Annotated in this window: 309 protein-coding genes, 8 tRNA genes, 2 rRNA genes, 1 other RNA gene and 2 pseudogenes; 204 read left to right on the top strand and 118 right to left on the bottom strand. The window is 43.3% G+C overall.

Translation table 11 applies throughout. The annotated features are described in order from the left end of the window. The 7 genes from H8S64_RS15185 to H8S64_RS15155 form a co-directional block, all read left to right on the top strand. Window positions 1-92, top strand: a 23S ribosomal RNA gene (locus H8S64_RS15185); the annotation flags it as partial. Between the two features lie 266 nt (window positions 93-358). After that, window positions 359-469, top strand: a 5S ribosomal RNA gene (gene rrf, locus H8S64_RS15180). Window positions 470-608: 139 nt separating this feature from the next. Then, complete coding sequence (locus tag H8S64_RS15175; protein WP_176554946.1) at window positions 609-2,084, top strand: histidine kinase; 1,476 nt, start codon at window positions 609-611, stop codon at window positions 2,082-2,084. A 124-nt stretch (window positions 2,085-2,208) separates the two neighbouring features. Then, window positions 2,209-4,782: a zinc-dependent metalloprotease gene (locus tag H8S64_RS15170; protein ID WP_186977122.1), complete on the top strand. Its 2,574-nt coding sequence runs from the start codon at window positions 2,209-2,211 to the stop codon at window positions 4,780-4,782. A 37-nt stretch (window positions 4,783-4,819) separates the two neighbouring features. Then, on the top strand, window positions 4,820-8,137 hold the full coding sequence (locus tag H8S64_RS15165) for a SusC/RagA family TonB-linked outer membrane protein (protein ID WP_186977119.1): 3,318 nt from the start codon (window positions 4,820-4,822) through the stop codon (window positions 8,135-8,137). 11 nt (window positions 8,138-8,148) lie between these two features. Next, entirely contained in the window at window positions 8,149-9,492 is a 1,344-nt protein-coding gene (locus H8S64_RS15160) for a RagB/SusD family nutrient uptake outer membrane protein (protein WP_186977116.1), read from the top strand. Window positions 9,493-9,664: 172 nt separating this feature from the next. Beyond that, window positions 9,665-10,399 (top strand): LytR/AlgR family response regulator transcription factor, encoded by a 735-nt coding sequence (locus H8S64_RS15155; protein ID WP_186977114.1) that lies wholly within the window; start codon window positions 9,665-9,667, stop codon window positions 10,397-10,399. A gap of 72 nt (window positions 10,400-10,471) precedes the next feature. Here H8S64_RS15155 and H8S64_RS15150 read toward each other — a convergent pair whose 3' ends face one another. The 9 genes from H8S64_RS15150 to H8S64_RS15110 all read right to left on the bottom strand — a co-directional run bounded on the left by H8S64_RS15150 (window position 10,472) and on the right by H8S64_RS15110 (window position 18,091). Further along, on the bottom strand, window positions 10,472-11,080 hold the full coding sequence (locus tag H8S64_RS15150; RefSeq protein WP_227217709.1) for an outer membrane beta-barrel protein: 609 nt from the start codon (window positions 11,078-11,080) through the stop codon (window positions 10,472-10,474). 38 nt (window positions 11,081-11,118) lie between these two features. Further along, the gene (locus H8S64_RS15145; RefSeq protein WP_099290787.1) at window positions 11,119-11,784 is read right to left on the bottom strand and encodes a DUF4136 domain-containing protein; all 666 of its coding nucleotides are present in this window, start codon (window positions 11,782-11,784) and stop codon (window positions 11,119-11,121) included. Between the two features lie 174 nt (window positions 11,785-11,958). Further along, entirely contained in the window at window positions 11,959-12,351 is a 393-nt protein-coding gene (locus H8S64_RS15140) for an ExbD/TolR family protein (protein WP_099290786.1), read from the bottom strand. 30 nt (window positions 12,352-12,381) lie between these two features. Then, the gene (locus H8S64_RS15135) at window positions 12,382-13,047 is read right to left on the bottom strand and encodes a MotA/TolQ/ExbB proton channel family protein (RefSeq protein WP_186977112.1); all 666 of its coding nucleotides are present in this window, start codon (window positions 13,045-13,047) and stop codon (window positions 12,382-12,384) included. Between the two features lie 136 nt (window positions 13,048-13,183). After that, window positions 13,184-14,140 carry an ABC transporter permease gene (locus H8S64_RS15130; protein ID WP_099290784.1) on the bottom strand — a complete coding sequence of 319 codons (957 nt, stop codon included), beginning with the start codon at window positions 14,138-14,140 and terminating at the stop codon, window positions 13,184-13,186. Next, a complete protein-coding gene (locus H8S64_RS15125; protein WP_186977110.1) occupies window positions 14,133-14,873 on the bottom strand; it encodes an ABC transporter ATP-binding protein in 741 nt (246 codons plus the stop codon). The genes H8S64_RS15130 and H8S64_RS15125 overlap by 8 nt, the downstream gene beginning before the upstream one ends. 3 nt (window positions 14,874-14,876) lie before the next feature. Beyond that, window positions 14,877-16,022, bottom strand: a complete 1,146-nt coding sequence (locus tag H8S64_RS15120) for a COG1470 family protein (RefSeq protein ID WP_186977161.1) — start codon at window positions 16,020-16,022, stop codon at window positions 14,877-14,879. Between the two features lie 193 nt (window positions 16,023-16,215). After that, a complete protein-coding gene (locus tag H8S64_RS15115; RefSeq protein WP_186977108.1) occupies window positions 16,216-17,157 on the bottom strand; it encodes a YeiH family protein in 942 nt (313 codons plus the stop codon). Window positions 17,158-17,224: 67 nt separating this feature from the next. Continuing rightward, a complete protein-coding gene (locus H8S64_RS15110; protein ID WP_186977106.1) occupies window positions 17,225-18,091 on the bottom strand; it encodes a helix-turn-helix domain-containing protein in 867 nt (288 codons plus the stop codon). A 163-nt stretch (window positions 18,092-18,254) separates the two neighbouring features. On the opposite strand from H8S64_RS15110, the gene H8S64_RS15105 reads away from it, so the two are divergent. Then, window positions 18,255-19,430 (top strand): multidrug effflux MFS transporter, encoded by a 1,176-nt coding sequence (locus tag H8S64_RS15105; protein ID WP_186977104.1) that lies wholly within the window; start codon window positions 18,255-18,257, stop codon window positions 19,428-19,430. 31 nt (window positions 19,431-19,461) lie between these two features. Here H8S64_RS15105 and H8S64_RS15100 read toward each other — a convergent pair whose 3' ends face one another. After that, entirely contained in the window at window positions 19,462-20,352 is an 891-nt protein-coding gene (locus H8S64_RS15100) for a LysR family transcriptional regulator (RefSeq protein WP_186977102.1), read from the bottom strand. Between the two features lie 758 nt (window positions 20,353-21,110). Here H8S64_RS15100 and H8S64_RS15095 point away from each other — a divergent pair. The 36 genes from H8S64_RS15095 (at window position 21,111) to H8S64_RS14920 (ending at window position 55,854) form a co-directional block, all read left to right on the top strand. Beyond that, a complete protein-coding gene (locus tag H8S64_RS15095; protein ID WP_099290779.1) occupies window positions 21,111-21,632 on the top strand; it encodes a UpxY family transcription antiterminator in 522 nt (173 codons plus the stop codon). A 107-nt stretch (window positions 21,633-21,739) separates the two neighbouring features. Beyond that, window positions 21,740-22,504, top strand: a complete 765-nt coding sequence (locus tag H8S64_RS15090; RefSeq protein ID WP_186977100.1) for a hypothetical protein — start codon at window positions 21,740-21,742, stop codon at window positions 22,502-22,504. Between the two features lie 114 nt (window positions 22,505-22,618). Further along, window positions 22,619-24,547, top strand: a complete 1,929-nt coding sequence (locus H8S64_RS15085) for a polysaccharide biosynthesis protein (RefSeq protein WP_186977098.1) — start codon at window positions 22,619-22,621, stop codon at window positions 24,545-24,547. A gap of 22 nt (window positions 24,548-24,569) precedes the next feature. After that, a complete protein-coding gene (locus tag H8S64_RS15080; protein WP_186977096.1) occupies window positions 24,570-25,211 on the top strand; it encodes a sugar transferase in 642 nt (213 codons plus the stop codon). After that, window positions 25,177-25,683, top strand: a complete 507-nt coding sequence (locus tag H8S64_RS15075; protein ID WP_186977094.1) for a GNAT family N-acetyltransferase — start codon at window positions 25,177-25,179, stop codon at window positions 25,681-25,683. Before H8S64_RS15080 ends, H8S64_RS15075 begins: the two co-directional genes overlap by 35 nt. Window positions 25,684-25,696: 13 nt before the next feature. Continuing rightward, complete coding sequence (locus tag H8S64_RS15070; protein WP_186977092.1) at window positions 25,697-26,704, top strand: ATP-grasp domain-containing protein; 1,008 nt, start codon at window positions 25,697-25,699, stop codon at window positions 26,702-26,704. Between the two features lies 1 nt (window position 26,705). Next, complete coding sequence (locus tag H8S64_RS15065) at window positions 26,706-27,797, top strand: sugar-transfer associated ATP-grasp domain-containing protein (protein ID WP_186977090.1); 1,092 nt, start codon at window positions 26,706-26,708, stop codon at window positions 27,795-27,797. A 195-nt stretch (window positions 27,798-27,992) separates the two neighbouring features. Next, window positions 27,993-28,874 carry a sugar-transfer associated ATP-grasp domain-containing protein gene (locus tag H8S64_RS15060; RefSeq protein WP_186977088.1) on the top strand — a complete coding sequence of 294 codons (882 nt, stop codon included), beginning with the start codon at window positions 27,993-27,995 and terminating at the stop codon, window positions 28,872-28,874. An 11-nt stretch (window positions 28,875-28,885) separates the two neighbouring features. Further along, entirely contained in the window at window positions 28,886-29,959 is a 1,074-nt protein-coding gene (locus H8S64_RS15055) for an NAD/NADP octopine/nopaline dehydrogenase family protein (RefSeq protein ID WP_186977086.1), read from the top strand. Window positions 29,960-29,992: 33 nt separating this feature from the next. Next, window positions 29,993-31,111 carry a sugar-transfer associated ATP-grasp domain-containing protein gene (locus H8S64_RS15050; RefSeq protein WP_186977084.1) on the top strand — a complete coding sequence of 373 codons (1,119 nt, stop codon included), beginning with the start codon at window positions 29,993-29,995 and terminating at the stop codon, window positions 31,109-31,111. After that, window positions 31,104-32,588, top strand: a complete 1,485-nt coding sequence (locus H8S64_RS15045; RefSeq protein WP_186977082.1) for a lipopolysaccharide biosynthesis protein — start codon at window positions 31,104-31,106, stop codon at window positions 32,586-32,588. Before H8S64_RS15050 ends, H8S64_RS15045 begins: the two co-directional genes overlap by 8 nt. After that, window positions 32,585-33,718 (top strand): CapA family protein, encoded by a 1,134-nt coding sequence (locus H8S64_RS15040; protein ID WP_186977080.1) that lies wholly within the window; start codon window positions 32,585-32,587, stop codon window positions 33,716-33,718. Before H8S64_RS15045 ends, H8S64_RS15040 begins: the two co-directional genes overlap by 4 nt. After that, a complete protein-coding gene (locus H8S64_RS15035) occupies window positions 33,705-34,982 on the top strand; it encodes a hypothetical protein (protein ID WP_186977078.1) in 1,278 nt (425 codons plus the stop codon). Before H8S64_RS15040 ends, H8S64_RS15035 begins: the two co-directional genes overlap by 14 nt. A gap of 306 nt (window positions 34,983-35,288) precedes the next feature. After that, window positions 35,289-35,720 (top strand): acyltransferase, encoded by a 432-nt coding sequence (locus tag H8S64_RS15030; protein WP_255469560.1) that lies wholly within the window; start codon window positions 35,289-35,291, stop codon window positions 35,718-35,720. A gap of 29 nt (window positions 35,721-35,749) precedes the next feature. Then, window positions 35,750-36,922: a DegT/DnrJ/EryC1/StrS family aminotransferase gene (locus H8S64_RS15025; RefSeq protein WP_186977076.1), complete on the top strand. Its 1,173-nt coding sequence runs from the start codon at window positions 35,750-35,752 to the stop codon at window positions 36,920-36,922. A gap of 10 nt (window positions 36,923-36,932) precedes the next feature. Then, entirely contained in the window at window positions 36,933-37,703 is a 771-nt protein-coding gene (locus H8S64_RS15020; RefSeq protein WP_186977074.1) for a polysaccharide biosynthesis/export family protein, read from the top strand. A gap of 23 nt (window positions 37,704-37,726) precedes the next feature. Continuing rightward, window positions 37,727-40,087, top strand: a complete 2,361-nt coding sequence (locus tag H8S64_RS15015) for a GumC family protein (RefSeq protein WP_186977157.1) — start codon at window positions 37,727-37,729, stop codon at window positions 40,085-40,087. Then, the gene (locus tag H8S64_RS15010) at window positions 40,087-40,794 is read left to right on the top strand and encodes a tyrosine-protein phosphatase (RefSeq protein WP_099290748.1); all 708 of its coding nucleotides are present in this window, start codon (window positions 40,087-40,089) and stop codon (window positions 40,792-40,794) included. Before H8S64_RS15015 ends, H8S64_RS15010 begins: the two co-directional genes overlap by 1 nt. A gap of 364 nt (window positions 40,795-41,158) precedes the next feature. Then, on the top strand, window positions 41,159-41,572 hold the full coding sequence (locus tag H8S64_RS15005) for a hypothetical protein (RefSeq protein WP_176554943.1): 414 nt from the start codon (window positions 41,159-41,161) through the stop codon (window positions 41,570-41,572). Between the two features lie 185 nt (window positions 41,573-41,757). Beyond that, window positions 41,758-42,393, top strand: a complete 636-nt coding sequence (locus tag H8S64_RS15000; protein ID WP_186977072.1) for a hypothetical protein — start codon at window positions 41,758-41,760, stop codon at window positions 42,391-42,393. 14 nt (window positions 42,394-42,407) lie between these two features. Next, the gene (locus H8S64_RS14995; protein WP_255469558.1) at window positions 42,408-42,758 is read left to right on the top strand and encodes a 3TM-type holin; all 351 of its coding nucleotides are present in this window, start codon (window positions 42,408-42,410) and stop codon (window positions 42,756-42,758) included. Window positions 42,759-42,816: 58 nt separating this feature from the next. Continuing rightward, window positions 42,817-43,398: an N-acetylmuramoyl-L-alanine amidase gene (locus H8S64_RS14990; protein ID WP_186977068.1), complete on the top strand. Its 582-nt coding sequence runs from the start codon at window positions 42,817-42,819 to the stop codon at window positions 43,396-43,398. A 114-nt stretch (window positions 43,399-43,512) separates the two neighbouring features. After that, window positions 43,513-44,145 carry a DUF6266 family protein gene (locus tag H8S64_RS14985; protein WP_186977066.1) on the top strand — a complete coding sequence of 211 codons (633 nt, stop codon included), beginning with the start codon at window positions 43,513-43,515 and terminating at the stop codon, window positions 44,143-44,145. A gap of 6 nt (window positions 44,146-44,151) precedes the next feature. Continuing rightward, on the top strand, window positions 44,152-44,325 hold the full coding sequence (locus H8S64_RS14980) for a hypothetical protein (protein WP_176554941.1): 174 nt from the start codon (window positions 44,152-44,154) through the stop codon (window positions 44,323-44,325). Window positions 44,326-44,787: 462 nt separating this feature from the next. Next, on the top strand, window positions 44,788-45,402 hold the full coding sequence (locus tag H8S64_RS14975) for a V-type ATP synthase subunit E family protein (protein ID WP_099290744.1): 615 nt from the start codon (window positions 44,788-44,790) through the stop codon (window positions 45,400-45,402). A gap of 34 nt (window positions 45,403-45,436) precedes the next feature. Continuing rightward, window positions 45,437-46,264, top strand: a complete 828-nt coding sequence (locus tag H8S64_RS14970; protein WP_255469557.1) for a DUF2764 family protein — start codon at window positions 45,437-45,439, stop codon at window positions 46,262-46,264. A 21-nt stretch (window positions 46,265-46,285) separates the two neighbouring features. After that, window positions 46,286-48,046 carry a V-type ATP synthase subunit A gene (locus H8S64_RS14965; protein ID WP_186977062.1) on the top strand — a complete coding sequence of 587 codons (1,761 nt, stop codon included), beginning with the start codon at window positions 46,286-46,288 and terminating at the stop codon, window positions 48,044-48,046. A gap of 80 nt (window positions 48,047-48,126) precedes the next feature. Next, window positions 48,127-49,449, top strand: coding sequence for a V-type ATP synthase subunit B (locus tag H8S64_RS14960; RefSeq protein ID WP_186977061.1), 1,323 nt, complete (start codon window positions 48,127-48,129; stop codon window positions 49,447-49,449). A gap of 47 nt (window positions 49,450-49,496) precedes the next feature. Further along, a complete protein-coding gene (locus H8S64_RS14955; protein WP_186977059.1) occupies window positions 49,497-49,871 on the top strand; it encodes a four helix bundle protein in 375 nt (124 codons plus the stop codon). 39 nt (window positions 49,872-49,910) lie between these two features. After that, window positions 49,911-50,501: a V-type ATP synthase subunit D gene (locus H8S64_RS14950; protein WP_099290740.1), complete on the top strand. Its 591-nt coding sequence runs from the start codon at window positions 49,911-49,913 to the stop codon at window positions 50,499-50,501. A gap of 15 nt (window positions 50,502-50,516) precedes the next feature. Continuing rightward, window positions 50,517-52,352, top strand: a complete 1,836-nt coding sequence (locus H8S64_RS14945; RefSeq protein ID WP_186977057.1) for a V-type ATP synthase subunit I — start codon at window positions 50,517-50,519, stop codon at window positions 52,350-52,352. 42 nt (window positions 52,353-52,394) lie between these two features. Next, window positions 52,395-52,850: an ATP synthase subunit C-like protein gene (locus H8S64_RS14940; RefSeq protein WP_065218712.1), complete on the top strand. Its 456-nt coding sequence runs from the start codon at window positions 52,395-52,397 to the stop codon at window positions 52,848-52,850. Window positions 52,851-52,981: 131 nt separating this feature from the next. Further along, entirely contained in the window at window positions 52,982-53,902 is a 921-nt protein-coding gene (locus H8S64_RS14935; RefSeq protein WP_227217665.1) for a L,D-transpeptidase, read from the top strand. Window positions 53,903-53,961: 59 nt separating this feature from the next. After that, on the top strand, window positions 53,962-54,600 hold the full coding sequence (locus H8S64_RS14930; RefSeq protein ID WP_255469564.1) for a murein L,D-transpeptidase catalytic domain family protein: 639 nt from the start codon (window positions 53,962-53,964) through the stop codon (window positions 54,598-54,600). Between the two features lie 9 nt (window positions 54,601-54,609). Beyond that, on the top strand, window positions 54,610-55,212 hold the full coding sequence (locus H8S64_RS14925) for a rhomboid family intramembrane serine protease (protein WP_099290737.1): 603 nt from the start codon (window positions 54,610-54,612) through the stop codon (window positions 55,210-55,212). 57 nt (window positions 55,213-55,269) lie between these two features. Further along, window positions 55,270-55,854 (top strand): sigma-70 family RNA polymerase sigma factor, encoded by a 585-nt coding sequence (locus H8S64_RS14920; protein ID WP_186977053.1) that lies wholly within the window; start codon window positions 55,270-55,272, stop codon window positions 55,852-55,854. 216 nt (window positions 55,855-56,070) lie between these two features. Here the strand turns inward: H8S64_RS14920 and H8S64_RS14915 are convergent, their stop codons facing one another. Continuing rightward, complete coding sequence (locus H8S64_RS14915) at window positions 56,071-56,937, bottom strand: AraC family transcriptional regulator (RefSeq protein ID WP_186977051.1); 867 nt, start codon at window positions 56,935-56,937, stop codon at window positions 56,071-56,073. Window positions 56,938-57,068: 131 nt separating this feature from the next. Between H8S64_RS14915 and H8S64_RS14910 the strand changes: the two genes are divergently transcribed. The 9 genes from H8S64_RS14910 (at window position 57,069) to H8S64_RS14870 (ending at window position 71,715) form a co-directional block, all read left to right on the top strand. Continuing rightward, window positions 57,069-57,698, top strand: a complete 630-nt coding sequence (locus H8S64_RS14910; RefSeq protein WP_186977049.1) for a nitroreductase family protein — start codon at window positions 57,069-57,071, stop codon at window positions 57,696-57,698. Window positions 57,699-57,710: 12 nt separating this feature from the next. After that, entirely contained in the window at window positions 57,711-57,995 is a 285-nt protein-coding gene (locus H8S64_RS14905; RefSeq protein WP_186977047.1) for a hypothetical protein, read from the top strand. 231 nt (window positions 57,996-58,226) lie between these two features. Then, window positions 58,227-59,381 carry a FecR family protein gene (locus H8S64_RS14900; protein WP_099290735.1) on the top strand — a complete coding sequence of 385 codons (1,155 nt, stop codon included), beginning with the start codon at window positions 58,227-58,229 and terminating at the stop codon, window positions 59,379-59,381. A 109-nt stretch (window positions 59,382-59,490) separates the two neighbouring features. Next, entirely contained in the window at window positions 59,491-63,141 is a 3,651-nt protein-coding gene (locus H8S64_RS14895) for a SusC/RagA family TonB-linked outer membrane protein (protein WP_255469556.1), read from the top strand. Window positions 63,142-63,153: 12 nt separating this feature from the next. Further along, entirely contained in the window at window positions 63,154-64,701 is a 1,548-nt protein-coding gene (locus H8S64_RS14890) for a RagB/SusD family nutrient uptake outer membrane protein (protein ID WP_186977045.1), read from the top strand. A gap of 7 nt (window positions 64,702-64,708) precedes the next feature. Beyond that, complete coding sequence (locus H8S64_RS14885) at window positions 64,709-65,680, top strand: hypothetical protein (protein ID WP_186977043.1); 972 nt, start codon at window positions 64,709-64,711, stop codon at window positions 65,678-65,680. 15 nt (window positions 65,681-65,695) lie between these two features. Further along, window positions 65,696-68,179, top strand: coding sequence for a zinc-dependent metalloprotease (locus H8S64_RS14880; RefSeq protein WP_186977041.1), 2,484 nt, complete (start codon window positions 65,696-65,698; stop codon window positions 68,177-68,179). A gap of 10 nt (window positions 68,180-68,189) precedes the next feature. Next, on the top strand, window positions 68,190-70,580 hold the full coding sequence (locus tag H8S64_RS14875; protein ID WP_186977039.1) for a zinc-dependent metalloprotease: 2,391 nt from the start codon (window positions 68,190-68,192) through the stop codon (window positions 70,578-70,580). Window positions 70,581-70,818: 238 nt separating this feature from the next. Then, window positions 70,819-71,715 (top strand): lysophospholipid acyltransferase family protein, encoded by an 897-nt coding sequence (locus tag H8S64_RS14870; protein WP_186977037.1) that lies wholly within the window; start codon window positions 70,819-70,821, stop codon window positions 71,713-71,715. Here the strand turns inward: H8S64_RS14870 and H8S64_RS14865 are convergent. After that, entirely contained in the window at window positions 71,712-73,079 is a 1,368-nt protein-coding gene (locus tag H8S64_RS14865) for a sensor histidine kinase (protein ID WP_186977035.1), read from the bottom strand. The two genes, H8S64_RS14870 and H8S64_RS14865, sit on opposite strands and share 4 nt — an antisense overlap. Window positions 73,080-73,085: 6 nt before the next feature. Then, window positions 73,086-73,787 (bottom strand): response regulator transcription factor, encoded by a 702-nt coding sequence (locus H8S64_RS14860; RefSeq protein ID WP_186977033.1) that lies wholly within the window; start codon window positions 73,785-73,787, stop codon window positions 73,086-73,088. A 144-nt stretch (window positions 73,788-73,931) separates the two neighbouring features. Between H8S64_RS14860 and H8S64_RS14855 the strand changes: the two genes are divergently transcribed. Further along, window positions 73,932-76,391: an outer membrane beta-barrel family protein gene (locus H8S64_RS14855; RefSeq protein ID WP_186977031.1), complete on the top strand. Its 2,460-nt coding sequence runs from the start codon at window positions 73,932-73,934 to the stop codon at window positions 76,389-76,391. Between the two features lie 20 nt (window positions 76,392-76,411). Here H8S64_RS14855 and H8S64_RS14850 read toward each other — a convergent pair whose 3' ends face one another. The 4 genes from H8S64_RS14850 to H8S64_RS14835 form a co-directional block, all read right to left on the bottom strand. Beyond that, the gene (locus tag H8S64_RS14850) at window positions 76,412-77,050 is read right to left on the bottom strand and encodes a hypothetical protein (protein ID WP_186977029.1); all 639 of its coding nucleotides are present in this window, start codon (window positions 77,048-77,050) and stop codon (window positions 76,412-76,414) included. A 179-nt stretch (window positions 77,051-77,229) separates the two neighbouring features. Beyond that, the gene (locus H8S64_RS14845) at window positions 77,230-77,883 is read right to left on the bottom strand and encodes a hypothetical protein (protein WP_186977027.1); all 654 of its coding nucleotides are present in this window, start codon (window positions 77,881-77,883) and stop codon (window positions 77,230-77,232) included. A gap of 347 nt (window positions 77,884-78,230) precedes the next feature. Then, window positions 78,231-79,229 (bottom strand): GGGtGRT protein, encoded by a 999-nt coding sequence (locus H8S64_RS14840; RefSeq protein ID WP_099290723.1) that lies wholly within the window; start codon window positions 79,227-79,229, stop codon window positions 78,231-78,233. An 88-nt stretch (window positions 79,230-79,317) separates the two neighbouring features. Continuing rightward, entirely contained in the window at window positions 79,318-80,010 is a 693-nt protein-coding gene (locus H8S64_RS14835; protein ID WP_099290722.1) for an iron-sulfur cluster assembly scaffold protein, read from the bottom strand. Window positions 80,011-80,451: 441 nt separating this feature from the next. Between H8S64_RS14835 and H8S64_RS14830 the strand changes: the two genes are divergently transcribed. Beyond that, on the top strand, window positions 80,452-81,003 hold the full coding sequence (locus H8S64_RS14830) for an RNA polymerase sigma-70 factor (protein WP_186977025.1): 552 nt from the start codon (window positions 80,452-80,454) through the stop codon (window positions 81,001-81,003). A gap of 53 nt (window positions 81,004-81,056) precedes the next feature. Here the strand turns inward: H8S64_RS14830 and H8S64_RS14825 are convergent, their stop codons facing one another. Next, window positions 81,057-82,235, bottom strand: a complete 1,179-nt coding sequence (locus H8S64_RS14825; protein ID WP_255469555.1) for an OmpA family protein — start codon at window positions 82,233-82,235, stop codon at window positions 81,057-81,059. 376 nt (window positions 82,236-82,611) lie between these two features. Here H8S64_RS14825 and H8S64_RS14820 point away from each other — a divergent pair, with 376 nt between their 5' ends. The 6 genes from H8S64_RS14820 (at window position 82,612) to H8S64_RS14795 (ending at window position 91,108) form a co-directional block, all read left to right on the top strand. Beyond that, window positions 82,612-83,124 carry a GNAT family N-acetyltransferase gene (locus tag H8S64_RS14820; protein WP_186977023.1) on the top strand — a complete coding sequence of 171 codons (513 nt, stop codon included), beginning with the start codon at window positions 82,612-82,614 and terminating at the stop codon, window positions 83,122-83,124. 105 nt (window positions 83,125-83,229) lie between these two features. Next, window positions 83,230-86,190 (top strand): type I restriction endonuclease subunit R, encoded by a 2,961-nt coding sequence (locus tag H8S64_RS14815; RefSeq protein WP_186977021.1) that lies wholly within the window; start codon window positions 83,230-83,232, stop codon window positions 86,188-86,190. Further along, window positions 86,183-87,472 (top strand): AAA family ATPase, encoded by a 1,290-nt coding sequence (locus H8S64_RS14810; RefSeq protein ID WP_186977019.1) that lies wholly within the window; start codon window positions 86,183-86,185, stop codon window positions 87,470-87,472. Before H8S64_RS14815 ends, H8S64_RS14810 begins: the two co-directional genes overlap by 8 nt. Before the next feature lies 1 nt (window position 87,473). Then, entirely contained in the window at window positions 87,474-89,099 is a 1,626-nt protein-coding gene (locus H8S64_RS14805; protein WP_186977149.1) for a type I restriction-modification system subunit M, read from the top strand. 13 nt (window positions 89,100-89,112) lie between these two features. Beyond that, on the top strand, window positions 89,113-89,946 hold the full coding sequence (gene dinD / locus H8S64_RS14800) for a DNA damage-inducible protein D (protein ID WP_186977017.1): 834 nt from the start codon (window positions 89,113-89,115) through the stop codon (window positions 89,944-89,946). 1 nt (window position 89,947) lies between these two features. After that, on the top strand, window positions 89,948-91,108 hold the full coding sequence (locus tag H8S64_RS14795) for a restriction endonuclease subunit S (RefSeq protein ID WP_186977015.1): 1,161 nt from the start codon (window positions 89,948-89,950) through the stop codon (window positions 91,106-91,108). Window positions 91,109-91,183: 75 nt separating this feature from the next. On the opposite strand, the gene H8S64_RS22410 is transcribed toward H8S64_RS14795, so the two are convergent. After that, window positions 91,184-92,338 carry a restriction endonuclease subunit S gene (locus tag H8S64_RS22410; RefSeq protein ID WP_222621188.1) on the bottom strand — a complete coding sequence of 385 codons (1,155 nt, stop codon included), beginning with the start codon at window positions 92,336-92,338 and terminating at the stop codon, window positions 91,184-91,186. Window positions 92,339-92,416: 78 nt separating this feature from the next. Between H8S64_RS22410 and H8S64_RS14785 the strand changes: the two genes are divergently transcribed. The 19 genes from H8S64_RS14785 to H8S64_RS14695 all read left to right on the top strand — a co-directional run bounded on the left by H8S64_RS14785 (window position 92,417) and on the right by H8S64_RS14695 (window position 130,011). Next, the gene (locus tag H8S64_RS14785) at window positions 92,417-93,343 is read left to right on the top strand and encodes a tyrosine-type recombinase/integrase (RefSeq protein ID WP_186977013.1); all 927 of its coding nucleotides are present in this window, start codon (window positions 92,417-92,419) and stop codon (window positions 93,341-93,343) included. Between the two features lie 531 nt (window positions 93,344-93,874). Next, the gene (locus tag H8S64_RS14780; RefSeq protein WP_186977012.1) at window positions 93,875-95,053 is read left to right on the top strand and encodes a FecR family protein; all 1,179 of its coding nucleotides are present in this window, start codon (window positions 93,875-93,877) and stop codon (window positions 95,051-95,053) included. 258 nt (window positions 95,054-95,311) lie between these two features. Then, window positions 95,312-98,737 carry a SusC/RagA family TonB-linked outer membrane protein gene (locus tag H8S64_RS14775; RefSeq protein WP_186977011.1) on the top strand — a complete coding sequence of 1,142 codons (3,426 nt, stop codon included), beginning with the start codon at window positions 95,312-95,314 and terminating at the stop codon, window positions 98,735-98,737. A 12-nt stretch (window positions 98,738-98,749) separates the two neighbouring features. Beyond that, entirely contained in the window at window positions 98,750-100,276 is a 1,527-nt protein-coding gene (locus tag H8S64_RS14770) for a RagB/SusD family nutrient uptake outer membrane protein (protein WP_186977010.1), read from the top strand. A 12-nt stretch (window positions 100,277-100,288) separates the two neighbouring features. Beyond that, entirely contained in the window at window positions 100,289-101,050 is a 762-nt protein-coding gene (locus tag H8S64_RS14765; protein WP_186977009.1) for a DUF4843 domain-containing protein, read from the top strand. A 17-nt stretch (window positions 101,051-101,067) separates the two neighbouring features. Continuing rightward, entirely contained in the window at window positions 101,068-102,732 is a 1,665-nt protein-coding gene (locus tag H8S64_RS14760; RefSeq protein ID WP_186977008.1) for a PKD-like family lipoprotein, read from the top strand. Between the two features lie 83 nt (window positions 102,733-102,815). Then, complete coding sequence (locus H8S64_RS14755) at window positions 102,816-105,155, top strand: S9 family peptidase (protein WP_255469554.1); 2,340 nt, start codon at window positions 102,816-102,818, stop codon at window positions 105,153-105,155. 16 nt (window positions 105,156-105,171) lie between these two features. Continuing rightward, window positions 105,172-107,511: a S9 family peptidase gene (locus H8S64_RS14750; RefSeq protein WP_186977007.1), complete on the top strand. Its 2,340-nt coding sequence runs from the start codon at window positions 105,172-105,174 to the stop codon at window positions 107,509-107,511. Between the two features lies 1 nt (window position 107,512). Continuing rightward, a complete protein-coding gene (locus tag H8S64_RS14745; protein WP_186977145.1) occupies window positions 107,513-109,837 on the top strand; it encodes a S9 family peptidase in 2,325 nt (774 codons plus the stop codon). 12 nt (window positions 109,838-109,849) lie between these two features. After that, window positions 109,850-112,558 (top strand): S9 family peptidase, encoded by a 2,709-nt coding sequence (locus H8S64_RS14740; RefSeq protein ID WP_186977005.1) that lies wholly within the window; start codon window positions 109,850-109,852, stop codon window positions 112,556-112,558. 169 nt (window positions 112,559-112,727) lie between these two features. Continuing rightward, on the top strand, window positions 112,728-113,300 hold the full coding sequence (locus H8S64_RS14735) for an RNA polymerase sigma-70 factor (RefSeq protein WP_186977003.1): 573 nt from the start codon (window positions 112,728-112,730) through the stop codon (window positions 113,298-113,300). An 86-nt stretch (window positions 113,301-113,386) separates the two neighbouring features. After that, window positions 113,387-114,571 carry a FecR domain-containing protein gene (locus H8S64_RS14730; protein ID WP_186977001.1) on the top strand — a complete coding sequence of 395 codons (1,185 nt, stop codon included), beginning with the start codon at window positions 113,387-113,389 and terminating at the stop codon, window positions 114,569-114,571. Between the two features lie 107 nt (window positions 114,572-114,678). Then, window positions 114,679-118,095, top strand: a complete 3,417-nt coding sequence (locus tag H8S64_RS14725) for a SusC/RagA family TonB-linked outer membrane protein (protein ID WP_186977000.1) — start codon at window positions 114,679-114,681, stop codon at window positions 118,093-118,095. Window positions 118,096-118,105: 10 nt separating this feature from the next. Continuing rightward, window positions 118,106-119,551, top strand: a complete 1,446-nt coding sequence (locus H8S64_RS14720; protein WP_186976999.1) for a RagB/SusD family nutrient uptake outer membrane protein — start codon at window positions 118,106-118,108, stop codon at window positions 119,549-119,551. Window positions 119,552-119,565: 14 nt separating this feature from the next. Next, window positions 119,566-120,264, top strand: coding sequence for a DUF4843 domain-containing protein (locus tag H8S64_RS14715; protein ID WP_186976998.1), 699 nt, complete (start codon window positions 119,566-119,568; stop codon window positions 120,262-120,264). Between the two features lie 17 nt (window positions 120,265-120,281). Beyond that, window positions 120,282-121,886, top strand: a complete 1,605-nt coding sequence (locus tag H8S64_RS14710; RefSeq protein ID WP_186976997.1) for a PKD-like family lipoprotein — start codon at window positions 120,282-120,284, stop codon at window positions 121,884-121,886. A gap of 134 nt (window positions 121,887-122,020) precedes the next feature. Then, on the top strand, window positions 122,021-124,705 hold the full coding sequence (locus tag H8S64_RS14705) for a zinc-dependent metalloprotease (protein WP_186976996.1): 2,685 nt from the start codon (window positions 122,021-122,023) through the stop codon (window positions 124,703-124,705). Window positions 124,706-124,748: 43 nt separating this feature from the next. After that, window positions 124,749-127,307, top strand: coding sequence for a zinc-dependent metalloprotease (locus H8S64_RS14700; RefSeq protein WP_186976995.1), 2,559 nt, complete (start codon window positions 124,749-124,751; stop codon window positions 127,305-127,307). 25 nt (window positions 127,308-127,332) lie between these two features. After that, the gene (locus tag H8S64_RS14695; RefSeq protein WP_186976994.1) at window positions 127,333-130,011 is read left to right on the top strand and encodes a zinc-dependent metalloprotease; all 2,679 of its coding nucleotides are present in this window, start codon (window positions 127,333-127,335) and stop codon (window positions 130,009-130,011) included. Between the two features lie 129 nt (window positions 130,012-130,140). Here H8S64_RS14695 and H8S64_RS14690 read toward each other — a convergent pair whose 3' ends face one another. The 11 genes from H8S64_RS14690 to H8S64_RS14640 all read right to left on the bottom strand — a co-directional run bounded on the left by H8S64_RS14690 (window position 130,141) and on the right by H8S64_RS14640 (window position 146,971). Beyond that, complete coding sequence (locus H8S64_RS14690; protein ID WP_186976992.1) at window positions 130,141-131,748, bottom strand: PKD-like family lipoprotein; 1,608 nt, start codon at window positions 131,746-131,748, stop codon at window positions 130,141-130,143. 23 nt (window positions 131,749-131,771) lie between these two features. Continuing rightward, window positions 131,772-132,449, bottom strand: coding sequence for a DUF4843 domain-containing protein (locus tag H8S64_RS14685; RefSeq protein WP_186976990.1), 678 nt, complete (start codon window positions 132,447-132,449; stop codon window positions 131,772-131,774). Window positions 132,450-132,463: 14 nt separating this feature from the next. Next, window positions 132,464-133,906, bottom strand: a complete 1,443-nt coding sequence (locus tag H8S64_RS14680) for a RagB/SusD family nutrient uptake outer membrane protein (RefSeq protein ID WP_186976988.1) — start codon at window positions 133,904-133,906, stop codon at window positions 132,464-132,466. A 10-nt stretch (window positions 133,907-133,916) separates the two neighbouring features. Then, window positions 133,917-137,369: a SusC/RagA family TonB-linked outer membrane protein gene (locus H8S64_RS14675; protein ID WP_186976985.1), complete on the bottom strand. Its 3,453-nt coding sequence runs from the start codon at window positions 137,367-137,369 to the stop codon at window positions 133,917-133,919. A 96-nt stretch (window positions 137,370-137,465) separates the two neighbouring features. After that, entirely contained in the window at window positions 137,466-138,656 is a 1,191-nt protein-coding gene (locus H8S64_RS14670) for a FecR family protein (RefSeq protein ID WP_186976983.1), read from the bottom strand. A 153-nt stretch (window positions 138,657-138,809) separates the two neighbouring features. Next, complete coding sequence (locus tag H8S64_RS14665; RefSeq protein ID WP_186976981.1) at window positions 138,810-141,110, bottom strand: Gldg family protein; 2,301 nt, start codon at window positions 141,108-141,110, stop codon at window positions 138,810-138,812. 15 nt (window positions 141,111-141,125) lie between these two features. Further along, window positions 141,126-142,058 (bottom strand): ABC transporter ATP-binding protein, encoded by a 933-nt coding sequence (locus tag H8S64_RS14660; RefSeq protein ID WP_186976979.1) that lies wholly within the window; start codon window positions 142,056-142,058, stop codon window positions 141,126-141,128. A 24-nt stretch (window positions 142,059-142,082) separates the two neighbouring features. After that, window positions 142,083-144,380, bottom strand: coding sequence for a Gldg family protein (locus H8S64_RS14655; RefSeq protein WP_186976977.1), 2,298 nt, complete (start codon window positions 144,378-144,380; stop codon window positions 142,083-142,085). A 16-nt stretch (window positions 144,381-144,396) separates the two neighbouring features. Then, the gene (locus tag H8S64_RS14650) at window positions 144,397-145,329 is read right to left on the bottom strand and encodes an ABC transporter ATP-binding protein (protein ID WP_099290694.1); all 933 of its coding nucleotides are present in this window, start codon (window positions 145,327-145,329) and stop codon (window positions 144,397-144,399) included. A gap of 110 nt (window positions 145,330-145,439) precedes the next feature. Then, entirely contained in the window at window positions 145,440-146,060 is a 621-nt protein-coding gene (locus H8S64_RS14645; protein ID WP_255469553.1) for an RNA polymerase sigma factor, read from the bottom strand. A gap of 257 nt (window positions 146,061-146,317) precedes the next feature. Then, a complete protein-coding gene (locus tag H8S64_RS14640; protein ID WP_255469552.1) occupies window positions 146,318-146,971 on the bottom strand; it encodes a hypothetical protein in 654 nt (217 codons plus the stop codon). 271 nt (window positions 146,972-147,242) lie between these two features. On the opposite strand from H8S64_RS14640, the gene H8S64_RS14635 reads away from it, so the two are divergent. Then, window positions 147,243-147,935, top strand: a complete 693-nt coding sequence (locus tag H8S64_RS14635) for a hypothetical protein (RefSeq protein ID WP_186976975.1) — start codon at window positions 147,243-147,245, stop codon at window positions 147,933-147,935. Between the two features lie 54 nt (window positions 147,936-147,989). Here H8S64_RS14635 and H8S64_RS14630 read toward each other — a convergent pair whose 3' ends face one another. The 9 genes from H8S64_RS14630 to H8S64_RS14590 all read right to left on the bottom strand — a co-directional run bounded on the left by H8S64_RS14630 (window position 147,990) and on the right by H8S64_RS14590 (window position 160,747). Then, complete coding sequence (locus tag H8S64_RS14630) at window positions 147,990-150,608, bottom strand: zinc-dependent metalloprotease (protein WP_099290691.1); 2,619 nt, start codon at window positions 150,606-150,608, stop codon at window positions 147,990-147,992. A gap of 46 nt (window positions 150,609-150,654) precedes the next feature. Then, complete coding sequence (locus H8S64_RS14625) at window positions 150,655-151,545, bottom strand: BACON domain-containing protein (RefSeq protein WP_186976973.1); 891 nt, start codon at window positions 151,543-151,545, stop codon at window positions 150,655-150,657. A gap of 27 nt (window positions 151,546-151,572) precedes the next feature. Next, window positions 151,573-152,655 carry a hypothetical protein gene (locus H8S64_RS14620; protein WP_099290689.1) on the bottom strand — a complete coding sequence of 361 codons (1,083 nt, stop codon included), beginning with the start codon at window positions 152,653-152,655 and terminating at the stop codon, window positions 151,573-151,575. Between the two features lie 21 nt (window positions 152,656-152,676). Further along, entirely contained in the window at window positions 152,677-154,143 is a 1,467-nt protein-coding gene (locus tag H8S64_RS14615) for a RagB/SusD family nutrient uptake outer membrane protein (protein WP_186976971.1), read from the bottom strand. A gap of 11 nt (window positions 154,144-154,154) precedes the next feature. Then, entirely contained in the window at window positions 154,155-157,844 is a 3,690-nt protein-coding gene (locus H8S64_RS14610; protein WP_255469551.1) for a SusC/RagA family TonB-linked outer membrane protein, read from the bottom strand. Between the two features lie 98 nt (window positions 157,845-157,942). Further along, window positions 157,943-159,145 carry a FecR family protein gene (locus tag H8S64_RS14605; protein WP_186976969.1) on the bottom strand — a complete coding sequence of 401 codons (1,203 nt, stop codon included), beginning with the start codon at window positions 159,143-159,145 and terminating at the stop codon, window positions 157,943-157,945. Window positions 159,146-159,210: 65 nt separating this feature from the next. Next, complete coding sequence (locus tag H8S64_RS14600; protein WP_099290686.1) at window positions 159,211-159,783, bottom strand: RNA polymerase sigma-70 factor; 573 nt, start codon at window positions 159,781-159,783, stop codon at window positions 159,211-159,213. Between the two features lie 82 nt (window positions 159,784-159,865). Continuing rightward, window positions 159,866-160,468, bottom strand: a complete 603-nt coding sequence (locus H8S64_RS14595) for a LysO family transporter (RefSeq protein ID WP_186976967.1) — start codon at window positions 160,466-160,468, stop codon at window positions 159,866-159,868. A gap of 9 nt (window positions 160,469-160,477) precedes the next feature. Further along, window positions 160,478-160,747, bottom strand: coding sequence for a LysO family transporter (locus H8S64_RS14590; protein WP_099290684.1), 270 nt, complete (start codon window positions 160,745-160,747; stop codon window positions 160,478-160,480). A gap of 135 nt (window positions 160,748-160,882) precedes the next feature. On the opposite strand from H8S64_RS14590, the gene H8S64_RS14585 reads away from it, so the two are divergent. Continuing rightward, window positions 160,883-161,320, top strand: coding sequence for a DoxX family protein (locus tag H8S64_RS14585; protein ID WP_186976965.1), 438 nt, complete (start codon window positions 160,883-160,885; stop codon window positions 161,318-161,320). A 24-nt stretch (window positions 161,321-161,344) separates the two neighbouring features. Here the strand turns inward: H8S64_RS14585 and H8S64_RS14580 are convergent, their stop codons facing one another. Further along, window positions 161,345-161,494 (bottom strand): hypothetical protein, encoded by a 150-nt coding sequence (locus tag H8S64_RS14580; protein ID WP_176554934.1) that lies wholly within the window; start codon window positions 161,492-161,494, stop codon window positions 161,345-161,347. A 235-nt stretch (window positions 161,495-161,729) separates the two neighbouring features. On the opposite strand from H8S64_RS14580, the gene H8S64_RS14575 reads away from it, so the two are divergent. Further along, the gene (locus H8S64_RS14575) at window positions 161,730-162,215 is read left to right on the top strand and encodes a DUF7004 family protein (protein WP_186976963.1); all 486 of its coding nucleotides are present in this window, start codon (window positions 161,730-161,732) and stop codon (window positions 162,213-162,215) included. Here H8S64_RS14575 and H8S64_RS14570 read toward each other — a convergent pair. After that, window positions 162,183-163,121 carry a DNA adenine methylase gene (locus tag H8S64_RS14570; RefSeq protein WP_186976961.1) on the bottom strand — a complete coding sequence of 313 codons (939 nt, stop codon included), beginning with the start codon at window positions 163,119-163,121 and terminating at the stop codon, window positions 162,183-162,185. The genes H8S64_RS14575 and H8S64_RS14570 overlap by 33 nt on opposite strands. A 475-nt stretch (window positions 163,122-163,596) precedes the next feature. Between H8S64_RS14570 and H8S64_RS22610 the strand changes: the two are divergent. From H8S64_RS22610 to H8S64_RS14560, 3 genes and pseudogenes are all read left to right on the top strand, one after another. Next, a pseudogene (locus H8S64_RS22610) lies at window positions 163,597-164,276 on the top strand (type II restriction enzyme); the annotation flags it as partial. A gap of 171 nt (window positions 164,277-164,447) precedes the next feature. Then, a complete protein-coding gene (locus tag H8S64_RS22605; protein WP_436231468.1) occupies window positions 164,448-164,876 on the top strand; it encodes a DUF7226 domain-containing protein in 429 nt (142 codons plus the stop codon). 145 nt (window positions 164,877-165,021) lie between these two features. Then, window positions 165,022-165,258: a hypothetical protein gene (locus H8S64_RS14560; RefSeq protein WP_186976959.1), complete on the top strand. Its 237-nt coding sequence runs from the start codon at window positions 165,022-165,024 to the stop codon at window positions 165,256-165,258. Window positions 165,259-165,776: 518 nt separating this feature from the next. On the opposite strand, the gene H8S64_RS14555 is transcribed toward H8S64_RS14560, so the two are convergent. The 4 genes from H8S64_RS14555 to folB all read right to left on the bottom strand — a co-directional run bounded on the left by H8S64_RS14555 (window position 165,777) and on the right by folB (window position 168,444). Further along, on the bottom strand, window positions 165,777-166,571 hold the full coding sequence (locus H8S64_RS14555) for a hypothetical protein (protein WP_186976957.1): 795 nt from the start codon (window positions 166,569-166,571) through the stop codon (window positions 165,777-165,779). Continuing rightward, window positions 166,552-167,598, bottom strand: coding sequence for a zinc ribbon domain-containing protein (locus H8S64_RS14550; protein ID WP_186976955.1), 1,047 nt, complete (start codon window positions 167,596-167,598; stop codon window positions 166,552-166,554). Before H8S64_RS14550 ends, H8S64_RS14555 begins: the two co-directional genes overlap by 20 nt. 357 nt (window positions 167,599-167,955) lie before the next feature. Then, window positions 167,956-168,026 (bottom strand) — tRNA-Cys (locus tag H8S64_RS14545). 64 nt (window positions 168,027-168,090) lie between these two features. After that, a complete protein-coding gene (folB, locus tag H8S64_RS14540) occupies window positions 168,091-168,444 on the bottom strand; it encodes a dihydroneopterin aldolase (protein WP_186976953.1) in 354 nt (117 codons plus the stop codon). 424 nt (window positions 168,445-168,868) lie between these two features. On the opposite strand from folB, the gene H8S64_RS22805 reads away from it, so the two are divergent. The 16 genes from H8S64_RS22805 to H8S64_RS14460 all read left to right on the top strand — a co-directional run bounded on the left by H8S64_RS22805 (window position 168,869) and on the right by H8S64_RS14460 (window position 192,903). Next, window positions 168,869-171,058, top strand: a complete 2,190-nt coding sequence (locus tag H8S64_RS22805) for a M18 family aminopeptidase (RefSeq protein ID WP_186976951.1) — start codon at window positions 168,869-168,871, stop codon at window positions 171,056-171,058. A gap of 68 nt (window positions 171,059-171,126) precedes the next feature. Then, window positions 171,127-171,507: an MmcQ/YjbR family DNA-binding protein gene (locus H8S64_RS14530; protein ID WP_186976949.1), complete on the top strand. Its 381-nt coding sequence runs from the start codon at window positions 171,127-171,129 to the stop codon at window positions 171,505-171,507. Between the two features lie 53 nt (window positions 171,508-171,560). Continuing rightward, window positions 171,561-172,112, top strand: coding sequence for an RNA polymerase sigma factor (locus tag H8S64_RS14525; RefSeq protein ID WP_099290814.1), 552 nt, complete (start codon window positions 171,561-171,563; stop codon window positions 172,110-172,112). Window positions 172,113-172,187: 75 nt separating this feature from the next. Then, on the top strand, window positions 172,188-173,333 hold the full coding sequence (locus H8S64_RS14520) for a FecR family protein (RefSeq protein ID WP_186976947.1): 1,146 nt from the start codon (window positions 172,188-172,190) through the stop codon (window positions 173,331-173,333). Between the two features lie 74 nt (window positions 173,334-173,407). Then, window positions 173,408-176,995 carry a TonB-dependent receptor gene (locus H8S64_RS14515; RefSeq protein ID WP_186976945.1) on the top strand — a complete coding sequence of 1,196 codons (3,588 nt, stop codon included), beginning with the start codon at window positions 173,408-173,410 and terminating at the stop codon, window positions 176,993-176,995. An 11-nt stretch (window positions 176,996-177,006) separates the two neighbouring features. After that, window positions 177,007-178,434 (top strand): RagB/SusD family nutrient uptake outer membrane protein, encoded by a 1,428-nt coding sequence (locus tag H8S64_RS14510; RefSeq protein WP_186976942.1) that lies wholly within the window; start codon window positions 177,007-177,009, stop codon window positions 178,432-178,434. Window positions 178,435-178,456: 22 nt separating this feature from the next. Next, complete coding sequence (locus tag H8S64_RS14505) at window positions 178,457-179,359, top strand: hypothetical protein (protein WP_186976940.1); 903 nt, start codon at window positions 178,457-178,459, stop codon at window positions 179,357-179,359. Between the two features lie 194 nt (window positions 179,360-179,553). Next, on the top strand, window positions 179,554-180,135 hold the full coding sequence (locus H8S64_RS14500) for an RNA polymerase sigma-70 factor (RefSeq protein ID WP_099290673.1): 582 nt from the start codon (window positions 179,554-179,556) through the stop codon (window positions 180,133-180,135). Window positions 180,136-180,189: 54 nt separating this feature from the next. Further along, window positions 180,190-181,350, top strand: coding sequence for a FecR family protein (locus H8S64_RS14495; RefSeq protein WP_222621187.1), 1,161 nt, complete (start codon window positions 180,190-180,192; stop codon window positions 181,348-181,350). A 91-nt stretch (window positions 181,351-181,441) separates the two neighbouring features. Beyond that, the gene (locus tag H8S64_RS14490) at window positions 181,442-184,729 is read left to right on the top strand and encodes a SusC/RagA family TonB-linked outer membrane protein (RefSeq protein WP_186976935.1); all 3,288 of its coding nucleotides are present in this window, start codon (window positions 181,442-181,444) and stop codon (window positions 184,727-184,729) included. 11 nt (window positions 184,730-184,740) lie between these two features. Continuing rightward, a complete protein-coding gene (locus tag H8S64_RS14485) occupies window positions 184,741-186,177 on the top strand; it encodes a RagB/SusD family nutrient uptake outer membrane protein (protein ID WP_176554932.1) in 1,437 nt (478 codons plus the stop codon). Window positions 186,178-186,187: 10 nt separating this feature from the next. After that, complete coding sequence (locus tag H8S64_RS14480) at window positions 186,188-186,943, top strand: DUF4843 domain-containing protein (protein ID WP_176554931.1); 756 nt, start codon at window positions 186,188-186,190, stop codon at window positions 186,941-186,943. A gap of 17 nt (window positions 186,944-186,960) precedes the next feature. Then, complete coding sequence (locus H8S64_RS14475; RefSeq protein WP_186976933.1) at window positions 186,961-188,466, top strand: hypothetical protein; 1,506 nt, start codon at window positions 186,961-186,963, stop codon at window positions 188,464-188,466. Window positions 188,467-188,488: 22 nt separating this feature from the next. Next, entirely contained in the window at window positions 188,489-190,342 is a 1,854-nt protein-coding gene (locus H8S64_RS14470; RefSeq protein ID WP_186976931.1) for a leucine-rich repeat domain-containing protein, read from the top strand. 222 nt (window positions 190,343-190,564) lie between these two features. Continuing rightward, entirely contained in the window at window positions 190,565-191,653 is a 1,089-nt protein-coding gene (locus H8S64_RS14465) for a peroxiredoxin family protein (RefSeq protein WP_186976929.1), read from the top strand. Further along, on the top strand, window positions 191,650-192,903 hold the full coding sequence (locus tag H8S64_RS14460; RefSeq protein WP_186976927.1) for an amidohydrolase family protein: 1,254 nt from the start codon (window positions 191,650-191,652) through the stop codon (window positions 192,901-192,903). Before H8S64_RS14465 ends, H8S64_RS14460 begins: the two co-directional genes overlap by 4 nt. Before the next feature lie 133 nt (window positions 192,904-193,036). On the opposite strand, the gene H8S64_RS14455 is transcribed toward H8S64_RS14460, so the two are convergent. Together H8S64_RS14455 and H8S64_RS14450 are read right to left on the bottom strand one after the other, a co-directional pair. Then, complete coding sequence (locus H8S64_RS14455; protein WP_186976925.1) at window positions 193,037-193,678, bottom strand: hypothetical protein; 642 nt, start codon at window positions 193,676-193,678, stop codon at window positions 193,037-193,039. Window positions 193,679-193,786: 108 nt separating this feature from the next. Beyond that, complete coding sequence (locus H8S64_RS14450; protein ID WP_186976923.1) at window positions 193,787-194,431, bottom strand: hypothetical protein; 645 nt, start codon at window positions 194,429-194,431, stop codon at window positions 193,787-193,789. Window positions 194,432-194,975: 544 nt separating this feature from the next. Here H8S64_RS14450 and H8S64_RS22590 point away from each other — a divergent pair. The 3 genes from H8S64_RS22590 to H8S64_RS14440 all read left to right on the top strand — a co-directional run bounded on the left by H8S64_RS22590 (window position 194,976) and on the right by H8S64_RS14440 (window position 198,224). Continuing rightward, a complete protein-coding gene (locus H8S64_RS22590; protein WP_255301864.1) occupies window positions 194,976-195,107 on the top strand; it encodes a hypothetical protein in 132 nt (43 codons plus the stop codon). A 278-nt stretch (window positions 195,108-195,385) separates the two neighbouring features. Then, window positions 195,386-195,763, top strand: a complete 378-nt coding sequence (locus H8S64_RS14445; protein WP_186976921.1) for a MarR family winged helix-turn-helix transcriptional regulator — start codon at window positions 195,386-195,388, stop codon at window positions 195,761-195,763. A 10-nt stretch (window positions 195,764-195,773) separates the two neighbouring features. Beyond that, complete coding sequence (locus H8S64_RS14440) at window positions 195,774-198,224, top strand: DsrE/DsrF/DrsH-like family protein (RefSeq protein WP_186976919.1); 2,451 nt, start codon at window positions 195,774-195,776, stop codon at window positions 198,222-198,224. 245 nt (window positions 198,225-198,469) lie between these two features. Here the strand turns inward: H8S64_RS14440 and H8S64_RS14435 are convergent. Then, window positions 198,470-198,544, bottom strand: a tRNA-Val gene (locus tag H8S64_RS14435). A 518-nt stretch (window positions 198,545-199,062) separates the two neighbouring features. Here H8S64_RS14435 and H8S64_RS14430 point away from each other — a divergent pair. Next, window positions 199,063-200,001: a DUF4595 domain-containing protein gene (locus H8S64_RS14430; protein WP_255469547.1), complete on the top strand. Its 939-nt coding sequence runs from the start codon at window positions 199,063-199,065 to the stop codon at window positions 199,999-200,001. A 54-nt stretch (window positions 200,002-200,055) separates the two neighbouring features. On the opposite strand, the gene H8S64_RS14425 is transcribed toward H8S64_RS14430, so the two are convergent. Continuing rightward, window positions 200,056-200,472, bottom strand: a complete 417-nt coding sequence (locus H8S64_RS14425) for an acyl-CoA thioesterase (protein WP_186976917.1) — start codon at window positions 200,470-200,472, stop codon at window positions 200,056-200,058. A gap of 2 nt (window positions 200,473-200,474) precedes the next feature. Beyond that, entirely contained in the window at window positions 200,475-201,110 is a 636-nt protein-coding gene (locus H8S64_RS14420) for a lactate utilization protein (RefSeq protein WP_186976915.1), read from the bottom strand. A gap of 192 nt (window positions 201,111-201,302) precedes the next feature. Here H8S64_RS14420 and H8S64_RS14415 point away from each other — a divergent pair, with 192 nt between their 5' ends. Both H8S64_RS14415 and H8S64_RS14410 read left to right on the top strand, forming a co-directional pair. Continuing rightward, on the top strand, window positions 201,303-202,436 hold the full coding sequence (locus H8S64_RS14415) for an OprO/OprP family phosphate-selective porin (protein WP_186976913.1): 1,134 nt from the start codon (window positions 201,303-201,305) through the stop codon (window positions 202,434-202,436). A gap of 155 nt (window positions 202,437-202,591) precedes the next feature. Then, window positions 202,592-204,706: a type IA DNA topoisomerase gene (locus H8S64_RS14410; protein ID WP_186976911.1), complete on the top strand. Its 2,115-nt coding sequence runs from the start codon at window positions 202,592-202,594 to the stop codon at window positions 204,704-204,706. Window positions 204,707-204,927: 221 nt separating this feature from the next. Here H8S64_RS14410 and H8S64_RS14405 read toward each other — a convergent pair whose 3' ends face one another. Further along, window positions 204,928-205,296 carry a YccF domain-containing protein gene (locus tag H8S64_RS14405; RefSeq protein ID WP_099290644.1) on the bottom strand — a complete coding sequence of 123 codons (369 nt, stop codon included), beginning with the start codon at window positions 205,294-205,296 and terminating at the stop codon, window positions 204,928-204,930. Window positions 205,297-205,496: 200 nt separating this feature from the next. On the opposite strand from H8S64_RS14405, the gene H8S64_RS14400 reads away from it, so the two are divergent. The 3 genes from H8S64_RS14400 to H8S64_RS14390 all read left to right on the top strand — a co-directional run bounded on the left by H8S64_RS14400 (window position 205,497) and on the right by H8S64_RS14390 (window position 209,068). Continuing rightward, the gene (locus H8S64_RS14400) at window positions 205,497-205,850 is read left to right on the top strand and encodes a thioredoxin family protein (protein WP_186976909.1); all 354 of its coding nucleotides are present in this window, start codon (window positions 205,497-205,499) and stop codon (window positions 205,848-205,850) included. Between the two features lie 138 nt (window positions 205,851-205,988). Next, a complete protein-coding gene (locus H8S64_RS14395) occupies window positions 205,989-207,641 on the top strand; it encodes a SulP family inorganic anion transporter (protein ID WP_099290642.1) in 1,653 nt (550 codons plus the stop codon). Window positions 207,642-207,652: 11 nt separating this feature from the next. Then, window positions 207,653-209,068 carry an amidophosphoribosyltransferase gene (locus H8S64_RS14390; RefSeq protein WP_186976907.1) on the top strand — a complete coding sequence of 472 codons (1,416 nt, stop codon included), beginning with the start codon at window positions 207,653-207,655 and terminating at the stop codon, window positions 209,066-209,068. A 206-nt stretch (window positions 209,069-209,274) separates the two neighbouring features. On the opposite strand, the gene H8S64_RS14385 is transcribed toward H8S64_RS14390, so the two are convergent. From H8S64_RS14385 to H8S64_RS14325, 13 genes are all read right to left on the bottom strand, one after another. Further along, a complete protein-coding gene (locus tag H8S64_RS14385; protein ID WP_099290640.1) occupies window positions 209,275-209,556 on the bottom strand; it encodes a hypothetical protein in 282 nt (93 codons plus the stop codon). Further along, complete coding sequence (locus tag H8S64_RS14380) at window positions 209,557-210,108, bottom strand: TlpA family protein disulfide reductase (protein ID WP_186976905.1); 552 nt, start codon at window positions 210,106-210,108, stop codon at window positions 209,557-209,559. Window positions 210,109-210,132: 24 nt separating this feature from the next. Beyond that, the gene (locus H8S64_RS14375) at window positions 210,133-210,678 is read right to left on the bottom strand and encodes a TlpA family protein disulfide reductase (protein WP_186976903.1); all 546 of its coding nucleotides are present in this window, start codon (window positions 210,676-210,678) and stop codon (window positions 210,133-210,135) included. After that, window positions 210,675-211,187: a redoxin domain-containing protein gene (locus H8S64_RS14370; RefSeq protein ID WP_186976901.1), complete on the bottom strand. Its 513-nt coding sequence runs from the start codon at window positions 211,185-211,187 to the stop codon at window positions 210,675-210,677. The genes H8S64_RS14375 and H8S64_RS14370 overlap by 4 nt, the downstream gene beginning before the upstream one ends. Window positions 211,188-211,210: 23 nt before the next feature. Next, window positions 211,211-211,915 (bottom strand): fibrobacter succinogenes major paralogous domain-containing protein, encoded by a 705-nt coding sequence (locus H8S64_RS14365; RefSeq protein WP_186976899.1) that lies wholly within the window; start codon window positions 211,913-211,915, stop codon window positions 211,211-211,213. Between the two features lie 25 nt (window positions 211,916-211,940). Next, window positions 211,941-212,849, bottom strand: a complete 909-nt coding sequence (locus tag H8S64_RS14360; protein ID WP_186976897.1) for a hypothetical protein — start codon at window positions 212,847-212,849, stop codon at window positions 211,941-211,943. Window positions 212,850-212,851: 2 nt separating this feature from the next. Beyond that, on the bottom strand, window positions 212,852-214,387 hold the full coding sequence (locus H8S64_RS14355) for a RagB/SusD family nutrient uptake outer membrane protein (protein ID WP_186976895.1): 1,536 nt from the start codon (window positions 214,385-214,387) through the stop codon (window positions 212,852-212,854). Between the two features lie 12 nt (window positions 214,388-214,399). After that, entirely contained in the window at window positions 214,400-217,948 is a 3,549-nt protein-coding gene (locus H8S64_RS14350; RefSeq protein ID WP_255469546.1) for a SusC/RagA family TonB-linked outer membrane protein, read from the bottom strand. Window positions 217,949-218,017: 69 nt separating this feature from the next. Then, window positions 218,018-219,079 (bottom strand): FecR family protein, encoded by a 1,062-nt coding sequence (locus H8S64_RS14345; RefSeq protein ID WP_186976893.1) that lies wholly within the window; start codon window positions 219,077-219,079, stop codon window positions 218,018-218,020. Between the two features lie 287 nt (window positions 219,080-219,366). Beyond that, the gene (locus tag H8S64_RS14340; protein WP_186976891.1) at window positions 219,367-219,969 is read right to left on the bottom strand and encodes an RNA polymerase sigma-70 factor; all 603 of its coding nucleotides are present in this window, start codon (window positions 219,967-219,969) and stop codon (window positions 219,367-219,369) included. A gap of 348 nt (window positions 219,970-220,317) precedes the next feature. Then, on the bottom strand, window positions 220,318-221,436 hold the full coding sequence (cydB, locus tag H8S64_RS14335; RefSeq protein WP_186976889.1) for a cytochrome d ubiquinol oxidase subunit II: 1,119 nt from the start codon (window positions 221,434-221,436) through the stop codon (window positions 220,318-220,320). Window positions 221,437-221,540: 104 nt separating this feature from the next. Next, complete coding sequence (locus tag H8S64_RS14330; RefSeq protein ID WP_186976887.1) at window positions 221,541-223,091, bottom strand: cytochrome ubiquinol oxidase subunit I; 1,551 nt, start codon at window positions 223,089-223,091, stop codon at window positions 221,541-221,543. 4 nt (window positions 223,092-223,095) lie between these two features. After that, window positions 223,096-223,305 carry a DUF4492 domain-containing protein gene (locus H8S64_RS14325; protein WP_099290628.1) on the bottom strand — a complete coding sequence of 70 codons (210 nt, stop codon included), beginning with the start codon at window positions 223,303-223,305 and terminating at the stop codon, window positions 223,096-223,098. A 177-nt stretch (window positions 223,306-223,482) separates the two neighbouring features. Here H8S64_RS14325 and H8S64_RS14320 point away from each other — a divergent pair, with 177 nt between their 5' ends. Then, window positions 223,483-224,586, top strand: a complete 1,104-nt coding sequence (locus H8S64_RS14320) for an AI-2E family transporter (protein ID WP_186976885.1) — start codon at window positions 223,483-223,485, stop codon at window positions 224,584-224,586. Window positions 224,587-224,702: 116 nt separating this feature from the next. Here H8S64_RS14320 and ahpF read toward each other — a convergent pair whose 3' ends face one another. Beyond that, window positions 224,703-226,256 carry an alkyl hydroperoxide reductase subunit F gene (gene ahpF / locus H8S64_RS14315; protein ID WP_186976883.1) on the bottom strand — a complete coding sequence of 518 codons (1,554 nt, stop codon included), beginning with the start codon at window positions 226,254-226,256 and terminating at the stop codon, window positions 224,703-224,705. A 58-nt stretch (window positions 226,257-226,314) separates the two neighbouring features. Continuing rightward, window positions 226,315-226,881 (bottom strand): alkyl hydroperoxide reductase subunit C, encoded by a 567-nt coding sequence (gene ahpC, locus H8S64_RS14310; RefSeq protein ID WP_186976880.1) that lies wholly within the window; start codon window positions 226,879-226,881, stop codon window positions 226,315-226,317. A gap of 261 nt (window positions 226,882-227,142) precedes the next feature. Here ahpC and H8S64_RS14305 point away from each other — a divergent pair, with 261 nt between their 5' ends. Continuing rightward, window positions 227,143-228,489 (top strand): ATP-binding protein, encoded by a 1,347-nt coding sequence (locus tag H8S64_RS14305; protein WP_186976878.1) that lies wholly within the window; start codon window positions 227,143-227,145, stop codon window positions 228,487-228,489. Between the two features lie 83 nt (window positions 228,490-228,572). On the opposite strand, the gene H8S64_RS14300 is transcribed toward H8S64_RS14305, so the two are convergent. Both H8S64_RS14300 and H8S64_RS14295 read right to left on the bottom strand, forming a co-directional pair. Beyond that, the gene (locus H8S64_RS14300; protein WP_186976876.1) at window positions 228,573-229,223 is read right to left on the bottom strand and encodes a hypothetical protein; all 651 of its coding nucleotides are present in this window, start codon (window positions 229,221-229,223) and stop codon (window positions 228,573-228,575) included. 80 nt (window positions 229,224-229,303) lie between these two features. Beyond that, a complete protein-coding gene (locus H8S64_RS14295) occupies window positions 229,304-229,942 on the bottom strand; it encodes a DUF6266 family protein (protein WP_186976874.1) in 639 nt (212 codons plus the stop codon). 626 nt (window positions 229,943-230,568) lie between these two features. Here H8S64_RS14295 and H8S64_RS14290 point away from each other — a divergent pair. Together H8S64_RS14290 and H8S64_RS14285 are read left to right on the top strand one after the other, a co-directional pair. Continuing rightward, a complete protein-coding gene (locus H8S64_RS14290; protein WP_186976872.1) occupies window positions 230,569-232,476 on the top strand; it encodes a leucine-rich repeat protein in 1,908 nt (635 codons plus the stop codon). Window positions 232,477-232,486: 10 nt separating this feature from the next. After that, complete coding sequence (locus H8S64_RS14285; RefSeq protein WP_186976870.1) at window positions 232,487-233,743, top strand: agmatine deiminase family protein; 1,257 nt, start codon at window positions 232,487-232,489, stop codon at window positions 233,741-233,743. Window positions 233,744-233,923: 180 nt separating this feature from the next. Here the strand turns inward: H8S64_RS14285 and H8S64_RS14280 are convergent, their stop codons facing one another. Both H8S64_RS14280 and lon read right to left on the bottom strand, forming a co-directional pair. Then, the gene (locus H8S64_RS14280) at window positions 233,924-235,036 is read right to left on the bottom strand and encodes a Fic family protein (protein ID WP_186976868.1); all 1,113 of its coding nucleotides are present in this window, start codon (window positions 235,034-235,036) and stop codon (window positions 233,924-233,926) included. 162 nt (window positions 235,037-235,198) lie between these two features. Continuing rightward, a complete protein-coding gene (lon, locus tag H8S64_RS14275) occupies window positions 235,199-237,613 on the bottom strand; it encodes an endopeptidase La (protein ID WP_099290623.1) in 2,415 nt (804 codons plus the stop codon). Window positions 237,614-237,832: 219 nt separating this feature from the next. On the opposite strand from lon, the gene H8S64_RS14270 reads away from it, so the two are divergent. After that, complete coding sequence (locus H8S64_RS14270; RefSeq protein ID WP_186976866.1) at window positions 237,833-239,008, top strand: GlmU family protein; 1,176 nt, start codon at window positions 237,833-237,835, stop codon at window positions 239,006-239,008. A 54-nt stretch (window positions 239,009-239,062) separates the two neighbouring features. Here the strand turns inward: H8S64_RS14270 and H8S64_RS14265 are convergent, their stop codons facing one another. Next, on the bottom strand, window positions 239,063-239,326 hold the full coding sequence (locus tag H8S64_RS14265; RefSeq protein WP_099290812.1) for a type B 50S ribosomal protein L31: 264 nt from the start codon (window positions 239,324-239,326) through the stop codon (window positions 239,063-239,065). 218 nt (window positions 239,327-239,544) lie between these two features. After that, window positions 239,545-240,300, bottom strand: coding sequence for a Fic family protein (locus H8S64_RS14260; RefSeq protein WP_099290621.1), 756 nt, complete (start codon window positions 240,298-240,300; stop codon window positions 239,545-239,547). A gap of 175 nt (window positions 240,301-240,475) precedes the next feature. Between H8S64_RS14260 and H8S64_RS14255 the strand changes: the two genes are divergently transcribed. Then, the gene (locus H8S64_RS14255) at window positions 240,476-240,973 is read left to right on the top strand and encodes a 3'-5' exonuclease (RefSeq protein ID WP_099290620.1); all 498 of its coding nucleotides are present in this window, start codon (window positions 240,476-240,478) and stop codon (window positions 240,971-240,973) included. Here the strand turns inward: H8S64_RS14255 and H8S64_RS14250 are convergent. Genes H8S64_RS14250 through sppA form a run of 3 tightly spaced genes read right to left on the bottom strand, consistent with a single transcriptional unit; the run spans window position 240,968 to window position 244,627 of the window. Then, the gene (locus tag H8S64_RS14250) at window positions 240,968-241,780 is read right to left on the bottom strand and encodes a purine-nucleoside phosphorylase (protein ID WP_186976864.1); all 813 of its coding nucleotides are present in this window, start codon (window positions 241,778-241,780) and stop codon (window positions 240,968-240,970) included. The two genes, H8S64_RS14255 and H8S64_RS14250, sit on opposite strands and share 6 nt — an antisense overlap. Next, on the bottom strand, window positions 241,755-242,807 hold the full coding sequence (gene lpxK, locus H8S64_RS14245; RefSeq protein ID WP_186976862.1) for a tetraacyldisaccharide 4'-kinase: 1,053 nt from the start codon (window positions 242,805-242,807) through the stop codon (window positions 241,755-241,757). The genes H8S64_RS14250 and lpxK overlap by 26 nt, the downstream gene beginning before the upstream one ends. Before the next feature lie 14 nt (window positions 242,808-242,821). Then, window positions 242,822-244,627, bottom strand: a complete 1,806-nt coding sequence (sppA, locus tag H8S64_RS14240) for a signal peptide peptidase SppA (RefSeq protein ID WP_186976860.1) — start codon at window positions 244,625-244,627, stop codon at window positions 242,822-242,824. 200 nt (window positions 244,628-244,827) lie between these two features. On the opposite strand from sppA, the gene murA reads away from it, so the two are divergent. Both murA and H8S64_RS14230 read left to right on the top strand, forming a co-directional pair. After that, window positions 244,828-246,135: a UDP-N-acetylglucosamine 1-carboxyvinyltransferase gene (murA, locus tag H8S64_RS14235; RefSeq protein ID WP_186976858.1), complete on the top strand. Its 1,308-nt coding sequence runs from the start codon at window positions 244,828-244,830 to the stop codon at window positions 246,133-246,135. A 94-nt stretch (window positions 246,136-246,229) separates the two neighbouring features. Further along, on the top strand, window positions 246,230-246,466 hold the full coding sequence (locus H8S64_RS14230; RefSeq protein WP_227216278.1) for a virulence RhuM family protein: 237 nt from the start codon (window positions 246,230-246,232) through the stop codon (window positions 246,464-246,466). A 40-nt stretch (window positions 246,467-246,506) separates the two neighbouring features. On the opposite strand, the gene folK is transcribed toward H8S64_RS14230, so the two are convergent. The 4 genes from folK to H8S64_RS14210 all read right to left on the bottom strand — a co-directional run bounded on the left by folK (window position 246,507) and on the right by H8S64_RS14210 (window position 251,250). Continuing rightward, window positions 246,507-246,986, bottom strand: a complete 480-nt coding sequence (gene folK / locus H8S64_RS14225; protein WP_186976856.1) for a 2-amino-4-hydroxy-6-hydroxymethyldihydropteridine diphosphokinase — start codon at window positions 246,984-246,986, stop codon at window positions 246,507-246,509. Between the two features lie 67 nt (window positions 246,987-247,053). Continuing rightward, window positions 247,054-247,686: a DUF4290 domain-containing protein gene (locus H8S64_RS14220; RefSeq protein WP_099290613.1), complete on the bottom strand. Its 633-nt coding sequence runs from the start codon at window positions 247,684-247,686 to the stop codon at window positions 247,054-247,056. Window positions 247,687-247,831: 145 nt separating this feature from the next. Beyond that, entirely contained in the window at window positions 247,832-250,102 is a 2,271-nt protein-coding gene (locus tag H8S64_RS14215) for an ATP-dependent helicase (RefSeq protein WP_366482800.1), read from the bottom strand. 428 nt (window positions 250,103-250,530) lie between these two features. Continuing rightward, entirely contained in the window at window positions 250,531-251,250 is a 720-nt protein-coding gene (locus H8S64_RS14210) for a 16S rRNA (uracil(1498)-N(3))-methyltransferase (protein WP_186976854.1), read from the bottom strand. 213 nt (window positions 251,251-251,463) lie between these two features. Here H8S64_RS14210 and H8S64_RS14205 point away from each other — a divergent pair, with 213 nt between their 5' ends. Further along, the gene (locus H8S64_RS14205; RefSeq protein WP_186976852.1) at window positions 251,464-251,928 is read left to right on the top strand and encodes a hypothetical protein; all 465 of its coding nucleotides are present in this window, start codon (window positions 251,464-251,466) and stop codon (window positions 251,926-251,928) included. 84 nt (window positions 251,929-252,012) lie between these two features. On the opposite strand, the gene H8S64_RS22585 is transcribed toward H8S64_RS14205, so the two are convergent. From H8S64_RS22585 to fusA2, 3 genes and pseudogenes are all read right to left on the bottom strand, one after another. Continuing rightward, complete coding sequence (locus H8S64_RS22585) at window positions 252,013-253,722, bottom strand: golvesin C-terminal-like domain-containing protein (protein ID WP_255469545.1); 1,710 nt, start codon at window positions 253,720-253,722, stop codon at window positions 252,013-252,015. A gap of 1,077 nt (window positions 253,723-254,799) precedes the next feature. Next, window positions 254,800-255,384 (bottom strand): annotated as a pseudogene (locus H8S64_RS22800) (ABC transporter permease); the annotation flags it as partial. A gap of 238 nt (window positions 255,385-255,622) precedes the next feature. Beyond that, a complete protein-coding gene (fusA2, locus tag H8S64_RS14195) occupies window positions 255,623-257,782 on the bottom strand; it encodes an elongation factor G2 (protein WP_186976847.1) in 2,160 nt (719 codons plus the stop codon). Window positions 257,783-257,959: 177 nt separating this feature from the next. On the opposite strand from fusA2, the gene H8S64_RS14190 reads away from it, so the two are divergent. Beyond that, a complete protein-coding gene (locus H8S64_RS14190) occupies window positions 257,960-258,649 on the top strand; it encodes a zinc metallopeptidase (protein ID WP_186976845.1) in 690 nt (229 codons plus the stop codon). 149 nt (window positions 258,650-258,798) lie between these two features. On the opposite strand, the gene metK is transcribed toward H8S64_RS14190, so the two are convergent. After that, complete coding sequence (gene metK, locus H8S64_RS14185; RefSeq protein ID WP_186976843.1) at window positions 258,799-260,085, bottom strand: methionine adenosyltransferase; 1,287 nt, start codon at window positions 260,083-260,085, stop codon at window positions 258,799-258,801. 237 nt (window positions 260,086-260,322) lie between these two features. Here metK and H8S64_RS14180 point away from each other — a divergent pair, with 237 nt between their 5' ends. From H8S64_RS14180 to H8S64_RS14125, 12 genes are all read left to right on the top strand, one after another. Then, on the top strand, window positions 260,323-261,243 hold the full coding sequence (locus H8S64_RS14180; protein ID WP_186976841.1) for a cation diffusion facilitator family transporter: 921 nt from the start codon (window positions 260,323-260,325) through the stop codon (window positions 261,241-261,243). A 137-nt stretch (window positions 261,244-261,380) separates the two neighbouring features. Beyond that, window positions 261,381-262,565, top strand: a complete 1,185-nt coding sequence (locus H8S64_RS14175; RefSeq protein ID WP_186976839.1) for an ROK family transcriptional regulator — start codon at window positions 261,381-261,383, stop codon at window positions 262,563-262,565. Window positions 262,566-262,589: 24 nt separating this feature from the next. Beyond that, window positions 262,590-264,518, top strand: coding sequence for a glucosamine-6-phosphate deaminase (nagB, locus tag H8S64_RS14170; protein WP_186976837.1), 1,929 nt, complete (start codon window positions 262,590-262,592; stop codon window positions 264,516-264,518). A gap of 184 nt (window positions 264,519-264,702) precedes the next feature. Further along, the gene (locus H8S64_RS14165) at window positions 264,703-265,209 is read left to right on the top strand and encodes a sigma-70 family RNA polymerase sigma factor (RefSeq protein WP_141560884.1); all 507 of its coding nucleotides are present in this window, start codon (window positions 264,703-264,705) and stop codon (window positions 265,207-265,209) included. A 49-nt stretch (window positions 265,210-265,258) separates the two neighbouring features. Continuing rightward, entirely contained in the window at window positions 265,259-266,392 is a 1,134-nt protein-coding gene (locus H8S64_RS14160; protein WP_186976835.1) for a FecR family protein, read from the top strand. A 143-nt stretch (window positions 266,393-266,535) separates the two neighbouring features. After that, window positions 266,536-269,832, top strand: a complete 3,297-nt coding sequence (locus tag H8S64_RS14155; protein ID WP_186976833.1) for a SusC/RagA family TonB-linked outer membrane protein — start codon at window positions 266,536-266,538, stop codon at window positions 269,830-269,832. Window positions 269,833-269,844: 12 nt separating this feature from the next. Then, complete coding sequence (locus H8S64_RS14150) at window positions 269,845-271,341, top strand: RagB/SusD family nutrient uptake outer membrane protein (RefSeq protein ID WP_186976831.1); 1,497 nt, start codon at window positions 269,845-269,847, stop codon at window positions 271,339-271,341. Window positions 271,342-271,362: 21 nt separating this feature from the next. After that, window positions 271,363-272,118: a DUF4843 domain-containing protein gene (locus H8S64_RS14145; RefSeq protein WP_186976829.1), complete on the top strand. Its 756-nt coding sequence runs from the start codon at window positions 271,363-271,365 to the stop codon at window positions 272,116-272,118. Window positions 272,119-272,130: 12 nt separating this feature from the next. Further along, the gene (locus tag H8S64_RS14140) at window positions 272,131-273,711 is read left to right on the top strand and encodes a hypothetical protein (protein WP_186976827.1); all 1,581 of its coding nucleotides are present in this window, start codon (window positions 272,131-272,133) and stop codon (window positions 273,709-273,711) included. Window positions 273,712-273,722: 11 nt separating this feature from the next. Next, a complete protein-coding gene (locus H8S64_RS14135) occupies window positions 273,723-274,829 on the top strand; it encodes a hypothetical protein (RefSeq protein ID WP_186976825.1) in 1,107 nt (368 codons plus the stop codon). Between the two features lie 55 nt (window positions 274,830-274,884). After that, window positions 274,885-276,300 carry a BACON domain-containing protein gene (locus H8S64_RS14130; RefSeq protein ID WP_186976823.1) on the top strand — a complete coding sequence of 472 codons (1,416 nt, stop codon included), beginning with the start codon at window positions 274,885-274,887 and terminating at the stop codon, window positions 276,298-276,300. Window positions 276,301-276,395: 95 nt separating this feature from the next. After that, window positions 276,396-278,099, top strand: coding sequence for a thioredoxin family protein (locus tag H8S64_RS14125; protein ID WP_186976822.1), 1,704 nt, complete (start codon window positions 276,396-276,398; stop codon window positions 278,097-278,099). 61 nt (window positions 278,100-278,160) lie between these two features. Here H8S64_RS14125 and H8S64_RS14120 read toward each other — a convergent pair whose 3' ends face one another. After that, window positions 278,161-279,798, bottom strand: a complete 1,638-nt coding sequence (locus tag H8S64_RS14120; protein WP_186976821.1) for an ABC-F family ATP-binding cassette domain-containing protein — start codon at window positions 279,796-279,798, stop codon at window positions 278,161-278,163. 151 nt (window positions 279,799-279,949) lie between these two features. On the opposite strand from H8S64_RS14120, the gene H8S64_RS14115 reads away from it, so the two are divergent. The 18 genes from H8S64_RS14115 (at window position 279,950) to H8S64_RS14030 (ending at window position 304,793) form a co-directional block, all read left to right on the top strand. Beyond that, complete coding sequence (locus H8S64_RS14115; protein ID WP_186976819.1) at window positions 279,950-280,993, top strand: PDDEXK nuclease domain-containing protein; 1,044 nt, start codon at window positions 279,950-279,952, stop codon at window positions 280,991-280,993. 292 nt (window positions 280,994-281,285) lie between these two features. Beyond that, the gene (locus H8S64_RS14110; RefSeq protein ID WP_186976817.1) at window positions 281,286-282,194 is read left to right on the top strand and encodes a PLP-dependent cysteine synthase family protein; all 909 of its coding nucleotides are present in this window, start codon (window positions 281,286-281,288) and stop codon (window positions 282,192-282,194) included. A 367-nt stretch (window positions 282,195-282,561) separates the two neighbouring features. Further along, window positions 282,562-284,037 carry a decarboxylating NADP(+)-dependent phosphogluconate dehydrogenase gene (gnd, locus tag H8S64_RS14105; protein ID WP_186976815.1) on the top strand — a complete coding sequence of 492 codons (1,476 nt, stop codon included), beginning with the start codon at window positions 282,562-282,564 and terminating at the stop codon, window positions 284,035-284,037. Between the two features lie 6 nt (window positions 284,038-284,043). Continuing rightward, window positions 284,044-285,546 carry a glucose-6-phosphate dehydrogenase gene (zwf, locus tag H8S64_RS14100; RefSeq protein WP_186976812.1) on the top strand — a complete coding sequence of 501 codons (1,503 nt, stop codon included), beginning with the start codon at window positions 284,044-284,046 and terminating at the stop codon, window positions 285,544-285,546. Further along, window positions 285,543-286,385 carry a patatin-like phospholipase family protein gene (locus H8S64_RS14095; protein ID WP_099290588.1) on the top strand — a complete coding sequence of 281 codons (843 nt, stop codon included), beginning with the start codon at window positions 285,543-285,545 and terminating at the stop codon, window positions 286,383-286,385. Before zwf ends, H8S64_RS14095 begins: the two co-directional genes overlap by 4 nt. A gap of 4 nt (window positions 286,386-286,389) precedes the next feature. Then, on the top strand, window positions 286,390-286,806 hold the full coding sequence (locus H8S64_RS14090; RefSeq protein WP_186976810.1) for a DUF2721 domain-containing protein: 417 nt from the start codon (window positions 286,390-286,392) through the stop codon (window positions 286,804-286,806). A gap of 102 nt (window positions 286,807-286,908) precedes the next feature. Then, the gene (locus tag H8S64_RS14085; RefSeq protein ID WP_186976808.1) at window positions 286,909-287,685 is read left to right on the top strand and encodes a Cof-type HAD-IIB family hydrolase; all 777 of its coding nucleotides are present in this window, start codon (window positions 286,909-286,911) and stop codon (window positions 287,683-287,685) included. A 330-nt stretch (window positions 287,686-288,015) separates the two neighbouring features. Then, window positions 288,016-289,626: an ABC-F family ATP-binding cassette domain-containing protein gene (locus H8S64_RS14080; protein ID WP_186976806.1), complete on the top strand. Its 1,611-nt coding sequence runs from the start codon at window positions 288,016-288,018 to the stop codon at window positions 289,624-289,626. A gap of 69 nt (window positions 289,627-289,695) precedes the next feature. Then, entirely contained in the window at window positions 289,696-290,670 is a 975-nt protein-coding gene (locus tag H8S64_RS14075) for a phosphatidylinositol-specific phospholipase C (RefSeq protein ID WP_186976804.1), read from the top strand. Window positions 290,671-291,233: 563 nt separating this feature from the next. After that, the gene (locus H8S64_RS14070) at window positions 291,234-291,794 is read left to right on the top strand and encodes an RNA polymerase sigma-70 factor (RefSeq protein ID WP_186976802.1); all 561 of its coding nucleotides are present in this window, start codon (window positions 291,234-291,236) and stop codon (window positions 291,792-291,794) included. An 81-nt stretch (window positions 291,795-291,875) separates the two neighbouring features. Then, window positions 291,876-293,063, top strand: coding sequence for a FecR family protein (locus H8S64_RS14065; protein ID WP_186976800.1), 1,188 nt, complete (start codon window positions 291,876-291,878; stop codon window positions 293,061-293,063). A gap of 75 nt (window positions 293,064-293,138) precedes the next feature. After that, window positions 293,139-296,696 carry a SusC/RagA family TonB-linked outer membrane protein gene (locus H8S64_RS14060; protein WP_255469544.1) on the top strand — a complete coding sequence of 1,186 codons (3,558 nt, stop codon included), beginning with the start codon at window positions 293,139-293,141 and terminating at the stop codon, window positions 296,694-296,696. Between the two features lie 10 nt (window positions 296,697-296,706). Continuing rightward, a complete protein-coding gene (locus H8S64_RS14055; protein ID WP_186976798.1) occupies window positions 296,707-298,302 on the top strand; it encodes a RagB/SusD family nutrient uptake outer membrane protein in 1,596 nt (531 codons plus the stop codon). Beyond that, entirely contained in the window at window positions 298,290-298,931 is a 642-nt protein-coding gene (locus H8S64_RS14050; RefSeq protein ID WP_255469542.1) for a hypothetical protein, read from the top strand. Before H8S64_RS14055 ends, H8S64_RS14050 begins: the two co-directional genes overlap by 13 nt. A gap of 10 nt (window positions 298,932-298,941) precedes the next feature. After that, window positions 298,942-299,745 carry a hypothetical protein gene (locus H8S64_RS14045; protein ID WP_186976796.1) on the top strand — a complete coding sequence of 268 codons (804 nt, stop codon included), beginning with the start codon at window positions 298,942-298,944 and terminating at the stop codon, window positions 299,743-299,745. Window positions 299,746-299,765: 20 nt separating this feature from the next. Beyond that, entirely contained in the window at window positions 299,766-301,043 is a 1,278-nt protein-coding gene (locus tag H8S64_RS14040) for a thioredoxin family protein (protein WP_255469541.1), read from the top strand. Continuing rightward, a complete protein-coding gene (locus H8S64_RS14035) occupies window positions 301,040-303,820 on the top strand; it encodes a M16 family metallopeptidase (RefSeq protein ID WP_186976794.1) in 2,781 nt (926 codons plus the stop codon). Before H8S64_RS14040 ends, H8S64_RS14035 begins: the two co-directional genes overlap by 4 nt. A 238-nt stretch (window positions 303,821-304,058) precedes the next feature. Continuing rightward, window positions 304,059-304,793, top strand: a complete 735-nt coding sequence (locus H8S64_RS14030; RefSeq protein WP_186976792.1) for a hypothetical protein — start codon at window positions 304,059-304,061, stop codon at window positions 304,791-304,793. Window positions 304,794-304,912: 119 nt separating this feature from the next. Here H8S64_RS14030 and H8S64_RS14025 read toward each other — a convergent pair. The 14 genes from H8S64_RS14025 to H8S64_RS13960 form a co-directional block, all read right to left on the bottom strand. After that, window positions 304,913-304,985 (bottom strand) — tRNA-Gly (locus tag H8S64_RS14025). A gap of 5 nt (window positions 304,986-304,990) precedes the next feature. After that, window positions 304,991-305,072: transfer RNA gene (locus H8S64_RS14020), tRNA-Tyr, on the bottom strand. A 170-nt stretch (window positions 305,073-305,242) separates the two neighbouring features. Continuing rightward, window positions 305,243-305,926 carry a NigD1/NigD2 family lipoprotein gene (locus H8S64_RS14015; RefSeq protein ID WP_099290576.1) on the bottom strand — a complete coding sequence of 228 codons (684 nt, stop codon included), beginning with the start codon at window positions 305,924-305,926 and terminating at the stop codon, window positions 305,243-305,245. Window positions 305,927-306,232: 306 nt separating this feature from the next. Beyond that, on the bottom strand, window positions 306,233-307,996 hold the full coding sequence (gene phoR / locus H8S64_RS14010) for a sensor histidine kinase (RefSeq protein ID WP_186976790.1): 1,764 nt from the start codon (window positions 307,994-307,996) through the stop codon (window positions 306,233-306,235). A 12-nt stretch (window positions 307,997-308,008) separates the two neighbouring features. Then, the gene (gene phoB, locus H8S64_RS14005; protein WP_099290574.1) at window positions 308,009-308,686 is read right to left on the bottom strand and encodes a two-component system response regulator PhoB; all 678 of its coding nucleotides are present in this window, start codon (window positions 308,684-308,686) and stop codon (window positions 308,009-308,011) included. Between the two features lie 10 nt (window positions 308,687-308,696). After that, the gene (locus tag H8S64_RS14000; protein WP_186976788.1) at window positions 308,697-309,374 is read right to left on the bottom strand and encodes a phosphate signaling complex PhoU family protein; all 678 of its coding nucleotides are present in this window, start codon (window positions 309,372-309,374) and stop codon (window positions 308,697-308,699) included. 118 nt (window positions 309,375-309,492) lie between these two features. Then, entirely contained in the window at window positions 309,493-310,260 is a 768-nt protein-coding gene (pstB, locus tag H8S64_RS13995) for a phosphate ABC transporter ATP-binding protein PstB (protein ID WP_099290572.1), read from the bottom strand. Window positions 310,261-310,328: 68 nt separating this feature from the next. Then, window positions 310,329-311,192: a phosphate ABC transporter permease PstA gene (pstA, locus tag H8S64_RS13990; RefSeq protein ID WP_186976786.1), complete on the bottom strand. Its 864-nt coding sequence runs from the start codon at window positions 311,190-311,192 to the stop codon at window positions 310,329-310,331. A 7-nt stretch (window positions 311,193-311,199) separates the two neighbouring features. Then, on the bottom strand, window positions 311,200-312,051 hold the full coding sequence (gene pstC / locus H8S64_RS13985; RefSeq protein ID WP_099290570.1) for a phosphate ABC transporter permease subunit PstC: 852 nt from the start codon (window positions 312,049-312,051) through the stop codon (window positions 311,200-311,202). A gap of 108 nt (window positions 312,052-312,159) precedes the next feature. Beyond that, window positions 312,160-313,218: a phosphate ABC transporter substrate-binding protein PstS gene (pstS, locus tag H8S64_RS13980; protein WP_186976784.1), complete on the bottom strand. Its 1,059-nt coding sequence runs from the start codon at window positions 313,216-313,218 to the stop codon at window positions 312,160-312,162. A 99-nt stretch (window positions 313,219-313,317) separates the two neighbouring features. After that, the gene (locus tag H8S64_RS13975; protein ID WP_186976782.1) at window positions 313,318-314,298 is read right to left on the bottom strand and encodes a porin family protein; all 981 of its coding nucleotides are present in this window, start codon (window positions 314,296-314,298) and stop codon (window positions 313,318-313,320) included. A 115-nt stretch (window positions 314,299-314,413) separates the two neighbouring features. Continuing rightward, the gene (locus tag H8S64_RS13970; RefSeq protein ID WP_186976780.1) at window positions 314,414-314,950 is read right to left on the bottom strand and encodes an RsmD family RNA methyltransferase; all 537 of its coding nucleotides are present in this window, start codon (window positions 314,948-314,950) and stop codon (window positions 314,414-314,416) included. Next, on the bottom strand, window positions 314,938-315,780 hold the full coding sequence (locus tag H8S64_RS13965) for a DUF3822 family protein (protein ID WP_186976778.1): 843 nt from the start codon (window positions 315,778-315,780) through the stop codon (window positions 314,938-314,940). The genes H8S64_RS13970 and H8S64_RS13965 overlap by 13 nt, the downstream gene beginning before the upstream one ends. A gap of 26 nt (window positions 315,781-315,806) precedes the next feature. After that, window positions 315,807-316,457 carry a hypothetical protein gene (locus H8S64_RS13960; protein ID WP_186976776.1) on the bottom strand — a complete coding sequence of 217 codons (651 nt, stop codon included), beginning with the start codon at window positions 316,455-316,457 and terminating at the stop codon, window positions 315,807-315,809. 181 nt (window positions 316,458-316,638) lie between these two features. Between H8S64_RS13960 and H8S64_RS13955 the strand changes: the two genes are divergently transcribed. Further along, window positions 316,639-318,066: an ATP-dependent DNA helicase gene (locus tag H8S64_RS13955; RefSeq protein ID WP_186976774.1), complete on the top strand. Its 1,428-nt coding sequence runs from the start codon at window positions 316,639-316,641 to the stop codon at window positions 318,064-318,066. Window positions 318,067-318,143: 77 nt separating this feature from the next. Here the strand turns inward: H8S64_RS13955 and H8S64_RS13950 are convergent, their stop codons facing one another. From H8S64_RS13950 to H8S64_RS13905, 10 genes are all read right to left on the bottom strand, one after another. Further along, window positions 318,144-321,419, bottom strand: a complete 3,276-nt coding sequence (locus H8S64_RS13950) for a hypothetical protein (protein WP_255469540.1) — start codon at window positions 321,417-321,419, stop codon at window positions 318,144-318,146. A 157-nt stretch (window positions 321,420-321,576) separates the two neighbouring features. Then, a complete protein-coding gene (locus tag H8S64_RS13945; RefSeq protein ID WP_186976772.1) occupies window positions 321,577-321,957 on the bottom strand; it encodes a fibronectin type III domain-containing protein in 381 nt (126 codons plus the stop codon). 249 nt (window positions 321,958-322,206) lie between these two features. Next, a complete protein-coding gene (locus tag H8S64_RS13940; protein ID WP_186976770.1) occupies window positions 322,207-323,949 on the bottom strand; it encodes a phospho-sugar mutase in 1,743 nt (580 codons plus the stop codon). Window positions 323,950-324,102: 153 nt separating this feature from the next. Beyond that, entirely contained in the window at window positions 324,103-324,456 is a 354-nt protein-coding gene (gene rplS / locus H8S64_RS13935) for a 50S ribosomal protein L19 (protein WP_099290562.1), read from the bottom strand. 240 nt (window positions 324,457-324,696) lie between these two features. After that, a complete protein-coding gene (locus tag H8S64_RS13930) occupies window positions 324,697-326,394 on the bottom strand; it encodes a dipeptidase (RefSeq protein WP_186976767.1) in 1,698 nt (565 codons plus the stop codon). A 36-nt stretch (window positions 326,395-326,430) separates the two neighbouring features. Continuing rightward, a complete protein-coding gene (locus H8S64_RS13925) occupies window positions 326,431-326,892 on the bottom strand; it encodes a DUF4293 domain-containing protein (RefSeq protein ID WP_099290560.1) in 462 nt (153 codons plus the stop codon). Between the two features lie 15 nt (window positions 326,893-326,907). After that, complete coding sequence (locus H8S64_RS13920) at window positions 326,908-327,786, bottom strand: nucleoside phosphorylase (protein WP_186976765.1); 879 nt, start codon at window positions 327,784-327,786, stop codon at window positions 326,908-326,910. 93 nt (window positions 327,787-327,879) lie between these two features. Next, window positions 327,880-329,415: a ribonuclease Y gene (gene rny, locus H8S64_RS13915; protein WP_186976751.1), complete on the bottom strand. Its 1,536-nt coding sequence runs from the start codon at window positions 329,413-329,415 to the stop codon at window positions 327,880-327,882. A gap of 276 nt (window positions 329,416-329,691) precedes the next feature. Next, window positions 329,692-329,979 (bottom strand): cell division protein ZapA, encoded by a 288-nt coding sequence (locus H8S64_RS13910; RefSeq protein ID WP_099290557.1) that lies wholly within the window; start codon window positions 329,977-329,979, stop codon window positions 329,692-329,694. A 2-nt stretch (window positions 329,980-329,981) separates the two neighbouring features. Continuing rightward, window positions 329,982-330,272, bottom strand: coding sequence for a coiled-coil domain-containing protein (locus H8S64_RS13905; RefSeq protein ID WP_099290556.1), 291 nt, complete (start codon window positions 330,270-330,272; stop codon window positions 329,982-329,984). A gap of 88 nt (window positions 330,273-330,360) precedes the next feature. Between H8S64_RS13905 and H8S64_RS13900 the strand changes: the two genes are divergently transcribed. The 16 genes from H8S64_RS13900 (at window position 330,361) to H8S64_RS13825 (ending at window position 347,497) form a co-directional block, all read left to right on the top strand. Next, window positions 330,361-332,034 (top strand): M23 family metallopeptidase, encoded by a 1,674-nt coding sequence (locus H8S64_RS13900; RefSeq protein WP_186976749.1) that lies wholly within the window; start codon window positions 330,361-330,363, stop codon window positions 332,032-332,034. A 78-nt stretch (window positions 332,035-332,112) separates the two neighbouring features. Next, entirely contained in the window at window positions 332,113-332,391 is a 279-nt protein-coding gene (locus H8S64_RS13895; protein ID WP_186976747.1) for a tetratricopeptide repeat protein, read from the top strand. Window positions 332,392-332,936: 545 nt separating this feature from the next. Beyond that, entirely contained in the window at window positions 332,937-333,128 is a 192-nt protein-coding gene (gene rpsU / locus H8S64_RS13890) for a 30S ribosomal protein S21 (protein WP_018339628.1), read from the top strand. Between the two features lie 70 nt (window positions 333,129-333,198). Beyond that, window positions 333,199-334,110: a tyrosine-type recombinase/integrase gene (locus H8S64_RS13885; protein WP_186976745.1), complete on the top strand. Its 912-nt coding sequence runs from the start codon at window positions 333,199-333,201 to the stop codon at window positions 334,108-334,110. A gap of 18 nt (window positions 334,111-334,128) precedes the next feature. After that, window positions 334,129-334,425 (top strand): ribosome hibernation-promoting factor, HPF/YfiA family, encoded by a 297-nt coding sequence (hpf, locus tag H8S64_RS13880; RefSeq protein ID WP_186976743.1) that lies wholly within the window; start codon window positions 334,129-334,131, stop codon window positions 334,423-334,425. Between the two features lie 171 nt (window positions 334,426-334,596). Further along, the gene (gene tuf / locus H8S64_RS13875; protein ID WP_186976741.1) at window positions 334,597-335,784 is read left to right on the top strand and encodes an elongation factor Tu; all 1,188 of its coding nucleotides are present in this window, start codon (window positions 334,597-334,599) and stop codon (window positions 335,782-335,784) included. Between the two features lie 97 nt (window positions 335,785-335,881). Beyond that, a tRNA-Trp gene (locus H8S64_RS13870) sits at window positions 335,882-335,954 on the top strand. Between the two features lie 19 nt (window positions 335,955-335,973). After that, on the top strand, window positions 335,974-336,165 hold the full coding sequence (gene secE / locus H8S64_RS13865; RefSeq protein ID WP_099290549.1) for a preprotein translocase subunit SecE: 192 nt from the start codon (window positions 335,974-335,976) through the stop codon (window positions 336,163-336,165). An 18-nt stretch (window positions 336,166-336,183) separates the two neighbouring features. Further along, complete coding sequence (gene nusG, locus H8S64_RS13860; RefSeq protein WP_186976739.1) at window positions 336,184-336,732, top strand: transcription termination/antitermination protein NusG; 549 nt, start codon at window positions 336,184-336,186, stop codon at window positions 336,730-336,732. Window positions 336,733-336,755: 23 nt separating this feature from the next. Next, window positions 336,756-337,193: a 50S ribosomal protein L11 gene (rplK, locus tag H8S64_RS13855; protein ID WP_099290547.1), complete on the top strand. Its 438-nt coding sequence runs from the start codon at window positions 336,756-336,758 to the stop codon at window positions 337,191-337,193. 24 nt (window positions 337,194-337,217) lie between these two features. Further along, window positions 337,218-337,913, top strand: a complete 696-nt coding sequence (gene rplA / locus H8S64_RS13850) for a 50S ribosomal protein L1 (RefSeq protein ID WP_186976737.1) — start codon at window positions 337,218-337,220, stop codon at window positions 337,911-337,913. A gap of 29 nt (window positions 337,914-337,942) precedes the next feature. Then, the gene (gene rplJ / locus H8S64_RS13845; RefSeq protein ID WP_186976735.1) at window positions 337,943-338,461 is read left to right on the top strand and encodes a 50S ribosomal protein L10; all 519 of its coding nucleotides are present in this window, start codon (window positions 337,943-337,945) and stop codon (window positions 338,459-338,461) included. A 42-nt stretch (window positions 338,462-338,503) separates the two neighbouring features. Next, window positions 338,504-338,878 carry a 50S ribosomal protein L7/L12 gene (gene rplL, locus H8S64_RS13840; RefSeq protein ID WP_186976733.1) on the top strand — a complete coding sequence of 125 codons (375 nt, stop codon included), beginning with the start codon at window positions 338,504-338,506 and terminating at the stop codon, window positions 338,876-338,878. 93 nt (window positions 338,879-338,971) lie between these two features. Next, window positions 338,972-342,784 carry a DNA-directed RNA polymerase subunit beta gene (rpoB, locus tag H8S64_RS13835; protein ID WP_186976731.1) on the top strand — a complete coding sequence of 1,271 codons (3,813 nt, stop codon included), beginning with the start codon at window positions 338,972-338,974 and terminating at the stop codon, window positions 342,782-342,784. 91 nt (window positions 342,785-342,875) lie between these two features. Beyond that, the gene (gene rpoC, locus H8S64_RS13830) at window positions 342,876-347,120 is read left to right on the top strand and encodes a DNA-directed RNA polymerase subunit beta' (RefSeq protein ID WP_186976729.1); all 4,245 of its coding nucleotides are present in this window, start codon (window positions 342,876-342,878) and stop codon (window positions 347,118-347,120) included. Between the two features lie 59 nt (window positions 347,121-347,179). Then, window positions 347,180-347,497: a DUF3467 domain-containing protein gene (locus tag H8S64_RS13825; protein WP_099290541.1), complete on the top strand. Its 318-nt coding sequence runs from the start codon at window positions 347,180-347,182 to the stop codon at window positions 347,495-347,497. A gap of 124 nt (window positions 347,498-347,621) precedes the next feature. Here H8S64_RS13825 and corA read toward each other — a convergent pair whose 3' ends face one another. Beyond that, window positions 347,622-348,683 carry a magnesium/cobalt transporter CorA gene (gene corA, locus H8S64_RS13820; RefSeq protein WP_186976727.1) on the bottom strand — a complete coding sequence of 354 codons (1,062 nt, stop codon included), beginning with the start codon at window positions 348,681-348,683 and terminating at the stop codon, window positions 347,622-347,624. A 20-nt stretch (window positions 348,684-348,703) separates the two neighbouring features. Next, a complete protein-coding gene (locus H8S64_RS22405; RefSeq protein ID WP_222621185.1) occupies window positions 348,704-350,254 on the bottom strand; it encodes a mechanosensitive ion channel family protein in 1,551 nt (516 codons plus the stop codon). 393 nt (window positions 350,255-350,647) lie between these two features. Between H8S64_RS22405 and H8S64_RS13810 the strand changes: the two genes are divergently transcribed. Together H8S64_RS13810 and H8S64_RS13805 are read left to right on the top strand one after the other, a co-directional pair. Continuing rightward, entirely contained in the window at window positions 350,648-352,492 is a 1,845-nt protein-coding gene (locus H8S64_RS13810; RefSeq protein WP_186976725.1) for a 2-oxoacid:acceptor oxidoreductase subunit alpha, read from the top strand. A 2-nt stretch (window positions 352,493-352,494) separates the two neighbouring features. Further along, complete coding sequence (locus tag H8S64_RS13805) at window positions 352,495-353,511, top strand: 2-oxoacid:ferredoxin oxidoreductase subunit beta (protein WP_099290538.1); 1,017 nt, start codon at window positions 352,495-352,497, stop codon at window positions 353,509-353,511. A 52-nt stretch (window positions 353,512-353,563) separates the two neighbouring features. Here H8S64_RS13805 and H8S64_RS13800 read toward each other — a convergent pair whose 3' ends face one another. Continuing rightward, window positions 353,564-355,927 carry a GH92 family glycosyl hydrolase gene (locus tag H8S64_RS13800; protein WP_186976723.1) on the bottom strand — a complete coding sequence of 788 codons (2,364 nt, stop codon included), beginning with the start codon at window positions 355,925-355,927 and terminating at the stop codon, window positions 353,564-353,566. A 115-nt stretch (window positions 355,928-356,042) separates the two neighbouring features. Between H8S64_RS13800 and H8S64_RS13795 the strand changes: the two genes are divergently transcribed. The 17 genes from H8S64_RS13795 to H8S64_RS13715 all read left to right on the top strand — a co-directional run bounded on the left by H8S64_RS13795 (window position 356,043) and on the right by H8S64_RS13715 (window position 384,378). Next, the gene (locus tag H8S64_RS13795; protein ID WP_186976716.1) at window positions 356,043-358,196 is read left to right on the top strand and encodes a cation:proton antiporter; all 2,154 of its coding nucleotides are present in this window, start codon (window positions 356,043-356,045) and stop codon (window positions 358,194-358,196) included. Between the two features lie 17 nt (window positions 358,197-358,213). Then, window positions 358,214-360,823, top strand: coding sequence for a hypothetical protein (locus H8S64_RS13790; RefSeq protein ID WP_186976714.1), 2,610 nt, complete (start codon window positions 358,214-358,216; stop codon window positions 360,821-360,823). A 21-nt stretch (window positions 360,824-360,844) separates the two neighbouring features. Beyond that, window positions 360,845-361,444, top strand: coding sequence for an RNA polymerase sigma-70 factor (locus H8S64_RS13785; RefSeq protein ID WP_176554918.1), 600 nt, complete (start codon window positions 360,845-360,847; stop codon window positions 361,442-361,444). Between the two features lie 195 nt (window positions 361,445-361,639). Further along, window positions 361,640-362,821 carry a FecR family protein gene (locus H8S64_RS13780; RefSeq protein ID WP_186976712.1) on the top strand — a complete coding sequence of 394 codons (1,182 nt, stop codon included), beginning with the start codon at window positions 361,640-361,642 and terminating at the stop codon, window positions 362,819-362,821. A gap of 149 nt (window positions 362,822-362,970) precedes the next feature. Next, window positions 362,971-366,519: a SusC/RagA family TonB-linked outer membrane protein gene (locus tag H8S64_RS13775; protein WP_176554917.1), complete on the top strand. Its 3,549-nt coding sequence runs from the start codon at window positions 362,971-362,973 to the stop codon at window positions 366,517-366,519. Between the two features lie 7 nt (window positions 366,520-366,526). Next, on the top strand, window positions 366,527-368,092 hold the full coding sequence (locus H8S64_RS13770; protein ID WP_186976708.1) for a RagB/SusD family nutrient uptake outer membrane protein: 1,566 nt from the start codon (window positions 366,527-366,529) through the stop codon (window positions 368,090-368,092). Window positions 368,093-368,110: 18 nt separating this feature from the next. After that, window positions 368,111-368,944, top strand: a complete 834-nt coding sequence (locus H8S64_RS13765; RefSeq protein ID WP_099290530.1) for a hypothetical protein — start codon at window positions 368,111-368,113, stop codon at window positions 368,942-368,944. 131 nt (window positions 368,945-369,075) lie between these two features. Next, window positions 369,076-371,841, top strand: coding sequence for a zinc-dependent metalloprotease (locus H8S64_RS13760; RefSeq protein ID WP_255301855.1), 2,766 nt, complete (start codon window positions 369,076-369,078; stop codon window positions 371,839-371,841). 130 nt (window positions 371,842-371,971) lie between these two features. Beyond that, on the top strand, window positions 371,972-372,517 hold the full coding sequence (locus tag H8S64_RS13755; RefSeq protein WP_099290528.1) for an RNA polymerase sigma factor: 546 nt from the start codon (window positions 371,972-371,974) through the stop codon (window positions 372,515-372,517). Window positions 372,518-372,858: 341 nt separating this feature from the next. Next, a complete protein-coding gene (locus H8S64_RS13750) occupies window positions 372,859-374,049 on the top strand; it encodes a FecR family protein (protein ID WP_186976706.1) in 1,191 nt (396 codons plus the stop codon). A gap of 168 nt (window positions 374,050-374,217) precedes the next feature. Further along, window positions 374,218-377,427, top strand: coding sequence for a SusC/RagA family TonB-linked outer membrane protein (locus tag H8S64_RS13745; protein ID WP_186976704.1), 3,210 nt, complete (start codon window positions 374,218-374,220; stop codon window positions 377,425-377,427). 14 nt (window positions 377,428-377,441) lie between these two features. After that, on the top strand, window positions 377,442-378,863 hold the full coding sequence (locus H8S64_RS13740) for a RagB/SusD family nutrient uptake outer membrane protein (RefSeq protein ID WP_186976702.1): 1,422 nt from the start codon (window positions 377,442-377,444) through the stop codon (window positions 378,861-378,863). 12 nt (window positions 378,864-378,875) lie between these two features. Further along, the gene (locus H8S64_RS13735; protein ID WP_186976700.1) at window positions 378,876-379,664 is read left to right on the top strand and encodes a DUF4843 domain-containing protein; all 789 of its coding nucleotides are present in this window, start codon (window positions 378,876-378,878) and stop codon (window positions 379,662-379,664) included. Window positions 379,665-379,680: 16 nt separating this feature from the next. Then, window positions 379,681-381,216, top strand: a complete 1,536-nt coding sequence (locus H8S64_RS13730) for a PKD domain-containing protein (RefSeq protein WP_186976698.1) — start codon at window positions 379,681-379,683, stop codon at window positions 381,214-381,216. A gap of 6 nt (window positions 381,217-381,222) precedes the next feature. Beyond that, window positions 381,223-381,753: a TlpA family protein disulfide reductase gene (locus tag H8S64_RS13725; RefSeq protein ID WP_186976696.1), complete on the top strand. Its 531-nt coding sequence runs from the start codon at window positions 381,223-381,225 to the stop codon at window positions 381,751-381,753. A gap of 4 nt (window positions 381,754-381,757) precedes the next feature. Beyond that, window positions 381,758-383,290 carry a hypothetical protein gene (locus H8S64_RS13720; protein ID WP_186976694.1) on the top strand — a complete coding sequence of 511 codons (1,533 nt, stop codon included), beginning with the start codon at window positions 381,758-381,760 and terminating at the stop codon, window positions 383,288-383,290. 29 nt (window positions 383,291-383,319) lie between these two features. Next, entirely contained in the window at window positions 383,320-384,378 is a 1,059-nt protein-coding gene (locus H8S64_RS13715) for a thioredoxin family protein (protein ID WP_099290520.1), read from the top strand. Between the two features lie 37 nt (window positions 384,379-384,415). On the opposite strand, the gene H8S64_RS13710 is transcribed toward H8S64_RS13715, so the two are convergent. Then, complete coding sequence (locus H8S64_RS13710) at window positions 384,416-385,498, bottom strand: linear amide C-N hydrolase (protein WP_099290804.1); 1,083 nt, start codon at window positions 385,496-385,498, stop codon at window positions 384,416-384,418. A gap of 120 nt (window positions 385,499-385,618) precedes the next feature. Here H8S64_RS13710 and H8S64_RS13705 point away from each other — a divergent pair, with 120 nt between their 5' ends. The 10 genes from H8S64_RS13705 to H8S64_RS13660 all read left to right on the top strand — a co-directional run bounded on the left by H8S64_RS13705 (window position 385,619) and on the right by H8S64_RS13660 (window position 399,962). Beyond that, window positions 385,619-386,164, top strand: a complete 546-nt coding sequence (locus H8S64_RS13705) for an RNA polymerase sigma-70 factor (RefSeq protein WP_099290803.1) — start codon at window positions 385,619-385,621, stop codon at window positions 386,162-386,164. Between the two features lie 79 nt (window positions 386,165-386,243). Continuing rightward, window positions 386,244-387,407, top strand: coding sequence for a FecR family protein (locus H8S64_RS13700; RefSeq protein ID WP_186976692.1), 1,164 nt, complete (start codon window positions 386,244-386,246; stop codon window positions 387,405-387,407). A gap of 105 nt (window positions 387,408-387,512) precedes the next feature. Next, window positions 387,513-391,088, top strand: a complete 3,576-nt coding sequence (locus H8S64_RS13695) for a SusC/RagA family TonB-linked outer membrane protein (protein WP_186976690.1) — start codon at window positions 387,513-387,515, stop codon at window positions 391,086-391,088. A gap of 16 nt (window positions 391,089-391,104) precedes the next feature. Beyond that, window positions 391,105-392,589, top strand: a complete 1,485-nt coding sequence (locus tag H8S64_RS13690) for a RagB/SusD family nutrient uptake outer membrane protein (RefSeq protein WP_186976688.1) — start codon at window positions 391,105-391,107, stop codon at window positions 392,587-392,589. A 26-nt stretch (window positions 392,590-392,615) separates the two neighbouring features. Next, a complete protein-coding gene (locus H8S64_RS13685; protein ID WP_186976686.1) occupies window positions 392,616-393,524 on the top strand; it encodes a hypothetical protein in 909 nt (302 codons plus the stop codon). A 56-nt stretch (window positions 393,525-393,580) separates the two neighbouring features. Next, on the top strand, window positions 393,581-394,579 hold the full coding sequence (locus H8S64_RS13680; protein ID WP_186976684.1) for a TlpA family protein disulfide reductase: 999 nt from the start codon (window positions 393,581-393,583) through the stop codon (window positions 394,577-394,579). A gap of 78 nt (window positions 394,580-394,657) precedes the next feature. Further along, window positions 394,658-396,358 carry a S8 family serine peptidase gene (locus H8S64_RS13675; protein ID WP_186976682.1) on the top strand — a complete coding sequence of 567 codons (1,701 nt, stop codon included), beginning with the start codon at window positions 394,658-394,660 and terminating at the stop codon, window positions 396,356-396,358. A 14-nt stretch (window positions 396,359-396,372) separates the two neighbouring features. Beyond that, entirely contained in the window at window positions 396,373-397,512 is a 1,140-nt protein-coding gene (locus H8S64_RS13670; RefSeq protein WP_186976680.1) for a retropepsin-like aspartic protease, read from the top strand. Between the two features lie 3 nt (window positions 397,513-397,515). Then, window positions 397,516-398,685 carry an aspartyl protease family protein gene (locus H8S64_RS13665; protein ID WP_186976678.1) on the top strand — a complete coding sequence of 390 codons (1,170 nt, stop codon included), beginning with the start codon at window positions 397,516-397,518 and terminating at the stop codon, window positions 398,683-398,685. 5 nt (window positions 398,686-398,690) lie between these two features. Beyond that, a complete protein-coding gene (locus H8S64_RS13660) occupies window positions 398,691-399,962 on the top strand; it encodes a thioredoxin domain-containing protein (RefSeq protein WP_186976676.1) in 1,272 nt (423 codons plus the stop codon). 435 nt (window positions 399,963-400,397) lie between these two features. On the opposite strand, the gene H8S64_RS13655 is transcribed toward H8S64_RS13660, so the two are convergent. From H8S64_RS13655 to ffs, 3 genes are all read right to left on the bottom strand, one after another. After that, window positions 400,398-400,469, bottom strand: a tRNA-Thr gene (locus H8S64_RS13655). Between the two features lie 24 nt (window positions 400,470-400,493). Then, window positions 400,494-400,567: transfer RNA gene (locus H8S64_RS13650), tRNA-Thr, on the bottom strand. An 8-nt stretch (window positions 400,568-400,575) separates the two neighbouring features. Continuing rightward, window positions 400,576-400,675, bottom strand: an RNA gene (gene ffs / locus H8S64_RS13645) — signal recognition particle sRNA small type. 228 nt (window positions 400,676-400,903) lie between these two features. Here ffs and H8S64_RS13640 point away from each other — a divergent pair. Next, window positions 400,904-401,992 (top strand): PAS domain-containing protein, encoded by a 1,089-nt coding sequence (locus H8S64_RS13640; protein WP_186976674.1) that lies wholly within the window; start codon window positions 400,904-400,906, stop codon window positions 401,990-401,992. Next, complete coding sequence (locus H8S64_RS13635) at window positions 401,976-403,106, top strand: hybrid sensor histidine kinase/response regulator (protein WP_186976672.1); 1,131 nt, start codon at window positions 401,976-401,978, stop codon at window positions 403,104-403,106. The genes H8S64_RS13640 and H8S64_RS13635 overlap by 17 nt, the downstream gene beginning before the upstream one ends. Here H8S64_RS13635 and H8S64_RS13630 read toward each other — a convergent pair. Both H8S64_RS13630 and H8S64_RS13625 read right to left on the bottom strand, forming a co-directional pair. Next, window positions 403,103-403,702 (bottom strand): 3'-5' exonuclease, encoded by a 600-nt coding sequence (locus tag H8S64_RS13630; RefSeq protein WP_186976670.1) that lies wholly within the window; start codon window positions 403,700-403,702, stop codon window positions 403,103-403,105. The two genes, H8S64_RS13635 and H8S64_RS13630, sit on opposite strands and share 4 nt — an antisense overlap. A gap of 17 nt (window positions 403,703-403,719) precedes the next feature. Continuing rightward, the gene (locus H8S64_RS13625; protein WP_099290502.1) at window positions 403,720-404,256 is read right to left on the bottom strand and encodes a DUF5063 domain-containing protein; all 537 of its coding nucleotides are present in this window, start codon (window positions 404,254-404,256) and stop codon (window positions 403,720-403,722) included. Between the two features lie 364 nt (window positions 404,257-404,620). On the opposite strand from H8S64_RS13625, the gene H8S64_RS13620 reads away from it, so the two are divergent. Then, window positions 404,621-404,708: transfer RNA gene (locus tag H8S64_RS13620), tRNA-Ser, on the top strand. Between the two features lie 273 nt (window positions 404,709-404,981). Further along, the gene (locus H8S64_RS13615; protein ID WP_186976668.1) at window positions 404,982-406,211 is read left to right on the top strand and encodes a site-specific integrase; all 1,230 of its coding nucleotides are present in this window, start codon (window positions 404,982-404,984) and stop codon (window positions 406,209-406,211) included. 8 nt (window positions 406,212-406,219) lie between these two features. Here the strand turns inward: H8S64_RS13615 and H8S64_RS13610 are convergent, their stop codons facing one another. Beyond that, a complete protein-coding gene (locus H8S64_RS13610) occupies window positions 406,220-406,597 on the bottom strand; it encodes a hypothetical protein (protein WP_186977163.1) in 378 nt (125 codons plus the stop codon). Between the two features lie 286 nt (window positions 406,598-406,883). On the opposite strand from H8S64_RS13610, the gene H8S64_RS13605 reads away from it, so the two are divergent. The 3 genes from H8S64_RS13605 to H8S64_RS13595 all read left to right on the top strand — a co-directional run. Continuing rightward, window positions 406,884-407,417, top strand: coding sequence for an antirestriction protein ArdA (locus H8S64_RS13605; protein ID WP_016276719.1), 534 nt, complete (start codon window positions 406,884-406,886; stop codon window positions 407,415-407,417). 52 nt (window positions 407,418-407,469) lie between these two features. Continuing rightward, a complete protein-coding gene (locus H8S64_RS13600) occupies window positions 407,470-407,682 on the top strand; it encodes a hypothetical protein (protein ID WP_016276718.1) in 213 nt (70 codons plus the stop codon). A gap of 24 nt (window positions 407,683-407,706) precedes the next feature. After that, on the top strand, window positions 407,707-407,896 hold a 190-nt coding region (locus tag H8S64_RS13595; RefSeq protein ID WP_186976666.1), incomplete at its 3' end, for a DUF3873 domain-containing protein.

Here is a 407,896-nt window from a genome sequence, read left to right as displayed (position 1 = left end):
AGGGTCGTTGTAGACGACGACGTTGATAGGCCACAGGTGTAAAGCCGGTGACGGCAAAGCCGAGTGGTACTAATCACCCGAAAGTTGACGTTCGGCGGGTTAGATGATACGTTTAACGTTCCGGGCCATTGTCAAGATGACAATGGCAATTGAAAATTGAAAGTTGAAAATTGAAAATGATGAAATGTCACCATTTTTGAAGAACCGACGTTAGATTTTCGATGCATGATAAAAATGATGAACTTTAAAAAGATATTGTCACTGTGGCGGGAGCGCCACGATGGAGTGACGGAAGCTTGGAGATAGTGATGATTGGGAATAATTTTCAATTTTCCATTTTCAACTTTCAATTTTATTAAACGGTGTCTATAGCGACGGTGATCCACCTCTTCCCATCCCGAACAGAGAAGTTAAGCCCGTTAGCGCCGATGGTACTGCCGAGAGGTGGGAGAGTAGGTCGATGCCAGATTTAGAGAAGAGCGATTCTGAAAAGAGTCGCTCTTTTTTTATGGTGCTAGGGATAGTATTTCAATTGTTTATCTATCTTTGTCGTGATGAGAATACGGACGAATATAATATCGATAGGTTTAATCCTGTTAGCGTTATTTATGGTAGCGATATACTTGATCGGTAAGAAGATCAGTGATGTCGGTAATGATATGAATAACGCGAACGTTCGGGAAGCATCCCGTTATCGGGCGGAGTCCGTGGCTTATGAATTCCGGAAAACAGAAGAATTACAGCGTTTGGCAAGAGAATTTTTCGGGCGAACGGAGTCATATAATGAGGTTGATTTAGTTTCTCTCATGCAGACCATGTTGCAGTTGGATCCGAAAATAAGTCGAACGTGGTTTTTCAGAGGTACAAAAGATTCCTTGCGTGTATTGGAACGCAATAGCTATGAGTTTCATCGGTTGAAACTCTCGGGAGTGGAATTAAAATATATGTATACCTTGTTGGATACAATGAAAGGGCATCATTATAGCGGGACGTACACGGAAGAAGGTAAGATTTACTGGTCGACGATAGAGGCGATAGAACCGACGGCATCCCGGAGGGCTCTTTTCGGTTTTGATATTCTGTTGACGGATTTACATTCTTACTTTGCCGAGGCGAGCGGAAAAGTTTCCAGTTACGTGTTTATCGTGAATGAACAAGGGATATTGCTTTCTCATCCTGACGAGAGATTGTTAGGTACATCTCCTTTTCCACGGGAAGAATTGGATACGCTGAGAGAGGTGTTGAAAACGAAGCACGAGTTGGAAATGATGGTGCATTCTGTCTTTCTATCTTCTCAGGTGCTCCGCATTTATTACCCGTTGACGATAGGGGAAGAGAAATGGGTGATTGCCGTGAACGTGCCCCAGTACGGGAATAAAGAGATTTTGGACGAGTTCCATAGATACACGTTAATGATCGCTTTGATGACGATTATAATATTTGCCGTGTTGCTTTTCTTTGCCCAGCATAAATGGCGGAAGGAGTATCGCCTAAGGCGTAAAATAGAGCGGGAATCCATGGAATTGCATTTGCAACAGTTGAAGAATCAGATTAACCCTCATTTCTTGTTTAATTCTTTGAACTCGTTGAGCGTTTTGATCGGAACGGATTCGACTTTGGCGAAAGAGTTCGTGTTGAAATTATCCAAGGTGTATCGTTATTTATTGGAAACGAGAAACGAGAGTTTATCAACGGTAAAGGAAGAGATTGACTTTACACGGCAATATTATTTCCTGCAAAAAATACGGTTCGGGGAACAACTGGATTTGACGATTCAAGTATCGCCCCTCTCTCTGGAGGCAAAAATACCTTCCATGAGTTTACAAATGCTCGTGGAAAATGCGATAAAGCATAATCTGGTCACGATTCAGAATCCGTTACATATTAATATACACGATGAAGGTGATTGGTTGATCGTGGAAAACAATTACCAGCCAAGAGGGGAATCCAGCGAGGCCTCTATGGGCGTAGGTTTCGAGCGGATTCGTACCATTTACGAGTTCTATTCCCCGGAAAAATTCGTATGTGGTTGTCAAAATGGTTATTACGTGTGTCGATTACCTCTTTTGAAAAATGGTTTATAACTAAAAATCGAATCTTCACTCCGTTTTTTCGGGGGTTCACTCCACTTTTATTTTTATTCAGCGAAATCTGTCTTAATATTGTATAGCATCAAAGAGTTAGACAGATTTAACGAATAAATAAAGTATGGCAAAAACAAAGACATTAATCTTAGGTGTGACAGTAATCATCGCGTTATTGTTGCTTTCCATGACGGGATATTCCCGTGAAAGACAAAAGAAGAATGAGTCTAAAGAAAAAACGGAAGTCGCCAAGAAGGATACTTATGGTGATTTAGTAAAAAAGGCAAAGGTGGCCGAAGGAATGATCAAGATTCTGACGGTCGAGAATGATTACTATTTTGAGATCGCCGATTCATTAATGGGACGTGATCTTTTGATCGTGAATAAAGTGTCGGGAGTGCCTTACGAGTTGAATGATGCGGGGTTGAACAGGGGAATGGAATATGACGATAAACTGGTACGTTTTTACAAAGACGAGCAATTGAATAAGGTTTGGGTGACGACGTACAACCCCAGAGTGAGTGCCTCGGAAGGTGATGCGATAGCGGAGTCGGTAAAGGCGAATTACCGGGAGTCGGTGATCGAGTATTTCCCGATAGAGGCTTACGGGAAAGATTCCACGTCCGTGGTAATCAAAGTAAACAAGATTTTTGACGGAAGCGAGAAGAGTTTTAATGATGTATATAATAGTATTTCTTTAGGGGGAACTATAAAGAAAGATTTATCAAAGATATTGAGTGTGAAAGTGTTCCCGTCTAACGTGGTGGTGAAATCGCTGATGACGACATCTGTGGTGGATGGTGGCGTGGCTGTCCCTTTGACAGTGGAGACGACGACTAATCTGGTATTATTGCCGGAGAAACCGATGAAGCCGCGTTTCGCTGATAACCGTGTAGGTTTTTTCACGACGGAACATGCTTATTTTAATGATGTTCAGCAAAAAGTAGAGAAACGGGAGTTCGTTCACCGCTGGCGGTTGGAACCGAAACCGGAAGATGTAGAGAAATATAGTAGAGGAGAGGTGGTAGAGCCTGTTAAACCTATCGTGTTTTATATCGATCCCTCGACCCCCAAACAATGGAGGGAGGAGATTAAAGCAGGAGTATTGGATTGGCAGGCCGCATTCGAGGCAGCCGGTTTCAAAAACGCTGTTATCGCGAAGGATGTCCCGGAAGGTGATGAAGATTTCGACATTGATGATGTTCGTTATTCTGTCATTACCTACGCGGCGTCTGAGCAAGCGAACGCCATGGGGCCCTCTGTGGTCGATCCTCGTTCCGGCGAGATTATCGAGGCTGACGTGGTATGGTGGCATAACGTGATGTCGTTGCTCCATTCATGGATACAGGTGCAAACGGGACCGATAGACCCGAGAGCACGGGGGAATAAATTGAGCGACGAGCATATGGCAAGTGCTATTCGTTTCGTGTCTTCCCACGAGGTAGGGCATACTTTCGGGTTGAAACACAACATGGGTGCTTCATGGTCATTCCCCACGGATTCTCTAAGATCCCCGAGTTTTACTTCCAAGATGGGGGGGACGGCAAGTTCTATCATGGACTACGCCCGTTTTAATTACGTGGCACAACCGGGAGACGGGGTGGTGGATATAACGCCGAAGATCGGGGTGTATGATAAGTTTGCCATTAATTGGGCTTATCGTTGGTTGGACACGAAGACTCCGCAAGAGGAATTGCCTGTATTGAACGGTTGGATTCGCGAACACGAGGGTGACCCGATGTACTGGTACGGGGAGCAACAAGACCCGAAAGACCCGATTGATCCGCGGTCACAGGATGAAGACCTTGGGGATGATGTCGTGAAAGCGAATCGTTACGGGATTATGAACTTGAAACGTATCGTGCCGAATATCGTGGCATGGACGGAAGAGGAAGGTGAAGGCTTTACACAAGCCGGCAGGTTGTTGATGGCGGTGATTAATCAATGGAAGATGTATGCCGGACACGTGACGGCAAACGTGGGAGGAATATATATAAACAATCCGGTGATGGGAAGTGCCGAGGATCGTTATGTCCCCGTTCCGAGGGAAAGACAGAAGGAGAGCGTGAAATACTTGATTGATGAAGTCTTTATCGTGCCGGATTGGTTGTTCGGGGCAGATGTATGGAAGAAGAGTTACCCGATACAAATGGGGGTAGAGTATTCTCCTTACACGGTAGCCCGGGAAATGCAGTACGCTACGTTTTATAATTTGTTGAAAGATGAACGTCTGATGCGTATGTTTGATGCTGAGGCCACGTTGGGTCGCGCCAAGTGTTACACGCCCGAGGAGATGTTCGCGGATATTCACAATGTTATATTTGCTAGTTCTAATGCGGGAAAGAATCTGTCCCTTTATGAAAGAATGACACAGAAGAATTTTATCGATGCCATCATTGTAAGCTCCAATAAAGCCGTGGAGAAAACAACGAAAAAGGCTTTGCACAATAATTCTAATACATGTTGCTTCGCGTCAAAAGAAGCGGCATTTAAAATAGAACCTAGAGAAGACGCTCAATTGAGAGTTTTACATTTCACTTCTATGGGACGGGTTTCCGAGGCGGTATCCGTGAAGAGAGGTGAGTTGTTGAAAGTCTTGAAATTGGCGGAAAGTAAGCGAAACACGGGCGACGTTGAGACGAGAAATCATTATGAAGATTTGATCATCCGTATCAAGGAAGCTTTGAACATGAGATAATTATTATACCTTTAACATACGAAGTAAACAAATGAACATGAGAAAGATTTTATTATTAATGGCGTTATTCTGTCCGCTTTGGTTGCTCGCTCAAAACGAGGGAGATTACCGAACAATTAAGGGCGTGGTAATGGACTCCGTTACGAACGAGACTTTGATTGGCGCGACAGTGGTTATTGATCCGGATGCCCCCGAATCCAAGAATTTAGGGCCTAAAGGAACAATCACGGATATTGATGGGAATTTTGAATTGAAAGTGCCTAAAGCCGTAAATTACGTGGTAATTAGTTTCATCGGCTATAAACCCTTGAAACTGGATATCTCCAAGAAAACGGAGTTTAAAGTGCTTTTGCAACCGGATCAGGAGCAATTGGAAGAAGTGGTGGTGACCGGGTATCAGCAGATAGAGAAACGGAAAGTTACTTCTTCTATCCAGACAGTGAAGATGGATGATATCAAACGAATCGGTGTCGCAAGTATAGATCAGTTGTTGGAGGGGCAAATTGCCGGTATGACATCCATTCCGACAAACGGAGCCCCCGGAGCTCCGAATAAGATGCGTATTCGTAGTACGGTTTCTTTGAGTGGTAGTACTGATCCGTTGTGGGTATTGGACGGTATGATTCTGGAAGGGAATGATATCCCAACAAACTTTGGTGACAAAGATAATATTGATAATCTGTATAATACTTCTATTGCAGGAGTGAATCCGGCGGATATTGAAGATATTACTATTTTGAAGGATGCTGCCGCTACTGCGATTTATGGTGCTCGTGCTGCAAACGGAGTAATTGTAGTTACAACGAAAAAAGGAAAAGCTGGAAAGATGCGTGTAAATGCTTCGGCGGCGATGTTCGTGACGACTAAACCGGATCTTGGGAAGTTGAATTTAATGAATGCTTCGGAGAAGGTTGATTTTGAATTGAGAATGGCAAGTGATCCAAATTTAGTGTATCGTAGCAATTATGGTAGTGTTGCTCGTATTCTTTCTAGCAAGGGAGAGCTATCTGCTTTTCAAGAAGGTGGTTTTAGTGCTTTGTCCACTGATTCACAATCTGAAATTAATGCATTGCGTACGAGTGGTTCTGATTGGGGAGATTTGGTGTATCAAAATGCAGTGAACCAACAATATAATCTGAGTGTATCTGGAGGAGCAGAGAATGCACGTTATTATGCTTCTGTTGGTTATTATAATGAAGAAGGAACTACGATAGGTACGGGATTCGAACGCTTTACGGGGACAATGAAGACAGATTTTGATTTGAGAGATAATTTGAAATTAGGGCTTTCTTTATTTATGTCTCATAGTAAGCGGAAAAGTTATATTACAGATTCAGATTCTTTCACGAATCCTTCCTATTATACGCGGAGCGTGAATCCTTATTTGAATGTTCGAGATGAAAATGGAAATTATGTCTATGATCAAGATATTAAAGGGTTGGATGATGCTTATCTAGAGTTCAATTTAATTGAAGAACGGGAAAATACAGATTATTGGTTGAAGAATTTAGCTTTCAAACCGATGATAACGCTGAATTACAAACCTTGGAGTTTCCTTTCTTTAACCACGCAATTTTATATGCAATTGGAGGATTCCAAGACCGAAAAATTTGCTGATGAAAATACTTATTTCACGCGGAAATATAGACAAGATGCGATGTATAATTCGGAGTCTTTTTTACCTAAAGGTGGAATCATTCAGAATTGGGCAGCTGATATGTCACAATACCAGTGGAAGATACAAGGTGAGTTTAGCCATGTTTTCGCAGAACGTCATGCCGTGAATTTTATGGCTGGGTTTGAAATGCGTGGAAATAAGAATACAAGTGTGCACACGAAAGGATTTGGTTTTGATTCTCGGGCATTGACAACGCAACCTATTGTTTTTCCGAATGGATTGAGTACTTCTACGATAAATTCTTCTAAATATCAGCAATACTTGAAAACCGAGACCCAAGATCGTTATTTATCTTATTATTTGACAGGTTCGTATACTTACGATAATCGTTATACTTTTTTTGGAAGTATGCGTTTTGATGGTTCCAATTTATTTGGTGTGGCTCGAAAATATAAATATTTACCACTTTGGTCTGCTTCAGCTGCATGGAATATAAATAGAGAGGAGTTCATGAAAGATGCCGAGTGGTTGAATGATTTGAAGTTGCGTGTATCTTATGGTCTACAAGGGAATATTGATAAAAATACATCGCCTTATGTAGTGGGTGATTGGACGACTTCAACTGTGTTACCAGGAAATTCAGAATCTTCGATTACAGTATCTACTCCTCCTAATCAAAATTTGCGTTGGGAAAAAACGAAAAACTGGAATCTTGGTTTGGATATGGCTGTTTTTAATAATCGTGTTTCTTTTAATGTTGATATTTATCATCGAAAGAGTGTCGATTTAATAGGAATGAGGTCTTTACCTTATGAAAATGGGTTTGCCACTTCTACTATGAACTGGGCTGAGTTGACGAACAAGGGGTTTGAGTTCGCAATATCAACAGTGAACATCAAGACACAGGATTTCCGTTGGGTGATGGATTTTAATATCGCAAGTAATAAGAGTAATGTCGATAAGATTCAAGTAGCCGATAATTCATGGACTCCTTCTCTTGAGGGACATTCTGTCGGCGCTCTTTTTAAGTTGAGAACAGCCGGTTTGGATGAAGACGGTCTTCCGATGTTTTACACGAAAAGTGGGGATAAAGTGAATTTTGAAACTCTTTTCAGTTTAACGGATGAATGGGGAATCGGTTTACCCACGATGGGATTGACGAATGCGGAGTATAGAGATCTTTTTGAATATGCGGGAACGAGTGAGCCTAAATTCACGGGAGGTTGGATTAATCGTTTCTATTATAAAAATTTTGACCTCACTGTGAGTTCAAGTTTTGTGATTGACCAGACTATGCAGGAAACACCTTTTTATTCTCCGAGCGAAACATCTCCGGGGCAGAATTACTCGAAACGTGTATCAGAGATTTGGTCTTCTTCCAATACCACCGGGAAATATCCGGCATTGGTAAGTTATGCGATGTATGATAATATGCGTTACGTGAATTACTATCAATGGGTAAACGGAGTGGATTCTGGTAACTCGTTTAAAAACTATGATTATTGGTACAAAGATATGAGTTACTGGAGAATAAGTAGTATCCGTTTGGGATATACTTTCCCGCGTGAACTTACCGATAAATTGAGAATCAGTTCAGCTCGAATTAGTTTTGAGGCTCGGAATCCTTTCGTGGTTGCATCAAGCTACAAAGGGTATTTTGATCCCGAAACTTGGGGAAATATATATACGCAGCCTCTTGCCAAGACATTCTCCGTAGGTTTAGATGTATCATTTTAAGATAGATAATCATGAAAAAAATAATATATATAATCAGTTTATTTACCCTTTTTGCGTCTTGCGATTATTTGGACGTGAAACCTGTTGGTAAGGTGATACCAGAGAAGGTTACTGAATTTCGTGCATTGCTAACCTCTGGTTACAATACAGTATCTAGTTATAAATATTTATTAGCTTTTCGTTCAGATGAAGTTATTCCAATTGGAACGGAAGATGCTTATGCACAGTTGATCGATTTTGCAATTTGGAATGATAATTCGGTGAACATGATGGCTTCCTACCCGTGGAGTACTCCGTATAAAGCTATTTTTTATGCGAATAGTGTTATTGCGGATGTGATGGATGCAGAAGTTGATACGCAAGATGATTCTCGGGAGCAGATATTGGGAGAGGCTTATTTGTTGCGGGCATACATGCATTTTGATTTATTGAATCTTTATGGAATTCCCTATAATATAGCTACGGCTGCGACGGATAAAGGTATTCCGCTTGCCTTGAAGATAGATATAGAGCAATCTTATACTCGGGCGACGGTTGAGAAGGTATATGAGCAAATATTTGCGGATATTGCAGAAGGGCAGAGATTATTAACAGTTGATGAACAAGAATCTTCAATTTTATACCGTTTTTCCAAGAAATCGGCTAAAGCATTCGAGGCTCGTGTAAGGCTTTACCATCAAGAGTGGGAAAATGCCATGAATTTGGCAGAGGAATTGCTGCCTACTTGTCCATTAGAAGATATGACAAGTGGGGCTGCAATGGAACCTTATAATATTAAATCGCATGAAGCGATCCTGTGTCTAGAAGAATGGGGAAGTAGGGATATATCAAGATATTCACAACTTCTTCCTACATTGCAAGAGAAATATAATGCAGAAAATGATTATCGTTTTGATATGAATTTTACTCTCGGAGATGGTGGAAAATATGAGCCTACAAAGGGAGGCGAAAATTCAAATTATAAAGTATCCATTCGTTCTGCAGAAATTTATTTGATTGCGGCAGAAGCAGCAGTTCACGTGGAAGGAAAATTGGAACAAGCGAAAACACGTTTGAAAGAATTGTTGAAGACACGCTTGAAAAAGGATTATTATTTAGAGCGGGCTGAAACGATAGATCGTATGTCAAGCGAGGAATTACTTGTCGAGATTATGAATGAACGTGCTAGAGAGTTGGCACTAGAAGGAGGACATCGTTGGTTTGATTTGCGGCGTACAAATCGTCCTGAAATAGTAAAAGTTTACACGGATGACAAGGAGACAGTGCAGTCAGCTACATTGATGAAAGATGATCCTCGTTATACGATTTCATTACCGCAAGAAGCCACAGAGAATAACCCGGATTTGAGAAATTAATCCGAGTAGCAATTAGGTTTAGGTTAGTAGTTGGAAATCCCGCATGGTTATGTAATATGACCGTGTGGGATTTTGTTGGTAAATAGAAATGTGTATTTTATAAATTTTTTCTCTATTTTTGTGGATATGGAATCGGGGATATAACCTGATGGGTATTTATCAAAAATAGCTTATGAATGCAGTTATCATTGAAGACGAGTATCTTGCGGCATCGGAATTGGAGAGGTTGTTGGGGGAGGTGGCTCCGGATGTTGCTATTTTGGCGAAGTTGGATTCGGTGAGCGAGAGTGTGAAATGGTTGAGGAAGAATAAGGTGGATGTGATTTTTATGGATATTCATCTGGGGGACGGGCAGAGTTTTGATATTTTTGAACAGGTGGAGATCACGGTTCCGGTGATTTTTATCACGGCGTATGACGAGTATGCGTTGAAGGCGTTTAAATATCAAGGGATAGATTATATTTTGAAGCCGTTTGACAAGGATGAGTTGATGAATGCGTTGAGTAAACTGGATTCGCTTTCCGCCACGAATGCGCCTTTCCCGGCTGCTTCGTTGACGGTGTATCAAGAACGCTTTTTAGTCACCGTGGGAACGAAGATGAAGTCCGTGGCGATAGGTGACGTGGCTTATTTTATGGCGGACGGGAAGTATCTGGTACTTTTTACCCGGGACGGACAGAATTTTATCCTTGACCAGACGATCAGCGGGATCGAGTCGAAGTTGAATCCCACGCGGTTTTTCAAGATTAACCGGAAGTTTATCATCAGCTATGATGCTATCAAGGAGATGGTGAAGTATTCCAATAGTAGGATAAAAATTATTTTGTCACCCTTGCCGCCGAGCGGAATAGAGGCAATCGTGAGTTCCGAACGGATACAGGAGTTCAAGCAATGGTTGAACCAATAATAACGAAAAAAGGCTGTGTCCATCGTGAACACAGCCTCGTCCCTATTGATTACCCAGTTGTTTTTATTTGTTTTAATTTCCCATGAATACGATACCCACGCTAATCGTGAAGTTTTGCATGGCTTCTACTTTTCCGGCTTTCGTGCCGTAGGTGTATTTCGCCCCTATGTTGAACGCAAACTGATCGTTTACGGGGATGATAGTACCTATTTCAGGAGCGAAGGCGAATTGCCATTTGGAGTTCGTGGAGCTGAATTGTCCCACGTCCAGTTTCATTTCCGTCCAGCTTGTTCCGACACCTAAACCGAAATAAGGTCTGAATGTACTGTTTTGATCCGTGAACCAGTAACGCCCGATAGCCATGATGGGCACTGTATTGACGTAGCGGTATTGATAACCGGTGATGGTGTGAATGTCGCTGCTACCTTTGAATTTGAAGTTACCACTCATTTTTCCTTTATCTTTGTAGTAGGTGTTCCAGCCGATCATACCTCCGACAGAGAATCTTTCTCCCAAGAATTGATGGTACTCGAGGTCCATACCTCTGAAACTCATTTTACTCGCAAAATCGTGCATTTTGCCAAACGGGGCAGACATCTGGTAGTTCAAGTTCAGCATCTGTCCTTTTACCAATGGGCTTAACCCGAATAGTATAAGCGATATAATTAATAACTTTCTCATAATCGTTTGAATTTTAAATTGACAATTAGTGATCTACTCTATTGCTTTTTCAAATACGGTGATTGAACGAAGCATTGGTCGATGGTTGATTCCATCCTGTCAAGAATAGATTGGGCAGAGCCTTGTAACAAGCCGTCGGCAACACCACTCCAGAGTACCGGAATTTTCTTGTTCGCACTTGTCGGGGCGGTTTGGTCCGCGGCGATCATATCGATCACGATAGAACCACTTCTGTAAGAGTACACGGCAACAGGATACCACGGGTAAGAAGGTCCCCAACCCGGTCCCCAAGTCGGACCCCAAATCCAGTCCCAACCCGGATACCAACCCCAGTAGTTGTACCAGTAGTCGTTCCCGTAATAATAATTCACGTTAGAGAAAGCTGATACGGTGACAATGAAACTCGGTTGTTCATCGCTTTCGCTTTGCGGGTCGATGTAGGTGTAACCTAGCTGAGTGAAATTGTCTTTTACCAGTTGTAAGATTTGCGGATCGTAAGTGTGATTCGGTGTTTCTCCTTGAGCCACGAAATAAACGATCGTATCGGGAAGTGAGAATGTAGTGTACTTGGTGAAGTCTGCGCTCTTGTCATAATTGGTTATGGCAACATCCATCTCCTTCACTGTGTCTGCGCCTCCCGGGTAACATGAGACCAGAAACTGTGCGAACAGTCCGATGCATGATAAAAAAAGTAAACGTTTCATACTGTGTTAGTTTTAGTTTAACAATTGTTGCTAATATATTTTATCTACAACGAGATAATCATTACAAGCGACAAGTATCAAGTTCTTGAGCGCTTGTGTGAGGTTGTATACGCCGACGCGGGCGATAGGTTTCAGCTTCGCCAATTATTTTTTTACGTTGATTTTAAAGATAATCTATTCAGGGGTAGTAGCTAAGATCAAGCGGTATTTATGGTCTTTCGCGATGTTCATTACTTTCACGATTTGTTCTAGAGGCACTGATTTGTCGGCTTGCAGAGAGATACAGGGATCTTCCTGTTCTTTTAGTTCTTCCACTAATCGGCGTTCGAGCATGGAGAACGGGATGACCTTTTCGTTCAGGTAAAAAGTATAATTTTTATCAATAGAAACGACAACAATCGGTCTGTCGGAAGTTTGGTTTGTACTTTGAGGTAATAGCAACCTTAGGGCGTTGGGGTTGATCAACGTGGACGAAACCATGAAAAAGATCAGCAGTAAAAATACGATGTCGGTCATGGACGACATGTTGAAGTTCGGGTTGATTTTACTTTTGCGTTTGATTGCCACGATTTATAATTGAGAATTTATAATTGAGAATTATTTCTTTCGGAGGCAAAGATTGATAAACTCGGAGGAGTGGTGTTCTATACGGAGAACGATTTTATCGACTCTTGCAACCAAGAAATTATAAGCTAATTGTCCGATGATACCAACGATAAGTCCTGCCACGGTGGTGATCATTGCCGTGTAAATACCGCGGGACAGGAGGGTGATATCGATGTTACTTCCTGCCATTGACATGTCATAGAAGGCTTGCACCATACCGACTACGGTTCCGAGGAACCCGATCATGGGTGCGACTCCGGCACAAGTTGCCAGTGTGGGTAAGCCTTTTTCCAAAAGGGCTACTTCATAGTTGGCCGTTTCTTCCATGGCTTGGCGTATTTCACTCGGGGCTTCTCCCTGCATGACGATACCTTTGGCTATTGTCTTTGATAAAGGGCTTGCTTCCGCTTCACATTCGGCAAGCACAGCTTTCATGTTATCGTTTTGGATATATTCCTTGATTTTTTGCATGAACGCGACATCGTTTATACCCGTCTTGCGGAATAACCAATAACGTTCACACGCGATGTAAATGGCTATGATGGATAGAATGAAAATCGGGATCATCAGCCAACCGCCTTTTACGACCATCCCCCACAGGCTCATGTCCGTGTTCGTTGCCGGGGCTGCAAGGATTATAAATGTTGTGTACACCATGTATTCTTTATTTTGTCGTGCGAAGATAATGTTGTTTTTGTGAACCTGCAAGAAAATGAGTTTATAAGGTTATAAACTTTATGAACCTTATAAACTTTATGAACTAGAGGAGAGTCTTTTCGACTCTCCCTAATTTTTATCTCGATCTGATTTCTTTTCTCATGAATGAGGCGTATGATAACGCGAAGCAGATCACGGTAGCGGCGATCAGTCCCGTGAGTTGTGGCCAGACGACCATCAAGCTCTGCCCGAGTGGTAGCGGGCTGGGGATAGCGCCGTGTACTTGTTCCATGGTTAGCGGTCCCAAGCTTCTTACCGAGGGCATCAATAACGTGGTGGTTGCCTCGTTGAAAAGCATACTTGGGGCAAAACGCAACAGGTTGAGCATGAATCTCTGGTAACTGATGACTTGGTACGTGCTTGCCATTGCCGAGGGGCTAATGGCTTTTCCGACCAGATTGACGATCATGTTATAGAAAACGCTGAAAAATAACCATACCGCGATGCATGCCAAGGCGGAAGTGGCAGCTTGTTTGAATTTAATCGAGAAGAAAATCGACAGGTTCAACCAAAATGCCACGTACACGATACTTACCCCGATGAAACATATAATACGTAGGAATTCTTCTGCTGTCGGGGGAATCCCGATGGCGATCAACCCGAATCCCATCACCATGAATGCCAGTGCGAACAGCATGACCCCGATAACGATCAAGGCTCCCGTGAATTTGGCGTTAATCAAGTAATCCCGATGTATCGGTTGGGATAAAACCCGACTCAGTGTTCCCTTGTTTTGCTCGGAATTGATGGCGTCAAAACCCAGTGCTATCCCGAGTAGTGGTCCCAAAAAACTGATAAAAATCACGAAAGAGGGTAATGTCCCGTCAGACACGGTGAATAGTTTCAAGAAAAGAAACGAACCGTCGGGATCGTTGGGTTTTATCGCTGCCCCTATATTGGTCAGTGCCGTGTAGAGCGAACCCATGCAAGTCAGGGCGATGATGGCTATCAATATGATGAAACGCCAACTTCTGACATGGTCGGCCACTTCTTTACGGACGATAACCCAGAATGGACGTTGTATTCTACTCATGGCTTTTTCCTCCTCCGAAATAACGGTTATACATGTTTTCCAACCCGTGTTCCTCGGTTTGCAATTCGGCGATGTTCACTTCTGCCAGAAGTTTTCCCGCCCCGAACAACCCTACCCGGTCGCAAATTTGTTGTACTTGATCCAGATGGTGGGACGAGAAAAGTACGGTCAGCCCGTGCTCATCCCTCAGTTGCCGGATGAGATCCATAAATTCTTGAACTCCGGCAGGATCGATACCGGACGTGGGTTCATCGAGAATGATGACTTCCGGTTTCTTGATCAGTACATCGGCTAAGCCAAGACGTTGGCGCATACCGCGGGAGTATTTCCCTGCCTTTTTTTTCGTGTCGAGGGGTAATCCTACCCGTTCAAGTAATTCTTGTGCTTTTGTTCGGGCTTCTTTCTCGTCGATACGATTGAGGCGAGCCGTGTAGAGCAGGTTTTCGATACCGGTCATGTCATCGTAGAAACCCACGTCTTCGGGGAGATAGCCAACCTTCTCCCGTACTTGTATGGGGTTGCGGGTGGAGTTGATGCCGCATACTTTCACGTCTCCGGATGTAGGGTCGGTCAACCCGAGCATCATCAATATTGTCGTGGATTTTCCGGCTCCGTTCGGTCCCAGTATTCCGAAGATCTCTCCCTTGTGCACGGTGAGGTTGATATGATCCACTGCCGTGAATTTCCCGTATTGTTTCGTTAAATCATGAAGTTCGATAATGGGTTCGTCCATGATTTACCTCCTTCCATATTTGCGGAATAGGAAGTACACGCATCCCAACGCGATCAGGATGACTAATACACCCATCCAGCCCCAGATCATAGGTGTTCTTACTGCAATACGGAAATCTGCCGTTGAATTGACTTCCGGTGTTTTGGCAGATATTTTGGTGACGTAATCTCCCGGTAAAGCTTTTTTGGATGCTTTCACGACAGCGACAGCATTAGCCGTTTCCCCGGCTTTCAGGCGGTCTATTTTTGTCGGCTCGAACGTGACTTCCCAATCTACCGGTTTATTGGCAGAGAGTTGAATGTCTTTCAATTCTGCCGATCCCGTGTTTTTGATTACCAAGTCGATTCGTTTCGTGTCCCCCGCCGTGATTTCCGTGCTGAGTAACCCGCGGGGAGTAGTCAGTTCCATTTGGTAAGTCCCCGTGATCACGACCTCGAGTTCCATGTCCGCGGAAGTCGTGCTGGTTGCCGCGCGAACGGGAATTTTGTATGTCCCTGCTTCAACATTGGCAGGCGGATTGATATCGATCGTGATGTTTTGGGTAGCATTCGGTTCCACTTGAGCGGAAGTTGCTTGTTTGTAATTTGCCTTGAAGACCACATTCCATCCCCGGGGGGCTTGTGCCATAAGGGCGTAAAGTTGCTGGTCCGCCGTTTGGTTTTTCAGCGTGGCATTAAACGTGAATGTCGACTTCGAATTTCCTTGCATGTTGGGTTGGTTCGTGGTGAAATCCGTTTGGTAAGTACCCTGTTTCGAGACCGTGATACTCAAAGGGAGTTCGCCTAATCCTTCCGCCATGACGGAAAAACGGTAAGTGCCTTTGTTTACCTTTAACGGAATATCCACTTTCAAGGAGAAGTTTTTCTTCTCTTTCGGGAGGACGGAAAGTTGGTTCACAGTCCATGTTCCGGCTTTGATCTCGTACTTCCATCCCCGGGGCATTCCCTTGATGGTAATGTCGGCGTTTTTCACTTCGTCACCGTTGTTGATGACGTCAATGTTGTAGTTTACAGATTCTCCCGGCGGCACGGCTATTTTCGTGTAGGGAGTGTACAGAATCACCTTTTTTTCGGGTTCTGCTGCCTGCATACTGAGGGGAAGAAATCCCGCGAGCAGGACGAGTAATAGATTTAAATAATTTGCACGCATTGTCATAAAAAATTTCGTTAGATATTTTGATATGATTCTCAATACATTGCTGACAAATTTAATTACTATGTGTATTATATAATTTTAAAAGATTAGAAAAAAGTTTATAGAGAGGTCATGATAATATAAAAAAGGCTGTCTATTTACTTTTTAGGCAGCCTTTTTATGTATAATGAAAGAATGAACGTAATAATCAGAGAAGTAGAATTACGCTAGCAGACAAGATGCTGATACAAATCCATAGTATGATACCCAACAAGATGGGTTTGAAGCCGACTTGTTTGATCGTATCTTTAGAAAGTCCGGCACCGATCAAGAACAGGGTAAACAACATTCCCACTTTGGCAAAGCTGACGATTTCCGTGTAGAGATGATTCCATTGTGGGGTGTAGGTTGCAACAATCATGGCAATGACATACAAGAAGATGAAATAAGGAATCGAAATTTTTGATTTTTTGTTTGTTCCTTTGTTGTAAAAGAATGCGGCAATGAGCGATACGGGTATGATCCACAATGCCCGGATCAGTTTGGTTGTGGTAGCGATAACCAATGCCTCGTTGCTGTATGTTTTGGCAGCACCGACTACCGAGCTTGTGTCGTGAATGGCGATAGCACACCAGTAGCCGAATTGATGGTCGTTCATTTCCAACCAACGTCCGAGAGGCGGGAATATGAATAGAGCCACGGCGTTTAACATGAAGATTGTTCCCATGGCGACCGTGATATCTTTGTCTTTTGCATTGATAACGGGAGCCAGAGCCGCGATGGCGCTTCCCCCGCAAATGGCGGTACCCCCGGAAACCAAAAAGCCGGTATCCCTTGCCACCCGTAGTTTACGGGTAAAGAAAAGTCCCAGACCGATGGTGACCACGATGGAAACGATCGTGAAAAGGATTCCTGTTTTTCCGGCTTCAATAGCTTGACCTACATTCATGCCGAAACCGAGGCCGACAACGGATATTTGTAAAAGTATATGGGTGACACGACTATTAATGGACAGGAACGGGTGTCCGATCGTCAATGATAAAATCAGACCTAATAAGAGGGCAAAGCCCGGATCAAGAAATGGTACAAGAAACATCGCTACGATGAAGAGTACTTCTTTTTGATTTTTGTTCAGTTGAATTTTGCTCATGATCTATTTAATATTTTGTTCGGTGCAAAATTCTTCTAAATCTATGAATTTTGGAAATAAAAAATATTCAGAGGGTATTACTTAAAGATATAGTAGAGGGATCACTCTTTTTATCCCGGTAATCAACCGGATTCTTACCCGTGTGCCTTTTGAAGTAACGGGACAGATAGGATTGGTTGGGGAAGTTCAGATGGTTGGAGATTTCTTGAATGGTCATTTCCGTCGATTGCAGCAATACTTTTATTTCAAGTATGACATGTTTGTCGATAATCTCTTTTGCCGATTCGTCGGTGACTTTTCGCGTGATGGCCGTCAAGTAGCGGGGCGAGATGCATAATTCATCGGCGTAAAAAGTGACTTCCTTTTGTTGAAGGTAATGTTTCTGCACGAGGGAAATAAAACCGTGAAAAATCTCTTCTGCCCGGTCGTGTCCTTTTTTTTCACTGGCAAAAAACTTTTGTGTCTTGTCGTACATGTTCAGAAAAAAGCATTGCAGCAGGTTCTTAATGATCGGGTTACGGAATGTGTTTTGTCGGTCGTGATACACGAGAGTGACCATTTTTATAAGTTCGTTTATGATATCGATTCTTATTCCTTCCGCGTGGGAGCACACGGGATGCTCTTTCAAAAAGCCGAAAAACGGGGCTTCCAGACGAAAAGAAACTTCGTCCATGAGTGCTTTGGAAAAAGCGATGTAATCGACCCGAAATTCCGGTGATGAACTATTGAGCGATAGGGTGGTTGCCGGTAGAATCACAACTTCGGCGTTGGGTACAACAGGATATTTTTTTAAATCGATCTCGATTTCTGCCGTCCCTTCCCGACAGAATAGTATTAATCCGCTATCCAGCCGGTATGGACGGTCAAAAATCATATTCAAGTCGGATGTCCCGGTCACGAGTGGTTCTTCGGTGGTGGTGTAAAATGGCTTCATGTATTCCTGTTTTTGTACAAAAGTAATGGAAAAAGGTCATTTATCGAATTATTTGTTCTCAAAATGGACAACGACGAGCGGATAATGGAAATAGTCGGTTGAGGACATCTCGGTATCTTTGCCCCCGAAAAAGGATAATATATAACATGAAATAATTTGTATTATGGTAAAAAATAAAAATTCTAAAGTATTCTTACTTCTTTTCACGGGTTCGCTGACAGCTTTCGGACCCATTATGACCGATGTGTACTTACCTGCCTTTCCCCAGATGCAGCAATATTTCGGGACATCGGTTTCACTCGTGCAGTTGAGCCTGACGTTCGGGATGCTGGGGCTTGCCCTCGGGCAGCTGTTCCTTGGTCCGGTCAGTGACAAGTACGGGCGTGTACGTCCTTTGGCGTTTTCTTTGGGTGTATTTTCTTTGGCAACAGTCGCTTGTATTTTTTCTCCCACGATTTACTATTTCCTGTTTTTTCGTCTTGTGCAGGGTATATTCGGGGCGGGGTGTGTCGTGATTGCCCGTTCGATCATTGTCGACTTGTATTCCGGACGGGAATTGTCGGTGTTCTTTTCCCTGCTCGCGGGAATACAGGGGATCGCCCCTATTGCCGCACCGGTACTGGGAGGTGTGATGATGAACGTGACGGATTGGCGGGGAATATTCGGAATACTATTCGCTTTCGGGATGATTTTGTTTTTTATGACTTTTGTCTTCCGGGAGTCGCACTCCCGTGAGAAACGCGTTCAAGGCAGCACGTTTTCAGCGTTGAAAGGTTTTGTCCCGATTTTGAAAAACCGGAGGTTTATGCGTTACGTGCTCACGCAGGCTTTGGCTTTTGGTGTGTTTTTCGCGTATATAGCGGCTTCCCCTTTTATTTTTCAATCGCATTACCGGTTATCTCCCGCTCAATATAGCCTGTGTTTCGGGGCGAATGCTTTTTGTATTATGATCGGGAGTGTACTGGTTTCTTTCTTTCGGAATGAACAGAAGGTATTGTCGATGATGACGAAAGTTTTTCTGTTACTTAGTGTTTTCACGGCAGCGGCGTTAATTATGGAATTATCTTTTATCGTGGTGGAAGGGATGTTCGTGTTGCTTGCCTTGTGTTTCGGGACGATTATGCCACCGACAACTTCGCTTGCTCTGGATTTGGAGAGAACGAACTCGGGATGTGCCTCGGCAATACTCGGTTTCTTCCAATTTTTGTTCGGGAGCCTTGTGTCCCCGCTGGTCGGAATAGGGAATTTGTTCGTGACCACGGGGATCATTATACTCGTGTGTAGTTTTCTGGTCTATCTTTTCTGCCCGAAACAATTCAAAGATTCAAGGAGCCAGTGATTGCCGATGGGGTGATTCTTCAATCACTGAATCATAAGATTTTCTTGCGTTGTTCGCAGAATCTCAGCAGCAATTCGGCATAAGAGTCTATTTGTCCCTGTTTGTGGATGGCGTAAAGGGTTCGGGTGATCTCGAGGTCGTCCATGTCGACGATCTTGAGCATCCCGCAAGCTAATTCATCTCGAATGGAGAAAATAGAAACCAAGGCATAGCAATCCGAGTATTTCAAGTATTGTTTGATGCCTTCCGTGCTTCCGATTACCATTTGTTGGTTGAGGTCATTGATTGCAATTCCGGCGTCGGAGAGGTGTCTTTGGATGATGTTGTAAGTACCCGAACCTTTCTCGCGCACCACGAATTTCAGTTCTTGCAATTGTGCCTTGGTAATTGAATCCCACGTTGTGTTTTTGGATGAGGTTACCAGTACGATTTCATCTTTCAGGAAAGGTATGTAATGAATATCCGGTTGTGAAGGTGTTCCCTCGATGAACGCGAGTTGAATATTCCGGTTGAGGAGTTCCTGTTCGATCTGATCCGTGTTGCCGCTAATCAAGTTGATTTTTATCTGGGGGTAACGTTCTCGAAACTGGGCCAGAAGTTCGGGTAGGATGTATTGCGAGAGCGTGGTGCTTGCCCCGATATGGAGCGTGCCGGAAAACTCTTCTTTCATGTGTTGCAGGTTGAACGTGATCGCGCGTTCCCGTTCGATAAGGTCTTCGCTTTGTTCCAGCAGGTATTTCCCGGCAGGGGTAAGTGCCAATCTTCCTTTTTCCCGTTCAAAAAGGGTTAGTCCCATTTCCCGTTCCAGTTCTTTGATACTTTTGGACACTGCCGGTTGGGAAATCCGTAAAATTTCAGCCGCTTTCGTGGTGTTCAGATGTTTTGCCGTGTGGTAGAATATAGTGAGTTTGTGATCCAGCATTCTTTTTTTGTTTTAGTTCCGAGAGAATTCGGTGTTCCCTCGAAAGTTATATTCCCGGCGAAGGTATTAATTTTAGTTGATATTTCATATTTGCACCCATAGAAGACCCAATGCAATCCTACCGAGAACCCAAGGTAATAAGTTCATAGGGCTGATGTTCGAGTAGTTCTGCTCCAGTGTTTCTATATGAAAGATTATAGGATGTTCAGAGGATAAACGGAGGAAGAACGAAGGAGGGGTATGATTACGGTATTATTTGGGTATAATTACAATGGGTCTTCTATAGGTATTGGTGGAAGAGAAAACGGGATGATGTTAAAAAGAGTAGTATTAATCGTCAATGGGGCAAAACAGTGATGTGGTGGAGTTTTGGGGTTGAGTATAAGATTGTTATGTGATATTTTTAAACGATCGTTTGATGCGGTGCAAATATACATCAATTTTGAGTATCGCAATACTTTTATTAGATTTTTTTTTGACTCTCGTAATTAGGTGTTTACACTTGTGTGTACATAAAAGTGAATATTAATATTGTTAATATCATTAAATGATCGTTTTCTGATATAAAATATCGTTTTGCGAAACAGCTTTCGTGCGTCTATAATACATAGCACTGTTTAAGTGGGGTGCGTGAAACACATGGCAATAAATCAAAACCGGTGAGAGGGTTAGTGCGCGAAGCGCGTCCGGTCGGCTCATCCTGCGGAATTGCCGAAGTATCAAAAAAACGTTTGTAAAGAAGGTGAATAAATAATTACATGATCAAGGAGAAACAACTACACTGGTATGTCGCTTACACGCGAGTGAACCAGGAATTATTGATCAAGAAAAAACTGGACGAACTGGGAATAGAGAATTTCCTCCCGCTGGAAGAACAAGTGCGGGAAACCCCGTTGGGTCGCAAGATGATCCGCGTGCTTTTGATTCATGGGTTGATTTTTATCCACACGGACAAGGTGACGAGTTTCTCCCTGATCAACGAGTGTTCACTGAATATCGTTTACTTGAAAGATATAGAAGGGCATTGTTCTTTGATCGTTCCTGACAAGCAAATGGAAGATTTCATGTTCCTGCTGGATTTCTCGCCTGCCGGCATCGAGATATTGAATAAAGACCTCAAGCGAGGAGACCGGGTTCGGGTGATCAAAGGTCCGTTACAGGGACTGGAAGGCGAATTGGTGCGTTTGAGAGGGCACAAACGGGTGGTAATCCGCTTGGAAGGAGTGGCATCGATCGCCACGTCTTATATCCCGGGTTCATTCTTGGAAAAAATAGAGTAAAACAAATGGATTAATTTAAGATTTATGAATCACGATTTGCGATTGAAAAAAGTGTCAACAAGTACAATTGAAATCATAAATCTAAAATCGTAAATCAAAAAATACAAATGGAAAAAGGTTTATTTCACGATTTGTACAAGCAATTGGACAACCTTGATCTCCGGTCGTATCCCCCGGCACGATTGTCGGGCTTGTTACACGGTTACCTGACGGTGTACTCTATGGTACGGGTGTACCCGTGGCTGGAGCGTGATTTTGGAACTCCCGGTATTATTCACGAGCGAGCGAAATCGATCGTTCACTTGTATCCCGGGCAGTTGCAAAACGATGATATTTCTGTGGATACCCGGGCGGGTTATGCAGCGGACAAGATGGATGTCTACCAGGTGTACTCGGACTTGAGTTACTTGAAAAACGGTTTGGATGCGGCGTACCGGATTCTCTCGGCACGGGGGAACGGCAAGATCGCGTTGCCTTGTCGCACGCCGAATATTTGCCGTTTGTTATGCAACTGTTATTATTTTGCCGGGGACGAGGAGTGTGGAGAACTTGCCGGGCGACTGGTGACAGAGGCGTTGGGGTATACGCGGGGTGGAAATCGTGAAATGTTGTTGTCTTGGTGGGATGCCATTTGCCTGTATGATGATGCGGTCGGGGCGATGATGTTGCCGTTGGAAGAACATATGCGTCTGGGGGAAGAGCGTGCGCGTTTGGTTATCACCGTGAGGCAAGAGGAGGAGGAGATTGTCAAACGATTCCTGCAATCGCGGGAGAATGGTTTTGATGTTACAATAAAAGTGTTTAATATACTTGCAAAGCGGGAGTTCGCCGCTTACAACGAGAGATATGCCGGGTTACGCAACCCCCGGTAACAGCGTCACCCTCGACGGTACTTCTATGCCGGATCAAGCTATTATACCGGAGGGGACGCTTCTTTTATGATATTTGCCGGAAATCAAAGAGCCGAATTTAGTTTGTGTTTATAGATGAAATATTCGATTCACGAGATTTGTAATCGTTTCTGTGAGAGGAAGAAATATGTAAATTATTGGGCAATCCTCTTGTTGGACGTGCTGTTATCTATCGGTAGCTCGTTTGTTACTCTTCTTTTTGTAGACAACTTCATTGTTGATCTTACAAGAAGTACTTATTTTATAGTGATAGCAGGAGCATTTTTCGTGAGTATGATTGTATTCCAAACGTTGGGGGTGAATAAAAATATTATTCGCCACGCAACGATAAAAAGTATTGGAAAGATGGGGATTGCCATCTTGTTAAAAGAATTCTTTTTACTGGGATTGGTTGTCTTTTCCAGTTTGCAATTATTCGAACATCATGCGTTTGCTTGTTTTTTAATTGATTTTTTGGTCACGACTGTTGTTTTGATAGGTTTTAGGGTTACTCTTGTATTAGTTTATGATCTAGCGATATCCCGGTATAGCACAAGTAAAACAAGAGTTCTAGTGTATGGAACGGAGAATAAAAGCGTGGCGTTGAAGAAAAGGATGCTTTCCAGTAAACATTATCACGTGGTGGGATTTGTGAATTCGGACAAATGTTTAAAGTCTTACGCGATATCGGAGTTACCGGTTTATTATTTCAAAGACGAGCAAAATTTTGTTCGATTCGTGAAGAAATACAATATAAATGGACTTCTATTTCCTTCTCACGAAGAGGCTCGTCGGGAAAAGGATAGGTTAGTTCGTTTTTGCCAGAATAATGGAGTAAAGAATTTTGTATCTCCGCCAATAGATGTATTGGGAGATGGCTTGAAGAAAACTGTAATCCGGGAAATACGGATAGAAGATTTATTGGGGAGAGAAGAGATTAAAATAAACACCGTGGAATTAGCGGAAAGTTTTACCGGGAAAGTAGTGTTGGTGACAGGAGCAGCGGGGAGTATCGGTAGCGAATTATGTCGCCAGTTGGCAACGCTTGGAATTAGTCGTTTGGTTTTATTTGATAACGCCGAAACCCCGATGCATGAATTACGTCTGGAGTTGGAGAGAAATTTTCCGAATTTGAAGTTTACACCTTTTATTGGGGATGTTCGTCAAAAGGAACGATTGCGGATGGCTTTCGTCATGTTTCACCCACAAGTGGTATTTCATGCGGCTGCATACAAACATGTACCGCTGATGGAAGAAAACCCTTGTGAGGCAGTTCGTGTTAATGTGGTGGGTTCAAGATTGGTTGCAGATTTTTGCGTGGAGTATGGTGTGGAGATGATGGTGATGATTTCAACAGACAAGGCGGTTAACCCGACAAACGTGATGGGAGCCTCGAAACGACTCGCTGAGATTTACGTGCAAAGTTTGGGTTTGGCTATGGAGAGGGGGAAAGTTAAAGGGAAAACGAGATTCGTGACAACTCGCTTTGGGAACGTACTGGGTAGTAACGGTAGTGTAATCCCGTATTTTCGAAAACAAATAGAACAAGGTGGCCCGGTTACAGTGACAGACCCGAGAATCACACGTTTCTTTATGACGATTCCGGAGGCATGTCGGTTAGTGATGGAGGCGGCGATGATGAGTACAGGAAACCAAATTTTCGTTTTTGACATGGGCGAGCCTGTGAAAATTGTTGATTTGGCTGAAAGAATGATTCGATTAGCCGGGTATATTCCGGGGGAAGATATTAAGATCAAGTTTATCGGCTTACGTCCCGGGGAGAAGTTGTACGAGGAAGTGTTGAGTAACGAGGAAAACACGATTCCGACGGGGAATAGTAAAATACGGGTGGCTAAAGTAAGAACCTATGAGCGGGATGAGGTGTTGTGGGCTTACGATAAATTGGCAGAGTTGGCGCTGGCGGTGGAAGTAGATAAGACGGTCCGTTTGATGAAGCAGGTGGTACTGGACTTTAGGTCCAATAATTCGGTGTATGAAAAATTTGATAGTATGAAAGTAAAATGAAAAGATATTATAGTTTGTTGTTATGAATCGTGTTTTTTATTGTAGATATCTTAAGCGGTTATTGGATATTTTTTTCTCTCTGTTAGGTTTATTGCTGCTAGCTCCCGTTTTGTTAGTTCTTTCTATTTGTATTGTTTTTTCTATGGGATTCCCGGTTTTCTTTTTTCAAGAAAGGGTTGGGAAAGATGGTGAAGTGTTTAATGTGATTAAGTTCCGTAGTATGAATGATCGTCGGGATAAAGAAGGAAATTTATTGTCTAACAAAGAACGATTAACCAAATTGGGAGTTTTTATAAGAAAATTTTCATTAGATGAATTGCCACAATTATTGAATGTGTTAAAAGGAGATATGAGTTTGATTGGGCCAAGGCCTTTGTATAAGGTTTATCTCCCTTATTACACGGAAAATGAAAGTCGGAGACATAGTGTTCGTCCTGGCATTACAGGGTGGGCTCAAGTGAATGGGCGCAATCATCTGGATTGGGATACTCGTTTGGCTATGGATATTTATTATGTAGATCAATTGAGTTTATGTCTTGATGTAGAGATATTTTTTATCACAGTGTTAAAAGTTTTAAAGAGTGGGGATGTCGTTGTAGCTCTAGATCCCCGGGTTAATATTCCATTGAATGAATATCGAAAGAATGCAGTTAAGAAGGCTTGAAGCTATTGATCTTGCGTTAAGAGTCGAATGGCTAAATCATCCATTGGTGAGTCCTTATTTGAATACAGGAGAATATTTTTCAATCGAAAATACGATGTGTTGGTACGAACGGATTCGTGAAGATAATACTCGTTTTGATGTCGTTTTTTGTGTAGATAATGTTGTGGTAGGTATGGGAGGTTTGACTCATATATCCTCGGTAAATAGAAATGCAGAGGTTTATATTTATTTGAACCCGAGTGTGCATGGACATGGGTTGGGAAGAATGGCCATGCATCTATTGTGTCAAGAAGGATTCCTACGCTTGGACTTAGTGAAGATTTACGCTTATACTTTTAAATCCAATGAACGTGCTAATCAGATGTTTTCAAAAGTTGGGTTTGTACGGGAAGGTGTGTTACGACAACATTCTTTAAAAGATGGGATGTTGAAAGATCGTTGTTTTTGGGGATTATTGAAAGATGAATTTTAATTTGGTCCATTATATGAATATATTATTTACTTGTTCTGGAAGAAGAAATTATTTAATTAATTACTTTAAAAAAGAGTTAGCTGGACGTGGATTAGTATTTGCCTCGGATATGCAAATGAACGCACCTGCATTGGCGGATGCAGATGTACGTGTCCAGTTCCCCGGTATTGATGATCCGAATTATATTTCGGTTGTGAAACAATATGCCGTAGAGCATCATATCCATGCGATTATTTCTTTGAATGATCTGGAGTTGCCTATATTGTCATCTTGCAAGAAAGAGTTTGAGGATATAGGAATAACCTTGATTGTTTCAGACAAAAGGGTTGTTGATATTACATTTGACAAGTGGAAAACAAAAGAATTTTTGAAGGAATGCGGATTGAATAGTCCTAAAACTTTTCTTTCATTGAAAGAAATTGAACAAGCTATTGAAAAGAATAATATAAGGTTTCCCGTGGTGATAAAGCCTCGTTGGGGAAGTGCTTCAATTGGGATTCATTTTCCCGAGTCAATGCGAGAGATGGAATTGGCATCGGAACTGATACGTTTAGAAATATCCAGAACAATATTGTCAAATGCAGGTGGAGAAAACGAGAAAAATCAAATACTTTATCAAGAAAAGATTGAAGGGAATGAATATGGAATGGATGTTTTAAATGATTTACGAGGGAATTATGTTGGGACATTCGTTCGGCAAAAATTGTCTATGCGCGCAGGGGAAACCGATAAGGCAATTTCTGTGATTGATGCTCGTTTTGAGAAAATAGGACGAATAATTGGTACCCGTTTGAGGCATGTTGGGAATTTGGATTGTGATGTACTGGAACGCGACGGATTGTTGTATGTTTTGGAGATGAATGCCCGCTTTGGGGGAGGGTATCCGTTTTCGCACGAATCTGGGATAAATACCGTGGGAGCTTATATACATTGGTTGGAAGGCGGACAAGATATTTCTGTTTTCAATCATTATCAATCTGGGATATCTTTTTCTAAATGTGACCGTTTGATTCGTATTTGATATGTGGGAATTGAGTAAATTAAAAAAGACACCTCTTGAAACTCTGTTGGATATTCCGTTTTGTTATTTTAGGTGTAAATCGTGGGTTATTGAGTCTAGGCTAGGAGCAAAGAGAAGATTGAGAAGAATAGGTGGCGGATTGAAAATCTCGTCTAAAGAATATAAAAATCAGATAAGACCTTTTTGGGCTAAATACGGGCTATGTCCTTCTAAATATTGGTTTTCGTTGTATTGTGCACCTAGTGGGAAATTGAATCCATTGTATATTCCTGATGACATTTATTATAGTAAAATAATACCCTACTTTAATCGGTTGAATTTTAGGCGTCCTTATGTTGATAAGGGATTCTATGATGTGTTATTTCCCGAACTAAAGCAACCGTCATTGTTAGTAAAGAATATGGGAGGATATTATTATAACTCATCTTTTCAGATGATTTCTAGGCAAGAAGTGGAGACTTTGCTTGGACAATGCGATTCTTTTGTTATGAAACCGTCTATTGATTCTGGAAGTGGAAGGGCTATATTCTTTTACGACTCTAAAACGGAGTCTCGTGATGTTGTAAAGGAGAAATTGGACGAGTATGAGAAAGATTTTGTTGTTCAGGAGGTTGTCCCTCAACATTCAGTATTGTCGGCTATTCACGAAAATTCATTGAATACAGTACGAATTATTTCTTTTTTGTTTAAGGGACAGGTGTATATTCTTTCTTCTATTCTTCGAATGGGAGCAGGTGGTTCTCGTTTGGATAATGTGTCGGCAGGCGGTTTCGCTTGTCCAGTTTATCCTGATGGTCAATTATATGATAAAGCAGTAAACCGGAAATCCGAGTGGGTTGCTAAACACTCGAACGGGACTGTATTTGCAGAGGTAAGAATACCTTTTTATGATCGCTTGATAGAGACATTAAAAAGTGCGCATAAAAAGCTCCCCTATTTTGGAATTATCGGTTGGGATTTTTCAATTTCTCCAGAAGGAGAACCTGTTATGATAGAATTTAATGTTGTACCTGGGATGAATCAAATTTCTTGTGGTCCGACATTCGGAGATATTACGGCAGAAGTTTTATCTACAGTTTTCAGATATAAATGATTATTTATGAATAAGCATCAGTTGAGAGAGTTGTTGGATCGTTTTTACGTGAAAATACTGTTATATTCATTTGTTGTGCAGACAAGAAAAAGGGCAAAAATGAGGTTGAAAAGGATAGGTGGGGGATATATACTTTCCCGTGAAGAGAAAGAAAAGATTAAACGTTTCTGGGCCCCTTACGGGATAAAACCGAAAATGTATTGGTACAAACTTTTTGCACACAAATCGGGAGTGGCGGATCCTCGATATATTCCTGATGATCTGTTTTATTCTCGAATTATTCATAAGTTGAATAATTTTTTTTTCACAACAGCTTGTGCCGATAAAGGAATTTATGATTGGCTTTTTCATGACATTCGTCGCCCGGATCAGGTATTGAAGTGTATGAACGGGGTCTTTTATGATGAAGGTGGAAATGTAATCTTAAAAGAAGAAGCTTTGAATATTGTACAAAAACACGAGTCGGTTATTATTAAACCAAGTCTTAGAAGCGGAGGAGGACAGAAAATTTGTTTTTATGATCGGGAAAAACAGACAAGAGGGGAGTTAACTCGTATTTTTGATACTCTTTATCCTGATTTTGTGGTACAGTTATTACTTGGGCAACATCCGGATTTAGCCCGAATACACCCACAATCTTTGAATACTATTCGGACAATTTCGTTGATGTTGGAAGGAGAAGTCTTTATACTTTCATCTATTTTTAGGATGGGATCCGGTAATGCAAGGGTGGATAATACTTCTTCCGGAGGTTTTGCCTGTCCTGTTCATACAGATGGACGTTTAAATCAATGGGCTGTTAATCGAAAGTCCGAATGGGTAGAAAGGCATCCGGGAGGGGTTGTTTTTGCTGAGGTGGTGATACCTTCTTACGAAAGGATGATTTCTATGGTAAAACAGTGTCACACGAGATTACCCCATATCTGTTTTATCGGTTGGGATTTTGCCATATCCGCTACAGGTGAGCCGGTTTTGATTGAATATAATTGTACGATAGGTTCGAATCAGATTTCTTGTGGACCCACGTTTGGTGAACATACCGAGCGTGTTTTAGAGTTGGTTTTAGGGAAAAAATAAAAATAATTTATATGAAAATAGCAATTTTAGGAGCAGGTAACGGTGGGTGTGCCGTTGCTACAGATTTGAGTTTGAAGGGGCATCAAGTTTCTTTGTTGAAGACATCGAATAGTATGCATAATGAGAATTATGATTATCTCGTGGAAACTAAAGGGTTGATATCTTTATTCGAGGATGGACGTACTCGTACTACTAGGTTATATCAAGTGTCAAAAGATCTTTCTTTACTCGCAGAAGCCGAAGTAGTTATTATTTATGTACAAACAAATTACCACGAAGCTCTGATTCAAAGGGTTGCTCCTTATTTTAAGGAAGGACAAATTGTTATAATTAATCCGGGTTATTTTTCGACAGCTTATATGTTGAAGTATTGTGATTGTGCGGGGCTTACTATTGTTGAGGCTGAAAGTTCGTTTATTGATTGTCGTATAGCCGAGCCTGGAATTGTTAAAGTGGGATTTAGAAATGTTCGGAATCCTGTGGGAGTGTATCCGAAACAAAATCTGGAGAAAGTACGTTCAAAGTTAGATGCGTTGGATTGTCGTTTGGTTTATCTTGATTCTTTATTGGAAGCCTCTTTGCATAATCCAAATATGATTGTACACACCGTTGGAGCGGTAATGAGTATTCCGAGAATCGAGAAAACGCAGGGAGATTATTGTATGTATCACGAGGTATTTACTCCGAGTGTATGGCGGATTTTGGAACAATTGGATAAGGAGAAGATGGATGTTTTGGAAGCTTTGGGATGCAAAAGGATGCCTTATGTGGAAGCTTGTAAATATCGTAATAGTTTGGATGACACTCGGGATGGAAAGGAGGTGTTCTTTTGGTATGCAGCCATGCCTACAAGAGCAAAAGGACCTATTGTGGTTGATTCCCGTTACATAGCGGAAGATGTTCCTCAAGGCTTGGTGATGTTGGAATCTTTGGGGAAAAAATTGAATGTTGCTACGCCTGTGACTTTTTCGTTGATCGAATTGGCTTCTTATGCTTTAGGAAGAGATTTAAGAAAAGAGGGACGTACTTTGGAAGGTTTAGGAGAGGAGAATATTAAGAAAATTCTGGACGATTGTTTGATTTAGTATTTAGTTTATAATTAAAATCAGAAAGTCGTTATGAGAAATAGACGAAAAATGATAAAAGCACTTTTGCTTTTTTTGAAAGATGTTCATGAAAAATCTGGAAAGAGTTATTATTTTTTGTTAAATGATTTTGTACATTTAAAAAAGACAAAAAAGATTAGTATTGAGGAATATACTAATTTTGAGTTCGAGAATCAAGGAAGAGAATTTCGTGATACATTCATGTCCGAGATGGAGCAACGACCTTGCCTAGACTTGTTGAATCCTAAAAAGTATTATACAATAGCTCGAAATAAATATTTTTCTCATTTGTTTTTAGAGGCAAAAAGTATCAGAAAATCTGAACTGTATTGCTATTATCATCCAGAGGGAAGGTTGAAAAATGATCATGTCGCTTATGATTATGAATCAGTAGTAGAGGTTTTAAAATCTAAAGAGGTTCATTCATGTGTAATCAAGACGACAGAATCTTCTCACGGAGATGGAGTAATTGTTGTAAATAAGATAAAGTATATTAATGAAAAGTGTATATTATATCTTTTTAATGGGCGAGTGCTTGAATTAAAAGATATATTGAAAGAATATGAACCTTTGATTTTTGAGAGTGTAATATCTCAAACAGAGCAATTTAAAAAATTTAATTCATCTTCGGTGAATACTGTACGTTTCATGACAACGTTGTATCCGACGGGGAATGCTAAAATTATCGCTATCTGGATGAAATTTGGACGCCCGGGAGCTTGTGTTGATAATGCTGGGGCAGGTGGAAATATTGATGCCGCAGTTGATATCGAAACCGGAAAGATTTATAACGTAACTCAATTTAATGGTTGGGGAAAAACAAAACCTATAACTCATCATCCTGATAGTGGTGTGCTTTTAGAAGGGATATTTATTGAAAATTGGGAAGATATAAAAAGAGATGTTCTTCGTTTTCAAGAGTCATTGCCTTATTTGAAAGCAATAGGTTGGGATATCGCAATAACTCCAGAAGGACCTTTGGTAGTGGAAATGAATGATTATTGGGATAGAACTGGACAGTTGTTCATTCGAAAAGGATGGAAAAAAGAAATTCAAGATTGTTATGAACAATGGAAGAAATTAGAAAAAGAAGGTAAGGTTTCTTATAAAATGGGGCGTTCGTATGAATGATTTTGATAAGAAAACAATTGATATGCCCGAGCCATCACTAAAAGAGAAAACAATTTCTGGGATGTTGTGGAGTGCTTTACAACGTTTTGGAGTAATGTTTATTTCATTTGTTGCGAATTTGATTCTAGCACGTTTGTTACTTCCTGAAGATTTTGGTTGCATTGGGATCTTAATGGTATTTATTGCAATTTCTAATACATTTATTGATGGCGGGTTTGGTTCGGCACTTATACAGAAAAATAACCCAACCGAGGAAGATTATTCGACTATATTTTATTTTAATTTAGCTTTTTCTGTTTTTTTGTATGTGTTGCTTTGGTTTTCGTCCAGGTTTGTATCAGAATTTTATAGAATAGAAGATTTGGATCATATATTGAAGGTATTAGGTATAATTTTGATTATTAATGCATCAGGAATCATACAAAGTAATCAACTGCGTAAAAAATTAGAATTTAAGAAAATGTCATATATATATATCAGTTCCATGTTATGTGCTGGTATTGTAAGTATTCTTTTGGCTTACCATGGATATGGGGTATGGAGTTTGGTTGTACAATTGATAATTAATAGTATACTGGTAAATTTGCAATTATGGCTATTTAATAAATGGTATCCGAGTTTTATTTTTAGCTGGAAGTCTTTTAAAGAATTATTCGGTTTTGGGAATTATATTTTATTGTCAAATTTGTTGAATACTTTTTGTAATAATATTCAAGGTTTAATTATTGGACGTGTTTTTTCTGCAAAAGATCTTGGTTTCTATGCACAAGCAAGGAAATTGGAAGAAATACCTTCGACTAGTCTGTCTCAGATTGTAGGGCAAGTATCTTATCCTGTTTTCTCGAAAATACAAACAGATAGAGTTGCGTTAAAAAATGCATTACGGAAGACTATAAAATCTTTGGCTTTTATTAATTTTCCATTAATGATATTATTAATTGTAATAGCTCGACCTTTAATTATTTTTTTATTTTCGGAGAAATGGATCGAGTCTATTCCTTATTTTCAAATCTTATGTATTGCAGGAATTGCTATTTGCCTTCAAGATGTAAATTATTATATAGTGGCAGCTGTAGGTCGAAGTAATGAACTATTTCGATGGAATGTCGTGAAAAGGAGTTTGGGGTTATTGTTTGTAGTAGTTGGGTTAAAATTTGGAATTGAAGGCATATTGTATGGTATGGTGTTGGGATCATTTACGATATATATTGTGAATGCTTGGTTAGCTTCAAAATATGTGGATTATACTTGTTTTTCGCAGATACGAGATGTTTCGACGACCTTATTGATTGCTATTTTAGCTGGTATTTGTAGTTATATGCTTAAATATCTTGAAACTAATGAACTTTTATTGTTGATTATTCAAATGTTTTCTTATTTGTTGTGTTATGTTATTGGTTCCTGTTTGTTCAAAATAGAGGCATTGGATATTTATTTGTCGGAATTTAGGCATATTTTAAATAAAGTGAAGTTATGAATAGCGGATCTGATTTGAGGATTGCTTTTCTTGGAGATATTATGCCAGGAGGAGTTATAAGTGGCAAAGATGAGTTTATCGATGAAAATGTTTTGCAGTATTTGAATGGTTTTGATTTAAGAATTGCGACATTAGAATGTGCAATAGGAGATGATTATGAGTACGATAGAGTGAAAATGCAGGGGAGAATGAATATTATTTACGCTAAGGATGTCGATCTTCGGAAAATAGAAATTTTAAATATTAATATAGTAACATTAGCAAATAATCATATATTTGACCTTGGGCTAGATGGGTTCCAACATATTTGTAAACTTTTGGATAAGCGCAAAATATTGCGTTGTGGAGCAGGAATGACCTCAGAAGAGGCTGCAAAGCCCGTAATCGTAGAGGAAAAAGGGAAACGTGTTTGTTTTTTTTCTTATTGTCAGTATAATACGCCTTATGTTGGTTATGTTCCGGTTGCCACAAAAAATAGTGCGGGGGTCAATCCATTAGATATAAATAAAGTTATAGTTGATATTACTGAAGCAAAAAAAGAGTTTGATTATGTATTTGTAATACCTCATTGGGGAGTTGAATATATAAGTTGTCCAACAGTTGAGTGTAAAAAATTAGCTTATAAAATGATAGAAGCTGGTGCAGATGGGGTGATTGGAGGGCATCCTCATAGAGTACAGTCTTGTTTACAATATAGGGGAAAACCTATTTTTTTTAGTTTGGGGAATTTTTTATTTGCTGATTTTTTTATGGCACCTCCGAGACCTATTTGGTATCCTTGTGAAAATGACGTAGAAATGGGGCAAATAAAGATAACAAATGATTATCCTTTTCCAGTAAAAGAACCGTTAAAACGGATATGGCGTAATTTTTCAAGAATTGGGATGATTGCAGAAATTTCAATTGGATCGAGACTTAAAGTTTCTTGGAATACAGTTCGTTTAGCAGAAAGTAATAGATTAAGTTTTTACCCAAGACCATTGAAATTCAAGATTAAGCTTTATCTAATTGAATTGTTTATCCAAATGCCTTGGTATGATGGAGGAAAATTCGTGATGAACGTACGTGAATTGTTATCTAAAAAGAGTTACATGAACCGTTTAAGGAGGTATTGGCGTGGAAATAATTAGAAAACTTTCTGTGCAAAGTTCAAAGCGAGGATTTTTTGGAAATAATATATTGCTTTTGAATATAAATAAAATGGGAGCATTGTTTTTTTGTTTCTATTTATTTATTTCTATGAATTCTCCTGTGTTGAGATTATTCGCAATTCCAGTATATTACATCTCTATTGCTTTAATAGTATTATTGAGTCTGATACTGTATCTTAATAGAAAATTCGTTTTTACGAGACAGCGTTACTTCTTTTTCTTTACCTTGCTTTTTTTAGTGTTCCATTTTTCTTTTCCAACATGGAGTGGTTACTGGATGATAAAAACGCTATTGGCTTTTATACCTTTATTTTTTGTAATTTTTTGGGATAATGAGATATATTACTTGACTTTCGGCTATTTTAGAAAGATGATGATATTCTTTTCGATATGTTCAATTGTAGTTACTGTATTATTGCTTTTTTTGCCTTATAATGCTCTCCCCTATGTTGAATTAGAACCTTTATCAGCGGCACATTTGAATACAAATATGGTATATCGAATATATGGAATTATTGTATCATATGATATGATTATTTTCAATATCGGAGGTTTAAATTTTTTGCGAACAGCAGGTCCATTAAGTGAACCGGGACATTTAGGAGTTTTTTTAGGATTAACTCTTTGTATTGAGATGTTATTATATAAAAAAAGAACGCCCATTTTGATTATATGCGGATGTATGACTTTTTCAACGGCTTTTTATGTAATATTGATGATTCAAGAATTGTATAATATTTTTATTAATAGACAGTTCCGATGGAAACTTTGTCTTTGTTTTATGTTAGCATTAAGTTTATTATTTATTTTGATTGATAGTTCTGTAATAGAATCAATATGGGATTATGCTATCGGTCGAAATTTGAATGAAGAGGATATTTTAGATAATCGAACTAATAGTATGGCGTTGTTTTTATGGAGTAAATTTTTACATTCTTCTTCTTTACGGTTATTTGTGGGGCATGGGACATTTTTTTTAGAGACGAATAAAGATTTAGTGTTAGCTGATTATCGAGAGTTTTTATATGACAGTGGTTTCTATGGCCTTTTATTGTTAATAATTATCTTCTTTGGCATATTTGTAAAAGTGAAAGTGCAGTATATTATTCTATTTGCACCTGTAATTCTTTTGATTTTTTTACATAGATCTTGGATGTTTTGGTATCCTTATGTGTATATACTTCCAATTATTGCTTTTGGAGCATATACTTATAAATCAAATATCGGGAATCAAAAATTATAAAGATATGGTTTTAAATAGTTCTTTTTCGCAACTTAGGAATTATTTAGCTTGTTTACTTTTAGTGTATTAAAAGGTTGTATGGTAAAATTAAATTCATAATTATGTTAGATACCTTTTCTTGTTAAATTGTTATGGAATTCTTTTCATTTTTAGAAACGCTTATCATGGTGATTTGTTATAATCAATGAAGGGAAAAGTCATAGTCTATAAAGATGTGAAGTCAATTGAATTTTTGTTACCGAACTATGTTTCGATGAATAGCGTGAGTTTTGTATAAAGAATACTAATAACATAATTAATTATGATATGAAAATAAGAGTGGTACTGTGGAATTTTTTGGCCAGATTATATCCTTGGTTTTTGAGGAAGGTGTATAAAATGGATTTAGGAAAAGATGTGAATATCTCTTATCGGGCTCAGTTAGATAAAAGTATTCATCCGAGAGGAATACATATAGGAGATGGTACTTGGGTATTGTCTGGTGTTGTTATTATGGCTCATGATTTTTGTCGGGGAAATAAAGGATGGGGAAAGCGTTATCATACAACAATCGGAAATAATTGCGTGATAGGGGTTAATAGTATCGTTTTGCCTGGTGTAACTTTAGGTGATGAAGTTGTTGTCGGAAGTGGGGCGGTGGTTACGAAAGATATCCCGAGTAATTGTATTGTTGCAGGAAATCCGGCAAGAATAGTAAAAGAAAAAATTCATGTTCGGCGAGGACAAATTGTCGATTAAGTTATTATTATATAAATCTATTGATAGATATGCAACAAAGAATTTGGATGTCTTTAGCCCATATGGGCGGACGAGAACAAGAGTTTATACAAGAGGCCTTTGATTCAAATTGGGTCGTTCCGCTTGGGCCGAATGTAAACGCTTTTGAGATTTCTCTTCGTGATTATTTAAAGGAAGATAAACAGGTTAAGGATGAAAATAGAGAGCTGCATGTGGTTGCGTTAAGTGCCGGTACGGCTGCTTTACATTTAGGGTTAATATTATTGGGGGTCGGTACAGGAGATGAAGTTATTTGTCAGAGTTTTACCTTTTCGGCTTCTGCTAATCCAATTGTTTATCAAGGAGCAATTCCTGTGTTTGTCGATAGTGAGCTGGAAACTTGGAATATGGATCCTACCCTACTTGAACAAGCAATCAAGGATAGAATAAGTAAAACAGGCAATAAGCCAAAAGCAATTATTCCGGTTCAGTTGTATGGAATGCCTGGAAAAATGGATGAGATTTTGACTGTTGCCCGAAAGTATGAGATTCCTGTATTAGAAGATGCTGCAGAGGCTTTAGGATCAGAATATAAAGGACAGAAATGCGGAACGTTTGGAGAATATGCTGCTTTATCATTTAATGGAAACAAAATGATAACAACTTCCGGAGGAGGAGCTTTGGTTTGTAGAAATGAAGAGAATGCCAAGCGGGCTTTGTTTTATGCTACACAGGCGAGAGATAACGCCCCGCATTATCAGCATTCCTGTATTGGTTATAATTATCGGATGAGTAATATATGTGCGGGAATTGGCAGAGGACAGATGTTTGTGTTGGAAGAACATGTCGAGAGAAGACAGGCAATACATGATTTGTATGTCCATTTGTTAGAAGGGATAAAGGGGGTAAAGGTGATGTGCCAACCAGAGGAGAGTGTTTTTCGTTCGAATTATTGGCTGACATGCATTACGGTGAAACCGGAAGAAGCCGGATTTTCAAGAGAGGATGTGCGGTTAGCATTGGATAAAGATAATATAGAAAGTCGTCCGTTGTGGAAACCAATGCATTTGCAACCGGTATTTAAGGACGTCCCGTTTTATGGGAACGGAATAAGTGAACAGTTGTTCGAAATCGGTTTGTGTCTGCCGTCAGGTCCTATGCTTACTAATGAAGATATAAAGAGAGTCGTTGACGTGATAAAAAACTTAGCGTGTAAATTGTAATATTGACGATATGCATATTTGGGAAAAAGTTACATTGTATTTGTTTTTGGGGATATTGTTTGTCTCTTGTGCTTCGAGTAAGAAAGTTGTTTATTTGCAGGATGTAGATGTGAACAAGCGTATAAAGGCGGAGTGTGAATATAAGATGGTGATTCATAATGATGATCTCTTGTCTATTATTGTGTCATGTGACGACATGGAATCAGCAATACCTTTTAATACCCCTATGATTGGGTTGGGGAGAGAGGTAAATACTACTTCGACTCAACAGATTCCGAGAGGATACCTTGTTGATAAAAACGGAGAGATTGATTTTCCGGTGTTAGGAAAGCTGAAAGTTGAAGGAATATCGAGAAACCAGCTGGCTGAGATGTTAAAAGAGAAGTTATCGGTTTATTTGAAAAACCCGATTGTAACAATTCAGTTTCAGAATTTCAAAGTGACAGTGTTAGGAGAGGTGAAAAATCCCGGGAGCTACCGGATGTCAAGCGAGCGGGTTTCTTTGTTTGATGCCCTAGGAATGGCGGGAGATTTGCAGATTAATGGTAAGCGGAAGAACGTGTTGGTGATGCGAGAAGAGGGAGATGAGAAAATTTTTGCACGGATAGATTTGACTTCCAGTAATTTTATTGATTCCCCATTTTTTTATCTACAACAGAATGATGTGGTTTATGTGGAACCAACCAAAGGTCGAATTGCTGGAGGAAGCATGAGCACGTTTTTGCCTTATATACTATCAAGTTTATCGACGATTGTGGCGCTTATCACTTTGACGAAGTAGTTACAGAATAAAAATGTATGAAGATGACTAACCAAGATAATAATTTATTACAGGTAGAAGAAGAAGAGTATTTTGATCTGAGGACTTTTTTCTATAAAATTTTAACTCGTTGGTGGTGGTTTATAATTAGTGTTCCTTTGTGCAGCGGGATAGCTTTGTATGTTTGTTTTAGTTCAACACCGATATACAAGGTTGGTGCAAAAGTGATGATTAGTGACTCAAAGAAAGGGGAAATTGGGGTGAACCCGATGTTGAAGGAACTAGGATTATTCCAAGGAAACATGCTGGTGGAGAATGAAATTGTAGAGTTGATGTCGAAGAATTTGATTTTGGATGTCGTGAAAGAATTGGAATTGAACGTGGATTACAGTCGGGAAGGGATGTTAAGAGATGAGAAATTGTACACTAATGTTCCAGTGCGAATATTGGTAGACTTGCCTGAAAATATAAAAGATACAATATTTTATGTGATAGTTCGAGATGAGGATAAAGTGGAAGTCGCTGACGTGGATAAGAACGTGGTGTTTGAAGGGAATTTTTCTCAGGCGATCTCGATGGGAAATTATCGGATGACGATAGAGAAAGGTGATACTCTAATGAAAGCAAATGATGAAATTCGTATAAATTTGATGTCATACGGAAAAGCTGCCACAGATTTTCATAAACGCTTGGAAGTCGGTCTTATGGAAAAAAATACGAGTGCTGTTCAAGTTTCGTTGGAAGAAACGAATCCTGAAAAAGGAATAGATTTTCTTTATACGATGATCCAAAAATACAACGAGAATGGAATTGGGGACAAACAGCTAGTTTCAGAAAAAACGGTAGAATTTATTAATGAACGATTACGAGTAATCAACCAAGAACTAGGAGATATAGAGAATGATGCGGAATCATTTAAGAAAAAGAACCAATTAACAAATTTGACTTCAGATGCGGCTCTTGTGATGGAACGTAAAAAGGTGACGGAGGCTGAGTTGTTAAAACTTGCAACGGAGCTTGATGTGGTGAAGAGCGTTCGTGCTTATTTGGAAGACAGGCAAGGCGAGGAGTTTCGGATATTGCCAGAGCGGTTGGGGTTAACAGACGAGACTTTGAATAGCGGGATTGGTAAATATAACGAGATGGTACTTCGGAGGGGTAAATTATTACAGTCGGCTCGTGAGAGCAACCCAATTATTACGGGGTTGGAAATGCAACTCAGGGAATTGAAAAGTAGTATCAGGTTAGCTATTGCTAATGTGGAAAAAGGATTGGATATCAAGATTAATAGTTTGGAACGAGAGAGTCAACAGGTGGAAGAAAAGTTGACATCTGTACCAACACAAGAAAAACAATACCGTTCCATTGCCCGCGAACAGGAATTAAAGGAGAATCTTTTCTTGTTCCTGATGCAGAAACGGGAGGAGGCGGAGATCGCCAAGCTGATGTACGTGCCGATGGCCAAAATTATCGAGAACCCGGACCCGGGGGAGCATCCGGTAGCCCCGAGAAAAATGCTTATTTTATTATTCGGGTTGTTTATCGGTGTCGTTTTGCCCGTGGGGATTATGTTTGTGGCAGATATGTGGGATACGAAGGTGAGAGATGCTTCCGAGGTAGAAAAGGTTGTGAGTTCACCTTTGCTGGGAACTTTGCTGCAATTACCCGAGGATAAAACGTCTGTTTCCCAAGAAGATTTCCTGATGTCGGAATCGATGCATTTGATTCGGGAAAATTTGAATTACTTGATCAAGCAAAAGGGAGTGCCGGTGATCATGGTTTCTTCCACTATACCAAGAGAGGGAAAATCGCTGGTTGCCGCACATCTGGCTAACGCTTATGCCAAGGCGGGTAAGAAAGTGATCGTGATCGGTTGTGACTTGCGAAACCCGAAATTGAACGAGTATTTCAAGAGAGAGAACAAGAAAGGGCTGTCCGCGTATTTGGCAGGGATGGTGGATGACCCGGGTTCGATTATCGAGAAGGTGGATGATAACCTTCACGTGATATTCGGGGGTACTGTACCGCCGAACCCGACACAGTTGATAGCGAGTCCCCGGATGGGCGAGTTGTTGGAATGCTTGAAAAAAGATTTTTCTGTTATTATTCTTGATACACCGCCGTTGGGGATACTGGCGGATGGATTCTCCTTGAGCGGGTACGCGGATGCCTGTGTTTACGTGGTTCGGGCAAATGTGCTTGACAAGAAGGGATTGCGGGTGATTACTGATCTGGAGAAAGGGAAACGTATGGAGAATTTAGGAATCGTGGTGAACGGTATAAAGATGAGTCGTTCCGGTGGTTACGGGTACGGTTATGGCTATGGTTATGGCTACGGTTATGGTTATGGCTACGGGCAGGATGCCGGTGAGAAAAAGGGGAAAAAACGTAAATCGACAAAGTGATGAGTTGGTTTCGAAGGGAGAATAAACAATACTTCTTTTACGAGCATGACGTGCATTCTCATATCTTGCCGGGATTGGATGACGGGGTGAGGAAGATGGAGGATTCGGTGGTGATCGTGAAGAAAATGTTGGCACTGGGGGTGAAGAGGTTTTCTTTTACCCCTCATATATCTTTCCCGTCGCCTTTGAACACGCGAGGTGGGATTTTAGAGAAGTTGGAGGCATTGAGAACGTGTTTGGCAAAGGAGGGGATTGATATAGACGCTGATGCGGGAGCGGAGTACAAAGTCGGGGAGTACATGATAGATTTGATCAAGCAGGGGGATATTGCCTCGTTTGACGGGGGAAAAGTGCTGGTGGAGCATAGTTTCGTGGCGGCATCGCCTTCTTTCGAGGAGGTGGTTTTTCGATTGCAGGACAAGGGCTACACGCCGGTATTGGCACACCCGGAACGTTACCCGTTTTACGCGGGGCATTTGGAAGAACGTGCTGAGGATTTGAAGCACAGGGGATGTCGGATGCAGGTGAATCTGTTATCGTTTGTCGGATTTTACGGAAAAGAGGCTCAACACGGGGCGAAGGCTCTGGCAGCGGCAGGTTTGATCGATCATGTTTCGGGAGATATTCATTCGATCAAGCAAGTGGAGCTTTTGGAGAAGTTTTTGAGATCGGGAGAGGCGAAAAACCTGACTAATTTACGATTTTAAATTTTAGATTGAAGGAATTTCTTGTTCGTTCCATGATTTACGATTGATGAAAGGATTTATGGGTAAAGGGATTGCCGGTTAGACGATGCGGTGATTGAAGATATGCCTCGGGAGAAGAGTTCCCGGGGCTTTTTTTATAAATTAAAAAATGTGATTATGGAACATTTATTGAAAGGGAGGTTGTTCTCTTGGTTAAAAGAAGGTGCTCAAGAGATGTCGGGTGAACAAATAGAGGTGATTGTTCAGGAGTTCGTGAACGATTTGGTGAAATGGAGTGAGGAGGTGCGAGATTATAGTGAGGTGGCTCGAGGTTTGGAAGGTATCCGTATCCGGTTGCAGGTTTGGGACGAGGTGTATCAAATTTGTGACGGGACTGGAAAAAAAGATCACGGTGAGTTTGTGTCTTCATGCCGTATTGATGCGGGTGGAGCACGAGATCCGGTTGGTACGGGAGCGATTGGAAAAACCGGAATGGTTTGCCGGGCATCTGGATGACGGACCGCTGGCAATTTGGAAGTCGGAAAATCCGAAAATGGAAATGGCGGAATTGGCATTGGGGATTTGTCTAGCGAAGGTGTTGTGGTCGCCGAGGGGAAAGTTGATGGGTTATGACGAGATTATCAAGCTGGTGGAGCGGGTTTTCGGGATGAAACTTCCGAATTACCGGGATCTGAAGCGGGATATTTTTGGAAGACTGAAGGATGTAGCGGTGTTTTCGAAACAGTTGGTGTTTTTGATAGAGCAGGCCAAAGATGAGAAGGATGCCCGGAGGCATTAAATGATGTGGGGTAGAGTTAGTTTGTGGATTTTTCAAAAAAAATCGCTATTGATAATCAATGCATTGAAAATAAAATCACTACACGCGGGGCACGCGTGTAGTGATGGAGTTTGGCAGGGGATGTACTTTTGCATTCAGAAAAACGAGAGAGATGTAAACGTTGGTATTTATTAAAACGAGAGCTTATGGCAGAAGTAAAAAATTGTTTGGGAATCAGAGGACGAGTGGGTGATTTTGTTCTCTACCGGTTAGGGGGTAAAACGTTTCTGAGAAAACGGGCAAAGCGGAATGACTCCAATACGGAGGAACAACGGGCGGTGCGGGCAAGGTTTCGGACGGCAGTCCGGTTTTACCAGAAATTGAAGGAAACGCCTTTGGATGAGGTGCTGGATATTGCAGCCCAAGGGATCTGTGTTAGCGGTTATGCTTTTTTCATGAAGGAGAATTTGAAGGCGTTTGGTCCGGACGGGAGGATCAAGGATTATTCACAATTGCAGTTTGCTGCCGGGAAACGACAGAAGGTGTTTAACTTGGAAGGATGGGTGGATAAGGAAGGACGGGTGACGTTGAAATGGGTGAATAGTTTGATCGGGACGTTGACGGAAGGGAAAGATCGGTTGGGGGTAATGGTGTTGCGCGAGGATAGGGCATTTTCCCCGGAGGTAATTGATGAATTGACGGTTTGTCGAAAGGAACGGGAAGCTCATTTTAGGGTGTTCCGCAAGAAAGGGAAAAAAGTACACGTGTATTGTTATTTTATTTCCCCTAACGGAAAAGTGTTGTCGCCGAGCCAGTATATCTGTTTGCAAGAGGAAGAATGAAACCGGTAGTGAATATGGTGAACGCGATCGGAGAGTTAGTCGGTCGGTTGACACTCCCGGCGAGGGAGAAAAAGGAATTGGAAGCAGAGATCATGAAGTTGATGTACGAATATGAATGTGAGATCGCAGAGGTCCAAGCAAACGTGATTCAAGCGGAAGCGACGGGGAATTGGTTGCAGAGGTCGTGGAGGCCGTTGGTGATGCTGACATTCGCGGTGATCATTCTGGTGGGGACTTTCACGAGTTTGCCAATCTTGGCGGATTCTTCCCGGTTTTGGGATTTGTTGGAAATCGGATTGGGTGGGTACGTGATCGGGCGGAGCGGGGAGAAAATGTTGGGGGCTATCGCACGAAAGCGGCGCTGATTTTAAATTTTAGATTTACGATTTATGAGTTACGAGTATTAATTTAAAGATTTTTGTTATGACATTTTCAATTTTCAATTCTCAATTTTCAATTGTGAACGATCGGTTGGTAGGTCACGGGGTGATTTATCTGGATTGCGTGAAGAATACACGAGCTATTGTCGGGCCGGACATGATTATTTTACATTACACGGCAGGGAGTAATTGTATGTCATCGGCTCATTATCTGACTCGACCGGATGTGGCGGCTTCGGCTCATCTGGTAATCGGGAGAGCGGGGGAAGTGGTTCAGTTGGTGCCGTTTAATATCGAGGCTTGGCATGCCGGGAGAAGTTGGTATGCCGGACGAGAGGAGTTGAATCATTATTCTATCGGGATCGAGTTGGATAACTTGGGACAATTACGGATGGAAGGGGGAAAGTTTGTGGCGGAATGTGGACGGGAGGTGCCTTTCAAGGAGGTATACACGGATGATTCCGGGAGAGAACTTACTTACTGGCACAAGTACACGAGGGTACAGATGGACGTGTTGCGGGAGGTGTGCCGGTTGTTGAAGAAGCGTTACCCGATAAAGTACGTGGTAGGGCATTCGGATGTAACGGCGAGGAAGGTGGATCCGGGACCGGCGTTACAATTTTAGATTTATGATTTACGAATTACGATAGAGTGATTTTTAATTTTTGATTGAGGTGGTGCGCACGCTTCAATCGGGAGGGTGAGTTTTTTATTTATTAATTATTTAAATTTTGTTGTTATGGCAATATTTGATTCAAATTTGTTGGGAAAGGTAACGAAGTCCGTCGGGAACGTGACGATGTGTTACACGAATAAGAAGAATGTCGCGAAAGCGAAAGTATTCAAGAGGAAAGATAATCCGACGCCGGAAATTCTGGATCAGCGGGCACGGATGAAAGTGTTGATACAGTTGGCCCGTCGTTTGTTAGCGGTTATCCGGAAAGGATTCAAGGGAGTGGGAGGAGGAACGACTTCGAACGCTTTCGTGAAAGCGAACATGGGAGCCGTGAGCGTGACTGAAGGACACGTTGCCACGATGGAGTTCGAGCGGATGAAGGTGGCAGAAGGATGGCTTGAGGTACCGGAGATTTCGGTGACGTATAGTGCGGATACAAGTAAATATCAATTCGAGCAAGAGGCAAACGAGGACGAGTACGCTAACTCGTTAGTGGATGATAGGGTATATGCCGTATTGTTCGAGACTGCATTGAAACGCCTGAAGATTGTCACGTTGAGGAATAGAGGCGAGAGTGGCAGTACCAGTTTCGCGCTTCCGAAAGGTTGGGATAACTCGAAGGTTGTGGCCTATTGTTTTGCCACGTCAAAGAATGGTAGTCAAGTATCGGATAGTGAATATTTGATTATCGAGTGATCCGTGATGAGTATTTATTTTTTTACCGGAATATTCTTCACGTTGAGTTTGAATGCCTTTTTCTCACAGTTGGCGAATGATTTAGTAGCGGGGATATTGAGTATCGTGGGAGGAGTGATCAGTTCAGTCGTGGTGGCTTGGTGCAAATATCGGTGGAGTAAGCATCGACGAGAGAAATAGCGAAAAGTTAAACAAGTGAAGAGTCGCATCTAAATGGTGCGGCTTTTCGTTTTATAAGTTTTTCTCGTGTACTTTTGGCAGGCTGTTGGAATACGAGCAGGGCGAATGCGTCAAAACGCTTTTCGCCCTTTTAGTTAAAAGTTTATAAAGTCTATAAAGTTCATAAGGTTTATGGACCCTAGCGGGCGCTTTGTCCACGGCAGCATAGCTGCCGGTAAACCTTGTCCGAAGGACGCCCGTTACTTTATGAACTTTATAAACTTTATGAGCTGAAAGCTCAACTTTATGAACCGGGCGAAAAGCCTTTTGATGCGTTCGCCCTGGGAATATGAGAAAATATTTGTTTTTGTGAAGGTTTTTTAATATCTTGACGCCGTTTTTCTGGAACACTGGCACGTTTATTGAGTTCTGATTATCTGGATGAAAGAAGAATAAATTAATATATATAATACGTTTTTTACTATGGAGAATAAATTAGATATTTTGACCAAGAAGCTTTATGATGAGGGGGTTGATAAGGCTCGCCGGGAGGCGGAGAATATCATCAACCAAGCGAAGCAAGAGGCCGAAAAGATTGTTGCCGAGGCAAAGGCAAAGGCGGAGCAGATGAATGCCGATGCCGAAACCGATGTGGCAAACTTGAAGAAGAAGGCGGAGTCTGAAATGACGTTGAGTGCCCGTCAAGCGATCACGGCATTGAAACAGGCAATTACTAATCTTGTTGCCGGAGAAGTAGCGGGAGAGGTTGCCAAGGTCGGATTCGAGGAAAAGGCTTTCATTCAAGAGTTGGTTATGACAATCGTGAAGAAGTGGGATGTTGCCGGGGGGAATTTGGATATGGAAGTACTTCTTTCTGCTGACGAGAAAGATAAATTCGAGTCATTTGTAACGGCAAAATATAAGGATTTGCTGGATAAAGGGCTCACGGTGAACGTGGGTAACTTGGACGAAGGATTCGTGATCCAACCAAAAGACGGAGGGTTCCAGATAGCGTTCTCGGAGAAATTGTTCGAGGCTTTCTTTAACCAATATATCAAAGGCTTTACGAAGAAGCTCCTTTTTGAAGAAAATAAATAGATATTGGATTTTTAGTATCTAAAATTTGAAAAGGATGATATTAAAGAATAATTACTACTGTTTAATCGCGGGTTTACCGGAGGTCTTTCTGGACGATCGGAAATTGTCGTTGTCCGTGAACGGGTTCCGGGAGTTGGCGCAAGGGGCTTTGAAGAAGGAGGACGTGAAGTTGATGAATCTTTTCTTCCTTCCTGCCGATAACAAGCAAGTCCTTCGTTTGCTGAATAAAATGGAACCTGATACCGCCCTTGAAACAGTATACCCGTTGCAACACTTGGAAGACGAAATAGCCGAACCCAAAAATTCTTTACCCGCTTACCTGAATCAATTTATTGCCGATTTCAAAGGGGAACATCTTAAATACGAGACTTCGCCCGAGAATGTGTTGAGTTGGATGTATTACGATTATATGATGAATTGTGGAAACAAGTTTGTCAGAAAGTACGCGGAATTCTCGATGAATATTAAGAATTTGGTAGTCGCTTTTACTTGTCGGAAATACGGTAAGGAAGTTGCCCCGGAGATTATTGGTAATAACGCGGTTTCCAAGGCGCTGAGGACTTCGAACTCGAAAGATTTCGGTTTGGGTATGGAATATCCTTACGCGGAGAAGGTGATGTCGCTGATGAATAACCCTAATCTCGTGGAACGGGAACGGGGATTAGATTTGCTTCATTGGGATTACATCGAGGAAGCCGTGGTGTACGAGTATTTTTCCATGGAAAAGGTTTTGAGTTTTATGCTTGAGCTGATGATCGTCGAGAGGTGGAGCAAGATGAGCTCCGAGTCGGGACGAAAGGTATTCATGGAGGTAGTCGATAAGTTTAGACGGAGTTTTGAGTTCGCGGAAGAATTTAAGTGATTTAAAATTTAAAATTGAGAGATGAATAAAACACAAGGAAAAGTTCATAGTATTATTTCCAATCTTGTACTTGTGCGCACCGAGGGACCGGTATCCCAGAACGAGATCTGTTTTATCCGGCTCGGGGACGAGCGGTTAATGGCGGAGGTCATCAAGGTGGTTGGGGATATTGCTTATGTGCAGGTTTTTGAAAGTACCCGGGGATTGAAGCCCGGTTCTTTAGTGGAGTTCGAGGATCACATGTTGGAGGTAACATTGGGACCGGGCTTGCTATCCAAGAATTTTGACGGTCTTCAGAACGATTTGGACAAGATGACCGGGGTGTTCTTGAAACGTGGTGAGTACACGAACCCGTTGGAGGCAGATAAGAAATGGAGTTTTACCCCACTGGCAAAAGTCGGTGATAAGGTGAAGGCTGCCGACTGGTTGGGTAACGTGAAAGAGAACTGGTTGGATCACAAGATAATGGTGCCTTTCAAACTGAAGGGCGAGTTTACCGTGGCATCTATCGTGGGTGCCGGGGAGTACACGATCATGGACACGATAGCTGTGTTGAAAGACGAGGCAGGCAAAGAGGTGCCCGTGAGTATGATACAAAAATGGCCGGTGAAGGTAGCTATCCGTAATTACGTGGACAAGCCGCGTCCGTCACGTCAGATGGAGACGGGAGTACGTGTTATCGACACGATGAACCCGATTCTGGAGGGTGGTACCGGATTTATTCCCGGTCCGTTCGGTACGGGAAAGACCGTGTTACAGCATGCTCTTTCGCGTTTTGCCGATGCCGATATTATTATCATGGCTGCCTGTGGCGAGCGTGCGAACGAGGTGGTGGAAATCTTCACGGAGTTCCCCGAACTGGAAGACCCCCGTTCCGGTCGTAAGTTGTACGAGAGAACGACGATTATTGCTAATACCTCGAATATGCCCGTTGCTGCCCGTGAGGCTTCTGTTTACACGGCAATGACGATCGGGGAGTATTACCGTTCCATGGGTATGAAGGTGTTGTTGCTTGCCGACTCTACTTCCCGTTGGGCTCAGGCTTTGCGTGAGATGTCCAACCGTATGGAGGAGTTGCCGGGACAGGATGCTTTCCCGATGGACTTGTCTGCAATTATTTCTAACTTCTACGCTCGTGCCGGGATGGTGTACTTGAATAACGGTAAGACGGGTTCCGTGACTTTTATCGGTACGGTGTCGCCTGCCGGTGGTAACTTGAAAGAGCCGGTGACGGAGTCCACGAAGAAGGTGGCTCGTTGTTTCTATGCTCTGTCGCAGGCTCGTGCCGATGCTAAACGTTACCCGGCTATCGATACGTTGGAGTCTTATTCCAAGTATCTGGAGTACCCGGAATTCGTGGAGTTTGCCAAGAAGAATATTTCCGACACGTGGATCGACGGAGTGAATGAGGCCCGTAATATTTTGGTACGGGGACGGGAGACAGCCGAACAGATCGACATTTTGGGAGATGACGGTGTGCCATTGGAATATCACGTGGTATACTGGAAATCCGAGTTGATTGACTTCGTGATCTTGCAGCAGGATGCTTTTGACAACATTGACGGCTCTACTTCAATGGAACGCCAGAAGTATATGTTGGAAATGGTGTTGGGTGTGGTTCGCTCCGAGTTTAATTTTGACACGTTCGAGGAGGTTAATCCTTACTTTAAACGGATCATTAATGGATTCAAGCAGATGAACTATTCCGAATTCCAATCCGATGCCTTCAAGAAGTATGAGGCTGAGGTGAAGGAGATTATTGACGAGAGAAAAAAGAAATGAGATAATTGTAAATTTTAAATTTTAAATTGTAAATTGAAAGAAGAGCAATCTAAAATTTAAAATCTAAAATCTAAAATTGTATGACGACTGCTTTTCAAAAAGTTTATACAAAGATTACCCAGATCACGAAGGCAACGTGTACGTTGAATGCTCAAGGCGTCGGAAATGACGAATTGGCTATTGTAGACGGGCGGTTGGCACAGGTCGTGAAGATTTGGGGTAATGATATAACCCTTCAGGTGTTCTCCGGAACGGAGGGTATCCCGACGAATGCAGAAGTGACATTCTTGGGGAAGGCTCCGACTTTAAGGGTTGGAGATGATTTGTGCGGACGTTTCTTCAATGCTTTCGGCGACCCGATTGACGGGGGGCCGGCAGTTGACGGGGAGGAACGAGAGATTGGAGGTCCTTCCGTGAACCCGGTTCGACGTAAACAACCGTCGGAATTGATTGCAACGGGTATCGCGGGTATCGATTTGAACAACACGTTGGTGTCCGGACAGAAAATTCCGTTCTTTGCCGATCCGGATCAACCGTATAACCAAGTAATGGCGAACGTGGCATTGAGAGCCCAGACGGATCGTATTATCTTGGGAGGTATGGGATTGACGAATGACGACTATCTGTATTTCAAGAATCTGTTCGATAATGCCGGAGTGCTTGACCGTATTGTCAGTTTCGTGAATACGACGGAGGCTCCCCCGGTGGAGCGTTTGTTGGTTCCGGATATGGCATTGACGGCTGCCGAGTATTTCGCCGTGGAGAAGAACGAGAAGGTATTGGTATTGTTGACGGATATGACGTTGTACGCCGATGCTTTGAGTATCGTGTCTAACCGTATGGATCAAATCCCGTCGAAGGATTCCATGCCGGGTTCTCTATACTCGGATTTGGCGAAGATTTACGAGAAAGCGGTGCAGTTCCCTGCCGGAGGTTCTATCACGATTATTGCCGTGACCACGTTGTCCGGTGGTGATATTACACACGCTATTCCGGATAACACGGGGTACATTACCGAGGGACAGTTATTCTTGCGTAAGGATTCGGAGATCGGTAAGGTTATCGTTGATCCGTTCCGAAGTTTGTCTCGTTTGAAACAGCTCGTGATCGGTAAGAAAACCCGTAAGGATCACCCGCAAGTGATGAATGCCGCCATCCGTCTGTATGCCGATGCAGCCAATGCCCGCACGAAGATGGAGAACGGTTTTGACCTGACGGACTATGACCGCCGTACCCTTGATTTCGCGAAAGAGTATTCGAACAACCTACTTGCCATTGACGTAAACATCAGTGTCGAGCAGATGCTGGATACAGCGTGGGAGCTGTTCCGGAAATACTTTAACAAGGCGGAATTGGGAATTAAGGCGGAGATTATCGAACAATTTGGAAAATTTTCAGAATGAAAATTTTCTTGATTTTAAATTTTAGATTTTAGATTTTAAATTGAGTGATGAATAGCGCTGAGTTTCAAAATAAGACGAAGAAGTTAGGTTTAGGGGTAATTCGTTTCGTGGAAGTACTTCCACAGAATTATGCTTCACGAGTGATTATAAATCAGATTCTTCGTTGCGCTTTGTCGGTTGGTGCTAATTATCGGGCAGTATGTCGAGCGAAATCGGATAAGGATTTTATCCATAAAATGAAAATTGTTGAAGAGGAATGTGATGAAACAATTTATTGGTTGGAAATTATTGAGGAATCTGGCTTGGCTAAAGTGGAACCGATCGCTCCTTTGAGAAAAGAAGCAAGGGAAATCTTGGCTATGATAGTAGCTTCGATTAATACTGTAAGTAAAAATTTAAAATCTAAGCAGTCTGAAATTTAAAATCTAAAATTTAAAATCTAAAATTAAAAAACTGGTAAGGTGATAAAGTTTCAATATAATAAAACTTCGCTTCAGGGGCTGGATAAGCAGTTGAAGATGAGAGTACGGGCATTGCCTACCATCAAAAACAAGGAGTCGGCTTTGCGGTCGGAGGTGAAGAAAGCGAAACAGGTGGCGGATGAGTTTAGTGTGAAGTTGGAGGAGACGCTGAATTCGCTCAACGATATGCTGCAGCTTTATGACGAGTACAAGGAAGATATTCTCGTCGTGAAGGATGTAAGGATGTCGGTGAAGAAGATTGCCGGGGTGAAGACGCCCGTTCTGGACGGGGTGGACTACGAGGTGAAGGATTTCAGCTTGTTCAACCAACCGGGATGGCTCCTTGACGGAGTTGAATACATCAAGAAAGTGGTGAGTATCGCTTTGGAGAGAGAGTTTTTCGCGAGAAAAATGGAGTTGCTCGATAAGGCGAGAAAGAAGACCACCCAAAAGGTGAACTTGTACGAGAAGGTGCAGATACCGGGTTATCAGGAAGCTATTCGTAAGATTAAGCGTTTTCTTGAGGACGAGGAAAATCTGTCCAAGTCGTCGCAGAAGATCGTGAAAACCCGTAAATTGATGGAGGAATAGTCTATGATAGTACCTATGATGAAATTATCCCTGTTGATATTTTACAAGGAATATCAGACGTTTCTCGGGGAGCTCCGGGAAAAGGGAATGGTTCATATTCACGAGAATACGGAACGATCGGCAGAAGATACGGATCTTCAGGCTAAGTTGATGTTGATTAAACGTGCCGGAGAGATGATCACGCATATGCAGAGTCGGAACGATGTGGAGCAGATCGAGAAGGTAAAGGCTGACGACGAGCATTTGCTGGAATATCTGGAAGGTTTGTATAACAGACAGGAACAAATCGACCAGCAATTGGTCGGGTTGGAGAAAGACTATGCCGCTTATCGTCCGTGGGGACAGTTCTCCCGGGAGAAGATTCAGAAGTTGGAAGCCGCTGGGTGGGAATTTCATTTTTTTTCCGTGGCGGAACAGAAGTTTCAACCGGAATGGGAAGCGACGTATGATGCTGTTGTCATTAGCGAGATGATGGGGCAAAAGTATTTTGTCACGGTTACTCCCGCCGGGATGAAGGTGGAATTGGAAGCGGATCCCTATATATTCCCTCAAGCAACCCAAGATGAGTTAAAAAAACAGATCAAAGGGCTACGGGAGGAATCGGTAAAGATCGGCGAAGAGTTGGATGCGATTTCCCAAGATGCGATTGCACGCTTGAAGAAGTATCGTTTACAGATCACGGAGATGGCGGATAAATTGAAAGTGGAGGATGCCGTGCAGACGTTCGTGGACGAAAAGGTGATTGCATTGGAAGGATGGATTCCCGTCGAGAAGGAAGCAGAGATGAGAAGTTTCCTCGAAACGAAGGATGTGTATTTCGAGTTTACCAGACCTACACCCGAGGATGATGTTCCCGTGCAGTTGAAGAATAGCGCCTATTCAAGATTATTTGAGCCGGTAACGAAGATGTTTGCTTTGCCGCAATACAAGGAATTGGATTTGACCCCCTTCCTTGCTCCGTTTTTTATGCTGTTCTTCGGAATGTGTATGGGAGATGGCGGATACGGGTTGATTATCTGGTTGGTGTGCTTTATCATCGGGCGAAAGGCTTCTCCTGCGATAAAAGGATACCTCGTGTTGGGGCAGTATCTGGGACTCATGACGGTTGTTGTCGGGTTATTAACGGGTTCGTTCTTCGGTATTGCTCTGGATAGCGTGGAATGGCCTTGGCTTGCCGGTGTGAAATCGTTGTTCCTGACAGAAGCGAACTATGGTAAATATTTGGGAGGTTATAATCCGATGATGATTATCGCTGTTGCCGTGGGTATTATTCAGATTCTTTACGGAATGTGTTTGAATGCCGCTCGGTTGACGAAACAATTCGGGTTTAAGTACGCGGTTTCCACGTTAGGTTGGGTCGGTGCAATTATCTTGTTGGGAGTGTTGATCGGGTTGCCGATGTTGAAGGTGGTGATTCCGGAGGTTTTGAAGTACGTGTTGTACGTGCTTTTGGGACTCTGTGCGCTCACGATCTACTTCTACAACTCTCCGGGAAAGGGAGTTTTCACGAATTTCGGCTCCGGGTTGTGGGGAACGTACAACATGGCTACCGGATTGCTGGGGGACACGCTTTCCTATATCCGTCTTTTCGCTATCGGGTTGACGGGTAGTATTTTGGGAGGAGTGTTCAACACGTTGGCATTCCAACTCACGGACGGTCTACCTGCCGTTGTAAAATTTATTGCGGTATTTCTGATCTTGATTATTGGTCACTCGATTAACTTCGGTTTGTGTATGATCAGTTCGTTCGTGCACCCGATGCGTTTGACTTTCGTGGAGTTCTACAAGAATGCCGGATTTGAAGGTGGCGGTAAGCAATACGAGCCGTTCAGAAAAAAAGTAAATGATTAAAAACAAAGATTATAAAAATAACAAATTAAATAGATTAGAATTATGGAACCAATTTTATTAGCTTATTTAGGTATTGCGTTGATGGTGGCATTATCAGGTATCGGTAGTGCTTACGGGGTTACTATTTGCGGTAATGCAGCCGTGGGGGCGTTGAAGAAAAATCCGACCGCTTCCGGTCAGTATATCGGTTTGTCCGCCTTACCTTCTTCACAAGGTTTGTACGGATTCGTGGGATACTTCCTGTTGAGTAGCTTCTTGACGAACGTGGATATGGGTTGGGGACCTGCTTCAGCTATTTTCGGTGCCGGGTTAGGTCTTGGTTTGGTGGCATTCTTCTCTGCTATCCGTCAGGCTCAAGTATGTGCCAACGGTATCGTGGCTATCGGTAGCGGTTATAACGTATTCGGTACTACTATGGTGTTGGCCGTGTTCCCGGAGTTGTATGCTATCTTGGGATTGTTGGTGTTGATCTTGATCACGGGGTTGATTCCTGCATAAGTATCAAAGTATAGATTTTAATTATATCTGAAAAACGGGGACTTCGTGTGTAAGTCCCCGTTTTATTATTTCATGATAACAAAATGTGATTTTTTAACGTATCATCATTATTGAAATATAAATGTTGAATAATGATGATTCGGATAAAACGTTACGGCTTGATTCTACTTTTCATGTGGTTGGGAGTGGAAACACATGCCGTCGAGATAAAGAAGAAGTTGTTGTATGACCGGCATACTTTGTCGGACACGTATAAGTACGGGAAGCAGGAGCGACGTTTCCAGTGGGATAAGATTTCGGCATTTTTGGATTCACTCGTGACGTTTCAAGAGCGGAATGACGGGTATGGCGTGTTAAGGAATTATAAAAATCAGAATGGTGAAGCCCCTTTGACAGAAAAATATATAACCAATAAATACAAGCAGATTAGGGATACGTTCGGGGTAAATCGTTATCAAGGGATTCCTTTGTACAGCTTAGGTAACGTGAAAGTTCCATTCCGTTACGGTCGGGACGGGGCTTACGTTTCCGTGATCAGCGATAGTGCCGATTATTTCCAGATTATCCCGGCTACTTTCGGTGGCGTGTGGCACGTGCCTAAAAAATACATGAAGCTGATAGGTCCTCTTTCAATTAAAAAAGTTATATTTGTTGACCGAACGAACCAGAACATAGCAACTTTGGAACAGGATGGAACCACGTGGTTGGTGCGGAGTATGAATCCGATTACAACGGGAGCTAACAGACCGCCTTATCAACAGCCGACACCCCCGGGAATTTATTTCATTCAAAAGAAATTGTCGGAGATGTTGTTCTTGAAGGACGGGTCGGCGGAAGAAGGAGGGTTTGCACCATACGCTATCCGGTTTACAGGGGGAGCTTATTTACACGGGGTACCGGTGAATTACCCTCACAACGAGTTGATAGAGTTCAGTTGGTCGCTCGGGACAACGCCAAGGTCGCACATGTGCGTGAGAAATGCCACGTCACATGCCAAGTTCATGTATGATTGGGCAGAGGTGGAGAAGACATTGGTGATCGTGTTTGATTAATGTAAATGATAGTTATGCGTGTATTTTTGACGCTTTTTTTTGTCGGGATTATTTGTTGGATGGCGCAACCGGGTGTTGCGGCTGAAAGGCATTTGCCCGTGAATAGCAAAACGCTTTATCACGAGATCGGTTTGGAGGGTATCGTGGATTATGCTCTTTTTGAACGAGCGATTGCCGGGTATAATCAAACGGATTCATTGGCGAAGGATATTCTCACTTTGATTGATTTCTCGAAACCTTCTACCGAGAAGCGTTTGTACGTGGTTAATCTGAAATTGAAGAAGTTACTCTACGTGTCATACGTGTCGCACGGGAGAAACAGCGGGGAAAAGTACGCTACTTCATTTTCCAATAAAGAGGGTTCTTACAAGAGTTCGTTGGGTTTCTATCGGACGGAAAATACTTATTACGGGAAGAACGGGTATTCCTTGATTCTTGACGGATTGGAAAAAGGAATAAATGATAACGCGAAAGAACGGGCTATCGTGATGCATGGGGCTGCCTATGCTGATCCGTCCACTATTCGGTCGTGCGGTCGATTGGGACGCAGCTTGGGATGTCCGGCTTTACCGCTGACGGTGTGTAAAAAGATTATTGACACGATAAAGGGTGGAACTCTTTTATATATTCATGGGGATGACAAGACTTATGCCGAGCGAACCGCTTTTGCCGGGGATACGGATAGGAAAATTTTTTAAATATTGGATATGATAACTTACGCTATACTTATTGTCACGGTGGTGGTATCAATAGCTTGTTTTAGCAATGATTCGTTATTTAACAAGCTGTCATATTCGCCTTACCGTATGATACACTCTAAGGAGTGGTACCGTATTATTTCTCACGGGTTTGTACACGCGGATTGGGTGCATTTGTTCGTGAATATGTTCACGTTTCTTTCTTTCGGTCAGTACGTGGAGAGTGCTTTCGGGTATTTGGGCTTTAGCGGGGGGAGTTTTTTACTCCTGTACTTCGGTGGAATGATAGCGGCTTCTCTATATGATTTGTGGAAATACCGGGATAATCGATATTATACTTCTATCGGGGCTTCGGGGGCGGTATCGGCAGTGTTGTTTACCGCCATATTCTTGAATCCTTGGGATAAGATTTATTTATTCGCCGCGATTCCTATTCCCGGTATCGTGTTCGGTTTCGTTTATTTATGGTATTGCCAGTACATGGCGAAGCGGGGCGGGGATAATATCAATCACAATGCCCATTTCTACGGGGCGGTGTATGGTTTTATTTTCCCGATATTACTGGAACCCGGGTTATTGCAGATATTTATACAGCAACTTTTAAGGCACTAATCCGTTTTTAGAGAATAAAATTCTCTATATTTGTAACTCAAGTGCAAAAAATGGGATATGCGAGTGAGTGACCAAGAGATTTGCGAGTTGCTGAAAGAGCGGAAGATAGGTGGAATGGAGCTTCTCTTTAAAGAATACTACAAGCCGCTAGTGGTTTGGGCAGCTACTTTTTTGCACGATACTCAGCGTTCGGAGGATGTGGTACAGGATTTTTTCGTTAAATTGTGGGAGAAGTCGTTTGCGGATAAGTTACAGCCTGATACACTGAAATCATATTTGTTTACTTCCGTGCGTAACTTGGCTTTGAACCAGCTCGATAGAATAGATCCGTTAAGGCGGGCTTGTGACGTGGCACGTTACGAGAGTCCTTGGGAAGAATATGATAGTTTCGAGGACGAGGTTTTCCAGCGGGTGGAAACGGAAATCGGGAAGTTGCCGCCCAGAACACAAGAGATTATTCGAAGCGTGTATTTGAAGGGAATGAAATATAAAGAGGTGGCGGATGAATTGGGAATTTCGGTTTCGACAGTAAATTCTCTTCTGGTAAAAGCGTTAAAAAAACTCAGGCAAACAACTGAAAAAGAGGGCGATATTGCGGTGTGTTTATTTTTTCTTGAAAAAAGATTATTGGAAATCACGTGAGTTCCATATCTTAATAGTAGGTAATAGCATGGAAGACACGTGGATATCTTATTGAATTTCCGTGTTAATGTCTTATTATACAAGGTGTTTAGCCGGTATAAAGATGCTCCCGAGCGGCTTTACACCGGCTTTGTACCGGCTTTGAAGCGAGAATAATCCCTATTCTCCACGGGATATGCATGGGATTACAACGGATAGTGTTTATAAATAAATCTTCTAAATTATTTGGTCTGAATGATTATTCCTATACTCTTTCGGAGATATGTGCTTTATTTTCTTGAAGATACGATTAAAATGCGGGACATCGTTAAATCCTACGGTGTAGCATATCTCCGATACTTGCTTTCGCGAGTGCTTCAGTAGTTCGCAGGCGGTATTTAAACGGTATTGAGTAACGAATTGCGAAAAAGTCATCCCTTTGCATCGTTTGAAGTAGGAACAAAATGCCGAACGGTTCATCCCCACTTCCGTGGCAATGTCATCCAAAGAAATAGCATGGACATAGTGTGCCATCACGTAGGTGCAGATTTGTTGCATCCGCCGCACGTCCCGCTCGATGCGCATTGGTTTGCCCGCGAACGTGTGGTCAGATGTGGTAAAGATGATGGGTAACAAGCGCATCATCTCGCTTAAGCGTCCCAACTCGTCCATATCGTTCATTTCAGATAATATTTCGCGTATGATGCGGGAGCTTTCAGGGCCGAATTTTAGAGCATCGGTCGGAAACGTGATGCCTGCCAGTCGATTCCGTAATTCCGGGAATACTTCTATGCAACGCTCCACTAGCGAATGGCTGAAAGCTACCATCAGATAGCGTATACACCCGTCATCGTCCGCTGAATTTGGCGCGTATTCCCAACGGTGAAGCATAGACGGGGGGATTAATGCCACGTCGCCCGCCGCGAAGGGCTGTAGCGTATCGCCTGCCATCCGATTGCCTTGCCCGTGAACGACGTAGTACAATTCCCATGCATCGTGCTGATGTAGTTTTGCTTCGATATTTATTTTGACTCGTTGGTCTATGAAGAAAAACGAGTGATTCTCCACATCGGGTAATTCGTAAGGAATGACGGTATCTTCCATAAAAGAAGGTTTAAAATCTATCTTGTTGCAAATATTCAACAAATATACGAGATAATATGACAAATATGCAACAATAAAGTAATGTAATTTTGCCATTGAAAAACAATAAATGTAACTTAAAACATATCGTTATGGATTTTTATCAGGTATTAGAAAGAAGAAGAACTATCCGAGATTTTTCTGATAAGGAAGTTTCGAATGAAGTGTTGGAAAAGATTTTGTCGGCAGCTTTCAAGGCTCCTACTAACGACCATTTGCGCCAGTTCGAGTTCGTCGTTGTAAGAGGACCAGAAAATATTGCCCGGCTCGTGTCGCCGGTGGTGGAAAATACCCAACGTATTCAGCAGACGGGATTGGAAGCGGCGGCAAATGTAATGGATGAGGATGAACACGCGATGTTTGTCGATGCCCTACCCAAACAGCAACGAATGCTTATACAAAGTGATTGCCTCGTCCTGCCGTTTTTCCGGCAGAAGGATTACCCTCTATGCAAGCCGGCAGACCAAAGTTCGCTCAATTATTTTGCCTCCGCTTGGGCTGCAGTTGAAAATATTTTGCTGGCGGCAACGGCAGAAGGACTGGCGTGCGCGTTCCGTATTCCTATCGGTAATGAACCGCAGCACGTGAAGCTACTTGTCAATGCTCCCGAAGAATACGAGTTTACCTGCTTCCTCGCCATCGGTTATCCCGCTGAAAATGCACATATCTGTAAACAAAAGGAAATCAACATCGAGGATAGAATACATCGCAATGTTTGGTAGTAAGTATTCGTTATGAATAAGATGAGGTTTGTGTCAAATTTTGGGGTGTTTATAAAGTTATTTGGCTGTCTGTGTCATTTGGTTGATGACAAGAGGAGAGGAGGATATTTTTGTATCGTTGATTTAAAAATAGAAAATGATGAGAATAGAAATACGATGCAAAAGTTTGGTGGGCATGATGAATTTCCGGAGAGAACAGGGAGTTGTGCCGGTGAAGATAGGGAACAAAGTCCTTTTAAACTCCTTTCAAACTCCTTTCAAAGACCTTCCCGAAGGTCTTTGAAAGGAAAATATTAAGAATGTAAAAAGGGATAAATAGATAATTACTTGCTTATCTCTTTATTTGTGGAAGGCGATTTCTGTCGGTCGAGGAGGAAATAGAAGAAAATATTTGAGAAAAATGATTTTTGTAATGTGTTGATTTCGAGTGTGTATTTTTGTGTGAATTATTTTTCTTTGAAAAAAGTTTATTTTCGAGTCAATGATTTTTGTTCTTGAACTGTATTATAGTTGAAGAATATCACGACTATGATGGAGCAAAACGAAATAGATGAAAAATTACTCTTGTATCTCTTGGACGAAGCGGATGAAATCGTTCGTGAAGACGTGGAGATATGGTTAGCCGAGAGTGAGCGTAACCGGGAGTATTTTAGGGAGTTCCAGCGAGTGCACTTGGCTTTGGAGTGGAGCGTATATGCTCGTGAGGTACAACCGGATTTCAATACTTTCCGTCGGAAATTGAAAAAGAATTTGAATATACGTGTTTGGTATAGCGTGGCGGCTGTATTGGTTTTAGCGTTGAGTGTGGGAGGTGTTCTTTTCTGGCGCACGACGGAAGTTCCGGTACAAATGGCACGGGAAATATCGATTCAACCGGGAAAGCCTCAGGCAATACTGGTATTATCCTCGGGTGAAAAGGTCGAGATGGGAATGGAAACCCGACAATTGGAGGAACGGGATGGAACTTCAGTGCGAGTGAATGAAACGGGTAGTATTTCTTATCAAGCTGTTCGAGAGGATGAAACTTTGGAAAAAGATGCGGAGAAAGTGATGAATCGTTTGTTGATTCCACGGGGGGGAGAGTTTAATTTGACATTGTCAGACGGAACGCGGGTGTGGTTGAATGCCGAAACGGAATTGCTTTACCCGGTACGGTTTAATGGAATGCAGCGGGTGGTTTATTTGAAAGGAGAGGCATATTTCGATGTGGCAAAGAATAAAGAGATGCCCTTTATCGTACAGATGGAAGATGATGTGGCAGTCAGAGTCTATGGTACGGAATTTAACGTGAATACCTATGATGGGGTGGAGACTGTTCTTGTGACAGGTTCCGTGAGTATGAATCAAGGTGGAAAAGAGGTGTTGTTAAAACCAAATCAAAAAGGTATATTTGATAAGTCAAAAGATGGGATAAAGGTCGAAGATGTCGATGTACTGCCGTACGTGGCATGGAAAGACGGAGATTTTATCTTCCGGAACGAATCTTTGGGTTCGATTATGGATAAGTTGAGTAGATGGTACGGTTTGGATGTGTTCTATCAAAACGGAGGTTTGCGTGATGTGCATTTATCCGGTAATTTGAAACGATATAAGGATGTACAGGAGTTGTTCCGTTCTTTCGAGAAGATATCGGACGCTCGCTTTAAAGTGAAAGGAAATACAGTATTTATAAGTAAGTTGTAATAAAAAAAGATGAAGATGTTTCCCCATCTTCACCTTTTAAAAGTTAAATGAATAGGTCCATTGGCAAGCGGATCCCTATTCACTATGTGTAATCTTTAACTACAAATTTATGAAATCTATTTGGAAATACGCTGTTTTTAGCGTGAAAAAATCAAAGACTTTGAAAATTATGCGACTGTTGATGATTTTTTGTTTCTTTTTTATTTCCGGGGCGATGGCGAATAGCTACTCGCAAGAGCAGGTTGTTTCTCTCGACTTGCATAAATGTGACGTGAACACGCTGTGTCAGGAAATATGGAAACAAACAGGGTTGCGGTTCATTTACAATGAAGAACATGTAAAGGACTTGAAAGCTTTCAACGTGAAGGCTAGCGGAAAGACGGTTCGTGAGGTATTGGATGAGGTATTCCGAAATACTTCTTTACGGTATTTTTTCGAACAGGACATCATCTACATCACGAATAAAGATGATGATAACAAGAAAAAGGAGAGTAAAACGGTAACCGGTACGGTGAAAGACAGGAGAGGCGAACCGCTTCCGGGTGTAACCGTGTTGGTCAAGGGAACAAGTGTCGGAGTCGTGTCTGACATAGAGGGTAAGTTTAAAATCGCCATTCCACGGGATACGGTGACTTTTATATTCTCTTTCGTGGGAATGAAAAGGCAGGAGGTGAAGTATATCCCGGGCAAGAAGTTGGATATCGTGATGGATGAGGACGTGGAAGAAATGGAGGAAGTGGTAATCACTGGTTACCAGAAGATAGATAAACGTCATTTGACGAGTGCTGTAACCACGTTAAAAGCTGATGATATTAATGTTGCCGGAATTTCGACTATTGATAAAATGCTGGAAGGGCATGTGCCGGGCATGATTTTCATGCAAAATTCCGGTCAGGTAGGAGCTGCCCCCAAATTACGTATTCGGGGTTCTTCAACAGTGTTGGGTTCTCGTGAACCGCTTTGGGTATTGGATGGTATCATTTTGCATGATCCGGTGAATGTTGACCCCTCGCAGATTAATGATTTGGATTTCGTGAATTTGTTGGGTAATGCTATTTCAGGTTTGAACCCGGATGATATCGAGCAAATCGACGTGTTGAAGGACGCTTCTGCTACTGCATTGTATGGTACGCGTGCCGCTAATGGTGTGATCGTGATTACCACGAAGAAGGGTAAGATAGGACCACCGACAGTTTCTTATTCGATGACCGGAAGTTTGTCTTTGCGTCCCCGGTATGGAGACCGAGAAGTAAATATGATGAATTCCGAAGAACGAATGGCTTTTTCTCGCGAACTGATTGAAAAAGGAGTCATGTTTACTAGGTTAAATGCTTGGGTTGGTTATGAGGCTGCAATTTCCGATTATTGGAATGGTAAAATGGATTTTGACGAGTTCCAATCTTTGGTGAGCCGTTATGAAACGACGAATACCGATTGGTTTAAGTTATTATGTCGTGATGCATTCTCGCATAATCATACCTTAAGTTTATCGGGAGGAACCGATAATATACGTTATTATGCTTCTTTGGGATATAATGATGAAAAAGGGGTGCTTAAGGGAGAACAGAATAAACGTTATTCCACGAATTTGAATGTGACTGCTAACTATAATAAATTTTCAGCCCGTTTCGCCTTGCAGGCTAATGTAAATGAGAAAAGTTACACGCCTGAAGAGATCGATGTTTTGAATTATGCTTTCAATACTGCCCGTACTATTCCGGCTTATAATGAGGATGGTTCCTTGTATTATTATGATCGTATTGGAGAGGAAGATGGATCATTCCGTTATCCTTTCAATATATTGAATGAGGTGAGAAATAGTTCTCGGGATATTGAAACCAGCGGGTTTACGTTTAATACTTCTATAAATTACAAGTTTACTAGTTACTTGAATGCGGGATTGACAATCTCCTATTCGAATAGTAATACAAATGAAGAAACTTACAGGGGGGAGGAAACATTCTATGCTAATGAGTTAAGAGATCGGGTTGAAGAAAGCGGAAAGTCTAATTATATGCCTTTTGGAGGAGAGTTGAATCAGTTGACTTCGCGTAATAAGTCTTATACCGTAAGACTGCAAACTGATTTCAATAAATTCCTTGATGCAGAGAATATACACTTGATTACAGCTTCCATAGGAGGAGAGCTTTCTTCAACCCGGTACAGAGGGTTACGTCAAACCCGTCGTTGTTATATCCCGGGACGTGGAGAAATTTTTGCACCTGTGGATATTAATGAATATCCGCTTTATGGAACTTGGTTAGCCACGGATGAACTTGCCCGGGGAAAGCGGACAAATTCTTTGACAAATATGATGTCGGGATATTTTACTTTGTCTTATAGCTATCGTGATCGTTATGTTTTGACTTTTAACACGAGAAGTGATGCTTCCAATAAATTCGGTAGCAAAAGTAATAGCAAATTTTTACCGATTTGGGCGATTGCCGGGCGTTGGAATACAAAAGAGGATGTGTTGAAAACGGTAAATTGGGTGGATTTGTTGTCTTTGCGTGTTTCTTTCGGCTACCAAGGAAATATGTTGGATTCGCAAACCCCGGAGCTGATTATCAAGAAAGGGGATCCGAATAATCAATTCGGGAATAAATATGAATCAACGGTTAATTCTTTTCCGAATCCGAACTTGAAATGGGAAAAGACTTCTTCTTTGAATGTCGGCTTGGATTTCTCGTTCTTGAATACGGCGATTAAAGGTACGGTTTCCTATTATTACAAGAAAACAACGGATGCATTCTTGAGTAAGACGATTTCCGAGATCAATGGTATAACCAATTACACGGTAAATTCCGGAACGATAGAGAATCAAGGGTGGGAAATGTCTTTGAATTTCATACCTTTCAATCCTCAAGGGGGAACGGATGGTTTTCGCTGGAGCATTGATCCTCAGATCGGTCAGGTATTGAATAAATTGCTGAATCGGGCAATAAATAATAAAGACAAGGTTACCCGAGATGAGATTACTTATGCCGATTATTTGAGTGGTAACGTGGAGATTCCCGGACGTTCGTTGAATTCTTTCTATTCTTATAAATTCAAGGGGTTAGACCCGAATGACGGTCGTCCGATGTTTTATGATATAGAGTTAGACGAGGTGAAAGAAAAATATCTTGCGATGGATGATAAAGAAGAAGTGTACAAAACTGTCATGAAATACTCCGGTTGTCGTGTCCCGGTACTTCAAGGAAGTATCAATAATAAACTTTCTTATAAACGTTTGGTGTTAGGATTTAACTTTACTTACAGTTTGGGTTCTAAAATCCGTTTAATGAAATTGTATCCTAATTTGAGTGGTTCGTATGGGACTCTAGCCCCGCAGCCTCATCAGAATGTACGTCGGGAATATTTGAAACGTTGGCAAAAGGCTGGTGATGAAATGTATACAGATATTCCGGGTATAGTTGGTGGTACCGAATTTACGAATTCATTATCTCCTTGGTGGAGAGATTATTCTTTCGCTTTTGGTAGTAATATTTGGGAAATGTATGATAATTCAAATATTCGTGTCGTAAGTGGTAATTATTTGCGTTTGTCATCCATGACGTTACGGTATTTGTTTACTGAAAACCTGTGCAAAAAAATGCATTTGAGATCTGCTTCCATCGAGTTCACGGGGACGAATTTATTTACCTTATGTAATAAAAAATTGAAAGGACAAGACCCGGCAACTCAATCGGGAAGCTCCCCGACTATTAATATGAGTATTCGTCCGACGTATTCTTGCCGTTTAAATATTACATTCTAATGTTGAGAAGTTATGAAAAATAGAATATTATATTGGGTTATTTGCTTGTTGGTCTTCACTTCTTGTAGTGATTTTCTGGAGGATTATTCTCAAGATTTGGCTTATGCCGCTTCGACCTCGGATTTGGAGGAATTATTGATCGGGAATTGTTATATCAAAAGGACCGCAAAAAAAACATCGTTATCAATAGCGGGAAGCGAGAAACATACTTTCCCGTGGTTACATGTAATGGATGACGATTGCGTGGAACGTAATAGTGCGACGGATGCATACGGGGGATTTATGCCTATCGAAGGTTTTTATCATTGGGATAAGAATCCGTTCAATCAGAACGGAACTCCGTATAAAGATGAAACATGGAGTGATCTTTACTCGCGGATTGCTATCGCCAATGTCGTTATTCCGAAAGTGGATGATATGACAGAGGATCCTATGGAGGAGCGTAACCGGATCAAAGGGGAAGCTTTGTTTTTGAGGGCAAGTTTTTATTATTTCTTGGTTAATTTCTACGCATTACCGTATTCTAAGACGACTGCGGACACGGAATTAGGTGTTCCGTTGAAACTAACAGAGTATATAGAGGATAAATATTTTTCTCGTAATACCGTTGCAGAAGTGTATGACGCTATCGTCGAAGATTTGCAACAAGCAATTCCGTTGTTGAAAGGTGTTGAGCAAACTACGGTGTATCAGGCAAACGAAGCTGCGGCCCGTTTATTCTTGAGTCGGGTATATCTGTATATGGAAAAATGGGAGGATGTTATCGCTCAATGCGATTCAGTGTTGAAGATGGCGACTTATTCTTTGGAAGATTTGCGTTCATTTACAATGGGAACCAGTTTTACTCGTTCCGGTTCTCCCGAAACCATTTTTTCTCAAGGGTCTTATTCAATGGATTTGGTGATGCGCGAACAATATTATAGTGAATGGTATACTGCTATCCTTCCTTGTCCTGTCGTTTCGGATGATTTGCAGGATAGTTATGATGAGAATGATTTGCGGTGGCAAGCTTTCATGCTGGAGAGTTATAAAACCCCGGGACTTTATCGTTGTATCAAATTGAGAGATCAGGATGTGGACGGTTATGTTTCGGATGTGTTTTTGTTGCGAATGGCTGAGGTCTATTTAAATAAAGCAGAGGCACAAGCCATGTCCGGTGATGAAACCGGAGCGAAGGCTACGTTGAATATATTACGGGAAAATCGTTTTGTCCAAGGGCAAATGCCTGCTATTGAGGAGGAAATGATTGCCAATAGGGATGAGAATTTTATTGACTTTATTAGAAACGAACGTCGCCGGGAATTGTGTTTCGAGGGACATCGTTGGTTCGATTTACGTCGGTATGCAGTATCTTCGACACATCCTTTCACGAAAGAAATTCTCCATCCGCATTATTCAAGACCTTCCGCGTCGCAGTACTCTTTCGAGGGGAATTTCCGCTTGAAGAAGTATAATGAAGAGACAGCTTATGTACTGCCTATACCGGATTATGCCATAAGTTATAACAATGGTTCTTTAGTTCAGAATGTAATAAGAGAGGAACGTAAGATTAATAATTAAGTAGTCTATGAAAAAGATATTTTATATAGCAGCCATTATTTGTACATCGTTTTTAATTTCTTGTAATGATAAAGAAGATGATGTAATGCCCAGTTATCAAGATGAAAACTGGTGGGTAAATAAAGACAATCCGAATAGTGTACTGGATCATACGATATATCAAGCCTATGAACTGTATGGTGTACCTATTTTTTACAATGATACCATTGGTTCCCAAGATCGGGGAACCGATGCTTTCGGGCGTCCTAATATTTATTACGAGGTGATTAAGTTGAATTACACGATCACGGGTAATATCTATGGAGAAGTTCCCAATGCTTATGTACTGTCTTCTAATGAAGAAGATATAATGGAAGGTGTTAAATTGCTACGAGACTATGTATTAGCGAATTTCCCGGATTTTATAGATGTTCCTCGTAGTTATTTACTGGTGGATACATTGCATATGGGGTTGAATGATAAAAATTATCTTCCTTATATTGGTTCAGCTTTTTCCGGATTAACGACTGTTGCTGTCGGTAAATTACCGGACATCAAAAATATGGATGAAAAAGAAAAAAGAATGCTTGCGGGAGAAATATTAACCGCTCAAGTTGGAACTTATATTTACAATACTTACAACAAAACGGATTTGGATCCTTTTTACAAAGTGTTGACTAAGGATGTTAATGAATATTATGGTTATGGAAATAAGGTGGATATTAATACTGCTCCAAGTAAATATAATCCTTCCTATGCACCTTGTGAGGAATACGGTTTCTTGAAACCTGCTCCCAATAGACCGATTATAGAGGGAGAATTGTATTATTTCCCTTCGAGAGATCAAGATGTGAATGACTATGTAGCCCTGTATTTAGGTTTCACGGAGGAACAAGTACGGGAATTATACGAGGAGGATTATCCGCACGTTTTTAAAAAGTACGGTATTGTGAAAAGTATCATTGAAAAAATGCGAGCTGAAAAACTAGGAAACAATTAACAAATAAGTATCTGTATGAAAATTGTATGTAGATTAATAGCATTCGCTATATGCTATTTAGGGATGTGTGTGCCTGTACTTTCTGCCCAAGAGAAAGAAAAAGTAGAGGCGGATTCGACGAAACGGAAGGGATTGCCTGCTATTTCGGAGTTTATAAAATCTGAAGCGGAGGTACATGAAGGGATGTTCAATGTATACGTGCAGGATGACAAGTATTACATGGAAATTCCCGATGATATGATGGAGAGGGAATTTGTATCCATGATTTCAATCATCAAGGGGTCGGAGAATCCGAAGCCGACCCCTACTCAAATGTACGGTTACCCGGGAGATGCCTTGACCCACACGATTATTAGTTTCGAGCGGGGACCCAAGGACAAGGTGTTCGTGAAAAAGCCCACTTACGGCTATGCCGTGACGGACACGACGATGGGAATATACAACACGGTAAAGAATGCGAGTCTGATTCCCGTGTTGTACGTGTTCGACGTGAAGGCGAAGGGCGAAAACTCCTTGTTGTTGGATGTGACGACAGCCGTGACGGGGGATAATGACTTGTTCTCGTTGAAAGCGTCTGCCAAAAAGATGGGACTGGGTTCTTTTCAAGCGGATCGTTCTTACATGACCAAGATCAGCACTTTTAAGAATAACATCATCTTTCGTTCCGTGAAGAGTTATTCTGCAGGTTCGAGAGCCTTGCCGCCTAGTCCGGCGTACCCGAAAGGCGGAAGTGAGCCGACTCCTCCCACGCGTTGGGAAATCGGGGTATCCATTGCCTTGTTACCGGAAGTACCGATGCGTCCGCGTTTCGAGGATAGTCGGGTAGGATATTTTGCGTACGGGAAAGTTGATTTCGGGGCGAATCCTTACAAATCGGAACGTATCAGTATGGTTAGCCGCTGGCGTTTGGAACCGAAACCGGAAGATATGGAGAAATACAAACGCGGGGAATTGGTGGAGCCGGTAAAACCGATCGTGTTCTATATCGATCGCAATACCCCGAAATTCCTGCAACCTTACTTTGTTGAGGCGGTGAACTTGTGGCGGCCTGTTTTCGAGAAGATCGGTTTCAAGAACGCCATTATCGGCAAGATGGCTCCCACGCCGGAAGAAGACCCGGACTTTTCTATCGAGGACATTCGTTATTCCGTGATCTCTTACAAGGCGTCATTGGTAGCGAACGCTTACGGGCCTCACATGGCAGACCCCCGTTCCGGTGAGATACTTTGTTCTCATATCGGAATCTTCCACAACGTGATGGCTATGGTACAACAATGGTATTTCTGCCAAGCTGCCGCTTCCGCTCCTCGGGTGCGTCAATACCCGATGCCGGAAGAGGTAATCGGCGACGTGATGCGTTTTGTTGTGGCTCACGAGGTAGGGCATACCTTGGGACTGCGCCACAATTTCGGGGCAAGCAGTACTTATCCCGTGGAGAAGTTGAGAGATAGGGAATTTGTGAAGAAATACGGGCATACCGCTTCCATCATGGACTATGCGCGTATGAACTATATCGCCCAGCCGGAAGACAAGATTGACACGAAAGATTTGATTCCCGGTATCGGAATCTATGATGAATTTGCCATAGAGTGGGGATATCGCTATTTCCCCGGGATGAAGCTGAACGAGGAAACCGCCTATTTAAGAAAATGGGTGGGGGAGAAATACAAGGAAGACCCGAAATACAGGTTCGGAACGGAGTTGGATATGTCCGATCCCCGCTGGCAGTCTGAGGACTTGGGTGACAATAGCATGAAGGCAAGCGAGTATGGTATCAAGAATTTGAAATTGATCATGAATAATCTGGAAGCGTGGACGAAAGGCGATGACGATGAGGCTACCTACCTGAAAATGATATATAGCGGGGTATTGAACCAATACATGTATTTCGTTTCGCACGTGCTGAAAAACGTGGCAGGTCGTTACAGTGAAACTCCCTTGCGGTCGGAGCCCGGGACGGGTTCCAGCATGGTGGAACTCGAACGGCAAAAGGAGGCTATGGACTTCCTCGCGAAACACGTGTTCAACAGACCCGACTGGTTATTTGACAAACGTATCACGGGATTGGCTGAAGTCGACGGGTTGAAAACATGGAGCAGTATCCAGCGTTTCGTGATCCAAAACTTGTTGCCGAAATCTGCATTCCTTACCACTTGCGTGGAGTTGTACGGGCGTGAAGGGAATTACACTCCCGAGGAGTTCTTCCGGGATATGGAAGACGGTATATTCTCCGAGTTGAAAAACGGGGATGAAATACCTTCCTCTCGTAGGGACCTTCAAATGGAATACATCCGTCAGGTAATGGTGATCACGAATTACTCTGAGGTGAGAAAAACGACCAACCTGTTGACGTTATTCACCCTGCAAATGGAAAGCGTGGCAAAGGCGGCAGAGGCTTATGCCGTTAAGACGCAAGACGAGTCAGCCCGGATGCACGCTGACGCGATCGTGAAAACGATAAGGGGGTGGTTGAAGGGAGAGAAGAATGCTATATATTAAAAGTGAGGTTATGATGAGAAGTTATATATTGTTCATTGCATTGTGCCTGCTGGTGTCCTTACCGGGTATCGGGCAGGAGAAGAAAGCCCCGGAAGAGAAGAAGCCTGCCGCGGAAACAAAAAAAGGTCCCATGGCGTTTGACAAATTCTTCAAGGAAGGGATGAAACGGGTGGACGCTATTTTCCCCGTGTACGAGGCGGACGATAAGTATTACATGGAGATCGCTGACGAATACCTCGGGAGAGATATTTTTATCTCCGGTCAGATGTTGAAAGGTATCGGGGTGAGAGCTTCGGGGCAGGAATCTGCCGGGGTGGTGTGTTTCAAGAAAGGACCGAAAGATAAACTGTACATGTACAGCGAGTACAATGGCATGGTGGCTTCGGAGAAGCAACCCGAGTTGGAGCGCATACTGGCAGAGGAAACTCTTTTGCCCGTGGAAGCGGTTTACCCGATCGTGGCTTGGGGGAAGGACTCCGCCGGGGTGATTATCGAGATCACGAACCAGATCAAGGGTGTTGCCGATTGGTATAAACTCTCGGACGAGGGCACGAGTGCCGCCCTCAAGGGTAACAAGCAATCCGGGGGAGGCGAGATGATTTTCGTGAACGAGGTGTTGAAGAAACGAAACGGGGTGAAATTCAAGTTGACGTGGATTGTTGACCAGAACGTGGCGGGTATCGAGTGTCACGTGGATCTGTTGCCCGAAAGGCGTATGCGGGTGCGCTATGCCGACGAGCGTGTGGGGTACGAAACCTTGAATTACTACGATTTCGGCACGAATCCTTACGGGGTGAAGAAAAGAACCATTGTTACCAAATGGAACCTCGAACCCAAGGACATGAACGCTTACGCCAAGGGTATTCTGACCGAGCCGAAAGAACCGATCGTGTTCTATCTGGATGCGTATTTCCCGAAAGAATTGATCAAATATGCCAAAGAAGGGGTTTTGCAATGGCAATCCGCTTTCGAGAAAGCGGGATTTAAAAACGCCATTCAAGTGCGAGTGGCGAAGGACGAGGACGAGATGACTTCCGCCCGTGCCGTGATCTCGTACAGTATCAATGCGGGTAGCAACTCCACTTCTTTCGATCGGGATATTCGTACCGGGGAGATACTGGCTTGCAACGTGAATTTGAATCACGTTACTCTGGGGGGCTACTTGGAAACCTATTTCGCCCGCTGTGCCGGGGTAGACCCCCGTTTGGAAAAGAATTACTTTGATCCGCGGGTGGCGGGTGCTATCGTTCGTATGTTCGTGGCAAAACAAGTGGGACTCGCCTTGGGATTACTTCCCAACTACGCGGGTAGTTACGCTTACACTCCCGCGCAGATTCGTGACCGTAATTTCGTGAAAAAGAACGGATTCTCGGCTTCCGTGTTGGATGATTGTTCTTACAACTTCGCGGCACAGCCCGAGGACAGGATGACCACGGATGAGTTAGTCGGTTGTAAAGTCGGTGCTTATGACCGTTGGGCTATCGAGTGGGGCTACCGGTTGTTCCCGAACAGCAAGGATATCAATACTGACAGGAAATTATTGAAAGACCTCACGGACCGTCGTTTGAAAGATAAGGCACTTCTTTACATGAAGAACACGAGTTACGATTTTCGGGCTTTGCCTTCGGATTTGTCTTCGGATAAAATAGAGGCCGCACGCTTGGGAGTCCGTAACATGGAGCGCTTTATCAAGAATCTGAACAAGCTTTCCGCTTCTGCCGACAAGAAGAACGACGATTGGATGGTGTACGCGCAGGGAGGAGCGACAGCTTTAGGTTCGTTGTACCAGAATCTGGTATACAAAGTGATGGAAAACATCGGCTGCCGCATGACTCTGGAAAAAGGGGAAGCCTTTTCTTCTAAAGAATTGCAGCAAAATACGTTGGCGTTCCTTGCCGAGTATGTATTTGCCGCACCTCAATCTTGGATGTATGATGAGGTACTTGCCAAAGAATTCGGGGTAGGCCCGGAAGCCGTGCGTTTCGGTTTGCAGGAGATTGTGTTCACGTACTTGTTAAACCCCAAGGTGGTCGGGAATATCGAGTTGGCTTCTCGTGTCGAGGGCGAAAAAGCGTACAACCTGATTGAATACTGGCGGGATATACGTCGTTTGTTATTCAAGGATTTTGACAAGAATACGGTACTGTCCGGCTTCGAGTGTCACACGGAAAATATATTTATCATGTGCTTCATGGATTTGTTAGTGAAGAATGCCGTTCTAACTAATAGCAACAAATTGTCGACCTACGGGACGAATCTGATCGCTTGGGTGAATGACATTCACGATCAGGCAAAGGCATTGTCCGAACAACATGCCGACAGCCGTATGCGTGATCATTACCGTGCCATGATGTACCGTATTGAACAGGATATGAAATTGATTGCTTCGATAACGAAGTAAGCGGATTCCGGTTCCCTTCCGGTTTTACCGGTTGGGAACCGTATTTGACACATCTATTTGATTACTCACTGCCTTCAGGCGAATAGCCTGTTTCTGCCTTGTATATATAAATAATAAATTACATGGAAAAAGCGTAAATGGAAATTGATATATTTCAAAATGCCGACAATTTTGCTACCTTTGATTGACTTGTGGTAGGAAAACAAGTCAAAATGCGTGTGAAACTTATAGCGTTCGAATGAAATTATTAATCTGTTTATGCTCTTACGCGGGATATGGATTCCTGTGGATTGCAAGCTTCTTCCCGTTGCCCATGATGTATTGGGTGACGGACATATTGTTTCTTGTTTTATATTATGGCATCAGGTATCGTCGCGGGGTAGTCGACATGAACCTGCGGAACGCTTTCCCGGAGAAGAGCGAGGAAGAACGAAAGCGTATTGCCCGGCGTTACTATCGGCACTTGTGTGACACGTTTGCCGAGTTCTACAAATTGTGGCACATATCGGAGGCTGAAATCAAGCGGCGCTGCGTGATGATGAACTTGGACGTACCCCATCATTATTTCGAGCAAGGACGTAGCGTGATAGTCTTTGCCGGTCATTACGGCAACTGGGAGATGATGTATTCTTATAAACTGTGGGAAAAAGGCATCGAGTTAATCCCGATCTATAAACCCATACACAACAAGGTATTCGACCGGATGACCTACCTGATCAGAAGTCGCTTTGGGGCAACGCCTCTCGCGAAAGCCGACACGTTACGGGTGATGTTGCGTAACCAGAAAGAGGGGAAAATATGCATGACCGGGTTTATCGGCGATCAAACCCCGAATAAACATTCGTTGAATTTCTGGACGACTTTCTTGAATCAAGATACGCCCGTGATGGAGGGAACGGAAAAAATTGCCCGCAAATTGAACCAACCGGTAGTGTATCTCAACATGAGAAAAGTGAAACGCGGTTATTATCACGCCGAGTTTTATGACCTGTGTTCCGATCCGCAAAACTTGGAACCGGGAGAACTTACCCGTATGCATACCCGCATGCTGGAAAAGTTTATCCGTGAAAATCCCGAATACTGGCTTTGGTCGCATCGGCGCTGGAAACACAAACGCCCCGCGGAACAACGTTAGTCCGGTAACCTGATCTCTGTCGAGAACCCGTGAGGTTGTAAATCGCGAAAGAATATTTCTCCCTTGTGCATCTTCACGATCTGGCACACGATACTTAACCCCAACCCGTGTTCCTGTCCCGGAAGTACATCCGGCAGACTGCCTTGCGCCAAGGTTTGTAGTTCCCGCGAGTATTCGGGAGAAACCCCGTCCCCGTTATCTGCCACGGTAAAACAGAACCGTCCCTTTTCATGTTTCAAGCTCAATGTCAATGTCGTCCCTTCCGGGGTATGTCGGATGCTATTGTAAAGCAGGTTATTGATAGCCCGCGCGAGTAGACGCGCATCCCCGTGCAGGACGGCAGATTCCATACCGGGAGCGATGATTGTCTCCACTTGGTAACGTTGCGTCCGGGGTTCATTGTTGAGAAAAGCGGCGATGGTCTGCCTGAAAAAAGTTACCGGGTGGAACGTTTCTTTCCGCGGTGTCCGGGTTCCGTTTTCCAGTTGGGAAAATAAATTCAGATCATCAATCAGTTCCCGTAGCTGAAGAGCTTGATTCCGGATATAAAGTGCCTGTTCCCGGGTTTCTTCCGGGGAGTAATTCCCCTCTTCCAGTTGTCCCGCCCGTGCGAGAATCACGGATAAGGGAGTGCGCACGTCATGTGACACGCCCGCTATCCAGTTCTCCCGGTACACGGAACGCTTGTGCAATATACCCGAAGTGCGGTTCAGGCAGGATGCCACGTCGGCAAACATCCCTTTCTCCTTTACTTGAACGGATTCCCCGTTAGACAACTTTTGTATGCCCCCGAGTACCCCTTTCAGCGAACGCGACATCCGGTGGTCGATAAACACGTAGACAAGTATCAACACGAATATATTCCCGAAAATAAGCATGATATAGAGGACGGGAAAAAATTTCACTTCCGCTATCCGTTGCATACTGTTATACCGCGCGTAACTGTCTTTCGGGTAACCCGCCACGAGAAGCCCGTCGTCCTTTTTCCATGTCACCACGGGATAGTCTTTCAAGTAGAATTTTGCCATAGAGGAAATATCGCTCAGGGTGTACGTGTCGGGAATCTCTTTCGGGAGGTCAACTGCCCAGCGGATATTCCCCTTCTTGTCGTCCAGCAGCATCACCCACATCTGTTGCTCTCTTATCTGCACCAGAAGTAAGGAATCGAGTTGGAAATTGTTGTCGTTTATTTGCAACCTGTCCGCAATCTTCCGTATGAATTGCGCGGGTGGTTGCGAGCCGCCTGCCTTGAGGTAATAGTGAACGACGAGTGAATACACGATCACGTTTATCGTGATTAGCAGGAAGGCACCGATTAGCACCCGTTTCCCGATTCGTTTAATGGAATGTTGCAGGTCGTTCATGGCGCACTATATTAAGAGTTTATAACCTAGCCCTTTGATCGTGATGAGGGAAACCGGGGCGGACGGGTTGTCTTCTATTTTCTCTCGGATACGCCTGATGTGTGCCATAAGCGAGTTCTCGTACCCGTACAGGTTGTCACCCCATGCCTCTTCGCAGAGCGTGTCGATCGTCACCACCCGGTTCGCCGATTTGTACAGTACGCCCAGTATAGCGTGTTCCCGTGCCGTCAGTGGGAATATCCTGCCTTGCCTGTTCACCTCTGCCTTGTCGAAATCAACGGTACAATCTGCCAGTTCCACCACGGTCTTTTCATTTTTGTACGAGCGGCGCAGGATTGCCGTCAACCGCGAGAGAAGCTCTTTAGGGAGAAAAGGCTTGGTCATGTAATCGTCACCCCCGGCGTCCAGTCCCATGAACATATCTTCCGGTTTATCCCGTGCCGTGAGGAAAAGAATGGGGATGTCCTTCATTTGCCGGATTTCCTTCATCAGCGAGAAACCGTCACCGTCGGGCAGGTTCACGTCCAGCACGGCGATGTCCGGGAAGGAATGTTTGCAGGACTTCAGTGCCTCGCTTGCCGTGCCTGCGGTCGCAATGGAGGTGAAACCGTCCCTGCGGAGAATACTCTCGATGAGTTCCAGTAATTGCCGTTCGTCGTCGACAACCAGAATATTCTTTCTTTTGATGAAATTGAATTCTTTGTCCATAACCACGCTGTATCCTGATGTTTTTACAAATCTAAGGAAAATAAACGGGATATCGTGCGCCGGCGGTAAAATGTAAGGTAAATGTAAGGATAGCGTAAACTGCCTGCAAGGAAACTCGTGTATTTTTGTTCAAAAACGAAACGGATGGATCGAAGAAAATATTTGAGCTTGATTTTATTACTTTGCGTGACTTTGGCGGTTTATGCGCAACCGAAGGAGAAAGGGGGCAGCGTGTCCGGTTGGTTGAAAGATAGTGTTACCTTGTTGCCCGTCGCTTATGCCACGGTACGAGTCGCGAGAGCGGAACGCCCGTCCGCTCCCGTGAAACTGACCGTGACCGACACGAACGGGTATTTTCAGGTGGCGGCACTTCAGCCGGGGAAATACACGGTGACTCTCTCGCACGTGGGATTTCGGGCGGTGTCCCGTGAGTTTTCGCTCGGCACGAGGCAGGACGGGACAGAGCTGGGTATCCTGTACATGCGGGAAACAGCGGAGAGGCTCGGGGACGTGAACGTCACGGCGCAGAGGCTCCCGATAAAATTCGAGATAGACAAGATAACGTATGATGTCGAGTCTGATCCCGATGCCCGCGTGACGAGCACGCTCGATATGTTGCGCAAAGTTCCCCTCGTGACGGTTGACGGGGACGATAATATCGAACTGAACGGGAGCGGGTGTACCATATATATCAATGGGCGTCCTTCCGGCTTGATGAAACAGAAACCGGGGAAGGCGTTGAAAGGAATCCCGGCAACGGCGGTCAGAAAAATCGAAGTCATCACGAGTCCCGGAGCGAAGTACGACGCCTCGGGGACGGGTGGGATTATCAATATCGAGATGGCGCGAGGCGGGTTGGAGGGGTATTCTGTTTTCGTGCAGGGTAACGTGGACGATATCGGGAAATGGGGTGTTGCTTTGAGCGGGGTGCTCAAGTACGACAAGTTATCGGCGTCCGGCTTTTTCTCCCATTATCCCAATTATCTTCGTGACGCGAGATATAATTCCGTGTTGACAAATCTGAATGACACGGAATCGCACAACCTCTATTCGAGAGTGCGCGGTAAGGTACGTCAACCGGCATCGTACATCAACGCGGAGATAAGCTACGAGGCGGACTCTCTGAATCTCTTGACTTTCTCCTTGTCATCCCGTCGGTACGAGATTATCCGTGAAGCCGCGGAGCGGGACGAGATGCAGCGGGAAGATGCCTCCCCCGTGTACCGTTACCGCGCGACCGAAAAGTCGAAAACAAATAACGGGGGAACGGAAGCGACCTTCAATTACCAACGGACTTTCCGGAAACCGGAACAACTCTTCACGCTTTCTTACATGTACAACTATATTCCATCGGGAGGGTACAATCACCGGTATATGTTCGACTTTTGGAAAGATAACGCGCAAGTCACCTTCTCGCCTTACGATATCCGGGATGAGAACAAGGCACGGTCGGACGAGCATACCGTTCAGGCGGATTACGTTCATCCGTTCGATACCTTGCAGACCTTGGAATGCGGGTTGAAATACATCCGTCGCACCGCTTCTAGCAAGGGAATCTATAAACGTCGGGAAGACTCGGGAGAAGCTTGGGAGTCGCTTCCGGCAAAGGAAGAGAGATTCCTGCACGTGCAGAATATTTACGCCGCTTACCTGACGTATGCCTTGAAATATCGTAAATTCGGGCTGAAAGCCGGGGTACGCCTCGAACGTGCCGCGTTTGATGTCGCCTTACACTCGCGAACGGAGCCGGATTTTGACGCCGGTTTCACGGACGTGATTCCTTCCGTGACGTTCTCGTTGCAGGTAACCCCGACACGTGTCTGGAAAGTCGGCTACAACACGCGTGTCATGCGTCCGGGGATACAGCACCTCAATCCTTATCGCTCGGAAACCAACGCCAGCGTGGTATCATACGGGAACAGCCGTTTGAAATCGGAACGTTTTCATATCGTGAGTTTGGGATTCAGTACCTTTACTCCCGCGTGGATGATAAATACCAGCGTCGAGTATCGTTACTCGGGTAATTCCATCCGTGCCTACACCTTCATGGAGAACGGTCGGAAAGTGAATACCTTCGGGAATATCGGGCAAGAGAACAGCGTGACGCTCAATCTTTTCGTGAACGCTAACTTGGGCGGCAAGACGAGTTTGCGGGTAAACGGGAATGTCGGTTACATCGACCTCGACAGTCGCGAAATCCGTTCCGTCGCGCGTGGCTGGCAATACTCGGCGACCGCGGTCGTGCAGCAAACCTTGTGGTGGGGCATCCGGTGCAGCGCTTACGGGGGATATTTCGGTTCCCGTGTCCGCCTTCAATACGATTCCGACGGTTACTACTACTACGCGCTCACGTTGAACAAGAGTTTTCTGAAAGACAGGCTCACTTTCTCTTGCAGTGGCAATAACTTCGCCGACGGCCTGCGCCGTTTGAAAGGAGTGGTGTCCGCCCCGGGATATATCCAGCATCACGAGAACGTGCTGCAATACCGGAGTTTTAATTTCAGCCTGTCCTACCGCATCGGCAACCTGCGGGCAACCGTGAAAAAGGTAAAACGGGGAATCGTGAACGACGACGTGAAGCGGGAGGACGCATCCGCAAAATAGGATGCGCCCCCGCTTCTCTTTTACTCGTGTTTCACCTCCGTGTATGCCGACCGGGAAGCCCGTGTGTTGAGAGGCGATACCGCGAAGACGTAAGCGATGATGCTTTCCGGCTGAAACTTCTTGTGGAGCGGGAAATCCGCTTTGCCGGGTTCTCCTCGTTTGCCCAGCGGATAGACGATATCTTTTTTCGCTTTTTGGTCGAAAATAGCAAGAAATAAGTCATCCTTGTCTTTTGCCACGGGAGAAAGCGGTTGTCGGAACCATTCGGCGTGGATGCGTCTTTCCCCGTCGTTGCAGGTGAGCGCCACCGTGGGCGGGAGCAGGTTGCCCGTCGAGCAGGTGATACGCTCCGGGTGAATCGTCACGGCGAGCGTTTCCTCGTCTACCTCCACGGCGTTCTGGTTTGTCCCGATGAAGGCGGCGCGAGCCGTTGACCACGATTGTCCCCGGAAGCTCGCTTGCAACGTGTTGCAAAAGCGGAAGGATAGCTTGGATAGCGTGGCGAATCGTACCTGTTGCACCCGTTGTGCGGGAGATTGTTTCTTTTTTTTGCTGAAAATCTTGCCCTTGGCCACGTTTTTTCCCTTGTACTGGCACATGGTTACGTTGCCCACGGAACCCGATGCTTTATCGAATAGATTGGATTGAAATATTGCCATGATAAATAGGTTTATAAGGTTTATAAAGTTTGTAAGGTTCATAAAGTGATGGCGGTTCGTAAAGTTTGTAAGGTTCACCGGGTCACGTGACTTGCAATCATGACTTGTATAAATCATGAACTTTATAAACTTTAGGAGCCGGAGCCCCAGCTTTATGAACTTTATAGACCGGAGGTGTGTCAATACACACCTCTTAGTGGCACGTTGAAATAAGTGCTGTTCGAGAATCCATCCCGTGTCGTGTTCACGAAAAACGCGTACACGTGCGCTTCCCTCGCGAGGGGGTGCTCCAGCGTGATTGCCGCCGTGCCATCCTCTCGGGTAATTCCCGTGTGGTCGATAATCTCCACCCGGAACGGCTCGTGGTCATAGATTACTGCCAGCGCCAACTCGTCCCTGTTGCGGCGGTAGTTACTCCACGGGGCGGGTTCCCAAGTCAGTGAAAGCGTACCCGCGGGTGCTTCCTGCCGGCGCAATTGGAACGGTGTCTGTAATACGCCCCGTGTGAGGTGTAGTAGTTGGAAATCTCCTACCGTGCAGTCCGTGCTGTATGCTTGGAGATTGGTGCTAATGAATAAGTTGTATCCCGACGAGATTTCTTTTCGGGTAGCTTCCATGCGCCATGCGTGGCACAGGTATGTCTCCTTTATTGATTGATACAACGTGACTACCGCTGCCAGACGTGCGTTTTGTGCTGCCCGGGTGGGTGATCCTGCGTTACCGTCATACGAGGGCAATGCCCTGCCGAATGTTTTCTTGCCTTTTTGGAAAATAACCATTCCCTTGTATTTCCCCTTGGCGTCTTTTAGTGCTCCTGATTTAATTTCTACCATGATGTTACTTTTAATTATTACCTAATACCCCTCGTTCCATCTACTTTGCCTTTTCATAGGCACTTTAAAGATACTACCGGAAGGATGGTTTGTCAAGTTAAATTTATATATTTTTCATTAAAACGTGGGCTAGGTGTGGGCGAACATCAGGCGAATAACAGGCGAAGCCTTTAGTCAACCGCCTGAAAGTTTGGTAAAATCCACCCCCGGGGGTAAGATAGGACACGGGAATGGGTTGATTTCGGGTGTTAGCGGGTGAGGATGAAATCCGGATTTTGCGGGATAAGAGAGAAGGGTATGTCGAAACACACCCTTCCCGAATGAAAAATTTATTGAAAACGAGGTTTTTATTTCATTGCTTCCTCGATGGAAACGGCAACGGCAACGGTGGCACCCACCATCGGGTTGTTTCCCATGCCGAGGAATCCCATCATCTCCACGTGAGCGGGGACGGACGAGGAGCCGGCGAATTGCGCATCACCGTGCATGCGTCCCAGCGTGTCGGTGAAGCCGTAGCTGGCGGGACCCGCTGCCATGTTGTCCGGGTGCAGGGTACGTCCGGTTCCACCACCGGAAGCCACGGAGAAGTATTTCTTCCCGGTTTCCATGCACTCTTTCTTGTAAGTGCCGGCAACGGGATGTTGGAAACGGGTCGGGTTCGTGGAGTTTCCGGTGATGGATACATCCACGCCCTCGTGGCGCATGATGGCAACACCTTCCCGAACGTCGTCGGCACCGTAGCATCTCACTTGCGCGCGTTCTCCCTTGGAATAGGCTTTCTCCCGCACGATTTTCAATTCTCCCGTGTAGTAATCAAATTCGGTCTGCACGTAAGTGAAACCGTTGATACGGGAAATAATCATGGCGGCGTCTTTACCCAACCCGTTGAGGATTACCTGCAAGGGTTGCTGGCGTACCTTGTTGGCGGATTTGGCGATACCGATAGCGCCTTCTGCCGCGGCGAAAGACTCGTGCCCGGCAAGGAACGCGAAGCATTTCGTTTCCTCGCGAAGCAACATGGCGGCAAGATTGCCGTGTCCCAATCCTACCTTGCGGTCGGCGGCAACGGAACCCGGTATGCAGAAAGACTGCAAGCCCTCGCCGATAGCCTCGGCTGCCTCGGCTGCTTTCTTGCATCCTTTTTTAATGGCGATAGCCGCACCTACAACGTAAGCCCATGCCGCGTTTTCGAAGGCGATGGGCTGAATTTCTTTACACATCTTGTACGGGTCGATTCCTTTCGCGTCACAGATAGCCTTTGCCTCGTCGATGTCCTTGATCCCGTGTGTATTTAATACCGCGTTGATTTGATTTATCCGGCGGTCGTAACTTTCAAATAAAGCCATAATAATTTTAGATTTAATGATTTTAGATTTTAGATTGAAAAATGGCATTTTGAATTTAAAATCTAAAATTTAAAATTAGTGAATTGATTTATTCTTGCCGCGGGTCGATGTATTTAACGGCTTCCGCGAAGCGACCGTAGCTGCCTTTGGCCTTGTCAACCGCTTCTTTCGGGTCGATACCTTTTTTCAGCATGTCGGTGAATTTGCCGAGGTGGATGAACTCGTAGCCGATGACTTCTCCGTCCTCGTCCAATCCCATGCGGGTAACGTATCCCTCAGCCATTTCGAGATAGCGGGTTCCTTTGGCGCGTGTCCCGAACATGGTGCCCACTTGGCTGCGCATTCCTTTGCCCAAGTCTTCAAGGCTGGCACCGATGGGAAGACCACCCTCGGAGAAGGCGCTTTGGCTGCGCCCGTACACGATTTGCAGGAATAGTTCGCGCATGGCGGTGTTGATGGCGTCGCAAACCAAGTCCGTGTTCAACGCTTCCAACAGGGTTTTGCCGGGAAGGATTTCAGACGCCATGGCGGCGGAGTGAGTCATCCCGGAGCAACCGATGGTTTCCACGAGGGCTTCCTCGATGATGCCGTCCTTGATGTTCAAGGTCAGTTTGCATGCCCCTTGTTGCGGTGCACACCAGCCAATACCGTGGGTCAGACCCGAAATGTCCTTGATTTCTTTGGAACGAACCCATTTTCCCTCTTCCGGGATGGGTGCCGGACCGTGATTAGGTCCTTTTTTCACAACACACATGTGTTGTACTTCATGCGAGTAAATCATTGTCTTTGTTTTTGATTGATATATTGTTAAATACCTTGTCGTAATCCTAAACGCGGACAAAATTAACACATTTGTTCCGGATAAAAAACATCTTATAAAACATATAATTGTGCATACGTTTGCGTTTCAATATGTTGATATATAATTATTTGTTGTTCGTGACGAAAAGTTCGGGGTAAATTTGGCATTTTGCTTGTTTATACCTAATTTTGGTAAGTTAAACAACGCGTGTATGAAGAAATTATTGCCTGTAGCCGAGTTAGGAATGAGTATTGACAGGCGGTTGGATAACACGGGTATCTCGAAGATTACGGTTGAATCGGCGGGGTGTTAAGTTGTGATTAATGTTTTTTCTGTTTTGTTACGATTAATTGATTAGACTTTTTTAGCTGAATTTGATTTCTTTATTTATTTTTAGTGGCATGGAAAAGAGTAAGTAAGATGGTAAGAAGTAAAATGCAAGGGCTTGATGGTGATGTGAATGATATCGAGTCGGTATTTAAGGAATATTATGGTTCGCTTTGTTATTTTGCTTCCAAGTATTTACAAGACGAGGAAGTGATTGAAGATGTCGTGCAGGATATCTTTATTACTCTGTTGGAAAAAAAGACACAATTCCAGTCCGTGATTCATTTGAAGAATTTTTTGTACCTTTCCGTTCGTAACGGTTGTTTGAACCATATGCGCAATTTGCGTTCCCGCGATAGATATATCGCCTCATTAGCTTATGATGAGCGGGTGGAGTCATTCGAGGAGAATATTATCTTGACGGAAATCTACCGGGAATTGGCCGATGCCGTGAACAAGTTGCCGGAAGAGTGCCGCAAAGTATTTGAACTCTGTTATTTCCAAGGATTGGATAATGAAAGTGCGGCCAATGAGTTAGGATTGAGCGTTAACACGATTAAGGCCCAAAAGGCCCGCGGGAAAAAGATATTGAAAGAGAGTTTGAAAGATCTTATGCCGTTTTTCTTCTTCTTTTTTATGGGGTAATCAAAAAAGGGACTGTCGAACAGTCCCTTTTTTGCCTAAAGACGGATACGCGTTTATTCTATGATTACAACGCGGTTTAATTCTACATCTCCTTTGTAAAGATTTTCAACTCCGCCTTTACCGATTACTTCCAATTGTTTGGCATCTACGCCGTATTTCTTGATTAAAGCGTCAGCCACGTTTTGTGCGCGTTTTTCACTCAATTTCTGGTTGAATTCGGCGCTACCGGTAGCTTTGTCCGCATAACCGATTACCTTGTAAACTTGTCCCGGGTTGCTCTTGATGAGGTTAGCGTAGTATTCCAAGTTGATCAGTTCTTTTCTGGTGAGGTTGGCTTTGTTTATTTTGAAGAAAATAGCCAATGGAGCGTTCTTGATAGTCTTTGCTTTGTTTTTTTCTGCATCCAAAGCTTTACGAGTTTGATCCAACTCGTCTTGCAGACGGTCAGCACGACGGATTTGTTCTGCCAATTTTGCTTCTGCGGCGCTCAACATTTCCGGGGAAACACCGGTATATATTGTTTCAGCTTTTTTCTCTCTTCTGAAATTGCGTTGTTTGAATTTGTAGGTAACACCCACGGAAACTCCCAGTATGCCTTCTCCCTTGCATCCGCCTACTTCTCCGTCAAATGCTTGCGGTACTAAACTACCTTTGATTTCCACGTTCACATCGAGGGCGTCAGTTAAACGCATTTTGTTGATCAATCCCGCCGCGAACATGAATTTGGTGTTATCCACGGAAGAACAACCATGGATCATTCCGAAACCGGCAAACGGTACAGCCTCGTAAAAACGATCGGTACGGTATCCTCCAATCCAATTTGATAAGTTGAGCAATCCGTCCACGTGTACATTGAATTGTTGCCATTTTTGTTTGTAGTATCCGTTTTTAAGAGCGCCTTTAGCGTAGATGTTTCCGGCGTTAGCCGTGGCACCTCTTAACGTGAAACCGCCTGCTTGAACCCGGGCTCCGATTGTCGGTAATACCCATTTTCCAACGGATAGGTCAAAGGCCGGAGTTAAGCGTTTTCCGAAACTGGCTTTGCTATCATATTCTCCGAAGTAGATTTGTCCCCCGAAATTGAAAGATGTAAACCAGTTATCCCAGAAACCGTTAGTGACGAAGCCACTCCAAGCTTTGCCTTTTTCAGTTTCAAGGTTGTTGCTCTCGTTTTGGGCACTAGCCAAAAGAGGCAATGCAGCGATGCATAACAAAATAAATACTCTTTTCATACAATATTAGTTAATTTGTTATAGGATAATGAACAAAATCACATCCCTTCTAATTCAAAAACGATTGTTTTTCATGGCGCAAATATACATTATTTTCATTTATAATACATTTATATTTTATATTTTTTCGAATTGCGTCATTTTTGTGGATGTAATTGTGTTTTTTCGTCATTTGTATAATACAAATAAAATACAATTTTATTGAAAGAAACACATATATCAATTGCGTCAAAATCGTGGCTATGTAGTAGCATAAATAGTGGATTTGTGTTTATTTTATTTTCGCGATAATGATGAGTATGAATTAAATATTCATGTTGGATTGAATTGTTTTTCGGAAGCGTTAAATTTGTTGCAGAATAAAAAAGGTGAAAATATGATACTGGAAACGGAAAGATTGATTTTAAGAGAACTTGTTCAAGAAGATTTTGATGAAGTGTGTAAGTTATTACAAGATCCCGTGGTGATGTATGCTTACGAGGGGGCTTATAATAATCAGGAGGTGCAGGAATGGTTAGAACGGCAATTCCGGAGATACGCGAATGATGGTTTCGGGTTGTGGGGAGTTGTGGAGAAAGAGAGTGGGGAGTTAATAGGACAATGTGGTGTCACGTGGCAAGATTGTGACGGGAAGCGGGTTCCGGAGGTCGGTTATCTGTTGAGAAAGGAGTTTTGGCATAAAGGGTATGCCACGGAAGCGGCTATTGCTTGCAAGGAGTATGCTTTTGAAAAGTTGGGTTTTGATGAAGTGTACTCGATAATACGGGATACGAATGTCGCTTCTCAAAACGTGGCATCGCGGAACGGGATGAAAAAAGTGGCGGCTTTTGTTAAACATTTTCGGGGTGTTGATATGTTGCATTTGGTTTATGGCGTACATAGAGGGTAAATGTAAGATAGTTTCCAGAAAAGTAAAGTTATGCGTTGTAGAGAATGCTGAAAATTTATCATTATCTTTGAAGTTCTAATTTAATTCATATTAGATATTGTATCTATGACAAGAGAAGCTCAAATAGAAAGTTCGTTTATTAAAAAGTTAGAAGAACTTAAATATACCTATCGGGAAGATATTCACGATAAGAATAGTCTTGAGAGAAATTTTCGAGAAAAATTTGAGATACTTAATAGGGTAAGGTTAACTGATAGAGAATTTGAACGCCTGAAAACTGAAATCATAAACCCTGATGTATTCGTAGCTTCAAAATTATTGCGTGACAGAAATTACTTCCAGCGTGAAGACGGTACGCCATTGTATTATACTTTGGTTAATATTAAAGATTGGTGCAAGAATGAATATGAGGTAATCAATCAATTACGTGTCAACACGAGTAACAGTCATCATCGTTATGATGTGATTATTCTTATCAATGGCATTCCGGTTGTTCAAATAGAACTAAAAGCACTAGAAATATCTCCGCGTAAAGCAATGCAGCAGATTGTAGACTATAAAAATGATCCGGGCAATGGCTATACCAATTCGTTGTTATGTTTTATACAGTTGTTTATAGTTAGTAATAGTAATAATACGTATTATTTTGCGAATAATAAAAAACAACATTTTCAGTTTAATGCTGATGAACGATTTTTGCCGGTATATAAATATGCTGATGAAAATAATAATCCAGTTAGAAATCTGTACACCTTTACCGAAAAGTTTCTTCCCAAGTGTACTTTGGGTGAAATGATAAGCAAGTATATGGTTTTGGTTGAGTGTGAACAGAAATTATTGGTAATGCGTCCGTATCAGATTTATGCGGTGAGAGCAATTGTAGATTGTATCCATCAAAACCGTGGTAATGGCTATATATGGCATACCACCGGAAGCGGTAAGACCCTGACCTCATTTAAAGCCTCTACATTATTAAAGGACAATCCGGATATCGAAAAGTGCCTCTTTGTTGTTGACCGCAAAGATCTGGACAGACAAACCCGTGAGGAGTTTAATAAATTTCAAGAAGGAAGTGTAGAGGAAAACACTAATACGGAAACATTGGTAAAGCGATTGCTTTCTACGGATTATGCGGACAAAGTAATTGTAACGACCATTCAAAAGTTAGGTCTAGCTTTAGATGGAAATAATAAGAAAAACTACAAAGAACGTTTGGAACCATTAAGCAAAAAGCGTGTAGTTTTTATTTTTGACGAATGTCATCGGTCACAATTTGGCGATAACCACAAGGCGATTAAAGAGTTCTTTCCTAATGCTCAGCTTTTTGGATTCACAGGAACACCTATTTTTGATGATAATGCAACATATAATATCAGGGAAAAAGGGCGGGCTTCTTACAAAACAACCGAAGATATTTTTGAGAAGTTGTTACATGCTTATACAATAACCCATGCTATAGAAGATGAAAATGTACTACGTTTTCATGTCGATTATTTTAAAGGGAATACTCAGTCCAAGCCCGGAGAAGTCCTTGCACAGCGGGCTATAGTGGAGGCGATTATTGATAAACATGATGCGGCTACCGGGGCAAGACGTTTCAATGCTATTTTGGCAACAGCTTCTATTAATGATGCCATAGAGTATTATCAGCTTTTTAAAGAAATTCAAAAACAAAGGAAAAAGATAAACAAGAATTTTATTCCGCTCAATGTCGGATGTGTTTTTTCTCCTCCCGCCGAGGGGAATAAAGATATACAACAAATTCAAGAGGATTTGGAGCAGGAAAAAGAAGATAATAAACAAAATCCTGATGAAAAGAAAGTGGCATTAAAAGCTATTATCAAGGATTATAATAAACAATATGGGACAAATCATAGTATCAATGAGTTTGACTTGTATTACCAAGATGTGCAGAAACGTATCAAAGACTATCAATATAGCGATGCCGATTATCCACACAAAAACAAAATTGATATTGTGATTGTGGTTGATATGCTATTGACGGGATTCGATTCTAAATATCTTAATACCTTGTATGTGGATAAAAATCTGAAGTATCATGGATTAATACAGGCTTTTTCTCGCACGAACCGGGTGCTGAACGAGATGAAGCCGTATGGTAATATTTTAGATTTTCGCCATCAACAAGAAGCGGTGGATACTGCTATTGCCTTATTTTCTGGAGAAGACACCGGAAAATCACGAGAAATCTGGTTGGTTGATCCTGCCCCGGTCGTGATTGAAAAATATAAAGAGGCGGTAGAAAAGTTAGGCGATTTTATGTTGAAAAACGATTTGCTTTGCGAGCCGGAAGCTGTGTATGGTCTAAAAGGTGATGCTGCGCGGATAGCGTTTATAAAAAATTTCAAAGAAGTACAACGGTTAAAAACTCAGCTTGACCAATATACCGATTTGGATGAAGAACAACAAACTCAAATTGAAACCATATTACCCGAAAATATTTTACGTTCGTTTAGAAGTTCTTATATAGAAACAGCCAAGAAATTCCGGGAAATACAGCAGAAAGAAGGGAATCAGGCTCCGCCCGAAGTGCAACAGCTTGATTTTGAATTCGTGCTTTTTGCTTCTGCTTTGATTGATTATGATTATATTATGGAGTTGATTGCAGATAGTACCCAAAAGAAATCGACTAAACAGAGAATGACTAAAAATCAGGTTATTAATTTACTTGGTTCGACTTCCAATTTAATGGACGAACAGGAAGATTTAACTGAATATATTAATAGTTTAGACTGGAATAAGGGGCAAGATGCAAATGCCTTGCGTGAAGGTTATGAGTACTTTAAGGTAGAGAAAAGCGTGAAAGAATTGGCAGGTGTTGCTAGTAAACATGGTTTGTCAACAATAACGTTAAAAAAATTCATAGATGAAATTATGAATCGAATGATTTTTGACGGAGAAAAATTAACCGATCTTCTCGAACCCTTGGAATTAACTTGGAAAGAACGCAGGATGAAGGAACTTGCTTTAATGGAAGATTTGGTACCTCTCTTGAAAAAACAAGCCCAAGGGCGTGAAATATCTGGATTAGGAGCTTATGAATAATCAATCTAAAATATACCCTTACAAAACATTATCAAATCTTGTCACAAGATTGCGTGATGACTTGAATATTTATCTTTTTGTTTTAATCTATGCATATAATGGCACAGGGAAGACTCGTTTATCCATAGAATTTAAAAATAAAGGGAAAAATGAAAAGATGGGAGACACCCTTTATTTTAATGCATTTACAGAAGACCTGTTTCATTGGGACAATGATTTGGAAAATGATTTAGAACGAACTCTTAAAATGAATGTTGACTCAAAATTTTTTAACGGTTTTAAGGAGTTGTCATTAGAGGAGAAGATTTTTGCATATTTAGAACGTTATGCTGAATTTGATTTTAAATTCGATTATGAAAGTTGGAATGTTATTTTCAGCAAAAAGATTCCCAATCCAGAATATAAACTTGATACTGAAAAACCAGAGTATATTATTCAAGACAATATTAAAATTTCCCGCGGAGAAGAAAATATATTTATTTGGTGTATTTTCCTTGCGATTTGTGAATTAGTTATTGATGGGGCAGAATCATACAATTGGGTTAAATATATTTATATAGACGATCCTATTTCTTCTTTAGATGACAATAATGCCATTGCTGTTGCCAGTGATTTATCGCAATTATTGAAAAAAGGGAAGGATAGGGCAAAATTTATAATTTCTTCTCACCACAGTTTATTTTTTAATGTAGTCTGCAATGAATTAAAAAAACATGCGTGTAAACGTTATTTTCTACATAGAAACGGAAATGAAGGGTATACTTTGCAAGCGACAGATGAAACACCTTTTTTCCATCATGTCGCATTATTGAGCGAACTTCAGCGAGTGATGAATTCCGGAGAAATAAGCACTTACCATTTCAATATATTGCGTAGTGTTTTGGAAAAAACATCTACTTTTTTTGGTTATGATGATTTTTCTAAATGTATTCATGGAATAGAGGATGAGGTGCTTTATTCGCGTGCACTAAACCTATTGAGCCATGGGAAGTATTCTATTTACGAACCGGTTGAAATGGGGGAAGATAACAAGAAGCTTTTTAAGAATATCTTGCGGGCATTTCTAAATAAATATCAATTTGAATTACCTATACTTCTTGTCGAAGAAAAGAAGGTATCGATTAACTCAAATGGGGATGTGGAAAAAACAATTATAGAGAAGGAGTCAGAATTTGAGGAAAAAGAAATCGAACAACGAATTTCATCTGAAAAATTGGAAAGAATAGACCCTTCTCAATTTGAAAAATCTAAGAAAAAGAAGAATACAAGGAGGAATAATTAATATGACACTACAAGATCAAAAACAATTAGGCAAAACTCTCTGGGATATAGCAGATCATCTAAGAGGAGCAATGGATCCGGATGATTTTCGTGATTATATGCTTTCGTTCCTTTTTCTTCGATATTTATCTGATAATTACGAAGAATCTGCCAAAAAGGAACTAGGGAGAGATTATCCTCAACTAAAAGAAGGTGATAAAAATATCGCTTTGACAATATGGTATAAAAATAACAAAACAGATATAATCGAGTTCGAGAAGCAAATGCGTCGAAAAGTCCATTATGTTATTAAACCACAATTTTTGTGGAGTAATATTGTGGAAATGGCTCGAACACAAAATGACGAATTACTGAAAACGCTTGAAGAAGGGTTCAGGTATATAGAGAATGAATCATTTGAAAGCACTTTTCAAGGTTTGTTTTCGGAAATAAATCTGAATTCGGAAAAACTTGGAAGAACAGCTTCTGAAAGGAATAAAAAACTTTGTGTCATTATTCAAAAAATAGCCGAGGGAATTGCTAAGTTTTCGACTGATACGGATATTCTGGGAGATGCTTATGAGTATCTTATAGGTCAGTTTGCTGCTGGATCGGGGAAAAAAGCCGGAGAATTTTATACTCCTCAACAACTATCGACTATTTTGTCTAAAATCGTGATATTGGACAGTCAGGATCCAGCTTTAGGGGAAAAGAAAAAATTAGATAAAGTGTTGGATTTCGCCTGTGGGTCAGGTTCATTGTTGTTAAATGTACGTCGTCAGATAAAAGAAAGTCATGGAAGTATTGGTAAAATATACGGGCAGGAAAAAAATATCACGACCTACAATCTTGCTCGTATGAACATGTTGTTGCATGGATTAAAGGATACTGAATTTGAAATTCATCATGGTGATACTTTATTAAATGACTGGGATATTCTGAACGAAATGAATCCAGCGAAAAAAATGGGATTTGATGCTATCGTTGCAAATCCCCCTTTTAGTTTACGTTGGGAGCCGACGGATACGCTTGCGGAAGATTTCCGTTTTAAAAGCTATGGAATTGCACCTAAGTCTGCCGCTGATTTTGCATTCCTGTTGCACGGTTTCCATTTTCTCTCCGGTGAAGGTACAATGGCGATTATACTTCCGCATGGGGTTCTTTTTCGTAGCGGTGCTGAAGAACGTATTCGTACTAAACTTCTAAAAGATAATAATATTGATACTGTGATAGGTTTACCGGCTAATCTGTTTTTTTCTACTGGGATACCGGTTTGCATTTTAGTCTTGAAAAAATGTAAGAAATTTGACGATGTTCTTTTCATAAATGCCAGTGAGCATTTTGAAAAAGGGAAAAGACAAAATCGATTATGCGAAGGAGAAGAGGGTAAGCCGAATGATATTCAAAGAATAATAGATACATATCAATTCCGAAAAGAAGAAGAGCGATACTCTCGCCGGGTTTCCTTGGATGAAATTGAACAAAATGGCTATAACCTCAATATCTCCCGTTATGTAAGTACTTTTCAGGAAGAAGAACCTATAGATATACATGCCGTAATGGCTGAAATCAAAGAACTTGAAGCAAAACGGGCAGATTTGGATAAGCAGATAGAAGTTTACTTGAAAGAGTTAGGGCTGGTAAATTAAAAGATAGCAGTTTATGAAATCAGAAGAAATAAGACAATTATTTGAACAGTTTGAAAAAGCAGCTTCTGAATTGGAGGGGGTAGAGTGCTGGAGTGCAAGAGAGTTGCAAACCTTGCTTGGTTATAGCAAATGGGAAAATTTTGAAAAAGTAATTCAGAAAGCAAAAGATGCGTGCGAAAATGCCGGAGAAGAGGTGTTTTATCATTTTCCTGACGTCAGGAAAACGATCCCTATGCCCAAAGGTGCTGAGAAAGAAATAGATGATATGCTACTGACCCGTTATGCTTGCTATTTAATAGCACAAAATGGGGATAGTCGTAAACAAGAAATTGCTTTTGCCCAAAATTATTTTGCCGTACAAACCCGAAGAGCGGAATTAGTCGAGCAAAGACTATTGGAATATGAACGAGTAAAAGCACGCGAGAAACTGAGTCAAACTGAAAAACAACTTTCCGGTATTTTTTACGAAAGAGGTGTAGATAGTCAAGGTTTTGCAATTATAAGAAGCAAAGGAGATCAGGCATTATTTAGGCTTAACACTCAAATGCTAAAAAGAAAAATGGGAGTTCCTGACAATCGTCCGGTTGCTGATTTTCTGCCAACGATCAGTATTAAAGCAAAAGATTTAGCTGCAGAGATGACAGGCTTAAATGTGCAGAGTAAAGATTTGAAAGGTCAGACTAAAATTGAAAAAGAGCATATTGATAATAATGAGGCTGTTCGAGAGATGCTCACCAAAAGAGGTATTACACCAGAAAATCTTCCTCCTGCTGAAGACATTAAAAAATTGCAACGTAAGCTAAGTAATGAAGAAAAGAAACTTTTGAAAAAAGGAAAGAGCAAATAGAATGGCAAAAAAAATGGATAAAAAAAGCCCTAATGTTCCAAATTTGAGATTCCCGGGGTTCGAGGGGGAGTGGGATATTGTACACTTAGGTGACTTATGTGATAAGATTGGAGATGGAATTCATTCTACGCCAAAATATAACGATTTTGGAGATTACTCCTTCATTAATGGGAATAATTTTGTAGAAGGTAAAATTGTAATTTCAGAGTCAACAAAGAGGGTAACTAAAGCAGAGGCAGAAAAACACAATGCACATACTTTAACAGAAAATACTATACTACTTTCTATAAATGGTACAATAGGAAGTCTAGCATTGTATAATGGAGAATCCGTTATGTTAGGGAAAAGCGCCTGTTATATAAATCCCCCAAAAACTCAAAATAGATTATTTATATTCTATCAATTGAGTGCAAATAGGATCAACAATTATTTTATTTCAGAACTTACTGGCTCTACAATTAAAAATTTATCCCTAAAATCTATAAGAAACACAATACTATATTTGCCTGCTAATAAAGAACAAAAAAAAATAGCCAAATTCTTTTCTTTTCTCGATAAACGTATTTCAACTCAAAGCAAAATAATAGAGAAATATGAATCCTTAATTAAAGGGATTGTAGATTTGCTTCTACACTGTGAAAATTATCCGTTTAAAAGAATTAATTTAGGTTCGCTATGCAGTATAAAAAAAGGGGAACAAATCAATACTTCTAAATTACTTGATAAAGGAATATATTATGTTATGAATGGAGGAATAACGCCTTCTGGATATCATACTGAATATAATACAGAATCTGGTACTATTTCGATTAGCGAAGGGGGCAATTCTTGTGGATACGTACAATTTAACTTCTCAAAGTTTTGGAGCGGAGGACACTGCTATACCCTCAATGAAATAAGTTCTCAAATTTTAAATGAATATCTTTATTTCTATTTGAAATCCCAAGAGAAAAGCATAATGGCACTTCGAGTTGGTTCAGGACTACCCAATATCCAAAAACGAGATTTAGAAATGATAGAGGTACAATATCCTGATTATATAAGACAAAAAGAGGTTGTGAAAACACTGTCGTTGCTTTCAGATAAAATCAAAATAGAAAACAGTTTATTATCTGTACTTCTGAAACAAAAACAATATCTACTCAATCAAATGTTTATATAAAAAGATTGTTACAGAAGTGTTTGTGTTGCAAAATCTTAATTTGCAAAAAAACGTTTTCTATTCTTTTTGTAGACACTATATAAAAATATGATTTAACAAATATTGTTTTTGTAATAACAATAGATTGTGATAATTAGACTCTGACTCTATCTTTTTGTCCACTGCAGAGAACAAGTTGGCAAATATATTCTGCATATAAAGTTTTGGAACAGAAATTGGCATAGACTCTACTTCTGATATATAATGCCGTTTATGGTTGCTTGAGACGAGATTAAGAAAAGACAGGTATTCAAAAATATATTTGAGACTCACCTTTGGCCTTGGTGTCAATATCTTTATAGCAGATGATTTAACTTTAAAAGGGAAGTCAACATACTTCAAATCCATAGTAAAATCATCAAATATAATGCAATTCCCTTTATTATAAATTCCATCCTTGTCAGAGGTATAACCTAAGATAAACGCTTTGTTTGCTGTTAATACAGGAATTAAGATCGGGTCATTCTGATAATTAGTATTGCTAATGATGTAATTTGTCGGTTGTTCATAATTAAGCACATCTTTTATAAGTTTTATTTCAACATTAGAGTTGTCTAAGTCAGTAAATATATTATGTCTTAGCGTACTCTTTAGCAACTTTAAATCCTCAATTATTTTGCTTTGAGTTGTGATGCGCTGATCGATAAGATAAAGCAAGTCTGCAATTTTAGCTTGTTCCTCTTTTGATGGAATTGAAATAAAACTTTCATTGAAGTTTTTTGTGCTGAGTGAAAATATCTTGGTTCCTTGTGCTAACCTCTTTATTTGATTGCGAAAAGCTATTGAAGAAAATGCATATCCTTTGAAGCCAGTTACTGTCATTTTTTTCTTGTCTCGACCATGAATAGTATGCAGACCACATACAATCTTTTTGCCAGCACAATTTAGAAACTCAACAACCTTTCCAATATCATTAGTGTCTTCGGAGGCGTCAGCAAAAGCGATATCACCATCTTCGCATACCGTATAACTCTTTGGCGTAAATCTTTTTTTTATACTGGGAAGATTACAAACTTTTAAATCTGTTTGAATCGGAAGTTCTTTATGAATTAAACCATAATGAAGATTAAATAAATTATCTCCATTAGTATATTCCAACTGTTCCCATGACAAAGAGTTTGTTGGAAAGAAATCTAATACATCACAGATTTTATACCTTTTCCACTCCCCCTCGAACCCCGGGAATCTCAAATTTGGAACATTGACGAAATTTGGTATTCAAATTCTTTTATGTATATATTTGATTAATAACATTAAAATCAAAATGATATGACAGAGAAGGTAAAAATCAGTAGGGTTATTGGCCTATGGAAAGAAGACAAAAAGCAGTATGTGAAGAAATCCAGTTTTTCGGCGTACTTGCTTTTGATTGAGAATCATTTGTTACCATTTTTTGGAGAACAAGTTAGTGTAGAGGAGTCTGAAGTACAAGAGTTTGTATTAAAGAAATTGGACGAAGGTTTAAGTCAGAAAACCATTAAAGATATTCTGATTGTCCTAAAGATGATTTTAAAATTTGGTGTTAAAAATAAACTCTTGGAATATCAGCAGTTTGAAGTGCAATTTCCTACGGAAAGAGAAAATCCAGAGATTGAAGTATTGAGCAAGGCTAACCAAAAGAAAATCATGAACTACATTCGAGAGCATTTCACATTTAAAAATTTAGGAATTTATATTTGCCTAAGTGCTGGAATCCGAATTGGAGAAATTTGTGCATTAACTTGGGGAGATATTGATACCGATACCGGAGTTATTTCAATCCGAAAGACAATCCAACGTATATATATTGTTGAGGAGGACAATAGGCATACAGAATTAGTACTTGATACGGCTAAAACAAAAAATTCTATCCGAGATATTCCGATGAATCGAGATTTGCTGAAGATACTAAAACCCATCAAAAAAGTGGTAAATGAGTCTTTTTACGTTTTAACCAATGAAGCGAAACCAACGGAGCCTCGAACATACCGAAATTACTATAAGAAACTAATGAGAGAATTAGATATCCCAAAACTGAAATTTCACGGACTTCGCCATAGTTTTGCTACTCGATGTATAGAAAGTAACTGCGATTACAAAACTGTGAGCGTAATTTTGGGACATTCCAATATTAGTACTACGCTAAACTTATACGTTCATCCTAATATGGAGCAGAAAAAAAAATGTATAGATCAGATGTTTAAATTATTGAGATGATAATCTCGTATTTAAATTTCTTTCTCAAGTAGAGGCTTCGTGTTGTCTTAAAGGATGCACGAAGTCCTATTTTTTATGGATTACAGTCAACAATGATCTATTTGTTCTTTGTTGTTAACATCGAAAATCATAGGAATTAATCTGTTAGTCGGTTTTCGCAGGATAAATTTTTCTTTAGTAGTTACGGCTATTCTCTGTGAAATAGATGTGATTTAACTGATATGGGAAAAGTATTGTATTTGCTTTAAACTGCTTAAAATAGAGTGAATTAGTAGAGTCGTTTTATCGCTTATTTTGAATTGTGGACAAGATAAATATCTGTTTAAGAAAAGAATATACAGATGCGTCGTTTCGTTACTAAATTATAACTTAACTTTTGGATTGAGTCTGCTTTTTTGTTGTCTTTAAAGTATTGATATTGTTGTTATTAGATGGCGATTTGTTTCCCGTTGTATTTAATTCCGATTTTTTTTCGTAAAAAAAAAGAATCCCGTTTAATCCTTTTTTCGAGGGGTCGTGTATTAATAGTGTATGAAAGAGAAAAGTAATATATATCAGTATGACATTGCCGCTTTAATACTGGCGTATTTGCGGAATGAAATTGATGACGAGGGGCGGTCGAAACTCGAAGCATGGCTAGATGAGTCCGATTCCCACAAGGTTCTTTTCGCCCGTGTACAAGATGAAGAGTTGCAAATTAAAGACATTCGTAAGATTGTGTCGTATGATGCGGATAAGGCGTGGACGGAAGTAACCCGGAAGGTTGCTCGTCGACACAGGAGAAAATTGGGTACGGTGTATCGTGTCGCGGCTTCTGTTGTTGTGGTGTTGGGTGTTTCGCTAGCATTGTGGATGAGTCGGGATAAAAAGTCCGAGAATAAAGTTGTTGAGGTGGCAGAGGTGGTCAAGATTGTTCCCGGCCGTCCGATGGCAACGTTGACAATTGCCTCTGGTGCTGTCTATCATCTGGATTCGTTGGATAACGTGGAATTGGCTTCGGTTTTCGCCGCGAATGATGGTAAGGAAGTTGTTTTTACAGACCTTCAACGTCCGGATTCCTTGAAGGAGGTACGATATAATAAAATAGAAATCCCTAGAGGGGGAGAGTATAAAATAACATTGGGCGACGGAACGCATGTATACTTGAATGCCCAGACAGAACTCCGGTTTCCGGAAAGTTTCGCGAATAGCGATCGGCGGGTGGTATATCTTTCCGGGGAAGCTTATTTTGAAGTCGCTAAAGATGCGGCGAAGCCTTTTATCGTGCGTTGCAGAGATTATGATGTGAAAGTGTTGGGAACCTCGTTTAACGTGAATGATTACGAGGACGAGAAAGATTCTAAAACCACGTTGGCTTCAGGGAAGATAGAGATTGATATGAACGGTCGCCAGACGGTGTTAAAACCGGGGCAACAGGCTGTGATTAAAGCCGGACGAGTGGATGTGAAGGAAGTGGATGTGGAAGTGTATACCACGTGGATGAAGGAGAATTTCCGGTTCCAGAGCGAAACCATGGAAGAGATATTGAAGAAATTGGCGAGATGGTATAATATAGATGTGATTTACATGGGAGAAACAGTGAAGAATTATCATTTCACAGGGTATTTGCCTCGTTATGCTAATATCGCGGATGTACTGGAATTATTGAGTTTAACGACAAAAATTAAATTTGAATTGAAAGGAAAAACAGTGACAGTGATGGAAAAGTAGTGTAAAGAATAAAGCCGAAGCTGCAACTCCGGCCTTATAAAATGTGTACTAAAAATAAACCCAAAAGGGATTCCACAAATATACGCTATTTTCTTTAAAAAACCAAGTTTGGAGGGTCCCATGTAGTGAATAAATTTCATTACGAGAGTGTGTAGTATTTTTTAATAAACATCAGTTGCTTGAAAAGGGGCGATTCTTTCGTGTTTTGCCCCTTGTTTCAAGTAATCGGATACTAAAAATGACCTAAATAAATTATCAATGAAAAGAAAAATTAAAAACTGCGTGTTCAGTTGCGGTAAACGATCATTGGTCTGCAAGCTGATGATGGTGATGCTGCTACTCACACATTTTGCATTTTCTAGTGAAAATGCTTTTGGTCAACAGAACATTACAGTTCAGTTTGAGCAACAGTCTTTGAGTGAAGTCTTGCGTGTGTTAAAGCAAAAAACAAATTACGAGTTCCTGTACAACGACGAGGAAATCAAGGGGATTACGGGAATTACCCGTTCATTCACGAACGCCTCCGTGCAAGAAGTTTTGACGGCTTGTCTGGCAGGCACGAAGTATAGCTTCAAGATTGTCGATAATCTGATCGTGATTACTCCAGACGACAAAAAAGATGAGATTAAAAAAGTGACAGTCAAAGGAAAGGTCGTAGATGAAAGGGGAGAAGTTCTTCCGGGTGTGACGGTTTTGTTGAAAGGTACAACTGTCGGAGTGGTGACGGATATTGACGGAAAATTTAAAATTGAATTACCCAAGCGGGATACGATGATTTTGGTTTTCACTTTCGTGGGGATGAAATCACACGAGTTGAACGTGGGTAAGGTGAAAGATTTGAGTAAAGAAATTTCTATTCGGATGGAACCAGACACTGAAAACTTGGATGAGGTGGTGGTAACAGGTTATGCGAACGTGAGGAAAGAGAGTTTTACTGGTAGTTCGGTTACCGTGAAAAGAGACCAGTTGCTGAAAGCTTCCGCGACAAATGTGATTCAGGCTTTACAATCGTTTGATCCTTCTTTTCGTATCCAGAGAAGCAATCAATGGGGATCTGATCCGAATATGGTTCCGGAGATGTATATTCGAGGGCGTTCAGGTATAGGGGTTAAAGCATTGGAACAAGATGCTTTGTCAAAATCAGCATTGGAGAATAATCCTAATCTTCCTACTTTTATCATGGATGGATTCGAGGTTAGTGTACAGAAGGTGTATGATATGGATCCGAATAGAGTGGAAACTATTACTTTGTTGAAAGATGCGGCAGCCACGGCTATGTATGGTTCTCGTGCTGCTAATGGTGTGGTTGTAATCACGACGAGGGCGCCGAAGCCGGGCGAGGTAACGATTTCATATAACTTAACAGGGACGGTGTCTATGCCTGATTTGTCTGATTATAATTTGTCTAATGCTAGAGAGAAGTTGGAAATAGAAAAGAAAGCCGGTATTTATACTACGGAAAACTTCAATAATATTTATGATGCAGAGATTGCGTATAATAAAAGACTGGCTCGAATAGAAGAAGGTGTGGATACCGACTGGTTGTCTATTCCTTTGCGTAATGCGGTAAACCATAAGCATAGTCTTTCTGTTGAGGGTGGAAATTCGGACTTACGTTATAATTTAGAGTTAGGTTACACGGGTAACAACGGAGTAATGAAGGGATCTTATCGTGAAAATGTAGATCTTGGTTTTACCGTGGATTGGCGATTGAGGGATAAATTGCAGGTGTTGAATAAAATTACCTACACCTATACGGATGCGACGGAATCTCCTTACGGAAGTTTTTCCGATTATGCGCACTTGCAACCGTATGATCGTCCTTATGATAAAGATGGTGTTTTGGTGAAAAAACTTGAGTTCTCTCAAGCTAAAGGAACCAGTAGTTCCTTGAATAACCCTTTGTACGAGGCTAAATTGAATAATTACAATTTTGACAAAGCGGACGAGTTTATCAATCAGTTTATGTTTCAATGGTTCTTTTCCGATGCATTCACGTTTAAAGGTCAATTGGCAGTAACGAAATCCATAGGTAATAAAGAACGTTTTATAGACCCGAAATCATCTAATGCCACGGCTTTGAAGGTTTCCGGTAATACAATTAACTCAACGTTATTGGGTGATCTTTACGTGGATCGGAGTGATATGACGAAATGGGATTCTCAATTTGCTGTTTATTTTGTCAAGGCATTCGGGTTACATAATTTGAATGCATCGGCAACAGTTAATGCGATGTCTACCAAGAGGGAATCTACATCTTCACACTATAGAGGTTTTCCGTCTGGAGAGTTCCATTCACCTAATTACGCGGCTGAGATTTATCGGAAACCGACCAAAACAGAGAGTGTTAGCCGGTTGTTAGGGTTCTTGTTGAGCGCTAACTACACGTGGAATGATATTTATTTGGCTGACCTGTCTGTTCGTTTTGATGGTTCTTCCGAGTTCGGTTCCGATCAAAAATGGGCTCCTTTTTGGTCTGGAGGTGTGGGTATCAATATTCACAATTACGGATTCTTGAAAGATAATGCTTGGATCAATCAATTAAAATTGCGTGTTTCATACGGTCAAACGGGTAAGGTTAATTTCCCGGCTTATGCTGCCAAGACTGTTTTTCAAACGAACGACCGTTGGTATGTGACAGGGTTTGGAGTAAATTTGAAAGCTTTGGGAAATACAGATCTGAAATGGGAAACAACGAATAAATTGAATGTTGGAACAGATTTGCAGTTTTGGAATGAAAGAATTTCGTTGAACTTTGATTATTACCATAACAAAACGGTAGATTTGATTACGGATGTCACTTTGCCTTCATCTTCCGGTTTTACCTCTTATAAAGACAACTTGGGAGAAACTTTGAATGAGGGATTTGATATTCAATTACGTTTCGATGTGTATAAAACGAAGGATTGGAGTGTGTCTTTATGGGGAAATTTGAACCATAACACGAATAAAATATTGAAGGTATCCGATGCTTTACGGGCTTATAATGATCAAGTAAATGATTATTATAAAGAGGCAGAAGAGCGTCAGAATGGACATACATTGTGGGATGATGAATTTTCCAAGCCTATAATGAAATATGAAGAAGGGGCTTCACTAACCTCTATTTTTGCAGTTCGTTCTTTGGGTATTGACCCAGTGACAGGAAAAGAACTATTTCTAAATCGTAATGGTTCTATTTCCAATACATGGGCTGCTTTGCAAGAAGTAAATGTAGGGGATACAGAACCAAAGGCAAGCGGATCTTTTGGGGTGAATCTTGTGTATAAAAACTTGTCTTTATTTGCTTCGTTCAGTTATGATTGGGGAAAACAAACATACAATCAAACTTTGGTAGATGAGGTCGAAAATGCCGATATACAGTATAGCAATGTTGATCGTCGAGTTTTGACAGATCGTTGGCAAAAACCGGGAGATATCGCTCCATTAAAAGATATTAAAGCTATTCGGTCAGTTACGATGCCTAGCTCTCGTTTTGTTCAAGATGATAATGAATTGTCATTACGAGCTCTTACGTTAAGTTATGATTTTAGTACAGAGTTTGTCAAGAAACTTCATTTGCAGAGATTGCGTTTTGAACTAAGTTCAAATGATCTTTTCCGGGTTTCTTCAGTTCGGCAGGAACGCGGTACGAGTTATCCGTTTGCGCGGAGTGTGAATTTTTCGTTACGAGCAACGTTTTAAAAATTAGATGCGATGAGAAAATATAAATTATTGTTGGTATTGTTGGTATCACTATCCACAATTTCGTGTGACGGGTGGTTGGATGTAAAACCGCAAGATGAAATAGACGAAAAGGACTTGTTTGCAACTGGGGATGGATATCGTCATTTGTTGAACGGTATTTATTATGGTTTGTCAAACTCAAGTTTGTACGGTCGGGAGTTGACGTGGGGAATTGTTGATGCATTGGGACAATGTTTTGATTTCTCTAATACTCATTCAACTAATGCTGGATGGTTGGACAAGTATGGTGCTACCGGTTATGAATGGGAAAATTATCAATTAAAACCTGCTATCGAAACGATGTGGGAAAATTCTTATAAAATGGTTGCCAATTGTAATAATCTAATTCAGAATATTGCAAATGAAGATCCCGAGAAATTTTATTACAAAGAAAGAGAAAAGAGTGAGATTTGGGGTGAAGCGTTGGCTTTGCGTGCTGCGATACAGTTGGATATGGTTCGTCTTTTTTCAGCCTCTCCTGCGATGTCTGCGGAGAGGAATAATGCATACACTCCCTATATCTCGGAGTATCCCTCGTATGTTTCCAAACGTCTGACCGCGGATAGTTGTTTGAGTCTTATTATCCAAGACTTGGAGGTTGCTCAGGCTTTACTTTGGAAGGCAGATTCGAGTAGTTCTTTTAATGTTAGCACGCGTTTCGAGAACAATTCTTTGGAAGAGAATCTTTTTGTTTCTTATAAAAGAGGGTATCGTTTGAATTATTACGCTGCTACGGCTATTTTAGCAAGAGCTTGTCTATATGCACAGAAGCCTGAAAAGGCATACATGTATGCGAAAAAGATTATCGATTACCAAGATAAGACAAATTTTTTCAGGTTCTATGACCGCACGAGCTACGGAGATAAAAAGTTTTATTACGATATCCTTTGGGGCTTAGAGTCTTTGGATTTGATCGAGTATATTAATGCTATTAATGATTTGACAAATCCGGATTCATACTACCATTATTATATAATGGTGGCAAATGTTAAAGATAACTATTTTCAAAACGATATGACATCGTCCGGGAGTAATGATCGACGGTACAAGCATTGGATGACTGATTGCGGTGATGGGGAATCATTCCGTTTCTCGAAGTATGAGAAATATAACGATGAAAGTTATACTCAGGCTAAAGTTAGCAATTACTTGGTTCCTATGGTACGTATGAGTGAGGTGTATTATATTGCAGCAGAGGCTATTTACAAGAGTAATTTGGAAGAAGCCAAGGAGTATCTTCGCAGAGTGAAATCAGGTCGCGGTTTACGGAATTCGGATGCTTCGATGCAAGATTTGGAGGTTGCCGATGAGGAAGGTTTCATGTCAGTACTGATAAATGATGCCCGGCGAGAATGGTTGGGAGAGGGGCAAACCTTTTTCATGTACAAACGCTTAGGAAAAGGTATTCCAGCGGCAAACTCTAGTGATGGTCTCATCCCGATAGATGCAGCACATGCGATTGTGCCGATTCCTGCTACTGAAACTAATTTGAATTAAAAGAGTATTGAGATGAAAAAAGTATATATATTATCAGTTATATTGATTCTATTCGTTTTCGGAGCTTGCTCCGAAAAAGGGATAGAAATGTTCTCGGGAGATCTCGTTTACATTTCGTTCACGAAAGATGCTTCAGCGGATAGTATGGTCTATAGTTTTAAAACTTACCCGAACGGAGAAATCGTGGCGCAAGTTCCGGTTCGCCTTCGCGGACATTGGTTGACTGAGTCGCGCGAGTTTACCGTTTCGGCATATCCAGATAGTACTACCTTGCCGGAAACTGCTTACGAATTACCGACGAAATGTGAATTTGCCCCCGGACAGGAACTAGATACAATCGAAATTAAATTTTTCAATAATTTCGAGGATTTGAAAAACAAGAGTTATCGTTTGTTTTTGCAGATTAATGAAACCGATCGTGTAAAGCAAGGGGAATACGCTTACCGGATAGCGAAGTTCTATGTTTCTGACAAATTGGAGATACCGGAATGGTGGAGCCGTAATGATAATACGGAGAGTTACCCTTACAATGTTGTAGAGCTAATGTACTTGGGAAAATATTCAGAGAAAAAGTACCAATTATTCTTGGAGCGTCTAGCAGAGGATGGAGCTTCATTGGAGGGAGACGATATGGTGATGATCAGAAAATATGCTTTACGATTAAAATATTGGCTGGAAGATTTTAATAATGATCCGGCGAATATTGCTTCCGGGGCAGCCCCGATGTGGGATGAAGATAATAATCAACCGATGCAAGTTCCTGTTGCTGGTTAATATAAAATGGAAAGAATATGAAACGTATTTTATTTTTAATATTGGTCTTATTTGCAGCGGGAGCCTGCTTGGATGACAAAACAAACACGGATTATCGTGATATAAATAACTTTGATGATAATAAGTGGAAAATTACCGGCATAGGGAGTAACTATAGTTTGTTCCCCGGGGAGTCGATAACCATAACTCCAGAAGTTCGGCTGTTAATAGATACTTTGAATCCGGATGTAGAATGTCGTTGGATATTGGGAGATACCGAGGTGGCAACGGGACCTTCTTATACTTTCGTAGCAGAAGAGTATGGTGAGTATACATTGACTTTTTTGGCAACAGATAAAAAAACGGGGGTATCCTTCCCGGCAGCAACAGATTTGAGAGTAGCTCCTCGGTATAAATTAGGGTGGTTGTTCATTAGTCGTACAGCATCGGGAAATTCTCGTTTATCGTTGTTGGCAGGGAAAAGAGTAATTGTTCCTTATATGGATGGTAATTATCAACGACAGAGAGACTCTTTGGTGTACGTGGGTTTTTATACTAATTTGGGTGGAGCGTTGGGTTCCGGTCCGATTAAACTTGCAGAAGAGTTTGTTTATTCAGAGAGTAATTATCCTCTTCCTTCCGTGTTGTCCGAAATTATGGTTTTGCAAGAAAGCGGACCGGTCGAATTGGATGGTTATGAATTGGAGATCGTTGGACATCCATTCGATGAATTTACGGGAGAAGCACCCAAGGAAGCGATAAAAGATGCTGTTTTAAGTTGGAGTTGCAAGTGGTTGCAGGCGGAGGATGGCCGTTTGTATAATTCAGTGGCAATGGTAACAACTGATTTGCATTCAGGTCGTTATGCCGGTGATCCGGCTTTTAATGGGGCAAGATACGAGACATTAATACAGACGATGAAATCCAGTACGTATTCTGACTCGAAGTTCTTTATTGCAATCGATGAGACCAACACCATGTGGGCCTTGCTAGATAATGCATCAGAAAAGTATAATGGCGGTGGAATAGTTGATCCTGTAAATAATTATGTCGGTCATAGAGCGCGTTTGGCCAATAATTCTACAGGAAGCTTTGATATGTCGTTGTTTAATAATTTTTCGGGGAGATATTTCAAACATGTGTTCGTGAGCTCGAATAAGTATTTGTTATCTCTTATCGAACGCGATGGAAAATATCTATGGCACAAATATGATTTGGATATTCCTCGTGTCTATACCCCCGGAACTGAAATAAAAGTAAAGGAATCCAAGACAGGAGAGTTGGCTGCAGAGATGTTTGCTGATTTCAAGGATGCCACTTTTGTGTATGACTATTACGGTGGTTGGGAATGGTTGTTTGTCGCTTCTGGGAATAAATTGTATGGAACAGCGATGAACTGGAATGAGGCTTTACAGAACAGTAGAGAGATTTTTACAGCCCCCGCGGATATAGTATCTGTAGAAGCTCGTTATTTTAGTAATTCGATGGCTAACGAGGAGGGTGTAAACTATAGTCATCTAGGTGTACTGCTGAAAGATGGAACATTCTTGGTGTTGGAGGTGAATTACGAGTCGGATGCGTTTACAGTTAAAGAGATTTACAAAGAAAATTTGAAACAATTGGATCCTGAGATTACAGATGTTGTGGATATGATCCATAAATATGGTGAAGGTACAAATTTGTATTATGGATATATGTATTAAAACTTTATTGTATTTGAGATAATAATCGACGGGAGTATTTACTCCCGTCGACATATTAATGTTGTTTCGTGTAAATTATTGTTATGAAAAAAACATTCGTAATGTTATGCCTGCTTATTTCCTACTTGGGAGGGGATGCCCAACAGAGAGCGAATTATAAGTTGGCAGAAAAGTTTACCCAGATGGGGTTGTCGGGGATTGCCGCCCGGAATAGTATGCGGGTAGTTCCTCGTTATATTCATAATGGGGAGAAGTTTTGGTTTGATTTTAGGACGGACGAGGGGACGATGTATTATCTGGTTGATCCGGTGAAAGCGGAAAAACGATTGCTTTTCGAGAATACGGATATAGCGCAAGGGGTGAGTAGTATTACCCGGAAGGCGTATAACGAGAAGGATCTACAACTATCAAATATAGATTTTTCAAAAGATATGTCGAAGATGACTTTTTCGTTGGGAGGGGGAGATTTCGAGTATAATATGAAAACGAAGAAAGTAAAGGAGTTGCCGAAAAAGGAGAAGAAGGAGGAGGACATGGTGATGTACACGTGGATGTCTTTATCCCCGGATAGCAACTATATAGTATACGCGAAGAATCATAACCTCTACATGAGAGGAAATAAATATAAAGGACAGGATACGACAGAGATTCAGTTGACCACGAACGGGGAACGTTATTTTTCCTATGCCCGGAATGGTCAGGATACGGTATCTGATGAAGAAGCGATGGCAGGGCGTTGGTTCCCGAAAGTGAATAAGGTTTATGTCTTGCGTCAAGATAACCGGAACTCTGACGAGATGGCGGTGATTAATGTATTGGCGAAGCCTAAACCTGTACTGGAACGCTACAAATATGATATGGCGGGAGATAAGAACTTGTCGAAGTGGGTGCTTTCGGTGATTGATGTGGACAAGCGTAAAGTGACGGATTTTAATATCGAGCGTTGGCAGGATCAGGATGCCGAGGTTCGGTACGTGACGGACAAGGGGGATAAGATTTTCTTTGAACGCTATAACCGGGTGCGGGATGAAGTGGAGTTGTGCGTGGGGAACACGGAAACGGGAGAGGTGAAGGTGTTGATACATGAAGTGGATAAACCCTATATCGATTATCATATGCGTAATATCGTTTTTTTGAACGAGGGGAATGATATTCTTTATCGTTCAGAACGTACCGGATGGGCTCATTATTACCATTATGATGGTAACGGGGTTTTGAAAAACACGATTACTTCAGGCGATTGGGTGGCAGGGCAGATTGCTGCTATCGATACGGTGGGCAGAACGATCTATTTGTATGCGCACGGGTATGACAAAAAGATGAATCCTTATTATTACCAAGTGGTGAAGGCTCATCTTGATCGTGAAGGAGTGAAGTTGTTGAGCCCGGAAGACGGACAACACAAGGCGGAGTTTTCTAAATCCCGGAAGTATTTCGTGGATAGTTATTCGCGGGTGGATATGGAGCCGAGGTTCACGTTGAAGGATAATAACGGGCGGGTGATTATTAAAGATTTGGCAAAAGTGGATGTGCGGAGGGCTTACGAGATGGGATGGCGTGCACCGGAACGTTTCGTGGTGAAGGCTGCCGACGGGTTGACAGACCTGCATGGTATTATGTGGAAGCCGGCAGACTTTGACCCGAACAAGAAATACCCGATTATTTCGTCCGTTTACCCGGGACCTTTCTTTGAATACGTGAGTACGTCGTTTATTTTGGATGATAGTTATAATATGAAGCTGGCTCAGCTCGGGTTTATCGTGGTTTCCATGGGACACCGGGGAGGAAGCCCTATGCGGGGCAAGTTCTACCATCGTTACGGGTATGGAAATTTGAGGGATTACCCTTTGGCCGATGATAAATACGCTATCGAGCAGTTGGCGGATCGTTATTCTTATATAGATATCACGAAAGTCGGTATTTTCGGTCATTCCGGGGGTGGTTTCATGTCGACGGCGGCTTTGTGTACTTATCCTGATTTTTACACTGCCGCAGTGTCTTCTTCCGGTAATCATGATAATAATATTTATAATAATGGTTGGGTGGAGATTCATCATGGAGTGAGAGAGGCCAAGGAAACGGTAAAAGATAGTGTGAACGGGGATCGTGAAGTGTCAAAGTTCAGCGTGAAGGTGCCCACGAACATGGAGTTGGCTAAAAATTTGAAAGGACATCTTTTGCTCGTGACGGGGGATATGGACAAGAACGTGCATCCCGCTCATACTTTACGGATGGTGGATGCCTTGATTGAAGCCGGGAAGAATTTCGATATGCTGGTATTACCCGGTAAGACTCATGGTTACGGGAGCGCGGATAGATTTTTTGAACGGAAGTTGTGGTATCATTTCGCGAAATACTTGTTAGGGGATACCACTGCCGATCATTACGGTAATATAGAGGAATACAAGGGAATCGAAAATTGAAAATGGAGAATTGAAAATGAGAACAAAATATATCATAATGCTTTTGTTGTTGGTGGCAGGAAGTTCTGTACGCGCGCAACAAAAGGCGAATTTCAAGCTTGCCGATCGTTTCACGAGTCGGAATTTCCGGTCAGCAGATAGAAACAGCATGAGTATATACCCCATGTATATTAATGACGGAGAGTGTTTTTGGTACTCGTTCACGACGGAAGAAGGAAAGCGTTATTATTACGTGAATCCGGAGAAGAGAGAGAAGCGCTTGCTGTTCAACTCGGAAAAACTGTTCGGGTTCTTGAATCAGGAAACGCACGAGGTGTGTGACGCGAAGGATTTCACGTTCCAAGGATTGGAGTTTGATAAAAAAGGGACTTCTTTCACTTTTGATTTCGAGAAACACAAATACCGTTATGATATGAAGACGGAGGAGGTGACGAAGTTGGATACCGTGATTAATAAAGGTTTCGGGGATTCTTGGAAAAAGTATTCTCCGGATAGTACCTATATCATGTTTGCTCAACGTCATAATCTTTATATCATGGGGAATAAGGATAAAGGGAAAGACACGACTGTCATACAATTGACGACGGATGGTGAGAGATATTTCTCTTATTTCAAGGAAGAAGAAGAGGTTGGTACGGATACATTTCCAGCAACTCCGGTTGCCGTGTGGATGAAAGATTCTAAAAAGGTGTATGCCGTGCGGGAAGATACCCGCCACGTGGATGAATTGTTTTTGGTGGACGTGATGGCAACTCCCCGTCCCAAGGTGAAAACGTACAAGTATTCTATGGCAGGCGACCAGAAATTGGAGAAAACCGTGTTGACAGTTATCGATGTGGAAACGAAGGAGATGAAAACGATAGATGTCGATCGCTGGCAAGACCAGTACGTGGATGTACTTTATACCTCGAAGGATGGTAATAAGATCTATTTTGAACGGAAAACTCGGGCTTTTGACGAACAGGAGGTTTGTGTTGCCGATCTCACGACGGGAGAGGTGAAAGTGTTGATTCACGAGATTGACAAACCTTTCATGGATTACAAAATGGCGAATATCATGTTCCTGAATGACGGGAAGGATATTATTTATCGTTCCGAGCGCACGGGATGGGGGCATTATTATCTTTACGATAACGAGGGAAACTTTAAGCATGCCATTACTTCCGGGGAATGGGTGGCAGGACCTTGTTCGGATATCGATACCGTGGGGCGTACGCTTTATTTCTATGCTTTAGGAAAGGATGAAAATATAGACCCGTATTATTATATCCCGTGCAAGGTGAATATTGATAAACCGGAGAGTTTGACACAATTGACTTTTGATAACACGAATCATCAGGTACATTTCTCGAAATCATTCAAGTATTTCGTGGATATTCACGAGCGGGTGGATATGGTTCCCCGTATCGTGTTGAAAAACCGGAAAGGGAAAGAGATTATGGAATTGGAAAAGCCTGATATTCGCCGGGCTTTGGAGATAGGGTGGAAGGCTCCGGAGCGTTTTAAGGTGAAGGCTGCCGATGGAGTGACCGACCTCTACGGGGTGATGTGGAAACCGTTTGATTTCGATTCGACGAAAGTCTACCCGATTATTTCTTCCGTGTATCCCGGTCCTTTCTACGAGTACGTGCCGACGCAATTCCGGTTGATTCATGACGACAATACCCGTTTGGCTCAATTGGGTTTTATCGTGATTGCCGTGGGACACCGGGGTGGAACGCCTATGCGGGGTAAATTTTATCACACTTACAGTCATGGAAGGTTGCGGGATTACCCGTTAGCGGATGATAAATACGCGATAGAGCAACTGGCTGACCGTTATCCTTTTATCGACGCGACGAAAGTGGGTATCTACGGTCATTCCGGGGGTGGATTTATGTCTACCGCGGCCATCTGTACTTATCCGGATTTCTACAAGGCGGCTGTATCTTCCGCGGGAAATCATGATAATACAATCTATAATCATTGGTGGGGCGAAACTCACAACGGTGTGAAAGAAGAAAAGAAAGTGATCAAGGATAGCGTGAACGGTGACCGGACGGAATCGACTTTTAAATTTAAGGTGGGTACGAATATGGAGTTGGCAAAACGATATAAAGGCGGTCTGTTGTTGATTCACGGCTGGATGGATGATAACGTGCATCCGGCTCACACGTTGCGGATGGTCGATGCGTTGATTAAGGCGGACAAGAATTTTGATATGATCATTTTACCGAGGTCGAACCACGGTTTCGGGGGGGCGGAGAATACATTTTACGAGCGTAAGATGTGGTTCCACTTTGCCCGTATTCTGCTAGGAGATGATACCGGGGATTACTATTATGAAGTTGAACAATACAAGAATGGGGATAGATAGGATGATAAAGAAATTTATTATTGGTCTGTTTTTACTTGTTTCGGTCGGGGCGTTCGGGCAGCAAAAAGCGAATTACGAGCTTGCCGAGCGCTTCCGGCGCGTAACACAAGTGCCGTTGACAAAGAATAGTTTGGAAGTACATCCTCGTTATATAAATAATACCGATCGTTTCTGGTATTCTTTCCGCACGAGCGAGGGAAAAAACTATTACTTGGTTGATCCGGCTAAAAGACAAAAACGCTTGATTTTCGACAACGCGGAGTTATTGATGAAAATCAGTGAGATTACTAGGAAGGGATATAACCACAAGGATTTGGAATTGGATTTCACTTTTGACGAGGACGGGGAAACAATCCGTTTCTGGTTTGACCGGAATGATTTCACGTACAATATTAACACGCAAGAACTGAAATTAGCCGAAAAACAGAAAGGGCAGATGAATTATGATCCTTATTGGAAATACTATTCACGGGACAGTTCCTATATGTTGTTTGCCAAGCGGCATAATCTCTATATCGTGGGAAATGCGGCTAAGGGCAAGGACACGACAGAAGTACAATTGACAAGCGACGGGGAACGTTATTATACCTTTAACCGGGAAGATGAAGGCGAGTTGGACGAACGCATGGGATGCTCCGCGAAATGGTTCCCAACCGGACACAAGTTTTATGCTATTCGGGACGATTCCCGTCAAGTCGAAGATTTGTGGTTGATTGATGCTTTGGCAAATCCCCGTCCCCGTCTGAAAACTTACAAGGCAGAATTGGCGGGTGATGAACATGTGATTCAGTTCGAGTTGTTGATCGGGGATGCGAATACCCGGGAGGTGAAAAAGATCAATATTGATCGGTGGAAAGATCAATATATCGATATCCTGTATGCTAGTAAGGATTCAAAACGTCTTTATTTTCAACGTTATAAAAGAACTTGGGACGAGTGCGAGATTTGTGTCGTCGACACGGAAACGGGAGAAGTAAAAGTGTTGATACACGAGGTAGACAAACCTTATCTGGATTACCAGATGCGAGCCGTTCATTTCTTGAACGATGGAAACGAGATCCTTTTCCGCTCCGAGCGTAGCGGGTGGGGACACTATTATTTGTATGATAAGGATGGTAACTTGAAGAATCAAGTTACTTCCGGGGCATGGGTTGCCGGACCGATCATGAAGATTGACACGGCGAGCCGACAGATTTATTTTATAGGTTTAGGCAAGGAGAAAGAGGTTGACCCTTACTATTATGTTCTTTATCGAGCCGATCTGGATAAGACCGATGCGATAACATTATTAACCCCGGAAAATGCCTCGCATAACGTGGATATCTCTCCGTCGAGCAAGTATTTCGTGGATAGCTATTCCCGGGTGGATATGGAACCTGTCAACGTGGTACGCGATCGGAAAGGCAAAGTGATTTTGGAGTTGGAGAAACCGGACTTGGAGAACCTTTATGCTTTCGGTTGGAAGAAACCCGAACGGTTCAAGGTGAAGGCGGCAGACGGGGTAACGGATATTTACGGTGTGATGTGGAAACCGGCGGATTTCGATTCCACGAAAACCTATCCGATTATTTCGTCGGTTTACCCGGGACCTTTCTTCGAGTACGTGCAAACCCGTTTCACGGTGAATGATGACATGAATACCCGTTTGGCTCAAGTGGGCTTTATCGTGGTATCCATGGGACACCGGGGTGGAACGCCTATGCGGGGGAAATATTACCATACTTACGGGTACGGCAACCAGCGGGATTATCCTTTGGCTGACGATAAATACGCGATCGAGCAATTGGCACAACGTTACCCCTTTATTAACGTGAAAAAGGTGGGTATATTCGGTCACTCCGGTGGCGGGTTTATGTCCACGGCGGCACTGTTGACCTATCCGGATTTTTACAGTGCGGCGGTATCTTCGGCAGGGAATCACGATAATAATATTTATAATAAAGGCTTTGTCGAAATCCATTACGGCGTGAAGGAGAAAAAGCAGGTAGTAAAAGATAGTGCCGGAAACGAGCGGGAAGAAATCTCCTTTGAAACCCGAAGTAAGACGAATCAGGAATTGGCGAAGAATTATAAGGGTGGCTTGTTGATCGTGACCGGGGATATGGATCGTACGGTGCACCCGTCACATACCCTGCGAGTGGTCGATGCTTTGATTAAAGAGGGGAAGAACTTCGATATGCTCGTGTTGCCCGGTAATTCTCACGGGTTCTCCGGGGCTGCCGATGAGTTTTTTGAACGCAAGTTATGGTTCCATTTCGCTAAATATCTGTTAGGGGATGCCTCAGCGGATTATCAAGGGGATTTGGATTACTTTTTGGAAAGATAAAAAGATATAGGTATGAAAAGACGATATATTTTGCTGTGTTGTTTGTTATTCGCTTGGTTGACGGATGGCATGGCACAGAAAAAGCCCCTCGATATGGAGGCTTATAAATTATGGCGAAGGGTAGAGGGGCAGCATATGTCTGATGACGGGAAATGGATTACCTACCGTTTCGTGTATATTGACAGCGAGGGGCACGAGAAAGATTCCCCCGTCACTTATTTGCACCATAACGAGTCGGGTAAGACTTACGAACTGGAAAATGTGCGGCAAGCTCATTTCTTCAATAACGGGAAATGCTTGAAATACGTGGTTTCCCCTTCTCCGCGGGATACTTCGGGGCTGGTAAAGGATTCCGTTTTCCTGTTGACTCTGAGGAACATGAAAAAGCAGTTATGGGACAGACCGTATGACTGTAACGAATCATCCGATTCTCCGGTTATGACTTATTCCTATCCTATCGGGAAAAACGAGAAAGACAAAGATATCAAACGATTGGTAATTTGGAACTATGAAACGGGAGATTCGACTGTCATGGATAGTTTGGATTACCATATATTGCTCGATAATAACAAGACGATCATCTACACGAAAGAGCGTGATGGTTACAAATCTCTTTATGCCGGTCCGGTGAAGGGGAAGCAGAAGTTGATTTATGGTAATCCGGATGCCCGGTTGACAAATTTCACGTTGGATAGAGAGAATATGAAGGGGGTATTCACGGTAGCGTCGGACACTTCTTTCTTGAAAGATCCCGACTTGTTGTATGCTTTTAACATGAAAGACGGTACTTACAAGTTGATCATGGACACGAAAGAGGTGGTGCTTCCCGATACCGCGTATAAAGTTCGTGGCGGGTTGAATATGCCGTTTAATAACGGTCGGTATATTTTTGTCGACGGTGTGCCTAAGGTGGCAACGCCTCGTCGCCCGAAAGTGGAACCGGACAAGAGTTTCGAACTTGAATTGTGGAAATGGGATGATGAACTTTCTCAAAGTCGCCAAAGGAACGGGAGAGGTTATCGGCGCAACACCCCGAAGTACGTCTATCATGTAGACACGAAGGAATGTGTACTTGTTTCGCCGGCGGAGTTTGATCAAGTGTTTCATCCTACCTGTGACGAATATAATTACGTGATTATTTCGAATGAGGCGCCTTACCGCGGACTGACGGACTGGAGGGATGGTGAGTCATCAGATTTATACTTGGTGAATTTAGAAACGGGAGAGCGGAAATTGATATTCTCGGATTTTCGTCAACGTCCGGTATGGAGTCCGAACGGGAAATATGCTTTATTTTATCACGGGGAAAAGAAAACATGGTATAAATTGGAACCAACCACGGGAGAATTGACGGATATATCTTCCGCGATTGGTTATCCCGTGTACGACGAAGAGCACGATAAGCCGAAACCTGCTGATTCATATGGCATCGCCGGATGGCTTGACGGGGGAAATAAAGTGGTTTTGTATGACAGGTATGATATGTGGGTGATAGATCTGACGGGTAAAAATGCAGTGTATTCCCTCACGAACGGCTGGGGACGGAAAAATAATACCTCTTTGCGTTTATTGAAAGCGAATTACGATTCCAAGTGGATTGACACGAAACAGAATGTTTTGTTGAAAACATGGAATACTGAAACTCTCGACCAAGGGGTTTACGTGCTGACTCCCGCCCGCAAAATCCGTAAATTGATGGAAGGGCCTTATGCCTTGAATTTTAATCAAGTGACCAATGACGGGAAATATTGCATGTACATTCGTCAGAATTACCATGAATTCCGTGATATCTGGTGGAGTAAAACCGATTTCGTCCGTCCCGTGAAGATAACGGACACGAACCCGCAGCAGAAGGATTACCGCTGGGGTTCGGTGAAACTGGTCGAGTGGACGAATTTCGAGGGAAAACGCAACCGGGGATTGTTGTACCTGCCGGATGATTACGACTCGTCGAAACGTTACCCCGTTATCGTGAATTTCTATGAAACCCATACCGGGGATATACACGTGAATCCCGTGCCGGCTTTGAGTAGTGCCATGATTAACGTGGTAACGTACGTGAGCAACGGTTACGTGGTTTTCATGCCGGATGTGCATTTCACGATAGGTGCCCCGGGTGAGAGTAGTTACAATGCCGTGGTGAGCGGAACCCGGATGTTGATTGACCGGGGCATTGCCGACAAAGACCGTATCGGTATACAGGGGCATAGTTGGTCCGGGTATCAGGTGGCTTATCTGGTGACTCGCACGAATATGTTCCGGTGTGCCAGTCCCGGTGCGGCTGTTTCAAGCATGGTTTCCGCCTATACCGGAATCCGGGAGGGAAGCGGCATGCCCCGTATGTTCATGTACGAGGAAACTCAAAGCCGCATGGGAAAAACACTTTGGGACGACCCCGAAATGTATATTAAAAATTCCCCGATATTCTATGCCGATAAGATACAGACGCCTCTATTAATATTTCATTGTGATAAAGATGAGGCGGTACCTTATTCGGAGGGTTTGAATTTATTTCTTGCCATGCGGCGTTTGCAGAAACCGGCTTGGTTACTGAATTACAAGGGGGATAAACATTTCTTGTATAACAAGGCGGCAGAAATGGATTGGACGATTCGTTTACAACAATTTTTTGACCATTACTTGAAAGACGCACCTATGCCCCGGTGGATGAAAGAGGGGATAAATATAGACGAGAGGGGGATAGACCAGAAGTATGATTGAGTGAGATAATTTAACGTGAAGAACTCGTTTTACATCTGTAAAACGAGTTTTTTATTGCAAAATAATTTGTGTTGCGAATGAGTAGTAATTATTCGTGAAATTGTTATTTTCATTTTTTTCTCTACTTTTGTATTCTTAAGAGTGTTCTTTTGGTGTAAATCATAGAATTATGTCTAAACGTGATCAAAATACAGAGGACTTTTTATTTGACTCCATTCGTACCGGCAATATTGAGGCTTATGAGGTCTTATTTAAAAAATATTACTTGTCTATGTGTATTGTTGCTTGCCGTCTTGTCGGGGATGAAGATATAGCGAAAGACATTGCGCAGGAAGTATTTATTCATTTGTGGGAAAAAAGGGAATCTTATAATTTTGAAACAACGCCGGATATATTTTTATATGTAGCTGTCAAAAACAAATGCTTTGATTATTTGAAGAAGCAAAAGAAAATGCCTGTTCAAAATAGTTTGGGGGCTGCTGAGCGTGAATACTTTTTTCGCGACATTGTAATTGAAGAGGAAACATATCGAATTGTTAATGAGGCAATCGATGCTTTACCCGTTCAAAGTCGCAGAATTATAAAATTGAGTTTGGAAGGTAAACAAAATAAAGAAATTTCAGAAGAATTAGGCATCTCTGTTAATACTGTTAAGTCTTTGAAATATAAAGCAATGGATATTCTTCGTGTGGCGTTGAAGGATTATTACTATTTACTTTTGTTCCTGTTGCCAAAAATATAATTGAAAAAAAACGACAAGTCCACTCATCCTTTTTTGAAATTCTGTCGTTCTGTAGATAGAATTATAAATTTAAATTAGGACGTTTTATGGTGGACTATCCGAAAGATTATAAAATATCTCGTTTGATCGCTAAAAAGGTGATCGGTACACTTTTGCCTGCTGAAGAAGAGAAATTGGAAGCGTGGTTGAAGGAGGATGTTCGGAATAGAGAACTATTTCAACATATCCTTGAAGGAAAAAATCTTTCGAGCAGAGATTTATATGCCGGGCGTTTGGAGGTGGATGATTCGTGGGAGACGGTGAAAAAACAGTTAGACTTACGAGACAAACGAAGAAGTATATCTCCTTGGTGGATAGGTATTGCGGCTTCAATGATTTTACTTGTCGGGGTAGGATTGTATTGGGGACTTTTTAGAAAGCCGATGGAACGAGAGATTGCGCAACCGATAGCTCGTATCGAAACGGGTGGTTCCAAGGCTGTTCTGATTACTTCTTCCGGTGACGAAATTGTATTGCAGGATAGTACGAAACAATTAATCGCTTTGGGAAGCGGCATGATAGCCAAAAATGATGGTCGTCAAGTTTCTTATGAAGAGATTGCGGGAGAAAGTGGAAGAGATGTTCTAGTGTATAATACCATTCGGGTGCCTCGCGGCGGAGAGTACAAGTTGTTTTTGTCCGATAGTACGGAGGTATTTTTGAATTCGGATTCAGAGATTCGATTTCCTGTTAAATTCGGGAAAAACGAACGGGGTGTATTTTTACGGGGAGAGGCTTTCTTTAGTGTTAGAAAAGATGCTTCACGCCCGTTTGTAGTGAATGCGGATGACAAAGTTTCTGTCGAGGTCTTGGGAACTCAATTTAATTTGCAGGCTTATCCGGATAAGAAAATTGTGGAAACCACGTTGAATGAAGGATTGGTACGGGTATATGATGGAAAGCAAAGCGTGAAGATTCAGCCTGATCAACAAGTTGTATATAAAGATGGAGAACTTTTTATTCGTCGGGTAGATGCGAGCCTTTATTCCGCGTGGAAGGATGGAAGGTTTGTGTTATTGAATAATACGTTGGAGGACATCATGATGTGCTTGGGACGTTGGTATAATATTGATATATTTTGGGTAAACCCGGAACTGAAGGAATATCACTTCTCCGGAGAGTTAGCCCGGTATGAGGATTTCACGGAGATATTGGATATGTTGGAGAAAGCTACTCGGGTGCAGTTCGAGGTGAAAGATAGAACTGTATTCGTAAAAAAGATGTTCAAATAAATGTTGTTATATATAAAGAGCAGAAAATATTGGTCCTATTTTCTGCTCCTAAGTGAGTTTTAATAACGATTAAAAAGTCAATCATTAATCATTAAGCATGTAAAAGTATGAAAAAAAACGGAATTGAAGTCTTTAGCGGGATGCAAAGATTTAAAAAGATGCGATTTATTTTTAAACGCAGCCTTCTTCTTCTATTCATGTCCCTCTTCTTCTTGCAGGTAGGTGCAAAATCTCAGGTTGTAAGATTGACAATGAATTTGGAAGACGTTACCATCGACCAAGCTATCACGAATGTGAGTCAAAAAACAGGTTATCGTTTTTTGTACCAGATGGAAGAGGTCATAAAGTATGGGAAACGGAATCTGAGTGTGAAGGATGCTACTTTGGAAGAGGTGTTGGACGAGTTATTGAAGGACACGCCTTTGTCTTATGTTATTCAAAATGATGTAGTCATCATCACTCCGGCTAAAGATGAAAAAGCACAGGAGAAACCCCGGCAAATCAAGGGTAAGGTGGTAGACGAGAAAAGTGTACCGTTGCCCGGAGTTACGATTCTTATAGAGGGAACTAAACTGGGTGTGGTAACGGATGCGGATGGTAAGTTTAAAATTGAGATACCCAAAATGGATAGTACAATTTTGGTGTTCTCGTTTATTGGGATGGAAACCATCCATTACCGTTTGAGCGATGAACGGAAAAATGATGAAAAAGAATTGGTTATTACGATGAAAGAAGACGTGGAGGAGATGGATGAGGTTGTCGTGACGGGATACGCCAACATCAGAAAAGAAAGTTTCACTGGAAACACGGTTTCTGTAAAAAAAGAGGAACTTTTAAAGGCATCCAAAACGAATGTAATTAAAGCGCTGCAAGCATTCGATCCCTCTTTCCGCATCAAAGAAAACAACCAATGGGGCTCAGACCCGAATGCCTTACCGGAAATGTATATTCGCGGTGAATCCGGTATCGGAATAAAGCAACTGGATCCGAATTACACGACCAAAGGTAATTTGCAGAACAACCCGAATCTTCCGACGTTTATCATGGACGGATTCGAGATTAGTGTGCAAAAATTGTACGACTTCGACATCAATAGAATCGAGAGCATCACTATATTAAAAGATGCTGCGGCAACCGCCCTATACGGTTCACGCGCCGCCAATGGTGTTGTGGTTATCACAACGGTAGCCCCGAAACCCGGCAAATTGAATGTTTCGTATAGCTTTACCGGTTCCGTGGTCGCTCCCGACCTGTCGGATTATGATCTTCTCAATGCGAGAGAAAAGTTGGAGGTCGAGAAGTTAGCCGGCTGCTATGTCGATGAAGATTTCCAAATTGCCAGAGATCAAGAGTATAACAAGAAACTTGCTAATATAGAGAAAGGTATTGATACTTATTGGTTGGCAAAACCTCTTGAAACCGTATTCAATCATAAACACAGTCTATTTATAGAAGGAGGTTCGGAAAACGTTCGGTTCGGACTCGATCTCAGCTATAATACGAACAAGGGTGTTATGATCGGTTCTTACAGGGATAATATCGGGGTAGCCCTATACGTAGATTACCGGATAGGGAAATTGCAAGTAAAAAATCAAGTAAGCTATAACTTGACTAAATCGGCAGAATCACCATACGGCGATTTTTCAAAATACGCTTATGCTCAACCTTATGATACTTACAAAGATGAAAACGGGAAATACCTTGAGCGCTTGCAAGACTATGACAAGACAAGCACGGATACTGACTATCGGGAAAATCCCCTTTACGAATCGACATTGATGAATTATGATAAATCTAAAATAGAAGAATTTATCAACAATCTTAGTGCTAATTGGTATATAACCCAACATTTATTATTGAAGGGGACCTTTAGCATTACCAGAACTGTCGAACATGGAGATAGATTTCTCGATCCGCTTTCCAAGCAGAATGCGGAACCGTTGAGCATGACCCATCTTTATTCCGGAGAATTGAGGAAATCAAACGGGGAATCCTTCAATTGGGATATGAACTTGTTATTAGCTTATAATCGTACTTTCGATAAACATAACGTGAATTTCACTGTAGGTATAAATACAAAAGAAGATTATAGTGAAAGTGGGTCTGCTTTCTATAAAGGCTTCCCATCAGGTTCACTGAATTCACCCAATTACGCGAAAGAAATTTACGAGAAACCAACCCAGTCGGAAGGGAAAAGCAGATTATTCGGGGCAATAGCCACAGTAAATTATAGTTTCCGGGATATTTACCTGTTTGATTTTTCCGGGCGTATTGACGGATCGTCTAAGTTCGGTAGCGACCGTAAATATGCCCCGTTCTGGTCAACCGGTTTCGGTATTAATATTCACAATTACGCTTTCATGGATAACTACAAGTATATTGATGAATTGAAGATTAGAGGTAGTTACGGGCAAACCGGGAATGTCAATTTCTCGGATTATGAAGCTAAAACGATTTATTCGATAAATGATGAACAATGGTATCAGACAGGAGCCGGGGCTACATTAACGGCTTTAGGTAACAAAGACCTCACTTGGGAAACTACAAATACTTTAGATGTCGGGATTGAATTGAGCATATTAAATCGTCTTTTCTATATCAAAGCATCTTATTATAACAAGAAAACAACCGATTGTATCAATAGTGTAACAGTTCCGAGTTCCACGGGTTTCAACACGTACAAGGATAATATCGGAGAGGTTAGGAACAGGGGATACGAGATTGATTTGAGGATGAATATTATCAGGAAGCAAGACCTGTACTTGGCTCTTTTCGGCAATCTGTCGCATAATCAAAATAGACTGATGAAAATTGCTCAAAGTTTGAGAGACTATAACACGCAAGTCGACGAGTATTTCAAAACGAACAGTCGTTTTGACGGTTCAACGAGTAAGCCTTTTAATAAATACGTGGAAGGAATATCCATGAACACGATTTGGGGGGTACGCTCCATGGGTATCGACCCGTCTAATGGAAATGAAGTTTTTATTCGACCGGACGGGACTTTAACCGACGTGTGGAATACTTCAGACCAAGTGGCTATCGGATGCACCGATCCGGATGCTCAAGGTTCATTCGGTTTTAACTTGACCTATAAGAACTTCTCCCTGTTCACCAATTTCATGTATGAATTCGGAGGACAACGTTATAACCAGACATTGGTTGACCGGGTTGAGAATGCTGATATTTACAACGAGAATGTTGATAAACGAGTATTAACAGACAGGTGGCAAAAAGCCGGCGATAAGGCAAAATTTAAAAAACTGGAAAGCGGTAGAACCGGTGGAATTGAAACAACTAATCCTACCTCCCGGTTTGTTCAAGATTATAATATGGTATCTTTAAGTTCTATCTCTCTTGGTTATGATTTCACCCAACCTTGGGTAAAAAAAGCCAGATTAAGTATGTTGCGTTTTGAGATTGGGGCGGAGGATCTCGTGAGATGGTCTTCGGTAAAAGAAGAAAGAGGTCTAAGTTATCCTTTTGCCAGAACAATAAATTTTTCATTAAAAGCTAGCTTCTAAAAGAAAAAACATGAAAATATCGAAATTTATTATCGCTATAACTTTGTTGACTGCATTAACTTCATGTAATGATTGGTTGACAATAAGCCCGAAAAATCAAGTTGATGAAGATCAATTATTTGAAACCGGACTTGGATATAGAAACGCACTAAACGGCATATACCAAAATATGGCAGCCGGTAGTATGTATGGTCGGGAAATGACATGGGGTGCTCTCGATGTATTAGCACGGTATTATGATGTAAGTTATTTACCCAAAAATTGGAGTACAATCGCCGATTATAATTACAAGGATAAAAATGTAAAACCATTAATTGATAATATCTGGTCGAAAACTTATAATTCGATAGCAAATGCCAATAATCTGTTGTCAAGAATCGACGGAGAGGATCCGCTAAAATTCGCGGGAGAAGAACTTGAAAAAAATGTAATTAAAGGAGAAGCCTTAGCCCTCCGGGCTTTCCTTCACTTTGAAATGGTGCGCTTGTTTGCTCCTTCCAAAGATGACGGTCAAACTTATATCCCTTATTTCGAGAAATACCCCTCGACTTACGAGTCCAGAGCAACGATCAACGACGTGATGGAAAAAGTGATCCGGGATCTTAATGCGGCAAAAGATCTGGTGGCCCCGTATGACACGTTAGGCACACGGGAAGACAGAATGAGTTATTATTACCGCTTTTCAAGTTCGTCTTCGAACACGGCGATCTTAGGAATTACGGATATTTTTGAGGCTTATAGAGGCTTCCGGATGAATTATTACGCTATTAATGCTGTTTTAGCTCGCGCATACGCTTACGTTGGTAAATATCAAGAAGCATTCAATACAACACAAATCATTATTGATGCTAAAGATAATTCGGCGAACCTATTCCGGTTTACTCCCGAAGAAAGCATTAGTGCGAAACCCAAATTACATGACGATCTGATTTTTGCATTGTCAAATGAAAAACTTCTGGATAATTATTTATCATATTATAATACGCCGGAGGTAATATTATATTTGGACATTTATGATAAAGAGGATATGTTTGATGATCCCGCAGACTATCGTGGAAAAAAATTGGTCGCAGAAGTTAATGACTGGTGGTATCAATCTTTAAAATATTCTCTTAATGCCACAAGCGATCCGCAGACGAATGAAATTATGATACCTATGTTCCGTTTAAGCGAGATGTATTATATCCGGGCAGAATATTACGCACACTCGAATATGTTTAAAGAGGCGACTAACGAATTGGATATTGTACGTCGGGGACGGAATTGTACTGTTGGTCGTTTGGATATCACGTCGATGACCGAATTCAACTCGGAGTTAATTAATGAAGCCAAAAGAGAGTTTGTCGGAGAAGGTCAGTTGTGGTTCTACTACAAGAAACTCAACATCAAACCCAAGAGATCCATGCCGGATGAAGCGTTTATCCTTCCTTTACCCGAAAGTGAAACTATTAATTAATCACGTCAAAAGATATGAAAAAATATATTATCATATTAGGATTATTATCCGTCCTCTTTGCTTGTTCGGAACAAGAAACGGATTTATATAATACTGCACATCGCCAATTATTTATTTCTACAAAGGGAAGAATAGACACGGCCTATGTTTCTTTCTCGCATTATCCCGGGGAAAATACATTAAAGGTTCCTTTCATTGTCTCACTGATCGGAGAACCTGCCGGGGCGGACCTTGAATACAAAATTCAAGTTATCGATTCCTTAACGACAGCTATCGCGGGAGATTACACGTTACCCCAACCTCCAGTCTTCAGAGCGAATCGCACAACAGACACGTTGTGGATAGAGGTTTCAAAGAAGAATTTGGAGGCAAAATCATATCTCCTTAAAATCATGTTGGCGGAGAATGAAAACTTTGAACCGGGTTATTATTACCAACAAACGGCACAGCTTCGTTATGACAATATTACCAGCAAACCTCTATGGTGGGATAACACGGTTATTGAGATGTATTTAGGGATATTTTCCCCGGAAAAATATGATGCCTTTATACGTGTGACCGGAGAAATCTCCTTTGAAGGCAAAGAACCATGGGAAATGCGAATATTGTCATTACAACTCAAAGATGCAATTGCGGCTTCGCTTGCCGATAACGATCCCAAAAATGACATCACGGAAGCCGGAGGTGCTCCAATGATAATCCCTTGCTATTAATTTAAAATGAAAAAACTATGAATATGAAATATAATATATTTTCACTCATCATTATAGTTTTATTTTTCACGAATTGCTATGATGATAAAGGGAATTACTCTTATCACGATATCAACACTATAGAAATTGGGAAATTTACAGGAAGTACTTCTCTTGCAGTTGGTGATACCATAGATATAAAGCCGGAATTAACATTCAGCAGAGGAGTTGAAACAGAAGGGTTGAAGTATACATGGGAATGGTGTGGCAAAACACGTCCGGGGTGGAATAAAAAAGACTTTTATTGGATCACGGACACGCTATCCAGTGGTTATCTTGTTTTGCGTATAACTGATCCTAACACGGGAGTTACTTATATTCAAAGCCAGTCATATACTATAAGCAGCGAGTTTAATGTTGACGGGTGGATTGTCCTGGGAGATAAAGACCAGAAATCTTACCTGACGTTCGTGAAAGAACACACGAAAGAAAATGAGAAAGGTGAAGACGTTTGGGCTAATATTGTATACGAAGACGTCTATAAGCTGAAAAGCCATAGCGAGTTAGGGACTTTGCCAGTCAAACTGCATGAACATTTTTGCAATACACGTAATAATCATGATCTTGCCGCTAATATCATGGTGGTACAACAAGGAGGACAAGGTATGGTCGATCTGGACGGTCTTACCTTCCAAAAAGTGATCACGATCGACGAGGCCTTTGCAAACCATACATTACCGGTTGATTTCAAACCTGTCAATACCATGTCTATGAAAAGAGTCGATTTGATAGAAAATTATGACGGGAAAATATTCTCTAGGGTTAAAGTCAGTGATGACTTGTATCATTCCAGCAGTTATTTGCAAACACCTGTGACATTGGACGGAGAAGAATTACACGCTCACATCTATCTCTCGACATTCAAGGAAAATGGTTTTGCAACACTCCATGATTTTGAAAACAATCGTCTGGTTGTAATTTTGGATCAAACGGATATTTACAGTTCCACGAATCTAAGCAAACCACAAGTAATGCCGGGCAAACCTTCGGAAGATATCCCGACAGGTTGGGTTCCTTTAGACAATTTGGGAGATAATGAATTGATTCATCTTGGATATTATAATCCTTCGTTAGGAGTTTCACAACCCGTTGGTTTCTTTATGATTTTAAAAGACAAAGACGGAAAATACTGGACTCAAGATTTTATTGTAAATCGGGATTGGGCTTCTTCAAATTTATACCTAAGCGATTGTAGACGTAATGAAATAGATTTGGCTCCATATATAAATTCCAATAGTGTGATATACACATTGCCTTTTGAAGATGCATCAGATTATGTACTCATATCCAAAGATAAAGAGCTCTATCTTTATTGCAGGCAATCACCCAAAGATGGAATTAAATTATTTTATACCTGTACAGGTAATGTCACGGCAATAAATGCCGAGGTATGGTACCACAGACGTGCCGGAATTGGTTTGGATAACGGACAGTTTGTCATTCTTAACATGAGAGATGGGAAAAACTTGCAAACAGATGAAGAAAAATTAATATGGCAAACTCCTGAAAATGCAATGAATTTGGGTAAAATTGTCGATGTACGATTCAAAGTTGGAAGCGGAGATAATTGGGGGTGGAATTAAATAAAACCGTCATTATTCGGAGTGAAGCGAAGAATCTCCAAGCAAGGGGATTCTTCGCGATACTCGAAATGTCAGAAGATATCTATTGAAAATAGATCGGGTATATTATTGTATGTTTTAAATCAAAAGTATTTATGAAAATCAGAGTTTTAATTATTCTGGTGGCTTTACTTTGCGTGCCGTTCACTTCGGAGGCTAGGAAAAAGTCCAAGAAAAAAGATGCAAAAGTCGAAGAGAAGACAGAAAGCAAGTACGAAAAATTATTCAAGGGAAAGCAGTGTACAACAGTGAAAGGAATGATTACCCTTCACAAGATGGATCAAAAAGTATACATGGAATTTCCATTATCCTTGATGGAGAGAGAAATGCTTCTGGGAGCAACAGTGTCTGAAATCAGTGACAACTCCAATGCGCTGGTGGGACAGAAAAATAATCCTTTAGTACACATCAAATTTTCATTAGCAGATAGTACTGTTCAAATGAAAGAGGTGAGCAATGAACGCAAGACACAAATGATCTTGGACACAAAAGATCCAAACGTGAAAGCTGCTATGGCGAAAGGAAATTTTGCCCCAGTGATGGATGCTTACAAAATAGAAGCTTATTCCCCGGATAGTACTGCCGTCGTGTTTGATGTCACTAAGTTTTTCGTGGGCAATAACAGTTGGCTGCAACCTTTTGACCCGTATAGCCAAAGAACTTATTACGGGATGGCGGCTAGATTTATAAAATACCAAAAAGACCTTTCCTACGTTGATGAAATCAAAGCTTTCGAGGACAACATATCCATCACCTCCAGTCTGTCTTATTTGCAAGATATTATTTACATGGGAATAGTAATGTTTGCCCACAACGAACCGGTGACGGCAAAAGTAAACTGTTCTCTGGTTTTGCTCCCCGAAGAGCCAAGTATGCGCCCGAGAATAGCCGACCCGCGGGTGGGGTATTTCTTCGGTTACAAAAGTAATGTCAGCACCACGCAAGACGGTATAAAAGATATATACTTTATCAACCGATGGGACGTGCAACCGAAGGACGTGGAAGCCTACAAGAGGGGAGAATTGGTGGAACCCGTGAAACCGATCGTGTTCTACGTGGATAACGCTTTCCCCGAGGAGTGGAAAGAACCGATTCGCCAAGGTATTTTGGAATGGAACAAGGCTTTTGAAAAAATCGGTTTCAAAAACGTGATGGTAGCCAAAGATTTCCCGACAAACGACCCGGAATTCGACCCGGATAATATTAAATATAATTGCGTCCGTTACTGCCCGATCGGGATGGCTAATGCGCAAGGCCCTTCATGGGTAGATCCGAGAAACAACGAGATTATTAACGCTAGCGTGTTGGTTTACCACGACGTGATCCAACTGGTAAACAGTATGCGTTTCGTGCAAACGGCACAATTGGATGAACGCGTGAGAACACCCAAATTACCGGAGGATGTGGTGAAAGAAAGTATGCGTTACATTGTTGCCCACGAGATCGGGCACACGTTGGGTCTGATGCATAATATGGCAGCCTCTGCCGCTATTCCGGTGGAGAAGTATCGGGACGCAGAATTCATGGCAAAATACGGCACAACGATGTCTATCATGGACTACGCGCGCTACAATTATATCGCACAACCCGGAGATAAAGGTGTTAAATTAACCCCTCCCGACTTGGGCGTGTATGACTATTACGCTATCGAATACGGGTATAAACCGATTCTTGAAGCAAATACTACCGCGGAAGAAATTCCGGTATTAAGAAAATTCGTCAGCGACAAAGCCGGGGACCCGAAGTACCGCTACGGGAAACAACAAGTGTATTACGGTGTATTCGACCCTTCATCCATGACAGAGGACTTGAGTGATGATCCGGTAAAAGCCGGGGAGTACGGTATCAAGAACTTGAAATATATTTTGGCACATATGAATGAATGGTTGGACGATAAAGATCATGATTACACCTACCGCCAAAGTATTTACAATGATATGGTGACTCAATACACCCGTTACTTGACAAACGCTCAAACGAATATCGGGGGATTTTATATCAACGAACATTACGTGGGAGATCCTTACGCTACGAGTAAGGTTGTTCCCAAGGAAATCCAAAAGCGTTCGCTGGCATTCATCATGAAAGAACTGAAGAACCTAGAATGGATTGATGATATCAACGTGGTTAAAAACCTTGAATTTGACGGTTCAACGGCAAGACTCATGTTGAAAGAATTCAGCGGAACATTGTTGAACACGAAACGCATATCACTGGCAGCCTACCGTGAACCGGACGTTGCCTACACGCCGAGAGAATATCTTGACGATTTGTATAGCCACGTGTGGGAATCCGCTATCAAAGGAAGAACCCCCACGGCGTCGGAAATGCTGTTGCAAACAGTTTTCCTTGAAACCTTGCTTAAAGAAGCTGATCCACTAACCGAAAAAATGTTTCAATCGGACTATTTTTTGCTTAGGAGTAATCCCATACCGGAGATTCCAACATTTGCCAAAACAAAGATGCCTGTTTATGAAGCCATGCAAATGATGAATTCTTTGAGCCAGAACTCGGCATTACACGCGAACACGACTGAAAAGAATTTCTTGAATTTCAAACGTGACAATGATTTCAGGCAAGCATTAAATGAAACATTCGGTTTTAATTACATCATGTACGTGGAGAATATATCCAATGACAACCAAAAACATTTATTGTATCGGATGGTAAGCCGGATTCATAACACGCTAAAAGCGAATAAAAATACGGGAACCTACGAATCCAAAGCTCATTATAACTATTTGTTATCATTAATCGAGGATTTTCTCAGAGATAAGTAACAAATTACAAGTGACAGCATAAATAAAAAAATAAATCAGTATTATGACGAAAGGGTTCATTATATTCATCTCTTCTCTTTTCCTACTCGTGACGGCATTACCCGATGATAGTTTCGGCGGGAACAGGAAAAGAAAGAATAAAGACAAGACAGAAGAAGCAACCCGGGAAAGCAAATATGATAAATTGTTCAAGGAGGAAAAATTTGTAACCCGTAAAGGGGTATTTACCCTCCATAAAACAGATAAAAAGCTCTATTTTGAAATCCCGCTGACGCTTCTAAATCGAGAATTTTTGCTTGGTTCCACGATCAGAGAAACAAGCGACAACGGTTATTCGCTCGTGGGGCAAAAGCCCCAAGAACCTTTGCATTTGGCTTTTGCCCGCAGGGATTCCTCTATCCAATTGCTTCAAATCACGCAACCGTGGGGAGTGATTCCGAAGTATTCGGATAGCCGGGAAGATGAACTGAAACAATCCATCCGGAAAAGCTCTATCTCGCCGATTATCAAAACGTACGAGATAAAAGCATTCAATAACGACAGTACAGCCGTGGTTATTGACATGACAGATCTATTTTTGAGTGATGACGAGCGCGTTTCGCCTTTTGACCCGTACGGGATAAAAGCCGAATACGGGAGAGTTAAATTATCACCGGAATACCAGCAGGAGTTGTCGTTTATCGATGACATTAAAGCGTTCGAGGATAATGTGTCGATCATCTCCTCTTTGAATTACACGATTGCAAGCCAAGAGAATAAAGAGGTTAAGTTGCCTGTAACGATAAAAGTTAATCGCTCTATCATTCTGTTACCGGACGAGGAGCATATGATGAGGAGCAGGATTTCGGATCCCCGGATCGGATTTTTTACTACAGTGAAACAGAATATCAGTGTAAAGCGGGATGGCTCAAAATACGTTTATTTCATGAATCGCTGGAACGTGCAGCCGAAGGATATGGAGGCATACAAGCGGGGTGAATTGGTCGAGCCAGTGAAACCCATCGTGTTCTACATCGACAATACATTTCCGGCTGAATGGAAAAAAGCAATCCACGCGGGAGTCTTGGAATGGAATGCCGCTTTCGAGAAAATCGGTTTTAAAAACGTGATGCAGGCAAAAGATTTCCCGATGGATGACCCGGAATTTGACCCGGACAACCTGAAATATTCGTGCATCCGTTATGCGCCTATTGATGTGGCTAACGGGATGGGACCCTCGTGGACAGACCCTCGTACCGGGGAGATTATCAATGCTTCCGTGTACATTTATCACGATGTTATCAAGCTCGTGAACGATATGCGTTTCGTGCAAACGGCACAAGTAAATGAAAGAGTGCGCACGAAAAAGTTGCCACAAGACATATTAGATGAAAGCCTTAACTATGTTATCGCTCACGAGGTGGGACACTGCTTGGGGTTGATGCATAACATGGGAGCCTCTTCATCCTATCCGGTAGATTCGCTGCGTTCCGCTTCATTCACGCAAAAATACGGCACAACTCCTTCCATTATGGACTATGCCCGTAATAATTACATCGCCCAACCCGGTGATAAAGGTTTGCGGTTGACGCCTCCCAATATCGGGGTTTATGACTTTTATGCCATAAAAATAGGTTACCAACCCATCCCCGAGGCAAAAACAGCGGAAGAAGAGAACGCTATCGTACGAGGCTGGATTGCCGAGAAAGCCGGCAACCCGATGTTTCGTTACGGGAAACAACAACTCCAAGCCGTGTATGACCCTAGCGCACTGATGGAAGATTTGGGGGATGACGCCGTGAAGGCAGGAGAGTACGGTATCAAAAACTTGAAATACATTCTCGAACACATGAACGAGTGGATGGACAAGGAAGATCCGAATTTTGATTACCGGATAAATATTTATGGAGAAATCGTCAATCAATGTTTCGGTTATCTCTACAATGCACTGATGAATATAGGAGGTTTTTATTTGAATGAACACGAGGTAAACGATCCTCGCTCCTCGTTCACGGTTGTTCCCAAGGAGAAGCAAAAACAATCGCTCAGGTTCTTGATTAAAAATTTACAACAACTGGAATGGTTGGATAACCCCCAAGCAACAGAAAACCTAAGAGTAAGCACTCCTCGTTCGGAAAGGCTCGTGAAGAATTTTGCAGCAGCTTTACTTGTCAACACGAAAAAAATATCCTTAGGCGAGTACCGGGATCCGAACTCCTACTCATCCAAAGAATACCTGAATGACCTGCATGCTCTCGTGTGGGAACCGACACTCAAGGGGCAAAACCTTTCTGCTATCGACATGCTTTTGCAGAAAACGATATTGTCTTCTCTATTAAATTCATTATTACCTGTTAACTGGACTGTAAAAGGACCTCCTATCGCGGAGAAACCCATGTTGCGCCGTACTTGCAGTTGCGGAGAACACATGGCATCGGGATTCGGGTTCCAATACCCGGTCTACAACGTTGCTCACGATAACACGAAATACCTGTATTTTTCACTACTTGACCGCATTGAAAAAACGGTAAAAAGTAAACGGGCAACCGGTAATTTCAACACACGGGCGCACCACGCTTATCTGTTGGAAATGATCGAAGATTTCAGAAATAGGAAGGAATAAATGCTTAAAATTAAAAACTAAAGTAATGAATAGAAATATAGTTATATCCATTTTATTGCTCGTGGCTTTCTGTTTGACAAACACGGTGAATGTCATGGCAAAGAGCGAACGGAAAAAGAAAAAAACGGAAAAAGTTGAAAGTCCGGAGCTGACGAAATACGAAAAACTTTTCAAGGATAAAAAAGTAACAACGGCAGAAGGATTGTTCACGCTCCGCCAAGTGAATGGAAAAGTTTATTTTGAATTTCCGAAAACATTATTAAACCGGGAATTTCTTTTAGGCTCAACCATCGTGGAAATCAGCGATAACGGTAACGGTCTGGTGGGGCAAATGCCTTATGAACCAATGCACGTGACCTTTACTCTACGGGATTCGACTTTGCAAATGTGTATAGTGGAATTGCTCGCGAACGGACAGACACCAATTTATACGGATTCAAAGGACGAAAACACACGCGAAGCTATCCGGAAAAGTAGCGCCCCGGCTATAATTAATACATTCAAAGTAGAAACTTACACCCCGGATAGCAGTGCGGTTGTTGTCGATATGACAGCGTTCTTCACGGAACATCGGGATGAAATGAATCCATTTTGGGGACCGAGTAAACGTACCGTAGAATACGGTTGGGCAGGTCGTGCCGTTAAATTCAAAAAGGAACTTTCAAAAATCGACACGATAAAAGCTTTTGAAAATAACGTGTCTGTTGTCACGACTTTAAACTACGACCAGGATATTATCGTGGGCGGGCAATATCTTGTTGCCAAAGATGAGCCCGTGACGGCAAAACTTAACCGCACCCTTATGATTCTCCCGGAAGAGAAAGATATCATGTGTCCCCGGTTGGCAGATCCTCGTGTTAATATCAACACGATAGCCCGAATGAATATGAACACGAAGGTAGATCGTGCCACGATGACACACTATATGACTCGTTGGAATTTGCAACCGAAGGACATGGAAGCCTATAAACGGGGCGAACTCGTGGAACCGGTAAAGCCGATCGTGTTCTATATTGACAATCTTTTCCCGCAAGGCTGGAGCGAATATATCACGGCAGGTGTCCTTGAATGGAATAAAGCATTTGAAGCTATCGGTTTCAAAAATGCCATTCAAGTAAAGCCTTTCCCAAAAGATGATCCGAATTTTGACCCGGATAATATCGCGTTCAATTGTATTCGTTATGCCCCGACCAGCATATACAGTACTGTGCCGGGTCCCCTATGGGCTGATCCTCGTTCCGGTGAAATTATGACGGCTTCCCTCTTTATCTTCCATGACGTGTTAAGCCAAATCAATTACGGACGTTTCATTCAAACGGCATCCAATGACGCCCGGGCTCGTAATATGAAATTACCCTTGGAAGTTTTCGGTGAAGGATTAAAAGCCATGGTTGCCAATAATACGGGGACAATGCTGGGTTTCCTGTGCAACGCTGCCGCCTCCAATGCTTACCCGACTGACTCCTTGCGTTCGGCTTCTTTCACCCAACAATACGGAATCAGTCCGTCGATTATGGATGAATTGGGATATAATTACGTGGCACAACCGGAAGATAAGAACGTGGTACTCGTTCAGAGTAAAATCGGACCTGCCGATTACTACACCGTGCAAGTAGCTTATCAACCTAACCCTGCGGCCATGACACAAGAAGCGGATTATGAAATAGTCAAAAAATGGATTGCTGAAAAAGCCGGAGATCCTATTTTCCGCTATGGCAAAAGGCAACGCTTGTTGACCACGTTCGATCCGACTGCCCTCCCGAACGATTTGGGCGATGATGCGCTTAAAGCCAGTACTTACGGTATCAAGAATTTGAAATACATTCTTGAGAACATGAACGATTGGTTGGATAATCAAGATATTGATTACGAATACCGGAATATGCTTTACAGGTATTTGGTATATCATTTTGAACAATACTTGTTCAACGTGTATATAAATATCGGGGGATTCAAATTGAACGAACATTTCGTGGGTGACGCTATGCCTTCGTTTATACCTTTAAGCAAGGATTTACAAAAACGTTCTTTGGCTTTTGTCATGAATGAGTTGAAAAACATGGATTGGATTGACAATTACAGCGTAACGAAGAATTTGGCATTCGACGGTTCGCAAGCTCGCCGCATACTACAAACTTATTTGATTAGCATGCAAAACGTAACAACCGAATTGTTCATCACCAAGCGATTGTCCCTCGTGGCATATAGGGATAAAGACAACTATACCCCTCAAGAATACCTTGAAGATCTTTACGCCCACATCTGGGACTCCACGATAAAAGGCAAAAATGTTACAGAGGCAGAGCGTATTATGCAAAACGAATTTATCCGTCGGACTCGTGATCTTGTCGATTTTAACGGTAAGAAAGACCCGTTCGGACAAGTATATGCAACAACACCCAAAATACCAAGTGAAGAAGAAATATTACGCCAAATCAAACAAATGCGCAATGTTGAAATCCCGACAGAGATGCGTCTTGTGGATAATGCCTTGAAAACCAATCCGACAGCAGGGTTTGGCCGTCGTTGGTTGGTACAGAATGTTGCGGTAGATAATACAAATCATTTGTGGAATGCCCTTTACGGGAAGGCTATCAAATTAATAAACCAGCGCAAAGGTACGGGAAATGTTGAAACTCAAGCACATTACGATTATTTATTATATTTGATTAATCGCTCTTTAAAGAAAGCACCTAAGTGGTAAAGTAGTATTTGCTGCATAAAATACAAGAAGCCCGCCTAACAAAGAAAAGTTAGGCGGGCTCTTGCTTGATGTTTTATATTACGATTGTACTTGGAATGAATTTTTTAGTCCTTGCTTGAATGAATTACATTACATCCACGTACTTCCATTCTTGAATCTCACGCTAATAATTTCTTCTCCAAATTTCTTTTCAAAAGAGAACATCCTATGAGGCACTTCATTGGTGTATGCTGGTGCAGAAACTTCTTCCACGTAAAATTTCCCGTTTGCTAATCCGATTCCTGCGACCCAAGCATTATATATTTCAGTGTCAATAGACGTGATATCAGCCTCAAACGTGTCATATAGGATGATAGTTCCTGTAGTGCGGTTTAGTAACCATAATTCATTGTTATGGGTAATTAATACATATCCTAGAAGTTGTTTTATTCCCCATGCACTAGCGTCCGTGTAACCGGTGTTGAATATGTTTTTACCGTTGCCGATAATATTACTTAATACTTGTTGTGTTGCTTCCGGTAATACTTGTTGTTTTATGGTTGATATGGCAGGTTCGTCTCCATATTTGGTGCTATTTAAACCAAAATCATAGGAATAAAAGATTCCTTCAGGGTCTTGTAAAATTGCATGGAATCTGATTGCGTCCGGATAATTATCCCATTTGTATGCGCCACAATGAATCATTTTCATGTCCCCGAGGTTATCAATTCGTGCGACGTCACTTGATTCGTATGCATCGTGTGGAACGAATGGTGCCGTGACTTTACCGGCAACTTGTTGGTCGCTATCCATGATTAGTAAAAATCTATGCAAATTTTTTTCATATAGTAACGTGTAACTTCCTGCTGTATAGCGATGGTGAATAACTCCAAGACCGTTTACTTCATGAGTGGTCCCGTTTTCTTCAAAGGTAACAGGTTCGCTAAGAAAATAGCCAGAATTGAATAGAAATTCACTATTTTTTTTACGGCTATACATTTTTCCGTCTTTTCCAATCACGAAGGTACTCCAAGTCATATCAACAATATCGAATGGTTCAAATCCGGCAGGGACACCATCAAGGAATTGATCTTTTAACAACACATCCTTTTCGAAACTGATTCCGGATACATCGAGCGAATTATTACCACCTTGTAAAATCCAAAAACTTCCGGTTTCACTATTATGGTTATAATCGGATTCGTGGAAATGTTGCATGATTCTTACCGGCTCTTGTCCTAAGGATTCTTTGTTGATCTCCTCGTAGACATTATAAAAATCTTTATAAGTATAGTAATTGGTTTCCGTGGCATTATAATTTGAATTGTAAGATTGCCGGAGGTAGGATAGAATGGACTCGTTACCTGCTCCTCTGGATAAGATCACAAATCCGTCAGTTTCATAAGGTGATTTGGTGGTGAGGATTGTGTGTTGACTATATATTGCTCCGGTTTTTTTATCTGTGATATGCAGGATGATGATACCTGAGCCTATCGTATCTGTAATATAGAAAAGGTCACGTGACTTGAATTTTTTTGTTCCGAATAATGTCCATTCGAAGTCAAAATTGCTAGAGGTAGTATCCCCGCTAAATGTTAATTCCGGTGAATATTGAAGAGTATCTCCGTAACTAATAGAACCAAATGAGAATGGTTCTATTGTAACACTATTTAATGATGTGTAATCGTAATTTCCCTTGTCATCATAACAACTTATGAATGCGAGAAAAATGATTAGGTATGCATATATTAATTTCATATTTGTAATAATTTAGCGTTCGATTAATTTGCTGGAATTTCCATAGGAGTAACTCCGTCTTCTTCTGTAATACCTTCATCTTTGAGGTATTTCTTGAATTCAAGACATATTTTTCGTCTAACGGTAAATTCATATTCAGATAAATCTGTAATCTTGGTGAAACTGACAAACTCAGAGTACTTTTTAGCACTCCATTCTCCCAAAAACAATGTTTCAACCTCTTCATCCCACCAATCAGGTTTGCTAGAGATGTTGTTGAAAATTATTCTAGCTGCTTGATTCGCTTTAAGACCGGGGGTAAAGTTTTCATTCTCGACTATCCGAATATAAAGAGTTACCTCTTTTCCTTCAAGCTCCTTATTGAATAATTTGATATAGACTGTATCTTTTATTTGATTGGCAGGGAATTCTTGTATAAGGTCAAAAGAGTATTGTTCTGCGTTTGCAGTGGTAGAATCGGCATCGACTTTTAATTGGTATGGAGTTGGCCTCGATACGAGATCCCCGGCCAATAGTACTTCAACAGCGATCTCTTTTTCTGTTACTCCCGGGTAGTGGGTAAATGACAGAACTGTAGCACTGTCAGGTACTTCCGGTTTCGAGAAATGCAGGTATTTCACGGACTTGTACTCGTAAGTCTTGTCCTCCGAGCAAGCCCAAAGTATAATAAAACTGAATATCAGAAAAATAAATGTTTTCATATTTGAAGGGTTTGTTAGTTAATATTTTCATTATCAGGTGTGGGGATAACGAATATAGTACCCCTGCTTAGTGTTTGGTTGAATTTTTTATACCAATAGAAAGCTTGTCCCTCTACCATTAAATCTTTATGAATCTCCTTAATCAATTCTTTTTCAAAAGATGCTTCGTTAGTGATATAGTTTTTAATCGGATCACTTAAAATACCTCGAACATTACGAACTTGATCAATCATCTTAAAGGCTTCTTCTGACTGATTATTTTTATATAGGTATTCGGAAGCGATGTAGTACATTTCACTAACCCGGATCATGGGAATAGCGTCTTCGCCATATGATTTCCCGGTTTGAGAGGTATATTTTAAAGGATATTTATTAGATGAATAAGTACCGAGGAAGGTTAAGTATCTGGTATCTTCGGTAGGAGGATTCCATGAATACCATTCCATTTGATTCAGATAAATATAAAAAGTACTTGTTCTGTCCGCCGTCGACCCGGGTAGATAAACTTTATAATTTTCAATTAATTTCTGGTTGGATAATACAAAAATTAATTCCTTGTTGAGTTTGTGATTTTCAGGAAAAACGGAACCGTTTTGAAGAGTGAAAAAGTATTCACCACCTCCTTTTGCATTAATAACTTCCAAAGCGGCATCGTGTGCTTCTTTCAAATCACCGGCCCAAGAGTATACACGTGCGAGTGTCGCCACGATTGCATAATAATTCATACGATATCCTCTGTAGGCATAGAATAAATTGTCGGGAGGAATCAGGCTTCCTTCAATACGGTGGCCTATGGAAAAACGTTTTTTATGTTCCGGAAGTGTATCAAAAGTGGCAACAAGGTCTTTTGCGGTGAGCAGGTCGTTTTTGATCTTTTCAAGAGTTTGATCCACGGTTAAATGAGGCTCAAATGTTGATTTATAGCGATCGTAATAAGGAATATAAGTTTTGCCGTCATCCACCTTTTTGGAAGGAGCAAACAACCTCAGCATATCGAAATGCAGAAATCCTCTTAAGGCATAAGCCTCCCCCAAGATAAGGTTTTTACCTATCTCTCCTTCTTCGAATTGAGTAACCGGTTCATTTTTTACATTTTCGATAAGATTGTTACAATTGGCAATAGCGTTATAGGTTGCACTCCACATCTTTTCAAAAAGATTTTTGGAATTTACGGTCGTGAATCTACTGCTATATATGTCACTGTATGCTCCACTAAAATAACCGTTGCTATAAGTATGGGCGAGAATTTCCAAAGCCCCGTAAGACATTTCCTGTCCGTACATACTAGCTTCTGCCATGCTTTTGTAAATGCCGTTCAATGCTACTTGGTAGCCGTCTTCTTTAGCAAAAAGATCTTCTTCATTTATATTGGATTCGGGAGAAACCGATAGCCAGTCATTACAGCCTCCTAATATAAACGGTAAAATGATATATAAAAATAGTTTATTGAATTTCATGATATCTGTTTTAGAAAGTTGCATTTAATGTTATATTCATACTTCGGGCGAACGGGTAACTTAGACCTCTTTCTGCTTTTACAGTGGAAAGGCGGAATAGATCGTTGGCTCCGAGTTCTAGACGCAGCATGCTGACACCGATACGTTTCAATAACGTGGGATCGAAATCATAACTTAGAGAGAGAGAATTTAAACTTACCACGTTCTCGTTTTGGATGAAACGTTCTGTCGGCTGAGTTTTTTCACTACGCATGCCATCTGCTAAAGATTTATATTTAGCTCTATCTCCGGGTTTTTGCCATCTGTCTTTCAAAATTCTTTTGTCGACATTGTATTTGTATATATTGGCGTCTTCCACTTTCTCCACCAGAGTCGAGTTATAATATTGTCCCCCGTATTTATACATGAAGGAGGTAAATAACGTCCAACTTTTATATCGGAGATTGAAACCGAAAGAACCTTGAATATCCGGTTCCGAGTCCCCTAATGCTACCTGGTCGGATGCGTTCCATGTATAAGTGATCTCGCCATTCTTTTTCACGAAAATTTCTTTTCCGTTCGTCGGATCTATACCAAGGGAACGAACGGCATAAATCGGCGTCAACGATCCTCCTTCCACGTATTGTTTGAACGGTTCGGATATACTATTGTTCCCTATAGAAGAATTATATACGAGCGTATTTTTATCATTGAAATGGTCTTCTACTTTTTGATTGTACGCTTTCAAACTTTCTGCAATCTTCACGAATTTACGTTTGTCATGTGCTAAATTGAAATAAACGTTGAAATTCCAGTCTGTTTTATTAACGATACTGCTCTTTAAAATGATTTCATAACCTTTTCCTTTCACTTCGCCAATATTGTCTTTATAAGTGGTGAAGCCAGTAGAACTGGGAATAGTGACATCATTCACCATGTCAACGGTTTTCTCGATATAATAATCAGCCGAAAGATTCAAAATCCCCTTAAAGATTTCAAAATCAATACCGAAATTTGTTTTGTATTTTTTCTCCCAGCCCAAATCTTCATTACCTAATGCGATAAGAGTGGCACCATATCCTGTTTTATACCATTCGTCATCTATAGTTTCATACATGGTTTGTGCCTCGTACGGGGAGAAACTCACGTTTCCTGTTAATCCGTAACTCGTGCGTAATTTTAGAAGATTGAGCCAACCGATATTTTTGACAAAATCATAGTTGTGTAAATTTACGCCGACTCCACCGGACCAATACAAAGCCCATTTTTTATTATGTCCGAATTTTGACGAACCGTCGGTACGTATAGAGGCATCTAATAAGTAAATATCATTGTATGAATAGTTCAACAAACCGATAAAACCGATTAGGTGGCTTACGTCTTTCGAGTTCGATGGTTTCTCTCTGACCTTTTCAGCATAACTGGGAGAGGAGAAAATACCGGAAGGAAATCCTTCATAAATCGTTGTTGTGCTTTGGGAGTCTGTGCTAGAACCGTTCATGCCGAGATTGAAGTTAATATTGTGATTTTCAATACTTCGATTATATGAAAGATTAGCTGTGAATTCCCATGATGCACTTTTCCCGTCACGTTGGGTTAAAGAACCGGACGTTAAATTGGTTACGGACAAAGGATTCGTGTTTCTTTTAGATTTGGGATCCACGAATTTTTTCCCTTCACTGATTGTTTGGGTAACCTTGAACGTCCCTTTAGCCAGTAAATGGGGTGTAATAAACCAATTTATACCTAATTCGTTTTCCAGAAGGTTTTCTTTTGTGCGGTCGAAACTCGCTAGAGTGGCTTCCCATAAAGGATTAACGATATCAGTTTGCCTAAGTTCAGAGTTCCATTGTGTAGTTTCTGGCAAATAGTTGCCATTCTCATCTTTATATTTGTCATAGGGTAACTTCTTGGTGTATTCCGAGAAACTACCGTAGGGAGATTCTTTACTTTTGGTTTGTTGGTAAACGATTTTATCTTTGATTTGAAAATTACCCAATCGATAGTCAATACTAAATTCAACTCCGGCATTGTTACGACTGGATTCTTTCATGATACCGTCATTGTTTGCGTAAGTTAGATTTAAACCGAAACGTAAATCTTCATGTCCGCCTTCAAGGAATATACTGTGTTTGTGATTGAAAACGGTTCTTAACGGTTTGGATAACCAATAAGTGTCAACCCCTTCGATAATATTGTTTAGCTTGCTCTGGTATTCTCTATCTAGTTTTGCTTGATTATCCTCGTAGTATGAGTCTGACGGATCTGCTTTAAACACGTTGGCGGCAACCTCTGTTGCGAGTTTTTCTTTAGCATTCATCAGATTGTAATCACTTAAATCTGGGATGGAAAGCGTACCGGTCATGGAATAACTGACATTTATTTTACCCGGTTTGGGTGCTACCGTGGTAATTACCACCACGCCGTTCGCTGCACGGGAACCGTACATGGCAGTGGCAGCCGCATCTTTCAATATGGTCATGCTTTCAATCCGGTTCGGGTCAAAGTCATACACTTTTTGGATACTGACTTGGAAACCGTCCATGATAAAAAGAGGAAGGTTTGGGTTATTCTCCAAATTGGCTTTTGTCGTGTAGTTGGGGTCAAGTTCTTTTACTCCTGTCCCTGAGCGACCGCGGATATACATTTCCGGGAGGGTATTCGGGTCTGAACCCCACTGATTGTTTTCTTGTAGCCGAAATGAAGGGTCAAAAACTTGCAATGCTTTTATAACGTTAGTTTTCGATACCTTCAATAATTCATCTCTTTTTACGGATACAGAACTTCCTGTAAAACTTTCTTTTTTAATGTTGGCGTATCCCGTCACGACAACCTCATCCATCTGTTTTACATCTTCCTGCAATTTAATAACGATCTCGTTTTCATCGTTTTTGGGATCATTACTTACTTTATAACTTTGTGTTTCAAACCCGATGAAAGAAATAACTAAGATAATACTATCCATTTTAGGTATTTCCAACTTGAACTTGCCATCCACATCGGTTACAACACCTAGTGTTGTGCCTTTGATTGTGATGGTAGCTCCCGGCAAGGTAAATCCTTTGTCATCCAGTACTTTCCCTTTTATGGTCCGAGGTTTTTCAGTTTCCTTTTTATTGTCATCGGCAGGACGGATGATGATGACATCATCTTCTATCTCGTAAGATAGCTTGGTGCCTGAAAGTAAGGTCTTGAGGAAATCGTCAATGGATACATTTTGAAGGTCGATATTACGTTTCCCGTATTTATTAACCTCTTCTACCCGGTACAGGAAACGATAGTTCGTTTCCGTTCTGACGGTTTTAATCATTTCGTCGATGGTTGCGTTTTCCATTTTAACGGTCACTTTGATGACTTGTGCGGTAGCGTTCACGTCGAAATACATCGTTGTGATAAGCGCTATCAAGAGGCTTGCTCGTAAAATCCGAAGAATTTTCTCCCACCTTTGATGGCAATCAAAGGTGTACTTCCGTTTTTTTTCCATAACTTTGAGTACTTAATAGTTTAAATAATCGATTTCTAAATAGACTTGTTTATGAGTTGGTTACAAATGGGAGGATGGATCAGATCCTCCTGTTTTTTATTGATTGATAACTTCTTCCACTATAATATTATTTCCATTCACTTTGAATCGTATGGATGTCGCTTTTTCTATCATTCCGAGGGTCTTTCTGAAATCCCCGTATCTCTCCAGATCTCCCGTGAAATGGTATTTTTTCACTGCCGGGTTGACATAGAACACGTTGATATTATACCAACGGGAAAGTGTTGTCATGATTTCTTCGAGCGGTTTGTTTTCAAACACGAACAATCCTTCCTTCCATGTCGTGTATAAACGTACATCTACTTTGCGGGTAGTCAGATTACAGGAATGTTTTTCGTAAACAGCCTGATGGGATGGAGTTAATGTTACATTTTGTTTTTTATCCGACACGTTAACAGAACCCTTGCATAGCGTAGTTTCGATAACATCGGCATCCGGGTATGCCAAAATATTGAATTCCGTTCCGAGTACTTTCACTTCAATATTCCCGTTCGTTTTCACGATAAAAGGTTTTGCTGCGTTTTTTGTGACAGAAAAATAAGCTTCTCCGGAAAGCACAACTTCTCGTTTTGTTTCATCAAATTGAGCAGGAAATGACAATTCCGAATCCGAGTTTATCCAGACATGCGTCCCGTCCGGTAGGATAAGTTCATATTCTCCGCCTTTTGGAACTTGTATTGTATGTCGTTTATGTTTGATGTTTAAAGAATCTGCTTGTTGTTTGTATTCTAATGCATTTCCGTTGTTGATGGCAATAATTCCGTTACCTAAATCAAGTGTTTGTTGCGTGGATTGTTGTGATAAACTGATTTGCCTTCCTTCCGGTGTGATTAATATCGCTTTTGAACTTCCTGCATGAATTTCAGCTACGGGAAGAACCTCTTGTTGTGTTTTGTCATACCTCGGGACAAACAAGCCGATCGTGATGGCCACTATCGCGACAGCAGCTGCACTAGACCACCATAAAAGTGTACGGGATTTTGTTTTGTGCGCGGGCGCAATTTGTTTCTCGACCTTTTGCCATGAGGCATGAGGGTTAATGCGATGGAATTGTTGATCCCGAGAACGTTTATTGTCGGGATTTAAGATTCGCTCATGCAACTTGGCTCCGGAAGAGTGTTCTGCTTGCCATTGTTGCAATTCGGTTTCTTCCTCCGGTGAAAGCTCTCCTGCCATTTCTTTGGCAATGAGTTGTGCGATACGGTATTCTTTTGTGTATTCTAACATAAATATAGACGTTACAAAACTATTATCTATTTACAGAACACGGGATAAGGTCAAAAGGATGAATGGAAAATTATTTTTTTTGATAGAAAATGGAATTTTTTTTATACTTCCCCGATTCTTTCTTGTACGGGAGAATCGGGGAAATAAAGAGATTTATTTTTTCCTGCGCCTCCACCACAATGCAAGGCTTAAGAAAGTCAAGATGCCGGGGAAAACACCCATGAAGAGAATTTTTAACCAGACACCGGACTTTTCATTCAAGTAAACCTTATTGTCGGAGGAACGTTTTCGGTTGGTATCTATCGGGTATTCTCCGTTCGTGAGAAGACGGAATGATTCCGTGACAACCGTGAAATTAGAGGATTCGATCCCGTTTCGTTGGCGTGTAAGTTCACCGTTTCCGATGCAATCCGCGTCCCCGAGAACTATGATGCCTTGTTTTTTGCCGTTTATCTGGCGGGTTAAATACATCATGGTTACATTTGCCTGTTCGATTTCTCCGATAGCAAGATTGATGCGTGTCGTATCTTCAACGAAGTTCGTCGTTTCCAGTTCACTCCATGAACCTGTGGAGTCGGTTGTCATCAATGGAATTATCGTGAAACCTTTCTCTTCTATTTGCTTGATTCCGACAGTAGAAGGCATCGTGATCTTGTAACCGAAATATGCCGCATCGCTGAATCTTTTGCTTAAATCTTCAGCGGCTTTAGTGATGGAAGATAAAATCAAATCTGCCGGATAATCCTTGCTTTCCTGCACGAGAATACCCGGCATGAAGCTTAATCCCAAATTTGCTAACGTGTGGTTCATTTGTTCTTGGCGACGAGGTTCTCCGGCGATAATCAGATTACGCCCTTCGGCGATATAACCATCAATCATACCCTGTTCTTTGGAAGAAAGTGGGGTGCGGATATCTGAAATCACGAGAATATCCACTTCATCGGGTATTCTATCTAGGGTATCAAGAGCGAGTGTAGTAATATCAAAACCTTGATTAATAAGTGAATTACGGAATCCTTTATACTGAGAGAATGCATAATAATCTCGGTCTCCACCCCCGTTTATATTTCTCTCACCGTGTCCGGTAACGAAGGCAACCAAAGGCGCTTTTACGACCATGCGTTTAAGAGCGGCAGTGATCTCGGTTTCCGTGGGGAAGCGCATATTATCGTCATAAAGGCGGAGGTATGATTTTTGTCCGTTGCCTCGTTCCAACACCCGTACGAATTTGTTGTACTCGGCAGACAGGTCTTCTGTTTGCCGTATTTGTTCGGGATTCAACACTTGATCGATATTCCAATCAAGGGCTTCACATATTTTTTGAGCACGTTGTTCGTCGCTTAAACCGGGATAGCGTTGATCAAGACTCGGGTTGTCTACTTTGTCGTAATAATAAACGTATTTCATCTTGATCTCCGGTTTGAAGCGTATATATTTCTCGAACCGTTCGATATCTTGATTGTGATAACGGGGCAATACCCGGAAATAATCTTCGTCAAGAATGTTGACATAAGAGGTGATAGTCAGGGGACCATCCAGTTGTTCCATGACGTCCAGACTGTTTTGAGTCAAAGTGTTATCTTTCATTTCGGTTGCATCATAATAACAGCGAAGTGCGGGACGGGATGAAACATAACCGATCAAAAGAGTCACGACAATAATTCCTCCATAGCGAAGTGCGGATTGTGATGTGGTACGTTTGGTTCTTTCGGATTGTAAACGTAAAATGGAAAATATAATGAAAAGAATAATTACCAGTAGGAAATAAAGTAGATCTTCGCTGGTAATAAGACCTTTAAAGAATGTGTCTGCGCGCCCCGAGATGGAAAGCCAGTATGTGATATCCCTCACGAATGGGATTTCCTGACCGACATTCCCGATATAGTTGAGTACGGCAAGTATGGCAAGAGTCCCCACGGCTGCAACAACCTGATAAGACGTGAGCGAAGACATGAATAACCCGATTGCCGCGTAAGCACAAATCATGAGGAATATTCCCAGTAAAGCAGTCAAGGCAAACGACGAATCAATATCCTTGATCGTGAAAGCCGTGAAGGCATAGTAAACGAATAATATGGCTACTAGAATCAAGGCGTACACGATCATGGAAAGATATTTCCCAAAAATGATTTGCCGGTTTGTGATCGGGGATGAGTACAATAATTTAATAGAACCACGGTTATACTCTTGGCTCATAAGCCCCATCGTGAGTAATGGAATGTATAGGAACAAATGTTCTTGCATACTGGAAATAGCTCCCTGCCAACCGAGCAAGAGGCGTCTGGTGGCCCCGATAACAGTATACCCTAAAGCTTGGGAACGTAATGCATCACCCCATGCTTCGGCATAAGCCATTCCCGACTGGAAAGTGAAGATAATAAGAATAAGCCATGCTATCGGGGAATAAAATAGCGTGCTCAGTTCGTTTTTGGTTATCTTTAATATTGTTTTCATAGATAGAATTTGCGTTTACTGTTGTACTTTTTTTCCTGATAATTGAGCGAATATCGTGTCAAGAGCCAAGCGTTCCAGTTGTATCTCGGCTAATTCCCAGTTATTGGTAACACTGAGTTGTACGATATGTTCGCTAATATCCTTTGACGCGTCGAATTGCAGGCGATAGCTGCGGGGAGCGAGCTTTTCCACTCGGGCAACGCCTTCTATCGCTCCTAGAGTTTGTTCGGATGGAGCCGCGTCAAATCTGACTAACAACGTGGAAGGGGCAACGTAATTGTTAAAATCGTCCATGCTGCCGGAAAATACGAGTTTACCTTGTTCAATCATTTTGATGTTATTACAAGTAGCTTGTACCTCGGACAAGATATGTGTCGATAACAATACGGCATGATCGGTAGCAATCTCTTTTATCAAGTGGCGTATTTCTACAATCTGGTTCGGGTCAAGACCATTTGTCGGTTCATCAAGGACAACAAAACGGGGATTATGGACAATGGCTTGTGCGATGCCCACGCGTTGTTGATATCCTCCCGACAGATTGTTGATAATACGTTCGCGGAAATGTGTGATATCACACCGTTTCATGGCACGTTCCACGGCAGCCGGGATTTCATGTGTCGGCATTAGCCGAAGGTGTGCGCAATAAGTCAGATATTCTTCCACGGTAATATCCGGGTATAGTGGCGGTTTTTGGGGAAGGAACCCGATATGTCTTTTGGCTTCCACCGGGTTCGTCCGTAGGTTGTAGCCGTTAAGGTAAACTTCCCCTTCGGTCTGGTTCAGCACGCCGCATATAATATTCATTGTGGTGGACTTCCCGGCACCGTTGGAACCGAGCAATCCTAACACCCCTTTTTCTTTGATCTCAAAGTTTATATCTTCTATAGCCCATTGTATATGATACCGGTGAGACAAATGCTCGACCTTTACTATTGAATCTTCCATGTGTTATAATTTAAAATTTAGCTATTAAAATTTCTTTCTCTTGTACCATACCATAAAGCCAATGAAGGCCAAGATAAACGGTATGACGCCCAGTGCGAAGGCTGAAATCCAAGGAGTTGCTGCCCGGCTGACAAGAATCCTGTTGTCGATAGCTTCCGGGCGGGATGTATCGATAGGGAATTCCCCGTATGACAGCCATTTGAACGTTTCGCTGATGAAGTCGAAATTGACGGCGAAAATTCCGTTCCGGCTATTCATCAGTTCCGTGTTGCTGATACAATCGGCGTCACCCGTGACCACGATACGTTGTTCCTTGTTTCCCCTTTGGCGGGTAAGCGAGAGAATGACAGGATAAGACTGTTCCTTTTCCCCGATAGCCTCGTTAATGGATAACTCCCCGTCCAGAAAATCGGTTGTTTCCAGTTCATTCCAACTATTCTCCTTAAGCGTCATGGCAATAGGTTTTACAGTGTATCCTTTGTCCGTGCTATAATGTAAAGGAGATGCATCCGGCATAACGATTGAGGCTCCCCATCGTTTGAGTTGGGCGTACCGGGGACTTTGTGCGGCGGCATTATCCGTTAGTTTCGCGGTGACAACGGATGGCAGGTAATCTTGATTACGTTGCACGAGGGTTCCCGGCATGAGTTCTATCCCGAATCGGGCGAGCAAGGGATTCATCGCTTCTTGACGATGGGGTTCCCCAAGGATGAAAAGATTACCGCCCCGTTCTATATAATGTTCCAATCTTGTCATTTCTTCTTCGGAAAGAGGGCTACGCATATCGGCAATAACCAGAATGTTAATGTCTTCTGGAATATCGGAGTCTTTAATAGATAATTCCGTGGCATCGAATCCTTGGTTGATCAGGGAGTGACGGAAATAAATACTTCGGGCGAACGTGTAATAGTAACGGTCGCCGGCACTATTCACGTTACGTTCCCCGTGTCCCGTGAGAAAAGCAACTTTAGGGGCGGGGACTAGGAAGCGTTTCAACGCTGTAGTGATCTCGGTTTCCGACGGGTGCTTCATCATGTCATTGTAAAGACGAAGAGTGGTTTTCTGACCGTTTTCCCGTTCCAGTACGCGAAGGAAACGGTAACCTTCCGACTTGAGATCAATAACCTTGTCAATCTCCTCCTGCGATAGGAACATGTCAAAATCAAGTTCCATGATCTTGCAGATACGCTCGGCACGCTCTTCCCCTTGTAACTCCTCGAAACGTCCATCGAAAGAAGGTTGAACCGATGGAGCGTAATAATAGACGTACTTCATTTTGATCTCCGGTTTAAAACGGACATACTGTTCGAAACGGGAGAAATCTTCTTTTAGTTGGCTCGGGAGTGCGCTACCGTAATTCGCGTCGAGGATATTCATGTAAGTCGTGATGGTTAATCCCCCGTCCAGATTTTTTACAACTTCCTGGCTGCCGGGAGTCAGGGTATTTTTCTTTAAAGCGGTTGCGTCATAATAAAATTTACTTGTCGGAAGAGAGGATACATACCCTATGATCAATGCGCACGCGATAACCGCGAAATAGCGGGCAAATGTAACAGCCTTGCTTCTTTTCTTGCGGGCAGCCTGCAAGCGCATGATAGATAAGATAATAAATAGAGAAATTACGATAATGAAATATAGCACGTCTTCACTGCAAATCATTCCTCCAAGAAATTGATAAGCGCGTCCCGAGATGGATAGCCAATACGTGATATCCCGCACGAAAGAAATATCCTGTCCCACGTCACCGATAAAATTCAAAACGGCAAGGACTGCAAGTGTACCCATCGCTGCCACGACTTGATAAGACGTGATGCTTGACATGAAAAGCCCTATGGCGGCATAGGCGCAAGTCAGTAAATAGAGTCCCAGCAATCCGGTAAGAACGAACGCGATATCCATGTTCTCGATGGTAAAAAATCCGAAAATGATATAAATCAGAAGTATGCCCATGAGCATTGCCCCGTAAATTAACATGGAAAGGTATTTTCCTAGAATAATCTGTGTTGTCGTTATCGGGGAAGAATATAGAAATTTGATAGAACCGCTGCTTAATTCCCGACTCATGATTCCCATGGTGATCAGGGGAATATAGAGATACAGGCTTTTAAGCATGGAAACCAACAACCCTGTGTATCCGGCAAAAGTATTCAATGTCACTTCTCCCAGCCCGTATTCCAAGGCTTGGCGTTTTAATTGTCCCCCGAAATTTTCACTGAAATTCAATCCAGCCTGAAAGGCAAAAATAACTAGGATCAGCCAAGATACAGGCGAACAGAATAAGATGCGAAGTTCCGTCTTCGCTAATCTGAATATTGTTTTCATGTTAGATGATTATCTTTTATATTAAAATATTTTTTCCGGATAATTGTGCGAAAACCGCATCTAAAGAATCCCTTTCCAATATAATCTCGTGAAGGTGCCATTCATTGGCAACGCTCAATTCGATCATTTTTTTCGTGATCTCTTGACCTGAAGAAAAGCGCATGCGGAAACGGGTATCCGTGATATGTTCCACGTGCGTGATCCCGGGAATAGCGGATAGAGTTTCTATAGAAGGGGGTGTTGTCATGGAAACGATAAACGTGTTAGGTTCCATGTAATTATTGAAATCCCCAATAGTGCCGGAAAAAACAACTCGTCCCTTTTCGATCATTTCTATCGTGTCACAAGTAGCTTGCACCTCGGGTAGAATATGAGTGGAAAGCATGACGGAGTGATCTTCGGCAATTTCCTTGATCAAATGGCGTACTTCAATGATTTGGTTCGGGTCTAGCCCGTTTGTCGGTTCATCGAGAATCACGAATTTCGGATTGTGTACGATGGCTTGGGCTATTCCTACCCGTTGTTGGTACCCTCCGGATAGATTTTTAATTAATCGTCTGCTGAAATGAGTGATTCCACAACGAGCTTTTGCTTTATCCACTGCTGCTTTAACCTGTCTTTTGTCCACGAGGCGCATCAGTGCGCAGTGCGTGAGATATTCGTCAACAGTTAGATCCGGGTATAGCGGGGGCTTTTGTGGAAGAAAGCCGATGTGCTTTTTAGCTTCTACCGGATGCTCGCGAAGACTGATACCGTTAATATATACTTCGCCCTCTGTTTGATTGAGAACCCCGCAGATGATATTCATCGTTGTGGATTTCCCCGCCCCGTTGGAACCTAACAGGCCGAGAGTCCCCTTCTGCTTGATTTCGAAATTGATGTCTTTTATCGCCCATTGCACACTATAACGGTGCGAGAGATGTTCGACTTTTACTACTGCTTCTTCCATAAATTTTTATTGTGTTTCTGATTTATATTTCTATTTGCAGAACACAGCTAAATTCGAAAAGGATGAATAGGGGGTGCGTTTTTCACTTTATTTTGACATTTCTTTTAGAATTATTTTTCTGCAAGAAATAGCAAAAGAACGTAGAAATAATCTTTTAATAAAGTTTTTAGTGAATCTAATGCGTTATATTTTAGTGTCTTGACGGAGTTTACAGAAATACCTAATATTTCAGCGATCTCTTTATTTTGTTTCCCGTCTAAATACATTTTAACTATTCGTGCACTTTGCGGGGGGAGGGCATTCACGGCATCATCTATGATTCGGTAGGCTTCTTCCTCGATCACGAGGTCTTTAAAAACGGCTTCTTGGTTTTCGACTTCGGGCGAGGTGTAATCCACGGTTATTTTTTTATCTCGAATGTAATTGAAACATAGATTTTTGACCGCTACATAAAGAAACGTTTTCAAACTCGGGATGTCATTGTATGCGCTACGTTTTTCCCAAAGTTTTATGAATGCCTCTTGCACAATATCTTCCGCGGCACTTTGATCTGTGATAATTTTCATGGCGACAATACACATAGAAGGATAAAACTCTTGAAAAAGAGCTTCAAATGCCTTGATATCCCCATTCTTAATATCTCCATATGTGATTGAAACACTCATAGCACAAAACGTTCGTTTAATGGTATCAAAAATAATAAAAAAAATATCCTTTCGAATCGAAATCAATATATTTTTTTTGACTGGTAATGAAGAATTTCCATGAAAGCGCTTAATACACAATGATAATATCGTAAAATACCATTAAACGAAGGTTTAATAATAGATAATTAAAGGGTATTTCCCTCTGACGGTAATAGGGATAGATTACCGTATTTATTTATTATCGTAATGAATTGCTTGGAATCAGCTATATCGAAATATCTTTATATATGTTTACTTGAGTTTGTTCGATTTTATTTATTTCCTGCTTTATTTTAGTTGTGTCAAACTCCCACGTATTCACTCGGTGAGAAACGATTCGGGTTTTCATTACCGAAAAATAAATATAGATGTAAGGGAGTTCCATCCGGTTGTTTTGCCGGGGGAATTTCGACGGTAACCTCGCCATCGCCCCGGTGTGCATTGATGCAGGTGATGAATTGCGGGGAACGGGGTAGCGTGCCGTAGAAATACCCGAGATACACCTGATCTGCCGCATTTGCTTTCGGGCAATCGACATCGTTCTCCCACCGCAGGGTTACTGTCCAGCCGTTGCGTTCGGTACACGTGATGACCGGGGCATCCAGTGTTCCCATCGAGAAGCGGAAGGTGGGAAACGCCCACACGCCCTCGCCCGGGCGGAAGCAGCTCCCGTTGACGGAATGGAATAGCGTGTCGCTCTTGGGTGCTCCTGTTTGTCTTGCCCATACACTCCATATCGGAAGTCCCCCGATGGCACGGCGGTACACTCGCCACATCTTGCGAACTTCGGTAAAGCGATTCGAGGATTGCTCCTCGCCTTCCGTTCTTGTTTTCTTGGGCCCTCGCTTGGTTTTGCAGGTTCTCACTTGTCCGCCTTGAAGAAAGAAGGTTACCCCATCCACCCGGACCGGTCCGTTGGCAAGCATTGCAAGAAGTATAGGTGATGTTTTATCCATAACATAAATGAGTTAAGTATTAGTAAGGTATCAATTCCGGTGCAATAGTACAAAAAATATTGTAAATATACAATAGATTCGCTGTAACAACGCTGTACATATACAGCGTTGTTACAGCGAACCTACAGTGAATCTACAGCGTTTCTTACGGTAGTGATACCGTATTGATTCGAAAATAAAATTGAAATAATTTATGAATTCCCCTTGTATAGGGTTAATTGTGGATTAATTTTTGTATATTTGTGGGTAGGAAAAATAAAATGAAGTATCTATGGCAGAATTTGTAAATCCGGTAGGAAAGATTCGAGGAAAATACGGGAACGTGATAGGTTACGTGAGACCCGACGGGAAAAATTGTTGCAGAAGCGCATCGTTAAAACGCAAATCCGGGGGCGAACCTCAGAAACGGCAGTCTATGGCGTTTGGGACGGTCGCGGGGAGAAAGCAGTGGTTAATGAATATAATCCGGGTGGGATTCCCCGGGGGAAACGGTTATGCCAAGGGGTTTAACGGTTTTACCGGGGCGAACGTGGCGAGTGCGGTTACCGTGGAGAAAATTGACCCGGGAAAGCCGGTGAGTAATCGTAAAAAGGCAGAGAAGGAATTCACAGGAACGATTGATTACCGTAAATTGCGTGTGGCGGCGGGACAGTTGGTCACCCCGGTGGTCGGTGTCGAGGTGGATGCCGAAAACCGGAAGGTCGTTTTTACCCACGAGGGGATGCCCGTGGAGTCGGTGGATTGTTTCGCGGATGACAAGGTGTACGGGGTAATCCTTTTTGTGCCAAAACGGCGTTGTCGATTGCAGGAGTTGGGAACGCGGGGTGAAACGTTTGTTGCGAGCATGGAGTTCCCTAATCAGGCGGAAACGGACGGGCTTTTTGTTTACGTTTTCGCGGGAAGAGCCGACGGGAAAGACACATCGGATTCGGTGTGCGTGTGGGAACCGGAGGATAAAGGCTGACCGAATTTTATTTTTCGATCAGCCTTTATGAATGAAACAATCCGTTTTGCCCGATTATTTGTTCAAGGCTTTTATTTTAAACAGGATCGCTTGATAGTGTGCTTTATCTACTTTGTTGGCAGTGGCGATTCGATTTTCCAGTAAAGTTTTTACTTTATTGAGCATGGTTATGTAGCAGCCTTCGGATTCGTCAATGCTTTCGATTTCCAGTTTTTTTTGCCACTTGTAGCCGTAATCGAAGTTTTGTTCCAATCGTTCGGCGATGGCTGCTTGTCCTTTCTCTTTTTCGATTTCTTTCAACTCTTTGTAGTACCGTTGGGTAATACCGGATGGGTCAAGGCGGTAGTCAATGATTTCGTCCAGCGAGGGGGCGTAGGCGTTGAAAAGCGGAGTTTTGCCTTCGATGATTCGGGTAGCTCCTTTCACGAGTACCAGCATGGCGAAGCGTTGCAGCATCCGGTCATTCGCGGTCAGCTTCTTGTTGTCGATGGTGTTTTTCCAGATACCGGTGTACAAGTCATCGTAGTAGTCTTGTATCGTGTAAGGATCGTCAGACAGTTGGGCTGCCACTTGTACCTTGTTGGATAGTGTTTCAAATATGGTTTCTGCCATACCGGAAACGACACGGGAGGACATTTTCAGAGAAAGGCTTGCTTGTGGGGCGTTTGCTTGATTGTCCAACCATTCGCAGTCCCGGAGTTGGTTCAATACCCAAGTGATGGAGCGTTTTTGCAGTGTTTTGGGCAGGGCTTCAAAACGTTTGCCCGGCGTGCCTTCTTTCACCGCGGTCATGCGTATGCCGCCCACGTTGTACATCACATTGCGGAGGTAGCGGAAGTATTGGCTGGCTAGTTCTCCGTACAGTTCCTGCCGGTGCAGGGTGGTTTCGTCGTTTTGAATCCAGTCGTTCAGGTTGGCGAAGATGTATTTCAGGTTTTTGATCCCGTATTCGCCTGCCTTGATCGGATCATCGCCGAGGTCTTCCTCGATGGCAGTCGGGTCGTAACGGCTTAGGATTTGTTGTTTGCCATAACGGAAACGGGGGTCTCCGGCTTTTTCGTCCACCCATTTTTCGAGAATTTTGGCTTCTTCGGCGGAGGTTAGGTTACCGGAGATGGGGGAATATAACCATTTGATGGCGAATTCATCGTACACGCCCAAGTCGGGAGGGGTTAACCTTACACCCGTGTCACCCGGTTGTGCCACGTAGTTGAATCTGGCGTAGTCCATGATCGACGGTGTGGTACCGTATTTTTGGGTGAAGGAGGCGGAACGTAATGAATCAACGGGGTAGGCGTTGGATGCGGACATATTGTGCATTAACCCGAGGGTGTGTCCTACCTCGTGGGCGATGACATAGGCGATGGATTCCTTCACGATGTCGTCCGGCATCTTTTTGGCACGGACGGAGGGATCGATGTGTGCCGTTTGCACGAAACGCCAATTGTTGATTAGTTTGATGATGTCGTTGTAGACGATGACCGATGCGTTGATGATTTCCCCGGTCGTGGGATCAACCCACGAGGGACCCATTGCGTTCTCGATGCTGAGCGGGACGTAGCGGATACAGGAATATTTCAGGTTGTCCGGGTCAAAGTCGGGGTCGTCTTTCGGGAAGTCCCGGACTTGCACGGCGTTTTTGAATCCGATTTTTTCGAATGCCTTGTTCCACCGGAGTACACCCTCTTTTATGGGGGCTTGCCACAATTGCGGGAAGGCATTGTCGATGTAGTACACGATTGGTTTCTTCGGTTCTACCAGTTCGCCCCGTTCCCATGCGTTCATGTCTTTGGGTTCGAGCCGCCAGCGGTTGGCTATGCTGTAAAAGTTGATTTTGTCTTCCTCGGTGGAGATGTGTTGTTTCATGGTGAGGAAGATACCCACGCGGGAGTCGGATACGCGGGCTTTCATTTTGTCTTCCGGCAATAGCAGTACGGTGCGTACTACCCGGGCGGATACGTCGCCGCCGCCGCCGGAGAAGAACAGGTAGCGCAGTACGTAGCTGAACGACAAATTGGATTCTATGGTCACGTTGTCGTCGAATGCCTTGATGCTGCCTAACGAGGACAGGTCTGATTTCATGTTGGAAACGACGGACAAGGGACCCAGTTGCGTGATGATGGGGGAAAGTTCGGGCTCATTGGTCATGAACAGGGAGGTCATGTCGAAGACTACAGCCGTGCTGTCCGGATTGTATGCCAGAACGGGGTATTTTTTGATGTACACGTCTTTGAAGCTGCTTTTGACTGCCCGGGTCAGGTTCGGGTCGGATTCGTCGTACGTTACCGAGCTGGTCACGCGTTGCAGGTAGACGAGGCTGTCCTCAAGGACGAATTTCACGTGCATGGGATCCCGTCCCTTGTACCCGATGGGGCATACCGTGGGTTCACTGGATTCCGCCGGGGTGGAGGCGATCAGCATCTCCCGTGTCATGTATTTTAACGGGAATTCAAAGTAGACTTTTCCCCCGAGTTTGTGTAAGGTGATGAAATTTCCTTTCGCGGTTTGGCAACCCGGTTTCTTGAGGAGTTTGTCGTATTTGCTGACTTTCTTTTTTATGGAGTCTGTTTGAGTGGTTTTCTTTTTGTCCTTTCTCTTTTTTTCTCCTCCATACGCTAGGCTACATGGCACAAGAAGGGCTAGTGCCAGGATGAGTACATACAATTTTTTCATACATCCAGTTTTTAAAGTTAACATTTTGTTTTTATTGAGTGGTTATTTAAAAGGCTCGGATCGCTCTCACCCACCGTTTGGTCGTTTTGGAGGTGTAGGGCATACTTTTTTCGTTTGTTTTAAAGAGTACCTGATAGGCATTTTGTGCGGTCATTTCGGAAGATGCCCACAGGTGCATATTGTTGTCATAGACGAAGGGTGTTCCGCCGACGGCTTTTACCATGGCGTCGAATTGGTTCCGCCACGTGATGTTGTGTGTACCGGCAAGTTGTTTGCACCCGGTGGCGGCGAAATAAAGTTCCTGTAATTCTTGGTAGGAGGGCAGGTACCATTCCCCGTCGGGGTTGTTGCTGTTTTTGGTGTTGTATATCCAGTGGAAAATCGGGTATTTTTCGGCAAAGTCGGGGGCGTCTTTGTGGTTGTGGATGACGGAGAGCGTATTGTTCTTGCCGTCGGTTTCCGATTGCACTTTTTCAAGAACATCCGGTACGCCCCATTCTCCTTCAAACATATCGAGGGACATGATCAGACCGTGTTCTCCCCCGTGGGTGACTTTGTAGACGATGCCGATGGGATGGGTGGCATCCGGGTACGGGTCGCCGATTGCCCGCATGCTGGCTTTTTGGGTGACCATGAGGAAGCCCGGGGTTTTGCGTGAAACGACGATCACTCGTTCCGTCCGTTCTGATTTGGTGGGGTTGGGTTCGGCTCCCACGATCACGTAGCAACTGTCACGGTCTGTTGTTATCCATGAGTTTTTGGAAGCGACGATTCGCCATTGGGGGTTGTCCGTGAACACTTCCACTTTTTGCGGTTCTCCGCTTGCCTCGAGCGTGACGGTTGTCGCCGATAAGTCCAGTGTTTCTTCTTTGTCATCGTTGCAGGCAATCACGCTACCGAGGCATAGGGTCAAGAGTAGATATATTAACTTTTTCATGTTCGTCGAATTTTAAGGTTTTCCGAATTATTTTTTTGTCATGGTTTTCAGTTCATTCGCGAATAGTAGTGCATTTCGGTATTTGTCGAGCAGGATTTCCATGTAGTATTCCGCGTATTCGTCCACGAGTTCCTGAAATTCTTGTTCCGTGAGATCTTTCAGATCGTTTTTGTCAAGGTTTTCTTCAAGGAAGTCGGGGATGATTTCATTCATCTCTTTTTTCATGTTCTCGCGGAATAGGTCAAGGTCGTCCCCGTACAGGAGTGTGGCTTTGAGGTAGGCGGCAAGGTCTTGCGCTTTTGTCGGGGTGGTGTATTCGTCGACGTCGGCGTATCTGCCGTCCGGGTTGGGAGCGAGGAAGCCGAACCCGTACCAGATGTCGAATGCCGGATGGGCATCTCTAGGGTCTTTATAGTAATTGTCAAGGACGCAGTTGTATATGGTATGCCCGGCTTCCGGGTCTGCCCATTCCGCGAGTTTCTCGGAGAGGGCGTAGAAGTTTTCGACTTGTTCCGTCGGGTTGCTGTACAGGTAAGCCCCACAGGTTGCTCCCGTGATTTCGGCAGCGAAATCATTCTGTTCCTCCGTGGTCATTCCTTGTATGTCTTCAACGTTGCCAACGGCGGTGGTCATCATTGCCGTCCATGTTTTCCCTGTTCTCATGGTGGTGGAAGAGGTCGTGTTTAATATCAGTTCCTTGACGAGTAGGAAACTTTTAGGATAGGCTACTGCCGGGATGTCGGGGATTACTTTTTGCTGGATGAATCTGACGGCGTCGTAGAGTTTGTCCCGGTCTGTCGACAACATGTATTCGACGGTCTGGTTGTTTTCTTCTATCGTGTAGCATAAGTCCAATATCTCGTAATGGATGACTGAATCGCCGTATCCGGACATACCCCTGTATTGAGAACCGATGGTGTCGTTGTAGTAGACGGATATCCTGTTGTTCTTGTAAATATCGTAACGCAATCCGTCTAGAGGGTCGTCACTGGGCTGTATGGCGAACCAGTCGATATCGGCGTACGTGGGGGCTAATTTGCCGTCATCGCTTGCACATCCGCAGAAAAGTAGGCTTGCCAAAAGGATATTTAGTAATATATTGTTTTTCATATTATGGTGTTTTTTAGGGTGTTATTCTTTACTTTCCGGTTGTCGGTCTTTGCGTCCTTCGTTTTGGAGCAGGGCTCCTTGGTTTTCGGTGATTTCGTCTTCCGGGATCAGGAGAGTCCATCCGGAAGGTTCTTCCGAGTATTTGCCCAGTACCATATCGCTCAAGGTGACGGCGGAGCCATCCTCGTAGTAGGGGTGGCGGATGCTTGTTTCGGAAGGGTATTTTGGACTGACGGCATAACGTCGCAGGTCAAACCAGCGATGTCCTTCAAAGGTGAATTCCAGACGGCGTTCGGTGCGGATGAAGTTTACAAGGTCTTCGCCGCTTTGAGTGATTTCACCACCGTTCTTGTCCGCGAATCGTTTTGCTCGCAAGGCTTTGAGCAATTCGATGGCTTCTGCTTCTTTGCCAAGGATGGCTAAGGCTTCGGCTTTGTTTAGGTAAGCTTCGGATAGCCGGAGCCCGAAGGTATCGGAATATTCACCCCCGGCAGAGGAGGCTTGTTTGTTCGGGTAGTTGTAACGGGCTCCCCCGAAATTACCCGATTTGAAGAATAGTTTGTTGCGTAAATCTCCCTGCGCATATAGTTTTAAGAATTCGTCCCGTACCCGGAAAAAACTACGGTACATGTACATATATAATTCGTTGGAACCACCGTAGGAGTTTCCACCATTCGTGAATATGGTTTCCGGTGACGTGGCGGATAGCGCTTTGCCCGCGGTCACGGTGTTGTAGTCGAGAAGGTGATATTTTGTTTTTTTCATTACGGAGTCGCAATGTTCTACGCATTTGTCCCATTCGCCCATGTAGAGGTATAGGCGGCTTAGTAGAAGGTGTGCGGCTTCTGCCGATGCCCGGAAGGTGGTGGGTTGGTCGATGCCTTTCAAGCACACCGTTGCGTTTTGTAAGTCGGAGATCATTTGGTCGTAACATTCTTGCAGGGTGTTGCGGGTGAAGTTGCGGTCTTCGATTTTTGCCGTTAGTTTCAAGGGTATGCCCAGCTCCCGGTTTGCCGTGGCTTTCGAGTAGGGTTTAGCGTAAATGTTTGTCAGGAAGAAGTAGTATCCCGCCCGGAGAAAGTGTGATTCTCCTTTGATTCGTCGGTAGCCGTCGCCTTTCTCGTCTTTGAAGTCATCGATTTCACTCAGAATGGTGTTCAGGCACAAGATGTGTTTATATAGGTTGCTCCATGTGGGTTCGGCGTCCGGGTTCGCTTCCCAGTTGTAGAATTTCAAGTATAGTTGGGTGGAAGTCGAGACGGCGGTTACGGTTCGGGTGTATTCCACGTCATCGTCCATGAGATTGAGCCATTTGCCGATGTCCCATCTGGTAGGTCCGGAGAGGTAGCCGTCGCCGATGAGAAGTTCATGGAAATCGTCGGTGCAGGATGGGTACACGGTATCCTTCGGGTATTTGGTAAGAAAATCGTGACAGGAGGTTAGTACCAGCACGATGATGAGCGATATGTAAAGTATTCCTGTTTTCATAAGTGGTTTGTTTAAAATGAAATATTCAGGTTGAAAGAATAGGTCGGACACAAGGACATGTTGATTTGTGGTGCCGAACCGTTCTGTGTCGCGGGATCTTGCCCTTTGAGTTTTTTGCTACAGAAAGTATGCAGGTTTGTTGCCGAGAAGCCCACGTAACAGTTTTTTAAATTCAGTTTGTTGCATAGTTTGTCGGACAGGTTGTAGCGTAGTGACAGCGATTGGATTTTGACGTAATTGCCGTTTACGACTCTCAGATCGGAGTTGTCGTACATTTGCCATAGGTCTGATGCGAAGCTGTATGAGATTCCCGCTTCATTTTTGGCGTTGTAGTTGTTCCACCATACTTTGTCATGAAGAGTGTTCACGAATTCGGGACCGGAAACAACTCCCGGGATGTCCGTGCGTAGTTCGTCACCGGGGACTTGCCAGCGTTTCAGAAATTCTCGGCGTACGTTTTCTGTCGGTCGGGGTGCGATGGTGCCATATCTGGAGGATACATTGGAATACATTTTTAACAGACGGATTTTAGCTCCGAAGCTGTAAGCCACGTTGATTGCCATGGTGAAGCGTCGCCATGCAAACGTGTTCTGGATTCCTCCCTGTATGTCGGGTACCCGGCTTCCGGAGTAGACCATGATTTCTTGCCACACGTCTTGCCGGTCGCTCGTTTTGTTGAATTTTTCCATGAGATCGGTTTTTTTGCCGTCGATGTAAGTGGTTTGATCGGAACCGAAGAATATGGGTAGCCCGTTTTCCGGTTCGAGTCCGATGTATCGGTATGAGAAGAAGGAGTTGAGCGGGCGACCGGCGATGTCTGCCGAGCCGTTGAGGTACATATCGTATGTGACGGTTTGTTCGAAGGATCTGTCCTTGCGTGACCGCCGGTTTACGAGTTGGTTGACGACTTGCCCGATGTTGGGGTTGAATGTCCAGCGAAATCCGTTGATGTTGACGCTCCGGGTGTCTATCGGGGTAAAGTTCATGGAAACTTCGATGCCCTGATTGGTGATGACTCCTTGGTTTACCGTCCAGTTGTTCAGCCCGTTGATTTTGGATACGTTTTTAGTAAGGAAGGCGTCTTGCGTTCTCTTGTAGAAATAGGATACGGAGCCCCGGAGGAAATTTTTGAAGAAGGAGAAGTCGAGCGTGGCGTTGTAGGAAGCTGTCTTTTCCCATTTCAAATCCGGGTTCGGGTAGTTTTGCACGGTGGAGTAGAATTCTTTCCACGTGTCTTGTATGCCTTCTTTGCGGATGACGAGTTTTGCCGAGGCGTTGTCTAGCATATTTCCCTGGTAACCGAATGAAGCTCTTAGGTCTAAGGTGGTGATCCAATTGGCTTTTGGCAGGATGCTTTCTTTGATGTTCCAGCGTCCGGATACCGACCAGATGGGAGCTAGTTTCTCGTTTGCCCGGGAACCGAAACGGTTGGAGGCGTCTATGCGGATGTTGGTATTTAGGGAATACATATTTTTGTAACTGTAGGAGATGGTGCCATAGAAGGAAGCCACGTTGGTCAGTTTATCTGTCCATTCGCCTATAGCCGCAGAGGTCTTGCCTCTCCATTTCATGAAATCCTCGTATTGGTTCCAATCGGTGATTTCTGCCATCTTTTTTCCCCTTTCCCGCAGATAGCCCCGGTAGGTTTGATTCAGCCCGTAGTATTGCGTGGAAGATATTTCTCCCCCGGCGGAAGCGGTGATGAGGTGAATTTGTTCGGAATCGATGAATTTGTTGAAATCCAGTTGCGCCCGTATCACGTAGGAGTATTTTTCGGAGTTTTGATAGATAAGTTCTCCCCCGAACGGAAGTTTGTTCTGGATTTGAAGAGATTTGGCGTAGAATGATTTTTCTCCATGCCAGGTTTCCTGGGTGGTGTTTGCCGTGGAGTAAGAACCGGTAATGGCGGCTTTTAACGGTTCGAGGATTTTGTAGTCTACGGTTGCCCGGATAGTCATGCCCGTGGAACGGATGTCTTGCGAGGTGTTGGCTACGTCCTCGAGGATGTTGAAGTCTACGGGTTGGTTATTTGACGTGTAACGCTGGTAGTACCATAGTTCTTTGTTTTCGTTGTAGACGGGAAGTGCCCGCGTGGTGTTGTAGGCATACGTGGTGACGCCGACGTCGCCGGGTGTGTATTTCCGTTTACCCACGTCCGCGGTTATTCCCATGCGGAAGGTGAATTTGTTGTAGTTTGCTGTCAGGTTTATGTTTGCCGTGTAGCTTTTGTTGTTTTCTCCTTTTATGCTTCCGCTGGCATCGCTGAAACCGATGGACGCGTAATACCTTAAGCTACTGCTACCCCCGGAGATGCTTAGCGTGTGTTTGTGGGTGAAGGAGTTGCGCATGAGCAGGTCGAACCAATCGGTGTTCACGGATTCGTAGTACCCGACTTCTTTCTGCATTTCTTCGAAAGTTATTTTGTTTTCCCAATAGTCCCGGAGCGGTTTCTCGTATCCCATCCAAGTTTGTAAATCCCCGAAAGGTACTCTTTTTTCGATGAGTTCCCGGGAATAGGCGATTCTTTCGCGGGAGTCCATCATGTTCACGCTGTTGTCCCCGTAGTGCGGGCGGCGCATGAAGCTTCCCGATAAGGAGTAAGAGATGGTGGGTGGTCCGGGTTTGCCTTTTTTGGTCGTGATGACGATAACCCCGTTGGCGGCACGAGCCCCGTAGAGTGCGGTTGCCGAGGCGTCTTTCAGTACGTCGATTTGTTCGATGTCTTCCGGGTTAAGTCCGGATATGGCGTTGCCGACCAGATTGACGAAGTCCAGATCGTTGATTTGTTCCGGATCGACATCCACGGGGTTCTCCTGTACGATACCGTCGATGACCCACACTGGTTCCTGTGAACCGAGCACGGTGGATGTTCCTCGGATGCGGATGCGTGGTGCGGCTCCGATTTGACCTGAGTTTTGCATGAAGGTCATACCGGGAATGTAGCCTTCCAGCATTTGGTCAATGGATTGCAATCCGGCGACAACGATGTCCGAGGCTTTGATGGATTGTATGGCACTGGTCGTTTTGCGCAGGTCGATTTGTTGGTAACCGGTGTTTACGATGACCTCGTCCAGCATTGCCGATGATTCTTTCATCACGACGTTTATGGTGTCCTTGCCTTTGTACTTGATTTCTTGGGTTTCCATGCCGATAAAGGAGTAGACCAAGGTGATGGAATCCAGTTTCGGGAGTACGATTTGGTACCACCCGTTGATGTCGGTGGAGGTGCCCATCTGACCGGGTTTCAAGCGAACGGTTACACCTGCCAGTGGGTGTTTTTGTTGATCCGTTACTTTTCCCACGATACGGATTTCTTTTTTACCTTCCGGTTCGATGGGTTTTTCACGAATGATTACCACGTTGTCGTCCCACAAGTATTCCAGCCCGAATTCGGGTAGGAGTTCGTCCAGAATCTGTTTGAGTTCTTTGTTTTTAGCAACGAGGTTGACTGTTCCTTTGTTTTTGATGAGGTTGTGATTGTACAAGAAATCACATTTTGCCTGTTTCCCGAGTTCTTTGAACACGGCGGTCAAGGATACATTCTGCATATTCGCGTTAATTATCACTCGTTGAGAGAAGACGTTTGCTTGTACTGTCATGAATGTACAACATAAGATGAACCATGCGAATTTCATAAAGATTAACATTTTACGCAACGAAATCCAAGGTATGGTTTTCGTTCCCATTCGTTTTTTTTCCATAAATTTGTAGTTGATAGTTATACATGTTACACCTATTACTTGCAAGGCTATAAGTGTAATTTAACTTGGAGATTGGGAATTGATGGATTCCCAATTTTTTATTTTTTCTTTATCGTTACACTCCTTTCTTTAATAATGAATTTAATTTCGTTGGTTTGTTCAAATTTTTTCAAGAGGTTTTCTACATTCTCGTATCTTTTCAGTCGACCGGTGAAGAGAATGTCTTTTGTTTCCGGGTTTTGGTAGAATATATTCAAATCATACCATAATGCCAGCGTGGACATGATCTCTTGTAAAGACATTTGTTCGAATTTGTAGTACCCTGATTTCCATGACGTGTAGAGTTCCGTGTCTACTTCTTTTATTTCGGTTTTCCGGTTTGTCGTGTTGTAGGTGATTTGATTGCCGGGGGTGATGTCATAGCTTTTACCCCGGCAGGTGACTTGTATTTTCCCTTCTTCTAGTGTTGCTGCCGTTTGTTCCTGTGTCGGGTAGGCTTTCACGTTGAATGAGGTTCCCAGTACGCGGATGGACATCTGTCCCGTTTTCACGATGAAGGGGTGAAGGGTGTCTTTGGCAACTTCGAAATAGGCTTCCCCGATAAGGCATACTTCTCTGTTTTTTCCCGTGAATCCGGTGGGATAATGGAGTCCCGAACCGGAGTTCAAATATACTTTTGTTCCGTCGGATAGTATCACTTTGTATTCGGCTCCCATGGGTACGGAGAGGGTGTTGTATGTGATATTCTTGGTCGTGGAGTCCTTTGTGTCGTAAATTAGGGTATGGGCTTGGTTTTTGATCTCAAAAGTGCTGTCAACCACGATGTATTCCTGTTGCCGGGCGTCTAGTGGTATAATTTCTCCCGTAGCTAGTTGTAACAGGGCTTTGGATTCTCCCGGTTTTATTTGTTGGGCTGCGGGTGTGGGTGTTTTTATTTCGGGGTGATGATTACTACTGAAATAGTAGAACATTCCCAATGTGATGAGGATACTTGCTGCCGCGGATAACCAGGCAAGATGTTTTTGTTTCTGTCGTTTTGCTTCTTGTGTCTTGATTCTTTGTTGTATTTGTTCAAAAAGGATTTTTCTGTCGTTACCCCGCAGTATGCCTGAATTTCTTTCCATGAGTGAACGAAATTGTTCGTATATGGCTTGATTTGCCGGATGGGTTTGTTTCCATGTTTCGAGTAATCGGTTTTCTTCGGCGGACAATGGTTCTCCGGATAGGTTGCCCGCTAATATTTCATAGATGGTTTCCGGTATATCCAAATAATCCGTGTGTTCGTTATTTTGATTCTCCATATTTGATGCTTTTTATGGAGATAGCACCGGAACTTTGGTTTTGTGTGACAGGGAAAATTATTTTTTTACATTTTTTTTCTACACTTTGTCCAAAGAAGGAATAGTGTGATAAAGATATTCTTTTGTAATTTTTCCCGCAGGAATTTGAAAGAACGTCCCATTTGTTTTTTGACGGTATTGATGCTTATTTGTAGTTTTTCTGCAACTTCTTGATATTTCATGCCTTCCAGACAGATCATGAGGAATATTTTTCTCCGTTCTTCCGGTAGTTCGTTTAATGCTTTATATAGCGCTTCGTCGTTCCACTCTGTTTCGTCGGCGTTTAAGTTTTCTTGCTCATCTTCTTTTGCGGCAATATAATATTTCTTTCTCCTTTTTTCTCCACGAAGATGATTGAGGGCGGCATGTTTGACGGATTGAAAAATGTATTGTTCCAGTCCGTTGGGAAGATTGGCGAAACGGCGGTGTACCCAAAAATCGACAAAACAATTCTGAACGACATCTTTTGCTGCTTCCGGGTCATCGAGCATTTGATTGGCGAACAGCAGCAATGTGTCATGATAGGTTTCAAAAAGCAGCTTGAAGGCTCTTTCTTCATTTTGTTTAAATAGAGATAATATGGTTTCCGCCTGTCCCATAGTACGTGTTTAGATTCTACAAATATAAAGAATAAAATTATCTTACAAACTTTTGACTTTTAAATTTAACGTGATGGTGTTTTTATATCGTGCAGAAGAAAGTGACGAGAAAAGGTACACTCAGGTCGACGGTTATCCCGTGGACGATGGAGATGATCACGAACTCTTTGCCGCAGAACTTGGTGATAATAGGTAGTGTGGTGTCGGCAGTGGTGGCGCCTCCCACGGAGATGGGGGCTAGTTTTCCGAAATAGCGGATTAGGAGAGGGGCTGCCAATAGAGCAAGCAGTTCACGCATGATGTTTGAGACAAGGGCGATGGTGCCTAGTTCGGCTCCTTTGTATTGGGTGATGAATATGGAGGAGAGGGAGTAATAACCGAAGCCCGATCCCACGGCAAGGCAATCCGTGATGCTTCTGTCGCTTAGGGCAAAGCTGATGAGGGCGGACCCGATGAGGGTGCCGATGATGGTTGCCAAGGGGACAAGTATGATTTTTAAGTTTTGTTGTTTTAAGGCTTGCAGGGCTTTTTTGTCACTCCCGATGCTGATGCCGACAAGGAACATCAAAGCGTACAAGGCGTATAGGGTAGGGGCTTCTGCGGTTAATATGGCGGGAATATCAATGAAGCGTCCTAGCAATACTCCGGCGATGAAGAATGAAACAATCGTGATGCTGCCTTTCATGAGTTGGTTTTATTTAGACGGAACAAAGAAAAAACGATAGATGCCCCACGCACAAAGGACACTTCCCGCCACGGCGGCGAGGGTGATTAACAGGGCGTCGTAACCGATAGTAGCCAAGTTGTTCATGATGTCCCCGTTGGCGCCGACCGTTATTCCCAGTAGAAAAAGTAATAAAAAAATAGCGTAGTTGATCAATTTATACACGATCTTCAAATTCCTCTCCCGGAAGAGGTATCCCAGAATGATCCCCGTGACCATTAATCCGATAACAATACCCATAGTTTGACAATTATTTTATCGCGAAGCTACGATTTATTTTTAAAAACACTATCTTTACAAGAGACGTGTACAAATTGAAACATTCATGAAAGAATGTTCGTTACTAATACAGTTTTAATTTTTAAAAATGTTGTTATGAAAAAAGTGATTTCGTCGGTTATATCACCTAGCCAGAAGTTCCTGAACTTGGGATTGCTTATATTGCGTGTGCTTGTGGGAATAACCATGTTGACTCATGGACTTGCTAAATTGACTTCGTTCTCGGAATTGTCCTCGACGTTTTTCGATCCGATCGGGTTGGGAAGTACGCTTTCACTGATCTTGATTATCTGCGCCGAAGTGGGGTGTTCCATATTTCTTATCGTGGGGGCATTCACTCGTCTGGCGACGATCCCGTTAATTTTTTCCATGTTGGTGGTAATCCTTATCGTGCATGGTAATGATCCTTTTCAAGTGAAAGAGTTGCCTTTGATATACTTGGGAATTTACATTTTCCTGTTCTTCGCCGGACCGGGAAAGATCTCTTTGGATTCGATTCTTTTGAAAAAGATAGACACGAGTATACCTAAATAAAGAAAAAATTGAGGCAGGTGGTTCCTAGGGAATCACCTGTTCTGTTCCGTTCAGTATCGGGACTACGTTTTCATCTTCTTCCAATACGGTAGCTGCCAATAGCCAATAGATTAGCAACACGATGGCAATGATGATTCCTACGATTGTCCACACGTTGTTTTTTCTTCTTTTCATGATTCTTTTTGTTAGATTGTTTGTATGAACATAAACGGGAAATGGCAGGGGGAGGTTCTGTTTTTGTGAAAAATTCAAGATAAGTACGTAAGTTTTTTATTTGCTCCTTGATTAATTCTTTTGATTGGTGCTAAATATAAATGTTAATTATTCATTTTGTTTTGTTATATTTGTATCGATTGCGGCGCTTGGAGCTTTGATGTTTGTCAAATAATTTAACAAAGAAACTAACTTTATGGCTATACGGGTTACAGATTTTTCTGATGGCAGTTACTTGGAGTACGCTCGGGGAAGCTTTGATGAATGGTGTGTTTATTTATCTCGTCCGAATACCACGAGATATGCACCGCGAGATTATCAATATTTTCAGCGTCTTGTTAATTACGCTTCTAAATATGGTAAAGATGCAATTTATCAAGATTTTGTGTCTATTTATAATAAGACGACCAAAGACTTGGATAACTCTACCATTCAATACATAAAGGATATGACTTCTAAATATGGTGCGGATGCCCTTAATATAGCCATTGATTTCACCATTATCTATATGGGGATGATTGCCGAAGAAAACAAAGAGAACGCAATATTAGGCAAAAGAGTTAAAAGGCTTGGAGTATATCAGACCATCTATGATGAGTTGTCACCGGATGAAGCTGCAAATTTTAGCCGCGGGAAGAAATGGAGAGAGTTAGATGCTATTTGTCGTGGCAGAGGATTTTAAATAGTTTGTTATAAGAAGTTCTTTAATAGTTCCCCTTTTATCTGATTTAGAATTTATATTTCTTTTGGCGTCTACGCGCATAATGTTGTATTCCTGATATAATTTATCAAAGAAATTATTGTCAGGATTGATGCTACGCGGATCGGAGTTGCTTAGCATGAATTTGGCTCCCGTTGCTGATATTTCGTCACAAAACTGTTTCAGTCGGTTTTGTTCGTTGTCGTCAAAATCAAATTTAGTATATGAGTTAAAATTTGAAGTTTCACTGATTGGCTTATATGGCGGGTCAAAGTAGAAGAAAGTTTTTTCGCTTACGTACTCTTTGGTGGCGGTGTAATCGCCACAGAGAATTTCAACTTTTTGTAATAATTCGCTATCCCGTAATATCGTTTCCCTGTCACAAATTTTAGGGTTTTTGTATTTGCCAAATGGCACATTGAATTTGTTTTTAGAGTTGACACGATATAAGCCATTGAAGCATGTACGATTTAGAAAGATGAATAGTGCTGCATTTCTTACAGACCGCGATGACGAATTTCGCTCGTTATACTCTTCCCTAAGGGCTAAATAAAGTTCTTTCTGGTTATCGTATGAAGTTAGATTTTTGTAGATTGTATCTATGCGTTCTAATTCTGAAATTAAATCTAAAGGTTCTTTTTTGATAACTCTATAAATATTTATCAGATCAGAATTAATATCATTTATAACGACATGTTTTATATTGTCGTATGCTGACAGCAGCCAAAACATGATAGCACCACTACCTATAAAGGGTTCTATATAGGTGTCAATAGTTGAAATATTATCCGGGAGATAGTTGTTAATCTGCTGGATAAGTTGTCCTTTACCTCCAGCCCATTTTAAGAACGGGTGCCCTGTAATTTGCTTTTTTATTGATTGATTCATATCGCAAAAATAGTGTTTTTTATCTCCTGGCTTCTTTTAAATGTAAGATATGTTAGTGCCTCCGGGATACAGAGATTAATCTAATTTCGAGTACAAAGATAGAGAAAAAGTATTTATCTGCTGTTTTCTGGTTTAAAAGATTAGGTCACGTAATAAATACGTGACCTAAGGGGGTGGTTCGCTCTCCTGTCATTGATGACGAGCGCCACGGCGAAAAGTAGTTGCAAGACTTAAACATGCGGGTGCACTTTGCAGAACGAACGTGAAAGGGAAAAGGGTGTATGAGGTTTTCTTTTTTTTGATAACGAATCCCTAAAATTAATCAAATTGTTGTTCTTTTATAGCCTATAATCCAACTAAAAATAGTAATTTTGAAATGCCGTATGGTGAATTTGTAGAAAATGGTTTTTGAGAAAAGACGACTTATTCCAGAGATTAAAAAATAGGCAAGTAAATGAGTTCCTAATTAATAACAATGAGTAAATCTAAAAATGATATAGCGTGGGAAAATTTTTTTGAGAAGTATTCTATTTTAGACAAACTTGCAAATAACGAGCGAGTATCAATATCTTCAGTGGAGATTAATCAGTTTCGGGAAGCTCGTTTAATGACAAAGTTTGATCACCGTTCCCAGCTTCCTAAATTATTTGTTGAGCATAATCTCTCAATTTTGCCGACTTCCAGAGGTACATATGAGATTGGTACGTTTGAGACTTTTTGTGATTTTAATAAAGAGGATGTAGAGATAACCTCTATTGGTTTCCCAACTTTTTTGGAAAGCTTGGACTACAAAGATATTACAAGTGAATCAATTGCGATAAACTGTGCTTTTGTATCTAGGATGTTACATGACTTTACGGGCGAAGAAAATTTACTACCTACGGTTTGTGGACGGATGAGTTCTTCTTTGTTTGATTTTATAATTAGTTCAGGGCAAAACAGTTTTAAAATAAATGTAGAAAACTCACAAATAGAAATAGATGGAGGGTACGAAGGTGATAATTCTCTAAATTTGATTGAAGCAAAAAATATATTTCTGATGATTTTTTGATCAGGCAATTATATTACCCGTATAGGCTATGGAGTAATAAAATTACAAAACGTGTTCGTCCGATATTTCTTACATATTCAAATGGAATTTTTCATTTGAGGGAATATGAATTTACTACACTTGAATTATATAATTCCATTCGCTTATTACAGTATAAAAAATATGCCCTTCAAGAAGGTGCAATTAATATAGAGAACATACAAAACATTCTGGATAATATTCAAGTTGTTAAAGAACCTGAATTGCCATTCCCACAAGCGGATAGTTTTGAACGTGTGATTAATCTTTGTGAATTATTGAAGCAAAGAGGGTTTATCAGTAAAGATGATATTACTCAAAATTATGACTTTGATTATAGGCAGACGGACTACTATTCAAATGCGGCAAGGTATTTAGGACTAATAGATATTGTTCATATAAACCGGCAGGTTGGGTGTACCTTAACTCAAGATGGCTTTCGCGTATTTAACTTGCCTATTGTGGAACGGCAACTGGAGTTTGTTAAGTTTATATTGGCACATGTTGTATTTCAAAACACTTTGAAGCTATATTTTGATAAAGGAAATGTTCCAACAAAAGATGAAGTGGTTGAAATAATGAGAAATGCTAAACTATATAATATTACTTCTGGGCAAACATATAAACGAAGAGCATCAACTGTGATTTCTTGGATAAATTGGATTTTAGGATTAATAGAACAATAATTAAATGTAAAAATGTCGTTATGCTTCACGGTACAATGATTTACCTGTAGAATGAGATGGGGTTAATTGCAATTGGATTCAAGGGTACTATTTATATTGGAAAGGGGGGAGCAAATTAGCTCGGATTTTCCAGAGAAGTCTGCATATGAAAAATGCGAAAGGAAAGAAAACAGGAGCATCAGCATTTACGGCTATTTGTAAAGCTAAGAAAGAAATTAGTACAATCGTAGACCGATACCGAGAACCGAAATCATATCATGCGTCAAAATTTCGAGTTGATATATACAAAACCCTGAAAAGATTATATGGAGATATTCCTCAAATTTCGATGAAGGAATTAATTTTAGGTTTATGGGGTATCAAGGGAAACGTCAAAAATTAAAAATTGCCCCTATCGAATTAGGTAATCAAATTAAAATGCAAAGTGGCTTTTGGGCTGAAAAATGACATATATAGTATGAAAGTACGAGTATTTGTCTGTGTTTTGGTCAGTACTGTAATTATTAAAGGCTTTCTATCCTAAAAAGGTAGGGTGTATCCCCCCATGAGTGTTTTTTGTTTTCACGGTTCGATAGTGATCGAGAATATCAAAAATAATTCTTTTATATAGAAAGTCGTATTGTTGTCTCGTGCAAATTAAAACGCAAAGGGAAAATCTTACTATTCCCAGTACTATGGTGGTGGCTATTATGTTTCTTTTGTAAACGGCATAAAATGCTGCCTAATCGCTATCAGGTATAGGGAAGTGCAAACGTAATATTTCGTTATTGTATTTAAAGCGTAAAAGTGATTGTATGATATGTCTATCTTCTCTGGTAAAGTTAGAGAAGATATTATAAACGGAGCAGATTTTTTTGGACTTGGAGGCTTGGCGTTTTTTAGCAGCAAAGAGGTAAATAATTATAAAGTAGTAATTAAGTTCTCAATTTCTGAAATTCCTTTAGGAGATATTGTTATATTTGAATCTGAACTATTATACTCTAGAAGTTTTTCTTTATGCAAAGGAATAATGATCCGTGATTTAAACAATGAGATATTACTATATTCAGTCCATTCATATAAGTCATTTATAGATGCTTTGTTAGCTATCTCATTGTAAAGTAACAATAGAACTTTTTGTTTATGAGTTAATCCATCTTTGATAATTCTGCGATGACCGTCTATATGCCAGATATCTGGCATGATTTTGATATTCAATGAATCTATGATTTGTTGAGCTTCAATCATTGGCAGATTATGATATAATCTGATCAGTTCACAAATTATCCAGTCTGTATTTTTTACAATAGTGCTTATATCAATAGCATTTGCATTAATATCTCCGCCTGTATGACCAATTCCTCTTTTGTTTCTTAGAGTATATACAAAATTCAATGCTCTTGGAATAGTAACTCTGAGAGATTCGTTTCCACTTGCTATGGGGAGCTGAGTTAATTTATCAACCTTTACGGGAAAATTTGATATATGAGCGTTAAAAGGAGTGTATTTACCAGTTAACTCGTGCTCTAGAAATCTAAAAATAGTTTCGCATAATTTGCCTGAAGATATTCCTACGGCATCAAACTCATTGCTATAAAATGACTTAAGATGACGTTTTTTTAATTCTATGTATATATCAATAATAGCTTCCCTGAAATCATCTTGTATGTTTGCTAAAGCTAATATTAACTTAGTTTTATCTAGTGAAATATTCATATTGTCCAGAATTTCCTTTCTCCCTTTCCAATTCGTTGGGAGCCAATAATTTTACGATAGGTACTCCTATTTCCGCCGTTGTAAAGGAGACAGCCTTTTTCTCTTTTAAATACTGGGTAATATCCCCTAGTGTTCTACGCTCTTTAAAATATCCTTCATGTATTAATGTTTTAATATATGAAGTGGCACCTGTAGTGGATTTTTTTGTTGAATCTGTATTCCCATTTGAAGATTTTTTACGAGATATTCCTGTCGTTTTGCTGAATGATATGTTGCCTTTAGTTATATTTTTATCTATTACTTCGTTTAATACCTCAATAGCCCTATCTTTACCATCAGGAGTTAAAAATATAATCCCTTTGCCTTTTCTTCCGATCTCATCTGATTTAACAATCCAATTTCTAAATCCACCCGAATTTAGTTGACGATGTTTAAGAGTGTCTGTTAATATTTGACGTTTTAAATCATCTGTATTGAGTAGATATTTATATCCAAGCAATACTAATAAAGAGATACGAATTTCTTTGTCTAATTTGCTCTGCTCTTTAAATGAATTTTTTTGAAAGATAAGTTTATCACCATCTAAAGTGAATATTAGATTTAATGCTTGGGTTAGTTCAGAATCATCAATTGGAAGCACTTCTGCATCTACATATGATGATTCTGCATCCTGTGCGATATTTTGTTGGTTCTTAGCTAAAATAGTATTAGGTGAGAATGTCCTTTTAGCAAATTGATTAACTCCAGCAATAGAGCCAAAAGTAGAAACCAATTCTTTCCCTACATTATCAGTGAATTTTGTTTTAAATTTAATAGAGTCTCCTTTTCTTTCAAATTCAATTTCATTAATTTGATTTGAATCTGAAACTTTGGAAATTATAGGTGTGCCGCAAGCTATGCAACCAATAGCTCCTTTGGGAAGGGGTTCTTTGCATTGCTTGCAAATAATTTGAGTTAGGCAATAAGGGCAAAATATCAGTTTGTCATTATCATCAATTTGCTGAGAACAATTTGGACATTGTGGCATAGTTGTAAATTTTATATGCAAATGTATAATATATTAATTATATTTCCAATATTTTGTAACATTCAAATCCTTGCAATGAAAAAAATTCGATGATTGCGATTATTTGGATGATTGATTTTGTTTTAAAAGTAGAATTATCTATACAAAATTTCATACTCATTTTATTGATGATAGGCTTCAATAGCTTTTTGACTGTAAGTGACGTTTTTCTCCACTTATTTGAGGAGAGTATTTGTGGTTTAACTTTACCGCTTTCATGACACTCTTTGGATGGAGATTATAATTTGTGGAATGCACCCCTCTTGAAAATCAAAAGCTCCGAAACCTTTTATTTGTTGGGGTTTCAGAGCTTTACTGAGGTCGGTAGCAGATTTGAACTGCTGTACGCGGTTTTGCAGACCGCTGCCTAACCGCTCGGCCAACCGACCCTGTTGCGATTTTGCAGTGCAAAGATAAGGTGAAATTTTGGATTCTGCAATACCTTACTGCAATTTATTTCGATAAAGTAACACTTGTTGCCGCGATTTTACCACCCAAGGGGGGATTGAGCTTTGATACTTTAATAGTTACGTGCGTGATTTGAGGGAATGTCCGGTAGAGGGCATCGATCATTCTTTGTGCCACGTGCTCCAGCAGGTGGGATTTGATCATCATTTCACGGGCAATAATTTCATAGGCGGTCAGGTAACTGAGGGCGTCGTTGATGTCATCGCTTTGGGCGGCTTTGCTGCAATCGGTTTGGATGCGGGCGTATACCATGAATTTGTTTCCCACGATTCGTTCTGTTTCGTAGCACCCGTGGTAGGCGAAAAATTCCATTCCTTCGATTTCTATGATTCCTTCCATGATTGTTAATTTTTGTGTTTCATGTTTTATTCTTATCTTGCGGCTTTAAATACAAAAGAGCCGACAGGGGATGTCGACTCTTAAGATTACATTACTAACTACTAACCTAAACCATACAAACTTATGAAAAATCTTCAATCTCTTAAAGACGGTGCAAAGATAGGGGTAGTTTGTGAATCCAACTAATGTTTGATGTTAATAAAAGTTGTTGTTGAGGTTAATGTAGGTTAATGAAACGGGCTTGGATGGCTTGGTAATGGTGTGTCGTGAAAATGTTGTATGGTTAATGTATTGGTTTGTAGAATGATGTGATATATTCTCGTGTAAATACTCTTTGTTAATTATTAATAAGTCTTTATCAGATGGTGTGAAAATCGAATATTATTTGTATGTTTATCAGATAGATTTTTTTAGGAAAAGTAGTATGTTAGATTGGATTAAAGTGTCAGATATACAAGACATTATTTGTGAAGCGGGATGTCTGGTGTCGGATATATACGAGAAAAGAAATTTTCATGTAGAAACAAAAGGTGACATGACTCCGGTCACGGAGGCGGATAAGGCGTCGAGTGAGTTTATCGTGCAGGCGCTAAAAAAGCTCTATCCGGATATTCCCGTGATTAGTGAGGAGGCGTCGTTGCCTTCTTATGATGAACGGAAAAAGTGGAAGTACGTGTGGGTGGTTGACCCGCTGGACGGCACGAAGGAGTTTATTTTTCGGAACGGACGTTTTTGTATCAATATCGCTCTGGTGGAAGACGGGCATCCGGTGTTCGGGATGATTAATAATATTTGCGATAAGGAAATATTGTGGGCTTTCGCGGATGGTGAGCGTGGGATAACACGAGAAGGGGAGGAAAGCGTGTTGGAGGCTTCCATGGAAGTTCCGTCCCGTTTGAGAGTGGCGGTGAGTCGTTTCCATTTGACGGAGAGTGAGATGCAGTATATCGATGGGTTGAAGGCGGCGGGGTATGACGTGGAATTAATGCCCTTGGGGGCTTCTTCCAAACAGTGTATGGTGGCAGAGGGGAAAGTGGATATATGTCCGAAATTCGGGAAATGCTCGGAATGGGATGTCGCGGCGGGACAGGTGTTGGTGGAGGCTACCGGGGGGCTTGTCGTGAACGCGGAGACGGGGGGAGAGGTGTTGTATAATAAAGAAAATATTCTGAGTTCGCCTTTTATCATGTGCAGTAAGCGGATACATGAAGAAATTAAACGGGGTAATCGTATTTTTTTGACTCCTGACGCGGAGGTTGAGGTAAAAAATGATTATCTTGGGGCACAAAGAAATGAAATAATAAATCAAGATATAATGGAGAAACAATTAGCAAAAGAACTGATTGAGTTTATACATGAAAGTCCGACAAATTTTCATGCAGTGGCGAATGCCAAAAAAGAGTTGCTGGATCATGGTTTCAAACAACTGTTTTCCGGGGAAGCGTGGCAAATAGAAAAAGGGGGTAAGTATTTCGTGACGAAGAATCACTCGTCCCTTTTCGCTTTCGAGATCGGAAGCGGCGAGATTGCCAGTGACGGGTTCAAGATTATTTGTGCCCACAGTGATTCTCCCACTTTCCGGATCAAGCCGAATGCGGAGATGCCTGTTGCCGGACAATACTTGAAGTTGAATACCGAGGTTTACGGGGGACCTATCATGTACACGTGGTTTGACCGTCCGTTGTCTATGGCGGGGCGCGTGATGCTAAAGAGCCTGAACCCGTTGAAGCCCGCGACGCAATTCGTGAATTTCAACCGTCCGTTGATGGTGATTCCGCATATTGCTATCCATTTCAATCGTGCCGTGAATGATCAGGGTAACCCGTTAAGCAAGCAAAAAGATATGTTGCCGGTGATTGCCATGATTAATGAAACGTTCGAGAAGGATAATTATCTGGTAAAGTTGATTGCTGAGGAGATGGGGGTGAACAAGGAGGATATTCTTGATTTTGATCTGACGTTGTATGAATTCGAGAAAGGATGTCTGTTCGGTGTGAACGAAGAGTTTATTTCTACCGGGAAGTTGGATGATCTGGCGATGGCATTTGCGGGATTGAAGGCATTCGTAAATTCGGAGAAATGCCGGAAGACGAAAGTACTCGCTATTTTCGATAACGAAGAGGTGGGAAGCGGGACGAAACAGGGAGCCGGTTCCCCGATTCTGCGTACTATCGTGGAGCGTATCGTGTTCGGGTTGGGTGGTAAGCCGGAAGATTTGTACCGGGCTATTCATAATTCCTTCATGATTTCTGCCGATATGGCTCACGCTCTTCACCCGAATTATGTGGAGAAACATGACCCGACGAATCATCCGGTGTTGAATGGCGGTCCGGTGATAAAGATTAACGCTAACCAGAAGTATATTACCGATGGTGATTCCGCTGCCGTGTTCAAGACGATTTGTAAAATGGCCGGAGTGCCGTGTCAAGAGTTTGTCAATCACTCGGATATGGCAGGAGGTTCCACGTTGGGAAATATTTTGCTTTCCCAAATGGAAATGCGCGGTGTGGATATTGGTAATCCGATGTGGGCGATGCACTCCGTTCGCGAGACGGGTGGCGTGAAGGATAATGCTTACGTGATAAAAGCTTTCACTACGTTTTATAATATTTAAGATTGTTGTTATTAATTGGGAAGGGTTGTCTGTAATCGGCAGCCCTTTCTTCTTTATATCCGGATGCAATGAATATTGAGGAATTTAGAGAATATTGCCTGTCATTTAAGGGCGTTCATGAAAAAATGCCGTTTCCTAATGTAGCTGATCTGTATAGTCGTGATGTTTTATGCTTCTACGTGCTGGATAAATGGTTCTGTTTCGTGAATATTGAGGTGTTTGATTTTTGTTGTATTAAATGTGATCCCGGGGAGGCGGGTGAGTTGAGGGCTCAATATATGGGGATAAAGCCGGGATGGCACATGAATAAGAAGTATTGGAACAGTGTTTATTTTAATCAGGATGTACCGGATGACAAGATAAGGGAATTGGTCGCTGAATCTTATCGTATTGTTGTTCAAAGTTTGACAAAAAAGGAGCGGGAGATGCTGTTACTTCTTGCCAAGTAAAACTATTTTCTTTATTTTTGTTTCTTCGGTGGTTGTTTAGAACGTATTTATATATGGTGATGCCGGATGAGAAGGAAATATTAATAAAGCTCAATCAAGGTGATGAAGCCGGATTGGAAGGTTTGTTTTCTCTGTATTATAAGCCCTTGTGCGTTTTTGCTTTGAATTTTATTGATTCTTACGAGGAGGCAGAGGATTTGATTCAGGAGCTTTTCGTGAAGTTTTGGGAGCGGCGGGGAAAGATGGAGTTCCAAGGGTCTTTGCGGGCGTATTTGTTTTCTTCCGTGCAGCATAATTGTATTAAATTAATAAAAAGTAGAAGAAGGTATCATTTTGACGGTATCGAGAATTACGAGGATTTGCTTGAAGATAGGTGTACTCCCGGTGAGATGGAAGAGGAGAAGGAGAGGTTGTACGCGGAGATTGAAAAATTACCGGAGCAATGCCGGAAGGTGTTTGAAGCGATTGTTCTGAAAGATATGAAGTATAAAGAAGCCGCCGAACAGTTGAATCTATCCGTGAATACGATAAAAACACATCTTGCAAGGGCGATAAAACAATTGCGTACTTCATTGAGTATCATTGTTCTGATGATGATTCGGTAAAATATTTCTTTTTTTTTGCTTTTTCGTTCACCCATTTTTGCCTTTTTAGGCTTTAGGTAGTAAAAAGTACTGCTAATGGATGATAAGAGAATTATTGAGTTGGTTATTCTATATTGTAAGGATGAATTGACGGCTTCGGATTGTTCTGAATTAGAGATCTGGTTAGATGAAGACCAAAGGCATCGGGAGATTTTTCGGGATTATCTGGGAAAGTACCGGAAGGTGAGGCAAACTGTGTTTTATGATACTCTGGACGAGCGAGAGGCTTGGCATCGATTGACACGAAGAATAACGGGTACGGGAAGGAAAAAGCGTATTATGCGTTATTACCCGTATGTGGCCTCGCTGGTGTTATTCATGGTCGTGAGCGTATTTTTATACATGAGGGGTGGGATGTTTTCAGGTAGAGATGTAATTACGGTGGAGCCCGGCTCAACCAAGGCCGTGTTGCAGTTGTCGGATGGAAGGTGTGTGCGGTTATCGGCAGATTCGATGATGTCCTTGCAGGAGGTAAACGGGGTGGTTATAAGGAAAGGAGAGGAAGGGGGTATTCATTATTTAGAGAGTGAAACGGCGGGAGAGAGCGTGTTGAACACGATACGTGTACCCCGGGGGGGAGAGTATTACCTGTGTTTGGCTGACGGGACGAAGGTATGGCTTAATTCGGAGTCCGAGTTGACTTATCCTGTTTCTATGGGAGGGATTTTTAGGGATGTACGATTGAAGGGGGAGGCTTATTTTGAAGTCACTGGAAATGAAAGCCAACCTTTCCGGGTAACATGTGGAGATTCCCGGATCTCGGTATTGGGAACGAAGTTTAATATCATGGCATATGACGGGCAGAAAGATGTTGTCACGACACTGGTCAACGGACGGGTGCAAGTGTTCGCGAGCGGTGATTCCTTGATATTAAATCCGGGGGAACAATCGTTGTCCGGGGCGAACGGTATTGACGTAAGGAAGGTGGATGCAGGTATTTTTATAGCGTGGATCTCGGGAATATTTGAGTTTGAAGAGATGAGTCTTGGAGAGATCACGGGACAATTGGAACGCTGGTATGATGTGTCATTTGTTTATACCGATTCGTCACTGCGGGAGATTACGTTCACGGGAGCTGCCGATCGTCATCGTCCGTTGAATGTCGTCTTGGAGATGATAGAGAAACTTTCGGGGGTGCGTTTCGAGCTCGGGAAGGAGGTGATTACGATTTATAAAGAATGAAAGGAGTGCGGCTAACACTCCTTAAATATCCTGTCGGCTAAACAGGAATAGATTTAAATGTAAAAAACAAAGTTATGAAAAAAAGAAGTAAGTGGTATGAATTTGCACGAGGGAAATGTGCAAATAAAATCATGAGGATTATGAAATTAACGAGTTTACTAATGCTTGTTTTTGCTTTGCATCTTTCTGCCGGAAGTGTGGCACAGCAGGTTGTAAGTGCCAAGTTTTCGGATCAGACGTTGAAAGAGGTGTTTCGTGAAATCAAAGCGCAGACCGGTTTTTATTTCATGTATAATAGCCGGGAAGTGGATGTTCGGCAGAGGGTTAGTGTCGAACTGAATCAAGTGTCGCTGGAAACAGCGTTGGAAAAAATATTTGAACATTTGCCTTACGGGTACGAGGTGACACAAGGGTACGTGTTGGTCATTACCCGCCCGAAAGCGGTAATGGAGTCTAAAGCGAAGAAAAAAGAGGTGCGGGGTATGGTGGTTGATGAGAAGGGGATTAGATTACCCGGAGTAAGTATCGTGATCAAGGGAACGGGAATGGGTACGGTGACCGATGTCGAGGGTGCTTTTAAGCTGGATGTGCCTGCCGGGGAAGATATCTTTCTGGTATTTTCTTTTGTCGGGATGGAGAGCAAGGAGGTAAAAGCGGATACAACGTTCATGAAGGTTGTGTTGAAGGAGTCGGTGGAACAGATGGATGAAGTGGTGGTGACGGGGTATCAAGAGATCGACAAACGGAAATTATCCAGTTCTATTGCCTCGATCAAGGGGGAGGATTTGATAGGGGGAAATGCTATTTCCATTGATCAGATGTTACAAGGGCGTCTGGCAGGAGTCGCCGTTTTGAATCAAACATCGACACCGGGAGCCGCCCCGAAAATTCGGATTAGGGGATCTTCTTCTATCACGGGAAACCGGGAACCCGTGTGGGTAGTGGATGGTATTATTCTGGATGAACCGGTACAACTTTCTACGGAGGAATTGAATAGTATGGATCGGGTGAATCTGATAGGGAACGCTATTTCCAGTCTGAACCCGAATGATATTGAACGGGTTGATATTTTGAAAGACGCGAGTGCTACGGCTATTTATGGCGTGAAGGCAGCAAACGGCGTGATAGTGGTTACCACGAAAAAAGGAAAAAGGGGAAAACCCAGAATTAATTATGCCGGGGGAATTTCGGTTATGACGCCGCCTTCTTATAAAGTGATGCGTTTGATGGATTCGGAAGAACGGGTGGAGTTGTCGGAGGAGATGCATCGGAAAGGATTACAGTTTTACACGTTCCAGCCAACAAGCATGGGGTATGAAGGTGCATTGATGGATTTGTGGAACGGTAAGCTGTCGTATGATGAGTTCCGTTATAAAGTGAAAGATTTGAAAGAATTAAACACGGATTGGTATGATTTGTTGTTCCGGACGTCCGTTAGTCATCAACATGCGATAGCCGTATCCGGGGCAACGGATAACACGGATTACTATTTCTCTGTCGGTTACGCGAATGACCAGAGTGTAAACAAAAAAGAGGATCTGGATCGCTTTAATGCGTTGATTAAGGTAAACACCCGGTTTACTCCTAATTTTAAAGTGGGAATGAATATGAGTGGGGCGTTGACAAACACGAAACGACCTCATAATTCCATTGATGTCTACCAGTATGCGGCACAAACATCAAGAGCGATTCCCGTGTATGACGGGGAGGGGGAATTGTTTTATTATGACAATGCTTTCGGGATTTCGGAAAATATTCCTTTTAATGTTTTAAACGAGTTGAAGGAAAGTGGTTCGACCGTGAAGAATCAAGCTTTGAGATTTGATATTTCCTTGGATTGGAATATTATGCCCAGCTTGAAATTTAGTTCTATTATCGGGTTGACGACGAACAATAATTATCAGACTTATTGGGCAAGCGAGAAGTCTTATTATGTTTCTCAGCAACGGGGTACTCCTTACGGGACACCGCTCCCCGCGGAGGTAAGCCGTGATTTTGCCGCGAAGTGTTTGATCCCGATGGGAGGAGAGCTGGTGAAGGAGGATACAAGAAACACGAGGTACACGATACGTAACAGTTTTGCTTATCATGAGTCTTGGGGAGAACATCAGTTGTCCGCTATGGTCGGGAGTGAGGTTACTTCCTCGAAGTACGATGCGCTGAAATCCACGCAATGGGGATATTTGCCGGAACGGGGAAAGAAGTTTGTGAATATAGACTTGGCTACATGGAAAGGATATGCAGAGAAGGTGGCTAAGACTCCGGATGTGATTACGGATAACCTGACGAATATCGTGTCGTGGTACGGTACGTTCACTTATTCCTATGGCGATCGTTATATCGCGAATTTTAATATTCGTACAGACGGTTCCAATAAGTTCGGACAAGATAAAAGTGTACGTTTCTTGCCGGTTTGGTCAGCTTCAGCCAAGTGGAATCTGCATAATGAGGTATTTATGACTTCTGTAGAATGGCTGGATGAACTAGCATTCCGTCTGTCTTACGGGATACAAGGAAATGTGCATCCGGATCAAACGCCGAATCTGATTGTCAAGATGGGGGCTTTGGATAATATTTCTAAAGAGTATGAATCCACGTTATATAAGTTGCCCAATGACAATTTGAAGTGGGAAAAGACAAAATCTTATAATTTAGGTGTCGATTTTTCTTTCTTCCGCTCCTTGTTGTCCGGTACGGTAGAAGTGTACAAGAAAATAGGCGAGGATCAAGTCGTGCAAAAAACGTTGGCTCCGTCTACTGGTGCTAATTACGTGGCGATCAATGATGGTGATGTGAATAACAGCGGGTGGGAGTTAAGTGTTAACGTGAATCCTGTCCGTGGAAAGGATTGGAACTGGAGTTTTTCGTTCAACACGGCAAAAAATTATAATAAGGTGAAGAATGCCGGAGAAGAGCTGTCCGTGACATGGAGTGATTACGTGAACGGGACTTTGGTTCGTAACGGGAAATCAATAAACAGTTTCTACGCTTATCGTTTCAAGGGGTTGAATGACGAGGGATTACCCACGTTCTACGGGGAGTCGGAAAAGAATGAGGACGGGGAGGTTGTTATTGTTACGCAGGAAGAGGCTTTCGATGCGGCATTCGTGTACGCGGGACGGCGTGAGCCGACTCTGTCGGGTGGTTTTTCAACGAACTTGAGATTTAAACGTTTGACGATGAATGCAAACTTTTCCTTCGCTTTGGGGAATAAAGTTCGGTTGAATAATCTTTATTACGAGTCGGGACAGGCATTGCCGTTCCCGCAGCAAAATATGTCCAGCGAGTTTGTGCATCGTTGGCGTGAACCGGGGGATAAGACGGTTATTCCGGCATTGTCGGATGATGCAATGGCATTTACTACTTACGAGAGAAAATATCCGATAGCCAATAATCGTTGGGATATGTATAATAAAAGCGATTTAAGGGTGGTTTCGGGGGATTTTCTCCGTTGTCGTTCTTTGAGTCTACGTTATGATGTTGCCCCGGAATGGTTACAAAAGTTTTATATCTCGGCTGCCAGCTTAAGTTTTGACGTGAGCAATCTTTTCGTGATTAAAAGCAAGGATTTGAAAGGACGTGATCCGGAGCAAGTAACCATGGGCTCGGGTACAGTCCCGCCACAGAGGGGATACTCGTTGAGATTAAATGTTTCATTCTAAATAGGTTTGTGATGAAGATACTTATATATATTATCGTAACGGGAATGTTACTGGGTGGATGTAGCGATTTTCTGGAGGAAAATTCTCAAGATTTGATGATTCCCAAGACTGTGCAGAATTACAAGGAGTTTTTGTATGGTGAAGGTTTGAACAATAAGGTTGTCCTTTGTGAATATTTGGATATTATGACAGATGATGCCGATGAAATTATTAATATAAAAAGACCTTATGAAACGAGTGTGGATGCTCGTAAATTTTGGTCTTATTACACTTGGCAGGAATATCCAGAGATTCAGCAGGACAATTCTTTGTTGGAAGACAATGCATGGGGTGAATATTACCATAGAATATTGATTGCTAATATTATATTGGAGGCTTTGGATGAAATGGAGGGAACACATGCGGAGAAAATGGATTTGGCGGGTGAGGCTTATTTTTTGCGTGCTTGGTCTTATTTTATGTTGGCTAATTTATATGGTAAGCCGTATGTCGATGAAAAACAGGCAGCTAAAGATTTTTGTGTACCAATCAATCGGGCTACAGGTATTGAAGAAAAATCATTGTCCCGTTCTTCGATAAAAGATGTGTATGACTTAATGGAGGCGGATATAATATCTTCAATTGCAGCTTTTAAGGTGTCGACAGTCGAGAAAACAATTTTTCGTCCGAATTTGCCGACTTCTTATTTGTTGGCTTCCAGAATAGCACTTTTCCGGAAGGATTATGACAAAGTGATTGCTTATGCCGATTCTGTGCTGCTCTCGACGGAAAAGGCGTTATTTGATATGACGGCGACCTATGCAATCCCTCGTTTTTTGAATGTCGGGAATCATGAAATATTATTTTCTTATGGTGAAGCTCCTTCTGGTGGTTTGGCTGCTTTTCAGTACTCTTCTTTGAGGCGTGCTGCTTTTATTCCGTCAACGGATTTATCGGATTTGTATGCGGAAAATGACGAACGGAAGACTTCTACTCTATTTTTTAGTGCAGGAGGAATGAAGCCGATGAAATATTATGGCTCCACGTCAGATGGTATGTATCCTCATGCTTTCCGTTTGGCAGAGGTGTATCTGAACCGGGCTGAGGCGTACGCGGCAAAAGGGATGACCACCGAGGCGCTTCGGGAGATTAATGCTCTTCGGGAGAAGCGAATTTCCGAGAATTACGAGGTCACGGCGACGACGGCTGAGGATGCCTTTACACTGGTAAAGGACGAGCGGCGGATGGAGTTCTGTTTCGAGGGTTTCCGTTGGTTTGATTTACGCCGGTGGGATCGTCCGAAGATTACACATCGTTTTTCTTCAGCGGAGAATCCGAGTAATTATATTGAATATGTCTTACAAAAGGATGATCCTGCTTATACTTTGCCGATACCACAGAAAGAACGGGAGATGAATTTATCAATAGAGAATATCGATCGCCCACGACGGGATAAGTAGATAAATTTAAAAAGAAGAAGTTATGGAACGAATAAGATTAATGATTATATGCGTGTTGTTGCTTGGCTTTTACGCGTGTTCGAATGAAGATGATATTCACGCCAAGGTGGAAGACAGTTGGTATAACTTGGAAGACGATCCATCCGATCCCGTTCAACATTATATCTATCAGTTTTATCAAGATTACCGGACGATTATCATTAAAGATCCGGAAGTAGAGGATTATCGATACAATTTTAAAAAACGTAATAATATCAAGATTGTAGCGCCTGTTCAAGAAGCTGTTTTATTACAAAAGGGGTTGGATATGGTGAAAGATGTCTTTATTGATATTTATCCGGATAATTTTAAAAAGAAATATTTCCCGTATTCTATTATTATGGCTGATTCGGTTCTTTTCCTCGGGATGGAAGATCAAATACCTTCTTATCATGCTTACGCGAGTACCAATTTTGTCGCTATTGCCGGGATTCGTACGGAAATGAACAATTATACGGATAGCGATATCCGGGAGATTCGAGGAGAAGTGAATGCTAAGTTCTGGAGTGATTATTTGGCTGCTGTTAAAGGTGTTTTTGTTATTCCGGATGATTTTTACGAGGTGAGTAAGAAGTTTTACGGGCAGAGTGATTGGGACTGGGATGTGGTTTATACTCCGGATGATGTGGATTGGCACGAGATGGGATTTATTTCGTATGATCCGGGTAACACGAGTTATGATGATGATCCGATTTTGGGAGGATGGTGGATTCAAGCTCCCAATAAAAGTATCGATGTTTCGCAGTGGTTGGAGTTCGTGTTCCGTGTGACTCCGGGAGAACGGGATATGTTATTGGAGAAATATCCCTTGATGAAAAAGAAATACCGGATATTGCAGGAAGCAATAAAGGGATGTGATGGTTTTGATATTTCCAACTTAGAATGAAATATTTATATAGTTTTTAGGACAAAGGAGGAGGTCGCTTGGCTTCCTCCTTTGGTGTATTTTTGTCATTACGATAATTTGTGTGATTGTTTGGCTTTAAAGATTATTCTTTATATTTGTGCATTCGGAGAGTATTTTATGTCGTCTTGGGATATAAAAGATGTGGGGAATTAAAACGTGTAAAAAATGGATCTATGATGCAGGCTGTTCCGATCGATATGGGTCGCTTGATAGATGGTGACGAGAAGATATTCAAATGTCTGTTCGATTCTTCGTACGTGGGAATGGTGCAACAAGCCGTTTATTATACGAATGATCCGGACGTGGCGGAAGATGTCGTGCAGGAGGTTTTCGTGCGGTTGTGGGAGAAGCGTGAGGAACTGAGGGGGATTGAGAATATTCAGGGATATTTGTCATTCAGTGTAAAGAATAGATGTCTGAATCATTTGGAACACCAGCAGGTTGTGGATAAATACAGGCAACATTGTTTGATGTCGGAGATGTCGGAAACGGATGAAAGTCCGGAAGTTCTGATCGAGGAGGTGAGTCGTTTGTTGGAGAAGTTACCGGAAAAAAGACGAAGGGTGCTGGAGATGAGTGTGCTCGATTCCAAGTCTTACGCGGAAATAGCGGGGGAGTTGGGGATATCGTTGAACACGGTGAAGGATCATATAAAAAAGGCATATTCTTTTCTGAGGGAAGAGGCACGGAAGAGTATTTCCTACTCTGTTCTTTTTATCGCGTTATATCGGCAAAAAGAAAAAAATAAGGAATAGGTGATTTTTTTTCATTTTTGAACCACTCGTTTTAAATTCTTACCTGTCTTTAGTATGAAAATAACCATAACAATGCAGGAAGAAATAGAAGATATAATCATGAAAAAGCTCTCGGGAGAGAGTTTGTCCCAAGAAGAGGGGGCGTGCTTTGAAGCGTGGTGTCAGGATGAGGAACATCAGGAGTATTTTGAAGACTTGCGTAAGATTCGCTCCGGGATTTTAGCTTCATTGGTGGTGAAGAAGGTAAACAAGGAGAAAGCATGGCGTAAGGTGCGTCCCGCTAGAAGAAGAACTTTGGTTTATCGTGTGGCGGGATACGCGGCAATGTTCGTGTCGGTTCTGGGGGTGGCTTTGGCGCTTCTTTCACGTGAAAAGCAAGATGAAAAAATAACTTACACTCGTTCCGTGGTACTGCCCGGGAAGAAAATGGCGACCTTAACGTTGTCCACGGGAGAACAAATCGTGTTGACGGACACGTTGCCTCAACTGAAAGAAAAAGGTACCGTTATTTCCCATTCGGAGGAAAAGGCGTTGGTATATAATCAAGTGCAGGATTCTGTTCCGGCGGGCGTCGTTTATAACGCGGTAACGGTTCCCCGGGGCGGAGAGTATAAATTAGCTCTGTCGGACGGAACCATTGTCTGGTTGAATTCCGATAGCTATATTCGTTATCCGGTGAGGTTTTTCGGTGATATGCGTCAGGTCGAGTTGCGGGGGGAGGCATATTTCGAGGTCGCGAAAGATGGCGGGAAGCCTTTTGTCGTGAGGATGAGGGAGTATAATATCCGGGTGACGGGGACTCAATTTAACGCCCGGAGTTATTCCAACGAAGGGACAGCCACGACTTTGGTGGAAGGTAGCGTGCAAATTGAAAGAGGTAAGACCGTGAACAAGTTAGTTCCGGGACAACAAGCCATATTAAAAGACGGGCAAGTGGAGGTGCGGAAAGTGGATGTGGAGAGCCAGATAGCGTGGAGGGACGGGAACTTCTCGTTCTCGCAATGCCGTTTGGAAAATATTCTGGATGAGCTTGCCCGCTGGTATGATGTCGATGTGTTCTACATGAATCAGCAAGTGAAAGATTACCATTTCTCCGCGTGGTTTAAGCGGAGTTCCTCGATAAGCGAAGTCATCGCTATTCTTGAAAAAACGAAAAAGATAAGTTTGAATTTAAAAGGAAGAATGCTTACCGTAAAAGACAATAGTAGAAATTAAAAATAAAACATGAGGCATATTTGCCGTATGCCTCGTGTATATAAAACTCCTCGCCAAAGGAATTTTAATGTTAAACTTGAAAAACAAAGTTATGAAATTTTTATGTAGAAACCTAATCTGGATTATGATTAAAATCAAGCTGGTATTCCTAGTGTTGATTTTGGGCTTCTCCAGTTTGAATGCGAAAGTTTGGTCGCAACAGGAGCGAATTGATTTTGTGTTCGAGAACATGAACATGGTTCAGTTTTTTGAACAGCTTCAGAAGAAGACTAATTTAAAGTTCGTGTTTAATCATGAAGATGTCCAGAAGTACACTGTAAATGGAAAAGTACATGACAAGTCTGTGGAGGAGATATTAGATATCGCCCTTGCAGGTAAGCCCTTGCGTTATGACATCACGAGTGATCACGTGGTGATTTATTATGCCGCGATTCCCGTTAAGGACGAGAAGCCGAAGGGGATTAAGATTAAAGGAACCGTGACGGACGAGGAGGGATTGACGCTACCCGGTGTTACCGTGGTAATCAAGTGGACAACTATCGGTACGGCTACCGATGTCGATGGTAAATTTGCCTTGGAGGTTCCCGAATCCGATACCACGAAACTGGTATTCTCGTACGTGGGGATGCAGACCTACGAGTTGAACATCTCGAAGAAGAAAACGGAATACAATGTTGTTATGAAGTCCGACAGTAAGGCATTGGAGGATGTTGTCGTGACCGGATTTTTCACGAAAAAGAAGGATAGTTTCACGGGTTCCGTGAAGACGATGACGGTGGAAGAACTCAAGGCTGTGTCGAACACGAATCTCGTGAGCGCGATTTCGATGTTGACCCCGGGTATGCGAATGGTGGAAAACAATGCTTTCGGGTCGAACCCGAACCGGATGCCGGAGATTGTTATCCGGGGTACTTCGTCTTTATCCACGGAAGCTGACCAGAGTGCCAATCAGCCGGTAATTATTCTGGATGGAGTGGAAATCACGATGCGTGATTTGTATGACCTTGATATCAATGATATCGAACGTGTCGATGTGTTGAAGGATGCTTCTGCCACCGCTCTTTATGGGGAGAAAGCCTCCAATGGAGTTATCGTGATCGAGAGGAAGAGAGTGTTGAATGACCGGTTGCGTTTGTCTTATAATTTGGACGGGGCGCTGGAGGTACCTGATTTGAAATCTTACGATTATCTGGATGCCAAGGATAAATTGGAATTCGAGCGTTTGGCCGGATTGTATAATTTCGAGTTGTTGAATGATTTTGAAGAATATAACCGGAAGAAGATATTAATATCCAAGGGATTGGATACGGATTGGATGTCCAAGCCTTTGCGTTCCGGCTTCACGATAAACAATTCTATAGGCGTGAGCGGTCGAGGTAATGGTATGACGTACCGGGTAAACGCGAACGTGAGAAACGTGAAGGGTGTCATGAAGAAAGACTACCGTAACACGATCGGCTTGACAATGTTCCTCTCTTATCACGTGGACAATAAATTGACAGTATCTTTCCAATCCAGTTTCTCCGATTTGAAATGGAAAGAAAGTCCTTACGGGAAATTCTCGGATTACGTGAGAATGAATCCTTATGATGCGCCGTACGATGAATACGGGCGTTTGAATAAAACAGGTTCATGGGAAATGGCGAATCCGTTGTATGAGGCTGAATGCGGGAATTATGACGAGGGAAATAGTCGTTCGTTCACGAATACTTTATCTTTCCGTTGGGATGTTTTGCCCGGTCTTTTTATCAATGGAAGCGGGTCTATCGTGACTTCCAAGGATCGGACGGAAGTGTTCTATTCTCCGGAGTCAAACGTGTTTAACGGTGTTTCTAACCGTTCGGAGCAGGGAACATTGGAAATTGTAAATGAAAGGTATTTGAAATACGAGGGGAAGATTATCGCGAATTACGCCCAAAATTTCGGGGAAGATTTACTTCTGACGCTTCATGCGGGGGCTGATATTATGAAAGAAACAACTACAAGAGACGGGTACATGGCTTATGGTTTTTATAAATCGTCCTTGCATGCTCCTAATTTTGCAGCCGGATTCGGTACGGGGACTAGACCTGATGGTTCCGAAGATGTCAGTACTAAAATAGGTCCGTTCGTGAATGCTAACTTTATTCTCAAAAACCGTTATTTCGTGGATGGGTCATTCCGTCGTTCCGGTTCTTCGAAGTTTGGAGATGAGAATAGATTTGCTCCTTTCTGGTCAGTGGGGGCAGGTTGGAACATTCATAACGAGGAATTTGCAACTCGTTTCGGATGGGTGAATACTTTCCGTTTACGTTATTCTTACGGTGTAACCGGAAACGTGAGTTTTGCACCTTATCAAGCCGTGACAACTTATTTTTATAATGGGGATAATTTTTATCTGCACGGTATTGGTGCTATACCCAAAACGATGGGTAATAGGGATTTGAAATGGGATTTGACGAAAGCGCACAATATCGGGTTGACTGCCGATTTTTGGGATGGACGTATTAATTTAACTTTTGATTATTACAGGAAGACGACGGATGATGTACTGATAGATATGTCTGTACCGCCTTCCGTGGGTGAGAGTACTGTGCGGAATAACCTCGGGCAGATGCGCAATGTCGGATTCGAGTTTGACGTGACGGCCTTGTTACTCTCGACCAAAGATTGGCGTTTTAGTATAAAAGTAAACGGTGACCATAACAAGAACGAGATTTTGGGTATCAGTAATAGTTTGGCCAAGTACAACGAGGAGGCAAACGCGGATGGTTCTTCATCACCGAAGGTATTGTATAAAGAAGGTGAATCCACTACCGCTATTTATGCCGTTCGTTCCGCGGGAATTAATCCGGCTACCGGAGAAGAAGTATTTATCAAACGGAATGGGGCATGGACATTGGAATATGATCCGAATGATAAGGTGGTCGTGGGTGACGAGAATGCATGGTTGAAAGGGGCCTTTTTCCCTATGTTGTCTTACCGGGGATGGCAGATTAATCTTTCTTTCGAGTACAATTTCGGGGGGCAGATTTACAACACTACCCGTGCCGATAATGTTGAGAATGTGAATCCCCGGCATAATGTAGACCGACGGGCATTTGAAGAACGTTGGAAAAATGTGAACGATGTTCCGCCTTATCTGGACATTGCAAATGCTGATTCGCGCACCAGTTATCATACCAGTCGGTTCGTGGAGGATGATAACAATGTAATATGCAGAAGTATAGAACTTTCTTATGAATTTAATCAAAACTTGTTGAAAAAGATAGGTTTCAAGCGATTGAGATTGAGCGCCGGGATGAAAGATCCTTTCCGTATGTCGACAGTTAAATTCGAGCGGGGAACATCATATCCGTTCAGTCGCGGATTTACTTTTTCAATTAGTCCGACTTTCTAATAAATATGGTTATGAAAAGATTGAAATATATATTGTTTATCCTGTTGATCGCTTGCTTTTCCTGTGATGATTTCTTGGATGTAAAGCCGACGGGAGAGATTGTGAATAACAAACTGTTTGAAACCGCCGAAGGTTTCGAGGAAGCTATTTACGGTGTTTATTCTTTTCTGGCGAGAGAGCCGTTGTACGGGAAGAATATGACTTACGGGTTGGTGGATGTCGTGGGGCAGTATTTTTCAGGCAGATGGGATAAACACTGGTCAAACGAGTTACGATTGTATAATTATAAGCACATGGAAGTGCGTCCCGAAATTGATACGATATGGATATCAATGTACAGGGGGATTTCTTACGTGAATAATATGCTGGAGAATTTGGCGGAACGTGATCCTTCCGAATTTGCCTTGTATAACGTGTATAAGGCTGAAGGCTTGGGATTGAGAGCTTTCATGCATTTCGAATTGTTGCGCTTGTTCTCGGAGAGTATTATCCAGAACCCGAACGCAACGGGTATTCCGTACCGGGAGAAATATTCTTATCAGGTTACCCCGTTTGACCCGATCAGTGAATCGTACAATAAGATTATCCGGGACTTTAAGGAGGCGGAGAGATTATTAGCGGAACATGGCGAATATTTTGACCGGACGGATGAGAATGCCGGAGGATTCGTGAAAGACCGGGTGATTCACATGAATCTGTATGCGGTGCAAGCACTCTTGGCACGAGTGTATTGGGAGAAAGGAGATCTGGAAACGGCTAAAAATTATGCCATGAAGGTAATAGAAGCTCCCTATTTCTCTATGGAGGCGAAGACTGATGTTGAGGATATTATGAATGGAGTTATTTCCGATAAGGAAACAATCTGGGGATTGTATTCAGAAGAATTTCCGAATTTTACCCGTGATGTTCTTTACTCTAGCGGAGGAAATCTTTCTTATGATCCCAAACCGGATTATCGTGATATTTATGAGATAGATCAGGACGGGTTCGATTATCGCTTGGATAAATGGTTTCAGACCTTGTCCGATCATGGTGCCGAGGGATTGCGGTGTATGAAAGTGGTCGATCGTTTCAAGGTGCGTCTGAATACGCGTCCCGTGACGAAATTGAGCGGTATTAATATGATTCGTTTGCCGGAATTGTACTATATCGTGGCTGAATACTATTTATTGCAGTCCGACATGGAAACAGCTGCCACCTATTTGGATAAGGTCGTGCGTGCCCGTGGTTTGAATGGTTTTAACAAGGGGGATGGGATGGTCGTTGTGACTCGTATGAATATCAATAATGACAGGCGGAAAGAATTGGTTTGTGAGGGACAATGGTTCCAGATATTGAAACATTATAATATGTCTATATATGAGGCGATTACTGACCAGACTTTCCAACCTTCAAAGGATATTTACGTGTTCCCCGTGCCTGATAGTGAATATGAATACAGAGATTAATTTGAATGTTATGAAAAAGATATATATTATTGCCATATTGTTATTCGGGGCATTGTTTTCGTGCACGGATGATGACTATCAATTATATAACACGTCGTTGACAAATAAGATTTATTTCGATAGGGATTCCTTCTTTTTCCAGTATGGACCAAGAGAAGATAAAGATGTCGATCTCGAAGTCCCGATTAGTTTGATTGGGTTGGCGAATTTTGACCAAGACGTGGAATTCAAAGTAAGTGCTGATATCCGTAATTCGACTGCTAAACTGGGCGTTCATTATGATATGGACGAGATTCAAGTTTTCATGAAAGATTCGGTGACGGCTGCTATTAAATTGGATTTCAAGAGAGACAATCTAGTGAAAGACATCCAGTATAAGCTCTACTTGAATTTGGAAGCGAATGACGATTATATACCGACGAACAGGACGAGATGTGTCGTGTTTTTTGGGGATATCAGTTTAGAGCAGCCGGAATGGTGGCGTCCTGATCGTTTAGGAACATATAATCAGGATAAATTGATTCTGTTTATCAAATATTTCCACGCCACGAAAGAATCACTCCCCGTGCTTTATGATGATATCGTTTCCAAATGGGGCGAGTATCTGGATAACACGGCGCATGATCGATTCGAGTACCTGTTGACGACCTATGTTTATCTGGGTTTCTTTAAACAACATGTTTATACTCCCATGTACGAGTATTATATCCAATCCGGAGATGATCATTACAAGTTACCGGATCCGGCAACAACAGAGTATGAATGATTGAAAAATAGGATATTATGAACAAGATAAAATATATATGGAGCATGATTGTCATCTTGTGCGGCTTACAGGCATGTTATGATGATAATTCAAAATTGGCGGATCAACCGATTATCGAGGTGAAGATTAATCAAACGGCAAAAGATTCGATCAATATCTATTTCAATAATACATTGGAAATTAAAGGAGATATAGAGTGTGAAACCGACGCGTTAACTTACCAGTGGGATATGGGACTTTACTCGATGGATTCGCAAACGGGCGAGTCTATGACAGTTTTCAAGAATATCTCTAAAGAAAAAGACTTGAGTTATGTGGTACGTGATTTGGGACACTATCACCTGCGGCAAGTGGTAACTAGCGAGGATGGAAGCACGATCAAATATTACCATGTTTTTGTGAATTCCCAGTTTGAAGAGGGATATACCATTCTAGGACGTCGCCCGGACGGGAAAGGGAGTATTGCTTTCATGAAAACTCTTACACCTGAAGAAATAGAACAAGGAATGCAACCGACGTTTATGCAGAATGCTTATGCTTACGCGAACGAGGGGGAGGAATTGTTTATGGATCCCGTGGACGTGGATAAGGTGGGAAAGTTTTTGTATATTTTGCATGGAACGTCACAGAAAATGCTCCAGATAGATGCTAAAACATTCAAGAAAGTGTATGAATATGATTTTAAATATTACGCTTTGGATTTTCTGCCGGGGAGATTAATGGCTTATGACGGTAATTTTAGCAGAGAGTTTGAAGTTGTTTCCAAAAATGGGGGTGTTGCGATGGTACAAACGGATCAACAGGCGATATTCCCCTTTCCCGGTCTTCCGAAAGAAACCGTGTACACGGATGCTTATGATCGTCCGAGCTGGAAGAGTAGCATGACGAGAGTATTTATCGGTAAAGACCGGGATGCCGTGTGTTGGAATGGTGCGAACGGGTACGATCCTTTTTTCTCTTATCAGGACTGTTTTGATTATTTTAAAGGCAGGTATGTAGTCAAATTGTTTCAGAATGAATCAACGGACGGTAATGATGTCTACGTGATCAATCGCACGGGAGGGCAAACTGTCATCACGGGTGTTAAAGCTATGATGTACAATTTTGCCGAAGGAGGAGGTCTTTGGGTACTTTTTGAACGTCCGATCCGGGAAGGTATAGTTACGGAAGATTCACAGATATTACCGAATGATTATTACTCTTGTGCTTTTGTTTCCAATGGGAATAAGGTATACAAATGGTTCTATACCCAACATGATTTGGAGGCGAATCCTTTTATCACCTTGCCTGATGGAGAAGAAGTGCGTTGTATGAATCATTACCAGTGTTCCCGAAGCGTTAGTGATGCAGAATATCAAGATTATTCGCGGCAGAAACAATTCTATATTGCCACTTACAATCCGGATCGGGAAGGCGAGTACAAGGGGTCGTTGTATATCTATGACGCGGATACGGGAGCCTTGGTAAATAAATACGAGGGGATCTCTGATGAGCCGGTGGCATTACTTTATAAGATTAAGTAAGAAAATATTAATAATGGAGATTATGAAACGATATATTATCAGTTGGATGCTATTGGGCATCATGTCGCTTTGGATATTTTCATCTTGTGAGGATTATAACTTCAAGGATGTTCCCGACCCGGTTGTACCGGAAGACATGACTCCCGGGTTGAAATTGTTGAATAACGAGATTCTGATAGACGCTTTCGGGAATGCTCAAGGATTCGAGTTGCGTGCTATCGGGGGAAAGTGGAGTGTGGAGCCGGAGAAAGAAACACCTTGGCTGTTGGATTACGAGCCTAAATCAGGCGATGAGGGAAATGCCGTTGTTGGCGTAACGTTGAGAGTGAACGAGGGAATGGAGGAGCGTTTTTGTAAACTGATTGTTCGTCAAGAAAATACTGGGAAAGTTGACACGGTATACGTGAAACAGTTTACCTACGAGTCGAAATATAACCGGAGAACCGATAGCTTGGCAATGCTTGCCGTGTATAAAGCGTTGAAGGGTGAGGACTGGATGAAGCCTTGGAATACGAAAAAACCGATGACCGAATGGACGGGCGTGATATTGGAAGAAATAGAAGGAGAACAACGGATTGTCGGCTTATCGTTGAATGATTTTAAATTGAGTGGAGATCTGGCTAATGAGATTGGGAATTTACGAGAATTGAGGTCTTTGAAAGTCGGGGGAATAGGAAAAGTGTACAAGTGCCCGAACAGTTTGATTAATTTGCGGAAATTGGAAACGCTGGACGTGAATTTTTCCGATGGAACGGAATGGTTCCTGCCGAATGATATGTCTTCCATGCTTTCATTAAAGGTGTTTAAACCTGCAGCATTGAAAGTTCCGATAGAATCGTTTGCCGGGTTCTATACTTTGCCGGCATTGGAAGAATTAAATCTTTCCACGATGTATTTGATCGGGGATTTACCGACGGGGATTTCCAAGATGAAAAGTTTGAAGTCGTTGAGCCTTGCCGGAACGAATATTTATAGCTTGCCGGATGATATCGGAGAATTGGCAGAGAATCTTACCGCGTTGGATTTGAGAGGGTGTCAATCTTTGGCTTCTTTAGGAACAAGTTTTAGTAAGTTGGTGAATTTGACAAGTTTGACTTTATCCGGTTGTAAAGTATTGAAAAATTTACCGGCTGGGCTTGGCAATTTGTCGGGTTTAACCTCTTTGGATTTGTCTAGTTGCGAGAAGTTGGAGAGGCTTTCTGAAGATTTCGGGAATTTGATGATCACCACGTTAAACTTGAAAGATTGTGCGGCTTTGACCGGTTTGCCCGAGAGTTTTGGAAACTTGGTAAGATTGAAGAAGTTAACGATGTCCGGTACGGGAATGACGGAATTGCCGGCAGGGCTTTCGGGACTTGTCGCTTTGGAAGAGCTTGATATTACCGGTTCTTACGGGGGCGAAGGAATGAGTGGTATCGCTTCTGAAATATTTGCCGGGATGCCGGATTTGAAAACGTTGAAAGCAGGATATAATCAATTTTCAGGAGGGCTTTCTTGGTTGAAAATATTGACAAAGCTCGAGGTTTTGGATATGAGTGACAACAGCTTGGACGGGGTGCTTGACTTTAATGATTTCGCAAGTTCGTGCAAGGAGATTTCTCTTTCCGGAAATCAGTTGAGTGGGACACTTGAGGGGATCTCTAAGCTTACCAATATAACGAGATTGAATTTGAGAGACAATAATTTGACCGGAACTATCCCGGTGGAAGTGACTCGTTTGACTAAGTTCTCGTGGGGCGGTCTGGGACTTTCCGGAAACAGGCTTTCCGGGGAGATTCCTTCGGAAGTTTTATCATGGAATAAATGGAATAATTTGAGTCCCACGTGGAATATCTATCCGCAACAAGATGGTTACGGTTTTACGAATGTACCGTAAATTATGAATTTTACGGGAGGGATTTAAAAGTGAGTATTCAAACTCCCTCCCGGCTTCGCCGTACTCCCTCTATAAACAGAGGGAGAGCAAGAATACTTATTGTTTTCGGTAAGGTTCACCAGCTCCTCCTCTGTTTATAGAGGAGGTGGCAGCGAAGCTGACGGAGGAGTTTTTGTAGAGGATATACTTTTGATATTCTCTCGTAATTAAAATAAAAATATTATGGGGAGATTAGTGTATTTCGGATTCTTGTTCGTTTTGTTGGGGTGTAAACAGGAATCCGTACAGATATCGGGTGAGATCGAGAAACAATGGAGAAGTGATAGTGTTGAAATCACGATGCCCGATGCCCGACGGGGAGAATATTTGATCGCGGCTCCCATTCGGGAGGACGGAACGTTTTCGTTAGCGGGGAATATTCCGTTGAAAAAGGTCGTGTTGATAAACTTCCCGAAGGATTATCTTCGGATACCGTTGTACACGGAAGAGATACGTTACGTGCTGGTCGAATCGAACGAGCGGTATTACGCGCTTTCGGAAGGGGCATCCTTGCAGAACGAATACGTGGAATTGCAAAAGAAACTGGATGAGTTGAATCGGGATTACGAGAATTCATGCCAAGGATACGATACGATTACCGATATTCACCGGAAAGCAATGCTCTCGGAAATGCTGGATAAAAAGTTCAAGTACAAAAATAATGTATTGCTGGAAGGAGTACGGAGATTCGCGGGAACAGAGATTGCCCAAAATCTGGTACATGACATTCTTTTTTATTGTGAGGTGGATTTCGAGTTTTTTACCCGGGCGGTAGAGGCCTTGGGGAATGGCGGACCGGAAAGTGATATGCGGGAACGTATTTTTGAGTTGTACGAGAAAATGAAAGCGAAGCAGTTGACAGGGAAAGCACCTGAATTTGAATTGCCCGACGCGGAAGGGCAGAAAATACGATTGGCGGCTTTCCGGGGAAAATACGTGTTGTTGGACTTCTGGGCTTCGTGGTGTGCGCCATGTAGAAAAAAGAACAAAGAATTGAATAAGCAATACCCGGAATTACGGGAAGTCGGGCTAGAGGTAATTTCAGTGTCGCTGGATAGCAAGAAAGAGCTTTGGTTGCAGGCTTTGAAAGAAGATGGGGTATCGTGGGTACAGCTGATAGATAGTGACGGTTTCGAGAATAGTCGGGTGCGTGATGCTTATAAGGTAGAACAGGTTCCGACGGTTTACCTGATAGATCCGGAGGGGAATATCGTGTTGAAGAATCCCGATTTGGAGCAAATCCGAAAAATCATAAAAGAGAAAAAATCATGAGAAAGATATGTGGCTTGTTTGCCGTACTGTTTGTGTTGTGGCTGAACGGGACGGCTCAAGAGAAAGCGATTATTTTGAAAAACACGAATGTTGTCGATGTTGTGGAGGGAAATATCCGCGAGGGTGTTGATGTCGTGGTGAAAGGCGGGTATATTCAAGCTGTCGGGAAAAATGCGGGAAGTGGGATTGACGGGAAAATGAAGGATATGACAGGAAAGTACGTGATGCCGGGATTGATAGATGCGCACGTGCATATTGCCAATGATCCCAAGGAAACACAGGCAGACCGGGCAAAACATCTGGAATATTTCTTGCGTCACGGTATAACTTCTATCCGGGATGCTGCCGGGGATGCCCGTGTGTTAAAAGATTTAAAGGAAGGCGTGGAGCAAGGGAAATATATAGGACCGGACATTTATTATGCAGCCTTCATGGCGGGTCCCGCCTATTTCGAGGGTAACGATCGGGAGAAAAGTATGGTGGAAGGATGGGCAGAGCCCTTCGCCCCGTGGATGCAATGCCTCCGTCCCGGTGACGATTTGGATAAAGCCATGCGGGAAGCAAAAGAGTGGGGGTGCACGGGGGTGAAGATTTACGGTGGATTCGACCGGGAGGCTTTGTTGCCGATCGTGCGGAAAGCCAAGGAACATGGGTTGCAAGTATGGGGACACGCCACGTTGTTTCCCGCTAAACCGTGGGATGTGGCAGATGCCGGGGTGCAGGTGATCTCTCACGCGTATATGTTGGAATGGGAAGGCGTTTCGGAAGGGTTGAGCGGTAAAATATTCGAGAATTACGAGAAATATTACGATAAGATCGACCACGAGAATATGTCCGTGGAGCGTTTCTTGCAGACGGTGAAAGCGAAAGGGTTGATTTTTGACCCGACTCTTTTTCTGTGCATGGAGAACGGTATGGATTGGTCGGTACGTTTTGTAAAGAGGGCACGCCAAATCGGCGTGAAGATTTGCGCCGGAACAGACTATATCAACGAGCTGAGCCGCCCCTTTCCTTTCCTGTTCGACGAACTTGATCTCTACGTGGAGAAATGTGATTTCTATCCCATGGAAGCAATTTTCTCTGTCACGAGAGTTGCCGCAGAAGTGCTGGGCATCGCCGATAAAGCGGGAGCGGTGGAAGTCGGAATGCAAGCGGATTTACTCGTGCTGAACGGCAACCCGTATGATAATATCAAGGAGTTGCGGAATATTCAGATGGTGATGAAGCGGGGAAAAATTCTCGGAGAGTGAAAGTTACAAAACATGAAATGATGAGGAAAGCTATTTTGTCGCTTTGTTCTTTATATCTTGCCTCCTGTGCCTGTTATCACGAGGGTATACGTCGGGAAGGGGGAGAGGAGGCATTAAATCCCATGTTTTGCGTCTATGATTTGTGCCTCACCTCGATGAAAATACTCCGGGAAGCCCTGTCGTTGACGGAGGAGTGGGCGAAGGCATAGGCGAGCGTGTTCCCGGGGGTAAATTTCTTGTGCAGCGGGAATGCCGTTTCTCCGGGCGTTCCCCGTTTGCCTAGGGGGTAAACACGGGATTTTTGTGTTACCGTGTCGAAGAGGACGAGGGTGATGTCATCCGCGTCTTTTGCCACGGGCGAAAGGGCTTGCCGTTGCCATTTCACGTGAACTTCCCGGTTCTCGTGATGTATGGTTACTTCCACCGCGGGAGGAGTCAGGTTCCCTTTGGAGAAAGTGAGGCGTTCCCGGTGTACCGTGGCGGCGAGCGTTTCCTCGTCGATTTCCACGCTTTTCTGGTTCATCCCGATGAAGAGGGTGCGGGCTTCGGAATATGATTTTCCCGGGAAGCCGGCCTGAACTGCCGGGCAAAAATAGCGTGCCAGAGCGGATAAGATGCTGAAGCGAGCCTGTTGCACTCGTTGCGCGGTGCTTTGCTTCTTGCTTTTGAAGCTGATTTTAGCTTTTACCACGTTCCGGTTCCTGAAGCGGCACATGGTGACGTTCCCTACCGAACCCGAGGCGTTATCGAAAAGATGTGAATCAAATATTGCCATAAGATTATGTTTTAAGTTTGAAAAAAAGGTGTGATTGTCATCCGGCAGTCCGCCCTGCAAGCGGACTGCCGGATGATTGAGTCTTTGTCGTGTTTCGTCGGGAACGGGTTATTCCAGTTTCACGTTGAAATACACGTTGTTCGTGAAGGCGTCTCTTGCCTCGTTCGTGAAGAAGGCGTAGATGTGGGCTTTTCCGGCGCCCGCTTTGGCGAGCGGAATGGTTGCAGTTCCGTCGAGGCGGGTGATGCCAGTGTTCTCGATAATTTCCACGCGAAAGGGTTCGTCGTCATAGATCACGGCGAGCATGAACGTGTCCTTGTTTCTCTGGCGGCTGACCCACGGGGAGGCTTCCCACGTGATGGAAAGCACGCCTGCCGGGGCTTCTTGTTGCTGCATCCGGAAAGGAACCTGAAGGGCTCCCGGTACCAGCGTCAGCAGTCTGAAATCTCCCACGGTGTAATCCGTGTTGTACGCTTTGATGTTTTCCTTGAGGAATAGGTTGTACCCCGAGATCACCTCCCGGCGGGTAGCTTCCATGCGCCACGCGTGATAAAGAAACGTTTCCTTTATCGTTTGGTAATGAGTGACGGCTGCCGCGAGTCGTGCGTTTTGGACTTTCCGCGAGGGAGAGTCCGCGTTTCCGTCGTACGAGGGCAATGCTCTCCCGTACGTTTTTTTGCCTTTTTGGAATATCACCATCCCTTGGTAACGCCCGTGGGCGCCGAGAAGTGCTCCTGATTTAATTTCTACCATGGTTGTCAAATTTTAAATGTAACCTAATACCCTACCGTTCTGTCCCGCTTGCTTTTTCGCAAGTAAATCAAAGGTACTGCCGGCGGGAGCCTTTGTCAAGCCAAATAAGATTAATGTTTGTTAAAACGTGGGCGAAGAGTGGGCGAGGAGTAGGTGAATAGTGGGCGATGCCGCCTATTTGTCAGCCAACTGTCGCCTTTTAATCGCTTAACAGTATAGGAAAACCCCGGTTTGTCGGGGACATAAGGGGAGTAAATACCTGAAAATATTCGATATTTAAAGTATTTAGAGGCGTGTTGTACTTTTTATGAATTTATTACTATCTTTGTCACGCGAGCGATGGAGATTTCGCTCGATAGAGTTTAGAACTTTTAAATGTACTACCACCATAGATACTCTCCCGGTGGAACGATCGAGTATCTTTGGAGAGACGTGGTACGTATTAGATATACGTACCCGTCTTAATTGAACTGTTCCGATCGTTCCACCGGGGGGAGCAGTGAGATTAAGCGGGTGCGTTTTTTTATGCTCAAAATATTTAGTAATGATAGTTTTTGACCTGATTGTCTGTGATGTACGAGTGGTGTTGTACAAGCAAGACAGCGACCGCCAAATGCAACCAATTCAATTCAAGACGGCGGCGGGGGGAAGGTGGACACTTCCCCCCTTTCTTTAAGGGGCTAATGTTGATAAGTTAATTCGTGAAGCTCTCTCGTCGAGTGTATAGTATAAAAATAATCTTGATTGCATTACCCGTTTCCAAAAACGAATCAAATACGTAAATCATTTTTTGATTACAATTTTTCAATTTCTTCTCTCGTGAGGCACTAAATTATATTTCTTTGGATATATTTTCCATTGGATATTTGTTTTATTGGAAAATAAAAGCTATATTTGCATTTCGTCATGAGAAAAATGATAGATGATGTATCACTAAATAAATAATTTGAAGCAATGTCAATAGATAAAAAAAGAAAGGCGGAACCTCTTTGTAGAATAAGAGATATATACCGGTTGATAAATGATTTTGAAGGAGTGCTCCAGAAAAATTTCAAAGTAGGTTTGAATGAAGGAATGTTACTATGTTCATTGTATACTTTGGGGGAATGTTCTTCCGGGAAAGTGGCTGAATTATTAGGACTTACCCTTTCAAATTCATCCAAGGTAATTATATCTGCCGAAAAAAAGGGGCTTGTAAAACGTATCATTGGAGAAGTTGACAAACGTCAGATGATTTTTAAGCTTACAGACGAAGGGAAAAAATGCATAGAGGCAATTAAATGTGATTCGGATAAGATCCTTGAACTTATCACTAAAATAAGAGAAATATAAATTAATAAGAATGAAACATGTAATTATAGGTGGCGTGGCCGGTGGAGCTACTGCCGCGGCTAGAATACGTCGGGCGGATGAATTTGCCGAGATCATACTGCTCGAAAAAGGAAGATATATCTCGTATGCCAATTGTGGCTTACCATACTATATAGGCGGAGTGATTGCCGAACGAGAGAGTTTGTTTTTGCAAACACCTCAATCATTTGGAGAAAGATTTAATGTGGATGTACGTGTCGAAAACGAGGTTATCAGGATTAATCCGCAAAAGAAGAATGTGACGATTCGCAAAAAAGACGGAAGTGAATATGACGAGAGTTACGATAAGTTGTTGCTGTCGCCGGGAGCGAATCCTGTCCGCCCGCCGCTTGAGGGGATTGACCTTGATGGTATTTTCACGCTCCGGGATGTAAACGATACCGACCGGATTAAGAATTATATATCGACAAAAGAGGTAAAGCAGGCTGTTGTTGTCGGGGCAGGATTCATCGGTTTGGAAATGGCGGAAAACCTGCACCATGCCGGTGCGCGGGTTTCCATTGTGGAGATGAATGATCAGGTGATGGCTCCTATTGACTTTTCTATGGCGGCTCAAGTACATCAACATCTTTTGCAAAAAGGAGTCGAGCTTTATTTGGAACAAAGTGTCGAGCGTTTTTCGCGGAAAGGCGACCAAATTACGATACATTTTAGGAGTGGTGAAACGCTGTATGCCGATATCGTTATACTTTCAATTGGCGTAAGACCTGCTACGGTACTGGCGAAAGAAGCCGGGTTAAAGATTGGTGAGACGGGTGGTATATGGGTTAGCGAATATCTTGAAACTTCCGTCAAAGATATTTATGCCGTGGGTGATGCTATCGAGTATCCGCACCCGTTGACAGGGAAACCTTGGTTGAACTATCTGGCAAATCCAGCTAATCGTCAAGGGAGGATTGTTGCCGACAATATGGTTTTCGATAATCAAACAAAGTACGAAGGTGCTATCGGCACGAGCATTGCCAAAGTTTTTGATTTAACGGTTGCCTCAACGGGCTTGGCCGCTAAACGATTGAAACAGTTTGATATCCCCTATCGCGAATCATGGACACATTCGGGTTCGCACGCGGGTTACTATCCCGATGCCCTGCCTTTAAGTATAAAGCTTACGTTTGATCCTCAAAGTGGCAAGCTATACGGGGGACAGTGTGTCGGTTACGATGGCGTGGATAAACGTATCGACCAGATAGCCCTAACTATCAAAAAAGGTGGAACCATATACGATCTTATCAAGATAGAGCACACGTACGCTCCGCCCTTTTCATCGGCAAAAGATCCTCTCGCCATAGCGGGCTATGTGGCAAGTAACATTCTTAGCGGGGCGATGCCCGGTATGACGTGGCGACAGCTTCAACATGTGAACCGAGATGAGGTAATGATTATCGACCTCCGTACTAAAGACGAATTCTCGATGGGATATATTCCGGGTGCTGTCAACATTCCTTTGGACGAGCTTCGTCGCCGAAGTTCCGAAATTCCTGTCGATAAACCGATTCTACTGTATTGCGCTATCGGTTTGCGAGGTTACCTTGGCACAAGGATACTTCTGGCACGAGGATATTCAAACGTGCGCAACTTGTTGGGCGGATATAAAACCTATGCCACCGCGGTTGCTCCGGTTGAACGGGGCGAACCGGTTCTACTGCCCGACCGAAAGAATGAAAACATAGAGCAACAGGATACGAGAGCTGAAATTAAGACCGTAAGGATAGATGCCTGTGGGTTGCAATGTCCCGGTCCCGTGTTGCGACTGAAACAAGCGATGGATAAGGTTGACGAGGGAGAACGGGTTGAGATTGTTTCTACCGATGTGGGATTTGCGCGTGATGCCCAAGCTTGGAGTAATTCAACCGGTAATTCGCTGGTTTCCATGTCTGAAGAGCGGGGGAGATTCACTGTTGTTATAGAGAAAGGAAATGCCAAATCTTGTGAAACGGTAACTTCCCGTGACAGTAAAGGTAAAACCTTGATTATGTTCAGCGATGACCTCGATAAAGCGTTAGCTACCTTCGTGCTTGCCAACGGGGCTGCTGCCACGGGTGAAAAAGTGACAATATTTTTTACTTTCTGGGGACTTAACGTGATCAAGAAAACGGATAAACCGAAAGTTAAGAAGGATATCCTCGGTAAAATGTTCGGTATGATGCTTCCCTCAAATTCTCGTAAATTGAAACTATCGAAGATGAATATGTTTGGTATGGGCGGTCGCATGATGCGCTACATTATGAAACAAAAAGGGATTGAATCTCTCGAATCGCTGAGGGAGCAAGCCTTGGAACAGGGAGTCGAGTTCATAGCTTGCCAGATGTCGATGGATGTAATGGGTGTAAAAAAAGAAGAGTTATTGGATGACGTCACTATTGGTGGTGTCGCAACTTATATGGAGCGGGCAGATAAAGCAAATGTCAACCTATTTATATAGAATTTTTATGGTCAAGATTCCTCTTTTTTAAGTATTATTTTCCATCGAAAGAATAGAGATGCTTAATATTAGATACTAAGAACTGCCAACATGGTAGTTCTTTTTTTTGTCCTCTTTTTTGAGGTAAAATAAATGTTGAATGTTTTGACTAAGGTTTGGCTTGAAAAATGTAAATAAAAAAAACTGTAAGTGTTTGATGCTTACAGTTTTTATTCTTTTCTTTTTGCCTTTCGGCTTCACGGTTGTGGGCGCTGAGGGATTCGAACCCCCGACCCTCTGGGTGTAAACCAGATGCTCTGAACCAGCTGAGCTAAGCGCCCGTGTTGCTTGATTGCGGATGCAAATGTAGTGCATTTTTTGAATACTGCAAAAGATTCGAAATATTTTTTCCAAGAAAAATAGATAAAGATAATTTTTTAGGAACAGAGGAATTGAGAAAAGAGTGAACTTTTATGTGTAAGAAGCGATGTAATGTGTTGAATATTTGTCGAGTGGAGGTATCAGTTATATCAGATTCTTCCGAATATCCCAAGGTTATCCTACCGTAATAATATCTCATGAAACTTACCGGACGATTATATCTTACTTGCATCACCTATCGGTAACGGTGATGTAAGCGGGAGATAAGCTACCTGTGACCGTGTAGAGGTAGTAGAACTTTAGGAATAGGGTATGAATATACTATTTGGAGCATAAAGTGGCAGAAATATGAGAATTGTCCGATAATTTAAAAATATGAATTGATGTATTAAAAAACGAATTTGAGGACTTGATTTTTTTTGTGAGCTTGCTTAATTTTGCGAACTGATTATTTTATAATTCTTAAACGAAAAGAAAGATGAAAAATTTGTTATGGGCAATGTTAGCCATGGTAATGTGCTTATTTGCAGCTTGTAGTGATGATGATGATGACAAAACTCCGCAAGGGCCGACGATGACATACGCCGGGAAATTACCTTCCAAAGTCGGGAATTACTCTTTCGTGTATGATGACAACGGTCGCTGTGTTCAAGTTAAAAGCGGTTCTTATGTGTTGGGAGAGATTGATTATGACAAGGGAATTTTAATCTCTGATGACGAGGAGGCTAAAGTGTCGTTTACCGGTAAGGGATATATCAAAAGTATTAAAGCATCGTGGGATTATAAGGATGAAGATGGTAGTTATAAAGGAAGTGGAGAGATTTCTTTTTCTTATAACGGAGATGGTCAGCTAACGTCTTATTCGGAATCTTCTAGCGAGAGTGGTAAGGAAGACGGGGAAAGTTTTTCTTATAAGGGGACTTATAAAGCTACCTACACGTGGAAAAACGGAAACTTGGTTAAGGTCGTGACCGAGGAGACGGATACGGAGGATGGTGAGAAATCGGAATACGGTTCCACTTGCACGATTGAGTATGGCGACCAGAAAAATGAACTGGGGCAATACTCTGTGGGATTAGCAGACGTTCTTGACATGGAGGATGCGGATATTTTCGCGTATGTCGGAATGCTGGGAAAGGCATCGTCTTATTTCCCGGTTTCATACACGGAGGAGTGGTACGAGAAAGATTCGGATGGATACGAAAACGAGGGGAAGCATGACAGTAATATGACATACTCTTTCAATTCAGATGGGACCATTGCAACGGAGTATGTCAATGGAACATCATATAATTATTCTTATATCACCTATGATGAAGATGAGTCTTTAGGACGGTCTTCAGTGTTCGAGGATAATTCTGATGCCAAGAGTTTGAATTTCCGTTCATTCTTTATGCGTCACCGTGGTAGAAAGTAGTTTTTAGAAATTTTGGAAACGAGTATCCATTTTTGAACGTGGATACTCGTTTTTTTATTCTTGTTTCTTTTTTACTTTGTCGATAAATATCGTGTCGAAAAGTTCTCCGCGGGTGAGTTTGCCGTTTTGAAGGCAGATGGCTTCAATTCGTCCTCGTGCGCACAGCGTTTGTTCCGGGAGCTTATAGATGTCTTCAAAGAATATCAGTTTGACTCCTTCTCTTTCGTAGGCGACTTTCACGACAAAACGGTCACTGCCCCGAAGCGGGTGTTTGTAGGAGATGTCTATACGGGCGACCATGACGTCGATGCCTTGGTCGTGCAGGGCGGAAAAGCTGGTTCCGGTGGTTTCCAAAAATTCATGACGGGCATGTTCCATGTAGTGCTGGTAGTTGGAATTATTTACCACGCCTTGCAGGTCGCATTCGTAGTCCCGTACTTTCATTTCTATTTCAAATTCAAATTCTCTCATGATTATAAGCCTAACGATTCGTTGATAAGAATGATTTTTACCCGTTTCCGCGGGAATGATTTCTCTGTAATGGTCCACGTGTTGCATATCCGGTCGGCACTCTGGCAATTCATGCAGGTTTTGGTTTTCTGGCAAGGAGTATGCAGGTTCGTGTGACGGATGGCATTCAATGGTGCTGCCACGGTGCGGATGCGTTCCATGGCTTGCTCGATGTTCTCGACAATTTTGTTGGTACCGATAAAAAGAGCGACGTGCTCGGGGCCGAAAGTGAGTCCCGCTACCCGGTTGCCTACCATGTCGATATTGACAAGTTGTCCTTGTCGCGTGAGGGCGTTCGTGCCCGTGAGGAACAGGTCGGCGTGGAGGGCTTGGCGACGCCAGTAAGTTTTTTGTGCCCGGCTATATCCTTCTTGAAAGGTGCGGATGAGGATGCATTCGGGATTATTGGCGATCTCGTCCAAAACGCTAGTGGCTTTCATGGTCATGGAATCTCCCCACGACACGGTGGCGGGTTTTATTTTCTCGAAAATCTCCTTGAAGAAAATTTCTTTTGCTTCTTCCCGGTTTTCGGCGTAATAAACCTCGAAATGGTTGCTTTCCAAGGCTTTTATCGTGCGGATTATGATTTCTTTTTCCATAGAGTCGTTTTTTTATTGTTTTCGCCCGTAGAGCTTTTTACTCAAGATGTTACAAGATGTAATGCAACTTTTTGTATGCCGGACACGTTATTGTGTTTGAAGTAACAAAGATAGTGAATCGTTGATTTTTTTGTATTTTCGCGAGAGATATTCTGTTCTGAAATGAATTATTAATCAATTAAAACCTTGATGATGAGGAAAGTGTTTTTGCTTTTACTTTTGGTGGCTTGTTACACGGGAGTTTTCGCGCAGTTGGCGTTGAAGTCTGAGAAAGGGGATTTTGAGACACGTTTGATTGGTCGGGCGTTGTTTGACGGGGGAGTGTTTTTTAGTGATAAGACCTCGTTGGGAAATGCCGCGGAGGTGTATGATTTGAGGCTGGGGACGGTGGTGCGTTTCCTTGAGCGTTGGACGGGGAAGATTGAAGTGGGATTTGCCAAGAGCAAAGTATCCATGAAAGATATTTTTATAGAATACCGTGACGGGAAGAATCTGTTTCGGGTGGGACATTTTTTTGAACCTTACTCGTTGGAGTACCGCATCGGGAGTTCGGATATGAAGTTCAACGGGGCGGCAGTGACCGGAATCGCTTTCGGTGACCGTCGTAAGTTGGGAGCGAGTTATACGTACAATGTTGACCTCTTGAATATTTCTGCCGGGGTATTTAGCGATAAAGATGTGGATAACACGGAGAAAGGTGACGAGGGATATGCTTTGTCGGGGCGGGTGCTGTATCGTCCTTATCTGAATGGCGAAGACGTGATGCATATCGGGTTTTCTTCCCGGTTTAGCGCGTTGGGGGACGCGGAGGAGAGTAAGGTGGTGTATTCTGCCGGGGCTCCTTCCAATTTGATTCCGGAGAAGTTTTTGCGTGCCGACGTGACGGATGCTATCAATGAATGGCGGTTCGGAGCAGAGGTTGTCATGGTGCTTGATAAATGGTACGTGCAGAGCGAATATTTGTTGGCTCACGTGAATCGTCGGGCGGCAGTGGAAAATTATAATGGCGACGGTTGGTACGCGCAGGTCGGTTACGCTTTGTTGAACGGGCGTTACGCTTATAATAAGGAGAGTGGTATGGCGGTTGCCCCGGGAGAAAAGTGCTTGGAGCTTTTGTGTCGTTATAATATCACGAATATGAACGATAAAGATGCCGGAATCATGGGGGGCAAGCAAAATGATTTGTCTGTCGGTGGTATTTATTATTTTAATAAATACGTTTCGGCAAAGATGAGTTATAGTCTGGTGAGTTTGGATAAACATGCTCAAGAGGGAGGGAAACAGACGTTTAGTATGATTCAAGGGAGAATACAGTTGAGCTTCTAAACAATTGAAAATCGATTAATTTATGATTCGCGATTTATGATTTACGATTAAAAAGTTGGTTGGCAGGAGAAAAGTATTTAGTTCGAAATCAAGAAATCATAAATTAAAGGATTGATAGAATCTAAAATCTAAAATTTAAAATCTAAAATTATTCGATGCGTGTTTGTATAGCGGAAAAGCCGAGTGTGGCGAAAGAGATTGCGGAGGTGTTGGGAGCCAAAGTGCGTCGGAATGGTTATTTCGAGGGGAATGACTATTGCGTGACGTGGACATTCGGGCATCTTTGTTCGTTACAGGAACCGCACGAGTACACGGAAAAGTGGAAGTTCTGGAATTTGTCGGTACTGCCGATGATTCCGTCCTCGTTTCGAATCAAGTTGATTGATGACGAGGGAATCAAGCGGCAGTTCGCTGTTATCGAGGAGTTGTTCAATCGGGCGGAGATGGTGATAAACTGCGGTGATGCCGGACAGGAGGGAGAGTTGATACAACGATGGGTGATGACAAAGGCGAAGTGCAAGGCTCCGGTGAAACGGTTGTGGATTTCGTCGTTGACGGAAGAGGCAATCAAGGAGGGGTTTGATAAGTTGATGGATGCGAAGGATTTTGACACGTTGTACGCGGCGGGTTCGGCAAGGGCTATCGGTGATTGGTTGTTGGGAATGAATGCCACGCGGGCATACACGTTGCGTTACGGTAACGGGAAAAACGTGTTGTCAATCGGGCGGGTACAGACGCCCACGTTGGCGTTGATCGTGGATAGGCAAAAGGCGATAGAGCAGTTCAAACCCGAAACTTACTGGGAGGTGCGGACGGATTACCGGGGAGGTTGGTTTTCTTACGCGAAAGGACGTTTCACGGTGAAAGAGGAGGCGGAAGGCTTCATGCGGGAGATTACGCCCTTGGAGTTGGAAATCAAGAGCTCGGAACGCAAAAAGGCAATGGAGCATCCCCCGAAATTGTTCGACTTGACATTGTTGCAGGTGGAGTGTAACCGGAAGTTTGCTTTCTCGGCAGACACGACGTTGAAGGTGATACAGTCGCTTTACGAGAAAAAATTGACGACTTATCCCCGCGTGGACACGAATTTTTTACCGAATGATATATACCCGAAGGCCTCGGGAATACTGAAAGGGTTAAAACCTTATGCGACATTGGTCGATCCTATATTGAACGGGGGAAAGCTGCGAAAATCGGCGAAGGTATTCAACGATAAGAAAATCACGGACCACCACGCTATCATTCCTACCGGGGTGTTCAGTTATGACATGACGCCCGACGAGAAGCGGGTGTATGATTTGGTAGCCCGACGTTTTATCGCGGTGTTCTACCCGGATTGTGAGATTGCCAATACAACGGTGATGGCGCAAGTGGGTGAGCATGAATTTAAGGCGACCGGGAAACAGATTATTAATCCTGCATGGCGGGTGGTGTTTCCGGCGGCATCCAACAAACAGAGTGACGAGAACGTGTTGCCCGTGTACGAGGTGGGGGAGAAAGGACCACATACGCCGGAGTTGCAGGAGAAAGAAACGCAGCCGCCGAAGTATTACACGGAGGCAGATTTGTTGCGTGCCATGGAAACTGCCGGGAAACAGGTGGAGGACGAGGAATTGCGGGACTTGATGAAAGAGAACGGGATTGGGCGACCATCTACGCGGGCGGGTATTATCGAAACGTTGTTAAAGCGGGGATATATTCGCAAGGATAAGAAGCGACTGGTGGCGACGTCAACGGGAGTGGAGTTGATTGACACGATACAGAATGATTTGTTGAAGTCGGCGGAATTGACGGGACAGTGGGAGAAGAAGTTGCGGATGATAGAGGACGGGACTTATCAGATTGCTGATTTTATGGAGGAGTTGAAGGTGATGGTGAATGAGCTGGTGCATGTTGTCAAATGTTCGCCCCGGAAGGCAATCACGGTGGAGGTTGCCGAGGAAGTGAAAAATGAGGAACCGAAAAAGGAGAAAACTCCTCGGAAGAAAAAGGAGCCCGCGGAGCCTGTCGTGCTGAAATGCCCGAAGTGCGGGAACGGCGACGTAATCAAGGGACGGACTGCTTGGGGGTGTAGTTTGTACCGGAAGTCATGTGATTTTCTTGTTCCCATGGAATTTTTTGGGAAAAAATTAACACAGAAGCAAGTCGAAGCGTTGGTGTTAAAGTCTAAAACGGGTGTGTTGACCGGTTTTAAAAACGAGGATGGCAGTACGTTTAGCGGTGTTTTGCGTTTGGACGACAGTTGCAAGGTGGTCGTGGATAAGAAATAGGGTGTATTAAATCTATCTTAAATCCTTTTTCCAAGGACGTGTTATCGGTTTTTATTCTTTAGATTTGTGAAACGATAAAACAAAGGAAGAAAACAATGAGATGGAAATCATATTGTTTTCATGATATTGAATCACTAAATCGTGAATCACAGAACGTGTAAATCCCTGTCGCTTGGCGACATTTTTAGATGAGCGGACCTTAGGGATGTGGTCCGCTTTTCTTATTCCACGTCGTGACCGAAAGGTGTCAGGGCTAGTCCGGCGAGTTTAAAATGCTGCATGCCGAAGGGGATGCCGATGATGGTGATGCAGAAGATTACCCCGAAGAGTATGTGCGACAGGAATATCCATATCCCGCCGATAAAGAACCAGATGACATTCATCAAAAAGGACAGACAACCGCTGCTTTGTGGAATATCAACAACCTTGCTGCCGAACGGCCATAGTGCCAACACGCCGAGTTTTAAGGTTTGCAACCCGAAAGGGATACCTATAATAGTGATGAATAGTCCCACGCTGGAAACGAAGTATTCAATGGCGATGAATAGTCCGCCGAAGACTACCCAGATAATATTTCCTAAGATTTTCATGTTTATTGTATTAATATTTAAATAGCCTCACCAAAGATACGATAAAGAAAACAAAAAGGAAAATAATGTCGTAAGAATATGGAGTTTATAAGGTTCATAAGGTTTGTAAGGTTCATAAAGTGGATGAGCTACCAAACAAATGTTTTCCGGAAAGAACTTTATAAACTTTATGGACTTTATGAACTTTATAAACTGATTATATGATCGAGCATTTGACCAAAGATAGCTTTAAACAGAAAGTGTTTGACTACCAAGATGGCGGGAGGTATAAGTTTGAGGGGGAGCGTCCTGCATTGATAGATTTTTACGCGAACTGGAGCGGTACGTGTAAGACCATTGCCCCGATTCTGGAGGAGTTGAAGCGGGAGTACGAGGGGAAGATTGATATTTATAAGGTGGATAGTGAAGTGGAACGGGAACTGGCACGGGCGTTTCGGGTACATAGTATTCCTACCTTGCTGTTCGTGCCCATGCTGGGGCAGCCGCAATTGGGACGGGGGGCTCTGTCGAAAGGGGAATTGAAGAAGTACGTGAGGGAAGTTTTTAACGTGTAGGCGTTTGCCTTCGGCAAGTTGGCAGGTTACAGGCTGTTTGACTGTGCAGAGCCTGCGGGAATGTTTTTCATTTTCACGTTTTTTCATTTTACCATTTATATTATTACCTTTGCGGCTTGTTTTTAACAAGGTAGCATTATGGAAAAGGTGTTCAGTCCGAAGCTGTTCGGTTTAATTAAAGATGGTACCGTGAAGAAGAATCTTTCTAAGGATATTCTCGCGGGAGTAGTAGTGGGAATCGTGGCGATTCCGTTGGCAATTGCGTTTGCCGTGGCTTCCGGGGTATCTCCGGAGAAAGGTATTATAACGGCTATCGTTGCCGGTTTTTTGATTTCGTTGCTGGGAGGAAGCCGGGTACAAATCGGTGGTCCCACGGGTGCTTTTATTGTTATTGTTTACGGGATTATCCAACAGTACGGGATTGACGGTATGATTATCGCCACGATATTGGCGGGGGTGATTATGATTGGATTCGGGTTGTTACGGTTGGGTACGTTGCTGAAATTTATTCCGCATCCCTTGATTGTCGGTTTTACTTCAGGAATCGCTTTGGTGATTTTCTCGACGCAGATATCCAACGCCTTGGGGTTGACGATTGCGGATTTACCGAGTAGTTTTATCGGGAAATGGGGAGCTTATTTCAGTAATATCAACACGGTGAATTGGTATGCCGTGGGAATCACGGTCGTGACAATATTGATTACCGTGTATATGCCGAAGATTACATCACGGGTTCCGGGTTCTTTCGTGGCGATATTGGTTATTACTCCTCTTGCTATGTTTTTGCCGGAGAACTCGGTGACGACTATCGGGTCGTTGTTCGGGGAGATTAAGTGTAATTTCGCTCCGACTTTTCCGACGATAGATTGGGGGAATTTGTCTTATTACCTGCAACCGGCACTGACGATTGCCATACTGGGCTCGATTGAGTCGTTGCTGTCCGCCGTGGTGGCTGATGGTATGATTAGTGGTCGTCATCGTTCCAACACGGAGTTGATAGCGCAAGGTATTGCCAATATAGCCTCTCCTTTGTTCGGGGGAATCCCTGCCACGGGAGCTATTGCCCGTACGGCAACTAACGTGAAAAACGGGGGGCGTACCCCGGTGGCGGGAATGACGCATGCCGTGGTTCTGTTGTTGATTATGTTGTTTTTCGGGAAATGGGCTTCTTTGATTCCCATGTCCTGTTTGGCGGGTATTTTAATCGTGGTTTCTTATAACATGAGTGAATGGCGGTCGTTCCGTTCCATATTGCGGGCTTCGGTGTTCGACGTGGTGATTTTACTGGTGACGTTCTTCTTGACCGTGTTGGTCGATTTGACCGTGGCTATCGAGATAGGGGTTGTGCTGGCGGCACTTTTGTTCATGAAGCGTATGGCGGATAATGCGCCGAAAGAGATTACCGGGGCTACCAATCTGGACCAGGATATCTCCGAGAATTACAAGGATTTGCCGAAAGGTTTGGGTATATACGAGATTAGCGGGCCGTTTTTCTTCGGTTCGGCTAAGACTTATTGCGAAACAATTCGTAACTTGGGCGTGAATTATAGTGTGTTGATTATCCGTATGCGGCACGTGCCGTTCGTGGATTCCACCGGGCTGAAAAACCTGAAAGAAACCATTCTCCAGTTGACAAAGGAGAACACGAGAATCGTGTTGTCGGGAGTAAGTGAACCGGTGAAGAAAGATTTGTTGAAAGGCGGAATCGGCGAACTTGTCGGGGTCGGGAATATTTACCCGAAGTTCGATATGGCTTTGAGTGCGGCAAAGGAGATGGTCGAGAATAATTAAAAAGATAATATATGAGCGGATTTTTTGGCTGTGTATCTCGTAAGGATTGTGTAGCAGATGTGTTTTATGGTACGGATTACCATTCTCACTTGGGAACGAAGCGTGCCGGTATGGCTTTTTATAACGGGGTGGATTTTAATCGTTCTATCCATAGTTTGGAAAGTGCTTATTTCCGGAATAAGTTCGAGCCGGAGTTGGACAGGTTTTCGGGTTCTACGTTGGGAATCGGGATTATCAGCGATATGGAGTCGCAGCCCATCACGGTGACCTCGCATTTGGGACGTTTCGCGGTTGTGGTCGTGGGGCGTTTGGATAATTTGGACGAGATAGTGGCTCGTTTTTTGGAAGAGCGAAAGCATTTTGCCGAGTTGTCCAGTTCCACGGTGAACCCGACAGAGGCGGTCGCTATGTTGATTAATTCCGGTAATACTTTTAGAGAAGGTATCGAGAACGTGTACAATACGGTCAAGGGGTCGTGTTCTTTTTTGGTATTGACGGAAACCGGAATTTATGCCGCTCGCGATAAATATGGCAGGACGCCCATCGTGTTGGGGAAAAATGAATTCGGGTATGTGGTGGCAAGCGAAAGTTCATCGTTCACGAATCTCGGGTATTCTATCGTGCGTGATTTGGGACCGCGGGAGGCTTTGCATATCACTCGCGACGGGATTACGCAGATTACCGCACCGGGGTGCAAGAAACAGATTTGTTCCTTTTTGTGGGTGTATTACGGTTACCCGTCCTCTTATTACGAGGGGATAAACGTGGAGGATGCCCGTTACCGTTGCGGTGCGGCTATTGCCGCAAATGACGACGTGGAGGTGGATTACGCTGCCGGGATTCCGGATTCGGGCGTGGGACACGCTATCGGTTATTCCAATGCCCGTCATATCCCGTATAAACGACCTTTCGTGAAGTACACGCCCACGTGGCCGCGTAGTTTCATGCCACAAAATCAAGCGATGCGTGATTTGGTGGCGAAAATGAAACTGTTGCCGAACGAGGCGTTCACTCGTGATGCGAAGATTTTATTCTTGGATGATTCGATTGTCCGGGGTACGCAGTTGAAGGATAACGTGGTGAAATTGCGGGAATGCGGGGTGAAGGAAGTGCATATGCGTATTGCTTGCCCGCCGTTGGTGTACCCTTGCGTGTTTTTGAATTTCTCTTCTTCCCGTTCGAATTTTGATTTGTTTACCCGTCGGGTGATTCGGGATTTAGAGGGTACTTCCGATTTGACGGAAGAGATTTTAAAACCGTACACGGACCCCGATTCTGAGAAGTACAAGAAGATGCTGGAGGTGATGGCTCAGCATTTGCAATTGGATTCGCTGAAATTCCAACGCTTGGAGGATATCGTGAAGGCTATCGGGTTGCCGAAGGAGGAGCTTTGCACGCATTGTTGGGATAATTCTTCTTATATGTAAGATAAAGGGGAGGTGTGTCAAACACACCTCTAGTCTATAAAGTCCATAAAGTCGAGCTTTCGGCTCCTAAGGTCCATAAAGTCCATGATTTAATGATGCGATAATATTTAGCGTAATGATGTATAAACCACCCGAGCGTTTGACCTTACGACATTATGGACTTTCAGACCTTATGGACGAGAGGGTGTGTCAAAACACCCTCTTTTCTATTTGATTATTCCATCGGAATAACATTCTTTATTTATTTCGATGAGCCATTCCCTTACTTCCCCGGCTTCGATTGCGGGTAATATTTCGGAAACTTCTTCCCAATCAAAATGAGTGATATAAAGGATTCTGTCATGCTCGTTCACGCCGGCAACGTATATTCCGTCTTCACTGCCTTCTCCCCCGATATAGGCATCGTACGCCAGAGTTTTCATTGCTTCCAAAACAGCCTGTATGCATATTTGCCGTGCTTCTTCGAAATTTTCAACCGTGAGTTCCATTTATTTTTTCTTGTATTTAGCGATGATTTCTTTAATCACTTTTTCTGTCAGTGCTCCTTCACCATTTTCCCCGTGGGGATTGCCTTGCCAGCGTACAATTCCTTCCGGGTCTATGATGATTACCATGGGAATACTTTCACCTCCATATCGACCGAAGAGTTCGCACTTGGGGTCAGTGGCTTGATAAAATTCTATAGGCGTGTATTTTTCATTCCTTTCTTTTTTTATTTTTTCAATTTGTTTGACTCCTTTTTCCAAGCTAGCTTTAGACTGTAAAGCGATGGCAATGAAAACAGCCTCTTTTTTGAATATTTTGGCGAATTCATTCATGTGTGGGGTAAACTTCACGCAGGGACCGCAACCGGTAGACCAAAAGTCAAGAATGATGAATTTGCCCGTTGTATCGGGCTTTTCGGTTAACCATTCTTTGACTTGTAATGCGGGAGCTTTTTTTCCTAACATAGGTTTATCCCAGTCAAATTCCTCATTCTCTTGGGAAAAAGAGGATGTGATAGCGAAAAAGGCGGATAAAAATAGTAATAATTTTTTCATGTTTAAATCTTTATAAATAATGAATTATGATTTCTTGGATTTGCGTGACTTTTTCTTCTGTTGATAGTCTTTGAAGAATTGTTCCAGTTTCTCCTCTGTCAAGTTGAATATATTCTTTTCCCCTTGACCTTCTTTGAGCACATAGCCTTCCCATACAACGGTTCCTTCCGGGTCAATCAAGTAACTCGTGGGCAAGCCTTCGAGTTTAAAGATGTCGTTAATTGTGTCCCAATCGACAATACCGCTATAATATTGGATGTACGGTTCGACCATTAATTTCACGAGGTTCGCTTCATCATAGGTTAACCCGATTACTTGAAGTTGTTTTTTGTATTTTTTAGCCAGTTGATTCTGGTAGGGAACCGTGCGGTGTGTTACGGGATAAGCCTCGATACACCAAAAATCGACGAGTATGAATTTCCCTTTTAATTTCGGTTGTTTACTAATCCACTCTTTCACGGTGAAGTCTGGAAAACGTTGTCCTTTAAAGGACGGTTGGCGTTTCCATTGTGCTTGAATCCCGAAGCTGAATAGACACAGCAATAAGCTGGTGATAAGTATTTTTCTCATTTTTTCTTATAGTGTTTTTTGATTAATTTTTTCAAAAATTTCTCCGTGATGGTTTCTCCTTCCAGCAAGGGGAAACCTTCATAAATCACTTTTCCCCGGGGATCGATAATGTAACAGTAGCCGGGGATTTTGATTTTGAAGTTCTTCACGGCTTCCGGGGCGTAAGCGTAAGGAAATTCTAATGCCGGTTCGATGTCTGAAATGAATTCGGGTGCATCATTCGATAAACCGATAATATTCAATTTATCCCCAAATTCTTTTGCGAATTTGTTGAAACGAGGAATGTCAATGTAAGCGGCTTTCGGGCTAGAGGTAGACCAAAAATATAGTAATGTTAATTTTTTGTCACTCTTTTTGCTCTCTCGGTTGATCCATTTTTGTACAGGGTACTCCGGAGCCATTTTTCCCAAAAGAGTTGGGGGACGCAAATCATCAATACTTTCTTGTTCTTGGGCGGAGCATAGGGCTGCAAATAGTAGCCCAACAAGTAATAACCAAATTTTCATCATTCTAGTATTCATTTATTTGTTTGTTATTTAGCATCCCGTACAAAGCGTACGGAAAGCATTTTACCTTTATCGATAGTGAGCCGTGCTATTTTACCGGAATTGTAACTTATCTGGCGGCAATAATGGAGATTGCTCTCTTCTGCTTCCGGGGTTGCCGTCCAGTAAAAGCCATATACATAAGTGAAATAAAAACCGTCATTATCTCCCATGCCTCCGGTACGCAGGTTTATCATGGAGCCTTCTTCTTGTAATAGTGTACCGACTGGATTTCCTCTCCAATCGGTTGCGTTTAAATCGGTATTTGACATTCCCATTGCTTTTTCCAATGATTGCCAGTCTTCATCCGTCGGGATGCGCCAGCCTTCCGGACAGAGGATGGATGCTTTTTCGTAGGTATAAAGGCACCCGAATGTTTCGTAATTTTGTTTTTTCTCGATTTCCATATCAATGGGATTTCTGTCGGGGTCATGACTTATTTCGCATCCGTTTGACGTCGACCATCGGTCTACACTGATGTCGATATTCAAGTTAGTTGTCATCCACTCCAAATTGCCGTAGCGTACCCACGGGAATTCAATTTCTAATTCCTCGTCTTCATACTCGACTACGCCTTTGAACACTCCCTGTGCTTCCGGTTCGATTACCGGTATTTGATTATCGTCATCGTCCGAGCAAGCCCAGCTTAAGGTCAATAAACCGATGACAATGGCTATAAATCGTCTTTTCATATATGTCTTTGTATAAATGTTTAATTTAAAAATTGAAACCACCTTCAATCAAAAGTTGTTTGAGCATATCATACTTTTTAATTACCAAGGGGTAGTCGCCATACTCGGCTTTAAAGTCTTCTTCGGATCCCTCGAGAATAGCCGTTAGATATATATCTAAATCAGAATCCATACTATCCACTTCAAAAAATTCGTACCCGTCATAATAAAAGGATAAAATTCCTGTTGCCATAATAAACTCTTCCTCACTCCAGAAGTCATACTGGTAATCATAGAAATATTTGCCATAATACTCTTTGCCGGGAGCGTAGAATTCTTGTAATTTATCTCCTGTCAAATATTGGTTTAGGGTGGATTTGACTATTTTTTGGGCAAATTCTTCCGGTTCTTCCTGTAACAGCGATATCGAAATCGCTAAAGCCCGGGGACCGAAATAGAAGTCTTGTTCTGCTCCTGAATCCCAGAAGCCATCGGTATCTCCTTCTTCAATCCAATACGTGTAGGAGGTGAGGTTATCTATCAACAAGAAAGAATAGGGATAATAGTTCTTGTTCAAGACTGGTAAAATATATTTTTTGACTAATTCAACAGCCTCTTTTTGTTTTTCGTAACCCGATAGATTCGTGAATGAGAATACCCATTCTGCAGAACTGTTTACACCATACGATAAGTCTATTAATTCTGTGTTATATAATGGATTACCATACACATCAGTGCCGATATATTCATGTTTCAGCGTGTCCGTGAATAATAGATAACATCCTGTTTCCTCGTGAAATTTTCGACGTAATTCCGACGTGGGGTCTGTGGCTCCTTCTGCCGGGGCGAATAAGTTCGGGAGCGGGGCGTTAGGTTGCAGGCTATCTTCTTTTTCGCACGAAAAACAGCTTAACAAGATAATTCCGTAAAGGATATATGTTTGTAACTTTTTCATGATTATAGATAAAATTGGTTTATGGATATATGGGTTCTTTCGTTTCTTGGGTTAGGAGTCAATTCTTCGAACTGAATTACCTCATAAGGAATTTGTAGTGTCCACGACGGGTCGCCGGCTTTGAGTTCATACGTGTACATCGTTGATTGAGTCTTCCAGTCACCCCATTCCGTGTAGGTGTTACGAATGGCTCCGGTGAAAGGTTTTTTCTCGCTCACGGTGTATCGGCGAAGGTCAAACCAGCGATGTCCCTCGAAGCATAATTCCCGCCGTCTTTCGATACGAATTTCTTCTATCAAGTCCTCGCCGGACAAAGTTGTTGCGTCGAATGAATTCATTTCAACGCGGTGTTCACGCAAGTGGTCTAAAGCCTCGCGGGCTGCAGTTTCGTTGTTCCCTCCCATGCATGCGTATGCTTCTGCTAAATTCAACCAAGCCTCAGCGGTTCTGAACAAGAAATTATCCGATACATTGGCCGTGTATTGGTTTTCCTTTCTCACGTATTTGTTACAATACCAATATAAGTCACTCCAATTTTCTTCATTGTTGCAAACAAAATGTTCTTTACGCAAGTCACCCTCTTTATAGCATGCTTTCAAATCTTCAGAGGCGCTAAGTCCTTTTTGTGCGGTTGTAATTATTGCTTGTATACCATTTCCTCCCATGGAAAAGATGGTTTCGGGGGAGCTTGCCTCGGCAAAAGCTTTTGAACCGTCAAATGTGTTCAAATCAATTAAATCCGATTGTAAATCCAGACATAATTGAGCGTATTTGGCGGCTTCTGCCCAGTTTTGCATATAAAGATATACCCGGCTTTGCAACAGGCGTACGGCTGTCAGGTTAGCCCGGTAGATGGATTTGCGGGCGATGCCTTCCAAGTTAGTTGCCGCTTGTTCCAAATCTTGAATGATTAGGGAATACACGGTTGCCAATGATTCACGAGGGAACATTTTATCTTCAATCACGGGACTGGTTTTCACGGGCACCCCTAAAGCGGTTGCCGCATTGGCAGGCTGATACGGTTGTCCGTACAAGTTCACGAGCGTGAAATAGTAAGCTGCCCGCAAGAAATAGGCTTCTCCGCGAATACGTGCCACGGCTTGTTTGTCCTCGTCGGTTTCCGCGGATTGTTTATCAATCTCGAAAAGTATCATGTTGGCAGTGTTGATATGTTTATATAATTTGTTCCAGTCTGTATCTTCTGCTTTTGTCGTCAATTTATCCGGGTTTAATCCGATCCGGTATTGCCAAGTAATGTATCCGAAAAATTGTTTTTGGAATAAGGAATAACTGGTTTGCCAATTAACGCTTTCGGTATTTTCTTGGGTTTCATCTGCCATCATATGGATGTACGGGTAATAAACCTTGTCTAAATTCATGTCATAATATTCGGTTGCCATGTAAGTTTCCCCGATCAATAATTCGTCCAAATCCGAGTAACCTCGCACGTAAGCTTGGTCCAATGAATACTCTTTCAAAAAATCCGAACAGGAAGTGAATAGTAACCAAAGCAAACCTGTTAAATAAATATATTTCATAATCTACTTTTTTTAAAATGAAACACTAAGACTTAATGACCAAGTCGGACGTTCTGACAATTGTGTTTCAGAGAATCCGCTCTGGATAGGAGTTTGTCCTTTCAATTTCTTTGATTTGATGTCAAATAAGTTGGTCGTGGATAACGAGGCGGAGAGCATGGATATTCCCCACTTCTCTAATTTCTCTATCGGGAAATCATAGGTGAAACTCATGTTCGAGCATTTTAAATAGTTGCCGCTCACTACCCGATGATCCGAATTGTCATACATGGTCCATGCATTTTCAGCAATGATCTGAATGTTTTGATCTTGTAGGCCCAATGACCAATGTTGCGCGTATGCTCGACTTTCCGCGTCAGAACCGTTAATGATATTCGGGATATTCGTGTGTTTTTCATCACCCGGGGTACGCCAACGGTCAACCATTTCATAATTCACATTTCTTTCCGGGTCGAAATTCAAACCTTCGGGATATAAACCGAATAACCTGATCTTGGAGCCTAAACTGTAATTGAGGATAAAGCTCAGGCGGAAACTCTTGTAGCGCAATGTATTTGTTAGACTACCTTGTACTTGCGGGTCCCGTTGTCCGGAAGGCGTCAATACCATCGTGTACGTGTCGTATTTATTTAAGCCCACGAGTTCTTGTTTACGGTCTTGCATATCATCGAAAACAGGTCCTCCGTTACGCGGGTTCAAACCGATGAATTTGTATGACCAGAAAGTTCCTACCGCGTGACCTTTCGTCAAGGCATTACCGGTTAAGAAGTCGTCCAATTCGTATTCATTATCTCCCGGCAGGGTGTTCATTTCATTATACACTTTAGAGTAGGAAGCCGAGAGTGTCCATCGGAAATTGTCGTTGGAAATAGGGCTTACCGTGGCATCAATGCTGAATCCTTGGTTGTCAATGGTACCGGAATTAATCACGTATTCGCCGCGTCCGTTCACGCTTGAAATCTTTTTGGTCAAAAAGGCATCTTTCGTGTGCTTGTAATAATAGGAAGCATTCATTTGGACGGCATTTTTGAATAGAGCAAAGTCTAAACCGACATTGAAAGAACTTGTGCGTTCCCAACGTAAGTCCGGGTTGGGATAAATTGATACGTTCGATTCTAATTCATTGTAATGCGTGTTGAAGGGCAGTTTCTTTAGAATCATTTCCGGGGATTGACCGCTCAGCATGTTTCCTTGGTAACCGTAAGAAAGTCGTAAGGCCAAGTTGCTGACCCACGGGTTGTCCATATTGGTGTGTTCTGAAATATTGTAAGAACCGGAAACTGACCACACGGGAAGTAATTTTTCATTGCTTCTGCTTCCGAATTGATTGGAGCCATCAATACGCGTGTTGGCATTTAACGTGAAATAATTCTTGTAGCTGTATGATACGGAGAGATATCCGGAAATCATGTTTGTTAGATTGTCTGACACGCTTGGCAAGTTGTTTTGCAGCCATGACTTGTAATGCGTGAAGTCGTCTAAATTTATGGCTGTAAATTGTTTTCCTCTATCATTGTAATAACCCCTGTCCGTGCGCTCGAATCCTGCATATTTGGAGGAACTGACCTCGTATCCTAAGTTGGCGGTGATATTGTGTTGGTCGTCAGTCCCGAAATATTTACTAATGTCTGCTTGCAAACGTCCCGTGTAAGAGTTATTGCGCGTGTATGCTTTTTTTAATTCTCCCCCGTAAGGCATTTGATTCATAACATTAGGATCTTTACTGGAAATTTCTCCGTATTCCGATTTGCGCAAGGAAGCCGCGTACCAAGTTTGTTCACCCAAGTAACTCTCCTGTTCCGTGTTGGAAGTAGAGTAAGAGAATATGGCTTGGAATGACAGCCAGTTGGTTGCTTTGTAGCGTAAGTTTGCCGTCAACGTGATGGCCGAGTTATCCTGTTGGGAATAGCTATTATCCAGTTCGTTCAGGATATTGTAGTTATACAATTGTTGATAAGCATATTGACGCTTGTAATAGATATACCTTCCTTGATTGTCTAAGGCTGGGATAGCACGGCTCGTGGTGTAAGCGTAGTCGATGGGATTAATACTCTCTTCGCTATATTCCCGTTTTCCGACATTCGCGTTTAAGTTAAGGCTGGCTGTCACTTTGGGTGATATGGTGGCATCCACGTTCAAAGCGGCGGTGTAGCGTTCGTTGTTATTTCCTTTTATGACATCGTTGTCGATGGCGTACCCGATGGACGAGTAATAACGGATTTCCTCGCTTCCGCCGGAGATGCTGACCGTGTGCTGGTGGGAAAATGCATCTTCGGTTAATAAATCAAACCAGTCGGTATTCATGTTTTCCAGTTTGGCTACCTCGCTCGTGAATTGGTCGTGGGTGATGGTGCCGTTGTATAAATTGTTCACGAGTCCCTCGTATCCGATTAAATTAACGTCCGTGGAATATACATGGTGTTTTTCTACCAAGTCTTTAGAGAATTCTACCCGTTGCTTGGAGTTCATCAAATGAATATTGCGGTCCGTGTACCGGGGACGGCGACGATAGGTGGCAGAGAAATCGTAGCTTACCACGGGACGTCCTACTTGACCTTTTTTCGTGGTAATCACGATTACCCCGTTTGCCGCTTTCACCCCGTAGATAGCCGTGGCGGAAGCATCTTTCAATATGTCGATACGGTCGATATCCCGGGGATTCAGTCCGGCGATAGCGTTACCGATGCGGTTGATATAATCCGGGTCGTTCAACTCTTCCGGGGCAATGGGCACCGGGTCTTGCACGATGATTCCATCCACTACCCATAGCGGTTCGCGGTTACCCACGAGCGTGGAGGTTCCCCTGATACGAATCTTCGGAACGACACCGACTTCTCCGGAGTTGGTCATCATCATCATGTCCGGCACGCGTCCTTGGAGCATTTGGTCGATAGACATGGCTCCGGCAATCATCACGTCCTTGGCTTTCACGCTCGAGATAGCGCTGGTCAGTTTTTTCTTGTCGATTACTTGGTAACCGGTGATGACAACCTCATCCATCTCGTTTACATCCATTTTCATCACGACATTCGTTACCTCTTTGGTGGCTGTGATTTCTTGGGTTTCCATCCCGATAAACGAGAAAATGAGTTGCACGCCTAATTTCGGAACTACTAGCGAATAATTCCCATTCGCGTCTGTGGCGGCTCCGGTTGTTGTTCCTTTTACTAAAATAGTCACCCCCGGTAATGGTTCTCCCTTTTCATCCTTTACCGTTCCGGTTATTTTCTTACTTGTAACGGAAGGACGGGCGGCAATCACTATTGAGTTTTTTTCCAGCGTGTAGGAATATTTGTCTGCTAAAATGAATTGCAATGTTTCGTCCAGCGTCATTTGCAAACGCGGCAGATGTACCATTTTCTGTGCGTCGAACTGGTTTTCGTTATAGAATACGTCACATTTTAATTGTGTTGAAATTTCATCGAAAACTTGTTCAACAGTCATTTGTTGGCTTTTGAAATTTAGCTTGTCGCTTGGAGAGAGCGTACTCGCTTGTAGCGGGAGTATGCATAGAAGTACTACCACTATAGCCATAGCTGTTTTGAGATACTTTTTTTTCATTAATCTATTACTGTTTAAATGAATAAATATATATATTGCACTCTTTCTTGTCGGTTATTTATGACTAGGTTACCGTTTACGGATGGTGATAACATTATCTTTTATTTCAAAGCGAATGACTTTGGTTTCTTCCAGAAGAAATAGGGTTTCTTTTAGAGAACGGTCTTTGTCAATGACGCCTCTGAATTTCAAATCTTTGCAATCTTCATCTTGATATATGAAAGTGAAATCGTACCATCGTTCCAATTTCCGGGTAATATCTTCCATGCGGCAGTCTTTGAAATGAAGTTTTCCGTGTAACCAAGAGGTGTGTAATTTCACGTCCACTCGTTTTATTTCGGCTATACCTGTTGAATTGTTCGCGATGTATTGTTCTGACGGGTGTAACACGTGCAATTTACCGTTATCCGATACGGATACTTTCCCCTCGACCAATGTGGTGCTCCAATCCGGGTCGTCGGAATATGAACTGATATTGAATTTTGTCCCCAGTACGGTGATTTGTCGATTTCCGGTGATGACTCTAAATGGAGCTTTTTCGTTTTTTGTAACCTCGAAATAAGCTTCTCCATCCAAGTACACGGTTCGGTCGTCTGACGCAAATTGTACCGGGAATTGTAAAACGGATTCGGAATTGACAGCGACCAAAGTACCGTCCGGCAATTCAAACGAGAAATCAGCTCCTTTAGGTACGGCTAAACGATTATAACGAATTTCAAAAGAGTCTGGTCTTGAAACTTCGTTGCTTCGGTAAGTTAATTGGTTATTGACGCTATCCCGAGTGATGGATATTCCTAATTCTTCTTCGTGCAAATCATTTACGTCATCTAAATCAACACTTTTCCCGTTGGCTAAGGTTAATTCCACTTTAGTTTTTTGGGAAGTCAGTTGTGATTCATTCTGCACGAGAGATGTGGTGGTTTGGTGGTCTAATAGGTTGCTTACGAGTAGAATACCACCTAGGATAATTGAGGCACATGCCGCGTATCCCGACCACAAGAGGAAGATAGAATGTCTTTTCTTGTGAAAACTTCTCGCTTGTACTTTCTTCCAGCCGGCATCCTCGTCATATATCTTTTTTTTCTTCGAGTTGCACACTCTTTGTATCAGATAATCTAATTCGTTTTTCATGGCTTTATTTTTATGTCATCGAGGTCCACAACTACCCGAAAAGGGTGATTGAAAAAATGAAAAAAATGAGCTGGAATGAAAAAATATATTCGATGGTGGAATTAATGTGCTAGGGAAGAATAGGTAAATGCTTAATTTTTAATAAATAAGATAACGAGTAAGTGATAAAAGAGAGAGTAAAGACGCTCTACTCTCGTTGTTAAGACGCTTTACAAGCATTCCCGAGCGTCTATAAAGCGTTTTTGAAAGAATTTGAAAGAAACAGGTTTTACTTCCTTTGCGGTGTATTATTGCCTTGTTTTACAGTTCTTTCTAAAATAGAGCCAAATAAACAAGGAGAGATTTTTGAAGTTTTGTGTTTTTTCTCGAATGATACGATAAGCTTTACTGACGTGTGTTTTTACCGTGTTCAATGAAATCTCCAATTCCTCTGCAATTTGTTTGTAGCTTTTTTTATCCATGAAACTCATTAAAAAAACACTTTTGCATTGCGAAGGTAGTTCATCTATGGCCTGTTCAATTTTTTGCAATTTGACAAGTTCGTCTTCAGAAAATTCGGATTTTTCCAAGTATTCTATAAACTCGGTCAAGCGAGGCATATGGCGTTGTTCTAGGACTTGTGTTCGTATGATTTTTAAAGCCCCGTTTCGCACGGATTGGTACAAGTAAGATTTTAATGATATCGTGATATTGATTCTTTGCCGATTTTCCCACAGGTAGACAAAAGCATCCTGTACAACATCTTCCGCTTTTTCGGCATCTCCCAAAATGCCCATACTATAATTGCACAATTCTTGATAATACTTGCGAAATAGTATCTCGAAAGACTTTGAATCTCCTTCTACGATAGCTTTTAATATAGTATAATCAAGGTCTGTATTTCCGTGCATGAATCTTTTGAGGACTTTGTTATCAATCTATTTACAATGCAAATATATATAATGTCTTGAAATTTATAAATTGCATTTATAAATATAGGCGATAAAAATCCTTGTTGTTATTGAAAACCTGTTTAAGGTGTGGGGGGAAGAGGGCGTGTCAAAACACGCCCTCTAGTCTATAAAGTCTGAAAGTCAATAAGGTCGTAAGGTCAAAAGTGCGGTGGTTTATACATCATTACGCTGAATATTATCGCGCTATTAAATCATGGACTTTATGGACCTTAAGAGCCGAAGGCTCGACTTTATGAACTTTATGGACCGGAGGTGTGTCGAAACACACCTCCTTTATTGAGTCTTTTAGTACGCGTGGTGGTCCTCCTGTACGTCTTGGATATCAATTTGTTTCTTGTTAAGGGCTCTCCATGCGTAGAAGATGTATGCGATCACGATGGGAGAAACCAAAGAAACGTATGCCATGGTCTTTAACGTGTAGTATGAAGATGAGGCGTTATAGATAGTCAGCGAAGAGTTCAGGTCGGTGTATGAGGGGTAGAATGCCGTGTTGTTGAATCCTGCCACGATGAACAGGGCGATAACGGCAAGCACGATACCGATTCCGGAAAACCATATCCCTTTTCTCCAGTGAGGAGTGATGATGGATTTGATGATACCGAATAATACTCCGACAACCCCGAGCAACAACATGAGAGTATTCAAGGGCATTTCCAATAAATTGTGAAAATACTTGTATTGAACCAATTGGATGCTTTTATCTTCCATGATGGCGTATCCTTTACTGGTCAGTATGATGCCGAGGAATACCAGTAATAGAATGACGAAAGGCACCGAGTTGTACAGGACTTGCTTTTTACTTCTCTCGTAGATGGCATCATGCTTGATGTTATTCATGAAATAGAGGGATGCCAAAGTCCGGGCGAGAAAGAAAATAGCCAGTCCCAGACAGATGTTGGCAAAATTGAATAATACCTCTATGCCTCGCCACGGGCTCATCCATGTAACGTCGTTCATCTCGCCTAATTTGAACGGGTTGCCCGTGAAGAAAGAGCCGACAACGGCACCGATACAAATAGTCCCAATCACACCATTGATAATCAGAAATACATTATAAGTACGTTCCCCGAGTAAGTTTCCGGCTTTCCGGCGGTACTCGTAGGAAACGGCTTGCATCACGAAACAGAACAATACGACCATCCATGCCAGATAAGCTCCACCGAAGCTCGTTGAATAGAACAGGGGGAAACTTGCAAAGAATGCTCCGCCGAACACGACTAATGTCGTGAATGTAAATTCCCATTTGCGCCCCAAGCTGTTGACGAGAACATTCCGTTCGTCTTCGGTCTTGGCAATGGTATATAGTAAGGTTTGTCCACCTTGCACGAAAAGCAAGAAAACCAGCAATCCGCCAAGTAACGATATCAATATCCACCAGTAATGTTGAAGAAATTCCATATTCATTTACGATTTATGATTTACGATTTTAGATTTTATGATTTTGTGATTTTAATGATTTTGTGATTTAGTGAAAAAAGTGAATCACTAAATCGTAAATCATAAATCACTCAATCTTTTTCGGGTCCTTTCTTGATCTGGTTGAACATGATCTTCAGTTCCGCGATGAGCAGGACGGTGAAGAGTACGGCGAACATCCAGAATGTGGTCATAACCCAAGTCGATGCAATTTTTGTCACGGCAACATTGGTCGGCATTAAATCTTGTACCACCCACGGTTGGCGTCCTACTTCAGCCACTATCCAGCCGCATTGCGATGCGACGTATGCCATCGGAACACAGAATAATGCCAAGTAGGGGATGAACTTGAATTTCTCGAATTTTCTTTTCTTGGCGTACCACAAAGAGAGGGCGAATAATAATACAAAAAGCATTCCCAGTCCTACCATGATACGGAAACTGAAAAATACCAAAGGTATATGAGGTATGGCGTCGTAGGGGGAATTAAGATAGCCATACCCGAAATCGGAGTAGTTGGCTTTAAATATCTGTAATGTACTGTCGGCCATCGTGTGGTTATTCTCTTTTATGGCTTGCTTGTAAGTCTTTAATGCATCAATCGCGGTGCGACCGTTTGCCATGCGTTGTTCTAAAGAAGGATAGGTTACGCCGGATTGAGACGTGTAGCCGTCCAGAATATTCTGAATGCCCGGGATGTAGGCGTCAAAATCATGATAGCCGAGGAACGAGAGTACTTTGGGTACATGGATGGCGTATTCCATTTTCTTCATTCTATCTGTCGGCAAGGACGGGTCGTTTACGGGGAGTCCGATAACGGTGAACGCGGCACCTCTGCCACCTTCATTCAAGCCTTCCATGGCGGCGAATTTCATGGGTTGAGTCTTGGTTACGTCTTGCGCGCTGCTGTCACCCGTGTAAATGGTTAAGATGATACTGATTAACCCGAACACCGAGGCAAGCATGATACTCTTGCGGGCAAATTCGAGGTGCCTTTTCTTGAGGATAAACCATGAACTGACACCTACCACGAAACAGGCGGAAAGCGTGTACGCGGAGGTTACCGTGTGAGTGAATTTGCTGATTGCCGTGGGCGAGAACAGTATTGCCCAAAAATCGTCCATTTCGTTACGGGCGGTAATCGGGTTGAATTCCATGCCGACGGGGTTTTGCATCCAAGCGTTGGCGACAAGAATCCATAGGGCTGAGATGTTCGCGCCGACGAATACCATCCACGTGGATACGAGATGGAAGCGTTTGCCGACTTTGTTCCAACCGAAGAACATCACTGCCACGAACGTGGATTCGAGGAAGAACGCGATAATACCCTCGATGGCCAACGGAGCCCCGAAGATATCGCCCACGAACCAAGAGTAATTCGACCAGTTCGTCCCGAACTGGAATTCGAGAATTAGTCCGGTGGCGACCCCGATAGCGAAGTTAATACCGAATAATTTCATCCAGAACTTGGTGGCTTTCAGCCAACTGTCGTCGCCTGTCTTTACCCACATGGTTTCCATGACGGCGAGCATCAAGGCTAATCCCAGCGTGAGGGGAACAAACATGTAGTGGTAGATTGCTGTCATGGCAAATTGCCATCGTGACCACTCCACTAGAGTGGTGGTTGTCAGATTGAGAAGCATAATGTTAAGGTTTTGTTGTTAATTCTTTGAAAACGTGCTCACTTTTTGCCTCGGCACTGTCATAGTGGGAGTTGAGGTAGTTTGGCATCAACCAGAGTTTAAATACCAAAAACATGATACTCAGTTTAATAATGATGATAAGCCAAAGAGTACGTCCCCAGCGGGGCATATTCTTAAATCCGTCATAGTAAAGATACCAAGCCTTTTTTAACATACACGGCAGTTTTTATTGTTTATCTATGTAAGAACGTTACCAAAGGTATAAATGTTTTTTCTAAGTTCGATTTTTTTTTGCATAAATAATACTTATGCGTGTATAGGATAAATTTATTTGTCTAATTTTGTTTCTACACGTGGGGGTAGTTTTAACCCGGTAATGTAAAATTGAATTATGAATAATGCAGGAAAATATTGTTTGGGGGGATTGGCGCTGTTGGCGGTTGGATTTTTATGTTGGTACTTTTCTTCGATTATCGCTTATATACTGGTGGCGGTCGTGCTCTCGTTTTTCGGGCATCCGATTATCGATCTTCTGGGGAAGATTGAAATAAAAGGTAAGCGCATACCGAACGGGTTGAGGGCGGGGATTGCTTTAGTTTGTATATGGTTTGTCTGTATTCTTTTCTTTTACACGGTGATACCGTTGGTTAGTCAGGAATTTCAGTCGTTAAGCGATATCAGTATCACGAATATCGTGAACAAGCTGGAAGACCCTTTGGCCGATTTGGAAGAGGGGTTGAAACATTTCGGGATTATAGATGCCAATCAGGATGTAAAAGAGTATATCGTGAAGAATCTGAAATCCGTGGTGGACGTTACACAGATTAGAAATTTGTTCGGCTCTTTGGCGGGGACTATCAGCAGTATTTTTATCGCCCTTTTTTCGGTGACGTTTATGGCGTTCTTCTTTTTGAAGGACAGCAATCTTTTTTATAAGATGTTGTTGGCTGTTGTGCCAACACGTTATGGCGAGGGAGTGGGGAAAGCACTTGATTCTATACAGAAATTGCTGGTTCGTTACTTTATAGGGATTACTTTCGAGGTGTTGATTGTCATGGGTTTGAATATCATAGGTCTGACCATCATCGGGTTGCCGTTCAATAATGCCGTGCTGATAGGGTTGATGACCGGAATAACAAATGTAATCCCGTATATCGGACCGCTTATCGGTGCGGCCTTCGGGCTTTCAGTGGGAATTGCCACGAACGTGGACGTGGATTTCTACACGGTGGTATTTCCTTTACTGATTTATATGAGTATCGTGTTTATTATCACGCAATTGATTGATAATGTAATTTTGCAGCCCTTGATTTACGGGAATAGCGTGCATGCTCACCCGATGGAAATTTTTCTGGTGATATTAATCGCGGGAAACTTGGCCGGGATTCCGGGAATGATTCTTGCCATTCCGGGTTATACCGTATTGAGGGTAATATTGAGGGAGTTTTTTAATAAATATAAACTCGTGAAGTCACTCACGAAGAGTCTGGAATGAGTTCATAAGGTTTATAAAGTTTATAAAGTTACAGGTATTCTTCGGACAGAATTTAACGGCAACTTTCGTTGCCGTTATGACTTTATGAACCTTATAAACCTTACAAACTTTATAAACTAATCCAGCACCCCACGCGTACGGTCTTCAAAAGCGGAAAGTGCGGCTTTCGCTCCTTCGCCCATAGCTATGATAATTTGTTTGTAAGGTACCGAAGATACATCTCCTGCCGCGTATATGCCCGGAATGTTCGTGCGGCAATGCGCGTCAATCACTATTTCTCCGGGACGGTTGGTATCCACTACTTCACGGAACGCTCCACTATTCGGAACCAATCCGATTTGAACGAATATCCCATCCAAGGTGATTACTCTACTTTCTTCTGTCTCGCGGTCTTTCACTTGTATCCCGGTTACTTTTTCTCCATTCCCGATGATTCCCAAAGTTTGCGAGTTGGTGAATACTTCCACGTTCGACAGGCTCTTTACTTTTTCTTGTAGTACTTGGTCGGCTTTTAATTCCTCGAGGAATTCCAGAACTGTTACTTTAGAACAAATTCCCGCCAAATCAATTGCTGCTTCAATCCCCGAATTGCCCCCGCCGATAACGGCTACCTGTTTACCTTTATAGAAAGGTCCGTCGCAATGCGGACAGAAGGCAACGCCTCTACCTGTATATTCTGCCTCACCCGCCACGTTTAATTTTCTCCAACTTGCTCCCGTGGCAATAATGACTGCCGGAGCGATGAATTTCTCCCCTGTTGCCGTGGATAATATTTTCTGATTCTTCTCGATTTCAACTTTCTCTATCCGGCGATGTTCCAACAGGTCTATCGGGTAGCGTTGAATATGTGTTCTAATGTTTTCGGCCAATAGGCTACCGGTTGTTTCGGGTACGGATATCAGGTTCTCGATACCCACGGTTTCTTTTACCTGCCCGCCTACGCGTTCAGCCACGATAGCTACATTCAGCCCCTTGCGTGCCGAATAAATGGCTGCGGCTGCCCCCGCGGGTCCTCCGCCGACGACAATCACGTCATAGTATTTTTCTGTGGTATCAATCGTGTCCTCGTTGCTACCGTATTGGTTTTCCAGTTTACTCAATAATTCCCCGAATTCTCCCCGTCCGACATGAATCAATTTCCCGTCGGCAAACACGGAAGGTACACCTTGTATATTTAAAGCCTCAACTTCTGCCTGATTGATAGCTCCGTCCACCATCTCGTGCGTGATTTGGTCGTTCAACGTGGTCATGGTATTCAGAGCTTGAATGACATCTGGGCAGTTCGTGCAAGTCAGTGAAACGTAGGTTGTCAAGTGAATGGGGCCTTTCAAGGCTTTTACCCTGTTACAGGTGGTTGCATCCGGGAAGTTTTTGCCTTTGCCGTCCAGATTCATGATGGCGAGCAACAAAGAAGTGAACTCGTGTCCATTGGGAACACCCCGGAATTTTATACCTGTTTTTTCTTCGTTCTTTAAGAGCGTGAACGCTAGCCCGTCTCCTTCCGTGAGTTTACACGATATTTTATCGGAGCATTCGCTAACGTCGTTTAATATTTCCAAGAGTTCTTGGCGACTCTCGTGTTGAGGTGCAACAATAACATCAAACGTATATGTTGCTTCCAATCCCTCGAAAATAGTTTTTAGCTGGTTCTTTAGTGTCGTATCTAGCATGTGATTCATTGTTAAAAAAAGCCGACGATGTGGTTTCGTCGGCTTTCGCGTGATTCTGTTAAATTTTACCGACTAAATCGATGCTTGGTTTTAGCGTGGTCGCACCTTTTTTCCATTTCGCGGGGCATACTTCATTCGGGTGTTCTGCCACGAATAAAGCTGCTTCTACTTTTCGTAGTAATTCGTCCGCGTTACGTCCGATATTGTTGTCGTGGATTTCAGCAATTTTGATTTTCCCTTCCGGGTTTACCACGAAAGTTCCGCGGTATGCCATTCCCTCTTCCTCAATCATTACGCCGAAAGCGCGACTCAATACCCCGGTCGGGTCGGCAAGCATCGGGTAGTTGATTTTACGAATACTTTCAGAAGCATCGTGCCATGCTTTGTGTACGAAGTGTGAGTCTGTACTCACGGAATAAACTTCTACTCCCATTTTCTGGAATTGCTCGTATTTCTCTGCCACGTCTACCAGTTCGGTCGGGCATACAAAAGTAAAGTCAGCGGGATAGAAGAAGAAAATAGCCCATTTCCCTTTTACGTCGTCGCTGCTTACAGTTTTGAAATTTCCATTGTGAAAAGCTTGAACTTTGAATTCCGGAATTTGTGAATTGATAATTGATTCCATTGTTTAGTGTGTTTATGATTGTTATTAATTTGTTTTCTCGATACAAAGGTATATAGTTTTTCTTGATATAAACAACAAATCGCATTGAATTATTTTATAAATATATAGAGGGAATTAATAAAGGGAGGATTGTTTGTGGTTTTATCCCTGACTTTTCACGAAAAATGTTTGGTTTTATATCTGACTTTTCACGAAAAAACGGTAAAAGTATCCCTGACTTTTCGTGAAATTGTTATATTTGCAATTAAAATAGAGTGTATTATGAAAAATGTATATTATCCGAGATTAATTGACAAGTACTTGTTGGAGTGGAAAAATGAAAGAAAGCATAAACCATTGTTGCTTCGAGGTGCAAGGCAGGTTGGGAAATCTTCAGCTATTCGTCAGTTGGGTAAGACATTTAAGTATTTTGTTGAAGTAAATTTTGAACGGGATAAAGAGATTGCTTCTGTATTCAAGGGTAATTTGAAGCCTCAAGAAATTGCGTCACGTCTTTCGGTTTTTTATGGATTACCAATCGTGCCCGGTGAAACACTTTTGTTTTTGGATGAGATTCAGACGTGCCCGGAAGCCCTGCATAGTCTTTGGTTCTTTTATGAAGATTATACCGACCTTCATGTTGTGGCGGCTGGGTCGCTACTTGAGTTCGCGTTAAAGAAAATGACGTCATTTGGTGTTGGGAGAGTGCGTTCGCTTTTTATGTACCCGATGTCTTTTGATGAATTTCTTGTGGCAATGGGCAATGAAGGTTGGGTGGAATTGAAACAAAAAGCATCTCCTGCTAGTCCGGTGTTCGAGGCTCTGCATGGGAAACTGGTTGAATGTTTCCGCGATTATCTGATGGTTGGGGGAATGCCCGAATCCGTGGCAAATTGGGTGGAAACAAGAGATTACTTGAAGTGTCAGCAAGTTCAGGATGACATAATGCTGGCCTATGAAGATGATTTCTCGAAATACGAAGAAAAAGCCGATCCGATATTGTTAAGACAAACTCTTCGAAGCGTGGCGTTGCAGGTCGGTTGTAAATTTGTTTATAGTAACGTGCAGGGTAATTGTCGCGGTGAAAAGGTAAAAGGTGCATTGGAGTTGTTAAAGGATGCAGGATTGATTAGACCGGTTGTTCATACGGCTGCAAATGGAATACCGCTTGGGGCCGAAATAAACGATAAGTTTATCAAGTATATTTTTTTAGATAGCGGATTGTTGTTGCGGCTGTTGGGCATGGAGAATGCGGGTGGTGCGTCTGAAATGTCCAAGTTGATTCTTGTTGGTGCTGCTTCCGAATTGGTGAATAAAGGACGTGTGACAGAGATGGTGGCCGGCTTGGAGTTGTTGAAATATAATACTCCTGCGCAGCGGCATGATTTGTATTATTGGCAGAACTTATCTCGTGGAGCACAAGCGGAAGTGGACTATGTAATAGCCAAGGATATGAAAGTAGTCCCATTGGAAGTGAAAGCGGGTACAACAGGTTCAATGAAAAGTATGTACCAATTTATGGCGAATAAACAACTCACGTACGGAATACGAACATCGCTTGAGAATTTTGGTGCGTTGGAGAAAGTGGATATTATTCCGCTGTATGCGTTATCCAATATGTACAGGTGAAGTTTACAGTCATAAATTTTGAGTAAGTATTAAAGATTGCAGATTAGCGTGGGGAATCTGCAATCATTTTTTATAAGGAGCACTCAAAGTTCCACCCTTGCGTGCCAGCTCGTGGAGAAATCTGTGCCATTGTTTCCAACGAAAAAGATATACACGTGTGCTGATGTCCCAAGCCTTTCATCAAGAGTAAATTCTCCTTGCAAATCACCTCGGCATCCTTTCACGTTTGGAGCCAAGCGGGGTGAGCGTTGCAGGTTGTCATACAATATTCCTACCTGCATTGTGTCCGTTCGTGCTGTTGTGGTCCAGTGCCTTTCCTCCTGCCATGTTACCCGGAAATGATTGCCTTCCCGTGTCACTTGCAGATTACGGGGCAATGCCAATGTTCCTTGGGTAAACACGAAATTCTCGAAATCTACAAGTTCCCCTTGCCCGTTGAAACAGCGGGCGTTGGTTGAGTGAAATAGGTTCGGGGCTGTCCGTCTTTTGGGCTTGGCGGCAGCACGCCACACGTCGGGCGAAACCTGTTTCATGTACTCCCTGTAAAACCATTGTACCGCCGTGAAGCGGGTGGTTACTTCCTGTTGTTTCGTGGTACGTCCCTTCTCTTCCCATTTCCTCGGTTTCCCGGGAATGGCGTATCGCTTGATGTGTAATTTGTCATTGCGCACGAAAAAAATCATGTTGCCTTTTCTACCGCGGATATGGCCTTTGAAAAAATCGATGACTTCCATAGTCGTGTTTTGTCATATTTGATACTTTAATAAAAGGAGAGGGAAATTCCCGTTTCCGGTTTTTCCCTCTCTGTTGGATGTTAGACGCCTTCCTCTACCGTTAAGTACATGGACTTGGATGCCTTCTTACCGTCGGCACTCGTGGCGAAAACGTACACGTGCACGTGCTCTTTCTCCCACCTCTGCGGTAACGCGATGGAGGTGGAGCCGCTTTCTCCTCGTTGGCGCAGGTTTTTCAGGCGGCATAAGCCTTGGTTGCTTTCCAGCAACACGGCATACACCTTGTCGTCTGCGTTACTGTTGCTCTCCTCTTCCGGTGCCGTTTGCTCGAACGAGAATTTTTGATTCTCTGTCGAGTAAGTAACGGTCACTTCCGGTGTGAGCAACTGTCCGTTGGCACAGAGCAACTGCTCGTAGTCGACGGTGAGCACGTTACTCTCCACCGAGCAAATGTCTTTGTTTATACTGACAAATGCGTTTGCAGCGGAGAGTCCTCGTTTGCGCTGAGGAAATCCCTGCGTGATAATCGTTTGGAGGATAGTTGCCAGCTGGATCAGCATTCCAAACTTCATCCGTTGCTCAACGGCAGCAGGTGAATTGCTGCTTTTCCCGCCAGCACCCTTTCTTCTTGCGATATTATCACTGTATCGCATGTAATACGATACTTTTCCCACGGAGCCGATGATGGCTCCTAGCATGTCTAATAAAACTTTAGCCATAATTGAAAATTATTATAATTAAATAATATTTGTATAATAATAGCCCGTATGGGCTTTTGCTTTTTTAAATGTTGTTGGTGAACGAATTTTTTTCATGTTAGTAAATATTTTAAAAATAAATAGTATGTATAATTAATTTGTATAATCAAAAATAATATAAATCTTATTACTTAAAAAATCAAATATTATATGTGATTAATAAATAATATATCTAATATTTTTTTCATTTTGTTTGATTTAATATTTTTGATGCGATTTACCATAAAATTATTTACTTTCATTATAATATTAATACTAGTTATACTGAATATGTTATATAAATAAATATTCTTACATTTGCGGTAATGCTCGGGTTATGGAAGCGTCTGTTCCGGGCAGGACATATTCAAAAGCGTTTTTGCTTATCCTTGTATTGAAAACGGCCAATTTTTAGCGCGAAGGATAAACAGGTTTAGACGCTCATGCTTTCCGTGTACACATTTCTAATGTATATCGGCTAAGCGTGGGGTACTGTTTATTTTGCGCTAGGTGCTTGGCCGTACCTCAATACAGATAAACTAAAAGTTCCCACGCTTTTCTTTTTTATTAATAAACCACCTGGGAATTGTGGTTCAAATGGCTAGACTATGAAAAGATGTATTTTCTTTTTAATCTTTCTCTCCCTGGGATTGCTTGTCGCTTGTAGCAAGTATGACGATGGTAAATTGTGGAATAAAGTAAACGACTTGGATTCCCGATTGGCAGCTCTTGAAAAGCAATGCAAGGAAATGAACACGAACATTGCTTCCATGAAAGTTATCCTTGATGCCTTGCAAACCAATGATTACATTACCAATGTAACCGTTATCTCCGAGAACGGTATCGAAATCGGTTATAAACTCGATTTCAAAACACACCCATCCATAACAATATACCACGGGAAAAACGGAGAGGCGGGACAAACCCCGGTAATAGGAATAAAGCAAGCAGAAGATGGATATTATTATTGGACTCAAAAAGTAGGAGACCAAACCACATGGCTTTTAGACGAGGGTGGAAATAAAATAAAAGCCAAGGGAGAAGATGGTGAGGATGGTAAGGATGGTGTCACTCCTCAATTACGAATAAATAATAATAAATGGGAACTTTCCGTGGATAATGGTGTTACTTGGAGCGTGTTGGGAGAAGCAAGTGGAGATTCTTTTTTCAAAAACGTGATCAATAAAGAAGATATATTAATTCTCGAACTTGCAGATGGAGCAGTCGTTACGTTACCCAAGGGAGCAACATTCTCGGTTATCTTGGATAAATATAAAATCGAAGATATACTCCCGAATACCACGTACGAAATTAATTACACGGTAGTGGGAGGAAATGAGCAGGTCAGTATACAGATTAATGCACCCTTAGGTTGGAATGTATATGTCGAAACGGCAGGTCAATATAATGGGAAAATATTGATAACGACCCCAGAAATTGTGACTGATGAAAAAGTTTATGTGATTTTTTTAGATGGAGAAACTGCCGTTACACGTGTGCTTCCCATGCTGCAAGGACGGTTGGTTCATGTCGAAGAGCCGGGAACGTTAAAGGATTGCTTCTCGGGGGAAGCCGATTGGCGACAATGTAAAAGACTCAAGATCACGGGTACATTAAATGATGGTGATTATGCTTTTTTAAAAAACAAAATGCAGTCGTTGCGTTTTTTAGATTTGTCAGAGATAGATAATGAAACTTTACGAGAAGGATTTTTTAGTGGACATGCTTGTCAAACGGTGATTTTGCCCGAGAAGTTAGTAACCATACCAAGTTATGCATTTTATCATAGCGGTATAACCTCGATAAAAATTCCCGATGGTGTTCGGGAAATAGGCAATTACGCTTTTTATAATTGTCGCCAATTGCGGGGTGATTTGCATCTTCCTTATATTATACAAACTATCGGAGAACATGCTTTTGAACTATGTAGTTTTGATGGAAATTTATCTTTGGGTGCGATGTTGCAAAAGATAGGGAAAGCAGCTTTCAAGGACTGTAAATTCACGGGGAAATTGACGATACCTACGCAAGTTGGAATTATTGAAGACGAGGCATTTGCTTATTGTTCTAGATTTACCGGGCTTGTCTTTTCGGCTAACACAGGGTTGGGAGAGCCTCAATTGACTTCGATAGGGATAAGTGCGTTTGAAGGATGCTCTGGATTTAGGGGAGATTTGGTGTTGCCCGATAGATTGGCAAATATAGGCGATTATGCGTTTCGATACTGTTCTGAGGAGTGGAAAGGACGGTTGGTAATGGGTAAAAGTGTGAAGAAGATAGGATATTTAGCTTTCATTTATAACGGTCCTGCTGGAAGAAAATATAGATTGAATTTTGAAAAGATATATTTTAAAAGTTGTTTCCAGCCCGAGGATGTAATGACTGGTTTAGTGTTAAATTGGGAGCCTCGCATAGAGTATGTCGGAGTTCCCTTGGGGTGCAGGCGTAATTTTTACGACGTTGAAAAATATGTTGAAGTGATGGAAGAAGTTGATTATACTACCTTTGATTTTTAAATTGCTGTATATGAACATCGAATTTGTTATCGGTACCGTTCTTGGTGCCATCGGAATCATCCCTATTCTAATCTCGGTCGTTAGATGGATGAGGAAATCCGATTTATCCCGGTTGATGGAAAAACTCGTCGATAAAGAGATTTCTCGAAAGGAACATCAGAAAATTTTGCGTGTCATGAACAAAAGGCTATTACTCTCCGGTTACAAGAAGCTGGGCGACGAATACATCAACCAATTCACCCTTGGTAAACGGGGCAAAGAAGCCGTTTTTGAAGAAATGTGTCTGCAAAACCGTATCGAACCGACTCCCGAGTTGTGTCGAATGTTCTTGAAGGCTGATGCTCCGTCCATTCGTGAACGTTATTACCGTCAGGTTGATTCCCCGTCCGCCACTCCCGTCACGTCGAGAGGTGCCGAAAGTACGAATTGCCACCAAGTTGTCTATATGTCCGAATTGTTACTGGAAAAATACCCGACCACGTGTCGTCAACTAACGGGAATCTTGGAAAAACATGGAATTCCTTTCCGTTTCTTGAAAGGCACAAAAGATATCTGGTGTCGGGATTATATGCCAATACAAACGGCATCGGGCAAATTGGTGCAATTCCATTACGAACCTTCTTATTTGAAGGGAGAGGAATGGGAAAGTTCCCGTTCGGATGTTAAGGAAGTCTGCCGGAGCAATGGGTTTCACCCGATATTCTCTAGTATTAACCTTGACGGGGGTAATGTCTTGTTGTTCGAGGATCGTGCCATCATTTCCGACCGGGTATTTACCGAAAATCCCGGGTACCCGGACAAGCAACAATTGATAGCGGAAATCGGGGAGTTGTTGGAGGCGGAAGTGATCGTGATTCCCGCTCAAAAAGGAGATATGACGGGGCACGCGGATGGAATGGTGCGGTTCGTGAATCGTGACACCCTCCTTGGCAATAACCGATTGGATGACTACAAATACTGGCGGGATGGAATCGACAAGGTGTTGAAACAATATCATTTAGAGTATGAAGACGTCCCTTTTTTCTGGGATTACAAATCTCCCGCTCATCCCCATCACGCTATCGGTATTTACGTGAATTATTTGGAAGTGGGTAATTTGATTGTATTACCTGTTTTCGAGGTTTCCGGTAACAAGGATGCTGAGGCTGTGGAACGTTTCCGGCAAATCTTCCCCGATCGCGTCATAGAAACTATAAACTATAACGAAATCGGCTTGGAGGGAGGGTTGCTGAACTGTACGACTTGGGTGATGCGAGAGGTCGTGTAGGGGATATCCCCGTCCGTTACGGTTATCAAGTATTGATTAGGTATTGACTATCTATTGACCATGAATTGTGAATACAATAGTTAGTCAATACTTATTTAATAGGTAATTAGTACTTCAGAACCGGAACGAATGGTGAAGTCATGAATAAAACCCTGCAACACGAGTGAAAAAGAGGTGAGGTTATTCTACGTCGTCTTTAAGTAAGTAGTTTGCGCTTCGTCCGCCACCATCTGCTGATATCAAGATACCTTTCTTTATAAGATCGGTTATATCTCTGAGTGCTGTTGCTTGTGAAGTTTTGGTTATTTTTGCCCACTTCGAAGATGTGAGTTTGCCTTCGAAGCCATCCCAAAGACGGTTTATAATTTTTACTTGTCTTTCGTTCATAGATACTTCTCGATGTCTTTGCCAAAACGAAGCTTTCTGAACAACTCTTTTCACGACATTCTCGGAGTGAAGAATAGCTGACTTCATCGTCAGTAAGAACCATTCAAGCCAGAGAGTGATGTCTGTGGCGCCTGTCGTGGTCTTTTCCAATACCTCGTAATAGCGTTTTTTTTCTCTGAGTATTTCTGCTGACATACTGTAAAACCTGAGTGGAATCCCATCAGCCTTCGCGAGCAACATATCCGTGAGCGTTCTGGTTAAACGCCCGTTTCCATCATCAAATGGGTGGATTGCCACGAACCACACGTGTGCAATTGCGGCTTTTAACACGGGGTCTATACTATTCTCCTCGTTTACCCAAGCAACGAATTCATCCATCATAGTTGATACTACATCGGATGGCGGGGCTTCATAGTGAACTTTCTCCTTGCCCATTGCGCCGGAAACCACCTGCATCGGTTCCGCTCCGACCCTGTATGCTCCGACGGTTATTGGGTATATTCCGCTTCTTCCTGTAGGGAAAAGGGCCGCATGCCAATTGAATAATCTCTCGTTTGACAATGGCTTCCCGCTATTCCTGACGGCATCTAACATCACTTGCACGACTCCTTCCGTGTAATGGTCTGGTTCTGGCAACCCTTCCGTTTCAATGCCTAGGTGTTTTGCAATAGATGAGCGTACTCGCCCTGAATTCAGTACCACGCCCTCGATTTCATTAGAACGCAATATGTCTTCTGTCATCACGTCCAATGATGTCTTGTTTTGGATATCGAAACCCAATCCTCCCATTAGTCCTTGTATCTTCCCTTCGAGGTTACGAACTTCTGAGAGTAGAGTGATGAGTCTGGAATTGTCCCACGTGAATTTTGTCCAAGTTGGATATTGCCATATATATGTTGGTTTCATATTGGTGCGATTATTTCACAAAGATAATTCCATGATGTGAAAAAACAAATCATTCTCTTCAAATTTTGACGAGAATATTGCCAGTATTCAAATCAAGCGATTTGAACTTGTTAGTCATGTGGGTTTACGTCTGAAACACTCAGACGTAAACCCCAGTTATTTTTAAATCAATGCGATTTCCAGTACTTCCCGGATGTGGTTGACGAAATGGAAGGTGATACCCGAAACGTATTCCTTTTTGATTTCGTCGATGTCTTTTTTGTTCTCGCAGCAGAGGATAATCTCTTTGATTCCGGCTCGCTTGGCGGCGAGGATTTTTTCACGGATGCCGCCTACCGGAAGGACTTTGCCGCGCAGGGTGATCTCTCCGGTCATAGCAAGAGCTTTTTTCACTTTTCGTCCGGTCAGTGATGATGCCAAGGAGGTCACCATGGTGATACCTGCCGAAGGACCGTCTTTGGGTACGGCGCCTGCCGGAACGTGAATGTGAATGTTATGTTCCTCTATTGCTGCGGGGTTGATGCCCAATTCTTCGGCGTGTGATTTAATATATTCCAATGCCAGCGTGGCAGATTCTTTCATCACGTCACCGAGGCTTCCGGTCATGGTTAATTGTCCTTTGCCTTTGCTGATACTCGATTCCACGTATAGAATTTCTCCGCCCACGGCAGTCCAAGCCAAGCCTGTCACAACACCCGGTAGTTCATTTCCTTGGTATTCTTCTCTGGTAAAGATAGGCGTTCCGAGGTATTCTTCCACGGTATCTTTTGTCGGTTGCACCGTGAAGCTGGGGTCTAAGGCCACGTTTTTAGCCACTTGGCGCATAATCTTAGCCAAGGTTTTGTCTAAACCGCGCACGCCGGATTCACGGGTGTATTTGTCGATAATATAGTTCAATATATCATCCGAGAATGTGATCTGTTCTGCTTTTAGCCCGTGATTTGCCAGTTGCTTCGGGATCAGGTGACGTTTGGCAATTTCGATCTTTTCTTCCATAAGATAGCCGCTGACCTCTATCATTTCCATACGATCTCTCAACGGGGGAGCGATCGTGGAGATGTCATTCGCCGTGGCGATGAACATGACTTTTGATAAATCATAATCGATATCCAAATAATTGTCATGAAAAGCCGTGTTCTGTTCGGGATCAAGTACTTCCAATAATGCAGACTGCGGATCTCCTCTGAAATCCTGTCCTACCTTGTCGATTTCGTCCAGAATAAACACGGGGTTCGAGGTCCCTGCTTTTTTGATACTTTGTATAATCCTACCCGGCATGGCACCGATGTATGTACGGCGGTGTCCCCGGATTTCGGATTCGTCATGCAAGCCGCCTAATGACATGCGAACGAATTCCCGGTTCAAGGCACGTGCAACCGATTTGCCGAGAGAGGTTTTACCCACACCCGGGGGACCGTACAGGCAGAGAATCGGGGATTTCATATCTCCTTTCAGTTTTAACACGGCAAGGTATTCCAGAATGCGCTCTTTCACCTTATCCAGCCCGTAGTGGTCGGCATCCAGTATTTCGGATGCTTTTTTCAAATCGAAATTGTCTTCCGAATAGTGCTCCCACGGCAACTCGGTCAATTCCTTCACGTAATTGAATTGCACGGAATAATCCGGGGTTGACGGGTTCTGGCGTTTCAGTTTTTGGAGTTCCTTGCGGAATATTTCTTCCACGTTCTTCGGCCATTTTTTCTTTGATGCGGCCTCTTCCAGTTCTTGCAGGTCTTCGTCCACGGGATTCGCGCCCAACTCGTTCTGGATAGTCTTCATCTGTTGATGAAGCAGGTATTCTCTTTGTTGTTTATCAAGGTCGACCTTGACCTTTTGTTGAATATCCTCTTTTAATTCCAGAACTTTGACTTGTTTGCCCAGTAGTTCCAGTAATTTGTTTGCCCGTTCTTTCAATCTGTCGATTTCGAGCAATTCTTGTTTATCCCTGTAATCAATCTCTGTGTTTGAAGATATGAAATTGACAAGGAATAACATGCTCTCGATATTTTTCAAGGCGAAGCCTGCCTCGTTGGGAATATTGCTGGAAAATCTCACGATTTTCATTGCCATATCCTTTAGGGCTTCGGAAATGGCATTGTATTCCTGATCTTCCGTGTGTATTTTTTCCTCTTCTTTCACGATGATTTTACCCACGTGATAGGGTTCATCATACAAGATGTCATCCAAATGGAAGCGTCTTTTCCCTTGGATAATAGCTGTGGTCGTTCCGTCGGGCATCTCTAGCAATCTTAGCACGGAAGCGACCGTACCTGTCGTGTACAGATCGGTTTGCTGCGGGTTTTCCGTGAGGATATCCTTTTGTGCGATGACACCGATTAACGCGCTTTGCTTGTAAGCGAAACGTACCAGTTTTAGCGATTTTTCCCTACCGATATTGATTGGGATAATTACCCCCGGAAACAACACGGTGTTCCGTAGTGGTAAAATTGGCAGAGTGTCAGGTATATTACTGTGATCGTTCAGCATCTCTTTCTCGTCACCCAGTATAGATAAATAATCCTGATTTTCCTCTGATAAATTATCTTGTAAAAAATCTTTTAAATCTATATTGCTCATTATAATCTCCTTATCTATTTGTAGTTGTTTCTTCGTGTGATTTGGTTTCTTTCGGGAGTCCCTTGATTAGCCTAGAATCGGAGGACTGCCATTTTGGCAAAAAATTCCTGAAAAATAAACCATTACTTAATAGGACAATTCCTATGCCAAAGATTTTTTGGTCGAAATAGGGTAAAAAAAGATGCAATTGTTACTTTTGCACATAAATATAAAACACAAATGAAAATAATTTTATTCGACGATAAAAGTTGGAGAACGTTGAGACCTCTTACTTTGACTCGTCCGGTATCTGAACTAAGGGTAGGGATTCTCACGATTCGAGAGAAGTGGGAAAAACGGTTAGGTGACAAGGTTGCATACCTGACCAAGGACTACCTGCAAGAAAAATACCCGTTGTCTGTGGAAGATGATAATTTGCTGATCAACGCGTCCGTGTGTCCGAACCCACGTTTGTTGGGTGAGATCGGTGGTCTGCAGCCGGGGGAAATGTTATTACAGGGCGATTGTGTAATCGCTTTGCGTGTGGATAAACGGGAGGTCGCAACCTTTGATCCTGCCGTGTTACCGGGTTTAGTACGAAAGGAGTTCACGGGTGAATTTAATCGTGTGGAATATCCTTATCACGTGTTTTCACTGAACGGGCAAGAGTTGGAGATTGACTTCAAGTTATTGACCGAGGGACGGAAGAGTGCGCCGTTGGATAGTGGCGTGCGGGTATACGGGAAGTATCCTGTCTTCGTGGAGGAAGGTGCCGTTGTTCGCGGTGCCGTGATCAACACGGAAGGCGGTCCCGTGTATATCGGGAAGGACGCGGAAATCATGGAAGGAGTCCTCGTGAGAGGTCCTTTGGCGATGTGTGAACATGCGATATTGACGATGGGGGCGAAAGTGTACGGTCCCACGACTTTAGGACCTTATTGCAAGTGCGGGGGAGAGGTAAATAACGTGGTGATGATCGCTTACTCCAACAAGGCTCATGATGGGTTCTTGGGTAATTCCGTGCTGGGGGAATGGTGTAATATCGGGGCGGGAACAAACAACTCGAACTTGAAGAATACCTACGTGGAGGTGAAGTTATGGGATTACGAAACGAGACGTTTCCGGAAAACCGGACTTCAGTTTTGTGGTCTGATTATGGGTGACCATGCCAAGTTGGGAATTTCTACAATGATTAATACCGGAACGGTGATCGGCGTGGGAGCTAACGTGTACGGGGCAGAATTTCCCCGTAATTTTATTCCCTCTTTTGCTTGGGGCGGAGCCTGTGGATTTACCGAACATATGATGCCTCAGTTTATCGCGACAGCCGAAGCCGTGATGAAACGTCGGAATAAAGTATTCGATGACGTGGATCGTCGGATTATCGAGCATGTGTTTGCTGATCCGGACAGATAAAATAAAAAAAGGAGATTCACAGAATCTCCTTTTTTTATTTCTATTTCAGAAAGATTATTTCTTTCTGTTTTCCATGTGCGATTTGTAACGGTTCATGAACTTGTCAACACGTCCTGCAGTATCGATCAATTTGATCTTACCGGTATAGAACGGGTGAGAAGAGTTAGAAATTTCCATTTTTATCAATGGATATTCAACTCCGTCGATTTCGATAGTCTCCCTCGTTGCGGCGGTAGACTTGGTGATAGTAGTCATGCCATTAGACATATCTTTAAATACTACTAATCTGTAATTTTCAGGATGTATGCCCTTTTTCATCTCGTATATAATTTTTAAAATTGTTTCTACATTAACGGGCAGCAAAGATAGTCGATTCATTATAAATCACAAAGAAATTCAAGGACTTTTTTCGAGATGAGGTATTAAAACGTCATTTTTCCGTGAAGAGTACCGTTTGTTTGTATTTTTGGAAATAAAATGACGCCGGGGTTTACGCTTGTCAGCACGTACCTTCCGGCGTCGGGGAATGGATTATATCATTTTTGCGGGACCACTTCCTTCCTTAAGTTTTTCAGCAATTCTTCCCCCACGAAGCGCTCGAAGACTTCCGGTGTCGGGTTGTCTTTCTGCATCTTTAGAGCCGCGAGGTATTTTGCCTTGTCCTCGCCCGGAATGATAATCAAGGGTTCAAGGAACATCATCTGTATGTAGTTCATGAATAATAAAGCAACAGTGATGTTTGCCGCCCCGAAAGGCTTGATATGGGAAAAATAATAATGAAAGTCTGCTCCCAATTTTACGGTAAGTATATCATGAACGTTATTCAGTTTCTCGTTTGTTTCTTTACACAGGCTGTCCAGTTTGTCCGGTATTTGATCATAGTTTGCCGTGACGCCTTCTTCGTAGTATTCTTCACCTAAGCGGAAATCTCCCAAAGAGGTATCGTAACTGCCCACGGGAGTCGTTTCTTCTTTCCCGGTATGGTGCATTACTTTGGCACTGACCTCCCGAACGAAATCGGACGAAAGCCGCTTGCGCTGTTGGGCACATTTCATGAGGAAGAGAAAAGCGTTGCTCAAGTCTTTTATCCGTAGTACGGTTTCCCGCTCTACCTTGGGTGAAATCTCGATGTCATTCAAGATATTGAAAAAATCTTGTTTCTTTATATCCATCCCGTCCAGACGGGCAATCTCGTAAAGCAAGGTTTCCACTCTTCTTGGGGAATAACCTTTTGTTGCCAGTTTGGCTCTTCCGAGATATTCTTCTCTTGTTCTACATAGTTCTTGCCACATAATCGTTCATTTTTTCTATTTGGTACGTGGTATTTGTCGGTTTAGTTTTGTTTTTATATTTATTTGATAGATGAGATTATCTGTTGACAATACAGGGGTGGATATTGACAATAATATCGTATTTTTGTATGCTTGATTATGATTCACCAAGCGTATGCTGCTTAAAGAATAAAGTATGTTGAAGGATTTTACGGCAATAGATTTTGAAACGGCTAACCACCACCCGACGAGTGCTTGCTCTATCGGGATAGTCGTGGTGCGTGACGGTGTTATCGCGGATGAGTTTTCGCATTTGATAAAACCGGAACCGTTTTATTTTTACCGGAAATTTATCGGGATTCACGGCATTACCCCCGCGATGGTGGAAGACGCTCCTTCATTTTACGATTTGTGGGGAAAGATGGGGCGGTATTTTGACACGGAGGCGTTGGTTGCTCACAATGCCGGGTTTGATATGAGTGTTTTGAAGGCTTGTCTGGAGCGGTCGGACATCTATATCCCGATGCCCCAATCGTATTGCACGTGCCGACTCTCCCGAAAATTGGTAAAAGGTTTACCTAATTATAAACTGAACACGTTGTGCGAGCATTTCGGGATAGAACTGAATCACCACGAGGCATTGAGTGATGCCCGTGGTGCTGCTAAAATCATGATAGAACTCGGCCGTTTATAATCGGCTGATAATTTCCTTGAATATGGCTCCCATGCGTGGTTGGGCGTGGTTGCCCACGTCTTGTACTTCCGCGTGATTGGTGTCGAGTAAATCCGGAGTGGCGGTACTGTTCGTGATGACGGACATGCCGAAACATTCCATCCCCATGTGGCGTGCCACGATGATTTCCGGTACGGTAGACATTCCCACGGCATCCCCGCCTATAACGCGAATCCAATTGTACTCCGCCGGGGTTTCGAACGAGGGACCTTGCAGTCCGGCGTAGACGCCTTTCCATAATTTGATATCCAGTTTTTTCCCGGCTTCCTCGGCGAGCTTGATCAGGCGGGTACTGTATGCTTCCGCCATGCTTGGAAACCGGGGACCCAATTCGTCGATATTCTTACCCCTGAGCGGGTGTTCGGGAAAGAGGTTGATATGATCCCGGATGATCATAAGGTCGCCCGCGAGATAACTCGTGTTCACGCCCCCGGCGGCATTCGACACGAACAATGTCTTTACACCCAAGGCGTGCATGACTCTCACGGGGAAGGTTACTTCTTGCATGGAATAGCCCTCGTAATAATGGAAACGTCCTTGCATGGCGATCACTTTCTTGCCCCCGAATGTTCCGATAAGCAATTGTCCCCGGTGTCCCTGTACCGTGGATACGGGGAAATGAGGGATGGCCATGTAAGGAATGGCGTGTTCTATTTCGATGGATTTCCCGAGTTCTCCCAATCCGGTACCCAAGATAATCCCGATCGTGTGTTCTCCTTTGATATAAGGTGCCAAGTATCGGCTACTTTCTTTTATCTTGTCTAACATAGTTGTATATATTTTTAATGAGTTGGTCTTGTGATGTCAGAAATTCCGGTTCGATGGGAACATAGAATATCCGTTGTCTGATTTCATCCGGGATATTACTCAAGGCTAACCGCACGGCATCTTTTTCTGTCGTGAAGATGTATTTGTTCGGGTTGCTGATTTTGTCGTATTCCTGAATGATACGGTGAATATCCCCGTCCCGGTAATTGTGGTGGTCGGGGAAAGCGATTTGGTGTATTTGTTTGGTTAATTTTTCAAGATACTCGATGTAAGGGGCCGGTTGGGCGATTCCCGTTACACACAGGATAGCGCTGTCCGGGGTAACGGAGCAACGGCTGGTTTTATCCAGCGGGGTGATGTCCCCGTATTTCATCGTGGTGAACAGCAATTGCTGGTAAGCCATCAAGTTCAAGTGTTTCAAAATAATCCGCTTCTCGATGGGAGAAATGTTAGGCGGACATTTTGTCACGATCACGTAGTTTGCCCTGTCTTTGGCGCTTGCTTTCTCTCTGAGGCGTCCCAAGGGCAGGAGGTGGTCTTCGTATATCGGGCGGTTGTAGTCGATCAACAAAATATTGATATCCGCTTTCACGTACCGGTGTTGAAAACCGTCATCCAGAACGATAACATCCGGCTTCTCCGGCAATTGCATCAGTTTCTTGATGCCTCTCACCCGGTTGGCATCAACGGCGACCGTGATATCCGGGAATTTGTTTTTTATTTGCATGGGCTCGTCACCGATTTCGCTGGCAGTCGATGTCTCCGTTGCCAGCACGAAACCGGACGTTTTACGTTTATAGCCCCGGCTCAGGCAAGCTACCCGGTAGTCGTTTTTCAGCACGTTGATTAAGGCTTCCGTGTGGGGAGTCTTGCCTGTACCGCCCACGGTGATATTTCCAACGCAGATGATGGGAATATCAAATTCGTGAGACTCCAGTATGCCTAAGTTAAATAGTCTGTTTCTGACGCTGACACCTAGACCGTACAGGACGCTTAATGGCCATAAAGTAAGATATTTGAGCACCATGTTCTACATTCGCTTTAGTTAAAAGTGAGATCGTAAGGTATTCTGGCTACCATACCGTTTATTTTTAGTAATTCTTTTTGACTCCGGTATATATCATAGAAATCGCCCAACTCTTCTTTGACAATTTTTGCTTTTACCGTTTCGGTAAGGTTGGACAGGATATCTTCAAGCGGGTTGCGCTCCGTCGGGAGTTCCGTGATCTGGTATTCCGTCAGACCGGCTTTCGCGGCGGCAATTTGGATGGCGTCGTTCAAACCGCCCAGCACGTCAACCAACCCGATTTTTAAGGCGTCCTCTCCGGTCCATACGCGCCCTTGAGCGATCTCGTTCACTTCCTCTTTCGTCATGTGGCGTCCTTGGCTAACCCGGTCTAGAAATGTATCATATCCCCGGTTGATGTAGTTTTGCATCACGTTTCTCTCGTAGGCGGTCATCGGTCTGTCGCTGATTGGTATAGGTAACGGGTAACCACCGCCGAAATCGCTGTGGTCGTTGGTTTTTACCACGTCGGAATTGATTCCTAATTTATCCTTTATCAATTTCTCCCCGCTAAACAGCAACCCGAATATCCCGATGGAACCGGTTAATGTCGTGGGATCGGCAACGATCGTGTCGGCAGCACAGGAGATGTAATATCCGCCGGAAGCGGCAACATTTCCCATCGACGCGATGAGCGGTTTCTCTTGGGCGGCAAGCTGAACTTCTTTCCAGATGATATCGGATGTCAAGGCGCTTCCCCCCGGTGAGTTTACACGTAGTACGATAGCCTTTATATTTTTATCCTCCCGGGCCTTGCGTATGGTTTGCGCTAATTCCGGTCCGATGCTTGTAGCTGACTGTTGGAAACCGATATCCCCTTGCGCGTAGATAACGGCAATCTTGTCTTTGGCAAGGTTAATGGTCGGGAGTACGGCTCTTTGATATTTATCGAGCGTGATCATGGATAATTGGGTAGAGTCCGGAATGCCACAAGCCGTGTTCAATTTGCGGAGCATTTCGTATTCGTAGAGAGTGCCGTCGAAGAAGCCTTCTTTCACGAATTCCTCGGCAGGATATACTTGAAACTCGTTTGTCAGTCGAGTGATTTTCTCTACCGGTATATTACGGGTTACTGAAATTCCCTTGATGATATTTCCCCAGAGAGAATTTAAGTAGGTTTGCACTTGTTCACGATTGGCGTCGCTCATGTGATCTTGTAGGAAAGGCTCTACTGCCGATTTGAATTTCCCTACACGGATAACTTCCGGTTCGACGCCGATTTTCTTCAACAGATCCTTGTAGAACGATACGTTGGCGGACATTCCCGTGAGTAATAACGGGGTTTCCGGGTTCACGAATATACTGTCGGCAACGGTTGCCAGATAGTAACTTTTCTGGTCGTATCCCAAGTTCGAGTAGCTATAAATAAATTTTCCGCTTTCTTTGAATTTCAATAGCGCGTCCCGAATCTCATCAATCGTGGCGAGTGCCCCGAAGTTGGATTTTATTTCCGTCAAGTCAAGATAGATTCCCTTGATCCGGTCGTCTTTCCCGGCTTGTTCGATGTATTTCAGTATTTTATTTAACCCGGTTTGTTTGTTCATGGATAAAGACATGATATTCAGATTTTCTAACGGGTTATCGGAAGCTCTGTCCGGTATTGGATCGCTGAAGGATAATTTCAGAATAGAATTGTCCGTGACAGTAACACTCTTGCTGCCGGCAAAACTGATGAGGCTGACAGAACTGATGAACATTACCATGCAGATAATGAGCATGAATATGTTCACGATAAATACGCCGATGACGGTCGCTAATAGATACTTTAGAAAGCTTTTCATAATGTAATTTTAGTCGTTAATTATTTATTATACAATAAACGAGTTAGCTTTTTATATTGGGTACGTGAGAATCATTTTTCAATAAAAAATGATTTTCACAAATGTATGCAATAATTTTGGTCATGCAAATTTAAAATTGGTGTTGTTTTGTTTCTCGTCTATTTTTTGATAGTTTTACGTCGGAACAAAATAGATACGGAATGAGTAAGTTTGAAGTTATAGGAGGGAAGCGGTTAAAGGGCGAACTGGTCCCTCAAGGAGCGAAGAATGAAGCGTTGCAGGTGATATGTGCCTGCCTGTTGACGAAAGAAGAAGTAGTGATTAGCAATATACCGGAGATACTGGACGTGATCAAGTTGATCGAGTTGCTGAAAGGTATCGGTGTGCAGGTGGAGCGATTGCAAAAAGGGGAATACTCCTTCAAGGCTTGCAATGTCGATTTGAAGTACTTGGAAACGGAAGATTTCTACCATAAGGCATCCAGTTTGCGCGGTTCCATCATGATTCTCGGACCTTTGTTGGCGCTCCACGGTTTCGGGTTGGTGCCGAAGCCGGGTGGGGACAAGATTGGGCGTCGTCGTCTGGATACCCATTTTTTGGGCTTCGAGAAGTTGGGGGCTACTTTCGAGTATGACGGGGTGTCCGGGTGTTTTAAGGCGTCGGCACAAAAGCTCAAGGGGGCTTATATGTTACTGGACGAGGCGTCGGTGACCGGAACCGCGAATATCGTGATGGCGGCAGTCCTCGCCGAAGGGGTTACGACTATATATAATGCGGCTTGTGAACCTTACGTGCAACAACTTTGCAAGATGTTGAATGCCATGGGAGCCCGTATTTCGGGGATTGCTTCCAATCTGTTGACTATCGAGGGTGTCGAGAGTCTTCACGGTTGCCGTCACCGTTGTTTGCCGGATATGATTGAAATCGGTAGTTACATCGGGTTGGCCGCTTTGACGCGTTCGGAGATCACGATCAAGGGATGCGCCATTCCCCAGTTGGGAATTATCCCGAATGCTTTCCGCAAGTTAGGAATCCGCATCGAGGAACGGGACGATGATTTATACATCCCCCGTCAAGAGCATTACATGATAGAGGACTTTATCGACGGGTCCATTCTCACGGTTGCCGATGCCCCGTGGCCGGGTTTGACACCCGACTTGTTGAGTGTCTTTTTGGTTGTGGCAACGCAGGCTAGGGGTAGTGTGCTGATTCACCAGAAGATGTTCGAGAGCCGTTTGTTTTTCGTGGATAAGTTAATCGACATGGGAGCAAAGATCATTCTTTGTGACCCGCACCGCGCCACGGTTATCGGTCAAAACCACGAGTCGCAACTGCGTCCCACGAAAATGACCTCTCCGGATATCCGTGCCGGAATCGCCTTGTTGATCGCTGCCCTCTCCGCACCGGGAAAGAGCGTGATTGACAATATCGATCAGATCGACAGGGGGTATGAAAATATCGACGAGAAACTGAACGCTATCGGGGCGGAGATCAAGAGAATGGTGTAATTGATTACAGTGTGTAAGTTGTTGAATATGAACAACAATATGGAAAAATAAGATTGCGTTCTTCAAGGATGCGGGGACTGTATTGGAAGTTCCCGTGTCAACAGAAGAAAAAACAGTATGGCTCAATCGTCAGCAGATGTCTGTATTGTTTGATAGAGATGTAAAGACCATTGGTAAACATATCAACAATGTTATGCATGAAGAATTGGAAGGACAAGTGGTAGTCGCAAAATTTGCGACTACCACTCGGCATGGTGCAATGGAAGGCAAAACACAAACTAAACAAACGGAATATTATAATTTAGATATTAGATTGAAGGATACTCTATGAAGATTTTTGTAATCTAAAATCATAAATCTAAAATCGTAAATTACAAAATTATTTCGGCTTTTAAAGTATCCGGACTTTCTTGCAGGAGTTCGGATATTTTTTTACGGAGAACGGGATGCATGAAGTCCGGCATGATTTCATTTAACGGGCACAGGACAAAATTGCGTTGTGCCATTCTGGGATGAGGTACTGTCAGACGGGGGGTGTCGATGATCCGTGAGTCACAGAACAGTATGTCGATATCCATGGTACGGGAACAGAATTGTACTCCCGCGCGTACCCTTCCCAGTTTTTGTTCGGTTTGCTGGCATTTGTCGAGAACTTCTTCCGGGGATAATTCCGTGTTGTAGGTCACGATTTGATTGTAAAAGGTATTCTCCGATTCAAATCCCCAAGGGGCGGTTTCGTAGAGGGAAGAACGAGTTTCGATCTTCCCGAGCTTCGACATTTCTTTTACCGCTTCATCAATGAGTGCTTTCCGGTCACCTTGATTTCCCCCGAAAATAAGAGTTACCAGCATGTACTAATTTTAGATTTTAGATTTTAGATTTTAGATTGAGTTACCTCAGCCTGAAATCTAAAACAAATTAGTGTTTCTTGTAATTGAACTTTCTATTCTTTTGTTGCCTGTTATTATTATTGTTGTTGGAAGGTTTTTTATTTGTCTTCTGCAACAAGTCTTTAGAATGAGATAATGTCATTCCTTCCGGCATTTCGATATTACCACCGTACAACGTGTTTATATCACAATAGATTTGTTCGTCTTCCACGGAGTCTTTGTTCCACGTGAGGAACGATTTTTTCATGTGGTTTGCCGTCAATACGGTAAGAACTCTCTTTATTTCAGGGTCTTCTGTTTCTTTGATTTTCTCGATTAGTTTTTCGGTGAGCAATCCGTAATGTTTATATTTGATACGGTGTTTGCTGTACGGCAGCCTTTCCGGCTTTTCTTCCAGAATGGCTTTATCGGGAAGCGGGTAGGGGGAGTCGATATCCAACGTGAAATTCGACATGATCATCAAGTGATCCCACAGTTTATGCCTGAAATCCGGCACGTCGCGTAAATGCGGGTACAAGTTTCCCATCACGCTGATAATCGTTCTGGCTGCACGGGTGCGTTCGTCTCTATCTTCTATTGTTGCCAGATGGTCAATCATTATTTGAATATTTCTCCCATATTCCGGAAGAATCAGTTTTTTTCTTTGGCTATTATAGTCCATTACAGGATATGTTTTGTATTTAAATTAGTTATTTATGGGGAAACGCCGGAAAAATCATTTCGCTATACCGGAATAAAACTCCCTCGCATGTAATTATAGATATTTAGAATATGCCGCAAATATAATACTTTTTATTTATAAGTCGTTAATTTGTATCCCCTTGCACGTATAGTTTTGCAAACTTTAACAAAAGTACTTTCTGACCATGCTTGGCAAATAGCACTTTAGCTTTTTTGTTTACCCCCAATCCGTCGAGCGTGATGACCTTTCCCGCCCCGAAATTCGGGTGATAGATAATCATTCCGGGTACTACCGTGTCGCCGCTGATCGCTTGCAATCTGGAGGTGTCCACATCCGGTATTTCCACGTTCGGCTGAGGGGATAAAGTCGGTTTTGCCATCCTCGTCACGCGTCCCGGCACTTGCAATTGCCGGTCTTCCCGCGAGCGGGTGGGGGTGAAAAAACCTTCCAGATACACGGGGTCGATTTCCGCGATAAATCGTGACGGTTGCGGGTACACCACGTTCCCGTTCTTGTAGCGGGTGGTGGCGTATGTCATGACCACTTTTTTCTCCGCGCGGGTCAGTGCCACGTAAAACAGGCGTCTTTCTTCTTCCAGAGCCGCGGGGGTATAAGCGCTTTGTTGAGCGGGGAAGAGGTCTTCTTCCATGCCCACGATAAAGACATTCTCGAATTCCAATCCTTTCGCCGAGTGAATGGTCATCAGCGTCACCTTGTTGTTGTCTTCCGGTTTTTCGCTATCTTGGTCAGTCAACAAGGCAACTCCCTCGAGGAACGACGGGAGTTTATCATCCCGTCCCTCGTTGTAAGCCGTTTCGCTGAAGTCTTTCACCGCGTTTAGCAGCTCCTGTATATTTTCCTTTCGGGATACGCCTTCCGGGGTATCGTCAGTGGATAGATCGTCGATGATACCGGATGTTTTGGCAATACGGTAAGTCGTGTCGTACGCGTTTTCTTCTTTTGCCAACTCGGTAAAGCCCTCGATCAATTGCCTGAAATGCGTCAGTTTGGCAGCCGTCGCGGCAGAAACCACGCCGGGTACTTTGTTCAAGTTGCAGAGTACCGTCCAGATGCTCGCGTTGTATTTCAGGGCGACTTCCTTGAGTTTGTCCACGGTCGTGTCGCCGATACCTCTTTTGGGATAATTGATGATTCGCTTCAAGGCCTCCTCGTCATTCTGGTTGACGGTCAGGCGAAGGTATGCCAACAGGTCTTTGATCTCCTTTCTTTGATAGAAAGAGAGTCCCCCGTATATTTTGTAAGGAATATTTCTTTTGCGCAAGGCCTCTTCCATGATACGGGATTGCGCGTTTGTCCGGTAAAGGATGGCAAAGTCATTAAATTCCGCTTGCTCGTTCTGGGAGATGCGGAATATCTCTTGGGCGACTTGGAAACCTTCTTCTTTGTCCGACATGGCTTTCATTACCCGTATTTTGTCGCCTTCCTCGTTTTCCGAGAAAGTCTTTTTGGGTATCTGCTCCTTGTTCCGGCTGATGATACTGTTCGCCGCGTCCACGATGGTGGTCGTGGAGCGATAGTTCTGTTCCAGTTTGCAGAGCTTGTAGCCGGGGTAGTCGTTTCGGAAATTCAGAATGTTCTCGATACGGGCGCCCCGGAAAGAATAAATACTTTGCGCGTCGTCCCCGACCACGCATATATTCTTGTGTTGTTCCGCGAGTTTCTTGATAATAAGGTATTGCGAGTAATTGGTATCCTGATACTCGTCGACCAGAATGTAATCGAATTTCTTCTGGTATTTTTCAAGTATTTCCGGGAAGTCACGGAACAATATATTGGTTTGCAACAACAGATCGTCAAAATCCATGACATCGCTTTGGCGGCATCGTAACTGGTAATACTTGTATATTTCCGTGATCATCGGTTTTTTCGCCGCTTGATCGGCAGCCACGATTTTTGCCGATTGGGCGTACGCCTGCGCTACGACCAGATTGTTTTTAGCCATGGAGATTCGTCCCAGCACGTCGTTCGGTTTATATACCTTATCATCCAGTCTTAAATCTTTAACGATCGATTTGATCAGGTTCTTGGAATCCTGCGAATCGTATATCGTGAAATTGGACGTGTACCCGAGATGTTCGGCTTCCACCCGTAAGATTTTCGAGAAGATGGAGTGAAATGTCCCCATCCACAAGTTGGAGGCATTTCCTTGTCCGACGAGCGTGGCAATACGTTTTTGCATCTCGCGTGCCGCTTTGTTCGTGAAGGTTAGCGCCAAAATACGGTAGGCGGGTACGCCTTTGCTCAGCAAGTTAGCGATGCGATATGTCAATACCCTTGTCTTTCCCGATCCTGCACCGGCAATCACAAGCGTGGGGCCTTCCGTGTTTACAACAGCCTCTCTCTGGTTCTCGTTCAATTCGTTAATAAAGTCCACGATTTTTGAGTTTTCTGGAATCTTGAATTAGTCGTGCAAAAATATAAAATCATTTCCATATCGACTGGTGTATCGCGTGAAAATTTACAATTTGTTCCGAAGGAGCATTTATGCGGGGAATATTTATCTCACTCTCTTTGGCTTGAGTGAGGGAGGCATAACGGTTATGCTAGGGTTAAGCTCCGGTGTCGGGTAAAACTTGTTAAAATTTTGGTCGTGTATTGCTACGGAACGAGGATTTTTCGCCCAAGTTAAAAAAGCGTATTTTTTACTAAAACGTGGGCGAAGAGTGGGCTATAAGTAGGCGAAGAGTGGGCGATCCCGCCCAATAGTCTGCCAATTGTCGCCTTTTAACCGCCTAATGGGGTAGTATATCCCTAATTTGCGGGTAGGAAAAGTTATAGCCAAGTAAGGGAAGATGCCGTTTGTCAGTCGTGTTTTACTCGGGTTTCCTGTATGAAATTGATGCTGTGGCAAGCCACGATGCCTGCGGTTTCCGTGCGCAGGCGACTTTCGCCCAGTGTCAGGGGGATAAAGCCGTTGTTTTTGGCAAGTTCTATTTCCCGGCTGGAAAAGTCGCCCTCGGGACCGATTAGTATGGTGATCGGCTGGTCGGGGAGATAGGCTTCGTCCAGTCGTTTTTTGTTGTCCTCGTCACAGTGGGCGATACATTTTACGCCTTCCCGCCGTGCCTGCACGAAATCGTCGAAGGGTGTCATCGGGTGAAGCTCGGGAAGGTAGGCTTTCAGCGATTGTTTCATGGCGGAAACGATTACTTTTTCCAGTCTGTCCGGTTTGATGATCTTTCGCTCCGAGTGTTCGCAGAGTAGCGGGGTGATCTCGTCGATTCCTATTTCCGTGCATTTCTCGAGGAACCATTCGATGCGCTCGATGTTTTTGGTCGGGGCAATGGCGATATGTACGCGGAACTCCCGTTGCCCGTAATGTTCTATTTTCTCGATGCACTTGACTTCACAGCGCTTGGCATTCGGCTGGATGATCTCGCAGGTGTAGAATCCCCCTTTACCGTCGATTAGCGATACTCGGTCACCCGCTTCGAGGCGAAGTACTTTGATGCAGTGTTTTGATTCTTCTTCCGGTAGCGTGTATTCATTGCCCGTGATGTCCGGCGTGTAAAATAGGTGCATAGTTCCGTGTTTTAATGACGGGGCAAAGGTATAAAAAGGCTTGATAAGACACAATTGCAGTCGATAATAATATTTTTAAGCGTACGTTCTTTTCTTGTTTAGTGTTGTGATTATATATTGTAATTATTTTACTAATGTGATATATTTATGTTGAGTTATTCATTGAGATTTAATATATTTGCAAATATGATTATTAATCTAAAACAAATTAGTATGAAAAAAATTAAATTGTTAGCGTTTATTGTCGTTTTAAGTTGTGGTGTTTTTTATACCGCACGTGCTATTATTTTCGATGAAGTGCCCGGTACTCCTAGTTTTATATATTGGAACGTGGATGGTCAACACGAGGGGGACCCTTTGATTTTAAAATTGGGAAGTTCGCTAGAAATGTATATTTGTGCGGAAGCTCCATTTGATGTATATCGTCTTGGAATCGAGGCAAGAATCACAATGTTAGGAGTGACGTTTAATATTCCTATGCCGGAAAATGATTATTCGGCTCATATTGTAAATGCGGAATTGCCTTTAAAAATGGGAAGAGATTTGATATGTCGATTTACGTTTTTTATGCCGGATTATACTTTTATGGACGGATTGCCGGGGAGTATGGAGATTTTGTTTTATGATGGCTCAAAAGTAATTGCGGCGGGTAAAACAAAAGTGAAAATAAGTAAATGATATGGATTGAAAAATGATTATACATTAGAATTGTTGGAATATTTGTTTTTACGGTATCTAATGTATAATCACGTTTTGTCAGTGTTATTTCGTGTTTTTATATACCCATTTGATGGCGTCCGCAATGAGAATTTGCTCCTCGTCACCTTCATCGTAAAGAAATATTTTATGCTCTCCGGGTGTGCAATAAAATGAACCTAAAGAGTGCCAGCCTTGATTTTGATTCATATTAATGTACGAGAGTTCTTCCTGCTTGTCATGGAAAAAAATTCCATATTTTTGTATATAGGATTTTAAACGATTATTAGCTGGAATATAGTTTTCCGGTATATAGACCAGAATCTCGAACATTCCTTCCCTGTCGAGATTGGTTTTCCATTCTGCTGCAGATTTGTTGCTGGATTTCACTTTTTTGTACATGTAACTTCGAATCGGGAAACCATAGGCTTCTTGATGGATATATTGTTTCCATGTATCGGGGGAAGTTGTTATCCATTGAGATTTGAAGTTCTCGTACTTTTCCCATGTATGGATATCATTTTTCAGATGAGCTCGTAATTTACCGGAGTATTGTGTCGTTTTGAATCCGGGATCGGTGTTATCCACGATAGTTTCGTCAGGTGTTGTTAGAAAATGTTCTTTAGTAAGATCACGTGTATATTGTGTCGTATCGGATGAGAAGGCATTAGGGGTGCTGTTAATTTGAATCCGGTTCGGGATATTTCCTGAAATGTTCGTGTTTAGACTTATTGCGCGTAAGTTGTCCACCATGAAAGAGAATTCTTTTCCCGTGTTGGCTTTGATTTCAATCGCTTGATATTTAATGAGGTGTGCTCTTTTCTTTTCGTCAAGAGCCTGTCGCAATGCGGTCAAACCACCGGGTGGTAAGGTTTTACTTTCGATATTTATGATGCCGTCTACGTTGCTATTGTTGAAAATGCTGAATTTGACATTACTCCGGTGGCGTCCGTCTGTTGTTTTGATAATAGTGTAATAGGTGTTTTGAATAAAATAGGTTGGAATTTGATTGCAATTGTACCATATAGGGATAATTTCTTCCCAATCGATGTGGTGTTTTGCTTTGAATTCTTCGTTGAGCAGCTGGAAATTCACTTTTTGAAATTGATACCGGGTGATAAAAGTGTTCAAAAATGATATGAGGCTATCTTGGGGTATGCCTCGTGTGTTGAGAATATCTACCAATTCCCGATTTTTTAATACTAGAATGGCATCAAGAACAGGTGATTCGATGTGCTCGTCTTGCAAAGCTTCTTTCAGACTCTTGCCGGAAAGATATTCTATGGCTTGAAACTCTGTTCTCGGTAATATATGTTTGCGTCCGTCTGTGCTTGTCGCGTTGTTGTCAATTAAAGTGATGTTGACGATGGTATTGATGCAGGGGCATTCGCTTGAATACAGGTATGTCATTTGATTGATAAAAAGCGGGAAAATCAAATGCAGGTTTTTCGAATACTCGAAAGAATCAGGATAAAGTAGCTTTTTTTTTCTTGAATATAGTGCCAGAATATTTTCCCATGAAAACGAGTGTTGAATGTTGTTTTCTTTTAATAGGAAATTTTGAATACTTGAACTTTGTTCGTCGGTTGTTTTTTTGCTTGGAGAAATTGGTGTGCCGAATCCTCGCTCCGGGTAGAATACCAGTTCCGGTTGAACGAATTCACTTCCCCCTTGCGCGTTACGAAAATAAGAGGTGAAATTGACAGGGGTTTCGGTGAGGATAAATCGTTTGTAGGGATAGTTTTTTCCTGTGGTAACTTCTGCTACATGTTTCACTTGTCGTATTAAGTCCACGAGAGAGAAATCTTTGTGTTTCCCGAAATTTTTGAATAAGTGGGCGTGTTTGTTAAAGATATTAAGTTCGTATGTGATTGAGTCAACTGTGATTCTACGAGTTATGTAATCCCCGATACAGAGTGAAATACCGGTGAGTGGATATTCATTTTTAAAAACGGTGTATTTGCTGTTAAATGATTTTTTCCCTTGTGAGATTGCTTTGTTTTTTCCGGTGGGTGATACTTGTAATGTATAATTCGTGAAATTTTTAGGTGTTTCGTGTGGTGAATGTGGATTTACGGGAGGTTCCGTTGTTGGATACCATGAAACTTCCGGGGTTAGTAAAGTGAAGTTTTTTTCTTGGTACGCGTAATGTTTCCCGTGGCGACTCGCTAAATACATTTTATCACTTGTATTCGTGATTGCTTTGTCCGGGATATCCAAATAGCATAAATTTTCATCGACTCGTCCTTCGTATGATATTTGAAACTCTATTGAATCATTGACAAGGAGCTGGTTTTTAATAATAATGACTTGCTGCTTGCGTTCATAAGGTAGGGGTATTCCGTTAGAAGTCAGCGAAGTGATTTTTAAACCGGGATTAAGATAGAGGATAATTTCATCAAGTATTTTTCCCGATAGGTTTTGTACGAGTAATTCGGAATTTACTGACATTTTTTTATGCGTTTGCTCGTATTTTATGTTTTGCGATAGTAATGTTGCTTTGGGGGCGGATGTAAATTTGTTATAGATGTCAGAATAAGTATGACGGAGTGAGAGTGAACATTGGTTTGAAATGAAAAAGGTGATACCGGAGAGAAGTCCGATTGTGATGAGAGTTACTGTGATGTAGAGCCTCTGTTTTTTTGAGGGATGATTGGGAAGCCGGGGAAAGTTAAGCACGGTCAATTGAATTAATCCTAAGCCAAGGAAAAGCCAGCAACCGCGTTGGAGAAGATAATTTGTTATATTCGGGTGTCCCGTGATGTCAGAGAATGTATTGGGAAGCGTGATCCCGAACGGGTCAAGAAGGCCGGATTGATAATCTGTAATGTAAAATACGGTGAAAAACACGTATCCCAAAAGAATAATAATACTTAGTATGTGGTTTTTTATCCAAGTAACCATGAAAAACGAGAGTCCCAATATAAATATAATGGTGGGGACAAGTAGCGTGAGCAGATAAAATAAATAATGTAATATATTGAAAGGTGCAGAACTGGTAAATACATGCGTGAACATGGTTAATAACAGAAGTAATGTGGCAACTCCACCAAAGACACAAATAAATGCAAAACAGATTCCCCGTATATATTTCGTGTTACTTATCGGGCGATAGTATATTGTTTCTAATGTGTCGATTTTGCGTTCTTTGTACAAAAAGTATGATCCGAAGACAATTAACGGGAGTGTTAGAAAAATAGAGAAGAGGAAAGTATTCATGTATGGAATAAACGAGGAGAAGTTTAATTCATCCAAGCTGGAAGAATAGAAAATATTACTTTGGTTTCGTATTTGTGCATATATAATGATCCCATACGTGAAAAGAAAATAGATGATCAAGAACTTGCTTCTTAGCAAGAGTTTTATGTTATAATGAATGACATGTAAATTAAGAATTTTGTTTTTAGACAATTCTTCTGTTTGTTTCTCGTGTGTCATAGATTAATGTATTGTTTGCAAGTTTTGAGCATGTGATGATACAAATATATACAAATGTATTTGTTTTTGTATTACTAATATGTAAAATTGATGTATTGCTCCGGGAATAATGAAATTTAGTGGCTGTTATTCCGTGTAATTAGTATTGTTCCACTTGTTCGCAAGTAAAGAAACTCCAACTATTTTGAATACACTCAAAATAGTTGGAGTCGTGTAAGTTGAATTTATGTATCTGTAATTAATCTTCGTCTGCCTTCTCTTCTTGGTAAGTTTTCAGCAGCTCATCCTGAACTTCTGACGGAACTTTTTCATAGCCGGAGAAGTTCATCGTGAAGGAGGCGCGTCCCCCGGTGATGGAACTTAATGCCGTGGAGTAGCGTTGCATTTCTTTTAACGGTACTTTCGCCATTAGTTTCTGGAACCCGGAGTCGGCTTCCATTCCCATGATGATGGCTCTACGGGTTTGGAGGTCGCCCATCACGTCACCCATGTATTCGTCCGGAACGAGGACTTCCACGTCGTAGATAGGTTCAAGGATTTTCGGGCCGGCTTGTTTGAACGCGGCGCTGAAGGCATTGCGTCCGGCAAGTTTGAACGAGATTTCGTTTGAGTCCACGGGGTGCATCTTGCCGTCGTACACGCTGACACGGATGTCGCGGGCGTATGAGCCGGTAAGCGGGCCTTCTTCCATTTTCTCCATGATACCCTTCAAGATTGCCGGCATGAAGCGGGCGTCGATGACACCACCCACGATACAATTGTAGAATACCAGTTTCCCACCCCACGGCAATTCAACGACTTCGGTATCTTTCACTGAAATTTTGCTGTCGACACCGTTGATTTTGTACATGGTCGGGGCGGGCATGCCCTCGGCATAAGGTTCTATCACGAGATGTACTTCTCCGAATTGTCCGGCACCTCCCGATTGTTTCTTGTGGCGGTAGTCGGCGTAAGAGTATTTGGTGATGGTTTCGCGATACGGTATTCTTGGCGGGTAAAATTCGATTTCCAACTTGTCGTTGTGCTCGATGCGCCATTTCATCGTGTTCAGGTGGAATTCTCCCTGACCGGAGATAATCATTTGTTTCAATTCCTTGGAATATTCCACGAGGAACGTGGGGTCTTCCTGATGAATACGTTGCAGTACTTCGGCGAGTTTTTCTTCGTCGCTCGTGTTGGCGGCACGTACGGCTGTTCTGAAACGGGGATTCGGGTATTGGATTTGACCGAATTTGTAATGAACGTCTTTCTCGTTCAGCGTGTCGCCGTTGTTCGTGTTTTTCAGTTTAACGGTGGCGCCGATATCTCCTGCCATCATTTCAGGTACTTTCGCACGGTTTTTCCCGGCTACCGCGTATAGCGTGGAGATACGTTCTTTACTGTCGTTGGTGGCATTATATAGATCGTCACCTTCATGTACCGTGCCGGAAGCCACTTTGAAATAAATCACTTCTCCCAAATGAGGCTCTACCGTGGTGTTGAACATGTATAGGGAGGTCGGGCCTTTTTCGTCGTAAGGAATTTCCTGACCGTCTTCCGTGATGGACGGGGGCATACTGCCGGCACTCGGTGCCACGTTGATAACAAATTCCATGAAACGACGCACGCACATGTCTTTCTCTGCCGACACGCAGAACACGGGGAACATGTCCCGTGCGATGAGTCCTTTACGGATTCCCGTGCGCATCTCGTCTTCTGTTAGCGAGCCTTTCTCGAAGAATAATTCCATGAGTTGCTCGTCGTTCTCGGCGGCAGCCTCGATCAATGCGTTATGCAGTTCGTGAGCTTTCTCTTCTTCTTCTTTGGGGATGGGGAGTACTTCCGGTTTGCCGCCCTCGGGTTTCCATTGGTACATTTCCATCTTTAAAACGTCAATTACCCGGTTGAATCCGAGTCCCGGGTTCACGGGGTATTGTACTTGCACGACTTTTGAACCGAAAGCGGCTTTCGCTTGTTCCATCGTGTGGTCGAAATTCGCTTTCTCGTGATCTACTTGGTTGATAACGAAAATCAACGGTTTGTTGAGTCTTTTCGCGTGACGTGCGATGATTTCGGTTCCTACCTCGACACCTCTAACGGCATTAATGACCATTACTCCGGTATCGACAACGTTCAGCGCAGAGATAACTCCTCCGACAAAATCGTCTGCACCCGGGGTGTCAATAAAATTGAGCTTGTGCTCTTTCCACTCCGTGTATAGTACAGCCGGGAATACTGATGATCCGTATTCCTGTTCTACCGGACGGTAGTCGGATGAAGTGTTTTTTGCACTAATGCTACCTCTGCGCGGGATGACCCCGCCCTCGTACATCATGGATTCCGCTAACGTGGTTTTGCCGGACCCGGCACTACCCACCAGCGCGATGTTTTTAATTTCGTTAGGTTTATAGGTCTTCATTATAATACAGTTTAGTTAATAACGTATATAACTGTTCAAATAATTCGAGGGTTACAAATTAGTGAAGATTTTATTAAAAAGCAATAGTTTATGTCATTCTTGCTAAAAATATTTATCAACGGGGGGAATGGTCTGTTTTTTGTATATATTTGAAGTGAATTTTAATTTAATAGATTTATGACAGGATACGCTTTAATTTGGATTATATTTATCGGGTTTGTCATCGTGAGCTGGTTGATAAGCCACCAGCTGCAAGTCCGTTTTAAAAAATACTCTCAGATACCTACCGCCAACGGGATGACCGGGAGGGACGTGGTGGAGAAGATGTTGAGGGATAATGGTGTGCAAGGGGTGAAAATCGGTAGCGTGGAGGGACAATTGACCGACCATTATAACCCGACGGATAAAACGATTAATTTGAGCCACGAGGTGTATTACGGTGCCAATGTGGCAGCCGCGGCAGTGGCGGCACACGAGTGCGGTCATGCCTTGCAACACGCGCAGGCTTATAGTATGTTAAAATTGCGTTCGTCTTTGGTGCCGGTGGTGAGTTTCGCTTCCCGGTGGATGCAATGGATTTTGCTGGCGGGTATTTTGCTGGTGGAGAGGTTTCCGCAATTGTTGTTGTTCGGAATCTGTTTGTTCGCCATGACAACCTTGTTTAGTTTTGTCACGTTGCCCGTGGAGATTGATGCCAGTCACCGGGCGTTGGCTTGGTTGCGCAATTCCGGAATCACTACTTACGAGTCACAGGAGAAGGCTCAAGATGCCTTGAAATGGGCGGCTTACACGTACGTGATCGCGGCTCTCGGTTCTTTGGCGACCTTATTATATTATATAATGATTTATTTGGGAAGAAGAGATTAATGAGTTTATAAAGTTTATAAGGTTCATAAAGTTTATAAAGTTGAATTTTCGGTTCTCAGAGCCCTTGCGAACTATGAACCTTACGAACTTTATAAACTTTATGAACTTTACGAACTAAAAAAAACGAGAGGCATTCCCTCTCGTTTTTTTTATAAAAAGGCTTCTTTGATTTTTTCGACGTAATCGAGTTTTTCCCACGTGAAAAGTTCGACTTCTACTTCTTTAGTCGGCCAATAGTTCGAGGTGAATACTTTTTTCACGGTTCTGGGAGTTCTTCCCATGTGGCCGTAGCTTGCCGTTTCCTGATAGATCGGGTTACGGAGTTTCAAGCGTTGCTCGATGGCTTTCGGGCGAAGGTCGAAAAGTTGTTCGATTTTCCCGGCAATAGCGGAATCGCTCAGGTTTACTTTTGCCGTGCCGTAAGTGTTCACGAATATTCCCACGGGACGGGCGATACCGATGGCGTAGGAGATTTGAATTAATATTTCGTCGGCGATGCCTGCCGCAACCATGTTTTTAGCGATATGACGGGCGGCGTAAGCGGCTGAACGGTCTACTTTGGAAGGGTCTTTGCCGGAGAACGCGCCGCCGCCGTGTGCGCCTTTGCCGCCGTAAGTGTCAACGATAATTTTTCTTCCGGTAAGCCCGGTATCCCCGTGAGGACCGCCGATTACGAATTTGCCCGTGGGGTTGACGTGGAGAATCAGGTTCTCGTCAAACAGGGCTTGCACGCGTTCCGGCAATTGTTGTTTTACCCTCGGAAGCAGAATGTTGATGATGTCCCAACGGATTTGATCCACCATTTGGGCGTCAGCTTCAAGCCGGGCTTCCGGTGATGTTTCTTTGGCACGGATAAATTCATCATGCTGGGTGGAGATCACTATCGTGTGAACACGGGCGGGTTTGTTGTCGTCGCCGTATTCAATGGTTACCTGTGATTTCGAGTCCGGGCGCAGGTAGGTCATTTCCTGTCCTTCCTTGCGGATTCGGGCGAGCTCGAATAACAGCAGGTGTGATAACTCGAGAGCTAGCGGCATGTAGTTATCCGTTTCGCTGCAAGCGTAACCGAACATCATGCCTTGGTCGCCGGCTCCTTGTTCCATCGGGTCTTCGCGTACCACTCCCCGGTTGATGTCGGGAGATTGTTCGTGAATGGCACTGAGGACTCCGCAGCTGTTCCCGTCGAACATGTATTCGCTTTTGGTGTAACCGATGCGGTTGATCACGTCACGGGCGATTTGTTGCACGTCTACGTAAGTTTTCGTTTTGATTTCTCCTGCGATGACGGTTTGTCCCGTGGTTACCAGTGTTTCGCAGGCAACCTTGGCGTCCGCGTCGAACGCGATGATTTTGTCTAGCACGGCATCCGAAATCTGGTCTGCCACTTTGTCCGGATGTCCTTCCGATACGGATTCAGATGTAAATAAGTATCCCATAAATTAATTTTAGATTTAAGGATTTTAGATTTTAGATTGAATCATAAATCGTAAATTAAACTATAGGAAAGTACATGGATGGTTGAATTCAGAATTATTCTGCGTTTTAGCACTTTTTTTCCGTGGTTGCAATCAGCCAAATCTTTCCACTTTTATCGGGTGCAAAGGTAATTATTTTCTCGATGAAATGAAACCATTCATGGAAGAATTGAGTATTTTTACAAAAAATAAGTAGCCATGAAGAACGAACATTCGCACGAGGGACATTCACATGCAGGTCACAATCATTCTCACGGGGATAGTACGAAGAATTTGGGTATCGCTTTTTTCTTGAATTTAGGTTTCGCTGTTATCGAGATTATCGGGGGCGTGTGGACGAATTCGGTAGCGATTATATCGGATGCCGTCCATGATTTCGGGGATGCTTTTTCGATAGGGGTATCTTTTTTCTTGGAACGATACTCGAAGAAACGGAGAACCCGGACATTTACTTACGGGTACAAGCGGTTTTCAACCTTGGGAGCTTTGATTAATTCTATCGTGTTGCTCGTCGGGTCTGTTTTTGTCTTTATGGAGACGATACCCCGTCTTTTTCATCCTGCCGAGGTGAATTATTCGGGGATGATGTGGTTGGCTATCGCGGGGTTGGCGGTGAACGGTTTTGCGGCGTTGCGTCTGATGAAGGGAAATTCCATCAGCCAGCGTGCCGTGATGCTACATTTACTGGAAGATGTGCTGGGGTGGTTGGCGGTACTGGTCGGCAGCTTGGTTATCCGTTACACGGGATGGTATTTCATAGACCCGCTTCTGTCCGTGTGTATCGGTATTTTTATCCTGACAAACGTGTGTCGCAACCTGTACGCTATTTTCCGGATTCTTCTGCAAGCGACGCCGGAACGTATACCGGAAGATAAGGTGAAGCCTGTTCTGGAGGGGGTGTCGGGAGTGAAGGAAGTGCATGACCTGCACGTGTGGACGTTGGACGGGGAGAAGAATATCGCTTCCGCTCATTTGATTGTCCCGGACGTTGCCTCGCGGGAAGATGTTATCAAGGTAAAGCACGAGGCTGTCGATAAGTTGAAAGAGATGGGAATCGACCACTTGACCGTCGAGATAGAGTACGAATCGGAAGGTTGTTACAGTTGCCCGGATGAATAGCATGTTTTGAATAACGGGTAAAAGTTATGTAGTAAGAAAAATATTTTTCATTTTGAGTGATACTTTCGTAAATATTTTAGAAAGTATTTTGTATATTTGTGGTGTGATAATGATGAATTCTTCGGATAGATGAAATTATGAACGACTCGAACACCATAAATAAAGGTTTTTTACCGGGCTTGAAGGAGAAACGGTACTTGCAGAAGAAGGCGATTATCGGCTTCCTTTACAAGATGGGCGAGTTGTCGAAGCCTGAAATCTGTCGGTTGACAAACGTGACTACTCCCACGGTCGGTAAGATGATTGATGAGTTGATGGAGGAAGGTTGGGTTGTTGACCGGGGATGCGGAAATTCTATCGGGGGGAAACGTCCTCATGTTTTTTCATTGAATCCCGATGCTGCCTATATACTGGGCGTGGATATAGGGCGCGAGTATTTGCGAATAGCTATTTTTAACCTGCAAAACGAGCCGATAGAGGGGATTCTGGAATACCCGTCCATATTGGAAGGACAGGATGATGACGTCACGCTGAAATATATCAAGGAGAGAATTGACGAGGTTATCGAGAAATTGGGTGTTGACCGCGCGAAGATCAAAATGTGCGGGGTTGCGCTTCCGGGATTGATAGACCGGGAAGGGAATACCTATACTTATCTGACGTACGAACGTCCCGGTTTGAAGGACATTCTGGAAGAAATGTTGGGGATGCCCGTGTTTATCGATAATGACTCGAACGTGATGGCAATGGCGGAACACACGTTCGGGATAGCGAAAAATATAAACAATGTTCTTTGTATTAGCGTAAACGAGTGTATCGGTTTGGGAATGATTTTGAACTCCAAGTTGTATCGCGGGGGAATCGGGATGGCCGGAGAGTTCGGGCATATCCGTATTTCGGGACTGGATGCGCCTTGCCATTGCGGGAAAATCGGATGCTTGGAAACGGTGTCTTCCGGTCGGGCAATCGAGAAAGTGGCGGGGAGGTCGTTGCAAGCCGTTATAGATGCCGCCGGAAAAGACGATATTTCGGCAATCGAGGTGTTGCATCAGGCGGGCGAGAAGTTGGGCGAAGGGATTGCCGCGATGATACACCTGTTTAACCCGGATATGGTCGTGATCGGGGGTGAAGTCACGGAGGCGGGGGATTTGCTGATCGTTCCGGTGCGACAGGCGGTAAATAAATACGCTTTGGCACGGATGCGCAATCATTGCGAGCTGGTGATGAGTAACTTGGGAGGCTATTCGGCGATACTGGGAACGTTGATGATTGTGATGGAACATTTGTATGATGATTCGGAGAGTGTTTATTCACTCTATTAACCGGTATATAAAAGGAGGAATAATATGGTAATAACAAAAAACTACATCGCGAAGGGAGAGGGAGCTGACAGGTTCGAGAAGATACCCGTTCAGATCTATGAAACGGCGGACGAGGCGGTGAAAGCCGTTGCCCGGGAAATCGCGGATTTGGTGCGAACCAAAGCTGCCAGCAGTGAAAAGTGTGTTCTGGGATTGGCGACGGGAGTTTCCCCGATTAAATTGTACCAAGAACTCGTGAGGATGCACAGGGAGGAAGGCTTGTCTTTCCGCAACGTGGTGACGTTCAACTTGGACGAGTATCTGCCGATGCCGAAAGAGTCGGAGCAGAGTTACCATTATTTCATGCATCATCATTTATTTGATCATATAGATATTGATCCTAAAAATATTCATATACCCGACGGTACTTTACAGACGGAAGAAGAGATAGAGAAATTCTGCGAGGATTACGAGAAAGCGATTGATGCGGAGGGCGGAATTGATCTTCAAGTACTGGGTATCGGTCGGACGGGACACATCGGTTTCAACGAGCCGGGGTCTTTTATCACGTCTACCACGAGAAAGGTTTACTTGAATGACTTGACGATTAAAGACGCGATTAAGGATTTCGGGAGCCGGAATCTGGTACCCACGAAAGCGATTACCATGGGGGTGGGGACGATCATGAAAGCAAGACGGGTTGTTTTGCTCGCGTGGGGAGAGAAGAAAGCCCCGATCATCAAGGCTACCGTGGAAGGACGGGTGTCGGACACGGTGCCTGCCACTTTTTTGCAGATGCATTCGGACGTGCAGTTTGTGATTGACGAGAGTGCGGCGGGTGAATTGACGAGAGCGGATTACCCGTGGTTGGTGAGCAAGGTGGATTGGGACAAGAAACTGATTCGTAAGGCGGTTTTGCGTTTGTGCCAGAAATTGAAAAAGCCTATATTGAAGGTCGAGGATAAAGATTATCAGGAGAATGGTCTGAGTGATTTGATAGAGTTGTTCGGTTCGGCAAATAAAGTGAATATCGAGGTGTTCAACGATATGCAACACACGATTTCCGGTTGGCCGGGAGGGAAACCGAACGCCGATGATTCAACCCGTCCGGAAAGGGCGAATCCTTACCCGAAACGCGTGTTGATTTTCAGCCCGCACCCGGATGATGACGTGATTTCCATGGGAGGTACCGAGGCGCGTCTGGTGGAACAGGGGCATGAGGTGCACGTGGCGTACCAGACATCGGGGAATATCGCCGTGTTTGACGATTATTTGTACCAGATGATGGATGTTGCCGATATGTTCTCTCGTAACTTGGGAATGGAGAACGAGAGTTTTAAAAGCTTGAAAGACAAGATACATAACCGGAAACCGGAGGAAAACGAATCGCCGGAGTTGTTACCGTACAAGGCGGCACTGCGTTCGGCAGAGGCGTTGTCAGCCTGTCGGTTTATGGGAATACCGAAAGAGAGAGTGCATTTCTTGAATATGCCTTTCTACGAAACGGGTTCTGTGAAGAAGAAGCCGTTAGGAGATGGGGATATTGATATTATCGTGAAATTGTTGCGGGAGATTAGGCCTCACCAGATATATGCGGCGGGGGATCTTGCCGACCCGCACGGGACACATGCCGTTTGTCTGGAGGCTATCATGCAGGCGTTTGATGTCGTGAGTGGGGATGAATGGTTCCGGGATTGTTACACATGGTTGTACCGCGGGGCATGGTTGGAATGGGAAATGGAGAAAGTCGATATGGCTGTACCGGTGAGCCCGTCGGAATTGACAATCAAACGGGAAGCCATTTACAGGCACGGTTCCCAGAATAACGGTCCGGCATACCCGGGAGATGATCCGCGGGAGTTCTGGCAGCGGGCGGAAGATCGCAATCGTAACACGGCCGATTTGTATAACAAGATCGGGATGGCGGAATACGAGGCGATGGAGGTCTTCGTCCGTTACAAGCATGAAAAATAATATGTTGTGTTTTATATTTTTTTTGCGGGAGCGGGATTCTACGGGATCCCGTTTCTTTTTATTCGCCGGTGGAAGCTCATTAAATGGTTGCGTATGGAGAGAGGGGTGAAAGAAAATGGTTTTGTTTTTGCAAAATGTCGATGAAATTGTATTAATTTGTCTTTAGGATTTATATTTGATATTTATGTTGGGGCGTCGAAATTTGGAGCGAGAGTTCGAGAATATGTTTAAGGAGAACTATTCTCGTTTGTGTCAGTATGCTTATACTTACTTGAATGATAAGGATGCGAGTGAGGATGTGGTGAGTGAAGCTTTCGAGTATGCATGGAAGAAGTATAAGGAACTCAAAAAAGATGAATTGTTTGCAGTTCTTGTTTTGCGGGTGAAACATGGAAGCATGAATTATTTGCGTCATCGCAAGGCGGTCGATAAATATGCAGCAATGCTTATGAAAGCGGATAGAGAGGGGGAGGATTTGACAGGAGAGGATGAGGATAGAATAAAGCGTGTGGAAAAGGTGATCTCTACTTTGCCTGTTCAAACTCGGAGAGTGTTGGAAGAATGTTGTTTTAATAGGAAGACGTATTTGGAAACGGCGGATTTGTTGGGAATTAGCAGAAATACGGTGAAGAAGCACATGATGAGGGTTTTGGAGTTGTTGAGAGAAGAGTTTTTTGGAAAAAATGAATGAAGGGGGTACCCTAAACAAGATGATAGGTGTATTTATTAAAGGTTAGAAGATGGATAATATAAAGCAAGATATGGATAAAACAGATAGGTTGTTGGATGCTTTGGATGATCCCCAAATCAAGGATGAGGAGCTGGAAAGGATGTTATCGGATCCGGACTGCGCACGTGATATGCGTTTGTTGGAAGATTGCAGAAGTTATTTCGTCCGTGAGTTGCTGGAAACGGATTCGGATAAGGCGTGGGGTAAGTTTGCACGAAAACAGCGGGTGAAGAGGTATAGACGTTTGTTGGTCGGTTTCGTGAGCGGGGCGGCAAGTATTTTGTTATTGTTGTGGATATTTAGGTTTGCTTTCCAGCCTTCTGTTCAACGAGAGTTTGTTACATTTTTGCCGGACACTTCTTTCTCGAACGTGGTGTTGTGCACGGGTGACGGACGAAAGGTGGTTCTTTCGAATTCGAAAATGGATAGTTTGCCGGGTAATATCATGGTGGCTTCCGATAGTGGCAAGATGTTGGTTTATGAACCTGTAGAACCGGACCGAGAGATGGAAATGCACACGCTTTCGACATCCAGCGGGTGTTTTTATCAATTGTGTTTGTCGGATGGAACCCGGGTGTGGTTGAACGCGGAGAGTAGGTTAAGGTACCCTAGTGTTTTCCCGGAAGGAGAGAGAGTTGTCGAGTTGCAGGGAGAAGGTTTTTTTAAGGTGGCACATGATGCGGCACGTCCTTTTAAAGTGAAGGTCGGGGAGCTGGTGACGGAGGTGTTGGGAACGGAGTTTAACGTGCGTGCTTATTCCAGAGAGGATACTCACGTGACGTTGTTGCAGGGGAGCGTCCGGGTGACGGATAAGGTTTCTGCCGCGGAAGCGGTTATTCGTCCGGGAGAGGATGCGTTTTTAAGGGAAGATGGTTCTTTCGAGATTAAAAATGTGGACACAGATAGTTTTTATTTATGGATTGAAGGGTATTTTTATTTTGATAACGAGTCTTTGGCGGAGATTATGCGGGAGTTGTGCAGGTGGTATGGTGTGCGTGTCGTGTTCCGGGATGAAACATTTATGCATTTGCGTTTGCATTTCTTGGCGGAAAGGGATTTGCCCGTGGATAATGCCTTAAAATTATTGAATATGATGGGAGATATGAAAATTACTCGTGAGGGAAATACGATATTTGTAGATTAACAGGTTAGTATATTGTGTTTGTGTTGTTTAACAGCCGTGTTTGCGGCTGTTATTTTTTTGTCTAATTTTTTTTAAAAGGGGGTACCCTATTTTTGATTACGCGTGTTCTTGTATATGAATTATAAAATTAACAAGACAAATTTATGGGACATCAAAGTATTTTTTGCACGCGAGGGCAAATTAGGCTGTTCGGGGTTTCTCGGATTGTATTGTTCGCGTGTTTCTTGCTTTTAACGTCTTTTGTTCAGGCTCAAGAACGAAAGAATATTACGGTAGATTTTAAAGAGGAGGCTTTAGGGGAGGTGTTGAAAAAGTTGGAAAAACTTTCCCCATATAAGATTTTGTTCACGTATGATCACGTGCAGGGGTATAAGGTGACGGCATCATTGAAGAATGTCACGATACTCGATGCGTTGAAAAAGGTGTTGGAAGGGAAGCCGTTCACTTACTCGGAAATTACCGATGGCAAGTATATTACGGTGAAATACCAATCCGATAAGAAGAACTTGGACGGGAAGGGCGTTACAGTCAAAGGAGTGGTGCTTGATAAAAATAAGGAGCCTCTTCCGGGAGTGACAGTGATAATCAAGGGTACTTCCACGGGGGTGGCAACTAACGCGGATGGTATGTACGAGATTGTTGTCCCTACTTCGTCGGAAACGGTGTTGCAATTCTCTTGTATCGGGATGAAGAGTGAAGAGGTTAAGGTCGGGAAAGAGAAGACGATTAACGTCACGATGAGCGAGGAGGTGAACGAGGTGGATGAAGTGGTGGTAAACGGTATATACACGGCATCAAAGAATAGTTACACGGGAGCGGTATCCACGGTTCGTTCCGAAGATATTCTTGCAGTTTCTCAGACGAATTTGTTCAAGGCGTTGACCGTGCTTGTGCCGGGAATGAGAATCGTGGATAATAACGAGCAGGGTTCGAATCCTAATTATATCCCGGAGATTATTATCCGGGGTACGACTTCGATAAAGACTTCCGATGACCAGTATGGTTTGAACTCTCCATTGATTATCGTGGATGGAGTGGAAACAACTTTGGAAGGATTGTATGATATGGATGTGTTTGATATTGAGCGTGTCGATGTGTTGAAGGATGCTTCGGCAACGGCTATCTACGGTGATAAGGCGGCTAACGGGGTTATCGTGGTGACTCGTAAACGAGTTGCGGATAGTAAATTGCGGATGCGTTACAATTTTGTGCCTGATATCCAATTCCCTGATGTGAGTTCCTATAGTTTGTGTAATCCAAGGCAGAAATTGGAATTGGAAAGACGTTGGGGAATATATGAGGGAATGAATGGAGAGAAGGAAATGGAGTATAACAGGAAATTGAAGTTGGTTAACTCGGGTGTTTATACCGATTGGGCAGCAATACCCGTGCGAATTGCTTGGTCGCATAGCCACTCGCTTTCTGTTACCGGTAGAGGAGGTGGTTTGGATTATAGTGTGACTGCCCGTTACGGGGATGCACATGGTGTGATGAAAGGGGATTTTCGTCGGAATTACGGTATCGGTTTTTATTTCTCGTATATTTTTAGAAATAAATTGACAGTTACGTTCCGTTCGGATATTCAAAAGACGGATTCAAAAAATACCCCTTACGGTTCGTATTCCCAGTGGGTTGTGTTGAATCCATATGATTGTCCGTACGATGAGTATGGAGAGTTAATACCTAAACTTTCTTTTGGTGCGGCTAATCCTATATATAATGCGTCAACGGGAAGTTTCTCGAAGGGCAAGTCGAAAAGTATAAGTAATAATTTGACGTTTCGTTGGGATGTGATGAAGGGTATGATTGTAAATTTAAGTGCAAATTTATCTTTAAGTGATTCTCGAAGTGATAATTATACATCCAGTTTGCATACATCATCTATGGAGGGGAATGAATCTGCCAATACCAAGGGTAGATACGTGTTGTCGGGTTCAGAAGGGACAAATTGGAGTATGACCGGGTCGGTAAGTTATTCGTTGCCTTTTGATGACAAGGGGAGTATTCTGACAACGAATGTCGGTTCTACAATAACTCAAAGTAATTCATCATCATTCGGTATGGAGGGAAGAGGTTTTCTTAAACCTGTAATGAATGATATTAATTTTGCTCGTACTTATCCTTCGGGAGGAAAGCCTAGCGGTAGCAACGGTTATTCGGCAAGTGTGGGGGTATTTGCGAATTTGAATTTTATTTTAAAAAATCGATATTTTCTTGATGGAAGTTTTCGAACTTCCGGTAATTCGGTTTTGGGAGGGAATAATCAATGGGCACCTTATTGGTCTTTCGGAATCGGTTGGAACGCTCATAACGAGAGTTTTATTAAAGCACTTTCTTGGGTGAGTACTTTCCGGTTCCGCGGTAGTATAGGTTTTGTCGGTAGCGGTAATTTCAGTGGTAATATGGCGCAGACAATCTATACTTACGGGGACGCATATCTGTTAGGATTAGGAGCAATCCCATCGCAATTAGGGAATCCCGACTTGAAGGCACAACGCACCTTGAATATGAATGGTGGTGTCGTGTTGGATATTCTTGAAGGGAGGTTTCAGGTGAATCTTGATTTTTATAGGCAACGCACGAAAGATGCCTTGTTGCCGATCGGGCTTCCTCTTTCTACCGGGGCAGCCACGGTTCAAGCCAATCTCGGTGAGAGTTTGAACTGGGGAATGGAGATATCCGTTTCTTCTTTGCTGGTGAGGACAACGGATTGGTTGTTGCGTTTGACCGTGAATACTCATCACACGGAAAATAAATTGATGAAAATCAGTAATGCACTTGCCAGACAGAACGAGGAGAATATGCGAGACAAGGGGGTTGCACCCAAGTTGCAACTTCGCGAAGGGGAGTCGATGGATGCTATTTATGCCGTGGATTCGTGGGGGATTAATCCGGCTAACGGGTTGGAAGTGTTTCTTAAAAAGGACACTAAAGAACCCACGTATGTTTATGATGTGAAAGATATGGTCGCGTTAGGGGATACGAAACCTTGGTTCGAGGGAAGTTCGTCTCTCTCGGCAGCTTGGCGGGATATAAGTGTGGGCATGGCATTCAGTTATACGTTCGGGGGATATATTTATAATTCAACTCGAGCTGCAAAGGTGGAAAATATAGATATAACCAAAAACGTGGATGTGCGGGCGTACACGGAGCGTTGGGTAAAACCGGGTGATGTGGTGGCGTATCCTAAAGGAGAGTATGAGCAACAACGGTTTGTTAAATCGGCCCGGTTTGTGGAGAAGAAGAACGAGGTTTATTTGTCATCTGTGTCAATCTCGTATAATTTGCCTCAAACGTGGGTGAGAGGAATCGGCTTGAAGCGATTGACAGTGGGTGTTACATTCTCGGATGTGTTGCGGTTATCTACCGTGAAGTATGAAAGAGGTACTTCTTATCCGTTTATGCGCGGTTTCAATTTTATGATTAGTCCTACATTCTAATATAAATGAATTATGAATAGAGTTATTGTATTGGTATTTTTACTGGGAGTTTTTTTTTCTTCCTGTGAGGATTTTTTAACGGCACGCGATAAGTCTTCTATTTTGGAAGATGATTTGTTCACGGATCAAGAGGGGATAGAGGAGGCTATGTACGGGCTTTACGTGACGTTAGCAAAGGGGGATATGTATGGAGAAACTTTCCAACAGACGATTGATTTGTTGGGACAGTATTTCGCTATAGGGAAAGAAGCGGGTAGTGATGCTTCGGCGGGTGGTATATATGACAAGATTATAATGCATGATCACACGGACCAACGGGCGATAGACAGGTATAAAAAAATGTGGCAGACTTCTTACAAGTTTGTAAGTGACGTGAATAAAATATTAGAGAGGTTGGAAATTTGGGATGGAAAGAGGTTGAAACATGAAAAGATGTACAAGGGGGAAGCTTTAGGGGTTCGTGCGTATGTCTTGTTTGATTTGTTGAGGATGTACGGTTCGGCTTTGGAAGAAAACAGGGGGATTCCCTATGTTACACAATACGGGATGTACGTGACACCTTTTTCCACGACGGGAGAATGTTACGAGAAGATTATTGCAGACTTGAAGGCAGCGGAACAGTTATTAACAGAAGACGAGTCGCTCTTGGTCTATCCTCGTTTGCCGGAGAATATGTATGATTTGTTTACCAGTGAACGCGTATCTCATTTTAATCTTTACGCGGTGAAGGCAACTTTAGCCCGTGTCTATTGGACAAGGGGAAGGGCGGGTGATTTGGATAGTGCGGGAATGTATGCCCGTGAGGTAATCGAATCCGGCAGGTTTCCGTTACCGAGTGACGGAACAACGATTAGTTCCACGCATTTTATCCGCTGTATGGGAGGGACGGTAAACGCTGATGAAGCTATTTTCGGACTTTATGTTTCCAATATGTATGATAATTGGTCTGGGGAGCTTCTTTTGCAGAGCGGGGGATGGTTGCCTGCGGAGCCGGAAATGTATAAAAGACGGGATGATAAGTTTGATTATCGTAATGAATGGATAGGGGTGCCTAATATATATAATATGTCGCTAGCGGATAGAATCCGTATCTATGGAGATCGTTATCTGAAAGTGTTGGATCGTGTGCTGATAAATCCGGGCGATAAAGATTTGGCGGGAATCGGTTTCAACGGAGCGAATATGATTCGTATTCCGGAAATGTATTTGATACTGGTTGAATCTTTGGTTGAATCTTCTCCAGAAGAAGCAAAAATTTTCTTTAATAAATATTATGCTTCGCGAGGAATGGGAAATTTCGAGGGTGATTTGACAATTGAAATTATTGACGAGGAATTCAGAAAAGAGTTTGTACTGGAAGGACAATATTGGTTTCGTTTGAAAAAAAGACAGCCGGATAAGTTAAAATTGGTTCCTCAGATTGGAGGTGAACTTACCATGGATGAGGATAAATGGAATTTGAATATACCGGACGAGGAGTTTGAATACCGCGATGAATCGACATATTGATTAATTAAAGAGAGAAGAGTTATGAAGAAGAAATTTTACGTGATATGGAGTATTATTTTATTGATGTTTTTCGCTTCGTGTGAAAAAGATCCGTGGGTATGGGATACAAGTAGAAAGACGGGTATTGCTTTAGATCGGAATGTCGTGGAAATACAGTTTTCAGAGTATACTGATACGACTTGGGCAGCGGGAGGTGCCTCGTATTCGATACTTGGAGTCCCGGTTGATTATGATAGGGAGATTCTTGTAGAAGTTATTGATAGTTTGACGAATATGCCATCAACGGATTATAAGATTGAGGCAGTTTTAACGGCAGGAGCCGTGCGGGGAGCGATTCGAGTGTGGGCTCGTCGTCCGGCTTACAAGGAGTATGAGGACATGAAATTGTGGGTAGGATTGAGGATTTTGGAAAATGATGAATTTATACCGATGATGCAGAGTCCGGAAGTGACTTTTGGCGTGAAGGTCGTGCATCCCCAGCAACCTAAATGGTGGGTGGAAGATTTGTTAGGGAAATTTTCGGAAGTTGCCTACAGAAAGTTATTTGAGATTTATAATGAATTATGGTATAAATGGCCAAGACCGGAGGAATATCGCGCAATGCTTGCTCTGTTTGGGTATCGGTTGCAGATGCTTACGAATGAGGGAAAGTGGAGTGGGATATATTTGGCTTATCAACCCTTATTTAAGCAAGGAGTGTTGGTGCCGCTGTTTGATTATTTTACGGAACATCCTAATCCGGAGGTGGAAATTCCGGAGTGGTACAATAATAAATAAAAGTAGATGAGTATGAAAAAGGTAATATTAGTGGTGCTTGCGGTTTTTCTTGTCGGCTTGGTAAGTTGCGTCAAAGATAAGACGACCGGACCGCATATAGAGGTTTCCGATATATATATTTCCGATCAGGATACCGTGTTATATCCTAAACTTGGGGAAGAGTTCGTGTTTGATCCTTCTGATCGGATATCACAAACAGATCCGTCCTGTTCGCTGACTTATCAATGGCGTTATGGAAAGATTTATGTTAGTGCTAAAGGGGAGTATATGGTTCATCCACAAGATTCATTGAAAATGTTATCGAATGATAAAGTGCTAAGATTCACTTTCGACAGGCAAGAGCCTTATTTTGCTCGTTTAAGGGTATCGAATGAATTTGGCTGTGCGTATCGTTATTTTATTGTAAAGCCGAGCAGTAATTTTGACGAGGGGTTGGTTATGTTGAGTCGCAATGATGAGGGTGATGCCATGTTTTCCGTGCAGAATACCGTGACGGATGAAATAGAACTCGTGCAAAAAGAGGCTTCCGATTTCTGGTATCGGACTTCAGAGGATGTACCTGTTCTAAAAGATGATATCGTGGATTTTGCGTTTGTTTGCGGGGGGGGCGATGTTTGGTTTCCTCGGGTAGGTTATCCTTATATTCTTTCCCGGAAAAATAAACAGGCATATTATTTGGATCACAATACATTGAGAGTGATTACCGGTTTCGAGTTTTCAGGAACGCCATTAAAGTTAGGAATGTGTGGGGTGGGCAAGTTTGATTTGTTTGCATTCTGTGATGATGGGGATATGCGGGTACAAACTTGGAATTGGCAAATGGAAGTAGAGAGGAAAGTTTTCAAAGATGTTCATCATTGGGATCGCTTTCAGCGGGTTAAAATACGTTCGGGCATAGAGAGAAACAGCACTTTTCTAGATATTCTTTTTTTGCATGATGACGAGAATTCAAAGTTATATGGCATATGGGCTGATGGACTTTCCAATAGTGGGATAGGGCCGGAAGCTTATCCGGGAGAAAAAGTGATTTACGCGATACCGTTTGAAACGGCAAATATCGGTGTACATGATTTTTATATTGTGACGCAAAATATCGAGAATCCGTCGAAGATAACGATAAGGCAAGTTTCCGATGTCGGATACACGGGGAGTATGTATCTTCTGTTTGGTTTATACAATGTGGTATCTTCGTATACGTATGATTTACCGGAGGGCGAAGAGTTGACTTTAACACCGGAAGCGCAGGTTTTGAACGTGTATCAACATCGTTCGATTTTGTATAATACAGACCGTAAGATTTACATGTGGAAACCCGGTGCTTCGACGGAACCTAAGTTGCCGACAGAAGAATCCGAGCTTTGTTTTGACGTGACCAGTGTGAATCCCAATGCCGTGATTACTTGTATGACACAGGATATTACGAATAAATATGTCTTTGTCGGGGTGTATGACCCCACGGCAGAGGGAGAGCGTAAAGGTAGCGTGTACGTGTTGGATTCGTTTGATTTGTCTTTGCTCAAAAAGTGGGAACACGTGGCATACAAGCCAATGAATATGTATTATAAACTTCATTTGTTGCGTACGGATTACTGATTTATACAGGTATGAATAGATATGTTATTAATTTAGTGGGATTGCTGTTCGCGGTGTTGTTGGGCTGTACTTTTCAGGTATATGCACAGAAAAAGAAAGGGACGTGTGAGTATGCCATTCTGGTGAGCAAGGCTGTGCGAGAGGATTTAGCGTGGAAAAAATTGACCGAGACATTGAAGATGAATCACGGGGGAGTGGAGTTTGATTATAATCAATATCCCGGGGAAGTTTTCGATAAGTTGAAACAGGCACAGCCCCGTTACGTGACTGTCGTGGAGAAAGCGGAGAAGGTAACCCCGTTGTTCGTGAGAATGATGCATGCTATGAGTCGTAATATGAGTGATACCCCGTACGAGGATTTTGTCTGGGGAATAATAACTGGAGAGCAAGCTGTTGATGCGATGCGGATGGTGACAGATGCACAGACTCCGAAAAAGGTGGATATGGGATGGTTGGAAGCGTGTGAGTTGGAGAAGTTATCAGGTTATAATGGGGTGAATTGGAGTACCGGGGCTTGGAAAGATAGCTGGAAGGAACGAATGAAGACTCCGGCTAAGCACACGGTAGCCGAGGCTGTGTTTTTGCAGCAGCAGTGTATTTTGGAACGTTTGGCGGCGTGGGACCCTAAGTCGCTTGGTTTGGTTTTGCCGGAGAATGAAGAGGGATGCGTGGTTGACGATGAGGCGATAAGAATCTTGGTAAAAAAAGAATTGGGAAAAGAGTGTACGGGAGAACAGATCGAGTTGCTGAAAAACCGGGATGTGTTGGTGTATTACGGGGATCCGAAGTGGAATATTAGGTTGAAAGAGGTATTATCTCCTTTTAAGATGACGTGTAAGAAGCAACGTTTGCTTTGTACGGTGACTTTCGAATCGAACGGGAAGGCGTGTGATATTGACGAGTATATCTTCTTTTTCCCGAAGCGTCTGGAGGAACCGAGTTTGTTGGCGGAATTGCGTGAAGGAGAAGAGCTTTTGTTTGATGATACGTTTATGATTATTCGTAATGTGCATCTTGAAGCGGGAGAGAAGTATTCAATCAAGTTTTCGGTAGAAGGTGCGGATTCCATGGGAATAAAAGTGATGAAAATATTACAATCAAAAAGTGTAGAATTTTAGAAATATGTTTTTAATAGGCATAATTATATTTATTAACAATCAAAAGACAAATATTATGAAAAATTGGTTTTTGTATTTATGTTTGGCTATGTTTTCTGTTTTTTTTGCGTGTAGTGATGACAAGGAAGAAGGGGAAGATGAAAAGTTTATGTTGACGGTAGACAAGGAAAAGTTGGAATTTGAAGCGGGAACAACTGAAGGCATGATGGAGCGTATCCGTGTCACGACAAACGCAGAGGATTGGACCGTTGATGTGGAGATGGAAGGGGATAAAAAATGGTTCTCTGTGACCAAGTTGGATCAGCAATGGTTGGAAGTTGTGGCCGAAGTGAATAATTCTGTAGAAAAGAGAGAAGGTAAATTATTGATTAAGTCGGTAGGGAATCCGGATAAAGTGATTCCTGTGCTTCAATCGGCGGCGGCAGAAGCTACTTTGGAGTTGTCGAAAAATGTAATCATATTTGATAAAGCAGGAGGTAGCGAAGCTATCACGATTACAAGTAATCAAGCTGCCATCCGCTTGGAAAATGTGGAGAAGGAGGATTGGTTTAGCGTGACTCTTGCTGAAGATAATAAGTCGTTTACGGTGGAGGTGAAGGAAAATGCAGATGGAGAACCGAATGAAACAAAGTTTAATGTGGTGGCAGGGATTGATGAAGAGAATCAAAAAGTAATTGAAGTTACCGTGAAGCAAGTTGATGCTGTGGTGTTAAATGCCAGCGGCTATCGCATTGTTTTAGATGCTCCTGCTGGGGCAACAACCGCGGAATCAAGCGAGGATTGGTGTACGGCAGAGTTGAAAGACGGTAAGTTGGTGGTAAGTGCATCCGGTAATGTCGGGGGAGATGCAAGGAGCGCAACTGTAACTATGGGTGAAACGATTGTTCTTGTGGAGCAAGAAGGTGGAGTGTTTAATCCCGGAGATGTTTTCAAACATAATGGAGTGGCTGTTGGTATTGTCGTTAGTCATGATGAAGAAGGACTTTTGGTGATTGCCTTGGAAGAAAAAGAAAATGTAATGTTTTGTGCTAATGGCGCAGTGATAACAGGGGGAGGGTATGAGCCTATTTATAGTAAAGTCAAAGAGATGTATCCGAATGATTGGAAAGATGCATTTCCTGCATTTGCTTATTGTGCGGAAATGGAAGAGAAAACCGGAATGGAAGGATGGGTTTTGCCAAGTTTTTGGCGTTTAAAGGGGGATTTCGTTACACTGGAAGGTAATCTAAAATCTGAATGGCCTAAATTGAAAGCTAATTGTGAGAGAGTAAATAATGCATTGAAAGCGTTGAACGTGCCGGAATATACCACGGGATGGTATTGGTGTGATGCTCATATGGATATGTATGGATGGGGATGGGCTTGGAATTTGGAAAATAATCCAACTATGGGTGGAAGATGTATGAGTAAAGGCTCTACTAATATGTTCATTGCTCGTTGCTTCTGGTGGAAACGTGATTTAGCGAAGTAAAAGCTTTTGATTCTTGTTTGACAAAAGAGTTGCAATGAATCTATTAGATGTTTTATTGCAACTCTTTTTGTGTTCTAAAGAAATTAATTTGTAATATGAAAATTATTATTGTCAATTTATTTTTGTTGATATCGAGTTTATCTCTTTTTGGACAAGGAGTAAATTTTGAAGCTCTTACGTTTAATGAAGCTTTGGCGAAAGCAAAGCAAGAAAATAAACTCGTGTTTGTAGATTGTTATACGGCATGGTGTGTTCCGTGTCGTGTTATGGCAGAAAATGTATTTCCGCAAAAGGAAGCCGGTGATTTTTTTAACCCTAAATTTGTTTGTGTGAAATTTGACATGGAGAAAGGGGAGGGACTGGAATTGAGTAAGAAGTTGAAAATTAAAGCTTACCCGACGTTTTTTATAATTCGTCCGGATGGAGCCATACAACATATGATTGTAGGGGGAGGTGAGTTGGAACCTTTTATTAATAAAGTAGAGCGAGGGTTAGACAAGAAAACTTCTTTTACTTATTTGAACAAGCTGTACGAGAAAGGAGAAATGACGAAAGAGCAGTTGATGATTTACATGGTCGTGCTGCAAGATGCGGGTGAAAGGGCGAAGAGCAAGGAGATTGGAAAGAAGTTGGACTCCGTGTTGACGGAAAAGGATAAAATGAAAAAAGAATATTGGCCTATTCTTGAAAAAAGTGTTTATGGTTCAGCTGATTTTAGCTTAGTATTGAATAATATCGCTATTTTCAAAAAAAACGTGGGAGGAGAAAACGTGGAGTCGTATTTGTATCAAAATTATAGCTCGACTTTAAATCAACTTGTTTCTGAACGCCCGAAAGATTTTTCCACTCGTTTTACTCAAATTCGCAAGGAATTGGAGAAATCGTATTTTGAAAAACGGGAAAAATTGGAAGTTTCCCTTGACTTTTGTGAAGCTATTGCAAATGAGGATATTGAAAAGATTATAAATTTGATTTCACGAGGGAACGTGGAATTATGGAGTCATACGGGGAAACGAGCTAGCGAATTGCTCGTGCATAGGGCGTCAATAGATCAGTTGAAGAATGTGGCAGCTTTAGAGTGTCAATATATCACCGGTAACGAGTCGGAAGCAAAAAGGAAATTTTTGAAAGAGATATTTGTCGATTTTAATATAGCTGCCCGCACGATGACTTTTGAGGAGGCATTTGAAGTGGCTAAACAAAGACGGGGACGTGTTTTTATAGATTGTTGCGATTCAGATAGCCCGGTTTGTCGATATATGTCAGATACGGTATTTCAAGATGCAGAACTTAAACGTTTTATGCTCAAGAATTTTATTTACGTGAAATGTGATATGAAGAAACAAGAAGGTCGGGAGGTTTGCAAAAAATTTGATGTACATGTTTACCCGACTTTTGTTGTTGTGAATTGGAAAGGAGGTGTTCGTCATAAATTTACTGGAATAGGGGATGCGGAATATTTTCGCTCGAAACTTGAAGATGTATTTAATGGATATACGGCGCTGGAGTGCCTAGAAGATTGGTATAATATGGGAAGACGGGATAAGAAATTGTTGACTTCGTACGCGGAAGCATTGGCCTCTGTCAAGGATTCCCGTGCTCCGGGGGTTGTGAAGGAATTATTTCGAGTACTAAGTGACGAGGAGAGAGTTTCATCTCGTTATTGGTATATTTTTGCTGAAAAAGAATACAGTCCTAACGGTTCGGATGCGGAGAAATTTTTATTGAAGAATCGGACAAAATTTGTAGAGGTACAAGGGTTGGAAACCGTTGAGCAACGATTGAGGGATTGTCAATAACGTGTGGGGGATATTATTGTAGCGAATATTACTGTAATATTCGCTACAATAATTAATGTTATTATCCCTTTCGCTCGATTTCTTTCAAGTTCTCCATTTTCTTTTTCCGGAGGAAGCCTTGGATGTCTTCGAGGTGCTCGGTGACTTTCTTGTTGCCGAACTCGTAGACTTTTTCTGCCAGTCCGGTGAGAAAATCACGATCGTGCGACACGACGATGAGGGTGCCGTCGAAGTTTTTCAAGGCACTTCTCAGAATGTCCTTGGTACGTAAGTCCAAATGGTTGGTCGGCTCGTCGAGAATCAACAGGTTCACGGGGGATAGCAATAGTTTTATCATTGCCAGACGGGTACGTTCGCCCCCGGAAAGGACTTTTACTTTTTTGTCCACGTCGTCGCCACTGAACATGAAGGCTCCAAGCATATCCTTGATTTTGTGTTTTAGTTCCAATGGGGTTACGTCATCGATGGTCTGGAAAACGGTGAGGTTTTCGTCCATGAGCGAGGCTTGGTTCTGGGCGAAATACCCGATCTGGACGTTGTAGCCCAAGGTCAGCTTTCCGGTGTAGGGGATTTCTCCCATGATACATTTCACGAGGGTGGATTTTCCTTCCCCGTTGCGTCCGACGAATGCTACTTTCTCGCCTTTCTCTATCGTAAAGCTGGCGTTTTGAAAAACGACATGACCGTCATAGTCCTTCGTGAGTTCCTCGGCGATGACGGGATATTTACCCGAATTGGGGGCAGGCGGGAATTTCAGTCGTAAGGCGGAAGTATCTACTTCATCCACTTCCAGTATTTCGAGTTTCTCGAGCATTCTTACCCGGGATTGCACTTGCAGCGTTTTGGAGTAGGTTCCCTTGAAGCGTTCGATAAATTCCTTGGTTTCGGCAATCATTTTTTGTTGCTCGTCATAAGCCTTTTGCTGTTGGATACGGCGTTCTTGGCGCAACACGAGGTATTGCGAGTAATTAACCTTGTAGTCGTAGATACGCCCCATGGTGACCTCTATCGTGCGGGTGGTGATGTTATCCACGAAAGCCCGGTCGTGGGAGATCACGACAACCGCTTTCCCGTTGTTCACGAGGAAGTCTTCCAGCCATTGGATGGAGTCGATATCCAAGTGGTTGGTAGGTTCGTCGAGCAGTAATACATCGGGATTTTTAAGCAGCATTTTTGCTAACTCGATGCGCATACGCCATCCCCCGCTGAAGTCGGAGGTCGGGCGGTTGAAGTCTTCCCGTTGGAATCCCAAGCCTAAAAGAATCTTTTCAACATCCGCCTCGTAATGCGTGGAGTCGATGCTGTAAAATTTCTCGCTCAGGGTGGAAACGTCCTCAATCAGTTTGTAATACTCGGGTGAATCGTAATCCGTTCTTTCGGTCAGTTGTTGGTTCAGACGTTCAATCTCTTTCTCCATCTCGAAAAGATGGGCGAAGGCCTGTGCGGTTTCATCGAAGACGGTACGCTCGTTTTGAGTCATCAGATGTTGGGGCAGATAGGCTATCACCGTGTCTTTCGGGCAGGAAACGTTACCCCGGTTGGGTTGTCTTTCCCCGGCAAGGACTTTCAACAGGGTGGACTTGCCCGCCCCGTTTTTACCCATGAGGGCGATACGGTCTTTGTCGTTAATCACGAATGATATGTCTTTAAAAAGTGCTCTGTCTCCAAATTCTACTGTTAATCCGTCTACTGAAATCATATAAATTGAAAATTGAAAGTTGAAAATTGAAAATGGATTCACCATTTCCAAATGGCGGTGCGAAGATAAAATAATTTGTTTATATTTGTGCATGAACGGCGAAAAGAGAAAACTTGCTTTTGTAAAAGGCATGAAAAATGAAGGAAAAAATATGAGCAAATCTATTAGTATATTAGACAAGGACTATCTGCAATGGGTGAAGGAGTTGAGTATCCGTTATCGTCAGAGTCAGATAAAAGCGGCGGTAAAGGTGAACAGTGTTCTCATCGAATTTTATTGGGGATTGGGAAGCGATATCGTTTCGTTGGAAGTGGATAATAAATACGGGGGTAAATTCTATGCTACCCTTAGTGCGGATTTGCGTAGGGAAATGCCCGGTGTAGAAGGACTTTCCGAATCGAATATACGATATGCCAAGCGTTTTTTTCAGCTTTATGCCGACCGTTCTCGAATTCTTCCACAACTTGTGGAAGAATTGTGGAATATACCGTGGGGACACCATCGCTATATAATAGACAAGTGTTCGGATAACTCCGACAAAGCCTTGTTTTATGTGCGCCAAATCTTAGAACACGGGTGGAGCCGTGCAATGTTGCTCAATTTCCTCGATACCGATTTATATGAACGGCGAGGGAAGGCTCTAACTAATTTCCAGCACACGATGCCTGTTGTTACAAGTGATTTGGCTCAAGAACTTACAAAAGATCCTTATAGTTTTGATTTTCTTGCCATGCGTAAGGGCTATAATGAACGGCAATTGAAGGATGCGCTGTTGATGAATATCACTAATTTTCTGGTAGAACTTGGAACGGGCTTTGCTTACGTGGGGAGGGAATATCGGTTGCAAATAGGTCAAAAGGAAAAATTCATCGATTTGTTGTTTTACAATCTTACTATCCGTTGCTACGTTGTGGTGGAAGTCAAGATAGACGAGTTTGATTCTGCCGATATAGGTCAGCTTGGTACTTATGTGACAGCCGTAAACCATCTTTTACGTAAAGAAGGAATAGATAATCCAACAATAGGGTTACTTATTTGCAAGAATAAGGACAATTTGTTGGCGCAATATGCGCTGGAATCAAGTCGTCAACCGATTGGTATATCAGAATACGAGTTGTCCCAACTTTATCCAACCGAAGTAGAGGGAACCATACCATCAATTAATGAGATAGAGTCGAAATTAAATGATAGATAGTTTTGATTTGCCTTGTTTCATGAGATATTTCGTGTATATTTGCGGTATAAACAAAGTGCCGCAAGGCCAATATTAATCTTCTAATACATGAACACGATGGCAATTTTTTTACAACAATCGCAAGTGGGGGTATTGAACTTTGAATCTGTCAAAGGGAATGCTTGCTGCTGTTGTTGCTGTCGATGTAGATAATTCGGAACTTATTTATTCAGTGATGTAATGATTTTTGATTCGGTGATTATTTAGAATCATGGAGTCATAAATCGTCGATCATAAATCAAAAATTATACAAATGGTAAAGAAGAACATTCTTGAAACCATCGGTAATACACCGATGGTGCGTATTAATAATTTATACATGAAACCCGGCGTGAATATTTACGCCAAGTTGGAGGGATTTAATCCCACGGGAAGTATTAAAGACCGGATTGCAATGCAGATGATCAAGCAGGCGGAACGGGAAGGGAAGCTGGTGCCCGGGAAGACAATTATCGAACCCACGTCCGGTAACACGGGAATCGGGTTGGCAATTATCGGTATCGTGAAGGGATATGACGTGGAGATCGTGATGAGTGAGGCGGTTTCCGTGGAGCGACGGAAGATTATCCGGTCGTATGGGGGAAAAGTGATTCTGACTCCTGCGGCGGAGGGAACGGACGGGGCGATTCGGCTGGCTCATAAATTGGTGGAGGAGAACCCGGGGAAGTATTTTATGCCCGATCAATTTAGTAATGCCGGGAATTATCAAGCTCATTACGAGAATACGGCGATCGAGATATGGCAGCAGACAGAGGGGGAGATTGATTATCTGGTGAGTGCTCTCGGTACTTCGGGGACGATTATGGGCGTTTCCCGTTTTCTGAAAAAGATGCAGCCGAACATAAAGGTCGTGAGCGCCCATCCCGTGAAAGGGCATTATATACAGGGACTGAAAAACATGGATGAGGCAATCGTACCCGCTATTTATGATCCGTTGCATATCGATATGCAGGTTATGGTCGAGAGCGAGGAGGCTATTGCTATGGCACGGGAGATTATCGCCAAAGAGGGTATTTTTGCCGGCATGAGTAGCGGGGCGGCTATGCTGGCGGCATTGAGGACAGCGGAACGGATCGATGCCGGGAATATCGTGGTGATATTCCCCGATAGGGCGGAAAAGTACTTGAGTACCTCGATGTTCGATGATTTGGCAGATGATTAAATCTGCCGGATAACCCGTGCAGGGCAAACGCGTCAAGACGCTTTTTGCCCTGCACGGGTTAAAAGTTTATAAAGTCTATAAAGTTCATAAGGTTTATGGACCCTAGCGGGCGCTTTGTCCACGGCAGCATGGCTGCCGGTAAACCTTGTCCGAAGGACGCCCGTTACTTTATGAACTTTATAAACTTTATGAGCTGAAAGTTCAACTTTATGAACCGGGCAAACGCGTCTTGATGCATTTGCCCTAGTGGGGGATGGCACCTTTTTTGTTAGCTTGTTTAACAAAGTTAGGAATAAAATAGTGTGAACGAGAACAAAACGATAAGAAATATCGTAAAACGTAGTTACGAATAAAATTACAAATTATTATGCAGGTATCAGATATAGGATTGATAGGTTTGGCGGTGATGGGTGAAAATCTTGCGTTAAACTTGGAAGATAAAGGTTACACGGTTTCTGTTTATAACCGGGTACATCCTGACCGGGAGAGCGTCGTGACTCGTTTTATCGAGGGACGGGGGAGAGGGAAACGCTTTCATGGGACCTACACGATAGAGGAATTTGTGGAATCGGTGCGTCTGCCTCGGAAGATCATGTTAATGGTCAAGGCGGGCGATCCCGTGGACGAATTGCTCGGGCAGCTTGTGCCGTGGCTTTCTCCCGGGGACGTGATTATTGACGGGGGAAACTCCGATTATCACGACACGGAACGCCGGGTGAAGATGTTGGAAGAGAAGGGATTTTACTTTATCGGGGCAGGCATTTCCGGTGGTGAGGAAGGTGCTTTACACGGGCCTTCTATCATGCCGGGAGGGTCTGAAATGGCTTGGCCGCTCGTGAAAGATATACTTCAGTCGATTGCCGCGAAACTGGATGACGGTTCGCCTTGTTGCGAATGGATAGGGGCGGGGGGTGCCGGACATTACGTGAAGATGGTTCACAACGGTATCGAATACGGGGATATGCAGTTGATTGCCGAGACATATTCCATATTGAAGAGGAGGACCGGGTTGGATAATGACGGGTTGGGCGACGTGTTCGAGCAATGGAACCGGGGAGAATTGAATAGTTTTTTGATAGAGATTACCTCTCGTATCCTGCGCTATAAAGAGGAGAACGGGGATTATCTTCTGGATCATATACTGGATGTCGCCGGACAGAAGGGAACGGGGAAATGGAGTGTCATCGCCTCGCTGGATGAAGGTGATCCCCTGACGTTGGTTTCCGAAGCCGTGTTCGCCCGTTTCATGTCGGCATTGGTGGAGGAACGGGAACGGGCTTCCAAGCAATATCCTTCCGGTAAAGTGGGTGATATGAAGACGAATATCCCCTTGAATCACGAGGGAATAGAAGCGGTGAGGGACGCGTTGTACGCGGCGAAGCTGATTTCTTACGCGCAGGGCTTTTCCTTGATGCGCAGGGCTTCCGAACGTTACGGGTGGAACTTGGATTTGGGAACGATAGCCAAGATATGGCGTAAGGGCTGTATTATTCGTTCCGTGTTCCTCGAGCGGATCACGCGGGCATTCCATAAAAACAGTTCTTTGGAGAATCTTTTGTTTGACGCCTTTTTTCACGAGAAGATGGAGGATGCACTTTCCGCCTTGCGGGGAGTTATCGTGGATTGCGTGTTCAACGGGATAGCTGCTCCCTGTTTCTTCGCGGCGTTGAGTTATTTCGATAATTTGCGCACGTTGGATTCTTCCGCGAATATGATTCAGGCACAACGGGATTATTTCGGGGCGCATACTTACGAGCGGACAGACACGGAGAGAGGGCGCTTCTTCCACACGGACTGGACAGGGGAGGGCGGAAAAACAGTTTCAGGTACTTATAACGTGTAAAAGAATATGAACAGACCGGAGGATCAAGTATTGGTAATTTTCGGGGCATCGGGCGATTTGACTAAACGTATGCTGATGCCATCGCTATACGAGCTCCACGCGCGACAAATGTTACCGGAGCGTTTTGTTATTTTGGGGACATCGCGAACCCCGATGAGCGACGATGAGTTCCGCTTGTCTATACGCGTGATGCTGCAGGAGTTGAAAGGGGAGAATAATTTGAAGGGTGAGGAGGTCGATAGTTTCATGCGAAAAGTGTATTACCAGCCGTTCGACCCGGAGAATGGGGCGGACGAGTTGGGTGAGCGGGTGATGTTTCTCATGGAGGAGAATGCGATACCCATGAAGGTCGTGTATTATCTGGCGACTCCGCCGACTTCTCAACAGGCGATAACGAAATATTTGGGGCGGAGTTGTTTGTTCCGGGTGAAAGAAAAAGGCGGTTGGCATCGTATCGTGGTGGAGAAACCTTTCGGAATTAACTTGGAAACCGCCCGAACGTTGAATAATTCTTTGCTGGAAGTATTCCGCGAGAACGAGATTTACCGAATCGACCATTTCTTGGGGAAGGAAACGGTGCAGAATATTTTGGTGTTGCGGTTCGCTAACCAGATATTCGAGTCGATGTGGAACCGGAATTATATTGATTACGTGGAGATATACGCCTTGGAATCTCTTGGAATCGAGAAGCGGGGGAAATATTACGAGACGGCGGGTGCGCTACGGGATATGGTGCAAAATCACTTGATGCAGTTGCTGGCATTCGTGGCGATGGAATCACCGGCGACGATGGAACCGGAGGTGATACGCGACGAAACGGCAAAAGTATTGCGTTCCCTGCGGCTATGGACGGGTGAAGATATTGCCCGTAATGTCATCCGGGCGCAGTACGAGGGGGGAGAAGTGAAGGGGCAAACCGTGCCGGGATATCTGCAGGAGAAGGATGTAGCCCTTGATTCGGACACGGAGACGTATGTTGCCTTGAAAGTATTTATTGATAATTGGCGATGGAGTAACGTGCCTTTCTATATTTACACGGGAAAGCGTTTGAAGGATAAACGTTCGGGCGTGGTAATCCATTTCAAATCTACCCCGCACAAGTTGTTCGAGGGGCAATGTCAAGGGACGTCCTGCAACCAGTTGATTATCCGGATGACGCCGGACGAGGGGGTGATGCTGAAATTCGGGTTGAAGATGCCGGGAGGCGGATTCAAGGTGCAGCAGGTGGGTATGGATTTCCTGTACGCATCGCTTTGCAATAATTATTTGCCGGGGGCTTACGAGCGCTTGTTGCTGGATGCCATGCAGGGGGATTCCATGCTTTATACCCGGAATGATGCTTTGGAGGCAAGCTGGCGTTTTATTGACCCTATCGAGAGTTATTGGCGGGAACATCCGGGGAAAGATTTGTTGTGTTACGCGGCAGGGAGCGAGGGACCTGATTTAACCGGAGTGTGGGACGTATTGCCGCCCGTGTCGAAAGAAGAGAAAAATGTTTGTTGGTTATGATGATAGATGAACGTACGGGATTGGTGTTGGAAGGCGGTGGCATGAGAGGTGTCTTCACAGCCGGGGTGTTGGATTGGCTGATGGATAACGGGATGTACTTCCCTTACACGATAGGTGTTTCAGCCGGGGCGTGCAACGGTTTGTCGTATGCTTCCCGGCAACGGGGGAGGGCGAAAATCTGTAATATCGATTTGTTGGACAAGTACCGGTACATCGGGGTGAAATATTTGTTCACGAAACGGAGTATCATGGATTTCGATTTGATTTTCAATGATTTCCCGACTCGTATTATTCCTTACGATTACGACACTTATTTTGCTTCACCGGGGCGTTTCGTCATGGTCACGAGTAATTGCCGGACGGGCGAAGCGAATTATTTCGAGGAGAAGAACGATAGGGTACGTTTGTTGAATATCTGTCGGGCATCATGCAGTTTGCCTTTCGTGTGCCCGAAATCTTACGTGGACGGGGTGCCTATGCTCGACGGGGGAATTAGTGACGCGATACCCATCCGTAGAGCGATTGCCGATGGTTTTTCTCGGAACGTGGTTGTGTTGACACGTAATAAAGGTTACCGGAAAGAGGTGACGGATAAGTCTATCCCGTGGTTTATGTACCGCCGTTACCCGGCTTTGCGGGAGAGCTTGAGGGTGAAGAATAAGCATTATAATGAAACCCTCGACTACGTGGAGCAACTGGAAGAGGAAGGACAGGTGATTATCATCCGACCGGAGCGACCGCTTGAGGTCGACCGGATAGAACGGGACGTGTTGAAACTGACGGATTTGTACAATCAAGGATATGAATGTGCCAAACAGGTATTAAGCAGTTATTTGTGATGTTATGGAAGAATTGACGTTGACAACCCCTTCGATATTATTTTCCGCCATTTCGTTGATTATGTTGGCGTACACGAACCGTTTTCTGGCTTATGCCCAAGTGATACGGAATTTGAAAGGGGAACATGAAAGTCGTCCGAATGCGATGACTAAATTGCAGATTGATAATCTGAAAAAGCGACTTTATATGGCAAGGTCGATGCAGATATACGGGGTAATGAGTTTGCTGCTTTGCGTGATATGTACCCTTTTTATCTATATCGGGTTGCAGACCGTGGCGGTTTATACTTTCGTGCTGGCTTTGTTGCTGCTGGTAATTTCTTTGGGAATATCCGTGAAGGAGATACTTATTTCCGTGAAGGCGTTGGAATACAGGTTGGATAATGTACTGCCGGAAGAAAAGGAACATCCACGCCGATAATTACCTGATGTTTACGGGGAATGTCGTCGGAAATGTTTTTTGATATAGAGCAATTTTTCCGGTACGATTTATTCTTTACTTTTGTGGCGAAATAATAAGGAGATGGTAAAAGCAATTTTTTTTGATATTGACGGGACTTTAGTGAGTTTTGAAACTCACCGGATACCGGAGTCTGCGGAGAGAGCGATACTTGCCTTGCGGGAGAAAGGCATTTTGGTTTTTATCGCTAGCGGAAGACATTTGCTTTCTATAAATAACTTGGGTTCGCTGGTGTTTGACGGGTATATTACTTTGAACGGGGGATATTGCCTCGCGGGGAAAGAGCAGGTGATTTACAAGCACAGTATTCCCGAAGAGGATATTGCCTCGCTCGTGCAATACATGGAGAAGGAGAATGAGTTTCCTTGTATCTTTGTTCACGAGCATACACTGTATTTGAACTACCACAACGAACAGAGCCATGAAGTCTTTCAAATGCTGGATTTTCCGGAACCCCCGGTCGCTCCTTTGCGGGAAGCGAGTAAGGGAGAAACGTTTCAATTGGTTGCATTTTTCACGAAAGAACAGGAAAGAGCAATCATGGAGGTTATGCCCCGCAGTGAGGCCACTCGGTGGAACCCGCTTTTTACCGATGTTATTCCCCGGGGCAGCAGTAAGAGTGTCGGGATTGACAAGATGCTGGAACATTTTGGAATTGCTTTGGATGAAACAATGGCTTTCGGTGACGGGGGGAATGATATTTCCATGTTACAGCACGCGGGAATCGGCGTGGCAATGGGAAATGCCGGGGATGAAGTGAAGAAAGTTGCCGATTACGTGACCTCTTCCGTGGACGAGGATGGCGTGATAAATGCTTTACGTCATTTCGGGGTGTTGTAAATCCGAATAAAATCCTTACTTTTGTGCTTAGAAACTAAAAAAATACACCAATGAAGATGTCTAAATAATTAAGTCGGTTATAAAAACCGATATGAAAATCTCCGAATGGAGCATCGGGTTTTATCAATTGTTTCATGTGCCGGTATGACCGTTCAGAGGTCATCGAGTGCCGACTTTTAATTTAGAGATCATGTCCCTTAATCTATAAGAGTTTGTAAAGTTTATGAGGTTTGTAAAGTACGCATCCTTACAAGATTCTTTATGAACTTTACAAACGCATGGGTGCATCGCTCCGATCTCTTCGAGTGATTAATTTCTAAACATTGATTTATGAGTGATATAATAGTAAAACAAATAACTTATATTCATCAGGATAGAGAGCCATTGTTTCAAAATATCAGTTTCACGGTTGACGCGGGAGAAAAAGTGGCGTTGGTAGGAAATAACGGTTCTGGTAAATCCACGCTTCTGAAGATTATAGCGGGACAACTACAACCTTCGGGGGGAGAGATTGTCTGTGATGCCGCACCTTATTACATCCCGCAGCACTTGGGACAATATGATTCCCTGACGGTAGCGGGTGCATTGCGGGTGGAGAGAAAAATAAACGCCCTGCATGCTATTTTAAGAGGTGAGGTTGATGCAGAGTATTTCTCCGAACTTGATGACGATTGGCAGATAGAGGAGAAGTGTCGGGCAGCGCTGGACGGTTGGGAGTTGCAACACGTGGAGCTAACCACGTGTATGGCGTTGTTGAGCGGTGGGGAGAAAACCCGTGTCTTTCTTGCTGGACTTGATATCCATACCCCTTCTGTCGTGTTGCTGGATGAACCGACGAACCATTTAGACCATTGGAGTAGGGAGAAGTTGTATGAAACGATTTGTCGGGGGAATGCCACGGTCTTGGTAGTGAGTCACGACAGGACTTTATTGAATTTGCTTCACCAGACGTTGGAGTTGAGCGGGAGAGGAGTAACTGTTTATGGCGGGAATTATGATTTTTACCAAGAACGGAAAGAGATTAATATTCATGCTTTGCAGGAACGTGTTGAAGACCAACAGAAAGAGTTGCGTCTGGCAAAGAAGATAGCACGGGAGGCAGCAGAGCGTCAGCAAAAGAGAGAGGCGCGGGGTGAGAAACTGAGTTCGCGGAAAGGGACTCCCCGTATCATGATGAATACATTGAAAAACAGGGCGGAAAGTAGTTCGTCCAAGTTGAAGGACGTGCACGCGGAGAAGATAGGCTCTATCGCCGACAGTCTTTCGGAAAGTCGTGCGGCACTATCTGAGCCGGGACGGATGAAAGTGAATTTTAACCCGTCCGTGTTGCACGAGGGCAAGATTTTGCTTACGGCACGGGATATTAATTTTGGATACTCGACGGAAATGTTGTGGGCGCATCCTCTTCATTTTCAAATTAAGAGCGGGGAACGAATCGCTTTGAGTGGACGAAACGGTTCGGGGAAAACTACTTTATTGCGTATGCTGTTGGGAAAATTAGAACCGACACGTGGTGAACTGATACGGGCTGATTTCAAGTATGTCTATCTTGACCAAGAGTATTCCATGCTACGGGATAATCTTACTGTTTACGGGCAGGCGGAATATTACAACGTGAACAATCTGCCGGAGCATGAATTGAAAATGCGACTTAATCGCTTTTTATTCCCTGCCGAGGTATGGGATAAACCTTGCGAGCAATTGAGTGGAGGTGAACGGATGAGATTGATTTTTTGTTGTCTGATGATAAGTAATAATACGCCCGATGTGTTCGTGTTGGACGAACCCACGAATAATCTGGATATTCAGAATATTGAAATCATGACTTCTACGATTCGGGATTACCGGGGTACCGTGATTGTCGTGTCGCACGACCGGCGTTTTATGGAGGAGATAGGGGTGGAACGTTGTATTGATTTATCTTCGAGAGATTTGTGTTAAAAGTTAATTTCCCTATATTTGCGATTATTGTTTGGTAATAGAGAGTGGATATTAAAATGGATTTGGCAAATGAGAGCATGTGTTTTATGGATATTGTATTTGTGCGTGTGTTGTTCGGGGAGTAAAGATGATAAGATTGAGCAAGTTCCGGAATCATCTTTGGATACTTATACTTGGATGGGAAGTCTTGAAGACGAGTGCTTGTTGAGCATGTTGTCCATTCCCGGGACGCATGACAGTGGGGCGAAAGGTTCTATTTTAGGAATGGCTAACGCTCAAGATTTAACTTTGGAAGAACAATTGGGGTTGGGAGTTCGCTGTTTTGATATTCGGTTGAAGGACGCGAAAGAGGGATTGGAAATTCAACATGGCATAGTATCTTTCGGCTTGTCTTTCGAGAATGACGTGTTACCCGTGTTTCGCCGGTATCTCGAGAAATACCCGACGGAAACACTGGTTGTAAGTTTGAAAGATGAAAATTGCAAAAACACGGAGGTTTATGTTGATGAGGTATGGCGTGTACTGAATAGTGATGCTATGCGTCCCTTTGTCGTGGAGGATTTCAAGGCAAACCTGACGCTTGGGGAATGTCGGGGGAAAATTTTGTTTCTGCATCGTTATAATTTGCGGAAAGAAAGATATGTCGGGGGTGAGTTTGCTCCCGGTGGATGGAAAAATAGTGCAACCTTTGAAACGAAAATCTGGGGAAACGGAGATAGAATAGCAACATGTGTCGTGGAGGACGAGTATGAATCCTACGCGTTGAAAGATTCTCAAAAGAAGGTGGACGCGGTGATGGCGAATGTACGGCAAGCCCGGACAAGTGCCGACACGGATTGGTATATAACATTCGTTAGTGCCACGAAAGGACTTACCGCCACGCCGGAGGCTTTCGCCGATAAAGTGAATCAACCTGTAGCGGATGCTATCGGGGCTTTAGGAAAAGGGAAATGCGGATTCGTGCTGATGGATTATGCCGGGAAAACGGAAGGGCGTCAACTGGTGCAGGCTGTTATAAATAGTAATTTTAAAGTTTCAAAATAGTAGGGCGAACTCACGAATCTTTGGAAAGCGGTGATGCTGCGGTGACTCGCTTTTAAAATTGTGCGATTTAGGTTTACGGGATACCGTAATGGCTATTTCGCGCAATTTTTGTTTTGTATAACCAAAGTTCCGGAGAGGAACTACTGCGGTAATACATTAATTCATGTTTACTAACATATCACTTCCGGTTTAATAGTACAAAAAATGTTGTAGATTCCCTGTAAGTTCGCTGTAGAAACGCTGTACATGTACAGCGTTTCTACAGCGAACTTACAGGGAATCTATTGTGTTTTATACGGGAGTAATACGGTATTGATATGGGTTTAATATTTGTTTCATGTCTGTATTCCATTTGTTTACATTGTATACTCTTGCTTTTTCGCACATGACCTTCAGGGGAGAGCGTGTGCGAAAGTGCCCTTGATGGTCTTTATAGGTTTTCTAGGGGTGTTTTGATTTTTTTCAGGATAAATATGCGTTGATAGATAGAAATTGTGTGGAAAATTTTGGAGATTTGCGGATAGAACGTATTTTTAGCTTCTCAAAAAAATAATTAGGTAACCGTGGAGGGAGAGGATTTGTCCATAAATGCTTTGCAGCGTTATGACGATGACGCTATCAAGTTGTTGTTCGAACAGTATTACACCCCGCTTGTATTGTTCGGGAAAGGTTACGTGGACGATTTGGACGCGAGTAAGGATATCGTGCAGGAGGTTTTCACGGTTTTGATTGAGGCGAAGGAGAAATTTGCCTCGATAGATAATCTGAAAGCTTATTTATATCAAGCGACGAGAAATCGTTGTTTAAAGTATCTTCGCCATGAAGAGGTGAAGAAAAAGTATGCAGAGGATGTGTTGCACGGGAGCGAGGAGTATTATTTGAATGGTATTTTGGAGGAAGAAGTGTATCATCATTTGATGAAAGCGATTTCTGAGCTTCCCGAGCAGTGTCGTAAAGTGTTTTTGTTGGTATTGGAGAATAAAAGCAATCAAGAGATTGCTGATATTCTGTCGCTTCAGGTGGAAACCGTGAAGTCGTATAAGAAAGCGGGTAAAAAGATGCTTTACGAGCGTTTGAAACATGTTGTTCCCGCGGCAGGGCTGACCTTTTTGTTTTATATCTGATTTTTTCCGAAAAAAATTGTCGGTTTAATACCCCCTTTTTTTAAAGATGGGGGTCATTGCTTATGTAATGTAGAATTTGATATGAAAAAAGAAAAAGATATATTTCGGTTGGCGGATGTGATAGCCCGCTCGTTGGAAGGGACATTGAGTGCCGATGAACAGAGAGAGTTGGACGAGTGGTTGGCTGTTTCGGCAGCTAACCGGGAGAAATACGAGGGGTTTAGGACAGCCGGGGCGTTGGAAAGAAAGAGCGCGGAGTATCAGCAAGTGGATTGGCAAGGTGATTGCAAGAAGTTTATGGCTTCCCGGGCGAGGTCGCAAAGACGCCGGAGGGTGCAATGGTTCGCACGGTACGCTGCCGTGTTCGTGTTGTTGTTCGGGGTGGCGATTTGGTTATATATCAGCGCGGGACACGAGAAGGGCGAGCGTCCGGTAGCCCAATACGGGGTGGCTGTTTCAAAGAATGCTATCTTGACGTTGGCAGGGGGAGAGCAAGTGGTTTTGTCCGATAGTAATTTTAGCGCGTTGAAAATGCAAGGGGATATACACGTGACCGTGGAGGGGAATAATATATCTTACACGAATCGTAATGACGGTGAGGAGAAGAGGGAGAAGAAGGTGTTGTTTAACACGCTTCGGATTCCGAGAGGGGGAGAGTATTTCTTGACCTTGTCTGACGGGTCTACCGTTTGGTTGAACGCGGAAACGGAGATTCGCTATCCGGTGGAGTTCGTGGGGGATAAAAGAGTCGTGTACGTGGAGGGGGAAGCTTATTTTAACGTGAAGAAGGACGAGAAGCGTCCTTTCGTGGTGAGAGCCGCTCAGGCAGACGTGAGGGTGCTCGGTACCTCGTTTAATTTCAGGGCTTATCCCGACGAGGATGGTGTTACGACCACGTTGGAAAGCGGGTCGGTTATCATGGTATCCCAGAAATCAAAGCAGGAAGTTCGTCTGGAACCCGGGGAACAGGGGACTTTGGATAAGGAGTCGGGAGAGTTGTCGAAGCACGCGGTGGATACGTATTTGTATTCCGCGTGGAAAGACGGGCGTTTTGTTTTCGAGGATGCCCGTTTGGAGGATTTGTTCCATGTTTTGGCCCGTTGGTATGATTTGCACGTGTTTTACGTTCATCCGGGGGCGAAGGATATTCGTTTCACGGGGGATTTGAACAAGAGCGAGGATTTCGGGGCGATACTCGAGATTATCGAGAATAATGAACGTGTGGAATTTGAAGTGAACGAACGGACAGTGTCTATTCGATTGCGATAAAATTAGACCCTTGGTGCGCCAACACCAAAGGTCTAGAGATTGTTATTAAGTTTTATTTTACAACAGTACAAATGTATGAAAAAAACAATTGAAAATTGCCATCATCATGGTAGATGGCGAAAAGAATGGAGAATTATGAAGTTATTTTTTATCTTGGCCTTTATAGGGGTGATGCAGGTGTCTGCTCGCACTTATTCGCAGACGGTAAGATTGAGCGTGACGTGTTCCGACGCTTCTTTGAAGAGCGTGATGAATGATATTCGGGCTCAATCCGAGTATAGCTTTTTCTTTGATGATGTCGCGGTAGAAAAGATAGCGAATATCTCTTTGGATTTGAAGGATGCCACGATAGATGAGGTGTTGGAAGCCTGTTTGAAGGGTACGGGATTCGGGTACCGGATTCTGGATAAGACTATTATTCTTTTCAGGGAGAAGGCAAAGGACGAGGAGAAGAAAAAGACGTATCTTATCAAGGGAAAGGTGCTTGACAACCAGAATCAACCTTTGCCGGGGGTAACGGTTTTGCTGGATAGTACCCGGATTGGAACGGTGACGGATACTGCCGGGGGATTCGTGTTGCCTTTGCCGAAGGAGAAAGGTTATTTGTGTTTTTCTTTCATCGGTTTCAAGTCACAGCGGGTGGCTTACACGGATGGGAAGCCGTTGACGGTGAAGATGCAGGAGGATATATCGGGCTTGGACGAGGTGCAAGTGATTGCCTACGGTTCACAGCGGAAGAGGAATGTCATCAGTGCAATTTCTTCGGTGAAAGGGGAGGATTTGCAAGAGATGCCGACGCATAGTCTGGAAAATTTGCTCCAAGGACATATGGCGGGAGTTGAGATTAATAATATTTCCGGTTCTCCCGGTGGCGGTGGTACCGTGGTTGCCATTCGCGGTTACAACTCTTTGTTTGTTGAAGGCGAGGGGCAGGACCGTTCGTATGGTACGCCTTTGTACGTGGTGGATGGAATCCCGATGCAGGCGTTTACTTCCCCGGTGACGGGTGCCAACGCGTTGTCGAATCTGGACCCTTCGATGATTGAGTCTGTCGAGGTGTTGAAAGACGCTGCGTCTGCTGCGATTTACGGTTCGCGTGCCGGTAACGGTGTGATTTTGATTACCACGAAGAAAGGACAGAGCGGTAAAGCCCGTTTCACGGCAAACGTTTCTTATTCGGCTTCTTGGTTGCCCGTGGCACCGAAGCAGGTGGGGGGACGTTACGAGCGGATGTATCACTTGAATGCTTGGGTTAACACGGTTGCTCCTTACAAGACGGAGAGCGGGGAATGGAAACTACCCACTTCTTACGAGGAGGTGTATAATAATCGTTATGACCATGGTCCGGTTTATGATTGGTTCTGGAGTGGTGCCAACGGACCTCAGAATGCCTTGATATTACAGGATAGTTTGAACCCGTTTTATAATAACTCGACGAATTGGTATAGGCAGAATTACCAGACGGCAAAGGTGATTAACGCTAACTTGCAGGCATCAGGAGGAACGGGAACCACGCGTTACATGGTGGGTGCCGGGTATTATGACGAGGAAGGTATCATGCCGAACACGGGTTTTACTCGCTTTACCGTTCTATCTAATTTATCCGCTCAACCGGCGAAGCGTTTACGGTTGGATTCTCAGTTGGGACTCGCCTATAGTGACCGTAGCCGGGGTAGTAATGCCGGGTCGGGAGCCGGTAAGTTCGAGGAAATTACTTCCGACCCCACGGAGACACCCACGTTGTTGCCCGGTAGCGGGGCTTTTGGGGAAGCCATGTTGAAGAATTTGAACCAGACTTCCGAGAAGAACCAAAGTTATTCGTTGCGTTACAATATGGTGCTTGATTACGAGTTGATTCGTGATTTGCATTTGAAAGTGTCAGCGGGTATCGATTATAACCAACAGAACCAGAATGTGTTCAAACCGAGTACGTTGGACCCGAACACGAATGCGGCTTATCGTTTTTCAACTTCGAAGGGGACGATTACCCGGGATTTGTCGATACTGAACGAGAATTTGTTGACGTATAGTTTCAATTACTTGGAGAAGCATAATTTCGATGTCATGTTGGGATTGTCTTTCCAGAAAGACCAGAGTTATTCGAATGGAGGAGAGGGTATTAATGGTCCGAATGATAAAATTCAATACGTGGGTGAAGGTTGGGGAGGCTCGAATGGCATAAACCAAATTGCCCCGGGTAGTGAGTTGGAGTCGTACGCTTCCGCGTTTAATTATTCGTCCGGATTCTCGGAGGAGCGGATGTGCAGTTATTTCGGGCGTTTGACTTACAATTTCAGAGATAAGTATATGCTTGAAGCCACGGTTCGTCGGGATGGTTCTTCCGTTTTCGGGGAGAAGGTGCGTTGGGCTACTTTCCCATCGGTTGCCGTGGGGTGGATTTTCACGGATGAAGATTTCATGAAACGTTTTTACTGGTTGAGTTTCGGTAAAATCCGTGCCAGTTGGGGTACTTCCGGTCAGAAATTCGGGCAACGTTATCTGGCTCAAGGCGTGTTTTCTGCCAGCGGAATGTTCTTGGGAAACTCGGGAATGGCACCAAATAAGAGTGGTGGTGTGATTAACAGGAGGTTGAGTTGGGAGGAAACGGACCAGTATGATGTCGGTTTGGACTTGAGTTTCTTGGACTATCGTTTGAAGATGAATCTCGATTACTATTATAGGTACACGACCGGGCGTTTGAGTAAATGGGATTTGCCGGGAGATGTGTATTTCCATACCTTCCAGTGGCAGAACGCTATGGCGATATCCAATCAAGGTATAGAAATTGAACTGGAGGCGGATATTTTGCGTGAAACCGCGGTGAAGTGGAGAATGAAATTTAATTTCTCGAGAAACTGGAATCGTTTCGAGAAGAGTACGGACGGTTATGATTACGGTAGCCAAGTGATAGGTAAACCCTTGAATCAGATTTTGGCATACAAGACTTCCGGTTTTTATGATAGCATGGATGAGGTCCCTTTTATTTATAACGCTCAAGGAGAGAAACAACCCTTGTGGTCGGGAGTGAACACGTATGCTGTGTTTTTCCCGGGGGCTCGCCGTATCGAAGATTTGAACGGGGATGGAAAGATTAGTTTTGATGACAGGTACTATGCCGCAAGCCCTCTCCCGAAAGGACATGGTGGTTTTATAAATGAAATTCGTTGGAAGAATCTTGATTTGAATATCATGTTCAACTATTCGATAGGTCGTCATGCAGTGGCTGTTTATGATGACTACTGTTTGGCCCCGAGGGAGGAGAGTGGTCCGCTGTTCGTGAGTCTTAAAGATTTGAAACCATGGACGGGTACCGGTTCGAAAGCCGATTATCCGAAAGCACAGAAGTATATGTACTTGGAAAACCAGTACGTGGGAATATATGACGAGGATATCGAAACGGTGCATTTCGTGCGTTTGAAGCAGTTGACTTTAGGATATAATTTTGGAGAAGGTGTTTGTAAAAAGATAGGTTTAAGTGGAATCCGGGCTTTTATGACGGCGGAGAATTTATTCCTGTTGACGAATTATTCCGGTATTGACCCCGAGTTGATAGATATTACTTCCGGGACGGATAATTTGCGTTCTTATCCTTTGCCGCGGAAGTTTACAATCGGATTGACTGTTAATTTTTAAAATGTAGAGCATGAAAAAGATATTGATACTTTTTTTGTTTATTCCCTTGTTCTCTTGTAATGATTGGTTGACGGTTGAGCCGGAGGATTCGGTTACTTTTGTGAATTATTTCAAGAGCGAGAGTGAATTGGAAGCTTTGTATAATATGGTGCAAAGCAGGATGAAATATGTTTGTTTTGGCAGACAGCCTTATTTTTATTCTTCCATAGATGCGGATGACGTGCAGTCCGACGTGGACGGGTATCGCAAATTGGATGTGCTTAAATACACGGGGACTTCAAACACGCAGAGTTGGACGGCTTTTTATAACGTGATTTATTTGACAAACGTGATGATAGAGAATCAACATCGCTTCGAGAATGTGTCGAAAGAACGGGCGGATTTTTGGTTGGGGCAAATACATTTTGCCAAGGCATTGGCTTATTTCCGGGTGGCTCAGATTTGGGGAGATGCTCCTATCACGCCGAGTTCGGAGTCCATTGACCCTATCGGTAAAAGTCCCGCTTTGGAGGTTTTGCAGGAAGCGCTTAAGGAAGCTAGAGCCGCGTTGGTTTTGCCCACGCATGACAAGTTGGTAGGTGCGACAGGTGCCGCAATAACCACGAAACAATGTGCCAGCCTAGGGACGGTAAATACTTTGTTGGCTAATATTTGCGCTTGGATGGGCGGTTTGACCGGGGAACGGAAATACTGGGAGGATGCGGAGCGGTATGCTTCCGAGGTGTTGGACGGGAAAGCCGGAGTTTACGATTTGGAGAGTATGAACGGGTTGATAGAGAACGTGCTTGGCAAGAACCGGAAGAGTGACGAGATTATTTACGCTATTTCGAACAACGCGTTAGATTATGACCGGAACTACGAATCGTTCCAGAAAGAAGCTCCGGGGCATTTCCTGATTTCTTATCCTTATCTCACGGAAGATAAAAGTGAGATTGCCAACTTGGTGAATAATAGTAAGAACGCGTATACCCGAATAAAAGTGACCACGGTAAAGGAAATCTATCCGGAGGAAAATGATTTGAGAAGAAAAGAGTTTTGGTATAAATTGGGAGAGTTGAAGTATTATTCTAAATCGGAGTCAGAATCAGAGTCAGAGTCGGAAACAGACTTGGAGTCGAAAGAGGATAGCTTGTATTCTCCTTACGCTCATATCGCGAAGTGGCGTTATATGGTTCGACAAATGAAAGAAGATATCGCGGGTATGCCTGCAATCTTGACTGATTGCGATTGGGTGTTCTGGAGATTGGCGGACCTGATTTTATTACGTGCCGAGTGTCGGGTGCAGTTGGATATGACGGATGAGGCTGTTAGTGATTTGGACCGCGTGCGTGAACGTGCAGGATTAGCAGGATATGCCGGTAGCACGAGCAAAGAGGCTTTGCGTGAAGAGGTGTTCTTGGAAAGACGTCGGGAGTTGTTCGGCGAGGGGCAGTATTATTTTGATATTGTGCGGAACGGGTATTTCCGGAAATATCTGTTGGGTGGCTATCGTACGCTGACCGACGAGGATGTTAAGAATGGCGCTCTTTACACGAAAGTGCATTCCAATGCTTTTAGAAAGAATACGTTAATGACTCAAAATACTTATTGGCAATGGCAAGAATAATGAATAATATATTGAAAATTGCGATTTGCATCGTGATGGTAGGATTGGTTTCGTGTACCAAGTGGAATTACGATGACGGGGGTGTGTCGAATGGGGTGCACGATTGTTCCATGTGGGAATACCTGCATACCCAATCCCGGGATTGGGATTCTACAATTGTGATGATTGAGCGTGCAGGGTTGAGAGAGTTGTTCGAGGGGAAAGGGGAACACGAGCAAATTACTTTCTTAGGATTGACGAACTATTCGATTCGTACCTATTTGTTGGATATGGGATACAAGCAGGTGAACAGTATGTACTGGGATGAGTGTCAAGCTATTTTAAGCAAGTTGATTATCACGGAACGAGTGATGGTGGCAGACGTGCCTCGCGGAACATGGGATAGCCAAACGGGCGAGGTGACCGGAGGCAAGGAATATACTTTGCTGGATGGCACAACCGCGATATTGTGGACGACTCAAGAGCCTTATATGGATATGAATACCAGTGAAGTGGGTATCGTGCGATTGAATTTCAAGCTGGAGGAAACGAATGTGTCGCGGGCATTGATATTCTCTTCGGATATTCAGACGAACAATGGTGTAGTGCAAGCACTGGGATATGATTTTAACGTGTCGGATATATATTAAAATGAAAGCGATGAAGAAATTATTATATGCACTCGTGTTATTGGGATGTAGCTTTTTGTATGCTTGTAATGACGTGACTGTCGGGTATTTGGATTGTGCTAATGCCGGATATTCGAAAGATTCCTTGGAGATTGTGCGTTTTTCTAATCTAGCCACGGAGATGGAAGGTTTGAAAACGACATTGGATGCTTTGTATTCCAACGAGGAGTTGGCAGGGCTGTTTGACCAAATGGAGTCGTTGGATGTCGAATTGAAGGAGCTGGAAGCTAAGATGGAAGAGATGTATGAGCAAGCGTATGCGCTCATGGAGGAGATGGACATAGAGAATGGGGCGATGAATCCGGACTTCGATAAAATAGCAGAATTGCAGGCGAAAGCTGATGAAATGAATAATATCATGGAGAATGAATACCTCCCTCTGCAAATAGAATTGGAAGATGAAATCTATGCATTGATGGATCAAATCATTGAAACATGCACGGATATGGGGCAAGATGATCCTTTCATGCTGGAAGAACTGATCACGGAACGGCAAAACCAGATTGATAAAAATACCCCGTGGACAACCTCGACGATTGGTCAGATTCTGGGGACAGAGCCTATGCGCTACTACTTGGAAAGCGTTCGTAGTGACCGGGGAGAGGAAGCTGCGAAGGATTTTGCCTCTTACGTGCAAGTTGTCGGTGGCGGTCGGATTTACGTGGATATGCAGGTTGATTCTCCTGCAGGTAATTATTGGGTATCCTTGAGGGTGGAGAATGAAGGGCATTCGGCTGTCTTGCGGGATGTGTTTAAGTTTATATTAAAAGATTAGATTCAAAAGAAGGAAATATTATGAGAAGGATTAAATACGTGTTGGTGTTCCTGTTGATGGGGATGGTTGGAAATCTATCCGCTCAAATTACTTTTTTTCAAGGTACTTTCGAGGAGGCTTTGAAAAAAGCGAAGGCAGAGAAAAAGGATGTTTTCGTCGATTTTTACACGGAGTGGTGCGGACCTTGCAAGGTGATGTCGCAAAAAGTGTTTACTGTTCCGGAAGTGGGTGACTATTTTAACACGCATTTCGTGAGTTGCAAGTTGAACGCGGAAGCTCCCGAGCAGGCTGAACTGGTGAAAAAATACGGGGTGGAGGCTTTTCCCACGATGATATTCGTGAACGTGAAAGGAGAGGTGTTGCGCGTGGTGCGGGGGGCGAAAGCCCCTGCCGCGTTGCTCAATGAAGCGAAGATGGTGACGGGTGATATGCTGACTTTCGAGAAGTTGTACGAGAAATCGAAGAAGGAAAAGAAAAATACCGACCTGCAACAGGAGTTGTTGTTTCGGGCTCCCGAGTTTATCGCTACCCAAACCGGGTATAACCGGGATAAATGGATGGTGCGTATCGAGGCTCTTTTCCCGGAGTACGTGAAGAACAAGAAGTTGGAGAATATGATTAACGCCGAGGATTTGTATATCATCAGCATGTATCACAATGAAATCAAGGGTAATGACGAGATTTTCGATTTTCTGGTGAAAAATTACCGGAAATACGAGGAGATTGTGGGGAAAGAGAAGATTCAAGATTTCATTTTGGGTGTTTATAATAATTATATCATCTCTTTTTGTAAAAACGGTAAACAGGATTACAAGAAACATTTAGAGCGGGTAAAAGGAGATTTGCAGCCGGTATATAGCGATATTTCATTTGGTTCGCTTTCCGCTTTTGAGGCGATATCTTTGTTATCGGACGGGTATTACAGTCTTTTCCGCAAGGATATAAACACGTTTTTCGAGAAGATGAATCAATATTTTTCCGGTGCGGAGAAGGCTTTGACGGTAAACGATTATACCCAACCGATTGAAGATTTGTACACCGTGTACCGGGGTAATTTGCCGGAGGGTGCGAACGAGAAAGTGATAGTGTGGTTGGACAAGGCTTTGCAATATGAGATGGCGGCACAGTTGCGTACTCGTTTGTTGTACATGCTGGGAGATTGTTTCAATGCCACGGGTAATCCGGAGAAAGCAAAACAAAGTTTGAATCAAGCTTTTGTCGTTAGTTCCGGAATCGAAGAGGTGGAGTTGATGAAGCAGTTGCAGAACATGATACAAGAGAAGTTGAGGGAGTTATGAGAAGTTTGTTACTATTGTTTTTTGTTTTTTTATCCTTCGGGCAATCGATTTTAGCGCGAGAGGAATCGGTGAATTTCCGGCAGGGGCGATTGGAAAACGGGTTGACGTATTACATTCGCCGCACGACAAGTTCGCCGGGACGTGCCGATTTTTATCTCGTGCAGAACGTGGGAGCGTTGATGGAGGAGGAGCAGCAGAATGGTTTGGCTCATGTGCTCGAGCACATGGCCTTCCATGCCACGGATAATTTCCCGGATGGGGTTCCGGCTTTTTTGAAACGGCACAAGATAAGTAATTTTAATGCTTACACGGGACACGACGAAACGGTGTATAACGTGAATAATGTTCCTACTGCTTCGAAGTTGTTGGTTGATTCTTGTGTTTTGGTATTGAGGGATTGGTCCGGTTTTCTTAAATTGTATCCCGAGGAGATGGAAATCGAGAGGCAAGTGATACAAGAGGAGCGGCGCGCGGGAATGGATTTGTCCGCTCGATTGCAGAAGCAGGCGAACTTTTTCATCTATAACGGGAGCAAGTACGCCACGCATGACGTGATTGGTTCCGTGGAAGTGTTGCAGAGTTTCACGGCGGAACAAGTGAGGGATTATTACAAGGATTTCTATCGTCCGGACCAACAAGCCGTGATTATTCTCGGGGATATTGACGTGGATGTGGTGGAAGCGGAGGTGAAACGCTTGTTCGCTCCCATTCCCCGGCGGGAGAACCCGAAACCTCGCCTCGTGTACGATATTCCGGATAGTCCGCAACCTCAATATTATAAGTTGATAGACAAGGATGTGCCGACGAACGGGATGGTGCTTATGAAGCGTTTCCGGAAGAATCCGGTGCGTTCGTTACGGGATATGTTGCGGGAAGATTTGATGCGGGAGTTTTACAACAAGATGATGCGCGACCATTTGGCGGAGTGTATGGAAAACTCCGATGTGGCGTTTCTTAACGCGAGTATCGGTATCTTCGATATCGTTCGGGGTTACGAGGGATTGAATGTCGTGGTGTCGTCTTTGCCCGGGCAGGAAATCGAGGCGTTGGAACAGTTGATGGAACAGATGGTGCGGGTTCATCAGACGGTGATAACCGATGAAAAGTTACACGGCATGGCGTCCGGTTATCTCAAGCGGTTGGAGCAGTTTAAGTTGCAAAAAGAGCGATTCCCGAATAGTATGTACTTGCAAATGTACCAGAATAATTTCTTGTTGGGGTACCCGATTAGCGAGTTCGAGCAGAATATAGATACGACGGCAGCGATTCTTAACGGTCTGACCGCCGAGGATTTCCGGAAGTGGATTGCTCGCTGGTTTGACGACGACCGGAATTGGATTTATATCATGCAAGGAAATAGCGCGGATTATCCTTTCCCCGCGGAAGAACAAATTTCAACCGTGATGCAGGAGGCTTGCGAGTGGACATTTGAAGCCGGGGAGGGACAGGAGAAGTTGGCGGTCAACGGCGTTTTGGTCGATTTCGAGATTCCGGCGGGTAAAATTGTCAAGGAGAAAGCGTTGAAGCCGATAGAGGCGGAAGAGTGGACGTTGAGTAACGGGGCGAAGGTCTATTACAAGTACACCGATTACAACAAGGGTATGTTTAATGTTTTGATAGGTAGCCGAGGAGGACGTTCTTTGCTTCCAGCAGAGGATTTGCCGTCAGCCGACGCTATGGTGGCTTTATTCTTGAAGAGCGGTTTGTACAAGTACGGGACTCGAGAGTTGAACGCGCTCGTGCAGGAGCATTCCATCAACATGGATATTTCCTTGGAGGAGAACTCCGAAAGTATCAATTGCACGAGTACGACGCGTGACGCGGATTTCGCTTTCCAATTTTTGCATTTGGTGGTGGAAAAACCTCGTTTCGACAGAGCCGCTTTTGACAAATATGTTCACGTGAATAAGTTGACATTGGCTCACTCCCGTAAAACGACGGACGACACTATCAATGACGTGTTGCGTGAGTTGCGGATGGTGAAGTCGCCCCGGCTTTGGGTGAGGGATGCGCGGTATTACGAGGCAATGGATTACGAGAAGATGGTTCGTATTTTCAAGGAACGTTACCGGAATGCCTCGGACTTTTCTTTCTATATCGTGGGTGATTTGGAACGGGAGGTAGCCCGGGAGCTTGTTAGTCGATATATCGCTTCGCTTTCTTCTACTTACCGCAAGGAGAAGCCCGTTAAGTACGAGTACTATAAAAAAGAGAGCATGGCGAAAGATATTGCCGTGGATATTCCCGAGCAAAAGTACATGGTGGATATGGCTTTCACGAACACGTTGAAGACGAAACCGACGGATAAATTTTGCATGATGATTCTTCAGAAGCATTTCGAATACTTGTTTCAACAGCGTATTCGGGAAGCGGAGGGCGGTTCGTACGGGGTACACGTGCGGACGGATGTTACCGATTATCCCGAATCCTCGCAGTTATTTAACGTGCAATTCGAGAGTTCCTTGGAGAAAGGACCCCGTATGCGGGCTATCGTGCACGAGCAGATTGAGCAGTTCTTGAAAGAGGGAATGTCCGATGAAGACGTGGAGGATTTTATCCTGTTATTGAAAAAAGAACGGGATGCAGCTCCGGATTTTGGAAGTATTCCTTTCTGGACGGAAAATATCCAGTTTTATCAACGCACGGGAAAAAGTTTGGATGCTCCCGAGTTTTTCGAGAAAGTGATTGATAAGATTAAGGCGAAAGACGTGTTGGCTTTTGCCCGTAAGTTTTTTGCTGATGCGCAATGCGTTGATATCGTGGTGAAATCACGATAGCCGTCACGAAGGCAAAAATGGAGGTGTGTTTTGACACACCTCCCTAATCAATAAACACTTCCTCGTTAATTACCAGTTATTTTAGTTTGTTCTTTCCTTGTCGAGGGAGGTAAACCTTGTGAACGATTAAGGAGGGGTGAACGGATGTATTTTTCCGCAATCCGCTCGTGTGATGCCCCGGCTATGATATTATTCGCTTTTATTTTCTATATTTACAGTAGAAAAAATCAAATTTACTATGGAATCATTGCCTCGAGAGTACGTGTTGTTGAAGAAAATCAATACATATATTGATAAATTGTTAAACGAGTCTGCCGCATCGGAAATCGCTCGATTGAATGATATATATGACTATATAAAAGATAAAGAGGATTTCGCTAAACATTTTCCGACTCCGGTGGATTTTAGTCGTTTTATGAGAAAAATGCACGATCAGGGTATTTTGAAGCAATTGATTAGAAATTGCACGGTGGATACCACTATTTATCATCATTACCAGTGGCGTTTTTTTCCTAAAGCCAGAGTGATTAAAAAGGAAACCACTTGTGAAGATCGGAATGTGGCGGATTCGCATCCCGGGGCGGGAACATTTTTCAAGAGTGCTAAAAAGTATGAAGCGGCTAATGGAGTACTCGTGCGTTCGACGCAGGAATTGTATATACTGAATCAATTGTTGGCTGTGGATTTTTTTGACGTGTATTATGAGACGCCTTTGGCTGTCGGAAAACAGAAAAAGTTTCCCGATTTCACGGTACGTAATAAAATCACGGGAACGATATTTCGGTGGGAGCATTTCGGTATCAATGATGAATCGGATTACGGGGAGGCGATGGCAGATAAGCTATCGTGGTATAGGGATATCGGATTTCGGAGTATCGAGGAGGGGGGAAGATTGGTGGTGACGATTTATCAAGACGACGATCAATTGGTGGCAGCTGTCACACGTTTAATCGAGAAGATGAAAGGGAATTGATCTTATTTTTCTCAAAAAATGAAGCGTGGTTGACGTTTTGGTTGACAAAAACTATTCAAGTCTCATGAAAACCGTTTAAAAGCAAAAAGCACTTACCTTCGTAAGTGCTTTATATTGAGAGCGGAAAACGGGACTCAAACCCGCGACCCCCAGCTTGGAAGGCTAGTGCTCTATCGACTGAGCTATTTCCGCGAATGTGGGGAGAGCAGGATTCGAACCTACGAAGACGATGTCAGCTGAGTTACAGTCAGCCCCAGTTGGCCACTTTGGTATCTCCCCTTTGTTCAAAGAACGGTTGCTTTTGTTAAGCGGGTACAAAGATAGAGAGTTTTATTGAAAGTCCAAATATTGGGAGAGAAAATTTTGAAAAAAGATATTTTCGTCGTAAAAAAAGTACGGGGAAGTTCAGAACGAAACTTCCCCGTTACATCTTACCGTCACGAAGAGACCTATTTACGAGGACGATAAGTAATGTCAATTGTTTTTTCTTTTTGATCAAACGCTTTGTAGTGTATTCGGAGTTCGACAGAGTCCGTTACCTCGCTAAAGGTTTCCTTTAGCGGGAAACTCACGTAACCGTTTCTACTGGTGTTTTCCGGATCGTTGTAAGCGTTATGGCGGAATTCCAGTAATACCTTTCCGTCGGCAGTTTTCTCTTCATGCTTGGTGAGGTTTACCATGTGGGTAATGCTTCCGCCACCGCCGTAGAAAAAACGGAAAGTGATGAAGTCATTGGCAATCCAGTACTCGGGTAGTTCTATCGGATCCATTCCTAAACTGTCGCTGATGGCTTCTTTGTACGGTACGATCGGTTTCGTCAGTAATTCCTGCAAACCGTTTACTTTCACGTAATGATCCACGTCTGAACCCGGGTTGGCATCCTGCAGGATCGTGAAGTCCGCGAATACTCGTGCGTTGTTTTCCAGTGAACGGGCGGGTACGTTCGAAACGGAGGGAAATAGCACGGGACCTTTATCCAAAAGGATTTGGTATTCGTTATCTCCGGTTTTCTCGATCGTGCCAAACTCTAGCCAAAATTTATCCAAGCTATACCCGTCATCGTTACAAGAGGAAAACGTGAGTGTAGTTATGATCAAAAAAATAATTAGCGTGAATGTGTTCTTGCTTTTCATTTTTTCCCTTTCTTATTACTTGTTGTTATCACATCTGCCATTAAGCATCTATGCATTAGATGGATGATTAACAAAATGGTTGCGTTGAATAGTATTAAAATAAGTTTATAAAGTTCATAAGGTCCATAAAGTTCATAAGGTCCATAAAGTCCATAAAGTCCGTAAGGTCGAAAGTCCGTGGACCCCTGCGGGGCGCTATACTAACGGCAGCACAAGCTGCCGTTTTGATTTTGTCCGAAGGACACCCGTGACTTTATGGACTTTCGACTTTACGGACTTTATAAACCTTATAAACTTTATAAACCCTTACGCATTCTCGATCTTCCTTAGCGAGAACAAAAATTCCAATCCCCCGTCTTTCCTGTTTTTGGCGGATATTTCTCCTTTATGGAAAAGGACGGCGTTCTTCACGATAGAGAGTCCCAAGCCGGAGCCTCCGGATTGACGGCTGCGTCCCTCGCATATCCGGTAGAAACGTTCGAAGATACGGTTCAGGTGGTTTTCGTCGATGCCTCGCCCCGTGTCGTAATAGGAGAAATAATAGAATTCGTTGTCTTCCGTGTAATTGTTGATCCCGATAGAGATGTTTTCTCCGGCATAGTTGATCGTGTTTTCGATGAGATTACGGAATATGGCGTACACGAGAGTCTTGTTTCCCTCGATAGAGATTGCCGGATCGACGCTATTTTTGACGGTGATGCCATGAGATACGATCGGCTCATGTAAATCCGTGATAGCTTCCTGTAGAGTGGCGTGGATATTGACTTGCTCTTTTTCAAACATTTCCGCGGCTTCTTCTGTTTTCGTGATTAAGGCAATATCCCGGATCAGATCGGATAATCTCACGACTTGCGAATAGGTGCGTTCAAGGAAAAAACGTTGTTTGTCGGGAGCGATATTCTGTTGTTCCAACAAGGTTTCGATGTAGCCGCGGATACTACTCACGGGGGTTTTCAGTTCATGGGCGATATTGTTGGTCATCTCTTGTTTCAACAAACGGTTTTTCTCGTTGTTAGAGATGTTGTTTAGTGTGATTTCAAAACTGTTATCCGTGAATATTAGTAGTTGAATGGCGAAGTGCTTGCCGGATTTGCTGATTTTATTCTGGTAAACGGGGATGTTCGCGGTGTTGGGGTTGACCGGGGTGTTGCGTTTCAGAAAGTCTGCCACTTCTTTGAAATCCGGTTGGTCGAGGAGTCCTTCCACCTTAAAGGTCGGTTCATCCAAAATCGTGTTCAGGTATTGGATAAAATGCGTGTTGGCGTATATTTTTTCTTGGTTGGCGGAGAAAATGGCGATACCCTCGTCGGAATAATGGAAATGGCGGAGTAATTTTTCTTGTTCCACGTTGATTTGCTTGTTGCTTTCTTCCAGTAGACGGTAGCTGTGGATGATTTTCTCTCCTATTTCTCCTAATTCCGTGTGCGGGAAACGAATATTTTTGTAGTCGATATTATGATTCTCCGCGGAGATAATGAAGTCTTTCAAGCCGGAGATGGCTTTCCCGAACCGATCGGATATGTAAATCAGCGAGATCAGCGTGATGAAGAACAACAACGTGATGAAATAGAGGAATATATTGTCCGTTTTCAAGAAATTTTGTACCTCGATGTCATAGGGGAGTGCAACCCGGATGTAGTAATTGATATAGTCTTTGGCGTAGTAATAATATTCTATTCCCGTGCTTCGCGAAAGACGTATGGCTGTACCCGTTTTTTGAATGGATGCGGATTGTATTTCGGGGCGTTGTAGATGGTTTTCTATCTCTTTTCCCGTGTCGAGATTGTTGTCATACAGGACTTTCCCGTCATGGCTGACTATCGTCAGGCGCAAGTTGGAAGGCATGAGCGTTAATACACTGTTTAACGAGTCAACCCGATGTTTTTCAAGTAAATGATGTTGATGGATAAAACGAGCTATGATGTCTGAATAGTCATCCAGCGTGGTGCGTAGGGTTTCGGTCTTGTATTCCTTTTCCCGGTTCTGTTGGAAAAAGGTAATCACGATGGTAAATGCCGCGAATACAATGAAGAAGTAGATGAATAACTTCTGTTTATAGGATAATTTCATGGGAATAATTTTTTAAAGTTCTATACAATAGCCATACCCGGAGCGGTTGATGATATGTTTTCCTTGGTCTCCGAGTTTTTTTCTCAGCCGGGTGATGTGGACGTCTACCGTGCGTTCCAGCACGTAGCTGTCATCGTTCCATACTTTATTGAGAATATCTTCGCGGGAAAATATTCTTCCGGGGGCTTGTGCCAACATGTTTAATATCTCGAATTCTTTTTTAGTGATCGGGATAATACGGTCATTAACGGACACGCATTTCATACTTTGGTCAATATGCATTTCGCCGACGTCGATGATGGTTTTCTTACTCTCCGGGGAACCTGTTCGTTTCAGTACCGCTTTCACTCTTGCCGATACTTCTTTTATCGAGAAAGGCTTGGAAATATAATCGTCCCCGCCGATGCTGAAACCGGTGAGCATATCGTTTTCCGTGTCTTTGGCAGTAAGGAATATAACCGGGGTGGCATTGTGCAGGTCTTTGCGCATTTTCTCTGCCATTTTGAAACCGGACATTCCGTCCATCATGACATCCAGTAATATCAGGTCATATTCCTCGGGGAGCATCTTTAATGCCTGTTCTGCGGAAGGAGCCGTGGCGACGAAGTAACCCTCGCTCTCGAGATTGAATTGCAGGATTTCTCTTAAATCAGCCTCGTCGTCAACCACTAAAATGCGTTTTTTGTCCATCGTTTCAATTTTAATTGTTATGAATATGTTTCGCGTTCTTGCCTTCCATGAGATAGATAGCCGCTTCCGCTATATTCGTGGCATTATCGCCGATTCGTTCGATGTTGTATGACATGTTGCTCAGTGACAAGGCATCTAATAAATCTTGATCTTTGACGGTTCTACCCACGAAATGAAGAGGTATCCCGTGAACGATTTCTTTGTGGTTTTTGTCCACGATATCATCCGTGCGGATAATCTCTTTCGCCAAGTTTTCGTCTTCACACGTGAAAGCAAAGATAGCATTTTGTGTCATTTTTTTCACTATTTCCAGTTGCTCGCGAATGATTTCACGGAAGAGGGTATATAATTCCCCTTGGAGCTCGACTTCACGCAGGAAGTCCGCGATGTTTAAAAGCAAGTCCCCTATTCTTTCCAGATAGGCCGTCATGTCGTGATAAGACATGATTTTACGGCAATCGCTCGCTCTGGGGCAATAGAGTACGATGGAGTTGATCACTTCATCCCGTATTTTTACTTCCAGACCGTCGATGATTACTTCGTTGTGTTCTATTTTATCGTGTAATTCCGCGTCTTTATTACTTTCCGTGAGCGTGAACACGATATCCATTTGCTGGATAACGACGGTAGACAGTACTTCAAAATCTTCTTTTATTTTCTCGAGGTATTTTTCTCTTATTGTAGTCATAATGTGAAATTTGATGATTTAAGATTTACGATTAGGGATTTACGATTTATGATTGTAGATTTATGATTTATTGTTTGAAATCTGAAATCATAAATCTGAAATCATAAATCGTAAGTTGTTATCCGAATTGTCCCGTCAAGTATTCTTCCGTGCGTTTGTCACTCGGGTTGGTGAACATCTTCCGGGTTTCATCATATTCAACGAGGTTTCCGAGGTACATGAACATGGAGTAATCCGAGATACGTGCGGCTTGTGACATATTGTGCGTGACAATCAAGATCGTGAACTCTTTTTTTAAATCGAGTAGCAGTTCTTCTATACGGTTCGTGGCAATCGGGTCAAGGGCGGAGGTCGGTTCGTCCATCAGTAGTACTTGCGGTTTTAGCGAGAGAGCTCGTGCGATGCAAAGGCGTTGTTGCTGTCCCCCGGAGAGGAAAGTTCCTTTTTTGTGCAGGGCGTCTTTCACTTCATTCCACAGACCCACGTTCTGGAGGCTTTGTTCCACGAGTTCGTCTTTCTCCTGTTTGGAGAGGGAGATGCCGTTCAGTTTATATCCGGCAATGACGTTGTCGTAGATACTCATGGTCGGGAACGGGTTCGGGCGTTGAAATACCATACCTGCCATGCGGCGTACCTCCATGGGATTGGTTTTCAATATATTCTTCCCGTTCAATGTAATTTCTCCGGTGGTTTTTATATCCGGGTATAACTCGTGCATCCGGTTGATTGCCCGTAATAAAGTACTTTTCCCGCATCCCGAGGGTCCCATAATTGCCGTAATCTTTTTCTCGGCGATGTCTGCGCTCACTGACTCCACGGCATTTTTCCCGGGGGTATATGAAATAGATACGTTTTTCAGTTGTAGTATAGGATCTTTGATTTCCATGTTGGTTATGATTTTTGATTTTTGATTTACGATTGATGAATCTGAAATCGTAAATCAAAAATCGTAAATTATTGGATTCTCCATTTTTTAGCGATCTGTTTTGCTGTGATATTAAGTGTCAGAATCAAGAGCAGCAGGAATAACGATGAACTCCAGATCATGTCTATCAAGTTGGGATCGTTGTAGAATTCCCAAATTAATAGAGGTACCGCACTGGTAGGTTTCACGATATCCCAGTTGATTGTGGTACTTCCCAGAGCCGTGAGCATGAGTGGTGCTGTCTCTCCCATAACGCGGGAAATCGCTAAAAGGATTCCCGTGAACAGTCCCCCGAAGGCTGCCGGCAGTAATACTTTGAGTACGACACTCGTGTACGAGGCGCCGAGGGCGAGCCCGGCTTCTTTCAGGCTGCCCGGTAACATTTTTAATGTTTCTTCCGTTGAGCGGACGATCAAGGGAAGCATCATGATACTCAAGGCAACGCTTCCCGCCAAAGCGGAATAGCTACCGATTGGTTTGACGATCCATGCATAGGCGATAATACCAATCACGATAGACGGACTACCTTGTATCAAATCCGTTAGAAAACGGGTGATATTGGAAAACTTGGTTTTCGGGTGTTCCGACAGATGAATACCTACCATGATCCCGATCGGGATAGCGATAACGGCGGCCAACACGACCATAAGTAATGTACCCGTGATTCCGTTAGCGATACCGCCGGGAATGATGTCACCCGTGTTGCGTGCTAACATGGCATCCAAGGTGCTGGGTGCGCTTTCCGTGAAAAAGTTCCAGTTGATTTGCTTGTAGCCTTTTCTGATGAGTTCCCATATAATAGCGAATAGGGGGACTACTGTCAGTGAGGCAAAAAGGCACGTGATGCAGAAGAATGCCTTGCTTTTTATCGTTCTATATTTTAGACTACTCATTTCTCTATCAGTTAAGTTTCTTTATAATGAGTTTCGCTATCAGGTTGATGATAGCCGTGATCAAGAACAAAAGCAGCCCGATAGCGATGAGCGAACTTAATTTCAGACCGTCCGCCTCGCCGAACTGGTTGGCTATGATACTTGCCATCGTGTTACCCGTGTCGGCAAGTGAGGTCGGTAGATTGTTCGTGTTACCGATTAGCATGGTGACCGCCATGGTTTCACCTAAAGCCCGTCCCAAGGCAAGGATGTAGCTGGCAAATACGCCGGAGCCCGCTGCCGGGAAAGTGACGCTTTTGATGACCTCGTAACGGGTGGCTCCAAGGCTATACGCGGCTTCTTTCAGTTCGTTGGGAACCATGGATATGAATTCGCCACTGAGAGAGGATGCATAGGGAATGATCATGATTGCCAGAATGATAGAGGAGGTTAATATCCCGAATCCTTGCGCGTTCACGCCCATTTCTATAATGAGCGGGCGAAAGGTATAAAATCCCCATAAACCGTAGACGATAGAAGGGATTCCCGCCAATAAATCAATGATAGAACTGATAAAAGTGGCTATTCTTTTGCCTTTGAAAAATTCTCCGGTAAAAAGAGCGACGGGTAGGGAGAACGGGATGCAAAATATTAATGCCAGAAAAGAGGTTAATAATGTTCCGACGATAAACGAGAGTGCCCCGTATGTTTCTCTGTCCGGGTGGGGATCCCATTCTGTTGAACCGATGAACTGGAAGAATCCGTACTGACCGAACGCGGAGAGAGAACCACTCACCAGAGAGTAAATCATTCCGGCACTGATCAAAAGTATCAGGATGCAACAAATGGAAAGTAACCGTTTAAAAATAATATCACGCATTAAATAATAATTTAAGTTACAAGTTGCAGGTTACAAGTTTCAAGTCGGGTGCCGTGGAGAACCTGCAACTTGCAGAGCCGTAGGCTCAACTTGTAACCTGTAACTTTATTATTTAAGGACTTGTTTGCCCTCGAAACTTATAGAGTTTAATAGTGCTTTGGCGTTGTCCACCGCGGATTTTGGGAGTGGGGAGTAGTGTACTTTTGTTGTTAAAGCTTGTGCCTCGGGGCTTAACATCCAGTCCAGTAATTTAGCAGTGGCTTGAGCCTGTGCCAAAGTTCTGTTGGTGTATGCCTGTTCTTTGTAAAGGATAATCCACGTGAAACAACTGATGGGATACGCGTCCGGTGCGTCCGAATTGGTGATCATGGTACGGGTATCTGCCGGGATATCCCCTTTTGCCGCGGCAGAGATACTTTCGGTATTCGGGGTAATGAAGTTACCGGAGCTATTTTTCATTTGTGCCATCGGGATATTCAACGAGAACGCGTATTCAGAGCCGATGTACCCGATAGCTCCCGGTGTTTGACTGATCGTTCCGGCTACGCCCGGGTTTCCTTTGGCTGCCAGTCCTACCGGCCATTTCAATGACTTTCCGGTACCCACGTTCTCTTTCCAGTTTGCGCTTACCTTGGTAAGATAGTCGCTGAACACGAAGGTCGTACCACTACCGTCCGAACGGTATACCGGGGTAAGTTCTTTGTCCGGGAGGGTAATGCCGGGGTTCAATTCTTTGATTTTGGCATCGTTCCATTTGGTGATTTTACCCAGATAAATATCGGCAACCACCTCTCCGGATAACTTTAAATTTTTCACTTCCGGCAAGTTGTATGCCAGTACCACGGCACCCATGCAAGTGGGGATGTGTATCGCGGTATAAGGCATTTCTTGCATTTCAGAGTCGGAAAGATAGGCGTCCGAGCCCCCGAAGTCAACAATTTTATCTTTCAAGCTTCTGATTCCGCCGCCACTACCGATTCCCCCGTAGGTTACCGTGTTGCCGGTCTTCTCTTGGTAGGTTTTGAAGGCCAGATTGTAGAATGGCAGAGGAAATGTAGCTCCGGCGGCAGCGATATTCATTTTCTTGTCTTCGGAACCCTTGTTTTTCTTTGAGTTGCCGCAAGATGCAATCGCGATAGCTAGAAGAATAATAAATAAGTTTTTCATTTTTGATTGTATTAATTTCAACATCTATTGATTCATTTTTTACAATGCAAGTTTAGATGAATCTTGTTACATGAATGTTGCACGAATGTTACATTAATGTTACAACTTGAATTCGATGTTCAAATAAGCGAAAGAACTTGATTTCCCGTCTCTTGGATTCCATGTCGAGAAATTTGGGGCTATCTTCAACTGTTTGATCGGGGAGTATTGGATACCGATTAAGACCCGTTGCCCGTCTGCGCTGCTCCAATCGTCTTTGGAAGCCAAGTTGTCATATCTCCCGAAAGCGTCGAATTTTTCGGCTAATTTCACCGTGGAGTAAACGGAGAAACCGTTTTGGTCTTTATCTTCTTTGGATTTGGTGTTGAACATTTGGTTGTATTCACCGCCAAGAGAGAAAAGTTTGTGTTTATATCCGGCGAAGAAAGCCAAGTTCTGTTGATCTTTCAATCCGTCTGCATCACTGCTTTTGCTGGCGAGGTCATAGTAGGCACGGATAGTCAGACCTTTTACCGGGAATAAAGTGGCTCCGACGGCATATCGGTATTTGTTGTCTCCGTTCAATTTTTTGTACCCTTCGCCGTTGCTGATCGTGATATCGGCAGAGAGCCATTTGGTAAATTTGTATCTGCCCAAAATACCCATGTCTGCGCTGGAACCGAACTTGTACTCGTCTTGGAATGATTTCATGATGTAACGGTATCCCCAGAACTTTTCTTGCACGTTGAATTGTTCCAAACCGATCAACCCGAAATCCAAGGTAAAATCTCCTGTCTTCCAGCTTAACATGGCGTTTTTGATATAAGCCACTCTTTCAAGGTCTGCGCCGTCTACTTTCGTGGAGCCCATGTCGAATACTACCTTCCCGCTAAGTTTCTCGGTTAGTGAAAATTGATAACCCAAGTAAGCGCGATCCAACGCGAATCCGGACTCTTTGTTCGCGTCCCCCAATCCGGCATGATAGTTAGCGAAAACGGTAACGATAGGTTTCCCGGTAATCTGGAATTTCTTTTTTTCTTCTTGTCCGAAACTGCTCATGCAGGCGATAATCAAAACCACACTCATTAAAATCTTTTTCATTTGTCTAAATTTTAGTCGTTAAATAAATAATTGAAAACCTCTTGTTTTCGACGGCTAAAGTAGATTGAAAAGATTTCTAAAAAGATACATTTTAATTACAACAATGTTACATTTTCTATTTCCTGAAAATAGAAAAATTTACGCTGCCGTATTGACGGTGTTCGGAGAAGAAGGGGGCAGATGAGAAGTCTACCGTGCCGGGATGTTCAATAATAGCCAACCCGTCCGGGGCTAATAATTCATTGTCAAATATAGCGGCCGGGATATCCATAATCTTTTCCAGATCGTATGGAGGGTCGGCGAAGATGATATCAAAGGACTGGCCTTTCAGTTTTTTGCAAGCGATAAACACATCGGTTTTGAATACATTGATATTCTTGAAACCGAGTTGGACTATCGTCTTTTTTATAAAAGAGTAATGATTGTAGTTCAATTCCACGGATACGATTCGTTCTGCACCGCGTGAGGCAAATTCGTAGCTGATACTTCCCGTGCCGGAAAATAAGTCCAGCACGACGGCTTCCTCTATATCGATGTAGTTGTTGAGCACGTTAAACAAGTTTTCTTTAGCAAAGTCCGTTGTCGGGCGAGCCCTGAAATTTTTGTCCGGGAATATGACTTTCCCCTTATGTGTGCCGCTTATAATCCGCATCGATGAAGATTTAACAAGTGAATGAAATAGGATGAATTGATCTCCTTGCCGGGCAAGATACCGTTTAATATAGGTTCTTTCGCGAAATAAGGAGTGGGTAAATAGGTCGAGAGCAATTCTTTCAGTTTCTCGTCATTTGTTGCTGCACCGAACACCGAAACGTGTAGTTTCTCTTTTTGAATGTCACATTCTTTGATGCAATTCAACAAGAAATAAACGATGTCGGTTGCCGTCCTGTGATTAAACGAGTTGAATAATTGCACCCTTGTATCTTTTATAAATAGGATATCGAAAAAATTAGCCTGTATGTTCAGGAATATTTGTTCCGAACCATGCAATGCTTTTGTTAACGCTCCTTGTATAAAGGGGTATGCCTCGTTCACGATCTGGAGCACCGGGAAATGTTCCCGAACGAAATTGTTGAGAGTGGTATTGATCGTTTCCACGAGGTAGGCATCTATTTTCTCGATATGATGATACAAAAGCGTATCATCGGGGGTAATCTCTTGATTCACGGAATAGAGGGTTGCCACGTTCGCCTTGTTAAAGAGAGCCCCGGGGATAATGGTTCTCTCGCTGAAACAGGGCATAAGATATACCTTTTTGAATCGCAGGTTCAGAATCACGTCGTTCACGAGATAATTCTTCAACCGGGCAATCACGGCTTCACGAGAGTCCGCGGCATAAGGTTCGTGAACAAATACCATTAATTTGTCACGTGCGTCATGCACGCAAAACGAAAATCCATCCGTTGCATAACGGATGGATAATATCGATTGTGTAGATAATTCGTAAGTGAAATTCGAGTCAACAAAATAAATACTCTGCATGTATTCCTCGTTTACGAACCGGAATGTTACTCCCAGTTACCCACGTTATTGTTTGCCTCTGCCACGCTACCCACTTTCAGACCGGGGTATTTTTGTAATCTTTTTCTTTCACCGTTGTATTCGAGAATGGCATCTTCGTATTCTTCAAATAAATCTTCGAAGATAATCATGTTGTTTACACGAGCCTCGAACACGGGAACCTCGATACCTGATTCCGTCCAGATCATGTTTGTTCCCATGAGGAATTCATGTTTCCGTTTGGTGAACGGTACATAACGAAGATCGTCGATCGGGTAGTTTTTCCCGAAAAGTTGCTCAAGCGCGGATATACGCATCGTGTCACGGATGATAAGACCTTTCTTCAATGCCTCTTGTTCCGTCATACCTTGATCCAGTTGGTCATCGGTAAGCTCTCCGATAGAACGCACTGTTTTCAACGAATCGTATTTCACGAAATGAATCAAAGTATCGAAACTACTAGTGTATACCCCGTGGATACTCTTGTAAGCATCTTGTGCAGTTCTGATATCCTTTAACCTTTGGATAATTCTATCGTATCTTTGGTTTCTCAATTTTTCAAATTGAATAGGGTTCTGCACGCTTGCATAACACAAATAACCCAGGTAGATAGCCGCAAGAGCTAAAACGATTTGGATAATGATCTTAACTGGTTTCATTTTTTCTGTCTGTATATTTGTTATATATTAAACAAGTTAGTTCTACTGTTTTCAAGCTGTTTTTTTCATATCTTTACACGGTGTTTATTCAACACCTCGCACGAATCCACGTTGGATTACAGTGTCGGCAAATATAAGAAAAAAAAAGTTTATACCACAGTTTTGGCTATTTATTTTAATCATGATACATGAACATTTTGAACGTATTGTAAAAGAGAAGTTTGGGTTTGATTTCTCTCCCTCTCAACAGGAGGCGATGAGATGTTTCACGACTTTTTTCTTTGACCGAAACCTCGAAAGTTTGTTCTTGTTGAAAGGATTCGCGGGAACGGGAAAGACCTCTCTGGTGGCGGCAATCGTCAATACATTGCTGCAATTCGAGTATCATGTCGTGCTATTAGCCCCGACGGGACGTGCGGCAAAAGTGTTTTCCGGTTATTCGGGGCAATCGGCGTACACGATACACAAGAAGATTTATCGCCAGAAAAATGCACAGGAAGGAATTGGCGTCTTTAACTTGGGATTTAACGCGGGAGCCAACGTGTTGTTTTTCGTGGACGAGGCATCCATGATTTCGATGAGTTCTCAGGATTCTAATTTCGGAACGGGTTCTCTATTGGATGATTTGTTTGAATTCGTGTATAACGGGCGCAACAATCGTTTGGTGCTGATCGGGGATACGGCACAGCTTCCCCCGGTTGGAGTGGATGTCAGTCCGGCATTGGATGCCGAATTTCTGCAAGTGAGTTACGGTATGGAGGTTTACGAGGCAAGCCTCACGGATATTATGCGTCAATCCGAACAATCCGGTATCTTGTACAACGCGACTCTCGTGCGGGAGATGATCGGGGCGGCTCCTTATGCCAAATTGTTGTTGAAAGTTGCACCCTTCCCGGATATAGTACGTGTCGGGGGAGGAGAACTGTTGGATGAATTGGATCATTGTTACGGTAGGTTCGGCATGGACGAAACGATGGTTATCTGCCGTTCCAACAAGCGGGCGAACCGTTTTAACGAGGGTATCCGTGCCCGTGTGCTTTACCGGGAAGAAGCATTTGGCGGTGGAGATAAGATCATGGTTGTAAAGAATAATTATTTCTGGGGTGTCGAATATGATAAGATTGATTTTATCGCCAACGGCGATATTGCCACCGTAGAGAAAGTGGGAAAATACAAGGATTTGTACGGCTTTCATTTCGTTCATGCCCGCCTCAGTATTTACGGGTACGAGGAAGAGATTTCGGCTTGGGTGATGCTCGATACATTGACCTCGGAACAACCTGCGTTGAGTTATGACGAATATCGCAAATTGTTTGCGGCAGTGGAGGAGGATTACATGGATATTCCTTCCAAACAAAAGCGGTACAAAAAAATACAAGAGGACGAGTATTTCAACGCCCTACAAATCAAATTCGCTTACGCCGTGACTTGCCATAAGGCACAAGGCGGGCAATGGGATGCTGTTTTTATCGATCCGGGATGGATGGGGGACGAGATGATGGACGACGAGTATTGGCGTTGGCTTTACACGGCATTTACACGTGCCCGCAAGAAATTGTACCTGATTAATTTTAAAGATGAGCTGTTTGGGGATTCTGTGATGGAATGAATTTGTAAAATATTCATAATGAAGAAACCCTAAAAGTATCTGACTTTTAGGGTTTTCGTTATCGTATAAATTTTTCATTAATATTTTTTCTTTACCCACTTAACGGCATCGGCGACTATCATTTGATCGAACTCGCCAAATAATCTATCTGTAATAGGAGGCACTCCCCGGTCATCCAGTACGACTCGGGATTCGCCTGCCGGCAGGGTAAATGTACCTAGTGATACCCAGGCTTCTTCTTCCGGTAAAGTGGAGGTGCATCCTATCCAAATATCTTCTTTATCAGGAATGTCTAAGATGATTTCTTCTTTTCCCTTTGGGGTATAAACTGTATAGTAATTTTTCATTCCAGGATGATCGCTTGCGGTTTTTCCTCCTTCGAATCCGACAAGATGAGGTCTATAGACAAATATTTCGTATTTCCCTGCTTCCGGAAGATTTGCTCTCCATTCTGCCTTGAATTGTCCCGTGCCGGCTTTTTTTACGAAAGCACTACGAATATACTTGCCGTGGAGTTCCTGTAATATAGGTAAGCTCCATGCGTTAGTTTTAAGGTTCAGCAAGTAGTTAATATATTTCTGGTTGTCTTCTTTTTTGATGATATCGGTCAGTCGTTTTCGATTGTTTGCCGAATCGATTAAAGAAAAATTATCATCCTCGTTGTCTACAATGATTTCCCCTGGGGGATAGAATTGATTCCTATCAAGTAACGTGATACCTTCCTTCGGTATAGGACCGGATAATGGGGATTGATTGACTTCGAAATAAATGTTTTCAGGGAAATGTCCTGAAAAGTTTGTGGTTAATTGTACCTTATATTTTATGTCTTCATGAACGACGATTCGTTTGCATTCTCCGGCTTTAATCAAGTAACTTTGAAGATTTCTGATTACACTTTTCTCTGGGTAGCTCGTTGCTACGATTGATACAATACCGTCTGTCTTGCTGAAATTACCAACGTTGAATTCGATGATTTGCGTATCTTCTGTGGTTTTACGGGATGCGTCTTTTATTGATAACAAGGGAACTTCGTGAGTCGTGTACCATTCGTCCATGTATGCCTTAATGTCTTGTCCGAAACGTTGTTCGAATTTCTCGATAAATGAATCGAAGTTAACTTCTTGGAAGTAAGTACGTGTATTAAATTCTTGCATAAGCTGGCTCAAGGAATCCCAGGTCGTGATTGTGGTAAGATACCCAAGTAGATGAGAAACTTTCGAACGGATGGCGATGTTTTGTTCTCGGCTATATTCTTCGGCAATGATTCCTTTTAATCCTTTTTCAGCGATGTGATTTAATAATTTCGGACTCGTGATAGCATCGGATTTTGTATATATATCCGGGTTTATCATTTGTTTGAATATTAGTTCTATGCCTTGGTACGTGTCGGACGTGATGCAGCTATTGTAATCTGTGAAAATATGTTTTATTCTCATATAGTTATTCCATAAAAAAGGGATATTGACAGTTAAAAGATATTCTTGTACGCTTCTGTCGTAGAAGTTATTATCTGGATAATCAGCAGGATTGTGAGTTTCTATGCGACATAATCGTTCATGGAAAAATGCGATTTCCGGTTGCATGCCGTCATTAAACAACGTCGAACGTAGAAAATAAGAAGATGAAGGCACCTCAATCAGTTTGAAATATTTGAAAGGATAAGGATTGGGTTTATCTTGCTCAATCTCATCTTTGCACAGATAAAACATTTTTTTTAAATCTTTCTCCCGGTTCGGGTTGTCTTCTTTGAGAAGATCCCATTCGTCGAAATATTTCATGTAGCAATCATTTCCCGGGTAAGTATAAAGTTCCACGGTAAGTGAGTCCACTGTAAGGGCTCTTTTCTCGTATTCCCCGATACAGAGGGTTAGTCCCGTTAAGTTTTGTAAATTGTTGAACGTAACATACTCACCTTCTGTTGTGGGTACTCCTTGGGATAGAACAGTCAGTTCGTTCGTTTTTTTGACATGGAGCGTGTAACTCGTGAAATTCATTTCTGCAGATGCTTGCAATGCTATCGAGGGAACTGCTGTCGGGTACCACAGCACTTCCGGTCTGAGGAAAGTGAATTTACTTGATACAAAAGCGGGATGTTTGCCATAATTCTCTTTAGAAAAAGGATTATCTTCTAGGGAGAAAAAAATCTCGTCAGGTATGTTTATCTGGTAAATATCTTCGTCAATGTATCCCTCGTACGTGATATCTAATTTGATATATTCATTCGGAGCCAGGGAACATTCGATGACAACAGCTAGGTGGTCTCTATGAAAGGGAAGGTTTTGTCCGTTGGATTCAATCTTGTTAATTTTCAGCCCTGGGTTAAGGAATAACAAGAGTTGGTCCATTTTCTTTTTTTTCTGGTTTTGTACTTGCATCCGGCTTGTTGCCGAGAATGTATTTCCCCTGGGGTGATATGTGATGTCGTGTGTAATCACGCGGGCTTTGGGTGTTTCGGTGTATTTAAGAAAGGCTTCGCGGCAGGTAATTCTATTTTCCAGGCGGGATTGGTGTTTTTCAATGTAGATGAAACCGAGGTACAGGGAAAATGCTAAAAACAACATGGCTGGAACGGCTAAATAACGCTGCCGACCGGCGCTCCCTGGGAGCTTTTTCACGAGTAAAACGCTAAAGTAGAGAAAACTAATCCCTAATAGCAAGAAAACACCCCGGTGGAGTAGGAAATTGGATATGTCCATGAATCCTATTAGGGTGGAAAACGAGTTGGGAAGCAAGCGTCCTTGGAAGTCCAGTATGCCGTAAAAAGCTGTTACAGCGTAATTGTATTCGAAATAAAGAAAAACCATTAGAATCAACCAACTAAACATGGGGTGTTTAATCAGTTTGTTGACAAGTATAGATAGGCTGGTGATGAAAACTAGCGTGGGAACCGTATAGGTGAAAAGATAGAAAAGGTTTATCCATAAACTGACGGGAGAATTCGGGATGAATATATTGATAATCATGGATATGGTCATGAAAATAATATCTATCGTGAGGAATGGGATAAGAATGCCTATAACCTCCCCGAGAAGGGTTTGCCCGTTGCTGATAGGTCGTGTCAAGAGAACTTCTCTGGTTTCAGCTTTTTTCCGTTTCCTTTGAATGTCACAAACAAGGAAAGTAACAATGAGAGATTGAAACAGGTTCAGAAAATAGATGCTGCGTAGAGGCAGGGAAGAAGTTAAGGCAACATCTCGCCACGAAATCCACCCCATACCCCCAATACCCGGAACATTCGGGATAAGAGAGATTAATATATACGCTATTCCAAGGATGAAAAGGTAAAATAGCCAATTCCTTCTTGTCAACTTACTTTCATAAGTTATAACTGTTTTTAGATCTGTTATTTTCATGTTTGCAGGTTTATTTTTAGTATGATAGAGTGAAAACGTGAATGTTGTATTGTAAATAAGAATATTTTCTGAAAATAAATATCTAAAGAGAGGTTATTCTTCCTCTCCTCAGATAATTTAATAAACTTAGTATTATTGAATTATATTTTTTTTATTGTTATCTTGCAAGATCGCTGAATGTAATTTCTTTTGTTTCTACAGGATGACTTCTTCCAACGCTATTTAAAGCTGAAATACGGAATTTAGTTTTAGTATACTTAGGCATGGAAACTTCATGACTAAGCGTAGTAGATGATCCTCTGCTTGTCCATTTTGCCGTATCAAAATTAAAGCTTTCGATCTCATAGGATACAATTGGACTCCCCCCGTCATCTATGGGAGCTTTGTATGTTATTTCGCATAACGTGGCTGTTTTTAGATTTACATTAGGAGCTTGCGGAGGACTAGGCGGATTAAGGACTACGTTAGCAACAGCAATTGTTGCAATCACTAAACTTAGACAGATAAACACGAATGGCTTTAAAAATGTTTTTTTCATAATTTTGTTCTTTAAGGGTTTTATTTTTAGTATATCGTTGTAAATATAAGTAAATGCTAGACTATTGGCAAATATTTATCATGATTTTTAAGAATAAATTGTCTTTTGTATAATAAATTTTTTGTAGGCTAAAGTAAATTTGACTATTAAATTGGAAATGGAACAATGATTATTTAAAATATATTAGCCGACTAATTCATGAAAATTAGTCGGCTAATACTTATAATCGGCAATCACCGAATCACGAAATCACTGAATCTTTAAATCTTTGATAATGTCATCAATCCGGTCATTCGCCTCTTTCTGTGCCCGCTCGTAATCATTCACGTCTTTCATCTGGGTGCGGGCTTCAAAATAGAATTTGATTTTGGGTTCCGTGCCGGAGGGGCGTACGGAAATCTTGCTGCCGTCGGCAAGGAAGAATTGCAGTACGTCGCTGGTCGTTTCAAAATCAAGGTGTTTCTTTTCACCCGTGCGCAAATCGGTCGCTTCCAGTGTTAAGTAATCCTTTTTGAGGACAACGTCGCTATGGTTAATGCTCTTCGGGGTATTGTGACGGAATTCTTTCATCATGGATTTGATTTCCTCTGCCCCGGTGATGCCTTTGCGCACGATGTAAATCATTCTCTCCTGCGAGAACCCGTATTTCGCGTAAATTTCTTTCAAGAACGTGTAGATGGTTTTGTTTTGCATCTTCACCCATGCGGCAATCTCTGCCATGAGTGAAGTGGCTGATACCCCGTCTTTATCACGCGTGAAAGCGCCCGGCATGAAACCGAACGACTCTTCGCCGCCACCGATGAATTTCTCTCCTCCTTCTTTGCGGATCACGTCGGCAATCCACTTGAACCCGGTGTACACGTCGTAACAAATGATATTATTTTTCTCTGCTATATCCTTGATTAATTCCGTGGTAACAATCGTTTTCACGGTGTATTCGCCACCTTTAAGCAATCCGAGTTCTTTTTTTCTACGGATGATGTATTCCGTGAATACAATGTTGGTTTGATTACCATTCAATAAAGTCCATTCTTCTTTGTCATCCTTGACTGCGATACCGATTCGGTCGCCGTCGGGATCACATGCCATGGTAAGGTCAGCATCTATTTTGCGAGCCAGATCCAACGCCATTTTAAATGCGGCGGGTTCTTCCGGGTTGGCGGAAGCCACAGTCGGGAAATCCCCGTCCGGGATGCTTTGTTCGGGTACGGTGTGGATGTTCGTGAATCCCCAGTTGCGCAAAGATTCCGGCACGAGTTCGTAGGTCGTGCCGTGCAGCGGGGTAAAGACGATTTTTAAATCATGTTCTTTTTGGATGGCCTCCGGTGAAAGGCTTAATGTCTTCACTTTGTCGAGGTATTTCTTGTCGAAGTCTTTCCCGAGAATGGTGATCATTTCGGGAACACCCTTGAATTTGATATCCGTGACTTGTACTTTTTTCACCTCGTTGATCACGTTTTTGTCGTGCGGGGGAACAAGTTGCGAACCGTCGTCCCAGTAGGCTTTGTACCCGTTATATTCTTTCGGGTTATGCGAGGCGGTGAGAATAACTCCCCCTTTGCAACCTAATTCCCGGATAGCGTACGACATTTCCGGGGTGGGGCGCAGGTCTTCAAACAGGTAAACATGTATTCCGTTAGCCGAGAAGATATTGGCGGCGGTTTCCGAGAAAAGATGGGAATTGTGTCGGCAGTCGTGTCCGATACATACGGCTTTTTTCTCGTTCGGGAACATTTGGTTGATATAGTTGGAGAAACCTTGCGTGGCGGCTCCTACCGTGTAAATATTCATCCGGTTTGTGCCGACTCCCATGATTCCGCGCAATCCCCCGGTTCCGAATTCCAGATCATTGTAGAACGATTCCACCAGTTCGGTTGTATCCGTGTTATTTAACAGGCGTTGTACTTCAACTCGTGTTTCTTCGTCATAAGCCTTATCCAACCATTTTTCGGCTTTGGCTCTGGCTACTTTTATGATGTCATTGTTTTCCATAAGCTATCATTTTATTTACCTTCTTGCAAAGGTAGGATTTTCCTGAATGAATAATATGGATTTTGAGATTAAATTGTTACGTTTCAAAGAAGAAAAATGCAATAAAAAAGCCTCGTTCTGCAACGAGGCTTTTTTATATGGCTAAAGCTTAAATTAAAATTTTCTCTCTTTAATTTTTGCTTTCTTTCCGGTAAGTTTACGGAAATAGTAAATTCTGGCTTGACGAACAGCACCTCTCTTGTTCACCTCGATCGCTTTGATATAAGGAGAACTGAAGGGAATGATACGTTCTACACCAACGTTACCGGACATTTTCCGGACCGTGAAGGTTTTCGTGGTTCCGGTACCTTTAATTTGGATAACTACGCCTTTGAAAATTTGGACACGTTCTTTGTTTCCTTCAACAATCTTGTAGTGTACACTGATCGTGTCACCGGTAGAAAATTCGGGAATTTCAACACTGTTTTCCTGTGCAAAAGCCTGTTCCGCAATTTTAATTAAGTCCATTGTCTTTATTTTAAAAGTTCACTTATCGAACGCAGTATTACGACCTTTGTCTTTCATGTAAGAGACTGCGTACGTTTTAAAATCGAGTGGCAAAGATATGAAAATAAATATTCCGGTGCAATAGCGCCGGAATATTTATTTGTTACAAGTTCACAAGTTACAGGTTGCAGGTTCTCGAACTTGCAGCTTGCAAAGCCGTAGGCTCAACTTGCAACCTGCAACTGAAATAGGAAGTAGTAGTTATTCTACTACTTCCAATTTCTTGCCTGTCTGTTCGATAATCATACGCAAATACCATTCCGGTAAAGCGGGTTGCTCTACTTTCGGGTTCTTTTCTCCCGGGATAGCGGTTTTCACGTTTCCGTCCATGTATTTGCAGAACAGATAGCCGTAGAAATCTCTCCACGTGTCCACGAGCTGGTTTCCGGTACGGCAAGAGAAATCGGTGATAAATTCGATAGTTGCTTTTCTGTCTTTTGCTAACATTTCCTTTGCCCCGGCGTCAATCATCTGCACGAAATTCACGTATTGTTTTTCTAACGCAACTTGTTTCTCCCGAATTTCTGGGTGAATCAAGTTGTAGCGGGTATAAGCAAAATTCGTTACTTGGTTGAAAACCCAGAAAGCAGCCTTGTTCGTGAATTCCATCATGCTACCGTTACCTTCGGCAAACGCAAACGGAACTTCCGTTGAAGCGGAGTACATCGGGAAATATACCGAGCTTGCTGCGTCGTCAACCCCGAACCAAAGGATACCGCCGATCTCGTCCGGTAGCCAGCTTCTACATTGAGCGACAAAAGTGAAGCCTGTTTGTTGAGTGGCGGTTGCTCTCTCGTGTACATATTCCTTGCCGTCGACCTTGAAGCTCATCGGGCGCCATCTGTAAGGACATTCATAAGGTCCTGCACCCATATCCTTGCTCATATCCAATTCAGTTCCTTCCAGATGGTCACGCATGAAATCCATTACCTGAAGTACGTCAACCTTCTCGCTCGGTTTGATCCACAACGGCATACGGTTCGTGGCGTATCCTTTAGCGTCGCGCTTGATATCTCTTCCGTTGGCGTAATTGAAATATTTTCCCATATCCGGGTTTACGGCATTGAAGAAAGCCCACACGCGGATTTCGCAAGCACGTGCTCCGCTGAAATCTACCGGTGCGTAGGTATCCGAGAAGCTGAAATCTTTATTTTTACCGTCTTGGGGATAGAATCCTTTTTCTTTCGCGAAAGAGATCACGTCTTTAGCATACACGGTGGTGATGTTCGTGTCGTAGATCTTGTTCATGTTGTCGGAAGAGATAGAAGTTTTGCCTTCCAACGGGAACGTGGTGATACGGGCTTGATTGGCATGTGCCGATACGTATCCGTCCGGAACCATGCGGGCAACCCACACGGCACCTTTCTCGCCTTCTCCTTTACCGATAATTTCAAGAATCCATACTTCGTTGGGGTCGATGATAGAGATGGATTCTCCACTACTTGCCCAACCGTATTTTTCAATCAAGTCGGTCATTACAACGATCGCCTCGCGGGCTGTTTTGGCACGTTGTAACGTGATATAGATTGCACTACCGTAATCTATAATGGCTCCAGTTTGAGTTTCCAGTTCTTTTCTTCCGCCGTAAGTCGTTTCGGAAATAGCCAACTGGTGTTCGTTCATGTTACCGACTACATTATATGTATGTGCTACTTGAGGGATTTTGCCCATGAATTTACCGGTATCCCACTCGTAAACGTCGAGCATGCTTCCGGCTGGCCAATCCCGTGCAGGCCAATGATATAATTCTCCGTACAACACATGAGAGTCCGCGGAGTAGGTAACCATCGTGGATCCGTCTTTCGTGGATCCTTTCGTGAACAGAAAGTTCGTGCATGCCATCGTGTAAGAGGTGCAACAAACCAATGCTAATGTAATTAAGGCGTTTACTTTTCTCATTTTAAGTTATTGGTTTATATATGATTTATTTATTCATTATCGAATCCGATCCAAAGACTTCAGTAATTTGATGTCTTTGAATATTCCCCGCATAGCCATGTACGCGAGTACCACACATACCAAGGGAAGTATGAAACTTATTTTATATATGATATCTGCATCTATTTTGCTTTGGAATTGATTGATATGGTACCACATCAATATCATGGAGCCCAACAGAAGAATAATTTCAGCTATGCACAAGCGGATTTGCAGGAATCGCTTCTTGTAGAGGAATATCGTCACGAAGGGCAACCCGATCATGAAAATATTCAAGATAAGTAAAGCCCAGTAATTTGCTTGAAGTACTGTTTGTTGTCCGATCATGACCACCCCGTAAGTGAAAAAATTGTAACTTGCATCGTTGGGTACAAGTACTTGTGCGATCGGGGCAAATAAAGGTATTGCCATGACAATGGCAATGATAAGCAGGTAAACTGTTTGTATTCTTTGTATCATATCTAAAATTAAAAATTAACGCGCGAGTGAATCTAACGTGTATTCGACAAGTTTTTTCATGTAAGGTTTGTAATTGGAGGACGCATTCCCGTTTGCCCGGTTCGCTATGATCAGACAGATCGTGGTAGCATGATGTCCCATGAGAGCGGAGAGTCCGGCAATAGCGGCGCTTTCCATCTCGTAGTTCACTATTTTATGACCGTTGAAATGGAAGCGGGCAATTTCGTCATTGACCGTCGGCATCTCTATCGGCAAGCGGAGCACCCGACCTTGCGGGCCGTAAAATCCGTTCGCGGTGAGCGTCACGCCTTTCACCGTCACGCCTGCCGTGTGCAATTTACTTACCAGCTCCGGTGAAGCCTTTACAGCGTAAGGGCGTGCGGCAAGGGGAGTCCAGTGACATTCTTTGATGAAAGCGTCTTCGAAAGCGGTATCACATACCGTTTCATTGTCCCGGTAGAAGCGTAATACCCCGTCAATGCCCAAACTCATTTCGGATATCACGAAAGAATGAACCGGAACATCGGCTTGCACGGAACCGGAAGTTCCGATGCGTACGATATTCAATCGCTTTTTCTCCGGCTTGATTTCTTTGGTTTGCAAATCAATATTCACGAGGGCATCGAGTTCGTTCATCACGATATCTATATTGTCAGGTCCGATTCCCGTGGAGATAACGGATATCCGCCTTCCCTTGTACTGTCCGGTGGTTGTGTGGAATTCCCGGTCACTTTTTTTGATTTCAATATGATCAAAATAAGAAGCGATCATTTCGACTCTTGACGGGTCGCCCACGAGGATGATTTGGTCTGCCAAATCCCCGGGGTGCAGGTGAAGGTGAAAGACGCTACCGTCTTCATTCGTAATTAGTTCAGATGATTTTATCGGCTCCATAATCTGTTTACTTTTTTGAGCAACCAAATTTAGTAAAACAAATAATACCGGACAAACATTTGCCCGGTATTATTTGGTTTGGGGATTCTAAAACTATTTAGCGTAATTGATTGCTCGTGTTTCTCGGATGACCGTTACTTTTACTTGTCCCGGGTAAGTCATTTCATCCTGAATTTTCTTGGCGATCTCGTACGAGATTTTTTCTGCTTCCGTGTCGGAGATCTTTTCACTTCCCACGACAACCCGGAGTTCGCGGCCTGCTTGGATAGCGTATGTTTTCACCACTCCATTATATGAGAGAGCCAAGTCTTCCATTTCTTTCAGACGTTTGATGTAGGATTCTACAACTTCCCGTCTTGCTCCCGGTCTTGCCCCGGAAATAGCGTCGCAGGCTTGAACGATGGGAGCGATGAGTGTAGTCATTTCGATCTCCTCGTGGTGGGCCCCGATAGCGTTGCAAATATCCGGTTTCTCCTTGTATTTTTCAGCCAGACGCATACCGAGAATCGCGTGCGGTAATTCCGGCTCGTCGTCGGGTACTTTACCGATATCGTGCAATAGTCCGGCACGTTTTGCCTTCTTCACGTTCAACCCGAGTTCGGCAGCCATGATAGCGCAAAGATTCGCGGTTTCGCGGGCATGTTGCAATAGGTTCTGTCCGTATGAGGAACGGTATTTCATTTTACCTACCAAACGGATTAGTTCCGGGTGCAGACCGTGGATGCCGAGGTCAATCGTGGTACGTTTACCCGTTTCCACTATTTCTTCCTCTATCTGTTTTTTTACCTTGTTCACCACTTCCTCGATACGTGCCGGGTGAATACGTCCGTCCGTTACCAACTGGTGCAAGGACAGGCGAGCGATTTCACGTCTTACCGGGTCAAATCCGGAAAGAACGATAGCTTCCGGGGTGTCGTCCACGATGATTTCTACTCCGGTTGCGGCTTCGAGCGCGCGGATATTACGTCCTTCGCGGCCGATGATACGTCCTTTGATTTCATCCGAATCAATGTGGAATATGGATACGGCATTTTCCGTGGCGGTTTCCGTGGCAACCCGTTGAATCGTTTTTACCACGACCTTTTTCGCTTCCATGTTTGCCGTCATCTTCGCCTCTTCCATGATTTCGTTCACGTAAGACATGGCTTCCGTTTCCGCTTCGTCTTTCAAGGACTGGATCAGTTTTTCTTTCGCTTGTTCTGCCGACATTCCGGAAATGGCTTCCAGTTGCTCGATCTGTTGTTTTTTGAATTTATCCAGTTCCGCGTGTTTCTTTTCCCACAATTCCTTCTGCACTTCCAGCGTCTCTTGTTGAGTTTCCGTTTCCTTTATTTTCCGTTGGCATTCTTCCATTTTGCGTGCCAACTCGGCTTCTTTTTGTTTCAGCTTGTTCTCGGTGAGAAGAATTCTGCTGTTTCGGGCGTTTACCTGCTTTTCGTGTTCAGCCTTGATTTGTAAGAACTTTTCTTTTGCTTGCAGGATCTTGTCCTTCTTGATCACTTCCGCCTCGGCTTCCGCTTCTTTGATGATGTTTTTGCTTCTGTATTTGAGGGTGATGTTTATCAGGATATAACCGATAACGAACCCCACGACCAAAGCAACAACACCGGTAATTATTGTTGTTATCATATTTGTAACTTGAATTTATAGTTGTTATATATAATTATTTTGGTGTTTTTTGTCAAAACAAAAAACCCGCACTATTTCTCTTTAAAAAACCCCTGTTAGACACGGGTAGAGCTGCCGTTAGATTCAGACTTCCACCGTCCCGAAGGAACCCCGAAGGGTCGAGGCCTGTCCTTGGCTAACAAAGCTTCACTCTAATTGGTTAAGTGTTGAGTTTTCCAGTTAAATACGAAATAATGCGGGTATATCTATTTCCTTTTCAAAGAACTCTTGTTTATTCTACTCTTTCAGAACTCCGTCCAGCCTGTTGCTGATCTTCCTCACTTCCTCTAATACGGGCTCGACGTCGTTTTGTTTCTCGGCTTCCAACATTTTTACCGTGAATTGTAACGCGGTAACTGCTAGAAAGTCGACGGGATCGGCATTCGCATACTTTTCCCTATATTTTGCAATCTTACTATTAATCAGCTGGGCGGCTTTTCTGATCGCCTCTTCTTCCTCTCTCTCGATGGTCAGAACGCAAGGCCTACCGGCTATATTTAGAGTAACAGTAAGTTTATCATTCATATTTAATTATTCAAAAGAGCAATACATTTATCAATCTCCCGCACAAGTTGGCTTATTCTACTTTTCGCCTCGGTACTTCCTTCTCCGGTTGAAATAGCTGTCGCCACCTTCAATGTTTTGATTTCTTCATGTAATTTTATGTTCTCGCTTTTCATTCGCTCGATCCGGTCACGGAGTTCTTTAATTTCCGTATCCTTCTCTCTGTTTTTGTCCAGCGAGGATATATATAGTTTTATCAGTCGTTCAATTTTCTCGTTTAGCTCGTTAATAACGGCATTGTCTTTTGCTGTCATAACATATTCTTTACACGACAAAGATAGAAATATTTCTTTTAAATATCAAGAGTGTTATTAAATTTGCGGTGAAATTAATCGTTTTTTTATGAAAAGGAAAAGATTGTGGAGAAGGATTCTGTTGTCGGGAATCACGCTACTCGTTTTATCATCAAATATTTGCGCCCAGTCGGAGCGGTTGTTGTACCCGTTGCACGGGACCCCGCTATTGAGCGGAAATTTTGGAGAATTGCGTGCCACGCACCTGCATTCGGGGCTCGATTTTAAGACCGGGGGACGTGAAGGGCTGCCCGTGATCTGCGTGAAGGACGGGATGGTCGCCCGTGTCAAGGTGTCCCCCACGGGATACGGGAATGCCTTGTATATCGAGCACGAGGGAGGAATCACTACCGTGTACGGGCATTTGAGCCGTTTCGTGCCCCGGGTGGCGAAAGTGGTACGGGAGATACAATATAATAAGGAATCGTTTGCCATTGACGAGAACCTCGTGGGGCGGCAGCTTTTCTTTCGCGCGGGTGACACGATCGCTTATAGCGGTAATTCCGGTTCCTCCATGGGACCGCATTTGCATTTCGAGGTGCGGGAAACGGAAAGCGAGCACGCGCTGAATCCTTTGAACTATCTTTCCGTGGCGGATGAAACGGGACCTAACGTGCGGGGTGTTTACGTGTACACTTTTTCTCGTGAAGGAGTGAACGCCGGGGCCCGTCGGGTGGAAGTGAAAAACACGGGAAGCCGGGTGTACCGGGGTGGGAAAATCAGCGTGCCTGCCGGTAATGTCGGTGTCGGCGTGCAAGCGGATGATTTCATGAAAGATTCATGGAATAAACTCGGGGTGTATGATATGGAAGTATCGGCGAACGGGGAGAAAATTTTCGAGTTGAAAATGGATCGCCTGTCTTTTGATCAGTCCCCGTTGGTAAACACGATAAAAGATTTTCACCAGTACCGGGAGGGCAGATACGTGTATCTGGCTTTCGGGGATTGTCAGTCCCGGTTGCTGGGAGCGAGCAACAGGCAAGGCGGTTTTATCGGGGTGCAAAAGGATAGTGTTGTCGACGTGGCAATCGAATTGCTGGATATAAACGGGAATCGTTCCAAGGTGTTGTTTCAACTGGTGGGACGGCAGGAGGCTGCCGGGTTGGATATACCGGAAGGGGCGGAGGTTTTGACATGTGATCGGGAATATAATTTGCGGAGCGGTAATTATTCTTTGTGCTTGGAAGCGGGGGCATTGGCATATCCCGTTATTTGTAAGCCTCGTGTCTGCTCGAGGGAGAAGGATAGCACGGGGGTGGTGGAGGTTTTTTCTTTGACAGAACGGGTATATCCCTTGTTGAAGAGTGCAAGGTTGTCCGTCGAAGGGGATTTCCCGGATAAATCCGTCTTTTGTCTGTTGGAAGAAAAAGGACGTTTATCTCCTTTAAATACCGTGTGGCGCACCGGAGGGTTGGAGGCGTCTACCCGTGTGTTGGGAGAATACACTATCCGGCAGGATACGATTGCCCCGGTGATTTTATACACGGGGGTGAAAGGGCGAAGGGTGCAATTCCGGGTATTCGACGATTTGTCCGGAATTGCTTCTTACCGGGTGGAGGTGAACGGGAAGTGGTGTCTGTTCACTTACGACGCTAAAAATCGCTTGCTCGAGGGAAGTCTTAACGAACCGGTCTTCGTGAAAGGGAAAAACCGGCTCGTGTTGAACGTGAAAGATGGCGTGAAAAATGAAGCGATTTTTGAAACCGACGTGTATGTAAAATAGTTCAACAAAAATTACTATCTTTGAAATGGACAAAAAAGTCCTGTTAAGTTTATACATATTATATAAGTAAATTTCGATATGATGAATATAGAAGAGGCAAAACAATTAGCGAAGAACGGACAGCGGGATGAAGCTATCGCGATGCTTTTGCAAATGTTGGAGAATGGTGCGGGAGAACGTGAAACCGTGTTGTTGGAGTTGGGGGCGGTGTATTATGCCAAGGGGGATACCACTCAAGCGTTGAATCATTTTAATGAAGTCGTGCGGATAAACCCGGAAAACACGAAGGCGAAGACCTATCTGGATATGATTAACGGCATCTTGAATTATTATTGCAAGGATTTGCTGAATCCTTGAGTTAGCGAGGGATAAATATTCTGGGGGTAAGGTCATGCTATGCTATAGATAGGGATGTTCTATGATTTTACCCGGTTTTTGGGTGGCTTATAGGCGGCTTTTGGGCGGCATCGCCTACACTTCGCCCGCAGTTTGCCCACTTATCGCCCACGTTTTTGCATAAAAAAAGTATTTTTAACGCGGGCGGCATATCGATTATCCCGTATTGGGGGCCGGTTGCTGAAAAGCAGGTGAGGTGCTTTGCTGTTGGTCAATGGGAGTTTTACCCTTGTTCATGGTATTGTCATCAAGGAAAGGGAATGATTATTTCTTTGTGTACGAGAAAAAAAATAGGCTGCAAGGGTTTTATATCTTAATTAATTGATATATCTTTGCAGCCAGTTTTTTGAATTGTTAAATATAAACTTCAATCCGCTTGAAAGGGGGTGGTCAATTATTATCGAGAGATTAAAAAGAATACATATTATTTAGTGGAGAACAGCACGATAAAGTGTTGTCGAATTTTGTGTTATATAAAAAATATTCATTTTAAATACTAGAAAATCATGATAATTGTACCATTAAAAGAAGGTGAAAACATCGAGAGAGCGTTGAAGAAATTTAAAAGAAAATTCGAGAAAACCGGTGTTATTAAAGAACTGAGAGATCGTCAAGCTTTCACGAAACCGTCTGTGAGAAACAGAGTGGCTCGTATGAAGGCTGCCTATCGTCAATCTTTGCAACAGGCTGAAGAATAAAAAATCGAATTCTTCCTTTGTTTTTCCAAACAAAAGGCGTAACTTGCTTACGGCTTATTATTTATAAAAAATGACACAGATCGGACTATTTTTGAAATACTTGGAAGACGTGAAGCGTTACTCCGCTCATACGGTGGTCGCTTACAAAACGGATTTGCGTCAGTTTTACGACTTTTGTGGAATGGACGAGGAAGACGAGGATTTTTCCCGAATGACGACCAAGCTCGTGAGAGAGTGGGTCGTGGCGGAAATGAGAGGAGCTTTGAGGAACAAAGGAGGTAAACAAAAGTTGCATCCGGCTTCCGGTAAGCGTAAGTTAAGCAGCGTTAAAGCGTTTTTCCGTTTCCTCGTGAAAGAAGGGGTGATGGAGGTGAATCCGGCCGAAGATATTTCGGGACCGAAGTTGCCGAAAAGATTGCCTGTTTTCGTGAACGAGCAGGATATGGAGATCACGCTGGATGACGCGGAGAAAGAGGAAGGCTTTCATGGGTTGAGAGATTTTCTGATTTTGCTGATGGCTTACGACACGGGCATGAGGCGTTCTGAAATTGTCGGATTACGGCTGGTTGATGTTGATTTGCCGCGGCATTGTATACGTGTCCACGGTAAGGGCGGAAAACAGCGGGAAGTCCCGATCTTAAGAGAATTGGAGGAGGATATTGCTTGCTATATCAAGGGGCGTGCCGAAGTCGTGGAACGTGAACACGGGATGTTCTTCGTGACTGATAAAGGTAAGCCGATCTACCCGCAATTCGTTTACCGTTTGGTGGTGGCGGCGTTGGCAGAACATACTTCATTGTCAAAGCGCAGTCCGCACGTGTTGAGGCATTCGTTTGCCACTCACTTGCTGGAACACGGGGCGTCAATCCAAGGTATCAAGGAATTGTTGGGGCACTCCAGTCTGGCAGCCACTCAAGTTTACACGCATAATTCGGTAGAGAAAATGTTGAAGATTTTTAAACAAGCTCACCCGCGAGCATAAATTATAGGAGGAAACGATATGGAAATTAGAATTAATCCTGTAGGTTTTTCAGTTAATCCGGTGTTGGAAGAGTTTATAAACAAGAAATTCTCGAAGCTGGAGAAGTACCACGACGGTATTATGGGAGTTGACGTTACCTTGAAATTGGAAAAGGATGATCAACTCGAGAATAAACTGACCGAGGTACATGTAGATATAAAAGGGCAGGAAGTATTTGCCAAAAAGAACGCGAAAACTTTCGAGGAGACTGTCGATGAGTTGTATGATGTGCTCAAGAGACAGTTAGTTAAGGCGAAAGAAAAAAGAGAAAATTGAGAAAAATGATCTCATTTATTGTGAGATATGATTTTTAATTTGTACATTTGCAAGCCAAATTAAATGGGATTTCTCGCCTTGTTTGATCAAGAATCAGATAAACAGCGAGTTACTTGCATGAATATAGAGTTATTGTGATAAATTGTTTAATAATAAAATTGTTTTAGAGTTATGGCTAAAGAACATTTTGACAGGTCCAAACCACACGTAAATATTGGTACTATCGGTCACGTTGACCACGGTAAAACTACTTTGACGGCTGCTATCACTACGGTATTAGCAAAAAAAGGTCTTTCTGAATTACGTTCATTCGATTCTATCGATAACGCTCCGGAAGAAAAAGAAAGAGGTATCACCATTAATACTTCTCACGTAGAGTATTCAACAGCAAATCGTCACTACGCGCACGTTGACTGTCCGGGACACGCCGACTATGTAAAGAACATGGTAACCGGTGCTGCTCAGATGGATGGTGCTATCTTGGTTTGTGCCGCTACCGATGGTCCGATGCCTCAGACGCGTGAGCACATCCTTTTGGCTCGTCAGGTAAATGTTCCGAGAATCGTTGTGTTCTTGAACAAAGTGGATATGGTTGACGACCCGGAAATGTTGGAATTGGTTGAGATGGAAGTTCGCGAGTTGTTGTCTTTCTATCAATATGATGGTGACAATACCCCGGTGATCTTGGGTTCTGCTCTTGGAGCATTGAACGGAGAAGCTAAATGGGAAGAGAAAGTAATGGAATTGATGGACTCTGTTGACAACTGGATCGAGTTGCCGCAACGTGCCGTTGATAAACCTTTCTTGATGCCTGTTGAGGACGTGTTCTCTATCACTGGTCGTGGAACTGTTGCTACTGGTCGTATCGAAACCGGTATCATTCACACAGGTGATGAGATGGAAATCATCGGTTTGGGAGCTGACGGTAAGAAAACCGTATGTACCGGTGTTGAGATGTTCCGTAAGATTCTTGACGAAGGTCAGGCCGGTGACAACGTTGGTTTGTTGCTTCGCGGTATCGATAAAGACGAGATCAAACGTGGTATGGTATTGGCAAAACCGGGTTCTGTTAAACCGCACGATAAATTCAAAGCTGAGGTTTACATCTTGAAGAAAGAAGAAGGTGGTCGTCACACTCCGTTCCATAACAGATACAGACCGCAGTTCTATATCCGTACTTTGGACGTTACCGGTGAAATCACTCTTCCGGAAGGACGCGAGATGGTAATGCCCGGTGATAACTTGACTATCACAGTTGAGTTGATTACTCCGGTAGCTTGTACTGTAGGTTTGCGTTTCGCTATCCGTGAAGGTGGTAGAACCGTTGGTGCTGGTCAGATCACTGAGATCTTAGACTAATAAGATTTTAGATTTACGATTTTAGATTGATGATTTAATCTGAAATCACTAAATCATAAATCCAAAATAATCGAGTCGGCCTTGTGCCGACTCACACACGGGAGTGGCTCAGTTGGTAGAGCATCGGTCTCCAAAACCGAGGGTCGGGAGTTCGAACCTCTCCTCCCGTGCAACTAAATTAAAGAACAAATGAAAGTTAAGAGTTATATATCAGATGTTTATAATGAGCTGGTGAATAAAGTAACTTGGCCTACGTGGTCTGAGCTCCAAAGTAGTGCGACGATCGTGATGATAGCTTCCGTCATCATAGCGCTTTGCATATTCGCGATGGATTTCTCGTTCAGACATATCGTGACCGGTATATATAATTTGTTTTACTAATAATCTTGGGGGTCTAACATGGCTGAACTACAAAAAAGATGGTATGTACTTCGAACCATTGGAGGTAAAGAGAAGAAGGTAAAGGAGTACATCGAAAATGAAATCGCCAGTTTAGGGCTTCAGGAATACGTTTCTCAGGTTTTGGTGCCTGCCGAGAAGGTGTATCAAGTACGTAACGGGAAAAAGTATAGCAGTGAGCGAAACCTTTACCCGGGTTATGTGTTGATTGAAGCCGCGCTCGTTGGAGAAATCCCCCACATACTTCGTGACATCACGAACGTGATAGGCTTCCTGGGGGAAACCAAAGGAGGAGATCCTGTGCCGATGCGTCAAGCGGAGGTAAACCGGATACTCGGTACGGTGGATGAACTTGCGGAACAACCAGAAGAAATAAGCATTCCTTATTTCGTTGGCGAGTCGGTTAAAGTGACTGACGGACCGTTTAATGGTTTTACCGGCATGATAGAGGAGGTGAATTCTGACAAGAAACGCTTGAAAGTAATAGTCAAGATTTTCGGACGGAAAACGCCACTTGAATTGAGTTTCATGCAGGTAGAAAAAGAATAACAATTATTTGATTAAAAACAATCATGGCAAAACAAGTTGAAGCTATTATCAAGCTGCAAATTAAAGCCGGAGCTGCAAACCCGTCCCCTCCAGTAGGACCGGCGTTAGGTTCTAAGGGAGTCAATATCATGGACTTCTGCAAGCAATTCAACGCTAGAACACAGGAGATGGCAGGCAAAATCATCCCGGTAATTATACAGGTGTATGGTGATAAGTCGTTTGATTTTATTACAAAACAACCTCCTGTTGCTATTCAACTTTTGGAAGTTGCTAAACTTAAATCCGGATCCGCGGAGCCCAATCGCAAGAAAGTGGCTTCTATCACTTGGGAACAGGTGAGAGCTATTGCCACGGACAAGATGAAAGATTTGAACGCTTTCGAGATTGAAAAAGCAATGAGTATGGTAGCTGGTACCGCCAGAAGTATGGGTATTACCGTAACCGGTGACAGACCTTTTTAATGAACTTGTAACACTTCAAACGTAATGAGTAAACTGACAAAAAATAAGAAGTTAGCTTTAGCGAAGATCGAAGGTGGAAAGGTATACTCTATCGACGAGGCCGCACAGCTTGTGAAAGAAGTAACTTTCACGAAGTTTGATGCGTCAGTTGACATGGACGTTCGACTGGGTGTAGACCCGCGTAAGGCCAATCAAATGGTGCGCGGTGTATGTACTTTACCTCACGGTACCGGAAAGCAAGTAAGAGTTTTGGTTTTGTGTACTCCTGACAAGGAGGAAGAAGCTAAAGCAGCCGGAGCCGATTACGTGGGCTTGGACGATTATATCGAGAAATTGAAAGGCGGCTGGACCGACATCGATATTATCATCACGATGCCTTCTGTAATGGGTAAAGTAGGAGCTCTTGGTAGAATTTTGGGTCCTCGTGGATTGATGCCTAACCCGAAGAGTGGTACGGTAACCCCGGAAATCGGGAAAGCTGTTACTGAGGTTAAAGCAGGTAAGATCGACTTTAAGGTTGACAAATTCGGTATTATTCACGCTTCTATTGGTAAAGTAACATTCGAGCCGGAGAAGATTATGGAGAACGCGAGAGAATTCTTGAGCGTGATCAATAAACTGAAACCGACTGCAGCGAAAGGTACTTATATCAAGAGCGTGTATCTGTCAAGTACGATGAGTCCCGGTATTCAAGTAGAACCAAAGACATTACTTGATTAATGTAGTAATCTAAAAAGGACTTCAGTAGTATGAAAAAAGAAGATAAAAAAGTCGTAATAGAGACCTTAACCGAGCAAGTGAATACTTACAAGCATTTGTATGTTAGTGATATTTCAGGACTTGACGCTGTGGACACACAGGCTTTACGTCGGGCTTGTTTCAACGCTAATATCAAGTTGGTGCAAGTAAAGAATACCTTGTTGAGAAAGGCTTTGGAAAACGCTAACAACAATTACGAGGAGCTTTTCTCCGTGTTAAAAGGAGATAGCGCTATCATGTTGAGCGATACCGGGAACGGTCCTGCCAAACTGATTAAAGAGTTTCGCAAGGGCAAAGACAAACCGCTGTTCAAAGGTGCTTTCGTAGAGGAATGTACTTATGTTGGTGAAGACCAGCTTGAGTCACTGATCAGTATCAAGTCCAGAGACGAGTTGATCGCGGACATCATCGCGATGTTGCAATCACCGATGCAGAATGTTATTTCAGCATTGCAATCCGGACAAAATACGATCGCCGGTGTTGTTAAAACACTTTCTGAAAAAGAATAATTTTTATAGTTTAGTAAACAAACAATTTTAAATAGAATAGAAATGGCAGATTTGAAAAAACTTGCAGAAGAGCTAGTAAACCTTACCGTAAAAGACGTAAAAGAATTAGCTGACATTTTAAAAGAAGAGTACGGAATTGAACCTGCAGCTGCTGCTGTGGCTGTTGCTGCTCCTGCAGCCGGTGGTGCTGCCGCTGAAGCTGAACAAACTGAATTCGATGTTATTTTGAAATCAGCAGGTGCAGCTAAATTAGCCGTAGTTAAATTGGTTAAAGAATTGACCGGTCTTGGTTTGAAAGAAGCTAAAGAAGTAGTTGACAAGGCTCCGGCTCCATTGAAAGAAAAAGTTTCTAAAGAAGAAGCTAACTCATTGAAAGCTCAATTAGAAGAAGCAGGAGCTGAAGTTGAACTTAAATAAGGTATAAAACCGGTAGGTTTTTAGGTTTAGAGTCTTACGCGGACTCTAAACCATTTTGTTGTTATGATTGTTTAGGTTCAAAAAAAATAATAGATGTCTTCATATAATTCAAACAATAGAATAAGCTTTGCATCGATAAAAAATCAGCTGGAATACCCTGATTTTCTTGAGGTGCAGTTGAAGTCTTTCAAGGACTTTTTTCAATTAGGTACCACGCCTGAGAACAGAAAGAATGAAGGCCTTTACACGGTTTTCAAGGAAAATTTTCCTATAACTGATACACGGAACAACTTTGTTTTGGAATTTTTGGACTATTTTATAGATCCGCCCCGCTACACGATCGAGGAGTGTCTGAGTCAGGGATTGACTTTCGGCGCACCCTTGAAAGCGAAGTTAAAGTTGTACTGTACAGACCCGGAACATGAAGATTTTGATACCGTTATCGAGGATGTATATTTAGGGAATGTTCCTTACATGACTCCGAAGGGTACTTTCGTGATCAATGGAGCAGAGCGAGTGGTAGTTTCTCAGTTACACAGGTCTCCCGGCGTTTTCTTCGGGCAAAGTATCCACGCGAATGGTACGAAGCTTTATTCCGCGAGAATTATTCCGTTCAAGGGTTCATGGATCGAGTTCGCCACGGACATCAATAACGTGATGTACGCGTATATCGACCGGAAGAAAAAATTGCCCGTGACAACTCTTTTGAGAGCGATCGGGTTTGAAACGGATAAGGATATCCTCGAGATATTCGGTCTTGCAGATGAAGTCAATGTTTCCCGTACGGGGTTGAAGAAAGTCGTTGGCAGACGTTTGGCTGCTCGTGTTTTGAAATCTTGGATTGAAGATTTCGTTGATGAAGATACCGGTGAGGTCGTTTCTATCGAGCGTAACGAGATTATCGTTGATCGTGAAACGGTACTGGAGCCTGAGCATATTGATGCAATTGTCGAATCCGGCGCGAAAACGATCCTTCTTCACAAGGAAATGCAAAACTTGGCTGATTATGCTATTATATATAACACGCTGCAAAAGGATCCCTGTAACTCAGAGAAAGAAGCCGTGTTGCATATTTACAGGCAATTGCGTAGTTCGGAGCCGCCAGATGAGGCTACTGCACGCGATGTGATCGATAAGTTGTTCTTCTCGGACAAACGTTACGATTTGGGTGACGTGGGACGTTACAAGTTGAACAAGAAGTTGAATCTCGCGACAGACCCGGATATCCGTGTGCTGACGAAAGAGGATATTATCGAGATCATCAAATATTTGATCCGTTTGTTGAACGCCAAGACGGACGTGGACGATATCGACCACTTGAGCAACCGCCGCGTACGTACGGTTGGCGAACAATTATATAATCAATTCGGAGTAGGGTTGGCCCGTATGGCACGTACGATTCGCGAGAGAATGAACGTGCGCGACAACGAGGTGTTTACCCCGGTTGACTTGATTAATTCGAAGATTTTGTCTTCGGTGATTAACTCGTTCTTCGGAACGAATGCGTTGTCCCAGTTCATGGATCAAACGAATCCGCTGGCTGAGATAACCCACAAAAGACGTATGTCCGCATTGGGACCCGGTGGTCTTTCGAGAGATCGCGCCGGATTCGAGGTGCGTGACGTGCATTACACTCACTATGGTCGTTTGTGTCCGATCGAAACGCCCGAGGGACCGAATATCGGTTTGATTTCATCTCTCTGCGTGTACGCCAAGATCAATGACCTCGGGTTTATCGAGACTCCTTACCGTAAGGTAAATGACGGAGTGGTGGATTTGTCCGAAGAAGGAGTGAAATATTATTCGGCGGAAGAAGAAGAAGAAAAGGTAATCGCTCAGGCTAGTTCCCCGATCAACGAAGAAGGGAAGTTTACCAATAAATGGGTAAAAGCCAGAAAGGATGCCGATTTCCCGATGGCAGCGGGTGAAGAGGTGGACATGATTGATGTTGCCCCGAACCAGATTGCTTCTATCGCGGCTTCTTTGATTCCCTTCTTGGAGCATGATGATGCTAACCGCGCGTTGATGGGATCTAACATGATGCGTCAGGCAGTTCCGATCATTTCTCCGGAATCCCCGATCGTGGGTACCGGTTTGGAAGCTAACTTGATCAAGGATTCCAGAACACAGATCGTTGCTGAAGGTCCGGGTGTGGTTAGTTTCGTGGACGGGCGCAAGATCGTGATCAAGTATGACCGCACGGAAGAAGAGGCTTTTGTAAGTTTCGAGCCGGATACGAAAGAGTATTATTTGCCGAAATATCAACGTACTAACCAAAGTACGACAATCACGTTGAAGCCGATCGTGAGAAAAGGCGAGCGTGTAGAAGAAGGACAGATTCTGACGGAAGGTTACTCTTCCCAGAAGGGTGAGTTGGCTCTCGGGCGTAACCTGAAAGTGGCATTCATGCCTTGGAAGGGGTACAACTACGAGGATGCTATCGTGATCTCCGAAAATATTGTTCGGAATGACGTGTTCACTTCTGTTCACGTGGACGAGTATTCTTTGGAAGTGCGTGAAACGAAACGCGGTCTTGAGGAGTTGACGGCCGATATCCCGAACGTGAGTGAAGAGGCTACGAAAGATCTGGATGAAAACGGAATCATTCGTGTCGGAGCTCGTGTACAGCCGGGAGATATCTTGATCGGTAAGATTACTCCGAAAGGTGAGTCTGACCCGAGTCCGGAAGAAAAGTTGTTGAGAGCCATCTTCGGTGACAAAGCCGGTGACGTGAAAGATGCTTCTTTGAAGGCTTCCCCGTCTTTGAAGGGTGTGATTATCGACAAGAAGCTGTTCCAACGCACGATCAGCGACCGCAAGACTAAAGCTGCCGGAAAGAATATACTGGCAGAGTTAGACGAGCAGTTCCAACGTAAAGTAGGTGATCTTACTTCTCTGTTGATCGATAAGTTGTTCGAACTGGTGAACGGTAAGACTTCACAAGGCGTGAAGAATTATTTGAACGAGGATATTGTTCCGAAAGGCGTGAAGTTCTCGTATAAGATGCTGCAGAATATGGATTTCTTGCAGATTAACCCGAACAAGTGGACGACAGACAAGCAGAAGAATGATATGATCCGCGACTTGTTGCATAACTATATCATCAAGTACAAAGAGATCGAGGGACAGATCAAACGTAAGAAATACAACGCTACTGTCGGGGACGAACTTCCCACGGGTATCATCAAGATGGCAAAAGTTTACGTGGCTAAAAAACGTAAATTGCAAATCGGTGATAAGATGGCAGGACGTCACGGTAACAAGGGTATCGTATCCCGCGTGGTAAGGGTGGAAGATATGCCGTTCTTGGCTGACGGAACTCCGGTTGATATTTGTTTGAACCCGTTGGGTGTGCCTTCTCGTATGAACTTGGGACAGGTATTCGAAACCGTATTGGGTTGGGCAGGTAAGAACTTGGGAGTGAAGTTCGCTACTCCTATTTTCGATGGTGCAACTCTTGAAGATATCAATAAGTATACGGACGAAGCCGGTGTACCCAGATTCGGTACCACGTACTTGTATGACGGGGGAACGGGAGAACGTTTCGACCAGCCGGCAACCGTGGGGGTGATCTACATGTTGAAGTTGGGGCACATGGTTGACGATAAGATGCATGCTCGTTCTATCGGTCCGTACTCGTTGATTACTCAACAACCTCTTGGAGGTAAGGCTCAGTTCGGAGGTCAGCGTTTCGGAGAGATGGAGGTTTGGGCACTCGAGGCATTTGGTGCATCACATATCCTTCAGGAAATCCTGACAGTGAAGTCGGATGACGTGATGGGAAGAACGAAGACTTACGAGCATATCGTGAAAGGGGAACCTCTGCCGAATCCCGGGATTCCGGAGTCTTTCAACGTGTTGTTGCATGAGCTTCGCGGGTTAGGATTGAGCGTAAACCTAATATAATGGAAAATTGAAAATGGAAAATTGAAAATGGGGAAAGAAAGTCTATTAATTTTCAATTCTCAATTTTCAATTTTCAATTAACAAATAAAATATGGCCTTCAGAAAAGACAATAAAGTAAAGAGTTTTACTAAAATAGCGATTGGGTTGGCTTCGCCGGAAGAGATTCTGGAACGATCCAGTGGCGCTGTACTAAAACCGGAGACGATTAACTATCGTACTTACAAGCCCGAACGTGACGGTTTGTTCTGCGAGCGTATTTTCGGACCGGTGAAGGATTACGAATGTCATTGTGGTAAGTACAAACGTATTCGTTATAAAGGGATCGTTTGCGACCGTTGTGGTGTCGAGGTGACGGAGAAGAAGGTAAGACGTGAGCGCATGGGGCACATTCAATTGGTGGTTCCGGTGGCTCATATCTGGTATTTCAAATCATTACCGAATAAAATCGGTTACTTGTTAGGTTTGCCTTCCAAGAAACTGGATACCGTGATTTACTATGAGAGATACGTGGTGGTGAACCCGGGTATCATGGGTGATACCGGTATCAAAACAATGGACTTTTTGACGGAGGAGGAATATCTGGATATTCTGGATAAGCTTCCGACGGATAATCAATATCTGGATGATGATGATCCGAATAAATTCATCGCTAAGATGGGTGCCGAGGCGATCTCCATGTTGTTGGAGCGTCTGGACTTGGATGATTTGTCCTATGATTTGAGAAATAAAGCGAACACGGAGACTTCTCAACAGAGAAAGAACGAAGCTTTGAAACGTTTGCAGGTTGTAGAGGCTTTCCGCGAGAGTAAAGAGATTAATAAACCGGAATGGATGATCGTGAAGGTGTTGTCTGTGATACCGCCCGAGTTGCGTCCGTTGGTTCCGTTGGATGGTGGTCGTTTTGCGACTTCCGATTTGAACGATTTGTACAGACGGGTAATCATCCGTAACAATCGTTTGAAGAGATTGATCGAGATCAAGGCTCCGGATGTGATCTTACGTAATGAAAAACGTATGTTGCAGGAGGCCGTGGATTCATTGTTCGATAACTCTCGTAAGTCTAACGCCGTAAAGATCGAGAATAACAGACCGTTGAAATCTTTGTCCGACAGTTTGAAAGGTAAACAAGGACGTTTCCGTCAGAACTTGTTGGGTAAGCGTGTTGACTATTCCGCGCGTTCGGTAATTGTCGTTGGGCCGGACTTGAAGATGCACGAATGTGGAATCCCGAAGGATATGGCAGCCGAATTGTACATGCCGTTTATTATCCGTAAGTTGATCGAGCGCGGTATCGTGAAGACGGTGAAGAGTGCGAAAAAGATTGTGGATCGTCGTGACCCGATTGTTTGGGACATTCTGGAAAATGTGTTGAGAGGGCATCCGGTTTTGTTGAACCGTGCGCCGACTTTGCACCGCTTGGGTATTCAGGCTTTCCAGCCGAAATTGATCGAGGGTAAGGCTATCCGTTTGCATCCTTTGGCTTGTACCGGATTTAATGCCGACTTTGACGGAGACCAGATGGCTGTGCATTTGCCGTTAGGTAACGAGGCTGTTCTGGAAGCGCAGATTTTGATGTTGTGTTCGCATAACATCTTGAATCCGGCTAACGGTGCGCCTATCACGGTACCTTCTCAAGATATGGTACTCGGTTTGTACTATATCACGAAACCGAGAAAAGGCGTGAAAGGTGAAGGTTTGAAGTTCTATGCTCCCGAGGAAGTGATTATCGCTTTCAACGAGCGGGCTGTGGATTTGCATGCCGAGATTGAAGTGAAAATTGATGATGTAGATAATGAAGGGAACGCGATCAACCACATGATTAAGACTACTGTCGGTCGTGTGATATTGAATCAGTTTACCCCGAAGAATTATCCGTATATAAATACCTTGATCACGAAGAAAGCTTTGCGTGACATCATCGGTGACGTGTTCAAACGTTGCGGGGTGGATGTGACCGCCAAGTTCTTGGATGATATCAAAGACTTGGGTTACCGTAAGGCGTTCGAGGGTGGTTTGTCATTCAACTTGGGTGACGTTATCGTGCCGGAGAACAAGCAAGATTTGTTGCAGGAGGGATACGATCAAGTGGAAGAGGTGATGATGAACTATAACATGGGATTCATTACCAATAATGAAAGATATAACCAGATTATCGATATTTGGACACACGTGAACGCTAACTTGACTTCAACTTTGATGAAGCAGTTGGCATCTGACGATCAGGGATTCAATTCTATCTACATGATGTTGGATTCCGGAGCCCGCGGATCTCGCGAGCAGATTCGTCAGTTGGGTGGTATGCGTGGATTGATGGCGAAACCCCAAAAATCCGGAGCTACCGGTGGTCAGATTATCGAGAACCCGATTTTGGCAAACTTCAAGGAAGGGCTTTCGGTGTTGGAGTACTTCATTTCAACCCATGGTGCTCGTAAAGGTTTGGCGGATACGGCATTGAAGACGGCAGACGCCGGATACCTGACTCGTCGTCTGGTTGACGTGGCAAATGACATCACGATTACTGAGGAAGACTGCGGTACGTTGAGAGGGGTTACCATTTCGGCTATCAAGAATAACGAGGAGATCGTATCTTCTTTGTCCGAGAGAATATTGGGACGCGTGTCCGTGCATGATATTTATCACCCGAATACCGGTGAATTGATCGTGGCATCGGGTGACGAGATCACGGAAGTGATTGCCGATATTATTGAAAAATCACCGATCGAGCGAGTTGAAGTACGTTCCGTACTGACTTGTGAGGCGAAGAAAGGAGTTTGTGCTAAATGTTATGGACGTAACCTTGCTACCAGCCGTATGGTTGAGAAAGGTGAGGCTGTCGGAGTTATTGCGGCACAGTCTATTGGTGAGCCGGGTACCCAGTTGACATTGAGAACTTTCCACGTGGGAGGTACTGCCGGAAATATTTCCAGCGAGAACTCGTTGAAAGCGAAATATGACGGTTATGTCGAGTATGAGGAATTGCGTTCTGTCGAGCATGTGTTGGATAACGGAACGACTTGTGACGTTGTTGTCGGACGTTTGACGGAGTTGCGCATTCTGGATAAAAACACGAATATTATATTGATTTCTCACGCTATCCCTTATGGGGCTAAATTGTTCGTGAAGGATGGTGATGAAGTAAATAAAGGTGAGTTGCTTTGTGAATGGGACCCGTTCAATGCGTTGATCATTACTGAATTTGCCGGAACTGTCGGGTTGGAGAACTTGATTGAGGGTGAAACCTACAAGGAAGAATCTGACGAAACGACCGGATTTAGAGAGATGATTATCATCGAGTTCCGTGATAAGATGAAAGCTCCCGCTTTGCGTATCAATGATGCGGAAGGAAATATGATCAAGAGTTACAACTTGCCGGTAGGCGCTCACATCGTTGTAAAAGAAGGTGCAGAGGTAACGGCAGGTAGTACGATCGCGAAGATTCCGAGGGCTGTTGGTAAGGCAGGCGATATCACGGGAGGTCTTCCTCGTGTTACCGAGTTGTTTGAAGCTCGTAACCCGTCGAACCCCGCGGTTGTATCGGAAATTGACGGGGAGGTAACTTATGGTAAGATCAAGCGCGGTAACCGCGAGATCATCGTAACTTCTAAAGCCGGAGAGGTGAAGAAGTATCTGGTATCTCTGTCAAAACAGATATTGGTTCAAGAGAACGACTATGTACGTGCCGGAACCCCGTTGTCTGACGGTGCGATTACCCCGATCGATATTCTGAATATCGAGGGACCGATCAAAGTACAGGAATATATCGTGAACGAGGTACAGGATGTGTATCGTATGCAGGGTGTGAAGATTAACGATAAGCACTTCGAGATTATCGTACACCAAATGATGCGTAAGGTATTGATTCAAGATGCCGGAGACACGAGATTCTTGGAAAACCAAATCGTTGACAAAGGTGAGTTCATGGAAGAAAACGATTCAATCTACGGTAAGAAAGTTGTACTGGATGCCGGAGATTCGGATCGGGTGAAACCGGGGCAAATTATCACGGTACGTATGTTGAGAGATATTAACTCTCAATTGAAACGTCGTGACTTGAAGGTGATAGAGGCTAGGGATGCGGTGCCCGCAACTTCGGCACAGGTATTACAAGGTATTACCCGCGCTGCATTGCAGACGGCAAGCTTTATCTCTGCTGCTTCATTCCAAGAGACCACGAAGGTGTTGAACGAAGCTGCAATTTACGGTAAGGTCGATCCTCTGGAAGGATTGAAAGAGAACGTGATTTGCGGTCACTTGATACCAGTGGGAACAGGTATGAAAGAGTTTAGAGGTATGATCGTAGGCTCTAAGGCGGATCTCGAAAGGATGGAAAAATAACGATAAGATAGAGGCGCCGAAAGGCGCCTCTATTGTTTTATAACTATAACCGAACCATTATGGAAGAGAAAAAACAACAACTTGATATCGAATTAAGTCATGAGGTGGCACAAGGGACTTATGCTAATCTGGCTATAATTTCCCATTCCTCGTCGGAGTTTATCGTGGATTTTATTCGTATTATGCCGGGTGTGCCGAAGGCTGACGTGAAGAGTCGTATCATACTGACCCCGGAACATGCCAAACGTTTGATGTTGGCGTTACAAGATAACATCCGTAAATTTGAAATGAATTTCGGTAAAATTAACTTGCCCGAAGGTGGTGGTCCCGGAACTCCGATGTTCCCGTTGGATTTGGGAACGAAGGGACAGGCTTAGTAATTTACGATTTCAGATTTATGATTTTAGATTCCCACGTACTTATTCAATTTGTAATTTAGCAATCAAAAGCGCAGATTTGTGCGACTGGAATCATAAATCTGAAATCGTAAATCTAAAATTACTAAAGCCATTTTTTCCGTTTAAAATAGAGTAGCATGATGATGGTGATGAGAATCATGATACCCCATAGGATGAAGTAAGCGTAGCGGTGATTTAGTTCGGGCATGTATTGGAAGTTCATTCCGTAGATGCCGGCGATGAAAGTGAGCGGGATGAAGATGGCGGAGAAAATTGTCAATACTTTCATGACGTCGTTGATCCGGTTGCTAGTGTTGGTTTGGTAAAGATTGATCTGGTCGGATACCATGGAGTAGTAGATTTCGATAGCTTCCTGTGCTTGTAGAACCAAGTCGTCCAAGTCGTGCAGATAGGTGTACGTGCGTTCATTGATTAGGGGCGAATCACAGTTCGTGAAACGGGAGGTGACTTCTTTGAAAGGACGGACGTTTTTCCGGATGTAGGATAATTCCGTTTTGTAATGATAAAGACCTTCTATTGTTTTCACGTCGGATTCGAGAATTGTTTTTCCTCTTGACTCAATATCGGCACCCAGTATTTCCAAGTTGATGATATAGCTGTCTACAATCGTATCCAGCAGCGCATAGCAAAGATAGTCCGTGCCATAAGTGCGGATACGGGTTTTCCCGTCATAAAGGCGTTTCTTTACATCCTTGAAATAATCTGCGTCGGTTTCCTGTACCGTAATCAGGTAGTGTGAGCCGACGATGAAAGAGAGTTGTTCCATGTGCACGACATCATCTTCTTTGCCTAAATAGAAAGATTTGGCAATAATGTACAGGTGGTCGGATTCATCGCTGAACCGGGGACGCTGGTCTGTGTTTAAAATGTCTTCCAGAAAAAGGGAAGATATATCGAATGCTTTTCCTATTTCGGCAATCAGGCCTGTGTTCTGAAGACCGGATATGTTGATCCATGTCATGTGGTCGTTGGATACCATATTACTGATACCGTCGACTGTTTCCGGAAAGGATTCTTTGACTCCTTCCGGGGTGTATTGTATGACATGGATCGAATTTTTAGTCATTTTCTGTTTCCCGATAAAGATAAGGGAACCGGGAGCGGCTCCTTGTGATTTTGTCCGATCTTTCAGAAATCTAGCCATAATGCAATATAAATTAAAAGTTATTTTGGAATATCGGAAGTGTCCGAATCGGAGTTTTCTATTTTTAGTTTGATGGGATTGGAACTATCGCCCCACGTGAGAGTCCTGTACGGGAACGGAAATTCGACGTTCTTTGCGTCAAATACTTTTTTCAAACGTCTGCGATATTCTCTTCCGACAGCCCATTGTTGCATGGGTTTGGTTTTGAGGACAAGACGGATAACAACGGCACTGTCCGCGAAGTCATTGACGCCGCTGATGGATATCGGTTCAAGCATCAGTTCCTTGTAAACTGGGTCGTTATACATTTCATCACCGACTTGCTGCATGAGCATGACGGCATTGTCCGTGTCTTCTTTGTACGCTATACCGATTTGCAGGACGATGGCAGACCATTCTTTTGTCATGTTCGAGAGGGTATTAATTTTTCCGTTTTGGAAAATGTGTACTATGCCGGAACTGTCCCGTAGGGTAACGGTACGTAGTTCTATTTTCTCGACCAAACCTTCCGTGCCGTTGATAACAGCCCAGTCCCCGGTACGCAATTGATCTTCCAGCAGGATAAAGAAACCGGAAATAAAGTCCCGAACGAGTTCCTGTGCGCCGAAGCCGACAGCCAGACCGACAATACCGGCACTGGCAAGGATGGGGGCGATGTTGATATTGAATTTGCCGAGAAGAATCAAAAGGAAGATGACCCATAAGAAGATTCTTCCGATACCATATATAATACCCGTGAGTGTGTTTATCCGTTTTTCCGCTTCCATGTCGTCAATATCTGCGGCTTTGTGGGCTTTTGATACGGCAATTTTTTTCATTTTTTTGGTTGTGAAGCGTAATGCCCGGAGTAATGAAACGAAAAGGACGATTAATATCGCGATGGAGGGAAGTTGTATCACGCACCAAGTGATTAATTTGGTAAGCATTTCATTCCAGAAGTTTGCCGTGAATACAGCCGGAACCCGTGATGCGGCCTCTTTCGTGTTCCAGAAAACAATAACCCCGTCTATTTGTGTGCTGTCCGGAATGTTTTTCTCGATTACTTCATTGTTCGTGTTATCCCACCAAGAATCATCCAAGTTAGCTTTGTTAATTAGAAAGTTTGTGCTGACTTTCGGAACAGAAACAACGATCTCGCCCGAAGAGGGAAGGAAATGAATATTGTGATAGGCATCCCGGAGTTGTCCCAGCGTGGAGTTGAGCCCGATGCCCTCTGCCGTCTTGAAGACGGTATCCCGGATGATAATACGGTTGATGTATGAACTGGTATCTCCCGCGACTTCGGAGGTGGCAGTGAATAATAATTTCCCCTCCCGGTCATACACGTTGTAGTCGTCAAACTCTTGATTGAAGAATCCTTCTTTGTTTTTAATCAGTTTGATTTGTTTTTTAGGGTATAACGAGTATAACTTGTTGATATTCGTGCCTCTTTGAATAGGTCCCACGTGATTGGCGCTGATCGTGTACGGGTTTCGGTCGTCGGGATTTTCGATGAAATCGGAGAGTTTTGATTTCTTTCCGCAACTTGCGATCCCCATAACCAAGCAGAGAAGAATCAAGTAATGTTTCATGGTAATATGTCTTATATTTAATATGTTATTATACACGATATATTCGATAAAATTATACAAAACTTATTATCTATACAATTTTGGGTAGGTTTTTGTTCCATTTTGAAAGGGAAATTATTCATTGGAATTTTCAACCGTAACAAGAAAGTAACAAAAAAAGGCGGAAAAACGAGCCTTGTTTAGAACTGTTTTATTTTATTTGTGTTGAAAAACATGTTTTTCAACATGCTCAGGCTTGATTGTCAATGGTATATATCGAGAGAAAAAAATAATGATGCAAACTTGTTTAGATATTTGTATTGGCTACCTTTACGCATGTTTTACAACATAAAAATTGTGTGATTTTGTAATATACATTTTGTAATTTAATATTAAAGAACAAGTAACTAAGTCATGAGTGAAAAGACAGAAGTTATCGACAAAAAAAATATTGTAATCCGTTTTTCGGGGGATTCGGGAGACGGTATGCAATTGACGGGTTCGCAGTTCTCGGATGCTGCAGCTTTATTTGGAAACGGAGTATCAACGTTTCCGGATTATCCCGCGGAGATACGCGCACCGCAAGGAACTGTAGGTGGTGTTTCCGGTTTTCAGGTACATATTGGGGATAATCCGGTGAAAACCCCGGGTGATTTTGCTGATGTGCTTGTGGCGATGAATCCTGCCGCTCTGAAAGCTAATTTGCGTTGGGCTAAAAAGGGTGCAACGATTATCGTGAATTTGGATGCATTTAATGATAAGAACATCGAGAAAGCAGGGTATAAGGCAAATCCATTGGAAGATGTTGTCTTGCAGGATTATAATGTAGTCCCGGTAAAAGTGACAACTTTGACGGAAGAAGCTTTGAAAGACAGCGGTCTGGATCAAAAATCTATCGTTAAATGTAAGAATATGTTTGCTCTTGGTATGATATACTGGATGTTTGACCGTACGGTAGATCACACGAGAGATTTTATTAACCAAAAATTCGGTAAGAAACCGGAGATCGCGAAAGCTAACGTGAAAGTTTTGGAAAGCGGATTTAATTATGCTGCCAACGTACACGCTTTAGCTGTACACTTCAATGTGGCTCCCGCTCATATAGAAAAAGGTCGCTACCGTACGATTACCGGAAACAAGGCAACTGCGTGGGGATTCCTTGCAGCGGCTGAAAAGGCTAATTTACCTTTGTTCTGCGGTTCTTATCCTATTACTCCGGCAACGGATATTTTACAGGAATTAGCATTAAGACGCGATTTAGGAGTGAAAACCTATCAGGCAGAGGATGAGATTGCCGGAATTTGTACTTCTATCGGTGCAAGTTACGTGGGTAATCTGGCTATAACTACTACTTCCGGTCCCGGCCTTGCATTGAAGAGCGAAGCTGCCGGATTGGCTGTAATGGCTGAATTGCCTTTGGTTATTGTTGACGTTCAACGCGGTGGTCCTTCAACAGGTCTTCCCACGAAGACGGAGCAATCCGACTTGTTGCAGGCTCTTTACGGGCGTAACGGTGAAAGTCCTATGCCTGTTGTAGCAGCAAGTACCCCGGGTAACTGTTTTGATTACGCGTTCTGGGCAGCTAAAATAGCTGTTGAACATATGACTCCCGTTGTTCTGTTGACTGACGGTTATCTTGGAAACGGTGCGCAACCGTGGAAGATTCCGGCAATGAAAGATCTTCCGGTGATAACCCCGAGAGTGGCTAAAGAGGGAGATGATTACAAGCCTTACGCTCGTGATCCGGAAACTTTGGCTAGAATGTGGGCTTTGCCGGGAACGAAAGGTCTGGAACACCGCATCGGTGGTTTGGAAAAAGTAAATGTTACCGGAGAGATTAGTTATGTTCCTGAAAACCATCAGGTGATGACTGACTTGCGTGATGCGAAAGTGGCTAAGATTGCCGATTATATCCCGGAACAGGAAGTGTTCGGAAGCCAAGATGGTGGCGACGTGCTTGTTGTCGGATGGGGTGGTACTTACGGTCACTTGTATTCCGTGGTAAAGGAACTGAGAGAAGAGGGTGCGGATGTTAGTTTGGCTCACTTCAATTTTATTAATCCGCTTCCGAAGAACACGGGTGAAGTGCTTGCGAAATTCAAAAAGATTATTGTTTGCGAGTTGAACTTGGGACAATTTGCTCAATATTTGAGAGCTAAATTCCCGGCATATACTTATTATCAATATAACAAAGTAGCAGGATTACCTTTCACGGTAGTTGAGCTGAAAGAAAAAATAACCGAATTATTAGGAAAATAATCATGGCAGAACAATATACACCGAAAGATTTTAAGAGCAACCAAGAGATTCGTTGGTGTCCGGGTTGCGGTGACCATGGTATCATCAACTCTGTACAAAAGGCCATGGCTGAATTGGGGTACCCGAAAGAATCGTGGGCAGTTATTTCCGGAATCGGGTGTTCTTCTCGTTTCCCCTACTACATGAACACGTATGGTTTCCACACGATTCATGGGCGTGCTGCCGCGATAGCATCCGGGGCAAAGAGTGCTAACCCGAAATTGAATATCCTTCAGGTTTCCGGTGACGGAGATGCGTTGGCAATCGGGGGTAATCACTTTATTCACGCTATCCGTCGGAATATCGATATTACCACTTTAGTGTTCAATAACGAGATTTACGGTTTGACAAAAGGACAGTATTCTCCGACCACGAAATTGGGTACGAAGACTAAAACTTCTCCTTACGGTACGATTGAAACTCCGTTTAATCCCGGAGAATTGGTAATCGGTGCACAAGGAAAATTCTTTGCTCGTTCGTTGGATATGAATATTAATTTGACTGCCGAGGTGATCGAGGCCGGTGTGCGTCATAAAGGGACTGCAGTTGTGGAGATTCTTCAGAATTGTGTGATTTTTGCCGATGGTGCTCATGCCGCGATTACCGATAAAGAAATGAAAGAGGAACGTCAGTTGATTTTGAAACACGGTGAACCGATGGTTTTTGGAAAGAACAAAGATAAAGGTATCATGTTCGATATGAAAGCCGGAAAGTTGAAAGTTGTGGAGATAGGTAAAGATGGCATCACTCTTGACGATATCATGGTACATGACGCTCATAGTGTGAATCCCTCTATACATTGGATGCTGGTGCACATGAAAGCTCCGGAATATCCCGTGGCATTGGGAGTTATCCGTGATGTGGAAGGCATTACTTATAATGATGCACTGGAAGGACAGATTGAAGACGTGAAAGCAAAATCACCGATTCATTGTGTTGACGATTTATTGAACAGCGGTGACGTTTGGGAGGTAAAATAAATTGTTTGATAATAAAAAAATAGAGGCGTTTCATTGAAACGCCTCTATTTTTTTATTTCGAGTGGGGTATGGATGCGATACCCCATTGGGTATTGGGAATAGAATCCATTTTTAATTTTAAATGTCCGCCGTTCATGATTTCCTTACGATAGAACCAGCAGTCGTCCAACGGTTTGCCGTTTAACGTGGCGGATTGAACGTAATAGTTTGTCGGGGAGCAATTTTCCGTTTCAATGATAAATTCTTTTCCGGAATAATATTTCGGGTTAAGTTTGATTGTAATCTTGTTGAATTTGGGGCTACCGATTTGGTAGGACGGGGTGATGTTTGTTCCCCCTTGCACGTCGAACAGTCCCATGGCAGCCAGTACGTACCATGCTCCCAGTTGTCCTTGGTCTTCATCTTGCCCGTAGCCATAGCCGTGTTCGGGAGTGAGTCCGTAAAACTCGTCACAAATTAGACGGCTATATAGTTGAGTCAACCAAGGTTTGCCGGAATAATTGAATAACCAAGCATCGTGCAGGCAAGGTTGATTACCTTGGTTGTACAGTTTCTCGACACCCGAAAAACTGTCGATTTCTTTGCCGCCGCCGAAAAGAGTCTTGCGTGACTCGGCGAACGTGTTTTCCAATCTTTCGTTGAAGACATCTATTCCCATGAGGGAGATTAGATTTTTCACGTCATGCGGAACGTACCACGTGTATTGGGCGGCATTCCCTTCTTGGAATCCTTTCCAGCCTTTCATCGGGTCGAAATCTTTCATGAATGTGCCGTCCTCTTCCCGCGGGCGTATGTATTTTGTTTCGGGGTCAAAAAGGTTTTTGTAAGCATGCGAGTAATGTAGCAGCGTGTCATACTCGGCTGTTTTGCCCAAGGCCTTTGCCAATTGTGCTGCGGCATAGCAACTGAATGCGTATTCCAGCGTGTGGGATGCCCCGAAATTGCATACCCATTCGTTCGGGTACAGGTAATCTTTCAGGGGTATATAGCTCCTCTTGATAAAGTATTCGTTATCGTATTTCCCGTTACCCATGTCCCTGCCGATGTATTCCAATTCGTTTTTACGCACAGCGTCCCATGCCGTGTGGATATCGAAGTCCCGGATGCCTGCCTGATAAGCGGCACAAATCACTAGCCCTTGAAAGTTGGTTTGCACGCCATTCGTGTAGACTCCTGCGGCTTCGCCGTCATGTAACCAACCGGAATTTTTGTAGAAGTCGAGATTGGATTTCACGTAGCTGGAATAGATTTCCGGGTAGGCGAGAGTCCATATTTGCGTGAGGTTCCAGAAGCCGCCCCACATGCCGTCCGTGTTGTGGTGGGCGTATTGCGGTAGCCCGTGTTCATCCAAGGGAATTTGACCGACCGTTTTGTCATGTTGAATAAATTGCCCATTTATGTCGTTGGCAATGCCTCTGCCGAGTAAAGCATGGTATAGTCCGGTGTAGAATTTGGTTTTGTCTTCATCGGTTCCACCCTCGACTTGTACGCGTCCCAGCATTTCGTTCCATGTTTCGCGAGCGCTGTTTCTCACGTTGTCGAATGTTTTGCCTTTTGACTCTATTTCCCGATTGTTGCGGGCGTTTTCAATGCTCGTGTAGGATAGTCCTACCTGCATTTGTATCTGTTCCTGCTCTTTTGTCTTGAAATTCAAGAATAATCCGCATCCGGGACCTTGCACGGCGTGAGAATTTTCGGTAATCTTGTCATTGATAAATGTACCGACGGATTCTGGTTGCTTATCCAGTTTGGCGGCAAAGTAGATTTTCACTTTTCCCTCCGGCTGACAGAAAATGGCGTAAACCGGATAGTTTTCCACCCAACCGGTCACCTCGTTGCTTTCGGGATGATAGGTTACTTCTGCGTCGGTCACGGTTGCGCTTTCGCCTTGTTTGTGTCCGATGTCGAATAATATTCTTGCTTCCGATGATTCGGGGAAAGTGTAGCGGTGAAAACCCGTGCGGGTTGTTGCCGTGAGTTCGGCTTTGATATTGTAATCGGTGAGATTCACGGAATAATACCCCGGTGTGGAGCATTCCGTGTTCTTGTCGATGCGGGAACGATAACCTTCATCCGGATTTTCAAGAGAACCGGGAAGTGTTTTCAATGTGCCCGTGGTTGGGATTGTCACGACTCCCCCGATTTGAAACTCGTGAAAATGGGCAAAGCCCTCGATTGAATGATGGCGGTCATCATATCCACAGGGAGTCCAACTTCCGTAACTTCCATAGGCGTTTGTCGTCGGGGCTAATTTTGCCATACCCATAGGGAGTGCCGCGGGTGTATAGAAGAACCAACGACAATGCACTGAACCGATTTGTGGGTCTACCCAATCAACGGGTTGCTTTTTTACGTTCGTGTCTTGACACGAGTAAAGTAGTGATATAAACAGAAATAGGCTAATGAGAGTTCTCATGGATACTTGCTATTTTAAAAGTTTTGATGATTTTGCCTACAAATTTATCTTTTTTTGATTTTCTCTTCATTAAAAAAGAATAAATTTGTAATGCAAAGAATTAAATTTTTTTCCTATGATGCATCTGAATATATTAAGTGTTACATTGCCTCTGACCAATCCGGTGTTGATATTCTCTGTAATTCTTTTTATTATTCTGTTTGCACCTCTCTTGTTACACCGGTTCCGGATTCCGGATATTGTCGGTTTGATCATAGCCGGGGCGGTGATAGGTCCTTACGGTTTGCACGTTATGGATCGGGATAGCAGTATCGTGTTGTTCGGGACGGTAGGATTATTGTATATCATGTTTGTTGCCGGTCTGGAAATAGACATGGCGGATTTCAAAAAGAATAGCAAGAGAAGTTTAATATTCGGTTTGTACACGTTTTTTATTCCGATGATTCTGGGAACGTTTGCGGGAGTCTATTTATTGGATTTTTCTTATCCGACTTCCATATTGTTGGCGAGTATGTTTGCTTCGCATACTTTGGTGACTTACCCGATTGTCAGTAAATACGGGATCACGAAAAACAGGGCGGTTAATGTTGCGATCGGGGGGACTGTTATTACTTGTCTGCTCGCTTTGCTCGTGTTGGCGGTGATTGTCGGAATGTCTACCGGGGAACTGACTCAAGGTTTTTGGATCAGACTGGGAGTTTCGACGGTATTGTTCGCGTTTATTGTCTTGTGGGTTTTTCCCGTCGTGGGACATTGGTATCTCAAGCGTTATGATGATCGGGTAGGGCAATTTATTTTTGTGCTGGGATTGGTTTTCTTGGCTTCTTTCTTGGCGGAAGCCGCCGGGTTGGAGGCAATTATCGGGGCATTCCTTGCGGGGTTGGCATTGAATCGTCTGATTCCGAATACTTCCGCTTTGATGAACCGGATCGAGTTCGTGGGAAACGCTCTTTTTATTCCGTTCTTTTTGATAGGAGTCGGGATGCTGGTTAATTTTCACGTGTTTTTTAATGATCTGACTTCGATATGGGTAGCAGTAGTTATGACGGTGGTAGCCACGGTTTCCAAGTTTATTCCGGCATGGTTGACTCAACGGAATTTTAAATTCACGAGTTCGGAGAGAACGTTGATTTTCGGGTTGAGTAACGCACAAGCCGCGGCAACTTTGGCAGCCGTGTTGGTCGGGTATAACGTGATATTAGGGACGACACCGAACGGGGAACCGATTCGTTTGCTGAACGAGAGCGTGTTGAACGGTACGATCGTGATGATTCTGGTGACTTGTATTGTCGCTTCCTTTGCCACGCAGAAAGGGGCGCAAGAGGTAGCCTTGGCGGAGTTTGCCGAGGAAGAGATGGAAAGTGACGAGGATGCGGAAGACCGGATATTGATCCCGTTGAGTAATATCGAGAACGTGGAAGAGTTGGTCAATCTTGCCGTAACCATAAAATCAAAGAAAGCGAAGTCGGTCATGACCGCTTTGAACGTGATTAAAGCGGACACGGGTGATTCGACGGCAGAAAAAAGAGCGAATCTGTTATTGGAAAAAGCCACGAAAGCGGCAGCCGCCACGGACAACCAGTTAGTGACTTCTTTGCGCTACGACGACGACGTGGTGAACGGTATTAAAAATGCCACGAAAGAACATAAGATCACGGATATCGTGTTGGGACTCCGTAAAGAGGGCGAGATATCGGATACTTTCCTAGGTAATCTGACAGACCGGGTTTTGTCGAAATGTGCGACGACTACTTTGGTGTACCGTCCGTCGCAACCCTTATCGACAATCAAACGATATATCGTGGTAGTTCCCCCTCGTGCCGAACGGGAAATCGGTTTTCCGTATTGGGTGATACGGATATGGAATATTGCTAAAAATTCGAGTAGTAAAATTATATTTTATGCTGATGCCTCGGTGTTGTCGGTCTTGCAGGAAGTGAATGCGAAACATGCTGTTGAAGTCGAATTTAATGAATTTGCCGATTGGGATGATTTCCTGATTATTTCCCGTGATGTGAAGGAGAACGATGCTTTGATGATCGTGATGAGCCGTCGGAATTACCCGTCTTACGTGAAAAACATGACGTTGGTGCCGACGTATCTGAACAAATATTTCAATAGGCATAGTTGTATTTTGATTTACCCGATGCAAATAGGTATAGGTGAACAGGAACTTGGAGCGCTAAAGAGTATACCGCACGCGGATTCACATGATAGTCTGGATGATTTGGCGGACGTGATGAGGAGTCTGTTTAAAAGGAATAAATAATTTTATGTGGTAGGTGTATGAAAAAAGTCGTTGTCATTTTAGGGATTATTTTACTGGCTTATGCGTTTAAGGAAATGTCCCCGTTCGAGAAAAAGTTATTGAGTAACCTCACGGCACAGATTCGGGAATTGCAGCAGGAAAAACTTTATCTGCACACGGATAAAAGTGTCTATAACGTGGGGGAAAAAGTCTGGTTTCGGGCGTATCTTGTTCATGCGGCGGGCTTGCAGCCTATCGTGTACAGTCGATTCGTGTATGTTGATTTGGTAGACCGACGGGATTCTATCGTGCAGCGTATCAAGGTGGTGTCACGGGATTCCTCTTTTTACGGTCAGGTGAACATCCCGAAGGATTTGCAACAAGGGGATTATTGTTTGCGGGGATATACTTACTATATGCAGAATCAAGGGGAGGATTTCCTGTTCAAGAAGAAAATACGGGTTATAAATCCGAAAGATTCTAAGGTGTGGACGGATGTGACTTACACGAAAAACCGGGAGAATAATTACACGGCGACGATTCGGTTGCTGGACAGCGAGGGAGAGCCTTATGATAGGGTTTTACTGACCTATATTGCCGGAATTAAAAAGGATCAGTATTCCAAGAAAAACGCCCGGACGGATAAGGAGGGGAAATTCGAGGTGAAGATTGACACCACGATGAAAACTATAGAGGTGGAGTTTCCGGAGGGACGTCCGTTTCCTTTCAAGCGATATATTCATATACCTGCCCATTTGCGGGATTTTGACGTGCAGTTTTTCCCGGAAGGCGGTTCGTTGTTGTCCAATAATTGGCAGAAAGTGGCGTTCAAGGCTATCGGGGCGGATGGGCGTGCCGTTCATGCCAGCGGAGAAGTATATCAGGATTCCGTGGTGATTGCCACGATAGAAACAGTACATGACGGGATGGGATGTTTCAAGTTACCGGTGAATCCGGGTAAGAAATTTTATGCCGTCATGAGAACGGAAGAAGGGGTAGAAAAGCGATTTGATTTGCCCAAGGTTTCTGACGACGGGTGGGGTATTTCGCTTATCGGGCAGGACTCCATGTTACATTATCGGGTAATTAAGGCCGTGAATGCGAAATTACCGAAAGAGTTGTATGTTCTGGTACATTGCCGCGGTATGCTTCTGGGGTCCAACCGGGTAAACGGATTAATGAAAGGAAGTATCGATATGAGTGTTATTCCGGAGGGAATTTCACATATCGTGTTGATGGACGGGGATGCTAACGTGTATAGCCAGCGTTTGTTTTTCAGGAAGCTCAAACAACGTCCCGAATTGAAGATCACCACGAATAAACCGACTTATGTCAGCCGGGAACTGGTGGAGATGGAAATTGATTTCGATGAACCTTTCAAGGGATATCTGGACGGCTCTTTTTCAATTTCTGTCACGGACAATGATAAGGTGGTGCAGGATTCGCTGGAGGATAATATTTTGTCCAATCTGCTGATGACTTCCGATATAAAGGGGTATATAGATCATCCCGCGTATTACTTTAACGATACGACCCCGGAGGTTGCCGCACACCTTGACCTCGTGATGATGACTCACGGGTGGACCCGTTTTGACATTTCCAAGATTGCTAAAGGAGAGTTCTCTGAAATGAAATTCCCGTTGGAAATCGGACAAATCGTGTCCGGACGGGTAAATAATTTCTGGGGGAAGAAGTCAAAAGGAGCGAATATCGTGTTGATTTCCAATTACGGGCTTTGCCGTATGGTGGAAACGGACGAAACGGGAAATTTTGTCGTGGACGGAATAGCATTCCATGACAGCACGAGTTTTCTGGTACAGGCATTGAGCGCGAAGGGGCGTCGGGGTGTTACCGTGAGAGTGGATGAGGATGAATTTCTGCCTGCCGTTTATGATTTACCCTATAATATGCAGGAGAAAAAGAAAGAAGAGGAATTTTACAAGCAACACGGGTTGAATTACTATTACGAGAATGGCGAGAAAATATACGTGTTGGACGAGGTGCAAGTCGTCCGGCGGAAAATCAAGAAGTCCTACTCGTTCTATGATAATCTGGCGAACCACCAGTTGGATTCCGCCAAAATTGCCGAGAATGGGATGTTCGATATTACCCAGATTATCCAATTGTTGCCCGGTGTCACTTTCGAGAAGGATGACGAGGGGGAAGATTGTTTCAAGCAGTTCGGGCGTAAACTTTATGTACTGGTGAATGATTTCGAGGAGCCGATGGATCAAATCCGGTTGATTCCGGTAGGTGCGTTACGGAATATTTCTTTGTTAGACCGTATGCAGGGACAGATCTTTTTTGGCGAACGAGGAGCGAACGGGGTGTTGATTATTTCAGCGGAACCGGGATGGACTCCGAAACCCTTGGGACGTCCGAACGTATTACCGTTTAAGCTACTGGGGTATCAAGTACCGGATGAATTCTATGTACCGAAATATGACGTGGATTCCGTACGCAAGGACAACCGCTATGACGAACGTTCCACGATTTACTGGAAGCCGGTTGTGACGATAGACAAGGGAAATCCGGCAAAGCTGTCGTTCTATACCGCTGATACTTACGGGAAATATACCGTTACCGTGGAGGGAATTACGACAAATGGAATTATTTGCCGGAAGCGAATACCGTTAATATTGAAATGATCCTGTATAAATTTATGCATCGTGATAGATAGAAGTTTACAAAACAAGAGATTTCGGGAAGAGCCGGATTATCTGGTGAAAAGACTCCGGGAAAGCGATGAGGAAGCTTTGGCTTTCTTGTTGACAACTTACGGCAAGTCTCTTTATTTTTATTGTAACTCTATTCTGAAAAATGATGTTTTCTCGGAAGACATTGTACAGGAAAGTTTTATGAGTTTGTGGGAGCGGCGGAAAGATTTTGTTGCTTTACTGCCGATTCGTGTATTTCTTTACCAGAGTGCCCGGAATAAGTGTTTGGATCAATTAAAGCATCAGCAAGTGATAGAGAAGCATGAAAACGAGCTGATTCGGGAGTTGAGCGAAGATACTTTGGACGAGAAGATGATCGAGGAGGAATTGCTGGGGCAACTCTATCGGGCGATAGAAGAATTGCCGACCGAATGTGCCCGGGTATTCAAATTGGGATTGGAAGGTTTGAGTAATCAAGAGATTGCCGACACGTTGAAAGTATCTATCCACACGGTGAAAACACAAAAACAACGGGCGATGACGACCTTGAAAAATCGTTTTGGTGCAGGAGTCGTGTTAGTGGTTTTCGGGGAAGCTTTTTTATGGCTGTAGAGATTGTTGCCGAATAATCCGGTATGGCGAAATCCGTGTAAAACACGGTGTCGTTTCCAAGAATTTATATCGGATTTTGTTTCGTTCATATCGGTTGATTTTTAAGATGGATTATTTTTTTTGAAAATAAATGGAAAACTTGTCATTCTTTTTGATAGGGTAGTCGTTATTTGTTCAAATGGTAGAAATGCAAGTATGGTAAATGACAAGAATAATTTGAAGATAGCTTCGTGGATTGCAGCCCGAATGAAAGGAATTATTCTTCCGGATGAAGAGAAAGCTTTGGAAGAATGGTTGGCGGAAAGTGATGAACACAAGGCTTTTTACGAGCGGGTGACGGAGGCGGAATTTGTTGCCGGAAGATTACGGGAATATGAGGCTTATTCTTTGGAAAAGGTGAAGGAGAGGGTAATGCCCGGCGTGCGGCAGACCGGACGAAAAGTTCGACGGATACGTTGGTTTGTGCGGGTGGCTGCTGTGTTATTGATACCTTTGCTGGCTGTAGGACTCCTTTTATTCACGGGCGAAGAACAGAAGCCGAGTCCGGTGGTGGCGGATGTGCTTCCCGGTGGAGAACGTGCTATATTGGAAATGGCTGACGGCAGCAGGATAGATTTGACAGCCGGAGAGGCAAAAGACCTTTCGTGTATGGCCGGAATAACGGTAAAGAATGATTCAAATATACTCGCTTATCAAGTGGATGGAAATGTTTCGGGGACAAAGTTGGAGTACAACACGATAATTATTCCCCGCGGGGGAGAGTATCGATTGACACTGGCAGACGGGACACGGGTGTGGTTGAATTCGGAAACCCGGTTGCGTTACCCGGTGGTTTTCACGGGTGAGCGACGGGATGCGTATCTGGAAGGTGAAGCCTATTTCGAGGTGACACGCACGGGAAAACCGTTTGAGGTACATTGTGAAGGTATGGCAATACGGGTGTTGGGTACCGCGTTTAATGTAATGGCTTATCGGAATGAGCCCGTGATACAGACTACGTTGGTAAACGGAAGTGTGCGGGTAACTTCGGAAATGCAGCTGGGACAACCGGTGGTGCTGACTCCCGGACGACAGGCAGAGATGAATGTACGCACGGGGAATATCGAGAGCCGGGAAGTCAGCGTGGAGAGTTACGTGGGATGGAAAGATCAGCTCTTTGTGTTTGACGAGGAGAATATGGAGAGTATGATGCGTAAATTAGCCCGTTGGTATGACGTGGATATCACGATCGAGTCGCCCGTGTTGCGGGAAAAGACTTTTTACGGGGTGATCCGGAAGTACGAGAATATTTCAAAAATATTGGATATGCTGAAAAAGACCCAGAACGTGGACTACACGATTAAGGGTCGAAATATCGTGATAAAAGAAATCCGATAAGATCGGGTAAATCTTATCGGACAGATTGTAATTAAACTCGCCTCGGTTTGGCAATTGACGCGAGAATAAATTAAAAACGTAACAAATGTATGAAAAAACAAGGATTAATTGTTCACCTGCATGGGTGGAAAAGTAAAATTTTGCGAGTGATGCGACTAATTGTAATCATGATGCTGTTCCCGACTTTGCTGTCTGCATTGCCGGGATTGGGACAACAGCAAATTAAAATGGAAGTGAAAGGTGCGACACTGGAACAGGTGCTGAAGGAGTTGCGCGCGTTGTCCGGGTATTATATCCTGTATAATATTCAGGACGTGAGAGCCGTGAAAGGAGTCGATCTGAAGGTGAAAAATGCGACCGTGGAGGAAGTGTTGAAACTCTGCCTGAAGAATACTAATTTAGTTTACGAGATTTCTGATAAAACGATATTGATATCCGCAAAGAAAGCGACGGTTAGTCAACCACAACAGCGAGAGCGTAGGATTCATGGCGTGGTGAAAGACGAGCAAGGGCATCGGTTAGCGGGAGTTGTGGTGTTTTTGAAAAGTAACCCGCGACAGGGAACCGTGACGGATTCGCTGGGATTTTTTTCTATCAACGTGAAGGACGGTATAGAAGAGAAATTACTTGTCCGTTTCGTGGGAATGGAATCGCAAGTTGTTCCGGTGACGAAAGTGATGGTATACGAGATTGTGATGCGGGAAAAAGTGGAAGAGGTAGACGAAGTTGTTGTAACGGGTTACCAGACTATTGCCAAAGAATTGTCGGCAGCTTCGACCTACACGGTGAAAATGGAAGATGTTATGGTGCCGGGAGCTACTTCCGTGGAAGATGTTCTACAGGGTGAAATTCCGGGCTTGATGTTGCTGTATGGTTCCGGCAGTCCTTCTTCTTTGCCAAAGGTGAGAATGCGGGGAACGGCAACATTGTTGGGTAATGCCGCTCCGGTATGGGTGGTCGACGGGGTGATTCAGGAAGATATCATGAACCTGTCGAATGAAGATATAATGGCTTTGTCGGACGGGGAAGATTACTCTATGTTCGGTAATGCCATTTCCGGTTTGAACCCGATGGATATTGAAAGTATCACTTTTCTGAAAGACGCGGCAGCTACCGCTATTTATGGAACGAAAGCGGCCAACGGGGTTATTGTGGTTACTACTAAAAAAGGAAGTGCCCGAAAAATGACGGTGTCGTACACGGGAAATTTGAAATTCACGGAGCGTCCGAGTTACCGGAAGTCGGCTAACATGATGAATTCTAAACAGAGAATGGCTATCACGAAAGAGATGTTTGACGATTGCCTTGTGTTTGAAGTGTTGCCACAGTACGGTTTCGAGAAAACCATGATTGATTATTTGAACGGGAAAGGGTCACTGGAGGATGCCTTGAAAGAGTATCAATACCGCGAGCAACTTAACACGGATTGGTTTGATTTGCTATTCGAGAACACGGTAAGTGATAATCATTCGTTGTCAGTTTCCGGTGGAAATCAAAATACAACGTATTATGTTTCATTGGGACTTGCCAATGACCGGGGAACTCAAAAAGGTGACGACACGAAACGTTACACGGCTAACGTGCGGGTGAACACGGAATTGGCTAAATGGTTGAAAGCGGATTTAAAAATGGGTTATTCGAGCCGTAAAGTATGGGGTTTCATGGGAACTACCCCGATGTATTATGCCTTGCAGACATCGAGAACGATTGCTCCTGACGAGCGTTATATCACCGAGATAAAATCTTTATCCGGGGATGTTGACGGGATAAAATATAAATTCGAGAACCCGATCACGTTTAATATTTTCGACGAGTTGGCAAACACTTCCAAGAAAACCCAGACAACGGAATTTTCTGCTTCTGCAAATTTGAAAATGGATATTTGGAAGGGTTTACGGGGCGAACTGCTTTTTGCTTATAAGGAGGCACATGGAGTGGAGATTGGTTACGCCACGGAGCAAAGTGCCTATATGGCACGAAAAAGAGGGTATGATTACGGTACTGTCGATATCGGGGGAATGGAAAGTAAGCTTTCCCAATACCCGTACGGGGGATATTACCAACGCCGCGATCAGGATAATAACCGATGGGAACTTCGCGGAACACTTCGGTTTACCCACGTGTGGAAGGAGGCTCACTCGTTGAATCTTATGGGTGGAGGTCAAATTTCTTCACAGAAAAGCAGTGGCTTTAATTCCAGTGATTATGGTTATTTCCCGGACAGGGGAAAGACTATTTTTTATGAATATAATAAAGATGATTCCGGTTTTTTAGGCAATAATTATGGTTCTTCGACGTCGAAACACCGCGTGACACTTTCGGACAGACCCAACAATGCCGTGAAAGTAATGGCAGCATTGGTTTATGATTACAAACGTCGTTACGTGCTGAATGCTAGTTTTAGCGTGGATGGAACCAATCGCTTCGGTGAGAACAAGAAGTTCCGTTTCTCTCCTATATGGAGCGTGAGTGGTCGTTGGAACATGTTGGAGGAGAAGTGGATGAAAGATCAGAATTTGTTAAGTGCTCTCGACGTGAAAGTGAGCTACGGTTTTCAGGGAAACGTGGTGTATGGCGTGAGTCCGAAATTGATAGCCGGGTATCTGACCGGAAATAATGCGATAAATCCTTACGTGGGAGAATTCCAATTACAATTGAGAAATATCCCCAATTCCGATCTGGATTGGGAGAAGACGCGTACCGTGAATTTTGGAGTGGATTTGGGATTCTGGAAAAACAGATTCTCGCTATCAGCGGAATACTATATCAAATTTGGTGATAAGGTATTATATGATAGACAATTGCCATTGGCGTACGGGGTTGAGAAAACTTATTTTAATGATAGTAAGTTGACTAATGAGGGTGTTGAATTGTCATTGAGGGGGAATGTCGTGAAAACAAAAGATTGGAACTTCGTTTTGTCGGCTAACGTGGCTTTTACGCGTAACGAGGTTAAACGTCCCGGGTATAGAGATGTGTACTTGAGTTATTTGAACGGGTATTCCGCTTTTTCAGGTTACTCCGTGGGTTCTTTCTGGTCGTGGAACTTTAAAGAATTGGGAAGCAATGGAATGCCTATTTTTGATTTAGGGGAAAACACCTCTTACACGAAAGAAGAATTAAGAAGTGATCCGATGAAATATCTGGTACATTCCGGTAGTAAAAATCCGGATATAGTAGGAGGATTTAACGTGAACCTATCCTATCGGAATTTATCCTTTAATTCGAGTTTCGCTTTTGCTTTGGGAGCAATGAAGCGGTTGCGTACGGTTTATCAGAAGGGGCAATATACGGTTACCGTTCCGAAATTCGATGCAAATTTGCCCGTGGAATTTGTTGAACACTGGAGAAAATCCGGGGATGAAAATACGACCAACAAACCGGGTTTCTTGCGTCCCACGGAATCGGCATCTTGCATACACCCCGGTGGAACAAGTAATATCTATGAAATGTGGGATGCTTCCCAGCATCGAGTAGTGAGTGCCGATTTCATGCGTTGCAAATCGATGACTTTGACCTATAAAGTGCCCGAGAAGATATTGTCAAACGTGAAATTATCCTTTTTGTCTTTCAGTTTGACGGGAACGAATCTGTTTGTGATAAAGAATAAACGGTTGCATAAAGAAGATCCGGAAGCCGGTTCCATGAATGTACCGATTCTTCCATCGTATAATTTTTCAATTAATTTAAATTTATAGGAGTACCATGAGAAGATTGAATATATTACTGTTGATAAGTCTTGTGCTAATCTGTCAGGCTTGTGATGATTTTTTGGCGAAAACTCCTTCGGATGAAGTAACTCCGGAATCTACCCAAGCATTTAGTGAATTATTGTTGTACGAGGGATATCTGCCTAATAGTCAGGTTGTGAATAGGATGCTCTATTACATGGATGATGACGTGGAGAATAATTATCCGACCAGTACTTACTCTTCGGGATACAGGGATGCTGATATCGAGAATAAATTATTCTACACGTGGCAACCCGGGGCTGTAAATGATGTCATTAATAATACGGCGGGGAATACTTATAGTGCGACTAAGGGGGTGTTACCTTGGCAGGCTTATTTTAAATGTATCTTGGGGTGCAATATTATTCTGGTATACGCGGATGAATCCGTCGGTTCGGAAATTGACAAAAATTATTTAAAAGGAGAGGCTTATTGTCTGCGTGCGTTCCATTATTTCCAGCTGGTGAATTTGTACGGTTGGCCTTATAATGACGAGAAAAACGATCCCAAGGTAAGTTTGGGTGTTCCTATTGTTACCGAACCGGAAATCGGGGCGTTAAGTCTTGCCCGGAGTACGGTAGAACAGGTTTATTCGTTGATCGTCGAAGATATCGAGAATAGTATAAGATATTTTGATAAAGGGAAAAAGGAAAGTACGAAATACCGGGTATCTTCTCTCACTGCCCATTTGCTGGCTTCAAGAATCTATTTGTACATGGAAAATTGGGAAAAGGCGTTGGAGCATGCCCGGGTGGTTATGGGACAAAAAAAATTGTGTGATTATACACAAGGTGTACCGACGGCTATTTTTACGGCTGAAAATGATGATATTCTCTGGATGTACGGGACCAAGGATAACGTGTGGGGCATAGGTGATGCCAGTCTTTCCAGCAGTGCGTTTGTCGCTTCTTATAGTCTGTATGAATCCTTTGAAAGTGAAGATTGGAAAGATGCCCGTGCTGACGGTTTCTTCTCTGTGGCAAGGGATAGTGTATTTGACTCGCATTACGATTATGAAACGGGACAGGTTATTAAGGAACTTATTAGTACGAGTGTCATGGTTTCCGTTTTGAAATACCCGACTTCAACATCAGCTTACACGCAAGGAGTGCGGGTGACGGAGGCTTACCTGAACGCGATCGAAGCATTGTTGGGACAATACAAGGCGGGAAATGCCGGGGCAGGAAATGAGGCATTGCAATTGTTGAACGACTTCCGTTCCAAACGTTACGTGTCTGCGGGCGGAGCTGCCCTTCCCGGTATTGAGATGAAAAATGCCGATGAATTAATAGATATCTATCGTCTGGAACGCCGGAAGGAGTTGTGTTACGAGGGACAACGCTGGTTCGATTTGCGTCGTTTCGGTATGCCCCGTTTGGAAAAGATTTGGGCTCTTGACGGGAATACACGAGAGAAATACGTGTTGGAGAAGCATGACCCTCTGTACGTGTTGGAAATTCCTGCTTACGTGACAGATTTGAATAGTGGCTTGCAATTGAACGAGACGTTATCGTCTCCGCGTTTACCCGTGAGTTTATAATAAAATAGTAGAAGACATATGAATAGGAAGATTTTTTTGAAACCGGTAGTTTTTGTATTTGCCGTGTGTTCTTTCATGATAGGAGGATGTAATCAGGATGACGATCCGATTGTTCCTTCCGAGGCCTTATCCGTGAAATACGTTCTCCCGCAGGGGAACGAGAAGTACGATTCGTTGATACTCGATTTTTACAACGAGAATAAGATATTTATTCTGTACGAGTACGGGGCGCATGATCCGCTATGGAATATCCAGTCTATCGAGGGGTACGGAATCTACCGTATCGTACCGCCTAAAAAAGAGAATCTTGAAGCGGGAGTGAACAGTTTGTTCGATTTATGGTTGGATCTTTACCCGGGAGAATTTTTCGTGGGACGCCTGCCTCATTATATTTATCTGGCGGACAGCATCTGGAGCGGATATTCAAATGCGGCGAATTTGACAACAAATATCAGTATTACTTTCGGTAATATCAACGAGAGCCTGCAGAACATGACAGCAACGACGAAAAGTACTTTCAAAAAGAATATCAATAGTGCTTTCTGGACTTATATTATTGATAACGGGAAATTTGAAGTTCCGGTAGCGTTGGATTTGGATTATTCGTTAGCAACAGATTTAATAGCAGGATATAATATGGGAATTATTCACGGGAGTACTTACAAATTGAACCTTCAGGAAGATTTCAAAAAAACGATAGATTATTTGATGTCGACGAGTCAAACGATCATCAATATGCGATTTCGGAGTTATCCGGCGTGCAAAACCAGAGTACAGTTATTCGTGAGCGAAATGAAGAGATTGCATGATATAGATCTGGAATTGTTGACCGGGAAAGTATTGACGGATTAGAGCGAGTTTTAATGTTTATGGGAGAAGTTGTTCGAAGAGTGGTTAAAGACTTTTTGAACCTTCTTTCCCTGTGACTCTATTTGTAATCGAATAGAAATGGAAGTTTATTACCTAATTTTTAATAGAATAGTATGAAAAATTGTATGTATGCATTGTTGGTAATATTAATATTATTACCGGGTTATGGAAAGTTGTTTGCCTCGAATGAGGTAAAGAGCGGTTACGGATGTCTGTATGATACCTTGACCAAGGATAGTACTAAAGAGGCCGAGGTGCGGCGAAAATTGAAAGAGGTCATGGATAAAAAGAAATCCAACCGGAAAGAGGTCGCTGAAAGTGATACCTTGGTGAATGATAGTGCAAAAATGGCGCAGGAAGAAGCGAAAAGAAAATTGAAGGAATTTTCGGAAAAACGGAAAACTGCGTATGATCGCTTGTTTGCAGACAAGGCATTTGAAACTTCTGAAAGTGATTTCATCACGCTGCACAAGATAGACAAGAAACTCTATTTTGAAATGCCTCTTGAATATTTCGGACGGGAAATGGTGCTTTCTTCCGCGGCTTCGGAAACAAGTAACAGCGTGTTTGCCGATATGGCACACAGAACGATGATGCACGTGAAATTCAAGTTGGTCGATTCGTTAGTTTATTTGCAACGTGTAAATACCACGACTACTTATGACGCGAAAGAAAAAAATATCAAGTCGGCGATTGAGGCTAATTCTTTAGATGTTGTTGTCGAGGCGTTTAAAATTTCAGCTTTTAAACCGGATCAAACGACAGTCGTGTTCGAGGTAACTAAATTTTTCACGGAAGAGAACGAGTATTTGCCATTATTCCGGGGAAACTATTCCGTTTTTAATATTTTGCCGAAAATGAAATATGGTGCTTCGGTTGTGAGTAGTATCAAAACGTTTGATGATAATCTGACGGTAAAGGTACTTATGCCTTACACGGTGAGTCTGACTTATTTAATGTCAACCTACGCGAGAGCGGATGTGACGGTGGTTGCTACTCGTTCCCTGATGTTGTTGCCCGAGGATAAAATGCGTCCCCGTAAGAGTGATTCGCGTGTCGGCATCTTTTTGACGGATAAGGAACATTTCACGCAAGCTGAAGACCGGTTGGTCACTTATTCCGTGGCACATCGCTGGCGTGTTGAACCCAAGGATGTCAATGCTTACAAGCAAGGTAAACTGGTAGAGCCGAAAAAGCCGATCGTGTGGTACGTGGATACGGCTTTCCCGAAAGAATGGATCGAACCGGTTAAGAAAGGCATTTTGCGCTGGAATAAAGCGTTCGAGAAAATCGGTTTCAAGAATGTGATGCAGGTACGGGATTTCCCCAAAAATGATACGATCTTTGATCCGGATAATTTGAAGTACTCTTGTGTGCGTTATTTACCCACGAGTATCGCTAATGCCATGGGTCCCTCGTACGTGGATCCTACCACGGGAGAAATTATCAGTGCTTCCGTGTTAGTTTACAGTAATATGGTGCAGATGATTAATAATTGGCGTTTTGTCCAGACTGCACAAATAGATCCGTTGGTGAGAAACAAGAAAATGCCTAAAAAGATTATGGATGAATCTATCGAATACGTGGTAGCTCACGAAATCGGTCATACACTCGGATTTATGCATAATATGGCGGCGTCTGCCGCAATCCCGGTAGAATCTTTACGTTCGGCGGAGTTCACGAAAAAATACGGGACAACACCTTCTATCATGGATTATGCCCGTTTCAATTATGTCGCGCAACCCGGGGATAAAGGTGTCAGATTGACTCCCCCTGATTTGGGGGTATATGATGAATATCTGGTAAAATGGAATTACGAGTATTTCCCGACAGCTAAAAGTATGAATGAAGAAGCGGTAATTCTGGAAAAAATGGTAGATGCCAAAGCCGGGGATCCGATGTATCGTTACGGTCGTCAACAAGTATATAGCCGTTATGATCCGAGTGCGCTGGAGGAAGATTTGGGTGATGATCCGATGAAGGCGGGAGAGTACGGGATTAAAAATTTGAAATACATTTTGTCAAATTTGGATTCTTGGATTAAAGATGATCCGGACGATTCTCACAAGTTGAGTCTTTATCAAGGTATTTGTAACCAGTATTATCGGTATATTCGTAACGTGATGTATAATATCGGGGGAATCTATTTATCCGAGGTGAAAGAAGGGACTCCGGGAGAACGGGTTGTTTCTGTTCCCAGAGAAAAACAGAAAGCTTCGATGAAATGGGTGATGAACGAGTTTCGCAATTCGGATTGGGTATGTGATAAGAAATTGATTAGTAAATTCCCTCTTGGAATTGATATGGGAGTAATGATCCAAAAATCATTAGCCTTGAGTTTGCATCAATTGTATAAGGGTGTGATGTTGTCCGCGCACGTTGCGACGGATCCTTACACGGTAGAGGAGTTCTTTGATGATTACTACAATTTGGTTTTTGAAAATACGATTAATGGCAAACCTTTGACAGAGGGGGACAAAATGTTGCAAATGGCTGCCGTGAATATGGTAGCGGAAACGTTTAAGGATAAACAATCCGGAGGATTATTCGGGGTTGTGAATGCACAAGATGCGTATAGACCTTCCTTGGAAGATGTGCTTGCTTACGGGTTGGATGAATCCGGACTCACGAATAAATTTGCCGGTGAATTAAGAAGAGAAGAATGCCGGGATATGCCGGAAACTATTGAATTCGGTTCCGGGTATGGATGGCAAAGGCAAATTTCCGTGTTGGCTATAGATAATTCGGACATTCATATATATACGTTAGGGAAACGGATTCAACGTTTGTTGGAGAGTAAAGTTTCCACGTCACAAGGTGCGGAGCTTATGCATTATGAAGCGTTATTATTTATGTTAGAGAGAAGATTAAAAAAATAGTCGGGAAGCATAAATGTATTTTAGTAAGGTCGAGGGAATTCTTTTATGAAGAATTTCCTCGACTTTTTTCAGGGTAATACATGAATATTGTTTATTTTTGTTTCATAAATAAAGATAACATGGTGATGTAATGCGAGATATTATATCGGATATAAAATTAGGGAATCTGAAGGCATTCAAGGAATTCTTTGATGATTACTATATCATGTTATGTGTTTTTGCCGCTAAATACCTGAAAGATGATGAGCAATGTAAGGATGTTGCTCAGGAAGCCTTAGCCGATTATTGGGAAAGACGAGAGCGTTTTGGCGATATTTATAAAGTGAAAGCGTATCTTTACACGATCACCCGCAACCGTTGTTTAAATATCTTGCGACACGAGAAAGTAAGTCAGGGGTATTTGGAGAAATACGGGCGGGAGTTGGAATCCGAGGGTGTTTTCGAGGATTGGGTTGTGGCGCAGGAAACTTATCTTTTAGTGTGGAAGGCTGTAAATGCGTTACCGCCGCAGATGCGGACTATCATTCGTTATTCTCTTGACGGATTGACAAATCCCCAGATTGCAAAAGAAATGGGGATTGGTGAAGGTTCCGTGAAATCTCTGAAACAAACTGCCTATCGTAAATTGAGAGAGCAATTGAAAGAACATTTTTATTTGTTGTTATTGTTTTGCTGATTTCAATCTTGGTAGAGTAGTGGTAAAGCCGCCTTGAAGCCGCAGTAAATCCGGAGTAATAATCTCCCTTGTTCGTTTATGGGATGTTTCCGCTTTTATGTTGCTATAATCTTTTTTGTAGCAACATAAGAGCGGGAACGGAGAGAGTACGGTAGGTGAGGTATTATTACGGTTACTCTTCTTCGGATTTACAGTGGAATTTGAGTGAAATAAGGGCGATTTCTTGGGGGATGGGGTTAATTTCGTGGGTTAGGATTATTTTTTTGTAATTTTTTTCGGTTTTCGACTATTCCTATTTTGCACTTTGCGTGTTATAGTATAAAATAGCAATAGTAAATATTATGAGTTTGTCGAAAAAACATTTTAAGATAGCGGAAATTCTAGCAGCTATTTTCATGAATACTCACTCGGGGGAGGAGAGGGAAAAGTATGAGCTTTGGGAAAGAGAAAACGGTCGTTTGGCTAAGGAGATTTTCAACAGAGAGAATTATGACGAATTTGTGCGTGTCGCGGAGCGATTTGATTGTCAGGAGGGATGGCAGGTTTTCGTGGAGAATCGAAAAATAAAGGTGCTTTCGGGAGAGAAGCAAGGTGGTCGGGTAAATCGGTTCAAGTTCGTTTCCAGATACGCGGCGGTGGGGATAATACTAATCGCTTGCGGGTTATTCTTTTGGTTGAATCGTTCTCGGGAAGAAGAGCCGAAACAACCTGTTTTTGCTTACCAGATAGAAGCGGGGACTACCGGGGCACGTCTGACATTGGCTGACGGGAAAACGGTGGATATCGTGAAAGACCAAACATTCATGATGAAGGAAACGGATGGGACTCTGCTCGTGACGGATTCGATGGGAATAGATTATGTCGCGCATGATGTAAAGGATGAGGAGGAAATCCGAAACACGATAAGTACGTTGACGGGAATGGAGTACACGTTGACCTTGTCAGACGGCACGAAAGTCTATTTGAACGCGGAATCGAAATTATGTTTTCCCGTGTGTTTCAAAGGGGCACAGAGAGTGGTGGAGTTGTCCGGTGAAGCTTATTTTGAAGTCGCCGAAGATGCCGCGCATCCGTTCGTGATAAAGACTCGCGATATTTCGGTCAAAGTATTGGGGACTTCTTTTAATCTGCGAGCTTATGAAGATGAAGAGGTGGTGACGACGACATTAACAGCAGGGAAAGTACAGGTCTTTGACGGTCGGCAATTCAAGGATATTGTTCATGGGGAGCAAGTGGTTTACGAAAAGGCTGCAAGGACTATGGAGGTTAGTAAAGTCGAAGTCGGACGTTACATGGCTTGGCGGGAAGGAAAGTTCGTGTTCCGGAACGAGCGTTTGGAGGATGTGATGAAGTATTTGGCTCGTTGGTATAACGTGCGTTACGAATTTATGAATGAAGATGCGAAAAATATGCGGGTGGGAGCCAAGTTAAATAGGTACAATAACATGAATCCGATTATCGAGATGTTGAAGAAAAATCCGAGTATTTCTATATCCCGGAAGGATGGTGTGTTTTATATATCAAGCGAATAAGACAAAACATGCGTTTGTGCTGGTGACACAAACGCATGGACAACTAATAAATAGTAGTTCATTTATTAATCTTTCAAAATTATGAAGAAAAAACGAGATTCAGGGACCTTTTTTCGAGGAATCTGGCAAAAAATTTTACTAGTTATGACATTGAAAATGTGTTTGCTTATGCTTACTTGTTTTCAGGTGACAGCTGCGGTGCATTCCCAGAATAAGCTTTTGGATGTGCGTTTGGAAAATGCTTCTCTGGAACAAGTGATTTGGGAATTGGAAAAAAAGACCGATTTCACGTTTATGTATTGGACGACCGAGATCAAGGATGTTAAAGTGTCTTTGAACATGCAGCAAAAATCGATGAAGGAGATTTTGGATTATTGCTTGCGTGACACGAAGTTGAGGTATGAGATTAACGAGGAAACGGTTGTGATCTATCGTGTAAAGGATGACAAGCAGGAGAAAAAGAAGATTGTTGTTAATGGTGTCGTGAAGGATGAGGCCGGGGAACTTTTACCGGGGGTAACGATCGTGTTAAAGGGTACCTCTATCGGAGTTTCCACGGATGTGGATGGAAAATTCCGGTTGGAGTTACCTGAGCAAGAATCCATCGTTCTGGTGGCTTCTTTCGTGGGGATGCGGAATGTTGAAGTGAAGGTTACCCCGGGCAAAGAGGTGAGTATCGTGATGAAAGAAGAGGTAGAGTCGATAGACGAGGTTGTGGTGAACGGTTATTTCACGCAAAACCGTAACAGTTACACGGGGGCGGTGACGTCTGTAAAGGGTGAACAATTGTTGGAAATATCGAAGACGAATATGCTCAAGGCGTTGTCTTTTGTTGTTCCCGGTTTGCGTATCGTGGATGACAATGTCAACGGTTCGAATCCTAATAAGGTGCCGGAAATTATCCTCCGGGGTATGAATTCGCTTGATAGTGAAAAGATGGAACAAGGATTGAATCGTCCTTTGATTATCATGGATGGGGTGGAAATCAGCCTGCAGCAATTGTATGACTTGGATATGTTTGACATTGATCGAGTGGATGTTCTGAAAGATGCTTCCGCCACGGCAATGTATGGGGAAAAAGCTGCCAACGGTGTTATCGTGGTCATGAGAAAGAAGGTGACGGAAAGTAAATTGAGGGTACGTTATAATTTTGTGCCTAACATTGGATTTCCTGATGTTTCTTCTTTTAATCTTTGTTCGCCGTGGGAGAAATTGGAGTTGGAACGATTGTTTGGAAAATACGATAGTAACATAGGTGAATACGATGAACTCTATTACGAGAAATTGAAACGGGTGAATGCCGGTGTGAATACCGACTGGAAATCTATTCCGTTGCGCAATTCCTGGTCGCATAACCATTCTTTGAGCATCACCGGACGGGGAAGCGGCATGGACTACGGTATTTCCGCTCATTATTCGGATGATCGGGGTGTTATGAAAGGGGACTATCGCCGCAGTTTTGATTTGGGATTCTATTTCTCTTATTTTTGGAACAACAAACTGACGGTGAGTTTCCGTTCCGATTTCAATAAATTGAATTCCAAGGATTCGCCTTATGGTAGCTATAATTCGTGGGTGGAAATCAATCCTTATGATTCGCCTGTGGATGAAAACGGGGAATGGGTAAAAGTGTTGTCATACGACAAGATTAATCCGATTTACAATGCCACGTTGAGCAGTTTCAGTAAAGCGGAGAGCAAGCGTTTTTCCAATAACTTAAGTGTGAGATGGGATATCGTGAAAGGAGTATATTTTACCGCTAATGCCAATTATACTATGGGAGACGGTCAGACGGATGCTTTTGTTTCTCCGGAGGATTCTCGTTTCTTGATAGATGGCATTAAGGAAGATGAAAAAGGTTCTTATAACTTGAGCGGGGACAAGAATTATTCTTGGGCTTTTTCAGGTGTGTTAAATTACAATCTTGCTTTGGACGAGCATGGGACTATGTTGAGTTTTCATGGCGGATTGGACATATCGCAGGACAAAAGAAGTTCGTTTGCTTTTTCGGGGGTGGGATTTACGAAAGATCGTTTGAATAACTTGAACTTTGCGCAGCGTTATCCTGAAGAGGGGAATCCTACCGGGAGTGAATCCTATAGTGCAACGGTGGCTTATTTCGGTAATGTCAATTTTATATTGAAAGACCGTTATTTCGTGGATTTTTCGTATCGAACTTCTGGTAATGCCACGATTTCTAAAGACCGGCGTTGGGCGCCTTTTTGGTCAGTTGGTTTGGGGTGGAACCTGCATAACGAGAAATTCATTGCTGATTTGGCATGGGTACAGAGTTTCCGGATTCGGGGAAGTGCGGGATATGTGGGAAGCAACAATTTCGGGGGAGTTCTAGCACAAACTATATATAGTTATAGTGATAATGCGTATGACGACAATCTCGGGGCTTTGCCGTCGGCGATGGGAAATGACAAACTGAAATCGCAACGTACGTTGAAATTGGATGTCGGCATGGATGTCAACTTATTCAATGACCGTTTAGGAGTGAAGTTGGATTTCTATAAGGAGATTTCTAAGGATTTGTTGATGGATGTTTCGTTGCCGCCTTCCATAGGATATGACAAGGTTAAATACAACTTGGGCGAAAGTGCCAACTGGGGGTATGAACTTGCTATTGCTGGAACGGTTATTCGTACGCAGGATTGGAGCTGGACATTGAATTTCACGACGAGCCACACGGAGAACAAAATCAAAAAGATCAGTAATTCACTGAAAAATATAAATTCGGAAAATCGGGACGAAAACACCTCTTCACCGAGAATCCAGTTGGAGGAGGGGGAATCCTCCACCGCAATTTATGCCGTGCGTTCCGCCGGTATAGACCCGGCAACGGGAAAAGAGATTTTTATCAAAAAGGATGGTACTTACACTTTTATTTATGATCCGAAGGACAAGGTGGCGGTCGGGAACAAAATCCCTATTATGCAGGGGGGAATTTCGACCGGTGTTCGGTGGAAAAACCTCACGCTGTTTGCCGGCTTGACCTATACGTTCGGAGGAGATATCTATAATACCACGCGGGCAGGAAAAATTGAGAATATCACCATCGAAAACAACGTGGACCGTCGGGCGTTCACCGAACGTTGGAAGAGCGTGAACGATTACGTGATGTATCCGAATGTAAAAGAGCCGTCAACCGGTCACACGGAACGTTTCGTGGAGCGCAATAACGAATTGTATCTTTCCTCCATCAACATTTCTTATAATTTGGAAGGTGATTGGTTGAAAAAAATCGGATTGAGGCGGTTAGGGTTGGGGATCGGTTTCAGCGACATTGCCCGGTTGAGTACGGTGAAGTATGAACGGGGTACCGGTTATCCCTATATGAGAGGATACAATTTTACCATTAGTCCGACATTCTAAAAATTGACGATACGATGAAAAGATTAACGATATTATGGGTTTTCGTGGCTCTCTTGTGGGGAGGGTGCGATGATTTTCTGACTTCGCGAGATAATACGCAAGTGTTGGAAAAGACGTTGTTTGCAGACCGAGAAGGTGTGGAAGATGCGCTGTATGGGATATATAGCGGATTGGCAAAACCGGAATTATACGGTTTTTATGTGCCTTGCCGGATGGATTTGTTAGCACAGTTTTACAAACCTGGAAATACTGCGTTGTATGATGTGCTGCATTATGATTTTTTGAAACCGGCGGGAAGGGAGGTGTGCAATTCGATTTGGAAAACGATGTACCGTTCGATTAGCGACATCAATAGTTTTTTGGCGAATTTGGATGCTTACGAGGGAGAGAGCCTCATGTTCGGAGATCTTTACCGGGGAGAAGCGTTGGGATTGCGGGCTTACCTGCATTTTGATTTGCTCCGGATGTATGCTCCGGTAAAATTGGGAGAGCGGGGCATTCCTTATATTACCCGGTTTGGTTCTTCAGTGACCTCGTTCTCGACAGTAAAGGAGTGTTACAATTTGATCATCGACGATTTGTTGGAAGCTGAGAAACTGTTGCGGCAGGACGACACGCTCTTGATGTTGCCGCGGGTGCGTTCGCATGAGTTTGTGATCTGCCGAAATCGTGAGGTGCATTTTAATTGGTATGCCGTGCAGGCTACTCTGGCACGGGTTTATTACATGCGCGGGGAACCGGGTGATTTGGAAAAGGCGGGGGAATATGCTCGGGCGGTCATTGATTCCGAGAAGTTTCCTTTGATCAGTGATCCGAAAGATGCCCGTTTTGTCGTGGCGGGAGTGGTGGCTGAAACGGAAGCCGTTTGGGGGCTATCCAACAAGAATTTGTACGATCCGATGGCAGAGTGTTTTCTGACGACTTCCGATTACAGTGCGTATAAACCTTCCGATAGTGATATGAGTCTCTACGAATCTAAGGCGGGAAACGATTGGCGTAAGGAGTGGCTTATCGCACCTCCAGGTACCGGAGGTTCTACCCGATGGGTCAAAATAATCGATCCTGTGGAGGCGGGTATTTCTTCCTTGATGCCAGCGGGCGTGGAAGGGGTGAATCAGATCCGCGTGACGGAAATGTATTTGATAGCAGCGGAGGCGGCGTTGGAGAGTCACCCGGAAACAGCACGGAAATATTTGGAGGATTTAGTCTCTTCGCGCGGTTTGGAACGGTTTGAGGGTGAGGTGACGTTGGAGAACATTGATAAGGAGTGGCGGAGAGAGTTGGCACAGGAGGGGCAGGTGTGGTTCAGGATGAAACATCGTCACCCGGAAACCGTGGAAGCGGTGGATAGGAACGTCATCACCATGACCGAAGAGATGTGGCAATTGCTTATTCCGGACGATGAGTTTGAGTTTAGAGAAGATTTCACTATGTAAATAGAGCAGAATATGAAAGTAAATACGATATTGAATCGATTTTTGGGACTTTGTTGCTCCCTTTTGGCGGTTTTCGCTTTTGGGGGTTGCGAACGAGAATATTTGTGGTACGACGCCGAGGCAAAGGACGGGGTGTATTTTCTGGGAGGGAAAGATACTGTTTATGTGGTTACAAGGGCATCGGGAGGAGAAAAATGGATAGTGTACGGTGAGAGGGTGGATATCCTCGGATTTACCCGGGATGTCGACCGGCGTTTCAAGGTGGAGGTGGTCGATTCCTTGACCACGATACCTGCCGACTGTTTCTCTTTCAAGGACACGTGTAATATCACGGCTGGCGAAACTTTCGGTTTTTTGAATTTTTCTTATGCCTATTCCGAAACGGACACTTTTTCGCTTGGGTTGAGAATTGTGGAAAATGACAACTTCCGTCCCGTGATGGTTTCGCAGGAGTGTTTCCTTTTGCTTCCGTATAAACTGACAGAACCCGATTGGTGGTCTGCAAACAGTAATATGTTTGGGGCGCCGTGGACACCTCGCTTGCACGAGTTGTTTATGCGGTTCTATCATGCGGTGGAACAGAAAGAACCTTATGTGTGGACGTCGTATTTTGAACCGGAGTTGGGTAAGGATTGTGAAAAGGTTTGGTCTGGAACGCATTATTATGGGTGGTTTCGTAAGACATGGTATGAGCCTTATGGGACCTTGCTTCGGAAATATGTGGCCCGTCCTTTGTATGATTATTTGAAAGAGCATCCGGAAGACGGAGACTATACAAGCATGCCTGATCCTTATCTTTAATTAAATAAAACATAATATGAAAAAGATATATATACGATTGTTGTTGTGGTTGTTTGTAGTGTCTGCGGGAATGGTTTCCTGTATTCATGACGACACAACCGGATTTGTGAACGAAATCCCCGAGCTTTCGATTGTCAAAGTGAAGGGAGAGGGCGTCAACGAAGAGGGAAAGAAGGCGTACGCAGAATTTATGATGCCAGTGCATTTTGAAGCGGAGGTGAATCATTCCGAAAATGAGGTGGTGTATGAGTGGAAGGTGGGATACGTAAACGAATGGAAAGACGGAAAGCCGGTGATGGATTCGTTGTATTTGGTTTCGGAGAAACCGGTGTTGGAACATTCTTTTAATCGAGTAGGGGAGTTCTTGGTACGTTTGCGGGTGTCTGATGGGTTTAGTAGTGCTTTCTACTACATGATGGTGGAAATCAAGGCTGGAATGGAAAGGGGATTGCTGGTGTTAAGTTCTGATGATGCGGGGAAAGGTCGGTTGTCTTTCTGTTCTGTGCTGGAAGATGCGAATGAATTGTTGAAGGCAAAGAAAGAAGACTTTGACTGGGAGGTGTGGAGCAGAATAAATCCAGACTATGAGTTAGTGGATGCTTTGGACATGAGTTTAATGGATTTTGGGAAGTATAAAAACTCCGTGTTTGTGATTTCCAAGTTCAATCGGTGTGTGTATGAATTGGAGCCCAATACGCTACTCGTGTTGCGCAAGATAGATTTGACTCTTTTGGTGTCGGAATTGAATATACAACCGGTGGCATTGTCTCCGTGTAGAGATGAATTGGTGGTGCTGTCCGAGAATGGTATCGTGGTAGGATCTCAATTGACGTCGAACGGATTGATGAGCGATGCTTGGGGGGCAAAGATGAAAGGAACGAAGATGTATCAGGCGGTGATTTGGAATGACAATGATAAAGTGACGCAATCGATGCCTGTAGTAGCGGAAGATGAAAAATTGGTATGCTATACAAATCTTTTGGGAAAGGCATCACTTGACTCCGGCACTGATTTTGAAGGACGTCGGATTGTCAATTTTTTGATAGTGGGGAATACAAATTTGAAAAAGAGTTTGCTCGTGGTAAGCCAATCGAAAAATGACCCCGGGAAGGTGTGGGTAACGAATTATGTTTCGGGGATTGAGGCATTGTGGAATATGGAGGTAATTTTCGGGCATGAAAGTGGGGAAGAGAAATGGAGTGATAAGTCTTACGAACTTTCTGCTCCGTTGACTTTGACCGAGGAATCCGATATGTTGTATAACACGAAGTATAGTAATAGCATATTCTACAATAGCGGTAACTCCATATATCGTTGGAGGCATGGCTCCGATATTTCTGAGGTGGAGTTGGTTACCTCCGTGCCCGGAGAAATTACCTGTATGGCGCAAAGTCCTGATGAAGAGTATTTGTACGTTGGAACTTACGACCCTGCGGCAACCGGATTGAAGGGAAGCGTTTATATTTATAAAACGGAAAACCTGCAATTGGTGAACAGTTTTGTCGGTGTGGCTGATAAACCGTTGAAATTATTTTATAAGGATACAAAATAAAAACAAATGACAAAGATTTATATGTTTTTCGTGCTTGTCCTCCTCGGTTTCTCCGAGGGACAAGCCATTGCCTCTACCTCGGGGAGCGTGGAGAAGAATGTGGCGGATACGCTGAAAGCCGGGATGGCGTCACCGGATTTTCGTTACCGGGATGTGAACGGTAAAATCGTGACATTAAAAAGTTTGAGGGGAAAATACGTGTATATTGATGTGTGGGCGATGTGGTGCGGACCTTGTTGTGCTGAGATTCCCCATTTGAAAGAATTGGAGCGGAAGATGCGTGGTAAAAAGATCGTTTTCGTGAGTATGTCAGTGGACGAGAGTCGGAAGGCATGGTTGAAATACGTGAAAGATAACAAGATGGGGGGCGTACAATTAAATGCAGAGGGGAAAGAGGAGTTTATGAAAGCCTATCACATAAATGGAATACCTCGTTTTATTTTGTTAGATAAGAAAGGGAAAATTGTGGATGCTGATATGACGCGTCCTTCTGATCCAGAAACGTTGAAACGATTATTAGAATTGAAAGGAATTTAAGGAGATGAGAAAAAGTATTGTTGTGTTGTTTTTGTTGATTGCTGGTAGTGTATTTGCCAGCAATCGTCGGTCAATGAAAGTGGATGGATGCGAATATGTTGTGTTGGCTAGTAGATCGGTAGAACAGGATAAAGCTTGGAATGGGGTTGTAGAGGCTTTACAGAGATTGCACGGTGCGGAGGTGGTATATTACGCGGAGAAGCCTGCTGAGACATTGGAGGCATTGCGACGTATGCGCCCTCGTTATGTTGCGGTAGTAGAGAAACCGGAGCAGATTACCCGGGATTATATTATTGGGATGCATATTTTGTCGCGTAAAGTAACTTCTTCGATATATGCCGATTTCATGTGGGGAATTATCACGGGGCTTGATGCGGATATGGCGATGAAGATGGTGAATAATGCTAAAGAGCCACTCGAGATTCGCAACGGGTTGATATCACAGAATAGAGTGGAATTGACTGAGGCGGACTGGGAGCGGTTTGGGTATGTGAGTTGGGGAAAATCAGGGATGAAAATGGAACGAGGAGATACGTTGGCAATGGAATATTGGCCAGCCGTGAAACAGGTTGAAAAATTTAATGATCTTTATCGAAGAGTGAAGCCTGATTTCGTGTTGAGTGAGTCTTATGCTCCTAATTACCATTTGTCCATGCCTGATAACTTCAGCGTACACGAGAGAATTTATGCCCGGGATGGTATTTTTCATCACGTGATGCAGGAGGTTAAAATTGAAGATAATCAGATATCTCGTCAAGACACGTCGGATAACGAGATGAATTGGGCGGGTGAGCGGAAAGTATATATTGCCGCGGGATCTTACGGTTGTGATGTGGATAAGCCCGAAAAGAGTTGTGCGTTGGCATGGATGGGACGTCCGAATGTAACTTCAATGGTGGGATACCCGGTAAACCAAGTGATGTTGGGGCAAGCCGTGTGGGGTGGTTTGAAATTCTGGCATGTAACGCCCGGACGTTACACGATGGCAGAGGCTTATTTTTTAGGACAACAGCATATATTATATACGTTACAAAATTTTTCTCCGAGTTTGTTGGAAGCAAGTTATGATTTCAATTGGGATGTGATGAATGATATATCCGGTATATATGAGCGGATGGCGAAGGTGATGGGTAAAGAAGCTGTTGGGGATATTCTTGGTTTTTGGCAGGAGCGGGATTTATTGGCTTATTTCGGGGATCCGAAATGGGATGTGCGATTCCGACCGGAGGAAGAAACTTATACCGTGAAGACGGTTCGTAAGGGTAAAAAGTATGTGATTACATTGAAAACGAAAGAAAATTTTTCTGTGGATCGATTGGATGGAATTTATATGAGAATGTTTGATAACCAAATACCGGGAGAGCCTGCCACGGTTGGTAAAATACCGTTTGCTGTTATTTTTCCGGAGCGTTTGAAAAATCCTCGTTTAGCACCCGAGCAGGATTGGCGAGTGGCATTGTCTGATGATATGTTGTTGGTGTATGATACTTGGTTCGAGCCAGGAAAGACGTATAAATTGGTCTTGTCGGTGGATTAAAAAAAATTAATATTTTAGAGTTGTTCGTGATGAGAAGGTTTGTACTATTTATTGTTTTTTTTGCGGCTTGTATCGCAGTTCGGGGGCAGGGGGGCGTGAATTTTGAAATTCTTACTTTTGAGGAGGCTTTAACGAAAGCGAAAGCGGAGAATAAATTGCTTTTCGTGGATTGTTATACGACTTGGTGCGGACCTTGTAAGTTGATGTCTGAAAAGGTATTTCCCGACGCAAAAGTGGGCGAGTTTTTTAATCCGAGGTTTGTTGCCGTGAAGTTTGATATGGAAAAAGAAGAGGGGAAGAAATTCGGTCAAAAATATAATGTTGCAGCCTATCCCACGTTTTTCCTTATCTTGCCTGATGGTTCTATACAACATAAGATTTCTGGCGCATACGAGGCAGATGAATTTATCCGATTGGTAAAAGAAGGCATAGAGGGTACAGAATCATTAGGAAATTGGGAGGAGAAATTTCGTACCGGAGATCGAGATAAGGCATTTTTGTTTCAATATCTTCAGAAATTGAACAAGTTTAATGAATGGTCAAAAGCGGTGGTGGTGGTAGATGAGTTGTTGAAAGTGGCAAGTGATGAAGAAAAGGTATCCAAAGATTATTGGTTTATTTTTGGTAATTCGCAATTGAGTCCTTCCGATTCCAAAGCTTTTAAATTTTTAAGAGATAAACGAGAAAGATTTTACGTAGCGATTGGTCGTGAAGAGGTGGATAAACGATTGGGAGAAGATCTTTGTAATGAAATTTTGGCTATAATGGGAGGGGAGATGGTGAATGTCGGAAGTAAGCGTTTGAAGGCGATAGAGAAAGAGCTCAAAAAAATGAAATTGGTGAACGAGAAAAGTTTATTAGCTTCTTTGGAAATCGCTAAGGTGGTGGAGGGTGGTGATATTGACGAATTGTTGGATGTGTGTGAAAAAGAGATACCTATTTTACAAGGTGACTCTCAATTAGCACTTTGGGTGCTTTTTCGTTTAGCTGGTCCATTTTTGCAATATCAAGATTGTCCTTTAGCTTCGGCTACTCCCGCTCAAAAGGCTCGGTGGGAGAAGATTATTCAATTGAAGAAAAATAATTAAAACGAGGAGGAGTGTTTAACTCTCCTCCTCGTTTTAATTATTTAATATCTATCTGGATAATAGGTTGTTGTTGTACTGTGTCAAGAGGAATGGCTCTGTATTTGACACGAGCAAAATTGATCTTATTTAAATCGATACTACGGATTGCACTATCGTGCATCGTGCGGTAGTAGATTATCCGGTGTGTCATGTCGGTTGCCGAAGTCCATTGCGTTGCGCTAGGTATGTCAATGGGGTTTGTGTTCGGTGAATATTCAATCCCGATAGGAATGTCAAAATTATTTAGAATCTGGAAACATTGAAGAACGGTTTTTAAGCCTGACTCTTGTTGGGGGGCGGTGGCTTGGTAAAAAGCGGCACGCACGAAACGGGAGGGGGGAGTGATATCTCCCGGTATTCCTAGAAATCCGCTACCGTTGCCGAAGGAGGAAAGTTTTATATCGTTCAGTTGTTGTGGAGAAGCCATACCGGGGAAGAGATTGACGTAATTATTAAGATTGGTCATTTGCCATTCGAATCCCGGAGCGTTGGTTAGTACTCCTAATTTATTCTCGTAAAAGGTAGGTTTCTCGTTAATGATTTCGAGAACTACTTGGTGTCCGGAAGGATCGGCAAAACGCCAGTGCACGGTGGAGGCTTGCGGGACGATGCCAATAATATGTACTTTTTTAATGGCCTCTTTTACTTCGTCGATGTTTTTGCAACTGCCTAGTATCCAAGAAACGAGTTGTAGGTCGGAGATACTTGTCGCTTTTTGGTTCGGCTCGAACGCTTCGTATTTCCCGTAATGCGGGAAGTAGAATAATCCGGCAGAAAGCCCGGCTTCGTTAAGACCTTCTGCTACAAACTCTTTTTGTTCTACGGCTAGACCGACGTAGCCGTACCGGGCGGTGAATGGCATTCCGTCAATCCCGTCGGGCGTGTAAGATTGTTGTTTGAAGCCTCGCGGTACGATAACGTATTGGCTGTTGAGGTTGCTGCCGCCCCATTCGATGGTACGAGCCACGACACGGGAACCGTCTTTAGCGGTAAAAGATATTCCGGTGCAGGCTTTTAGGAATTGCGGTTGCAAGTTTATGGCGATAAAGAGTGCTAGTAAGATTTGTAGTTTATGTTTCATAATTGTAAATGATTTGTATTTTTTTGTAATACGGGAAAAACGAATTTCTGTTTCAAACGGATGGATACTCAAAATTTATTCGCATATTTGCTACGCTTTGAGGTGAGTAAAGAAGCAGTTATGAACAGGAATTACAGTATTATATTGGGTAACGGTACACGTCTTGATTTCAAGAGCGTGTTTAATCAATATTTCAATACTTTAGTTCTTTTCGCAGGTCGTTATCTGGGAGAGAGGGAAGAATGTGAATCACTGGTGCAGGATACTTTTCTGGCTTTGTGGGAGAATAGGCGGGAATTTCCGGATGAGGTTTCGGTGAAGGCTTATCTTTATACCACGGTGCGCAACAAGGCGTTGAATGTGTTGAAGCATCGTAAAGTGGAGCGGGAATACGTGAATGATATGCTACGGGAGGAGGACACCGAACTTTATTACATGAAGTCGGTGATAGAGGAGGAAACCCGACGGTTGATATTCACGGCGATTGATTCTTTGCCCGAACACAGCAGGAAAGTATGTTTGTTGTATATGGAGGGGATGGATAATCAGGAGATTGCCGAGGAACTGAAGATCACGTTGAACACGGTGAAATTCCATAAAAAGAATGCCTATAAATTGTTGCGTGAGAAATTAAGGGATAACTTCTATCTTCTGTTTTTTATTTAAGACATTCCAAATTTTTTTCTCTTTTTCACTACCCGTTTTTTCTTCTCGGTTGTTTTTGTAGTGTAAATGCAATAAATATATGACAAAAAGATATATTCAGATAGCGGATTTAATCTACAAAGTAAAAATAGGGATTGCTACCGATGAGGAAAAACGGGAGTTGTTCGCTTGGGTGGATGAGTCTGATTTTAATCGTCAGCTATTTGACGAGTTGTTCGAGGGAAGTGCGTTGAGCAGGAGTTATGACGAGTATCGTGCGATTCACCGGGAAGAGGTATGGCGTCGGTTGGAGCAACAAATTGCGCCCCGTCGCCGGAACTTGTCGTGGCGATGGATTGGTTACGCGGCTTCCGTGATTATGCTGGTTGCAACGGGATGGTTCGCTGTCATGATGACGGGACGGGTAGATGAGCAAAAGGAGGTGAAGAAGGTGGTGGCGATAGTACCGGGAGAGCGGAAAGCTATTTTGCATCTGGAAACGGGCAAACAAGTTGTCTTGGGGAAAAATAACGGTGTGATCGTGAACGACAGCCTGTCCGGGAAAATCGAGCAAATAGATAATACTTTGGTCTATCAAGCGGAAACCGATGTGCAGGCGGAAAAGCTGAACGTGTTGGAAGTCCCGAAAGGGGGAGAGTTTAACGTGACCTTGGCTGACGGAACGAGGGTGTGGCTGAATGCCGGGTCGAAATTGACTTATCCGGTTGCTTTCGTGGGGAATGAACGACGGGTAATACTCCGGGGAGAGGGGTATTTTGAAGTAAAAAAAGATGACACGAAACCCTTCCGTGTAGAAGTAAACGGGATGATGGTGACGGTGTTGGGTACTTCCTTTAACTTGAAATCGTTCCCTTCTGAAGAGCGGACGACCGCTACCTTGCTAAGTGGAAAGGTGGAGGTGAAAACGCTATCGGAGAGCGTGATTCTTGAACCGAACCAACAGGCGGATTTGATTGTCGGGGAAAATAAACTGGAGGTACGGGAAGTGGATGCCGAGGCGTATCGGGCATGGACGAAAGGACAGTTTGTCTTCCGTCGCGAGCGTTTGGAGTCTATTCTGGACGATGTCGCACGGTGGTATAACGTGACTGTATTCTACGAGCAGAGCCGGGCGAAGGATATTTTGTTCTCCGGTACAATGGAAAGATATTCCGATATAGCGGAAACTTTGAGGATGTTGGAGAAAACAGGTAAAGTATCATTTACAGTGGATGAACAGAAAATTATTGTGAGAATTAGATAAAAAACAAAGACGTGCGCCAACACGTCCTTGCTTAAAGTTTCATGATTGTTTGCTTGCGCCAACAAGCTTACAACCGAGTTTAATCTTAATAATTAGTACAAAACTATGAAAAAAAAGCGAGAATCGAGTTTTCTCGGCAGGAGAAAAATGCAAATTACTTTTTTGAAAATGAGAGTGACAGTGTTATTACTTTTGATGAGCGTTCTGCAAAGTATGGCAGGAGCGTATTCCCAGACAGCGAAATATGATATTTCCGTGACGGGGGGAAAGTTGGAGAGTGTATTCAAGATGATAGAACAGAAGGGGGAATTTACTTTTCTGTACTCTATCGAGGATGTGGAGCGTATTTCAGCTATTGATATTAACGTGAAGCAAGCAGATTTGAGAGAAGTGTTGGATATCTGTCTGGCTAAAACGAAATTGACTTACGAGATTAACGGACGTCTGATCGTGATTCGGGCGAAGGACGAGGAGCCGGAAGATAAAATGTTAGTCATTAAGGGTAGCGTGAAAGATAAAAACGGAGAGCCCTTACCCGGCGTGACAATTATCGAAAAGGGAACGAGTGTTGGGGTGGCTTCTAACGTGAAGGGTGAATTTACTTTCACGACCACAAAGCGAGATAGTGTCACATTGCTATTCTCGTTCGTGGGAATGAAAATGAAACAAGTGGTATGGCACGGGCAGAAAGAGTTGAACGTGGTGTTGGAAGAGGACGCCCGTGAGATGGATGAAGTGGTTGTAACCGGTTACCAAACTGTCAAGAAATCCAATATGGCAGGCTCCGTGAGCACGATTAGCGCGGATGAATTGGTATTGAACGGAACGCAGTCATTGGAACAGGCATTACAGGGGAAGCTACCGGGTTTGGTCATCACCAATCAAGACGGTTTGGTGGGAACCCGCCAGAAAGTGCGTGTCCGCGGTACTTCTACTCTTTTGGGTAGCCAAGAGCCGGTTTGGGTGGTTGACGGAATTATTCAGCAAGACCCGCTTCCGTTTAAGACAGAGGAGTTTACTTTGTTCGGAAACAATCAGGATAATATTGATGTGATCCGTAATTTCGTGGGTAGTGCCATTGCTTGGTTGAACCCGTCCGATATTCAGGATATAACCGTGTTGAAAGATGCTTCAGCGACAGCTATTTACGGTGTGAAGGCGGCGAACGGTGTAATTGTGATCACGACGAAGAGAGGGCAGCAAGGAAGATTGTCGCTTAATTATAGCGGCAACTTTTCGGTCGGCTCCAAAGTGACCTATGATAAGATGAATCTGATGAATTCCAAGGAGCGTATGGATGTGTCGAAAGAGATTTTCGAGAGAGGTTTGGTGGGAAGTCAGGCATTGACTTCCGTGGGATTCGAGGGGCTTATGCAACTTTATTTGCAGGAAAAAATCACTTATGCCCAGTTTAACGAGGGGGTGAAAAAATTGGAGGTTACGAATACGGATTGGTTCGATCTTTTATTCGAGAACCCGTTTAGCCATAAGCATAACCTGAGTATTTCGGGAGGAAGTGAAAAGACTTCATATTATGCATCTTTCGGTATCACGAAGAATAACGGAACCGCCAAGGGAAATGATTCGGAGAGTTATTCGGGAAACGTGAGTTTGAACACGTTGTTGTGGGATAAACTTCAAATAAATGCCGGACTGGCGGGAAATGTATCTAAAACAAGCGGTTTCAATAAAGTAGCGCCTTACACTTACGCGTCAACCACCAGCCGGGTGATTGAGGCTTATGATGATCAGGGTGAATATTTTTACTATACGGCTCGTAACGGTCGCAAATACAATGTGCTGAACGAGTTGGAAAATACCGGAAATGAAAATACGACAAATTCTATTAATGCGAATTTGCAAGTGACTTTAGAAATCTTGAAAGGATTGAAATTCGAGTCCACTTTCGGGTACGGTTATTCGTCTTCTTACGGGGAAGCGTACGCTACCGAATACTCGAATTATATCGCTAACATTCGCGGATACGAGTTCGGTCAATACCTGTCTTCGGATTTGGAATACAAGATGTCAAGTTTGCCTCATGGCGGCGAATTGTCTATTAACGAGAATAGAAGATCAAACTACACGTGGAGAAATCAATTTTCATACGTGAAGAACTTCGGTACTCATTTGATTACCGCCATGGCGGGGCAAGAGGTGACGAGCACGAAGTACGACGGAGTGTCGCAAACACTTTATGGTTATATACCGGGACGCGGTAAGATTGTGGTAAATCCTCCTCTGACGATACAGAATACTATGGGAGATCTGCGAGAGAATACGCTTTATAACCAAATGTCCACGAAAATCTCGGATAGCAAGGTGAACACGCTTTCTTTTTATAGTGCTTTCACGTACACGTATGACGAACGGTACGTGTTGAATGCCAGTATCCGTACGGATGCCTCCAATCGTTTCGGGCAGGATAAAAGTGCCCGTTATCAACCGGTATGGTCTGTCGGTTTGAGATGGAACATGGGACGCGAGCATTTCCTTGAAGGACAAGATACACTCAACGAATTCAGTATCCGTGCTTCCTACGGGTTCCAAGGAAACGTGAGTGAAGGTGCAGGACCGGATTTGATAGCTTATATACCGGACGGTTCCGGTGGAATCAGTAATGCCACGGGTGAATACCTGATGAAAATCAAGAGTTTACCGAATCCGAAATTGAAATGGGAAAAGAATAAGACGACGGATTTGGGGGTAGATTTCGTGTTCTGGAAGAATAAGATTTCCGGTTCTTTCGAGTATTACTGGAAGAGAGGAGAAGATATTATCGTGATGAAAGAGGTGCCGTTGGAAAATGGAGTTGCCAATATGCCGATGAACGGGGGAACAATGAAAAATTCCGGTTGGGAACTTAGTTTGAGTTTTGCGCCCGTGCGGACGAAGGATTTCGTGTGGTCAGTGAGTTTCAACACGTCGAAGAACTACAATAAGTTGACGAGCGAGTTGGCAGCAAACGAAAGCTGGCAGGTGGCAAAGTCCGGGTCATTACACAAGAAAGGGTATCCGGTATCCGGTTTTTGGGCTTTTGAATTTGCCGGACTTTCGGCAGAGAACGGGAATCCCGAATTTAATCTGAGTGGAATGGAAAACAATATTCTGGCAGAAACGGATGCGACGCAATATATGAAATATATGGGTAAACTGGATCCGGATTTATCGGCGGGATTGTCGACTTCTTTCCGTTACAAAACGTTGACCTTGTCGGCATCGTTTAACGTACAGTTGGGTGGGAAAAAGTTTTTGGCACCGATGTTCGATTCGGATATGACCAACACGACGCCGAATGAATATAATAATCTGCCGAAAGACCTCGTGAAGAGATGGAGAAAGCCGGGTGACGAGAAGACGACCAATATCCCTTCGTTGCCGGAGTATAGAAGAGCCACGATAGAATTGCCTTCCGGTTCGGATTTGCTTTACCGGATGTACAATTTCTCGGATATCCGGGTTGCCAAGGCTTCTTTCCTGAGATGTAATAATATTTCGTTGGATTACAATCTCCCCTCATCGCTGGTTTCGAAGTTTGCCCAGAATGTAGGTTTGTCTTTTTCCGTTTCCAATCCGTTCATTATCGTGAGCAAGGATTTCAAGGGAAAAGACCCGGAAGTAGCCACAGGTTCACAGCCTATAAGCCAGAACTATACGTTTAGTGTAAGAATGAGTTTTTAATAAATGAAAAGAGAGTATGAAGTATAAAATAATTATATGGGGTGTGCTACTCGTGTTTGGTTTAAGCGGTTGTAGCGATTTCTTGGAAGAGACAAGTCAGGACGAGATTCGCCCGACGACGGTGGACGATTTGATTCAATTGATGACTGGTGAGGTTTATCCGATGAATTCTTTTGAATGTCCTTATCTGGAACTATTGACTGATAATGCCAAATGTAACGGGATGCAGAATCAGGATCAATATAGAAGTATACTGGAGAATGGTCGTTTGATATTTTCATGGGACGAGAAAATGTATGAAGATCTGGTTAATCTGAACGGGATGAACTCGTGGGCGAAGTTCTACACGAGAATTATGGGTTGTAATACCGTGTTGGAATATCTGGATCGTGTGAAAGGGGAGCAGGCAATGAAAGAGAATGTGCGGGGACAGGCGTTGGTGATGAGGGCGTGGAGTTATTTTTTTCTCGTGAATCTCTATGGATTGCCTTACACGGTGGGTGATCCTAAAGTAAATCCGGGAGTTCCCTTGAAGCTGACGATGGAGGTTGATGACCGTTATTTTACCCGTTCTTCCGTGTTCGAGGTGTACGAGCAAATCGAGGGTGATTTGTTGACAGGCATTAAATTGATGGATGAAAACCGGCAGAACGTGACTTTATACAAGGCTTCGCCCTTGATGGCGAAAGCGCTTTTGTCCCGCGTGTATTTATACATGGGAAAATGGGATGAAGCAGCGGCGTACGCGACGGAAGTATTGAACGAAAAGCCTGTGTTGACATCATTGGCGCAAGGAGCGGATTGGGATTATTATACTTTCACGCGACTCTTCGATTTGGATGTTAGCACAGAGGTATTATGGATTTACGAGAGCCAACAGGCAGTCCTTACTTTCTTCACTTATGGAGGTTTTGGTTATCGTCCCGCTTTTACCATGTCGGATGAGTTGGTGGCTTTGTTCGAGGAGGATGACTTGAGATTAATTTCCGAGCACGAGAGGGGAATAGACTACACGACCTATCAGACTTATTATTGTTTCGGTTACAAGGGAACGGGTACGGACAAGGGGTCAAAAGGGATTCGCACGGGCGAAGTGTATTTGAACCGGGCGGAAGCAAATATACAGAAGTACATGGAAACGCGTGATAACAGTTACCGCACGGCAGCTTTAGCCGATTTGAATACTTTGCGAGCGAGTCGCTATAACATTTTGGAAGCGGTATATGTCAATATTGAAGACCGGGCGGAGCTGGATGTATCGACGCCGGAGAACCTGTATAAATTCTATCAAGATGAGAGGCGTAGGGAGTTGGATTTCGAAGACCATCGTTGGTTTGATTTACGCCGGATGGGAATGCCTCGTATCGAACATAAATTCTTCGTCGAGTCGGAGAATGATGCTCGGGTTTTCGTGTTGGAAGCTAATTCCCCGTGGTATGTATTGCCTATCCCGAAGGAGGCAAGCGACCGTAATCCCTATTTACAACAGAATCCTCGTTAGTTGTCGAATTTTAAACAGAGCGTGTTATGAATAAAATAATAGGATATTTACTTTTAAGTTTTACAATAAGTATGTTCGCTTGTAATGACGAGCATAAGTTGAGCCCTTCCGAAGGGGATGTGTACGGTTATTTTGTACCGCAGGGTGAACATGATTATGATGATAAAATTGTTGACTGGAAGAATCGTTACAACATTTTCGCTTTGTACAAATGGAGTCCGAGAGATTTGTATTGGTCCCCGACGAAGTGGAATGAGGCGAAAGAGGATACCGATGAGAATGGTTATTCTTGGATAACAGGTTATTATGGAGAACAAGCAGACGAGAAGTACGTGGGACAACAATTGGATTTGATAGAGGAATTATTTCTGTCTTTCTATCCGGATTCCACTTTACAACGGTGTTTGCCTTTAAAGATGTTGTTATGCAAAGAATTAGAGCAAATTGATGGTTACGGGGAACGTCGGAAACTAAATATATACAGTAGCTTTGATCTTTTGGCATTTAACTGGGGGTCGGAGCGAATACTGTCTTTGTCATCCGGGGAGAAGGCTGAAATGAAGTTGGATATAAATTTGACCTTCTTGTTGAGATTGAAGAGTAACGATAAGATACCGGCATCGACGGAATTTTACAGTTATAGCAATTACGATACGGATATGACTTATGGTAACTATTACGAACGTGGTTTTGTCATGTATGATAATAATGATAAAACGAACACGGATTGGCGGCATTATCTGGAAGCGATACTCTTCACGTCGTATGATGATTTGACTCGTGAAGTAGAGGCTTCGGATGAATCCTTCCATGGTATACTGAATGACCGTAAAGACAAGTATGGATTAATTAGAAAAAAATACACGGCGATTATAAATCATTTCAAGGAATATGGAATTGATTTGCAGAAGATAGGCGACGCTGCTATCAATTGATTATAATTATGGGCTGTCCCGAGTATCGGACAGCCCATAAATAATAAAACTGACATATGTTGAGATTGGGAATAATGCTTCTTTTTTGGGGAAGTACGATATCTGTTTTTGCACAAACGGGATTCAGACTATCGGGTAAATTGCGTATGTTGAATCCCACGGAGATTCGGGTAGAAACGATAAACGGAGAATCCTTGTTAGCGGTTCAAGTCCCTCGAGATGGGGTATTTGCGACTGACGTCATGGATATAAAACCGGATTTGTATATCCTATGGATCGGGACTACGCGACAGGCGGTATACCTAACGAATACCGAAGTTTCGATTAAAGGATATTACGATGAGATGAAACCGGAGAACAGTTCTTTGAGTTTTTCCGGGATTGACGATTTCTTGGAATTGTTGAAATGGATGCCTGCGGAGAAAAGCCAAAAAAAGAAAACGATCAATCCGGAAGTAAAAGGGCGTTTACGGGGAACGATGTACAGTGCGTTGGCATATCTGTCCGAAATAGAGGCGTATGAACCGAACCAAATGTTGCTGGAACAAATCACGGGGGAAGATCGGGATGCTTTGACCGTGCAATGGTTGACGAAACGGGTGGATAGTCTGGCTCGATTTGCGGTAGGGGCACAAGCCTTCGATTTTAATTATGTAGATCCGGAAGGTAATATGGTTCGTTTAAGTGACTTTCGGGGGAAACTGGTGTTAATTGATTTCTGGGCTTCATGGTGCGGTTCTTGTAGGCATGAGATGAAAAGCCTTTTGCCGATCTATAACGATTTGAAAGGGGAGGATCTGGTATTTATCAGTATCTCGCTCGATAAACGGGAAAAGGATTGGCGGAAGATGTTGGAAATGGAGAATTTGCCTTGGGTAATGCTTTGGAATAAAGAGGGGTTCACGATTGGCGATGCCCCGAACGAGCTTCAAAAAGCCTATGGCTTCTATGGTATACCTTTTATCCTTCTGGTAGACAAAGAGGGTAAAATCCTTAAGCGCGGCTTACGGGGAGAGCAAGTAAGAGAGGCAATTTTAAAAGCCAGATGGGAATGATTTTAGATTTTTGATTCCAGCCGCACGAGTAACTTTATATTTTTTTCGTATTGTATAACATGATAAATTCTGTAGATGATGAAAAAGTATTTTTTATTACTTGCGATCGGGTTGTATGCTTGTGTTGCGAGTGCACAACTGATAAAACAGGAAAGCCAGTCCCCGAAGAAACAAGCGGATCTGGATTGGTACAATTGTTCTTTCGAGGAAGACGGGGTGTACGGGGCAGAGATAAATAAAGCTTATGAATTTCTGAAAGGAAAGAAAATAAAGAAAAGACCGATAGTTGCGTTGATCGGAAGCGGGTTAGATGTGGAGCACGAGGATTTGCGGCAGGCTATCTGGGTAAACCCGAAAGAAAAGGCGGACGGTAAGGATAACGACAAGAATGGTTTGGCGGATGATATTAACGGTTGGAACTTCTTGGGCGGTCAGGACGGGCAAGTCATGGAAATACTGATGCGGGAGGGTGATCGGGAATTTCTGCGTCTGAAAGATAAATACGGGGATTATATCACGAGCAACGGGGAATTTTTCAAGATAATGGACGGGAAAAGAGTTAAAGTTCCGGCGCCGGAGAACTTGTCCGAGTATTCTTATTATAAGAATGTGGTTATGCCCGAATCCCAACTTGCCCGAATCTATGGCGGGTGGAATATGGCTTATGTTATAGAGGAATACGGGCAAAAGTTTAAAGAGGAATTGAATGCGAAATTTCCCGGACGGAAGATCTCGTTACAGGAATTTCAGACTTGTTATGACCCGAATGCACCACAAGATACGTTAAGAGATGTTACATTCACGCTTATTGCCACGGCATTCCAGCTATATAAAACCGATGACATTGATCTCGTGTACAAAACATTCGTGGAAACCAGTGTTGCCCGAAGTAAAGAATCCTACGAGGAAGCGTTGAAAGATTACGGTTATGATGGTCGTAAGGATGTTGTCGGTGACGATTATTTGGATATAAACGATAACAAATACGGCAACAGCGTGTTGCTGACATCCGATGCGGGTGCTGGGACGATGCAGGCGGGTATTATCGGAGGAAAAAGAGGTAACGGCTTAGGCGGTGACGGTATCATGGATGAGGCGGAAATCATGACATTGCGCGTATCTGCTTCGGGCGGAGAGCCGTACATCAAAGATATGGTGTTAGCCATCCGTTACGCGGTGGATCACGGTGCTGACGTGATCGTGTTACCTCAACAGAACACGTTGTATCCCGACGGGCAGAAGGCGTGGATGAGCAAGGCTTTGCGCTATGCTGAAAGCAAAGGAGTATTGGTGATTGTACCCGCGTGGGAATTATCTCAGGATCTGGCAAAACAGACGTTTTACCCGAACCGTCGGATGACCGGCGACAAGGAATTGACAAACCTCATGATCGTCAGCTCCTCGGACAAGGAGGGGAACCCGTCGTTGAACGCGAACTACGGGGCAAAGGAACTGGATTTATTTGCTCCGGGTATCGATATATACTCTACCTATACAGGTGATACATACCAAACGGGAAGCGGTGGCGGTCTGGCGTCAGCGTCCGTGGCGGGGGTGGCAGCTTTGATTAAGGCTTATTACCCGGAATTGTCGGGCTCTCAAGTACGTGATATATTGTTACAAAACGTAACATCCAGAAAGGGGGCAGAGGTAGAGAAAGGGATTCAAGTCGGTGGGAAACAGGCACAGGATTTATTCCTTTTCGATGATTTGTGCTTGTCGGGCGGAGTACTGAACGCTTACCGTGCCCTTGTGGCTGCCGATAAATGGAGTAAATAATTTATGATTTCAATATGAGGATAAGAAATAAGATAATCTTTTCATGGCTGTTTTTTATGATCATATATCCGGTGGCGGCACAGCAATATAAGGCTGTGCTGCCCTACCGGGTAATCGGGGGTAAAATGATCGTGGATATGGTAATGAACGGAACGCCTCGCTCTTTTATTTTTGATACGGGCGGGCGTACGGCTTTGACCGGAGAGATATGCGAGGAATTGGGATTGGTCGTGGTAGATTCTTTACAGGTAACGGACGTGAACAGTAACGTGGCAGCCTATCCGATTGTGGCAATTGAAAGTTTGCTCACTTCCGACGAGAAAATCAATTTCAGAAACGTGCCGGCGATGAAATTGCCGGAACCCTCGCCCTTCGAGTGTTTCCGTGCCGACGGGTTAATCGGTAGCGATTTGCTCGGGCGTATGATTGTCGAGATTGACGGGAAGGCGAAAACGGTCACGCTCACTTCTGCCGAGCGGGCTTCTGCGATATCATTGCGGAAAATGATTCCTTTCACGCGGTCGGGTATACCGGTTATAGCGTTGCAGGCAGGTGCGGGAAATAACATCGTCTGTTTGTTTGATACCGGATGTCCCGGCTTTTTTTCGTTGAAAGACACGGATTTCGAGGCATTGCAATCCGCTGCTGCGTTTGATATTCTGGCGGAAGGATACGGGGAAGGTTCCATCGGGGTTGCTGGAATGGCTGCCGCTAATGTATCCCGTCGTGTATGTTTTCCTCTGTTGTCCGTGGGAGGTACGAAATTTAGAAACGTGAGTGCCGAAACATCTACGCCGCCCTTTACTTTGTTAGGTATTAAATTGTTGGATTACGGTAACGTCACGCTCGATTATCCGCGTGCCCGCTTTTATTTTGAAGCTTATGAGCCGGAAAACGATCTGGAGAGCAAACATTATAACGTGGCGTTGCGGGTAAAAGAGGGCGAGTTGATCGTGTCTGTCGTGTGGGGCGATATGAAAGGCGTGGTCGAGGTCGGTGACAAAGTCACGAAGATCAACGGGAAGCCCGTGGGGAAATACGATTTCTGCGAGAGTATTATTAACGGGATTCCCGAGTTAAAAACGAAAAAGAAAACCAAGCTGGCGATACAGACCCGACAAGGGGAGAGAATAATCGTTTATCAAAAGGAATAGCGTATGCGGAATATTAAAATATTACTTGTGTTTCTCAGCATCGCGTGTTTATATTTAAATGGGAACGCGCAGCAAAATACGAAACGGGTATGTGACACGATTCATTACGAGTTCATCCGCGAGAAAATCATTATTCCCGTGACGGTAAACGGGGTGACCGTGAAATATATCGTGGACACGGGCGGGCAGACAGGCACGGTGAGAGAGTACGCTGCGGAAATGAAAGCGATGCAAGGGATGGGTGTCCGCGGGGTTTCAGACGTGAACGGGATGAGCCTTTCTTACGAGGAAGCCGTTTTAAAGGACGTGCAGTTAAGCCCGAATTATAAATTGGCTCAGATGAAGAGTATCATTTTCCCGCCGAACGGTTTCTTTCGTGAACTCGGGGTTGCTGGCATACTCGGGAGCGACGCTTTCGCGCAAGCGGTTGTCACCTTTGATGCCCGGAACAAGATAATGATCATCAACTACCCATACCGTCCCGCGGGGTTGAAGATTACGGACGGTGTGCCGTTTTACCCGGGTGGTGCCAATCACTCGATCGTGGATGTTGATTTCGGGGGAATCACCCGCCGTGTGTTATTCGATACCGGTGCCAGCGGATTGTTATCGCTTTCCGCCGATGATTACACCGGGTTAAAAGACAATGCGGGCAACTGTTTGTTGGGAACGGCTAACGGGATAAAAAACGTCGGTATAGGCGGCTTTGACTTGAAGAATACCGCGGAAATGAGTAAGGTCAGAATCAACGAGGTCAACTTTACGGGAAAGAAATTCACGAACATGGAGAGCGTCACGATCAAAATGGGAATGTCTTTGTTGGGAGTGGAGATGTTGCAATATGGCAAAGTGGTGATAGATTATGCCCGTGACCGTTTTTACTTTTTCCCTTATGAAGATACGATCGAAGATTTGTCCGGCAGGTTAAAAACTTGGAACGTGGGGATATTGCCCGTGGGAGGCCATTTCGAGATTACGACGGTATGGAACAGCGTGCGGGAACAGGTTGCGTTGGGAGATCATGTTATTCGGGTAGACGGGAAAGATTTGTCCGGGTTGAAACAAAGTCAGTTTGAGATAGATGCTTTGCTCGATGCTATTGAAGGGGACAGCACCGAAATCGTAATCTTGAAGGACGGTAAAGAAAAGAAAGTTGAAATTAGAAAATTCTAAGACCTATGAAAAGTAAAATATTTATGTCGTTGGCAATCGTGTTACTCCCGTTATTGACGTTTGCCCAATCCAAAAATACCGCAACTGAGGTAAGGGATTATCGGGAAACGGACGGTAAAATCATTATCGAAATGGTCGTCAACGGTGAGCGGGCGGATTTCGTGCTGGACTTGTCCGGTCATAATGCCATCTTACCGGAATATGCCGAAAAATTCCATATAGATACCGCCTCGAAAGGTGATTTCCGTTACGATACATTTTTGTACAAAAAAGTCCCCACTGCCGGAAGCGTTTCCATCGGCACGATGGCTTTCGGGAACAACGTGTTCGGGAACAATGTATCGGCTTTCGTGTTGGAAGAGCAACCTTATTTGCGGAAACTTGGAGTGGCGGGAATAATCGGGGGTGCGTTGTTCCAAAATGTCGTGCTGACAATCGACAGCAAGCGGAAGAAGATCACGACCTCCGTACCTTACCGTCCCTCGTACATGAAATTGGATCATCGGGCGGATATGCACACGCTGCCGGGAAGTGTGGCTATATTCCCCGTAACCCTTGACAGTACTGCTTTGTCGTTAGTATTTGATACTTGGAACAATGGAATGTTCACGTTGACTCCTGCCGATTATACCAAAATAAACGGTACGACCGGAAGTTCCGCCGAATTGTTCAACAGTTACGCAGAAGCCGTGACCACGAATGACACGAAGTTGGCAAAGAAGTGTACTTTCGTGAAGAATGATTTTTCGGACGTACTCGTGACGGAAAATAAGGATTTGCCCCGTTCCGTGTTGGGAACCGGAATATTAAAAGAGGGGATTATTTCTATTGATTTTCAAAAACAGAAGGTGTATTTCCAATCTTTTGATTTGGCGGAAGTGAAGGATGAGGTACAATCCGGGGCGGAAGTAACGGTAGAAGCGGGCAAACTGAACCCGATCACCCGTGATTATTTTCTCGAACACGTGTATGATTACCGTGTAGGGAAAGAGTTCGTGTTCAAGGGCGACAAGCCTGTCGTGATTGATTTCTGGGCGACGTGGTGCGGGCCTTGTATGCGATTGATTCCCGAATTGGAAAAGATGGCGGAGAAATATAAGGATAAAGTTATATTCTTGAAAGTGAACGCCGATCAAGAGAAGGAATTGTGCAGTATGTTTAATATAGTGGCACTGCCGACTTTGTTTTTTATCCCTGTCGGGGGTAAACCGATTATAGAAACGGGTGCTTTACCGGAAAAATACGAGAAGATTATTCAAGAACAGTTATTGAAGTAGGTGATGTCTAATTGTTCACACCAGACTTACGCATGCAAAGTTTGCATGGATTGGGGGTTATGTCTGTAATAGGCATAGCTCCTTTTTTAATTGAGTCCCGTTTCCCCCTGTTTTAAGTATTCGAACGGGCAATACTTGAGGAGTAATGTGGTCGCACGTTTGTTATAGATACAGTGTAGAAACGCTTCGGGGTATATCTACAACGGAGCAATAACGATAGAACACTGGGTGAAGGTGCTTACTTTAAGAGAGAGATGACCTTTATGTTTGGGATTCTTCTTTTTATCAGAATTCGGACAGAATTTGAAGAGAACCCGTTGAAGTCCCGAGTCAAACACGTATTACCTTCGAATCACTCCCGTATCAAAGGCGCTTTATTTGAATAATAGTTCTATAAAACAAAAAAAGCAGCCAAGAAATTGACTGCTATCCCTGAGCTGTTATCGGGATTTGAACCCGAGACCTCTTCCTTACCAAGGAAGTGCTCTACCCCTGAGCTACAACAGCAACTGAAAGAACTTTACTTTCTTGAGCCTCTTGTCGGATTCGAACCAACGACCCCGAGATTACAAATCACGTGCTCTGGCCAGCTGAGCTAAAGAGGCGTTTCCAAAAAGGGTAAGCTGACTATGTCGCACCGCTACAACCATCTACCCTTGCTGCCTTCCGACCCTGGGGGAGTTCGACAGGAGCTGGTCGCATAGGACTTACCCAGGCACAAAAGTACAAAAATCTTCTCAGCTACCAAATGTTTTCAACCTTTTTTGTACAGGAAAATATAGAGGAGAATTTAATATATTGGCTAATAGTTGATTATTTGGAGATGTATTTTATTGTTGTTATATAAAAATAGGGATTTATGTAACCTAAAGTGTGAAATTCGGGTATAAATAGTGACAATTGAAAGCATTTATTAAGGACTAAACGATCCAAACGAACGTATGCAAACAGAAAATAACATGACAGGGGCGGAGTTTCTCTCGGATTTGAATGTATTATTATCCACTAACGTGGGATTGAACAAAAACGTGAAACAAGCTTTAAGGAGATTGGGTGAATACGAGAGAGCCGATCAGGTGTATATCGTGAGTATTAACCATGATATGACTTTCACGATATCGGAGGAGTGGACGAAAAACGGTGAATCCGTGTTCCCGGAAACGGACGAAAAGAGAAGTTTCTACTATGACCGGAAACTCGAGCGGGAGTTGGAAAGGGATAATTATATATATATACGGGATGTAAACGAGGTGACAAACGAGGGGTTAAAGAATATCATGCATGCCATGCAGGTACGGTGCGCGATATTTTTACCGTTATATATATCGAGTCATCTTTTCTCGTTTTTATGCTTGAGCCGATGTCATGACGAGGAGCCGTGGACAAAGGAGGAGATTGATTTTTTGATTCAGGTGGCATCTGTACTGTCGGGCGCGTTGGAGAAAGAGTTGATATTGCGCAAGCTGGTGAAACATCACGCTCTTTATCAGGATTTTATCGAGAATCGGGTGGACTACATTTTGAGGCTTAACAGGCATCTGCATATCAGTTTTTCCAACAAGACCTTTTACTCGTTATTCGGTGACAGCCCGGATGATGTTATCGGGTGCAGGATAGGGGATTTGATGACGGAAATGGATATCTCTTCCAAGCAGTTGGAGGCGGTGACAAAACATACCGATACCTTGTTGACCTTCCATGCCCAATTGGTGCGACGTGACGAGGTTGTGTTTATCGAGTGGTACGCTTATCCCGTGCGATTGGGGCGGGAGCATATCGAGATTCATTTGATCGGGCATAACGTGACCAAATACAGGGAGGCGGAGAACGAGTTGAATTTATTGAAGACGGAGTTGCAAACTTTTTCCGAATCCATGTTTCCCATGTGGAAATCTATCCATGAGGGGATTACGTGCAACGCGGATGAAAAGGATGAGTTGACGGGTAAGGCGGAGGTATTTAATCAGCTCTACAAGGAACTTTTGTCAAAAATTGGTTATAAATTTGCGGCGCATGCATATAGATCATAGCGAATACACGATACTTTTGGCGGATGATTCCATCTCGAATCTGGAGAAAATGAAGAGTCTGCTTGCCGGGGAGAATTTCAAGTTGATAACCACTCTGGAGGCGGACGAGGTATTTTTACTCGCTAAATTGAGGATGCCGGACTTGATCATTGTCCGCCTCGGGTTGGAAGACGGCAAAGGTATTGTTGTCGTGCGTCAATTGAAAGAGAGTACTTTAACCAAGCATATCCCGATACTTTATATGACGCTTCCCAACCGGCACGAGGATTTTCGAAAAGTGGCGGATTACGAGGAAGTGGAATTTATTTCCCGTCCGCTGAGTAAAAAAGAGTTGATGCTGCGTATAAACAATCAGTTGCTTTTACTGGAATCTCAGCGAATTATTGCCTGTCAGAACGAGAAAATTCAAAATGCGGTACGTTCCAAAGAGAAATTGTATTCGGTTATTGCGCATGATTTGCGCGCCCCGATCGGGACGTTGAAAATGATTCTCGAGGCGATAGATCACCAGAAAGAGAAAATTCCGGATTCCAATATCAAGCATCTGATCAAGATGTTGCAGGAAACAACGGACGAGGCGTATTTGTTGCTGGAAAACCTGTTGCTGTGGAGCAATAGCCGGAACGGGGTATTGAAACCTGTTTTGCAGACGTTCTCTTTTTCCGAGGCAGCCAAAGATGTCGTGATATTGCAGGAAAATATCGCCGAGGCCAAAGGGATCAAAGTGTACAATCACTTGGATAAAGCTTTTCCGGTTCATGCCGATCTGAACATGATGAAAACCGTGTTGCGCAATTTACTGTCAAACGCGATAAAATTCAGTTACACGGGCGGGGAAATAAACATTGACGGGGAGGAAAAGGACGGGTATCTGATCGTGTCCGTGCGAGATAAAGGGCAAGGAATAAGTGAAGAGCATCAACGGGATCTGTTCGCGGACGGCTTGCATTTCATTTCTTACGGGACTCAAAAAGAGAAGGGTAGCGGGTTAGGACTGCAACTTTGCAAGGATTTCGTGAAAATGAACCACGGGAAGATATGGTTTAACTCGAAGGAGGGGAAAGGAACAACATTTTATTTTTCCATTCCCGTGTCCGGTAAAGTCCCGAGTTAGGACACTTGTTGAAGTTGGCTCTTCCCGGATTTCAACGCTTTATACATTTTGAGCGCACCCCACGCGTCTGTCGCGGCGTAATGAACTTGGGCGGGTGTAAGTTTCGGGGCTTCCCAGTTGGACGTGCGTTGTCGTTTTGAAATCTTTACATGAAATATGATAGACATGAGTTTCGAGAAAGACATTTCCTCGATCTTGAACGCTTTGGCGAAAATCTGTAAGTCCAGAAAACTGGCAGGAGTAAAGTTCCCCAACTTTCTCAACCCCCGGATGTCGTCCCGTATGCCCACGCCTACTTTCGTGACCTCCTCGTTTGCCAGAAGTGCCTGCAATTCTTTCGGGAATCCGCACTTGTTCAAGCGGAATAGATACACCCGCTTATCTGTTGCCAACTGGAGCAAGCCGACTTGGTGCGTCACTCCTTTTTTGAATGCCGGTTTCGTCTCCGTGTCGAAACCGATGTAGGGATACGAGAGCAAATCTTCCACGGCCGTTTGAACCTTATTCTCGTGATCTATCACGACGATTTCTCCGTCAAACGTGAAGAGCGGTAACTCCTCTATCTCCTCCTCACTTATCTTTGTCTGGTATTCCATGTTTAGTATCTTGGATTTTATTGGGGTTCGCTCGTGTCGGTCACTTTGAAAATCGCCAGATGAATCGCTCTTAACACGCTGGCACAAGATTTACCCCAGTATAATTCAAAACTGTTATTTAACTGCCACAGGGCTTCCGCTATCACGTCGACCATGCCGCTGCGATAAGAGGAAATAAAATTCTTTAGATCTTGGTATATATCACAGAGCTTCTCCGATATCGAGTTCACGACGGGAGTTTCGCTGTATTGCATATTATCGTCAAAAACTTCAAGATACTCGTCATGTTCCCCGAGTATCCCGTGCAGGGACGCGAGCAGCATATTATAATCCTCTTCCGTCACCGCTTCGTCCAGCATACCCATTTCGTCACTCTCGCAATCCGGCAACAAACTCCCCTTCAAATAGATTAACGGGATAAATTTCTGCACTTTGGAGAGAAAATCATTTCTTTCTTCCTCTTGCGCGGATTCTAAATACCCGCAAAATTCCTTTGCCACGGCCACAAATTCAATGACCTCCTTGCTGTATCCCACGTGTTGTAAATCGTCCATAACGTTTTTTATTTTCTACCGCGAAATTACCAAATATCTTAGACTATACGTAAAAAGCAGACAAGTTTTTGGTAATTATGGTAAATTTTCCATGTAAAGAAAGTGCGGTTACGTCCATTAGCGAAGTAACCGCACCGAGACTAGCAACAATCTACATTCACTTTTTCCTAGTTGTGACACCGGGAATTCCCTCTCTCCTAATGCTAGCAATCTCCTTAGTTTCACCGTTTCATCTCACGTTCCCTCCGGTGAAATTGTACTATTGATACGCCCCGTGAGAAAAATCGTTTTAGATTTCCAGTTAAAAATAGATAAGAATATACGTGATGATACAAAAATAATTTCTATATTTGTCCCCGCATCCGGAAAGGTGCAGGAGTGGCTGAACTGGCACGCCTGGAAAGCGTGTAAACCTCTAAAGGGTTTCGGGGGTTCGAATCCCCCTCTCTCCGCTGAACGTGCTGGACAGAAATGGTCAGCAAACGGACAAAAAGCTACAAATCAATGATTTGTGGCTTTTTTTATTGCCCAAAAGTCCTGCTTCCAAGACTTCAAAAGTACGGTAAAAGACAAAGTTTCGTTACTAAATCGTTACCTATTCCCTGCCGGACAAAAACGGTAACGATTTGTCCACAAATGACCTGATAATGACTTGATTAGTCCATAGTCTGCATAACTCGAAAACGAGAGGTGAAAATTAATTTTGCAACTAAAAAAAGTGAGTTATGAAATCGACATTCAAGGTTCTTTTTTATTTGAAGAAAGGTTCTGAAAAGAAAAACGGCGAGGTTATGATTATGGCACGCATCACCATAGACGGCAAACTTTGCCAGTTCAGTACGAAACAGAGCATCCAGCCCGACAACTGGAACACGGCTGCGGGCAAAGCCAAAGGCAGGGATGCCGGGAGGATAAACGCCCTTTTGGACGACATACGTTCTTCCCTGAACACCATTTACCACGAAATGCAGCGGCGTGACAACTACGTGACCGCCGAGAAAGTGAAAAACGAGTTTTTAGGTCATAGCGAGAGCCACGAAACAATCCTTACCCTGTTCCAAAAGCACAATGACGATGTGAAGCAGCTTGTGGGCATATCCAAGACGATAGCGACCTACCGCAAGTATGAAGTGACCCGCCGCCACCTCGCCGAGTTCATCCGCAGCAAGTACAACGTATCGGACATATCCATAAAGGAGATTACCCCGATGTTCATTACCGATTTTGAGTTGTATTTGCGTACCGCCTGCAAGTGTGGCTACAACACCACCGCCAAGTTCATGCAGTTCTTCAAGCGCATCATCATCATTGCCCGCAACAACGGCATACTGGTGGGTGACCCGTTCGCCAGCTACAAAATCCGGCTGGAGAAAGTGGACAGGGGTTATCTGACAGAGGACGAAATAAAAATCATCCTTAAAAAGAAAATGGTTTCCGAGCGGCTGGAACACGTCAGGGACTTGTTCGTCTTTGCCTGCTTCACCGGGCTTGCCTATATAGATGTAGCCGGGCTTACGCAAGATAATATATGCAAATCCTTTGACGGCAACCTTTGGATAATGACAAAGCGGCAAAAGACGAATACGGACGTTAATGTTCCCCTGCTGGATATTCCCAAGATGATTTTGAAGAAGTACAAGGGCAAGTTACCGAACGGCAAGATACTTCCCGTAATCAGCAATCAGAAACTAAATGCGTACCTGAAAGAGATTGCCGATGTATGCGGTATTAAAAAGAACTTGACATTTCACCTTGCGAGGCACACTTTCGCAACGACTACCACGCTGTCAAAGGGCGTACCCATTGAAACGGTGTCCAAGATGCTGGGACACACCAATATCGAAACGACCCAAATTTACGCCCGCATCACCAACAGCAAGATAGGCAGTGATATGCAGGGGCTTGACAAGAAGTTTGTCGGCATCGAGAAGATTTACAAGGAAGTCGCCATGTGAATTTTCAGTTACCTATATACCGTTGGTAACAAAACAGGTAACGATTTCGGTAACGAAATTCCACCTAACAAGCTATATCCCAACAAAGTACATTCTTCCACCTTGCGGGTAGTCCACCGACTACCCGCATTTTTTATATCCTTTTCCAACTGGCACATTCCCCGAAACGCCAGCCGTGCGTGGCATGGCTGACTGTATTCCGTGAAAAGAGCCGTTGGAAACCCGCACAAGCGTACCGCAAGATAAACTTGCCATACCCTTGCCTTTCCCGCCCGCATGGAGTGTTCCCTAAAAGACGAAAGGGAACAGGCACTTTTCCCCTGTTTCCCTATCTGTAAATCTTCCTCATTATGCAGTCCCCCAGCCGGGACAGTCGTTTTTATCATTTCAATAGGCAAAGGTAGCTACGGGGGCTTTTGGCTCTGCAAATTGGGTTTCATCGAAAAAAATTGTTCCAGCTTCCCGTTGGTCGGAAAAAATTTTTGTCGGAAAAATTTGCATAGCAAGACCCCTTCACAAACCAGCCTATGTGAAACGAAAACGACCGACCCGACCGGAAGACGCATAAAAAAAAAGTCGGATTTACGGGAAACAGGAAAAAAGTTCAGTGAAACTTCAACTCCCTCACCTCTCAAATCCGCATAAAATTAAAAACTTAAAAATTACAGCAATATGGAAGCAACGAAATTATCAGCAGCAAGCGTTTATGTAGGCACTTATGCCAAGTACAACAACGGTTCTTTGTTTGGGGCATGGCTCGACCTTTCGGACTACTCGGACAAGGAGGAATTTTACGAAGCCTGCCGGGAACTGCACAAGGACGAGGAAGATGCGGAATACATGTTTCAGGACTGGGAGAACGTGCCGGAGGGCTTAATCGGCGAAAGCTGGATTTCTGAAAACTTCTTCACCCTGCGTGATGCGGTGGAGGATTTGAGCGACACCGAGCAGGAAGCCTTTTTCGTGTGGTGCAACTACAAAAGCCATGATTTGAGCGAGGAAGATGCGGACGACCTTGTACGTGATTTCCGGGACGAGTATCAGGGGGAATATGACGATGAAGAAGATTTCGCCTATGAAATTATAGAAGAATGTTACGACCTGCCGGAGTTCGCAAAGACCTATTTCGATTATGAAAAGTTTGCCCGTGACCTGTTCATGTGCGATTACTGGTTTGATGACGGCTTTGTGTTCCGGGCGGCATAACAACCAATCCGGGCGGGGTGTCAAAGCCCTGCCCGCTAAAAACAACCAAGCGATGAAACGGAAAAGCATTTATAAAATCCTTTGGCGGGCGTTCCTGCTCTGCCTTGCATGGCGGTTCACCAGCGTAGCCGGAGCAGGCACGGCGATAACGGCATATATCGTATTTCGTGCCGCCTGTTTCCTGCTCCGTGTCTGCCTTTCAGCCCTTTATGCGCTGGGCATGGCTCTGCTTTTCCTGCTGTTGCTTTCTTTACTGATATTATAACGACCATTAAAAAAATAGAACATCATGCAGTCACTTAACAAAAACGGGGTAAGCATAACCCAAACACCGGGAGAAGAAAAGTTCGTGAAATGCTGTTTAGGGGCTTTCAGGGGACAAATTTATTATCAATATGACTACCGCCACACGGACGGCGAACTTTTCAGCACGGTAGCCAAAACGCTGGACGAGTGCCGCCGCAGGCGTGACGAATGGG

It is taken from the genome of Butyricimonas hominis (genome assembly GCF_014287455.1).
Taxonomy (GTDB): Bacteria; Bacteroidota; Bacteroidia; order Bacteroidales; family Marinifilaceae; genus Butyricimonas; species Butyricimonas muris.
This window is presented reverse-complemented; position numbering and strand designations above follow the sequence as displayed.

Bases quoted from the DNA above. Each gene is read 5' to 3' on its own strand.
- H8S64_RS15175 (WP_176554946.1), top strand. From the start codon at position 609: ATGGTAGCGATATACTTGATCGGTAAGAAGATCAGTGATGTCGGTAAT.
- H8S64_RS15170 (WP_186977122.1), top strand. From the start codon at position 2,209: ATGGCAAAAACAAAGACATTAATCTTAGGTGTGACAGTAATCATCGCG.
- H8S64_RS15165 (WP_186977119.1), top strand. From the start codon at position 4,820: ATGAGAAAGATTTTATTATTAATGGCGTTATTCTGTCCGCTTTGGTTG.
- H8S64_RS15160 (WP_186977116.1), top strand. From the start codon at position 8,149: ATGAAAAAAATAATATATATAATCAGTTTATTTACCCTTTTTGCGTCT.
- H8S64_RS15155 (WP_186977114.1), top strand. From the start codon at position 9,665: ATGAATGCAGTTATCATTGAAGACGAGTATCTTGCGGCATCGGAATTG.
- H8S64_RS15150 (WP_227217709.1), bottom strand. From the start codon at position 11,080: ATGAGAAAGTTATTAATTATATCGCTTATACTATTCGGGTTAAGCCCA.
- H8S64_RS15145 (WP_099290787.1), bottom strand. From the start codon at position 11,784: ATGAAACGTTTACTTTTTTTATCATGCATCGGACTGTTCGCACAGTTT.
- H8S64_RS15135 (WP_186977112.1), bottom strand. From the start codon at position 13,047: ATGGTGTACACAACATTTATAATCCTTGCAGCCCCGGCAACGAACACG.
- H8S64_RS15130 (WP_099290784.1), bottom strand. From the start codon at position 14,140: ATGAGTAGAATACAACGTCCATTCTGGGTTATCGTCCGTAAAGAAGTG.
- H8S64_RS15125 (WP_186977110.1), bottom strand. From the start codon at position 14,873: ATGGACGAACCCATTATCGAACTTCATGATTTAACGAAACAATACGGG.
- H8S64_RS15120 (WP_186977161.1), bottom strand. From the start codon at position 16,022: ATGCGTGCAAATTATTTAAATCTATTACTCGTCCTGCTCGCGGGATTT.
- H8S64_RS15115 (WP_186977108.1), bottom strand. From the start codon at position 17,157: ATGAGCAAAATTCAACTGAACAAAAATCAAAAAGAAGTACTCTTCATC.
- H8S64_RS15110 (WP_186977106.1), bottom strand. From the start codon at position 18,091: ATGAAGCCATTTTACACCACCACCGAAGAACCACTCGTGACCGGGACA.
- H8S64_RS15105 (WP_186977104.1), top strand. From the start codon at position 18,255: ATGGTAAAAAATAAAAATTCTAAAGTATTCTTACTTCTTTTCACGGGT.
- H8S64_RS15100 (WP_186977102.1), bottom strand. From the start codon at position 20,352: ATGCTGGATCACAAACTCACTATATTCTACCACACGGCAAAACATCTG.
- H8S64_RS15095 (WP_099290779.1), top strand. From the start codon at position 21,111: ATGATCAAGGAGAAACAACTACACTGGTATGTCGCTTACACGCGAGTG.
- H8S64_RS15090 (WP_186977100.1), top strand. From the start codon at position 21,740: ATGGAAAAAGGTTTATTTCACGATTTGTACAAGCAATTGGACAACCTT.
- H8S64_RS15085 (WP_186977098.1), top strand. From the start codon at position 22,619: ATGAAATATTCGATTCACGAGATTTGTAATCGTTTCTGTGAGAGGAAG.
- H8S64_RS15080 (WP_186977096.1), top strand. From the start codon at position 24,570: ATGAATCGTGTTTTTTATTGTAGATATCTTAAGCGGTTATTGGATATT.
- H8S64_RS15075 (WP_186977094.1), top strand. From the start codon at position 25,177: ATGAATATCGAAAGAATGCAGTTAAGAAGGCTTGAAGCTATTGATCTT.
- H8S64_RS15070 (WP_186977092.1), top strand. From the start codon at position 25,697: ATGAATATATTATTTACTTGTTCTGGAAGAAGAAATTATTTAATTAAT.
- H8S64_RS15065 (WP_186977090.1), top strand. From the start codon at position 26,706: ATGTGGGAATTGAGTAAATTAAAAAAGACACCTCTTGAAACTCTGTTG.
- H8S64_RS15060 (WP_186977088.1), top strand. From the start codon at position 27,993: ATGTATTGGTACAAACTTTTTGCACACAAATCGGGAGTGGCGGATCCT.
- H8S64_RS15055 (WP_186977086.1), top strand. From the start codon at position 28,886: ATGAAAATAGCAATTTTAGGAGCAGGTAACGGTGGGTGTGCCGTTGCT.
- H8S64_RS15050 (WP_186977084.1), top strand. From the start codon at position 29,993: ATGAGAAATAGACGAAAAATGATAAAAGCACTTTTGCTTTTTTTGAAA.
- H8S64_RS15045 (WP_186977082.1), top strand. From the start codon at position 31,104: ATGAATGATTTTGATAAGAAAACAATTGATATGCCCGAGCCATCACTA.
- H8S64_RS15040 (WP_186977080.1), top strand. From the start codon at position 32,585: ATGAATAGCGGATCTGATTTGAGGATTGCTTTTCTTGGAGATATTATG.
- H8S64_RS15030 (WP_255469560.1), top strand. From the start codon at position 35,289: ATGAAAATAAGAGTGGTACTGTGGAATTTTTTGGCCAGATTATATCCT.
- H8S64_RS15025 (WP_186977076.1), top strand. From the start codon at position 35,750: ATGCAACAAAGAATTTGGATGTCTTTAGCCCATATGGGCGGACGAGAA.
- H8S64_RS15020 (WP_186977074.1), top strand. From the start codon at position 36,933: ATGCATATTTGGGAAAAAGTTACATTGTATTTGTTTTTGGGGATATTG.
- H8S64_RS15015 (WP_186977157.1), top strand. From the start codon at position 37,727: ATGACTAACCAAGATAATAATTTATTACAGGTAGAAGAAGAAGAGTAT.
- H8S64_RS15010 (WP_099290748.1), top strand. From the start codon at position 40,087: ATGAGTTGGTTTCGAAGGGAGAATAAACAATACTTCTTTTACGAGCAT.
- H8S64_RS15000 (WP_186977072.1), top strand. From the start codon at position 41,758: ATGGCAGAAGTAAAAAATTGTTTGGGAATCAGAGGACGAGTGGGTGAT.
- H8S64_RS14995 (WP_255469558.1), top strand. From the start codon at position 42,408: ATGGTGAACGCGATCGGAGAGTTAGTCGGTCGGTTGACACTCCCGGCG.
- H8S64_RS14990 (WP_186977068.1), top strand. From the start codon at position 42,817: ATGACATTTTCAATTTTCAATTCTCAATTTTCAATTGTGAACGATCGG.
- H8S64_RS14985 (WP_186977066.1), top strand. From the start codon at position 43,513: ATGGCAATATTTGATTCAAATTTGTTGGGAAAGGTAACGAAGTCCGTC.
- H8S64_RS14980 (WP_176554941.1), top strand. From the start codon at position 44,152: ATGAGTATTTATTTTTTTACCGGAATATTCTTCACGTTGAGTTTGAAT.
- H8S64_RS14975 (WP_099290744.1), top strand. From the start codon at position 44,788: ATGGAGAATAAATTAGATATTTTGACCAAGAAGCTTTATGATGAGGGG.
- H8S64_RS14970 (WP_255469557.1), top strand. From the start codon at position 45,437: ATGATATTAAAGAATAATTACTACTGTTTAATCGCGGGTTTACCGGAG.
- H8S64_RS14965 (WP_186977062.1), top strand. From the start codon at position 46,286: ATGAATAAAACACAAGGAAAAGTTCATAGTATTATTTCCAATCTTGTA.
- H8S64_RS14960 (WP_186977061.1), top strand. From the start codon at position 48,127: ATGACGACTGCTTTTCAAAAAGTTTATACAAAGATTACCCAGATCACG.
- H8S64_RS14955 (WP_186977059.1), top strand. From the start codon at position 49,497: ATGAATAGCGCTGAGTTTCAAAATAAGACGAAGAAGTTAGGTTTAGGG.
- H8S64_RS14945 (WP_186977057.1), top strand. From the start codon at position 50,517: ATGATGAAATTATCCCTGTTGATATTTTACAAGGAATATCAGACGTTT.
- H8S64_RS14940 (WP_065218712.1), top strand. From the start codon at position 52,395: ATGGAACCAATTTTATTAGCTTATTTAGGTATTGCGTTGATGGTGGCA.
- H8S64_RS14935 (WP_227217665.1), top strand. From the start codon at position 52,982: ATGATGATTCGGATAAAACGTTACGGCTTGATTCTACTTTTCATGTGG.
- H8S64_RS14930 (WP_255469564.1), top strand. From the start codon at position 53,962: ATGGCGCAACCGGGTGTTGCGGCTGAAAGGCATTTGCCCGTGAATAGC.
- H8S64_RS14925 (WP_099290737.1), top strand. From the start codon at position 54,610: ATGATAACTTACGCTATACTTATTGTCACGGTGGTGGTATCAATAGCT.
- H8S64_RS14920 (WP_186977053.1), top strand. From the start codon at position 55,270: ATGCGAGTGAGTGACCAAGAGATTTGCGAGTTGCTGAAAGAGCGGAAG.
- H8S64_RS14915 (WP_186977051.1), bottom strand. From the start codon at position 56,937: ATGGAAGATACCGTCATTCCTTACGAATTACCCGATGTGGAGAATCAC.
- H8S64_RS14910 (WP_186977049.1), top strand. From the start codon at position 57,069: ATGGATTTTTATCAGGTATTAGAAAGAAGAAGAACTATCCGAGATTTT.
- H8S64_RS14905 (WP_186977047.1), top strand. From the start codon at position 57,711: ATGAATAAGATGAGGTTTGTGTCAAATTTTGGGGTGTTTATAAAGTTA.
- H8S64_RS14900 (WP_099290735.1), top strand. From the start codon at position 58,227: ATGATGGAGCAAAACGAAATAGATGAAAAATTACTCTTGTATCTCTTG.
- H8S64_RS14895 (WP_255469556.1), top strand. From the start codon at position 59,491: ATGAAATCTATTTGGAAATACGCTGTTTTTAGCGTGAAAAAATCAAAG.
- H8S64_RS14890 (WP_186977045.1), top strand. From the start codon at position 63,154: ATGAAAAATAGAATATTATATTGGGTTATTTGCTTGTTGGTCTTCACT.
- H8S64_RS14885 (WP_186977043.1), top strand. From the start codon at position 64,709: ATGAAAAAGATATTTTATATAGCAGCCATTATTTGTACATCGTTTTTA.
- H8S64_RS14880 (WP_186977041.1), top strand. From the start codon at position 65,696: ATGAAAATTGTATGTAGATTAATAGCATTCGCTATATGCTATTTAGGG.
- H8S64_RS14875 (WP_186977039.1), top strand. From the start codon at position 68,190: ATGATGAGAAGTTATATATTGTTCATTGCATTGTGCCTGCTGGTGTCC.
- H8S64_RS14870 (WP_186977037.1), top strand. From the start codon at position 70,819: ATGAAATTATTAATCTGTTTATGCTCTTACGCGGGATATGGATTCCTG.
- H8S64_RS14865 (WP_186977035.1), bottom strand. From the start codon at position 73,079: ATGAACGACCTGCAACATTCCATTAAACGAATCGGGAAACGGGTGCTA.
- H8S64_RS14860 (WP_186977033.1), bottom strand. From the start codon at position 73,787: ATGGACAAAGAATTCAATTTCATCAAAAGAAAGAATATTCTGGTTGTC.
- H8S64_RS14855 (WP_186977031.1), top strand. From the start codon at position 73,932: ATGGATCGAAGAAAATATTTGAGCTTGATTTTATTACTTTGCGTGACT.
- H8S64_RS14850 (WP_186977029.1), bottom strand. From the start codon at position 77,050: ATGGCAATATTTCAATCCAATCTATTCGATAAAGCATCGGGTTCCGTG.
- H8S64_RS14845 (WP_186977027.1), bottom strand. From the start codon at position 77,883: ATGGTAGAAATTAAATCAGGAGCACTAAAAGACGCCAAGGGGAAATAC.
- H8S64_RS14840 (WP_099290723.1), bottom strand. From the start codon at position 79,229: ATGGCTTTATTTGAAAGTTACGACCGCCGGATAAATCAAATCAACGCG.
- H8S64_RS14835 (WP_099290722.1), bottom strand. From the start codon at position 80,010: ATGATTTACTCGCATGAAGTACAACACATGTGTGTTGTGAAAAAAGGA.
- H8S64_RS14830 (WP_186977025.1), top strand. From the start codon at position 80,452: ATGGTAAGAAGTAAAATGCAAGGGCTTGATGGTGATGTGAATGATATC.
- H8S64_RS14825 (WP_255469555.1), bottom strand. From the start codon at position 82,235: ATGAAAAGAGTATTTATTTTGTTATGCATCGCTGCATTGCCTCTTTTG.
- H8S64_RS14820 (WP_186977023.1), top strand. From the start codon at position 82,612: ATGATACTGGAAACGGAAAGATTGATTTTAAGAGAACTTGTTCAAGAA.
- H8S64_RS14815 (WP_186977021.1), top strand. From the start codon at position 83,230: ATGACAAGAGAAGCTCAAATAGAAAGTTCGTTTATTAAAAAGTTAGAA.
- H8S64_RS14810 (WP_186977019.1), top strand. From the start codon at position 86,183: ATGAATAATCAATCTAAAATATACCCTTACAAAACATTATCAAATCTT.
- H8S64_RS14805 (WP_186977149.1), top strand. From the start codon at position 87,474: ATGACACTACAAGATCAAAAACAATTAGGCAAAACTCTCTGGGATATA.
- dinD (WP_186977017.1), top strand. From the start codon at position 89,113: ATGAAATCAGAAGAAATAAGACAATTATTTGAACAGTTTGAAAAAGCA.
- H8S64_RS14795 (WP_186977015.1), top strand. From the start codon at position 89,948: ATGGCAAAAAAAATGGATAAAAAAAGCCCTAATGTTCCAAATTTGAGA.
- H8S64_RS14785 (WP_186977013.1), top strand. From the start codon at position 92,417: ATGACAGAGAAGGTAAAAATCAGTAGGGTTATTGGCCTATGGAAAGAA.
- H8S64_RS14780 (WP_186977012.1), top strand. From the start codon at position 93,875: ATGAAAGAGAAAAGTAATATATATCAGTATGACATTGCCGCTTTAATA.
- H8S64_RS14775 (WP_186977011.1), top strand. From the start codon at position 95,312: ATGAAAAGAAAAATTAAAAACTGCGTGTTCAGTTGCGGTAAACGATCA.
- H8S64_RS14770 (WP_186977010.1), top strand. From the start codon at position 98,750: ATGAGAAAATATAAATTATTGTTGGTATTGTTGGTATCACTATCCACA.
- H8S64_RS14765 (WP_186977009.1), top strand. From the start codon at position 100,289: ATGAAAAAAGTATATATATTATCAGTTATATTGATTCTATTCGTTTTC.
- H8S64_RS14760 (WP_186977008.1), top strand. From the start codon at position 101,068: ATGAAACGTATTTTATTTTTAATATTGGTCTTATTTGCAGCGGGAGCC.
- H8S64_RS14755 (WP_255469554.1), top strand. From the start codon at position 102,816: ATGAAAAAAACATTCGTAATGTTATGCCTGCTTATTTCCTACTTGGGA.
- H8S64_RS14750 (WP_186977007.1), top strand. From the start codon at position 105,172: ATGAGAACAAAATATATCATAATGCTTTTGTTGTTGGTGGCAGGAAGT.
- H8S64_RS14745 (WP_186977145.1), top strand. From the start codon at position 107,513: ATGATAAAGAAATTTATTATTGGTCTGTTTTTACTTGTTTCGGTCGGG.
- H8S64_RS14740 (WP_186977005.1), top strand. From the start codon at position 109,850: ATGAAAAGACGATATATTTTGCTGTGTTGTTTGTTATTCGCTTGGTTG.
- H8S64_RS14735 (WP_186977003.1), top strand. From the start codon at position 112,728: ATGTCTAAACGTGATCAAAATACAGAGGACTTTTTATTTGACTCCATT.
- H8S64_RS14730 (WP_186977001.1), top strand. From the start codon at position 113,387: ATGGTGGACTATCCGAAAGATTATAAAATATCTCGTTTGATCGCTAAA.
- H8S64_RS14725 (WP_186977000.1), top strand. From the start codon at position 114,679: ATGAAAAAAAACGGAATTGAAGTCTTTAGCGGGATGCAAAGATTTAAA.
- H8S64_RS14720 (WP_186976999.1), top strand. From the start codon at position 118,106: ATGAAAATATCGAAATTTATTATCGCTATAACTTTGTTGACTGCATTA.
- H8S64_RS14715 (WP_186976998.1), top strand. From the start codon at position 119,566: ATGAAAAAATATATTATCATATTAGGATTATTATCCGTCCTCTTTGCT.
- H8S64_RS14710 (WP_186976997.1), top strand. From the start codon at position 120,282: ATGAATATGAAATATAATATATTTTCACTCATCATTATAGTTTTATTT.
- H8S64_RS14705 (WP_186976996.1), top strand. From the start codon at position 122,021: ATGAAAATCAGAGTTTTAATTATTCTGGTGGCTTTACTTTGCGTGCCG.
- H8S64_RS14700 (WP_186976995.1), top strand. From the start codon at position 124,749: ATGACGAAAGGGTTCATTATATTCATCTCTTCTCTTTTCCTACTCGTG.
- H8S64_RS14695 (WP_186976994.1), top strand. From the start codon at position 127,333: ATGAATAGAAATATAGTTATATCCATTTTATTGCTCGTGGCTTTCTGT.
- H8S64_RS14690 (WP_186976992.1), bottom strand. From the start codon at position 131,748: ATGAAATTAATATATGCATACCTAATCATTTTTCTCGCATTCATAAGT.
- H8S64_RS14685 (WP_186976990.1), bottom strand. From the start codon at position 132,449: ATGAAAACATTTATTTTTCTGATATTCAGTTTTATTATACTTTGGGCT.
- H8S64_RS14680 (WP_186976988.1), bottom strand. From the start codon at position 133,906: ATGAAATTCAATAAACTATTTTTATATATCATTTTACCGTTTATATTA.
- H8S64_RS14675 (WP_186976985.1), bottom strand. From the start codon at position 137,369: ATGGAAAAAAAACGGAAGTACACCTTTGATTGCCATCAAAGGTGGGAG.
- H8S64_RS14670 (WP_186976983.1), bottom strand. From the start codon at position 138,656: ATGTTAGAATACACAAAAGAATACCGTATCGCACAACTCATTGCCAAA.
- H8S64_RS14665 (WP_186976981.1), bottom strand. From the start codon at position 141,110: ATGAAAACAATATTAAAGATAACCAAAAACGAACTGAGCACGCTATTT.
- H8S64_RS14660 (WP_186976979.1), bottom strand. From the start codon at position 142,058: ATGGAAGATTCAATAGTAAAGGTCGAGCATTTGTCTCACCGGTATCAT.
- H8S64_RS14655 (WP_186976977.1), bottom strand. From the start codon at position 144,380: ATGAAAACAATATTCAGATTAGCGAAGACGGAACTTCGCATCTTATTC.
- H8S64_RS14650 (WP_099290694.1), bottom strand. From the start codon at position 145,329: ATGGAAGAAGCAGTAGTAAAAGTCGAACATCTCTCGCACCGTTATAGT.
- H8S64_RS14640 (WP_255469552.1), bottom strand. From the start codon at position 146,971: ATGGATAAAACATCACCTATACTTCTTGCAATGCTTGCCAACGGACCG.
- H8S64_RS14635 (WP_186976975.1), top strand. From the start codon at position 147,243: ATGGCAGAATTTGTAAATCCGGTAGGAAAGATTCGAGGAAAATACGGG.
- H8S64_RS14630 (WP_099290691.1), bottom strand. From the start codon at position 150,608: ATGAAAAAATTGTATGTACTCATCCTGGCACTAGCCCTTCTTGTGCCA.
- H8S64_RS14625 (WP_186976973.1), bottom strand. From the start codon at position 151,545: ATGAAAAAGTTAATATATCTACTCTTGACCCTATGCCTCGGTAGCGTG.
- H8S64_RS14620 (WP_099290689.1), bottom strand. From the start codon at position 152,655: ATGAAAAACAATATATTACTAAATATCCTTTTGGCAAGCCTACTTTTC.
- H8S64_RS14615 (WP_186976971.1), bottom strand. From the start codon at position 154,143: ATGAAAACAGGAATACTTTACATATCGCTCATCATCGTGCTGGTACTA.
- H8S64_RS14610 (WP_255469551.1), bottom strand. From the start codon at position 157,844: ATGGAAAAAAAACGAATGGGAACGAAAACCATACCTTGGATTTCGTTG.
- H8S64_RS14605 (WP_186976969.1), bottom strand. From the start codon at position 159,145: ATGGAGAATCAAAATAACGAACACACGGATTATTTGGATATACCGGAA.
- H8S64_RS14600 (WP_099290686.1), bottom strand. From the start codon at position 159,783: ATGGGACAGGCGGAAACCATATTATCTCTATTTAAACAAAATGAAGAA.
- H8S64_RS14595 (WP_186976967.1), bottom strand. From the start codon at position 160,468: ATGAAAGGCAGCATCACGATTGTTTCATTCTTCATCGCCGGAGTATTG.
- H8S64_RS14590 (WP_099290684.1), bottom strand. From the start codon at position 160,747: ATGGGTATTGTTATCGGATTAATGGTCACGGGGATCATTCTGGGATAC.
- H8S64_RS14585 (WP_186976965.1), top strand. From the start codon at position 160,883: ATGAAAAAAGTGATTTCGTCGGTTATATCACCTAGCCAGAAGTTCCTG.
- H8S64_RS14580 (WP_176554934.1), bottom strand. From the start codon at position 161,494: ATGAAAAGAAGAAAAAACAACGTGTGGACAATCGTAGGAATCATCATT.
- H8S64_RS14575 (WP_186976963.1), top strand. From the start codon at position 161,730: ATGGCTATACGGGTTACAGATTTTTCTGATGGCAGTTACTTGGAGTAC.
- H8S64_RS14570 (WP_186976961.1), bottom strand. From the start codon at position 163,121: ATGAATCAATCAATAAAAAAGCAAATTACAGGGCACCCGTTCTTAAAA.
- H8S64_RS14560 (WP_186976959.1), top strand. From the start codon at position 165,022: ATGAAAAATGCGAAAGGAAAGAAAACAGGAGCATCAGCATTTACGGCT.
- H8S64_RS14555 (WP_186976957.1), bottom strand. From the start codon at position 166,571: ATGAATATTTCACTAGATAAAACTAAGTTAATATTAGCTTTAGCAAAC.
- H8S64_RS14550 (WP_186976955.1), bottom strand. From the start codon at position 167,598: ATGCCACAATGTCCAAATTGTTCTCAGCAAATTGATGATAATGACAAA.
- folB (WP_186976953.1), bottom strand. From the start codon at position 168,444: ATGGAAGGAATCATAGAAATCGAAGGAATGGAATTTTTCGCCTACCAC.
- H8S64_RS22805 (WP_186976951.1), top strand. From the start codon at position 168,869: ATGTTAGATTGGATTAAAGTGTCAGATATACAAGACATTATTTGTGAA.
- H8S64_RS14530 (WP_186976949.1), top strand. From the start codon at position 171,127: ATGAATATTGAGGAATTTAGAGAATATTGCCTGTCATTTAAGGGCGTT.
- H8S64_RS14525 (WP_099290814.1), top strand. From the start codon at position 171,561: ATGGTGATGCCGGATGAGAAGGAAATATTAATAAAGCTCAATCAAGGT.
- H8S64_RS14520 (WP_186976947.1), top strand. From the start codon at position 172,188: ATGGATGATAAGAGAATTATTGAGTTGGTTATTCTATATTGTAAGGAT.
- H8S64_RS14515 (WP_186976945.1), top strand. From the start codon at position 173,408: ATGAAAAAAAGAAGTAAGTGGTATGAATTTGCACGAGGGAAATGTGCA.
- H8S64_RS14510 (WP_186976942.1), top strand. From the start codon at position 177,007: ATGAAGATACTTATATATATTATCGTAACGGGAATGTTACTGGGTGGA.
- H8S64_RS14505 (WP_186976940.1), top strand. From the start codon at position 178,457: ATGGAACGAATAAGATTAATGATTATATGCGTGTTGTTGCTTGGCTTT.
- H8S64_RS14500 (WP_099290673.1), top strand. From the start codon at position 179,554: ATGATGCAGGCTGTTCCGATCGATATGGGTCGCTTGATAGATGGTGAC.
- H8S64_RS14495 (WP_222621187.1), top strand. From the start codon at position 180,190: ATGAAAATAACCATAACAATGCAGGAAGAAATAGAAGATATAATCATG.
- H8S64_RS14490 (WP_186976935.1), top strand. From the start codon at position 181,442: ATGAAATTTTTATGTAGAAACCTAATCTGGATTATGATTAAAATCAAG.
- H8S64_RS14485 (WP_176554932.1), top strand. From the start codon at position 184,741: ATGAAAAGATTGAAATATATATTGTTTATCCTGTTGATCGCTTGCTTT.
- H8S64_RS14480 (WP_176554931.1), top strand. From the start codon at position 186,188: ATGAAAAAGATATATATTATTGCCATATTGTTATTCGGGGCATTGTTT.
- H8S64_RS14475 (WP_186976933.1), top strand. From the start codon at position 186,961: ATGAACAAGATAAAATATATATGGAGCATGATTGTCATCTTGTGCGGC.
- H8S64_RS14470 (WP_186976931.1), top strand. From the start codon at position 188,489: ATGAAACGATATATTATCAGTTGGATGCTATTGGGCATCATGTCGCTT.
- H8S64_RS14465 (WP_186976929.1), top strand. From the start codon at position 190,565: ATGGGGAGATTAGTGTATTTCGGATTCTTGTTCGTTTTGTTGGGGTGT.
- H8S64_RS14460 (WP_186976927.1), top strand. From the start codon at position 191,650: ATGAGAAAGATATGTGGCTTGTTTGCCGTACTGTTTGTGTTGTGGCTG.
- H8S64_RS14455 (WP_186976925.1), bottom strand. From the start codon at position 193,678: ATGGCAATATTTGATTCACATCTTTTCGATAACGCCTCGGGTTCGGTA.
- H8S64_RS14450 (WP_186976923.1), bottom strand. From the start codon at position 194,431: ATGGTAGAAATTAAATCAGGAGCACTTCTCGGCGCCCACGGGCGTTAC.
- H8S64_RS22590 (WP_255301864.1), top strand. From the start codon at position 194,976: ATGATAGTTTTTGACCTGATTGTCTGTGATGTACGAGTGGTGTTGTAC.
- H8S64_RS14445 (WP_186976921.1), top strand. From the start codon at position 195,386: ATGTCAATAGATAAAAAAAGAAAGGCGGAACCTCTTTGTAGAATAAGA.
- H8S64_RS14440 (WP_186976919.1), top strand. From the start codon at position 195,774: ATGAAACATGTAATTATAGGTGGCGTGGCCGGTGGAGCTACTGCCGCG.
- H8S64_RS14430 (WP_255469547.1), top strand. From the start codon at position 199,063: ATGAAAAATTTGTTATGGGCAATGTTAGCCATGGTAATGTGCTTATTT.
- H8S64_RS14425 (WP_186976917.1), bottom strand. From the start codon at position 200,472: ATGAGAGAATTTGAATTTGAAATAGAAATGAAAGTACGGGACTACGAA.
- H8S64_RS14420 (WP_186976915.1), bottom strand. From the start codon at position 201,110: ATGGAAAAAGAAATCATAATCCGCACGATAAAAGCCTTGGAAAGCAAC.
- H8S64_RS14415 (WP_186976913.1), top strand. From the start codon at position 201,303: ATGAGGAAAGTGTTTTTGCTTTTACTTTTGGTGGCTTGTTACACGGGA.
- H8S64_RS14410 (WP_186976911.1), top strand. From the start codon at position 202,592: ATGCGTGTTTGTATAGCGGAAAAGCCGAGTGTGGCGAAAGAGATTGCG.
- H8S64_RS14405 (WP_099290644.1), bottom strand. From the start codon at position 205,296: ATGAAAATCTTAGGAAATATTATCTGGGTAGTCTTCGGCGGACTATTC.
- H8S64_RS14400 (WP_186976909.1), top strand. From the start codon at position 205,497: ATGATCGAGCATTTGACCAAAGATAGCTTTAAACAGAAAGTGTTTGAC.
- H8S64_RS14395 (WP_099290642.1), top strand. From the start codon at position 205,989: ATGGAAAAGGTGTTCAGTCCGAAGCTGTTCGGTTTAATTAAAGATGGT.
- H8S64_RS14390 (WP_186976907.1), top strand. From the start codon at position 207,653: ATGAGCGGATTTTTTGGCTGTGTATCTCGTAAGGATTGTGTAGCAGAT.
- H8S64_RS14385 (WP_099290640.1), bottom strand. From the start codon at position 209,556: ATGGAACTCACGGTTGAAAATTTCGAAGAAGCACGGCAAATATGCATA.
- H8S64_RS14380 (WP_186976905.1), bottom strand. From the start codon at position 210,108: ATGAAAAAATTATTACTATTTTTATCCGCCTTTTTCGCTATCACATCC.
- H8S64_RS14375 (WP_186976903.1), bottom strand. From the start codon at position 210,678: ATGAGAAAAATACTTATCACCAGCTTATTGCTGTGTCTATTCAGCTTC.
- H8S64_RS14370 (WP_186976901.1), bottom strand. From the start codon at position 211,187: ATGATGAAAATTTGGTTATTACTTGTTGGGCTACTATTTGCAGCCCTA.
- H8S64_RS14365 (WP_186976899.1), bottom strand. From the start codon at position 211,915: ATGAAAAGACGATTTATAGCCATTGTCATCGGTTTATTGACCTTAAGC.
- H8S64_RS14360 (WP_186976897.1), bottom strand. From the start codon at position 212,849: ATGAAAAAGTTACAAACATATATCCTTTACGGAATTATCTTGTTAAGC.
- H8S64_RS14355 (WP_186976895.1), bottom strand. From the start codon at position 214,387: ATGAAATATATTTATTTAACAGGTTTGCTTTGGTTACTATTCACTTCC.
- H8S64_RS14350 (WP_255469546.1), bottom strand. From the start codon at position 217,948: ATGAAAAAAAAGTATCTCAAAACAGCTATGGCTATAGTGGTAGTACTT.
- H8S64_RS14345 (WP_186976893.1), bottom strand. From the start codon at position 219,079: ATGAAAAACGAATTAGATTATCTGATACAAAGAGTGTGCAACTCGAAG.
- H8S64_RS14340 (WP_186976891.1), bottom strand. From the start codon at position 219,969: ATGCACGGAAATACAGACCTTGATTATACTATATTAAAAGCTATCGTA.
- cydB (WP_186976889.1), bottom strand. From the start codon at position 221,436: ATGAATATGGAATTTCTTCAACATTACTGGTGGATATTGATATCGTTA.
- H8S64_RS14330 (WP_186976887.1), bottom strand. From the start codon at position 223,091: ATGCTTCTCAATCTGACAACCACCACTCTAGTGGAGTGGTCACGATGG.
- H8S64_RS14325 (WP_099290628.1), bottom strand. From the start codon at position 223,305: ATGTTAAAAAAGGCTTGGTATCTTTACTATGACGGATTTAAGAATATG.
- H8S64_RS14320 (WP_186976885.1), top strand. From the start codon at position 223,483: ATGAATAATGCAGGAAAATATTGTTTGGGGGGATTGGCGCTGTTGGCG.
- ahpF (WP_186976883.1), bottom strand. From the start codon at position 226,256: ATGCTAGATACGACACTAAAGAACCAGCTAAAAACTATTTTCGAGGGA.
- ahpC (WP_186976880.1), bottom strand. From the start codon at position 226,881: ATGGAATCAATTATCAATTCACAAATTCCGGAATTCAAAGTTCAAGCT.
- H8S64_RS14305 (WP_186976878.1), top strand. From the start codon at position 227,143: ATGAAAAATGTATATTATCCGAGATTAATTGACAAGTACTTGTTGGAG.
- H8S64_RS14300 (WP_186976876.1), bottom strand. From the start codon at position 229,223: ATGGAAGTCATCGATTTTTTCAAAGGCCATATCCGCGGTAGAAAAGGC.
- H8S64_RS14295 (WP_186976874.1), bottom strand. From the start codon at position 229,942: ATGGCTAAAGTTTTATTAGACATGCTAGGAGCCATCATCGGCTCCGTG.
- H8S64_RS14290 (WP_186976872.1), top strand. From the start codon at position 230,569: ATGAAAAGATGTATTTTCTTTTTAATCTTTCTCTCCCTGGGATTGCTT.
- H8S64_RS14285 (WP_186976870.1), top strand. From the start codon at position 232,487: ATGAACATCGAATTTGTTATCGGTACCGTTCTTGGTGCCATCGGAATC.
- H8S64_RS14280 (WP_186976868.1), bottom strand. From the start codon at position 235,036: ATGAAACCAACATATATATGGCAATATCCAACTTGGACAAAATTCACG.
- lon (WP_099290623.1), bottom strand. From the start codon at position 237,613: ATGAGCAATATAGATTTAAAAGATTTTTTACAAGATAATTTATCAGAG.
- H8S64_RS14270 (WP_186976866.1), top strand. From the start codon at position 237,833: ATGAAAATAATTTTATTCGACGATAAAAGTTGGAGAACGTTGAGACCT.
- H8S64_RS14265 (WP_099290812.1), bottom strand. From the start codon at position 239,326: ATGAAAAAGGGCATACATCCTGAAAATTACAGATTAGTAGTATTTAAA.
- H8S64_RS14260 (WP_099290621.1), bottom strand. From the start codon at position 240,300: ATGTGGCAAGAACTATGTAGAACAAGAGAAGAATATCTCGGAAGAGCC.
- H8S64_RS14255 (WP_099290620.1), top strand. From the start codon at position 240,476: ATGTTGAAGGATTTTACGGCAATAGATTTTGAAACGGCTAACCACCAC.
- H8S64_RS14250 (WP_186976864.1), bottom strand. From the start codon at position 241,780: ATGTTAGACAAGATAAAAGAAAGTAGCCGATACTTGGCACCTTATATC.
- lpxK (WP_186976862.1), bottom strand. From the start codon at position 242,807: ATGGTGCTCAAATATCTTACTTTATGGCCATTAAGCGTCCTGTACGGT.
- sppA (WP_186976860.1), bottom strand. From the start codon at position 244,627: ATGAAAAGCTTTCTAAAGTATCTATTAGCGACCGTCATCGGCGTATTT.
- murA (WP_186976858.1), top strand. From the start codon at position 244,828: ATGAGTAAGTTTGAAGTTATAGGAGGGAAGCGGTTAAAGGGCGAACTG.
- folK (WP_186976856.1), bottom strand. From the start codon at position 246,986: ATGCTGGTAACTCTTATTTTCGGGGGAAATCAAGGTGACCGGAAAGCA.
- H8S64_RS14220 (WP_099290613.1), bottom strand. From the start codon at position 247,686: ATGGACTATAATAGCCAAAGAAAAAAACTGATTCTTCCGGAATATGGG.
- H8S64_RS14210 (WP_186976854.1), bottom strand. From the start codon at position 251,250: ATGCACCTATTTTACACGCCGGACATCACGGGCAATGAATACACGCTA.
- H8S64_RS14205 (WP_186976852.1), top strand. From the start codon at position 251,464: ATGAAAAAAATTAAATTGTTAGCGTTTATTGTCGTTTTAAGTTGTGGT.
- fusA2 (WP_186976847.1), bottom strand. From the start codon at position 257,782: ATGAAGACCTATAAACCTAACGAAATTAAAAACATCGCGCTGGTGGGT.
- H8S64_RS14190 (WP_186976845.1), top strand. From the start codon at position 257,960: ATGACAGGATACGCTTTAATTTGGATTATATTTATCGGGTTTGTCATC.
- metK (WP_186976843.1), bottom strand. From the start codon at position 260,085: ATGGGATACTTATTTACATCTGAATCCGTATCGGAAGGACATCCGGAC.
- H8S64_RS14180 (WP_186976841.1), top strand. From the start codon at position 260,323: ATGAAGAACGAACATTCGCACGAGGGACATTCACATGCAGGTCACAAT.
- H8S64_RS14175 (WP_186976839.1), top strand. From the start codon at position 261,381: ATGAACGACTCGAACACCATAAATAAAGGTTTTTTACCGGGCTTGAAG.
- nagB (WP_186976837.1), top strand. From the start codon at position 262,590: ATGGTAATAACAAAAAACTACATCGCGAAGGGAGAGGGAGCTGACAGG.
- H8S64_RS14165 (WP_141560884.1), top strand. From the start codon at position 264,703: ATGTTGGGGCGTCGAAATTTGGAGCGAGAGTTCGAGAATATGTTTAAG.
- H8S64_RS14160 (WP_186976835.1), top strand. From the start codon at position 265,259: ATGGATAATATAAAGCAAGATATGGATAAAACAGATAGGTTGTTGGAT.
- H8S64_RS14155 (WP_186976833.1), top strand. From the start codon at position 266,536: ATGGGACATCAAAGTATTTTTTGCACGCGAGGGCAAATTAGGCTGTTC.
- H8S64_RS14150 (WP_186976831.1), top strand. From the start codon at position 269,845: ATGAATAGAGTTATTGTATTGGTATTTTTACTGGGAGTTTTTTTTTCT.
- H8S64_RS14145 (WP_186976829.1), top strand. From the start codon at position 271,363: ATGAAGAAGAAATTTTACGTGATATGGAGTATTATTTTATTGATGTTT.
- H8S64_RS14140 (WP_186976827.1), top strand. From the start codon at position 272,131: ATGAAAAAGGTAATATTAGTGGTGCTTGCGGTTTTTCTTGTCGGCTTG.
- H8S64_RS14135 (WP_186976825.1), top strand. From the start codon at position 273,723: ATGAATAGATATGTTATTAATTTAGTGGGATTGCTGTTCGCGGTGTTG.
- H8S64_RS14130 (WP_186976823.1), top strand. From the start codon at position 274,885: ATGAAAAATTGGTTTTTGTATTTATGTTTGGCTATGTTTTCTGTTTTT.
- H8S64_RS14125 (WP_186976822.1), top strand. From the start codon at position 276,396: ATGAAAATTATTATTGTCAATTTATTTTTGTTGATATCGAGTTTATCT.
- H8S64_RS14120 (WP_186976821.1), bottom strand. From the start codon at position 279,798: ATGATTTCAGTAGACGGATTAACAGTAGAATTTGGAGACAGAGCACTT.
- H8S64_RS14115 (WP_186976819.1), top strand. From the start codon at position 279,950: ATGAGCAAATCTATTAGTATATTAGACAAGGACTATCTGCAATGGGTG.
- H8S64_RS14110 (WP_186976817.1), top strand. From the start codon at position 281,286: ATGGTAAAGAAGAACATTCTTGAAACCATCGGTAATACACCGATGGTG.
- gnd (WP_186976815.1), top strand. From the start codon at position 282,562: ATGCAGGTATCAGATATAGGATTGATAGGTTTGGCGGTGATGGGTGAA.
- zwf (WP_186976812.1), top strand. From the start codon at position 284,044: ATGAACAGACCGGAGGATCAAGTATTGGTAATTTTCGGGGCATCGGGC.
- H8S64_RS14095 (WP_099290588.1), top strand. From the start codon at position 285,543: ATGATGATAGATGAACGTACGGGATTGGTGTTGGAAGGCGGTGGCATG.
- H8S64_RS14090 (WP_186976810.1), top strand. From the start codon at position 286,390: ATGGAAGAATTGACGTTGACAACCCCTTCGATATTATTTTCCGCCATT.
- H8S64_RS14085 (WP_186976808.1), top strand. From the start codon at position 286,909: ATGGTAAAAGCAATTTTTTTTGATATTGACGGGACTTTAGTGAGTTTT.
- H8S64_RS14080 (WP_186976806.1), top strand. From the start codon at position 288,016: ATGAGTGATATAATAGTAAAACAAATAACTTATATTCATCAGGATAGA.
- H8S64_RS14075 (WP_186976804.1), top strand. From the start codon at position 289,696: ATGAGAGCATGTGTTTTATGGATATTGTATTTGTGCGTGTGTTGTTCG.
- H8S64_RS14065 (WP_186976800.1), top strand. From the start codon at position 291,876: ATGAAAAAAGAAAAAGATATATTTCGGTTGGCGGATGTGATAGCCCGC.
- H8S64_RS14060 (WP_255469544.1), top strand. From the start codon at position 293,139: ATGAAAAAAACAATTGAAAATTGCCATCATCATGGTAGATGGCGAAAA.
- H8S64_RS14055 (WP_186976798.1), top strand. From the start codon at position 296,707: ATGAAAAAGATATTGATACTTTTTTTGTTTATTCCCTTGTTCTCTTGT.
- H8S64_RS14050 (WP_255469542.1), top strand. From the start codon at position 298,290: ATGGCAAGAATAATGAATAATATATTGAAAATTGCGATTTGCATCGTG.
- H8S64_RS14045 (WP_186976796.1), top strand. From the start codon at position 298,942: ATGAAGAAATTATTATATGCACTCGTGTTATTGGGATGTAGCTTTTTG.
- H8S64_RS14040 (WP_255469541.1), top strand. From the start codon at position 299,766: ATGAGAAGGATTAAATACGTGTTGGTGTTCCTGTTGATGGGGATGGTT.
- H8S64_RS14035 (WP_186976794.1), top strand. From the start codon at position 301,040: ATGAGAAGTTTGTTACTATTGTTTTTTGTTTTTTTATCCTTCGGGCAA.
- H8S64_RS14030 (WP_186976792.1), top strand. From the start codon at position 304,059: ATGGAATCATTGCCTCGAGAGTACGTGTTGTTGAAGAAAATCAATACA.
- H8S64_RS14015 (WP_099290576.1), bottom strand. From the start codon at position 305,926: ATGAAAAGCAAGAACACATTCACGCTAATTATTTTTTTGATCATAACT.
- phoR (WP_186976790.1), bottom strand. From the start codon at position 307,996: ATGAAATTATCCTATAAACAGAAGTTATTCATCTACTTCTTCATTGTA.
- phoB (WP_099290574.1), bottom strand. From the start codon at position 308,686: ATGGACAAAAAACGCATTTTAGTGGTTGACGACGAGGCTGATTTAAGA.
- H8S64_RS14000 (WP_186976788.1), bottom strand. From the start codon at position 309,374: ATGACTACAATAAGAGAAAAATACCTCGAGAAAATAAAAGAAGATTTT.
- pstB (WP_099290572.1), bottom strand. From the start codon at position 310,260: ATGGAAATCAAAGATCCTATACTACAACTGAAAAACGTATCTATTTCA.
- pstA (WP_186976786.1), bottom strand. From the start codon at position 311,192: ATGAGTAGTCTAAAATATAGAACGATAAAAAGCAAGGCATTCTTCTGC.
- pstC (WP_099290570.1), bottom strand. From the start codon at position 312,051: ATGCGTGATATTATTTTTAAACGGTTACTTTCCATTTGTTGCATCCTG.
- pstS (WP_186976784.1), bottom strand. From the start codon at position 313,218: ATGAAAAACTTATTTATTATTCTTCTAGCTATCGCGATTGCATCTTGC.
- H8S64_RS13975 (WP_186976782.1), bottom strand. From the start codon at position 314,298: ATGAAAAAGATTTTAATGAGTGTGGTTTTGATTATCGCCTGCATGAGC.
- H8S64_RS13970 (WP_186976780.1), bottom strand. From the start codon at position 314,950: ATGCGGATTATAAGCGGCACACATAAGGGGAAAGTCATATTCCCGGAC.
- H8S64_RS13965 (WP_186976778.1), bottom strand. From the start codon at position 315,780: ATGCAGAGTATTTATTTTGTTGACTCGAATTTCACTTACGAATTATCT.
- H8S64_RS13960 (WP_186976776.1), bottom strand. From the start codon at position 316,457: ATGAAACCAGTTAAGATCATTATCCAAATCGTTTTAGCTCTTGCGGCT.
- H8S64_RS13955 (WP_186976774.1), top strand. From the start codon at position 316,639: ATGATACATGAACATTTTGAACGTATTGTAAAAGAGAAGTTTGGGTTT.
- H8S64_RS13950 (WP_255469540.1), bottom strand. From the start codon at position 321,419: ATGAAAATAACAGATCTAAAAACAGTTATAACTTATGAAAGTAAGTTG.
- H8S64_RS13945 (WP_186976772.1), bottom strand. From the start codon at position 321,957: ATGAAAAAAACATTTTTAAAGCCATTCGTGTTTATCTGTCTAAGTTTA.
- H8S64_RS13940 (WP_186976770.1), bottom strand. From the start codon at position 323,949: ATGGAAAACAATGACATCATAAAAGTAGCCAGAGCCAAAGCCGAAAAA.
- rplS (WP_099290562.1), bottom strand. From the start codon at position 324,456: ATGGACTTAATTAAAATTGCGGAACAGGCTTTTGCACAGGAAAACAGT.
- H8S64_RS13930 (WP_186976767.1), bottom strand. From the start codon at position 326,394: ATGAGAAAAGTAAACGCCTTAATTACATTAGCATTGGTTTGTTGCACC.
- H8S64_RS13925 (WP_099290560.1), bottom strand. From the start codon at position 326,892: ATGATACAAAGAATACAAACAGTTTACCTGCTTATCATTGCCATTGTC.
- H8S64_RS13920 (WP_186976765.1), bottom strand. From the start codon at position 327,786: ATGGAGCCGATAAAATCATCTGAACTAATTACGAATGAAGACGGTAGC.
- rny (WP_186976751.1), bottom strand. From the start codon at position 329,415: ATGATAACAACAATAATTACCGGTGTTGTTGCTTTGGTCGTGGGGTTC.
- H8S64_RS13910 (WP_099290557.1), bottom strand. From the start codon at position 329,979: ATGAATGATAAACTTACTGTTACTCTAAATATAGCCGGTAGGCCTTGC.
- H8S64_RS13905 (WP_099290556.1), bottom strand. From the start codon at position 330,272: ATGACAGCAAAAGACAATGCCGTTATTAACGAGCTAAACGAGAAAATT.
- H8S64_RS13900 (WP_186976749.1), top strand. From the start codon at position 330,361: ATGAAAAGGAAAAGATTGTGGAGAAGGATTCTGTTGTCGGGAATCACG.
- H8S64_RS13895 (WP_186976747.1), top strand. From the start codon at position 332,113: ATGATGAATATAGAAGAGGCAAAACAATTAGCGAAGAACGGACAGCGG.
- rpsU (WP_018339628.1), top strand. From the start codon at position 332,937: ATGATAATTGTACCATTAAAAGAAGGTGAAAACATCGAGAGAGCGTTG.
- H8S64_RS13885 (WP_186976745.1), top strand. From the start codon at position 333,199: ATGACACAGATCGGACTATTTTTGAAATACTTGGAAGACGTGAAGCGT.
- hpf (WP_186976743.1), top strand. From the start codon at position 334,129: ATGGAAATTAGAATTAATCCTGTAGGTTTTTCAGTTAATCCGGTGTTG.
- tuf (WP_186976741.1), top strand. From the start codon at position 334,597: ATGGCTAAAGAACATTTTGACAGGTCCAAACCACACGTAAATATTGGT.
- secE (WP_099290549.1), top strand. From the start codon at position 335,974: ATGAAAGTTAAGAGTTATATATCAGATGTTTATAATGAGCTGGTGAAT.
- nusG (WP_186976739.1), top strand. From the start codon at position 336,184: ATGGCTGAACTACAAAAAAGATGGTATGTACTTCGAACCATTGGAGGT.
- rplK (WP_099290547.1), top strand. From the start codon at position 336,756: ATGGCAAAACAAGTTGAAGCTATTATCAAGCTGCAAATTAAAGCCGGA.
- rplA (WP_186976737.1), top strand. From the start codon at position 337,218: ATGAGTAAACTGACAAAAAATAAGAAGTTAGCTTTAGCGAAGATCGAA.
- rplJ (WP_186976735.1), top strand. From the start codon at position 337,943: ATGAAAAAAGAAGATAAAAAAGTCGTAATAGAGACCTTAACCGAGCAA.
- rplL (WP_186976733.1), top strand. From the start codon at position 338,504: ATGGCAGATTTGAAAAAACTTGCAGAAGAGCTAGTAAACCTTACCGTA.
- rpoB (WP_186976731.1), top strand. From the start codon at position 338,972: ATGTCTTCATATAATTCAAACAATAGAATAAGCTTTGCATCGATAAAA.
- rpoC (WP_186976729.1), top strand. From the start codon at position 342,876: ATGGCCTTCAGAAAAGACAATAAAGTAAAGAGTTTTACTAAAATAGCG.
- H8S64_RS13825 (WP_099290541.1), top strand. From the start codon at position 347,180: ATGGAAGAGAAAAAACAACAACTTGATATCGAATTAAGTCATGAGGTG.
- corA (WP_186976727.1), bottom strand. From the start codon at position 348,683: ATGGCTAGATTTCTGAAAGATCGGACAAAATCACAAGGAGCCGCTCCC.
- H8S64_RS22405 (WP_222621185.1), bottom strand. From the start codon at position 350,254: ATGAAACATTACTTGATTCTTCTCTGCTTGGTTATGGGGATCGCAAGT.
- H8S64_RS13810 (WP_186976725.1), top strand. From the start codon at position 350,648: ATGAGTGAAAAGACAGAAGTTATCGACAAAAAAAATATTGTAATCCGT.
- H8S64_RS13805 (WP_099290538.1), top strand. From the start codon at position 352,495: ATGGCAGAACAATATACACCGAAAGATTTTAAGAGCAACCAAGAGATT.
- H8S64_RS13800 (WP_186976723.1), bottom strand. From the start codon at position 355,927: ATGAGAACTCTCATTAGCCTATTTCTGTTTATATCACTACTTTACTCG.
- H8S64_RS13795 (WP_186976716.1), top strand. From the start codon at position 356,043: ATGATGCATCTGAATATATTAAGTGTTACATTGCCTCTGACCAATCCG.
- H8S64_RS13790 (WP_186976714.1), top strand. From the start codon at position 358,214: ATGAAAAAAGTCGTTGTCATTTTAGGGATTATTTTACTGGCTTATGCG.
- H8S64_RS13780 (WP_186976712.1), top strand. From the start codon at position 361,640: ATGGTAAATGACAAGAATAATTTGAAGATAGCTTCGTGGATTGCAGCC.
- H8S64_RS13775 (WP_176554917.1), top strand. From the start codon at position 362,971: ATGCGACTAATTGTAATCATGATGCTGTTCCCGACTTTGCTGTCTGCA.
- H8S64_RS13770 (WP_186976708.1), top strand. From the start codon at position 366,527: ATGAGAAGATTGAATATATTACTGTTGATAAGTCTTGTGCTAATCTGT.
- H8S64_RS13765 (WP_099290530.1), top strand. From the start codon at position 368,111: ATGAATAGGAAGATTTTTTTGAAACCGGTAGTTTTTGTATTTGCCGTG.
- H8S64_RS13760 (WP_255301855.1), top strand. From the start codon at position 369,076: ATGAAAAATTGTATGTATGCATTGTTGGTAATATTAATATTATTACCG.
- H8S64_RS13755 (WP_099290528.1), top strand. From the start codon at position 371,972: ATGCGAGATATTATATCGGATATAAAATTAGGGAATCTGAAGGCATTC.
- H8S64_RS13750 (WP_186976706.1), top strand. From the start codon at position 372,859: ATGAGTTTGTCGAAAAAACATTTTAAGATAGCGGAAATTCTAGCAGCT.
- H8S64_RS13745 (WP_186976704.1), top strand. From the start codon at position 374,218: ATGCTTACTTGTTTTCAGGTGACAGCTGCGGTGCATTCCCAGAATAAG.
- H8S64_RS13740 (WP_186976702.1), top strand. From the start codon at position 377,442: ATGAAAAGATTAACGATATTATGGGTTTTCGTGGCTCTCTTGTGGGGA.
- H8S64_RS13735 (WP_186976700.1), top strand. From the start codon at position 378,876: ATGAAAGTAAATACGATATTGAATCGATTTTTGGGACTTTGTTGCTCC.
- H8S64_RS13730 (WP_186976698.1), top strand. From the start codon at position 379,681: ATGAAAAAGATATATATACGATTGTTGTTGTGGTTGTTTGTAGTGTCT.
- H8S64_RS13725 (WP_186976696.1), top strand. From the start codon at position 381,223: ATGACAAAGATTTATATGTTTTTCGTGCTTGTCCTCCTCGGTTTCTCC.
- H8S64_RS13720 (WP_186976694.1), top strand. From the start codon at position 381,758: ATGAGAAAAAGTATTGTTGTGTTGTTTTTGTTGATTGCTGGTAGTGTA.
- H8S64_RS13715 (WP_099290520.1), top strand. From the start codon at position 383,320: ATGAGAAGGTTTGTACTATTTATTGTTTTTTTTGCGGCTTGTATCGCA.
- H8S64_RS13710 (WP_099290804.1), bottom strand. From the start codon at position 385,498: ATGAAACATAAACTACAAATCTTACTAGCACTCTTTATCGCCATAAAC.
- H8S64_RS13705 (WP_099290803.1), top strand. From the start codon at position 385,619: ATGAACAGGAATTACAGTATTATATTGGGTAACGGTACACGTCTTGAT.
- H8S64_RS13700 (WP_186976692.1), top strand. From the start codon at position 386,244: ATGACAAAAAGATATATTCAGATAGCGGATTTAATCTACAAAGTAAAA.
- H8S64_RS13695 (WP_186976690.1), top strand. From the start codon at position 387,513: ATGAAAAAAAAGCGAGAATCGAGTTTTCTCGGCAGGAGAAAAATGCAA.
- H8S64_RS13690 (WP_186976688.1), top strand. From the start codon at position 391,105: ATGAAGTATAAAATAATTATATGGGGTGTGCTACTCGTGTTTGGTTTA.
- H8S64_RS13685 (WP_186976686.1), top strand. From the start codon at position 392,616: ATGAATAAAATAATAGGATATTTACTTTTAAGTTTTACAATAAGTATG.
- H8S64_RS13680 (WP_186976684.1), top strand. From the start codon at position 393,581: ATGTTGAGATTGGGAATAATGCTTCTTTTTTGGGGAAGTACGATATCT.
- H8S64_RS13675 (WP_186976682.1), top strand. From the start codon at position 394,658: ATGAAAAAGTATTTTTTATTACTTGCGATCGGGTTGTATGCTTGTGTT.
- H8S64_RS13670 (WP_186976680.1), top strand. From the start codon at position 396,373: ATGAGGATAAGAAATAAGATAATCTTTTCATGGCTGTTTTTTATGATC.
- H8S64_RS13665 (WP_186976678.1), top strand. From the start codon at position 397,516: ATGCGGAATATTAAAATATTACTTGTGTTTCTCAGCATCGCGTGTTTA.
- H8S64_RS13660 (WP_186976676.1), top strand. From the start codon at position 398,691: ATGAAAAGTAAAATATTTATGTCGTTGGCAATCGTGTTACTCCCGTTA.
- H8S64_RS13640 (WP_186976674.1), top strand. From the start codon at position 400,904: ATGCAAACAGAAAATAACATGACAGGGGCGGAGTTTCTCTCGGATTTG.
- H8S64_RS13635 (WP_186976672.1), top strand. From the start codon at position 401,976: ATGCATATAGATCATAGCGAATACACGATACTTTTGGCGGATGATTCC.
- H8S64_RS13630 (WP_186976670.1), bottom strand. From the start codon at position 403,702: ATGGAATACCAGACAAAGATAAGTGAGGAGGAGATAGAGGAGTTACCG.
- H8S64_RS13625 (WP_099290502.1), bottom strand. From the start codon at position 404,256: ATGGACGATTTACAACACGTGGGATACAGCAAGGAGGTCATTGAATTT.
- H8S64_RS13615 (WP_186976668.1), top strand. From the start codon at position 404,982: ATGAAATCGACATTCAAGGTTCTTTTTTATTTGAAGAAAGGTTCTGAA.
- H8S64_RS13610 (WP_186977163.1), bottom strand. From the start codon at position 406,597: ATGATAAAAACGACTGTCCCGGCTGGGGGACTGCATAATGAGGAAGAT.
- H8S64_RS13605 (WP_016276719.1), top strand. From the start codon at position 406,884: ATGGAAGCAACGAAATTATCAGCAGCAAGCGTTTATGTAGGCACTTAT.
- H8S64_RS13600 (WP_016276718.1), top strand. From the start codon at position 407,470: ATGAAACGGAAAAGCATTTATAAAATCCTTTGGCGGGCGTTCCTGCTC.